Origin of the sequence: Neorhizobium sp. CSC1952 (genome assembly GCF_030378245.1) — a bacterium.
Classification (GTDB): Bacteria; Pseudomonadota; Alphaproteobacteria; order Rhizobiales; family Rhizobiaceae; genus Neorhizobium; species Neorhizobium oryzae_A.
This window is the reverse complement of sequence record NZ_CP128416.1, coordinates 2,057,672-2,437,500: the sequence shown is the minus strand read 5'-3', so window position 1 is coordinate 2,437,500 and position 379,829 is coordinate 2,057,672. Positions and strand designations below refer to the sequence as shown.

The following is a 379,829-nucleotide window of genomic DNA, read 5'->3' as shown; positions in this document are numbered from 1 at the left end:
GCGCTGTTTGCCGCTCTGGACGGCCGCCAGCAGCTTGCCATCCCCGCCGAGGCCTCCGCCTCTGTTCCCCATGACGACGTCGATATCGCCTCGCGCGGAAAACGCCTGCTCGGCGGCAATATCGTCGCCATGCCGACCGACCGGAAGATCATGGAGGTCTCCACGGTCCTTCATGAAGGCAATAAGGAAGTCGTCCGGCGCAGGCCATTCGCGCATGTGAAGATGAACCTTGCCGCAAACCACGTGGCGCAGGAGGACTACCCCTCCTTCGACCCGCTGACGATCTTCTCGTCCAGCGAGACGCCGCCCCCGCCGGCCGCGCGCGCCGGCGCCATCTACGGCTCCAACGTGGAATCCGAGGTCAGCCTCCAGACGGCCGCCTTCCCGCTCAAGGGCAGCGCCTATGCCTATGCGCCCGCCATGACGCTGGAAGAGGTGGAGGAGAACGTCCGTTCGAACGGTTCGGTGCTCGCAAGCGGCAACACCCAGCTCTCGGCGCTCTACTACGTCGATCCGCAGCGTTTTTCGTCGAAGGACGACGACCTCGACATCACCGCGGGACTTTCGGCGCGTGTGGTCGAGGAGAACATCTCGGTGTCGGCGCCCGAACCGATCACGTCGCATACGCGCGAATATGCCGACGATATCATCCCCGTCCGCAAGCCGGAGACCGTCACGCAGGCGATGACGGAGGTCGGCTATCCCGAGGGCAAGGCCCAGGAGATTTCCGGCTATCTGCAATCCCGGCTCGGCGGCGCCGATCTCCTCGCAGGCGACGTACTGCGCATCGGCGTGATCCAGGAAGGCGACATGGTGCTGGTCGTGCGCGCCAGCGTCTACCGACGCGGTAAGCATCAGGTTACCATCGCCGTCGACGACCACGGCCGCTTCATCGACGGCGACGCCCCGCCGATGCTGGATGCCGTCGCCTCCGCCTTCAGCGAGCAGCCGCCGCAGGTCATGACCGGCCGCGAGCTGCCGCGCGTCTACGACGGCATCTATCGCGCCGCCCTTTCCTACGGCATGAGCAAGGAGATGACGTCCCTTCTGGTGAAACTGCTCGCCAGCAATGTCGACCTGCAGGCCCAGCTGAAACCGACGGACAGGGTTGAAGCCTTCTTCTCCGTGACCGACGAGAAGGGTCAGGCGAGCAAGGATTCCGAACTGCTTTACGTGAACGCCCAGTTCGGCGACACCACCACCCGCTTCTACCGTTTCCAGAATTCCGACGACGGATCGATCGATTATTTCGACGAGGATGGAAAGAGCATCCGGCAGTTCCTGCTGCGCAACCCGCTCCCGAACGGCCGCATGACCTCCGGCTTCGGCATGCGCGCCCACCCCATCCTCGGCAGGTCGGTCATGCACACGGGCACCGACTGGGCCGCGCCGCGCGGCACGCCGATCATCGCCACCGGCAACGGCGTGGTGGAGAAGGCCGGCTGGGATTCCGGCGGCTACGGCAACCAGACGCTCATCCGCCATGCCAACGGCTACGTCTCCTCCTACAACCACCAGAGCGCGATCGCCCCGGGGGTTCGGGAAGGCGCCAAGATCACCCAGGGCCAGGTCATCGGCTATGTGGGCTCGACCGGCCAGTCGACCGGCGCGCATCTGCATTACGAGCTGATCGTCAACGGCACCAAGGTCGATCCGATGAGAGTGCGCCTGCCGGGCGGCAGTTCGCTGGAAGGCAAGGCGCTCGCCCGCTTCGAAGAGGAACGCAAGCGCATCGACGCGCTGCTCAACAACCAGCCCGACGAAGTCGCCAGCCGGTAAGCCGACGAGCTGCCCGGGTCAGAGCCCGGTGGCCTTTCTCAGGTCGTCGTTCATCCGCGATTGCCAGCCTTTGCCGGTGGCTTTGTAATGAGCGACAATGTCGGGGTCGAGGCGAATGGTGACCGATGTTTTGACCTTCTCGAGCGGCGGCCGCCCGCGTTTGGCGACCTCCCGGTCCATACTGGCCGCGAGATCGGGAAAGACCTCCCGGAACGGCCTCATATTGGCCAATTCCTCTTCTTCCAGAGGGCGTTCCAGGTCGGGATCGGGGCCGATCAGTTCGCCGGTCTTGTCGTCGACCCACCAGCCATCGGCATCCTGATGGACACCGCCGGCTGCAATCAGCGCCTTCATCTCTTGGTCGTAAACCTTCCAGCGGCGGAGCATCTCGGCGGAATCCTCTTCCGAATCCCCAAGATCCCTGGTCACGAAACTAGGCCATTGCTTAGCCATGGGGTCGGCTCCTTTCCTTTGGGCTCGCCCGCCGCATCGAGATCACCGAGATCGCTTCCGATCCGAGCGGGCGAAAAACAACTGCGATAACGACTGTTCCGTTGAGGTCCCCGACAGCGAGGAAGCGGCCCTGCCTGCTGACTTCGACACGCGCGGACAGGAAAAACTCGAGCGTGAGATCGGCAAAGTCCAAGCCGTGCTTGGCAATGTTCGTCTCCCGTTTCGGCTCATCCCAGATCAGTTGCATATATTGTACGTACAATAATGACGGAATTCCGGCAAGCGCCGTCTTTCTCGGCCATGAAGGCGATCCGGAAATGAAAAAGCCGCGTCGTCACCGACGCGGCTTTTTGCCTGTTCAAATGGACGCCCGTTTCAGGCGGCCTCGCTGACCTCCCGCTTGACGCGGAAGAGCAGCCGGTCGGAGCCGGAACTGACCGCGACCGTCGAGCCGTCGGGGATCTGGCCGCCCAGGATCTGCTCGGCGAGCGGGTCCTGCACGTATTTCTGGATCACCCGCTTCAGCGGACGCGCGCCGTAAACGGGATCGTAGCCCTTCTCGGCCAGCCATTCGCGGGCGTCCTCGCCGAGATCGATCGCGATCTTGCGTTCGGCGAGCAGGTTCAGCAGCCGCTTCATCTGGATGTCGACGATCGCCCCCATCTCGCTGCGGCGCAGGCGATGGAACAGGATGATCTCGTCGACGCGGTTCAGGAATTCCGGGCGGAACGACGCCTTCACCACATCCATCACCTGGTCGCGGACCTGGTCCACGTCCTCGCCGTCACGCAGATTGGTGAGATATTCCGCGCCGAGGTTCGAGGTCATGATGATGATCGTGTTCTTGAAGTCGACCGTGCGGCCTTGCCCGTCCGTCAGCCGCCCGTCGTCGAGCACCTGCAGGAGGACGTTGAAGACATCGGGATGCGCCTTCTCGATCTCGTCGAACAGCACGACCTGATAGGGCTTGCGGCGGACGGCTTCCGTCAGCGCGCCGCCTTCCTCATAGCCGACATAGCCGGGAGGCGCGCCGATCAGCCGCGCGACCGAATGCTTCTCCATGTATTCCGACATGTCGATGCGCACCATCGCGGTCTCGTCGTCGAACAGGAAGCGGGCGAGCGACTTCGTCAGTTCCGTCTTGCCGACGCCCGTCGGGCCGAGGAAGATGAACGAGCCGATCGGCCGGTTCGGGTCCTGCAGGCCGGCACGCGAACGGCGCACCGCGCGCGAGACCGCCTGCACGGCATCGCCCTGGCCGACGACCGACTTCGCCAGCTCGTCTTCCATCCTGAGCAGCTTCTCGCGCTCGCCTTCCAGCATCTTGTCCACGGGAATGCCCGTCCAGCGGGAGACCACATGGGCGATGTTGTCGGGGGTGACGACCTCCTGCACCATGGATGCGGCACTGCCGTCCTGGGCCTCCGCTTCGACCAGCTCCTTCTCGAGCTTCGGAATGACGCCGTAGGCCAGTTCGCCGGCACGCTGGTATTCACCCTGGCGCTGGGCAATCGCCAGCTCGTTGCGGGCCTCGTCGAGCTGCCTCTTCAGGTCGGCGGCAAGGCCGAGCTTCTGCTTCTCCGCCTGCCAGCGGGCCGTCAGCGCGGCCGCCTGCTCTTCCAGCGAGGCGAGCTCGCTTTCGAGCCGCGCCAGCCGGTCGGCCGAGGCGCTGTCGGTTTCCTTCTTCAGGGCCTCCCGCTCGATCTTGAGCTGGATGATGCGCCGGTCGAGCTCGTCGAGCTCCTCCGGCTTGGAATCCACCTGCATGCGAAGGCGCGAGGCGGCCTCGTCCATCAGGTCGATCGCCTTGTCCGGCAGGAACCTGTCGGTAATGTAACGGTTGGAAAGCGTCGCAGCCGCGACCAGGGCCGAATCCGAGATGCGGACCTTGTGATGCTGCTCGTATTTTTCCTTGAGGCCGCGCAGGATCGAGATCGTATCCTCGACCGTCGGCTCGTCCACCATGACGGGCTGGAAGCGGCGGGCGAGCGCCGGATCCTTTTCCACATGCTTGCGGTATTCGTCGAGCGTGGTCGCACCCACGCAGTGGAGCTCGCCGCGGGCAAGCGCCGGCTTCAGGAGGTTGGAGGCATCCATCGCGCCTTCGGACTTGCCGGCGCCGACCAGCGTATGCATCTCGTCGATGAACAGGATGATCTCGCCGTTTTCCGACTGGACCTCGTTCAAGACGCTCTTCAGGCGTTCCTCGAACTCGCCGCGATATTTCGCGCCGGCGATCAAGGCACCCATGTCGAGCGCCATCAGCTTCTTGTCCTTCAGGCTTTCCGGCACGTCGCCGTTGACGATCCTGAGCGCCAGGCCTTCGGCGATCGCCGTCTTGCCGACGCCGGGCTCGCCGATCAGCACCGGGTTGTTCTTGGTGCGGCGGGAAAGGACCTGGATGGTGCGGCGGATTTCGTCGTCGCGGCCGATCACCGGATCGAGCTTGCCCTCGCGGGCTTCCGCCGTCAGGTCCCGCGCGTATTTCTTCAGCGCCTCGAAACCCTGTTCGGCGTTCGCGCTGTCGGCCGTGCGGCCCTTGCGGATGTCGTTGATGACCTGGTTGAGGCCCTGCGCGGTCACGCCGGCCTTCTTCAGCGTCGCGGACGTCGAAGCCGAGCTTTCGATCGCAAGCGCCAGAAGCAGGCGTTCTACCGTGACGAAGCTGTCGCCGGCCTTCTTGGCGGCGTCTTCGGCGGTCGCGAAAACTTTTGCGAGCGGCTGGGAGAGATAGATTTCGCCGTTGCCGCCGGAAACCTTCGGCAGCTTGGCAAGTGCGGCATCATTGGCGATGCGGGCTTCCTTGGCATTGCCGCCGGCGCGCTCGATCAGCGAGGACGCCATGCCCTGGTCGTCGTCGAGCAGCACCTTCAGCACGTGTTCCGGCGTGAACTGCTGATGCCCCGAGGCCAGAGCCTGCGTCTGCGCCGACTGCAGGAAACCGCGGACGCGCTCGGAATATTTCTCGATGTTCATTCACAACACCTCCAGTGATCGCCCTGCCCTTACGAGGCGCAGGCCGATGATTGAGATTGAGCTCCCTCAAAAGGCGAGCCCGGCCGGTCACGCCGGCTTCGGCTTGAGATATGGTAAGGGGAATCCGGTGTTTAAAGAGTTCAGAAAAGCAAAAAACGCCGGCGCGCGCCCTGTAAATTTCCGCGTGACATTCGCAAACCGGACGACTACATACGCAGCATGTCGTTCACGTCCTTTTACGCTTCGCGATTTTATGCGTACCGCTGCCCTCAGCGGATGCGGGTCCGTGCGTAGCTGATTTTCGACGCGACGACATCACCCGAACAGCCGCTAGTCTACCTGGCGGCTTTTTTGTTCCGCACGGTATGACCAAACAGGAGCCATGCCCGTGCCGAATGCCACCCCCGTCAACACCCCGATCAGCACCGTCGACGATCTGCGTATCGTCGAGATCAACCCTCTCACCGCCCCGGCCGACATCATTCGCGAGATCCCGCGCGACGACGCCGTCACCGGCACCGTCACCCGGACGCGCGAGATCGTCCATCGCATCCTTCACGGCCAGGACGACCGCCTGCTGGTGATCGTCGGCCCCTGCTCCATTCACGATCCGGTCGCCGCCAGGGATTATGCGGGAAGGCTGGAAGAACAGCGCCGCCGCCTCGGCGACGATCTCGAAATCGTCATGCGCGTCTATTTCGAAAAGCCCCGCACCACCGTCGGATGGAAGGGCCTGATGAACGACCCGCATCTCGACGGCAGCTACCGCATCGAGGAGGGACTGCGGATCGCCAGACGTCTTCTGCTCGATATCAACGCGATGGGCCTTCCCGCCGGCTGCGAATTCCTCGACACGATCACGCCGCAATATATCGCCGACCTGGTGAGCTGGGGGGCGATCGGCGCACGCACGACGGAAAGCCAGGTGCATCGCCAGCTCGCCTCCGGCCTCTCCTGCCCGATCGGCTTCAAGAACGGCACCGACGGCGGCACCGCCATCGCGCTCGATGCCATATTGGCCGCCTCGCAGCCGCATCATTTCCCGGCGGTGACGAAAGACGGGCGGGCGGCGATCGCGTCGACCACCGGCAACGAGGACTGCCACGTCATTCTTCGCGGCGGCCGGAAGCCGAACTACGAGGCGGCGGATGTCGAGGCGGTATGCCGGGATGCGGCGAAACGCGGCCTGGAACCGCGCATCCTCATCGATGCCAGCCATGCCAACAGCGGCAAGGACCCGATGAACCAGCCGCTGGTCGTCCGGTCCGTCGCAGCGCAGATCGCCGCGGGCAACACCGCCATCAAGGGCATGATGCTCGAAAGCAATCTCGTCGCCGGCCGCCAGGATCTCGTCCCCGGCAAGCCGCTCGTCTATGGCCAGAGCATCACCGACGGCTGCATCGACTGGGAAACCTCCGTCTCGGTGCTCGAAGACCTTGCCCGCGCCTCCCGCGGGCGGCGGACGGCACGGAACTGACCCGCGCCCGAAAGCACCCGATCCCGCTAAACAAAGACCGCTCGCAAGAACGGCCTGAGACTGCCGACAAAGGCGACAACGTCTCTTCCGTCATGCTCGGGCTTGTCCCGAGCATCCAAGCCGCTGATGATTTTGCACATCTTCGGCACAAGGCCGGGAATGACGCCGGAACTGGCTGCGCCTTCACCGATAAAACAAAAAAGGCCGCTCCGAAGAGCGGCCTTTTCTGTCTCATTCGCCGATCGGCTTCACTCGCCGGCGGCTTCTGCCAGCGCCGGCTGGGCGTCGTCGCCGGCGGCATCGCCCTCGGCGCCCTTGCGCGGCTGGCGGCGCGGACGGCTGGCGGCACGGCGGCGCGGGGCGCGCTCGGCCGGTGCGGCCGCTTCGGCCTGTTCCGCCTGCTCGACGACCACCTCGGCCGGAGTGCCTTCGATCACCGGCTGCGGGCCGGAACCGTCATCGATGGCGGGGGCCGCCGGCTGCGGCTGTTCGGCGGCGACCGGCTGCTCGCGCTCGCGGCGTTCCTGCCGGTCCTGGCGTCGGTCGCGGCGCTGTTCGCGGTCGCGGCGGTTCTCGCGCGGCTGCTGATCCTGGGCCTGTCCGTTCTGCTCGCGGCGCGGCTGCTGCGGCTGAGCCTCGTCGACGACGGGCTGCTGCGCGAAGCCGAGATCCTCGGCCTCGGCGCTCTCGATCTCGTCCTGGTCGAGAGCGGCGCCGTCGCGGTCCTGATAGTCGCCGCGATCCTGGTGCTGGAAGCGATCCTGCATCTGCGCCTGGGCGGCGGCGATGATGCGGTTGTAATGCTCGGCGTGCTGCAGATAGTTCTCCGCCATCACGCGGTCGCCGGAGCTTTGCGCATCCCGGGCCAACGCCGCGTATTTCTCGGCGATATGCTGGGCGGTACCGCGGATTTTCACGTCTGGACCGGAGCTGTCGTAAGTCCGGCTGAGAGGATTTCCACCCTTGCGGTTGAAGTTGTTGTTGCCGCCGCCGCCGTTATTGTTGTTATTGCCGCGCCCTCGACCGCGTTTGTTCTGCTGTCCTGGCCTCATCTATCGTTCACCAATTCTCTGTCTTCGCTGATAAGGGGCCACGCGGCCTGCCGGTCCATGCCGGAACAAGACTTCGCGTGCCACGTACAGGCCGACCAAAGCGTCCTGCCGCTTGTGAAAGTCAAATTAACTGATTCACGCACCGGGATTTGTTCAACCTTCGCAACTCTTCGAAAAGAGCAGGATCAAGGGTTGACCTGTAACCCGAACGAATCGCTGTTCATTCCCAGCCGCCCCAGTGCGTGCTTTGCAAGCTATCCCGCTTCCTCCGGAAATCCAAGCCTTTTCTTCTGCTGTGCAAATCAGGGCTCTTTTACGGTAAATACGAGAACTCGATCATTGCCGCCGTAATCGCGCGCCGCCTGCACCGGCTCAAAGCCGGCCGAGCGGAAAATGGCGGTTACGGCTTCCTTCTGGTCGAACCCGATTTCGACGCCGATAACGCCGTCCTTTTCGAGGAAATCTCCTGCACCCGCTGCAATCGCGCGATAGGGAGAAAGCCCGTCGGGCCCTCCGTCCAGCGCTGCCGGCGGATCGAAATCCCGAACTTCCGGTTCCAGTGAGGGGATAACGTCACTCCGTATATAGGGCGGATTTGACACGATTATGTCGAAACGTCCGGAAATATTTTCGAACCAGTCGCTTCGGATCGCTTCAAATCTCTCCGCCAATCCTGTCCGTGCCGCGTTTCCCGCTGCCGTTCGCAAGGCATCTTCCGAAATATCGCTGCCGATCCCCGTGGCCTCCGGGCTTTCCTTCAGCAGCGCGAGAATGATCGCGCCGGTACCCGTGCCGAGATCGAGAAGCCGTGCAGCACCCTTGGCTGCGACAATCCGCCTCACGTGGGGAAGCAGGCTGTCCACCAGGATTTCCGTGTCCGGGCGGGGCTCCAGCGTCTCCTTGGAGAGGAGGAGGTCCATCCCGTGGAATTCCCGTGACCCTAATATGCGGTGGACCGGCTCCCGTTTCAAGCGCCGTTCGACGGCATTCGTGATTCGGGCCTGTTCGTCGCCCCTCAGAACCCGGTCGCCGCCCGTGAAGACCTCGGTGCCGGAGAGGCCGAGAAGCCCGCCGATCAGCAGCCGCGCCTCGATCGCCGCGTCCGGCAGACCGGCTTCCGCGAGCCGGCCCCTCGCCTGCGCCAAGGCCTCGGCCAAGGTCGTCGTCCCGGTCGTCATCCCTGTTGCTCGCCGAGCTGCGCGAGCTGGCCGGCCTGGTAGTCGGCGATCAGCGCATCGACCACTTCGTCGATCTCGCCCTCCATCATCCGGTCGAGCTTGTAGAGCGTCAGGTTGATGCGGTGGTCGGTCACGCGCCCCTGCGGAAAGTTGTAGGTGCGGATGCGCTCGGAACGGTCGCCGGAACCGACCTGGCTCTTGCGGTCGGCGGAACGTTCGCTGTCCGCCCTCTGCCGCTCCATGTCGTAAAGCCGCGAGCGCAGCACCTGCATCGCCTTGGCCCGGTTCTGGTGCTGCGATTTTTCCGAGCTGGTGACGACGATGCCGCTCGGAATATGGGTGATGCGCACCGCCGAGTCGGTGGTGTTGACATGCTGGCCGCCCGCGCCGGACGAACGCATCGTGTCGATGCGGATGTCCTCGGGACGGATTTCGATGTCGATCTCCTCCGCCTCGGGCAGGACCGCGACGGTCGCCGCGGAGGTGTGGATGCGTCCCTGCGTTTCGGTATCCGGCACACGCTGGACGCGGTGAACGCCGGATTCGAACTTCAGCTTGGAGAAGACACCGCGCCCGGTGACCGTCGCAATGATTTCCCGGTAGCCGCCCGCTTCGCCTTCGCTCGCCGAAAGCACCTCGACCTTCCAGCCATGCGCGCTCGCATAACGCTCGTACATGCGGAAGAGATCGCCGGCGAAGAGCGCCGCCTCGTTGCCGCCGGTGCCGGCGCGGATTTCCAGGATGGCGCTTCTCTCGTCGGCGGCATCCTTCGGCAACAGCAGGATCTGCATCTCCTTTTCGAGCGTCTCGATCCGCTCTTCCGCCTCCGGCAGCTCCATCTCGGCAAGCTCGCGCATCTCGCGGTCGGTCGCCTTGTCGGCGAGCATCGCGCGAAGGTCCGCCGCTTCCGCGACCGTCTTCTCGTATTCGCGGATCTTCCGCACCACGGGCTGCAGCTCGGCATATTCCGATGCCAGCTTCACGTAGACGTCGGCGGCCGGACCTTCCGACATGCGCGCCTCGATCTCGCCGAAACGGCGCTCCAGCTCGCGCATCTTTTCAACAGGAAGCTTCGCCAACTATAAAACTCCAACTATGCCGTTCGTCATCCTCGGGCTTGTCCCGAGGATCTGCCAACCTATCGGCGTGGATGGATCCTCGGGATATCCGCGGACTTGATCCGTGGACCGAAGATGACGGTGAGAGCACATAGCTCGACCAATAGCCGCCATTCAATCGTCAAACCGGAATATTGTGAGCCTGGGCGAACCGCACAAGCAGTTCCCGGATCGGCTCGTTCGAGGTCGTGTCGTCGAGCGCGGCGTTGAGCTCGGCGGCCAGGAGGTCGGCGTCGAGCCCCAGCAGCATGGCCTTGACCGGACCGATCGAGGTCGCCGCCATCGAGACGGAACGGAAGCCGATGCCGATCAGCGCCATGGCGGAGAGCGGCTTGCCGGCCATCTCGCCGCAAAGCGTCACCGGCGTCTTGTTGCGCTCGCCGGCGCGTGCGATGTCGCGCAGGATGCGCAGGAAGGGTTTGCCCAGGTTGTCGAACCGGTCGGAGACCCGCGCATTGCCGCGGTCGGCCGCCATGGCGAACTGGAAGAGGTCGTTGGAGCCGACCGAGACGAAATCCACTTCCTGCATCAGCTCGTCGAGCTGCCACATCAGGGCCGGCACTTCCAGCATCGCGCCGAACTGCAGCTTGCGCGGCAGGCTGTGGCCGAATTTCGAAAGATGCTGCACTTCCTTCTGCATCAGGTCGCGCACCGCATGGATTTCCGAGACCTCGGTCACCATCGGCACCATCATCCTCAGCTCGCCCCCCGCGGACGCCCTCAGAAGCGCGCGAAGCTGGGTGCGCAACAGCCCCGGCCGGTCGAGCGAAAGGCGGATCGCCCGCCAGCCGAGCGCCGGGTTTTCCTCCTCGTGGGCACGGAAATAGGAGACGACCTTGTCGCCGCCGATATCGAGCGTGCGGAAGGTCACGGTTCGGCCTGCCGCCTGCTTCATCACGTTGCGGTAGAACGCTTCCTGCTCCTCCAGCTTCGGCATGGTGGAGGCGATCATGAACTGCAGCTCGGTGCGGAAGAGGCCGATCCCGTCGGCGCCGGATTCCGTCAGCTGCGGCAGGTCGACCATCAGGCCGGCATTCATCTGCAGGCTGATGCGCTTGCCGTCCCTGGTGAGCGGCTCGACCGAGCGCAGCGCCCGGAACTGCTCCTGGCGGCGGGCGCGCAGCCGCACCTTTTCCTCGTAGGCCTTCTGCAGGTCCGCCATCGGACGCAGGTGGATCTGCCCGTCGTCGCCGTCGATGATCACCGGATCGCCGTTTTCGGCGAGCGCCACGACGCCGGCCGCCTGGCCCACCACCGGAATGCCCATGGCGCGCGCGACGATCACCACATGGCTCGTCACCGCCCCGTCTTCCAGCACGAGGCCGCGCATGCGCTCGCGCGGATAATCCAGAAGTTCCGCCGCCCCCATGGCGCGCGCCAGGATGATCGCGTCGGCCGGGAACCCCTCCTCCGAAAGCCGGCCGGAAAAACCGGTGAGCTGCCTGAGCAGGCGGTTGGCGAGGTCGTCGAAATCGTGCATCCGCTCGCGCAGATAGGGGTCGGTGAGGCGCATCATGCGCGCCTTGGTGTCGCTCTGCACCTTCTCGACCGCCGCTTCCGCCGTCAGCCCGTTGTGGATCGCCTCTTCCATGCGGCGGACCCAGCCCTGGTCATGCGCGAACATGCGGTAGGTTTCGAGAACCTCCCGGTGTTCGCCCTCCTGCGCCACTTCGCGGCGCGACAGCATGTCGTCGATGGAGATGCGCAGGCTGCCCAGCGCTTCGGCGAGCCGCTGGATCTCCCTCTCCGAATCCTCGTTGAGCAGATTGGTGACGACGATGCGCGGCTCGTGCAGCACCACATGGCCGAGGCCGATGCCTTCGTTGTAGCCGTCCGCCTCGATCGTCACCGCGCGGGTCAGGTCGAGTTCCAGCCCCGGCCGGGTGATCTTCTTGAGCTCGCCGGTGGCGATCATCTCGGCGATCACCATCGCCGTGGTCTCGAGCGCTTCGAGCTCGTCCTCGCGATAGTTGCGGCTCGCCCGGTTCTGCACGACGAGAACGCCGAGCGTGCGGCCGGCGCGCAGGATCGGCACGCCGAGGAAGGAGTGGTAGATCTCTTCGCCGGTCTCCGGCAGATAGCGGAAGGCCGGGTGCGCCTGCGCGTCGGAGAGGTTGAGCGGCTGGGCGGAGGCGGCGATCGTGCCGACCAGGCCCTGGCCCATCTTCAGTTGCGAAAGGTGGACGGCTTCCTTCTTGAGGCCTTCGGTCGCGTAGAGTTCGAGAACGCCGTCGGAGCGGAGCACGTAGACGGAGCAGACCTCGGCCACCATGTTGCTGGCGATCTGGCGGACGATCCGGTCAAGACGCTCCTGTGGGTCGAGCGGCTCCGCCATCAATTCGCGCAGCCGTTTCAAAAGAACGCGCGGACCAGCCGACAGGTCTCTCATCGGCATCAGTGCTCCCGAACCCAGGTCATCCTATCCGGGATGGCGCGCCCGAATGCCGGCGCGCCGAACCGGCTCACCATCAACTCTTATCGAGACCGTAGGCGGAATGCAAAGTCCGAACTGCGAGTTCGGAATAAGCGCCGTCGATCAAGATGGAAATCTTGATTTCCGACGTGGTGATCGCCTTGATGTTGATGCCTTTTTCGGCAAGTGCCTTGAAAGCGTGCGCGGCGACGCCCGCATGGCTGCGCATGCCGATGCCGATGACGGAGACCTTGGCGAGGCCTGATTCGCTCTGGGCGACGTCGAAGCCGATCTTGGCCTTGTTGTCGTCGAGCACCTTCAGCGCCTTCTGCACGTCGCCCGAAGGCACCGTGAAGGTCATGTCGGTCTTCGAACCGTCTTCCGACGTGTTCTGCACGATCATGTCGACATTGATATGCGCTTCGGCGAGCGGCCCGAAGATCGCGGCCGAGACGCCCGGCCGGTCGGCGAGCCGCCGCAGCGAGATCTGCGCTTCATCCTTGGCATAGGCGATGCCGGTGACGACTTCCTGTTCCACGATTTCTTCCTCGTCGCAAATCAAAGTGCCGGGCGGGTTCAAAAGGTCGCCCATGCCCGGCGCATCGGGATCCTCGAAACTGGAGCGCACGAAGGTGCGGACCTTGTGGACCATGGCAAGCTCGACCGAGCGCACCTGCAGGACCTTCGAGCCGAGGGATGCCATTTCCAGCATTTCCTCGAAGGAGACCTTCTTCATGCGGCGCGCGGCCGGCACGATGCGCGGGTCGGTCGTGTAGACGCCGTCCACGTCCGTGTAGATGTCGCAGCGGTCGGCCTTGACGGCGGCGGCGATCGCCACGGCCGAGGTGTCGGAACCGCCGCGGCCGAGGGTGGCGATGCGGTTGTCCGGGCCGAGCCCCTGGAAACCCGCGACGACCGCCACCTGTCCCTCGCCCATCCGCTTGACGATCTCGGAACCGTCGATCTCCATGATGCGGGCCGCGCCATGGGCGTTGTCGGTGCGGATCGGGATCTGCCAGCCCTGCCAGGAACGGGCGTTGATGCCCATGGATTGCAGCGTGATCGCGAGAAGCCCGGAGGTCACCTGCTCGCCGGAAGCGACGACGGCGTCGTATTCGCGCGCATCGTAGAAGGGCGAATTGGCGCCCGTCACCTTCGGCGCGTCCTGGACCCAGCCGACCAGTTCGTTGGTCTTGCCGGACATTGCCGAGACGACGACCGCCACCTCGTGGCCTGCCTCGACCTCCCGTTTCACATGGCGCGCGACGTTGTGGATACGTTCGAGATTGGCGACGGACGTGCCGCCGAACTTCATGACGATGCGAGCCATACGACCAAAACCACTCTTTCGCCCAGGCCTGAAGCGCCCGGACGTCTCCTTTCCAACGCCTCGAAATCCCCTTCCCTCAGGACGGGATCGTCGAGTTGCGGGGTCTCTTATCGAAAAGGGTGAAAGGGCGCAATGGCCGGAGCATAGGCGAACGGTACGCTCGTCATAAATGCTTCGCTAGGGGCACGCATGAAAAGGGCCGCCCGATGAGCGGCCCCGTAGTCGGGTCTGGTCAGTTGTCGCCGGTGGTTCCGGGCCTCTGGCAACTCGGCGTCCAGCAGACCTCACCATCCCGGTTTACCCTTTGCGGAGGACGGCGATCCTCGCCCCGCTCCACCCTTTGCGGCGGGCGACGGTCGTCATTCCGCTCCACTCTCGGCGGCGGGCGGCGGTCGTCGTTCCTGTCAACGCGCGGCGGCGGCCTGCGGTCGTCGTCGCGGTCGACGCGCGGCGGCGGGCGGCGATCGTCACGATCGCGGTCCCTGCCCCGGTCGCGGTCCCGATCCCACCGGTCACGGTCGCGGTCACGGTCGCGGTCCCAGCGGGGCGGATCCCGATCCCGGTCCCAGCGCGGCGGGTCACGATCCCACCGTGGAGGATCACGGTCCCAGCGCGGGGGGTCGCGGTCCCAGCGCGGCGGCGGCGGAGGCGGGCGGCGGTCGACCCGGTCCCAGTCGTAGCGGCGCCAGCGGTCGCGGTCGCGGTAGAAGTCGCGGTCGCGATAGTAGCGGCCCCAATAGGTATCGACGTCGAAGGTGATCATGGGAATGCCGAGCGGACGGTAATATTGCGGCCCGACATAGACCCGGTTGGATTGATAGCTGGCCTGGACATAGGTGCCGGACACCCAGCCGCGGCCGCCGAAAAACTGCACGTCGCACCAGTTGACGCTGCTCATGCAGCCGTAGATGGTGACGGGCGTCCCGACCGGAATGACGGTGACGGCGGGGTAGCCGGTGCTCGGTCCGGACCGCATGTTGACATTGGCCGTGGCGAAGCCGCGCACCGCCGCCTCCGCAAGCGACGGCGCCACGAACATGGCGCACAGAGCCGCAACGGACATGAGAATTTTCTTCACGGGCTTCCTCCTGAGAAACCTTGATTGGCGTCCGAACAGGCGTTCCGATCTGCCGGCGGATTTCCGCCGACCTATCAATGTTCGAGGCGGCTGCATTGTTCCAGCAGGCCTCTGAATGGCGCATGAATAAGCCGTTTGGCTTGCGTTAAGCCTGCCGCCGCTTCGCAGGCCCCGTCGACTGCCGTTCGGCGATATGGCAGGCGAGCTCCACCCGTCGCGGCGGAACGGAAAATCCGGACATGTCGTCGCGCAGGAGATCGAGCGCCACCGAACCGAGTTCGCGCATGGGGATGTGCATCGTCGTCAGCGGCGGATTGAGGAAGGCGGCTTGCGGCAGGTCGTCCATGCCCATGACGGACACGTCGCCGGGCACGGAATAGCCCGCCTGCTGCACGCCCATCATCGCGCCGACCGCGAGGCTGTCGCCGGCGGTGAGCACGGCGGTGAAATCGAGCCCTTTCGTGCGGATGCGCTCGCCGATCGCCTGGGCGGCAAGCTCCGGCAGCCAGTCGTCCACCGGCACGACCAGATCGGCCGGACAGGGCAGCCCGTGCTGGAGAAGCGCGTCCTGCCAGCCCTCGCGGCGTCGGTCGATGGTGCGCCGGCCGGGCCGCATCAGGAAAAGGATGCGGCTGTGGCCGAGCCGGATCAGGTAATCCGCCGCAAGATGCGCCGCCGAGCGGTTGCAGGGCGTCACGCTCGAAAGCCGCATAGTGGGATCGTCGCCGTTGATCAGCACGACCGGCTTGCCGAAGCCGCGGGTCGCCGCCAGCATGCCCTCGTCGTCGACGGTGAGGAACAGGAGCCCCGCCACGTCGGGATCGGTCCGTGCCTCTTCCAGCACGACCTTTTCCTCCGCCTCGTCGGCCACGGCGCGGGTGACGATGTCGAGACCCAGCGCCTGCGCCCTATCCCTCAACCCTTCGAGCACGTAGAGCGTGAACTGGTTGCGCACGTAGTCGATCATCGCCGCGCTCGAGGCGGCGAGCACCACCTTCTTGCCGGCGACCGGCGTCGGCACCGCGTAGTTGATGTCCTTCGCCGCCTCCAGGATGCGCTGGCGGATATCGGCCCGGACACCTTTCTCGCCGGCGATCGCCCGCGACACGGTGCTCAGCGAAACCCCCACCTTTTCCGCTATGTCCTCCAGCCGCACCCGCCGGCTCTTCTTGCCGCGTTTGCCAGGAACGATCGAGGTTGCCATGCCGTCCTCCCGTAAATCAGCCAGCAGACTGCAAAAAATTTTCAGATTGCGCAATCAATTTTCAGATGTTTTCATGAAGTCGCCGTCCGGGAGAGACGGGATCGACAGGATTGCGCGCCCTTGCGGGGCGCCGCGGGAGGAATTGCATAATGGGCCTTTCAGCCCGGGATCTCCGTGAGAAGCTCGACCGCCTGGTGGCCGGCATGACCGGCCTTCGCCACGATGGGCGCTTCCACGAACCCAATCTCGACGGCACCGCCGGCGACTACATCTCTTTCGACAGCTGGGAATGGCCGCAGGGCGTCGGTCTCTACGGCCTGATCCGCCTCTGGCTCTTCACCGGCCGCGACGATCTCAAGGCCCTCATCGAGAACTGGTATTCCGCCCGCATCGAGGCCGGCCTTCCCTCCCTCAATGTCAACACCACCGCGCCGATGCTGGGTCTCTCCGTCCTGTGGCGCGAGACCCGCGACCCGCGCTGGCAGCCCGTGCTCGATGCCTGGGCCGACCGCGTCATGAGCGAGATGGGCCGCACCGAGGAAGGCGCCTTCGAACACCACGTCTCCGACAAGGTGAACGACGACGAGCTCTGGGACGACACGCTTTATATGGTCGCCCTCTTCCTCGCCTCCTACGGTCAGGCGAGCGGCCGCGCCGAGCTGGTCGATGAAGCGGCAAAGCAGTTCCTCGTCCACACCCGTTATCTTGCGGACCGTAAGACCGGCCTCTGGTTCCACGGCTGGACGTTCGACGGCCGGCACAATTTCGCCGAAGCCCGCTGGGCGCGCGGCAATGCCTGGATCACCGCCGGCATGCTGGACCTCTTCGATCTTGCCGAAATGGGCAGGCCGGTGAAGGATTATCTCCTCGGCGTGCTGGTGGCGCAGGTGAACGCGCTCCTGCCGCTGCAGACCGCCTCCGGCGCCTGGCGCACCCTGCTCGACGACCCCTCTTCCTACGAGGAGATTTCCGCCACCGCCGGCATCGGCTACGGCCTGCTCAAGGGCTACCGCCTCGGCCTCGGCACCCGTGAATGGCGCGTGGCCGGCCTCAAGGCCGTTGAAGCCGTGCTTGCCAATATCGACGGAACCGGCACCGTGCTGAACGTCTCCTACGGCACCCGCATGGGCCACGACCTGCAATTCTATCGGGACATTCCGATCCAGCCGACCGGCTATGGACAGGCGCTTGCGATCCTCTGCCTTTCCGAAGCCCTGCGGCACGTCGATTCGGGAGAAGCGGCATGACGATGAAAGTGCTTTACGGGGCAGGCCCCGAAGACATCAAGACCTATGACACCGCGCGCCTGCGCGCCGAGTTCCTGATGGAAGACCTCTTCCGGGAGGATAAGGTCAGTTTCACCTATACCCATGTGGACCGCCTGATCCTCGGCGGCGCGGTTCCGATCTCGCAGACGCTCGCCTTCGGCTCGGGAGAGGATATCGGCACGCCCTTCCTGCTTTCGGCCCGCGAGATGGGCGTCGCCAATCTCGGCGGCACCGGCACGATCGTGGTCGACGGCAAGAGCTTCACGCTGGAAAACCGCGACGTGCTTTATATCGGCCGCGGCGCGCGCGAAATCTCGGCCGCCAGCGCCGACGCCGATAATCCCGCCCGCTTCTACATGAACTCCGTGCCGGCCGGCGCCGACATCCCGCACCGCCTCATCAAGCGGGCCGAATCCAAGCTGCTGACCTTCGGCGATCCCAAGCGCGCCAATCTCCGGAACCTTAGGATGTACATCCATCCGGAGGTCACGCCGTCCTGCCTGCTTCTGCTCGGCATCACCGACCTTTCCGAGGGCAGCATCTGGAACACCATGCCGCCGCACCTGCACGAGCGCCGCATGGAAGCCTATTGCTATTTCGACCTGCCCGAAGAGGAGAGGGTCATCCACCTGATGGGCCGGCCGGAAGAGACGCGCCATCTCGTCGTGAAAAATCTCGACGCGGTGCTCTCGCCCGCCTGGTCGATCCATATGGGCGCCGGCACGGCGCAATATGCCTTCGTCTGGGGCATGACCGGCGAGAACCAGGAATATAACGACGTGGCTCCCGTGGCCCTCAGCGAATTGAGATAAGACTGCCATGAACCCTGAAGCGAATTGGATGCGGAAGACCTTGAAGTCGGGCGAAGCCGTCCGCTACTGGCAGCTCGGCCGCACGGCGCAGGAACGGTTCGACGTGCCGGACGCCCCGATGAAGGGCGAGATGGACCCGTTCTTCTTCCTCACCAAGGTCAAGAACTTCATCCCGCACGAATATCCCTGCCGCACCATCTTCGCCGAGACCTATCGGGGAAAACGTCCCGACGTGCGCGGCGAGTTCGAGGCGGCGCGCTGGTGGCTGCCCTTCGGCTCGCCCAGGCTCGATCTCTCCGGCTTCTGGTTCCGCCCGACCCGGCTCGCTACCTGGACCCGCACCTATATCGAAGCGGAGACCGCCGGCACGGCGAAGATCCGCCTCGGCACCTGCGGTGGCGCGGTCCTCTGGCTGAACGGCGCCGAGATCGGCTGGATGGCGCCCTACAGCCGCAATCTTGAAGCCAAGCAGGAATTCGAACTGCCGCTCGTCGCCGGCCTCAACGAGATCGTCCTGTTCTTCGACGATCTCGCCGAACGCGACGCCCGCTATTTCTATCAGTTCGATTACGTTTCCGGCCCTGCCGCCAGCGTCGCCATCCCGGTTCCGGTCTCAGGCTCCGTCGCGGAAAGTCTCGAAACGGCGCTCGACGGCATGCATCTCGACCGCCAGCATTATTTCGGCGGCGACATCACCGTTCTCTTCGCCGAAGCCCTGCCGATCGACGTTGAGGTCAACGTGGCGATCGAAGGCGACTTCATGTCCCGCGAGCGCTTCGATTTCGACTTCTCGCTGCCGGCTGGCGCCAAGAGCCTCAATGTCGGCGCCTCCGAAAAGGCGCCCGCCGATTTCCGCCACCTGCGCGTGACGCTGAATGCCGGCGGCTTCGTCGCCTCCCGCTCCGTCGGCGTGGAAATCTGCCATGCCGCCCGCCAGGGTCAGGCGCCGGCCTCCATCGCGGATCGCATCACCGAAACGCTGGCCGAAGTCTCCGAATATTCGGAGCGCGACACCGTCCGCGCCTTCGCCCGTCTCGCCAGCGGCCGCGCCGGCCCCGATACGGACGCGATGATAGAGGAAATCCTCCCCTCGATCGAGGATTGCCATGACTGCGCCGATTTCTCGCTCGTCCCGCTCATCTGGTCGCGCACCGTCTGGGGGAGCGACATCAACGAGAAGACCCGTACCCGCATCGACGGCGCCATCCTCAACTATCGTTACTGGATGGACGAGCCGGGCAACGACGTGCAGTGGTATTTCTCGGAAAACCACGCGCTCCTCTTCCATACCTCCGCCTATCTCGCCGGCCACCTCCTGCCCGACGCCACCTTCGTCCGTTCCGGCCGCAAGGGTTCCGAACAGTCGAAGGTGGGTGCCGAACGCGTCCGCGCCTGGCTCGACCATTTCGAAAAGTGGGAAATGGCGGAATTCAACTCCGCGCCCTATTTCCCGATCGACCTCAAGGGCCTGACGGCGCTCGCCGCGCTCTCGCCGGACAGGGACATCGCCGACCGCGCCAAGGCCGGCATCGTGCGCCTCTGCGAAATCATCGCCCGCTCCGCCCATCACGGCATGGTCACGGCAGCGCAAGGCCGCTCCTACGAGCACACGCTCTGCGCCGGCCGTTCGCTGGAGCTTTCCGCCGTCGCCCGTCTTCTCTGGGGCAAAGGCTGGTATGGCCGCCGCGTCCATTGCCTGCCGCAGATGGCGGTGTGCCTGCGCGACCACGGCCTCGAAATCCCGGCCTCTCTGGCTGCCATCGCCGATCATCAGGCCGGGCAGCACCAGGAATGGCGCTTCGCCCAGGGCGAGAATTCCTTCGCCGCCCTTTATCACTACAAGGGCCGGAACTTCGCCATGGGCTCGACGGTCCATTACCGCTGGGACGAATGGGGTTATCAGGAAACCGTGCTCCACCTGCGCCTCGGCGACAGGCCGGAAGCGGCGATCTGGATCAACCATCCGGGCGAGACCATCCAGTTCGGCTACGGCCGCCCGTCCTATTGGGGCGGCTGCGGCACCATCCCCCGCGCCCAGCAGTATCGCGGCCTCGCGATCCTCGAATTCACCACCTACGAGGAACAGCCCGATTTCACCCACGCCTGGTTCCCGAGGGCGGAGTTCGACGAGAGCCGCGTTTCCGGCTCCCTGGCGCTCGCCCGCGCCGGCGACGGTGCCGTGCTGCTCCGGGCCGGTTCCGATCTGCAGTTCGTGACCGAAGGCCCTTCGGCCGGCGCGGAACTGCGCCAGTACGGCCAGAAGAACGGCCAGAAGACCCGCTGGATCGTCCGCGTCTGCGAGGCCGGCGATCTCGCGTCCGTCGAAAACCGCTTCGCCGGTCTCTCCGCCGAACAGCAATCCGACGGCACGTTCGTCATCGAAGACCCGGAATATGGTACCGTACGCTTCCGGGCCGATGGCAGCGTGGAGGCGGAAGGCCGCGTGATCGCACGCACCGATTACACCGTGAAGGGCGAGGCAAGGATGCTGAGCCCGGCCTGACCGGCATGTTGCCGGCAAGGCGCATGCTGCAATAAAACCGGACGGGAGGAGGCCCCGTCCATAAAGAGGAGGAAATGAGCATGAAATTGAAATCGATCCTGGCGGGCACCGCGCTCGCCCTCATGGCCTCGACGGCGGCTTTCGCCGGCGACGTGCGCATCATGTGGTATTCGGACGGCGTCGAAGGCGAAGTCATGAAGGACCTCGTCGGCCGCTTCATGAAGGAAAACCCGGGCATCAACGTCATCCTCGACAATGTCGCCTATAGCGTCATCAAGGAACAGCTCCCCGTCCAGCTCGAAGCCGGCAACGGCCCGGACATCGCCCGCGTCACCGCCATCAAGGACCTTGCCCGCCACTGGCTCGACCTGCGCCCGCTGGTCAAGGATGCGAAATACTGGGACGACAATTTCGGCGCCCAGGCCGACTGGATGCGTCCGGACGGCTCCAACCAGATCTCCGGCTTCATGACGCAGATCACGCTGACCGGCGGCTTCGCCAACAAGACGCTCTTCGATCAGGCCGGCGTCCCGCTTCCGGGTCCGAACGCCACCTGGGATGACTGGGCGGCGGCCACCAAAAAGGTCAAGGAAAGCCAGCAGGTCCCCTTCGCCATGGCGATCGACCGTTCCGGCCACCGCATCACCGCTCCGATGCTGTCCTACGGCGCGAACTATGTCGGCCAGGACGGCAAGCCCGCCCCGCTCGACAAGGGCGCCAAGGACTTCCTGACCAAGTTCGTCGGCTGGACGGCGGACGGCACCTTCTCCAAGGATGTCTGGGTCTCGGCCGCCGGCACCACCTACCGGCCCGCCGCCGACGACTTCATCAACGGCCAGCTCGCCTTCTATTATTCCGGCTCCTGGCAGGTGGCGAACCTCGCCACCAAGATCGGCAACAGCTTCGACTGGGTCGCGACCGGCAGCCCCTGCGGCCCGGCCGCCTGCACCGGCATGCCCGGCGGCGCGGCTCTGGTCGCGGTCAAGTACACCAAGAACCCGAAGGACGTCGCGACCGTCATGGATTGGTTCGCCCGCGAAGACATCGTCAAGGAGTTCTCCGAGCGCACCCTCTTCCTGCCCGGCCACAAGGGCGTGGTCGACAAGGGCGGCCTGGATTTCAAGACGGACAACGAACAGGCGAAGGCCGCCCTCACCAAATATGTTGAGGCGACCAAGTCCACGTCCGAAACCGCGCTGAAACTGCCCGGCTGGCGCTGGTCCGACACGGTCTACGCTGCGGTCGTCACCCGCATCGGCCAGACGCTCGCCGGCGAACTGAAGCTCGACGACGCCTTCCAGCGCATCGACGCCGACATCGCCCAGAAGGTCAAGGACGCCGGTCAGTGATCAACTGGCGGCGCACTGGCATGAAAATGATGCAAGGGAAAGCCGCGGTGCGCCCAGCCGATCTCCCCCCTTGTGGGGGAGATGCCCGGCAGGGCAGAGGGGGGTATGGCTTAGGCAAATCGCCAACCTCCCGCTTTGCCGCACCGTCGCTACCCCCCTCTGTCACCTCCGGTGACATCTCCCCCACAAGGGGGGAGATCATCGGGAGTTTGCCGCGCCGCCTCTCATCCTCATATCCGACAGCTTTGCCTGCAGCGAAAGGCCAAAGCTCAGCGACAGGAAGGAGTTCAATCCAATGAGCACAGCTTCTTCCCTCTCCCGCCTCGGCGCCCTCCTCATGACGCCCGTGCATTTCGTCATGCGCCTGGTCGACGCCCCCCTGCGCGGCCTGCAGAAGGCGACCGGCATCGGCGGCATGGCGGCCTTCTTCCTGGCGCCGAACATGCTGATCTTCGGCATTTTCGTGCTCCTGCCGCTCGTCATCAACTTCGTCTACTCGATGACCGGCGGCACCGCCTTCTTCCTGTCCGAACGCCAGTTCGTCGGCGCCGACCAGTACGCGCGCCTCTTCACCTGCGGCAGCTATCTCGATCCCATGTCCTGCCAGGAGGACGCCTTCTGGACGGCGGTCGGCAACACCTTCTGGTTCGTGATCCTGCAGGTGGCGCTGATGATCGTCACCGCGCTGATCACCGCGCTGATCCTCAACCGGGATCTCGCCGCCCGCTCCTTCTGGCGCGCCGTCTTCTTCTTCCCGGTCCTGCTTTCCCCGGTCGTGGTCGGCCTGATCTGGAAATGGATCCTGCAGCGCCAGGGCCTCCTGAACTTCATCCTCTACGAGTTCGGCGGCACCGAGCCCTATACCTGGCTCACCGACCGCAACTGGACCTTCGCCGCCACGATCGGCGTCTCGATCTGGGCCCATATGGGCTTCTACGCGCTGATCCTGCTCGCCGGCCTGCAGGCGATCCCGAAGGACCTCTACGAAGCCGCCGAAATGGACGGCACCAGGCCCGCCCGCGTCTTCTGGCGCATCACGCTGCCGCTGCTCGCGCCCAATCTCCTGGTCGTCGTGGTTCTGGCGCTGATCCGCGCCGTGCAGATCTTCGACGAGGTTTACGTTCTGACCGGCGGCGGTCCGGGCACCAGCACGCTTTACCTTACGCAGTATATCTACGAGACCGGCTTCGCTTCGGCGCTGCGCAATCCGGGTCTTGCCGCCGCCGCTTCGATCCTGATGGGCGTGGTCCTCGTGGTGCTGACGCTCTTCCAGCTCGGCATCGGCCGCAAACAGGAAAACAAGGGGAAACGCTGATGGGAGCGGCTGCGCGTTTCCTTCTTCGCCGCCAGGGGGTCAACAAGGGCGGTCGGGGCTGGCACTGGACGGACGTCGTCACCTGGATCTGGCTGGTCGGCGGCCTGATCATCATGTTCGGCCCGGCCGTCTGGCTCGCCTTCTCCTCCTTCAAGACGCCGGCGGCGCTCGCCGAATTCCCGCCGTCGATCCTGCCCTATGTCACCAGCCAGGCCACCGTCGAGGGCTACGACAAGCCTCTGCAGCTCTACGACGCGAAAATGCCCGACGGCTCGACGCGCGTGCTCGCCGAGGTGCGCCGCATCGGCCTCGTGTCCCAGATGGTCGATCCGCAAGCGCCGGGCGAGATCGTCCGCGTCAACATGAACGACCGCACGCCGGTGCGCACCCTCTCGTTCGCCACGTCGAACTACACCGAACCCTTCGTGCATTTCGATTTCCTGCGCTACCTCTGGAACTCCGTCTTCGTGACGGTCGTCGCGACACTGATCACCCTCGTCGTCAATTCCATGGCCGCCTTCGCGCTGTCGAAATACGAGTTCCGCGGCCGCTCCGCCGCCATGCTGATCATCCTCGCGACGCTGATGGTGCCGCTCTCGGTCATCATGGTGCCGCTCTATTCGATCATCTCCTCGCTCGGCCTCTTCAACAGCCTCTGGGGCGTCATCCTGCCGACGGTCGCCACCCCCACCGGCGTCTTCATCCTGCGCCAGTACATGCTGACCATACCCGACGAGCTGATCGACGCGGCGCGCATGGACAAGGCGTCGGAATGGCAGATCTACTGGCGCATCGTCCTGCCTCTCACCGCGCCCGCGCTCGCGGTTCTGGCGATCTTCTCGGTCGTCTGGCGCTGGAACGACTTCCTCTGGCCGCTGATCGTCCTGTCGCGCCGCGAGCTCTACACCCTGCAGGTGGGTCTGAGCATCTATTCCGGCGAGCTGAACGTCCAGTGGCATTTCATCCTGGCCATGACCGTCGTGACGATGATCCCGGTGGTGCTGGTCTTCATCTTCCTGCAGCGTTTCATCACCACCGGCATTGCCGGCACCGGTTTGAAGTAAGGAACACCGATGGGCGAAATCAAACTCACCGATGTCAAGAAATCCTTCGGCGCCGTCGATGTCCTGAAGGACATCGACCTGCATATCAGGGACGGCGAGTTCGTCGTCTTCGTCGGTCCGTCCGGCTGCGGCAAGTCCACGCTGCTGCGCACCATCGCGGGATTGGAAAAGGTCACCGGCGGCGAGATCGAGATCGACGGCAAGCGCGTCAACGAGGTCACCGCCGCCGACCGCGGCCTTGCCATGGTCTTCCAGTCCTATGCGCTCTATCCGCATATGAGCGTGCGCCAGAACCTCGCCTTCGGGCTTGAAAACTCCAACATGCCGAAGCCGGAGATCGCCGAGCGCATCACTGAGGCCGCCCGCATGCTGGAGATCGAGCCCTATCTGGAGCGCCGCCCCGGCCAGCTTTCCGGCGGCCAGCGCCAGCGCGTCGCGATCGGCCGCGCCATCGTGCGCCGCCCCACCGCCTTCCTGCTCGACGAGCCGCTGTCGAACCTCGACGCAGAACTGCGCGTCTCGACCCGCGCCGAGATCGCCGCGCTGCATGCCCGCATCGGCTCGACGATGATCTACGTCACCCACGACCAGGTGGAGGCGATGACACTGGCCCACCGCATCGTCGTCATGCGCGCCGGCAGGATCGAGCAGGTCGGCACCCCGCTCGACCTCTACAACACGCCCGCCAACCGCTTCGTCGCCGGCTTCATCGGCGCGCCGCACATGAATTTCCTCAAGGGCGAAGTCGTGGAAGCGGAAACCGGCACGGTGACGCTCGTCATCGGCGGCGGCCACCGCCTCCTGGTGCCGATTTCCCATCACAAGCTCTCCGTCGGCGACAAGCTGACGGTCGGCATCCGGCCGCAGCACATCACGCTCGCGAACGATCCCGGCAGCCTGGCGGTCAAGGTGCGCCTCGTCGAAGCGCTCGGCTCCGAAACCGTCATCCATGCGGACCTGAACGGCGAAAAACTGCTCGCCGTCGTTTCCGGCCAGAAGCAGATCGCACCCGGCGACGAAGCCCATTTCTCCATCGCCGGCGCCCCGCTGCATCTGTTCGACGACAATGGGCTGCGGGTGAAGGGCGCCTGAACCTTGCCCCTCACCCTCACCCTCACCCTCACCCTCACCCTCACCCTCACCCTCACCCTCTCCCCGTAAACGGGGCGAGGGGACGTGCCTTACGCAGCGTAGCCGTAAAGGAAGCCAGCGCGGCATACCCCTTCTCCCCGTCAGAACGGGGAGAACGTGCCGGCAGGCGGATGAGGGGCAAACAACGCCCCCTCACAAATACCCCTTGAAGAAGGTCAGCACCGCCTGTCGCATGGCCGGCGTCTCCTTGTGGCCGACGCCCGCCTGCGGCAGGAACACCAGCGCCCCCAGGGCCTCCGCTTCGAGATAGGCCGCCTCCGTTTCGGCAAAGGCCTTCTCCACCGCCGCGGGCGGCGTCAGCGGATCGTCCCAGCCGATGGTGATGAGCTGGGCCCGCGGCGCGACGAGCCCGGCGATCTCGCCGGTCGAGGTCTCTCTGAGCAGGCCCGGCACGGTGAGATAGTGGCCGTGCAGGTCGTGCGCGCCGGTCTCGACCAGGGTCGCGAAATCCGCGTAGCAGCAGAGATGCGCCGCCGCCTTCACCCGGCCGTCGATCGCCGCGAGGAAATAGGCGAGCGTCGCGCCCATCGAAAGCCCCGTGACGCCGATCCGCGCCGGATCGACTTCCGGCCGGGTCGCCAGCCAGGAAAGCGCCGCCGCCTGTTCGGAAAGCATCTGCCCGAACAGCGTCCTGCCGTGCCAGAGCGCCGCCTTGGCGGCCGCGTTCTCGGTCACGCCGGCCCGCTCGCCGAAGGTCGGCATGTCGATGCACAGCGTCACATAGCCTTCCCGCGCCAGGACCGGGCCGGGCGCGTCGACGAGCGCGGGCCGCCCCTCGATAAGCTCCGAGGCGCCGATATCCCAGCGGCCGCCATGCGCATGCGCATAGAGGATCGCCGGGCCCGGCGCGGTCAATCCGGCCTTCGGCCGCGTCAGGAAGCCGCGAACCTCCTCGCCGTCGGGCAGGCGGAAACGCAGGTGCTCCAGAACGTAGCCGTCGCGGATCTCGGAAAAGCCGTCCGCCAGGTCCAGCTGGACGCCCTCGAAGGCGAGCAGTTCCTTCAGCCGGGCCACCGTAATTGCCATCGCCCCTCCTCCCGCCGTCGCCGTCCTCGCTCCCGAAGCGGGGATGATTTCAGGCCACCCCTCTCGGCTTTTCAAACACATAAACCATATCTTGTCCCCCTTCATCCCCGCTCGCAATAGTCGTGCCTACAATCGGCCCGTTCCGTTTCGGCTACACCGGTTCAAGCATCGCCGGCGAGGCGGGACCGGTGCCCTGACGGTCTGCCGTTGATGCAGGCGGGCCATCGGGGGCTGCGCAGAAAATGGTCCCCCTCTCGCCTTAAGGCGGGGCGTGCGTGTGTCGCACACAACCCGGCTGGCATCCGCAAGGACGTAAGACCAGACCGCCGCAGAGGGACCGGAGTTGCGCGGAAAAACTGACTGAACGGGACACGTCGCGTGTCACATATAAAAATTCAATACGAGGCACCCGACGTGTCCCGGCCGAAACAAGAATAATCGGGATCGCCAAGGGTGGAATCCGCCCGGCAACAAGAGAGGCACGACATGGATAACCCGGACTTCAGCGACTACGAAAAGCGTCGGGCCGAACAGCACGAAGAACTCTGCCGCGCCGCTTCGTCCCTCATATGCATCAGCGATGGTCTGTGCCACCTGCGCTCCTGCCGTCGTCTGCGCATGTGCGGCGGCCCGATGCTGCCTTCGCCGCACCAGGCATTGGCTGTCCGCGCCCAGCAGGAAATCGGCCTCAGCGGCAAGGCCTGCGCCGAACTTCCCCTCTGCATCGCAAACCAAAAGCCGGAGGTCTTCAAGATCTACAAGAAAGTCATGGACCGCCTTCGGCAGATAAGGCCGGACAATCCCGAATTGAATCTGGTCCTGGCTTGCGCCGAGGATGCGGCAATGCGGCGCTTGCCCAAGAAGCGCTCTTGACTTCCAATCCCTGTCATCCGACTTCAAGCGCTGAAACGAAGGGATGAAGACCATGACCGAAGCCGCCAGAACGACCATTGACCCGCAGCAGGTGGAGTGGTTCTCGAAGATGGCGGCCGAGTGGTGGGACCCGACCGGCAAGTTCAAGCCGCTCCACAAGTTCAATCCCGTGCGGCTTGCCTATATCCGCGACCGCATCTGCGAGAATTTCGGGCGTGACCCGAAAAGCCACCAGCCGCTGTCCGGCCTGCGCATTCTCGATATCGGCTGCGGCGGCGGCCTGCTGTCGGAACCGGTCGCCCGCATGGGCGCCACCGTCGTCGGCGCCGATCCGTCCGAGAAGAATATCGGCATCGCCTCCACCCATGCGGCCGAGACCGGCACGGCGGTCGATTACCGCGCCGTCACCGCCGAACAGCTTGCCGAAGCCGGCGAGACCTTCGACGTCGTCCTGAACATGGAAGTGGTGGAGCACGTGGCGGACGTGGATTTCTTCATCACCACCTGCGCGAAAATGGTCCGCCCCGGCGGGCTGATGTTCGTCGCCACCATCAACCGCACCTTCAAGGCGGGGGCGCTCGCGATCTTCGCCGCCGAGAACATCCTGCGCTGGCTGCCGAGAGGCACCCATCAATACGAGAAGCTGGTGCGCCCGCAGGAACTGGAAAAGCCGCTCCATGCGGCGGGCCTGGAGATCATCCACCGCACCGGCGTCTTCTTCAACCCGCTGCAGGACCGCTGGAACCTCTCCCCCGACATGGACGTCAACTACATGCTGCTGGCGAAACGGGCGGCGTGATCGCTTCCACAGGCTGCCGGTTCCGTGGTAATCTGCGCGTCATCCTTCTTGGGAGAAAACCGATGGCTGAAGCCGTGAAAGTCACAGTAACGCTGGAACCGGATATCGAGGATTTCGTCCGCGACCAGATGGCACGTGGCTCGTTTGCTTCCTCCAGCGAATACATCGAGACCGTGCTCCGCGAGCGCTTCGAGCGTGAACACGCGCGCCAGCAGTTGGATGCCGAACTTCAGAAGGGCATCGATGATATCGAGGCTGGTCGGTTTATGTCGATCGAGGAAGCCTTCGATAGCATCTACGAAGAACTCGGCCTGAAGCGTCCGGCGCGATGAAGGTCATTTTCACTCGGGAAGCGCGCGGAGATCTCAGGGATATCGGCCGATATCTGCTGGATCAGAACCCCCGTCACGCTCTCACCTACATGGAAGGTCTGCGTGCTGCTTGCTTCGAGCTTGCGCATATGCCCGATGCTTTCGAGGTATTGGAGCTATCGAGCCATCCGGGAATTCGCCGGCGTGTCTTCGCTCCCTACCTGATCTTCTATCGAGCAGAGAACTCTGAAGTGAGAATCCTCCGCATCATACACGGCGCCAGGGACTATCTGCGCTTCCTCAATGAGGAAATCTGAGGCCGTCCCTCTCGCAATTCCGCCCCGGGATCATCCCCGCCCCTCGATCCCCTGCTACACTTCGTCCCCACATGCACGAAGGGCCGGGCGGATTTCATTCGGCCCAGCCCTTCGGGTTCTTTGAAATGAAGTTTCTGCGGAAACGCCGTCAGTTCGCGTCTTCCGGCAGCACCGGCAGCGGCGCCACCTCGATCCCCTCTTCGAGCAGGTCGCGCACTTCGCCGAGGCTCGCCTGGCCGATGATGCCGCGGGCATCCGCTTCGCCGTAATGGATCTTGCGCGCCTCTTCGGGGAACTTCTCGCCCACGTCCTCGGCATTGGCCTTGATCTCGGCGACCGCCTGCTTGAGCTTGGCGATCGCCTCCTGGCGGGCCATGTCCATCACCATCTCGCGCTTCGCCTCCTTTTTGCGGGCGGTCGAAACGGACGGCGCCATCAGCGACTTGGAGATCGAGGCGGAATTGCATACCGGGCAGGTCAGGAAGCCGCTCTCGACCTGCCGGTCGAAATCGGCGCTTTCCGAAAACCAGCCTTCGAACGTATGGGCGTTTTCACAGGTCAGCGTATACTTGATCAAGCGGCAACACCTCCCGCCGCACCGGATACGAGGCCAGGCACCGTGTCGAGCGTGAATTCGCGGGCGTTCTTGAGGTTGGGGATTTTTCCGCGCGCGGCCTTCACCGCCGCGATGTCGATCTCGGCGAGCACGACCGCCTCGCCGGTTCCGCCGGCGGACGCCAGCACCTTGCCCCAGGGATCGACGATCATCGAATGGCCGAAGGTCTCGCGGCCGTCCTCGTGCAGGCCGGCCTGCGCGGCGGCGATCACAAAGGCGCCGTTTTCGATGGCGCGGGCGCGCAGCAGGATTTCCCAATGCGCCTCGCCCGTCTGCCGGGTGAAGGCGGCGGGAACGGTGAGGATCTCCGCGCCGGCCAGCGCTTCCGAACGGAAGAGCTGCGGGAAGCGCACGTCGTAGCAGATCGCGAAGCCGAGCCTGCCGAACGGCAGGTCGGCCACCTTTGCCTCGGCGCCGGGCTCATAGGCCGAGCTCTCGCGCCAGCTCTCGCCGTTGTCGAGATCGACGTCGAACATGTGGATCTTGTCGTAGGTTGCGACCTGCCGGCCGTCCGGCGCGAAAAGGAAGGCGCGGTTGGCGATCTTGCCGTCATCCCTCGCGATCGCCGTCGAGCCGATATGCAGGTGGATGTCGAGCTCGCTGGCAAGGCCGCGGGCGGTCGCAACGATGATGTCGTTTACCTCGTCGCGGAGGACTTCCCGCATCGCCTTTCGGTCGCGCTGCAGCGCGCCGGTCATTTCCGGCGTCTGGATATAGGTCGCGCCCTGTGCGGCGGCATCGCGTACCAGCCGGGCCATGTCGGCGGCGTTCTTCTCCGGGTCGACGCCGGAGCACATCTGGATCGCTGCAGCCTTGAATACCATGATCCGCTCCTCGAAAACCCCGCCTCAGGCCGCGGCCAGCATCGGGTCCAGCTTGCCGGCCCGGTCCAGCGCATGGAGGTCGTCGCAGCCTCCGACATGCTGCCCGTTGATGAAGATCTGCGGAAAGGTCGAGCGGCCGTTCGCCTTGCCGATCATTTCCTCGCGAAGCTCCTTCGAATAGGTCGCGTCGTGCTCGACATATTTCACGCCCTTGGACTCCAGCAGAGCCTTGGCGCGGGCGCAGTAGCCGCAATATTCGCGTGTATAGATGGTCACATCTGCCATGAACGTCTCCGGGTGCGGCCGAGCGGGCGGGAAGCCGGTGGGGCCGCACGAAATTTGTCTTGTTCTTCTGTCATATAGGCCCGGAAACAGCCATTGCAAAGGTCAAAACCGTGACCTCCGCGGCCCCCGCCTGCCGCAAGGCGCGGGTGGCGGCGGAGACGGTCGCGCCGGTCGTGTAGACGTCATCGACCAGCACCAGCCGCTTGCCGAAAACGTCCGCTTCGTGCCCCGGCGCGATCCGGAACGCGGCCCGCACATTGTCCTCGCGGGCACGCGCCGAAAGCCCCACCTGCCGGCTCGTCCGTTTGACGCGGATAAGCGTCGACGGCAGGAAAGGCCTGCCGGACTTCCCCGCCAGATGCCGGCCGAGCTCGGCCGCCTGGTTGAACTTCCTGAAGGCGAAGCGCGAACGATGCAGCGGAACCGGCAGGATGCCGTCTGAGTTCGCCACATGGGTTTCCGCGGCGCGCAGCATCCAGCCCGCCATCATCGGCGCGAGATCGGTGCGGTCCCTGTATTTCAGCGAATGGACGAGGTCGCGCGCCGCCCCCTCGAAGATCGCCGCCGAGCGCAGCCGGTCGAAGACGGGCGGATCGGCGATCGCCTGGGCCGACAAGATGCCTGGCCCCGGATCGTAGGAGAACGGCAGGCCGAGCACCTCGCAATAGGGCCGTTCGATGAAGCGGATCTTTCGCCAGCAGGAGGGGCAGAAGCCGCCATGGGCACCGGTCCGCACGCCGCAGCCGGGGCAGACCGGGGGATAGACGAGATCGCCGACCCATCTCGTCCACCCTGCGGCGAACGATGTTACAAGTCGTAGGGCGTTGGCGCTCGGCTCAGCGGACATGGGTTGACTTTACCGAATGAAGAGAGCCTTTGCGACTGGCGAATGTGAGTGTTTGGACATGGAAATTCTCTTCGACGAACGGCTGGTGAAGGCAAGGCGCGAACGGGCGCTGGCGCAGCACGGCCGCAATGCCGCCTTCCTGCTGGAGATCGCCGGGCGCGAGCTGGCGGACCGCCTCGCGGTCGTCGAGCGCCGTTTCGAAACGGCCGTCGAACTGCATGGCGGCACCGGCATCGCCGCCCGCGATGCGCTGGCCACGGGCAAGATCGGCAGCATCCGCCGCATCGAGACGAACGAAGCCTTCGCCGAACCCGGCGAGAATATCGCGGCCGCCGTCTGGGAAGACGTTCCCCTGGAGCCGCAATCCGTCAACCTGGTGCTTTCGCCGCTTGCCCTGCACCTCGTCAACGACACGCCCGGCACGCTGATCCGCATCCGCCGGGCGCTGAAGCCGGACGGGCTTTTCCTGGCGGCGATCCCCGGCGCCGGCACGCTCGCGGAATTGCGCGACGTTCTCCTCTCGGCCGAGGCCGAGCTGACGGGTGGCGCAAGCCCGCGCGTCATTCCCTTCGCGGATGTGCGGGACGTGGGCGGGCTCCTGCAGCGCGCCGGCTTCACGCTGCCGGTCGTCGATGCCGAAACCTATACGGTGCGCTACGACTCGCTCTTCCCGCTGATGCGCGACCTGCGCGCCATGGGCATGACCAACCCGCTCGCCGGCCGCAGCCGAATGCCGGTGACGCGCCGTTTCTTCGTGCGGGCCGCCGAGCTTTATGCGGAGCGCTATTCCGATCCGGACGGCCGCATCCGCGCCACCTTTTCGATCATCTACGCCTCCGGATGGGCGCCGCACGAAAGCCAGCAGCAGCCATTGAAACCGGGCTCCGCGAAGATGCGTCTGGCCGACGCCCTGCGCAAGGGAACGGAATAGAGCCGGAAATTAATCCGTGGCGTTGGCGTAGGTGTCGGCGAGCCCGCCGAACATCTCGTTCATGATCTCGTAGTAGTCGCCGAGCGCGGCGAACAGCGCCAGCGCCAGGATCGCGACGAGCAGGCCGTATTCGACGGCCGTCGCACCGCTTTTATTCCTCAGAAGAGAGCTGAAAAGGCGCATGAATGTCCTTGGATCTGGAATGGATGAACCCAGGCGCCGGACCGCCCGGCCTCAGCAGTCGCTATCGGCGTAGCCCTCCACGATACAGACCGAAGCCGGCGTCTCCTGCAGGATGCTGCGGCGTATCGAGTATTCCTTGATGGTCTTTTCGGCAGGCCTGATGGAGCCCGTCGTGATCAGGTCGAAATCCTTCTGGATATCAGCCAGCCGGCGCCCGTCATCGCGCTCCGCCAGCATCGGCGTCAGGATCAGAGCAAAAGCGATGGCCGCCGTTCCGAACAGGAGTGCGATATTGAGCGCGCCGGTCTTGCCGGACCCGTACGTCGCCCGCTGCCGGACCCGCACAGTCTTCCAGAATTCCTCGTCCATATCTTCGAAATCTCGTCAACGCGTTTACTTGGATGGGCCGGACGCTATCACACGCGGCTAAACGATCCCTTAACGCGAGGTGAATTCGATTGCGCTAATTTTATCTACAGCAGGTCCTGCAGGATGGGGATGAGCGGCTCGTCGGCCGGCGGCATGGGATAGTCGCGCAGCGCGTTGGAACGAACCCATTTGATCGCCTGGCCTTCGCGGCCGGTCGGGATGCCTTCGAAACGCCGGCAGATATAGAGCGGCATCAGCAGGTGGAAGGTCTCGTAGGTGTGGCTGGCGAAGGTGAGCGGCGCAAGGCACGGGATCTTGGTGGCGATGCCGAGCTCCTCGTGAAGCTCGCGCACCAGCGTCTCCTCCGGCGTCTCGCCGGGCTCCACCTTGCCGCCCGGGAATTCCCACAGGCCGGCGAGCGTCTTGCCCTCCGGGCGCTGGGCCAGCAGGATGCGGCCGTCGCCGTCGATCAGCGCGCAGGCCGCGACGAGAACCAGCTTGCGGGGCGTCTCGCTGCTCATCCTCAACCTTCCTGCCGCCAGTAGCGGTATTCGTAGGCCTTGCGGAAACCGAATTTGCGGTAGAGCGCCAGCGCCGGCTCGTTGTCGGAAACGACCTGCAGCCAGGCCGAACGGGCGCCGCTGATGCGCGCCCAGCGCAGCGCCGAGGACAGGATTTCCGTACCGATGCCCCCGCGCCTTTGGGTTTTCGACACGGCGAAGGACATGATGCCGGCAAGATCGTTGTCCTGCACGCAGAGCGCCGCGGCGACCGGCCCCTCCACCGGGTCGTGCTTCATGAAGAAGCCCGACGGCGGCTTGATGGCGGAAAGGATCTCGGCAAGCGCCGGCTTCAGCGAAACGTCGTCCCCCTCGACGGCAAGACTTGCATCGATGAAACGGCCGATATCGTGGCTCGGCAGGTAGTCCAGCGTGTCGGGCAGTTCCAGCCCGGTGAGATCGACGGTCAGCACGTCGACCGTCTCGAACGCCCGCCAGCCCTCGTTTGCGAGATGCTCGATAAGCGGAGGTGGTGCCAGCGGCGTCTCGCGGACGACGAGCGGCCGGCCATAGGCCTCGAAGCGCTTGCGCGCCTTGGCGAGGCGAACCGCCATGTCCCGGTGGTCGGAAGGGTCGAGGGGCACGATGCAGTTCAGCCGCTTGGACGGATGGCCGCCTGTCAGCCGCACCTGCCAGCTGCCGTCATAGACGACGGAAGCCGCCGGCCAGGCGCGGAAGCCCACGGCCTCCAGCCGCCGCACCAGCGGCAGGTCGCTTTGGGGAAAGGATGCCCGCATCAAGTTCCGTCAGCTCCGATAGTCGCCGTTGATGGCGACATATTCCTTGGTGAGGTCGCATGTCCAGACGGTCGCGGTGCCGCTGCCGAGGCCGAGATCGACCTTCACCGGGATGTCTTCCCGCTGCATCACCGCCGTGGTCGCGGCTTCGGAATAGCCCGGATCGCGCTCGCCCTCGACGGCGACGCGCACATCGCCGAACCAGATCGCCAGGCGGTCGCGGTCGGCCATCTCGCCGGACTTGCCGACGGCCATGACGATGCGGCCCCAGTTGGCATCCTCGCCGGCGATCGCCGTCTTGACCAGCGGCGAATTGGCGATGGAGAGCGCGACCTTCTTGGCGGCTGCATCGCTCTCGGCGCCGGTCACGGTGATCTCGACCATCTTGCGGGCGCCCTCGCCGTCGCGCACGACCTGCAGCGCCAGATCCTTGAGGAGATCGTTGAGCGCGGCGCGGAAGCCCGAGAGCCGCGGATCGTCGGGACTTTCGACACGCGCCTGGCCGTCTTCCGCCGCCGCACCCGTGGCAAACAGCATCAGCGTGTCCGAGGTGGACGTGTCGCTGTCGACGGTGACCGAGTTGAAGCTCGGCCCGACGCCCGCGGCAAGCAGGGTCTGGAGAACGGGCGAGGCGATGTCCGCATCGGTCACCACGAAGGAGAGCATGGTGGCCATGTCGGGCGCGATCATCCCGGCGCCCTTGGCGATGCCGTTGATCGTCACCTTGACGCCGCCGATCTCGGCCGTGCGGGTGGCGACCTTCGGATAGGTGTCGGTGGTCATGATCGCCTTGGCCGCTTCCTGCCAGAAGTCGCCGGCGGCGGTCCTGTTCATGTCGCCGAGCACGCCGGCGAATTTCGTCGCATCCAGCGGCTCGCCGATCACCCCGGTCGAGGCGAGATAGACTTCGTTCTCGCCGCAGCCGACCGCTTCGGCAGCCGATTTCGCGGTGAGAGCCGTGGCGGCCTTGCCCTTGACGCCGGTGAACGCATTCGCATTGCCGGAATTGACGACCACGGCGCGCGCTACGCCGTGCGACAGATTGGCGCGGCAGAAATCCACGGGCGCCGAAGGGCACTTGGAACGGGTGAAGACGCCCGCCACCGCCGCCGGCCTGTCGAAAACCATCAGAAGCACGTCGGTGCGGTTCTTGTACTTGATCCCGGCGGCGGCGGTCGCCATGCGCACGCCGCGCAGAGAAGGCATGTCGGGATAGGATTTCGGAGCGAGCGGCGAAACGGAAGCGGACATCTCTAAGGCCTGTTGGAATATGATAGGGCCCGGGAAATCCGGGCCCGAGACTGCTGACAAACCGCCCCACCTCTCGCGTCATCCTCGGGCTTGTCCCGAGGATCTGCAACGTTAGCGGCTTAGATGCTCGGGACAAGCCCGAGCATGACGAAGAAAAAGTTGCGAGCCCGCCAACACCGGTGCAACGAGCTGGCCCGGCCCTGGAGATTACTGCTGGGCAGGAGCAGCGGGGACCGGAGCCTCCGCGCCGCCGGCGGCATCCTGCATCTTGTTGACCTCGTCATAGCCCTTCTTGAGGGCCTCGTCGACGATCTCGACCTTCTGCTCGGCCTTGGCCTTGTCGATCAGCGCCACGTACTTGTCGCGCATCACAAGCTGCCTGACCTGGTCCTGGACCTGCTCGAAAGCCGGCGGCGGAGCGTCGCGCGTATCTTCGAGCTTGATGACGTGGAAGCCGAACTGCGATTTCACCGGGGTCTTGGTGTATTCGCCCTTCTTCAGCGCGAACGCCGCTTCCTCGAATTCCGGCACCATGCGGCCGCGGCCGAACCAGCCGAGGTCGCCACCTTCATCCTTGTTGGAATCCTGCGACTTTTCCTTGGCGATCTCCGCGAAATCCTTGCCGGCGTCGAGATCGGCGATAACCGCCTTCGCCTCGTCCTCTGTCTTGACCAGGATGTGGCGGGCATGCACCTCTTCCTGCTTCGGGAGGGCGGCGATTTCCTTGTCGTAGCGGGCCTTCACCTCTTCCGGCGTGACGGCGTCGATGACGTGCTTGCGGAAGAAAGCGTTGTGGAGCTCGCGGTCGGCGATATAGTCCATCCGCTTCTTGAAATCGTCGGTATCCCTGACGCCTTCGGCGATCGCGCCGGAAGCCAGAAGCTTGACGTCGATGGCGCCGGAAAGGGCGGCGACCTTCTTCTGCTCGTCCGGGAGCTGGGCGAGCTGCGGGTCGAGGTTCTGGACCGCGAGGTCGAGTTCCGACTGCCGGATTTCCAGGTTGCCGACCTTGGCGACGACCGGATCTTCCGCCGCGAAGACGGGAGCCTGGGAGAAGATCGCAGCGGCGAGCGCGGCCGTGACGAGAAATTTGTGGCGCAACATCGGATTCACCTTTCGATAGAGCCACCGGTTTCAGAATGCCTGATTCCGGCCGAAAAACCTTCACAAACACCGGATTGTGGCCATTCTGTATCGGCCGCCACCGTTGACATCATTCGACCCCCCTCTTATCTGTCACGCAACTTCGCGTCCAGCAGAGTTTCCGGGCGTGGCGGGTCATTTTGTCGTCATCGAAGACGGCGCGCCCCTGCCCGCGATCCCACGGGACTGACATCAGAAAGGACCATTCGTATGGTCAGCCTTGGCGGCATCGCCCGCAAATTGTTCGGTTCGGCAAACGACCGCCGCCTGCGCGGCTACCAGCCGAGAATAGACGCCATCAATTCGATCGAGGAGAAGACCAGGGCCCTCTCCGACGAACAGCTCGCCGCCCAGACGGCGGAATTCAAGAAGCTGCTGGCGGAAGGCAAGACGCTCGACGACATCCTGATCCCGGCTTTCGCCGTGGTGCGCGAAGCATCCCGCCGCGTGCTGGGCCTGCGGCCTTTCGACGTGCAGCTCATGGGCGGCATGATCCTTCACGACGGCGCGATCGCCGAGATGAAGACCGGCGAAGGCAAGACGCTGGTGGCGACCCTTCCGGTCTATCTGAACGCGCTCGCCGGCAAGGGCGTGCATGTCGTCACCGTCAACGACTACCTCGCCCAGCGCGACGCCAACACGATGGGCCGGCTCTACGGCTTCCTCGGCCTCACCACCGGCGTCATCATCCACGGCCTCGACGACGACCAGCGCCGCGCGGCCTATGCCTGCGACATCACCTACGCCACCAACAACGAGCTCGGCTTCGACTATCTGCGCGACAACATGAAATACGACCGCGCCCAGATGGTCCAGCGCGGCCACAATTATGCGATCGTCGACGAAGTGGACTCGATCCTGGTCGACGAGGCGCGCACGCCGCTGATCATCTCCGGTCCGCTCGACGACCGCTCCGATCTCTACAACACGATCGACGCCTTCATCCCGGTTCTGACGCCGGAAGACTACGAAATCGACGAGAAGCAGCGTTCCGCCAACTTCTCCGAACAGGGCACCGAGAAGCTCGAGAACCTGCTGCGCGAGGCCGGCCTTCTGAAGGGCGAGTCGCTCTACGACGTCGAGAACGTCGCGATCGTCCACCACATCAACAACGCGCTGAAGGCCCACAAGCTCTTCACCCGCGACAAGGACTACATCGTCCGTAACGGCGAGATCGTCATCATCGACGAGTTCACCGGACGCATGATGCCCGGCCGCCGGTATTCGGAAGGCCAGCACCAGGCGCTCGAAGCCAAAGAGAAGGTGCAGATCCAGCCGGAGAACCAGACGCTCTCCTCGATCACCTTCCAGAACTATTTCCGCATGTACGAAAAGCTCGCCGGCATGACCGGCACGGCTTCGACGGAAGCGGAAGAATTCGGCAATATCTACAAGCTCGAAGTAGTCGAGGTTCCGACCAACCTGCCGATCGCCCGTATCGACGAGGACGACGAGGTCTACCGGACCTTCGAGGAGAAGTTCAAGGCGATCATCGAGGAGATCAAGGCCGCCCATGAGCGCGGCCAGCCGGTTCTCGTCGGCACGACCTCGATCGAGAAGTCCGAACTGCTGGCCAACCTGCTGCGCCAGTCCGGTTTCGACCAGTTCCAGGTGCTGAACGCCCGCTACCACGAGCAGGAAGCCTATATCGTCGCCCAGGCCGGCGTGCCGGGCGCCGTCACGATCGCCACCAACATGGCCGGCCGCGGCACCGACATCCAGCTCGGCGGCAATATCGAGATGCGCCTCGAGCGCGAGCTCGAAGGCGTCGAGGATCCGGCCGAGCGCGCGGCGAAGGAAGCCGCGATCCGCGACGAGGTGAAGCAGCTGAAGGAGCAGGCGCTCGCAGCCGGCGGCCTTTACGTCATCGCCACCGAGCGCCACGAAAGCCGCCGCATCGACAACCAGCTCCGCGGCCGTTCCGGCCGTCAGGGCGACCCGGGCCGCTCGAAATTCTACCTGTCGCTCCAGGACGACCTGATGCGCATCTTCGGCTCCGACCGCATGGACGGCATGCTGCAGAAGCTGGGCCTGAAGGAAGGCGAGGCGATCGTCCATCCCTGGATCAACAAGGCGCTGGAACGGGCGCAGAAGAAGGTCGAGGCCCGCAACTTCGACATCCGCAAGAACCTTCTGAAATACGACGACGTCACCAACGACCAGCGCAAGGTGATCTTCGAGCAGCGTCTCGAGATGATGGATGCCGAAGACGTTTCCGAAGTGGTCGAGGAAATGCGCAACGAGGTGATCGAGGTCCTGGTCGCCAAGCATATCCCCGAACGCGCCTATGCGGAGCAGTGGAATGCGCAGGGGCTGCGCGAGGACGTCGGCCGCCTGCTGAACCTCGACCTGCCGGTAGAGGACTGGGTCAAGGAAGAGGGCATCGGCGAGGACGATATCCGCGAGCGGATCACCGAGGCGGCCGACAAGGCGGCAACCGACCGCCGCGAACGCTTCGGCGCCGACATCATGACCTATGTGGAGCGCTCCGTGCTGCTCCAGACGCTCGACCATCTGTGGCGCGAGCACATCGTCAACCTCGACCACCTGCGCTCGGTCATCGGCTTCCGCGGCTATGCCCAGCGCGATCCGCTGCAGGAATACAAGGCGGAAGCCTTCGAGCTCTTCCAGGCGCTGCTCGCGAACCTCCGCGAAGCGGTCACCGCGCAGCTCATGCGCGTCGAGCTGGTGCAGAACCCGCAGCCGCCGGAACCGCCGCCGGTCTTCGAAGGGCATCACGTCGATCCGATGACCGGCGAGGACCAGTTCACCGGCCAGGACGGCGAGAACTTCATCGCCGCCCCCCAGGACCGCCGGCCGGAAGACCCGTCAAGCTGGGGTAAGGTCGGCCGCAACGAGCCCTGCCCCTGCGGTTCGGGCAAGAAATACAAGCATTGCCACGGCGCCTTCGAGCAGGTGTGAGGCCCTCCCCAGTATCCCCTCACTTGCGATTTCTAACACTTAGCTAAAGCTAAGATGTTGAAATCGCTTTCTCTCCCACAAAGGGAGAGATAAGGATGCCTCGCCGCCACGAGTCTACCTCTCCCCTTGTGGGAGAGGTTACAAAATCACGATCTTAGCAAAGCTAAGTCGTAGATTTTGTTGGTGAGGGGATATCAGTTCCCTCAAATCATGAATCCTTCGGCAGCCGGGCGAACCCTTTCTTAACCCTGCTGTGGCAACACTTTTGGCCATTGTTCCCGTCGGCTTCATGAGTAGTGCGTGCCCATCATGGCGGTCATCGAAACAGCGGAAAGACTGCTGCCGCCTGGCCTGAAAGCCCGGCTCGCTCCGCTGACGCGCAAGCTTGAAGCGATCCTGACCAACGACGACGAAACCGCCCGCGCCCAGCGCCGGGCGCTCACCGCCTTCGTGATCCGCATCTTCAGCGCCGCGATCGCCTTCGTCTCGCAGATCGTGCTCGCCCGCCTGATGGGCGAATTCGAATACGGCATCTTCGCCTTCGTCTGGGTTCTGGTCGTGCTCGCCGGCAATCTCTCCTGCCTCGGCTTCCACACTTCCGTCATCCGCTTCCTGCACCAGCACAGGGCGCGCGGCGAACTGGCGAGCGTGCGCGGCCTGAACCTCGCCGTCCGCCTCGTGGCGCTCGTCTCGGCAAGCGCGGTCGCCGGCCTCGGCTTCCTGTTCCTCTACGTCTTCGGCGATACGGTCGAGGCCTATTACCTCGTGCCGATCGCGCTCGCCTTCTTCACCATGCCGATGATCGCGCTCGGCGACGTGCTGGACGGCACCGCGCGCTCCAACGGCTGGACGGTGACGGCGCTCTCGCCCACCTACCTGATCCGCCCGGCGCTGATCCTCGCCTTCATGCTTCTCGCCATCTGGCTCGGCGCCCCGCAGACGGCGGTCACGGCCATGCAGGCGGCGCTTGCCGCGACCTATGTCACGACGCTCTCCCAGCTCCTGCGCCTGACGCTGCGCCTGCGCCGCGAATACGGCCCCGGGGCGAAACGCTTCGAGCTCGGCGCCTGGTTCCGCTATTCGCTGCCGCTCTTCCTCGTCGACGGCATCGGCTTTCTCCTGACCAACGCGGATGTCGTGGTCGTCGGCATCTATCTGCCTCCCGACCAGGTCGGCATCTATTACGCCGCGGCGAAGACCATCGTGCTCGTCCAGTTCGTCTATTTCTCGATCAAGGCCGCGGCCGGCCCCCGTTTCTCCGCGATCATGGCGGAGGGGGACATGCCGGCGCTCGCAGCCTTCGCCGGGCAGATGGCGCGCTGGAGCTTCTGGCCGTCGCTCGCCGTCGGCCTCGTGGCCCTTGCCGCCGGCGAACTGCTGCTCTCGCTGTTCGGCAGCGCCTTTACCGCCGGCTACTGGCTGATGGCGATCCTCTTTGCCGGCATCCTCGCCAAGTCCTTGGTCGGTCCCGGCGAGGTGCTGCTGTCGATGGCGGGCCACCAGAACCTCTGCGTCCTGCTCTATGCCGCAACGCTTGCCGCCAGCATCGGCCTCTACGTCGTGCTCATCCCGCGCCTCGGCCTGACGGGTGCGGCGCTCGCGACGGCAGCCGGAATGATGATCGAAGCGGTCCTCCTGCATATCGCGGTGCGCCGCACGCTCGGCATCGTGCTCTTCGCCTTCGCCGATCCGGCGCCCTCCGCTTCTCCAAAGGTTTCATGACCATGGCCCAACCTCCGATCAGCGGCGATTTCGAGGGTGACGGCGGCGGCCGGTTTCCGGCGATCCCGGCCTTCCGGGCCGCACGCCCCGACGCCGACGCGCGCCTGCCCGTCGGCCGCCCGGGCCGCGAACTCTGCCTCTATCCCGCTTCCCTGGGCTACGACCTGCAGGAGGAGCTCGAATTCCTTTCGAACCGCGCGATGGAGCCGAACATCTTCTTCTCGGCCCGACTGCTGGCACCCGCCATGCCGCGGGTGGAGGACAAGCAGGTGCGTTTCGCGCTGATCCGCGACGAGAGCGGCATGCGCAGCCGCATGCGGCTCCTGATGCCCTTCACGATCGAGAAGCCGGGCTTCTCCATGGGCGCCTCGATCATCCGCACCTGGGCCAATCCTTTCGGCCCGCTCGGAACGCCGCTCGTCGATGCGGAGGACGCCGCCGAGACGATCGACAACCTTCTGGAGGCGCTCGCCTCCCGGGAAGCGCGGCTCCCCTCCGTGCTCGTCATGCCGGACGTGCGGCTCAACGGCCGTTTCGCGCAGCTCGCCAGGGCGGTCGCGATCGGCCGCAACCTGCCGGTCACCGTCACCGACACGTTCCTCCGCCCGATGCTGGAAAGCCTCGCCGACGGCGAGACCTACCTGAAGCACGCGATCTCCCCGCATCATTTCCGCGAGATGCGCCGCCTCTGGCGCAACCTGGAGAGCCGGGGGACTGTCGCCTATTCCGTCGCCCGCCAGCCGGAGGAGGTCAGGCTGCGCATGGAGGAATTCCTGCTGCTCGAAGCCAAGGGCTGGAAGGGCCGCCGCCGCTCCGCCCTCATCAACGACCGCTATCGTGCCGCCTTCGCCCGCGAGGCGATCACCAACCTCGCCGAGGCCGATGCGGTGCGCATCCATACCGTCGACGTCGACGGCCGCGCCATCGCCTCGCTTGTCGTCTTCGTCATGGCCGGCGAGGCCTATACATGGAAGACCGCCTACGACGAGGGTTTCGCCCCCTATTCGCCCGGCAAGCTCCTGATGGTGAAGCTGACCGAATGGCATCTCGAAGACGCCAACATCATGCGCACCGACAGCTGCGCCGTGCCGGACCATCCGATCATGAGCCGCTTCTGGGAAGAGCGCGAGGAAATGGGCACGCTGGTGATCGGGCTCACCCAGAACGGCGACCGCGACGTGCGGCAGGTGGCCGCCCAGCTCCACCTCTACCGCAACACCCGCAACATGGCCCGCATCCTGAGGGAAAAGATCCTGGCGATCGCCGGCCGCTCGGAATAGTTCTTTGCTTTCACCCAATTCCTGACGGAAGACCGCTACACACTTTTCCTGGAATTGCTCTATTCGGTGGCGGCCCTCTCCCGAAGCAGCCGGCGGATGACCTTGCCGGTCGTCGTCAGCGGGATATCGTCGACGAAGGCGACCTCGCGCGGATATTCGTGCATGGAAAGCCGCGTCTTCACCCATTCGCGGATCTCCGCCGCCAGCGCGTCGCCCGGGCTGTAGCCGGCTGCCAGGACGATATAGGCCTTGACGATCTCGGTGCGGACCGGATCGGGCTTGCCGACCACCGCCGCAAGCCTCACCGCCGGGTGGCCGGTCAGACAGTCCTCGACCTCGCTCGGCCCGATGCGGTAACCCGACGAGGTGATGACGTCGTCGTCGCGGCCGACGAATTCCACGTAGCCGTCGGCATCCTGCCGGCCGAGGTCGCCGGTGATCAGCCAGTCGCCGACGAACTTCGCCGCGGTCGCAGCCGCGTCGTTCCAGTAGCCCAGGAACATCACCGGATCCGGCCGGCGGATGGCGATCTGGCCCATCTTCCCCACCGGCATCTCGATGCCCTTCTCGTCGACGATCGCAACGTGGTGGCCGGGCACGGCGCGGCCGATCGCCCCGCCGCGCGACACGCCGAGACCGGCGGCCGATCCGAGGACGAAATTGCACTCGGTCTGGCCGAAGAGCTCGTTGACCGTCAGCCCGAGCGCCGATTTCGCCCATTCATAGGTCTCGCGGCCCAGCGCCTCGCCGGCCGACGTGATCGTCCGAAGCTTCAGATCATATTTCTCGAGCGGCTTTTCGACGGATTTCAGCAGCCGCAGCGCCGTCGGCGGGATGAAGGCATTGCGGACATCCATCTCGGCCATGATGCGGAAGGCCATGTCGGCATCGAACTTCTGCGCCGGCGAGGAGACGACGGGAATGCCGAGCATCAGCGCCGGCATCAGGACGTTGAGCAGGCCGCCCGCCCAGGCCCAGTCGGACGGCGTCCAGATCCTGTCGCCCGGCTGCGGCGCGAACTCGTGCCCGAGCTGAAAGCCGGGAATATGGCCGGCGAGCACCCGGTGCCCGTGCAGCGCCGCCTTCGGCGGACCGGTCGTGCCGGAGGTGAAGATCATCAGCGCCGGATCGTCCGGCCCGGTCCCGGCCACCTCGAAAAGCGGCGGATGGCCGGAGACCAGCGTGTCGAACGACAGGAGGCCCTCGCCCGCCGCAGCGTCCCCCGTGACGATCACGTGCCTGAGGTCCGGCAGCTTGGTTCCGAGACCGGCAAGCCGCGTGAGGCCGAAGGCATTGGTGACGATCGCCGCGGCGCCCGACGCCTTCAGCCGGTATTCGAGCGCTTCGGCCCCGAAAAGCAGCGCGAGCGGCAGGGCGATGGCGCCCATCTTGTAGATCGCCACATGGGCGATGACCGTCTCGAAACTCTGCGGCAGGAGGAGCGCGATCCGGTCGCCGGGCTTCAGGCCGAGGGCAAGGAAGGCATTGGCAAGCGATGCGGAACGGGCCGAGAGCTCGCCATAGGTCAGCGCGAGGTGACGGCCGTCCGGGCTGAAATGCTGGAGGCAGACGCGGCCGGGATGCTTTGCCGCCCAGGCGTCGCTGACCGCTTCCCCCATGTTGAACCGCCGCGGAATCTCCCAGACGAAATCACGGCGGAGATCCTCATAGGAGGCGCGGGCGGGCAGTTTCATGGGCGTTGCTTCTCATTATGCTGCACCAGCTAACATCTTCGAAACTTGAAATACAAGGGGGACAAGGGAGGGACCTATCCGCGGCTCCACCACCCTTGCGGCTCGCCATGCCCGCATCGGCTCACACGACCGGCACTTCATCCTTGCATCGCCCCGCGACCCCGTGATAGAGCGCTTGCCGTTACCGAAGTGCCCCGTTGGCGGAATTGGTAGACGCGCCTGACTCAAAATCAGGTTCCGAAAGGAGTGCTGGTTCGATTCCGGCACGGGGCACCACAAATCCTCCGCAAACTCACGGAAAAGTGCCGGATTGGAGACGATCTGTCTCGTCCGCGATCATTTACAGCACGAGCCCATCTGCTCTAAGTGATGCTGACGGCCCTGGGCCCGCAAGACATATCAGGAGAAGCGCATGGCGCTGACAGCGTCCACCACCCGTTCCCGCACCGGTATCGGCTATGCCGTTCTCGTCACTCTCGGCATGGCCGCGACCGTCGGCGGCGCGCTGGCCTTCCAGTATATCGGCGGCTACATTCCCTGCGCGCTCTGCCTCCTGCAGCGCAATCCCTACTATTACGGCATCCCGGTCGGCATCCTGGCGGTCATCGCCGCCGCGATCGGCCTGCCGGCCTGGGTCACCCGCGCGCTGCTCGTCGTCATCGGTGTGATGATGCTCGTCGGCGCCGGCATGGGCGTCTATCACGCGGGCGTCGAGTGGAGCTTCTGGGAAGGCCCAGCAAGCTGCGGGGGCGGTGCCGGCGTCACCACCAATGCCGGCAGCCTGCTTTCCGACCTCAACACGGTCCACGGTCCTTCCTGCACGGAAGCGGCGCTTCGCGTGCTCGGCCTCTCCTTCGCGGGCTGGAACGTCATCGCCAGCGTCATCCTGGCGGCAATCGCCTTCGTTGGCGCGAAAAAGGCCGCCTGAAGCGGCCTTTCAGCCCGTTGACAAACCTCCGGCCCTACTCGGCGTCATCCTCGGCCTTGTGCCGAGGATCTGCTCACGTTTGATGCAGGCAGATGCTCGGGACAGGCCCGAGCATGACGGAGGAAAGATTACAGGCCTCTGTCGAGAAACCAAGCCGTCCGAAGCGGCCTCGGCATCGTGACCGTTCGGGCGATTTAGGGCTGCAGTTCCGTATCCCAGTAGAGATAGTCCATCCAGCTTTCGTGCAGATAGTTCGGCGGGAAGAGCCGGCCGTTGTTGTGCAGGTCCTGCACCGTCGGCTGGTAGGGCTTCTGGTGCGGGAACATGCCGGCCTGCTTCGGCAGCTTGCTGCCCTTCCTCAGATTGCAGGGCGAACAGGCCGCCACGACATTCTCCCAGGTCGTCTCCCCGCCATGCGCGCGGGGGATGACGTGATCGAAGGTCAGGTCGTCATGGGCGCCGCAATACTGGCACTCGAACCGGTCGCGCAGGAAGACGTTGAACCGGGTGAAGGCCGGATTGCGGGTCGGCTGGATGTAGGTCTTGAGGCTGACGACGCTCGGCAGCTTCATCGAGAAGCTGGGGGAGCAGACCGACTGTTCGTATTCGGCAATGATATTCACCCGGTCGAGGAAAACCGCCTTGATCGCGTCCTGCCAGGACCATAGCGACAAGGGATAATAACTCAGCGGCCGGTAGTCAGCGTTCAGCACGAGCGCCGGCAGGGCCTGCGGGGAGACTGCAATCGTCAAGTGACGCTCCTACCCGATTCGGCATCTGTACTTCTATATTAGGTCCGTTGTTACAGGATTGTGAAGCCCAATAAATGCAGAGGGATACTCGAAGTCTGCCATTATACGAGAGGGGTGACGTTGCGTCGCATTTTTGCCGCGTAATAGGCCCAGAAAAGCCGCGACGCGACAGATCGCCACGGGCTCCAGATTTCAGCCATGCGCGTGAGATCCTTTGCCGAAGGCCGGGCTTCGAGACCGAAAGCATGGGCGACCGAGGCCTGCAGCGCCACGTCGCCGGCGGGAAAGATGTCCGGATGCCCGCCGCAGAACATCAGGTAGACTTCCGCCGTCCACGGACCGATGCCGGGAAGCGCGGTCATGGCCCGGATTGCCTCGGCCGTTTCGAGCGCCGCGACGGCGTCGAGATCGAAACGGCCCTGCGAAATTGCCTCGGAAAGGTTGAGAAGCGTCGCCGCCTTCGCCCGTGAAAGGCCGAAGGTCGCGACGACGGCCGGATCCAGCGCCGCATAGCCTTCCGGCGTGAGCGGACCGGCCGCCGTAATCCGTCTCCAGATCGCCTCCGCACTCGCCCGCGAGACCATCTGCGACACGACGATCGAGGCAAGCCCCGCAAAGCCCGGCTGGTTGAGACGCAGCGGCACCGGACCTGCGGCATCGGCGACGGCCGCCAGCCGGGGATCGAGCCCGGCCAGCGCCCGAAGCCCCACCTGGATGTCCGAATGATTGCGGATGATCTTCATCGGCCGTTCAGCCTCTCCCATGGCCGTTTGTCGAAAAGCATGGCACAACAGAGCATGCCCGCTGCACCCTCTGATAAACCGGTCTATCGTTTCGCGCCAAGCCCGAACGGGCTGCTGCACCTCGGCCACGCGCTTTCCGCGCTCCTCAACCACGACATGGCCCGGGAAAACGGCGGGCGTTTCCTGCTGCGGATCGAGGATATCGACCTCACCCGCTGCACGCCGGAATTCGAGGAGGCGATCTATCGCGACCTTTCCTGGCTTGGGCTCGACTGGGAGAAGCCCGTGCGGCGGCAATCGGAACATTTCGACGACTATCGTGCCGCCCTCGACCGGCTGATCGAAATGGACCTGGTCTATCCGGCCTTCATGACCCGCGGTGAGGTGAAGGCGAAGGTCGCCGCCCATGAAGCGGAGGGAAAAATCTGGCCGCACGACCCGGACGGATCGCCGCTTTATCCCGACGACGACCGGCATCGAAGCAAGGCGGCGCGCGGGGCGTTGATCGAAAGGGGCGTGCGGCATGCCTTCCGGCTCGACATGGAAAAAGCCCTGGAGCACATCGGCCGGCCCCTGATCTGGACGGAAACCGGCGACGGCGAACGCGGCGAAATCCCGGCCGACCCCTCCGCCTGGGGCGATGTGGTCCTGTCGCGCTCCGATGCGCCGTCGAGCTACCATCTGTCGGTCACGGTGGACGATGCGGCTCAGGGGATCACCCATGTGGTGCGGGGGCTCGACCTCTTCGAGGCGACCGCCGTGCACCGGCTTCTGCAGGAGCTGCTCGGGCTTCCGCAGCCCGTCTACCACCACCACCGGCTGGTCATGGGACAGGACGGAAGGAAGCTGTCGAAGAGCGAGAGCTCAACCGGGCTCGCGGCGCTTCGCGACCAGGGCTTCCTGGCCGGCGACGTTCGCCGGCTCGTCGGCCTGTGAGGGAACCGGTTCGCGACCGGCATCGATCCTTCGAAGCCGCGAGAACACCGAGTAGATCCGGTATTTCATCAGTGCCGCGTTGAGCTCCGCTCCCAGCATGAAGATCACGCCGACCATGTAGAGGAAGACCAGCACGATCATGATCGACGCGAGACCCGCATAGGTCGCGGCATAATTGGCGAAGGTCGACAGATAGGCGGCGAAACCGAAGCCGAACACCGTCCAGAGGGCGATCGTCAGCACGACGCCCGGCAGGATGTCGATGAGCCTGCGCCGGCCGGCCGGCAGCCATTTGTGCGAGGCCAGAAGGCCGATCGTCAGCACCAGCGCCGTGCCGTAAAGGCCCCAGTTGGCGGCCCTGGCCAGATCGCTGATCAGCCAGGGAAAGCGCGTTTCGGCAAAGCGCATCGCGATCGGCACCGCCACCAGCACGATGCTGATCAGGGCGAAGGCCACGACGGCGACGATGACATAGCCGAGGCTGGCGAGGCGCGTCACATACCAGGGCCGCGTTTCGGCGACCCGATAGGCGCGATTGAGGGAAATCCGGAGCGCCTCGACGCCATTGGAGGCGAAATAGGCGGCCGCCAGCACCGAGATGGTCAGCAGCCCGCCGCGCCGCATCTCCAGGACCCGCTGGATTTCCGAGGCTATCGGGGTCGCGATATCCGCCGGCCAGGTGTCGAAGAGAAGATGCACCGCGGTTTCCGAAAACCCGCCCGCACCGAGAAAGCCCGCCAGGGCCGTGCCGAAGATCAGAAAGGGAAAGAGCGCCAGAAGGCCGGAAAGCGCCACATGGCTCGCCATCGCCCAGCCGTCGTCCTCGTTGAAATGGCAATAGGCATCCCAGAGCACCTTGTAGGCGAGCCTGGGCCAACGGATGGGGCGGTTCTCTTCGGTCAATGGCGACTCCGTTGTGGCCTGGCGCGAAATATGGGAGGAACCCTTCCGATTGTACAGGGATGGGCTCCTCATGGACGAAAGAAGAACGATCATCGTTACCGGCTGTTCCTCCGGCATCGGCGCCCATTGCGCCCGCGCCCTCAAGGCGGACGGTTGGCGGGTCTTCGCGACGGTGCGCAGGGAAGCCGACCTTGCCGCGCTCGAAGCCGACGGCATCGAGGCCCTGCTGATGGATTACACGAAGCCGGAAACCATCGCGGCTCTGGTGGAGGCGGTGCGGGAACGCACCGGCGGCCGGATCGACGCGCTCTTCAACAACGGCGCCTACGGGCAGGGCGGCGCCGTGGAGGACCTCTCGACAGACGTGCTGCGGGAACAGTTCGAGACCAATGTCTTCGGCTGGCACGAGCTGACGCGGCGGGTGATCCCGCTGATGCGCGCCGAGGGGCGCGGCCGCATCGTCAACTGCTCCTCCATACTGGGCATCCTGCCCTATCGCTACCGCGGTGCCTATACGGCCTCGAAATATGCCCTCGAAGGGCTCACCATCACCATGCGGATGGAGCTCGAGGGCAGCGGCATCGAGGTGAGCCTCATCGAGCCGGGGCCGATCGCCTCGCGCTTCACCGCCAATTCGCTCGCCAAGATCAGGGAGAATATCGACCTCGAGGGCTCCGTCCACGCCCGGGAGTACAAGCGGCAGATCAAGCGCCTCGACGGGCGAGGCCCGGTCAGCCGCTACAAGCTCGGCCCGGAAGCGGTCTACGGCGTCTTGACGCATGCCTTGACCGCGGCTCGCCCCAGGCCACATTATCTGGTAACGAGGCCCGCCAAGCAGGGCGCCTTCCTGAAAAGGATACTCCCGGCCGCGCTCTTCTATAAGCTCATGCGCCGGATCGACTGAACAGAAAGCAATCTCGGAATGTCCAGCTTCACCACCGTCCTGACCCTGATCGTCATGGGGCTCGTCGTGCTCGTCCTCATCCGCGGGCTGTTCAACATGCTCAAGGGAAGCGACGCGAACAAATCCAACAAGCTGATGCAGCTGCGTGTCCTCTTGCAGGCGATCGCAATCGTCCTCATCATGCTCACACTCTGGATCACGGGCGGGGGACGGCCGAGCTGAGTCTGAGCGGCAGGTCCCCTCACTTGCAATTTCCAGCACTTAGCTATGCTAAGAGCTGAAATTGCTTTCTCTCCCACAAAGGGGAGAGATGGGAATGCCGCGCTGCCGCAGGTCTACCTCTCCCTTGGTGGGAGAGGTTACAAAATCAGCAGCTTAGCTTTAGCTAAGTGCTAGATTTTGTCGGTGAAGGGGTCTTAGATAGATCGGGACAGATGGTAAAGCTCAACAAGATCTACACGCGGACCGGCGATGACGGCACGACGGGGCTGGTTTCCGGGCCGCGGCGCCAAAAGCACGATCTGCGCGTCGAGGCCTACGGCACCGTCGACGAAACGAACTCCACCGTGGGATTGGCCCGGCTCCATACGTCAGACATGGCCGAGCTCGACGCGATGCTTTCCCGCATCCAGAACGATCTCTTCGATCTCGGGGCCGACCTCGCGGCACCCGATACCGGCGAAAAGCTGGACTACGAACCGCTGCGCATCGTCGAAGCGCAGACGACGCGGCTGGAGAACGAGATCGACGCGCTGAACGCCCGTCTCGATCCGCTCCGATCCTTCGTGCTGCCGGGCGGCTCGCCCGCTTCCGCCCATCTGCACCTTGCGCGCACCGTCGCCCGCCGCGCCGAAAGGCTGATGGTGGAGCTTTCGCGGCGCGAGGCGGTGAGCGGCGCCGCACTGAAATACGTCAACCGGCTTTCCGACTTCCTGTTCGTGGCGGCGCGTTTCGCCAATGACGGCGGCAAGGCGGATGTGCTTTGGGTTCCGGGGAAAAACCGGTAAGAGAGACGCAGGGGGAGTTAAAAACGATGTTCATCCCGCTGCATGACGCCGTCGAGCTGAAATATATCCGCGTCCAGTACGTGACGATCGGCATCATCGTCGTCAACGTGCTGTTCTGGCTGTTCAGCACCGTCGCCAGCCCGGAAGTCGTCGAACATGCCTCGCTCGGCCTCGGTTTCATTCCGGCGGTGATCTTCGATTACGCCGCGCTCGATCCGTCGCTCATCATCGTTCCGGACGACGCGACGTTCATCACCTATTCCTTCCTGCATCTGGATTTCTGGCATCTCGCCTCGAACATGCTGTTCCTCTGGGTGTTCGGAGACAATGTCGAGGATGCGCTGGGGCATCTGAAGTTCCTGATCTTCTACCTGCTCTGCGCCACCGCGGGCGCCGCCCTTCACGGCCTCGTCGTGCCGTCCTCGGAAGGCCCGCTGATCGGCGCCTCGGGCGCGATCTCCGGTGTCGTCGCCGCCTATTTCCTGCTGCACCCGCGCGTGAGGGTCTGGGTTCTGGTGCTTTTCCGCATTCCGCTGCCGCTGCCCGCCTTCATCCCCCTGGCGCTCTGGATCATCCAGCAATTCGCCATGCTGGTCCTCGATGCCGACGGCATGGTGTCCTGGGGCGCGCATGTCGGCGGCATCATCGCCGGCGCGATCCTCGTCCTCTTCATGCGCCGCAGGGGCGTGCCGCTTTTCGACCGCCAGCTCGTGACGCCGAAGGCGGTGGAGCGCAAGCCGGACGTTCCGCAGGTCGCTGCGGCAACAGAATAGGTCTATGAGAAAACGGCAAGCTTCCGCTCAGAATCCGCGTTGCAGTCGCGCGAAAAATGCGTATCCATGTCGCCCACTGACAAATGAGGAAGCGGCAAATGTCGCAATTTGCGGCTGGAGATAGTCAAGGAAGGACCCCATGAAGATCCTGGTGCCTGTAAAGCGAGTGGTTGATTACAACGTGAAGATCCGCGTGAAGGCGGACGGCACGGGTGTCGAGCTTGCGAATGTGAAGATGTCGATGAACCCGTTCGACGAGATTTCCGTCGAGGAGGCTCTGCGTCTGAAGGAAGCGGGCAAGGCGGAGGAAGTGGTGGTCGTGTCGATCGGCCCGGCCAAGGCGGAAGAGACGCTGAGGACGGCGCTCGCCATGGGCGCCGACCGGGCGATCCTGGTCGAGACCGACGATGTCGTCGAGCCGCTCGCCGTCGCCAAGATCCTGAAGGGTGTCGTGGAAGCCGAGCAGCCGGGCCTGATCATCGTCGGCAAGCAGGCGATCGACGACGATTCCAACCAGACCGGCCAGATGCTGGCGGCCCTCCTCGGCTCGGCGCAGGCGACGTTCGCCTCCAAGATCGAGCTTTCCGGCGGTTCGGCGAAGGTCACCCGCGAAGTGGATGGCGGCCTGCAGACGATCGAGGTGAAGCTGCCGGCGGTGGTCACCACCGACCTGCGCCTGAACGAGCCGCGCTATGCCTCGCTGCCGAACATCATGAAGGCGAAGAAGAAGCCGCTCGACAAGAAGACGCCCGGCGATTTCGGCATCGACACCGCGCCGCGGCTGAAGGTCTTGAAGACGGAAGAGCCTGGCGGCCGCAAGGCGGGCGTCAAGGTCAAATCGGTCGAGGAGCTGGTCGCCAGCCTCAAGACCGCCGGCGTGCTCTAAGGGACGGATAGGGAGACTTTTATCATGGCCATTCTTCTTCTGGCAGAACACGACAACCAGACCCTCTCCGACCAGACCGCCAAGGCGCTCTCCGCCGCCTCCAAGATCGGCGGCGACGTGCATGTGCTGGTCGCCGGCTCCGGCGCCAAGGCTGCAGCCGATGCCGCCGCCAAGCTTTCCGGCGTCTCCAAGGTGCTGCTTGCCGACGATGCTAGCCTCGCCAACAAGCTTGCCGAACCGGTGGCGGCGCTGATCCTGTCGCTCGCGCCGTCCTATGACGTGATCATCGCCCCGGCGACCACGTCCGCCAAGAACATCCTGCCGCGCGTGGCGGCCCTTCTCGACGTCGCCCAGGTCTCGGAAATCATCGAGGTTGTCAGCCCGGATACCTTCAAACGGCCGATCTATGCCGGCAACGCCATCCAGACCGTGCAGTCGACCGATGCAAAAAAGGTCATCACGGTGCGCACGGCCTCCTTCCAGGCGGCCGGTGAAGGCGGCTCGGCTTCGGTCGAAAGCGTCTCCGCTGCCGAAAACCCCGGCGTGTCGAGCTTCGTCTCGGACGCGCTGTCGTCGTCGGAGCGTCCGGAACTGACCTCGGCCAAGATCATCATCTCGGGCGGCCGGGCGCTCGGCTCGTCGGAAAAGTTCAAGGAAGTCATCCTTCCGGTGGCCGACAAGCTGGGTGCCGCCGTTGGCGCAAGCCGTGCCGCGGTCGATGCGGGCTACGCCCCGAACGACTGGCAGGTCGGCCAGACCGGCAAGGTGGTCGCGCCGGACCTCTACATCGCAGCCGGCATTTCCGGCGCCATCCAGCATCTGGCCGGCATGAAGGACAGTAAGGTCATCGTCGCGATCAACAAGGACGAGGAAGCCCCCATCTTCCAGGTCGCGGACTACGGCATCGTCGGCGACCTCTTCGAAATCCTGCCGCAGCTTGAAAAGGCGCTCTAGCCGATTTGAACATTGTTCATTTCGCAAGCGCGAAAAATGCTGGCAAAACGTCAATTGGCGGAATAACAATCTGCCGGACTGCATGCATGCAGTCCGGCATTTTCATAAAATCGGCGCACGCAGGGGATAGCGTTCGGCGTCGCGGGAGCGAACCCCAGGGAACGAAGCAATGAGTTCGGTCATAAAGAATATCGGCGTCATCGGAGCGGGCCAGATGGGCTGCGGCATCGCACATGTTTCGGCGCTCGCCGGATACAAGGTGCAGATGTACGATCTTTCCAAGGACCGGATCGAGGCAGCGCTTGCCACGATCAACGGCAACCTTGCCCGCCAGGTGACGAACGGAAAACTCTCCGACGAAGATCGGAAGGCGGCGCTTTCCCGCATTTCCGGCTCGGCTGACGTGAACGACCTCGCTCCGGCGGACATGGTGATCGAGGCGGCGACCGAGGACGAGAGCGTCAAGCGGAAGATCTATGCCGCTGTCTGTCCGGTCCTGAAGCCGGAAGCCCTGCTCGCCACCAACACGTCGTCCCTCTCCATCACCCGCCTCGCCTCCGCCACGGATCGCCCCGAACATTTCATGGGCATACATTTCATGAACCCGGTGCCGGTCATGAAGCTCGTGGAACTGGTGCGCGGCATCGCGACCGACGAGACCACCTTCCAGACCGCCAAGGACTACGTGGCTACGCTGGAAAAGACCGTGACGGTCGCCGAAGACTTCCCCGCCTTCATCGTCAACCGCATCCTTCTGCCGATGATCAACGAGGCGATCTACACGCTCTACGAAGGCGTCGGCACGGTCGAGGCGATCGACACGGCGATGAAGCTCGGCGCCAATCATCCGATGGGTCCGCTGCAGCTTGCCGATTTCATCGGCCTCGACACCTGCCTGTCGATCATGCAGGTGCTGCACGACGGCCTGGCGGATTCGAAATACCGTCCCTGCCCGCTTCTGGTGAAATATGTCGAGGCCGGCTGGCTCGGCCGCAAATCCGGCCGCGGGTTCTATGATTACCGCGGCGAGACGCCGGTTCCAACGCGGTAGGCGGGTGTTAGCCGCTACAACCGTTGGCTTGCCAGTCAAGCCGTTCCCAACTATATTAGGGGAGTGGGAGACGAGCTTTCGCCCGTCTCCCTCGATCATCTTAGGAATAAAACCCGCACGCTAGCCTGCCAGCCCGTGCGGGTTTTCCTTAAGGTGAACGTGATGCTAAATGGCCTAGACCACATAGATCACCCTCCAGTTGGATAGCGAGGCCTTCGCCATGGTCGGAGGAGCCCGTCTTCTCCGATGCGCCTGGCAGGGCGCGTCTGCTTTCGCTGTCACAACCATTGGAAGAATAGCGAAAAGCCGGCAGCCGTCCACCGGAGAAAATTGCGAGGATTACGACCCCTTCGCCGCCGTGATCAGCGCCTTGGCGTCGGGACTGTCCCAGGCGGCCGGGCCGTTCATTGCCGATATCAGACAGCCCTTTTGGTCCATGACCAGCGTCACGGGCAGGCCGAAGGCGAGGCCTTCCTTCTTCAGCGCGTTGAAGACGCCCATCGAACTGTCGCGATAATAACCGAGCGCATCGACGCCGTATTCGGAGAGGAAGGCCTTCGGCTTCTCGTCGTTCCCGGTATCGATATTGACCGCCACGACTTCGAAATCCTCGCCGCCCATCTCCTTCTGAAGCGCGTTCAGCGCCGGCATCTCCTCGCGGCACGGGCCGCACCAGGTGGCCCAGAGATTGAGCAGCACCGTCTTGCCGGCGAAATCCGCCGTCTTCAGGTCCTTGCCGTCCGGCCCCTTGAAGGCGAGGTCGAGCGGCCGCGGCGGCGCGGCCGCGACCATGGCGGCGACCTGGCCCCTGGAGAATTCGGAAACCGACGTCACCTTTTCGATGGCTCCCTCGCAAGCCCCGGAGGATTGGGCGAGGAGCGGCGCTTCGCCATTGCCAGACCCCGTGTTCCTCACGTATACCGCCACGGCGCCGGCGAGCACGCCCGCAATGCCGGCAATCATGATCAACCGGACGGAAGGAAGGCCGAAAGGTCTTTTGTTCGTCATCAATGACTCCAGGACTTGGCACTATGGCCGACGGCACGAAGGACGCGACATCCTCCAACCAGATGTGGGGCGGACGCTTCGCCTCGGGGCCGGACGCGATCATGGAGGAGATAAATGCCTCGATCGGTTTCGACAAGAAGCTCTTCGCCCAGGATATCCGCGGCTCAATAGCGCATGCGACCATGCTGGCCGAAAAAGGCATCATTTCCCGCGAAGATAAAGACAAGATCTTGTCTGGCCTGAACACGATCATGTCAGAGATCGAAAGCGGGAAGTTCGAATTCTCCCGGAAGCTCGAAGACATCCACATGAACGTCGAGGCACGGCTGGCGGCCCTCATCGGCCCCGCGGCCGGGCGCCTGCATACCGCCCGCTCCCGCAACGACCAGGTGGCGCTCGATTTCCGCCTCTGGGTGAAGGAAGAGCTTGCCAAGACCGAGCGCATGCTGACCGACCTGATCGCCGCCTTCCTCGACCGGGCGGAAGAGCATGCCGAGACGGTGATGCCCGGCTTCACGCATCTCCAGACCGCCCAGCCGGTGACCTTCGGCCACCACTGCATGGCCTATGTGGAAATGTTCGGCCGTGACCGCGCCCGCGTGCGCCACGCGATCGATCACCTCGACGAAAGCCCGATCGGCGCTGCGGCACTCGCCGGCACCGGTTTTCCGATCGACCGCCATATGACGGCCAAGGCGCTCGGTTTCCGCGAGCCGACCCGCAACTCGATCGACACCGTTTCAGACCGCGACTTCGCGCTGGAATTCCTCTCGGTCGCAGCGATCTGCGCGGTGCATCTGTCGCGCCTTGCGGAAGAGATCGTCATCTGGTCGACGCCGCAATTCGGCTTCGTGCGCCTGTCGGACGCGTTTTCCACCGGCTCGTCGATCATGCCGCAGAAGAAGAACCCGGACGCCGCCGAACTGGTGCGCGCCAAGACCGGCCGCATCAACGGTTCGCTGGTGGCACTTCTGACCGTCATGAAGGGCCTGCCGCTCGCCTATTCCAAGGACATGCAGGAAGACAAGGAACAGGTCTTCGACGCCGCCGAGAACCTGGAGCTGGCGATCGCCGCCATGACCGGCATGATGCGCGACATGACCATTCGCGCCGATAAAATGCGCGCCGCTGCCGGCTCCGGCTATTCGACCGCGACCGATCTCGCCGACTGGCTGGTGCGCGAGGCGGGCCTGCCTTTCCGCGACGCCCACCATGTGACCGGCCGCGCCGTGGCGCTCGCCGAAAGCAAGGGATGTGGGCTGGCCGAGCTTTCCCTGGAAGAGCTCAAGGAGATCAATGCCGCGATCACCGAAAAGGTGTTCGACGTACTGACCGTGGACGCCTCCGTCGCCAGCCGCCAGAGCTTCGGCGGCACGGCGCCATCCGAAGTGCGCAAGCAGATCGCCTGGTGGCGTGCCCGCAACTGAAGACGATACCGATGCCAGTCAGGTGATGCCGGAATGATACTGCACAAGAGCGCGGAACTTCGCTATGACAGGTCCTTGAGCCGTGCTGGAGAAGGTAAGAGCATGTCGAAGTCGCTGATGAACATCGCCCGCATCACTTTTGCGCTGAGCCTCGCCGGCATTGTCGCCGTGGGCTGCGGCCGCAAGGGCGACCTCGACCGTCCGAGCACTCCGGTGGAGCAGCAGAACATCCGCAAAAGCGGATCCGCCGCAGAGCGGGCAAAGGAGCCTGTTCCCGACAAGCCTTTCGTCCTCGATCCGCTTCTGTAATTCGGGTTTTGACGTGAATCACTTTCACTATATCGACGGCGTGCTGCACGCCGAAAACGTGCCGATCCCGGAAATCGCCAGGGCTGTCGGCACGCCTTTCTACGTCTATTCGACGGCCACGCTGGAGCGTCACTACAAGGTCTTCGCGAAGGCCTTCGCCGATGTGGACGCCATGGTCTGCTATGCGATGAAGGCGAATTCCAACCAGGCGGTCTTGAAGACGCTCGGCCGGCTCGGCGCCGGCGTCGACGTGGTGTCCGGCGGCGAGCTGCGCCGCGCGCTGGCCGCCGGCATTCCGGCAAGCCGCATCATGTTCTCCGGCGTCGGCAAGACGGTGCAGGAAATGGACCTGGCGCTGCAAGCCGGCATCTACTGTTTCAACGTCGAATCCGAGCCCGAGCTGGAAGTCCTGAACCTTCGCGCCGTCAAGGCCGGCAAGAAGGCGCATGTCTCCTTCCGCATCAATCCGGACGTCGACGCCCGCACGCATGCCAAGATTTCCACGGGCAAGAAGGAAAACAAGTTCGGCATTTCCTATGAGCGTGCCCGCGCCGTCTACGCCCATGCCGCGACGCTTGATGGCATCGACGTGACCGGCATCGACATGCATATCGGCAGCCAGATTACCGAGCTGCAGCCCTTCGAGGACGCGTTCCGGCTGCTGCGCGAACTGGTCGACACGCTGCGCTCCGACGGTCACCGCATCGACCACGTCGATATCGGCGGGGGACTGGGTATTCCCTACAAGGACGACAACACTCCGCCGCCGCTTCCAGACGCCTATGCGGAGACGGTGAAGCGCCAGCTCCGCTCGCTGAACTGCAGGATCGTCACCGAGCCCGGCCGGCTGATCGTCGGCAATGCCGGTATCCTGGTGACCGAGGTGATCTACGTGAAGGACGGCGGCGAAAAGGCCTTCGTCATCGTCGACGGCGCGATGAACGACCTGATCCGCCCGACGCTCTACGACGCCTATCACATGATCCGCCCGGTGGTCGTGCCGCCGGCCGATGCGCCGCGCATCAAAGGCGACGTGGTTGGACCGGTTTGCGAAACGGGTGACTATCTCGCGCTCGACCGCGAGATGGCCGAACCGAAGCCGGGCGACCTGATCGCCGTCGCTTCCGCCGGCGCCTATGGCGCCGTCCAGGCCGGAACCTACAACTCCCGCCTGCTGGTGCCGGAGGTTCTGGTCAAGGGCGCCGACTTCCACGTGGTGCGTCCGCGCGGCACCTACGAGGAGCTCATCGGCCTCGATTCCGTGCCCGCCTGGCTTGCGTGAGCCTTTAACGCGGCGTTCACTTTTGCGGGAAACTGCCTAAAATATGGGGGGCATCCGCCCCTTGCCCTCGTCTTCGCCACAAAGACTGCTATCTTGAAAGCTTGAGTTTGCGCCGCCACGACTGGAGACGGACCGCATGAGCTTCACCCGCAAAGGTGCCTTCGAATCGCATCCTGTGCTTGCGCGCCGAGTCGCGCTGAAGCGCTCCTTCGCGCGGATCGTCCTGTTTTTCGAGCGGATTTTGCCGCTGCTGCTCGCTCCGCTGGGGATCGCGGCGCTCTTCCTGTCGGTCGCCTGGTTCGGGATTTTCCGCATCGCGCCGGACTGGGTGCGCTGGGTTTTGCTCGGCGGCTTCGCCTTTGCCTTCGTCTATTCGATCCTTCCCTTCGGCCGGCTGCGCTGGCCGGCGGCGGAAGAGGCCGATCGGCTTCTCGAAGACCGCAACAACCTGCCCCACCAGCCTGTCGCGGTGCAGGAGGACGAGCCGGCCTTCGAAACGCCCTTCTCCCGGGCGCTGTGGAAGGAACACCAGATCCGCATGGCCGAGCGCATCGCCGCGCTCGATGCCGGCATGCCGCAGCCCGATATCGCCAGGCACGACCGCTTCGCGCTGCGCGCCATCCCGGCGCTCGTCTTCGTCGTCGCGCTCGGCTATTCCTTCTCGAACGGCGGCGGCTCGCCGGCCGATGCCTTCCGCGCCGCGCCGCCTGCGCCGAGCATCAATCCGGACCTGCGCATCGACGCCTGGCTGACCCCGCCTTCCTATACCGGCCGGGCCCCGATCTTCCTGACCGGCCGCGAGGCGAACCCCAACGCGAACACCGTCTCCATTCCGCAGAATTCCGCGCTCACCGTGCGCGTCACCGGCGGAGAAGGCGGCGAGGACGTGGTTTTCGCACCGGAAACCGGCGGAGACACGGTGACGCTGATCACCGAGGAAGCCAAGAAGGCGGCGGAAGCGGCCGCCAAGCAGCAGCAGAACGGGCAGCCGCAGAATGGCGGGCAGGCTGCGCAACAGGCGCCGGCCCAGCCGGCGGCGCCGCAGCCGAACCAGCCGGCCAATCAACCGCTGCCCCCGCGAACCTATGCGCTCAACGTCGCCGAGAGCGGCAGCCTGACCGTGAACGGACAGACCTGGGCCTTCAACGTCATCCCCGACCGTCCGCCGGAAATCGCCTTCGACGGCCAGCCGCGGCGTTCCGTCAACGGCGCGCTGGAGATCGGCTTCACCGGCAAGGACGATTACGGCATCCGCGAAGCCCATGCGCTGATCGAACCCGTGGAGCAGCAGGATGCCGGCGCCACCCCGCTCTATCCGCCGCCGGATTACCGGCTCGACCTGCCGCGCCAGAACGGCCGGGAGGTCAAGGGACTGACGAGCCGCAACCTCGTCGAACATCCGCTCGCCGGCAAGCGCGTGAGGATCACCCTCGTCGCCAAGGACGGCGCCGGCCAGACGGGCCGCAGCCCGAGCCATGAGATCGTGCTGCCGTCGCGCGGTTTCTCCGAGCCGCTTGCCGCGGCCGTAGCCGAGGAACGGCAGGTCTTCGCGCTCGACACCCGCCAGATGCCGAAAGCGATCGCGCTCAACGAAGCGCTGGCGATCCGCCCCGACGAAACCATTCCCAACCTCAGCCATTTCCTGCTGATCCGCTCGGCGCTGGAGCGCATGAAGCTTTCCCGCACCGAGGAACAGCTCAAGGATACGGCCGATTATCTCTGGGAAATCGCGCTCGGCATCGAGGACGGCGATCTGTCGCTCGCCGAACGCCGGCTGCGCGACGCCCAGCGCAATCTGGCCGACGCCCTGGAGAACAACGCCTCCGACGAGGAGATCGCCCGGCTGATGCAGGAACTGCGCGACGCGATGCAGCAGTTCATGAACGAGCTCGCCCAGCGGATGCAGAACGCCCCGCAGGCGCCGAACAACATGCAGGCCGAGAACGTCATCCGCCAGCGCGACCTGCAGAACATGATGGACCAGATCGAAAACCTGGCCCGCTCCGGCAATCGCGATGCCGCCCAGCAGCTTCTCTCCGAAATGCAGCGGATGATGAACAACCTGCAGGCCGGCCGCATGCAGCGCGGCCAGCAGGGCCAGCAGCAGAACAGCCAGATGCGCCAGCAGATCGACAAGCTCGGCGAGATCATGCAGGAACAGCAGCGGCTGATGGATCAGACCTTCCAGCTCGACCAGGCGCTGCGCGACCGCATGCAGCGCGGCGACCCGAGCCAGCAGCCCTACGATCAGGGCCAGCAGGGGCAACAACAAGGCCAGCAGCAGCAGGGCCAGCAACAGCAGGGTCAACAAGGGCAGCAGGGCCAACAGGGTCAGCAAGGCGGCCAGCAGAATACCGATCAGATGACGGCCGAGCAGCTGCGCGAGGCGCTGAGGAACCTGCGCGCCCAGCAGGAGGGTCTCGGCAAGAAGCTCGAAGAACTGCAGCAAGGCCTGAAAGGTCTCGGCATGCAGCCCGGCGAAGGCTTCGGCGAGGCTCAGCGCGAGATGGGCAATGCCGGCCGGGCGCTTGGCGAAGGCCAGGGCGAGCAGGCCGTACAGGGCCAGGGCAACGCGCTCAACGCGTTGCGCCAGGGCGCCCAGAACATGATGCAGCAGATGATGCAGGCCATGCAGCAGGGCCAACAGGGCCAAGGCCAGGATCGCGGCCCCGGCGAAGGCATGGCATCGCAGGGCGGCCAGAACGGACGCGATCCGCTCGGCCGGCCGCGCGCCACGTCAGGCCCGGATTTCGGCGACCAGGTGAAGGTGCCGGACGAAATCGACGTTCAGCGGGCCCGCGAAATTCTCGAAGCCATCCGTGAACGGCTGGGCAACGCACTCTCGGGCGAAGCCGAACGGCAGTATCTGGAACGGCTGCTGGATATACGGTAGGCGGTTGAAGGCTGCACGATATCCCCTCACCTGCAATCCATGATTTGGCTCCGCCGGGGCAAGGAGGGAAGCAGCCGATCGTCTCCTGCGTCATCCTCGGCCTTGTGCCGAGGATCTACCACACGTCAATCATGGCAACCCATTGCAGCTGCTCGGACAAACCCGTGCATGACGATCAGGGTGGCTTCTCGGCGCCCCGCGGTAGCTGAAAGTTAAGCTTAGCACCGAGGGATTTTGCCATGCCAAATTCCTACCCCCACGCCGCGCCAGCCCTCAGGCTGCCAAGGCCGAGGCCACGGCCCTGCGGATATCGGGAAGCGCGAAAGGCTTCTGAACCACGTCGACGATCTTGGCCGAGAGGTCGTCGGCGCGCTCGCGCTGTTCGGCATAGCCGGTCATCAGCAAGATCTTGAGGCCCGGGAATTTCGCGGAAGCCTGATGGGCGAGCTCGATGCCGTCCATGACCGGCATGCGGATATCGGAAAGAAGCAGATCGAAAGGCCCCTGGCTCAGTTTTTCCAGGCCTTCGGCGCCGTCGCCCGCCTCGCATATCTCATGGCCGTCGAGCTGGAGCGCCCGTGCAACGAAGCTGCGGAGCGAATCCTCGTCTTCGGTGATCAGGATCTTTGCCATGGCGCTTGTCGCTCCCTGTTGTGTTTCATATCGGGAGCAAATCACCAGACTTTCCTTGTCGAGGAGTAAACACCGGGGCCCGCAGGGCCGGAATGGTTAACACCTTCTCAAGCAGGATCAGGCGTCGCCGGTGACGACGCCGACGAAAGGCAGTTCGCGGAAGGCGTAAGCCACGTCCATGCCGTAGCCGACCACGAAATAGTCCGGACATTCGAAGCCGACGTAATCCGCCTCCAGCGCTTCCTGCCGCTTCACCCGCTTGTCGAGCAGCACGGCGATCGAGACGTGGCGGGCGCCGCGCTCGTAAAGCATCTCCTTGGCGAATTTCAGCGTGCGGCCGGATTCGAGGATGTCGTCGATCAGCAGCACGTCGCGATCCTTCACGTCGCTGTCGATGTCCTTGACGATGCGCACGCCCTGAGAGACCGTGCCGGCGCCGTAGCTCGAAAGCGTGATGAACTCCACCTCCGGCGCCAGCCCCACGTCATGCAGCGCGCGCAACAGGTCGGCGGCGAAGATGAACGAGCCCTTGAGGATCGCGATGACGAGCAGATCCTTGGTCGGGCCGGCGGCGATGTCCGCGGCCATGGCCCGGTTGCGCTCGGCGATCTGTTCGGCGGTGTAAAGCGGCTCAATGTTCTTGCCGCGTACGACGGGCATGAGGTTCTCCGTGTCCGTTAAAGCGCTCCGATAGCACAAACGCACACGAAAGAGAAAGCTTCAGGCACCGCGCTCGGCGAGCGAAAGGCGAAGGTCCGGCAGTTTTCCACCAGGATGCGGCACGCGCGCTGAGAAACCGCGGCTCTGGCCGCCCGCGATGGCGGAGACCGGCGGCGAGATCAGCGTGCTCGCCACTAGCGCTTCGCCGGACACCAGGTCCGCGCGGATCGACGGCATGGCGAGGCTCTCTTCGCTGCGGTTTTCGACGATGCCGTTGATCAGGAGCACGCGCATGCCGTTGGCATCCTGCGGGGTCATCGTGACATGGGTAATGTCGAGGGGAGGACCTGCCTCGGCCGTTTCCGAACCGGCGAACAGAAAGGAGAAACCACCCGCAAGACCGAAGACCACGACGAAGACGACGGCCACGACCGCCGAGAAGAAATCGGCGGAAAGACGCCCCAGGGCACGCTCGCCGGCGGCGACGATCCGCGCCGGGAACGGCTGTTTCACGGCCAGCGGCGGCATGGGCTTGCGGCGGTTGTCGTTGCCGAAGCGCGGCGACGGTCCGCGCCGGGAGGTTTCCCGGACGGTGACGAACTGGGCGTCGACCACTTCGCCGCGCGGCTGGAAGGCACGCCTGGTTCGGCCGGCAGCGTCCGGCGGCAGGATGTCCATGCGGATGACCGTCCTGCCCTGCTCGTTGCGGAACGTGCTCATGGGGCCCTCTTCGGCCCGTTTTCCCCGGTGTTGAGGGGTAGCGGGCATTGAAACGAATCCCGCTCAGTTGTAAATTCAGATGGTTAACGCTTTGCAAATACGGCCCGAAATTAGCCCATTTCCGCGCGTGATTTAACCCTTCGTTTACCCGGGTCGTTAAGAGATAACGAGCACCAAAAAGTTTGAAGAGTGAGGATTGGGTCATCCGTTGATTCATTTCGAAAACGTCGGCCTGCGCTACGGGATGGGACCGGAGATTCTCCGGGACATGACCTTCGACATCCCGAAGCGGTCGTTCCAGTTCCTGACGGGACCGTCGGGCGCCGGAAAGACGACGCTTTTGCGCCTGCTCTTCCTGTCGCTGCACCCGACCCGCGGCATCATCCACATGTTCGGGCGCGACCTTTCGCAGATCCCGCGCGCCGAACTGCCCATGCTGCGCCGGCGCGTCGGCATCGTCTTCCAGGATTTCCGCCTGCTCGACCATCTGACCACCTATGAGAACGTGGCGCTGCCGCTGAGGGTCCGCGGCAAGGAGGAAGGCTCCTATCGCAACGACGTGATCGAGCTTCTGAAATGGGTCGGGCTCGGCGAGCGCATCAACGTGCTGCCGCCGGTCCTGTCGGGCGGCGAGAAGCAGCGCGCCGCGATCGCCAGGGCCTTGATGGACCGGCCGGAAATCCTGCTCGCCGACGAGCCGACCGGCAACGTCGATCCGCCGATGGCGCGGCGGCTCCTCAGCCTCTTCCTGGAACTCAACCGGCTCGGCACGGCCGTCGTGATCGCCACCCATGACCTGGCGTTGATGGATCAGGTGGATGCCCGGCGGATGATCCTAACCGAAGGGCGGCTCGATATCTATGAATGAGCTCAGCCCGAAAATCCTGAAGGCGGCAAAGAGGCAGAGGGCGGGCGCTGAACCGCAGCCGGCGGAGCCGGCCCAGCAGCAGCGCCGCGCCGAGATGCGGGTGCGGCCGACGGCGCCGATCCTGCCGCCCTCCAACATCCAGGGCAATGCGCTGATGGTGGTGATCGCCATCATGGCCTTCCTCGCCTGCCTGACGCTCGGCGCGGTCACCATGGTGAGAGCGACGGCCGCAAGCTGGCAAAGCCAGATTTCCCGCGAGATCACCATCCAGATCAAGCCCGACGACGGGCTCGACATGGAGGCGGCGCTGAGAAAGGCCCGCGATCTGGCGCTCACCTTCGTGGGCACGCGCGAAGGCACGATCATGGACGAGGATGCGACGGCCCGGCTTCTGGAACCCTGGCTCGGCGCCGGGCTGAACCTCGACGATCTTCCCGTGCCGCGCCTCGTCATCGTCACGATCGACGAGCAGAACCCGCCGGATTTCGCGGCCATGCGCGATCTCCTGAAGACGGAAATCCCGCAGGCCTTCCTGGACGATCACCGCACCTGGGTGGACCGCCTGGTTTCCATGGCGCATACGACGGTGCTGATCGGCACGGGTGTGCTGGTCCTCGTGTTCACCGCGATGATCCTGACCGTCATCTTCGCGACGCGCGGCGCGCTTTCCGGCAACCGCCATATCGTCGAGGTGCTGCATTTCGTCGGCGCGGAGAGCTCCTTCGTGGCAAGCGAATTCCAGAAGCACTTTTTGAAGATCAGCATCAAGGGTTCGGCCGCCGGGGGGGCGCTGACGGCGGCCCTGTTCGCCGTCGCCAACATCTGGCAGGCCAATTCTCTGGCGACGCCGGAGAGCGACCAGGCGACCGCGCTTTTCGGCTCCTTCACCATCGGCGTCACCGGCTATCTCGGCATCCTCGCCACGATGATCGTCATCGCGCTGCTGACGACGCTGACCGCCCGATTCACCGTCATGCGCACGATCGACGAAATCGATCTCATCCGCGCCGATCCCGCGCGCTCGGACGGGCTGCCCGCTTCTTGAACCGGGCCCTTTGACCCGATAGGTTGGCCCTGTTCTCGCCACGAATCTCCGGCTATGGACAGTCATGACACCGGCCCAGATGACACCCGACGATGGAGCGGATCGCAAGCCGCAGCCCCCCAGGGGGCTGTTCTCGCGACAGGGCCGGCTGCGCTGGATCGCGCGCCGCGTCATCATGGCCGGCGTCCTCTGCATCGCCCTGCTTTTCGGCGGCTTTCTGTGGTTCGCCAATGCCGTCACCTCGCTCAAGGCGCCGGACGGCGTGAAGGCCGACGCGATCGTCGTGCTGACCGGCGGCTATCTGCGCATCGAGCAGGCCCTCGGTCTCCTGCGCGACGGAGCCGGGCAGCGGCTGCTGATCTCCGGCGCGCATCCCTCCACCACGCCCAATCAGATCCGCAAGGTGACCCAGGCCTCGCCGGACCTCTTCGCCTGCTGCGTGGATATCGGCTACGACGCCATCGACACGATCGGCAATGCCAACGAGATCACCCGCTGGATCCACGATCACGGCTACAAATCCGTGCTGGTCGTGACCAACAACTACCACATGCTGCGCAGCCTTCACGAGCTGCGCCGCGCCGATCCGGTGACCGAGTTCATTGCCTATCCCGTGATCAACTCCGATCTCACCCGCAAGGCCTGGTTCGCCGATCCGGACGTGCTGCGCACCATGCTGGCCGAATACGGAAAGGTCGTGCTCGCCACCCTGCGCGACTGGGTCGGCATCGAGCGGGGCACCGGCCTGCGCACGGGCAACGATACCAAAACGGCGGCAAGGCCCGCATCCTGAATTCTTGCGCCTCCACCATGCCGGACGCTTTTTTCAGGCGGCGATCTCGTGTAGGCAACGCCTGTCCATAAGGAATTCCGCTTCATGCTGCTCTTGCGTTCGGTTCTTTTCAACGTCGCTTTCTATACGAATCTCATCGTCCGCATGATCGTGCTGAGCCCGATCTATTTCGTGCAGCCGCGCAAGGAAGCCTACCGGATACCCAAGGCCTGGGCCGCCTCGAACAACTGGCTGGTCTCGAAGATCGTCGGCGCAAGCTTCGAGATCGAGGGCATGGAGAATATTCCGGAAGGCGGCTGCATCTTCGCACCCAAGCACCAGTCCGCATGGGATACGTTCGCACTGCTCCCCTACCAGCGGGATCCGGTCTACATCCTGAAGCGCGAGCTGATGTGGATTCCGCTGTTCGGCTGGTATGCCGCAAAGCAGAAGATGATCCCCGTCAACCGCGGCGCCCGCGGCAAGGTCATGGTCGAGGTCATGCAGCGCACCCAGGAGGAGATGGCGAACGGGCGCCAGCTCATCATCTATCCCGAAGGCACGCGCCGCCCGCCGGGTGCCGAACCGCAATACCGATACGGCATCGCCCGCATCTATCGCGACGTGCAGGTGCCCGTCGTGCCGGTCGTGGCCCATTGGGGCCTGTTCTGGGGAAGGCGCAAGCTGATCAAGCATCCGGGCCACTTCAAGGTGCGCATCCTGCCGCCGATCGCGCCCGGCATGGATCCGGATGCCTTCTACGCCCATCTGGTCGAAACGATGGAGCGGGAAAGCGACAGGCTGCTCGTCGAAACCGTCGAGGCCAACCCGCACCTGCCGCTGCCGCCAACGGCAGTGAAGCGCCTGGCGGAATTGAAGGCTCAGACGGCCGCCTGAAGGCGTGCCGAAACGGATACGCCGACGCCCTCCAGCCAGAGATCGCGGATGCCCATCTCCTTCAGATGCGAGAGCGTGTTGAAGACATAGGCGTCGTTCGGACCGGATTGGCCGGACGAGGTGCGCACGATCTCGGCTGCGTCCTCGATGCCGAGCGCACCGGCATATTGCACGTGCCGGCGGTCGACGATGTAGCCGACCGCCCTCACCTGCCGCCCGTCGCCCAGCGAAACGGGCAGGATCTTCTCCTTGTAGACATTGGTGACGAGTTCGCGGCGGCGCAGGTAATCGAGCACGTCCTCGCGGTTCTCCTCGCTCACCCGGAACGCGACGCCGCGGCAGGAGCCGCCCCGGTCGAGCCCGAGCACGAGGCCGGGATGTTCCGGCGTGCCGCGATGCACATAGGACCATACGCAGAGGGAACGGCGAAAACCGAAGGCGCGCGCGGGTCGTCTCTCCTCAAACGCAAAACCCGGATTCCACATCAGCGACCCGTAGCCAAACACCCAAAATTCGTCCATATCCCACGCCACGTCGTATTCGAAATTCGAAGCACCATTGGAGAACATCATGGCAGCGTCAAGCCGAAGCGGTGTCACAAGAAAATTATGGCTCCTCGCCACCGGCGTCGTGCTGGTGATCGCGCTTTACACCGCCGGCTGGTTCTATGCCGCCTCGACGCTGCGCGAACGGACGCTGGCCCAGCTCGGCAGCCACGAACGGGACGGCATTTCCGCCCAGTGCGACGACGCGGACTATCGCGGCTATCCCTTCCGGATCGGCCTGTTCTGCTCGAAAGTCGCCGTCGACGACCGGGTGAACGGCATTTCCGCCACCTTCGGCGCCCTTCGCTCCGCCGCGCAGGTCTACGATCCAGGCCATATCGTCTGGGAGCTCGATTCACCGGTCGAGATCCGCACCGGCCATGGCCTGACGGTCTCGTCCGCCTGGGAGAATTTCCAGTCGAGCCTCATCACCAAACTCAAGGGCGTCGAGCGCACGTCGGTGGTCATCGAGAACTCCAAGACCAGCGTCGCATCGTCCGCGACGGGCGAGACCTTCGACATCAGCGCCGACCATACGGAAATCCATCTCAGGCAGAACGGCAGCGATCTCGATGCGGCCATGGCGCTGGAAGGCACCGACATGACGATGCGGGATATGCCGCGGCTTCTGCCCCGGCTAACCGCCAATGTCGACGTGACGCTTGCAGGCCGCGCCGGAATGATCGACGGCTCCGATCCGAACGGGCTCGTTCTCTACGGCACCAGGGGCGAGATGCGCAGCCTTTCCGCCGATCTCGGCGAGGGCCGGCTGATCACCGTTTCGGGCCCCTTCTCCTTCGACGAGCGGGGCTATCTCTCGGGCAAACTGAAGCTCAGGATCGAGCAGATCGACGCCTGGCGCAACAGCCTGGGCGAGGCCTTCCCGGACATCGCGCCGATGCTCGAAACCGTCGCCCGGATGCTCTCAGCGCTCGGCGGCGGCAGCAACGCCTCGATCGACCTCACCATCAACCGCGGCAAGGTCCTTGCCGGCGGCTTCATTCCGATCGGTGAAATCCCGCCGATCTGACAGGTTATTTCTTGTCCAGCGCGTGGCGGCCGAAGTCCGGCGCGTCGACATCCTGGCCGGCCTCGATGATCGAGCGGCGGACGGCGCGGGTACGCGTGAAGAGCTCGAAGAGCTTGTCGCCCTCGCCCCAGCGGATCGCCCGCTGCAGATAGGCGAGATCTTCCGAAAACCGCGCCAGCATTTCCAGGATCGCATCCTTGTTGTGCAGGCAGACGTCGCGCCACATGGTGGGATCGGAGGCTGCAAGGCGCGTGAAATCGCGGAAGCCGGAGGCGGAATATTTGATGACTTCCGATTCCGTCACCGTCTCCAGATCGTCCGCCGTGCCGACGATGTTGTAGGCGATGATATGCGGCAGGTGTGAGACGATCGCCAGCACCTTGTCGTGGTGCTGCGGGTCCATCTCGTCGATGCGCGAGCCGAGCGCCGTCCAGAAGGCCTTGAGCCTGTCGAGGGCGGCCTGATCGGTGTCCGGCAGCGGCGTGAATATGCACCAGCGGTCGCGGAAGAGGCCGGCGAAGCCCGCATCCGGCCCGGACTTCTCCGTGCCCGCCAACGGATGGCCGGGAATGAAATGCACGTTTTCCGGCATATGCGGCGCCATCTGCGCGATGACGGATGCCTTGGTCGAGCCGACATCGGTGACGATGGCGCCGGGTTTGAGGTTGCCGGCGATCTGCCTGGCAACCGCTTCCGAAGCACCGACCGGCACGGAGACGATGACGAGATCGGCATCCCTGACCGCTTCCGATGCGGAGGCCACGTAGCGATCGCCGAGCCCCAGTTCCTCGGCGCGCTTCAAGGTCTCGGGGCTGCGGGTGGAAATCACCACCTCGCCGGCGAGCCCCAGCTCCTTGACGTCCCGCGCGATCGACGACCCGATGAGGCCGATGCCGATCAGCGCGATCCGGTCGAAATGCGGCTTGGTCATGCGCTTCTACCCATGAATTCGCCGAGCGCCTCGATGACGCCGCGATTGGCTTCCTCCGAACCGACCGTCATGCGCAGCGCGTTCGGGAAGCCATAGCCCTTCACGGCGCGCAGGATATAACCGCGGCTCGTGAGAAAGGCATCCGCCTCCGGCGCGCGCTTGCCCTCCACATCCGGGAAGTGGATGAGGATGAAATTGGTGACCGACGGGGTGACCTTGAGGCCGATCGCCTGAAAGGCATGGGTGAGCTTGTCGAGCCAGAGCGTGTTGTGCTCGACCGCCTTCTCGACGAAGGCCTGATCGCGGATCGCGGCCGCGCCCGCGGCGATCGCCGGCGCATTCATGTTGAACGGGCCGCGCACCCGGTTCAGCGCGTCGAGAATGCCGGCCGGACCGTACATCCAGCCGATGCGCAGCGCCGCAAGGCCGTAGACCTTCGAGAAGGTACGGGTCATCACGACGTTGCGGTTCGAAGAGACGAGTTCGAGCCCGGCTTCGTAATCGTTCCTGCGGACATATTCCGCATAGGCCGCATCGAGCACGAGGATGACGTGCTTCGGCAGGCCGGCATGCAGGCGGCGGATATCCGCGACCGGCACGTAGGTGCCCGTCGGATTGCCCGGGTTGGCGATGAAGACCATCTTGGTCTTCTCCGTCACCGCGGCGAGAATCGCGTCGACATCGACCGCGCAGTCCTTCTCCTTCACCTCGACCGGCGCGGCACCCGCCCCCATGATCTGGATCTTGTAGACGAGAAAACCGTGCTCGGTGATGATCGCCTCGTCGCCCTGGCCGAGATAGACGTGGCAGAGCAGGCCGAGCAATTCGTCCGAACCGTTGCCGCACATGATGTTCGCGACATTGAGGCCGTGCACGGAGGCGATCGCCTCGCGCAGCGCCAGCGCCTGACCGTCCGGATAGAGTTCAAGGTGCTCGGCGCCATGCCTGAAGGCTTCGATCGCCTTCGGGCTCGGCCCGAGCGGCGTTTCGTTGGAGGAGAGCTTGAAGACGCGAGCGACGCCCGGAGCATGTTCCTTGCCGGGTACATAGGCGGCGATATCCAGAATGCCTGGACGCGGAACGGGCTCACTCGTGACGATGCTCATCGGATCAACCTTTGCGGAAATGCCGGACTGGCGGGTGATTTAAGTGGCATTAAAGCCGAAATCGGCCTTTGTCGAGTATGTGCTTTACCCGTTTGCCTCTCACCCTGGCCCCTCTCCTGCAAGCGGGGGATGGTTAGGGCCGCACCCGCGTGGTCGGCACGCCCTGCGGCGCCAGCACGGGCACGAAGACGCGGCGCGAGGCACGCGCCGCGACCGGCAGACCCTGATAGAGGCGCTTCTGGGCTTCAAGCACGATGACGCCGGAAAAGACCGGCCAGAAGCGCCGGCCCAGGCGCTCGAAGACATGCCGCAGCTTCAGGACCGCGCGGATCTTGGAAGGCGGGAAGAACAGCGCTTCGGCGCTCGCACCCGGCGTGAAATTCGTCTCCCGCAGAAGCGAGGTGAGCTGGCCGCGCGAATAGGGCCGGCCGGAGCCGAAGGGCGTGTGCTCCATGCGCGCCCAGACGCCGCGCCGGTTCGGCACCACGATGACGAGCCGTCCGCCGGGCGCGAGCACGCGCCAGAGCTCCTTCAGCGTCTCGCGCGGGTTTTCCGCGAATTCCAGCGAATGCACCATCAGCACGCGGTCGATGGAACTGTCCGGCAGCGGCAGCTCCTCGTCGAAGACCAGGGCTGTCGAAGAGAGTTCGCCGACCGGCCAGTTCACCGCCCCCTGCCCCGCCGGCATGAAGGCGAAGGTGCGTTCCGTATCGGCACGGAAGCGGTCGAGATAAGGCACGACGTAACCGAGGCCCATCAGCCTCTCCTCCGGCAGCCGCGCCCAGAGCGCGGACAGCGCCATCGCGATCGACTGCTCGGCGAAATGGCCGAGAGGCGAGTGATAGAATTCGCGGAGATCGACGATATCGGCGGACATCTGAAAATTGCTGTCAGGCAGTGGTTGGACTTCGGGAACGCAGTCTCTACATTGTCCCGCAAAGCGATTTGAGCAATAGGGGCGATCGTATGAAACCACTGGAACTCGAAGTTTTTTCATGCCGAAGCGATAATTACGGTGTCCTCGTGCACGATCCGGAGAGCGGGCTGACGGCTTCGATCGACGCGCCGGAGGAAAAGCCGATCGTCGAGGCCGCCGCCCGCCGCGGCTGGAAGATCACCCATATCTTCACGACCCATCACCACACCGACCATGTGGAAGCCAACCTGGCGCTCAAGGAAAAATTCGGCCTGGACATCATCGGCCCGTTCAACGAGGCGGTGGCGATCCCCGGCCTCGACAAGACCATGGCGGACGGAGACGAATTCCAGTTCGGCGAACACCTCGTGCGCGTCATCGAGACGCCCGGCCATACCGCTGGTCACATCTGCTACCATTTCCCGGACGACAAGATCCTCTTTGCGGCCGACACGCTCTTCGCGCTCGGCTGCGGCCGCATCTTCGAACGCCCGGCTGCCGATATGTGGCATTCGCTGCAGAAGCTCGCCGTGCTTCCGGACGAGACGGCCGTCTATTTCGGCCACGAATACACGCTTTCCAACGCAAGGTTCGCGCTGAGCATCGATCCGGACAACGAGCGGCTGCAGGCCCGCGCGAAGGAGATCGAAGAGGCCCGCGCCGCCGGCAGGTTCACCATTCCGACGACGATGGGCCTGGAGAAGGAAACCAATCCCTTCCTGCGCGCCGCCGATCCCGCCATTCGCCGCAACCTGCTGATGGAAAGCAGGACGAACGAAGAGGTCTTCGCCGAGATCCGCAAGCGCAAGGACAATTTCTGAATGGAAGCCGAGGAGATCATCGAAGCGCTCGGCATGCAGCGCCACCCCGAAGGCGGCTGGTATGTCGAAACCTTCCGGGACGATCGCGACGGCGCGCGCGCCCACTCGACGGCGATCTATTACCTGCTGCAGGCAGGCGAGCGGTCGCATTGGCACCGAGTGCGCGATGCGGCGGAGGTCTGGCATTTTCATGCGGGCGATCCGCTGCTGCTCAGGATTTCCGACGGCAGGACGGTCGAAACCGTGACGCTCGGCATCGATCTGGCGAAGGGCGAGCGTCCGCAGGGCGTGGTGCCGGCGGATGCCTGGCAGGCCGCGGAGCCGCTCGGCCGCTTCACGCTGGTCGGCTGCACGGTTGCGCCCGGCTTCGAGTTTGCGAGCTTCGAAATGGCGCCGCCGGGGTGGGAACCCTCGGCCTAGAGCGTTTCCTAGAAGCGCGGCAACCCGGCGAACGCCAGCGTGAAGATGAGCTGGGCGGCGTAATAGGTGCCCCAGACGAAGAATTTCAGCCGCTTCGTCACCGGAGAGCCGGGTTTCACGAGAAATTTCTGAACGGCAAGCGCCGCATCCGACATCACGAACAGCGCTGCGCCCGCCGATGGCGGGACGGGCCTGAGCATCAGCGCCGAAAGCGCCATGGCGATGATCGCGATCGCATAGACCGCGATGGGGAGGACGAGCTTGCCGGCGGGCCGCCAGAGCACCAGAAGCATCATCCCCAGCAGGACGACGAGGGTCCAGGCCAAGGCGTAACGCCAGGGGCTGCCGACGACCAGTCCCGGCTCGATCGCCGGCCAGAACAGCCCCACATATGCAAGATGCGAGAAAAGGAATGCCGCAAGGCCCGCGATGAAAGCCGTCTCGCCCTCGTAAGCAAGGCAGGCGTCGCCAAGCGCTCCCAATGCCAGCGCCACGACCAGCAACAAGGGTGCACCGGCGAGGAAGGCGTAAACGGCCAGCAGCAGCACCGGCACGGTTTTCAGCACCGCGCGCGGATGGCTCGCCGGCCTCTCCAGCCAGCGGAAATGGAAGAGCGCGAGCGCAAGCGACGCGGCCAGCACGACGGACGAAAAGACGGACATTTATCCCCCCAACGCCTCCGGTTCCTCGGAGACGCCTATTCAGCAACAGCCTCGGCGATCGGCTTCGGCCGGAACATGTCGCGCGCCGCAAGCACCGCGCCGCCCGTGATCAGCAGGCAGGCAAGCAGGATGCGCCAGTCAGGCTCGGCAAAGCCGGTGACGACCAGGATCAGCGTCGACAGAAGCGGCGCGGCATAGCTTGCCGCCCCGATGATCTGGATATCGCCGTTCTTGACGCCATAGTCCCAGGCATAGAATGCGGCCCCGACCGGCAGAAGGCCAAGACCGGCGACCGCCGCCCACTCCCCCGCACCGGCCGGCCAGACGGTGGTTTCCAGCGCCAGATGGCAGACCAGCGACAAAGCCGAGGTCGCAAGGCAGAAGCCGGTCACCACGTCGGTCGAAACCCGGTCGAAACGCCGCGTCAGCAGCGAATAGCCCGACCAGGTGAAGGCGCAGAGAAAGGCCGCGCCGTAACCGAGCGTATAGGCGCCGTCGAAGGAGAGGCCGTTGCGCGAGACGATGGCGATCGTGCCGCAAAGGCCGGCGATCGCGCCGACCACGTGATACCAGCGCAACCTCTCGCCCGGCAGCAGCGCGGAGCCGACGACGATCAGGAGCGGCCAGAGATAGGCGATCAGGCCCGCCTCCACCGCCGGCGCGTTCCGGAGTGCCGTGAAATAGAGGAAATGATAGCCGAACAGCCCGCCGATGCCGGTGATCCAGACTTTTGCCGGCTGCTTCAGGAATGCGATGCGCTGCGGCCTTGCGGCGAAGAGGAGAAGCCCCGGCAGGCTGCCGATCGCGAAGGTCACGGCGGAGAGCTGGAAGGGCGGCATCTTGCCGGAGGCGGCAGTCATCAGGGCAAGCAGCGACCACATCAGGATCGCCGTAAAGCCGATCAACGTTCCCCGGACTTTCACTCGTGCCCCCTTGACGCCGACGAACCGGCGTCAGCCGCCATATTTGACGGCCTTCACATAAACCTCGCCCATCCGCGTCGGGATGCGGGCGTAGACGGGAGCATATACATTCACCGATTGCGCCTTGGCAAACCAGATTTCCATCGGCGTCTTCTTGAGATACTCGATATCGCTGCGGCCGCGCCTGAAACCGGATTTCGGCACGTAGAGGATCGAGCAGACGATCGCCTCTCCCTTGAAGCCGTCCGTCGAAAACGGCCGGGTGCCCTTGGGCGTCAGCACGAGGTCCATGCGCGATTCGCCGTCGTAGATCGGCAGGCGGCTGGGGCAGACCTTAGCGTCGGCGGGAAAGATGAGGCCGCTCAGGGGATCGAGGACGGCATGCAGATCCTTCTCCGTCACCGGAATCCACGTCTCCGGATTGCGCCTCGGCGCGGGCTTGATCGTCGTTTCGGTGACGTCGCCGTTGCGGTATTCGACATCGTAGACCCGGGTGCGCCGGCCGTTGCTGTAGACGAGGTTGTAGCGATCGGCCTGCAGCTTGTCGGCCTGCATGCGCCCGATCACGTTCGTTTCCGCGGATATCCGGCTGATGATGTTCACGATCCCCGAGGACCTGAACTTGCCGGTGATCTTGTAGTCCCTGCTGTTGAATTCGCTGGCAAAAGAGGCCGTGGCGATCGGCAGGATGCCGAGCGAGATGTCGTATTCGCTGACATGCCGGATTTCCGCCGAGCCGAGCGGCACCGCCGTGAGCCCGAAGATAAGCATGAAGGCACTGACGAAACGGCCGCGAAGGATCATGTGTCCGCCCTGAACGATGACGACGCCGGATTCTTCCTGTTCAAGCGTCTTCCTGCCGACATATAGACCGGGCATAATGGCAAGAAAATAGCGGTACAATCCCGGCACAGGCGGAATCTCTCCGGCTCCGGCCGAGGTTTTGGCTTGACGCGGCGGGTCTCACTGACTATAGAACCGCAACTTTCCAATCAGGACCAGTTGGATCGGCGCGCTGGGCATTGTCCGGAAGTCCCATCCGATTGCAGAAGAACAAAGGTGTATCCATGTCCCGTGTGTGCGAACTGACCGGCAAGGGCGTTCAGACCGGCAACAATGTAAGCCACGCCAACAACAAGACCCGCCGTCGGTTCCTGCCGAACCTCTGCCAGGTCACGTTGATCTCCGACGCTCTCGGCCAGCGCTTCCGTCTGCGCGTTTCCGCGCATGCCCTGCGTTCCGTCGAGCATCGCGGCGGCCTTGATGCCTTCCTGCTGAAGTCCGACGAGAACGAACTGTCGATGCGCGCCCGCCTGCTGCGCCGCCAGATCGTCAAGAAGACCGCCGAAGCCGCCTAATCCGCTTCGCGCCACATCATCCGGCTTTGAGGAGGCTTGAACGGATAAAACCGGACAAGCCTTTTCTCTTGCCCTTATATTCACAGCACTCCAACTGGTGGCATCACCCAGGATAAAAAAATGCAGATGACCCGCTTTACCCTCATTTATGCCCTGCTCATGGCGGCCGTCGTCGTCGCCTCGAACTTCCTGGTCCAGTTCCCGGTCGTCGGCACGTTCTGGGGCATTGCCCTCGGCGATCTTCTGACCTGGGGCGCCTTCATCTATCCCGTTGCCTTCCTGGTGACCGACCTTGCCAACCGGCAGTTCGGACCTTCGGTCGCCCGCCGCGTCGTTCTCGCAGGCTTCGTCGTCGGCGTGACGCTGTCCTCCCTGGCTTCGGCGCCGCGCATCGCCATTGCCTCCGGTACGGCCTACCTGATCGGCCAGCTTCTCGACATTTCCGTCTTCAACCGGCTCCGCCGCCAGACCTGGTGGCGCGCGCCGCTCGCCGGCTCCCTGCTCGGTTCGGCGCTCGACACGCTGCTGTTCTTCTCGCTCGCCTTCGCCCCCGTCTTCGCCTTCATCGGCCCGAACGAGGATTTCGCGATCGCATCGGCTCCGATCCTCGGCGTCTTTGCGGCGGAAGCCCCGCGCTGGATTTCGTGGGCTCTCGGCGATCTCGTCGTCAAGATCCTGGTGGGCGTGGTCCTGCTGCTGCCCTATGGCGCGCTGATGAACGTGCTGAAACCGATGCCGCAGGTGGCGCCGGCTCGCTGAGCATCACGCACTCCGGCCGAACTATCGGTTCAGCCGGAATTCCAGCATGACGTTGCGCTGCAGGATATTGCCGTTGTCGTCCGACACCACGATCAGATGCGGCCTGCCGTCAGGCCCGACGACGACGTCGAGCCCTTCCATATTGTCGATCGCGTAACCCATGTCGGCGTCGAGAAGGACTTCTCCGTCCACTGTGGCGCCGGGGCGGATGCTTTCGCCCTTGATCCGGCGGATGCGCATGCCGAGCCCGCCCATGAAGCTGAAGCGGCGTTCCAGCAGCAGGAGATCGCCATCGGGCAGGAAAGCGCCGTCCGTCGCATCGTAGGGATCATGGCGTACGACGGAAAACTGTCCCCGGAGCGGCCCTTCCAGGATTGCCGCCAGCAGATTTCCGTCATCGTCCAGGCTGTGTTCCGTCACGACCACCAGCGATCCCTTGAGCGGGCCGGATTTCGGCGCGGCAGCCACCGTCTCCATACCTGCATTCCTGCGGAATTCGTGGCGCGGGATGAGCAGATCGATGGTCTTCAACGGCGCGGACGTCTCGAAGCCCGGATCGGCATAGACATCGACGCGGTGCAGCTGTTCGAAGCTGACGATCGCCTGGCCGTCGCGCAGCGCCAGTCCTTCCGCATCCGTATTGTATTTCGAACCGGGGCGCCCGCCCCGGAACAGGATCGGGTTGATCGAGATATCGGCAAGACCCGAAAGGCGCCCGTCCGCATCCCGCTCGATCCGGCCGGTCAGCCAGTTGCCGGTATCGAGTACGGAAACGAAATTCCGCCCGTCGGCGCGGAAGCGTATGGCCGAGAGCGATTGCAGCCGGCTGTCGGATGAGGAGAACTCGATACCGCCGAGGAACTCGAGGGAACCGAACCGCGTCTCCACCGATCCCCGCTTGAACTCCGTGATGGTTCGCGCCTTGACCGGTATGGTCTCCATGGCGGGCGCCACGGGAAAGGCGCCCGCACCGAAGAGAACGGCGCACAGCGCGAAGCGGAAAAGCTTCAAGGACGCGGGTTTCAACCGGCCCGCCGCAGGCGGCCCGCCGGCGCGCCGGCATTTTCCTCGAAGAGAGCGGCAAGCTGTTCGGTCATGGCGCCGGCAAGTTCGTCCGCGTCGACGATCGTCACGGCCTTGCGGTAGTAGCGCGTCACGTCGTGGCCGATGCCGATCGCCAGAAGCTCGACCGGCGATCGCGTCTCGATCTGCTCGATCACCGCGCGCAGGTGCCGTTCGAGATAATTGCCCGGATTGACCGACAGCGTCGAGTCGTCGACCGGCGCGCCGTCCGAGATCATCATCAGGATCTTGCGCTGCTCCGGCCGATGGATGAGGCGCTGGTGCGCCCACATCAGCGCCTCGCCGTCGATGTTTTCCTTGAGCAGGCCCTCGCGCATCATCAGGCCGAGATTGCGGCGCGACCGGCGCCAGGGCGCATCGGCCGACTTGTAGACGATGTGGCGCAGATCGTTGAGGCGTCCGGGCGTCGCGGGCTTGCCGCTCGCCAGCCATTTCTCGCGCGCCTGACCGCCCTTCCAGGCCTTGGTGGTGAAGCCCAGGATTTCGACCTTGACGCCGCAGCGCTCCAGCGTGCGGGCGAGGATATCGGCGCAGGTGGCGGCGACCGTGATCGGTCGGCCGCGCATCGAACCGGAATTGTCGATGACGAGAGATACGACCGTATCGCGGAACTGCGTGTCGCGCTCCTTCTTGAAGGAGAGCGGCTGCATCGGGTCGATGATGAGGCGTACGAGGCGCGCCGGGTCGAGATAGCCCTCTTCCAGGTCGAAATCCCAGGAGCGGTTCTGCTGCGCCATGAGGCGGCGCTGCAGGCGATTGGCGAGCCGGCCGACCGCGCCCTGGAGATGGGCGAGCTGCTTGTCGAGGAAGGCGCGCAGCCGGTCGAGCTCGGCCTCGTCACAGAGCTCCTCGGCCATGACCTCTTCATCGAATTCCTGCGTGAAGATCTTGTAATCGACCTTCTCGTTGAAATCGTCGAAGGGGCTTTGGGGCCGGCGGGTTTCACCCGGCGTCTCGGAATGCTCGTCGCTGTCGTCCGACATGTCGTCGTCGGACATTTCGGCGCCGTCCATCTCTCCTTCGTCGAGTTCTTCGTCGGAGGCTTCGCTCTGCTCGGCGGGGGCGGCGTCGGAACCCGCTTCCTCCTCGACCTCCTCGTTCTCGGTCTCTCCGCTGCGCGGCTGCTCTTCCTCGCTGGGGTTGTCCATCTCCTCCGGCTCGGTGTCCTCGTCGGCGAATTCCTCCGCCATCTGCATGGAGGTCAGCATGTGACGCACGAGCTTGGCGAAGGCCTGCTGGTCCTCGATCACGCCGCGGAGATTGTCGAGATCGCCGGCCGCCTTCTCCTCGATGAAGGGCCGCCAGAGATCGAGCACCTTGCCGGCGCTTTCCGGCGGCTTCTGGCCCGTCAGCTTCTCGCGCACCAGCATGGCGACGGCTTCGCCGACCGGCGCGTCTTCCTGCCGTTCGATACCGGAAAAATTCGCCTTGGAGTATTTCTCCTCGTGCATCGAATTGAGGTTGGCGGCCATGCCGGCCATGCGCAGCGCGCCGATCGATTCGACGCGTGCCTGCTCGACCGCATCGAAAACGACGCGCGCATCGGCGCCCTGCGGCGACATGGCGGCATGGACGTTCGTATCGTGGCAGGCGAGCCGAAGCGCCATGGAATCGCCGAGACCGCGGGTCACCGCGAGCTCGTGCGCCGTCGGCCGCTTGGAGATTTCCGGCAGGCGGATGCGCTCGCCGGCAAGGCCCGGACGCTCGTTCGCGAACGTCACCTCGACTTCCGCGTCGCCGGCGATCGAGCGCACACAGCCGGTGATCGCCCGGCGCAGCGGCTCGGTATCGACCGGTCCGCCGGGTTTGGCTTTCGAATTGTCTCCGCGACCTGCCATGACCTCGTCCTTCGATTATGCTCCGAGAACGATGTTGGCGGCGCTCTCCTTCAGCTCGACGCCGAAGGCGCGCTGGTACTGTTCGGCAACCAGCGTGCGTTCCAGCTCGTCGCACTTGTTGAGGAAGGTGATGCGGAAGGCGAAGGCGATGTCGCCGAAGATCTCGGCGTTTTCCGCCCAGGTGATCACTGTGCGCGGGCTCATGACGGTCGAAAGATCGCCGTTGATGAAGGCCGAACGGGTGAGGTCGGCGACGCGCACCATCTTCGAAACCGTCTCGCGGCCTTCGGCGGTCGCACCGAACGACTTCACCTTGGCGGCGACGATATCGACTTCCTTCTCATGCGGCAGGTAGTTCAGCGTCGTGACGATCGACCAGCGGTCCATCTGCGCCTGGTTGATCTGCTGCGTGCCGTGATAGAGCCCGGTCGTGTCGCCGAGGCCCACCGTGTTGGCGGTCGCGAACAGGCGGAAGGCGGGGTGAGGACGGATGACACGGCTCTGGTCGAGCAGCGTCAGGCGGCCGGAGGATTCCAGGACGCGCTGGATGACGAACATGACGTCCGGGCGGCCGGCATCGTATTCGTCGAAGACGAGCGCGACATTGTGCTGATAGGCCCAGGGCAGGATGCCGTCCTTGAATTCGGTGACCTGCTTGCCGTCCTTGAGCACGATCGCGTCCTTGCCGACGAGGTCGATACGGCTGACATGGCTGTCGAGGTTGACGCGCACGCACGGCCAGTTGAGGCGCGCGGCGACCTGCTCGATATGGGTGGACTTGCCGGTGCCGTGGAAGCCGGACACCATCACGCGCCGGTTATGCGCAAAGCCGGCGAGGATGGCGAGCGTCGTATCACGATCGAACAGGTAGTCCGGATCGAGATCCGGAACATAGGGGTCGCCGTTGCTGTAGGCCGGAACCTTGATATCGGTATCGATGCCGAAAACTTCCCGGACCGAAACGGTCGTGTCGGGAAGGTTGGAAATATCCAAATCAATCTTACTCATCATCTCTCCAGGGCGCGGGCCGCCGCCCGGCCGTCGTCCTCACTGCCATAATTTTTACGGCTTAGCAGAAACCCGCCTGCTTCAACAACTGATATGCTTGAATCACGGCGCGAAAACGTTCTTCCGAACCGCGGTCGCCGCCATTGGCATCCGGGTGGTGCTTCTTGACCAGTTCCTTGTAGCGGCTCTTGATTTCGGTCGACGTGGCACTGGCAGTCAACCCCATCGTATCGAAAGCCTTGGCTTCCAGCGTCTTCAGCTTGCGTTCCTGGGTCTGGAAGCGCCCGCCGCCCGGCCGTCCCTGTGAAACGAAGCCGAACGGGTCCTTGAAGCGCTGTGCGGTGGCGCCGCCCGACCGGACGGTCGAATGAAGCGGCGCGTGCTTCGCAGCCTTGTTGACGCCGAGCGTCCAGGTCGGACGATGGCCGGTGACCGCTTCCTTCTGGTAGCGGGCGATCTCTCCGTCCGAGAGGCCGGAAAAGTAGTTGTAACCCTTGTTGTATTCCTTCACGTGCTCGAAACAGAAAAGAAAGAACTGGCCTTCCGCGTTGCGGCCCACGGGCGCGCGGTGGGCGCCGGGCTTGTCGCACCCGTCCCACTGGCAGGTCGGCGCCTGGGCGACCGTTTCCTGCTCCCGTTTCCGGCGCGTCCGGATACGATCGAAATATTTGGAATCTAGCTTCATAAGGCCCTCATTATGGGATGGCCGGCAGGGCACGACAAGAATTGACAAAGCGGTTTGTTACTGGTTTCTGGGATGCCCCTTTTTGCGTCGCGTCACCGCGATCCGAACATCGCAACGGAGCCGAAAAATGTCCCTCAAAGCCCGGATCGAAGCCACGCTCACCGAAAATCTCCTGCCCGAACGGCTGATCGTCATCGACGAAAGCCATCAGCATGCCGGCCATCAGCCGCAATTCACCGGAGCGGGCGAGACCCATATGCGGGTTCGCATCGTCTCTGCAAAATTTGCCGGAATGAGCCGGATCGACCGGCATCGGACGGTGAATGCCTTGCTGAAGCCGGAGCTCGACGCGGGCCTGCACGCTCTCGCGGTGGAGGCTGCGGCACCCGGCGAACCGACACGCTGGTAGCAGGGTTTAGATAGGGATGACAGGGCGACAGGCCAAGGCCTCACCATCATGAGATGCCGCTTTAGCCGGCGGCGCTTAGCCTTCCCTTTTCGCGGAACCGGGAAATATGCTTATGCATGAAGTTTGTAGAGCGTATCTCCAAACACGGAACTCGGAACGTTTCGTCATGGCAAAGTGAGGGAATGGTAATGGACTGCAAAAATCTTCGCATTGTTTGTTTGATGTCGGCTCTCGTCATTCCCGGCGGCGCGGCAACGGCCCAGGAAAAGACGGTCAATCAGGCGATCGACCAGAGCCTTGGGGACCACACCAAATACGAGACGGTCATCAAGGCGCTTCAGAAGGCGGTAGCGGCTCATGATGCCGCAGGCGTCGCAGCTCTTGTGAGCTATCCGATCGGAGTAAAGGTTCACGGGAAGGAGACGAATATCAAATCGGCGAAGGCTTTCGTCGACCACTACGACGGGATCATGACGCCGAGAATCACCAAGGCCGTCGTCGATCAGAAATACGAAGACCTCACCGTCAATTACCAGGGCATCATGTTCGGAAACGGTCAGGTGTGGGTCAACGGCATCTGCCATGACAATGCCTGCAACAACTTCGATGTGAAGGTGATCACCATTCAGGAAGGGGCGAGCTAATTGGCGGGATTCAATTCTCTTGACCCGCACTGAAGGCCCTAAAAAGCTTGGCTCCAAGCGGCACGGCGCCTCTTAAGACCGAGCCGCAACCTTCCGGGCTAAACCTGAAGGCTCGGGTGCGAGGAAGGCTACTCTGCAGGCAGCGTCTCTTCTTCCGCCGGGCGGATGCGCAACCGCGTGATCCGGTTCTTCTCGCGCTTCATGACGATGAAGCGCTTGCCGTAAAAGGTGAAAGCCTGCCGCTCCTCCGGGATGAGCTTCGATTCGTGGATGACGAGGCCGGCGATCGTCGTCGCCTCCGTATCCGGCAGGTTCCAGTCGAGCGCGCGGTTCAGGTCGCGGATCGGCACCGAACCGTCAACGACGATCGATCCGTCCGCCTCGGGCCGCACCCCCTGGATCTCGATATCGTGTTCGTCGGCGATATCGCCGACGATTTCTTCCAGAATGTCCTCCAGCGTCACGATGCCCTGCACCTCGCCATATTCGTCGACCACGACGGCGAAATGGACTTTTCGCCGCAGGAAGGCGTTGAGCTGGCCCTTGAGGCTCGTGCTGTCCGGCACGAACCACGGCTTCTGGGCGATCTTGACGATATCGATGTTTTCCGGCTGCGCGTTCGGCTCGGCAAGCGCGCGCAGCAGGTCCTTGGCATGCACCACGCCGATGATGTTCTCGGTCGAATTCCGCCACACCGGCATGCGCGTGTAGGGGCTTTCGAGCACGGTGCGGACCGCCACGTCCGGCGGGTCGTCGGCATTGACCGCCCGCATCACCGTGCGGTGCTTCATGACGTCGGAGACCTCCAGCTCTTCCAGCTCGAAGAGGCCGCTCAGGCGGTCGCGGTCCTCCCGGTCGAAATCGCCTTCGCGGTGGAGGGCATCGAGCGCGGCATGCAGGTCGTCGTGGCTGGAAAGGGCGAGCGTCTCCTGCGACAGGCAAACGCCGGACGAACGCAGAAGGCCGCGGATCACCGCGTTGACAGCGCGCGACAGCAGGCCTCCGTTCGACGTCATTTCGGCCGTTTTTCCTCCAGGAAGCTCAGGACTTCGGACGACGGCACGTCGTTCGCGATGAAGGACTGGCCGATGCCGTGGGTGAGGATGAAGGTGAGCTTGCCGCCCTTGACCTTCTTGTCCTGCGCGATCGCATCGAGCAGCTTTTCGGTGGACGGCAGTTTTCCCGGAATGTCGCTCATCGACGTCGGCAGGCCGACGGCCTTCAGATGGGCCGCGACCCGCTGCGCATCGTCGGGGCTCGCGAGATTCATGCGCGCGGAGAACTGATGCGCCAACACCATGCCGATCGCCACGCCTTCGCCATGCACCAGGCGGCTGCTGTCGTATTCGGTCGCGGCTTCCAGCGCGTGGCCGAACGTATGGCCGAGATTGAGCAGCGCCCGGCGGCCCGTCTCGCGCTCGTCCTCGACGACGACGTCCGCCTTCGCCTGGCAGCTCACCGCGATCGCCTCGATCCGCTCCGGCCCGCCTTCGAAGACCTGTCTCCAGTTCTTCTCCAGCCAGGCGAAGAAATCCGGCTGGTCGATGAGCCCGTACTTGGCGACTTCCGCATAGCCGGCACGGAACTCCCGCTCGGTGAGCGTGTCGAGCACCGCCGAATCGGCAAGCACGAGATCCGGCTGATGGAAGACGCCGAGCAGGTTCTTGCCGTGGCGGGTGTTGATGCCCGTCTTGCCGCCGACGGAGGAATCGACCTGCGCCAGAAGCGAGGTCGGGATCTGCACGAAGCGCACGCCGCGGCGCACGATGCCGGCCGCAAAGCCCGCCAGATCGCCGATCACCCCGCCGCCGAGCGCGATGACCGCATCGTTGCGCTCGATCCGGGCCGACAGCACCATGTCGGTGACGGTCGCCAGGTGTTCCAGGCTCTTGGTCTTCTCGCCCGCCGGCAGCGTCAGCGAGACGGCTTCGATGCCGTCCGTCTGCAGGCTGTCCATCAGCGCTTCCAGATAGAGCGGGGCCACATGTTCGTCGGTGACGATCGCGGCCTTGCGGCCCCTCAGCCTTGCGGTGATCTCGCCGCCGGCGCGCGTAATCAGGCCGGGACCGATCAGGATGTCGTAGGCGCGCTCGCCGAGCGGCACATGGACGACGCGCTCCAGGGGACGTTCGGGAGATCGGGAGGACACGTTCATTGCAATTCACCTTCGCTGGAACGATCGCCCATGGCGACAAGCGCCGCCAGGACCTCGTTGACCATCACGTCCTTGCGGACATTTTCCGACTGCACCGTCAGATCGGCCTCCGCATAGATCGGATAGCGCTGGGTCATCAGGTTTTCGAGCGTCTGCCTGGGGTTCTCCGTCTTGAGCAACGGCCTGTGGTCGCGTTTGTTCACGCGCTCCCACAGAACATCGAGATCCGCTTTCAGCCAGACCGAGACGCCGCCGCGCTTGATCTGTTGGCGGGTATTCTCGTTGATGAAGGCACCGCCGCCGGTCGAGACGACACGCGGGCCGCTCCTCAGGAGCCGCTCGATGACACGGGTCTCGAGGGAACGGAACTCCGCTTCGCCATAGGCCGCGAAGAGTTCGCTGACGGTCATGCGGGAAACTTTCTCGATCTCCGCGTCCGTATCGATGAACGGGATGGAAAGGCTCTGCGCCACCAGGCGGCCGATCACCGACTTGCCGGCGCCCATCAGGCCGACAAAGACCAGATTGCGCCTGCCGAGCACGGCGCGCGCCTTTTCGCTGAGTATCGGGGCTTCTATCATCGTCGAGTCCGTTTCGAAAAACGGTATCGACAAATGCTCAGGCAGCGTCAAGCCGTCGCAACGGTTAAAGACTGCCGAGAAGAGTTTGTTCTTGCCGTTATATAAACCTTTATCGATATATTGCGCCCCAACTTCGCAGAGATTCAGGTCGCCTCGATGCCCACCCTTTTCCGTTTCCTCTTCGTGCTGGCGGTGATCGCGGGCATCGTCTATGGAAGCATGGTGGCGCTGGTCGTGCTGGTGGAGCCGCGCGAGCGCGACGTGACGGTGCGCATTCCCTCCGAGCGGCTGAATCCCGCCCCGCAGCGATAACCTCAGGTGGAGATGACCGACCTTTCCCGCGCCCATATCGAAGCTTTCCTCGAAATGATGAGCGCCGAGCGGGGCGCGGCCGGCAATACGCTCGCATCCTACGAACGCGATCTCGAAGACCTGCATGCCTTCCTCGCCCCGAAGGGAAAATCGCCGCTCTCCGCCGAAAGCGCCGATCTTTCCGTCTATCTCCACCACCTGGGCAGGCAGGGCTTTGCCGCCTCCTCCCAGGCGCGCCGGCTTTCCGCCATGCGCCAGTTCTACAAGTTCCTCTACGCCGAAGGGCTGCGCGGCGACGACCCGACGGCAGTCCTCGACGCGCCGAAAAAAGGCCGGGCGCTGCCGAAGACCATGAGCGAGGACGAGGTGACGCGGCTTCTGGAGCTTGCCGGAAGGGAAGCGGCAGAACCCGGGCCGGACCGGCTCTCGCGCCTCAGGATGCTGGCGCTGCTCGAGCTTCTTTATGCCACCGGCATGCGCGTCAGCGAGCTCGTCTCGCTGCCGGTCAAGGTTCTCGATCAGGAAGGCCGGTTCCTGATGATCCGCGGCAAGGGCAACAAGGAGCGGCTGGTGCCGCTTTCCCGTTCGGCGATCGCCGCGATGAAATCCTATGGCGAGGCGCGCAAGGCGGCGCTCGCGGGAAAGGGAGACGACACCGGCGACAGTCCGTGGCTTTTTCCATCGGCCGGCAAGGAAGGCTATCTTCCCCGGCAGGTCTTCGCCCGCGACCTGAAAGGCCTTGCCGCCCGTGCCGGACTGAGAACCGCCGCAATCTCCCCGCATGTGATGCGCCATGCCTTCGCAAGCCATCTTCTGCAGAACGGAGCGGACCTTCGCGTGGTGCAGGAACTGCTCGGCCATTCGGACATTTCCACCACCCAAATCTATACGCATGTGCTGGAAGAACGGCTGCGCGAACTGGTGGAAACGCATCACCCTCTTGCAAAACAGGCCAAAAACCGGGATTAGAGGCCCCAAACTGAAAATGGGAACTCCGTGTTCCTGAGATAAAACAACCGGAAACCGGATCTCATGCAGACCTATCTCGATTTCGAAAAGCCCATCTCGGACCTCGAGGGTAAGATCCATGAGCTGAAAAAGCTCGCCTCGGAAGACGAGAGCATCGATACTTCCGAGGAAATCGGCAGGCTCGAAACCCGGGTCAGGGAAGCGACCCGGGAAATCTATGCCAAGCTCGGCGCCTGGGAGAAGACGCAGGTCGCGCGCCATCCGCAGCGGCCGCATTTCGTCAACTACGCCGCACAGCTCTTCACCGACTTCACGCCGCTCGCGGGCGACCGGAATTTCGGAGAGGACGCCGCGATCCAGGCAGGCCTCGCCCGCTTCGATGGCCAACCCGTCGCCGTCATCGGCCAGGAAAAGGGCCACGACACCAAGACGCGCCTCAAGCATAATTTCGGCAGCCCGCGCCCCGAAGGCTATCGCAAGGCGATCCGCATCATGGAAATGGCCAACCGCTTCGGCCTGCCGGTGATCTCGCTCATCGATACGGCGGGCGCCTATCCGGGCGTCGGCGCCGAGGAGCGCGGCCAGGCGGAAGCCATCGCCCGGTCCACGGAAATGTGCCTGGCGCTCAAGGTGCCGATGGTTTCCGTCGTCATCGGCGAAGGCGGTTCGGGCGGCGCGATCGCGATCGCCACCGGCAACCGGGTCTATATGCTCGAACATGCCATCTATTCGGTGATTTCGCCGGAAGGCGCCGCCTCGATCCTCTGGCGTGATTCGACCCGGGCCCGCGAAGCGGCGACGAACATGAAGATCACCGCGGACGATCTGAAGGCGCTCGGCATCATCGACGATATCATTCCGGAACCGCTCGGCGGGGCGCACCGCGAGCCCGATACCGTAATCGCCGCGACCGGAAAGGTGATCGCCTCGGCGCTCGCGGATCTCGGCAAGCTTTCGGGCGAGGAATTGAGAACTGCACGCCGTCAGAAATTCCTCGATATCGGCCGCAACCTCTGACCTCTCGACATTCGCCGTCGAAACAGCCAAATTTGGCCACATTGCTGAGAACAGTGGAACCGGGGTGGTTTTGCTGGACAGGTGGATAGAAGCGGTTAAGAAGATGTAAAGCTTACCGCTTTATTGATCGAAGCCTGTACCGTATCCCGGTCGCTTATCGAAATCCATGTGGTCCGTCTCGATGCGCCTGAAACACATCGCTCTTACCCTTCTCGTCGCGACCGCCCTGACGGGCTGCAATGATACGCTGGATTCGGCCGGCGTCGATCTGAAGTCCGTCAAGAACAAGGTCGAGCAGCCCCTGCCCTCCCGCATTATCGCGGAGATGCAGAAGAAGAACATGCCGCGCAATTCGCCGATCATGATCCGCATCCTCAAGGAAGAGGGCAAGCTGGAAGTCTGGAAGGCGAGGGCCGACAGCCGCTTCGAAGTCATCAAGAGCTACGACATCTGCGCCTGGTCCGGAAAACTAGGGCCGAAGGTCAAGGAAGGCGACCGTCAGGCGCCCGAAGGCTTTTACGGCCTGACGCCGGCGCATCTGAATCCCTATTCGAAATATTACCTCGCCATCAATACCGGCTTCCCGAACCGCTACGACCAGGCCAACGGCCGCACCGGTTCCAACCTGATGATCCATGGCGCCTGCTCGTCGTCCGGCTGCTATTCCATGACCGACGAACAGGTCCTGGAAATCTACGCCTTTGCCCGCGACGCCTTCAAGGGCGGCCAGACCGCCATTCAGCTCCAGGCCTTCCCCTTCCGCATGACCGCGGAGAACATGGTGCGCCACCGCGACAATCCGAACTTCGATTTCTGGAAGATGCTGAAGGTCGGCTACGACAATTTCGAAGTCACCAAGCGGCCGCCGGAAGTCAACGTCTGCGAGAAGAAATACGTCTTCAACCAGCAGCTCACCGGCAACGGCGCTTTCAACGCGGCTTCCGCCTGCCCGCCCATGTCGACGCCGCCGGCCCTGATGGCCGCGCTCGCCTCCTACGAGAAGACCTACGACGTCGCCTATCAGAAGGCCGTCGACAAGTTCGAAGGCAAGGTCTGGTACGAGCCGAGCGAGGCCGAACGCAAGGCGGTCGTCGCCGACAAGCGCAAGGGCCGCGATCTTGCCTACGCGCCGACAGGCACTTCGCTTCAGGCCGGCAAGCTGATGAGCGAAGCCGAATTCAAGGAAATGATGGAAAAGCGCATGGCCGCCCAGAACAAGCCGGCCAATACCATGCTCGCTTCCGCCGCTCCTTCGCCGCGCGCCGCCTCCGCCGCAGAACGCATGGCGCAGGACCGCGTGCCCACGGCAAGCACCTCGGCACCGGCGCCGGCAGCCACCGTCACCACGGCTGAGGGCAGGACGACCACGGTTCCGGTTCCGGAACAGAACCCGCTCGCCTATGCGGCGCCGCCGGCGCAGGTCACCGAAGTCAAGAAAAAGCCGTTCTGGAAGTTCTGGAGCACGGAATGACGTCGGCCATTGACGGCCTCTACGATTTGAGAGGCCTGAAATGCCCCCTGCCCGTGCTGAAGACGCGCCGCAGATTGAAATCCATGGAAAGCGGCGCCGAACTCCTCATCGAAACCACCGACCCGCTTGCCGGCATCGACATCCCGCATTTCTGCAGCCAGGAAGGCCATGAGCTCGTCCGCTCGGAAAAGACCGACGCGGGCCACCGGTTTCTGATCCGGAAAGGTTAGCCTCTCCAATCCGGAGGACCGCCCCTCATCCGGCTGCCGCCACCTTCTCCCCGTCTCAACGGGGAGAAGGAGATATGCCGCACCGGCTTCCCGCTCCGCAACGTATCGCTTGGCGCGTCCCCTCTCCCCGTTCACGGGGAGAGGGTTAGGGTGAGGGGCAATTCTATCTGAGCCCGCTACATCCGCAGGCCTGGAACGGCGAGCGGATTGTCCTCCAGCGCTGCCCGGTCCGGGCGATCGACCCGCGGCTGGCCGGTGAAGGCGGCGAACAGATCCGAGACGAAGGCTTCCGGCAGATCCTGGGTAATCAGCACCATGCGCGTGCGGCGGTCCGAGCCTTCCGGCCATTTCGGCAGGCGCTGCGGCGGGTGGAACACGCTCTGGACCCCGTGCAGGACCAAAGGCCGTTCCGGGTCGTCGGAAAGCGCTACCACGGCTTTCATCCTCAGGAGCTTCTCCCCGTGCGCCGAGCGGAGAAGATCGACAAACATCTCGATTGCCATCGGATCGATCGGCTTGTCGTGGATGATCGAGAAGGAACGGATATCGTCGCCGTGGCGGTTCACGTCATGATGATGGTGATGATGCCCGTGCCCGTGATGCTCATGATCGTGACCGTCGTGCCCGTCGTGATCGTGGTCGTGGTCATGATGGTGGTGGCCGTGATGTTCATGCGCGTGCTGGTCGTTCGCAATTTCATCGAGCAGCCAGCGATCGACGTCGGCGATCTTCGTCGCCGGATCGTAGAGGCCGTTTTCGAGGATCGACGCCGTTCCCGCCTCGTTGCTGTCGCCATCGACGATCGGTGCCCGCGGATTGAGTTCCGCAAGCCGCGACTTGAGCGCGGCGACCTGTGCCGCATCCGCCATGGAGAGCTTCGAGATCACGAGCCGGTCGGCAACGGCCGCCTGCTTCACCGCTTCCCCGTGGCGGTCGAGCGTCGAGAGCCCGTTGACCGCATCGACCACCGTGATGACGCCGTCGAGCTCGAAATTCTGGGCGATCACCGGATTTCCCATCACCGACTGCATGACGGGCGCCGGATCGGCAAGCCCCGTCGTCTCGATCACCACGCGGCGGATCGGCTTCAGCCGGCCGGTCTGTATGCCGTCCATCATGAATGCGAGGGAATCGACCAGTTCGCCGCGCACGGTGCAGCAGAGGCAGCCGTTGGAGAGCTCCACGAGGGCGTCGCCGGAGGCTTCCACCAGGAAATTGTCGATCCCCACTTCGCCGAACTCGTTGATGATGACGGCCGTATCGCTCGTGCCCGGATCGTTGAGGATACGGTTCAACAGCGTCGATTTTCCCGCACCGAGAAAGCCGGTGAGGATGGAGACCGCAATCCGGTCGCGGGCAGAAGACATGGTCTGATCCAATTTAAAACGTCGGGCGCGGCTGCGGTATCGGTATAGTGGCGATCTTCTCGGTCTTGCCTTTCGCCGGAGCCGGCTCGTCCTCGCCGCCGAACATGACACCCGCAAAACTGTAGACCGGCGGCCGCGTCATCTCATGAATATAGGGGGAATGCTGGATGGTACGGCCGGCATCGTCGCGGGTTTCGCTGCGCACCTTGGCCGCTTTCGGGTTGCATATCTCCGCGCTGACGTCGTTGACGGCGGCCGTATCGCCGTAAGGAGCAAGCGCGGTAAGCGGCACGCCGCCGTTCGGCGAAGACGTGAGCCCCTGCTGCAGCAGGTTGGCGGTATCGTCCGCACGGCCGGCAAGGCTGTCGGCTCCAAGGACCACGGAAATCACGGAACGCCCGTCGCGCGTCGCCGAGCCGATCTGGTTGAAGCCCGAGGCGCAGATGAAGCCCGTCTTCATGCCGTCGGCGCCATCGAAACGGCCGATCAGGGTGTTGAAGTTCGCATACTGCTTCTTGCCCGTATCGACGCCTTCCAGCGAGAAATAGTTCTGATATTCCGGGAAATCCTGTTTCAGGCGCAGCGTCAGGAGCGCCAGGTCGCGCGCCGTCGTATACTGCCCCTTGCCGGGCAGGCCATGCGGATTGATGTAACGCGTCGATGTCATGCCGAGGCTCTGAGCCTGCGCATTCATCGCCGCCACGAACTGATCGACGGAGCCGCTGACCGTCTCGGCGACCGCGACGGCCACGTCGTTGGCCGACTTCACCAGCAGGATCTTCAGCGCGCTGTCCATGGTGAGCCTGGAGCCCGGCTTGAAATACATCTTGCTGGCCGGCTGCTCGGTCGCCTTCTTGCTCATGACGACCGGCGTATCGAGCGCGAGCCTGCCGCTCTTGATCTCCTTGAAGGTGACATAGGCGGTCATCAGCTTGGTCAGCGACGCCGGATACCATTTGCGGAAGGCGTCCTGATGGGCGATCACCCGGCCCGTTCTCACATCGACCACCATCTTCGGGTTGGCGACGGCGCTCCCGGCGGAAGCGAGAACGCCAAGGGCGGCGGCAGTTGAGATCAGCCGGGTGAAGAACCCGGATCGGATGCGGGAAATCGGCAAGGTCGTCCCTCGTTGGTAGAGCTTAACGAGTGTGGCGCATATGCGGCCTATGTGGCCAAGCAATGGCAAAGAAGATTGCTTCCGTCAATCATGACGGGCAGTATCCGCCGGGGAGGACGAGTCATAACCGCGTGAGTAACGAGAACAGGGAACACTATGCCGATTTTGAACCGGGCCGCCGAACTTCAGGGCGAAGTCAGCGAGTGGCGACGACATCTCCATGAACATCCTGAAATCCTCTACGAAGTTGAAAACACCGCCTCCTTCGTGGCGCAGAAACTGAAGGAATTCGGCGTCGACGAGGTCGTGACCGGCATCGGCCGCACCGGCGTCGTGGGCATCATCCGCGGCAAAGGCACGAGCGGCCGCACGATCGGTCTGCGCGCCGACATGGACGCCCTGCCGCTCACCGAAATCACGGAAAAACCCTGGGCTTCCAGAACACCCGGCAAGATGCACGCCTGCGGCCATGACGGGCACACGTCCATGCTCCTGGGTGCGGCGAAATATCTCGCCGAGACCCGCAACTTCAACGGCACCGTGGCGCTCATCTTCCAGCCCGCCGAAGAGGGCGGCGCCGGTGCGCTTGCGATGATCGAGGACGGCATGCTGGAACGCTTCGGCATCGAGGAAGTCTACGGCATGCACAACATGCCGGGCATTCCGATCGGCCGGTTCGCGATCCGCAAGGGCGGCATCATGGCCGCTCCCGATCGGTTCACCATCACCATCCGGGGCCGCGGCGGCCATGCGGCCCAGCCGCACAAGACGATCGACCCGATCTTCATCGGTTCGCAGCTCGTCGGCAGCCTGCAGGCGATCGCCGCCCGCAATGCCGATCCGGTCCGCTCGGTCGTCATCTCGGTGACCCGCTTCGACGCCGGCACGACGCATAACATCATTCCGGATCAGGCGACGCTCTGGGGCACGGTCAGAACGCTCAGCGAAGAGACCCGCGACCTTGCCGAAACGCGCATCCGCCAGATCGTCGAAGGCATCGTTAGCGCCCACGGCGCGGAAGCGGCGATCGACTACGAGCGCAAGTGTCCGGTCACCGTCAACCACGACCGCGAGACCGAGCACGCGATCGACGTCGCGGCCGAAGTGGCCGGCGCCTCCAACGTGGAGACGAATGTCGATCCTGCCATGGCCGGCGAGGATTTCGCCTTCATGCTGCAGCGACGTCCCGGCGCGTTCATCTTCATCGGCAACGGCGACACGGCGCCTCTCCATAATCCCCACTACGACTTCGATGACGAGGCGATCTCCTACGGCATTTCCTATTGGGTGCGGCTCGCCGAGCAGCGGCTGACGGAATGACGATGCGGAAAGGGCTTGGCTAAACCGGACGGCTTTTGTATGGATGCGGGAAGTGGTCCCGTAGCTCAGCAGGATAGAGCATCAGATTCCTAATCTGAGGGTCACGCGTTCGAATCGCGTCGGGATCACCATTCTTCTGTCAGAACCTGGAAGGCCACGCGTTCGAATCGAACCGCGTCACTATTCCTCTCACATCGCAAGACGGGTGGCGCGAAGCCCTCCGATTTTTTCCCTCGGCACTGCATTTTTTCGCCCATCGGAATGATTTTCTTTACTTTTTCGACATCTATAGATTTTGCTTGATCCGAGGGCCTCTTTGCGGCAATTCTTTTCAAGCTGAAATGATTTGTGAAAATCTATCGCGGGGACATTCATGACAGCGATCGACAACGCGCCTTTGTACAAGGCCGCCTGGCTGGTCGCAGTCGCCCTTCTGGCCGGCTGCACATCGTCACAGACGACCTCATCCATCACAAAAGATGACGTGAAAGCGAGTGTCGCGCCGATCGGCAACGTACCGCAGAAACAGGTATACAGCTACACGGCGGCCGATCGCGAATGCCTGAAACGGGCCATGTATTTCGAATCCAAGCGATCGAGCAAAGCCGGTTTCATGGCCGTGGGCAGCGTGGTCATGAACCGGCTGACGTCCGGCGCCTATCCCGGCACCATTTGCGGCGTGGTCTCGCAGGAGAAGCAGTTCGCGCCTGGCCTGATGACGCGGAAGATGGACGAGGAAACGGCTCCTGAGCTCAATGCAGCCGCCGATGCCATCCTTCGGGGTGAACGAAACCCCGAGGTGAAGGAGGCCATGTTCTTCCACCAGGCCGGCCTGAAGTTCCCCTATGACAACATGCACTACGTGACCGTGGCCGGCGGAAACGCATTCTATGAAAAGCGCGGGGACGACGGTGAGCTGCAGACCCCTGCACCGAAACCGGCGGACGAATACATCCTGGCCTTTGCCCCCCACCTTTCGGCTTCGCCGGCCCTGATGGCGGTTAACGACATGAACGCGCCTGCAGCCGTAACGGCGACGCAGGCGGATGAGGAAGAAGAGCTCGTCCTTCCGCTTGAAGTCCCGGTTCCCGCTCGGCGGCCGCAATCGGCGACCATATCCACGGCGCAACTGGTCATGGCGGCTCCGGAAGTTTGGTCGCTTCGCACCGGCAAGCCCTGACCTGCGGCCGGTATGGCCGACTGCAAGTCAAATAGGTATTCGCTGGATCCCGTGCCTTTCCGTTCGACCGAATAGAACGGAAGATCGACATCCCGAGCTCGTCGAGGTGCGCTGCGGGTGCGCCGGGTAGATTCCGGCGTTTGCGAAAGGAATATTCCGCCGGGCAGCACCGTAGCCATCGTGAACATTCTTCTAGGCTTGAGCATGGCAGGCAATTTCGGCCTGAACTTCGCGTCGGCGGGCAAGTAACGTCAAAGGTTGCTTCCCGGCTGTGGACATCTGGTGCCTCGGCCAAGACTTTGCATTGCGCGAAAAATTAACCAAACATACAAAAGCCGTGCTGCCACTTGGGGAAGTGGCCTGACTAGGGGGTATCAAGTCAATGGAAATGCGTCTTTCCTGGGCCGCCGCGCTGGGTGTGCTTGCCATGGGCATTGTCGGCTGCACGACGACGGAAGAAGCCAACAAGGCAATTCAGTCACGATGGATCGGCCAGCCTGTGGATTCGTTCTTCACCTATTACGGACCGCCCGTTTCCACCTTTCCGCTGAACGACGGCGGCACGATCTACACCTGGGTTGGCGGCGAGACGACGCGCCATATCCCGGCACAATACCAGACGTTACCCGTCAACGATCCGAACAAGATCACGCGCACCACGACGGAAACGCGCAAGAACTCAGACGGCAGCACGACCACCACGACGCGGTCCTCGTCGATCGGCGTCCCGCAGCAGACGGTGACGCGGATGGTCTCGCCCGCCCGCACGGAAGATCTCTTCTGCGAGCTGCAGATCACCGCCGGTCCGGACAAGGTGATCCGCATGCTGCGCGCGACCAACGATACGGACGGCGAGGGCCTCAGCTTCTCCCGCTGCGCCGAGGTCATGGGCGTCAAGAAATAGAGCATGCAAGCCGCTTCAGCGCGGCCTCACATGCTCCATCCGGAAGCCGAGGCCGATCAGCCGGCCGGCGAGGTGGGCGAGTGCCGGAAAACGCGCGATGCCGCGGATGAAGGCGGGCGGGCCTTTTCGCTTTCCTTCGTCCGCCTGATCGGCGCGGCGGCTGCTTCGCATCATCAGCTGCAGCTTCTGCGTCGCTTTCGTCGGGAAGCTGCGGCGCCTTTCGACCGCTGCCAGATCGGCATCGGAAAGACGGCTTTCCCGCAATGGTGCGGCGAGGATATTGGCGGTTGCCACGGCATCCTGGACCGCGAGATTGACCCCAACGCCGCCGATCGGCGACATGGCATGTGCCGCATCGCCGATGCAGATAAGGCCCGGCCGCCACCACTGTTTCAGCCGGTCGATGCGGACGGCGAGCAGGCTGGTATCGTCGAAGGAGCGAATTTCCAGCATCCGGTCGGCCGGCAGCGGCGAGACCTCGATCACCATATGCCGAAAGGCTTCGATGCCCTTCTCGCGGATTTCCGCGAACGTGCCCTTGCGGATGACGTAGCCGCATTGCCAGTAATCGCCGCGGTCGATCAGCACGAAGCCCTGGCGCGGACCGCCATGGCCCATCACCTCGTTCGGATCGCCCGGCTGCTTCGAAAGCCTCATCCAGACGACCTCGCTCGGAACGCCGAAGCTTTCCACCGTAAGGCCGGCCTTTTCCCGCACGACCGAATTGCGGCCGTCCGCACCGGCGACGAGTTCGGCGTGAATGGTAAGTTTGGCTTCCGGCGTCTCCGCCAGGAGGCCGGCAATCCTCCCTTGCTCTTCCAGAAGCCCGGTCACCTTGGCCTGCATGATCAGCCGAAAATTCGGATAGCGCCGTGCTTGAGAGGCAAGGAAGCTCAGAAAGTCCCATTGCGGCATGAAGGCGATGAAACGGTTCTTCACCGGCAGGCGGGAGAAATCGGCGATCGTGACGGTCCGGCCGCCCATCTCGGCCGAGAGCTTCGGCGCCCGCGTGTGCGGCAATTTCAGAAACTCGTCGATCAGGCCGAGCTCGGACATCACCTCCAGCGTGGAGGGATGGATCGTATCGCCGCGGAAATCGCGCAGGAAATCGCCGTGCTTTTCGATGACGACGACATCGACGCCCTGACGCGCCAGGAGAAAACCGAGCATCAGGCCGGCGGGGCCGGCACCGGCAATCACGCACGTCGTCTCGATTTCCCGTATCTCGCTCATCGCCCTATTTCGCTTGAAGCACTCTTGCGGATCAAGCCGCACTTGGTCGCAGCCGGACGGAATTCAAGCCCGCTCTTGTGAGCCGCGACTTTCGCTTGTAGACCAACGGCAGCTTTACGGGTTGGAAGACATCATGGCCGGCACCGGCAAACGTCGCATCAGCATTCTGGGCTCCACGGGTTCGATCGGAGTGAACACGCTCGACGTGGTGAATCAGCTCGGCGGCCGGGAAACGTTCGACGTGGTTGCGATCACCGGCAACGCGAATATTACGCTTCTGGCCGAACAGGCAAAGACCTGCGGCGCGAAACTGGCCGTCACGGCCGACGACGGCCGATACGCGGCACTGAAGGAAGCGCTTGCGGGCAGCGGCATCGAAGTCGCCGCCGGCCGGGAGGCGCTGATCGAAGCGGGCGCACGGGACTCCGACTGGGTGATGGCCGCGATCGTCGGCACGGCGGGACTTGCCCCGACGCTCGCCGCGGCCAGGCGCGGCGCCGATATCGCGCTCGCCAACAAGGAATGCCTGGTCTCCGCGGGCGAACTTTTCGTCAAGGCGGTTGCCGAGGGCGGCGGGCGGCTGATCCCGGTCGACAGCGAGCACAGCGCCATCTTCCAGTCGCTCGAAGACGATCAGCACCATGCGGTGGAACGTGTCGTGCTGACCGCCTCCGGCGGCCCCTTCCGCACCTGGACACGCGAGCAGATGGCGGGCGTGACGGCGGATATCGCCCGCGCCCATCCCAACTGGTCGATGGGCCTGAAAATCTCGATCGGCAGCGCCTCGATGTTCAACAAGGCGCTGGAGATGATCGAGGCGAAACATCTCTTCGACTTGAGGCCCGACCAGATCGAGGTGATCGTCCATCCGCAATCGGTCATCCATTCCATGGTGGGCTATACGGACGGTTCGGTGCTCGCGCAGCTCGGCTGTCCGGACATGCGCACCGCGATCGGCTATGCACTCACCTATCCCAACCGGCCGAAGCTGAATGTCGAGCGGCTGGATTTCGCCAGGCTCGCGCGGCTGGATTTCGAGGCGCCGGACGAGGTCCGTTTCCCGGCGCTCAGGCTTGCCCGCACGGCGCTCGAGCGCGGCGGCGTGCAAGGCGCAGTGATGAACGCGGCGGAGGAAATCTCCTTCCACGCCTTCTGCGCCGGCCGCATCGGCTTCCTGAACATGGCCGACATCGCGGAGCAGGTCATGGACGACATGGCAGGCTATGAGGCCGCGACGATGGACGAGGTCTTCGCGGCGGATGCCGAGGCACGCAGGCGTGCCGGAGAGGTTATCGCGCGGCGAGAGATGGCGGCTTAAGCTGCCTTTTAAAGGCTCCCGCCTCAATCCCCTCACTTGCAATTTCTGAAACTTAGCCCTTGGCTAAGATTTCGAAATTGCTTTCTCTCCCACAAGGGGAGAGATAAGGATGCCGCGTCGCCGCGGCCCTACCTCTCCCTCGGTGGGAGAGGTTACAAAATCAGCATCTTAGCCAAAGGCTAAGTGCTAGATTTTGTTGGTGAGGGGGTTACGCGACGTACCGATCAAGCCACGTGCCGTGCCAGCGCGCACCGCGACCAGAGCTGGTGCAGCGAGCCGACCAGGTGGTCGATATCGGCATCGGTATGCAGCGGGGTCGGGGTGATGCGCAGGCGCTCGGTCTTGCGCGGCACGGTCGGGTAGTTGATCGGCTGGACGTAGACGTCGCAGGTGTCGAGCAGGATGTCCGAGATCCACTTGCACTTCGCCGCATCGCCGACCACGACCGGCACGATGTGGCTCGGGTTGTGCATGTGCGGAATGCCGCGCTGATCGAGAAGCCCGCGCAGCTTGCGGACGCGGTCCTGGTGACGGGCGCGCTCGAACGGGCTCGCCTTGAGGTGCCGGATCGAGGCGATGGCACCGGCGGCGAGAGCCGGCGGCAGGGCCGTGGTGAAGATGAAGCCCGAAGCGAATGAACGGATGAAATCGCAGAGCGCGGCGGAGGCGGCGATATAACCGCCCATCACGCCGAAGGCCTTGCCGAGCGTGCCTTCGATGATCGTCAGCCGGTCCATCAGGCCTTCGCGCTCGGCAATGCCGCCGCCGCGCGGGCCGTACATGCCGACGGCATGCACCTCGTCGAGATAGGTCATCGCGCCGTATTTGTCGGCGAGGTCGCAGATCTCCTTGATCGGGGAGATATCGCCGTCCATCGAATAGACGGATTCGAAGGCGATCAGCTTCGGCGCGTTCGGATCGGCGGCCGCGAGCTTGGCTTCGAGATCATCAAGATCGTTGTGCTTCCAGATCACCCGCCCGCATTTGGCATAGCGGATGCCCTCGATCATCGAGGCATGGTTCAGCGCATCCGAGAAGATGATGAGGCCGGGGATTCTCTGGCCGAGCGTGCCGAGCGTCGCCCAGTTGGAGACGTAACCGGAGGTGAAGATCAGCGAGGCTTCCTTGCCGTGCAGATCGGCAAGCTCGCGCTCGAGCATCACGTGGTAATGGGTCGTGCCAGAAATATTCCGGGTGCCTCCCGCACCCGCGCCACAGTGATCGATGGCTTCCTTCATCGCCGCAATCACGGCCGGATGCTGGCCCATGCCGAGATAGTCGTTGGAACACCAGACGGTCACGTCCTTCGGGCCATCGGGAGTATGACGCGTGGCGCGCGGAAAACTGCCGCGATGCCGCTCGAGATCGGCGAACACCCGATAACGGCCTTCCTTGTGAAGCCCGTCCAGTTCGCTCTTGAAAAATGCCTCGAAATCCATGTCACACTCCAGAACCTGCCTTGGTTTTGGTTTCAGCCGTGCCTTTCGTCAACCCCGCGATGCGTGAATCCGACCCATCTGCGGCAAAAGGCCCTCTTTTTTTGAATTATTCCAATCAAAACCCAAGCGGGACCGAAAATGAGGAAATTGATTCACATCACGAGTTCGGGAGAAGAGCATCGTTCCCGCTCTTCTCCCGGCCCGTCTTACCGTTTGCGATTCGCCTTCAACCCGCTGCGGCGACCGCCCGTTTGGCCATGACCTTGACGAGGTTGGCGCGATATTCGGCATTCGCATGCAGGTCCGACAGGAGCCTGGAGGCATCGACCGAAACGCCGTTCAACGCGTCGGCGGACCAGTTTGAGGCAAGCGCCTGTTCGAAATCCGCATGCCGGAAAACGCCGTCCGACCCGGCACCGGTGACGGCGACGCGCACACCCGATGCCGTTTTCGCCACGAACACGCCGGTCATCGCAAAGCGGGACGCCGGATTGTTGAACTTGGCATAACCTGCCTTCTCCGGCGCCTCGAAGGTGACAGCGGTCACCATCTCCCCTTCTTCCAGCGCGGTCTCGAAGAGGCCGGTAAAGAAGTCGTCCGCCGCGATGGAGCGCCGGTCGGTGGCGACGGTGGCGCCCAGCCCGAGCACGGCGGCCGGATAATCCGCGGCCGGATCGTTGTTGGCGATCGACCCGCCGATCGTGCCCATGTGCCGCACATGCGGATCGCCGATATGGCCGGCGAGTTCGCAGATCGCCGGACAGAGGGCGCGAAGCTCGCGCGAAGCGGCGACATCCGCATGCGGTGTGGCAGCGCCGATCGTCACCTTGCGGCCGTCGATCGAGATGCCGCGGAGCGCCGGGATGTGGCGGAGATCGATCAGGTCGCTCGGTGCTGCAAGCCTCTGCTTCATGGTCGAGATCAGCGTCATGCCGCCGGAGAGATATCTGCCCTCCTCGTTCCCGGCCCTTAGCCTGACGGCATCTTCCACAGAGGAAGCACGATGATAGCTGGTTGCGTACATGTCTTTTCTCCTCAGTGGGCCGCGTGCAGGGCCTGCCAGACCTTCATCGGGGTCGCCGGCATGGTAAGGCTGTTATTGCCGATCGCATCCGTGATGGCGTTGATGAGGGCCGGCGGCGATCCGATCGCTCCCGCCTCGCCGCAGCCCTTGATGCCGAGCGGATTGTTCGGGCAGGGCGTGTTCTGGTGCGACAGCTTGAAGGACGGCAGGTCGTCGGCGCGCGGCATGGCATAGTCCATGAAGCTCGCGGTGAGAAGCTGGCCGCTCTCGTCATATTGCACGTTTTCCAGCAAGGCCTGGCCGATGCCCTGCGCCAGACCGCCATGCACCTGGCCCTCGACGATCATCGGATTGATGATGTTGCCGAAATCGTCCGCCGCGACGAACTGGACGATGTCCGTTTCGCCGGTTTCCGGATCGATCTCCACTTCCGCGATGTAGCAGCCGGCCGGGAAGGTGAAATTGGCCGGATCGTAGAAGGCGGTCTCCTTCAGCCCCGGCTCCATGCCGGCCGGCAGGTTATGCGCGGTATAGGCGGCGAGCGCCACCTGGAACCACGGCAGCGCCTTGTCGGTGCCGGCGACCTTCACTTCGCCGTTCTCTATGACGATATCCTGTTCGTCCGCCTCCATCAGATGCGCGGCGATTTTCTTGGCCTTGGCTTCCACCTTGTCGAGCGCCTTGACCACGGCCGACATGCCGACCGCGCCGGAGCGCGAGCCGTAGGTGCCCATGCCCATCTGCACCTTGTCCGTATCGCCATGGACGATGTTGACGCTTTCGATCGGCACGCCGAGGCGGCCTGCGATGATCTGCGCGAAAGTCGTTTCATGGCCCTGGCCGTGGCTGTGCGAACCCGTGAGCACTTCGATCGTGCCGACCGCATTCACCCGCACTTCCGCCGATTCCCAGAGGCCGACCCCGGCACCGAGCGAGCCGACCGCCGCCGACGGCGCGATGCCGCAGGCCTCGATATAGCAGCTCATGCCGATGCCGCGTTTCTTGCCCTTGGCTTCCGACTGCGCCTTGCGGCCGGCGAAACCGTTCCAGTCGGCGGCCTGCATGGCGGCGTTGAGCGAGGCTTCGTAGTCTCCGGCATCGTAGTTCATGATGACCGGCGTCTGGTACGGGAAGGTGCGGATGAAATTCTTCCGCCGAAGCTCCGCCGGCGAGACGCCGAGCTCGCGCGCCGCCGTCTCGATCGTGCGTTCGAGCAGATAGGTCGCCTCCGGACGGCCGGCGCCGCGATAGGCGTCGACCGGCACCGTATTGGTATAGACGGTCCGGACATTCGCGTGGATCGCGGGGATCGCATACTGGCCGGAGAGCAGCGTCGCGTAGAGATAGGTCGGTACGGCCGAGGAGAAGAGCGACATGTAGGCGCCGAGATTGGCGATCGTATCGACCTTCAGCGCCGTGATGCGGTTGTCGGCGTCGAAAGCCATCTTCACCTTGGAGACATGGTCGCGGCCATGCGCGTCGGTCAGGAAGGCTTCGGTGCGATCGGACGTCCATTTCACCGGCACGCCGGTCTTCTTCGACGCCCAGAGACAGACAATCTCTTCCGGATAGATGTAGATCTTCGAACCGAAGCCGCCGCCGACATCCGGCGCGATGACACGCAGCTTGTTTTCCGGCGCGACATTATAGAAGGCGCTCATGACGAGACGCGCCACATGCGGGTTCTGGCTCGTCGTGTAGCAGGTATAATGATCCTCGGCCGAATCGTAGATGCCGAGCGTGGCGCGCGGCTCCATCGGGTTCGGCGAAAGCCGGTTGTTGTGGATCTCGATCTCGGTGACATGCGCGGCGGATGCGATCGCCCTGTCGGTTGCCTCCGGATCGCCGAGCTGCCAGTCGAAAATCAGGTTGTCGGTGGCTTCCGGATGGATCTGCGGGGCGCCGGCCGCAAGCGCGGCAACCGCTTCCGTCACGGCGGGGAGCTGCTCGTAGTCGATGACGACGGCTTCCGCCGCATCACGGGCCTCGCCGGCCGAATCCGCCACCACGATCGCGACCGCATCCCCGACGTAACGCACGGTTTCGGCTGCGAGCGGCCGCCAGGCGCCCATCTTCATCGGCGATCCGTCCTTGGAGTGGATCATCCAGCCGCAGATCAGGTTGCCGATGCCGTCGGCCTGGAGCTGCTTGCCGTCCAGCACGTCGATGACGCCCGGCATGGCTTTCGCCGCGCTCGCATCGATGCTCCTGATCGTGGCATGCGCATGCGGGCTGCGGATGAAGTAGGCATATTTCATGCCCGGAACGATCATGTCGTCCGTATAGCGGCCCTTGCCGGTCAGGAAGCGCTTGTCTTCCTTGCGGGTGACGCGTGCACCGATTCCTTCAACACCCATTTTCATCTCCTCCAGAGAAACAGGAATTAGGCAATAGGCAGTGGGCAGTAGTGGAAGGGGCGTATGGCCACGGCGATACCCGCAGCCATTGCCTATTGGCTACTGCCTATTGCCTCACTCGGCCGCCTGCCGCCCCGACGCCATTTCGGCATCGGCGGCGAGGATGGCCTTGACGATGTTGTGGTAGCCGGTGCACCGACAGATGTTGCCTTCGAGCCCGGCGCGCACCTTCTCTTCCGTCAGCTTGCCGCCCTCGCGGTTGATCATGTCGACCGCCGTCATCACCATGCCGGGGGTGCAGAAACCGCATTGAAGACCGTGATGCTCCTTGAAAGCCGCCTGCACCGGATGCAGCTCGCCCTGGCCGGCAAGCCCCTCGATCGTCGTGATCGTCGAGCCGGAGGCCTGGACGGCGAGGATGGAACAGCTCTTCACCGAACGGCCGTCCATATGGATGACGCAGGCGCCGCACTGGGTCGTATCGCAACCCACATGCGTTCCCGTCAGACCCAGCTTTTCGCGGATGAAATGCACGAGCAGCGTGCGGTCCTCGCAATCGCCGCTCACCGTGCGGCCGTTCACGGTCAACGTCACTTTCGTCATCATTTTCCTCCTCGCGTCCCTCCCGGACACGTCCATCATCATTTGCTTTTTTACCGAGAGGATCAACCGCTACTTTCTATGGAATCGGCAATATTTTGGTCGACCGCCCGACAGAAACGATCCGGCAACCATCGGCAAACGAATGCAAAAATATAATTTCGCCATATGGACTCTTATGTTCCGCGACCTATTGTTCCCCCCGATGGTTGTGGGGGACCACAGCCTGTGAAAGGCTGCGACAATCCAGACAACCGAGCCAGACAACCAAGAAAGATCGAACCCAGGAGGAACTCATGAAGAAGGCCTTGGTGCTATTGTTGGTCGGCGCTTCGCTCGCGAGCTGCACGGCAACAGAACAGGGCGCAGGGATTGGTGCGGCATCCGGCGCCGTGATCGGCGGCCTGGCCACCGGCAACGTCCGCGGTGCGGCCGTCGGCGCCGCGATCGGCGGCGTTTCCGGTGCATTGATCGGCTCCGTCGCCGAACAACCCGGCCAGTGCTACTACCGCGACCGCTATGGCCGCCGCTACATCGACGATTGCCCGCGCCGTTACTGATAACCGCTCGGGTTGCGATGAAAATTGTGGCCTCGGAGCATCGCTCCGGGGCTTTTTCTTACGTGAATTCCTCACGAAAGGCGGACAAAGGGGTACCCCACCCTGTCTTTTCCGGTTAGATAGGCTTCCTTTTTGGGGCTGTGGAGGCTTTCGGCAGGGGAATCGACAGTCAGTTGCGTATGCGGAACGAAAACACGGGGCGGGGACAAAAACGAAAGCTGAGGGGAGCAGGCACCGCCGCCGCGCTCGCGGGTGTTCTCCTGCTTGCACCGCCGCTCGCCGGCAATGCCTATGCCTTCAAGATTTTCGGCATCACGCTCTTCGGCGATGACGACGACACGGTCGAGGTCATCGATCCCGTCCGCTATCAGGCGACGCTCGAGACCGGCAATGCGGACAAGGACCTGAAGGAGCGCCTGGAATCGGCGGCGTCTCTGATCACCGACGAGAAGCAGCCGGTCTCAGGCGACCTCGGCGTCGTCATCAAGGCACGCGAGGACCGCGACCGGCTGATCGCCGTCCTCTACGAAGAGGCCCGCTACGGCGGCACCGTCCATATCTCCGTTGCCGGCACCGATATCGACAGCCTGCCGCCCAATCCGACATTCGATCATTCGCGTCCCGTCCCCGTCACCGTCCGCATCGATCCCGGCCCGGTCTTCAAGCTTGGCTCGATCCGTTTCGAGGGTGACGCCACCGGCCGCGATCCGGCCAAATACGACCTCGTCCCGGGCGGCGAGGCAGGCTCGCGGCTGATCCTCAAGGCGAGCGAACAGCTTCTCGTGGATATCAAGGACGAGGGCCGCCCGCTCGCCAAGCTGACCCAGAGGCAGGTGACCGCCGACCATCGCACGGACACGGTCGACGTGGTGCTCGGCGCCGTCGGCGGCCCCGTGGCCCCATTCGGCGCCGTGGCGGTCAAGGGATCGCGAAGCGTCGACGCCGCCTTCATCAGCCGCTATTCGCGGCTCGACAAGGGCGGCCCCTATTCGTCCGAGCAATTGAAGAAGGCCAACGACCGCCTTCGCGAACTCGGCGTCTTTTCGAGCGTGACGATCCGCGAGGGGGACAAGCTGGCGCCGGACGGTTCGCTGCCGCTGACCATCGAGGTTTCGGAAGGCAAACATCGCTATTTCGGCTTCGGCGCCGAATATTCGTCGATCGACGGCGTCGGCCTTCAGGGATATTGGGGCCACCGCAACCTTTTCGGCGAGGCGGAATCGCTGCGCATCGAGGGAAAGGTCTCCGGCATCGGCGCGACGACCGATCTGACGACCTACGACTATTCCGCCGGCATCATCTACACCAAACCGGGTGCCTTCGTGCCGGAAGCGACATTCGAATCCCGCCTGGAAGCCAAGAGCGAGACGCCGGATGTCTATGAGGCGCAGTCGGTCACCTATTCGGCCGGCATTTCCTACGAGCTGAACGAGCGGGACAAGCTCACCGCCGGCGGAGAAGTGGCCTGGATCCACACCGACGATGCCTTCGGCAGGAACGAATATGTCACCCTCAGCCTGCCGCTCGGCTTCGAGCGCGACGCCCGCGACAACAAGCTGGACCCGACGGAGGGCTATTACGCCACCCTGGCGGCAAAGCCGAGCTACGAGGTTCTGAACAGCACGGTCTTCTCCTCCTTCGAAGGCTCCATCTCCGGCTATCTCGGCTTCGGGGCGGAGGATGGCGTCGTGCTTGCCGGGCGGCTTGCGGCCGGCACCCTCGTCGGCGGCGACGGCCTTGAAAGCATTCCTGCGACACGGCGATTCTTTGCCGGAGGCGGAGGATCGGTGCGCGGTTATTCCTACCGGGAGATTTCGCCCTATAACAGCGACGACGAGGCTACCGGCGGACGCTCCTATGCGCTGGGATCTTTCGAGGTGAGGGTAAAAGTGTCAGAAAACATAGGCATTGTACCTTTTATAGATGTCGGTACGGTATCGACCGGAATCATGCCTGATTTTTCTGATATACGAGCTGGTGCGGGTGTCGGCGTGCGATATGCCACGCCTTTCGGGCCGCTCCGATTGGACGTTGCAATTCCGTTGCGGCGTTATGACGGCGGTAGCCAGTACGGTATCTATGCAGGCATAGGGCAGGCATTCTGAAAGGCAGTTTGAGAGGGTGACGAGACCGGGCATGACGCTGATGGTTGGCCTGTTGAAATGGATCTTGAAGGCTGCGCTGGGCGTGGTCGCGATCCTGTTCGTCATGGCGCTCGGCGTTGTGCTCTTCGTGGCGCTCACGCCGGTCGGCGGACGGGTGGCGGCGGACCGCATATCGGCGATGGTCTCCACCCCGGACCGGACTATCACGTTCTCGCGTCCCGAAGGCCTTCTGACCGGCGATCTGCGCATCGATGCGCTCACGCTTTCCGACGAGGCGGGCCCCTATGCCCAGATCGGCGGCATCAAGGTCGACTGGTCGCCGGCCGCGCTCGTCGGCGGCGTTTTCCGTGCCGAGCACATTTCCGCCGAGACGGTGAACTTCATTCGTCCGCCGAGGCCGCCGAAAACGCCGGCGCCGGCGCAGACCACCTCGACATCTTCGGGATCGCCTCTGCCGGTCGGCATACGCGTGGCGCAGATCGATCTGCCGGACATCAATCTTTCCCAGGCGCTTTCGGGCGGACGCGACTTCTCGCTTTCGGTCAAGGGCTCGATCAACGCGACCGGTCCCGATATCTCGCTCGACCTTCAGGCGACCCGCAAGGACGAACCGGATGCGAAGGCCGCGGCCGACGTGGTCTATGCGCCCTCCGAAAACCGCCTGACCCTGAAGGCGTCGGTTTCCGAGCCGCAGGGCGGTCTGCTCGCCCGTATCCTGCGGCTGCCGGGCGCTCCGGCCGTCCAGCTGGCCCTCGACGGCGAAGGTCCGCTTTCCAACTGGGCCGGCAAATTGCAGGGCAGCGTCGGCGGCACGCCGGTGATCGCGGTCGACGGCAAGCATATGCTGGTCGACAACGGCCGGCATCGCGTCGAAGTGACCGGCGGCGGCCAGCTCGCCACGCTGCTCCCGCCTGCCTTCCGGCCCCTGTTCGACGGCACGACGGATATCAACATCGCCGCAGTCTACGCGCCGTCCGGCCGTGTGGACATCGAACGCGGCGATCTCGTCTCCGGCGCCGTGAGGGTTTCCGCGAAAGGGGCCTGGGATCCGGCCGGCGACAACAGCCTGACCGCGGGCCTTACCGGCACCAACGGCCCCGTGGATTTCGTCTGGCCGATCAGCGGCCAGGAAAGCCGCTTCTCCTTCGAAAGCATCAACTTCACGCTTACGGGTGCGGCTTCCGCGGCGCGTTTCAATGCCACAGCCGCGCTGAATGCTGCCGAACTGCCCCAGGGCCGTTTCGGCCAGATCCGCCTGCAGGCTGAAAGCGAGGATCTCAATCTCGTCAATCGCACGGGCAGCATCCGCAGCCGGTTCACCGTGGCGCGGACGGATTTTGCAAGCGACGATCTCGACCGGATCATCCGCGGGCCGGTGACGCTCGATGCGCCCCTGAGGCTTGCTCCTCCGGCAATCGGCCTCGATGCGGCAACCTTCGACAGCCCCAACGTCAACGGCACCCTTTCGGGCGCCTACGACATGTCGAAGCAGGCGGTGACCGGCAATTTCCGCATCTTCGCCAATCCCACCGTGCTGCCGCCCGCTCTTGTCTCCAAGTTCGAAGGCAAGCTCTCCGCCGAAGGCTATGTCAATGCGGTGACGAGCGGCCGCGTGAGCCTCGAGAACTTCGTGATGCGATCCAATGCGGTCGAGGCGCACGGCAGCGTCCTGCTGGAAAACCAGAAGGTCACCGGCCGCCTTGCCGGCCGGGTGCCGGACCTGAAGCGCTGGCTGCCGGAGGCGGAAGGCGCTGCCGGTTTCGATATCGCCGCCGAAGGTCCGCTGACCGCGGTGGGCGTCAAGGCGATCGTCAATTCCGCCGATGCGCGGATGGCCGGCCGCAGGCTGCAGGATCTGAGCCTGACGCTCGACGGGACGGCCGATCCGAATGCGCCCAAAGGCAAGCTGGCAGCCACGGGATCGCTGGACAGCCAGCCGATCCGCGTCAATGCCGACCTCGCCTCGACCGAGGGCCGCACGAGCGCGCCGGCAATCAATGTCGAGGTCGGTCCCAACAGGCTGAACGGCGCGCTGAATTTCTCGCCTGATTTCCTTCCGGAAGGCCAGCTGACCTTCGATTTTCCCGATGTCTCGCTGCTGGCCGCCCTCGCCGGCCAGCTGGCGCAGGGCGATCTGCGCGGCACGGTCATGCTCAACAATACGGACGGCCGGGCCGGCGCCGTGATCAAGGCATCCGGCAACGCGCTCCGCCGCGGCTCGATCGAGATCGCACAGCCGAATGTCGACCTTGCGATCCCCGACATCAAGGCGATCGCCGCCGAAGGCACCGTGCGCGCCGCCCGCATCGGCGCCGGTTCGGTCGGTGTCAGCGACATCGATCTCGGCGTCAGCCACGGCGGCAACAGGACGAACTTCAACCTCACGGCTCAGTACGACAACGCCCCGCTCAATGCCGTGGGGGATGTCCAGACCGGCGCGGATATTTCGGTCGGCATCGAAAGCTTCGCCGCCTCGCCGCGCAACATACCGATCCGGCTTGCCGCGCCGACCCGCATCGCCATTGCCGATGGCGGCGCGCGTCTCGCCGGCCTTACACTCTCGACCGGCAACGGCAGCGTCACCGTCAACGGCACGGCCGGCTCGGCGCTTGATCTGACCGCCGATATCAAGGCGCTGCCCGCAAACCTGCTCAACGCCTTCGTTCCGGCAATCAACGCGGCGGGCACGATTTCCGGCACCGTCAATGCGACCGGCACCACGTCCGCCCCCTCTATCCGCTATGATCTTGAATGGAATGATGCACAGCTTCGCCAGACGCGCGATGCTGGCATCAGTCCGTTTCGCCTTCAGGCAAGCGGAAGCTTCGCAGGCGGGACAGTCGCACTAGATGCGACCCGCCTGACGGGTTCGGGCGGTCTCGACCTTTCCGCAACGGGACGCGTCATCCTTCAGAATGGCGTTCCGGCGCTCGATATCAATGCCCGCGCCAATGCCGTGCCCGCCAGCCTGATCAATGCTTTCGCGCCGAGCCTCGGCGCCCGCGGCACGATTTCCGGCACGGTCACCGCGACCGGTACGCCCGAGGCGCCAGCCGTCCGCTATGACCTCCGCTGGGCCGATGCCGGCGTCAGCCAGACCGCATCCGCGGGCCTTGCCGCATTGAACATTACCGCCAACGGCACATTTCAGAACGGCACGGTCACGGTCGATACCCGCCTTTCGGGCGGAGGCGGTATCTCGCTATCCGGTGGCGGCTCGGTTTCGCTTGCGGGCCAGAAGCCGCTCAACCTGCAATTCAACGGACGATTGCCCTTCTCCATCCTGGCCGGACAGCTCGCTGCTCAGGGTTTCATGCTGGAAGGCACCGGCAATGTCGACGTTGCAATCAAAGGCACGGCGGCCGCACCGGCGATTACCGGAACGGCCTCCTCTTCCGGAGCGCGCTTCATCGATGTGCGGCGAAATCTTGCGGTCACCGATCTTGCCGCCAACGTTTCGTTCGATGGCAACAGCGCCAATATTTCCAGGCTTTCCGGCAGGCTTTCGGGCGGCGGCACCGTTTCCGTCCAGGGGTCGGTCGGCATCGCGCCCGGCTCCGGCTTTCCCGCCGATCTGAGGATCACGCTCGCGCAGGCGACCTATGCCGACGGCACGCTGTTTGCCGCGACGGCCGACGGAGCCTTGACGATCACCGGCCCGCTGACCTCCGGCCCGGTTCTCGGCGGCCGGGTAACGCTCACCAAGGCGGCGATCACCGTGCCGGCACGCCTTCCGACCTCGCTCACCGCCATCGACATCCGCCACCGCAACGCCCCGCCGGACGTATTGCGCCAGATGGAAGAACTGCGCCCGAAAGATGCGACCGGCAGTTCGAGGCCGATCGCGCTCAACCTGCAGATCAGCGCGCCGAACGGCATATTCGTCCGCGGCCGCGGCATCGATGCGGAACTCGGCGGCGAGCTGACCGTCACCGGCACGGCGGTGGACCCGATCGTCGCGGGCGGCTTCGAGATGCGCCGCGGGCGCATCGTCATCCTCGCCAAACGCCTCGACTTCACCGAGGGCGACATTACCTTCGGGGGCGGCCTGATCCCGGTCCTGAACATGGAAGCCAATACGACCTCCGGCCAGACGACGATCACGGTGAACGTCACCGGCATAGCCAACGATCCGACCATAGCTTTCTCCTCCTCCCCTGCCTTGCCGCAAGACGAGGTTCTGGCGCAGCTGATCTTCGGCCAGTCCATGTCGCGGCTCTCGCCGCTGCAGATCGCCCAGCTCGCCGATGCCGTGTCCCAGCTCGCAGGCGGCGGCTCCACCTCGCTCCTCGAAACGCTGCGCAGCAATCTCGGCGTCGACGACCTCGACATCAACACCGATTCGACGGGCCAGACGACCGTTTCGGTCGGCCGCTACCTCAACGATCGCACCTATCTGCAGGTCGAGCAGGGCGGTTCCGGCGGAGCCCAGGCCACCATCAACCTCGATGTCGGCCGGGGTGTGAAGCTGAAGGCCGGCGCGGGGACGGAAGGCGGCACGGCCGGCATCTTCTACGAGCGCGAATACTGATTTCGCATCCGCATTGTTCTGCTTCCGGAGAATGGAATGACCTCCAAGGACATCACATTGATCGGCGTTCCTTTGGAAGAGGGCTCCGGCCGCGGCGGCTGTGCCATGGGGCCGGCCGCCTTCCGGCTGGCGGGCATCGTCAAGGCGCTGGAAGGCCTCGGCTTCCGCGTCAGCGATAGCGGCGATCTGAGGCCGGAGCCGGCCACCGACCTTGAAGACCGGCGGGACGCGAAGAACCTGGCGATCGTCGGCGCATTTGCGCGGGCGCTCGAAAGCCGGACCTATGAGAAGGCCAGGGCCGGCTCCATTCCGGTGATCATGGGCGGCGACCACAGCCTTTCCATGGGCAGCGTGCCGGGCATGGCGCGTTATGCCGCCGAAATCGGCCGGCCGCTTTTCGTGCTCTGGGTCGATGCGCATGCGGATTTCAACTCGCCGGAAACCTCGCCCTCCGGCAATATCCACGGCATGCCGGTGGCTTTCTTTACCGGCCATGCGGAGTTCGCCCCGATCCTCGACAAGAACCGGCCGATGGTGAACCCCAAACACGTTTTTCAGGTCGGCATCCGGTCCGTCGACGAGATCGAGCGCAAGCTGATTGCCGAACACGGCGTCAACGTCTTCGACATGCGGGCGATCGACGAGCACGGCATCGCCGCGATCATGCGCCAGGTGATCGAAACGGTGAGCGCCGCAAACGGTCTTCTGCATGTCAGCCTCGATGTCGATTTCCTTGATCCGGATATCGCGCCGGGGGTCGGCACGACCGTGCCGGGCGGCGCCACCTTCCGCGAGGCGCATCTGATCATGGAAATGCTGCACGACACCGGGCTCGTCTGCTCGCTCGATCTCGTCGAGCTCAACCCTTTCCTGGACGATCGCGGCAGGAGCGCCCGCATCATGGTGGAACTCACGGCCAGCCTCTTCGGCCGGCGCGTGCTCGACCGCCCCACGCGTTCGGCGTGATATCGCGACAGGCAAAACTCCGCATTTTTCATTCAGATTTGGGCAACACTCTTCGCATAGGATTGTCGAAGCGTAACGTGATGCATGACGCTGCATTCCTGGCACGCGAACTCATGGCAACGGCCGCGTGCGCACATCCGTGCAGCCGCTCCCGCCCAGGCACCGGATAGTGGGAAAGAATTCTGATGGCTACGACGATCAACTCCACAAGCTACGGCGGCGAAACGCTGGAAATCATCGCCTTCCGCCTGCACGATCAGGAATTCTGCGTGAAGACGACGACAATCCGCGAAATCCGCGGCTGGGCGCCGTCGACGCCGATCCCGCATGCGCCCGCCGACGTGATCGGCGTCATGAACCTGCGCGGTTCCGTGATCCCGATCATCGACCTCGCCTACAAGCTCGGCATGAAGAGCACCGTCGCCAATGAGCGCAGCGCCATCGTCGTCGCCGAAGTCCACAACATGGTCATCGGAATGCTGGTCGACCGCGTCTCCGATATTCTGACCATTCCCTCCAGCCAGGTTCAGCCGGTTCCGGAAATCTCCGCCTCCTTCGACAAGTCCTTCTCCGAAGGCATCATCGCCAACGAGAACGGCATGATCTGCTTCCTCAACCTTGCCAAGATGTTCAAGGGTAACGAAGCAGAAGAGCTGGCTGCGTGAAACTTTCCTGCTTATCCAGGCCGCAATGACGGCCTGAAACAACAAAGGGCCGTCGGATGGTTTTCCGGCGGCCTTTTCGTACGTGTCAGCGGCAGCGCATTCCCTTCGATCCGATTTATCCGGAAGAACCGATATTTCGAATTTACTTAAATTACCTATTAATATTTCGATGTACTAATGCAGCCAAAGGTTTATATTTTCAGAGTCGCCGTGCATGGAGGGTCTGAAAGATTGAAACCGGGAGAAGGTAACAAGGTTTCATATTTTTCAAGGAGATAGGGAATGCTGGGGATAGGCAGGACCATCGAGGCATATCATGCGATAGAAGCCATATCGCGATCGCAGGCCATCATCGAGTTCGATCTGAACGGCACGGTACTCAACGCTAACGCGAATTTCTGTCAGGCGCTAGGCTATACGTTGCCGGAAATCCGGGGCAAGCATCATCGCATGTTCTGCGACCCCGATTATGCGGCCTCCGAGGAATACCGGGCGTTCTGGGCCAATCTTGCCGCCGGTAAATTCGACGCGCGGGAATACAAGCGGATCACAAAGTCCGGCAGGGAAATCTGGATCCAGGCTTCCTATAATCCGGTCTTGCGCGGCGGCAAGCCCTATAAGGTGATCAAGTTCGCGACCGATATCACCGCCGCCAAGCTCGCCGCCGCCGAGGATGCCGGCAAGCTCGCGGCGATCGGGCAGTCGCAGGCGGTGATCGAATTCACGCCGGAGGGCGAGATCCTCACCGCCAACGAAAATTTCTGCCGGGGCCTCGGCTACGATCTTTCCGAGATCAAGGGCAAGCATCACCGCATGTTCTGCGATCCGGCCTATGCCGCCTCCGAGGAATACAAGGCGTTCTGGAAACGGCTCGCCGGCGGCGAGTTCATCGCGGACGAGTTCGTGCGTTACGGCAAGCACGGCAAGGAGATCTGGATCCAGGCGGCCTACAACCCGATCCGCGACATGAGCGGCAAGGTGACCAAGGTCGTGAAGTTCGCGACCGACGTCACGCCACGCATGAGCGCCATCGGCCAGCTCGGCAGGAGCCTTCGCGATCTGGCCGACGGAAAGCTGGACCAGAGCCTCGACACGCCTTTCGTGCCGACGATGGAAACGGTGCGCCACGACTTCAATACGGTCGCCGCCAAGCTGCGCGACGCAATGCAGGTCGTCGGCAAGAATGCCGCCGGCATTGCCGCCGCATCGAACGAGGTGCGCGACGCCTCCAGCGAACTCGCCAAACGGACCGAACAGCAGGCGGCCTCGCTGGAAGAAGCGGCTGCGGCACTGGAACAGGTCACCAGCACGGTGGGAGATTCGAGCCGCCGCGCCGACGAGGCCGGCAGGCTCGTGACCCACACCAAGGAGCATGCCGAAAAATCCGGCCTCGTCGTCCGGGATGCGATCGCCGCCATGGATCAGATCGCCCATTCCTCCGGCGAGATCACCAGCATCATCGGGGTGATCGACGACATCGCGTTCCAGACCAATCTCCTGGCGCTCAATGCCGGGGTGGAGGCCGCACGCGCCGGCGAGGCGGGAAAGGGTTTCGCGGTTGTCGCGCAGGAGGTGCGGGAACTCGCGCAACGCTCGGCCAAGGCCGCAAAGGAAATCAAAACGCTCATCAACACGTCGAGCCAGCAGGTTTCAAGCGGCGTCACCCTCGTCGGCCAGACCGGAACGGCGCTGCGCGAGATCGCCGACCAGGTGACGGAAATCCACGCCAACGTGACGGCCATCGTCGCGGCCTCGCGCGAACAGGCCGCCAGCCTGCGGGAGATCAGCCAGGCCGTCAATCACATGGACCAGGCGACCCAGAAGAACGCCGCCATGGTGGAGGAAACCACGGCCGCGAGCCATTCGCTGGCGGGCGAAGCCGAAAGCCTGCGGGTTCTGCTCTCGCAATTCGATGTCGGCAGCCAGCCGGAAGTCAGACCTGCGGCGCGGGAGGCACGCCCGGCCCACGCCCATGTGGCGCCGCTGCGCCTGGCGCATGCGAACCTGAAGGCCAAAGCCCAGGAATGGGAAAACTTTTAGAGCGTCATGCACCCTTTCGGAGGCAGGACGCTCTGAATTATGAAATCGACGCATAGGTCTAAAGCCCGCAGCGTGAACCGCAGCGGGCTTTTTCCGGTCATCGGCCTCGAGGTTCGATAAAGCGGCGCTGCCGAGCTTCCGCACGAGGAGGCTAGGCCGCCCCTTCCGGAATGCTCGGTTCGGAGAGCGATTCTCCTGCGCCGGGACCCTTGCCGCCGGGCGCACCTTTGGCATCCTCGCCAACGCCGACCCCCGATCCGGCCTTGGCCTCCGGCCGGCGGATCAGCACCGAAGCCTCGATGACGAGCGGCATAAGCCCCGCCCCGCCCCTGTCGAGATGTTCGAAGAATTGCCGCCGCATGCGCGGTTCCCAGAACTTGTTGATATGCGTCGCGACGCCTTCGGCGCGCACGTTCTCCGGCTGCGACATGAAGAAGGTGGCGATCTGGTTCGCCATCCGGACAAGCTTGTCGAGCACCAGCTGCTCCGGGCTCTTATCATGCGACATCGGCGACAACTCCGGTGGTAATGCGATCGGTACGCGTGAAAATCTCGAAATCCTCTCCGCGCGTCAGCGCGACAAGGGTCATTCCCGCCTCCTCGGCGGTGCGGATGGCGAGCGCGGTCGGTGCGGAAATGGCAATCAGAACGGAGCTTCCGAGGATCGCCGCCTTCTGCACCATCTCGACCGAAATGCGGCTGGTGACGACCACCACGCCGTCCGGACCTTTCACGCCCTTGCGGGTGACGGCGCCGGCCAGCTTGTCGAGCGCGTTGTGGCGGCCGACATCCTCGCGGACGGCGACGAGCCCCTGCCCCGGCACGAAGAAGCCGGCGCCATGGACGGCATGGGTTTGCGCGTGAAGCGGCTGCGCGCCATTGAGCGCCGCGGCCGCTCCCGCCACGTCTTTCGGCGTCAGGGTCAGCGATACGGAGGAAACGTCCGGCACCGGCCGTATGGCCTGCTCGATCGACTCGATGCCGCAGAGGCCGCAACCGACCGGCCCGGCCATATGACGCCGGCGGGCGCGCAATGCGTCCTCCTTCTCCTCCGCAAGCGTCACCTGCACGTCGAGGCCCCTGCCTTCATCGACGACGGTGATCTTTTCGATTTCCGCCATCGAGGCGATGATGCCTTCGGTCAGGCTGAAGCCGACGGCGAAATCCTCGAGATCGGCCGGCGTCCCCATCATGACCGCATGAGTGGAGCCGCCATAGGAAAAGGCGATCGGCACCTCCTCCGGCACATCCCGCGAACCGGCGCGGATCACGCCATTGCGGCGGGCGATCTCGGGGGCTGTGGCGGTGGTTTTAAATGCAGCCATGGAATGCCGGGACAAGAACGCCCCCCTCTGGCCTGCCGGCCATCTCCCCCACGGGTGGGGAGATCACAAGCAGCATGGCCTTCCCGCCTCTCAGGCGTTTCGTCGAATTGCTAGGCGAATTGTTTGGGAAAGCCGGCACGCCCAGCCAATCTCCCCACCTGTGGGGGAGATAGCCGGCAGGCCAGAGGGGGGCGATCCAAACACAAGCGGTCATTCGTTACTCAGCAGCCTCCAGCTTCCCTGCAATCCGCCGCGAGCGGCGCGACAGCTCGTCGTAATCCTGCTGCCATTCGGTCGGACCGTTTGAGGGCGACACCTGCACCGCCGTCACCTTGTATTCCGGGCAGTTGGTCGCCCAGTCGGAGAAGTCGGTGGTGATGACGTTCGCCTGGGTGTCCGGATGATGGAAGGTCGTGTAGACAACGCCCGGCGCCACGCGGTCGGTGATCAGCGCGCGCAGCGTCGTATCGCCCGAACGGCTGGCGAGCTTGATCCAGTCGCCGTCCTTGATGCCACGCTGCTCGGCGTCGTGCGGATGGATTTCCAGCCGGTCTTCCGCATGCCAGGCGACGTTCTCGGTGCGCCGGGTCTGGGCGCCGACATTGTACTGGCTGAGGATGCGGCCGGTGGTCAGCAGCAGCGGGAAGCGCGGACCGGTGCGTTCGTCGGTCGCGACATATTCCGTGCGGATGAACTTGCCCTTGCCGCGCACGAAGCCGTTGACGTGCATGATCGGCGAGCCTTCCGGGAACTTCTCGTTGCAGGGCCACTGAACCGAGCCCATTTTGTCGAGATAGTCGTAGGAAACGCTGGCGAAGCTCGGCGTCGTCGCGGCGATCTCGTCCATGATTTCGGACGGATGCGTGTAGTTCCAGTTGAGACCCATGGCCTGCGCCAGCTTCTGCGTGACCTCCCAGTCGCCATAGCCGTTCTTCGGGCTCATGACCTTGCGGACGCGGTTGATGCGGCGCTCCGCATTGGTGAACGTGCCGTCCTTTTCGAGGAAGGTCGAGCCCGGCAGGAAAACGTGCGCGTAGTTGGCGGTCTCGTTGAGGAAGAGGTCGTGGACGACGACGCATTCCATTGCGGCCAGGCCGGCCGAAACGTGCTTCGTATCCGGATCGGACTGCAGGATGTCCTCGCCCTGGATGTAGATGCCCTTGAACGTGCCTTCGACCGCCGCATCCAGCATGTTCGGGATGCGCAGGCCCGGTTCGTTGTTGAGCGTGACACCCCAGAGTTTTTCGAAAATGTCGCGGGTCGCATCGTCGGAGATGTGGCGATAGCCCGGCAGCTCGTGTGGGAACGAGCCCATGTCGCAGGAGCCCTGCACATTGTTCTGGCCGCGCAGCGGGTTCACGCCGACGCCCGGACGGCCGATGTTGCCGGTCGCCATGGCAAGGTTGGCGATCGCCATGACGGTCGTAGAGCCCTGGCTGTGCTCGGTGACGCCGAGGCCGTAGTAGATCGCGCCGTTGCCGCCCGTGGCGTAAAGCCGGGCCGCGCCACGGACGAGTTCCGCCGGAACGCCGGTGAATTTCTCCGTCGCTTCCGGGCTGTGCTGCTCCTCGGAAACGAAGGCGGCCCAATCCTCGAACTCCGACCAGTCGCAACGCTCGCGGATGAATTTTTCGTCGAACAGGCCTTCGGTGACGATGACGTGGGCGAGCGCGGTGAGCACCGCCACGTTCGTGCCCGGCTGCAGCGGCAGGTGATAGGCGGCTTCCACATGCGGCGTGCGCACGAGATCGATGCGGCGCGGATCGATGACGATCAGCTTGGCGCCCTGGCGCAGCCGCTTCTTGAGGCGCGAGCCGAAGACCGGGTGCCCGTCGGTCGGATTGGCGCCGATGACGATCACGACGTCCGAATGCTCGACCGAGTCGAAATCCTGGGTGCCGGCCGAGGTGCCGAAGGCCTGGCCGAGGCCGTAGCCCGTCGGGGAATGGCAGACACGGGCGCAGGTATCGACATTGTTGTTGCCGAAACCGGCGCGGATCAGCTTCTGCACCAGGAAGGTCTCTTCATTGGTGCAGCGCGACGAGGTGATGCCGCCGACCGCATCTCGGCCATACTGGTACTGGATGCGGCGGAACTCCGATGCCACATGCGCGAAAGCCTCTTCCCAGGTCACTTCGCGCCAGGGATCGGAGATCTTCTCGCGGATCATCGGGTTGAGGATGCGGTCCTTATGGGTCGCGTAGCCATAGGCGAAGCGTCCCTTGACGCAGGAATGGCCGCGGTTCGCCTGGCCATCCTTGTAAGGCACCATGCGCACGAGTTCCTCGCCGCGCATTTCCGCCTTGAACGAGCAACCGACACCGCAATAGGCGCAGGTGGTCACCGCCGAATGCTCCGGCTGGCCGATTGAGATAACCGACTTCTCGGTCAGCGTCGCGGTGGGGCAGGCCTGCACGCAGGCGCCGCAGGAGACGCATTCGGAATCGAGGAAATGTTCGTGCATGCCGGGCGAGACGCGCGAGCCGAAACCGCGGCCCTCGATCGTCAGCGCGAACGTGCCCTGCACCTCCTCGCAGGCGCGCACGCAGCGGGAGCAGACGATGCATTTCGACGGATCATAGGTGAAATAAGGGTTCGATTCGTCCTTCGGCATCCATTTGGCGTTGATCTCGCCATTGTTGCGCGCCTTGACGTGATTGTCGCCGTCATAGCCGTAACGCACGTCGCGGAGGCCCACGGCGCCGGCCATGTCCTGCAATTCGCAATCGCCATTGGCGGCGCAGGTGAGACAGTCGAGCGGGTGATCGGAAATGTAGAGTTCCATCACGCCGCGGCGGATGTCCTTCAACCGGCCCGTCTGGGTATGGACCACCATGCCCGGCATGACCGGCGTGGTGCAGGAGGCAGGCGTGCCGGCCCGGCCTTCGATCTCCACGAGACAGAGGCGGCAGGAGCCGAAAGCATCCACCATGTCGGTGGCGCAGAGCTTCGGCACCTTTATGCCGGCCTCCATCGAAGCCCGCATGATCGACGTGCCGTCCGGCACGGTGATCTCGCGTCCGTCGATGGTGAGCGTCACCTGGGCTTCGGATCGGGAGGCAGGCGTGCCGTAGTCGATTTCATGAACGAGGGACATTGTGTGCCTCCCTGCTGGAAAGAATAGATGTAGGAGCAAGATCGCCCCCCTCTGGCCTGCCGGCCATCTCCCCCACAGGTGGGGAGATCGGCAAGGTGCGCCGGCTTCCCCAAGCAAGGGGCGGGACCACGCAGTAAAGCTTGAGCGTGTCGGGAAGGCCATGCCGCTTGTGATCTCCCCACCTGTGGGGGAGACGGCCGGCAGGCCAGAGGGGAGCTGACACGGTAAACGTCATCATTCCGCAGCCTCCACCATCGGCGCCGGCGAAAAATCCTCCGGGAAATGGTTCATCGCGCTCATCACCGGATAGGGCGTGAAGCCGCCGAGCGCGCAGAGCGAGCCGAACTTCATCGTGTTGCAGAGATCCGCGAGCAGCGCCTTGTTCTTCTCGGGCTCGATGCCCTGCGCGATCTTGTCGGCGGTCTCGACGCCGCGCGTCGAGCCGATGCGGCAGGGCGTGCACTTGCCGCAGCTTTCGATGGCGCAGAACTCCATCGCAAAGCGGGCCTGCTTCAGCATGTCGGCCGTATCGTCGAAGACCGTGATGCCGGCATGGCCGATCAGCCCGTCCTTTGCCGCGAAGGCTTCGTAATCGAACGGCGTATCGAACAGCGCACGCGGAAAATAGGCGCCGAGGGGGCCGCCCACCTGCACCGCCTTCACCGGCCGGCCGGTCGCCGTACCGCCGCCGATGCGGTCGACGATCTCGCCGAGCGTCAGGCCGAAGGCGACTTCGTAGAGCCCGCCATGCTTGACATTGCCGGCGATCTGGATCGGGATCGTGCCGCGCGAACGGCCCATGCCGAAGTTTTTGTAATGCTCGGCGCCCTGGTCCATGATGACCGGCACGGAGGCGAGCGAGATGACGTTGTTGACCACCGTCGGCCGGCCGAGGAAGCCCTTCAACGCCGGCAGCGGCGGCTTGGCGCGCACGATGCCGCGCTTGCCTTCCAGCGAATTGAGCAGCGACGTCTCCTCGCCGCAGACATAGGCGCCGGCGCCGGAGCGCACTTCGAGATCGAAGGCATGAGCCGACCCCATGACGGACGAGCCGAGAATGCCGGCCCCGCGGGCGATTTCGATCGCCTCCGTCATCGTGGCGATCGCATGCGGATATTCCGAGCGGGTGTAGATATAGCCCTTGGTGGCGCCCGTCGCGATGCCGGCGATGGCCATGCCTTCGATCAGCACGAAGGGATCGCCTTCCATGATCATCCGGTCGGCAAACGTGGCGCTGTCGCCCTCGTCGGCATTGCAGACGATGTATTTCTGCGGCCCGGCCGCATCCATCACCGTCTTCCACTTGATGCCGGTGGGGAAACCGGCGCCGCCGCGGCCGCGAAGCCCGCTGTCTGTGACCTGCCTGACGATGTCGGCGGGCGCCATGGCGATGGCCTTTTCCAGGCCCGCAAATCCCCGATATTTGCGATAGTCTTCGATCGACAGCGGATCGATGATGCCGCAACGGGCGAAAGTCAGCCGCGTCTGTTCCTTGAGGAAGGAAATTTCCTCGGTCGGCCCGAGCGAGAATGCATGCGTTCCACCCTGCAGCAGACCGGAATCCAGGAGGTCCGGCACGTCACCGGCCTTCACCGGACCATAGGCCACCCGCCCCTCGGCGGTCTCGACCTCGACCAGCGGCTCCAGCCAGAACATGCCGCGCGAGCCGGTGCGCACCACTTTCGCATCGAGGCCGCGGGCTGCGATCTCCTGGGTAATCGCCTTCGCCACCTTTTCGGCTCCGAGCGCGAGCGCTGCGGCATCGCGCGGCACGAAAATCCTGACCGTCATCGACGCACCTCCGCAACGATTTCGCCAAGACAGTGCTCGTCGACCCGGCCATAGACCTCGTCGTCCAGCATGGCGGCCGGCGCGCAGGCGCAGAGCCCGAGACAATAGACCGGCTCCAGCGTCACCGCGCCGTCGAGCGTCGTCTGGTGAAAGTCGATCCCGAGAAGCTGCCGGACGCGATCCGCAATGCGGTCGCTGCCCATCGACTGGCAGGCTTCGGCCCGACAGAGTTTCAGAACGTGCCGGCCGGCCGGATGATCCCGGAACTCGTGGTAGAAGGTGACGACGCCGTGCACTTCGGCGCGCGACAGGTTGAGCTCGCTCGCAATGATCGGCTTCACCTCGTCCGGCACGTAGCCGAATTCCGCCTGGATCGCGTGCAGGATCGGCAGCATCGGGCCTTCCAGGTGCTTCAGATCCCTGATGATCTGAAGCGACCGCTCAGTGAACTCACCGGCGGAAATGCGCATATTCATGTTCTCTAGCCTCCCGGCTGATCCCACATCCCTCGCTTCAGCGCCGGGGCCGCCGCATAAAGTGCGGGATCAGAAAGCTGGCGAAGCTGTACGACAGTCGCACTTCGCCGACGCTGTGGAGTCTCGCAACCCATGCCGCAGGCGTCAATAAAGGAGATCGGTTGAGCGATAGAAAAAAACTATCAAGCCATGGCACCGGGCGCCAGGCTTCTGGCTTCGTGGAGCAATGCGGAAACGAGCGGCGTGAAAGGCTCCCGGTGTGCGGCGACAAGCCCGACGACATGGCTCGCTTCCGGCTCGACGATCGGGATCGTGCGGATTTGCCTGGCGAATCCGAATGAACGCGCCACATTGCGCGGCATGATGCTCGCCCAGCGACCGGTGCCGACATGCGACAGAAGCACGACCATGGAATTCGATTCCAGCATCGGCTGCACAGTGATCCCGGCATCCGCGAGGTGCTGGTTGATGATCCGGCGGTTCTGCATGTCGGGCGTCAATAGACAGAGCCTAAGATCGGCCATCTCCCGCCAGGTGACGCTTTCGCGATCGGCGAACGGCGTTCCGATCGCGGTCACGAGGTTGTAACGCTCCGAATAGAGCGGCACGCTGGTGACGCGGCCGAGCGGCTCGTTGTCCAGATACGTGATGCCCGCATCGATCTCCAGATTGTCGAGCTGGCTGAGCACCTGCAGCGAATTGCGGGAAACCACCGAAAAAGTGACGTCCGGATGCCTCTCCTGGAAGGGCTCCGTCAGGCGCGGCACCATGGCGAGCGCGGTCGGGATGACCGCCAGCCGGATATGGCCGGCAAGGCCCTTGCGCGCCGCCCGCATCTCTTCGCGCATCGTGCGCGCGTCGCCGACGATCCGCCGCGCCCATTCCAGCACCCGCTGCCCTTCCGGCGTCAGGCCCTGGAAGCGCGATCCGCGCAGGACGAGCTGGACGCCGAGCTGCTCCTCGAGCTGCCGGATCGCGGCCGAAAGCGATGGCTGCGAGATGCCGCATTCCTCGGCCGCCCGACCGAAATGCCCCTCGCGCGCGAGCGCAATGAAGAATTCCAACTTGTCGATCATCGCGTTCCTCCGCATCAGATGGCTAAACTGTTGCCGGCGGAGATACAAGCGGCCCGGATCGTGACGATATGTCGTCGCTGATCCGAGCCGTCATGAAACGCACGCTTTACATCCGTTCTCTCGGGTCGCTTGACCGCCGCATTGCCTTGATCGCTCCGGCCCGGGCGCGGGATTGGCCGGACGATCGCCGTTTCCCCGGGCGATCCTTTTCCGAACAGCCGGCAAGGCAAAAGAAAAGGCGGCCTTTCGGACCGCCTTGATTTCTCTGCGAGAGAAAGTCTGTGCTTAGGCCGGGATGACGGCGCCGTTCAGATGCGTCAGCTCCGCCAGGAACTGCTCCAGCTTCGTCTTGTGCTCGTCGCTCTGCGCCTTGTTGATCTCGGCCTGCGTCGTTTCGATCCGCCGCTGCAGCGTCTCACGGGTCAATTCGCTGGCCGGAACCGCGGATTCGGCGAGCAGCGTGCAGCCGGTCGGCAGGATGTCGGCAAAGCCGCCGAAAACCACGTATTTGCTGACCTGACCGGAAGCGAGCTTCACGGAAACCACGCCCGGCTTGATGGTCGTCATCGTCGGCGCGTGATTGGCCAGCACCGTCATTTCGCCAAGCGTCGCCGGGATCACCACTTCGGTGACCTTTTCCGAAACGAGCAGGCGCTCGGGCGAAACCAGTTCAAAGTTGAAAGCGTCGGCCATGACGGTCCACTTCCTAAGAGCAATTCCAGCAAAAGCGCATGGCGGTTTTGCGTCCGGAATTGCGTGAAAACAAATGTCGGAGCATCGAAGGCGGTCTGTTTCGACCGAAGATGCTCTCGTGTTTCATGCGGGAGACGGCGCGCCGGAAATCCCGCGCGCCATCTCGTTCAGGATCAGGCGGCTTCGGCCAGCTTCTTGGCCTTTTCGATCGCTTCTTCGATCGAACCGACCATGTAGAAAGCGGCTTCCGGCAGGTGGTCGTATTCGCCGTTGACGAGGCCCTTGAAGCCCTTGATCGTGTCTTCGAGCGCGACGAGCTTGCCCGGCGAACCGGTGAAAACTTCGGCGACGAAGAACGGCTGCGACAGGAAGCGCTCGATCTTGCGGGCGCGGGCAACCGTCATCTTGTCCTCTTCGGACAGTTCGTCCATGCCGAGGATGGCGATGATGTCCTGCAGCGACTTGTAGCGCTGGAGCGTCGTCTGGACCTTACGGGCGACCTCGTAGTGTTCCTCACCGACAACCATCGGGTCGAGCATGCGCGACGTGGAGTCGAGCGGGTCGACGGCCGGATAGATGCCCTTTTCGGCGATCGAACGCGACAGAACGGTCGTTGCGTCCAAGTGGGCGAACGAGGTCGCCGGTGCCGGGTCGGTCAGGTCGTCGGCCGGAACGTAGATGGCCTGAACCGAGGTGATCGAACCCTTGGTCGTGGTGGTGATGCGCTCCTGCATCGCGCCCATGTCGGTCGCAAGCGTCGGCTGGTAACCGACGGCCGACGGAATGCGGCCGAGCAGAGCCGACACTTCCGAACCTGCCTGCGTAAAGCGGAAGATGTTGTCGACGAAGAACAGAACGTCCTGGCCCTTGTCGCGGAAGTCTTCGGCGATCGTCAGACCCGTCAGGGCGACGCGGGCGCGGGCGCCCGGCGGTTCGTTCATCTGGCCGTAAACCAGAGCGGCCTTGGAGCCTTCGCCGCCGCCGTGCTTGTTGACGCCCGACTCGATCATTTCGTGGTAGAGGTCGTTGCCTTCACGGGTACGCTCACCGACGCCTGCGAACACGGAGTAACCGCCGTGCGCCTTCGCGACGTTGTTGATGAGTTCCATGATGAGAACGGTCTTGCCGACGCCGGCTCCGCCGAAGAGGCCGATCTTGCCGCCCTTCGCGTAGGGAGCGAGAAGATCGACGACCTTGATGCCCGTGACGAGGATCTGCGCTTCCGTGGACTGCTCGACATAGGGAGGAGCATCCTGGTGGATGGAGCGCTTCGTCTCGGTGTTGAGCGGGCCTGCTTCGTCGACCGGCTCGCCGATGACGTTCATGATGCGGCCGAGGGTCTGGTCGCCGACCGGAACCGAGATCGGAGCGCCGGTGTTGGTAACCTGCTGGCCACGGACGAGACCTTCGGTCGAGTCCATCGCGATGGTGCGGACGGAGTTTTCACCGAGGTGCTGCGCGACTTCGAGAACAAGGCGGTTGCCGTTGTTGTCGGTTTCAAGCGCGTTCAGGATCGGCGGCAGGTCGCCGTCGAAAGCGACGTCAACGACGGCGCCGATAACCTGGGTCACTTTGCCGAGGGACGAGCCCGTTGCGGTAGCCATGATTCTTACCCTCTTTCTTTACGGTCAGAGCGCTTCCGCGCCCGAAATGATTTCAATGAGTTCCTTGGTGATCTGCGCCTGACGCTGGCGGTTGTAGGAAAGCGTCAGCTTATTGATCATCTCACCGGCATTGCGCGTGGCGTTGTCCATCGCGGACATCTGCGCGCCGTAGAAGGAAGCGTTGTTTTCGAGCAGTGCCCGGAAAATCTGCACCGCGATGTTCTTCGGCAGCAGGTCCTCGAGGATCTCCTGTTCGCCCGGCTCGTATTCGTAGAGCGCGGAAGAAGCGTTGGCCGTCTCGGTGGTCTCGAACTTGGCCGGGATGATCTGCTGTGCGGTCGCGATCTGGGAGATCACCGACTGGAAGCGTGCGAAGAACAGCGTCGCGACGTCGAATTCGCCGGCGTTGAACATCTCCAGCACCTTGTGCGCCACTTCGTCGGCCTGGACGAAACCAAGCTGCTTGACTTCGCGGAAGGTGATGTAGTGGACGATGTTTTCCTTGAAGCTGCGGCGCAGCACGTCGTTGCCCTTGCGGCCGACGGTCAGGATCTTGACCGTCTTGCCCTGGGAAAGCAGCTTCAGCGCATGGTCGCGGGCAAGCCGGATGATCGAGGAATTGAAGCCCCCCGCAAGGCCGCGCTCGCCGGTCGCGACGATCAGGAGATGGACCTGATCCTTGCCCGTGCCCGAAAGCAGGAGCGGCGCTTCGGCATTGCCGGCATTGGCGGCCGAAAGACCGGCCAGCACCTTGTTCATCCGTTCCGCGTAAGGACGGGCGGCCTCGGCCGCCTCCTGGGCACGGCGCAGCTTCGCCGCGGCGACCATCTTCATCGCCTTGGTGATCTTCTGCGTCGCCTTGACGGAGGCGATCCGGTTTTTCAGATCCTTAAGTGAAGGCATCCGTTATCGGTCCCTTTGGGGCTTGATCCGTTCTCAGGCGAAAGACTTGGCGTAGCTGTCGAGAGCTGCCTTGAGCTTCGCGCGGGTGTCGTCCGAAAGCTGCTTCTCGGTACGGATGGTATCGAGGATCGCCTTGCCTTCGCTGCGAAGATAGGACAGCAGGCCCTGTTCGAACTTGCCGACGTCGCCGACGGCGATCTTGTCGAGGTAGCCGTTGACGCCTGCGAAGATCACCGCAACCTGCTCTTCCGTCTTCAGCGGCGAGAACTGCGGCTGCTTCAGGAGCTCGGTCAAGCGGGCGCCGCGGTTGAGCAGGCGCTGCGTCGAGGCGTCGAGGTCCGAACCGAACTGCGCGAAGGCGGCCATTTCACGATACTGGGCAAGCTCGCCCTTGATCGAGCCGGCAACCTGCTTCATCGCCTTGATCTGTGCGGCGGAACCGACGCGGGAAACCGACAGACCGACGTTAACGGCCGGACGGATGCCCTGGTAGAACAGGTCGGTTTCGAGGAAGATCTGGCCATCGGTGATCGAGATCACGTTGGTCGGAATGAAGGCCGAAACGTCGTTACCCTGGGTTTCGATGACCGGCAGGGCGGTCAGCGAGCCGGCGCCGCGGTCGTCGTTGAGCTTCGCGGCACGCTCCAGCAGGCGAGAATGCAGGTAGAAAACGTCGCCCGGATAGGCTTCGCGGCCCGGCGGGCGGCGGAGCAGCAGCGACATCTGACGGTAAGCAACGGCCTGCTTGGAAAGGTCGTCGTAGCCGATCAGGGCATGCTGGCCGTTGTCGCGGAAATATTCGCCCATGGCGCAACCGGCGAACGGAGCGAGATACTGCATCGGAGCCGGATCGGAAGCTGTCGCAGCGACGATGATCGAATACTGCAGGGCGCCGCGCTCTTCGAGAACCTTCACGAACTGAGCGACGGTCGAACGCTTCTGGCCGATGGCAACATACACGCAGAAGAGCTTGTCGTTGTCCGGGCCGTTGTCGTGGATCGGCTTCTGGTTCAGGATCGTGTCGAGGATGATGGCGGTCTTGCCGGTCTGGCGGTCGCCGATGACGAGCTCGCGCTGGCCGCGGCCGACCGGGATGAGGGCGTCGATGGCCTTGAGGCCGGTCGACATCGGCTCATGCACCGACTTGCGCGGAATGATGCCTGGAGCCTTTACGTCGACGCGGGCGCGGCGGGTCGCGTTGATCGGACCCTTCCCGTCGATCGGGTTGCCGAGTGCGTCGACGACGCGGCCGAGCAGTTCCGGACCGACCGGAACGTCGACGATGGCGCCGGTCCGCTTGACGGTGTCGCCTTCCTTGATCTCACGGTCCGAGCCGAAGATAACCACACCGACATTGTCGGCTTCGAGGTTCAGCGCCATGCCGCGGATGCCGCCCGGGAACTCGACCATTTCGCCGGCCTGGACATTGTCCAGACCATAGACGCGGGCGATGCCGTCGCCGACGGAAAGAACCTGGCCGACTTCGGAAACCTCGGCTTCCTGGCCGAAATTCTTGATCTGGTCCTTGAGAATTGCGGAAATTTCCGCTGCACGGATATCCATCAGCCGACCTCTTTCAATGCAAGCTTGAGGGTGGAAAGTTTGGTGCGAAGGGACGTGTCGATCTGACGAGAGCCGACCTTGACGATCAGCCCGCCGAGGATCGACGGATCGACCGTCACGGCGATGGCAACGTCCTTGCCGGTGACGCCCTTCAGCGCCGACTTGAGTTCAGTTTCCTGCGCCGCGGTGAGCGCATGCGCCGAGGTGATTTCGGCGGTGATTTCCCCGCGATGCTCCGCGGCGATCACGCGGAAGGCGCGGATCATGCCGGGCAGAGCGAAAAGGCGGCGGTTGCCGGCGACGACCTTCAGGAAATTGCCGACGACACCTGTGATGCCTGCCTTGTCGGCGATGGCGGAAACGACGTTGCGCTGTTCCTCGGCGGAAAAGACCGGGCTTGCGACGAGACGTCGCAGGTCTTCGCTTTCATCCAGCAGCGCCTGAAAACGATCAAGATCGGCACCGACCTTATCGACCGAACCGGCTTCCAAAGCCAGTTCGAAAAGCGAGGAAGCGTAACGCTCCGCTACACCGGAAATAAGCTGGGACGTGTCAGCCACGGGCACAGTTTCCCTGTATTGCCTTCCAAGCGCCAGACCCTTTGGGAGAGGTGCAGCAAGACCTTGAAATCGTTTGATTATTTCTCAGAACCTGTAGAGCGGGCGCCCTACCCTTTCCGACTTTCGCGGTCCGTCTAGCATAGGATGTAGGCCACCGCAACACGCCTGATAGCGGAAAAAGCCCATGACGCAAGGGCTTGAACCTCATTTTATACCGAAAGCCGAAGGATTTTCAGGCGCCTGTCGCCCACAGTCTCAAATTGTGGCGTCAGATGGTGCCGAAGACGTAGGCGAGCGGCCCTCCGGCAAGCACAACCTGAAGTAAGAAAAATGCTATGTTTCGGGGGGTGAAGGCCCGGTCGAAGGCGCAGGAAACGAGACGCCCGAAAGCCGCGAATCCGAGGGCGATGCCAAGCACCATATAGATCCAGTCCTGAGCCAGCATGATGGCGGCGAGGCCAAGCCCAAGATGATGTGCGCCGGCCGAACGGACGGCGGCATAACCCTCCGGCCGAACCTGGCCGATCTGGAACGCCGTCAGGCGCAGGATGGAAGCGGGGAAGACGAGAGCAAAGAGCCCGAGAAGGGCCGTCGCCGCGGCACAGATAAAAGCAAGCTGTTCGCCTAGTTCGGTGGGGAAATAAAGTTCCATCCGGTCCTCGCATTGTTCGAATCGCTCGATTCTAATGCAAGCGGTAAACAAGTCGCAAAGAAGGTCGCCTTAGAGCGTTTCCTTGTTGGATTAAAGCATTCTGTTGGCTCAAACGGAGTCGGATGGTCGACCGGCTGGCGCAGGTCGTAGCCCCGCCCTACGGCCGAGCCGGCCGGTCGATCAGGCGGCCCGTTTCAGCCAACCCGCAGGGCCGGGCATCTTTCCGCCGGGTTCAAAGGCGATCGGCTCGGACGTACCAAGGGGGTATGCCCTTCGCCAATCGCCTTTGCCCCAACGAAAACCTGCTCCGGCAGAATGCTTCAATCCAACAAGGAAACGCTCTAAAGGAAACTCTGCGGGTCGATATCGAGCTGGATCTGGACCGATCCCCGCTGCTTCGGGCCGTTCGCGAGCATCGCCCGCAGGAAAGCCTGCATGTCGGAATTGCGCCGGCCGTGGACCAGGAGCCGGAAACGGTGCCTGCCGCGCACCAGCGCCAGCGGCGCCTCGGCCGGCCCGAGCACGGAAATGCCCGTAACTTTCGGCGCGGCGGCCCTGAGGCCGCGGGCATGGTTTTCCGCGTCGGCACGCGTATCGGCGGAGACGATCAGCGAGGCGAGCCGGCCGAAGGGCGGCAGGATCGCCTTTTCCCGCTCGGCGATCTCGCGCTCGTAGAAGGCTTGCGCATCGCCGGAGACGATCGCCTGCATGACCGGATGCTGCGGCTGGAAGGTCTGCAGGAGGCCGTGGCTCTTGCGGCCGGTTCGGCCTGCGCGCCCCGTGACCTGCGACAAGAGCTGGAACGTCCGCTCCGCCGCGCGCGGGTCTCCGTTCGAAAGGCCGAGATCGGAATCGACGATCCCGACCAGTGTCATCAGCGGAAAGTTATGGCCTTTGGCGACGAGCTGCGTGCCGATGACGATATCCGCCTCGCCCTTGGCGATCGCCTCCAGTTCGAGCCGCATGCGCTTGACACCTCCGAGCAGGTCCGAGGACATGACGATCGTCCGCGCCTCCGGAAAGTGTTTCTCCACCTCCTCGGCGATGCGCTCGACACCCGGCCCGCACGCGACGAGATGGTCGAGCGTGCCGCATTCCGGGCAGGCTTCCGGCGTCGGTTCCGAGTAACCGCATTGATGGCACTGGATCTGGCTCTTGAAACGGTGCTCCACCAGCCAGCTCGAACATTGCGGGCACTGGAAGCGATGGCCGCAGACGCGGCAGAGCGTCAGCGGCGCATAGCCGCGGCGATTGAGGAAGAGCAGCGACTGCTCGCCCTTTTCGATGGTCTTGGCTATCGCGCGGACCAGCACCGGCGACAGAAAGCCGCCCCGCTCCGGCGGGTGCCGCCGCATGTCGACGAGATGCAGATCCGGCAGCGCCGCATCACCGAAACGGGTCGGCAGATGCACGGTGTTGTAGCGGCCGGAAAGCCCGTTCACCTGGCTTTCGACGGAAGGGGTCGCCGAGACGAGCACGATCGGGAAGTCGCCGATTCTCGCCCGCACCACCGCCATGTCGCGGGCATTGTAGAAGACGCGATCCTCCTGCTTGTAGGCGGGGTCGTGCTCTTCGTCGACGATGATGAGTCCGAGCTCCTCGAAGGGCAGGAAAAGCGCCGAACGGGCGCCGGCCACGACCCGCACCTCGCCCGTCACCACGCCGCGCCAGACCTTTTCTCGCACGCGCGGCGAAAGATCGGAATGCCACTCGCCCGGCTTGGCCCCGAACCGGTCCTGGAAGCGTTCGAGGAAGCTCGTGGTCAGTGCGATTTCCGGCAGCAGGATCAGCACCTGCTTGCCGCGTCTCAATGTCTCGGCGATCGCCTCGAAATAGACCTCCGTCTTGCCGGAGCCGGTGACGCCGTCGATCAGCGACGTGGAAAAACCGCCGGCTCGTATCGAATCGACGATCTCCTCGGCAGCCTCTTTCTGTGGCCCTTCGATGCGCGGCGCGACATAGTCCGGATCGGGCCTCGCGACGACCGGAGGGGGCGGCAGGAAGACCGTCTCGAATATTCCCTGTGCGGAAAGCCCGTCCACGACGCTGAGCGAAACGCCCGCCGCATGCGCCAGCCCGCTGCGGGTCCAGGGGACCTCCTCCCCGTTGGCAAGATCGAGAACCCTTGCACGCGCCGGCGTCATCCGCTCCGGCTGGCCTCCGAGATAACGCAGGCCCTCGACCATCGGCTCGGGCTCGAGAGCTGCCGGCGCACGGATCGCCATGCGCGCCACGAGCCCCGGAGGCGAGAGCGTATAGCTCGCCACCCAATCGACGAAGTCGCGCATCTCCTTCGAAAGCGGCGGGCAGTCGAAGGCGAGCGTGATCGGGCGCAGTTTCTTCGGATCGAGCTTGTCGTCGTTTTCGCCGTCCCAGACGACGCCGATCAGCTGCCGCGGCCCGACCGGCACCTGCACGACCGAACCGGGCTCCACATGCATGCCTTCCGGCACGGCATAGCTATAGGCGCCCGGCACCGGCAGCGGCACCAGGACCGGCACGACGCTGATCAACGGCGGCGCCTCGAACAGCGAACCGAAGAGATCGGAGGAATCTGTATTCATGCGGGTCGCACCATGCCTCGGAAGAGAACAGAAGTGAACCCTAGACGAGCTTAGTCGTCGCCGTCATCCATGACGCCGGTGAGCCGCATGCCTTCGATCCAGGTGGCACCGTCCTGCCGGATGACGCGCTTTGGCCGCGTCCCGCAGCGCTCCTCGACTGCCGAGGCAAGCTGTTCGGAATGGGTGACGATCCAGATCTGGCTCGAACGGGCCGCCTCGGCGATCATGTCGGCCAGCGGCGGCAGCATGTCGGGATGAAGGCTCGATTCCGGCTCGTTGAGCGCGATCAGCGGCGGCTGACGATAGGACATCAGCGCCGCGGCGAGCCCGAGGAAACGGATCTGTCCGTCGGAAAGCTCGCGCGGCTGAAAAACCCGCCGCGGGAAATCGGGGAAGACGAGACCGAATTCCGCATATTCTCCCGGCTCCGGCACGGAGAGCTTTGCTCCGCCGAACGCCGAGGCGATCGCCCGGTCGAGTTCGACCGTGTCTCCACGCGTATGGACGAGCGTCGCGAAGACGGCGGCCATGTTGCCGCCGTCCTGGTCGAGCAGCGGCGAGGTCACCGCCAGACACGGCAGCCTGAGCGGCGAACCGCGGTCGGTGCGGAACCCGTGAAAGAACCTCCAGCCGTCGACCATGCGGCGGAAGGCACCCACTTCCGGATAATGGCCGGCGTCGCCGAGAAGCGCGATCGCCGTCTCCGAGGTCATCGCCTTTTCCGGATATTCCTCCATCCGCCCGCGCTCGCCGCGCACCATGATGCCCGGCCCGGCGCGCCTCATCATCGTCACCGGCCGCGAGCCGGTCTCGATCGAAAGCTCCTCCGCCTTGACCTGCGGCTCGAAGGCGAAGCCCGCCGCATCGATGGGCGGACGCAAGCCCGCCTCCACCCGATAGCGGAACGTCACGGCCCGCTCCTCGTCCAGCACCTCGACTTCGAGCTTTATGCGAAAGTTCTTCTCCTCGCGGCGCGGTCCGGACCAGAGCGCCGACGCCATGCCGCCCTCGGCCGCGATTTCATACGCAAGGGTGCCGCGCACCGCCGCCTGGACGAGCTGGAGGGTGCGGTAAAGGTTGGATTTGCCCACGCCGTTCTCGCCGATGAACAGGTTGACGCCAGCGAGATCCATGCGGATCTTGCGGAGCGATCGGTAGTTTTCGGCGAACATCGAGCGGAGCTGCATGCTCGATTTCTACCCCAGACATTGTTCGAAAGGAAAGCCGGTCAGGCTGCCGACGCCGCCTGCGGCCGGCCTGCCGCCGTGAACTTCGCATCTCCGTCGGCTGCGAGTTCGAAGACCGTGTGCTGCTCGAGCGCCTTGGTGACCTCCACCACATCGCCTTCCAGCTCCTCCGGCCGGATCGTCTGCCCGACGGTGAAATCGAACCGGTTGCCCTTCTTGTTGAGGAGTTCGTAGAACACCGTCATGTCGCGCAGCTCGGTCGACCATTTGGCGAACCAATAGAACAGGCCGGAATTGCGCGCCCGCATATGGACCGGCAGGATCGGCATGTTGTATTTGCGCGCCAGCCCAACGGCCGACGTCTTCCAGGGCCGCTCGTTGAGCCGTCCGTCCGCCCAATAGGCGATACGGCCGGAAGGAAAGAGCACCATGACCTTGCCCTCCTCGACCGTCTTGTTGGTGAGCACCAGGGTCTCGCGGGCCTTCAGCTTGCTCTTGTATTCCTCCCGCCACTCCACCGGAATGATCATCTCCGCAAAGCGCGGATTGACGCGCACCGCATCGCGGTTGGCGAAGACCATCATGTCCGGCCGGCGTGACTTCAGGAGATCGAAGACGGCGACGCCGTCGGCGATGCCGGTCGGGTGGTTGCTGACGAGGATGAAACCGCCTTTTTCGGGGATGCGCTCGGCATTGGCGACCGTCACGTCGAGCTTCAGCAGATTGCTCATGTATTCGAAGCACTGGAAGCCGTTGAGATTGGAAATGTCGTTGGCGAATTCGATCGCCCGCCCATAGCGCAGCAGCGCATAGAGAAACGGCCGCATGACGGGCCAAAGCGGGTTCTTGACGATTCGCTGGCCGCGCTCGGCGATCAGCGTGTCGACGATATGACCTGGTTTTCCTTGGGAAACGAGAGCGAGTGTTTCAGCGAATTGACCGAAAGTGGTCGTAGAAGCACGGCGCGTCATGAAAACTCCCGCAGACAGGACCTGCAAGCTATCGCAGCCCCGTATGTTCGAACGATGACATAATTACTACTTGCTAAGGCAGCCTTAGGAATTTCGTAACGCCGTCCACAGCAATCTGGGGCGCTCATTCTCAGAATTCAACAGGTGCCGGATTGAACGAACTGCTGATCATCGCCGCGCCCGACCTTGTCGAGAAGCGCCGCGAATGGCTGGAAAGCCTGGCGGGCGAGCGTCGGCTTTCGGAGAACACGCTGGATGCCTACGAGCGCGACACCCGGCAGTTCCTGACGTTCCTGACCGCGCATCTGGGCGGTCCGGCCAGACTTTCGGACATCCACACATTGCGCCCGGCGGACCTGCGCGCCTTCCTCGCCGCACGCCGCCGCGAAGGGGCAGGCGCCCGCTCGCTCGGCCGTCATCTGGCGGGGCTTCGCTCGTTCCTCCGCCATCTCGAACGCAAAGGCCTGGTGAATGCCGCGGCCGCCGGCGCGATCCGCGCGCCAAAACAGCCGAAATCTCTCCCGAAGCCTCTTACCGATCGCCAGGCGCTCAACGTCGTCACCACGGATGCGCAATTGCAGGAGGAGCCCTGGATCGCCGCGCGCGACGCCGCCGTGCTCACTCTGCTCTATGGCTGCGGCCTGCGCATCTCCGAAGCGCTCGGGCTCAGGCCCGCCGACCTGACGCCAGGCGCGACCACGCTCCGCATCACCGGAAAGGGCGGCAAGACGCGCATCGTGCCACTGCTGCCGATCGTGTTCGACGCCGTGGCGACCTACAGGAAGCTTTGCCCCTATGATCTTGAAATGGAGGAGCCGCTTTTCCGCGGCGCGCGCGGCGGACCGCTGCAGCCGGCGATCATCCAGCGCGAGATGCAGAAGCTGAGAAGCGCCTTCGGCCTGCCCGAGACGGCAACGCCGCACGCGCTGCGCCACTCCTTCGCCACCCATCTTCTGGCCGGCGGCGGCGATCTGCGCACCATTCAGGAACTCCTGGGCCATGCCAGCCTGTCGACGACCCAGGTCTATACCGGCGTCGATTCTTCCCGGCTGCTGGAGGTCTACGACCGTGCCCATCCGCGTGCGTGAAGAAAGTTTTAACCACCTGTGTTAAGCGGTTGTGGAATGGGCACGGCTAATATGCCGGCAACCATTCCGGACGGATGACATGATGACTCCCGCCTTTTCCGCCAACGCTCTTTTCAGACGCGCCCAGGATTTCGTGCTGTGGCTGATGGCAGCCGCGCATCTCATCGCGCTTGCCTCCCTTCTTCTGGTCCTCGGTTCGCTGTCGCCCGCGCGCGCCGAAGCGCCGGCTTGTCATGGCACCAATCTCCTCGATGAGCTGAAGGCCGAGAACCCGAAGGAATACGATCGGGTGATCGCCGAGGGCGCGAAGGTGCCGAACGGCAAAGGCATCTTCTGGAAGATCGAGAAGGCCGGAATTGCGCCCTCCTACCTCCTCGGCACCATGCATGTTTCCGATCCGCGGGTATTGAAGATGCCTTCCGGAGCGGCCGAGGCCCATGCCGCTGCAAAGACAATCGTCGTCGAATCGGACGAGGTGCTGGACGAGAAGAAGGCGATGGCCGGCATGCTGGCAAAGCCGGAACTCACCATGTTCACCGACGGCAATTCCATCGACAAGCTGCTGTCCAGGGACGACCTCGCGGTTGTCGAAGCCGGCCTGAAACAGCGCGGCATCTCGCTTTCCGCCGTATCCCGCATGAAACCGTGGATGCTGATGGCCTTCGTTTCTCTTCCGGCCTGCGAGATGGCCCGCAAGGCGCAGAACACCGACGTTCTGGACAAGCAGATCGCGCTGGATGCCGCAGCCGCAGGCAAACCCGTGAAGGGTCTGGAGACGTTTGCCGAGCAGTTTTCGACGCTGGCTGCCATTCCGATCGATCTGCACATGAAGTCGCTCGTCGAGACGATAAAGCTCGGGCCGAAGCTCGACGACGTCTTCGAGACGATGACCGACCTTTACGTCTCCGGCGATATCGGGCTGACGATGCCGCTTCTGAAGGCGGTCGCTCCCGATGGCAGCGACGATGCCGGTTACGCCGAATTCGAGGAACTTGTGGTGACCAGGCGCAACCATCTGATGGCCGAGCGCGCCGCACCCATTCTCGCCGGAGGCGGGGCCTTCATCGCCGTCGGCGCTCTCCATCTGCCGGGCAAGGACGGCCTCGTCCAGCTTCTGAAGGATCAGGGCTTCACCGTCACCGCGGTCAACTGACGCGGCTCGTCATCCGCTTGAGGATATTGGTCTTCCAGTAGAACTGGTGCACCAGCACGCCGGCGATATGGGTGCCAAATCCGCATCTGTCTCGCGTCCGGAACAAGGCCAAAAGAAAAGGCGGGATTTAATCCCGCCTTTCAGATTCCATCGCGTTGAAACGGCCGATCACATATGGATCGGCTTGAAGAAGGTCGCGAGGGCGGCTTCCTTCACCGCTTCCGACATGGTCGGATGCGCATGGCAGGTGCGGCCGAGGTCTTCCGAGGAGCCGCCGAATTCCATCAGCACGGTGATCTCGTGGATCATCTCGCCGGCGCCGAAGCCGACGATATGGCCGCCGAGAACACGGTCGGTCTCCTTGTCCGCGAGGATCTTCACGAAACCTTCGGTCGCGAGCATCGCGCGGGCGCGGCCGTTCGCCGTGAACGGGAACTTGCCGACCTTGTAGGCGATGCCCGCGGCCTTCAGCTCTTCCTCGGTCTTGCCGACGGAGGCGACTTCCGGCTGGGTGTAGACGACGCCCGGGATGACGTCGTAATTCACATGGCCGTGCTGGCCGGCGAGGATTTCGGCAAGCGCCACACCCTCGTCCTCGGCCTTGTGAGCGAGCATCGGGCCGCGCACCACGTCGCCGATCGCATAGATGCCGTCGACATTGGTCTTGAAGTGACCGTCGATCTCGACGCGGCCGCGGTTGTCGACCTTCACGCCGGCTTCTTCGAGACCGAGGCCCGCCGTATAGGGCTTGCGGCCGGTGGAGATCAGCACGACATCGGCCTCGATGGTCTGGGCATCGCCGCCGTTGACGGGCTCGTAGGTGACCTTGGCACCCTTGGCCGTCTTTTCCACGCCGGTCACCTTGGCTTCGGTGCGGATATCCATGCCCTGCTTCTGCATCATGCGCTGGAACTGCTTCGCCGCCTCGCCGTCCATGCCGCCGAGCAGCTTGTCGAGATATTCGACGACGGTGACCTTGGCGCCGAGCCGCTGCCAGACCGAACCGAGTTCCATGCCGATGACGCCGCCGCCGACCACCACCAGATGCTCCGGCACCTTTTCGAGCGCGATGGCGCCGGTGGACGAAACGATGACCTTCTCGTCGATCTCGACATTGACGCCGGGGATGCCGGCAACATCGGAACCGGTGGCGATCACGATGTTCTTGGTTTCGAGCTCCTGAACCTTGCCGTCCTCGCCGGTTACGGAGACCTTGCCTGCGGAGACGATCTTGCCCGTACCCTGGAAGCCGTCGATCTTGTTCTTCTTGAAGAGGAAGGCGACACCGTCGACGTTGGACTTCACGGTCGCGTCCTTGTGCGCCATCATCTTCGCAAGGTTGAGCTTGGGAGCCGGGACCTCGACGCCGAGCGCATCCATGCCGTGGCCGGCGTGGTGGAACATCTCGGAAGCATGCAGCAGCGCCTTCGAAGGAATGCAGCCGACATTGAGGCACGTCCCGCCATAGGTGGCGCGCTTTTCCACGACCGCGACCTTGAGGCCGAGCTGGGCAGCCTTGACCGCGCAGACATAGCCGCCCGGACCGCTTCCGATTACGACGAGATCATAAGCCATGGTTTCTTTTTCCTTTTTCTCTGTTCAGCTAGCGTCCGCCACTCACGTCGAGGATGGCGCCGGTTACATAAGAAGCCTGAGGCGACAGAAGATAGAGGATGGCATCCGCTACCTCTTCCGCACTGCCCGGCCGTTTCATCGGAATGCTGGGCGTCATTTCACGCGCCCGATCCGGAAGGCCGCCGGACGCATGAATATCCGTATCGATGATGCCCGGCCGGATGGCGTTGACGCGCACGCCTTCGGCTGCGACTTCGCGCGCCAGGCCGATCGTCAGTGCATCGATCGCCGCCTTCGAAGCCGCGTAGTCGACATATTGCGCCGGCGCCCCGAGCTTGGCCGCCATGGAGGAAATGTTGACGATCGCTCCGCCCTTGCCGCCGTGTCTCGTGGACATGCGGCGTATGCCTTCCCCGGCGCACAGGATCGAACTGGTGACGTTGATCCGCATCATCCGCTCGATGCGTTCCGCGCTCATCTCATCGACGCGCTGCGGAAGATCCACGATGCCGGCATTGTTGACCAGTCCGTCGAGCCGGCCGAAATGGCGGTCGACCGCCGCGAACATCGATACGATCTCTTCCGCCTTGCCGACATCCGCCTGAACGGCGATCGCCTCGCCGCCGGAAGCCACGATCCCGGCAACGACCTTGTCGGCAGCCGCACGGTTCGAGGCATAGTTCACCGCCACGCGCCAGCCGCGTCTCGCGGCGAGGATCGATACCGCCGCGCCGATGCCGCGGCTTCCGCCGGTTACCAGAAGAACAGGGGCGTCGATCATGCCTTGCACTCCTTGAATTCGTAGAGGTCCCACGGGACCTCCTTCAGGCCGCTTTTCTCCCAAAGCGTCGAATGGCGAATCGCCGGACCGATGCCGGGCATCAGGACCGCATCCGGCGCCTCGGCTCCTTCCGCGCCCAATATGTCGATATGGCCCGTCGCCTTATCAAGCGCATAGGGCACCCCTGTCCATATGGTGCAGGCCCTGAGTTCGGCGCCTGTCGCGTCGCCTTCCGGGCAGTTGTTCATCACCATGCCGGCCGGACGGCGGGCTTCCTCGTCGTACATGACGTGACCGTCGAGCGTCAGCTTGCCGCCCGCGCTTCCGGTAATCGTGAAGAGATGGCTGACGGCCGCCGCATCCGAACCCACCGGCCTGAACGAAAGCACCGTACCCGCATCCGCTTCGACGAACACGGCCTTCTCGATCGGGCACCGTTCCTGAGCCATCGCCATTCCCGGCACCAGATAGAGCGTCAGAAGCCATGGCTTGAAGGAGGCGCTCATGGCATCACCGGAAGAGCGCGATGGTCATGGCAAGCAGACCCATCATGCTGATCAGCCAGACGAAGGATCGGAAATAGGGGATGCCCGCCAGATAGAGCGGCAGGTAGACGATCCGGGCGACGAACCAGATCCAGCCGCCGATCAAACCCCAGCGGGACGCATCGTCACCGGTGAAAGCGACCCCGAGCAGAAGGCCGACGAAGGCCGGGTAGGTTTCCCGGAAATTCTTCGACGCCCGCGCGGCGCGGCCGGCGAACCTGCCCTTAGGCTCCAGCCCCTCGTCCCGCGGTCCCGCATTCCACTGCGAGCCAAGCTCGCGCGTCGCAAGCATGCCCTGCAGCAGGATTTGAAAGACGAGCAGGATCACGCTCAGGGCGAGCAGCGTCATGTAAGGCGTTGCCGTGACCCCGAGCGCTTCCATCATTCCGTTCCGTATCAGAGATCGAGAACGAGGCGTTCCGGATCTTCCAGGCTTTCCTTGACGCGGACGAGGAAGGTCACGGCCTCCTTGCCGTCCACCATGCGATGGTCATAGGAGAGCGCCAGATACATCATCGGACGGATCACGACCTGGCCGCCGATCGCGACCGGACGTTCCTGGATCTTGTGCATGCCGAGGATGCCGGACTGCGGTGCGTTGAGGATCGGCGAGGACATCAGCGAACCGTAGACGCCGCCGTTGGAGATGGTGAAGGTGCCGCCCTGCATGTCGGCCATGGACAGCTGACCATCGCGGGCGAGCTTGCCCAGGCGGCCGATATCCTTCTCGATCTCGGCGATCGACATCTGGTCGGCATCGCGCACGACCGGAACCACGAGGCCCTTGTCGGTGCCGACGGCGACGCCGATATGGCAGTAGTTCTTGTATATGATGTCGGTGCCGTCGATCTCGGCGTTGACGGCCGGCAGCTCCTTCAGGGCATGCGTCACGGCCTTGGTGAAGAAGCCCATGAAGCCGAGCTTCACGCCGTGCTTCTTCTCGAAGATGTCCTTGTACTTGTTGCGGAGATCCATGACCGCCTTCATGTCCACCTCGTTATAGGTGGTGAGCATGGCGGCGGTGTTCTGCGCGTCCTTGAGGCGGCGGGCGATCGTCTGGCGCAGGCGCGTCATCTTCACGCGCTCTTCGCGGGCGGCATCCTCGACCGTCGACGGACCGCGAGCGGCGGCCGGAGCAGCAGGTGCGGCCGCCGGAGCGGAAATGCCCTTGGCGACGGCGGCGATCACATCGCCCTTGAGGACCTGGCCACGCTTGCCCGAACCCTCGATATCGGCGGTGGAAACGTTGTTGTCCGCGGCGATCTTGGCCGCGGCCGGAGCCGGCGGCATGGAAGAGGCGGCGGCAGCCGGGGCTGCAGCGGCGGCGGGAGCAGCAGCGGCCGGCTCGGCAGCCTTGGCCGGAGCAGCTTCCGCGGGCTTGGCAGCCGGAGCTGCGGCTGCAGCGCCCGCACCGCCCTCGGCGATCTGGCCGAGCAATGCGCCGAGGCCGACGGTCTCGCCGTTGTTGGCGACGATCTCGGAGAGCACGCCGGCAGCCGGGGCCGGAACTTCGACGGTCACCTTGTCCGTTTCGAGCTCGAGGAGCGGCTCGTCGGCCTTGATCGTATCGCCGACCTTCTTGAACCAGGTGCCGACGGTTGCCTCGCTGACGGACTCGCCGAGAGTAGGTACGCGGATTTCGGTGGCCATGATCTGTTTCCGTATTCTGTCAGATGGTGTTTGCGAAAATGGATGGAAAGGCGGCTGAAGTGATCAGCCGCCGAGCGCGTCTTCGAGGAAGGCTTCGAGCTGGGCCAGGTGCTTGGACATCTGACCGGTTGCGGGAGATGCCGCAGCCGGACGGCCCGTGTAGCGGACGCGCTGATACTTGGCATCGATATGGGCGAGGACCCATTCCAGATAGGGATCGATGAAGGCCCAGGCGCCCATGTTCTTCGGCTCTTCCTGGCACCAGACCATTTCCGCGTTGCGGAAGCGGGAAAGCTCGTTGATAAGAGCCTTGGCCGGGAACGGATAGAGCTGTTCGATGCGCAGCAGATAGATGTCGTCGATGCCGCGCTTTTCGCGCTCTTCCAGGAGGTCGTAATAGACCTTGCCGGTGCAGAGCACGACGCGACGGATCTTGTTGTCCTTCTGCAGCTTGATCGGACCGTCCTTGATGACCTCCGCATCGTCCCAGAGGAGGCGGTGGAACGAGGATTCGCCCGCCAGTTCGGCAAGCGTCGAGGTGGCCCGCTTGTGGCGCAGCAGCGACTTCGGCGTCATCAGGATGAGCGGCTTGCGGAAATCGCGCTTCACCTGCCGGCGCAGAATGTGGAAGTAGTTCGACGGCGTCGTGCAGTTCGCGACCTGCATGTTGTCTTCGGCGCACATCTGCAGCCAGCGCTCCAGGCGTGCCGACGAGTGTTCCGGACCCTGGCCTTCGTAACCGTGCGGCAGCAGGCAAACGAGGCCGGACATTCTGAGCCACTTGCGTTCGCCCGACGAGATGAACTGGTCGAACACGACCTGCGCGCCATTGGCGAAATCGCCGAACTGGGCCTCCCAGAGCGTCAGCGCATTCGGGCGTGCCAGCGAGTAGCCGTATTCGAAGCCCAGCACCGCCTCTTCCGAGAGCATCGAGTTGATGACCTCGTAGCGGGCCTGGGTCGGCGACAGGTTGGCGAGCGGAATGTAGCGTTCTTCCGTATCCTGATCGTAGAGCACCGAATGACGCTGCGAGAACGTGCCGCGCTCGCAATCCTGGCCGGAAAGGCGGATCTTCGTGCCTTCCACCGCAAGCGAGCCGAAGGCAAGGGCCTCGGCCATCGCCCAGTCGATGCCCTCGCCCGTCTCGATCATCTGGGCGCGGTTTTCCATGAAGCGCCGGATGGTGCGATGGGCGTTGAAGCCTTCCGGAATGACCGACAGCTTGCGGCCGATCTCCTTGAGCTGCTTCATCGGCACGGCGGTCTTGCCGCGGCGCTGTTCGTCGGCATTGTCGGCAGAGCGCAGGCCCGACCACTGGCCGTCCAGCCAGTCTGCCTTGTTCGGCTTGTAGCTCTGGCCGGCCTCGAATTCGGCTTCGAGATGCGCGCGCCAGTCGGCCTTCATCTTCTCGAATTCGCCTTCGGACAGCAGGCCCTCGGCGATCAGGCGGTCGGCATAGAGCTGCGCAACCGTCTTGTGGCCGCGGATGACCTTGTACATCTTCGGCTGCGTGAACGCCGGCTCGTCGCCTTCGTTATGGCCGAAGCGACGGTAGCAGAACATGTCGATCACGACCGGCTTGTGGAACTTCATCCGGAACTCGGTCGCGATCTTGGCGGCGTAGGTGACCGCCTCCGGATCGTCGCCGTTGACGTGGAAGATCGGCGCTTCGATCATCTTGGCGACGTCGGACGGATAGGGCGACGAACGCGAGAAGGCCGGATTGGTGGTGAAGCCGATCTGATTGTTGATGATGAAGTGCATCGTTCCGGCGACGCGATGGCCGCGCAGGCCGGAAAGACCGAGGATTTCGGCAACGACGCCCTGGCCCGCGAAGGCCGCGTCGCCATGGATCAGGAGCGGCAGAACCTTGGCGCGCTCCTTCAGCGGGATGATGTCGCCTTCCCAGACCTTGGCGAGCATGTCCTGCTTGGCGCGCGCCTTGCCCATGACGACCGGGTTGACGATTTCGAGATGCGAAGGGTTCGCCGTCAGCGACAGGTGAACCTTGTTGCCGTCGAATTCGCGGTCGGAGGAAGCGCCGAGGTGGTACTTCACATCGCCCGAGCCTTCGACTTCGTCCGGCTTGAACGAACCGCCCTTGAACTCGTGGAAGACGGCGCGGTGCGGCTTGCCCATGACGTTGGTCAGCACGTTCAGGCGGCCGCGATGGGCCATGCCGAGAACGACTTCTTCGAGACCGTCCTGGCCGCCGCGCTTGATGATCTGTTCCAGCGCCGGGATCAGCGATTCACCGCCGTCGAGGCCGAAGCGCTTGGTGCCCTTGAACCGGACGTCGAGGAACTGCTCGTAGCCTTCGCCCTCGACCAGCTTGGAAAGGATCGCCTTCTTGCCTTCCGGCGTGAATTCGACGCCCTTGCCGGGGCCTTCGATGCGCTCCTGGATCCAGGACTTCTCTTCCGGGTTGGAGATGTGCATGAACTCGACGCCGATCGTCGAGCAATAGGTGCGCTCCAGGATCGCGAGCATCTCGCGGATGGTCGCGTATTCGAGGCCGAGCACGTTGTCGATGAAGATCTTGCGGTCGTAGTCGGCTTCCGTGAAGCCGTAAGCCGAGGGCGACAGTTCGTTGTAATCCTCGACCGGGGCGGCAAGGCCGAGCGGGTCGAGCTTGGCATGCAGGTGGCCGCGCATGCGGTAGGCGCGGATCATCATGATGGCGCGGACACTATCGCGCGTCGCCTGCAGCACGTCCGCATCGCTGACCGGCTTGCCGGCCGCCGCGGCGGCGGCTTCGGCCTTCGCCTTCACCTTGCCTTCGATCGCCTTTTCCACGGCCGGCCAGTTGCCGTCGAGCGCCGAGACCAGTTCGCCGTTCGCGGTGACCGGCCAGTTCTGGCGCTGCCAGGAAGCGCCCTTCGCGGCCTTCTTCACATCGTCCGGATTGTCGGCGAGCGCCTTGAAGAAGGCCTGCCATTCCGGCGCTACCGAGGCCGGATCGCTTTCGTACCGGGCGTAGAGCTGTTCGATATAGGCCGCGTTCTGCCCGTCGAGAAAGGAGGTGATGAGGAACTGCTCGTTGGCTTCTTGCCGTGCCATGGTTTTTTGCGGGCGCCGCGCCCGCCTCCTGACGTGGTCGGAACCGGAAGCATCCGGTTTCCGCATTTTCTTGTCTTGTCGTCTGTTATTTCGAGCCGCCGAAGCGGCAAGCGTTCCCGAGAGCTTGATCAAGAGGACGCTCAACCAGGACAGGCGAGGCATGCACCGCTTCGCCTGTCCGAAGCTTGTCGGACCGATCGCCGCCTATCTGCCAGCAGCGACCGTCCCTTATGTGGCGTCAGCCCTTGAGGACTTCAACCAAGGTCTTGCCGAGCCGGGCCGGAGACGGCGACACCTTGATGCCTGCCGATTCCATGGCGGCGATCTTCGATTCCGCGTCGCCCTTGCCGCCGGAAACCACAGCGCCCGCATGGCCCATCGTGCGGCCCTTCGGCGCCGTACGACCGGCGATGAAGCCGGCCATCGGCTTCTTGCGGCCCTTCTTGGCTTCGTCCTTCAGGAACTGCGCCGCGTCTTCTTCCGCCGAACCGCCGATCTCGCCGATCATGATGATCGATTCCGTCGCGTCGTCGGCCAGGAACATTTCCAGGACGTCGATGAATTCCGTGCCCTTGACCGGGTCGCCGCCGATGCCGACCGCCGTCGTCTGGCCGAGGCCTTCGTTGGAGGTCTGGAAAACGGCTTCGTAGGTCAGCGTGCCGGAACGGGAAACGATACCGACCGAACCCTTGCGGAAGATCGAGCCCGGCATGATGCCGATCTTGCATTCTTCCGGCGTCAGGATGCCCGGGCAGTTCGGGCCGAGCAGCCGCGACTTGGACTTCTCAAGCTTGGCTTTCACGCGCACCATGTCCATCACCGGAATGCCTTCCGTGATGCAGACGATAAACGGGATTTCGGCCTCGATCGCCTCGATGATGGCCTCGGCCGCACCCGCCGGAGGAACATAGATCACGGACGCGTCGGCACCCGTGCGCTCCTTGGCTTCGGCGACGGAGGTAAAGATCGGCAGCGAGGTGCCGTCCACTCCGGACGACCACGATTCGCCACCCTTCTTGGGATGAACGCCGCCCACCATCTTCGTGCCGTAATAGGCGAGCGCCTGTTCCGTATGGAAGGTCCCGGTCTTGCCGGTCAGGCCCTGGACGATGACCTTGGTGTCTTTATTGACGAGGATAGACATTCTTTCCGGTCCTTCCAGATTAGGCTTCGATCGCCGCGACGATCTTCTTCGCCGCGTCGTCAAGGTCGTCAGCCGCCGTGATGGCGAGACCAGACTCGTTCAGGATCTTCTTGCCGAGCTCGACATTGGTGCCCTCCAGGCGCACGACGAGCGGCACCTTCAGGCCGACTTCCTGCACCGCGGCGACAACGCCTTCGGCGATGACGTCGCAGCGCATGATGCCGCCGAAGATGTTGACGAGAATGCCTTCGACCTTCGGGTCGGCGGTGATGATCTTGAAGGCCGCAGCGACCTTCTCCTTGCCGGCGCCGCCGCCGACGTCGCAGAAGTTCGCGGGCTCCTTGCCGTAGAGCTTGATGATGTCCATCGTCGCCATGGCAAGACCGGCGCCGTTGACCATGCAGCCGATATTGCCGTCGAGCGCGACATAGGCGAGGTCCCACTTGGAGGCCTCGATCTCCTTGGTGTCTTCTTCGGTCTCGTCGCGCAGCGCCTTGACGTCGTCGTGACGGAAGAGCGCATTGCCGTCGAACGAGACCTTGGCGTCGAGCACGCGCAGGTGGCCGTTCTTCATGACGATCAGCGGATTGATTTCGAGCAGCGCCATGTCCTTCTCGTTGAAGGCCTTGTAGAGCGCCGGGAAGAGCGACTTGGCATCCTCGGCGGCAGCGCCCTCGAGCGCCAGGGCCTTGGAGATTTTCGCAACGTCGGCGGCCGTCACGCCAGCCTCCGGGTCGATGGCGATCGTGTGGATCTTCTCGGGCGTGTCGTGAGCGACGGCCTCGATGTCCATGCCGCCTTCGGTCGAGACGACGAACGCCACGCGGCCGACCGAGCGATCGACGAGCAGCGAGCAGTAAAGCTCGCGCTCGATGTCGGCGCCGTCTTCGATATAGAGGCGGTTGACCTGCTTGCCGGCTTCGCCGGTCTGAGCGGTCACCAGCGTGTTGCCGAGCATTTCCTTGGCATGGGCGACCACTTCGTCGATCGACTTGGCAAGACGCACGCCGCCCTTGGCTTCCGGCGGAAGTTCCTTGAACTTGCCCTTGCCGCGGCCGCCGGCATGGATCTGGCTCTTGACCACGTAGAGCGGGCCGGGGAGCTTCTTGGCGGCGGCTTCGGCCTCTTCGACCTTCAGGATGGCCACGCCTTCGGCAACCGGCGCGCCGTAGCCCTTCAGGAGAGCCTTGGCCTGATATTCATGAATGTTCATGGGTTTGTCCCTGTTTGGATGACTTCAGCGCCAAATTACTTGAGAGCCGGAGCGATGTTGATGCAGGCTTCGCAAAGGCCGGCGACGGCGCCGACCGACTTCTGGAAAGCCGCTTCCTCGTCCTTGTTGAATTCGACCTCGATGACGCGCTCGACGCCGCCGGCACCGAGAACGACCGGAACGCCGACATACATGTCCTTCACGCCGTACTGGCCGGAAAGGTGAGCCGCGACGGGCAGGACGCGCTTCTTGTCCTTGAGGTAGGATTCGGCCATCTCGATCGCGGAAGCCGCCGGAGCGTAGTAGGCCGAGCCGGTCTTCAGGAGGCCGACGATTTCGGCGCCGCCGTCACGGGTGCGCTGGATGATCTCCTCAAGGCGCTCCTTGGTGGTCCAGCCCATCTTGACGAGATCGGTCAGTGGAACGCCGGCAACCGTGGAATAGCGGGCGAGCGGCACCATCGTGTCGCCGTGGCCGCCGAGAACGAAGGCGGTGACGTCCTGGACCGAGACGTTGAACTCTTCGGCGATGAAGAGACGGAAACGGGAGCTATCGAGCACGCCGGCCATGCCGACGACCATGTTCTTCGGCAGGCCGGAGAACTTCTGGAGCGCCCAGACCATCGCGTCGAGCGGATTGGTGATGCAGATCACGAAGGCGTTCGGAGCATATTTCTTGATGCCGGCACCGACCTGTTCCATGACCTTGAGGTTGATGCCGAGCAGGTCGTCGCGGCTCATGCCCGGCTTGCGGGCGACGCCGGCGGTGACGATGCAGACATCGGCGCCTTCGATCGCAGAATAGTCGCTGGCGCCGGAAAGCTTGGCGTTGAAGCCTTCGACCGGACCGGACTGGGCGATGTCGAGGCCCTTGCCCTGCGGGATGCCGTCGGCGATGTCGAAGAGGACGATGTCGCCCAGTTCCTTCAGGCTGGCGAGATGCGCCAGCGTGCCACCGATCATGCCAGAACCAATAAGTGCGATCTTCTTGCGCGCCATCGAAAAGCTTCCTTTCGAGATCCGAATTCACGGGCAGGCCATGGCGGACCGGCCAACGTGCCAGACCGCATACCGCCATCCACGGAAATTGGCAATCGATTATTTCGGAGGCAAGTTTTTCAATCGGTTAGATCATAAAATTCTTACGTAAACGTAAGAATTTTTGTCACCAAACCGTCAATTTCCGCGCCGCTTTTCCTGATGCAACGCGAGGTAGTCGGGGCTTCGCATCTCGAAAAGGCGCGAAACCGTGCGGTCGAACTCGAAGCCCTCGGTCCCTCTCCGCTCGAGCAGGATGTCATCCGGCGCCGTCGCCGCCGAAACGTAAAGCCGCACGGTATGGTCATAAAGCGCATCGACCAGATTGATCAGCCGCTTCGTCTCGTTCCGCTTCTCCGGCCCGAGCCGCGGAATGTGTTCCACGAAAACGGCATCGAACCGGCCAGCGATCGCCAGATAATCCGATGCTCCGAGGGGCTTGCCGCAGATATCCGCGAAATCGAAGCGTGCCGCACGGCCGGCGGCGGCAGGCACATGGATGCTGCGGCCCTTCATCGGGATCTCGACAGGCCCCGCCTTCTTTCCCTCGGTGACCTGATGCCATGCCGATTCAATTGCCGCATCGGCACGCCCGTCGAGCGGCGTGACATAGACCGGCAGGCTGGCGAGCTTCTGCATGCGGTAGTCCGTGGGCGAGTCGAGCGTCACCACATCCACATATTTGCTGAGCAGCGCGATGAAAGGCAGGAAAAGCCCGCGGTTCAGCCCGTCTTTATAGAGGTTCTCCGGCGCTACGTTCGACGTCGCGACGAGCACGCAGCCGAGTTCGAAAAGCTCGGTGAAGAGCCGCGCCAGGATCATCGCATCGGTGATGTCGGTGACGGAGAATTCGTCGAAGCAGAGAAGCTCCGCCTCCGCATAAAGCGCTGCGGCGACCGGCGGGACGGGATCGGCCTGTTTCGTTTCCCCGCGCTTCAGCTTCTGCCGCTGCTCGTGGATACGGTTATGCACATCCGCCATGAATTCGTGGAAATGCGCGCGGCGCTTCTTCTCGATCGGCGCCTTCTTGAAGAACATGTCCATCAGCATGGTCTTGCCGCGCCCGACGCTGCCATGCACGTAAAGCCCGCGGATTTCCCGCGGCCGGCCGCCCCCCTTGGCGAACAGCCAGCCGAGCGCGCTCTTTTTCTTCGCCGGCTTGGTTTCCCGCAGGCAGGTCAGCACATGGTCGAGTTTCGCCGCGACTGCGAGCTGCGCGGCATCCGCCGTCAACGCGCCGGATGCCGTCAGCGCCTTCAGCTCTTCGCCGACGCTCGCCGTGTACTCGGGAATGGGTTCCAACCGGACGCCCTCGGGAAGATGAGCCGCTTAACGGCTCAGGCTGACGGGCTGACCGGAATTCATCGTACCGTCGTAGCGGTTCTCGGCGGTCTTGTAGACCCGGCCGATGATGTCGCCGGCGCGGTTCTTGAACTGGACCATCTTGCCCGACACTTCCCAGGAGCCCATGGTGGTGAGCTCGCCGGCGCAGCCGCGGGTGCCGCCGCGCGAACCGCTGCCGAGATTGGTGAGAGTCAGGAACATGTCGCAGGAGGCGCCGGCATTCGAGACGCGCCAGTTGCCGACCATGGCTTCCTTCTTGACGTCGAGGGCGCTCGCGGGCGCCGCGGCGTTCGGATCGAGCGCCGCCATGTTCTGGTTGGCGCTCGGTGCGCTCGGGAACTGCGACGGATTGGATGCCCCGGGCGGCGGCAACTGGCCGCCCTGGACGGACGGCACGGGCTGGGCCTGAAGCGGTGCGGGTTGAGAAGGCAGATCGTTGTAGGGACTATACGAAGTACGCTGGCAACCGGTAACTGCTACCGCAAGGACGAGGCCTGTTGCCACATATCTAAACTGCATCATCTAACTCCCGCGTTCAGTCGGTATCGCCGCTAATGCCACTGAATTAAGACCGAATTACCGTAAAGCGATTTGGTTAATCAAGTCATACTGGAACAATTTGCGGCCAGGTGAGGATGCGGCGCTAGATAAGGCCCCGTTCCATTTCGGCAAGGAAGAAGGTTTTGCCGCGCCCCGAACCCGTCGATCCTCATGCGGAGGCGCTTCCGCCACCCGGCGCCGGACACTTCCGGGGGCCGAGTGGCGGAAAGGGAAGATCGAGCGCGTCAGACGCGGCGCTCGACCATCATCTTCTTGATCTCGGCGATCGCCTTGGCCGGGTTCAGGCCCTTCGGGCAGGTCTGCGCGCAGTTCATGATCGTATGGCAGCGATAGAGCCGGAACGGGTCCTCGAGATTGTCGAGGCGTTCGCCCTTGGCTTCGTCTCTGGAGTCGATCAGCCAGCGATAGGCCTGCAGCAGGACGGCCGGGCCGAGATAGCGGTCGCCGTTCCACCAGTAGCTCGGACAGGAGGTCGAGCAGCAGGCGCAGAGAATGCACTCGTAGAGGCCGTCGAGCTTGAGGCGGTCCTCGTGGCTCTGCTTCCATTCCTTGGCCGGCGGCGGCGACACCGTCTTCAGCCACGGCTCGATCGAGCGGTGCTGGGCGTAGAAGTTCGTCAGGTCCGGCACGAGATCCTTGACGACCGGCATGTGCGGCAGCGGATAGACCTTCACGGTGCCCGTGATGTCGTCCATGCCCTTGGTGCAGGCGAGCGTGTTCGTTCCGTCGATATTCATGGCGCAGGAGCCGCAGATGCCTTCGCGGCAGGAGCGACGCAGCGTCAAGGTCGGGTCGATCTTGTTCTTGATGTAGAGCAGACCGTCGAGAACCATCGGGCCGCAATCGTCGAGATCGATGTAGTAGGTATCGATCCGCGGGTTCTGGCCGTCATCCGGGTTCCAGCGGTAGACGCGGTATTCCCGGACGTTCTTGGCACCTTCCGGCTTCGGCCAGACCTTGCCTTCGGTCATCTGGGAGTTCTTGGGGAGGGCGAGTTCAACCATGGTCCAGGTCCCTTGAGATCAGTAGACGCGTGCCTTCGGCTCGATCTTGTGCGGATCGATGCCGTCGGCGATGAGCTCGGTATGGACCGGGCGGTAATCGAGCTTGACGTCGCCCGCCTCGTTCACCCAGGCGAGCGTGTGCTTGCGCCAGTTCTCGTCGTCGCGGCCGCCGAACGGGCCGGACGTGTAGTCTTCGCGGGCATGCGAGCCGCGGCTTTCCTTGCGGGCCTCCGCGCCGTAGACCGTGGTGATCGCGTTCGCCATCAGGTTCTGCAGCTCCAGCGTCTCGACGAGATCGGAGTTCCAGATCATCGAACGGTCGGTGACCTTGATATCCTTCATCTCGCCCCAGATTTCCGAAAGCCGCTTGCAGCCGGATTCGAGCGATTCCTGGGTGCGGAACACGGCCGCGTCTTCCTGCATGGCACGCTGCATCTTGTCGCGCAGCACGGCGGTCGGCGTGCCGCCCTTGGCGTTCCGCAGGCCGTCGAAGCGGTCCATGATCCTGTCGCAGGCCGCCGTGTTGAGCGCCGGGATGGGCTCGTCGCGGTTGATCACCTGGCCCGCGCGGATCGCCGCGGCGCGGCCGAAGACCACAAGGTCGATCAGCGAGTTGGAGCCGAGGCGGTTCGCACCGTGGACGGAGGCGCAGCCCGCTTCGCCGACGGCCATCAGGCCGGGCAGGATGCGTTCCGGATTGGCGCTGTCGGCGTTGAGCACTTCGCCCCAGAAATTGGTCGGGATGCCGCCCATGTTGTAATGGACCGTCGGCAGGACCGGGATCGGCTCGCGGGTCACGTCGACGCCGGCGAAGATCTTGGCACTTTCCGAAATACCGGGAAGACGCTCGTGCAGAACGGCCGGATCGAGATGGTCGAGATGCAGGAAGATGTGGTCCTTGTTCTTGCCGACGCCGCGGCCCTCGCGGATCTCCAGCGTCATGCAGCGCGAGACGACATCGCGCGAGGCGAGGTCCTTGGCCGAAGGCGCATAACGCTCCATGAAGCGTTCGCCCTCGGAATTGACGAGGTAGCCGCCTTCGCCGCGCGCGCCTTCGGTGATCAGACAGCCCGAACCGTAGATGCCGGTCGGGTGGAACTGCACGAATTCCATATCCTGCAGCGGCAGGCCGGCGCGGGCCACCATGCCGCCGCCGTCGCCGGTGCAGGTATGGGCAGACGTTGCCGAGAAATAGGCGCGGCCGTAACCGCCGGTCGCCAGCACCACCATCTTGGCGGCGAAGCGATGGATCGTGCCGTCATCGAGGTTCCAGGCGACGACGCCGGTGCAGCGGCTGCCGTCATCCGACATGATCAGGTCGATCGCGAAATATTCGATGAAGAATTCCGCGTTGTTCCTGAGCGACTGGCCGTAGAGCGTGTGCAGGATGGCGTGGCCGGTACGGTCTGCGGCCGCGCAGGTGCGCTGCACCGGCGGGCCGGCGCCGAAATTCTGCATGTGGCCGCCGAACGGGCGCTGGTAGATCTTGCCTTCCTCGTTGCGCGAGAAGGGCACGCCGTAATGTTCGAGCTCGTAGACCGCCTTCGGCGCTTCCATGACCATGTACTGCATGGCGTCGACATCGCCGAGCCAGTCGGAGCCCTTGACGGTATCGTAGAGGTGCCACTGCCACGAGTCCGGCGTCATGTTCTGCAGCGAAGCCGCGATGCCCCCTTGGGCCGCGACCGTGTGGGAACGGGTCGGGAAGACCTTGGTGATGCAGGCGGTGCGGAAACCCTGTTCGGCCATGCCGAGCGTGGCGCGAAGGCCGGCCCCGCCGGCGCCCACGACGATCACGTCATAGGAATGGTCGACATAGGTATAGGCCTTGCCGTTCTGGGCGATGGGAGTGACAGATGCCATGACGGGGTTATCCTGCAAATGCGATTTTCAGGACGGCGAAAAGACAGAGGCCGCCCACCAGGAGGGAGAAGAAAGCGTTGAGGATGAGAAGAGCGATCTTCATGCCTTCGGAATGGACGTAGTCCTGAATGATCTCTTCCATGCCGAGACGCATGTGGATGATGCTGGCGATGACGGTCAGCCCGTTGATCGTGGCGACGAAGGGATTGGCAAGCGCGCCGACCACTTCGGCATAGGGCTTGCCGGCATAGACGATCAGGAAGACGATGTAGAAGACGAGCAGCGGCACGAGGGCCACGGACGTGGTCCGCACCCGCCAGAAATGCTCGGTGCCGCTCTTGGCCGAACCGAGGCCTCGGACTTTTCCGAGAGGAGTACGCATATCCATGATCTATCTCCTCAGCGGACGATGAGCACGATCGCCCAGACGAGGACGGTCAGAAGAATGGAAGCGACGAGATTGGCCTTGGCGAGCTTCGTCGAGAATTCCTTCTCGAAACCGTAGCCGAGGTCCCACATGATGTGGCGCAGGCCACCGAGCAGATGGTGGATGAGGGCCCAGGTATAGCCGAACAGCACGAGCTGGCCGACGATCGAGCCGAACAGCCAGTTGACCCAATTGAAATATTCCTCGCCGGAGGCGGCAGAGATCAGCCAGGCGGCGACCAGCAGCGTGCCGAAGTAGAGCGCTCCGCCGGTAATGCGGTGGACGATCGACATCGCCATGGTGGGAATAAACTTGTAGACTTGAAGATGCGGCGACAGGGGCCGGTTGTTTGTCACATTCGCCATCAGAACCTCGCGGCGTCGTATGCGGTATCAAGGGCGGGCGCCCCGCAATGCCGAAGAAATGTGCATTGCATCATTGGCGTGGTTTAATCGCACGGATGTCCGACGACAAGAACAATTCCAACGGATTTCGAATTTAATCGATTGTGTCTTTCTCAAGGCCGCCGCGGCTCAAACCCGGCGGGCACGTTAACCATGATTTACAAAGAATTCGTTGCCTCGGGGACGCCGCGCGCCATTTCGTGTTAACCTTTCGTTAACGATTTTGCCGGAGTTCGCCATGATAGCGAATCGCATGAAGCCTGTTCTTGCCGCCCTTGTCCTCGTCGCGGCATTCGCCACGACGGCCGAAGCCCGCGACCGCTGGCACCATGATCGCGGCCACCGACATCATCGGGTGGAGAACAACCGCTGGGACCGCCAGGGCGACGGCCACTGGAACCGGCCGGCGGAAATCGACCGCATGGCCGGCGTCAACACTCGCTCGATCCGCCGCCTCCGTCAGCTCGGCGGATTTTACGGCGGCGCCATCGAAGCCTATCCGGTTCGCGGCAACGGAATCTATTTCCTGCGCGATGCCGAGTATTACTGGCCGCTGCGCGAACAGAGCCGGGTCACTCTCGCACCCAAGGCCAAGATCATCGACGTCGAACAGCAAATGGGCGGCAACGCCTTCGCCTCACAAGCCTGCGCTTTCGAAGCCGGCGTCTGCGTCATCCGCGGCGGGAATTAGATTTCGTAGGCGTTTGCTCCAGGAAGCGCTCACAGGTAAACGCTCGCATCCGGCCCGCCCCCCTCTGGCCTGCCGGCCATCTCCCCCACAGGTGGGGAGATCACAAGCGGCACGGGTTTCCCACCTCATTCTGTATCTACCGGGCAGCAACTCTGTTGTTTGGGGAAGCGGGCGCGCCCATCCGATCTCCCCACCCGTGGGGGAGATGGCCGGCAGGCCAGAGGGGGGCTGACACGGCACGCCTTAGCCACCCGAAACGCCGCACGCTCCCCTAAACAAACCGCCAGACCGTCGTCCTTTTGACCTCGCTGTCCTCCAGCGCCCGCGTCACCGGCACTTCATAGACGGCAAGCTGCTCCAGCCGGTCCTTCGGGCAATAGCTCCGCCCCGGATCACCGACGAGTACCAGCTTCCCCTCGCCGGCAAGCCGCCCGAACCACGGCACGATAGCATCGGCAAACGCATGGTCGTAAAAGACGTCCCCGGCAAGAACGACATCCGCCTCGACGGCCCTGCCGATCTGATTCTCCGCGGTGAACCGGATGTCGACGCCGTTCTCGGCCGCATTCATCGCGACGGCGCTCTCCGTCCACGGGTCGATATCCGCCGCCAGCACATCCGCCGCGCCCGCAAGCTTCGCCGCGATCGCCACCAGTCCGGAACCGCTGGCGAAATCCAGCACCCATTTCCCGGCGACCGTTTCCGGATGGTCGAGAATGTAGCGGGCGAGCCCCTGCCCGCCCGCCCAGGCGAACGCCCAGAAGGGCGGCGGCAGACCGAGCTCTTCCAGATCCTCTTCCGTCTTCAGCCAGAGTTCATCCGCCTCGCTCGCGAGATGCAGCCGGATTTCCGGCACATGCGGCGGCCGCATGAGATCGGTGTTTTCGAGGATGAAGGTCCGCGGATCGGTCTTCAAGGCTTCCTCAGTCCGGAGAACGCGGCGGATTGTCGAGACCGCCGAGCCTGCAGATCTCGAAATATTCCTCGTCCGTCACCGGCTGCACGGAAAGCCGCATCGACGTTACCAGCGACATCTTCTCGAATTTCGGGTTGGCCTTGATGTCCTTCAGCGTCACCGGCTTCGGCATGTCCGTCACGGCGCGGATATCGACGCAGTCCCAGCGCGGATCGTCCTTGGCGGTCGAATCGGGATGCGACAGCGCGCAGACCTCGACGATGCCGACGATCTCCAGCCCGTCGTTCGAATGATAGAAGAAGCCCTTGTCGCCGATCTTCATGGCCCGCATGTTGTTGCGCGCCAGATAGTTGCGCACGCCGGTCCATTCGGTGCCCTTGCTCCCGGCGGCCTTCTGCTGTTCCCAGGACCAGGAGGAAGGCTCGGATTTGTAAAGCCAGTACGCCATCTGTCGCCTCACTCCGCCGGCTTGTTGAAGACCCAGTTCCAGGCCTTGACCTCGACCTTCTCGAACAGGCCGGCAAGGTAATAGGGATCTGCTTCGGCGATCGCCCGGGCGGCGGCCATGTCTGCGGCTTCCACCACCACGAGGCTGCCGTTCGGCTTGCCTTCGTCGTCGAGGAAGGGACCCGCGAACTTCAGCGTACCCTGGGCATTGAGCTTATTGAGATGCTCCACATGCGTCGGACGGGTTTCCATGCGGACGTTCAGATGTCCTGGCTTGTCGGTGCAGAGGAAGGCAAACAGCATCGGTCTCTCCTAAGAGCGCATCCCGAAAGTGTGAGGCGGTTTTCGGACAAGATGCGCGATTAACTAAACTATCGTTATTCCGTGGTGATCGGCCGGGTCATCAGCCGTTCCATGGCCGTGCGGATGTCGAGGTTGCCGTCGATGATCGCCGCCACCGCATCGGTGATCGGCAGCTCAACGGAAAATTTCTGGCCAAGCTGCGCTGCGACGGACGCCGCGAAGGCCCCTTCGACCAGCGGCCCGCCCACCGTATCGGCCGGTTCGCCATGGCCCAATGAAATGCCGAAACGGAGGTTGCGCGACTGATGGCTGGTGCCGGTGAGCACGAGGTCTCCAAGGCCGGAAAGCCCGCGCACCGTATCGGCCCTGCCGCCCATCGCTTCGACCAGCCGCGACATTTCCGCAAGCCCGCGCGAGATCAGCGCGGCCCGCGCCGAGTCCCCGAGCCCCGCCCCCTCGACGATGCCGCAGGCGATCGCCAGCACGTTCTTCAATGCGCCGCCGAGCTGCACGCCGATCCGGTCGGTCGAGGCGTAGAGGCGAAAGGTCCGGCCGGATAGCGCATTGGCGAGCCGCTCGGCCAGAGCCTGATCCGGAGCGGCGAGCGCCATCGCGGTCGGCAGCCCCCGCGCGATATCGGCCGCAAAGCCGGGACCGGAAAGAACGGCAACCGGGTGATGCGGCAGGTCCGCCTCCAGCACCTCCGTCAGCAACCGGCCGGAGGCCTTGTCGATCCCCTTGGCACAGGTGACGACGACCGCGTCCTTAGCCAGGTAAGGACCATAGTGTCTTGCCGCATCCGCCTGCGCCTGCGAGGGCATGGCAAAGAGCACGAGGCTCGCCTCGCCGATCGCGTCCGGCTCGGCGGAAAACTCAAGCGCATCCGGCAGGGGCACGCCCGGCAGCGAGGCGTTGTGCACCCGGTCGTCGCGCAGGTCGCTCATCAGGGAGGGATCGCGGCCGACCAGCGTCACCGGATGCCGGCCTTCCAGCGCAATGACGGCCGCGAGCGCCGTGCCGAAAGCACCGGCCCCGATGACCACGATACGTTCCTGACCGCTCATGCCTTGGCACCCCGCTTGCCGGAGCCGAGCAGGGCTTGGGCATCCTTATCGAGCGGCCAGCGGGAACGCGGCGCGACTTCCAGCGGATCGGCCGGAAAATCCTCCGCAAGGCGTTCGAGCCCCGCCCAGGCGATCATCGCCGCGTTGTCCGTGCAGAGCCTGAGCGGCGGGGCGATGAACCGGAAACCATGCTCCAGGCAGAGTTCCTGCAGCGTCCGGCGGATTTCCTGGTTGGCGGCGACGCCTCCCGCCACGACAAGCGCCGGATCGACGTCGAGATTGGCGAATTCCTGCTTGAACCGCACCAGCCCGCGGCCGATCCGGTCGCGCAGCGTGCGGGAAATCGCCTTCTGGAACGAGGCGCAGATATCGGCGACATCCTGATCGGAAAGCGGCGCGATCTCTGTCGCGGCCTGGCGGACTGCCGTCTTCAGACCCGAAAAGGAAAAGTCGAGCCGCGCCTCCCCGACCAGCGGCCGCGGGAAGGAGAACCGGTCCGGATTGCCGGTCTGCGCCGCCTTCTCGACGGCCGGGCCGCCGGGATAAGGCAGGCCGAGCAGCTTCGCCGTCTTGTCGAAGGCTTCGCCCAGCGCGTCGTCGATCGTCGTCCCCCAGCGCTCGTATTCGCCGACGCCGCGCACCAGCACGAGCTGCGTATGCCCGCCGGAAACGAGCAGCATCAGATAGGGGAAGGACAACCCGTCCGTGAGCCGGGCCGTCAGCGCATGGCCTTCGAGATGGTTGATGGCCAGCAGCGGCTTGCCGGCGGCGCGCGCGATCGCCTTCGCCGTCATCAGGCCGACGATCAGACCGCCGATCAGGCCAGGCCCGGACGTCGCCGCCACCGCATCGATCTCGTCGAGCGAGACGTCCGCGCGGTGAAGCGCCTCCTCGACCAGCCCGTCCAGCGCCTCCACATGGGCGCGTGCGGCGATCTCCGGCACGACGCCACCATACATGCTATGCTCGTCGAGCTGCGACAGCACCACGTCGGAGAGGATTTCGCCGCGGCCGTCCTCATGGCGCGCGACGACCGCCGCCGCGGTCTCGTCGCAGCTGGTTTCGATGCCGAGGATGCGAAGAAAGGTCGCCATGGGACAATGGGTCCGACTTCGTTGATTGCGATGCCGGATAATCCGGTCTACGAAGCCTCCGGTAACAATGGAATGACGCGGATGCAAACAAAACCTTTCCGGATCGGCACGCGGGGGAGCCCGCTGGCGCTCGCCCAGGCTTCCGAAACGCGCGCCCGGCTGATGGCCGCGCATGGTTTGCCGGAGGAAATGTTCGAAATCGTCGTCCTGTCGACGACCGGCGACCGCATCACCGATCGCTCTTTGAGCGAACTTGGCGGCAAGGGCCTTTTCACCCAGGAACTCGAGGAGGGACTTCTCTCCGGCGATCTCGACTTCGCCGTGCACTCCTCCAAAGACATGCCGACCAGGCTTCCCGACGGACTGAAATTGACCGCCTATCTGCCGCGCGAGGATTTTCGCGACGCTTTCATCGGGCGCACCGCGCCGACGCTGACGGCCCTTCCCGACGGCGCCACCGTGGGATCGTCCTCTCTCCGCCGCCAGGCGCTGATCCGCCGCATCCGCCCGGATATCAGCGTCATCACCTTCCGCGGGCTCGTCGATACCCGGCTCCGCAAACTGAACGAGGGCCAGGTGGACGCCACCCTGCTCGCCTATGCCGGCCTGAAACGCCTCTCCAAGGAAGACGTCGTCACCGAACTTCTCGATCCCGCCGACTTCCCGCCCGCCCCGGCGCAAGGCGCGATCTGCGTCGAAAGCCGCATCGGCGACGCCGGGATCGACACCCTGCTCGACCCGATCAACGACCGGCCGACCCATGACGCGGTTTCCTGCGAGCGCGCTTTCCTTGCGGCCCTCGACGGCTCCTGTCGCACGCCGATCGGCGGTTACGCCGTCTGCGAAGGCGACCGCCTGAAATTCTTAGGCCTGATCCTGACGCCCGACGGGCGGAAGGAGCATTCGATCGAGGTGGAGGGGAAGCGCACCGAGGCCGAGACGCTCGGCCGCCAGGCGGGCGAAGCCGTGCGGGCCGCCGCCGGCTCCGGCTTCTTCGAGAGCTGGAGCTGAGCCCTTGCGGGTCTTCGTCACCCGCCCGGAAAACTCCGCCCGCCGGACGGCCGAACGGCTGCGGGGCCTCGGTCACGAACCGGTTCTGTTGCCGCTCACCAGGGCCGTCCATCATCCGCAAGCCGCGGAGCTGGCGCTGAAACAGCCGCATGCCGCGCTGGCCGTCACCAGCGCCGAGGCGATGCGGGTTCTTGCCTCCCTTGGTGAAAAGCTTGCACAGCATCTTGGCAAGACGATCTACGCGGTTGGCGATGCGACGGCGAAAGCCGCCAGGGAAAGTGGCTTTTTTCGCGTCCGAACCGGGCCCGGCACGGGCTCAGAGCTTGCCGAACTCATCGTAGGCGAAGCGCCTGCGCTTGCGGCTCCCGTGCTCTATCTCACCGGAACGCCGCGCTCTGCGGCATTCGAAGACGGATTGCAGGCCGGGAAAGTGCCTTTCGCGACGGCGGAAATCTATGAGATGGCGCCGGTTGCCTATGATGGGACCACCGTCCGCCGGATCTTGCTCCGCCCGCCGCCGGATGCGGTGCTTCTCTATTCCCGGGAAAGCGCGAGGCTCTTTTCCGATCTTGCCGCACCGCATGCCTCCGCTCTCGCCTCTACGCGGTTCCTTTGCCTCAGCGACAACGTGGCGGATGCCGTGCCGCAGAATTTTCATGGAAATATCAAGATCGCCGATCGCCCTGACGAAGACGGGCTTTTCGCCCTTCTTTAGCCGATGGGCCGCGGCAAAATCCCGCCCGCCCCTTTTCTTCCAACCACCCACCGACTAGTTTTCCGTGAGCGCATGCAAGAAGAGGTCGAGATGGTATCTGAAAAACCGCCCCGCCGGTCGAAGGCAGAGAAGGAACCCGTGACGATCGACCTCACAGCCGAGGAATCGGATGCCGTCGCGGAGCCGGTCCGCAGCAACGACACGGACGAGCCGATAACGCCGGTCGAGCAGGCGGCGGAAGCATCGGAAACCGTCGAGGAGCCCGCAAAAGCCGAGCCTGCCGAGGAGCCTGTGCAGGAGGCCTCCGCCACTGACGAACCCGTCCCGGAACCCTCCGCGCCCGAGGAGCCGCCGTTCGACACGGAAACCGCGGCCGAAACTCCGAGGCGGCCCGAACCCGCGACGGTTGCCCCCGAACCGGAGCCGACGCCGGCGCGGCGCCAGCGCATCGGCCCCGCGACCTCCACGCTTGTCGCTTCGGGCATTTTCGGCGGCATCGTCGCATTGCTGCTCGCAGGCAGCATGCAATATGCAGGCTATCTTCCCGGCGCCACGCCGGCCCCGGCCCCGGCTTCGGATACATCCGCCCTTTCCTCCGAAATCGCGACGCTGCGGCAGGAATTGGAGACGTTGAGAAACCGGCCTGCCTCGCCGGATACCGCTCTCGCCGACCGCGTCGCAGCGCTGGAAGCCTCGGCCAAAGCCCCGGATACGTCCAGCGAGCAGGCGCTTGCCGCCCTGAAAGACGACGTAGCACTCCTCCGCTCGGCCGTCGAATCGACCGCGGGCAACAATGTCCAGCTCGAGGAACGAGTCGGTGCGGCCGAAGCAAAGCTCAACGACCGCGGGCCGGAACAGCAGGTGGCACGCGCCGTCGCTGCCGCCGCGCTGAAGGCGGCGATCGATCGCGGCGGACCGTTCGAGACGGAGCTTCAGACCTTCGCAAGCGTCGCCGGCGATGATCCGGCCATCGCCGAGCTGCAGAAATTCGGTGCGGCCGGCGTGCCTTCCGGCGCCGAACTGCAGCGGGAATTCCCGCGGGTCGCCGATGCGATGCTGGAAGCCGTCACTGTCCAGCCGGACCCCAACCAGGGCATTGCCGGGCGGCTTTTGTCGTCCGCCATGTCCGTCGTCAAGGTGCGCCGCGTCGGCGATGTCGAGGGCGATACGCCGGAAGCCGTCGTGGCACGCATGGAGGAAGGCCTGAAGAAAGGCGACCTCCAGACGGCCGCCCACGAATGGGACGCGTTGCCGGAACCTGCCAAGGCGGTCTCGCGCGATTTCAGGCAGAAGCTCGATGCCCGCATTCAGGTGGAAAATCTCGTGGGCGGAACGCTGACGCGCGCCGTCGCCGGCACTCAAGGCTGAGGACCACGGAACCGGATGATCAGACTTTTCTTTTTCCTCGTCGTCGTTCTGGCTCTCGGCTGGGGCTTCTCCTGGCTTGCCGATCGCCCCGGCCTCATCTCCATCACCTGGCAGGACCATCTCATCGAGACGAGCATCATGGTCGCCGCCACGATCGTGGTCGCCCTGGTGGCGGTGGCGATGATCCTCTGGTGGATCGCAGGCGTGATCTGGACCTCGCCCTATTCGGTTCGCCGCTACTTCCGCGCCCGCAAGCGCGACCGCGGCTATCAGGCGCTTTCGACCGGCCTCATCGCCGCCGGCGCCGGCAATTCGGTGCTCGCCCGCAAGATGAGCCTGCGCACCCGCGGCCTCTTGAGCGCCGACCAGGAGCCGTTGATCCACCTGCTCGAAGCCCAGACGGCGCTCATCGAAGGCAGGCACGATGAAGCGCGCCAGAAATTCGAGCAGATGACCGAGGATCCGGAAACGCGCGAACTCGGCCTGCGCGGCCTCTACATGGAGGCGCGCCGGCTTGGAGCCAACGAGGCGGCCCGGCAATATGCGGAAAAGGCCGTCGAACACGCGCCCTACCTGCCCTGGGCCGCCCAGGCGACGCTCGAATCCCGCAGCCAGGCCGGCCGCTGGGACGATGCGATCCGCCTGCTCGACCAGCAGCGCATGGCCAACGTCCTCGACAAGGCCAAGGCGGACCGCTTGAAGGCCGTGCTTCTGACCGCCAAGGCCGGCGACCGGCTGGAAGGCGATCCGAAGAGCGCCCGCGACGATGCCATGGCGGCGCTGAAGCTTGCCAAGGATCTGGTGCCCGCCGCCGTCATCGCTGCCAAGGCCTGGCTGCGCGAGGACAATGTCCGCAAGGCGGCCTCGACCTTGGAGGGCGTCTGGAAGCTCGGGCCGCATCCGGAGATCGCCCACACCTATGTCCGTGCCCGCAGCGGCGACAGCACGGTCGATCGTTTGAAGCGCGCCGAGAAACTCGAAGCGCTGCGTCCGAACAATGTCGAATCGCTGCTGGCCGTCGCGCAGGCCGCGCTCGATGCGCAGGAATTCAGGAAGGCGCGCGCCAAGGCGGAAGCCGCTGCCCGCATCGAGCCGCGCGAGAGCGCCTATCTTCTGCTGGCCGACATCGAGGAGGGAGAAACCGGGGATCAGGGCCGCGTCCGCCACTGGATGGCGCAGGCGCTGCGCGCCCCGCGCGACCCGGCCTGGGTTGCCGACGGCTTCGTTTCGGAAAAGTGGCTGCCGCTTTCGCCGGTCACCGGAAGGCTCGATGCCTTCGAATGGAAGGCCCCCTTCGGCCAGCTGGAAGGTCCGGTCGAGGAAGGTTCGCTCGCCGCCGACGAGGCGATCGCCAGCCTGCCGCCGGTCGGCGAAGCAAAGACGGATGAACCGCCGCGGCCGATCATCGTCGAGGCCGTCCCCTCGCCTGAAGCGGCAAAGCCCGCAAAGAAGGACTTAGCTGTTGCAGCAAAAACACCAGCACCCGCGAATGTGAAGTCAGGGACGGAAAAAACGACGGAAAGTGAGGAGGAGCCGGTTCCATTTTTCGGCCGTCCGCCGGATGATCCGGGTGTGAAAGATCCCGATGCCGCGCAGTCTCCGACGAGGCTCCGGCTCTTCTGAGACGGAGAAGGCCTCGCTCAACATGCTCGACCGCATTCAGGCCTTCCTCCATACGCTTGCGTCATCGCATCATTCGAAGGAGTTCGCGCCGGACGATCCGCGCGTCGCCTTCGTGGCGCTCTGTTTCCAGGTCATGGAGGCTGACGGCAACGTCTCCGAAGAGGAGCAGCGAAAATTCCGCGATCTGCTGCGGGAGCGCTACGATCTCGGCGAGGACCGCCTGAAGGCTCTGATCGAGGTCGGCCACCAGGCCGGCAGCGAGGCGGTTGACTATTACCGTTTTACTTCCGATCTTAGAAAGCATCTCGTCAACGAAGAGGATCGAATCGAACTTCTCGGCATCCTCTGGGACATCGTCTATGCGGACGGCCAGCGGAACGAGATCGAAGATCATGTGATCTGGAGGATCGCCGATCTTCTGGGCGTCTCGGCGCGCGACAGGGTTCTGCAGCGCCAGCAGGCGGCGGCGCGTGCAACGGGAGGAGATCAGGGAGGAGACTGAGGATTTAGAATGCTGATGCTTCCTTCCCGACGTACCAAGAAGCTTCCCGTGCTGATCGTGCTGCACCAGGAGCGCTCCTCGCCCGGCCGCGTCGGCCAGATGCTCATCGACAAAGGTTTCCCCCTCGATATCCGCCGTCCCGTCCTGGGCGATCCGCTCCCGGAAACCATGGCGGGCCACTCCGGCGCCGTCATCTTCGGCGGACCGATGAGCGCCAACGATCCGGATCCCTTCGTGAAGGCGGAAATCGACTGGATCGGCATTCCGCTCAAGGAGAACAAGCCCTTTCTCGGCATCTGCCTCGGCGCGCAGATGATGGTGCGGCATCTCGGCGGCACCGTTGCGCCGGACAAGGACGGCCTCACCGAGATCGGCTGGTATCCCCTGCGCCCGACGGAGCATGGCCGGCTGCTGATGCACTGGCCGAAGATGGTCTACCATTTTCACAAGGAAGGCTTCGACGCGCCTCGCGGGGTCCAGCTTCTGGCCGAAGGCGATGCCTATCCGAACCAGGCGATCCGCTGCGGCGACAATGCCTGGGGCCTGCAGTTCCATGCGGAACTGACGCGCGCCATGATGCAGCGCTGGGTCGTGCACGGCGAACACCGCTTCATCATGCCGAACGCCCAGAAGGGCCGCGAGCATCTCGAAGGCCGGATGATCTTCGATGCGCCGTTGAAGGACTGGCTCTGGAATTTCCTCGACATCGTCTTCGAACGTCCGGAAACCGCGCGAGCGAGGACCGAAACGCCGCGCCGACAGGCTCTTCAGGCCGGCTGACCGCCGGCGTCAGCGGTCGGGCGCATCGAGGCTGTCGATCCGGCGCAGCTTCGGGAACCCGAGCGACCAGATGACCGCCACCGCGAGCGTGCCGACCCCGCCGATGACGACCGCCGGCACGGCGCCGAAGATCGAGGCCATGGTGCCGGCGCGGAATTCGCCGAGCTCGTTCGACGCGCCGACGAAGACCATGTTGACCGCATTGACGCGGCCGCGCACTTCATCCGGCGTCCAGAGCGCGATCAGCGTCTCGCGCACATAGACCGAGATCATGTCGGAAGCGCCCATCAGCATCAGCGCCGAAATGGAAAGCCACGGGGTGGCCGACAGGCCGAAGATCAGCGTGCCGGCCCCGAAGAGCGCCACGCCGATGAACATCGCCAATCCCGCATGATGACGGATTGGGTGGAAGGCAAGATAGATCGCCACCGCGATCGCGCCGACACCGGGAGCCGCACGCAGCATGCCGAGACCCCAGGGACCGAGATCCAGGATATCGCGCGCGAAGATCGGCATCAGCGCGACGGCGCCGCCGAGCAGCACCGCGAACAGATCGAGCGAGATCGCGCCGAGCACGACCTTCTCGCCGGAGATGAAGCGGAAACCGGCCAGGATTTCTCCCCAGCTCACCTTGTTGGCCGCATTCCTCTGCGCCGGTTTCGGGATCATGAAGACCAGAAGGCCGGCCAGCACCAGGAAGACGAACGCGACCATGTAAGCGGCGACGGCGCTGACCCCATAAAGCAGGCCGCCGACCACCGGACCGAGGATCGCCGCCGTCTGCCACGACGACGAATTCCAGGCGATCGCATTCGGCAGGTCCTGTTCCGGCACCAGGTTCGGCCCGAGCGACTGCACGGCCGGCCCCATGAAGGCACGCTCGATGCCGAAGACGATGAGGATCGCGAAGACCAGCCACGGCGTGAAGGAATGCGTGACGGTAAGCAACAAAAGCGCAGCGGCGCAGAGCGCGCCGACCACCATGCAGATCGCCATGATGGCACGGCGGTTATAGCGGTCGGCGACCGATCCGGTGACGAGGATCAGGAGCAGCGACGGCAGGAACTGGAAAAGCCCGATCAGGCCGAGATAGAGCGGGTTGCGCGTCTCGTCGTACATCTGCCAGCCGACTGAGACGCTGATGATCTGGATCGAAAAGGCGGAAAGGAAACGGGCGAAGAAGAAACGCGTATAGGACGTATGCCGGAAGGCGGCGAAACGATCGCCCGAGGCAGGAATGGACATGGGACAGCAACTTTCAGCGAAGCCGGAAGCCGGCCCGGAAGCCGGCATCGCGCCCGCCGCACGTTAAACATGATTCGGACGAGGCCGGTGGGCGGCACTTGCCCGTTAGTTCGCCAATGTCTACATGTCTGTCAACAAAGAAATGGAGACGTGAATGCTCGCCCTGTTTCAGACCATCGATTTGGCCTTGAACCTTTACACCTGGGTGCTGATCGCCAGCGCCATCTTTTCGTGGCTCTATGCCTTCAACGTCATCAATTCGCGCAACCAGTTCGTGGACGCGATCGGGCGCTTCCTCTACAACGTGACCGAGCCGGCGCTTCGCCCCATCCGCCGCTTCATGCCGGACCTCGGCGGCATCGACATCTCGCCGGTGATCCTCCTCCTGATCATCTTCTTCGTCCGTTCGCTGATGTGGACGTCGATCTACCCGCTGTTCGCTTGAGCGCCCCGCATAGCAGGCACTCCGATCATGTGCGGCTCGCGGTCCGGCTGACGCCGAACGCGGGCCGCAATAGCGTCGACGGCATGGAGACTGCGGCCGACGGCGAGACCTTCCTGAAGGCGCGGGTCACGGCGGTTCCGGAGGACGGCAAGGCCAACAAGGCGCTGATCCTGCTGCTCGCCGGAACGCTTCGTCTTCCCAAGTCCTCCATCTCGATCGTTTCCGGCGAAACGGCGCGCAAAAAAATCCTCCGGATCGATGGCGACCCGGAGGATCTGGAAGCGAAATTGACGGCCCTCTCGAAGGGCTGAAGCTTACTTCTGCGCCTTGTAGCGCTCGACGGCTTCGAGGATCAGCTTCTTCGCCACGGTGACATCCTGCCAGCCGCCGATCTTGACCCACTTGCCGGGCTCGAGATCCTTGTAGTGCTCGAAGAAATGCTCGATCTGCTTCAGCGTGATTTCCGGCAGGTCGGAATAGTTCGCGATCTTGTCGTAGCGGCGCGTCAGCTTCGGCACCGGCACGGCAAGGATCTTTTCGTCCTTGCCCCCGTCGTCCTCCATGACCATCACGCCGATCGGGCGGACGTTGATGACGCAGCCCGGAACGAGCGGGCGGGTGTTGCAGATGAGGACGTCGATCGGGTCGCCGTCTTCCGACAGCGTGTGCGGCACGAAGCCGTAGTTGCCCGGATAGGTCATCGGCGTGTAGAGGAAGCGGTCGACGACGAGCGCGCCTGCTTCCTTGTCCATCTCGTACTTGATCGGATGACCGCCGACCGGTACTTCGACGATGACGTTGACGTCATCAGGCGGATTCTTGCCAACGGAAATCGCATCGATACGCATTCTTTTCCTCGATCAGTTCGACAAAGTTATGCGTCGGATAGCGGGAATCATGCTGCAAAGCAACAAGGCTTTGGGCTGAATGTTAGCCCGCCCGCGGCGCTGCAAAATGAGAAGGCGACCCAGGCCTCGCCATCTCGGGCGACCTTTCGGTCAAGGCCAGACGAAGCCGACCTTCCTGAGCTGCGTGCCGCCGAAATCCTCCATGCCTTCGGCGAGATCCACGCCGCCATGCCGGCGGAAGAAGCGCGTCGCGTGCTCGCTGTCTTCGAGGCACCAGACGACGAGCCCGTCGCAGCCGAGCGACTTTAGAAGCCGGCGGCTTTCGCCGAACAGGCGCCGGCCGAGCCCGATGCCCTGGAATTCGGGACGGAGATAGATCTCGTAGATCTCTCCGTCCTGCGGCAGGGCGCGGGCGCGGTTCAGGCCGATCGTCGCATAGCCGGCGATCTCGCCCGCGACATCCAGAACCAGCAATGTCGCCGGGCCGCGCGTCGCCTTCCGCCACCAGGCCTCGCCCCGGCGCTCCAGCATCTGCGTCAGCGGCTTGTAAGGAATGAGCCCGGCATAGGCCTGGGTCCACGCCTCCCGGTGCGCTTCCGAGATGGCTCGCGCATCTTCCGGTTCCGCCCGGCGGACATCGATCGACAACGTCTTCATAACGCTACTTTAGGTCCTGCCGTGGCCGATCCGCCATTCCCCCTTTCGGGGTAGGGCGGATTGCCCACAGACTTCTAATGTGGACGACTGAGAGGACGTTAACGCCTTTTTAACCTTTGCCACAAGTCCGTGCCTTGCCAAGGCACAAGAAAAAACCCCGGCATTGCTGCCGGGGTTTTCGAGGGCCTCAAATGCGCCTGGATCAGCCTACGGCGATCTTCGACTTTTCGTAACGCTTGCGGTCGTTCGCATCGAGATAGATCTTGCGCAGGCGGATGGATTTCGGCGTCACCTCGACGAGCTCGTCGTCCTGGATCCAGGAGAGCGCCCGTTCCAGCGTCATCCTGATCGGCGGCGTCAGCTTCACCGCCTCGTCCTTGCCGGCAGCGCGGATGTTCGTCAGCTTCTTGCCCTTGAGCACGTTGACTTCGAGGTCGTTGTCACGGGAATGGATGCCGATGATCATGCCCATATAGACCTTCTCGCCGGCATCGATGATCATTGGGCCGCGGTCTTCCAGGTTGAACAGCGCATAGGCCACCGCTTCGCCGGCTTCGTTGGCGAGCAGCACGCCGTTGACGCGGCCGCCGATCTCGCCCTTGTACGGCTGGTAGCTGTGGAACAGGCGGTTCATGATCGCCGTGCCGCGCGTATCGGTCAGAAGCTCGGACTGGTAGCCGATCAGGCCGCGGGTCGGCGCGTAGAAGACCAGACGGACGCGGTTGCCGCCCGACGGGCGCAGCTCGACCATCTCGGCCTTGCGCTCGGACATCTTCTGCACGACCGTGCCGGAATATTCCTCGTCGACGTCGATCAGCACTTCCTCGACCGGCTCCAGGAGCTGGCCGGTCTCGTCCTTGTGCATGACGACGCGCGGACGCGAAACGGCGAGCTCGAAGCCTTCGCGGCGCATGTTCTCGATCAGCACCGCGAGCTGAAGTTCGCCGCGGCCGGACACGAAGAACGAATCCTTGTCGGCGCTTTCCTCGATCTTCAGCGCGACATTGCCTTCGGCCTCCTTGAGCAGGCGGTCGCGGATGACGCGGCTGGTCACCTTGTCGCCTTCGGTACCGGCGAGCGGGCTGTCGTTGACGATGAAGGACATGGTGACGGTCGGCGGGTCGATCGGCTGTGCCTGCATGGCTTCCGTCACGGACGGGTCGCAGAACGTATCGGCGACCGTGCCCTTGGAAAGGCCGGCGATCGCGACGATGTCGCCCGCATGCGCTTCTTCGATCGGCTGGCGCTCGATGCCGCGGAAGGCGAGGATCTTGGAAATGCGGCCCTGCTCGATCAGCTTGCCATCCTGGCCGAGAACCTTGACGCTCTGGTTCGGCTTGATCGAACCGGAGGCGATGCGGCCGGTGATGATGCGACCAAGGAAGTTGTTGGCTTCGAGGATCGTGCCGATCATCCGGAACGGACCTTCCTCGACCTTCGGCTCGGGAACGTGCTTGACCACCAGGTCGAGGAGCGGCGCCAGGCCTTCGTCGGTCGGGCCCGCCGGATCGAAATTCATCCAACCGGCACGGCCGGAACCGTAGAGGATCGGAAAGTCGAGCTGCTCGTCGGTGGCGTCGAGCGCGGCAAAGAGGTCGAACACCTCGTTGACGACTTCGTCGGCGCGGGCATCCGGACGGTCGATCTTGTTGATCGCCACGATCGGGCGCAGGCCGACCTTCAGCGCCTTGCCGACCACGAACTTGGTCTGCGGCATCGGGCCTTCGGCGGCGTCGACCAGAACGATCGCGCCGTCCACCATCGAAAGGATGCGCTCGACTTCGCCGCCGAAGTCGGCGTGGCCGGGCGTGTCGACGATGTTGATGCGCGTGTCCTTCCACTCGATGGAAGTCGCCTTGGCGAGGATGGTGATGCCGCGCTCTTTTTCGATGTCGTTCGAATCCATCACGCGTTCCATGACGCGCTGGTTCTCGCGGAACGAACCGGACTGTTTCAGGAGTTCGTCGACAAGGGTCGTTTTCCCATGGTCAACGTGCGCGATAATCGCGATGTTGCGAAGTGCCATATTCAAGATCTCTGAGGCTGCGGCGCGATGAACGGGAGGACGCGCCATATTTCGTTGGCGCGCTCATATCCTTTTTTTCGCAATTGCGAAAGGGGATGCCGCCATAATTGCAATCGAGCGGCCGACACGTTCTATTCCGCCACGAGGCCGCTGCGTCGCAGGAGCATCAAGAGCGCCAGCGGCAGAAGCGTGGTGATGAGGATTGCGATGAAGGCCATGGCCATGCCGAGCCCGATCGACCCCTGCTCGAACTGCCGCCAGATGAAGGTCGCGATCGTCTGCATGCCGACGGGCGCGATGACCACCGAGGCGACCAGTTCGCGCGAGGCGAGCGCGAAGACGAGCAGCATGGCCGATGCAAGGCTCGGAAAGACCAGCGGCAGGAGAATGCGCCGGAAGGCCGTCAGGCCGCTCGCGCCGAACACCCGCGCCGCCGCCTCCAGATTGTCGCCGATCTGCTGGAAGGCGGCGGTCGTGTAGCGCACCGGCTGGGGCAGCAGGATGCAGCAATAGGCAAGCAGCAGGATGAGGGCCGTATTGTAGGGCGTCACCGGCAGCCACGGCATGTTCCAGGCGAGGATCAGGCCCACCGCCACGACGATGCCCGGCAGCGCGTTCGGCAATATGGTCATGACGTCGATCGCCATGCGGCCGCGGATTTTCGTCTTCACGACCGTGTAGGCGGCCATCACGCCGACCAGACCGGTGATCAGCGCCGTGCCGATGCCGAGCGAGAAACTGTTGACGAGCGCCGAGAGCGCGCCGGCGCTGTTGCTGAAGACGGCGATGAAATTGGCGAGGCTGATATTGTCGAGCGCCAGCCCGCCGGAAATCGTCCGCGACAGAGCGGTCGCGAGGATCGCCAGAAGCGGAACGCCCGTCGCCAGGAAGGAAACGACGGCAAAGGCGATCATCACCGGCATCTTCAGCGCACCGAGCGGCCGTTTGTCCTTGTCCGTCGGCTTGCCGCCGACCGTCTGATACGACCGCCGCGACAGGATCCACCGTTGCGCGAGGAACGTGACCAGCGACATGGCGACGAGCAAAATGGAGAGGATCGCCGCACCGGGAAGATCGATCGGCCAGTCGGTGATACGCAAGTCGATGCCGGTGACCAGCACCTGAAACCCGGCGCGGCGCCCGAGTGCCGCCGGCGTGCCGTATTCCTCGATCGCCGCCGCGAAGACGAGCATCAGGCTCGCGGCGAGACCGGGGGCGGAAAGCGGCAGGGTGATCCGCCAGAAGGCGCGCGCCGGTGTGGCGCCGAACACCCGGCCGACATCCGCATAGCGGGCACCGACGGCCTCGACGGTGCGGGAGACGGCGAAATAGACTACCGGAAACGTGTTGAACGCCATGACGAGCGTCATGCCGAACAGGGAAAAGAGGAAGGGTGCGAGATTGAAGCCCGCGACCTGCTGCAGATAGCCGCGCGGCTGCAGCGTCATGATCCAGCCGAGCGTCGCGATATAGGGCGGGATCATGAAAGGGACGAGCAGCAGGACGTCCCAGACCGGCGCGAAGGGAATTCGGTAGAGCGCCCGGAAGACACCGAGCGGCACCGCGACGAGGGCTGAAGCGAGCACGACGCAGCCGCCGAGCAGGATCGTATTGCCCGCCATGCCGATCAGTGCGCTGTCGCCGAGCGTCGAAAGGAACGAGGAGAAAGGGCCCGAAAACGAGCCCTGTCCGAGATCGGGGAAGATGCCTTGCAGCACCACGGCGACGAAGGGAACGGCGACGACGACGGTCAGTCCCGCGATCGCGAGCCAGGCGGCCGGGGCCGCACCGCCGATACCGTTCGCCTTCATTTCACCGGTCCTTACTTGCCGCCGTAGATCTTGGTGATCTCGGCCAGCGTTTCCTTGCGCTTGCCGTAGACGGCGGCGGTGTCGTACTTCAGCAGTTTCAGATCGCTGATCAGCGGACGGTTGGCCGGAATGTCGGTGCGGGCCGGCATCAGCATTTCGCCGGCGACGGCCTTCTGGCCTTCGTCGGAAAGCATGTAGTCGATGAACTTCTTGGCCTCGTCCTGGTTCTTCGACCAGTTGAGGATCATCGCCGGACGCGGCGCGATGACCGTGCCGGAAGCCGGGAAGATCACGTCGATATTCTCGCCCTTGGCCTTGGAATTGAGCGTGATGTAGTCCACAGCGCCGAAGACGGCGGCCTTGGCGCCTTGCAGGACCGGGTTCAGCGCTTCGGCATTGGCACCGGCGATGATCGCGCCGTTGGCCTTCAGGTCGTTGAAGACCTTGAAATTATCCTGGCCGGCGAGCGCGGCGGTCAGTTCGAAGGACGAGCCGGACTGGGCCGGGTCCGGAATGTTGACGAGGTCCTTGTATTCCGGCTTCGTGAGGTCGGCCCATTCGGCCGGCTTCGGCGTGCCACTCTTGGTGTTCCAGGCGATGCCGAGCGCCGAAATGCCCTGCGCGACGGCCGTCTCCGTCTTCAGGAAATCCGGCACCTTGGCGGCATTCGGGCTGGTGTAGGAAACGAGCCAGCCGCGCTTGGCGAAATCGGTTGCGGTATCCCAGGAAGCGGAGACGAGAACGTCGACGACCGGGTTCGAAGCTTCCGCTTCGATACGGGCCATGACCTTGCCCGTGGTCGCCTGGAAAACGTTGACCTTGATGCCGGTCTCCTTGGTGAAGCCGGCCGAGAGCTTGTCGATCAGGCTCTGCGGACCGGCGGTATAGACGGTGATGTCGGCGTGCGCGACACCCGCCATCAGGGCAGCGGCGAAAACGCCGAAAGTAATGTTCTTCAATGATTTAAGCATGTTCCAAACTCTCCTCTTTGGATGAATGAACTTGTGTGCCGAACCAGCGGATCCGCTTCGGATCGATCGAAAGGCCGATGCCCTCGCCCGGCCGAAGCTTCGTATGGCTGAGCACCTGCAGCTCGATATCTGCGGGTCCGACGAGCGAGACGGTTGCCAGATGCCCATCGCCGCGGAACTGCGAGCGCAGCACCGTTGCCGCGAGCCGTCCGGGCGAAATCTCGCCGGGCGTGATCGAGGCTACGGGGATGAGGACGCGCGCGGTTGCGCCGGCATGGCCGCTTCCCCGGAGCAGCGCCACGTCGCTGCCTTTGAAGACCCAGACCCCGTCGCGGTGTTCGAGGTCGGCAATCCCGCCGAGCCGCAGGAAATCCGCCACTTCCGGCGTTGCGGGCTTTTCGATGAGCTCATCGGGGGAGGCGAGCTGTTCGATCAGCCCGCTGCGCATCACGGCGACATCGTCGGCCAGCGTCAGGGCCTCGCTGTGGTCGTGGGTGACATAGATCGCCGTCAATCCGAGGTTCGCGATCAGCTCGGCAAGTTCGCCGACCATGTTTTCGCGCAGCTCCCGGTCGAGATTGGACAGTGGTTCGTCGAAGAGGATGAGCTGCGGCTCCGCGACGATGGCGCGGGCGATCGCCACGCGCTGCTGCTGGCCGCCGGAAAGATCGCTGGGGCGTCGGTCCGCATAGGCGGCGAGGCCGACGCGTTCCAGCGCCCGCATCGTCCGGCCCTGGCGCTCGGCCTTCCCCAGCCTGCGCATTTCAAGCGGAAAGGAGACGTTGCCGCCGACCGTCAGATGCGGCCAGAGCGCGTAATCCTGGAAGACCATGCCGAGATTGCGCTTCTCCGGCGGCGCGAAAGCGCCGGTCGCGGCATCGGCGACCACTTGCCCGGCGATCGAGACGGAACCCCTGGTCGGCGCCAGCAACCCCGCGATGAGCCGCAGCAACGTGGTCTTGCCGCAGCCGGAAGGCCCGAGCAGCGCCAGCGTCTTGCCTCGGACAAGCGATATGTCGATGCCCTTCAGCACCGGCGTCGCACCGTAATGCAATTCCACCCCGGCCGTCGAGACGGCGGCATCGGTCGCTGGAGGCTGAGGCGTCATGGAAGAACCGGCATCGGTGAGGGGCGATGCCGGTTGCTTATTAAGGTTCCGTGACAGTCATGTGACAGGCCCGGCGGGGCTCACACAGGAGACGACAACCTGTCGCATCCATCGGTAGAGCAGGCCCGGGCTTTCCGAAAACCCACTCAACTAGGCGTCGCTGCCGGCAAGCTCTTCCACCATCGCCAGACCCTTTTTCTTGAGCATGGCCTGAGGGTCCGGAAGCTTGCCGCGGAAAGCCTTGTAGGTCTCCTCCGGATCGATCGACCCGCCGACGGAATAGATATTGTTCTTGAGCTTGCGGGCCATGACCGGATCGAAGGCATTGCCGGTCTCCTCGAAGGCGGAGAAGGCGTCCGCGTCCAGCACTTCCGACCACATGTAGGAATAATAGCCGGCCGAGTATCCGTCGCCAGAGAACACGTGCTGGAAATGCGGCGTGGCGTGGCGCATGACGATCGAGGCCGGCATGCCGATCTCGTCGAGCACTTCCTTCTGCACCGCCATCGGGTCGTCCACCGCTCCGCGCGTATGGAAGGCCATGTCGACCAGCGCGGAAGAGGTGAACTCCACCGTCGCGAAGCCGGCGTTGAAGGTGCGGGCGGCGAGCACCTTGTCGAGCAGCGCCTTCGGCATCGGCTCGCCGGTCTCGTAATGCACGGCGTATTTTTCAAGGATCTCCGGCACGGTCAGCCAGTGCTCGTAGAGCTGCGAGGGCAGTTCGACGAAGTCGCGCGCGACGCCGGTTCCGGAAACCGAGGGATAGGTCACATCCGACAGCATGCCGTGCAGCGCATGACCGAATTCGTGGAACAGCGTGCGGGCGTCGTCGAGCGAAAGCAGCGCCGGCTTGCCTTCGGCCGGTTTGGCGAAATTGCAGACGTTGTAGATGATCGGCAGCTCGCCCTTCGCGCCGTTCTTCAGCGCCAGCTTGTGCTGCGACTGGAAGGAGCTCATCCAGGCGCCGGACCGCTTGGACGACCGGGCGAAATAATCGCCGAGGAAGAGCGCCTTCAGCGCACCGTCCTTGTCGCGGATTTCAAAAACCCGCACGTCCGGATGATAGGCGGCAACGCCCTTCACCTCGACGGCCGTGATGCCGAACAGCCGGCCGGCCACGTCGAAGCAGGCTTCGATCACCTTTTCGAGCTGCAGATAGGGTTTCAATTCGGATTCGGAGAAGTTGAACAGCCGCTCGCGAAGCTTTTCCGCATAGTGACGCCAGTCCCACGGCATGACCGGGTGGTTCCTGCCTTCTTCGGCGATGAGGCCGCCGAGGCTCGTTTCCTCCTCCAGCGCCTTGGAGCGGGCCTTTTCCCAGACCTGACGGAGCAGCGCGTTGACCGCTTCCGATGTCTTGGCCATCGTGTTGTCGAGCTTGTAGGCCGCGAAATTCTCGTATCCGAGCAGCTTCGCCTTCTCTGCGCGCAGCGCCAGCGTCTCACGGACGATGCCGAGATTGTTCGTGTCTCCGGAGTTCTCCCCACGCGCCGCCCAGGCCTTGAAAGCCTGCTCGCGCAGGTCCCGTCTCGTGGAGAAGGTCAGGAAAGGCTCGATGATCGAGCGCGACAGCGTCACCACATAACCGTCCGCCTCGCCCCGCTCGCGCGCGGCTGCCGCCATGGCGTCGCGCACGAACGGCGGAAGGCCGTCGAGCTCGGCTTCCTCTGAAAGCTTCAGCGACCAGCTCTTCTCGTCGCCGAGAACGTTCTGCCCGAACTTCGCGCCGAGGCCCGCGAGCTTTTCGTTGATATCCGCGAGCCGCTCCTGATCCGCCTTTTCGAGCTTGGCGCCGGCACGCACGAAGCCCTTCCAGTGGCGCTCCAGCACCCGTTCCTGCTCAACCGTAAGGCCGAGCTCGCCGCGCTTCTCCCACAGCGTGTCGATGCGCGAAAAAAGCGCGGCATTCGTGCCGATCTTCGAATAATGGCGGGATAATTTCGGCGCGATCTCCCGCTCCAGTGCCTGGATGGTCTCGTTCGTATGAGCGCCGGCCTTGCCCCAGAAGAGCGCCGAAACCCGCGAAAGCCCGTCGCCGGCGATCTCCAGCGCCGTGACGGTGTTTTCGAATGTCGGCTCCTGCGGATTGTTGGCGATCGCATCGATCTCCGCCTCGTGGGCGGCGAGCGCGGCATCGAAGCCGGGCGCGAAATCCTCGTCCCTCACCTGATCGAAACGCGGCAGTCCATGATGGCCGTTCCATTCCACGAGGGCGGGGTTCAGCGGAAGATTGGAAGACATGCAGATATCCTTCAGAACGATGCGTCTCATTTCATATAGGAGAAGGCGGCAGGAATGGGTATGCGCTCGGTCATTTCGATTTCCGGCAAGAAATCATGCACAACAATTAACGGTCATTAACCATTTGACGCGGTGCAGCATCCGCAGGTACTTTTCCCGTAGTATCCGGTGACTCGGGATATAGCCATGGAAATCACTTCCTTGCGCTGGTCTGCCAACTTGCTGCAACGGGAAAATTCTCGAAACAACAACAGGATCGAGAAACCTGAGCAACAGGAAAACCGGCACGGCCAGATTATCTTCCAGGTGCCCGAAACGGATGAATCGCCGGTCGATTTCTCGGCGATCTCGCCGCGGGACCTTCGCGCGCTCGCCCTTGAAAACTATCAGGCCGGCAAGATCGACCAGGAAACCTATATCACGCTGTCGGAAGAACTCCCGCACCATGCGGTCGATGCCCAGGGACAGGTGATCGACCTTTCGCAAGTCACCGACGAGACCGGCTTCGACTTCCACGACTATTACCGCAATCAGCTCGATATCGCCATGTCGCTTGGCGATGCGCATCGTGCCGATGTCCTGCGCTCGGTCATGGCTTTCCTGGAAATCTGAATCGCTGGTCCGTTCGTTCAGGCGCGCCGGTAGCCGATGAGGCCCGGTGCCGAATGCCAGAGCGCCTGCACGGCAAAGCCGATGAAAAGCAGGCCCGAAAGCCGGACGATCACTCTCTCATGTTTCCGGTAGAAGCGGCGCACGATACCTGCGCCGATAATGCCGATAAGCACGATATCCGCAGTCAGGAATCCGAGCAGCGAGACGGCGAGCAGGATCGGCAGCCCGGAAAAATCGAGGGCATCCGACGAGCCGGCGAGCAGCGCCGTGAATGTCGCGAGCGCCACCGGATAGCCTTTCGGGTTGGTGAGCCCGAAGATCAGCCCGCGGCGGAGCGGCTTCTCGACCGTCACCAAAGAACCGCCGTCCTCCTTCGGCCTTGCCCTGAGCGCGCTCCAGCCGATCCAGCCGAGATAGAGGCCGCAGACGACGCCGAGCACGTCGAAGAAGGTGGTGCCGATCGTCTTCGCGCCGATGATCGCCACCAGCGCCAGCGAGGACCAGAGGATGTCTCCGGCCAGGTGCCCGCCCATGAACAGGGCCCCGGCCTGCCGCCCCTGCCCCGCTCCGATGCCGAGAAGCGCCAGGAAGGCAGGACCAGGAATGAGCGTGTAGGCGAGCGCCGCGAGAAAGGCGCCGGCAAGCAGCGAGGACGACATGATTTGCTCCATCGGAAAGGCTGCGACAATCTCGCCGCGGGTTTTGCCGCTGTCAATGCAAACCCTGTGCCTGTTTTCCGTTTGCCTCCCATCGGAAAGATAGTAAGGGTGCCTTATGAAACGCTCCGTCGAAGAGTGAGTGCCGGACCGGATATGGACACATTGGGTTTTCTGATCGTCGACAGCGCACGCCTCCTCCGCACGGCCTTCGAACGGCGCATTGCGCAAGCCGGTCTCGGTCTGACGCCCGGCGAGGCGCGCGCGCTCCTGAACATCGCCGCCGTGGACGGCAGCCGCCAGCTCGACATCGCCGCCCGCATGGGCGTCGAACCCATGACGCTCTGCGCCTATCTGGACAAGCTCCAGTCACTGGGGCTGATCGAGAGGCAGCAATGCTCCCTCGACCGCCGCGCCAAGCGGATAACCCTCACGGAGACGTCCGAAGAGATGATCGCATCGGTCCGGAAGGAGCTCAACGTCATCCTCGTCCAGGCGACCGAGGGCCTGAGCGAGGAAAACAACCGTGCCCTGCGGGAAACGCTGGCCGCGTTCAACACCAATCTTCAGGCCCTCAGCCTTTCCCAAATAGCCCAGACAGCATCCGATGAAGGCTGACAGCATGCCCCGCACACCCGCGCTGATGAGCGAGCGCCGCACCACGATCATCGGCGCTTTGCTGACGGCGATCGGCCCCATCTCCATGGCGATCTATACGCCGGCCATGCCCGAACTGGTGCATGCCTTCGCCACCACCGAAGCGGCGATCAAGATGTCGCTGTCGCTCTATTTCGCGGGCTTCGCGCTGGCGCAGCTCGTCGCCGGTCCCGTATCGGACGCCTTCGGCCGCAAGACGGCATCGCTGAGCTTCCTGCTGATCTATCTTGCGGGTTCGCTGCTCGCCGCCTTCGCCCCGACGGTGGAATGGGTTCTCGCCGGCCGCCTCATCCAGGGGATTGGCGCCTCGGTCGGCATCACCGTGTCGCGCGCCATCGTTCGCGACCAGTTCAACGGCGGAGACGCGGCCCGCATCATCAACACGATGGGCATCATCCTGGCGATCGGCCCGTCGCTTGGACCGACGGTCGGCGGCCTCGCTCTGGCCGCCTTCGGCTGGCGATCGGTCTTCCTGCTGATGGTCGGCTTCGGCGCGCTCCTGATTTTTCTGTCGACCGTCTGCCTCAAGGAGACGACGGTACCGGACAGAAGCCGCCTGAAGCCGCTTCGCCTTCTCGAGGCCTATGCGGAAATCGTCGCACTGCCCCGCTTCCTCTTCACGGCGCTCGTTCTCGCCGGCGCCGTCGGCTCGATGTATGCGCAGGCGGCCGTCCTGCCTTTCATCCTGATCGAGAAGGTCGGGCTCACGCCGACCCAGTTCGGCATGAGCATGCTGATGCAATCCGGCTTCTTCCTGATGGGATCCGTCTGTCTCCGGGTCATCTCCAAATGGCTGCCGGCCGAACGCGCGCCCGTCGTCGGGCTGATGTTCAGCGGCGCCGGCGGCATCATCATGGCGTTCTCGGTCTTTTTCTTAAGCCCGACCTTCCTGTCCGTCATGGGGCCTGTGGCGCTCTGCGCCTTCGGCATTGCCTTCGTCTCGCCCTACATGACCGCGGCCGGCCTCATTCCTTTTCCGCATATCGCCGGCTCGGCTTCGGCGATGATGGGCTTCATCCAGATGGGCGCCGGTTTCCTGGGCGGTGTCGCAGCCGCCTCGATCGGCTCGCCGCTGCCGGCCTTCGGCATCATCATCCCGGCCATGCATATCATCGCCGTTCTCGGCTACATCGGCTTCCGGATCACCAGCCGCCCGGCGTCGGGGACATGAAAAAGCCCGCCTCCGTTTCCGGGAGCGGGCTTCCGTGATCCGGTAGGTTCGCGGCTTACTTGGCGAGGTTGCGCTTGGCGAGCGTGCGCAGCCGCAGCGCATTGAGCTTGATGAAGCCCGCCGCATCCTTCTGATCGTAGGCGCCCTGGTCGTCCTCGAACGTGACGAGCTTGTCGGAATAGAGCGACTTCCCGCTCTCGCGGCCGATGACCATGACATTGCCCTTGTAGAGCTTCAGCGTCACTTCGCCTTCCACATGCTCCTGGCTCTTGTCGATGAGCGCCTGCAGCATCTCCCGCTCCGGCGAGAACCAGAAGCCGTAATAGATGAGCTCCGCATAGCGCGGCATCAGCTCGTCCTTGAGATGAGCAGCACCGCGGTCGAGCGTGATACTCTCGATCGCGCGGTGGGCAGCGAGCAGGATCGTGCCGCCGGGGGTCTCGTAGACCCCGCGCGACTTCATGCCGACGAAACGGTTCTCGACGAGGTCGAGACGGCCGATGCCGTTGTCCCGGCCGTAATTGTTGAGCGTGGCGAGCAGCGTTGCCGGCGACATGGCGACGCCGTTGATGGAAACCGCATCACCTCGCTTGAAGCCGACCTTGATGACGGTCGCCTTGTCCGGCGCGGCTTCCGGGGAGATCGTGCGCATGTGCACGTATTCCGGTGCTTCCTGCGCCGGGTCTTCGAGAACCTTGCCTTCGGACGAGGAGTGCAGCAGGTTCGCGTCGACGGAGAAAGGCGCTTCGCCCTTCTTGTCCTTGGCCACCGGAATTTGGTTCTTTTCGGCGAACTCAAGCAGGTCGGTGCGGCTCTTGAACGACCAGTCGCGCCACGGCGCGATAATCTTGATGTCCGGGTTCAGCGCATAGGCCGAAAGCTCGAAACGCACCTGGTCGTTGCCCTTGCCGGTCGCCCCGTGGGCGATCGCATCGGCGCCGGTCTTGCGGGCGATATCGATGAGATGCTTGGAGATCAGCGGGCGGGCGATCGACGTGCCGAGCAGATAGACGCCTTCGTAGACGGCATTCGCGCGGAACATCGGGAAGACGAAATCGCGCACGAATTCTTCGCGCACGTCCTCGATATAGATCTCCTTGATGCCGAGCATTTCCGCCTTCTTGCGGGCCGGCTCCAGCTCTTCGCCCTGGCCGAGATCGGCGGTGAAGGTCACCACTTCGGCGCCGAGTTCGGTCTGCAGCCATTTCAGGATGATCGAGGTGTCGAGGCCGCCGGAATAGGCGAGAACGACTTTCTTTACGTCTTTCGGGAGTGCCATGTCGATTACGTCCGTCTGCGGGTGGCGGCGGGCCTGAAGAACCTGCCGGATCGGGAATTGCGGAACTTTTAGCGAGTTTCTCCGGGCACGCAAGAAAAACCGGGTAAAGCCGGTCAGAGATGGCGGCTGATGTTCATCCGCTGGTGCAGGATGCGGACGACGTTGATTCCGGTTGCGCCTTGTTTGTAGATGATGAAATGCGAACCGTAAGACAGGCTGAGATAGCCGGACCGGATATTGTCGATCATTCTTCCGCGTTTGGAGCCGTTCGCCAAATCTGCAACAGCCGCGATCAATTCGTCATAATACCCGTCGGCCTGCACTCGGGACCATGTCTTGAAAGTGTAGAGCCAGATGCCCTCAAGATCTTTTCTGGCCTGGGGCGATAGCCGATATCGCTTAGGCGCCATATTTGCGATGCATCTCCTGCAGAAACGCTTCCGCATCGAAAGGTTCCGGCTCGCCTGATGCTTCGCCCTCGTCGATGGCGGCCCGGATGGCTTCAAGCCCATCCTCGCTGTCGCGCAAAAGCCGCAGTGCTGCTTCCACGACTTCATCTGCGGAGCTATAGTTGCCGTCGCTCACCTGCTTGGCGATGAAGGCCGTCAGTTCCTCATCCACCGTGATCGATGTCATCTTGCCCATAAACCGGCTCCATGTGACGCCCTTGTCATGTTGACAGGTTTTGATCAGGGTACCATATCCCGCCGCACCTTTGAACAGCAGCGTCATAGAGGAGACTTTTATGGCCGTTACTCATCCCGCTCTGAAGAAGGAAAATGTCGCCGTCGTCACCGGTGCCGCTTCCGGCATCGGCCTGGCCGCCGCGAAGGAATTCGCCCGCATGGGGCTTACGGTCGTCCTTGCCGATCTCGAAGGCGACCGCCTTTCGGATGCCTGCCGCGAAGTCGCAGCCCTTGCCGAAAACGGCGAGACGGACGTCGCCGCGATCGGCACGGACGTATCGAGGCCGGATGAGATCGCCGCCCTGGAACGCGCCGTCCTGCAGCGTTTCGGCCGCGTGCACGTGCTGATGAACAATGCCGGCATCCAGCCGGGCAGCGCCCTGTTCGGCCCTCAGTCCAATTGGGACAATGTCTTCGCCGTCAATCTTCTCGGCGTGATCCACGGCAGCCGTATCTTCGGACCGGGCATGATCGCCCATGGCGAACCTTCGCTCATCATCAACACCGGCTCCAAGCAAGGCATCACCACGCCGCCCAGCGATCCGGCCTATAATGTCGCGAAAGCCGGCGTGAAGGCCTTTACCGAGGCGCTGCAGCACGAGCTGCGCAATACGCCGAATTGCAGCGTCACGGCGCATCTTCTGATCCCCGGCTTCGTCTACACCGGGATCACCAGGCGCGACCGCACCGAAAAGCCGGCTGGCGCCTGGACGGCGGAACAGACCGTCGAATTCATGCTGACGAGCCTCGAGCGCGGCGACTTCTATATCCTGTGCCCGGACAACGAAGTGGACCGCTCGACCGACGAACGCCGCATCCTCTGGGCGGCGGGAGACATCGTCGAGAACCGGCCGCCGCTGTCGCGCTGGCATCCCGATTTTGCCGAGGCGTCGAAGGAATTCATCGCCAAACGCTGATCGAATGAATTGGCATCGCTTCGAAAGCCGGGTAAATGGGACATTCCTCATCCGGCTTTTCGAGCACGCCCATGGATTTCCTGCCGAGCCTTCCGACCCTCCTCGCCTTCACCGCCGCGGGCCTGCTTCTGGCGCTGACGCCGGGACCGGACATGACGCTGTCGATCAGCCGCGCGCTGGCGCAGGGGCGGCGTCCGGCGCTCTTCGTCGTGGTCGGCACCAGTCTCGGCATCGTCTGCCATACGCTGCTGGTGGCGTTCGGCATCTCGGCGCTGATCACCGCGTCGCCGACGGCCTTCTTCATCCTGAAGACGGGCGGGGCAGCCTATCTGCTCTGGCTCGCCATCCAGGCGATCCGCTTCGGTTCCAGTTTTTCCGTCGAGAAGATGGAGCGGACGACGAGCAGCCCGCTCGCCAACATCTCCACGGGTTTCTGGGTGAACATCCTGAACCCCAAGGTCATCATCTTCTTCATGACCTTCCTGCCGCAGTTCGTCACCGCCGGCGATCCGGCCGTCACCGGGAAGCTCATCTTCTTCGGCATCTATTTCATCGTCATCGGCATGCCGGTGAACCTCATCGTCGTGCTCGCCGCCGATTGGCTCGCCGGCTGGCTGCAGGCCAACCCGAAGGTCCTGCGCGGCATCGACTACACCTTCGCCGGCGTCTTCTCGATCTTCGCCGCGAAGATCTTCTTCACGCAGGCGCGATAGGGATCACGTTCCGGCCGGCCCGCCCGGAAGCGCCTCCAGGCAACCTGAGAGAAACCGTCTTTCTGAATCGGATTGCGAGAGGTCTATGGCCCGGCGGTAGGCAAGCCTTGCCTGATCCGGCTGCCCGGCGCGGGCAAACAGATCCGCCTGCACGGCGTAGAAAGGCTGATACTGCACCAGGGCCATGGCGATGGGCCTGAGGCGAGCCAGCGCTGCGACCGGCCCTTCCACATAGGAAAGCGCGACGATGCGGTTGAGTTCGTAGACGGGATTGTCTGCGGTGCGGGCGAGTTCTCCATACAGCAGGGCGATCTGTTGCCAGTCCGTTTCTGCGAAACTCGGCGTCTCCGCATGCACGGCGATGATCGCTGCCTGCAATTGGTAGGCTCCGGGGCGGCCGCGCTGCAGTGCCCGTTCGACCAACGCAACTCCCTCCCGGATCCCGGCCCTGTCCCAGAGGCTCCGGTCCTGCGTCTCAAGCGTCAGTATCTCGCCGGCGGCGCCGATCCGCGCAGCCCGCCGCGCATGATGCAGCAGCATCAGCGACAACAGCCCCTCGATCTCCGGTTCGCCCGGTTGAAGCTCGGTCAACAGCCGGCCCAGCCTGATCGCTTCGTCGCAGAGATCGGCGCGGATATGCCGGTCGCCCGCGGACGCGTATCCTTCGTTGAAGATCAGGTAGATGACGGCGAGCACGCTTTCCAGGCGCGTTGCCCAGCCGTCCTGCCCCGGGACCTCGTAGGCAATGCCCGCCTTGGCGATCTTGTGACGGGCGCGCACCAGCCGCTGGGCCATAGCCTCATGAGCGTCGAGGAAGGCATCCGCTATCTCCTCGGTCTTGAGCCCGCAGACGGAGCGCAGCGTGAGAGCCACGCAGGTTTTCCGGTCGAGCGCCGGATGACAGCATGCGAAAATCAGTTTGAGTCGCTCATCGCCGATCTGGTCCGGTTCATCCGCTGCGGCGGATTGCTTTTCCATTTCGATGAGGTGGGCGATCTCCGCTGATTTCGCCCGGAAATTGGCGGAGCGCCGCAGCCGGTCGATCGCCTTCCGGCGGGCGACCTGCATCAGCCAGGCAGCTGGCGACGCCGGCAGGCCATTCCTGTTCCAATGGACGAGTGCGGATTCGAGCGCATCCTGCAAGCTGTCTTCAGCAAGCTGGAGATCTCGCAGCGACCCGACAAGATTGGAAAGGAGGCGTCCGCCGTCTTGCCGGGCGATCCTGTCGATCGCCTCGGCAACCGGAGCCCCTGCCGGGCTCGCGCTCATCAGCGATCGAAGACCATGATGGGCCGCACTTCGACGCAGCCCGTGGCGGCATGCGGTATCATCGCGGCATATTTGATCGCCTCATCAAGATCGGCGCAATCAAAGATGTAGAAACCGCCGAGCTGCTCCTTTGTCTCCGCGAAGGGGCCGTCCATGGTCTCGGTCCTGCCGTTGCGCACGCGCACCGTCGTTGCCGTGGTCGCCGGCTGCAACGCGTCGCCGGCAACCCAGACACCGTCCCTCTTGTAGGTTTCGTTGGCAATCTGATAGCCGCCCATCATCCTGCCGAATTCCGGCGAATCCGGCGGCGTAAGCGTGTCGGGATTCACATAGATCAGCGCCATGTATTTCATTGTCCGTCTCCTCGGTAACCAATCGCCCTATTGCGATGGTGACCGATAACGAACGGGATGCAAGCGGATCGACATGCCCGGGAAAATTTTTATCGGAAGTCTCAATCGTCCTCGCCGTGGCCGGCGATCATCATCGCCTCGAAGGCGAGCCGTTCGGTCTTGCGCATGCGTTCCGACTCCGACTTCAACTGGCCGCACGCGGCGAGAATGTCGCGGCCGCGCGGCGTGCGGATCGGTGAGGCGTAACCCGCCTGGTTGATGAAATCGGCGAATTTCTCGATCTGCGCCCAGTCCGAGCACTGGTAGTTGGTGCCCGGCCAGGGATTGAACGGGATGAGGTTGATCTTGGCCGGAATGCCCTTCAGGAGCTGCACCAGCAGCTTGGCGTCCTCCAGGCTGTCGTTGACGTCCTTCAGCATCACGTATTCGAAGGTGATGCGGCGGGCATTCGACAGGCTCGGATACTTGCGGCAGGCTTCCAGCAGCTCCTTCAGGGGATATTTCTTGTTGATCGGCACCAGCATGTCGCGCAGCTCGTCGCGCACCGCATGCAGCGAGATCGCCAGCATGACGCCGATCTCCTCGCCGGTGCGGTAGATTTCCGGCACGACACCCGAGGTCGACAGCGTGATGCGACGCTTAGAAAGAGAGAGCCCGTCGCCGTCGGAGGCGATCAGCAGCGCCGTCTTGACGTTCTCGAAATTGTAGAGCGGCTCGCCCATGCCCATCATGACGATATTGGTGATCTTGCGGTCGCCGCCCGGCACGAAGGCGTTTGCCGGCGCATCGAGGCCGGGGAAATCGCCCAGCCGGTCGCGCGCGAGCAGAAGCTGGCCGAGGATTTCCTCCGCCGTCAGGTTGCGCACCAGCCGCTGCGTGCCGGTGTGACAGAAGGAACAGGTGAGCGAACAGCCGACCTGGCTCGATATGCACAGCGTGCCGCGGCCCTCCTCCGGAATATAGACCGTCTCGACCTCCACCGGCCGGCCGGCGCCGCGCGGCGGGAACCGCAGCAACCATTTGCGCGTGCCGTCGTTGGAGATCTGCTCTTCCACGACCTCCGGGCGGGAAATGGTGAAATGCGTCCTGAGCATCTCGCGCATGTCCTTCGCCACATTGGTCATGGCGTCGAAATCGGAAATGCCGCGCACATAGAGCCAGTGCCAGAGCTGGCTGACGCGCATCTTCACCTGCCGCTCGGGCACGCCCTTTTCTTTCAGTGCCTCCGCCATCGCCTCGCGCGTGAGCCCGATCAGCGACGGCTTGCCGGACATCAGGTCCGGCCGCGGCACGAGCGGCGTCTTGAGAGGGGCGGCGATCGCCTCGGAAACCGACATTGTCTATCCCATCGAACACATGGCCCGTTCCCGCACGTTCCGGCGCGTGGACAAGGGCATGTCTGTGTGTGAAACCTGTCTCGGTCCTCAGGACGCTTCAAGCGCCGGACCGTCGTTGAGGCGGGGCTTTATCATCAAATCGCCGCCGCGTCACTATTCTTCCCGAAACGCAAAAGGCCGGTCGGGGACCGGCCTTCATCGAACGCGGTGCAGAACCCCGTTTATTTGCAGGTCTCGATCTGCTTCAGCGCAGCGGAAATGCCCGACAACGAGTAGGAATACGAGGTCTTGGTGCCACGGCCCGACACCGCGCTGACGCTCATATTGGTGCCGCCCTTCATGGCGGCCACCATGGCAGGCTCCTCCGCCGCGTTCTCGACCCAGGCGGCCTTGTCCTTGGTGAACATCACGAAGCTCTTGCCGTCGATGGTGACCGTGACCTTGGAATTGGCCTGCAGCGGATAACCCATCATCGCCTGCGGCTCATAGGAGATGTTCTGGCCCGGACGCTGGGAAACGATGAAGAAGATATCGCCGTGGTCGACAGCCGCCGGTTCCTTCGTGGTCGGGACGGAAAGCACGTAGCAGACCGTGCTGTTGCCCGACTTGTACGAGTAAGCACCCCATGCCTTGAATTGCTGGATACGGGTCGGCGTCTGGGCGGAAACGACGCCGGCGCTCGCGAGTGTGAGCGCCAATGCGGTTGCGATTATTCTTACAGACATGATCTCCTGCCGGTTTTGTCTATTCCAGCGGCCCCCGCGGACAGGGCCTTGCCAAGCATGATGCTGATTCGGTTCATTTTGACTTAATCCTGGTTACCAAACCGTCAACTATGCCGTTTGAATCCGATGAAATCCCACCTGCCGCCGTCATGCGCGGAGCCGTTCTCCTCGCAGGTCGGCAGGACCCATTCGGCAGGGAAATCTCATGCGGTTCGGCAATCAGTGACACAAGGATTGGGGCAAGAGTTTGTCCTCCCACCCGGGCCTTCCAATGGACATTAGAATGGCCGAATATGAAACGAATCTCATCGTAAGGTTTGCGCGGAAATAAATGAATTCAGAGGACAAAGACCGCTTCGCCGGCCTGGTGAAGAGAGTGGCCGATGAGCGCGACCAGATGGCTTTCGCCATGCTCTTCGATCATTTCGCGCCGCGTCTGAAATCCTGGCTCGTCAGGCGGTCCATGACCCCGGACGAAGCGGAGGAACTGGTGCAGGAAGTGATGACCGTTCTCTGGCATCGCGCGCACCTTTACGATCCTGCCCGCTCCTCCCTCTCCACCTGGCTTTTCCGCATCGCCCGCAACCGCCGGATCGATGCGGAGCGCCGCGCCAGGCATCGGCGGGAGGCGCACGAGCCCTCCTTCTTCGCGACCGAGGCGCCGGGCGCCGATGCCCTGGTTGAAAGCGAGGAACGGGATGCGCGCGTGCGCGACGCTCTGGCGCAGATCCCCGACGAGCAGATGGAACTGGTCAGGGCAGCCTTCTTCCTCGGCCAGACCCATTCGGAGATTGCCTCGTCCAGGGGCCTGCCGCTCGGCACGGTGAAGTCGCGCATCAGGCTCGCCTTCGAACGCCTGAGGAGGGCGCTCGAGGAGCCGGCTTAGGAAAAACAGGTCGAGAGCGATCTCAGGCAGCCTGCGACTATTTGCCGCGCATGCCGGAAGCGATGTCCGGATTGTCCGCCAGCGAGAGATCGGCGGCCTCGTAATGGCGGTCGGCGATATGGCCCTGGATCATCCGGAAGGCGGCGGCCAGCACCGCGATGTCGTCGGTGAAGCCGACGAACGCGAAGACATCCGGCACGAGATCGATAGGGAGGACGAAATAGGCGAGCGCCGCAAGAAGGGTGCCGCGTACCCGTATCGGCGTCGCGGGATCGACCGCACAGTAATAGGCAGCGATCAGGTCGCGGCTGAAGGGGACCTGCCGCACCGCGCGCTTCAGCGTCGGCCAAAACCTGGCGCGCACCTGCCGCTCCCGGCGGTCCTGCGTCTCCTCGTCGCCCGGCAGAAGAATCTCGCCGATCTTCACGTCGTCCATGGTCGCTCCGCTTTGCCCGACGTCCTTTCACGTCGCACATCCCAATGTGCCCCAATATGGGTTTGCCGAGAATGGAGTTCAATTGCGGCGGGAGAATGCCCGGGCCATGGTCCGGGCAAGCCTGGAGTCCGGCCGCTCAGGCAAGGCCTTCCTGTTAGAGAAGGCCCTTTACGGGTTCCCGGTCGGCCGCATGGGAATGGCCGTAGCTCACGTCCTGCAGCGGGAAGACCTCTTCCGTGAGATACGGTCCGCCGCCGACCGATTCCTTGGAGGACAGCAATACGAAGCGGGAAACCGTGAAGGGCGCCGTGTAGAAATTGCCGCGGCCGGCAAGGTAGTGCACGACGTCGTCCAGGCGGCAGCTCTTCAGCCGGGCAAGCGTCACATGCGGCGTGAACTTGCGCGGATCGGGCGGCAGGCCGATCCTTTGGCAGATCCGCTCGATTTCCGCTTGCAGCGCGTACATCTCCGGAGAGGGAGCCACCCCTGCCCACACCGAATGCGGCTTTTTCGACCCGAAAGAACCGATCCCCGTCAGCGTTGCCTGGAACTCCGGCCGGTCGATCCGGTCCAGCCGGTCGACGATTTCGTCGGCGGTGCGGCCGTCGACATCGCCGATGAAACGCAAGGTGATGTGGTAGTTCTCGACGTCGATCCATCGGGCTCCGGGGAGCCCGCCGCGCAGAAGTGAAAGGCTCATGGCCACATTGCGCGGAACTTCGAGGGCGGTGAAAAGTCTCGGCATGGGGACCTCCTCGAATCTTTTGCAGACGCTAACAGCGAATCACGCAACCAAGTTCCGCGCAAGCCTTTATTTTTCTTTGGCCCCGATGGCCCCCAGGAAGCGTTCGAGGGAGGGAAGCGTCTTTTCGACCATCACCGCCACGCCTTTGGCGTTCGGATGCATGCCGTCCTCGAGCTGCATGCCCTCGACGGTCGCCACGCCGTCGAGGAAGAACGGATAGAGCGGCACGCCGTATTTTTCCGCCAGGCGCTGATAGATCGGATTGAACCGCTCGGCATAGTCGCCCCCCATGTTCGGCGGCGCCAGCATGCCGACGAGCAGGACCGGAATGTTCCGTTCCTTGAGACGCGAAAGCATGGCGTCGAGATTCTTCTCCGACTGCTCGGGCGAGATGCCGCGAAGGGCGTCGTTGGCGCCGAGCTCCAGGATCACGCCATCCGTGCCGTCCGGCACGGACCAGTCGATCCGGGAAAGCCCGCCGGCCGTCGTATCGCCGGAAACGCCGGCATTGGTGACCGTGACGTTGTGCCCCTTCTCCTTCAAGGCCGTTTCGAGCTGCGCCGTATAGGATTCGGACGGTGCAAGCTGATAGCCCGCCATCAGGCTGTCTCCGAATCCGACAAGCTCAATCGCCCCGCCCCGGCTTCCGGTGTCCTGCGCGGCCGCCGCAAACGCTGGGAATGCAAGCGCGGACATGACGATGAAGTGAAGGAGGCTTGCTTTAAAACTCACGATCCGTCTCCTAGATTGGGCGCTACCGCGGCGCGGCATTCGGGTTGAGGCTTCACGCTATATAGGACGGTTCGATTTGACTAAAACCATTATCACGCTGACGAAGGCCGACCTGACCTTGGGCAGTGCGGCAGCCTCCGTGCATGTGCTGAAGCAGATCGATCTCGAAATCCGCGCCGGTGAAGCCGTCGGCATCGTCGGCCCCTCGGGCTCCGGCAAATCGACGCTTCTGATGGTTCTGGCCGGCCTCGAACGCCTCGACAGCGGCGAGATCGTCATCGACGGCGCCCCGCTTCACACGCTTTCCGAGGACGCGCTGGCCGATTTCCGCGGCCGCAACATCGGCATCGTGTTCCAGTCCTTCCACCTGATCGCCAATATGACGGCGCTGGAAAACGTCGCCGTCCCGCTCGAGCTCGCCAACGTCAAGAACCCGTTCGACATTGCCAGGCGGGAGCTCGTCGCGGTGGGGCTTGGCGAACGGCTTAACCACTATCCCGGCCAGCTTTCCGGCGGCGAACAGCAGCGGGTGGCGATCGCCCGGGCGCTCGCGCCCTCGCCTTCCGTGCTGATCGCCGACGAACCGACCGGTAATCTCGACACCGAGACGGGACGGCAGATCGCCGATCTCCTGTTCGCCAAGCAGGCCGAGCGCGGCATGACCATGCTGCTCGTCACCCACGACAATGCGCTTGCCGCCCGCTGCTCGCGGCAGATCCGCGTCCGCTCCGGCGAAATCGTCGGCGACAGCATCGTCCCCGGCACCGGCGATGTCCCGGCCCAGGCGGTCTCCGCATGAGGCGAGCGCTCCCCCGTCTTTCGATCGCGTTCCGCCTGGCGCTGCGGGAAATGCGCGGCGGCCTTGCCGGCTTCTACATCTTTCTCGCCTGCATCGCGCTCGGCACCGGCGCGATCGCCGCCGTCAATTCCGTTTCGCGCGCCATCACCGGCGCCATCGCCAGCCAGGGCCAGGAGATTCTCGCGGGCGACATCCGCTTCGAGCTCAACAACCGGGAAGCCACGGGTGAGGAACGCGCCTTCCTCGAAGGCCTCGGCCAGGTTTCCGTCTCGACCGGCCTGCGTTCCATGGCGCGCAAGCCGGACGGTTCCGAACAGGCGCTGGTGGAAGTGAAGGCGGTCGACGGCGCCTATCCCCTCTATGGCACGTTCGGCTCCGAACCCTCCGCGCCGCTTTCCGATCTGCTCGCCGGAAACGGCGAGACCTTCGGCGCACTCGCTGCTCCCCTGCTTCTCGAACGCCTCGGCCTCAAGGAGGGCGACCAGCTCCTGCTCGGCAATGCCCGGCTGACCCTGAGAGGCACGATCACCGCCGAACCCGACGCCCTTTCCGACGGCTTCGGTTTCGCGCCGCGCCTCCTCGTCAGCCGCGATGCCCTGACTGCTTCGGGCCTGATCACCACCGGCAGTCTCGTCGAGACGGCCTACAAGGTGCGGCTCGACGATCCGGCGATCCGTTCGACGCTCGCCGCCCGCGCCAACCGCGAGTTTCCGAGCGCGGGCTGGTCGATCCGCACCAGCGACCGCGCTGCTCCCTCGCTCACCGAAAACGTCGATCGGTTCTCGCAGTTCCTGACCCTGGTCGGCCTGACGGCGCTCATCGTCGGCGGCGTCGGCGTGGCGAATGCCGTGCGGGCGTTTCTCGATGCCAAGCGCACCACGATCGCCACCTTCAAATGTCTCGGCGCTCCGGCTTCGGTCGTCACCCTGATCTATCTCATCCAGATCATGGTGCTCGCCGCCGTGGGGATCGTCATCGGCCTCGTCGTCGGCGCGGTCGCGCCCTTCGTGGCGCTGCAGTTCCTGGAAGGCGTCCTGCCGGTTCCGAAGGAAGTGACCTTCTATCCGTCGGCGCTGATGCTCGCCGCACTCTTCGGCCTCCTGATCACCTTCGCCTTCGCGATCCTGCCGCTCGGCCACGCGCGCGAAGTGCCGGCGACGGCGCTCTTCCGCGAGCAGTCGTTCGACGATGCCCGCCTGCCGTCCTGGCCCTATCTTCTCGCCGCAGGCGTGGCGCTTGCCGCTCTCGCCGCCCTTTCGATCGCCGCCGCCGAGGATCGCTTCGTCGCGTCGGTCTTCCTGGCGGCGGTTGCGGGTGCTTTCGTCCTGCTGCGGCTCGTCGCCGCTCTCATCGCCGCGCTGGCGAGAAGAAGCCCGCGGGTCAACTCGCCCGCACTGCGGCTGGCGATCGGCAATATCCATCGGCCGGGCGCCCTCACCCCCTCCGTCGTGCTTTCGCTCGGCCTTGGCCTCGCCCTGCTGGTGACCCTGGCGCTGATCGACGGCAACATGCGCCGGCAGCTCACCGGCCGGATCGCCGAGCAGGCGCCGAACTTCTTCTTCGTGGACATCCAGGGATCGGAGCGCGAAGGCTTCCTGGACGTCCTGAAGCAGCAGGCGCCCGAGGGAACCGTCACTCAGGTACCCATGTTGCGCGGCCGGATTCTCGCCTTCAACGGCGAGGACGTGACGCAGATGAACGTGCCGCCTGCCGGCCGCTGGGTCCTGCGCGGCGATCGCGGCATCACCTACGAGGAGACGCTGCCGGAAAATTCGACGCTGACGGCGGGCGAATGGTGGCCGGCCGACTATTCCGGCGAGCCGCTCGTCTCCTTCTCGGCGGAAGAGGCCGGCGAGCTCGGCCTGAAGCTCGGCGATACGGTCACCGTCAACGTGCTCGGCCGCAACATCACCGCCCGCATCGCCAATTTCCGCAATGTCGAGTGGGAATCGCTCTCCATCAATTTCGTGATGGTCTTTTCGCCCAATACCTTCCGCGGCGCGCCGCATGCCTGGCTCGCCACGCTGACCGATCCTTCCGCCACCGCCCAGGAGGAGGCCTCCATCCTGCGCGCGGTCACCAACGCCTATCCGACCATCACCAGCGTGCGGGTGAAGGATGCGATCGACATCGTCGACCAGCTCGTCGGCCAGCTCGCGACGGCGATCCGTGCCGCGGCGGCCGTAGCGCTCATCGCCTCCGTCCTCGTCCTCGCCGGCGCGCTCGCCGCCGGCAACCGCGCCCGCACCCACGACGCCGTCATCCTCAAGACCCTCGGCGGCACGAGACGGATGCTGATGCGCGCCTTCTCCTACGAATACATGATCCTCGGTGCGGCGACCGCCGTCTTCGCCCTTCTCGCGGGCGGCGTCTCCGCCTGGTTCGTGGTCAGCCGGATCATGCGGATGCCGTCCGCCTTCCTGCCGGACGTTGCACTCCTCACCCTCGCCGTTTCGCTGGTGCTGACCGTCGGGATCGGTCTTGCCGGCACCTGGCGGATCCTCGGCCAGAAGGCCGCGCCGGTGCTCCGCGAACTGTGACTCGCCCGTAGGTGGCGTTTTCCGCCAACTCTCGGGACAAAATCCCGCATGAACGTCCCATAGGTTGCTAAATCGCGCCTGCGGCTTGCGTTTTTCGCTGGCGACACCCTTGTATGTGAAGCAATCTCGCATCATATTTGACGGCAGGCTTGCTGAAGCTCCGCAGCGGCGCCTGGGTCTGACAAAGGGGGCCCGACACCGTGACTAACTTCGGAGCTTAAAGAGGAAACAATGGCTGACTTCAACAACTACCAGAATCGGATGGCGCAGACTCGCGCGCAATCCGGTGCGATGATCGACGAAGGCCTCCGTACCTATATGCTGAAGGTTTACAACCTGATGGCACTCGGGCTTGCGATCACCGGCGTTGCGGCCTTCCTGACATGGCAGATGGCGGTTGCCGACGGCCAGCTTACGGCTTTCGGCCAGATGCTGTATGCCAGCCCGCTCAAGTGGGTGGTCATGCTGGCTCCGCTGGCGATGGTCTTCTTCCTGAGCTTCCGCATCAACTCGATGAGCGTCGCCGCCGCGCAGACGACCTTCTGGATCTATGCAGCCCTGATGGGCCTGTCGCTGTCCTCGATCTTCCTGGTCTTCACCGGCCAGAGCATCGTGCAGACCTTCTTCGTCACGGCCGCCTCCTTCGGCGCGCTGTCGCTCTATGGCTACACGACCAAGAAGGACCTGTCCGCGATGGGTTCGTTCCTGATCATGGGCCTCTTCGGCCTGATCATCGCGTCCATCGTCAACATCTTCCTGGCTTCGTCTGCCCTCGGCTTCGCCATCTCCGTGATCGGCGTGCTGATCTTCGCAGGCCTCACCGCCTACGACACGCAGAAGATCAAGGAAATGTACTTCGATGGCGACGACGTGGCCGTCATGGGCCGCAAGGCGATCATGGGCGCTCTGACGCTCTACCTCGACTTCATCAACCTCTTCATGTTCCTGCTGCAGTTCCTCGGCAATCGCAACGAATAACGGCACAGGACAATGAATACGAAGAAGGCGGCTTTCGGGCCGCCTTTTTTGTTGCCTGCCGCCGAAACGCGGCATAGGCTCGGCCGTTCTCACCAGCGACCTGCCCCAACCAACCGCCCTTTCCCGATGACCTTCCACCTCCGCGACGCCAGCCCAGCCGATCTTCCCGCCATTACTGAAATCTACCGCGACAGCGTGCTGAACGGCACCGCGAGCTACGAGATCACCCCGCCGGACCAGGCGGAGATGACGAGCCGGTTCGAGGGGATCAGGAGCAAGGGCTATCCCTATATCGCCGCCGAGGGCGAAGGCGGCGCGTTCCTCGGCTATGCCTATGCCTCTGCATTCCGCACCCGTCCCGCCTATCGCTGGCTGGTCGAGGATTCGATCTACCTCGCACCGGAAGCGCGCGGCCGAGGCGTCGGAAAGGCGCTTTTGAAGGAATTGCTCGTCCGCTGCGAAGCGCTCGGCTTCCGGCAGATGATCGCGGTCATCGGCGGCGCGAGCGCCGCTTCCGTCTCGCTTCATCGAAGCCTCGGCTTCGAGATGACCGGCACGCTGAAAGGCACCGGCTTCAAGCACGGAAAATGGCTGGACACGGTCCTGATGCAGATCAGCCTCGGCGAGGGCACCGCCACGAGCCCCGATCCGAACACCTATCCCGGCTCGCTGTTTGCCGAATAAAGCGAGCTGCCCGAAAGGCGGTCGGGATACGGGTGCGATCAATCCAAAGGTGAGGTCGATCAGTCGATCAGTTTCAACACCTTGTCGAAGACCTTGAGCACCTGCGGCAGCTCATGGCCGCGCTTGAGGATCGTGCCGTGCGTGTTGAGCACGCTATAGGCCCCCTGCTTGTTGGCGAGCTTCGGATTCTTCTCGATCCGGAAGAGCGGCATTTCGCCCGACCGCTTGAAGACGGAAAACACCGCCCGGTCCTTGAGGTGGTCGATCGCGTAATCCTTCCACTCCCCTTCGCCGACCATCCGGCCGTAGATTCTGAGAATCGCGTCGAGTTCGCGCCGGTGGAAGGTTACCGGAACGGGATCGCGGCTCTGCCGATATTCACTGAGGTTGACGACGACGGCTGTGTCCCGGGGTCTTTCGCCCCCCGGCAATTCCGGCTGATCGGTCATCAAGGCTCCCAACTCGTCAAATGTCAGAGGTGTGACAGTGTGCCCGAGAGTCGCGAAAAAGCAACCCCGGCGCCTCCCCTGTGGACGGGCCGCACGTTTTTATTCTTGCCCCATTTCGAACAAAACAGTGCCCGATTTCGAAGCGAGATTGCTTGCGTTGGTTGGCGCGGTTCTCGCGCCATATGGCCCGGTCTGGTACATTGACCCTTACCCCCAGCCCCCCAATGTTTCTGGATCGGGCCGCCGACACCTCACCTGAACCCGAAGAACGAGACGGCCCCGCGCAGGGGCTTGGATCAGTATTTCTTGCGCCCGGCCATCAGGATCGTGGCGCCGAGGATCGCGGCCGGCTCGCCGCCGGGACCGGAGGCCTGCAGCAGGATCGCGCAGCCATCCTTCTTGGATTTGCCCATCAGCTTGCCCGGCAGGGTCAGCTTCATGCTCTGGCCGTCCCACGTGCCGACGGACTGCACGTCATAGACGGCGTGCCAGTATTCCATGTTCTTGCCGCTGTTCTCGCCCTTGGTCACCTCCACCTGCTGGTGCTTGGTGAAATAGGCGACCACGACGTCCGCCTGCCCCTTGCCGGCGCCGATCTCGATCTCGATCTGGTCGCCGCGCATGGCCGCAGTTACCGGCACGATCAGTCCCTTGCCTGCCGCGCCGAGTTCCATGATCTTGCTGTTGATGACGGAAATATCCGTTCCCTTCACATGATCGCGGCCGTTGATGATCGCCTGCGGCGTGTAGACGCCGCTGCGGCCGAGCGTCTTGGCGTAGCCGTACTGCCGCTCGGTATTCTCCCTGGAGCTCAGGGTGTCGGTCCAGCCGAGATAGTTCCAGTAATCCACGTGATAGGAGAGCGCCACCACATCACCCTGCGCCGCCAGGTTCCCGAGTGTCGCATCGGCAGGCGGGCAGGACGAGCAGCCCTGGGAGGTGAAGAGTTCGACCACGCCCTTTGGCGCCCGTACCTCCCCCGCCAGCGCGACGCCCGCGTAAAGCAGGCCCGCAAGAAGGATTACGGAGCGGAAACGAAACGGCATAGGTGGCTGACCTCTTCATCAGGGTAACTGTTATCCACGATTGCCCGCGGCAATCAAGGGCGATCAACGGCTAACGCTCGGGCTGGCGGAAAGTAACCATCCCGCCGCCTCAAGAGAAAGTCACGAAGGGGTGAGGACCGGATAATTGATCACCTTCCTGACACATTCCCTTGGCCGCATCCCGCTCTCTGGCGGACTTCGTCAAATCAGCTTCAGCATGCCTGCGTGAAATAAACGGCGCCGACGCCGGTGACGATCCAGCGCGTCCAGGCACGGAAATTGGCGTCCGTCATCTTCTGCAGGATGTCGTTTCCGGCCCTTGCTCCGAGAATGGCGATCGGCGCGGCGATCAGGATGGAGGCCCAGTCGGCCGGCGGCAGCGCGGTCGCCGCGTTCCAGTAGAACACCACTTTGGTGGCGTGCGAGGCCACCTGCACCGCAGCCTTGGTGGCGATCACCTTGCGCCGGTCCATCATCGTGCGGATGAAGAAGATGTCGATCGTCGGGCCGGAAACGCCGACGCCCACCGTCAGCGCGCCCGCGATCAGCCCGCAGACGAGGGCATGGTGAGGCTTGGACGCGTCGAGTTGCAGCTTCGAGACCGGCAGCCAGACGAGGATCGGCATCAGGCCGATCGCGATCGACACCACGACAATGTCCGGCTGGTAGTCGACGATCAGCAGGACGATGCTCGAAATGACGAGGCCGAGGCCTAGGATGGCGAGAATCCTGTAGTCGATATAGGCCCGGGAAAACCAGGCGCGCGAGCCGTTCGACACCATCTGGATGACGCCATGGATGGCGATGGCTGTCCCGACCGGGTAGAGGAAGAGCAGGATCCAGAGCAGGATCAGCCCGCCTGCCATGCCGAAGATGCCCGAGAGCAGCGATGTCACGAAGACGGTGACGGCCATTCCGATGAGGATGACGACGGTCAAGGGCACGAGACCTTAGGTATTGGAAGCCGCCCCTCATCCGCCTGCCGGCACCTTCACCACATCGGGACAGGGAGAAGGGCACGGGCCGCAAACTCTTAAGTCCCCTCTCCCCGCATGCGGGGAGAGGGCCAGGGTGAGGGGCAGCCTAACTCACGTGGAAAATCAGTGACCCGCCGGCCTGGCCGGCGGGTGGCTGTTATCGTCAGGCGGCGAGATCGCGCAGAACGGTCTGCAGGATGCCGCCGTTGTTCATGTAGATGACCTCGTCGAGCGTATCGATGCGGCAGAGGATGTTGATTTCCTTCACCGTGCCGTCGCCATAGGTGATCTTGGCCTTCTTCCACTCGCGCGGCTTGATGTCGCCTTCGAGACCCTCGATGGTGACGGTCTCGTCGCCCTTGAGGTTAAGGCTCGCCCAGGTCGTGCCCTCTTCGAAGACGAACGGAACGACGCCCATGCCGACCAGGTTCGAGCGGTGGATGCGCTCGAAGGACTGGGCGATGACGGCCTTGACGCCGAGCAGGTTGGTGCCCTTCGCGGCCCAGTCGCGCGACGAGCCGTTGCCGTATTCGACGCCCGCGAAGATGACGAGCGGAACGCCCTCTTCCTTGTATTTCATCGCCGCGTCGTAGATCGACATCTCTTCCTTCGACGGATAGTGGATGGTGTAGCCACCTTCCTTGCCGTTCGGGCCGAGCATGTGGTTGCGGATGCGGATGTTGGCGAAGGTGCCGCGCATCATGACCTCATGGTTGCCGCGGCGCGTGCCGTACTGGTTGAAGTCGGCAACGCCGACCCCATGCTCGGTGAGATAGGCACCGGCGGGCGAAGCCGCCTTGATCGAACCGGCCGGCGAGATGTGGTCGGTGGTGATCTTGTCGCCGAAAAGGCCGAGGACGCGGGCGCCCTTGATGTCCTTGATCCCGGCGCCCTTCTTGCCCATGCCGACGAAGTAGGGCGGGTTCTGCACATAGGTCGACTGGTCGTCCCAGGCATAGGTCTGGCCGGCCGGAGCGTTGACCGCCTGCCAGTACTTGTCGCCCTTGAAGACGTCCGCATACTTGGTCTCGTAGAGTTCGCGGGTCACGTATTTCTGGATGAACTCCTGCACTTCGTGCGAGGTCGGCCAGATATCCTTGAGGTAGACCGGTTTGCCGTCCTTGTCCTCGCCGATCGGCTCCTTGGTCAGGTCCTTCTGCACCGTGCCGGCGAGCGCATAAGCGACGACGAGCGGCGGCGAAGCGAGGTAGTTGGCCTGGACGTCCGGCGAGATGCGGCCTTCGAAGTTGCGGTTGCCCGAGAGCACGCCGGAAACGATGAGGCCCTTGTCGTTGATCGTCTTGGAGATCGGCGCCGGCAGCGGACCGGAATTGCCGATGCAGGTGGTGCAGCCGAAACCGACGAGGTTGAAGCCGAGGGCGTCGAGGTCCTTCTGCAGGCCGGACTTGGCAAGGTATTCGCCGACGACCTGGGATCCCGGGGCGAGCGAGGTCTTGACCCACGGCTTGGACTTCAGGCCCTTGGCGACGGCGTTGCGGGCGAGAAGGCCGGCCGCGATCAGCACCGACGGGTTGGAGGTGTTGGTGCAGGACGTGATGGCGGCAATCGCCACGTCGCCATGGCCGAGGTCGAAGTCGGTGCCTTCGACCGCATAGCGATTGTTGAGCTGACCTGGCTTCTTGTATTCGCCTTCCAGCGACGTCGCGAAACCGGAAGCGATGTTTTCGAGCGCGATGCGGCCTTCCGGACGCTTCGGACCGGCCATCGAGGGAACGACGTCGCCAAGATCGAGTTCCAGCGTGTCGGTGAAGACGAGGTCGGAACCGTCGCCTTCGCGCCACATCCCTTGAGCCTTCGAATAGGCTTCGACCAGCGCGATGCGCTCATGTGTGCGGCCGGACATGGTGAGGTAGTTGATGGTTTCGCCGTCGACCGGGAAGAAGCCGCAGGTGGCGCCGTATTCCGGGCCCATGTTGCCGATCGTCGCGCGGTCGGCGAGCGGCATGTTGTCCATGCCCGGGCCGAAGAACTCGACGAACTTCGAAACGACGCCCTTCTTGCGCAGCATCTGCACGACGGTGAGCACCAGGTCGGTCGCGGTGACGCCTTCCTTCAGCTTGCCGGTCAGCTTGAAGCCGATGACTTCCGGCAGAAGCATGGAGACCGGCTGGCCGAGCATCGAGGCTTCCGCTTCGATGCCGCCGACGCCCCAGCCGAGAACGCCGAGGCCGTTGATCATCGTGGTGTGCGAGTCGGTGCCGACGCAGGTGTCCGGATAGGCGACGGTTTCGCCGTCTTCCTCGTTGGTCCAGACGGTCTGGCCGAGATATTCGAGGTTGACCTGGTGACAGATGCCGGTGCCGGGCGGAACGACGCGGAAGTTCTTGAACGCCTGTTGGCCCCATTTCAGGAAGCGGTAGCGTTCGCCGTTGCGCTGGTATTCAAGCTCGACGTTGCGGGCGAAGGCCTGCGGCGTGCCGAATTCGTCGACGATGACGGAGTGGTCGATGACGAGGTCGACGGGCACGAGCGGGTTGATCTTTTCCGGATCGCCGCCGAGCGCCTTGATACCGTCACGCATCGCGGCAAGGTCGACGACCGCCGGAACGCCGGTGAAGTCCTGCATCAGCACACGCGCCGGGCGATAGGCGATTTCGGCTTCGGTGAGGCCCTTGTTGTTCAGCCATTCGGCGACGGACAGAATCTGCTCCTTGGTGACGGACTGGCCGTCTTCGAAACGGAGCAGGTTCTCCAGAAGGACCTTCATGGAAAAGGGAAGCTTCGAAACGCCCGGAAGACCGTTCTGCTCTGCCTTGGGCAGGCTGTAATAGACGTAGTCCTTGCCGTCCACGGTCAGGACGGAACGACAATTGAAGCTGTCGAGAGATTTTGCCACGGAAAGTAACCCCGCTGATTCTGAGAGCCAACACGCGCGTGCGGACGCCTATGCACTTCATGCACATCAGGATGCGGGTGCGACCATTTCCGCTGTCCGCACGAGAAGATTTTTGATGTCTTCAGGTTCGGCGCAAGATGGAAATCACGCCGGCCGCTGGCGTGGTTGCAGTGCTTATAGATAATTTCTAAGAAGGGTTCCAGACACTTGAAGCCCCTTCTCGAACAATTTTTTGGGTCGGGGTCACGAAACCCTTGATGAAGGTCCCGAGCATGCGGCTGACGGCCGAAACCCTGAGCGCAAGGCGCGGCGAAGACCTGATTTTCAGGGACATCTCCTTCGATCTCGGAAAGGGCGAAGCACTTGTCCTGACCGGCCGCAACGGCTCCGGGAAATCGACGCTGCTGCGTGTCGTCGCCGGATTGCTGCGTCCGGAGACCGGCCGGGTGACGTGGCATTCCGACGCGGCCGAATCGGGCATGCGCGCCGCCGAAGCCTGCCACTATCTCGGCCACCGCAACGCGATGAAGGCGGAGCTTTCGGTCTCCGAAAACCTTTCCTTCTGGAAAGACTTTTTCGGCGATGTCCGGGGCGGCAAAGGGATTTCGGTTGGCGAGGCGGCGGAGGCCGTCGGCCTCGGCGGCATCACGCATCTGCCCTTCGGCTACCTCTCCGCCGGCCAGCAGCGCCGCATGGCGTTCGCCAAACTGCTCGTCTCCCGGCGTCCGGTCTGGATCCTCGACGAACCGACCGCGGCGCTCGACGTGAACGCGGAAGGCGTCCTCACGGCCCTCATCAAGGCGCATCTCGCTGGAGGCGGTATCGTGCTCGCCGCGACCCACCAGCCGCTTGGGCTGGAGAATGCGAAGGAATTGCGGATGACGGGATTTGCGGGTGTTGGGGAGGAGAGATGGTGAGCATCCTGCCCATCGATACCCCCCTCTGCCCTGCCGGGCATCTCCCCCTCAAGGGGGGAGATCGGATAGCAGCAAAGTCTCGCCTCCCGCATGAGTTCCGAATTGCCGAAATGGTTCCGGACATAATAGTCGCGTCGAGATGTATCGTTGATGATGTGGGAAATTGGCGCGTCTTTCCGATCTCCCCCCTTGAGGGGGAGATGCCCGGCAGGGCAGAGGGGGGTAGCGCCCGACAAGGGGGGCTGCATAAGTGATCGCCCTCCTCCTCCGCGACCTCAGACTTTCGGTGCGCGCCGGCGGCGGGGCGCTGATCGGCGTCCTGTTCTTCATGGCCGTCGTGGCGGTGATCCCCTTCGGCGTCGGGCCGGACCTCAATCTTCTGTCGCGCATCGGCCCGGCGATCGTCTGGATCGGGGCGCTGCTCTCGGCGCTCCTCGGCCTCGACCGGATGTTCCAGACGGACCGAGAGGACGGTTCGCTGGACCTTCTGCTGATGCAGGAGCACCCGCTGGTCCTCACCGTGCTCGTCAAATGCCTCGCGCACTGGCTCGGCAACGGCCTGCCGCTGGTCATCGCCTCGCCGCTCCTCGGCCTCTTCATGAACATGGACGAGGTGGCGATCGGCGCCACCATGCTGACGCTCCTGGTGGGCACGCCAGCCCTCACCTTCATCGGTGCGGTCGGCGCGGCGGTGGCGGTTGCGCTGCCGCGCGGCGGGCTGCTGGTCTCGATCCTCGTCCTGCCGCTCGCGATCCCCGTGCTGATCTTCGGCGTCAGCGCCTCCTACGCGGCGGTCGAGGATCCTGCCCCGTTTATGCCGCCTTTCTTGATTTTGGTGGCTATCACGATGTTTTTTACCGTACTCGGCCCGCTCGGCGCTGCGCTGGCGTTGAAGAATGCCGCTGATTGACTAGGATCAACATGACAGGCGCCACCGCACTTTAGAAAGATTCCATGCCCGAAAGCCTCGCCATCACCAAATTCAGCGACCTAGCCAATCCGACGCGATTCCTGGCGCTGGCGGCGCGCATCCTGCCCTTCATGGCGGCGATCACGGCGATCCTCTTCGCGATCGGCCTCTATCTGAGCTTCACGACCGAAGGCGACTACCAGCAGGGCCAGACGGTGCGCATCATGTATGTGCACGTGCCGGCCGCCTGGCTGTCGATGATGTGCTACACGGTCATGGCGATCTCGGCGATCGGCACGCTGGTCTGGCGCCATCCGCTGGCCGACGTCTCCCACAAGGCCGCAGCCCCGCTCGGCGCCGGTTTCACGCTGATCGCGCTCGCCACCGGCTCGCTCTGGGGCAAGCCCATGTGGGGCACCTGGTGGGTCTGGGACGCGCGGCTGACCTCCGTCTTCGTGCTCTTCCTCATGTATCTCGGGCTCATCGCGCTGAACCGCGCCATGGACGATCCGTCACGCGCCGCCCGCGTCTCCGCCGTGCTGATCCTCGTCGGCTTCGTCAACATCCCGATCATAAAATTCTCGGTCGACTGGTGGAACACGCTGCATCAGCCGGCGAGCGTGATGCGCATGGACGGCCCGACCATCGATCCGGAATTCCTCTGGCCGCTGCTGATCATGGCGATCGCCTTCACGCTGCTCTTCTTCACCCTGCACGTGATGGCGATGCGCAACGAGATCTGGCGCCGCCGCGTCACGGCGCAGCGCCGGATGGCCGCCCGCATGGCCGGCGGACAGGAGGCATGACATGACCCACACGTTCTACATCGCCATGTCCTATGCCGTGACCGCTCTCGTCACGCTCTGTCTCATCGGCTGGGTGTGGCTCGACGGCCGCGCCCGCCAGAGGGAACTGGCCGAACTGGAAGCCTCCGGCATCCGCCGCCGTTCATCGCAGACGGCCGGAGACAGCGCATGAGCGCGGAAGCCGAAAACCGGCCGGCCGAACGCAAGGGTTTCGCCCGCTACGCTCTGGCGCTGATCCCGCTCGTCGTCTTCATCGGCTTTGCCGGGGTTGCCGGCAAGATGCTCTACGACCAGGACGTCAACGGCCTCGATGTCTCCGCCATTCCCTCCGCGCTGATCGGCAGACAAGCCCCCTCGCTGGCGCTGCCGCCGCTCGAAGGCTCGAACACGACGGCGCTGACCGACGCGGCGATCACCGGCAAGCTGACGCTCGTCAACGTCTTCGCCTCCTGGTGCGTGCCCTGCCGGCAGGAGCACCCGTTCCTGAAGGCCCTGGCGGACGACAGCCGGCTGAACATCGTCGGGATCAACTACAAGGACCGCAACGACAACGCGCTGCGTTTCCTCGGCGAACTCGGCAATCCTTACAAGGCGATCGGCGTCGATCCCAACGGCAAGGCGGCGATCGACTGGGGCGTCTACGGCATTCCGGAAAGCTATCTGGTCGGCCCGGACGGCACGATCCTCTACAAGAAGGTCGGCCCCTTCGACGAGCGCAGCCTGACGCAGGAACTTCTGCCGGCGATCGAGAAGGCTGCCGCCGCAAGCTGATCAGTTGTTCAGGGCAGCGCCGACTGCCATTCCCGGACCGCATCCACCGGCCAGACGAGCATCAGCACGTTGAGGGTCAGGTTGTCGCGGATGATGTAGCCGGTCAGCAGCTCGAAGAAGATGGCGATCGCCACCGTCAGCCAGACGGGCAGGCGCGCGGCCGCGAAGAAGCCGAGCACCATGAAGACCGTATCCATCGCCGAATTGATGATGCTGTCGCCGGAATAGCCGAGCGCCATGGTCGCCGTGCGGTAGCGGTCGATGATCAAAGGCGAGTTTTCCAGCAACTCCCACGCCGCCTCGATGAACACCGCGAGCGAGAGCCGTGCGGTCATCGGCGCGCGGCGCAGGATCAGCCAGCCGAGGCCGTAGAACAGGAAGCCGTGGATGATGTGGGACGGCGTGTACCAGTCGGAGAGGTGCTGGGAATTGCCGCTGGTGTTCACCCCGCCTTCCCAGAGCTTCACATAGCCGCATTCGCAGATCGGGATGCGGCCCATGGCATAGAGGACGACGATCTGCAGAAGAAAAAGGACCAGCGCGGCGAGAAGCCAGCGCTTCGCGGACGAACCGGGATTGGAAAGGTCGGTAGCCGTCACTTTTCCGTTTCCGCAGCCGGATCGGGAATGGTGTGCCGCATGATGAGCGGCATCTGGGCGAGCGTGAAGGCGATGGTGATCGGCATCGTGCCCCAGACCTTGAAGTTGACCCAGACCGTATCGGAGAAATTGCGCCAGACCACTTCGTTCAGCACGGCGAGGAAAAAGAAGAAGATCCCCCAGCGCAGCGTCAGCTTCTTCCAGCCCGCCTCATCGAGCTGGAACGCCGCGTTGAAGACGTAGCCGAGCAGCGATTTGCCGAAAAGGAGACCGCCGAGCAGCGCCGCGCCGAACAGCGTGTTGACGATGGTGGGCTTCATCTTGATGAACGTCTCGTCCTGCAGCCAGATCGACAGCGACCCGAACACCAGCACCACGACGCCCGAAACGAAGGGCATGACCGGCAGGTGATGGAAGACGATCTTCGAGATGACCAGCGAGATGACGGTCGCGACCATGAAGAGCGCAGTGGCGACGAGCAGCGGACCGCCGATCGCCGAAAGCGCCGGAAGCTTCTCGACCAGCCATTCGCCGCGCAGGTTGCCGAAGAAGAAGACCAGGAGCGGCCCGATCTCCAGCGCCAGCTTCAGCATCGGATGCTGCTTTTCTTCCCTGGTCGGCGTGACGTCGCTTTCCATCGTCTGCATGGTTCCCAATTTCTCCGGCTTCATCCGAGCCAAGCCCAACAGCCATTCTGTGTCATCAATGCGTCAAACCGGCAATAGCGCTTGCAAAATCCTGCGCTTCGAAGGGTTCGAGGTCGTCGACGCCCTCGCCGACGCCGATGAAATAGACCGGCAGCTTGTGCTTGGCGGCGATGGCGACGAGGATGCCGCCGCGCGCCGTGCCGTCGAGCTTGGTCATGATGAGGCCGCTGACGCCCGCGACGTTGCGGAATATCTCGACCTGCTGCATGGCGTTCTGGCCGGTCGTGGCGTCGAGCGTCTGCAGCACGGTATGCGGCGCGTCGGGATCGAGCTTGCCGAGCACGCGGACGATCTTTTCCAGTTCCGCCATCAGCTCCGTGCGGTTCTGCAGCCGGCCGGCGGTGTCGATGATGAGCACATCCGATTCGTTGGCCCGCGCCTGCTCGTAGGCGTCGTAAGCCAAGCCCGCCGCATCGGCGCCGAGCCTGGTGCCGATGAATTCCGAGCCGGTGCGGTCCGCCCAGATCTTCAGCTGCTCGATCGCCGCCGCGCGAAAGGTGTCGCCGGCGGCGAGCATGACCTTGAGGCCGGCGCCGGAGAGCTTTGCCGCGAGCTTGCCGATCGTCGTCGTCTTGCCGGTGCCGTTGACGCCGACCACGAGGATGACATGCGGCTTGTGGGAAAGATCGAGCTGCAGGGGCTTCGCGACCGGCGCGAGCACCTTGGTGATCTCGCCGGCCATGATGCGCGAGACATCCTCACCCGTGACATCCTTGCCGTAGCGCTCGGAAGACAGCGCCCCGGTGATGCGCATGGCCGTCTCGACGCCGAGATCGGCCTGGATCAGCAGGTCTTCGAGTTCTTCGAGCGTATCCTCGTCCAGCTTGCGCTTGGTGAAGAGCGCGGTGATCTGGCCGGTGAGCTGCGACGACGTCCGCGCGAGGCCGGCGCGAAGACGCTGGAACCAGGAGAGTTTCGGGGCGGAAGCGGCGAAGGTGGGAGCGGGCTCCGGGCGGGAGGCGGAGAAGCCTTTGGGGAGGATGGGTTCTGCGCGGGTTGTTTCAATAGAACGGTCCAGCCCTTCGCTTTGGCTCAGGGCGTTCGTCGCTGCAATCGATTCACCGGATCGATTGCTCTGCTCCGCAGACCGCTCCTCACCCCCCTCTGTCCTGCCGGACATCTCCCCCACAAGGGGGGAGATCGAATCGTGGCTCGCTCCCTGCTCTAACGCAGATTCTAAACCCGTTGAGGCGTCACTATAGTCAGATGTAGGAGACGACGGCGCATCCGTGATCTCCCCCCTTGTGGGGGAGATGTCCGGCAGGACAGAGGGGGGTGTTTCCGCAAAAGCTACACCATCTTCAGCCTCGGCTTCCGCCTCCAGCAGAGACAACGGCACCACGCCGATAGCGGAGACGTTTTCAGCGTTAGGAAGGATCGGAGGTGTTTCTTCTTCCGAAGGTTCCGGCTCGATATTCTCATCCGCGGCATCGGCCGACCGGTCCTCGCCCTCAGCCGCCACATCCGCCGCAGGCCCGCCGGCGGTCTCGATCTCGGTCGGTGCCACCGGATCGACCGGCGAGACCGGCAGGTCTTCGTCACGGGATTTGGGTTCCAGCTCCGCTTCCACGGCCGCGACGTTTTCCGGCTTTTCAGCCTCCGGCGCCTGTTCCTCGGCGGGCTTGCCGAAGGTGAAGACTCGTTTGATGAAGCCCAATGCCATGAGAAATCCGTTCCGGTTATGCCGCCCTGCTCGCCACGGAGGCCGGCATCACCTGCATGTCCAGATGTCTGCCGTTATGGCCGGTAATCATAACGCGCTTGAGGTCGCGGGGAACAAGGCCGGGCGCCGCGACCAGCGAAAAGTTTTCCGTATGCGCCATGCCGTTCATCTCGACGATGACCGACTGTTCGGTGCCGACCATGCGGTCGAGATGGGCGCGGTGCAGCGCCTCGCCCCGGGCACGCAGGCGCGCCGCCCGGTCCTTGACGAGCCCGCGATCGACCTGCGGCATGCGCGCCGCCGGCGTGCCGGGCCGCGGGCTGTAGGGGAAGACGTGCAGGAAGGAAATGCCAGCCTCTTCCGCCAGCGTCGCGGCATTTTGGAACATCTCTTCCGTCTCCGTCGGAAAGCCGGCGATCATGTCGGCGCCGAAGGCGATCTCGGGGCGCAGCCGCCGGGCCTGTTCGGTGAAAGCGAGCGCCTCGGCGCGGGAATGCCGCCGCTTCATGCGCTTCAGGATCAGGTCGTCGCCATGCTGCAGGGAGAGGTGCAGATGCGGCATGAAACGCGGCTCGTCGGCGATCAGGTCCCAAAGATGCCGGTCCGCCTCGATGCCGTCGATCGACGACAGGCGCAGCCGGAGGATTTCCGGCACCTGCTTCAACAGCGTCTTCGCCAGATATCCGAGCGACGGCTGGCCGGGAAGATCGGCGCCGTAGCTGGTGGCGTCGACGCCGGTCAGCACGATCTCGCGATAGCCGCCTTCAACGAGCTTTCGAGCCTGATCGGCCACGGCGCCCATCGGCACCGAACGGGAATTGCCGCGGCCATAGGGAATGATGCAGAAGGTGCAGCGATGGTCGCAGCCGTTCTGCACCTGGATGAAGGCGCGCACATGGCCGTCGATATGCTTCACCATCTGCGGGGCGGTGGCCCTGACGCTCATGATGTCGTTGACGCGCAGCTTCTCTTCCGCCGAGACGCCGAAATCCGGCAGCCCGCGATAGGAGGCGCTTTTCAGCTTCTCCTCGTTGCCGAGCACGGCATCGACTTCCGCCATCTCGGCGAAGGTCCGCTTCTCGGTCTGGGCGGCGCAGCCGGTGACGATGATGCGGGCATGCGGGTTTTCCCGCCGGGCGCGGCGGATCGCCTGGCGGGCCTGGCGGACGGCCTCGCCGGTGACGGCGCAGGTATTGACGAGGATGGCATTGTTGAGCCCCGCCTTTTCGGCCTCGGCCCGCATCACTTCCGATTCATAGGTGTTGAGGCGGCAGCCGAAGGTGATGACCTCGACGCCGCTCAATGGACCAGAGCCTCCGGCTCGCCATCATGGGGCTCTTCGTCGCGCGTGAAGCTGCCGGTCGTGGGATCCACCTTGCCGGACCATTCCCATTCGGCCGGGCCGGTCATCACCACGTGGTCGTCGTCCCGCCATTCGATGACGAGCGGCTGGCGGACCGGGCTGGAGGCGACGTCGATCGTCACGGTGCGGCCGGTTCTGCCGGTACGCGCGGCGGAGACGGCGGCGGCGCAGGCAGCCGAACCGCAGGCGAGCGTGAGGCCCGCGCCGCGCTCCCAGGTGCGGGTGCGCAGCGAGGTGTCCGAGGTGACCTGCGCCAGCGTGATATTCGCCTTTTCCGGGAACATCGGATGGTTTTCAAGGAGCGGGCCGAAGCGTTCGAGATCGAAGCTCATCGGATCGCGGTCGACCCAGAAGATCGCATGCGGATTGCCCATCGACATGGCCGACGGCGAATGCAGCACCGGCGCGTCGATCGGGCCGATCTGCAGCTCGATACGGCTCGTGTCGAAGAACTCTTCCGAGAGCGGGATCCTGTTCCATTCGAAGACCGGCCTGCCCATGTCGACCGAGATCGTGCCGTCCTCGTGCTCGACGGCGTTCAGGATGCCGGCGACCGTCTGGAAGGTGAAAGCCTTGCGGCCGGTCTCGGCGGCGAGCGCCTGCACGACGCAGCGCGTGCCGTTGCCGCAGGCCTGCGCCTTGGAGCCGTCGGAATTCAGGATGTCGATGAAGGCGTCGGTGCCCTGGGCCTTGGGATCGTGGATCGCCATGATCTGGTCGAACCGGGTGGCCGGATCGCCGTTCAGCGCAATCGCGGCCTCGGGCGTCACCCTGTCGGCGCGGCCGCGCATGTCGACGACCAGGATCTTGTTGCCAAGCCCGTTCATCTTCGCGAATTCGACCAGTTCCGTCATGACGCCATTCCATTGCGGGCGAAATGCCTGCTTCCCGGCCGTATATGGCGGAATTGCGCGGGAATTACCAGTGGGCCAGAGATGGACGTGGCCTCCCTTGCCCTCGGGTCAAGCCCAAGGGTGACGAAAGACAGAATGCTCCCTTGGCGATCTTGAGATTTTCAAGTCGGACGGGGCGCTGAAAGCTGCCTCTTATGTTAGTTTATAGGTGACACCTCTCAGCGCCCCGTTCGGCGGTTTTTGTCCGCGACTTCGGTCCCTCTGCCTTGGCCTTCCCGGACGGTGTTCTCCTCGGGTTAAACCCGAGAATGCCGCATGGACCCCGGGCGAACCGAGTTATCGCCAACGATCCATGACGCCGCCGCCGGACTCTCCGCTTTACGCGGACGGACAGAAAAGTCCGGCGAAACCATCCGTTCGGCCACCCTGTGTGCCGCACAGGCACGCCCGGCGCGCTCTTTCGGGCATCAAGAGACGATGGGCCGGTCCGTTGCCCGTCACCTCTCCCCGTGTCGCCGGAGGGAGACCATTTTCCGCGAACCCGGAGGTTGAGGCTTTGCGTCTTCCCCTCAACACCCGCGCCGGCCCCGCCTCGCCGGAACGCCTTCCGGTGTATCCGATGCGGGACGGGGGGATTGTAGGCATGAGGCGGGAGGGCGGGGAAAATCGGAGGCGGTTTTTCCTGTCGATTTTTCCCAAGGCTTTGATTTGCCTCAGTGCACCCCCCTCTGCCCTGCCGGGCATCTCCCCCACAAGGGGGGAGATCGGATGGGTGCGCCGGTTTCCCCAAACGACAAACGCCGCTATTCGGCATACCGCATACGCATATGGGGGAACGGAGCGGGATCGGCTTGCGCCCTCTTCTCCCCAGCGGGGAGAAGTGCCGAGCAAAGCGAGGCGATGAGGGGGTGTACACGCGGCAAACGCATCGCCGGAGTTTGGCTTCGCCCCCCTCATCCGCCCTGCCGGGCACCTTCTCCCCGCTGGGGAGAAGGGAGGGCGGGCTGTCGCATTTGCGCAACCGCTTTGCTGCTCAAGCGGAGACGGGAGGCACCTCGAAGGCTTCGCCGGGCCGCATCGGCCGGAAACGTTCGCGAGCGATGCCGCGTTTGTCGAGCGCGGCATGCAGCGCCTCGAGCGGCTGTTCGATGCCCTCGTCCGTCAGCTTGAACGTGCCCCAGTGATGGCCGGCGACAAAGGCGGCGTTGGAGAGCAGCATGCCTTCCACCGCCTCTTCCGGGTTCTGGTGCTGCGCCTTCATGAACCAGCGCGGCTCATAGGCGCCGAACGGCAGGTTGGCGAGCCGGAAGCCTCCATGCTTCTCTCTCGCCGCCCGGTAGTTGATGCCGTCGTGAAAGCCGGTATCGCCGACATGGTAGATCTTGCCGGCCGGCGTCTCCACAACGAAGGCAGCCCAGAGCGCCATCCGCCGGTCGCCCATGCCGCGCGCCGACCAGTGATGGCAGGGTTCGCAATGAAGCGCGATGCCGGGCGCGGCTTCCTCGCGCCCACCCCAGTCCATGACGGTGATCCGCGCGTCCGGCACCCGCGTCCGGATGATCGTGTCGTTGCCGAGCGGCGTGACGAAATGCGGCCTGTCGCGGCTCTGCAGCGCCCGGAGCGTTTCGAAATCCAGATGGTCGTAGTGGTTATGGGTGACGATGACGAGATCGACCGGCGGCAGGTCTCCCATTCGGATGCCTAGCGGATTCACCCGTTTCGGACCGATGAAGGAAAACGGGCTGGTCCGCTCGCTCCAGACCGGGTCCGTCAGAATATTGAGACCGGCGACCTGGATCAGCATCGAGGCATGTCCGACCATGGTGACGACAAGCCGGCCGCCCGAAATGCGGGTTTCCGGCACCGCCTGGGGAAAGGGGCTCGGAAAACTCTCCGGCCAGGCGATATTGCCGCCGCCGAACTTCCAGCGCAGGAGATCGAAACCGCCACGCGGCTCCACCCCACCCGGATTGAAGAACGCTGCTCCGTCGAAATGATCGGAGACGGGACCGGAATAATACTTGTTGGCAGCCATGGCTCCTCGCGCGGCGACGCCACCGAACAGCGCGGCGATCGCTGCAACACCCGACCATTTGAGAAATTTGCGACGATTCATATCGGTAAGATAACTTCATTTGAAACCGCTGCCTATCGTCCAAAACCGCCCCGCACCTTGACTCCCCGCCTCTTTTCCTGTTTAAGCCCGCCGATCTGCTGACAAGTTTCAAGCTTGGAGCCGCCGACCGGGGCCGACTTAACCGAGCCCGGAGGTCAACATCCGACAGCGCGTTGCGCCCTCGGGTGCTTTTTGGCTTTGGCCTTGTTTTTGTCGTGGAAAGACCCGACGTTTCTGGAAATCCCCGGAAACGCGAGAAGGAAGAAACGATGTTCGAAAGCCTCCAGGACCGTCTTGGCTCCATCTTGAGTGGACTGACCGGCCGTGGCGCATTGAGCGAAGCGGATGTTTCCGCTGCTCTGCGCGAGGTTCGCCGTGCGCTTCTGGAAGCGGACGTGGCGCTGGAAGTCGTCCGCTCCTTCACCGACCGGGTGCGCGAAAAGGCCGTCGGCGCGGAAGTCCTGAAGTCGATCAAGCCCGGCCAGATGGTCGTCAAGATCGTCCATGACGAACTGGTCGAGATGCTGGGCTCCGAAGGCGTCGGCATCGATCTGCATGCGGTCGCCCCGGTCGTCATCATGATGGTCGGCCTGCAGGGCTCGGGTAAGACCACGACCACCGGCAAGATCGCCAAGCGGCTGACCGACCGCGAGAAGAAGAAGGTGCTGATGGCGTCGCTCGACACGCGCCGCCCGGCAGCCCAGGAACAGCTCCGCCAGCTGGGCGTCCAGACCGGCGTCGATACGCTGCCGATCATCGCCGGCCAGTCGCCGACCGATATCGCCGCGCGCGCCGTGCAGGCGGCAAAGCTCGGCGGCCATGACGTCGTCATCCTCGACACCGCCGGCCGCACCCATATCGACGAGCCGCTGATGCAGGAGATGGCCGAGATCAAGCGGAAGTCCAATCCGCATGAAATCCTGCTCGTCGCCGACAGCCTCACCGGTCAGGACGCCGTCAACCTCGCCCGCAATTTCGACGAGCGCGTGGGCATCACCGGCCTCGTGCTGACCCGCATGGACGGCGACGGCCGCGGCGGCGCGGCGCTTTCGATGCGCGCCGTCACCGGCAAGCCGATCAAGCTGATCGGTACCGGCGAGAAGATGACGGAGATGGAGGAATTCCATCCCCGCCGCATCGCCGACCGCATCCTCGGCATGGGCGACATCGTCTCTCTCGTCGAGAAGGCTGCGGAAAATATCGACGCCGAAAAGGCGCGCGCCATGGCCGAGAAGATGGCCAAGGGCAAGTTCGACCTGAACGACCTCGCCGATCAGCTCCGCCAGATGAAGTCGCTCGGCGGCATGGGCGGCATCATGGGCCTGATGCCGGGCATGGCCGGCATGAAGGACAAGCTTGCCGCGGCCGGCATGAACGACAAGGTGTTCGACCGCCAGATCGCCATCATCCAGTCGATGACCAAAGCCGAGCGCGCCAACCCGGATATCCTGAAGCACAGCCGCAAGAAGCGCATCGCCGCCGGTTCCGGCACCGACGCCTCCGACATCAACAAGCTTCTGAAAATGCACCGCCAGATGGCCGACATGATGAAAATGATGGGCGGCAAGGGCAAGGGCGGCATGATGAAGCAGATGATGGGCGGCCTGGCCAACAAGATGGGGCTCGGCGGAATGGGCGGCATGCCCGACCTTTCCAAGCTCGATCCGAAACAGCTCGAGGCGCTGCAGAAGCAGGCCGAGGCCGCGGGCCTGAAGCCCGGCTCGATGCCGGGCATGCCGGGCAGCGGCCTTCCGGGTGGTATGCCGGGTCTCGGCGGCGGCGCCAAGCTGCCCGGCGGCTTGCCGGGTCTGGGTGGCGGTTTTCCGGGCCTTCCCGGCCTGCCGAAGAAGAAGTGAGGGAGGAAGTTCGTGGTTGATCCCGAAGTAAAGGCCAGGCTCGCGAGCTATCGCCAGTCGATCGACAACATCGACGCGGCGCTCGTGCACATGCTGGCGGAACGTTTCCGCTGCACCAAGGAAGTGGGCGTCCTGAAAGCCCAGTACGAATTGCCGCCGGCCGACCCGGCGCGCGAGGAATACCAGATCGAGCGTCTTCGCCGCCTGGCTAAGGAAGCGCATCTGGACCCGGATTTCGCCGAGAAGTTCCTGAACTTCGTCATCAAGGAAGTCATCCGGCATCATGAAGCCATTGCCGCCGAACACGGCGGCACGAAAGAAACCGCATAAACCGGCCCGCCAGACGGCGGCCTCAAGAAAAGTCCCGGCCCGCCGGACGGCGGCCCGGAGAAAACCTAAGGAGTAAACGCAATGTCCCTGAAAATTCGTCTCGCCCGCGGCGGCTCCAAGAAGCGTCCGTATTACCATATCGTCGTCGCCGACGCCCGTTCGCCGCGTGACGGCCGCTTCCTCGAAAAGCTCGGCTCCTGGAACCCGATGCTCGCCAAGGACGATGCCAAGCGCGTCGAACTGACCGCCGACCGCATCCAGCACTGGCTTGCCCAGGGCGCCCAGCCGACCGACCGCGTTCTGCGCTTCCTCGCCGAAGCCGGCATCGCCAAGCGCGACGCCCGCAACAACCCGGAAAAGGCAAAGCCGGGCAAGAAGGCCCAGGAACGCGCCGCAGAGCGCGCCCAGAAGGCTGCCGACACGGAAGCAGCAGCAGCCGAAGCGTAAGCTTTCGCGACCATTCTTCATGGCGACGGGCAGCGCGGCGACGCGCTGCCCGTTTTGCTGTTTGCATTTCTTGACGTTGCGCTTAAATGGAGCCCGACGTAACCGAGATCACGACCGCATGTCCAAACTGGAAAACCCCATTCTGATGGCGACTATCGGCGCCGCTCAAGGCCTGAGGGGCGAGGTGCGCGTGCGATCCTATACGGCCGATCCGACCGCTCTCGGCGATTACGGCAATCTGCACAGCGAGGACGGCCGGACTTTCGAAATCCTCGAAATCCGCGAGGCGAAGAATGTCGCGATCGTCCGTTTCCGCGGCATCAACGACCGCAACGCCGCCGAAGCTCTGAACGGCCTCGAACTTTTCATCGAACGGGACAACCTGCCGGACGAGGAACTGGAGGACGACGAGTTCTACTACGCCGATCTCGAAGGCCTGGAAGCGGTCGACCGGGACGGCAAGAGCTATGGCACCGTGAGCGCCGTCTACGATTTCGGCGCCGGCGACCTGCTGGAGCTCAAAGGCCCCGGCCGCCGTCCGGCGCTCATCCCCTTTTCGGAAGCGGCGGTTCTTGAAATCGACCTCGAAGGCGGCAGGATCCTCATCGACCCGCAGGCGGCGGGGCTGACCGAAACCCCGGACGAAGACGGACCTGGAACGGGCTTTCCACGCAAGGGCAAATAATGACCTTTCGCGCGACGATCCTGACGCTCTACCCGGAAATGTTTCCGGGGCATCTGGCCTTCTCGCTGGCCGGCAAGGCACTCGAACGCGGCCAGTGGTCGCTCGATACGGTGCAGATCCGCGATTTCGCCGAAGACAGGCACCGCACGGTGGACGACACGCCGGCCGGCGGCGGCGCCGGCATGGTGCTGAAGCCGGATATTCTCGCAAAGGCGATCGACCATGTCTCCCGGGAGGACAATCGCCCGCGCCTGCTGATGAGCCCGCGGGGCAAACCGCTGACGCAGGAAAGGGTGCGTGAGCTTGCCGCCGGCGAGGGCGTGGTGATCGTCTGCGGGCGGTTCGAGGGCGTCGACCAGCGGGTGATCGACGCGCGCCGCCTCGAAGAGGTCTCGATCGGCGACTACATCCTTTCCGGCGGCGAGCCGGCGGCGCTGACGCTGCTCGACGCCGTCGTCCGCATCCTGCCGGGCGTCATGGGCAATGCGCTCTCGGGCACGCACGAAAGCTTCGAGAACGGACTGCTGGAACATCCGCAATACACCCGGCCGCAGGTGTTCGAGGGGCACGAAATCCCGGCGATACTGACCTCCGGAAATCATGCCGCGATCGAGAAATGGCGGCTCGAAGAAGCGAAGAAGCTGACGGCGGAGCGGCGGCCGGATTTGTTTCCGGGTGGGGCGAAATAATAATACCCTTATCTACTATCTGCGTGCCGGGCAGCCCCCTCATCCGCCTGCCTGCACCTTCTCCCCGCTGGGGAGAAGGGGATATGCCGCGACGGGCCATCGACCCGTCCCAGGTTGGTGGCCGAGCGTAGCAAAGGCTGGGTAAGGGGGCCGCAGAGCATGCCCTACTGAATCACCCCGTCACGAAATAGTAGATCGTCAGCCCCACCCCGACGGCGACGACGCACCAGCGCAGCACCGCCTGCGGCACGCGCCTGGCCATCCAGACGCCCGCATAGCCGCCGAGCGCGCCGGCCGGGATCATGACGAGCGCCTCAGGCCAGGCGATCACCCCGCCGCCGACGAAGACGATGATCGCGACCGCGGCGATCAGCACCGCCAGCAGGTTCTTCAGCGCATTGAGATGGTGATAGCTGCCGCCGGTGGTGACCCCGAGGACGGCGAGCATCATGATCCCCATGCCGGCACCGAAGAAGCCGCCATAGATCGAGGTCAGGAATTGGCCGATGACGCAGGCGGGCGAATTGGCGGAACGCTCGGCCGATGCTTTCGGCCTCAGCCAGGGGCCGGCGGCGAAGACCGCCGTCGCCGCCGCAAGCAGCCAGGGCACGATCTGGCGGAAGGACGGATTGTCGAGCGAGAGCAGCAGGAACGCGCCGCCGAAAGCGCCGGCGACCGAAACGACCGCCAGCAGGAGGGCGCTTCGCCAGCGGTGGGAAATCTCGTCCCAATAGGCAATGGTCGACGTGACATAGCCCGGGAACTGCACGATCGATGAGGTCGCGTTGGCGGAGATCGGCGGAATGCCGGCAAGCGTCATGGCTCCGAATGTCAGGAACGTGCCGCCGCCGGCGATCGCGTTCACCGCGCCCGACAGAAAGCCCGCGGCGGCGAGCAGCGCCATCATCGTGATTGTCATCGTGTTTCCTCATCCCTCGTGCGTGACATATCTGCTTCGGGATGGGGCGGCAACAGGCGGCGTTTCGTCACAAAATCGCAATCGACGGGATGACAAGCGGGTTTGTTTCGTGTATTGGCGCACGCGGAAATGGGAAACCCTCCCGTCGACCAGCAACAAAGAATGGCGAATCCGCTCTGCCGCCAAGGCAAATCCCGAGGCTTTGACCAAAGGTATATCGAGCGCTCTGGCTGTTTCAGAAGAACCGAAGGTTTGAGAGATGAACATCATTCAGCAGCTTGAGGCCGAACAGGTCGCCAAGATCGAAGCCAAGCGCACGCTTCCCGAATTCTCCCCGGGCGACACCGTCCGCGTCAACGTCCGCGTGACGGAAGGCAGCCGTACCCGCGTGCAGGCCTATGAAGGCGTCTGCATCGCCCGTTCCGGCGGCGGCCTCAACGAGAACTTCACCGTTCGCAAGATCTCCTACGGCGAAGGCGTCGAGCGCGTATTCCCGGTCTATTCTCCGCTCGTCGAGAGCGTCGACGTCGTCCGCCGCGGTAAGGTCCGCCGCGCCAAGCTCTACTACCTGCGCGATCGCCGCGGCAAGTCGGCCCGTATCGTCGAGAACACCGGCACCCGCGCCCGCAAGCTGAACGAAGCCGAGCGCCAGGCCGTTGCCGACGAGAAGGCACGCATCGAAGCCGAGAAGGTCGCAGCCGCTCAGGCTCTCGCCGCCGAAAAGGCAGCAGCGGAAGCCGCAGAAGCAAAGGCCGCGGCGGAAGCTGCCGAGGCAGCCAAGGCTGCGGAAGCATCTGCCGAATAAGCCTCGGACGATCTTTTTCGAAAGAAGGCGGCTCTCGGGTCGCCTTTTTTGTTTTCACGGAACCGTTGCAGAATGACGCTCCTTGCCATCCGCTTTTGAAATGTGAGATTTTCGGGCCGATCGATCCTTGAGGGAGTTTCCGATGCTTGCCCGCCGCGCCTTTCTCGCCTGCCTTGCCGCGCTCGTTCTTGCCCCGGCGGTCGGCGCCGCCGACGGGCTGCCGGACCTCAAGGGACGTGCCGTCGTGGTGGTGACGGAAAACGCCTATCCGCCGCTGCAATTCGTCGATCCGAAATCCGGCAGCGCGATCGGCTGGGAATATGACGCGATGAACGAGATCGCCAGGCGGCTGAACTTCAAGGCCGAGTACCGGAACACGAGCTGGGACGCGATGATCCAGGCGGTCTCCGACGGCCAGTACGACATCGGCATGACCGGCATCACCATCAAGGACGACCGCAAGGAAAAGGTGGACTTCTCCGACCCTTACATGCGCTCGCAGCAGCTCATGCTGGTGCGCGGCGACGAGACGCGTTTCACCGATGCCGAAAGCTTTGCCGCCCTGAAAAACGGCCTGATCGGCGCGCAGCCCGGAACGAGCCCGTTCTACACGGCGGTCTACGGGGTCCTCGACGGCAACGAGCAGAACCCGCGCATCAGGCTCTTCGAGACCTTCGGAGCGACGGTGCAGGCGCTGAAGGCGGGCGACGTCGATCTCGTTCTGACCGACAGCACCGCCGGCGAAGGCTATGTGAAGGCTTCCGGCGGTTCGCTGAAAATCATCGGCGAGCCGCTCGGCGCGGAGGATTTCGGCTTCATCTTCAAGAAGGGGTCGGACCTCGTCCAGCCGGTCAATGCGGCGATCGCGGCGCTGAAGGCCGACGGCACGCTCGATGCGCTGAACAAGAAGTGGTTCCTCGATTACACGATGGGCCAGTAAGGCATGGCGCCTCCGCGCCGGAAAACCGAAGAGCCGGGAGATTTTCCCTGGTGGCTGGCCGCCTTCGGTGTGCTCTGCCTCGGGCTCGCGGCCGTCATCGCGTTCAACGATCTCTACGCACAGGTCTTCGGCGTCGTCGCCAAGGGCATCGGCATCACCATCGGCGTGACGCTCGCAGCCTTTTCGCTGGCGACGCTGCTGGGCCTTGCGATCGCGCTCGCCGGATTGTCGGGCAGCATCGTTCTCAGACAGGTTGCCCGCTTCTATGTCGAACTCGTCCGCGGCATTCCGATCCTCGTCCTGCTTTTCTATATCGCCTTCGTCGGCGCGCCGGGTTTGGTGGCACTCTGGAACTGGGCGCTGGGCCCGCTGATCGAGCGCGGCTGGATGGAGGCCCTGCTCGTACGCGATGTCTCGCTACTCTGGCGCGCGGTGATCGCGCTGATGATCGGTTACGCCGCCTTCATCGCCGAGATTTTTCGCGCAGGGTTCCAGTCGGTCGACGAAGGGCAGATCGAGGCGGCCAAAGCGCTCGGCTTCACGCGCTTCCAGCGCTTCCGGCTGATCGTCTTCCCGCAGGCGATGCGGATGATCTTCCCGCCGCTTTCCAACGACTTCGTCGCGATGGTGAAGGACAGTTCGCTCGTCTCGGTGCTCGGGGTCGCCGACATAACCCAGATGGCCAAGGTCTATGCCGCCGGCTCCTTCCGCTTCTTCGAGACCTATTCGATCGTCACCTATATCTACCTGCTGCTGACGATCGGCCTGTCGCTGGCATTGCGCGGCATCGAGCGCCGGATGCGCAGGCGGATCGAGCGATGACCGGAACGGCGTCGGAAGCGCCGCCGTCTCCATCAGGTTCAATAGACGTCCGGCACGTACATGTCCGGCCGCACCGGATGGCGTATGTAGTCGTCGTGGCGGACGCGCTCGGGCAGCACGATCTGTTCCTTCGGAACGGTCTCATACGGCACCTGCGAAAGAAGGTGGGCGATCATGTTGAGCCGCGCCTTCTTCTTGTCGACGGCCTGCACGACCCACCAGGGCGCTTCCGGAATATGGGTGCGCTCCAGCATCTCTTCCTTGGCCTTGGTATATTCCTCCCAGTGAACGCGGCTTTCGAGGTCCATGGGCGACAGCTTCCACTGCTTCAGCGGATCGTGGATGCGCATCTTGAAGCGGAATTCCTGCTCCTCGTCGGTGATCGAGAACCAGTATTTGACGAGGATGATGCCGGAGCGCACCAGCATGCGCTCGAATTCCGGCACGGAGCGGAAGAATTCTTCGAGCTCGTCCTTGGTGCAGAAGCCCATGACGCGCTCGACGCCGGCGCGGTTGTACCAGGAGCGGTCGAACAGCACCATTTCGCCGGCCGTCGGCAGATGCGGCGTATAACGCTGGAAATACCACTGGTTCCGCTCCCGCTCGGTCGGCGCCGGAAGCGCCACGACGCGGCAGACGCGCGGATTGAGGCGCTGGGTGACGCGCTTGATGGCGCCGCCCTTGCCGGCCGAGTCGCGGCCCTCGAAGAGCACGACCATCTTCAGCTTCTTGTACTGGACCCAGTCCTGCAGGCGGACGAGCTCGTGCTGGAGACGGAAGAGCTCGCGGAAATAGATCCGGCGGTCGAGCGTCGGTTCGGCGGGCTCCGACATGCCTTCCGCCACCAGCTCGTCCAGCCGGTCCTCCTCCATCTGCATTTCCAGCTCTTCATCGAAGCTGTCGGCGATCTCGTCCTTGATGCGGCTGAGCTGGTCTTCCATGGGTTCGGACATCTTGAGCATCCCTCCGTTCTGAAGACGAGATCAAGCACGTTTCCGCGAAAACTTTATGACAGCGATGCGACAGGTCTCCGCCGATGCAAACCGATTGCCGATTTTGCGGAAAACTGTTATGGCGAGGCCATGGGATCGAAATTCGGATGCCTCGCGAACCAGTTCATCGTGCTGCAGGACCACAAGCGCCTGCCGGCACGCTTCTTCGCGCGCGTATCCGGGGCGCTTTGCGACCGACTTAGCTGATCTTCTCAGCTTCAGGCAGCCGGCAGCTGCCGCACAGACATCCCTCGTTCCATTCAGCTTTACGGATAGCAGCCATGAGCGCACAGCGCATTGCCCCTCGGACCCTTTACGACAAGATTTGGGACGACCACGTCGTCTCCGAAGACGAAAACGGCACCTGTCTCCTCTATATCGACCGTCACCTCGTGCACGAAGTGACGTCGCCGCAGGCTTTCGAAGGCCTGCGCATGGCCGGCCGCAAGGTCCGCGCGCCGGAAAAGACGCTGGCCGTCGTCGACCATAACGTACCCACGACCGCCGACCGCCACGAAGGCATCAAGAACGAGGAAAGCCGCATCCAGGTCGAGGCGCTCGCCCAGAACGCCAGGGATTTCGGCGTCGAATATTATTCCGAGAAGGACGTTCGCCAGGGCATCGTCCATATCGTCGGCCCCGAACAGGGTTTCACGCTGCCCGGCATGACGATCGTCTGCGGCGACAGCCACACCTCCACCCACGGCGCTTTCGGCGCCTTGGCGCACGGCATCGGCACGTCCGAAGTGGAGCACGTCCTCGCCACCCAGACGCTGGTGCAGAAGAAAGCGAAGAACATGCTGGTGCGCGTCGACGGCCAGCTCCCGCCGGGCGTCACCGCCAAGGACATCATCCTCGCCATCATCGGCGAGATCGGCACCGCCGGCGGCACCGGCCATGTCATCGAATTCGCCGGCGAAGCGATCCGCTCGCTCTCCATGGAAGGCCGCATGACCGTCTGCAACATGACGATCGAAGGCGGCGCCCGCGCCGGCCTGATCGCGCCGGACGAGACGACGTTCGCCTATATCAAGGACAAGCCGCGCGCGCCGAAGGGCAAGGCCTGGGACATGGCGCTCGACTACTGGAAGACGCTGCACACGGAAGAAGGCGCGCATTTCGACAAGGTCGTGGTGCTCGACGCCGCCAACCTGCCGCCGATCGTCTCCTGGGGCTCCTCGCCGGAAGATGTGGTTTCCGTTCAGGGCACCGTTCCGAATCCGGACGACATCCAGGACGAGACGAAGCGCGCTTCCAAGTGGCGCGCGCTGGAATATATGGGCCTCAAGCCCGGCACCAAGATGACCGATATCGCGGTCGACCGCGTCTTCATCGGCTCCTGCACCAACGGCCGCATCGAGGACCTGCGCGCAGCCGCCAAGGTCGTCGAGGGCAGGAAGGTGGCTTCGACCGTTTCCGCCATGATCGTCCCGGGCTCGGGCATCGTCAAGGAGCAGGCCGAAGCCGAGGGCCTCGACAGGATCTTCAAGGATGCCGGCTTCGAATGGCGCGAGCCGGGCTGCTCCATGTGCCTTGCGATGAACGACGACCGGCTGAAGCCGGGCGAGCGCTGCGCCTCCACCTCGAACCGCAATTTCGAGGGCCGCCAGGGCTACAAGGGCCGCACCCATCTCGTCTCGCCGGCCATGGCCGCCGCAGCCGCGATCGCCGGCCATTTCGTCGACATCCGCGAATGGAAGTGATCCAACTGCCGCGATCACCGAACGATGCCGCCCTTCGAGGGCGGCATTTTTGTCTGATGCGGCAAGCAGGCGCGACAGGAGACAAGCAGCCGCTTTGGCATCATAATGGCTGTCATGTCCAAGCGACCGCAAAAGACATCGCATGATCCCGGCCGCAGGCTGATGCTGCTGCGGCATGCGAAATCCGCCTGGCCCGAAGGCGTGGCGGATAAGGACCGGCCGCTTGCGGCGCGCGGCGAGAAGGCGGCCCCACTGATCGGCGACTATATGGCCCGCGAAGGGCTTGTTCCCGACGTTGCTCTCATATCCCCCGCACGGCGGACGCAGGAGACCTGGACGCTGGTTCGGGAGAGACTGCCCGGACAGGTAGAGCTGCGCGAGCACGCCGGGATCTACGAAGTATCCGCGATGAAAATTCTCGACATCCTGGTCCGGATCGAGCCCACTTACCGCAGTGTCCTGATCCTAGGGCACAATCCCGGCCTTCAGGAACTCGCGCTGCTTTTGACCGATGCGGAAAATGCCGAAACCCGGCGGCGGCTGGCGGAGAAATTTCCGACGGCCGGGCTTGCCGTGATCGATTTCGACGCCACGGACTGGCAGGGGATCCGTGAAGGCTCCGGCCGCCTGGAACGGTTCGTCACCCCGCGTTCCCTTGAGTGACGGAAATAAACGGATGAACCCGGCCATATGAAAGCCTGCTGCCGACAGCTGGGCCCAGTTCGTTGACAAACCTCCCGTCTTACCCGGCGCCATCCTCGGCCTTGTGCCGAGGATCCACAAACATCAATGGTTTGCAGATGCGCGGGACGGGCCCGGGCATGACGGAAGAGATGTTCTCACCTTTATCGACGTCCAAGGCCCCGCCGATTGCAGCGGGGCCCTGTTGTCGTCGCAAGCGCGCGTCAGACGGCGATCTTGCCGCCGCCGATCTTGGTGATGGCGAGCACCGCCGGGCGTACCGGCATGTTGTCCTTGAAGTCCGGCCAGCGGGTCGAGAGGTCCTCGTAATAGGACGGGCGGCCGTGGCCTTCCCAATCGTCGCCGCCGTCGCCCGGATGCTGGACGGCGACGAAGGCGGTCTCGTCGTCCGGCGTGAAGAGCGGGCCGCACATTTCCGCACCGACCGGCACGCGGAAGAAGAGCTTGGACGTCGCCCGGGCATCCCCTTCCGTATCGACGGCCCAGAGACCGTCGGTGCGGCCGGTCGCCTTGTTGTTGTTGCCGTCGGTCGCGACCCAGAGGCGGCCGGCGGAATCGACCGCACAGTTGTCCGGCATGCCGAACCAGCCGTTCTTCGTCGTCTCGGTGGAGAAGGTCGCGCCGACCGCTGCGACCGAAGGATCGCCGCACTTCAGGAGCACTTCCCACTTGCCGGACGTGGCGGTGAAATCGCCGCCGTCCTCGGTGATCTCGATGATGTGGCCGAAAGCGTTTTCGGCGCGCGGATTGGCAGCATCCACCTGCTCCGCCTTGCGGCGGGTGTTGTTGGTGAGCATGACATAGACCTTGCCGTTGACGCCGTTCGGCTGCACGTCCTCCGGACGGTCCATCTTTGTGGCGCCGAGAAGGTCTCCGGCGCGGCGGGTTTCGATCAGCACATCGGCCTGGCTCGCAAAGCCGTTTTCGGCGGTCAGCGGCCCCTGGCCGTGAACCAGCGGCAGCCACTGCATCGAGCCGTCCTCCTCGAACTTGGCGACATAGAGCGTGCCGGCGTCGAGAAGGTTCAGGTTCGCGGCCCGGTCGTCGGCATTGTAGGTGCCGTCAGTCACGAATTTGTAGACATAGTCGAAACGCTCGTCGTCGCCGAGATAGAAGACGACCTTGCCGTTTTCGGCGACGATCGATTCCGCGCCTTCATGCTTGGTGCGGCCGAGAGCCGTCCGCTTCTTCGGCGTGGAGGCCGGATCCATGGCGTCCACCTCGACGATCCAGCCGAAACGGTTCGGCTCGTTCGGCTCCTTGGCGAGGTCGTAGCGGTCGTAGAAATTCGCCCATTCGTAACCGCCTTCCGGAACGCCGTAGCGCTTGTAATTGGCGGCTTCCTTGTGGCCGGCCGGCAGCTCGCCGGAGAAGTAGCCGTGGAAATTCTCCTCGGCCATGATGTAGGTGCCCCAGGGCGTGACGCCGCCGGCACAGTTGTTGAGCGTGCCGATGACGCGGGTTCCGGTCGGATCGGCGGAGGTCTTCACGCGGTCGTTGCCGGCGACGGGCCCGGTGAGCTGCATTTCCGTGGCCGAGGTGATGCGGCGGTTATAACGGCCTTCGGGCACGACCCGCCATTTGCCGTCCACCTTGCGGATCTCGACGATCGTGCCGCCATGCGCGGCCATCTCGATATCGACCTGCTCCTTGCTGAGCGGCCCCTGCTTGATCTTTCCGTCGGCGATCGTCACCAGCCCCGGGAACATCAGGTGCGGGTTGGTATATTCGTGGTTGACGACGAGAAGGCCGTGTTCGGCCGAACCTTCCAGCGGGATATAGCCGACATAATCGTTGTTGTAGCCGAACTGGCGGGCCTGCGCGGCAGCCGTCTGCCTGGTGGGGTCGAATGCCGGGGAATCCGGGAAGATCGCATCGCCCCAGCGCAGCAGGACGTCCGCGCTATAGCCTTCGGCGACATGGTGGTTGGCATCCACGCCGGCCTCGATTTCGGAGAAGGAGAAAGCCGACACGCCGGTGGCGCGCGCCTTCTCGGCGGTCATCAAAGCCACGGGGCTGACGGTTGCGGCAATCGCGGAAACGGCCAGGGAACCCTGAAGGAAGTTGCGGCGCGAGAAGCGCTTGCCGATGATCTCGCCCATCGTCGGGTTGATGCTGGAATTATGGCCTTCGCCATCCGCATCTTCCAGCTGGGTCGTCGGGAATATCTTCTGGGAAAGATGTTCGGTCATCTCACTGCCTCCAAAGTTGAATAACGGCGTCTAGTTTCGAGCCGTTCTAAACTTTAGGGTTCCGTTATTACGGCAATACGACAACCGCAGCGGCAGCGCCACGATATCAGAGGACGCGCACGACCGTGCCCTTCCGCATGAAGCGCAGAAGCCGCTTCATATCGGGAAGGCTGACCGCGATGCAGCCGGCGGTCGGCTGGTAGCCGGGCTTGATGAGATGAAAGAAGATCGCCGAGCCGCGATGCCGCCGCCGCGAGGTGATGTTCCAGTCGAGCACGAGGCAGATGTCGTAGAGACCGTCGGCCCGCAGCATGTCCTCATGGCTCGGCCGGAAGGGCGCCCTGACCAGGCGATTGTAGGAGGGATGCTCCGGCTGGTCGCACCACAGCATGTCCTTGGCGATGCGCCTGACCGGCAGGGCCGTGGGCGGCAGGCGCACCCTCTCCCCGCGGAAGAAGCCGTGAAGAAGGCGCATTGCCGCGATCGGCGTGGCACCGTCCCCTTCCCGCTTGAAGGCCGTGGTTCCGAACCGTCCGAGCGCGGCCGGCACGGTGATGCCGCCGAAGGAGACGATCGCGCGCTGAGGGTTGCGCGGCGCCCTCCGGACGGTGACGACATTCGGCCTGGAACACGAGCCATCGCGAAAACGCTGCATTTTTCTCACAAGTTTTTGCTTTGAATATGATTTCGTTTGAATTCATAGCACGATGGGATTTAGATCGAAGGCCCTGATCAGGCTTTGGAAGGCCGAAATTTTCGGCTTCCGAAACGACCGGCGAGACGAAAGGCAGGAAGCATGGCAGCGCGTACGATACTTCTGGTGGATGACGACGACGACCTGCGCGAGACCCTGGTGGAACAGTTGTCATTCTATGACGAGTTCTCGATCCTCCAGGAGGCGAATGCCGCCAAGGCGCTGCAGACCGCCAAGAGCACCCAGATCGACCTCCTGATCATGGATGTCGGCCTGCCGGACATGGACGGCCGCGAGGCGGTGAAGCTTCTGCGCAAGAACGGCTTCAAGGCGCCGATCATCATGCTGACCGGCCATGATACCGATTCCGACACGATTCTCGGGCTGGAAGCCGGCGCCAACGACTACGTGACGAAACCCTTCCGCTTCGCCGTGCTGCTCGCCCGCATCCGTGCGCAGCTTCGCCAGTACGAACAGAGCGAGGACGCGACCTTCACCGTCGGCCCCTATCTCTTCAAGCCGAGCCAGAAGCTGCTCACCACCGAGGACGGCAAGAAGATCCGGCTGACCGAAAAGGAAGCGGCGATCATCCGCTATCTCTACCGCGCCGGCCAGAAGGTCGTGACCCGCGACGTGCTCCTGGAAGAGGTCTGGGGTTACAATTCCGGCGTCACCACCCACACGCTGGAAACCCACGTCTACCGGCTGCGCCAGAAGATCGAGCGCGATCCTTCCAGCGCGGAAATCCTGGTCACCGAAAACGGTGGCTACAAGATCGTCCCGTGATTTGAACCATGTCTCTCACCGAAGATATCCGGCTGCTTTCAGGGGTTCCGCTCTTCCGGGAGATGAACGGCGACCAGTTGCGCCTGATCGCCTTCGGCGCGGAACGGCGGCAGGTGTCTCCGGGCCAGGAGCTGTTCCGGGAGCGGTCGCCGGCGGAATCGGCCTTCATCGTATCGAAGGGCCGTTTCGAACTGCTGGTGGCCGGCCGCAACGGCGAGGTGAGAGCGGAAGCGACCGTCGGCCCCGGAACACTGCTTTCCGAACTCGCGCTGATCACGATGGTGGAACGGAAGTTCACCGCCATGGCGATCGAGGAAGCCGAGGCGCTGAAGATCAGCCGCTCGCTCTTCCACCGCCTGCTGGAGGAATATCCCGATGTCGGCCGGGTGATCGAAGACCGCATCCGCGACAACATCACCGGCCTTGCCAAGGCTGCGGCGGCGATGGGGCACAGGTTCGCTTGAGAACTGTATTGAGCCTTGTGCCGGGCAGCCCCCTCACCCGGCCTCCGCTTCGCTCGGCCACCCTCTCCCCGAGGGGAGAGGAGGAGCGGCAACGTCGCGGCAACTCCCTTCTCCTCTCGGGGAGAAGGTGCCCGGAGGGCGGATGAGGGGGCCGCGATCTCGCAGCTCACCTGAATGGACAAACCCGTCAGCGTCAGAACTTGAACACCGCCGTTACCGGCACGTGGTCGGAAGGCTGGTTCCAGCCGCGTGCTTCCTTCAGCACCTCGATCCGGTCCAGGAACGGTCCGAGGTCGGGCGAGGACCAGATGTGATCGAGCCGGCGGCCCTTGTCGGCCGCCTCCCAGTCCTTGGCGCGATAGCTCCACCAGGTATAGATTTTCGTCGGTTCCGGCGTGTGATGGCGCATCAGATCGAGCCAGCCGCCCCGGTTCATTACCTCGGTCAGGCCTTCGGTCTCGACCGGCGTATGACTGACGATCTTCAAAAGCTGCTTGTGCGACCAGACATCGTTCTCCAGCGGCGCGATGTTGAGGTCGCCGACGAGGATGGAGGAGATCCCGGGCATGGCATCGGCCCGCAGGGCCTTCATCTCCTCGACGAAATCGAGCTTGTGGCCGAATTTCGGATTGATCGTCCGGTCCGGTTCGTCGCCGCCGGCCGGCACATAGAAATTGTGGACCCGGATGCGCCGCGAGCCCCGCTCGAAGATCGCCGAGATATGTCGCGCATCCCCGACGCCGCAGTAATTCTGGCGGTGGTCTTCGAGAAGCGGAATCTTCGAGGCGATGGCGACGCCGTGATAGCCCTTCTGGCCGTGGATGATGATGTGCTGGTAGCCGAGGTCCTTCAGCGGCTGGAGCGGAAACTCCGGCTCCCGGCATTTGATTTCCTGCAGGCAGAGGATGTCCGGCTTGTGGCGGACGAGGAACTGCTCGACGATCGGCATGCGCAGGCGCACCGAGTTGATGTTCCAGGTGGCGATGGAAAATGTCATTGATCGAACCCCGACGTGTCGCCGGGAGGTTTAGGAAATTTCCTCGGCCCTGAGAAGCAAAAAAGGCCGCGCCGCGCGCAGCCTCTCCATTCGGCAAGCGATCGCGATTACATCTTTCTCACGTCGTCATAGGGAATGGTGAAGACCTTCTCGTCGAAGTTCACGCCGTTCTGGACATTGTAGATCATCACCGACGTGTCCTTGTTCTGGGCGTCGGTGATCGTCCACTGGCGCAGGTCGAAGGTCTTCGAATCGAACATCATCGTGATGGTCGAATCGCCGAAGACGGTCTTGTTGCCGAGCACGATCGTGGTGAGATCGGATTCCTGCTTGACGTCGCGCACCATCTGGTTGCCGAGATCGATGCGGTTGGCAAGCAGCAGGCTCAGCGGCGTCTTGGAGAGCGGGTAGATATCCCAGGTCTTGAGCTTCAGGTTGCCGATCACGACATTCCTGCCGTCGGCGATCACGCGGATCGGCGACGGGTCCTCGAAGTTGAAGCGCAGCTTGCCGGGCCGCTCGATATAGAACTTGCCGCCGGTCTGCTCGCCGCGCGGGCCGAACTGCACGAACTCGCCCATCATGGTTTTGACCGACGAGAAATGGTCAGCGATCTTCTGCGCGGCCGCCCCGCTGGCACCCTGCGCGAAGCTGATGCCCGGCGCGAAGGCCGCCGCCGCCAATCCCGCAAGCCCCAGCGAAAACTGTCTGCGGCCGAACGTGCCGGAAAGGATGGATTTTTCGTTCTTCATTCTGGTCTCCTTCCTTGAACTTCTGGGCGCGAAAGGCGGCGGCTTGATGGCGATCACGAAAGCCTTACCGGTCGAGGACGTCGCCCTCCGTCGGCACCAGGATCTCGCGCTTGCCGGCATGGTTTGCCGGCCCGATCAACCCTTCCTGCTCCATCCGCTCGATGAGCGAGGCGGCCCGGTTGTAGCCGATGCCGAGGCGGCGCTGGACATAGGACGTCGAAGCCTTGCCGTCGCGCAGCACGATCGCCACCGCCTGGTCGTAGGGGTCGTCCGAATCCGAGAGGTTCGCGGTGCCGGCCGGGCCGCCGCCGTCGCCGTCCTCGTCGTCATCGGCCGTGATCGCATCGAGATATTGGGGCGCGCCCTGCGTTTTCAAGTAGGAGACGATCTCCTCGACCTCCGTATCCGACACGAAGGGGCCGTGGACGCGCTGGATGCGGCCGCCGCCTGCCATATAGAGCATGTCGCCCATGCCGAGTAGCTGTTCGGCGCCCTGCTCTCCAAGGATCGTGCGGCTGTCGATCTTCGACGTGACCTGGAAGGAGATGCGGGTCGGGAAGTTCGCCTTGATCGTGCCGGTGATGACGTCGACCGACGGGCGCTGCGTCGCCATGATGACATGGATGCCGGCGGCGCGCGCCATCTGCGCCAGGCGCTGGACCGCACCTTCGATATCCTTGCCGGCGACCATCATCAGGTCGGCCATTTCGTCGATGATGACGACGATATAGGGCATCGGCTCGAGATCGAATTCCTCCGTCTCGTAGACCGCCTCGCCCGTCTGGCGGTCGAAACCGGTCTGGACGGTGCGGGTCAGCACCTCGCCCTTTTCGAGAGCTTGCTCGACGCGGGTATTGAAGCCGTCGATATTGCGCACGCCGATCTTCGACATCTTCTTATAGCGCTCTTCCATCTCGCGGACGGTCCATTTGAGCGCGACGACGGCTTTCTTCGGATCGGTGACGACCGGCGACAGAAGGTGAGGGATTCCGTCATAGACGGAGAGTTCGAGCATCTTCGGATCGATCATGATGAGGCGGCACTTCTCCGGCGTATAGCGGTAGAGAAGCGAGAGGATCATCGTGTTGATGGCGACCGACTTGCCGGAACCCGTCGTACCGGCGACGAGGAGGTGCGGCATCTTGGCGAGGTCGGCCACGACCGGCTCGCCGCCGATCGTCTTGCCGAGCGCCATGGCGAGCTTCGCCTTGCTCGCCTCGAAATCCTTGCTGCCGATCATTTCCTTGAGATAAACGGTCTCGCGGATGCGGTTCGGCAGCTCGATGCCGATCGCGTTGCGGCCGGGGACGACGGCGACGCGGGCGGCGATCGCGCTCATCGAACGGGCGATATCGTCCGCAAGGCCGATGACGCGCGAGGACTTGATGCCGGGCGCGGGCTCCAGTTCGTAAAGTGTGACGACCGGGCCGGGGCGGACATGGATGATCTCGCCCTTGACGCCGAAATCTTCCAGAACGCCTTCCAGCAGGCGGGCATTCTGCTCCAGCGCATCGGCGGAAAGCGAGGCGTCGCGGGCGACGGCCTTCGGCTCGTTCAGAAGATGGACGGAGGGGAGCTGGAAGCCGGCCGGCGAGATGAACGAGGTCTGGGCATCGCGGGCGACGCGGGCGCTGGGCTTGGGCGGCGCGGCGGCCGGCACGACCCGCGGCTGGGCACGGCCGCCGACGGGCTGCGGCGTACGGGAAGATACGAAAGGCGCGTCGTCGTCATCGTCGGCGAGAATGCCGGCCGGGCGCGGCGGCATGTCGTCCATGTCGAACGGCGGATCGTCGTCATAGTCATCGTCGTCATGGGCGGAGATCGGCGGCACCGCCACGACGCGCCGGGAACCGGCGACGCGCTCCACCGGACCGTCGAGCGAAGGCTCCATGCGGCGGCCGGCAGCAGCCGGAGCCGTCTTGGCGCGGACGGGTTCGTTCAGCGTGCCGAATTCGTCCTCGTTGAAGTCATAGGGCTGATCGAAACCCATGCGCGCCCGCGGCTTGATGCCGGCGAGCCGGCGCAGCCGGGCCTGGGCGATATACCAGTAATGCGCGAGCGCGCCGAATGCCAGAAAGCCGGCAAAGCCGTCCTCCTCTTCTTCTTCTTCGATCTCGTCGCGCTTCGAGCGGACCTTGGTCGCGGCGACCGGCTGATCGTCATCCTCCGTCTCTTCCTCGAAAGCCTCGCCCACCAGGCCGGAAGCGAAGAGCATGAGCCAGACGCAGGGGACGGTGAAGATGCAGCCGAGCACGATCGCCACCATGCCGGTCGGATAGGCGCCGACGAAAAGCGCAGGGAACCTGAGGATCATGTCGCCGATCACGCCGCCGATGCCGTTCGGGATCGGCCAGGTGAGCGGTGCGGGAAAGCAGCCGAGCGTCGCGGACGCAAGCAGCGTGCCGCCGCCCCAGGCCGCAAGCCGGGCGGGAATACGGTCGTATTTCCGCCCGGAGATCAACGCCAGCGCAAGGGCTAGCACCGGCAGCAGCGCCACGATGCTCGCAAGGCCGAGGAACTGCATCATCAGGTCCGCGAAGACCGCACCGGAAAAGCCAAGGATATTGGTGGGCGCGTTGTCCGTCGCGTAGGAGAAGCTCGGATCGGCGACATTCCAGGTGGCGAGCGCGGCAACCGCCAGGCCCAGCGCGAAGACGATGCCGAAGCCGGCAAGCGCCAGCGCCTGCCTCAATACGAAGGCGGTCAGCGCCAAGCGGGTGGACCGGTTTGCCATAGCCGCCGAACTGCTTCTGCCCATCGTACCTGCCCGCTGTTTTTTGAAACGCAACTCTTCCCGCGAATCGGCAAGCCGCTGGCCAATTCACGCAATTCCAGCGGAGAATAGCGTCGCGGTGGTTAATGCGCCTTTAACCACGATGAGCGGCGGGAGGCCTGAAAAACATGAAAAAGCCCAGACCGAGGTCCGGGCCAATGCAGCTTCCATAGGCAAGCTGCGACGGGATTCGAAGCGGCGGCGGTCGCCCGCCGCCGCGAACTCCGGATTAGGAGTGATAGGCGGCTTCGCCGTGGGTCGAGAGGTCGAGGCCTTCGCGCTCGGCTTCGACGGTGACGCGCAGGCCGACGATCAGATCGACGATCTTGTAGAGGATGACCGAGCCGATGCCGCACCAGACGATGGTGACGATGACCGCATAGAGCTGCGTCATGAACTGGCCGCCCATCGTCACGCCTTCCGCGTAGCCGATGCCGCCCAGCGAAGACGAGGCGAAGATGCCGGTCGCCAGCGCGCCGAAGAAACCGCCGACGCCGTGAACGCCGAACACGTCGGCCGTATCGTCATAACCGAACTTGTTCTTGATGACCGAGATGAAGAAATAGCAAATCGGCGAAACGAGAAGGCCCATGACGATCGCGCCCATCGGACCGGCAATGCCGGCAGCCGGGGTGATGGCGACCAGACCGGCGATCATGCCGGAAACGGCACCGAGCAGGGAAGCCTTGCCCCGGGCGAAGGTTTCGACGACGCACCAGGAAAGAACGGCGGCAGCCGTGGCGACGAAGGTGTTGACGGTCGCGAGCATTGCGCCGCCGGAAGCCTCGAGATTGGAGCCGGCGTTGAAGCCGAACCAGCCGACCCACAGCATGGCCGCACCGACGAGCGTCAGCGTCATGGAGTGCGGCGCCATCATGTCCTTGCCGTAACCGGTACGCTTGCCGACCATGATCGCACCGATCAGACCGGCGAGACCGGCATTGATGTGGACGACCGTGCCGCCGGCGAAGTCAAGCGCGCCCCAGCCGAAGATCAGGCCGTTCGCGTCCCAGACCATGTGCGCGATCGGGAAATAGACGAAGGTGACCCAGAGCAGGCAGAACAGGATCGAAGCCGAGAACTTGATGCGCTCCGCGAAGGCGCCAACGATCAGGGCGGGCGTCAGGGCCGCGAACGTCATCTGGAACATCACGAAGATGAATTCCGGAATGACCACGCCGTCGGAGAAGGTCGCGGCCGTGGAATCCATCGTCACGCCGGAAAGGAACAGCTTGGCCGTGCCGCCCCAGAACGGCGACGTGCCGCCGCCGAAGGCGAAGGAATAGCCGTAGATGACCCAGGCGAGCATGATGGCCGACCCGGCGACGGTGCACTGCATGAGCACCGACAGCATGTTCTTGGCGCGCACCAGGCCGCCGTAGAAGAGCGCGATGCCCGGCATCAGCATGAACAGCACGAGAAGAGTGGCGATGAACATGAAGGCAGTGTCGCCCTTGTCCGGAACCGGAGCCGCGGCGGCAGCCTCGGCGGCCGGAGCGGCAGCGTCCTGCGCGAAGGCGACGACCGGCGCGAGAAGAGCCGCGGCGGCAGCCCCCAGCCGGCCGAATGTAGAAATCCTGTTGAATTGCATAGCTTGAAAACTCCCCTGTCAGCCCGTGCTTTACAGCGCTTCTGTGTTGGTTTCGCCGGTACGGATGCGCACGGCCTGCTCGATCGAATAGACGAAAATTTTGCCATCGCCGATCTGGCCGGTCTTGGCAGCCGAGGCGATCGCTTCCACGGCCTTGTCGACGAGGTCGGAGGGGACGGCGATCTCGATCTTCAGTTTCGGCAGAAAACTTACGGCATATTCAGTGCCGCGATAGATTTCGGTATGTCCCTTCTGGCGTCCGTAACCTTTGACTTCGGTGACGGTCAGGCCCTGGATACCGACAGCCGTGAGGGCTTCGCGCACCTCATCCAGCTTGAACGGCTTGATAATGGCCATCACGATTTTCATCTGGCTTTCCCATCCTTTGGTTGTCCTCGGCATAAGGCCGACTCTCCTCATCGCCGACAGATCATGACAGCGACTGGCAGATTACATTCAAGGGGCGTGCCAGATTCGAACGGGGATATAAGTTATTGAAATATAAATACTTATAAAAGCGATGCCAAGAAAAGGGCATTTGAGTGGCGCAAAGGCGACTAAACCTTGTGCAAATTTAAAAAAATGCACAAAAACTATTCATTTGCCTTTTTCCGAATCAGTCCTTCCTGCGCCACCGAGGCAATCAGGGTGCCGGAACGGCTGTAAATGCTGCCGCGGGTCATGCCGCGCGCACCGGATGCGCTGGGGCTGTCCTGCGTATAAAGCAGCCAGTCGTCGAATGCGAAGGGCCTGTGGAACCACATGGCATGGTCGAGGCTCGCCGCCTGCAGCGCCGGATCGAAGATGGACGTGCCGTGCGGATAGAGCGAGGCGTCGAGCAGGGTCATGTCGGAAAGCCAGGCGAGCACGGCCGCCTGATAATGACGATCCGCGGGCACCGCGCCGACGGTGCGCACCCAGATATCCTGGCGCGGTTCGAGCTTGTCCCGGGTCAGGTAGTGCGCGAGCGACGTCGGCCGAATCTCGATAGGCCGCTCCCGGGCCCAGTAACGCCGGACAGGTTCCGGCGCATGCTTGAGGAAGAGTTCCTTGAATTCCTTCTCGGCCATCAGGTCTTCCGGCTGGGTGACGGCCGGCATGTCGATCTGGTGCTCATAGCCCTCCTCCTCGATCTGGAAGGAGGCGGACATGGAAAAGATCGCCTTGCCGTGCTGCACCGCCACGACCCGCCTCGTGGTGAAACTTGACCCGTCGCGGATGCGCTCCACCTGATAGAGGATCGGCACGGAAGGATCGCCGGGGCGCATGAAATAGGCATGCAGGGAATGGACGAAGCGATCGGCATCGACGGTGCGCTGGGCGGCCATCAGCGCCTGGGCGATGACCTGGCCGCCGAATACCCGTTGCCAGCCTACGTCCGGGCTCACGCCGCGATAGAGATTTTCCTCGATCTTTTCGAGGTCGAGCGTCGCGATCAGCTGCTCCATGGCGGAGAGGGAGGTGGTCTGGCGCGACATTATGACGGACTCCGACGATAGGAAGCGGCTGCCCGATGGTCTATATGCATGGCATGATATTCTCAAGTCTCACGGGAGCTTAAGCCGATGCTGGACATGCTGGTTGCAGGGGGCGGTTATGTGGGTCTCGCTGCCGCGGTCGCGGTCAAGCAGGCGGCGCCACATCTGAAGATCGAGGTGATCGAGGCCGCCCCCGCCGGTGCCTGGGAAAAGGACGAGCGCGCCTCCGCCGTCATCGCCGCGGCGACGCGCATGCTGGAGGTCTTCGGCGTGTGGGACGAGATCGCGCCCGAGGCACAGCCGATCAACCGGATGATCGTCACGGACAGCCGCACGTCCGACCCGGTCAGGCCGGTCTTCCTCACCTTCGACGGCGAAGTCGAGGAAGGCCGTCCCTTCGCCCATATGATACCGAACGTCGTCATGGTGAGGGCGCTGCGCGGCGCTGCCGAACGGCTCGGCATCGCGATCCGCGAAGGGGTCTCAGCTACCGCCTTCGAGACGAGCAGCACCCGCTGCGCCGTTTCGCTCTCCGACGGCTCCGTCATCGAGACGCGTCTGCTGGTCGCCTGCGACGGCGTGCGTTCGAAACTCCGCGACATGGCCGGCATCAGGACCGTCACCTGGAACTACGGCCAGTCGGGCATCGTCGCGACCGTTGCCCACGAGCGGCCGCACGAAGGCGTGGCGGAGGAACACTTCCTCCCCTCCGGCCCCTTCGCCATCCTGCCGCTCACCGAAAACCGCTCCTCGCTCGTCTGGACGGAACGGACGCCGGAAGCCGACCGGCTGGTCGCCTCCGACGATCTGGTCTTCGAGGAGGAGCTGCAGCGCCGCTTCGGCCATAAGCTCGGCGAGCTGCGGGTGGTCGGCGGCCGGCGCGCCTTCCCGCTCGGCCTGACGCTCGCACGCGCCTTCGTGGCGCCGCGCTTCGCGCTTGCCGGCGACGCGGCGCACGGCATCCATCCGATCTCCGGCCAGGGCCTCAATCTCGGTTTCAAGGATGTCGCCGCCCTGGCGGAAACGGTGGTCGAGGCCGATCGCCTCGGGCTCGACATCGGCGCACTCAACGTGCTGGAGCGCTATCAGTCCTGGCGGCGTTTCGACACGTTCCGCATGGGGGTGACGACGGATGTTTTGAACCGGCTGTTCTCGAACGACATCACTCCGATCCGCATCGCCCGCGATTTCGGGCTCGGCATCGTCGACCGCCTGCCGAAGCTCAAGGAGTTCTTCATCGACCAGGCCGCGGGAAAGTCCGGCGAGGACGGGCCGAAGCTGCTCGCCGGTCAGGCGATCTGAGCTGCTGTTTCGGGATTTGCCCCTCATCCGCCTGCCGGCACCTTCTCCCCGCACGCGGGGCGAAGGAGATGTGCCGCACCGGTTTCCTCAATCAACAGCACCAATGAGGTGAGCCCTTATTCGGCGCCGGAGAGCAACCCAGCGACGAACAGACCAATCGCCAGCTTGCGACTTCTCCCGTCAAAACGGGGAGAAGGTGCCGGCGGGCGGATGAGGGGCATAGCAACGAGAAACGGCCTCAATCCTCGATCTTGCGGGCTTCAGAAACCAGCATGATCGGGATGCCGTCGCGGATCGGATAAGCGAGCTGGGCGCTGTGCGAGATCAGCTCGTTGGTTTCCCGGTTGAAGGAAAGCCGGCCCTTGGTCAGCGGACAGACGAGCAGCTCGAGAAGTTTCGGATCGACCTTGCTGAGCCTCTCGTCCATGCCCTGGCCTCACTGGAGAATGGTGTCGGAATCGCCGAAATCCCGCGCCAGCAGGATTTCGGTGATGGCGATCAGCGTCTCTGCGCGCGTCTTGAGGTCCGGCGCCTCGAGCAGGGCCTGTTTTTCAGCCGGACCGAAGGGCGACATCATCGAGAGCGAGTTCACCAGCGTCCGGTTGCCGGCGCGCTCGACGCTCTCCCAATCCGCCTCCAGCTTGTTTGCATCCAGATAGGCCCGGAAGACGCGCAGGAGCTCGACGCGATCCACCGCGCTCTCGTCATCTTCTGCGGAGAGATCGGCCATGAACGGCGCGATCTTGAACGTGCGATAGGGATGCCCCTGCCCCATTTCGTTGAGCAGCCGGAAGCGGCAGACCCCGCTGATGGAGGTGATGTAACGGCCGTCGCCCGTTTCGGCGAACGAGGTGATGCGGCCGATGCAGCCGACGGTGGACAGCGGAAGACGGGGACCTTCCGCCGGCTCGCCGGCTTCCAGGAGCGACGGTTGAACGATGCCGATCAACCGGTCGCCGGCGAGCGCCGCATCGAACATGGCGAGATAACGCGGCTCGAAGATGTTGAGTGGCAATTGCCCGCCTGGCAGAAGCAGTGCACCGGTGAGAGGAAAAACGGGGACCGTCTCCGGCAGATCCTCCCGCTTCACATATCTCGCATTTCCCACATGCATGGGTCCGACACCTCCCAGGCCACCGGTCCAGACCACCGAATAAGATTGATTGCGCAGATAATGTGGGGCGCTCCTGCGAGAACGCAAGACCGTCCCGCAGGATTAGGGCCGGCTATGAAAAGAGGATGGAGGACAGCCGGCGGCGTGCTGCGATCGTCGCGGGGTCCTTGGGTCCCCAGACCTCGAAGAACTGCAGCAGTTGGCGGCGCGCACCATCGTCGTCGAACGTTCGATCCTTGCGCATGATCGTCAGCAGGTGATCGGCCGCCTGTTCGCGATCGCCCTGGACGTTCAGGATCTTGGCGAGTTTCAGGCGCGCTTCGTGATCGTCCGGATTGGCGGCGAGCTGGTTTTCCAGCGCCACCGGATCGCCGAGCTTGCGGGCTTCCTCGATCTGCTCGAGCTTCTTGACGACCGGCTGGATCGCCGGATCCTTGGCAAGCTCCTCCGGCAGGGAAGCGAGCATCTGGCTGGCGCGGGCCGTTTCGCCCATGGCGATCAGGCACTGCATCATGCCGGCCGCGGCCTTGGCGTTTTCCGGATCGGCCTGCAGCACGGCGCCGTAAAGCTGCGCGGCACCCTGGATATCGCCACCGGCAAGCAGGGTCTCGGCTTCGGCCAGCACCGATTCGATCTCGGCAGCCTGATCGGCACCGGGCGGTCCCGCGAGCCGGTCGATGAACTGGCGCACCTGGCTTTCCGGAACCGCACCCATGAAACCATCGACGGGGCGGCCGTCCACGAAGGCGATGACGGCGGGGATCGACTGGATGCCGAGCTGGCCCGGGATCGACGGGTGATCGTCGATGTTCATCTTGACGAGCTTCACCCGTCCCTGGCCCTCGTTGACGACCTTTTCGAGAACGGGCGTAAGCTGTTTGCAGGGGCCGCACCAGGGCGCCCAGAAATCCACGAGAACCGGCTGGCGGCGGGATTCTTCCAACACGTCCTTCGTGAAGCCGGCCGTGCTGGTATCCTTGATGTGGGAACCGTCTGCGGGTGGCGCGGCCGGTGCCGCTGCGTAATTTGCCGAAGCGGTCATCTGTCCGCCGTAAGAACCCCCATAGGGATTGTCGCTGCCGCTCATGAATGTTCTCCCGGGAACGCTTTCTATACTATCTGTCTCGCTCGCAAAGATCGTATGTCAGTCCGTCACTTTCAAGACAAGCGGCGTATGGCCCGTCGCCTCCAGAAAACGGACGAGATCGTCACGGCCGATGGATGTCGTGGCATCGTTCGACAGCGGATGGCCGTTGATGATGTCGTGCCTCATCAGGTCTTCGTCGAGCACGAAGGTAACATTCCGGCCCGTGTCATTGAAAGCGCCGAATACCGTCACCGATCCCGGAATGACGCCGAGATATTCCATCAGCTTTTCCGGCCTGCCGAAGGAGACGCGGCTTGCGGCGCCGATGACCTTGTGGACCGTTTTCAGATCGACGCTCGCCCGCTCTTCCACCGTCAGGACGAAGTACCGGTCCTTCTTGTCCTTCACGAAGAGGTTTTTCGTGTGGCCGCCCGGGATTTCGTCGCGCAGGCTTTCCGATTCCGAAACGGTGAAAACCGGCGGATGGTTCTTGGTCGAATGGGAAATATCGAGGCTGTCGAGGAAGCGGAAAAGGTCCTCGGCGGTTTTCGGTGCAGTGTCGGTCATTCTCGATGAAGGGGCTCTGTTGGTGGGCGGCGGGACTATAGCCGCAATGTTCCTCCGGGCCAAGCGAAGCGCACACGATCGCGTGAAGCGCTTGACCACTGTGCGACGGTCGACCAGATTATTAAACGGAGGCCCATCCGATTGGAGCGGCTTCCGCAACGATCACAAAGAATAAGCAGTCTCAATTTTTCATCTGATTTCGGCGCAGCCTTATCGCGTCCTTGTACCGGCTCCGGCCGACAGCAGTTGCTCAATCCCACTGCCGGCGCAGCGTCCGGCTTCTCACACGAAAGGTCTGGCCATGGTCACCTTCACGCTCAACGGACAGGAACGAACGTTCGACGGCGACCCCGATACCCCGCTTCTCTGGGTCGTGCGCGATTTCGAAAAGCTCACGGGCACCAAATACGGCTGCGGCGTCGCGCAGTGCGGCGCCTGCACGGTGCATCTCGACGGCATGCCGCGCCGCTCCTGCATCACCCCGATCTCGATGGTCGAAGGCTCGGAAGTCGTCACCATCGAAGGCGTTTCCGGCAAGGAAGCCGATGCGGTGAAGACCGCCTGGGCCGGTCTCGACGTACCCCAATGCGGCTACTGTCAGTCCGGGCAGGTGATGTCGGCGGTCGCGCTCCTCCAGATGGTGCCGAAGCCGACCGACGCGGATATCGACGGCGCGATGGCCGGGAATATCTGTCGATGCGCCACCTACCATCGCATCCGCGCGGCGATCCACAATGCCGCCAGTTCGATGGAGGGCTGAGCCATGACGCTGCATGATATCACTGCCACCCGGCGCGGCTTTCTCGCCGGCTCGGGTCTCGTCATCGGCGTCGCGATCGCACCGAAAATGCTGGCCGCCGCCCCGACGGGCGTACAGGCCGGCGGCGATGCGGCGCTGACCCCGATGAACGCCTTCGTGAAGATCGGCACCGACGATACGGTGACCGTGCTCTCGAAGCACATCGAATTCGGCCAGGGCCCGTTCACCGGGCTGGCGACGCTGGTCGCCGAGGAGCTCGACGCCGACTGGGGCCAGATGCGCGCCCTGCACTCGCCGACCGACAACAAGGTCTATGCCAATCTTTCCTTCGGCCTGCAGGGCACGGGCGGCTCGAGCTCGATCGCCAATGCCTACGAGCAGATGCGCAAGGCCGGCGCGACGGCCCGCGCCATGCTGGTCGCCGCAGCCGCGGAGGAATGGGGTGTGCCGGCTGCCGAAATCACCGTCGAAAAGGGCCGCATCAAGCATGCCGCCTCCAACCGGGAGAGCGGTTTCGGCGCGTTTGCCGAAAAGGCCGCCCGCCAGACGCCGCCCGCCGAGCCCAGGCTCAAGAGCCCTGAGGATTTCGTGCTGATCGGCACGGAACTGCCGAAGCTCGACACCCACGGCAAGACCAACGGCACGGCGATCTTCACGCTCGACATCACGCCGGACGACCTGCTGATCGCGGTCGTCGCCCATCCGGAACATTTCGGCGCGACCGTGAAGAGCTTCGACGATGCCGAAGCCCGCAAGGTGCAGGGCGTCGTCGACGTGAAGCAGGTGCCGCAGGGCGTCGCCGTCTATGCGGACAATACCTTTGCCGCGCTGAAGGGACGCGATGCGCTGAGCATCGAATGGGACCTTTCCAAGGCCGAAACCCGTTCATCGGAGGAACTCGCCGCCGACTATGTGCGGCTTTTCCGCGAGCCCGGGCTGGAAGCGGCCAACAACGGCAATGTCGACGAAGCCTTCAGGGCGCCCGGCCTGCAGACGGTGGAAGCCGAAATCGTCTTCCCCTTCCTGGCCCATGCGCCGATGGAGCCGCTCGACGCCGTCTTCATCAAGGCGGCGGACGGATCCGTCGACATCTATAACGGTGCGCAGTTCCCCGGCATGGACCAGACGGTTGCGGCCCAGATTCTCGGTCTGGACGAAACGAAGGTACGGGTAAACACCCAGCTCGCCGGCGGCAGCTTCGGCCGCAAGGCGCAGTTCGGTTCGCCCTACATGCAGGAAGCTGCGGCCGTCTATGCGGCCAGCGGCGCAAACCGTCCGCTGAAGCACATGTGGACCCGCGAGGACGACATCCGTGGCGGTTACTACCGTCCGATGTATGCTCACAGGATGCGCGGCGCCATCAATGCGGAGGGCCAGATCACGGCCTGGGAGCAGGTGATCGTCGGCCAGTCGATCATGGGCAAGGCCGATCTCGACGAGACTTCGGTCGAGGGAGCGTCGAACCTGCCTTACGCGATCCCGAACCTGAAGGTGACCTCGCACAACGTCCCGCTCGTCGTGCCGCCACTCTGGTGGCGTTCGGTCGGCCATACCCATACGGGTTTTGCGGTCGAGACCTTCGTCGACGAGCTCTTCCAGAAGATCGGCCGCGATCCCGTGGAAGGCCGCCTCGCGCTGCTGACGGAAAAGCCGCGCCATGCGGGTGTCCTGCGGAAAGCCGCCGAGATGGCGGACTGGGGCGGACAAGTTCCGGAAGGCCGCGCCCGCGGCGTCGCCGTTGTGGAAAGCTTCAACAGCTATGTCGGCCAGGTCGTCGAGGTCTCGGTCGGCCCGGATGGGGCGCCGCGCGTCCACAAGGTCTGGTGCGCGGTCGACTGCGGTATTGCGATCAATCCCAACGTCATCAAGGCGCAGATGGAAGGCGGCATAGGCTACGGTCTCGGCGCGGTCCTCTTCGATGCGGTGACGCTCGGCAAGGGCGGCAGGATCATTCAGTCGAACTTCCACGACTACCGGTCGATCCGCATCAACGAGATGCCGGACGTCGAGGTGGAGATCATCAAGTCGGCCGAAAAGCCGACCGGTGTGGGCGAGCCCGGCGTGCCGCCCGTCGGCCCGGCGGTCGCCAATGCCTGGCGAAGCCTGACCGGAGCTCCGGTAAGGCAGCTTCCGATCGTCAACATCGTTTCGGCCTAGCGACTCAGGATGAGGATCAACGACTGATGAAGTTCAAACTCGCATTCGCCGGCCCGGCTCTCACCGGGATCGCCGCAGCCTGTCTTTTCGTGACAGCCGGGACGGCACTTTCACCCGCCTCGGTGGCGCAGGATGCCAATGCCGACGCCAGGACGCTGAGGCCCGCCGCCTCTTTCCAGTCGATCGCCAATGAGCAGGAACGCTCCGTTGCGCTCTTCACGGAAGCCGGGAAGGTCATCCAGCATCCGCGCTGCGTCAACTGTCATCCCGCGACCGACCGCCCTCTGCAGGGAGCCTCGATGCATCCGCACCAGCCGCCGGTCTTCCGCGGCGACGGCGGCATGGGGCTTCCCGGCATGCAATGCACCACCTGCCACAGTGCCGAAAACATCCCGGTCGTGGGGCAGGCCGATACGGTCAAGAGCATTCCGGGCAATCCCGCCTGGCACCTCGCGCCGATCGAAATGGCCTGGGAAGGCAAGACGCTCGGCCAGATCTGTCAGCAGATCAAGGATCCGGCGCGCAACGGCGACATGACCATGGACGAGCTGGTCGAGCACATGGCCCATGACGAACTGGTCGGTTGGGGCTGGAACCCGGGCGCGGGCCGCGAGCCGGTACCGGGCACGCAGGCCGAGTTCGGCGAACTGATCCGCGCCTGGGTGGATACCGGGGCGGCCTGTCCCGCCTCCTGAGGCAAGGCGGCCGCCGGACCCCATGCCGGGACCGGCGGCCCCACAGGAGTCTGGCGGACCCGAAATTTTTCTTGCCGCCAATCGTCATTTCCCTGTTGCATTTGAAAAAAGTCTGGGCCATATAGCGCCCGTCGCCGGCAACGAGCCGCGGCCTTCGGTCCAGCGAACTACCCCGGACCGACGAATTGATGAGCGGGTGTAGCTCAGGGGTAGAGCACAACCTTGCCAAGGTTGGGGTCGAGGGTTCGAATCCCTTCGCCCGCTCCAGTTTCCCAATTCTTCATACCAAAGACATAGGTAACCGATTGTCCCTAAGACATGGGTGACAACCTCATGCCTCCGCCTTCGCAAGCCGTGCGGATCATCAGCGACATATCATTGGTGGTGATCTGAGGATTGACGGCGACGTCATACTCGCGCCATTCTTCGCCGAACTCCCAGCGATATGGCGCGGCGTGGGGAGGGCGGGACACCAGCCGATACAGCGGTGCTGCGCCAGTTCCGACGGATGCGATGGCGCCCCGAAGCGCTCGATATAGGATGGTGCGGCAACCGCCGTCCGACGCTTCGCAAAACCCTGACACCCCGCAAGCAGCAAAAGCGGCGCACCCGCCTTTGGCGGCTACACCTTCTGCTTCTTAAGCGATACGGCTCTCCGCTGGCCATCCGCAGATGCCCCGGAGAAAGAGCGAGAGCGGAACGGGATTTCCGCGACGGGGTGGAGGCCGAGAGAGGCTCTCGGCCCGATCATTTCAATTTTCCTGTCTATCAGCCGAAAAGGCGATATCGCGCTGGGCTTCGAGCGCCTTCAGCCGCTTCGTGAGCGCGCCATGGATGTTCTCATAGGCAGTGCTGCCCAGCGCGAGCCGGAGTGGCGGATGGTCCGAGTCGGCGGCCTCGATCAACGCGTCGACCGTGTTGGCCGCGTCGCCGCGGATCACGAACTCACCGCCGGCGATGAGACGGCGAACCTCGCCTGCAGGTGTTTCTTCGTAAATCTCGGAAGGTTCCGCATGATCGAGAGCCGCTCCGAAATTTGTGCCGGTAGGCCCCGGCTCGGCGATGATGAAGTCGATCCCGAATGGCGCGACCTCCTGGGCGACGGCTTCGACAAAGCCTTCGATGCCCCACTTGCTGGCATGATAAAGGCTGAAGCCCGGATACGCGATCTGCCCGCCCTCGGAGGAAACCTGGACGATCCGTCCGCCGCCCTGAGACCGCAGGTGCGGTAGGCTGGCGCGTATCAGTTGGATCGAGCCGATGAGGTTCGTCGCAAGCTGACGATCGATCTGTTCGTCGCTGAGTTCCTCCCCGGCGCCGAATAAACCATAGCCGGCGTTGCTGACCACCACGTCGACCCGACCGACACGTTCGAACGCCAGGTCGATGGCTGCGCGGACCGCCGCTGTATCCATCAGGTCCAGCGTGACCACGTACAGACGATCAGCGTGGGCGCTCGCGAGATCCGACAGCGCGTCGGGGCGGCGTGCGGTTCCGATGACGCGATCGCCGCGGTCGAGCAGCTTCTCCGTCATGATGCGTCCAAGTCCGGAGGAAGCCCCCGTGATAAGCCAGGTTTTCGTCATGTCGCGATCCTCATTTGGTTGATGCCAACATAGCGACTTCCCTTTGTTGCGATAATGCGCTCTAATCTACATGAGCTGGTGAACATGGATGACCAATGGCGAGGCCGACGCTGACTGATCTGGCCGCCCTTGTGGCAGTCGCAGAGCACCGGAGCTTCCGAAAGGCGGCTGATGTGCTGGGCGTTTCGCGCTCTTCGCTCAGCCACGCGATCGCGGCGCTTGAGCGCAACCTTGGCGTTCGGCTCCTTCACCGGACGACCCGAAGCGTCGCGCCAACCGAAGCAGGAGAACGCCTTCTTCGGCGGCTGACACCGGTGCTTCAAGATCTTGATCAGGCGATCGACGCGGTTGCCGACGATGGTGGGCATCCCAGCGGCACGCTGCGCATCAATGGCGGCGAGGAGGCCATGCGCCAGCTCCTCAGGCTGGTCGTGCCTGTCTTCCTGGAACGTTATCCGCATGTCTCGCTCGACCTGATGACGGATGGCCGCCTGGTCGACATCGTGGAACAGGGCTTCGATGCCGGTCTGCGGCTTGCCGAAGCGGTGCCGCAGGACATGATAGCGGTTCCGCTGGGCAAGGACTTCCGCTTTCTGGCTGTCGCGTCTCCGAGCTACCTGGCGGGTGCCGGTCAACCGCTCACGCCGGACGATCTCCGGCATCACCAATGCATTCGACAGCGCCTTCCGAGCGGCAAGTTATACCGGTGGGAATTTGAAAGACATGGGCAGGAGATTGCGATCGACGTCGCCGGGGCAATGACGCTTAACCATACGACGCTCATGATCGAGGCGGCGGCCGATGGCCTTGGTATTGCCTATGTGCCCGAAATGGCGGCGCGACCATGGCTGGAAACCGGACGATTGATCGCGCTCCTGGAAGACTGGTCTCCCGCAGTCGGAGGACTGCGACTTTACTATTCGAGCCATCGTCATGTGCCCGCGACCCTTCGTGCCTTTATAGACGTGATGAAAGGCGTCCGCTGATCGAGACTGGCAACCCAATCGCAGGTCCTCAAGCGGAGCCGCAGAGCTGACGCATCTTTTCCAGATCGCGATCGCCTGCCGGATTATAGATCATCATCTTGAGGTCCGGCCGGCCGTCGATCGCAAAGGAAGAGAACTCGAAGGCAATTTCGCCGACAGCCGCGTGGCGGATGGTCTTCGCCCCTTCGCCGGTCGTATGCACGTCATTTTCTATCCACATGCGGGCGAAATCGTCGCTCTTCCCGGTGAGCTCGGTGACGAGTTCGGCGGCCCGATCGGCCTCGCCCGCGCGGGCGGTTTCCGCCCGGAAGGTCGCCACCAGAAACCGCGCAACGGATTCCCAGTCGATCTGGGCGGCGCGGGTCGTGGGGTCGAGAAACATCCGTCTCAATATGTTCCGCTCGCCAGGCGGCAGCGCTGCATAGTCGGTGAGAGCAAGCTGTGCCGCACGGTTCCAGCCGATGATGTCCCAGGTCGAGGTTGCGATCGTCGCCGGGATCACCGGCATGGCGTCCAGAAACCGCTGCAGCCGCCGCGAAATGCCGTCACGCCCGGCGGCACGCGATTTGGGCGGGCGGCCGATGGCGACCAGGAAAAGATGCTCCCGCTCCGCTTCGGTCATCATGAGCGCCTCGGCGAGACTGTCGAGCACGCGCGGCGATGGCGCACCGCCGCGTCCCTGTTCGAGCCAGGTGTACCAGGTCGCGCTGATGTGCGCTCGTTGAGCGACCTCCTCGCGCCTCAGCCCGGGCGTCCGCCGACGGCCTCCGAAGCCGAGCGCGGCAGGATCGAGCCGCTGCCGGCGGTCCCTCAGAAACGCTCCGAGGCGGTTGGCGCTGTCGATCACATCGAGCCTGTCAGTCATTATACCACTATAAACTCACGTCTTTAACCGGATATATCTTCGCAGATATTCTCCTCCTGAACAAGAAGGAGTTCGACCATGAAAGTGTTTGTTACCGGCGCGACAGGATTTGTCGGCGCAGCCGTTGTCCGGGAACTTCTGGCGCACGGGCACCAGGTTCTGGGACTTGCCCGTTCCGAGCGCGGCGAGAATGAGCTCGGCAAGCTCGGCGCGGAGGTCCTTCGCGGTGACCTCGAGGCGCCCGAAACACTCCGACAGGGCGCAGTGATTGCCGACGCGATCATCCATACCGGCTTCATCCACGACTTCTCGCGATTTGCCGAAGCCTGCGCGATAGACCGGACCGCGATCGAGACGCTCGGCGGAGCGATCGAAAACACGCAAAAGCCGCTGATCGTCACAGCCGGCCTTGCATTTCTCGATGCAGCAGGTCCTCTGGCGATGGAAGCCGATCCGGCTTTTCCGCCGTCCGACGCCTATCCGAGGGCATCCGATGCGGCCGCGAGGGCTCTCTCCGATCGCGGCATTCCGACAGGCGTCATGCGTCTGCCTCCGTCCGTGCACGGCATGGGCGACCATGGCTTTGTCCCGATGCTGATCGACATTGCCCGGCGGCATGGCGTCTCGGCCTACATTGGAGACGGCGAAAACGCCTGGCCGGCGGTGCATGTCCAGGATGCCGCCCGTGTCTTTCGCCTCGCTGTCGAACGCGGCCCCAGCGCCGAGACCTACCACGCGGTCGCCGAACAGGGCATTCCGTTCCGGAAGATCGCCGAAGCCATTGCCACCGGCCTCGACATTCCCTGTGTGTCGCTCTCTGAGGAAGAAGCGCGTGGACACTTCAACTGGTTTTTCGGCTTCGCGTCCATAGATCAGCCTACCTCCAGCGATCGGACGCGAAGCCTTCTCGGATGGAGCCCCGAAGGGCCCGATCTGCTGACGGACATCAGGCACGCAAACTACTTTCCAGCCGGCACCCGCTAGCCGCCTCGCGGGACCAGTTCAAGGGTGTGCCCGTCTCGGACGTCTCACGTGAAGGTCACGTTCGTGAGTTGCAGGGCGGTCTCCCAGAGGCGGGCCGCAACGGCTGTATCCAGCGCCTGCTGGGGAGGCTTTTCCTCGGTCGGATAGCCGCGCGTCCCGCCCAGCCGATCAGGCCCATAATAGCGACCGTCCCGCGCGGCGGGATCGGTCGCCGCATAGAGCGTGGGCAGTGCCCCCTGCCACGCGGGCTGGAACAGGAACGGTAGGAAACGCCGCATTATCCCGGCCGCGCTCCACCGGCCCGCGCCGTTCGGGATGAGATCGGTACGCGTGACGCCGGGATGCGCCGCGATGCTCTCGACGCCCCACCCGGCCGCCTTGCTGCGTCGGCTAAGCTCGAAGGCGAACATGGTGCAGGCAAGCTTCGACTGGCTGTAGACCGGAAACGGCTTGTAGCCGCGCTCGGCCTGCAGGTCCTCGAAGTCGATCGCGCCGCCGCGCGATGCGACGCTGCCGAGCGTGACCACGCGCGGCTTGTTGCCATTCTTCAGGAGCGGCAGCAGGTGTGCGGTAAGAGCGAAATGGCCGAGATAGTTCGTACCGAACTGCAGCTCGAAGCCGTCACTGGTCTCGCGGCGTTCAGGCGGCGTCATGACGCCGGCATTGTTGATGAGAAGGTCGAGGCTCTCCTGTTCCTGCGCGAGCTGCGCGGCGAACCCGGCAATCGAGGCGAGGTTTGCAAGGTCCACCTTGCCGAACCGCACCTGCGCGCCAGGGACAGCTTGCCTGATCGCTGCGACGGCTTCAGCGCCCTTCTGGGGATTGCGCCCGGCGATCACGACGCTGGCCCCGGCGCGCGCCAGGGCCAGAGCGTCCTCGTAGCCGAGCCCGCCGGTTCCCGTAACGACCGCCGAACGGCCATGTTGCGATGGGATGTCTTTGGCTGTCCACTTCGTCATAAATGATCCTTGCCTTCTCGGCTGTTCGATGCGGCTTCGAGCGGTGATCCTCTCGATGCGCCAGTTGTTCGTGTTCATCGCCAAAATGCCTGCCCCGTGGCAAATCTCCATGCCGGAACGCTCAAAAAATCTGCCTGATCCTACAATCATGCGGCTGACGGGAGTTCGATCGCGTTAAGAGCCTGGCGCGAGGGGTGCCTTTTCGCTCTTAGAGCGCCGTGCGTCCGAGCGGACGCACAAAGGACGCTCTAACTTATTGAATCTATGCATCGTACTTACCGAAAATCGATTCCGATTTTCGGGCCGATGCTGTAGAGATCGGTTCGACCAGGCGGGTGATCCGGCGCCGGCTACCGGGATGTCGAACGGTTCCACATCCCTTGCGCGTGGCTCGGCTGCCGGTCGTTCGGATCCCGCTTGAGGTTGGTGAGGAAGACGATGCGCTTGGGCCGGAAACCGGCTGACGCCGTCTCGGCAGGTCTCTTCCAGCAGAAGCTGCTTGAAGCGACCTGCTGAAACACGGGGTCTAGGCGCGGCGGGCCTTGCGGCTGGCGTACTGGCTGTACATGCGCTGGTGGTTCAACGCGTCCTGCTTTGGAGCGACGCCGAACATCCGGGAATATTCGCGGCTGAACTGCGATGGGCTTTCGTAGCCGACCTTGTAGGCCGCTTCCTCGACGCTTGCGGCGTCCGCCACCATCAACCGCCGCGACTCGAGAAGGCGCAACTGCTTCTGGAACTGAAGCGGCGTCACCGAGGTGAGCTGCTTGAAGTGCTGATGGAACGATGACGGGCTCATGCGCGCGACCTCGGCCATCTGCTCCACACGCAGCGTCTCGGTGAAATTGGCGCGCAGGAAATAGATCGCCTTGGCGATCCGCATGAAATTCGATTCCGGAACGGCCAGGCTGCAGAGTTCAGGGCCATAAGGGCCGGTGAGAAGCCAGTAGCAGATCTCGCGCATGACGGATGGATAGAGGATCTGGATCGCCTTCGGCGTCTGAGACATCCGGATCAGGCGCAGCACGCATTCGGCCAACGGTTCGTCGACCTTGCCGACGAACACGCACGGACCGGGCGCGGCCGGCGGAGCGGGCGGCGTCTCTAGCTGTTCCAGCACCTCTCGCAGCATCGTCACGTCGAGATCGATAGTGACGCCGATATAGGGCGTCTGCTCGCTCGCCTCGATGACGCGCCCGCTGGCCGGCATTTCCATGCTGACGACCAGGCATTCCATGGCACCGTAGCGAAGCGTCTCTTCGCCGAAGAGAATTTCCTTCGCCCCCTGGGCCACGACGCAGAGCGACGGGCGGTAGATCTGCCGCATGGGCATCCGTTCCTGGTAGGAACGAATGATGTTGACGCTCTCGATCTGCGTCGGAAACAGGCCCTCACCGCCGCCCTGGCTTTCGATGTAGGCGGTGAGCCCGCCAAGCAGCGATGACGACACGCGGACCTCCGATTGGTTTCGAGGCCAGCGCAGCACTCGCCCTTCAGCCGGCAGCATATCGCCGCTTGTAGGAATAGGCAAGTTTCTTGAGGTATCCGGCATTTTGGTCATTGGAGACATCCTCTAGCTTGGTGATGCCAATCACAGCCAGGGAAGCGCCAAACATGACAGAAACCGCCGCGTCGTCAATAGATCGGCAGGATGCACTGCCCGATATATCCAAGGCGAGCGGCGATGAACACGTTCATGGATGGCGCGTAACGGCGCTGCTTATTACGCTGTTTCTGGTGAGCGCGACCTCCCAGATCGACAGGATGCTTCCTTTCGTTCTCGCCGAGTCAATCAAGGAAGACCTCGATCTGAGCGACACCGAGGTGGGCCTGCTCACCGGTATCGCCTTCGCGGTCTGCTACACGCTGCTGTCGATGCCGCTCGCCCGCGCCGCCGATCAAGGATCGCCACGCTTCGTCCTCGTCTTCTGCATCCTGCTCTGGAGCGCGATGACATTGCTCGGCGGTCTCGCCATGAGCTTCCTGTTCCTCGCCTTTACCCGCTTCGGGGTCGCGTTCGGCGAGGCCGGCGGGACGCCCTCCAGCCACGCGATCATTGCCCGCAAGATCCCGCCCGCGCGCCGCGGGCTGGCGCTCGGCATCTTCTCGATGGGCATTCCGCTCGGCACCATGGTGGGTTTCGCCGTTGGCGGCGCAGTCGGCGATACGCTCGGCTGGCGTATCGCGCTGGCCGGAGCCGGCGCCATGGGCGTGCTGATCGGTCTGCTGGCCTTCGTTGTCGTCGGCCCGACCCCGCCGCTGAAGCGCACGGCCGCCAATAGCGAGCAGTTCTTGAAGGCGAGCCTGCGGTTGCTTTCGTCCCCGGCATTCCGTTGGCTGTTCATCGGCTCGGTCGCGCTCGGCTTCGCCGCAGCGCCCTTCTACGCTTTCGCCGTTCCCTTCCTGATCCGCACCCACGATTTCAGCGCCAGCGAGGCCGGGTTGGCGTTCGGACTGCTACAGGGTGCTATGGGGATTTGCGGAACGCTGATCGGCGGGCGCCTGTTCGATCGCGCGGTGCGCTCCGGCACCGGCAGGGTTCTCGGACCGCCCGCGATCCTCTTGATGATCGCAAGCCTGACGACGGCGGCGGCGTTGTTCGCACCGGTCGGGTGGCTTTCCATCCTCCTGTTCGTCCCCGGCATGCTGTCCTTCGCGTTTCTGCTGCCGTGGTGCTTCGGCGCCGCCCACCTGGTGGCAGGCAGGGGCAAGGAGGCGATGGCGACCAGCCTCGCGATGATCGGCTCCGGGCTTCTGGGGCCAGCGCTTGGTCCTCTCATCGTCGGCATGATCAGCGATGCGGCGACGCTTGCGCAGATTCCCAATGGCCTGGGGCTCGGTCTGCTGACGGTCCCGGTCGCGGGCATCCTGACCGGCCTCGCCATGCTGATCGCAGACCGGCGCATCGCCGTCGCGCTCCGGCGCCAATGACCGCCGAACGCGGCCACAGCCGCACCCGCAAGCTTCGCGATCCTTTTTGAGAAGAGAGACTTCCCGCAAAGCGGGTAAGACCCCGGGAGAAACAGCATGGTTGAGTTGATGGTCAATGGCACAAGGGTGAGCGTCGAGACGGACGCCGGCAAGCCGCTCCTCTGGGTCCTTCGTGAGGATCTCGAGCTGCTCGGTCCGAAATACGGATGCGGCGTTGCCCAATGTGGGGCCTGCCGCGTCCTTATCGACGGCGAGTCGACCCCCTCCTGCGTGACGCCGATCGATTCCGTCGCGGGCGCGTCGGTGGTGACCGTGGAGGGGCTGGTTCAGGCGGACGGCACGCTGTCGCTCGTGCAGCAGGCCTGGATCGACGAGCAGGTGCCGCAATGCGGCTTTTGCCAACCCGGCTTCATCATCGCCGCCACCGCGCTGCTGGAAGCGACCCCGCGGCCGACGGACGCCCAAATCGACGAGGCGATCACCAATATCTGCCGCTGCGGCACCTATCCGCGCATCCGCCGCGCGATCCATCGCGCCGCGACCATGCTGGCCGATCGCTGAGGAGATCGCCATGCCCCGTTTTCTCTCTCGCCGCGGCTTCCTGATCACCGGCGCGGCTCTTGGCGGCACCGCCCTTGTCGCCGCTGTCGGCGGCGTCGGCTATCTCGCCACCGTCGATGTGGACGGGCTTGACGGCTTCGTCGACGGCGACCGCGCCGTTCTCAACGCTTTTCTCACCATCCAGGGCGACGGCCGGGTGGTCATCCAGGTCCCTCGCACCGAGATGGGTCAAGGCATCCATACCGGACTTGCCATGGTCGTGGCCGAGGAACTGGATCTTCCCTTCGACGATCGGATCAGCGTGGCCTTCCCGACCGAGCCGCTCCCGGCCTACGCCAACTGGTTCAATGTGCTTCAGCAGCGCCCGGAAGAGGCAAGCGGGCCCGCCGTCTGGGTGGGACGGCGCGTACTCGGCCTGCTCGGCTTCATCGCGACCGGCGCGTCGGCTTCCACCATGGCGCTGTGGCATCCCATGCGCGTGGCCGGTGCTGCGGCGCGCCAGATGCTGCTTGCCGCCGGATCGGCACGCCTCGGCGTGCCCGCAGCGCAGCTCACGACCGCCGACGGTTTCGTCCGGCATGAGGCTTCGGGCCACAGCCTGTCCTATGGCGAGTTGGCCCGCGAGGCCGCCCTCCTGCCGCCACCGGACGACCCTGTATTGAAACCGGCCGCGGATTGGCGGCTGATCGGCAAATCGCAGCGACGTGTCGACCTGCCCGCCAAGGTCCGGGGCGAGCCGGTGTTCGGCATGGATGTCGTTCTGCCCGACATGCTCCATGCCTCCATCCGCCACGCGCCGGTGTTCGGCGCGCGGGTCTCCCGGATTGCCAACGAAGCCGAGGTACGAGCTCAGCCCGGCGTCAAGGATGTCGCGGTCATCGACGGGCGCCAGGTGGCGGTGGTGGCCGATTCCTGGTGGCAGGCCGAACAGGCCGCCTCGCTGCTGGATATCGCCTGGACGCAGACCGAAGCGGCGGGCGTCACCAGCGCGGAAATGTCCGCACGACTGAAGACCGCGCTTAGGAGTGCGGAGCCGTACGAGAACATCAACGAGGGCGACGTGGAGGCTGCCATCGCCGGCAGCACGTCGCCGATGATCGATGCAACCTACGAGGTGCCGTTCCTGACGCACGCCTGCATGGAGCCGATGAATGCGACCGTCCTCGTCCGGCAGGACGGGTCGGTTGAGGCCTGGGTGCCGTCTCAGTCGCCCCTGGGGGTACGCACCGGCATAGGCAGAGGAACCGGCTGGGCCGGGTTGGAGCCCACCTCGATCACCTGCAACATCACGATGAACGGAGGCGCCTTTGGCCGCCGCAGCGATCTGGACGTCACCGCTCAGGCGGCCTTTCTGGCGGCACGCCACCGGGGGCGGCCGGTCAAGGTGATCTGGTCGCGAGAGGAGGACATCGGGCGGGGCCTCTACCGCAGCCATGCGGCGGCGCGACTGCAAGCCACGCTGGGGCCGGACGGCCTGCCGGTCGCCTACGACGCGCTCGTGGCGGCCCAGTCGATCATCCACTCGGTCGCCGGCCGCAACCTGCCCTTCAACCCCGGCCCCGACGGGGATTCCCTCTCGGTCGAAGGGTTGGACAAGCTCCATTACGCCATCCCCAACCGCCGGGTACGCAGCCAGAACGTGCCCAGTCACATGCCGATCGGCTTCTGGCGGTCGAACGGCTTCTCGTTCAACACCTTCTTCACGGAGAGTTTCGTCGATGAATGCGCCCTGGCCGCCGGAGCCGATCCGCTGGCCTATCGCCGGACGCTTCTGCGGGACAGCCCCCGCCATCTCGCGGTGCTGAACCGGGCCGCCGAGCTGGCCGGATGGGGCCGCCCGATGGCGCAGGGACGCGGCCGCGGCATCGCCGTCGAGGAATGTTATCGAAGCGTGATCGCGCAGGTGGCGGAGGTCACCGTCGCCGAAGACGGCGAGATCACCGTCGATCGCGTCTTCTGCGCGATCGACGTCGGGATGGTGATCAACCCCGACGCCGTCATCGCCCAGATGGAGGGCGGCATCATCTTCGGCGTCACGACCGCGTTGATGAGCGCGATCACGCTCGATGGCGGCGCGGTGACGGAATCGAACTTCCACGATTTCCCGATGCAACGCATGGCCAATGCGCCGGCAGTCGAGGTCGCGATCGTCGATAGCGGCCTGCCGCCGGGCGGTGCGGGCGAGCCGGGTATCGTGCCCGTCGCCGCCGCCATAGCCAATGCCATCCATGCCGCCACGGGCCGGCGGATACGCGCGCTGCCGCTGGCCGTCACCGAAACCGTCGGTGAGCGCCGAACGCGCACTGTTCTGCGCTCCGCCGCGACATAGGCCCATGGGCTCGCGTCGGGTCGCGGAGACTGCCTTGTTCCGGATCGCACGACGGTTCGAGCCCGTCGCACACCGGGTGCCGCGCCGTGCGGGACCTGATGACGCATCACGGCGGCGCAATCGACCGCGCCGGCCAGAAGACATGATCGAGATCGTTTACGATGAAGCAACAGTATATCGCCGAGGTATTCGGTTTCTTTCTGGCCTGGCTCAAGAACCCTCTGCGCGTCGCGGCCGTCGCGCCATCGGGACGGGCATTGGCGAGCCTTATCACCTCCGAAATCTCGCACGCCACTGGGCCGGTGATCGAACTTGGCCCGGGCACCGGTGCGTTCACCCGCGCCCTGATCGCCCGCGGCGTCAGACAGGAAGACCTTGCGCTGATCGAGTTCGGACCGGATTTCGCCGCCGCGCTCCATTTCCATTTTCCCGGAGCCCGCACGCTCTGCATGGACGCAGCTCGCCTGCGGACGGTCGACGTCTTCGGCGGGAGGCCGGCCGGTGCCGTGGTCAGCGGGCTTCCTTTGCTGTCGATGCCGCCACGCAAGGTGATCGCGATCCTCACGGGAGCGTTCCGCAGGATGGAGCCGGACGGTGCGCTCTACCAATTCACTTACGGCCCGCGCTGTCCGGTTCCACTCAGATTGCTGGATCATCTTGGGCTCAAAGCGGAACGGATCGGCGGAACGTTCGCCAACCTGCCTCCCGCCGCGGTGTACCGGATCAGGCGTGCGCACCCAGGACTTTCCGCCTCGTGCGCCTCCGGAGTGCCGGCTGCCATTCCTGATGTTCCTGCCGATTCCGTCTGAGCGCGGTAAGGTTCCGGCCTTACCGTTTCGCAGTTCCGCCATATCTTCATGAGGATGTGTGCTCAGCGAACGACAGCGCGATATACAGGATTTTGGGGGCGAGTGCTGCCGATCCTCGCCTTGATGCTGGCTCTGTGTCCGGCCTTGGCTTCGGCCGCCTCGATGCCTCCTGAAACAGCACGCCTGGCCGTGGTCCTGAAGGTGACCGGCGCCATCGGTCCGGCAACTGCCGATTATGTGAGCCGCGGCCTTCAACACGCAAACGATCGGAGAGCCAGCCTGGTCATCCTGCAGATGGACACGCCCGGCGGTCTCGATACGTCCATGCGCGACATCATTCGTGCGATCCTGGCTTCGTCCGTGCCGGTCGCGAGTTTCGTGGCGCCCAGCGGCGCGCGTGCCGCCAGCGCGGGGACATATATTCTTTACGCAAGCCATATCGCGGCTATGGCGCCCGGCACCAATCTGGGTGCGGCGACACCGGTTGCAATCGGCGGGGGACCTTTCGATGGCGGAACTGAACCGGAGCGCGATGCTCCGAACGAGCCGGCCGGCACACAGCGGCAACCTCCCCGCGAAGCCCGCGAGGCGAAGGCGGTCAACGATGCCGCGGCCTTCATTCGCGGACTTGCCGAATTGCGCAATCGCAACGCCGATTGGGCGGAACGGGCGGTGCGCGAAGCCGCGAGCCTTTCTTCGACCGCCGCGGCCCGGGAGCACGTCATCGATTTCACGGCGACCACAATCGACGATCTTCTGACGCAGGCGCAGGGCCGTACGGTGCGGGTCGGCCAGACGGATATCCGGATCGACGCGACCGGCCTTGCGGTTCAGGAATTCGAACCCGACTGGCGGACCCGACTGCTCTCCGTGATCACCGACCCGAACATCGCGCTCATCCTCATGATGGTCGGCATCTACGGCCTGATCTTCGAATTCCTGACCCCAGGGACATTTGTCCCCGGCACGATTGGCGGTATCTGCCTGCTGCTTGGTCTTTACGCCTTAGCATTGCTGCCGGTAAACTATGCCGGCATAGGCCTGATTGCCCTTGGCGTCGGGCTGACGGTCGCCGAGGCGCATTCGCCTTCCTTCGGCGCCCTCGGTATCGGCGGCGGGATAGCGCTGATACTCGGTGCAACCATTCTGTTCGAACCGGCTACTCCCGGCCTCGAAATCTCCTGGCCCGTGCTGGGCGGCATTGCGGTTGTCAGCCTTGCGCTCAGCGTCGTCATCGCTCGCCTCGCATTCTCCTCACGCCGACGCAATGTCGTTACCGGAGCCGAACAGATGATCGGCATTTCGGGCAAAGTGGACAGTTGGGGAGATACATCGGGTTATGTCATCGCGCATGGCGAACGGTGGAAGGCCATTTCCACCGAACCACTCGCCGCCGGTGACAACGTGAACGTAATCGGCCGAAACGGGCTGACGCTTGAAGTCGCCCACAGCCCGCGAGAGAAATAGCGGCCTTCCGAACGAGGAGGAAATGCCATGAGCATGTTTGCAGACCTCATCTTTTATCTCGTAGCCGTCCTCCTCCTGCTGCTCATCGTCGTATCCGCGATCAAGATCCTGCGGGAATACGAGCGCGGCGTCGTTTTCACGCTGGGGCGTTTCACCGGCGTCAAGGGTCCGGGCTTGATCCTGCTCATCCCTTACGTTCAGCAAATGATACGGGTCGACCTGCGTATGCGGGTGCTCGACGTGCCCAGCCAGGATGTCATCTCCCGCGACAACGTGTCGGTGAGGGTCAATGCCGTGATCTACTTCCGGGTCATCGACCCGGAGAAGTCGACAATTCAGGTGGAGGACTTCATGACGGCCACAAGCCAGCTCGCCCAGACGACGCTGCGCTCGGTCCTCGGCAAGCATGATCTCGACGAGATGCTGGCCGAACGCGACAGACTCAACAACGACATCCAGGAAATCCTAGATGTCCAGACCGATGCGTGGGGCATCAAGGTCGCCAATGTCGAGATCAAGCATGTGGACATCAATGAATCCATGATCCGCGCCATCGCGCGCCAGGCAGAGGCCGAACGCGAGCGCCGTGCGAAAGTCATCAACGCCGAGGGCGAGCAGCAGGCGGCGGCGAAGCTGCTCGAGGCCGCCGAGATCCTCGCCCGGCAGCCGGAAGCGATGCAACTTCGTTATCTGAACACGTTGAACGTCATCGCCGGCGAAAAGACTTCAACGATCCTGTTCCCCTTCCCGATGGAATTCGGCGATTTCATCCTGGCCAAGCGGGACAAACCGCCGAAATGACGAGAGCCGGAAGCTCTGTCATTGTTTCGAGAAGACATAGTCCGTTTCCTGCCGCAGCACTTCGCCCGGGCGCAGCACGACGTTCGGGAAATCTGCATGATTGACCGCATCCGGCCATATCTGGGTTTCCAGGCAGAAGCCGGCAAAGGGGCCGTAGCGGCGGCCTTCCAGGCCCGGTACGGGAAGTTCTTGAAGCTTGAAGGCGGCATAAAACTGCACGCCGGGCTCTGTTGTCCGCACTTCCATCGAAACGCCGGAATAGATGCTGCGCGCCAGGGCCACCGAGCGCTTTCCAGTGCGTTCCGTCGAAAGGCAGTAGTTGTGGTCGAACAGGACCTGCCTGTCGCCATCGAACCGCTTCATCGGTCCCATGTCGCTGAGGTCGAATGGCGTGCCGGCGACCTCCATCAGTTCGCCGGTCGGCAACTGCTTCTCGTCTACCGCGACGAGATGGCCGGCGGCGATCATGATGTCATGGCCGAGCACATCCTCGCGGCCGTCGAGATTGAAATAGGAATGCTGGCATATGTTGGCGAGCGTCGGCCGGTCGGTGGTGGATTCGTAGACCACCGACAGCACGCCGTCGTCCTTGAGATGGTAGGTGGCCGTGATCGTGCAGTTGCCTGGGTAACCCGCTCGGCCGTCCGGATCGGTGATCCGCAATACGACCTTGTCCGGCGCATGATCGACGATCGTCCAGTTGCTGCGGCCGATGCCATCCGTACCGCCGTGGAGGTGGCCGATCCCGGGCTGGTTCATCTCGAGCTGATACTCTTTGCCGTCGAGCGTGAAGCGGCCGCCGGCGATGCGGTTAGCACAGCGGCCGGGAGTGGCGCCGAAATAGGGCGAGTGGACCGGATAGGGATCGAAGGTCTCGAAGCCGAGCACGAGCGGCGGCTGATGGCCATCGAGCCTGAGATCCTGGATCACGGCGCCCCAGGTGATGACGTTCGCCGTCAATCCGCCGCCTGAAATCCTGACCCGATAAACGGGCTCGCCGCTCCTTGTGGTGCCGAAAACTTCAAAATTCCGACCCGCCATGGGATCATTCCTCCGCAAACATCCTTGGCGGCAAACTGCGCGATTTGGCGGCAAGCTGCAACGTCGTCGCCAAGAAAATCCACGGTCAGCGATCAGCGGGTCAACGGGTCAACGGGTCAGCATGCGCGTCGCCTGCTCCAAGCCGCCGAGCGTCAGCGGAAACATGCGTCCGGTCATGAGCTGCCGCATCATGCCGATCGAGGTCGTATAGTCCCAATGATCCTGCGGCACCGGATTGAGCCAGACGCAGCGGCGGAAGTGATCGGTGACGCGCTGGATCCAGACTTGCCCGGGCTCCTGGTTCCAGTGCTCGACCGAGCCGCCCGCATGGCTGATCTCGTAAGGGCTCATCGAGGCGTCGCCGACGAAGATCACCTTGTAGTCTGCGCCATAGCCGCGGATGAGATCGAGCGTCGCCAGCCGGTCCGAACGGCGGCGGTTTTCCTTCCAGACGCCCTCGTAAAGGCAGTTGTGGAAATAGAAATGCTCCATATGTTTGAACTCGGCCCGCGCCGCCGAGAACAGTTCCTCCACGACGCGGATATGGCCGTCCATCGACCCGCCGACGTCGAAGAACATCAGGAGCTTGACGGCGTTATGCCGCTCGGGCCGCGTCTGCACGTCCAGATAGCCGTGTTCGGCGGTGGAGCGGATCGTGCCGGGAAGATCGAACTCTTCCGCCGCTCCTTCCCGCACCCAGCGCCGCAGCCGCTTCAGCGCCAGCTTGATGTTGCGCGTACCGAGCTCGACCTTGTCGTCGAAATCCCGGAATTCACGCTTGTCCCAGACCTTGACCGCCCGGCGCTTGACCGCCCGGCGATGGCGCGACTCCTCCTGCCCGATGCGGACGCCTTCCGGATTGTAGCCATAGGCCCCGAAAGGCGACGTGCCGCCGGTGCCGATCCATTTCGATCCGCCCTGGTGCCGGCCCCTCTGTTCTTCGAGACGCCGGCGCAGCGTCTCCATCAGCTTTTCGAAACCGCCGAGCGCCTCGACGAGCTTCTTTTCCTCTTCCGTCAGGTGCTTTTCGATGAGCTTGCGCAGCCACTCCTCGGGAATGTTCGCGGCATCGAGGCCCGGTTTGCCCGACACGGCCTCCAGTCCGTGGAAATGGGACGAGAACACCTGGTCGAATCTGTCGATATGCCGTTCGTCCTTCACCAGCGCGGCGCGGGCGAGGAAATAGAACGCCTCCACGTCGAAATCCGCCAGTCCCTCCTCCATGCCTTCGAGAAGCGAAAGGAACTCCCGCAGGGTCACCGGGATCTTCGCTTCTCTCAAACGCAGGAAGAAGGGGATGAACATGGCGCCGATCTATTCCGTGCCGATCTTCTCCGGCTCGTAGGGTGTCGTCTGGTAGATCTCGTTGATCCAGTTGCCGAAGAGAAGATGTGCATGGCTGCGCCAGCGGTTCAAGGGTGTCAGCGTGTCGTCGTTATGCGGGAAGTAATCGTGCGGCAGCTTGATGGGAATGCCTGCATTGACGTCCCTGAAGTACTCGTCCGCCAGAGAGGTGGAGTCGTATTCCACATGATTGAACATGTAGAGACGCTTGCCCTTCTTCTCGTGCACGAGACAAAGGCCCATTTCGTCCGACTCCATCAGGATTTCGAGACCCGAGACGTTTTCGACATCGGTGCGACGCACCTCCGTCCAGCGCGACACCGGCACCTGGAAATCGTCCGAGAAGCCATTCAGATAGACGGAGGACGGCGCGAGATTACGGTGCCGGTAGACGCCGAAGGCCTTTTCCTTGAGTTCGTATTTCGGCACGCCGTGGAAATGGTAGATCGCCGCCATGGCACCCCAGCAGACATTCATCGTCGAATGCACGTTGGTGGTCGTCCAGTCGAAAATCTTCTGCATTTCCTCCCAGTAGGTGACCTCTTCATAGGGCAGCGTCTCGATCGGGGCGCCGGTGATGATGAAGCCGTCGAACTTGCGGTCCTTCACCTCTTCCCAGGTCTCGTAGAAGGCGAGCAGATGCTCTTCCGACGTGTTCTTGGCCTTGTGGTTGCCGACGCGCACAAGGGAGAATTCCACCTGCAGCGGCGAGGCGCCGACGAGGCGCGCCATCTGCAGCTCGGTCTTGATCTTGTTCGGCATGAGATTGAGAAGCCCGATCTGCAGCGGCCGGATGTCCTGCCGCACGGCGACGGTTTCGGTCATCACCCGCACACCCTCCGAAACGAGAGTGCTGAATGCAGGCAGCGTATCGGGAATCTTGATCGGCATTTCTGACAAACCCACAAAATAAAACCGGCGGCGAAAAAATCGCGACCGGTCCGTGGAAGTCATCTTCTCGCGGCCCTTTAGCGACTTTTTTTACGTGGCTGCAAGCCGGCCGGCCAAATCACCACGAATAACGGCGTTTCAAATACGCCTTGCTCAGCCTTTCGTCAATGGGAGCAAAATCTTGCTTACCGCTCCCGCCGCGCCATGAAGGCCATCCGCTCGAAGAGATGCACGTCCTGCTCGTTCTTGAGCAACGCGCCATGCAGCTTCGGGAGCGCGTTCTTCACATCGCCTCGCAGGTCGGCCGGATCGACGTCGTCGGAAACGAGAAGCCGGATCCAGTCGAGTGCCTCGGAGGTGGACGGTTTCTTCTTGAGGCCCGGCATCTCGCGGATTTCATAGAACTGGGTCAGCGCGTTGCGGACGAGCAGCTGTTTGATGCCCGGATAATGCACCTCGACGATGCGGGCGAGCGTCTCGACATCCGGAAAGCGAATATAGTGGAAGAAGCACCGGCGCAGGAAGGCATCCGGCAGTTCCTTCTCGTTGTTGGAGGTGATGATGACGATCGGCCGGACCCTGGCCTTCACCGTCTCTCCGGTCTCGTAGACATGGAATTCCATACGGTCGAGCTCCTGCAGGAGGTCGTTCGGGAATTCGATATCCGCCTTGTCGATCTCGTCGATCAGCAGCACGACCTTCTTGTCCGACGCGAAGGCCTGCCATAGCTTGCCGCGGCGGATGTAATTCGCCACGTCGTGGACGCGTTCGTCGCCGAGCTGGCTGTCGCGCAGCCGGGAGACTGCATCGTATTCGTAAAGCCCCTGCTGCGCCTTGGTGGTGGATTTGATGTTCCATTCGATGAGATCGAGCCCGAGGGCTGCCGCCACCTGCCGGGCGAGTTCCGTCTTGCCCGTTCCGGGTTCGCCTTTGACCAGCAGCGGACGCTCGAGCCGGATCGCGGCATTGACCGCCACCATGAGATCCTTGTCGGCGATATAGTCCGCGGTACCTTCAAACTGCATCTTGGCATCCCGATCGAAAAACGAGCCGCAAACTAAAAGCTTGGCTTCGGCGGCGCAACAGCTTTCCCTGACCTACCGCTTTGCGCTATGGGCAATGCCCATGAGCCATTCGACGTTCACCATTCTGCTCGGCGGCAATCTCACCGTCACCGACCGCCTGCGAGAGGCGGTCGGCGCCAGCCGCTTCATCGCGGCCGACAGCGGCATGCGGCATGCGGCAGCACTCGGCGCACAGCCGGAACTCTGGGTCGGCGATTTCGATTCCACCGATGCCGAGCTTGCCGGGCAATGGCCGGATGTGGAGCAGCGGACCTACCCGCCCGCCAAGACCGAGACCGACGGAGAAATCGCCACGGCGGAAGCGATCGACCGCGGCGCCACGAAGCTGATCTTTGCCGGCGCGCTCGGCGGCGAACGCAGCGACCATGCGCTTCAGCATCTCCTTCACGCCATGAGCCTTGCCGAGCGCGGCTTCGATATCCTGCTGACGTCCGGCGAAGAGGAGGCCCTCCCGTTGCTGCCGGGTGAAAAGGTGCTCGACCTGCCGAAGGGCTCGCTCTTTTCGATCGTCGGTTTCTCGGCGCTCGAAGGGCTCGACATTATCGGCGCGCGTTATCCGCTGGAAAACTTTTCACTGCCCTTCGGCTCCTCCCGTACGGTCTCGAATGTTGCGGAAGGCCCGCTGGAATTCCATCTAAAGAGCGGCAGGGCGATGATCCTTGCTCGCCCCTATGACTTTACAGGAGCCTAAGATTGGCGCCCCCGATTCTCAAACTTGACGACATCTTTCTGAGCTTCGGCGGCGCGCCGCTGCTGGCCGGCGCCGGCCTGCAGGTGGAGCCGGGCGACCGCATCTGCCTGGTCGGCCGCAACGGTTCCGGCAAGTCGACGCTCATGAAGATCGCCGCCGGCATGGTGGAGCCGCAATCGGGCGAGGTTTTCCGCCACCCCTCTTCCACCATCCGCTATCTCGAACAGGCGCCGGATTTCGCCGGTTACTCGACCGTGCAGGCCTACGCGGAAGCGGGTCTCGGCCCCGGCGACGATCCCTATCGCGTCACCTATCTGCTCGAACATCTGGGCCTCACCGGACAGGAGGATCCCAAGACCCTCTCCGGTGGGGAATCCCGCCGCGCGGCGCTCGCCCGCGTCATGGCGCCGGAGCCGGATATCCTGCTTCTCGACGAGCCGACCAACCATCTCGACCTGCCGACCATCGAATGGCTGGAAGACGAGCTGCGCAAGACGAAGAGCGCGCTGGTGCTGATCTCCCACGACCGCCGTTTCCTCGAAAAGGTCTCGACCGCCACCGTCTGGCTCGACCGCGGCGCCTCCAGGCGACTGGATAGGGGCTTCGCCCATTTCGAGGTCTGGCGCGACGAGGTACTGGAGGCCGAGGAACTGGAGCAACACAAGCTCGGCAAGGCGATCGAGCGCGAGGAACATTGGCTGCGCTACGGCGTCACCGCGCGGCGCAAGCGCAACATGCGCCGCCTCGGCGAATTGCAGACCATGCGCGCCAGCTATCGCGGCCACAAGGGGCCACAAGGCACGGTGCAAGCGCAGATCACCGAAGGCCGAGAATCCGGCAAGCTGGTAATCGAAGCCGAAAACATCACCAAGGCCTACGATCGCCCGATCGTCGCGCCCTTTTCGATCCGAGTCCATCGCGGCGACCGGATCGGCCTCGTCGGCCCGAACGGCGCCGGCAAGACGACGCTTCTGAAGATGCTGACGGGTGGGCTTGCGCCGGACAGCGGCACGGTGAAGCTCGGCACCAATCTGGAAATCGCAACGCTCGACCAGAAGCGCGAAGACCTGAACCCGGAAGAGACCCTCTCGCACTATCTGACGGACGGACGCGGCGAAACGCTGCTTGTCAACGGCGAGCAGCGGCATGTGGCGGGCTACATGAAGGACTTCCTGTTCCAGCCGGAGCAGATCCGCACTCCGATCAGGAATCTGTCGGGCGGCGAGCGCGCCCGACTGATGCTCGCCCGCATCATGGCCAGACCCTCGAACCTGCTGATATTAGACGAGCCGACGAACGACCTCGACATCGAGACGTTGGACCTCTTGCAGGAGATCGTCGCGGGCTACAACGGAACCGTCATCCTCGTCAGCCACGACCGCGATTTTCTCGACCGCACCGTGACTTCCACGATAGCGCCTGCCAATCCGGAGACGCCGGACGGCCGCTGGATCGAATATGCCGGCGGATACACGGACATGCTCGCCCAGCGGAAGGGCGCGCAGGAGGAAAGGCGCAGGGCGGAGAAGGCGGAAAAGCCGAAGGCAGAGGCCGCAGCTTTGCCTGTGGAAGCGTCGAAGACCAAGGGAAAACTTTCCTACAAGCAGAAATTCGCACTCGAAAACCTGCCGAAGGAAATGGCCAAGGCTGAAGCCGAAATCGCCGCGCGGGAGAAAAAGATGGCGGATCCCAATCTCTTCACCAGGGACCCGGCCGCCTTCAACAAGCTCGCGGCGGAAATGGAGAAATTGCGGGCAAGCCTCACGAAGATGGAAGAGGAATGGCTCGATCTCGAGCTGCTGCGAGAAGAGTTGGAAGGCTGAGCAACGGATTGTTAACTATAACAACCGCTTAGAGCGCAAAATCTGTCGCATAACGGAACATTCCCGTCCCCTGCCCGTTCGATCCGCATTCGTGGGCTGAACGCCGGCTGCGTCATCGGCCCGAATTGGGAACCGGAAACCGTGTGGGGACGTCCAATGCTGACAAAAGTACCGCGTCGTCGGCTGCCCAGGGAAGCGATGAATCAACAGGTGCTGATCATCGAAGATGAGTTTCTGATCGCGCTCGACATAGCCGAAACCGTTGAGAACATGGGCTTGAAGGTGGCAGGTTTTGCCAATGCCCGCAAACACGCCCTGGAATTGGCCTCACGGGCCGATATCGCCATCGTCGACGTCAATCTCGCAGACGGCCGGACCGGACCGGACATCGGCCGGCAACTTGCCGAACGATATGGGATAACGGTGATCTTCATGACCGGAAACCCGGACGACATCGAAGACGGCGAGAAAGGCTTTCTGGGTGTCCTGACAAAGCCGGTAGCGCCTCAGGTCCTGGAACAGTCGATCGACTATGCGATCGCCGACCGCCTGGGGACGATGGCCATCGTGCCGCGCGAACTCAAGGTCTTCCGGCAGAATTCGGGTTAGGCGAAAAATTTCGCCCCTTTCATGTCGGAGTCACGTTTCCTTCTTCGTCCTTGGGTAGAACGCACGATCACGTGCGTATAGGTTGAAGGCGAAGAGGAGAACTTGCATGCGAATGATTTTCGTGAACCTGCCCGTCGCAAATGTCGAAGTCGCGACACGCTTCTACACGGCACTGGGTTTTACCAGGAATCCCGACTTTTCCGATGAGACGGCGAGCTGCATGGTCGTCAGCGAGCAGATCTACGTCATGCTGCTCCAACATGAGAAATTCCAGGGCTTCATCAACGGCGAGATTGCCGATGCCAGGCGCACCAAGGAAGTGCTGAACTGCCTCTCCGCCGGAAGCCGCGCCGAGGTCGACGACTTCAAGGCGAAGGCGCTTGGCGCCGGTGGCGGCGAATGGAAGCCGAATATCGAGATGGGTCCCATGTATGGCTGCAGTTTCCAGGATCCCGACGGCCATGTCTGGGAAGTCATGTACATGGACATGGGCGCCGCCTGATCGCGACGCCCCCTTGCCAGTCAATCCCGCCGCCGTTACATCTGATCTGCTCTAACGGGGTGCCGCGCCAGACGCGGCTGAGAGGCTTTGCCAACCCGCGGAACCTGATCCGGTTAACACCGGCGGAGGGATTAGACGGCTCATGACCAGCGCCTATTCCCCTTATCGTAAATAAAGGAGGCGCTGATGCGCAGGATCGCTCTCTCGATATTCGCGGCCGCAACCGGCCTTTTCCTTTCCGTATCCGCTCACGCTCAAGAAAAGACGCTGACCGTCTATACCTATGAGAGCTTCGTTTCCGACTGGGGTCCAGGCCCCAAGGTCAAGGAAGCTTTCGAAAAGACCTGCGCCTGCAAGGTCGATTTCGTCGGCGTTGCGGACGGTGTGGCGCTTCTCACACGTCTCAAGCTGGAAGGTGAAAACACGGATGCCGATATCGCGCTTGGCCTCGATACCAACCTGATCTCGGAGGCGAAGGCGACCGGCCTTTTCGAACCGCACGGGCTCGACATTTCCGCGGTCAAGGTGCCGGGCAACTATAGCGACGACACCTTCATCCCGTACGATTACGGCCATTTCGCCGTGGTTTACGATACCAAGGTCATGAAGAACCCGCCGAGAAGCCTGAAGGAGCTTGTCGATGGCGATCCTTCGCAAAAGATCGCCATCGAGGATCCCCGCACCTCGACCCCGGGCCTCGGCCTGCTGCTCTGGATGAAGTCCGTCTACGGCGACCAGGCGCCGGAAGCCTGGGCGAAACTCAAGAACCGCGTGCTGACGGTGACCCCCGGCTGGTCGGAGGCCTATGGCCTGTTCACCAAGGGCGAAGTGCCCATGGTCTTCTCCTATACGACCTCTCCCGCCTATCATATGGTCGAGGAAAAGACCGACCGCTACCAGGCGGCATCCTTCTCGGAAGGCCATTACATCCAGATCGAGGTGGGCGGCATGCTCAAAGGGTCCTCCGACAAGGATCTTGCAAGGCAGTTCCTGAAGTTCATGATCTCCCCTGAATTTCAGGATGTCATTCCGACCACCAACTGGATGATGCCTGCCGCGGAGACATCCGAACCGCTGCCGGAAGCCTTCGGTAAACTGGTGCAGCCCAAGAAGACCTTCCTGATGGGTTCGGATGAAATCGCCAAGAACCGTCAGGCCTGGATCGACGAATGGCTCACTGCCATGAGCAGGAACTAAGGTCTCTATCTTGCTGACGCACGCCGAGCGAAGAAGAGGGATCGCCTGGGGCCTGACGAGCTTCCTCGGCATCGCCCTTTTCGCCGGCGCGCCGATCGCCGTCCTGCTGTCCTGGGACGTGGAGAGCACCCAGACGAGGCTCTTCACCGCCTATACGTGGCGCATCCTGCGCTTCACCCTGTGGCAGGCCGTGCTCTCGACGGCCCTATCGATTGCCTTCGCAATTCCCGTGGCATTGGCGCTCGCCCGCCGCCCGCATTTTCCGGGACGGCTGTGGATCGTCCGGCTGATGGCTTTGCCGATGGGCCTGCCTGTGCTGATCGGCGCGCTGGGGCTGATCGGCATCTGGGGCCGGCAGGGCATCATCAACAGCCTGCTGTTGAAGCTCGGCCTCGAGCAGCCGGTCAGCATCTACGGCCTCTCTGGCATCCTCCTCGCCCATGTCTTCTTTAACATGCCCCTCGCGGCCCGGCTGCTGCTCGCGGCGCTTGAGCGGCTTCCGGCCGAATACTGGCCGCTCTCCGCCGGCCTCGGCATGAAGCCCCTTTCCGTCTTCCGCTTCATCGAATGGCCGGCCGTACGGCGCGTCATTCCCGGCATCGCCGGGCTGATCTTCATGCTCTGCGCGACAAGCTTCACGCTCGTCCTCGTGCTCGGCGGCGGACCGGCGGCGACCACGCTGGAGGTGGCGATCTACCAATCGTTGCGCTTCGATTTCGACCCGCCCCGCGCCATTGCGCTCGCGTTCCCGCAGATCGGCATGACGGCGCTGATCCTGCTCGTCATTACGCTGTTTCCCACGCCCGACGATGCCGGTGCGACGGCCGGCCGGATCACCCGCCGTTTCGACGGCCGGACATTGCCGGCACTGTTCTGGGATGTGCTCGCCATCCTGCTCGCCACGGCTTTCCTCATCCTGCCCCTGGCATCGATCGCGACCGCAGGGCTCGGAGCCAATCTCTGGAGCCTCGTCACCAGTGCGGCTTTCCTCCGCGCCGCCCGGACGAGCTTCGCGATCGCACTTGCGGCCGGGCTTCTGACGATCCTTGTATCGCTGGCGATCGTTGCCGCGCGGGAAGCCGTCGCCGACATGAAACGGCCCGGCAGAATTGCCAAGGGGTTCTCCGCTCTTTTAGGCGGCACGTCCTATCTGGTATTGCTGGTTCCGCCCGTCGTGCTCGGCACCGGCTGGTTTCTCATGCTGCGACCCCTCGGCGATGTGGCGCGCTTCGCACCGGTGCTGGTGGCCGCCATCAACGCGCTGATGGCGCTCCCTTTCGTCATGCGCGTCCTGGCGCCGGCCATCGAAACGCATCGCAAACGGACGGGCAGGCTCTCGGCGAGCCTCGGCATTTCCGGTCTGTCCCGGCTGTGGCGGATCGATCTTCCGGTTCTCGCAAAGCCGCTCCTGACGGCATTCTCCTTCGCGATGGCCCTGTCGCTCGGCGATCTCGGAGCTGTGGCGCTTTTCGGTTCCGGCGAACTTACCACCTTGCCCTGGCTTGTCTATAGCCGGCTATCCAGCTATCGCACCAACGACGCGGACGGACTGGCGCTTATCCTCGGCATCATCTGTCTGGGCCTGGCAATGCTCGGCACGGCCGGGCAAAGGGAGGCGAAGCATGGCTGACGGCATCGTCCTGGAGAAGGTGGAACTGAGGCTTGGGACGAAGGATTTCCGTTTCGACTGCGCATTGCCCGCCGGAGCGGTCACGGCGGTCACCGGCCCTTCCGGCTCCGGCAAGTCGACCTTGCTGAACCTCGTCGCCGGCTTCGAGACGCCGGACCGGGGGCGCGTCGTGATCGCCGGCGACGATGCGACGGACAAGCACCCTTCGGAACGGCCGGTCTCGCTGATCTTCCAGGACAACAATCTCTTCACCCATCTCGATCTCTTCACCAATGTCGGCCTGGGGATCAGCCCATCCCTGAAACTTTCCGCGGAAGACCGGAAAGCGATCTCGGAGGCGCTGGTGCGCGTCGGCCTCGGCGGCTTCGATAAACGCATGCCTGGCACGCTCTCCGGCGGCGAGCGGCAGAGGGCAGCCTTCGCGCGAACCCTCGTGCGCCGGAAGCCTGTCCTGCTGATGGACGAACCCTTTGCCGCGCTCGATCCCGGCCTGCGGCTTTCGATGGCGAACCTTCTTCTCGACCTGCACCGGGAAGCCCGCAACACGGTGCTGATCGTCACGCATGATCCGGACGAAGTCGGAAGGCTCGCCGAGCACGCGATCTTCATCGACCATGGCCGGATTCTGCTCCAGGCACCGGCAAAGGAGTTTCTCGGTCGGCGCGACATTCCGGCAATCGCCGATTTCCTGTCCGGTTGAGGGAAAGCGGATCCGATCGCGGTTCAAAACTCGCTGAACCGTCCGTTATCCAGCCCGCCACAATTTGGACGTGCCACGATGGCAATCGCTGGGGTGCTGCGGGGATTTTCTTTGCAAACGCGCCAGTAAGGCATATCTCAATAAGATGTCTGTGCATGCGACGCGAAAATCGCTAAGCGGAACATGGAAGAAAGAACCGGTTGCCCGGGAGAATGAGTCTCCGGAGCCGGATGGCGGACCTTGGGAATGGTGGTGCGGAACACGAGGACGATGAGGCGCGACAGAGTGATCTCGGCTGTCTGGCCAAGAACCCGTTTCATGCCCGGCTTTAAAGCCCTCAGCGCTGTTTTGCTGAGCGGCGCGATGCTGGCCGGCTGCCAGTCGATCTTCGAGCAGGCCTATACGCCGAATGTCGCTCCCTCCAATTCGCCGCAGATCGTCGACGAAGTACAGAAGAACGATCCCCGCGCGCAGATGGGCGCACGGGAGCATCCCCGAATCGTGGCAAGCTACGGCGGAGAATACCGCGATGCCAAGACCGAGCGGCTGGTCGCGCGGATCGTCGGTGCGCTGACCGCCGTCTCGGAAAACCCCAATCAGTCTTTCCGCATCACCATCCTGAACTCGCCGGCGATCAACGCCTTTGCCTTGCCCGGCGGCTATCTCTACGTCACCCGCGGCCTCCTGGCGCTCGCCAACGACGCCTCCGAGGTGGCGGCGGTACTCTCGCACGAAATGGGCCACGTGACCGCCAACCACGGCATTGAACGTCAGCGGCGCGAAGAGGCGGAAGTGATTGCAAGCCGAGTTGTCTCCGAGGTGCTTTCCAGCGACCTCGCCGGCAAGCAGGCGCTCGCCCGCGGCAAGCTCCGCCTCGCGGCATTCTCCCGTCAGCAGGAATTGCAGGCCGACGTGATCGGCGTCCGGATGCTGGGCGAGGCAGGTTACGACCCGTACGCCGCAGCCCGCTTCCTGGATTCCATGGCCGCCTATGCCCGCTATTCGGCGGTCGACCCGGACAGCGACCAGAGCCTCGATTTCCTGTCGAGCCACCCGAATTCGGCCCAGCGCGTCGATCTGGCACGTCGCCATGCCCGCAATTTCGGCCAGGAGGGCAGCGTCGGCGACCGGGGCCGTGATTATTATCTCGCCGGCATAGACGGCCTGCTCTATGGCGACAGCCCGCAGGAGGGTTATGTCCGCGGCCAGACCTTCATGCATGGCGGCCTCGGCATCCGGTTTGATGTGCCGCCGGATTTCCGCATCGACAACAAGGTGGAAGCCGTTCTGGCCACCGGCCCCGGGGAGGCTGCGATCCGCTTCGACGGCGTCGCCGCCGGCGACAACAACAGCCTCACCAATTACCTGACGAGCGGCTGGGTGGCCGGGCTGCAGCCGGATACGGTGCGCGCGATCCAGGTCAACGGACTTCCCGCCGCCACGGCGCGCGCCTCCGCAGAACGCTGGGACTTCGACGTCACCGTCGTCCGCGTCGACAATCAGATCTTCCGCTTCCTGACGGCGGTACCAAAAGGAAGTCCCGCACTCGAGGTAACTGCCGAGACGCTGCGCAGAAGCTTCCGCCGCATGACACCCCAGGAAATCGCTACCCTCAAGCCGCTGAGGGTACGCATCGTTACCGCCGCGCAGGGCGATACCCTCGCCTCACTGGCGGCGCGGATGATGGGCACGGACCGCAAGCTCGACCTTTTCAAGCTCATCAACGCGCTGCCCGCCGGCGCAACGGTCTCGCCCGGCCAAAAGGTCAAGATCATTTCGGAATAAGCAAGCGGCGTCGCCTCAGCAGGCGGCAGCCATCTGCGGATTGGCGGAAACCAGCGCCGACTTGAGCTTCTCGATCGCGCGGCTTTCGATCTGCCGCACACGCTCCTTGGAAATGCCGAGTTCGGCGCCGAGCGCTTCGAGCGTCGCGCCCTCATCCGTCAGGCGGCGGGCACGGATAATCTTCTTTTCCCGTTCATTGAGCTTGGTGAGCGCACCTTGCAGCCATTTCAGGCGCCGTTCTCCGTCGATCATGCCGGAAACCTGTTCGTCCGGCAAAGGTTCGGCGCTGGCAAGCATGTCGAGCCGCTCGCCGCTATCGGCATCCCCGGCGATCGATGGCGCCTGCAGGGACGCGTCGCTGCCGGAAAGACGGGCATCCATGGTCTGAACGTCGGCAACGCTCACGCCCAGCGCCACGGCGATCTCCTCATGGATGGCACGGGCGGTCAGATTCGAGTCGCCGCGCGCAAGCTTGGCGCGCAGCCGGCGAAGATTGAAGAAGAGAGCCTTCTGGGCGGAACTGGTGCCGCCCCGCACGATCGACCAGTTGCGGAGGATATAGTCCTGCATGGATGCACGGATCCACCAGCTTGCATAAGTGGAAAAACGCACGTCGCGAGCAGGTTCAAACCTTGCCGCCGCTTCGAGCAGCCCTACATACCCTTCCTGTACGAGGTCGCTCATCGGCAATCCGAAGCCACGGAACTTGGAGGCCATGGCGATCACGAGACGCATATGTGCAAGGGCGATCTGGTTGCGTGCATCCTGGTCCTGATCGTCCTTCCAGCGAACCGCCAGATCACGCTCCTCGTCTCGTGCGAGATAAGGAGCCGCCATTGCTATCTTGATCATCGTGCGGTCTGCGGACATGGCTGTCATCGTGCTCTCCGTGAACGGTTTGATCCGACAAAACAGCGAAACCCCGTCACCGTACCTGCGACGCGAACGGCGGTGGATGCTCCTGCTGCCTTGCTCCCCTCGTTTGCATTCCGCGGGATTTCACATCGGCTGAAGCGCCTGATATTCGCCCCGCACTGCGTCTTCAGGACGAGAACCGCTGTGAGGTCGGTTCGCCGTACCGGCGAGAAAACGCGGAGCGCGGGAAAAAGTTCCAATAAAAAACCCGGCACAAGGCCGGGCTTTTAAAAAATGTTATAAGCTGCGGGGGATCAGGCAGCTTCTTCTTGGGCCTCGTCTTCATCGAGGGTCTTGCCGCGCTTCGGCCCCTTGGCGAGATTGACCTCGACGAGGCGAACGGCTTCCGTTTCGGACATCTTGTTCACAGCCGCGATTTCGCGGGCCATGCGATCAAGCGCAGCTTCATAGAGCTGGCGCTCGGAATAGGACTGCTCGGGCTGGTTTTCGGCGCGATAGAGATCACGCACCACTTCGGCGATCGAAATCAGGTCGCCCGAATTGATCTTCGCATCATATTCCTGAGCGCGGCGCGACCACATGGTGCGCTTCACGCGAGCCTTGCCCTGAACAACTTTAAGAGCACGTTCGACAAAATCCGTTTCGGACAGTTTGCGCATGCCGATGCTCACGGCCTTCGCAACCGGCACCTTGAGGCGCATCTTGTCCTTCTCGAAATCGATTACGAAAAGCTCAAGCTTCATGCCCGCGACTTCCTGCTCTTCGATGGCGGTAATCGTACCTACGCCATGAGCGGGATAAACAATCGATTCACCGGTTTTGAAACCTTGGCGTGCGGGAGAATTCTTTTTCTGCTGGGTCGTCATTCGTTTCACAAACTCCCTGTTACTCACCCGTTTTTCGGGTCGGGGAAACCGGGTCTGTCAGGCCCGGATGAGACGGGGGAAAACCGTCGGGTCACTCCATACTGGTCCGACCAACGCGCGCGAAAAACAGACCCCATTGCCAATTGCAACCGACAACAATCAAGCCTTGCAATGCCACGGATACCGCGTTTTTGGGTGATCTGTTGCTTTCGTGATGTTTTTTGGGCACGCGAGTGCCGCCTTGTGGAACAGTTCTCGTTGTCTACCACAAAAAAGTGCGGAAATCAATAATTTGCTTTTGCATGCGCACAGAGGGCAACGCCCGCCTTCTGCACAACAAAAAGGCAAAGCGATTCGGAACCCTTGTCCAGCCATGCCCTTCCGGCAGGGTTCAATCGCCCTTTCCAGGTTCGGGAGAGAAGAACTGCTCGTATTTGTTTTCGACGCCGTCCATCTCCTTGGCCTCCGGCAGGGCATCGCGCTTGACCGTGATGTTCGGCCAGATCTGAGCAAACTCCGCGTTCAGCTTCAGCCATTTGTCGAGGCCCGGCTCAGTATCCGGCTTGATCGCCTCGGCGGGACATTCCGGCTCGCAGACACCACAGTCGATGCACTCGTCCGGATGGATGACGAGGAAGTTTTCGCCCTCATAAAAACAATCGACCGGGCAAACTTCGACACAGTCGGTATATTTGCAGCGGATACAATTGTCGGTCACGACATACGTCATGCGGCACTCCAGGACTATCGCGGATCAGCGGCGGAGCCGACGGCATGGAGAGGCGCCGGCACACCGGAAAGCCGGGAGAGGCGAAACCTTGACTGCGAAGAGAACAGGAGGCAGGCGATCCGGCTTTTCGACTGTCAGGTAAAGCCTTTGGCCTTGTTTAGCAAGGATAAACAATCTTTCCGAAGCCCGTTTGGGGGAAGCTTTATTCTCCGGAGCCGCGATTTCCCGGGTTCGGGCCCTCAGCGATCGCCACCGCCGGCCCCGCCCGTGCCGAGGCCCCGCTGGGCGCGCTCAAATGGGGTGAGCCGCCTCCGCTCGCCGGGCGGCGGCGTCAGGTCATCGTAAAGGAGCCTGGCCTCCTCGAACGGGCCGCGGCGGACACCGCCCGCGCGAACGATCAGCACGACATCCCGCCGCTCCAGGAGAAGCTCGACGCGGTCACCCGGCTTGATCACCCGGCTTGGCTGGCTGCAGGTCTCTCCATTCACCGTCACCGCACCGGCGGCGATCAGCGACTGCGCCAGCGAACGGGACTTCACCATGCGGGCGAAGAAAAGCCACTTGTCGATACGCTGGCGCGAACCGTCCTGTGGCTCCTTCTCCGTCATGGCCTCACTTCTTCATCTGCTCCTTGAGAGCTGCAAGTTTTGCAAAGGGCGAGTCCGGATCGATCGGCTTTTCCTTGCGCGGCGGCCTGGCCTCGAAACGGGCCGGCTGCGGCGCTTTGCCGCGGTCGTTCCGATCCGGGCGCTGTCCGCCGTCGGGACGCTCCCCGCGGTTCGGCCGATCACCACGATTGTTGTCACGATTGGGCCTGCCGCCGTCCCGGCGTTCACGATCGCGATCCCTGTCGGCGTTCTGACGCGCGTCTCGGCGTTCGCCGTCCCGCCGGTCGTCACGGCGCCCCTGGCCTCCCTGGCCCGCTTCACCGGCGGCGTGGCGCTGACCGCCATGCCCGCGACGGTCCCCGTGCTGGGGGCGCCCGCCCCTCTGGTTGTCGCGGCCGCCGCCTGGGCGCCAGAGGAGAACCGGCTTCGGCTCTTCCGCCTCGGCAGGTTTCGCAGCTTCGGATTGAGCCGGCTCCGCCTGCTCGGCGGCCACCGGTTCTGCCGCGACCTCTTCGGCCGGAGCGGAGGCTGCAATCACTTCCGGCGAAGCTTCCGCGGTATCGCCTGCATCCGCGTCGTCGGCCGGCGAGGCTTCCGACACTTCTTCCGCCGTTTCCGGAGTGGCAGCGGCAGCGCCCGTGGTGCTCGCCTCCTGGCTTGCCAGGAAAGCCTGCGCCTCTTCCGCCTTCACGGAATCGGCGCGATAGCCGAGACCCTTCAGGATCTCCTCCATATCGTCCGGCGTCGCGCCGAGAATGGAGAGCATCGCGGTGGTGGTCGTGAAGCGGCGGCCGTCATAGGCCCCTTCCGGGCGCGGCGTCGTACCGGGCTTCCACTGAAGGAGCGGGCGGATGAGGTCTGCCAGGCGCTCGAGGATATCGATGCGCACCGCACGCTTGCCGAGGAACCGGAAGCCCGCAAGCTTGTAGAACATCCGCTCGAAGCCCGGATCGGCGACGACCGAGGTGCGGCCGGCGGCGAGCGCAGGAATGAGATCGCCGTATCCCGGCTTGTCGAGACCGTCGTTCTTGAGCGCCCAGAGGAGCGTGATCAGTTCGGCCGGCGCCGGCTTCAGCAGCATCGGCATGAAGACATGATAGGCGCCGAAGCGGATGCCGTAGCGGCGCATCGAGGCACGCGCATCCTGATCGAGCGACTTGACCTCGTCGGCGACATCCCGGCGGAAGAGCACCCCGAGATTCTCAACGAGCTGGAAAGCAAGCCCTTTGGCAAGACCCTGGAGGTCCTCGGCGCGCGACAGGTCGTCGAGCGGTTTCAGGACGGTCGCGATATGATGATTGACGAAGCGCTCGATACGGGCGAGCACATGCTCGCGGGCGTTGCCGGTGAGCTGTTCATCGGACAGAAGGATGACGCGCGGACGCATGACGTGGTCGCTTGCGGCAAGACGGGCGACGGGTTCGCCGAGCCAGCGCACGAAACCGTCGGAGCCGACGGCGAAATCGCTGTTGCCCGACGCATAGAGTCTCGCTGCGCGCGCCTCGAATTCCAGCGCCAACGCCTTCTGGGCGGCCGCCTGCACCGCCTTGGCATCGGGGCCTTCCGCTCCCGCAACGGGCGAGAACCGGAATCCGGCTAATTGCCCGACGTGATGCCCCTCCACGAAGACATCACCATTCACACTGATTTCAGCTTCCAGCATCGCATTCTCTCTCAGGCGCTTCATGAGCACAGATGTCCTGCGATCAACGAAGCGTTTCGTCAACCTTTCATGTAACGCGTCCGACAACCTATCCTCTATTTCCCGTGTCTTTTCTTGCCAGTGTGTCGGATCGGCAAGCCAGCCGGGGCGGTTGGAGACGTAGGTCCAGGTCCGGATCTGCGCGATTCGGGCCGATAACGTGTCGATCTCGCCATCGGTCCGATCGGCACGATGGACCTGTTCGGCCATGAAATCCTCGTTCACCGTCCCGTAGCGCACAAGATCGGAGAAAAGAGTCGAAATGAGGTCAGCGTGTTGCGCCGGCGTAATTCGGCGGTAATCCGGCAGGGCGCAAGCTTCCCACAGTTTCTCGACCCGTTCCGGCGTCGTCGCGGTATCCTTGATCTCCGGATAACGAACAAGATAATCAAGGGATTGGCTGTCCGTCGCGGGAAGCGCCCTGGCAAGCCCCGGCACGGTCGGCGGCGCATCGAGGCTTTCGCGCAGTGCCCGCAGGGAAGAAAAATCGAGGTTCTTCGAACGCCACTGCAGAACTTTCACCTGATCGAACTGGTGTCCTTCGATCCGCTCCACCAATTCCTCGTCGAACGGCTCGACCTGACCGGTCACGCCGAATGTTCCGTCCCTGAGATAGCGGCCGGCACGGCCGGCAATCTGCCCGAGTTCGGCCGGATTGAGGTTTCGGAACTGATAGCCGTCGAATTTCCGGTCCTGCGCGAAGGCGACATGGTCGACATCGAGGTTGAGGCCCATGCCGATCGCGTCGGTCGCGACGAGATATTCCACATCGCCTGCCTGATAGAGCCCGACCTGGGCATTGCGGGTACGCGGGCTGAGGGCGCCGAGCACCACGGCCGCGCCGCCGCGCTGGCGGCGGATGAGTTCGGCGATCGCATAAACCTCGTCGGCCGAAAACGCGACGACGGCCGAGCGCTGCGGCAGGCGGGTGATCTTCTTCTGACCCGCGTAAAAGAGCTGGGACAGACGCGGACGCTCGACGACGGTTATCCCCGGCAGCAGCTTTTCGAGGATCGGCCGCATGGTGGCCGCGCCGAGCAGCAGGGTTTCATCGCGGCCTCGCAAATGCAGGATACGGTCGGTGAAGATATGGCCGCGCTCGAGATCGCCGGCGAGCTGCACCTCGTCTATCGCAACGAAGGAGGACTTGGTCTCGCGCGGCATCGCCTCGACGGTGCAGACCGAAAAGCGGGCATGAGGCGGAGTGATCTTCTCCTCGCCGGTCACCAGCGCGACCTGCGGCGCTCCGACCTTCTCCACCAAACGGGTATAGACCTCGCGCGCCAGCAGCCGCAGCGGCAAACCGATGACGCCGGTGCCGTGCGCGACCATGCGCTCGATGGCGTAATGGGTCTTGCCGGTATTGGTGGGGCCGAGGACGGCGGTTACGCCGCGCCCGCTAAGCATCATGGGCTGGAAATTCAAAGCCAGGTTCCGCGCAATCAGATAAGGCACCGGCTTCCGCTTCCGCGAAAACCCGGAGCCACGCCACACATGGCGATCCGCGCCCCTAAACGCAAGCCTGAAGAATGGTTTTGCAACCGAAGAATCCCTGCAGTCCCGGGCTTGAGCCGGCCTTTGAGGAAGAGGCTCCTTCCGGCGAAAGAACAGACGCGAACGAATCGGAGACGAATCGCAGACTCAAGGGGATTCAGCCTTTGTTCACGACTATATATTGATCCGACTCCATTCGCCACCACGACATCCTGAATCGGGACGGCATTTTCTCCCCCGACCGGCCCAAGAGCCGTTCCGGAGGGGACGTTCACAGAGAATCTGAAGAGTCAATCCGTTGATATGATTAACCTTTTTTAAACGGATTCAGCGTTCTGGACGTTGAGACGAGGCTGAAATTAAGATTCGGATCAAAGCTGGAACGAATCGCTGACGAATCGCTCACATCCCCGCTTTCCGCTTTTGTTCTCACAACATGTGGTAGGTGAACGCCAGGATGAGACGCAAGAAACCCGGAAGACGATGGCATCCGCATCCGAATCATTCATGCGCGTGTTAACGTCGGCTAACGTCTTTTAACCACACGTGACAGGGTAGCGGCTTTGAGTGCTGGAACAAAAATCGTTGAGCTACGTTTTCTCGCCAAATCCGTACCAGATTGCCTAGCGGAGTGGAAAAATCATGCTCGGAACCGTGTTGCTCATCATCCTCATCCTGCTATTGATTGGCGCATTGCCGAATTGGGGCTATAGCCGGGGGTGGGGATATGGCCCGTCGGGCGGCTTGGGCCTTGTCGTCCTGATCATCATTATCCTGCTGCTGATGGGCAGGATCTAAGAGCGGCGCAGCCGTGTGTACCAAAGGGAAGGGAAACTGACATGAAGAAGATTCTCATAGTAGGCTGCATGATCGGCGCTCTGGCCTCCTGCACCTCCACCGAGCGCGGAACGGCGATCGGCGCCGGTACCGGCGCGGTGATCGGCGGTGTTGCCACCAATAGCTGGGGCGGTGCAGCGGTTGGTGCCGTCGCAGGCGGCCTCGTCGGCGCTGCGATCGGCGAGTCCGAAAAACGCCGCGGCTACTGCGTCTACCGCGACCGTTATGGCCGCACCTACGAAGCACGTTGCCGCTGATCATCGATCGGCAATTCAAGGCCTTCAAGACCGGCGCCCGAGCAATCGGCGCCGGTTTTTGTTTTGGCTGAAAGTCCTCGGCGTTAACCTCTTGTCCAAAGCCGGAACGAATCGCCGACGAATCGGCGACATCGTTTGTTTCCCGGTTTGTTCACCACGATATGTCGTAGGAAAACAATATGTTAACCATAAAATCGGCAGGCTCGACGCACGTTTTGAGGCACAAACCGGCCAAGGGGTTAACGTCGGACATCAGCCGGCCATGAACTGGCCGCCGTTTGCCGTGAGCGTCGATCCGGTGATGAAGCCTGCCTCGTCGGAGGCAAGGAACACGACGCATCGGGCAATCTCTTCCGGCTCGCCGAGGCGTCCGACCGGAATTTGCGGGATGATCCGCTCGTTCAACACCTTCTCCGGCACGGCGCGCACCATTTCGGTGGCGATATAGCCCGGGCAGATGGCGTTGACGGTGATGTTTTTCGCAGCGCCCTCCAGGGCCAGCGCCCGGGTGAAACCGAGATCGCCGGCTTTGGCGGCAGAATAGTTCACCTGCCCCATCTGCCCTTTCTGGCCGTTGATGGAAGAGATATTGATCACCCGGCCGAAATTGCGCTCGCGCATGCCGCTCCAGACCGGATGCGTCATGTTGAAGAGGCCGGTAAGGTTGGTGCCGATCACCTCGTTCCACTGGTCCGGGGTCATCTTGTGGAACATGCCGTCGCGGGTGATACCGGCATTGTTGACGAGGATTTCGACAGGACCGAGTTCGGCTTCGACCCTGCCGATGCCTTCTACGCACGCTTGATAATCGGATACATCCCACTTGAAGACCGGAATGCCGGTCTCGTCGTGGAAGGCCTTCGCTTTTTCGTCGTTGCCGGCGAAATTGGCCGCGACCCGATAACCCGCAGCCTTCAACGCACTGGAAATCGCCGCGCCGATTCCCCGCGTTCCTCCCGAAACCAATGCCACTCTGCTCATGCTGCCTTCCCCTTCCGGTATCGCTCCGATCCTTCTACGTGATCGGATACTGACTTATTTTGACAGGCTTTCGTCAGAGCGATAGCCCGCCGACGCAGTCCGGCTGCGCTGGCAGGCTAGCCATCCACAAATGCCACAGCCATCACATGGCTTCGAGGCACATGGCGACGCCCATGCCGCCGCCGATGCAGAGCGTGGCAAGTCCCTTTTTCGCGGAACGGCGTTTCATCTCGAAGAGCAGCGTATTGAGGATACGCGCTCCGGAAGCGCCGATCGGATGGCCGATCGCAATGGCTCCGCCGTTGACGTTGACGATCGAAGGATCGAGGCCGAGATCCTTGGTGACGGCACAGGATTGCGCCGCGAAAGCTTCATTGGCTTCGACGAGATCGAGATCGCCGATCCGCCAGCCGGCCTTCTCCAGCGCCTTGCGCGAGGCCGGGATCGGCCCCGTTCCCATGATCTGGGGATCGACGCCAGCCGTTGCCCAGGAAACGATGCGCGCCATCGGCGTAATGCCGCGACGAGCGGCTTCCTCTTCCGTCATCAGCACGGCTGCAGCCGCACCATCATTGATGCCGGATGCATTGCCCGCCGTCACCGTGCCTTCCTTGTCGAAGGCCGGGCGGAGCTTCGCCATGGCGTCGAGCGTCGCACCCGCGCGGATATATTCGTCGTTCTCCACCGTCACGTCACCCTTTCTCGTCTGGATGACGTAGGGGATGATCTCGTCCCTGAAACGGCCGGCGGCCTGGGCAGCTTCCGCCTTGTTCTGGGAGGAGACGGCGAACTGATCCTGCTCGTCGCGGGAAAGCTGCCATTGACGGGCGATATTTTCTGCCGTGATGCCCATGTGATAGCCGTAAAAGGCATCCGTCAGGCCGTCCTTGATCATGGTGTCGATCATCTTGAAATCGCCCATCTTCACACCGCCGCGCAAATGCGCGCAATGCGGCGCCATGGACATGGATTCCTGACCGCCGGCGACGATGATCTTTGCGTCACCGAGCGCAATCTGCTGCATGCCGAGTGCCACGGCGCGAAGCCCCGAGCCGCAAAGCTGGTTGACGCCCCAGCCGGTCGCCTCCTTCGGCACGCCGGCCTTCATCGCCGCCTGACGGGCCGGGTTCTGGCCCTCGCCGGCCGGCAGCACCTGGCCGAGGATGACCTCGTCCACTTCGGATGGATCGACACCTGCGCGAAGAAGCGCGCCCTTGATCGCTGCGGCACCCAGCTCATGCGCCGGGACATTGGCAAACGCGCCATTGAACGAGCCGACGGCGGTACGTGCAGCGGATGCGATCACGATGGATGGATTGGTCATGGACGTCTCCTCTTATTCGGTATTTGCAGACGAGACTGACAAAGCTTGGTCCCAGAGTCAAACGAGCGTCAATCAGGCTCGAACATTCCGGCACGCCGCAAACGCTTTCGAAAATGATCTTTAGATTCCGCGAATTTGCTGCGCAACAAAGCGGTCGCCGCGCCGCACAAATCGATTGTCAGCCCGCGTCATTTAGGCTTACATTCCTGTCGGGAGAAGCATGCCATTCATAAAAACCAAACCATATTGACGGGAGCAGGAGGCAATCATGGCGAAGACCGAAGGCGAAATCATAATCAAGAAATATGCCAACCGGCGCCTCTACAATACGGGCACCAGCACCTACGTGACGCTGGAGGACCTGGCGAAGATGGTGAAAAAGGGCGAGGAATTCGTGGTCCAGGACGCCAAGACGGGCGAGGACATCACCCATTCGGTGCTGACGCAGATCATCTTTGAACAGGAATCGAAAACGGGCAACACGCTGCTGCCGATCTCATTCCTGCGGCAGCTGATTTCCTATTACGGCGACCAGATGCAGATGGTCGTGCCGACCTTCCTCGAACACTCGATGAAGACCTTCACCGACCAGCAGGCGCAGATGCGCGAACAGATGACGCGCGCCTTCGGCGATACGCCGCTCGGGAAGAACCTGCAGGTCCCGATGCAGATGATGGAAGAACAGGTGCGCCGCAACACGGAAATGTTCCGACAGGCTCTGCAGATGTTCTCGCCTTTCACCGCTCAACAGTCTCAGCCTGCTGCCAAAAAGGCGGATTCCAAGGATATCGACGAGCTGAAGGAACAGCTCCGCAACCTTCAGAACCGGCTGGACAATCTCTAAAAGCTTTCAGAAGCCGATCGAGACGTGGCGGCCCGGTGGACGGGTCGCAATACAGGCATCGCAGAAACAGAAAAGGCCGGCAAAGCCGGCCCTTCAAGCGAACTTTCGCGGCAAACGCTTACGCGTTTTCCTTCGGCGTCAGGACCTGGCGGCCACGGTACATGCCGGTCTTCAGGTCGATGTGATGCGGACGGCGCAGTTCGCCGGAGTTCTTGTCTTCGATATAGGTCGGGGCCTTGAGCGCGTCAGCGGAGCGGCGCATACCGCGCTTCGACGGGCTCGTTTTTCTCTTCGGTACAGCCATTTCTGTTACTCCACTTCGTGCAAAACATGATCCCCGGCCGCAACTGAGGCCGAACTCATCACGTCTCGATCTCGGAAATTTGGCGGGCTTATACATGCCCGGCGGGGCTTTGACCAGTCCCCAGCCGGAAATTTTCGCGAATTCCGCCTATGCCTCGTCTTCCGGAACGATCCATGGTTCGATCAGGGCCGCTTCCTGCCATTTCAGCCAGGCCGGATGCGACTTCATCGCTGCCATGTAGGCGAGCGTTTCGTCATCCGCCACCAGATCGTAGACATCGAAGCGGTTGACGACGGGTGCGAACATCGCATCCGCGCCGGTAAATGCACCGAACAGGAACGGGCCGCCGGATTTCGCGCGAAGCTCCCGCCAGATCGTCTGGATCCGCGTGACGTCGTCCATCACCCCGTCCGGCAGGTCGATCTTGCGCTTCGGCCGGCGGATGTTCATCGGGCAGGCACCGCGCAGCGCCCGGAAGCCCGAGAGCATTTCCATGGAAATCGAACGGGCAACAGCGCGATCCGCCGCGCTCTTCGGCCAGAGGCCCTTGTCGGGGAAAAGCTCGGCCACGTATTCGATGATCGCCAGCGACTCCCACACCCGGACATCGCCGTGATGGAGCACCGGTACCCGGCCGGTGGGCGAAATCGGCTTGAACTTCGGATTGCCGGCAGGAAAGTCGAAGGGGATCACCACGTCCTCGAAAGGAATTCCCGCCGCCGTCATCGCGATCCACGGGCGGAAGGACCAGGAGGAATAGTTCTTGTTGCCGATATAGAGGGTGAGCTTTTCCATGAGCCTCTCCGGTTGGTTCATTCAGGCTATAATCGCGCCAGCCGGATACGACCAATGAAATCCAAAGAACTCAATCATAAATGCACTTGATGTAATCGCCGGAATTGCGCGCCCTCCGCTCGACGACGCCTGCCAGACGCTGGACACCGCGGCTGGGCTTGCCGGCGACCCGCGTGATCGGATTGGGAAGCGAAACGGCGAGCAGTGCAGCCTGGCGGGCGCTGAGCTTCGAGGCCGGTACCTTGAAATGATATTGGGCGGCCGCCTCCGCGCCGTAAATGCCCGGCCCCCATTCGGCGACGTTGAGATAGATTTCCATCATCCGCCGCTTCGACCAGACGAAATCCGCGCCGATCGCCAGCGGCAGTTCGAGCCCCTTTCTGACGAAGGAACGGCCGTTCCAGAGGAAGAGGTTCTTTGCCGTCTGCATGGGAATGGTGCTGGCCCCACGCGTCGTCTCCCCTTCCAGAGCATCCGCCACGACGCCCCGCATCTGCGTCCAGTCGACCCCGCCGTGGAAACAGAATTGCCCATCCTCCGACATCATAACCGAGCGGACGAGATTGGGAGAAATATCGTCGATATCCACCCAGCGCCGGTCGTAGCCTCGCAACAGCACCAGTTCCGACAGCATCAGCGTCGAGACGGGGTGGATGAACGGCAGGGCATAGATGAAAATGAGCAGATAAGGCAACAGAACGAGAGCGATCGCGATCCGCACCATCCGCCGGATCACCCCGCTGGGAAATAGGTGCCGGCGCCGTCCGCCCCTCACGGGCTCCTCCTCCTGCGCGTGCTGTTCGGGCGTAATGTCCAATGTCCCGCTCGTCCCTCGTTTCGGGTTTCATAGCCGCTCAATCCGGCCAAGGCGAGTCCGGTACCGAAAACTTCCCGTGACCTGATAAATCGCCGTTGCCAGCCGGCAATCGGCATGCCAAACAGCGGCCATGACGGACACAAAGACGGCATTCGAGAGACGCCTGCGGCAGAGTGCCGCCGAGACGGAAGCCCTGCTTTCGTCGCTGCTGTCGGATAGTCGTCTCTCCGATGAGATCGCGCGGCCCGCACATCTCATGGCCGCCATGCGTCACGGATCGCTGAACGGCGGAAAACGGCTCCGGCCGTTCCTCGTCCGCGAGAGTGCGGCCTTGCTCGGCGGATCGTCCGGCGCCGCCCTGCGGATCGGCGTGGCGCTGGAATGCCTCCATTGCTATTCGCTGATCCATGACGACCTGCCCGCCATGGACGACGACGACCTGCGCCGCGGCCGCCCGACGGTGCACAAGGCCTTCGACGAGGCGACCGCGATCCTCGCGGGCGACAGCCTCCTCACCTATGCGTTCGACATCATCGCCGCGCCGGAAACCGAGCTTGCCGACCGGCTGAAGACCGAGCTCGTCCTTGCCCTTGCCCGGGCCGCAGGACCCGGTGGGATGACGGGAGGGCAGGCCCTCGATCTGGCGGCGGAAAAGAACCCGCCGGACGAAGCCGGCATCGTGACGCTGCAGGCGATGAAGACCGGTGCGCTCCTGCGCTTCGCCTGCGAAGCAGGCGCCATCATCGCCGGATCGGACCCCGGACATCGCGACCGATTGCAGGCTTTCGGCCGGAAGATCGGCCTCGCCTACCAGCTCGCGGACGACCTCCTCGACCTGACCTCCGACGCAGGAACCCTGGGCAAGGCGACGGGCAAGGACGCCGCCCGCGGCAAAGGCACGCTCGTCGCGCTGCATGGCATGGCCTGGGCCGAAGAGCGACTCGACACTTTGACGGAAGAGGCCGTCGAACTGCTTGCGCCCTATGGCGAAAAGGCGCTTACTCTGCAGGAGACGGCACGCTTCATCGCCAGCCGAGACAATTAACACCTCCGGGAGAAGAGCATGCCGGACGTCCTGAGTTACCTGCCATATATGTGGCCAGCCTATGTCGCCTATCTCATCAATGTCGCAAGCCCCGGCCCGGCCAATTTCGCCATCATCGGCGCCTCGATCTCACAGGGCCGCCGTGCCGGGCTGATCACGGCACTTGGCATCAGCTGCGGTTCTTTCACCTGGGCTTGTGCCGCAGCACTGGGACTGGCGGCCTTGCTGCGCAACTACGCCATCGCCCTGGAAATCCTGAAGGTGCTGGGCGGCCTCTACCTGATCTATCTCGCCTGGAAAGCCTATAAATCCGCTCGCCTGCCGGATTCCAAAGCGGCGATCGGCAATATCAGGACAAGCTATACCGCCCGCCAGCTATGGCTGCGGGGTTATGCGATCCACGTTACCAATCCGAAGGCGATCTTCGCCTGGCTGGCAATCATCTCTCTCGGCCTGCCGCAAAATGCACCGGCCACGGCCATTGTCCTGATTGTCGGCGTCTGCCTTGCCTCCAGCCTGATGATTTTCATCGGCTATGCAATGCTCTTTTCGACACCGCATGCCCTGCGCGGCTACAAGGCCGCGCGGCGCTGGATCGAAGGCACGATGGCGATCTTCTACAGCGCCGCCGGTCTGAAGTTGCTGACGAGCCGCATCTAGGCGGCTCGCTCTTTTCAAATCAGCCTTGCGTGATCGGCGCGATCTGCACCTCGACGCGGCGGTTCTGCGCGCGCCCGTCAGGCGTCGCGTTGGAGGCGACCGGCTGCGACGGACCGAAGCCCATCGTCGACATGCGGCGCTGGTCGACGCCGCGGCTTGCCAGATAGTTCGCGACGGAAGCGGCACGACGCTCGGACAGGCCCTGGTTATACTGCAGGCTGCCGGTCGAGTCCGTATGGCCGTTCACGTCGATATAGGTCTTGCCGAACTTGTTGAGCACGATCGCGACGGAATCCAGCGTGCGGTAGAAGGGCGGGATGACCTGGTCCTGGTCGGTTGCGAAGGTGATGTTCGACGGCATGTTGAGGATGATGCGGTCGCCGGCACGGGTGACGGAAACACCGGTGCCCTGAAGCTGCGCGCGCAGTTCGGCTTCCTGGTTGTCCATATAGTTGCCGATCGCACCACCGGCCAGACCGCCGATAGCGGCGCCGATCAGCGCGTTGCGGCCCTTGTTGCCGCCGCCGATGACCAAGCCACCAAGCGCACCTAGGCCGGCACCGATGGCAGCACCGCCGGCAGTGTTGGAAACCTTTTGTTCCCCCGTGTAGGGGTCAGTCGTGGTGCAGGCAGAGAGATAGGTCGCGCAAAGCGCAACGATTGCGATTTTCTTGAGCATGTAATCGATGTCCCCGTCGTCTGTGGCGACATCTGATTTACCATGAATTGCGGCAATAGCGAGGAGAGACGGCATGTCCTTGCCTTTGACCACAGATGAGAGAACGGACCTGTGTTATCCGTGCATTATCCCGTTATCCGCAGCAGGACTCAGATTCATGCTCGCAGCCTCGGCGACAACCGCCATCGGCTCACAGCGGCTATTCCGCTGCCGTCTTCCGGCCGAAACGATTTTCGATATAGTCGATGACCAGTTTCTCGAAATCGGCGGCGATATTGGGGCCGCGCAGCGTCATCGCCTTCTTGCCGTCGATGAAGACGGGAGCAGCCGGCGTCTCACCGGTACCGGGCAGCGAGATGCCGATATCCGCATGCTTGCTCTCGCCCGGACCGTTGACGATGCAGCCCATGACCGCGACGTTGAGCGCCTCGACGCCCGGATATTTCTCGCGCCAGACCGGCATGTTCTTGCGGATGTCGTTCTGGATGTTCTGCGCAAGTTCCTGGAAGACCGTCGACGTGGTGCGGCCGCAGCCGGGACAGGCCGCGACGACCGGCACGAACTGGCGAAAGCCCATCACCTGCAGCAGCTCCTGCGCCACCTGCACTTCGCGGGTGCGATCTCCGTTCGGTTCCGGCGTCAGCGAGACGCGGATCGTGTCGCCGATCCCCTGTTGCAGCACATATCCCATGGCGGCCGACGAGGCGACGATGCCTTTCGATCCCATGCCGGCCTCGGTGAGGCCGAGATGCAGCGCATGATTGGAGCGCTCCGCAAGCATGGAATAGACGGCGATCAGGTCCTGCACCTGGCTGACCTTGGCCGACAGGATGATCCGGTTGCGCGGAAGGCCGATCTGTTCGGCCAGCTCGGCCGAAATCAAGGCCGACTGCACGATCGCCTCGTGCATGACCTGGCGGGCAGAAAGCGGCGAACCCTGCTCCTGGTTGCGGTCCATCAGCGTCGTCAGGAGATCCTGGTCGAGCGACCCCCAGTTGACGCCGATGCGCACCGGCTTGTCATAGCGGATGGCCATCTCGATGATGTCGCCGAACTGCTTGTCCTTCTTGTCCTTGAAGCCGACGTTGCCGGGATTGATACGATATTTCGCGAGAGCCTCGGCGCAGGCGGAATGGTCGGCAAGCAGCTTGTGGCCGATATAATGGAAGTCGCCGACCAGCGGCACGTCCATGCCGAGACGCAGCAGCCGCTCGCGGATCTTCGGCACGGCGGCTGCGCTCTCGTCGCGGTCGACGGTGATGCGGACGATTTCGGAGCCTGCCCGGTAGAGAGCGGCGACCTGCGCCACCGTCGCATCCACGTCCGCGGTATCCGTATTGGTCATCGACTGGACGACGACGGGCGCGCCGCCACCGACGATGACGCCGCCGACATCGACGGCAACGGTGGCGCGGCGCGGCTTAGGGTCGTAATCGACGGGTGAGGACATTCAGTTTCTCGTCGTCTTCAGAATGGGAGCGCTTTTCAGGTGGCGTATGGTTTGCCGCTTGTCAACCGGCTCGACGCTCACTTTATCGCACCGCCGCGCCTCCTTCCAGCTTGGCGGATCGACGCGGCCTCAATGATGGGCATTGTCCGCGTGCCTGGCGAGCGGCGACAGCAGGAGCACGACCAGGATCAGCGCCGACAGGCCGGCAAAGACCGCCGCAAGCCCCGTATGCTCGGCGATGAAGCCAATCCCCGAGGGCGCCACGAGAATGCCGGAATAGCCCATGGTCGTGACGACGGAAAGACCGACGCCCGCGGCCATGCCCGGCAGGTTGCCAGCGGCCGAGAACGCGATAGGCACGATGTTGGAAATGCCGATACCGGTGAGCGCAAATCCGGCGATCGCGATCGACGCATTCGGTGCGAAACCGATCACCAGCAAGCCGAGAATGGATATGACCGCGCAAACGCGCAGCGTCAGGACGGCGCCGAAACGGTCGCGGATAAGGTCGCCGGCAAAGCGCATGGTCGCCATGGTGAGCGAGAAGGCTGCAAAGGCGAAGCCGGATAGAGTAACGGACGCTCCGAGTTCGTTGCGCATATAGAGCGCGCCCCAATCGAGGATCGACCCTTCCGGGATCATGCAGAACAGCGCCATGATGCCGATCAGCCAGGGAAGCGGCGAGAGCGGCAGGCGGCTGCCGCCGCGCTTGTGTTCGTCCGGATGCGGCGCGTCGTGCAGGACGACCGGCCAGGCGGCGGCGATCATCAACGCGGCGAGGATCGTGACAAGGATCGCATGCGCCGAGACGCCGATATGCTCGATGAGGAAACCGCCCGTCGAGGATCCCAGGAGACCGCCGAGGCTCCAGAAGGCATGACAGGAAGACATGATGGCCCGGCGCATGTGTTTCTCGACCGAGACCGCATTGGCGTTCATCGCCACATCCATTGCGCCGATCAGCCCGCCGAACAGGAAGATCGCGACGGCTCCGGCCCATATGTTCCCGACCCAGGTGAGAAGCAGAAGCGTCGGCGTGAGCAGGACGGACGTGTATTTGGAAACCCGGCTGGAGCCGAACCTTGCAATCTGGCTGCCGGCAATCGGCATCATCACCAGCGACCCCAGGCCGAAGATCAGGATCATCAGGCCGAGCGTGCTCTCGCTTAATCCGAGGCGGCTGGCGAATTCCGGAATCTTCGGAGCCCAGGCACCGATCATGAAGCCGTTCATCAGGAAAAGCAGCGCCACGCCCACGCGTTCGCGGGTGATGAAGGCGCGAGGTTCGGAGGGGCGGGTAGAAGCGCGGGTATCCATGAATCAATCCTTCAAGTTGCCGCGACCATCATTTAAATCGATTGAATTTGCAACCGGTCACGACAGCTCCCCGTCTCACAAATTGTATCTGAAGGAAACCTGAACAACGCCGGAAGCCGAGATTGACAGTCGCGGCAAACTCCGGTTTCTGGCATCGATCTGAGATCATTTCGACCCAAACCACAGTCTCCGGCATGCCGGCTCGGTGTCTCCTTGAAAACTCCCTACGGCCTCGGCATCCTGCTGGTCACTCTCTCCTATTTCGTCTTCAGCACGCATGATGCGGTCATCAAGCTGCTGGTTGAACAGGTAACGGTCTGGCAGATCCTGTTTTTCCGCAGTGTCACGGTCTGCACCTGCTGCCTGTTGATCGGCGGTCCGCGCCTGGCACATCGGGCAGCCACGTCCAACATCGTCAAGCCTATGGCGATCCGCAGCCTGTTCCTCATCACCGCCTGGCTTTCCTATTACACTGCTGCGAAATCCCTTCAGCTCGGCGAACTCACCACGCTCTATTTCGCAGCGCCGGTCGTTGCCACTTTGCTTGCCGGACCGATGCTCAAAGAACATGTGACCCTTGCGCGCTGGATCGCGGTCTTCGTCGGCTTTGCCGGCGTCATCGTCGCCAGCAATCCGGTTGGGCTCACGATCTCGCTTCCCGTCTACCTGGCGCTGCAGGCCGCCTGCCTATGGGCCTTCTCGACGGTGCTGCTCCGGCGCACCGCCTTGCACGAAACGAGCCTCGTGCAGATGACGATCACCAATTTCTTCTTCATCCTGCTGACCGCCGGCATGCTGATCGTCGAATGGAAGCATGTCGATTTCGCCACGACCGCCATGCTGTTCGGCGTGGGACTGCTCGGAGGCTTGGCCCAATACTCCTTTTTCGAAGGCATGCGTCGGGCGCCGGTTTCGGTGCTGGCGCCTTTCGAATATACGGCGCTCGTCTGGGCCTTCGTGCTCGGCTACCTGATCTGGGGCGATGTGCCCGCCGCCAATGTGACGCTGGGCGCGGTCCTCATCGGCGGCGCCGGCCTGCTGATCATCTTCGGCGAGCGGTTCGGCCGGAAAGCCAGCACCAGCGAAGGCGGCTGAAATCAGCCGCCGTAGACGATCAGGAGATCCTTTGCGTCGATCTGGTCGCCGGCCTTGACGAGGACTTCGGCGATGGTTCCGTCCTTTTCGGCATGCAGGGCCGTTTCCATCTTCATCGCCTCGATGGAGAGCAGCACGTCGCCGGCCTTGACCGACTGGCCGGCGGAGACGGCGACGGTCGAGATCACGCCCGGCATCGGCGCGCCGAGATGGGCGGCATTGCCGGTCTCTGCCTTGCGGCGCACGGCCCCGCCTGAGGCACCATGCACCCGGTCCGGCACCTTGATGCGGCGCGGCTGACCGTTCAGCTCGAAGAATACGGTGACCATGCCCTGGGCATCGGTGCCGCTCATCGCCTGGTTGACCACGACCAGCGTCTTGCCGCGCTCGATATCCGCAAACAGTTCCTCGCCATCGGCAAGCCCGTAGAAATAGGCATGCGTCGGCAGGACCGAGACCGGCCCATAGGTATCGGCGGCCAGTGCGAAGTCTGTGAAGACTTTCGGATACATCAGGTAGGAGGCGAATTCGAAGTCGTCGACCTTGCGCTCGAGCTTGCCCTCGATGACTTTCCGCTCCGCTTCGAGATCCGCCGGCGGCAGAAGCGAACCGGGCACGGCCGTATAGGCCTGCTCGCCTTTCAGAACCTTTTTCTGCAACGCTTCGGGCCAGCCGCCCGGCGGCTGGCCGAGATCGCCCTTCAGCATCGAGACCACCGATTCCGGGAAGGCGATGTCCTTCGCGGGGTTCTCGACATCGGCGACGGTCAGGTCCTGGGAGACCATCATCAGCGCCATGTCGCCTACCACCTTCGAAGACGGCGTCACCTTGACGATATCGCCGAACATCCGGTTGGCGTCGGCGTAAGCCTGCGCCACCTTGTGCCACTTGGTGTCCAGTCCGAGCGAACGCGCCTGTTCCTTGAGGTTGGTGAACTGGCCGCCCGGCATCTCGTGCAGGTAAACTTCAGACGCCGGTCCCTTGAGGTCGCTTTCGAAGGCCGCGTACTGGCCGCGCACCGCCTCCCAATAGAAGGAGATGCGGCGGATCCATTCCGGATCGAGGCCCGGGTCACGCTCGCTGCCCGAAAGTGCCTCGACGATCGAACCGAGGCAGGGCTGCGAGGTATTGCCGGAGAGCGCATCCATCGCCGCATCGACGGCATCGACGCCCGCTTCGACCGCCGCCAGCACGGTGGCCGCCGAGATGCCCGACGTGTCGTGCGTATGGAAATGGATCGGCAGGCCCGTCGCCTCGCGCAGCGCCTTGAACAGGACCTTGGCCGCTGCGGGCTTCAGGAGGCCGGCCATGTCCTTGACGGCAATGATATGCGCGCCGGCCTTTTCCAGCTCCTCGGCCAGAGCCACGTAATATTTGAGATCGTATTTCGGCCGCGCGCTGCTGAGCAGATCGCCGGTATAGCAGATCGCCGCCTCGCAGAGCCTGTTCTCCTCGTTGACCGCATCCATCGAGACGCGCATGTTGTCGACCCAGTTCAGGCAGTCGAAGACGCGGAAGAGGTCGATGCCGCCCTTCGCTGCCTGGCGGACGAAGTATTTGACGACATTGTCGGGATAGTTCTTGTAGCCGACGCCGTTTGCGCCGCGCAGAAGCATCTGCAGGAGCAGGTTCGGCGCTCCCTCGCGGATCAGCGCCAGCCGCTCCCACGGGTCTTCGGTGAGAAAGCGCATGGAAACGTCGAAAGTCGCCCCGCCCCAGCATTCCAGCGAGAAGAGATTCGGCAAGGCGCGAGCATAGACGCCGGCAACGCGCGCGATGTCATAGGTGCGCATACGGGTCGCGAGCAGGGACTGGTGTCCGTCGCGCATGGTCGTGTCGGTCAGCAGCACGCGCTGTTCGTTGCGCATCCATTCCGCGAACTTCTTCGGACCGAGCGCATCGAGCCTCTGTTTCGTCCCGTCGGGGATGGGTCCGTTGATATAGGGCAGAACCGGCTTTGCCGCCTGCTCCGAAGGCACGGGCCGGCCCTTCACTTCCGGATGGCCGTTGACGGTGACGTCGGCGAGATAGGTGAGCAGCTTCGTCGCACGGTCCTGCCGCTTCACCTGCTCGAAGAGCTCAGGCGTGGTGTCGATGAACCGCGTCGTATAGGAATTGTCGCGGAACTTCGGGTGGCCGATGATCGCTTCCAGGAAGGTGAGGTTGGTCGCCACGCCACGGATGCGGAACTCGCGCAGTGCCCGGTCCATGCGGCTGATCGCTTCCTGCGGCGTTCCGCCGGAGGCGGTCACCTTGACGAGCAGCGGATCGTAATAGCGGGTGATCACCGCGCCGGAATAGGCCGTGCCGCCGTCGAGGCGGATGCCGAAACCGGCCGCCGAGCGATAGGCGGTAATGCGTCCGTAGTCCGGGATGAAATTGTGCTCCGGATCTTCCGTGGTGATCCGGCATTGCAGGGCGTGGCCGTTGAGGCGGATGTCGGCCTGTTTGGGCACGCCCGATTCCGGCGTTCCGATCGCCGCCCCTTCGAGGATGTGGATCTGTGCCTTGACGATGTCGATACCCGTCACAACCTCGGTCACCGTGTGCTCGACCTGGATGCGCGGGTTCACCTCGATGAAGTAGAATTTGCCGGTATCGGCATCCATCAGGTATTCGACGGTGCCGGCGCCGATATAGTTCGTGGCTTGCGCGATCTTCAGCGAATAGCCGGCCAGCTCCTGGCGCTGGGCTTCGGTGAGATAGGGCGCCGGAGCACGTTCCACCACCTTCTGGTTGCGCCGCTGTATCGAACAGTCGCGCTCGAAGAGATGCACCACGTTGCCGTGCGTATCGCCGAGGACCTGGCTTTCCACGTGGCGGGCACGCTCAACCAGCTTTTCCAGATAGACCTCATCCTTGCCGAAGGCGGCCATCGCCTCGCGCTTGGCTTCGGTCACCTCCCGCGCGAGGTCTGCCTCGGAGCGGATGACGCGCATGCCGCGCCCGCCGCCGCCCCAGGAAGCCTTCAACATCACCGGATAACCGATCGCCGCAGCCATCTTCGCCACTTCCGCCATATCGTCGGGCAGCGGCTCGGTTGCCGGCACGACCGGCACGCCGACCGAGATCGCCAGGTTGCGGGCCGCGACCTTGTTGCCGAGCTGGCGCATGGTCTCGGCGGTCGGACCGATGAAGGTGATGCCGGCATCGTTGCAGGCCTCGACGAATTCGGGACTTTCCGACAGCAGGCCGTAGCCCGGATGGATCGCGTCGGCGCCGGAAAGCTTGGCGACCCGGATCACCTCCGGAATGGAAAGATAGCTCTCGATCGGCCCGAGATCGCGGGAAAGATGAGGGCCGCGCCCCACCTGATAGCTTTCGTCCGCCTTGAAGCGATGCAGCGAGAGCTTGTCCTCCTCCGCCCAGATCGCGACCGTTTTGATGCCCAGCTCATTGGCCGCGCGGAACACGCGGATGGCAATCTCCGAGCGGTTGGCAACGAGAATCTTCGAAATCGGCAAAACGGACCTCCCCAGGTGCCATCGAAAAAATGCTGCACTGCAAAGAAATCAGTATCGCCTTAATCAAGCAAGTGCAATTTACCAAAGAGGGGGATGTCAAATTTATGTCGACGGCAACAAATGGGCTTGGGCTCAGATGACGAGCCCCAGACGAAAGGCCGAGGCGACCACATGTTGCCGGTTCTTGGCCTTCAGCTTTTCCTGCAGTCCGTTAATGTACCAATCCACCGTATGGCTGGAAATATCCAGCGATTTGGCGATTTCGTTCGAGGTCAGACCATCGGCCAAAAGCACGATGACTTCCATTTCGCGGCGGGTGAGTTGGGTGTCCACCTTTGCGACCGCCTCCAGCTCCGCCGTCTGGCCTCTCAGTTCGATGAAACGCCAAAAGACTTTCTTGGCCGCCGCATCGAATAACGCCAGTTCGGCCGGAGAAAGATCGACGGGGCGGCCGCCGATCGTCATATTGCCGAGCAACCCGTTCCGGCCGTGCACCGGGAAAATATAACCGTCCAGCAGGCCATAGCGCACTCCTTCTTGCATCATGCGCTGCATACGCTGCCGATGGGGGTCGTTTCTGAGTTTCGAGACCGCATCGCGCCAGCGGAAGGGCCTTTGAGCGATGCTGAGCATGCGAACGGTCGGATCGACGAGGACGTATTTGCGTCCCAAATAGATCTCCGACCAGCCTTCCGGCCAGCGGCTGGCCAGAGCCGGATTTACAGGGTCCTGATTGAACCGCGGCTGGAGGAGCAGGCCATAATATTCAAAGCCGTAGGCTTTCAGCAGGGATTCGAGCTGGGCCGTCAGTTCCGCTTCCGTCTTGGCCTCTTCCGCAAGAACCAGAAGTTGTACGAGTAATTGAATGTTCAAGACCGGGCCCCCGCATGCTAGTTCGATCGCTTTTTCGCTTTACGTTAATTTTCAGTTACTTCTCGCTTTCATACTCAATTAGCATAGTTAGTATTCATTGAAGGTATACCGCTAAATCTAGCCCCCCTTGACGGCTTTGCGGGAATTATTCGCGCCCCGGCTAAAACACGGGATTCTCGCAGCCTTGCTCTGGGTGAAACATTTCTGGCAGAAGGATATTATCTCCTGCGCCGGTCGCGGAATTGCCGTTTCCGGCCTTTAGGTTCCAGGCGCCGCCGCCATGGCGGCTCCATATCAATGAGGTTGCGCCAGTTGACGCTGTTTCAGGTTTACGCACGAGCCCTTAAATATCTGGCCAAAAACCGTTGGCGGGTGACTGCCGTCGTTATTGCCAATATCGTGCTTGCCGTCATCACCATTGCCGAACCGATTCTGTTCGGCCGGATCATCGACGCCATTTCGTCCGGCAGTGCCGTTGCTCCCGTACTGATGTTGTGGGCCGGGTTCGGCGTCTTCAACACGGTCGCCTATGTGCTCGTCGCCCGCGAGGCGGACCGGCTTGCCCATGGCCGGCGGGCCTCGCTGCTGACGGAGGCTTTCGGACGCATCATTTCCATGCCGCTCTCCTGGCATCACCAGCGGGGCACTTCCAACGCGCTGCATACGCTGCTGCGGGCGGCCGAGAGCCTCTTCGGCCTCTGGCTGGAATTCATGCGCACCCATCTTGCAACCGCAGTGGCGCTTGTTCTCCTGATCCCGACCGCAATCTCCATGGACTGGCGGCTCAGCATCGTGCTGCTGGTATTGAGCATTGTCTACTGGGTCATCGGCGTCGCGGTTATGAACCGTACCAAGGAAGGCCAAGCCTCGGTTGAAAATCACTACCACACGGTCTTTTCCCATGTGAGCGACTCGATCAGCAACGTCTCCGTCCTGCACAGCTACAACCGCATCGAGGCGGAAACCAGGGCGTTGAAGGACTACACCAAAGACCTGCTCGCCGCTCAATATCCGGTACTCGACTGGTGGGCGCTTGCGAGCGGGCTCAACCGCACCGCCTCGACCGTATCCATGGGCGTCATCCTGGTCATCGGCACACTGCTGGTGCAGCAGGGCGAAATCCGTGTCGGCGACGTCGTCGCCTTCATCGGTTTCGCAAATTTGCTGATCGGCCGCCTCGATCTGTTGCGCCAGTTCGCCACCCAGATATTCGAGGCACGGGCCAAGCTCGAGGATTTCTTCGTACTGGAGGATTCCGTCGAGGAGCGCGCGGAACCGGCGGACGCCCGCGATCTTGGCGATGTCCGCGGCGAGGTGGAATTCCGCGACGTCTCGTTCGGCTTCGCCAATACGAGCCAGGGCGTGCATGACATTTCCTTCACCGCCAAGGCGGGAGAGACGGTCGCGATCGTCGGCCCGACCGGTGCGGGCAAGACGACCCTCATCAATCTCCTGCAACGGGTTTACGATCCTCAGAAAGGCAAGATCCTGATCGACGGCACCGATATCGGAACGGTGACGCGCAAATCGCTGCGCCAGTCCATCGCGACCGTTTTCCAGGATGCCGGTCTCCTGAACCGCTCGATCAGCGAGAACATCCGCCTCGGCCGCGAAGGGGCGACCGAGGAGGAGATCTTCAAGGCGGCAGAGGCGGCAGCCGCGACCGATTTCATCGAGAGCCGGCTTACCGGCTATGACACCTCGGTCGGCGAGCGCGGCAACCGGCTCTCCGGCGGCGAGCGCCAGCGTATCGCGATCGCCCGGGCCATTCTCAAGAACGCCCCGATCCTGGTGCTCGATGAAGCCACCAGCGCACTCGACGTGGAAACGGAAGCCCGTGTCAAGGCGGCAATCGACAGGCTGCGCAAGAACCGCACCACGTTTATCATCGCCCATCGGCTATCGACGATCCGCGACGCCGACAAGGTGATCTTCCTCGACAACGGCCGGATCGCGGAGATGGGCAGCTACGACGAATTGAGCCATCTCGGCGGCCGGTTCGCTTCGCTGTTGCGGACCAGCGGCCTCCTCGGCGAAGAGGAGGAACATGACGAGGCCGGATCGGTCGCGCAGCCCGCCTGACCGCATCAGGCATGCAGACGAAAAACCCGCCGCCATGGGAATGGCGGCGGGTTTTGCCTTATTGGTTTCTGATCGGGGGGACTATCAGCTGTGGGCCGGCTCGGGCAGCCGTTTCGCGGTGGCTCCGTTCAACGGGAAGCCCTCCGTCTCGCTCACCGCCGTATCGTTGATGCTGACCTTGCCGTCCTCGACGTTGATCTTGTAAACGGCGGCGTCGATCGTGAGCTCGGCGGTAAAGCCGCTCCAGCCGGTCGGCAGGACCGGGTTGACGAACAGCCGGTCGCCCTGACGACGAATGCCCAATATGCCTTCGACCGCCGCGCGGTAGAGCCAGCCGGCCGAGCCCGTATACCAGCTCCAGCCACCCCGGCCGGTATAGGATCCGTGGCCATAGACGTCCGCCGCAACCACATAGGGTTCCACGCGATAGGTTTCGGCGGCATCGCGATCGAGCGCATGGTTGATCGGGTTGAGGATCTGGAAGCATTTCCACGCATCATCCCCGCGCTTCAGAGCCGCCAGCGCCAACACGACCCAGATCGCCGCATGCGTATACTGGCCACCGTTCTCTCGCACGCCCGGAGGATAGGCTTTGATATAGCCCGGGTCCTTGCGGGTGTCATGGAAAGGCGGCGTGAAGAGGCGGATGATGCCTGCGTCTTCGTCCACGAGCTTGTCGAGCACCGCATCCATCGCCTTGCAGGCACGATCGGGATCGCCTTCGCCGGAGAGCACGCTCCAGGACTGGGCGAGCGAGTCTATCCGGCATTCGTCGCTGCTGCTGGAGCCGAGCGGCGAGCCGTCGTCGAAATAACCGCGGCGGTAGTAGCTGCCGTCCCAGCCCGACTTCTCCAGCGCCTGCCTGAGATTTTCGAGATGCGCCGTCCAGCGCTCGACGCGCTGACGCTCGTTCCGTTCGGCGGCATAGGGCAGGAAGCTCCGCAGCGCAGCCGCCAGAAACCAGCCAAGCCAGACGCTCATGCCGCGGCCGCCGACGCCGACGCGGTTCATGCCGTCGTTCCAGTCGCCGCCAAGGATCAGCGGCAGACCGTTGTCGCCGGTACGGGCGATCGCAAGGTCGAGCGCCCTTGCCGCATGCTCGTAGAGGCTTGCCGTTTCTGCTGAAATCTCCGGCTTGAAGAAGGCGTCGTGCTTGTGCTTTTCGAGAAGCGGACCTTCGAGGAAGGCAAGCTCCTCATCCAGCAGGGACTTGTCGCCGGTCGCCGCAATATACTGCTCCACCGCATAGGCAAGCCACACCACGTCGTCCGAGATCATCGTACGCACGCCGGCGCCGGAATTCGGCAGCCACCAGTGCTGCACGTCACCTTCCCTGAACTGCCGCGATGCCGCATTGACGATCTGACGGCGGGCAAGCGACGGCTCGTGCACGAGGAAGGCGAGCGTATCCTGGAGCTGGTCGCGGAAGCCGAAAGCCCCGGACGCCTGATAGAAGGCGGTACGGGCCATGATGCGGCAGCCGAGCGCCTGATAGGGCAGCCAGTGATTGACCATATGGTCGAGCGACTTTTCCGGCGTCGAGATCTTGAGACGGCCGGTGAACCCTTTCCAGAAGCTGCGGTTCATATCGAGGACCGTATTGAATTCCTCGCCGCGCAGCTCTGCAATCAGCGCCTGGGCCTCTTCCTTCGTATCGGCGTCACCGAGATAGAAGGTGAGTTGCTTCTCTTCGCCCGGCGCCAGTTCGATATCGTAGGCAAGCGCCGCGCAGGGATCCCCGTCGAGATCGAGCGAACCGCTGAGCGGCGAAGCGGACGTCACCGCCGCCGGCATCTGGATCGAACCGAACCGGCCGATGAATTCTCGGCGGCTGCTCGTGAAGCCGGACGGCATTTCCTTCATCGCCATGAAGGCGAAGCGGCGATAGTCGATGCTGTAAGGATTGGTGGCGAAGAGCGCGCCCGTTTCCTCGTCACGGCTCGACAGGATGAACGGGATCGACCGCGCGGGGTTGCTGCCGAGCAGCCATTCCGCATAGCCGTAGACACGCAGTTTCCGGTTTTCGGAACCGCCGTTGTGCAGCACCACGGAGGTCAGCTTTGCCGCACGAGTCCGATCGACCGTCTGCGTGAGCTCGATCTTCAGGCCGTCTTCCTCGCTGGAGAAGACCGAATAGCCGAGGCCGTGCCGGGTTTCGAACTTCACCTCGGGCTTTCGCGACAGCGCCGCAAAAGGCGTCAGCACCGCGCCGCTATCCCGGTCTGCGACATAGAAGGCCTCGCCCGGCCGGTTGACGACCGGATCGTTGGTCCATGGCGTCAGCTGATAATCGCGGGAATTCCGTGCCCAGGTGAAACCTGCGCCTTCCGCCGAGACATGGAAGCCGAATGTCTCGTTGGAGATGACGTTGATCCACGGATGCGGCGTCGCCTGCCCGCCGCGCAGCCGGACGACATATTCGCTGCCGTCCTTGGAGAAGCCGCCAAAGCCGTTCCAGAATTCGAGATCGGCAGGCGCCTCTGTCTCCGCCGGAACCTGGAATATCTCGCCGTTCAATAGCGGGCGGCGATCGATTTCGATCTCCTGATCCTTCGGCGGCGCGAAGATGGAGGCCGCGCGGTTGAGCTGGTCGATGATCTTGCCGTTGCGGGCATGCAGCACCACGCGAGACGCGGCGATCAGGCCGTCGGAACCCTCTTCGTCCATGATGTCGCGGCGAAGCGAGAAGACGTGCTGGCGCTGCCCTTCCTGCTGGCCGAGGCGGCGGGCGTTCTCGGAGAGATATTCGATCGCGTGCTGCATTTCCTGCGCATAGGAGGCCGCCCGCTCGTTGAAGATGACGAGATCCGAGATCACGCCGCGCGAGCGCAGGTATTCCTGCGCGCTCATCGCTTCCTTCGCCACCGCCATGTCGGCGTCGTCGTTGATGCGCAGCGTGAAGATCGGGAAGTCGCCCGAGACCGAAGACGCCCAGAGAGACGATTGCGGCAGCATGTGGCTCTGGACCGTCGCCTGATCGGCGCGCAGGTGCATGTCCGGATAGATGAGATAGCGCGCCAGATGCTGGAAAGCCGCGGCATCCTGCGAGGAGACGCCGAGATGGCGCATCTGCACCTGCGTGCGCGTCCAGGCCTGGGTGAGCTCGGTCTGGAAGGCATCCGGATGACGATAGCGCTCGATCGCCTGATCGAGTTCGTCGCGTTTCGGTGCGGCGATCGTCCAGAAGATGACGCTGACCTTCTTTCCGGCGGGAACGCGGACGACACGCCTGAGCGACAGGATCGGATCGAGCGTGAAACCGTCCGTGCCCGAAAGCGTCGCGCCGGGATCGAAGGCGGCAGCTTCTCCGAGCGTCCGGCCGCGTCCGAGGAACTTCCGGCGATCGGTCTCGAATTCGGTCGGACGCGCCGAGCCGGCATTGTCCGCCGCCAGATGCGCGACGATCATGTCCGGATCGTTCGGATTGCGCTTGTTGCGCCAGGCACGGATTACATCGCCGCGCTTGCCGATCTCGGTCTGGATGAACATGCGCGAGAACGCCGGGTGGGCGTTGTCGTCGTCTTCGACGGCGAGAGCGGGCTCCATATAGGACGTGACTTCGATGAAGCGGTCCTCGGCTCCCATGTTGAGCAGCGTCAGGCGGCGGCCTTCGGCATCGTGTTCGCTGGCGACGATGCATTCGACCGTGCTCGTCAGATCGCCGATCGTCTTGTGGAATTCGGCGCGTTCGTCGCTGAAGATCGCCCTGGTCTTCTCGCCTTCCGCACGGCGCGGCTCCGCAGTCGCAGACCACCATTCGCCGGTCGCGGTATCGCGCAGGAACAGGAATTGACCCCAGCGGTCCTCGGTCGGATCGGGTTTCCAGCGTGCGACCGACATGCCGTTCCAGCGGGAATAGCCGGAGCCGGTGGCCGTGAGCATGACCGAGTAGTGGCCATTCGACAGCAGCACCAGCTCGCGATCCTTGGTGGCCGGATTGTTGATGGTGCGGATCTCCGGACGCAGGAGTTCGCCCTGCCCCTTGCCGGGCGTCTCCTCGTGCTTGGCGCTCATGACCGGGATGTCGCGCGGCGCCTTTTCCTGCAGCAGCAGTTCCGCCGCCTCGACGACCGGGTCGGAGTGGAAGAGCTCGCGAAGAAGACCGTTCATGACGACGTTGGCGATCGCCGCGATCGACATGCCGTGATGGTGGGCATAGTAGTTGTAGACCACCGCGCAGCGCTTGCCTTCCGGCACGCGGGTCGGGGTGAAGTCGACCGCGTCGTGGAAGCCGAACATGCCGAGCGCGCCGAGCGAGCGCAGTTCCGCGAGGTTCTCCGCCGCCGCGATCGGATCGTACTGGCTGGCGAGGATCGACGCGTAGGGGGCAATGACCGCATTCTGGCCGAGGCCGCGCTTGAGGCCCAGCGTCGGGACACCGAAGTTCGTGTACTGATAGTTGAACAGATGGTCGCGGGCGTTGAATGCCGCCTCGGAAATGCCCCAGGGCGTACCGAGCCGTCTGCCGTGGTTCATCTGCTCCTTCACGACCAGATTGTTGGTCTGGTTGAGGATGCCGCCCTGCCGCTCCTGCATGACGAGCGGCGGCATCAGATATTCGAACATGGAGCCCGACCAGGAGACGAGCGCGCCCTGCGCGCCTACCGGCACGACCTGGCGCCCGAGGCGATACCAGTGTTCCGTCGGAAGATCACCCTTGGCGATCGCGAAGAGACTTGTCAGGCGGCACTCTGACGCCAGAAGGTCGTAGCAGGCCTCGTCCAGCTCATTGCTCTCGACACGATAGCCGATCGAAAGCAGACGGCGCTCCTTCCGGAACAGGAAGCCGAAATCCATCGAGAAGGCGATGCTACGGGTACGGTCGCGGAGCGCGATAAGCCGATCGCGCAGCGGTTCGATATTGGAATTGTCGAAGACGCTGTCGGCGATATGCGCCTCGCAGACATTGACGAGCGAGGCCGACCAGCGGGTCACCTCATCGCTCTGGGTCGAACGCACCTCGTGGTCGAGGTTTGTCGAAAGCTTCTGGATGTCGCGCGCCAAAACGGCGAGATTGATGATGCGGATCGAAGCGAACTCGTGCTCGCGCTTGACCGCGGCCAGCGCATTCCCAAAGCCCGCGATGCGCTCCTCGAGACGGCGGCGCAACGGACGAACCGTCTTGCGGTCGTCCGGCAAGGCCTTCAGCGTTTCCGCCAGAATGCCGGCGACGTCGCCGATCCCGTCGAGATTGCCTTGCAGATGCGCTGCCGGCGCTTCCGCCCAGATGCGGCAGGCGGACGAGATTGCGATCAGATGGCCGGCGAGGTTGCCGCTGTCCACCGCGGAGATATAGCGCTGGCCGAGGGGCTTCAGCGTATCCGTATGATACCAGTTGAAGAGATGCCCGCGGAACTTCTCCATCTTCTCGATCGTGGAGATCGTCTGCTCGATCCGCTCTATCGTGTCGGTGAAGCTGATCCAGCCGAAATTGCGCGCGGAGATCGTCGAAAGCAGGTAGACGCCGATGTTGGTGGGCGACGTACGCTTGGCGATGATCGGATCCGGCCTCTCCTGGAAATTGTCCGGCGGCAGGTAATTCTGCTCGAGCGTGACGAAGGTCTCGAAGTAGCGCCAGGTGCGGCGCGCGATCTTGCGCAGTTCGACCGAGACCTGTTCCGGCACGAAGAGGCGATCCTCGGTCTCGGCGGACTGGCTGACATACCAGGCGACGAGCGGCGAGAATATCCACAGCACGGCAAACGGTATGCCGACCAGAAAAGCATTGTCGCCCGGAATGGCCGACAGGATAATGCTGAGGACGGCGATCGTCGGCGCATGCCACATGGCCCGGTAGTAATCCTGCGGGCTGCCCTGGGCACTCGACTGGATCGAAGCGGCCGTTCGCCATTCCAGCATGAGCTTGCGGCTGAAGAACAGGCGGTAGAGCGAGCGCGCGATCGCATCCGTCATGATGCAGGCAGTATCGGCAATGAAGACGATGCGAAGCGCGACCTGCGCATTGGCGGAACGCATATCCGACCAGACGGAATAGAAATGCGCGCCGGGCACGATATCGGTGGAACGCGGCAAAAGGCCGGTCACGAGCGACAACGTGGGAGCTACGAACAGCGAGAAGATCAGCAGAATCTGCCAGATCAGCGCGCCGAGCGGGTCCATGAAGTACCAGCCGAGCACGGAGGCGAAGAACCAAGCGATCGGGGTCAGCGATCGGCGCAGGTTGTCGATCATCTTCCAGCGGCCGAGCGCGGTGACGCCACGCTTCGGGTCGAGGATATAGGGCAATAGCTGCCAGTCGCCGCGGGCCCAGCGATGCTGGCGCGACACTTCCACCTCGTACCGGACGGGAAAGTCTTCGACGAGTTCCACGTCGGTCACGAGCGCGCAGCGCGCGAAGGAGCCTTCGAGAAGGTCATGCGAAAGGACGGAATTCTCGTCGATCCGACCCTTGAGCGACGCTTCGAAGGCATCGACGTGATAGAGCCCCTTGCCGGTGAAGCTGCCCTCGCCCGTCAGGTCCTGATAGACGTCGGAAACGGTAAAGACATAGGGGTCGAGGCCGCGGCCGACCGAAAAGACGCGCTGGAAGACGGACGCTTCCTTGCCGGTCGTCAACGACGGGGTGACGCGCGGCTGCATCAGGGCATAGCCGTGTACGACGCGGTTCGACTTCGGATCGAGCACCGGCTGGTTTATCGGATGGTGCATCTTGCCGACGAGCTTGGTGACGGCATCACGCATGAGGCGCGTGTCGGCGTCGAGCGTCATGACGTATTTGACGTCCTCCGGCACGGTATTGGCGCCGGGCAGGTAGCTCGTATCACGGTCGCCGCGCAGCAGCAGGTTCAGCTCGTGCAGCTTGCCGCGCTTGCGCTCCCAGCCCATCCAGACGCCCTCGTTCGGATTGAACAGCCGCCGGCGATGGAGGAGGTAGAAACGCGTCTTGCCATCATGGGCATATTTGGCACTGAGCGCGGCGATCTCGCGCTTGGCGTAGTCGAGAATTTCGAGATCGGCATCCGTCTCCTCGAACTTGCTGTCGCGCCAGTCGCTCAGGAGAGAGAAATAGATCTCACCGCGCGGATTGGCGAGATAATGAACTTCGAGATTGCGGACGAGTTCGTCCACCGTATCCCGATCCGTGATCAGGCAAGGTACGGTGACCAGCGTCTTTGCTTCTTCGGGAATGCCTTCCTTGAACTCGTAACCGACCAGCCGCGCCGGCCGCACCACATAGGTCACCAGCGTGTTGAAGAGGCCGGTCGCGCCCTCGGAGGCCGGCAGCGCGAACATCAGCAGGAAGAAGAAAACCACCGGCAGGGGAATATCCGCCTGAACGAGGAACCAGCCGGCGATCGCCATTGCCAGTACGGTGAGGAAGATCACCGGACCGGCAATCGCAAACCAGTTGAGGCGGCGGACGAGACGGACGGTCCGCTGGACGAAAAGCGGCTTGTAGCCGACCGCCGCTTCCAATTCCTTGCGCCGGCGGCCCACGACGAAAGCACCGATATTGGTTTCGCGCGGATCGGAATTCTCTTCTGCCGCCGCCTGTTCCGCCAGCCGGATGGCGGTTTCCGCCACCTCGGCTTCGCTCCTGTGAGAGCGGCGGGCGATCTGCTCGATACGATTGCGATAGGCGTTGCGCGAACCGAAATCGAGGGCCTCATAGTCGGTGCGCTCGCGGAAGATCTTGTCGATCTGCGAGACGTCCTCGAACCAGACGCTCCATTCCGTGTCGTCGATCTCGCGCAGGCTCTTGATGATGTTGCCCATCGTCACATTGCCGGACGAGAGGCGGTTCTGCTCCGCGAGCATCACCTCTTCGACATCCGTGCCGGCCTGATCGAGCCGCTGCTCCAGCCAGGCGATGGCGAAACCGGAAGTCTGGGAGGCATTGCGCAGACGATAGAGGAACTGGGTGATGAACGTATGGTCGCTCGTCAGTTCCTCGATGCCCTTGAGCAGATCGACGCTGGCCGCCTCGTCGTTGAGCCGGATGACCTCGTCGGCGACTTCATTGGCACGGCGGCGCATGTTGCGCGAGCGATCGACCCGGGTCGCGATACGACGCAGGTTCTCGATCAGCACGAAACGGATGAAGGATGGAAGCGCCCAGAGCTCGCCAATCTCCAGCGGCTCCTTGACCTGAAATCCTTCGACCATGGCCGCGAGTCCGTCGCGCGACAAACTGCTATGCGTATGGGCAACATAAAGCCAGGCAAGCACGAGAACGCGGGGCATCTCCTGCCCGTTCACCCGCATCGTCGGGAGCTGGCGGTAGAACTTCTTCGGAAAGTCCCGGCGCACCTCCTGGATCGCCTCTTCGACGATATAATAGTTGTCGAGCAGCCATTCCGCCGCGGGCGTGATCGACGCGCCGGCATCCACATCGGCCGCAGTCGCCCGGTAGACCCGGAAGATTTCCTTCTCGTTTTCGCGATGCCGTTTGAAGAAGTCGAATTCCACGATGCCGGGCAGGCTCGGCGTGCCGTCCCTGCCGAGCGTCTCGCCGCATTCCCTCAAGGCATCGATGTTGAAATAGGTCGAGCGGATCGAATCGTTGTGGTCGATCTGCTTGACTTCGGTTTCGCGCGAGGAAGCTGGCGGATTATGAAAGGACATGGGTGCGGCTTCTGGTGAAAACTTCTCAAGGGTTTGTCGGCCTCGACTTACTCGGCCTGCTTCGGGAGCGCCAGTCATCATTGTGATTATGGTGACCGCGCCCAAGGCAAATCCGCGAAAGGGGAAATAGAGGGCGGTACTGATATTGCAAATGATTGACCGAAATCTATTGCCCGCTATCCGCGGATTAACACATCTTCCGCCTCTAGCCGGACCAGCCTGAATGAAAGCTGAACAGGACAGGTTATTGATTACGCAAGAGATTTGCGGCGTGACGCAACATCTGGGTTCTACCGCGCCCCAAAGGGTCCCAGGCGGCCAGATTTAGTGAGAAGCGGGTTACCTCCGCCGGTCCGCGCTGCTATTCATTGTCCGCCGCCGAGCGATCTTGTTTCGGCCCGCAGATGATCCAATCGAACTTTCGGGGTTTCGAGCGATGACGATCCAGTTTTCCAACCATATGGCCGAGATCGTGGCCATCCGCCGCCACCTTCATCAATACCCCGAACTCGGCCTTTCGGAGTTCAATACCTCCGATTTCATCGCTGGCCAGCTTACCGAGCTCGGTTACCGGGTCACCCGCGGGCTCGGCCAGACGGGACTTGTCGCGACGCTGAAGAACGGTACCGGCAACCGGTCCGTCGGCATCCGGGCCGATATCGACGCGCTGCCGATCGAGGAAGAAACCGGTGTGGAATATGCCAGCAAGAACAAGGGTCTCATGCATGCCTGCGGCCACGACGGCCATACGGCCATGCTGCTCGGTGCCGCGAAAATCCTTGCCGAACGAAAGAACTTCGACGGCACGATCCATTTGATCTTCCAGCCGGCGGAAGAGAATTTCGGCGGTGCCAAGCTGATGATCGACGACGGCCTCTTCGAGCGCTTTCCGTGCGACGCGGTCTTCGGCCTCCACAACGACCCGAGCCTGCCTTTCGGCCAGATCGGCGTGAAGGAAGGCCCGATGATGGCGGCGGTCGATGAATGCCGCCTCATCGTCAACGGCCGCGGCGGCCATGGCGCCGAACCGCAGGACACATCGGATCCCATCGTCTGCGGCGCGAGCATCATCATGGCGTTGCAGACGATCGCTTCGCGCAACATCCACCCGCTCGACCCGACGGTCGTCACAGTCGGCGCTTTCCATGCCGGCATGGCGAGCAATGTGATTCCGGAAAGGGCGGAGATGAAGGTGACCATCCGTTCCTTCGATCCGAATGTCCGCGACGAGCTGGAAAGACGCATCCGCATGATCGCCGAGGGTCAGGCCGCAAGCTATGGCATGAGTGTCACGATCGACTACAAGCGGGGTTACGAGGCGACCATCAACCACAAGGCCGAGACCGATTTCGTTCGCGACCTGGCCAGGCGTGTGGTCGGCGCGGACAAGGTCGTCGATCTGCCGCGTCCTTCGATGGGAAGCGAGGATTTCGCCTATATGCTCGCAGAGCGGCCCGGCAGCTATTTCCTGCTCGGAACCAGGCGCACCGACAATGATCCGCCTTTGCATCACCCGCGCTTCGACTTCAACGACGATGCCTTGCCGATCGGTACCGGTTTCTGGGTGGAGCTCGCCGAAGCCTATCTGCCGGCGAGATAGCCTGAGAACGAAACACCTCCCGCGGCTCGTGGCCCGGGAGGTGTATTATTCGGCCTTGGGAGGACCGGAGCTTACGGGAAAAGGCCGAGCGTCACTGCGCCGACGAAAACGAAAGCCGCCGCCACCAGGGCCGCATTGGTGGCCCGTTGCCATCTGCTGGCTAAGGTAGTGCTGCGAGCGGGGAAAGACCGTGTCGAATGCTGAAGCTGACGCATGGATGCCTCCCGGGTTCTCGTTCCGCCTTTTCGAACGTCTCCTTATGCTATCTTATCTCTACCAAGCCGATAGAGATAATGTTCCACACGATAATGCGTTCCGTAGAAAATCCTTTTTTCTTAACGGAGGATTCCGGAGATTAACGATTTATTATGCCCCTGAAGGGCGGGATACGCTCAACCGCCGTGCCGGTCGAGCGCCATCCGGAAGATATCGCCGTCGATATTGCCGCCGGAGCAGACGGCGATGACCGTCTCGCCCAGTGTCTCGCCATGGAAAAGAGCTGCCGCGAGGGCCACGGCGCCACCCGGCTCGACCACGATCTTCAGGCGGCTGAAGGCAAGCACTACGGCATGCAGCGCCTCGTCCTCGGTGACGACGAGACCCGGACCGCATAGCCGCGACATGATGGGAAAGGTGATGTTGCCCGGCTGCGGCGTCACGATCGCATCGCAGAGCGACCCCGATTGCGTCGCATTCCGCTCGATCCTGCCGGAAGCGAGCGAGCGCGTGGCATCGTCGAAACCCTCCGGCTCGCAAGGGTGCACCAGAAAGCCGGACGCCTTGGTCTCGAGCGCCAGCGCGATCCCGGAAATGAAGCCGCCGCCGCCGGTCGGCACAAGCACGTCGGCTTTATCGATGCCTTCTTCCCGCGCCTGCTCCGCGATCTCCAGGCCAGCCGTACCCTGGCCGGCAATGACCAGTGGTTCGTCGAACGGCTTGATCAGCGTCAGCCCGCGCTCCTTCGACAGACGAGCGCCGATTTCGTCGCGATCCTCGTTGGCACGATCGTAGAGCACGACTTCGGCGCCATAGGCGCGCGTGTTCTCGATCTTGATGCGCGGCGCATCCGACGGCATGACGATGACGCTGGGAATGCGGTGCATCTTTGCCGCCAAGGCCACACCCTGCGCATGGTTGCCGGAAGAGAAGGCGATCACCCCCTTGACCCGCACTTCCGGTGAAAGCGCGGAAATAGCCGACCAGGCACCGCGGAATTTGAACGAACCCGTATGCTGCAGGCATTCCGGCTTTACGAAGATGCGGCGTCCGGCGATCTCGTCGAGGAAGGGAGACGAGAGCAAAGGCGTGCGGCGCACGTGGCCGTCGAGGCGGGCACGTGCGGCTTCGATCATTGCGATATCGGTCATGCGGAAGGTCCAGTTGAGGAAATGGCGGGGCAGTCGGCAACCTATCGGCGGTTTCCGCTTCGGTAAAGATCGATTGAGATACTCTCAGCCCGCCGCGCTTTGCTGCGCCGCCGGGAGCACGCGGAGCTTCAGCACGGCCTTGATCGGCAGATGATCGGAAGCGAGCCGGGCGAGCGGGGTATCATGGGCTTCCACCGTATCGATCAATCCCGGCCGGTTCGCCATGATCCGGTCGAGCGCCAGCACCGGCAACCGTGAAGGAAAGCTGGGGACCGCCGTCGGCAGGCCGAAAACGGTCGTGAGCGTATTCAGCGAGGAGCGGTCTCCGAGCCGCCATTCGTTGAGGTCGCCCATCAGCACGGTCGGCTGCTCATCACGGGAGCTTAGGATGTCGAGGATCATGCGCGTCTGCTGGTGCCGGGATCGGTTGAGGAGGCCGAGATGCGCGGCAATGATCCGGAATGTGCGGCCGCCTTCGAGTTCCAGTTCGGTGATCAGCGCACCGCGCGGCTCAAGCCCCGGCAGCTTCACCTGATGCACGTCGCGCACCAGGCCTTCCCGGAAGAGGATCACGTTGCCATGCCAGCCATGCGCCTTTGCCACACCGCTGACCGGTACCGGCAGAAGCCCGGTCTCCCGCTCCATCCACGCAAGATCCAGCAGGCCGCGCCGCTCGCCGAAGCGGGTATCGGCCTCCTGCAGCGCGATCACATCGGCGCCGATTTCGCGGATCACATGACTGGTACGGGCCGGATCGAACCTGCCGTCGATGCCCACGCATTTGTGCACGTTGTATGAGGCGATCAGCATGCCCTTGCTGCGGTCGTGGGGTTCGGAAGCGCCGGCACCCCGGTTCTTGCGAGCCCGGATCGATGTCAGAATGCTTATCGGAAGAGTTGGGCGTTTTTCCCGCATGGTCCTGAGAGATTATTCGCAGATGCACAAACTATAAGGTAATCCGCCCAATGATCCAGCGCCGGCGCTAAAGATAAGGCGAACCCAGCCAAAGCACCCGCTCGATGAGCCGCACCAGGAAGGGCCTTGCTCTTAAACCCTCCAGCGTGACTTCGGTTGCGGAAGAAATCGCCAGATCGATTCTACGTTCCAGGGCTTCGGCAAATTGACGGTCGAAAACCTCGAGATCCACTTCGAAATTGAGGCGAAGCGACCGCGGATCGAGATTGGACGAGCCGACATAGGCCCAGCAGCCATCGACCGCCATCAGCTTGGAATGGTTGAAGGGACCCGAGGCGCGCCAGATGCGGCAGTAGTTCTTCAGCATCTGGTCGAACTGAGCGGTCATCGCCCGGTCGACCAGCACGAGATTGTTGGCGGTGGGCACGACGATATCGACCGTGACGCCGCGCCGCGCGGCGGTCACCAGTGCGGTGATCAATTCCCGATCCGGCAGGAAATAGGGGGAGACGATGCGGATGGAGGAGCGCGCCACAGAAAAGACGCCCATCAGCATCTTGTGGTTCGTCTCGACGCTGCGGTCCGGTCCGGACGAAACGGCGCGGACGATGACCGGCGCGCCGGGCTCGGTATGCGGTGGTTCGAGCGTCCAGCCCTTTCCCTCCAGAGTTTCACCGGTGGCGAATTTCCAGTCGGCGGCAGCAATTGCGAAAAGATCCGCCACCACAGGCCCGGTGACCTTGAAATGAGTGTCGAAAGAGCATTTGTCACCGCTGAACTCGCTGGAAAAGCCCTCACGGATATTCATGCCGCCGGTGAAGACGACCCTGCCGTCCACAACGAGAATCTTGCGGTGGGTTCTAAGGTTCGCATAGGGCAGGCGCAGCCCCATGATGACATTGCCGTTGAACACGTCGACGGTGACCCCGCCATCCCGGAGCATGCCGAGGATGCTCGGCACCGAATACCGCGCGCCGACCGCATCGATCAGGACACGCACTTCGATGCCCCGCTTGACGGCGGCAATCAGCGCATCCGCAAAGCGGACGCCGATGCGGTCGCGGTCGAAGATATAGGTTTCGAGGATGACGCTCCGCTTCGCCTCGCCGATCGCCTTCAGCATCGCACCATAGGCCTCGTCGCCGGTGTCGAGCGCCACGATGGTGTTTCCGGTCGTCAGGTGGCGGTGGGTCACCCGGTCGCCGAGGATTTTCATCGCACGAAACCGCTGGCCGAATTCCCGGGCTACAAGCTCGTCCGTCGCATCGTAGGAAGCAAAATCGGCGCGGATCTGGCCCTGCACCAGCAATGCCCGGCGATCGCTGATGGCGGTGCGGCGGATGCGATTGATGCCGGCGATCAGATAAAGAGCCGCGCCGACGATGGGGGAAAGAACGATGATGCCGACCCAGCCGACCGCGGAGCGGACCTCTTCCTTCGTCATGGCGGCATGGATAGCCGCCGCCGTCCCCGCCACGACCGAAATGGTAAAGAGGATATGCGGCCAGTAGGTCTCGACGAGATCAAGCATGACGCGGAATATAGACGCGCCGGCGTTTTGCGCAATCGGAGCCGAACCAATACCTTAAGTCCGGCTCCAACGGGATCGTCAGGCGGCGATCTGCTTCTGGAAGGCGTCGAGCGAAGCTTCGAACATGTCGAAGACCGCATCCACCTGGGCTTCCGTGATGATCATCGGCGGGCAGAGCGCCAGCGAGTCTCCGATCGCCCGCGAGATGAGCCCTTTCTCCACCATGACCGCGAGCAGCTTCGGGCCGAGCTCACCGGCAGCGAACCCGTCGCGCGGCTTCAACTCCAGCGCGCCGATCAGGCCGATGCCGCGGGCTTCGATCGCCAGCGGGTGGCTCTCCAGCGCTTTCAGTCGGCTCTGGAATTTCGGCGCGAGCGCCCGCACATTGCCGACGAGATCGCGCTCTTCGATGATCGCGATGTTCTCCAGCGCCACCGCGGCCGCAACCGGATGGCCGGCCGCGGTCACCCCATGGCCGAACGTGCCGATATTCGCCGATTCATCGGCGAGCGGCTGATAGACGTTCTCGTTGATGAGAAGCGCCGAGATCGGCTGGTAGGACGACGAAATCTGCTTGGAAAGGGTGATGATGTCCGGCTGCAGCGAGAAGGTCTCGGTGGCGAACATCTTGCCGGTACGGCCGAAGCCGCAGATGACTTCGTCGGCGATGAAGAGAATATCGTATTTCTTCAACACCTTCTGGATCGCCTCCCAATAGCCCGCCGGCGGCACGATGACGCCGCCCGCGCCCATGACCGGCTCGCCGATGAAGGCCGCCACCGTCTCCGGACCTTCCTTCAGGATCAGGTTTTCGAGATCCTTGGCGCAGCGCGCGACGAAGGCCGCTTCCGTTTCGCCTTCCTGTTTGAAGACGCGATAGTGCGGGCAGGTCGTATGGAAGATACCCGGCAGCGGCAGGTCGAAGGAGCGATGATTGTTCGGCAGGCCAGTCAGGCTGGCGCTGGCGACCGTCACGCCGTGATACCCCTTGATGCGGGAGATGATCTTCTTCTTTTCCGGCTTGCCGAGCGCGTTCGAGCGGTACCAGACCATCTTCATCGCCGTATCGTTGGCCTCGGAACCGGAATTGGTGAAGTAGGCCTTCGACATCGGCACCGGCGCCATCTGGATCAGCTTTTCGGCGAGCTCGATCGACGGGCCGTGACTGCGGGCGGTGAAGGTGTGATAGTAAGGCAGTTTCGCCATTTGCCTGGCTGCCGCCTCGACAAGGCGGTTCTCGCCGAAGCCGACGGCGACGCTCCAGAGGCCGGCCATCGCCTCGATGTATTTCTTGCCATGGTTGTCGTAGACGTAGACGCCCTCGCCGCGGTCGATCACCAGCGAACCGTCACGCTCCAGCGCGCGGGCATTGGTGTAGGAATGAAGCTGGTAAGCCTTGTCGCGGGCTTCGATGGAATTGGGCTGAACAGTCACGACGGACCTCCTGTGAGACATGCGGGCGCATAGAAATCTCATAGGCGGAAACGGCGATATTGGACAGCCCAAATCGCCGGTTGCAGCGCCCTCAGGAGTTCAAAACAATTGACGTTTCAATCAATGTTTTTGGTTACTTGAGCGTCATCGCCGCGACGGGCGGCTCGGCGCCGGCGGGAATGGGGCTGGTATAATCCTGTCCCTTGCGCCGTTTCTTGAGGTCGGCCCAGGCTGCCTCGCGAAGCTGCTCGCTTTCGATCGCCGCAAGTCCGGTTGCAGCCATGGCCTTAGCGGCGGAAACCATGCCCTTGTGGGCAAGCGGGCTCTTGCCCTGCGCCACGACCTGCCAGGTATGGAGCTGCGTTCCGATGGCGAGCGTCGCGCCGTAAGCCTGAACGGTCGGCACGACCCAGCTCACGTCGCCGACATCCGTCGAGCCGCCCATCTGCCGCACCTCGTTGTGAGCCGGCAGGATGAAGTCCGCAAGCGGGATATCCCTTTGCTCCAGGCGCTCCTGGTTCCAGCTCGCCGCGATGTCCTCGGGCGTCAAAGTCGCGCGGATCTTCTCGGCGAAGGCGATATCGGCATCGTCGAAAGGGGGCGGCCCCATGCTGTCCCAGACATCCTGCATCACGTCCATCAGCGGCGTGTTGACGATGAGGTTGGAGACGCCCGCAAGGATCGTGCTTTCGACCTTCGTCTCGGTCATCAGTGCCGCGCCTTCGGCAACTTTCTTCACCCGCTCTATGAGCGCAAGAAGGCCCGGCAATTCCGGTGACCGCACCACGTAGCGCACCTTGGCATGCGCCTGCACGACGTTCGGCGAGATGCCGCCGGCATCGAGCACCGCATAATGGATGCGGCAATCGGACGGCATGTGTTCGCGCATATAATTGACACCGACACTCATCAGTTCGACGGCGTCGAGCGCACTGCGGCCAAGTTCCGGCACCGCGGATGCATGAGAGGCGCGGCCGGTGAAGGTGAAATCGATGCGGCAATTGGCAAGCGAGGTTTCCCGCTGCACGCCGGCGAAATTGCTCGGGTGCCAGCTGATCGCAATATCGACATCCTCGAATGCGCCGGCACGAACCATGAAGGCTTTCGCAGCCCCACCCTCTTCCGCCGGGCAGCCGTAATAGCGCACGCGGCCGGGGGTTCCCGTCTTTTCCAGCCAGTCCTTCAATGCGGTTGCCGCGAGAAGCGATGCCGAGCCAAGAAGGTTGTGGCCGCAGCCGTGACCGTTCGCGCCTGCGACGAGCGGCTCGTTATGGGCGATGCCCGCCTGCTGGCTGAGACCCGCCAAAGCGTCGTATTCGCCGAGGAACGCGATCACCGGGCCGCTCTTCCCCGCCTCGCCGATCAGCGCGGTTGGAATGCCGGCGACGTTTTCGGTTATCCTGAAGCCCTGGGTTTCCAGCATCTCCCGGTGTGCGGCAGCCGAAAGCTTCTCCATGTAGCAGGTTTCCGGCGTCTCCCAAACGCGGTCCGCAAGCTCGGTGAAAACCTCTTTCTTGCGGTCGATGAAATCCCAAACGAGGGGGAGATTGGAATTGCCTGCGGTCATGAAATCGTTGCCTCGATGCATAAATGCTGTTCGGAAGGCCCGAAACGTACTCCATTCTCGCCCGATGGCAATGCAGCAAAAATCGGCAATGCGGATATGTTGTGCAATGGGAATGCGGATGTGATCAAGACGCGAATGTTAGCATCTCGACAACCGGATCATAATCGCTATGCTCCCGCGCCACGGCCCGCCGGCAAAGTCCAAGGAACGAGCCGAAAACAATAAGAAGTTACCAGGGATTCGGCCGAATTTGTGAAAATTTTCCAAAAATGAAGCGGGTGCGGAGCCTTGATCGGCTTCAATATAAAGGGACGTGCGCGGCTTGAAACCGACGCGGACCCGCCGGGAGAAATGGATACGAAGCCGGCAGCATTCGGATTTGCCGGCCAGGAGGTGACAACAAGAATATCAGACTTGGGGCGCAAGGGAGCGCGCCATATTAACTGAAATCAACCGGGCCGGGCGTTAAGTCGGCCACAGGTCATTGGGAGACCAATATGAAATACAAGCTCACTCTCGCCGCAGCGCTGCTGTCGGCAACGTTCTTCGCGGGCGCAGCCAGCGCCAAGACCTTCGTTTATTGCTCCGAAGGTTCCCCGGAAGGCTTCGATCCGGGCCTCTACACCGCCGGCACGACGTTCGATGCCTCGGCACACCCGGTCTACAACCGCCTGCTCGAGTTCAAGCCGGGCACGACGCAGCCGGAGCCGGGTCTCGCCGAAAGCTGGGAAATCTCCGAGGATGGCACCGTCTATACCTTCAAGCTGCGCGACGGCGTGAAGTTCCAGACGACCGACTTCTTCACTCCGAGCCGGAACTTGAACGCCGATGACGTCGTCTTCTCGATCGGCCGCCAGATCAAGACGGACGATCCGTGGCACACCTATGTTGCCGGCACCTCCTGGGAATATGCCGAAGGCATGGGTTTTCCGAAGCTGATCAAATCGGTCGAAAAGGTCGATGACCTGACCGTCAAATTCACGCTGAACCGCCCGGAAGCGCCGTTCCTCGCCAACCTCGCCATGCCTTTCGCCTCGATCCTGTCGAAGGAATATGCCGACAGCCTCGATCAGCAAGGCAAGAAGGAACAGCTGAACCAGATGCCGGTCGGTACCGGCCCGTTCACCTTCATCGGTTACCAGCAGGATGCCGTCATCCGCTACAAGAAGAACGCCGATTTCTGGGGCACCGCACCGAAGATCGACGATCTCGTCTTCGCCATCACCACGGATGCCGCCGTTCGTTACCAGAAGCTGAAGGCCGGCGAATGCCACCTGATGCCGTATCCGAACGCCGCCGACGTCGACTCCATGAAGGCTGATCCGAACCTGACCGTCCTTGAGCAGGAAGGCCTGAACGTCGCCTACCTCGCCTACAACACGACCCAGGCTCCCTTCGACAAGGTCGAAGTCCGCAAGGCGCTGAACAAGGCGATCAACAAGCAGGCAATCGTGGACGCAGTCTTCCAGGGCATGGCGACCCCGGCCGTCAACCCGATCCCGCCGACCATGTGGTCCTACAACAAGTCCACCCAGGACGACACATACGACCTCGAAGCAGCCAAGAAGATGCTCGCCGATGCAGGCGTCAAGGACCTCTCCATGAAGGTCTGGGCCATGCCGGTCTCTCGTCCCTACATGCTGAACGCCCGCCGCGCTGCTGAAATCATCCAGGATGATTTCGCCAAGATCGGCGTCAAGGTCGAGATCGTCTCCTACGAATGGGCCGAATATCTCGATCGCTCCAAGGCCAAGGATCGCGATGGCGCCGCCATCATGGGCTGGACCGGCGACAACGGCGACCCGGACAACTTCCTCGACACCCTGCTTGGTTGCGACGCCGTCGGCGGCAACAACCGCGCTCAGTGGTGCAACAAGGAGTTCGACGATCTGGTGAAGAAGGCCAAGGTCACCTCCGACCAGGCCGAGCGTACCAAGCTCTACGAACAGGCGCAGACGGTCTTCAAGGCTGAAGCTCCCTGGGCGACCCTCGACCACTCCCTCGCGGTCGTTCCGATGCGCAAGGGCGTGACCGGCTTTACCCAGAGCCCGCTCGGCGACTTCACCTTCGAAGCGGTCGACATCGCCGAGTAATTGTCGGTTCACGATGTTTTTGCCGCGGGACGCGTTGCGTTTCCCGCGGCATTTTCTTATGAGACGCCGAAAAATGTGGCGGAGACGCCGTGATTGCCGTTTTCATGGCTTGACAGGCCCTGAATCGGTCAAGAACCAAAACCCACCGAAGGTTTTAGAATGTTTGGCTTCCTTTTGCGGCGCCTTGCCGTGTTGATCCCGACTTTCATCGGGGTCTCGATCATCGCCTTTTCCTTTATCCGATTGTTGCCCGGCGATCCTGTCGCTCTGCTCTCCGGAGAGCGTGTCATGTCCCCCGAGCGTCATGCGCTGATCAGCCATCAGCTCGGTCTCGACCGGCCGCTGGTGATCCAGTATCTGGATTATCTGGGCGGGGTGCTGACGGGAGACTTCGGTTCCTCGATCGTTTCCAAACAGCCGATCCTCGACCAGTTCTGGGCGCTCTTTCCGGCGACCGTCGAACTTTCCTTCTGCGCCATCGTCATCGCGATCGTTCTCGGCATTCCGGCGGGCGTCATCGCAGCGATCAAGCGCGGCTCGATCTTCGATCAGGGACTGATGGGCATTGCGCTCGTCGGTTATTCCATGCCGATCTTCTGGTGGGGTCTGCTGCTGATCATCCTGTTTTCCGGCATTCTGCAATGGGCGCCGGTGTCGGGCCGCATTTCGCTGATGTTCTTCTTTCCGCCGGTCACGGGCTTCATGCTGATCGACTCGCTGCTCTCCGGCCAGAAGGGAGCCTTCGCCTCCGCGCTCAGCCACCTGGCGCTGCCCTCGATCGTGCTTGCCACCATTCCGCTTGCGGTCATCGCCCGCCAGACGCGCTCGGCCATGCTGGAAGTGCTGTCGGAAGACTATGTCCGCACCGCCCGCGCCAAGGGTCTCTCCCCCTTCCGCGTCGTCGGCATCCATGCCCTGCGCAACGCGATGATCCCGGTCATCACCACGATCGGCCTGCAGATCGGCGTCATGCTTGCCGGCGCCATCCTCACCGAAACGATCTTCTCCTGGCCGGGTATCGGCAAGTGGATGGTCGACAGCGTCTTCCGCCGAGATTACCCGGTCATCCAGGGCGGCCTGCTGCTCATCGCGGGTATCATCATGCTCGTCAACCTCATCGTTGATCTGCTCTATGGCCTGATCAACCCCCGTATCCGGCACTAAGAAGGAGAAAATCCCATGGCCGATGCCATTATCGACAAAGCCAGCAGCGGGACGCAGGAGCCGGTTTCCAGCTCCGCCATGCGCCGCCAGATGCTGAAGGAATTCTGGTTCTATTTCTCCGAAAACCGCGGCGCCGTCATAGGCCTCTTCGTTTTCCTGCTGCTCGTCCTGGTCGCCGTGTTCGCGCCGCTCATCGCGCCGCATTCGCCCTTCGAACAGTATCGTGATGCCGTGCTGGTTCCGCCGATCTGGACCGAAGGCGGTCGCGCCGGCTATCTCCTCGGTACCGATCCGGTTGGCCGCGACATCCTCTCGCGCTTGATCTATGGGGCGCAGTATTCGCTGTTCATCGGTGTTTTCGTCACGACGCTGTCGCTTACCGGCGGCATCCTCGTCGGCCTGATTGCCGGCTATTACCGCGGCTGGATCGATACCGTCATCATGCGCCTGATGGACATCATCCTTGCCTTCCCGTCTCTGCTGCTCGCCCTGGTTCTCGTCGCGATCCTCGGCCCCAGCCTGACCAACGGCATGATCGCCATCGCGCTCACCCTGCAGCCGCATTTCGTGCGCCTCACCCGCGCCGCCGTCATGGCCGAGAAGACCCGCGACTACGTGACCGCCGCCCGCCTTGCCGGCGCCGGCCCGCTGCGCCTGATGTTCCGCACCATCCTGCCGAACTGCACCGCGCCGCTGATCGTCCAGGCGACACTCTCTTTCTCGAACGCGATCCTCGATGCGGCAGCGCTCGGCTTCCTCGGCATGGGCGCCCAGCCGCCCGCGCCGGAATGGGGCACGATGCTTGCCGAAGCCCGCGAGTTCATCCTGCGCGCCTGGTGGGTCGTCACCTTCCCCGGCCTTGCGATCCTCATCACCGTCCTCGCCATCAACCTGATGGGCGACGGCCTGCGCGATGCGCTCGACCCAAAACTGAAGAGGTCCTGATCATGGCGCTTCTGCAAATAGACAACCTGACCGTGGAATTCGAAACCGCGACCGGCTGGTTCAAGGCCGTCGACGGCGTGTCGCTGTCCGTCGAGAAGGGCGAAGTGCTCGCGATCGTCGGCGAATCCGGCTCCGGAAAATCCGTCGCCATGCTCGCCGTCATGGGGCTCCTGCCCTGGACCGCGAAGATCACCGCCGACCGTATGCTCTTCGAGGGCCGCGACATCCAGGGGATCAGCCCGGCCGACCGCCGCAAGCTGATCGGCAAGGATATCGCCATGATCTTCCAGGAGCCGATCGCCAGCCTGAACCCCTGCTTCACGGTCGGCTTCCAGATCGAGGAAGTGCTGCGCATCCATCTCAGCCTCGATAAGAAGGCCCGCCGCGCCCGCGCGATCGAACTGTTCAAGCAGGTCGGCCTGCCGAACCCGGAGGAGCGGCTCAACCATTTCCCGCACCAGATGTCGGGCGGTCAGTGCCAGCGCGTGATGATCGCGATCGCGATCGCCTGCAACCCGAAGCTCCTCATTGCCGACGAGCCGACGACCGCGCTCGACGTGACGATCCAGAAGCAGATTCTCGATCTCATCATGTCGCTGCAGGCGAAGAACGGCATGGGCCTCATCATGATCACCCACGACATGGGCGTCGTGGCTGAAACCGCCGACCGCGTCGTCGTGCAATACAAAGGCCGCAAGATGGAGGAAGCCGACGTTCTCTCCCTCTTCGAAAGCCCGAAAAGCAATTACACGAAGGCGCTGCTGGCGGCTCTGCCGGAAAACGCCACCGGCGACCGCCTGACCACCGTTTCCGCCTTCTTCGATGGCAATCCGGAACCCGCCCCGGAGGCACGCGCATGAACGATACCCTGACCGACAACACCATGCTCGAAGTGCGCGACATCAAGCGCGATTACGAACTGCCCGGCAGCCTCTTCAAGCCGAAGAAGATCATCCACGCGGTGAAGGGCGTCTCCTTCAAGCTGGAGCGCGGCAAGACGCTGGCGATCGTCGGCGAATCCGGCTGCGGCAAGTCTACGCTCGCCCGCATGCTGACCTTCATCGACGAGCCCACATCCGGCGATCTCTTGATCGACGGCCAGAAGGTGGATACGCGCCCCGGCCATCTGACCCAGGAAATGCGCCAGAAGGTGCAGATCGTCTTTCAGAATCCCTACGGCTCGCTCAATCCGCGCCAGAAGATCGGCGATGTGCTCGGCGAGCCTCTGGCGATCAACACGAGCATGCCGGCCGGCGAGCGGCGCGACCGGGCCACCGAAATGCTGAAGAAGGTCGGCCTCGGTCCGGAGCATTACAACCGCTACCCGCACATGTTTTCCGGCGGCCAGCGCCAGCGTATCGCCATTGCCCGTGCGCTGATGATGAACCCGAAGCTGCTGGTCCTGGACGAGCCGGTCTCGGCGCTCGATCTGTCTGTCCAGGCGCAGGTTCTGAACCTGCTCGCCGATCTGCAGGATGAATTCGGCCTCACCTATGTCTTCATCAGCCACGACTTGTCCGTGGTACGTTATATCGCCGACGAGGTGATGGTGATGTATTTCGGCGAGGCGGTGGAATACGGCACGCGCGACGAGGTCTTCTCGGACCCGAAGCACGAATATACCCGTACGCTGTTTGCGGCGACCCCACGTGCGGATATCGAATCCATCCGTGCTCGCATCGCCAGGAAAAAGGCGGCAACAGCCGCCTGACTTTGTGAGCGGCCGACCGAAAGCCGCCTCACGCTTTTGGGTCGGCCGCCCTATTCCACGAAAACCCTGACGCTGGCGGCTCGCCCTGCGGCGTCGATCACCGTCAGCGTCGAATAGCCGGCTCCATCAGGCGTCCACTCACTGGTGCGGCGGCGGGAGAGCTCATTGAGCGGCCTGCCGTTCGCGAGCCAGCGGAACGGAGCACGTCCCCCCTGGAGCTTCAGCACCAGCGGTGAGATATCGCCCAAGCGCGCACCGAGATCGACCCGGGCTCCTTCCGGAGGATAGACGATCTGCGGTGCCGGCTCGCGTGCGGAGGCGGAAATCAGCCCGCTTGCCGTCATGGAGAACCGCCGCTGGCTGATAGGAAGGTCGGATTGGGCGAGACGCATTGCGCCTGCCGGCGCGGCTGGCAGCGGCGTGATCGGCACGCCGGATTTAGAGAAGGCTTCGAAGAGGATCGGCGCTGCCGTCTGGTAGCCGGCAATGCCCGGCACCGCGCCGTTATCCGGCCGGCCGACCCAGACGCCCAGCACGTATCGCCCGTCGAAACCCGCCGACCAGGCGTCGCGATAGCCGTAGCTCGTGCCGGTCTTGTAGGCGATGCCGAGCCGCCGGCTGCCCTGCGGCGGCAAGACATCGGAAAGGATGTCCGCGACATTCCAGACCGCCTGCGGCTCCAGCAAAGGTTCGCCGTCGATCATGCCCGGCTGCTCTTCGATGCCGTTGCCGAGCCTGACCGGTTCCCCCCGGTTGGCGAGTGCCGCATAGGCCTGCACCAGCTCCTTGAGCGTGATGCCGACGCCGCCGAGGCCGATCGCCAATCCCGGCGCTTCGTTGGGCGGCAGGACCGGCCGCACTTCGGCACGGCGAAAGCGGATCATCAGCCGCGACGGCCCGACCGCATCGAGCAGCCGCACCGCCGGCACGTTGAGCGACAATTGCAAGGCCTGCCTCACGCTGACGTCGCCCTGATAGCTCATGTCGAAATTCTTCGGGCGATAGCCGAAGAAGTCCGCCGGCCGGTCCTCGATGATCGTTTCCTGTGACACCAGGCCTTGTTCGAAGGCGAGCCCGTAGATGAACGGCTTCAAGGTCGAGCCCGGCGAACGGTAGACGCGCGTCATGTCGATCCAGCCGGAGCGGCCGGCATCAAAATAATCGGCTGAGCCCACTTCGCCGACGATCGCGCCGGTCGTCACATCCGCCATCACCATGGCAAGCGACACCTTCGGCGCGAGCTTGGCCGAGGCCTCTCTCGCAACCTGCTCCAATCCCTGCTGAATGCTACGCTTGAGCGTCGTCCTGTATTCTCCGGCCTTGGGCTGCTTGCGGATCGCCGCCTCCGCGAGATGCGCCGCATAGGCGGGCAATTGCAGGCGACGGGTGGGAACGGCATCACCTGCCGCCCGGTCCGCCTCGCCGTCTCCCAACACATCCGTGACCGCGGAACGCACGAGTACCCGTTCGCGTGCCGTCTTGGCGGCTTCGACATGCCGATCCGGCCGCCGGCTTTCCGGAGACTGCGGCAGGGCGACAAGCAAAGCGGCCTCCGCAACGGTCAGCCGCCGCGGCTCCTTGCCGAAATAGGCAAGGCTTGCCGCCCGCACGCCTTCCAGATTGCCGCCATAGGGAGCGTGGGTGAGGTAAAGCTGAAGGATTTCCTGCTTGCTCAGCCGTCGTTCGATCTGGACGGCGCGGGCAAGCTGCAGCAGCTTTGCGGACATTGAACGGGTCTCGCGCGGTTCGATCAGCCGCGCCACCTGCATGGAGAGCGTCGAGGCGCCCGAGACGATGCGGCCATTGGTGACGAGCTGTAGAACGGCACGGCCGAGAGCCAGCGGATCGACACCACCATGATCCCAGAAGCGCCGGTCCTCGTAGGCGACGAGCATTTTCAGGAAACGCGGATCGACATCCTCCACCGCGGTCTTCAGCCGCCAGCGGCCTTCAGGCGTCGCGAAGGCGCGCAACAGTTCGCCGTCCGCATCCAGCACTTCCGGCGAGACGACCTGCGCCTTTTCGAGCGGCGGGGGAAAGGCCCTGTCCGCGGCATCGAGACCAAGGACCAGCCCCGCCACGAAGACAAGGCCGATGCCGAGACCGATCGAGAGCTTCCACCTCTGCTTCATCGAAGTCTGGACCACCGCTTATTGAGCAGCGACCACCTCCATCTTACCCGTCGCGGTGCGCGCGGAGAATTGCGGACGATACATGTCCTCCACCTGTGCTGCCGGATGGTCATAGACGCCCGGCGTCACGGCGCGGACGACGTAGGCCAGCGTGATCTGGCGATTGTCGCCGGCGCTGCGGTCGAAGGCCGCGACGAAACGGTCGTTGCGGAATTCCGTATGCGCCGCCTGCACTTCCTCTATCCAGTCGAAATTGGAAAGATTGGCGCTGTTGACGATGCTCGGATTGTCGATCTCGAAACCGGCCGGCAAGAGGTCGGTGACGACGATACGCGACGGCCATTCGTTGGTCTCGTTGATGTTCAGTACCACGACATAGCGTTCGTTCTGCTGCGCCTCGCTGACATTCACCTCTTCGCCGGCCATATTGTAGTAGGTGCGGGTGATCTCGAAACCGTCACCGCCAGCCGGCAGAGGCTGGGAAGGTGCCGCGACCGTCGTGATCGCCGCTGACAGCGGATCGCCGCTGTCATTGCGGATGGTGACGGGATGGTCGATCAGCGCATCGCCGGTCATCTGCGACATCAGCGTGCCGCGATGGTCGGCCCCATTGACGTTGAGCCGCAGGTTATCGTCGCCGCTCTGCAGGGCGCGGGCGGCAAGCAGCATCCAGGTCTGTTCCTGGGTGCTGGTATATTTCTTGGCGCTCCATTCCTTGGCGACGATATCCGCCAGCGCCGGCACGATCGGCGGCACCGGCCGGCTTTCGGCCGCAAGCGCCAGAACCGCCGCGCCATCGCGCAGCGACGAGCCGTAGTCGGAGCGGACCAGGCTCACCTTGTGGATCTGCGCCTGTTCCGACATCTGCAGGGAATCCGCAAAGATGCTCCGCGAGCGCTGGGCATCGCCATAGAGCGAGAGCGCCGCAGCGATATGCGCCTTGGCGAGCGGGGTCGGGAAGTCGTTGAGCGCCGTGTCCGCATAGTAGCGCAGATCGCTGATCGCGGCCTTGCGGTTGCGGGCGAGCACATAGAGCGCATAGGCGATCTCGTTGCCCTGATCCTTGACGTTGTTGGTATAGCTCAAGGAATTCTGGAGACTTTCAAGCGCCTGCACCAGCGCCTGTTCCGGCACCTCGTATCCCTGCTCGCGGGCGCGGGAAAGGAAGTCCGTCACATAGGAATCGAGCCACAGATCGCCGCCGCCCGGAGCCCAGAGGCCGAAACTGCCGGCGGAGGATTGATAGGAAAGCACGCGATAGATCGCATCCTGCACTCGCTTCCTGACCTCGGCATCGTCCGCCAGGCCATTTTGCACCGCCATCTCGCTGAGATAGAGGAGCGGCAATGCGCGGCTGGTCGTCTGCTCGGCGCAGCCATAGGGATAGCGGCTGAGGCTCATCAGCAGCGCCGGAATGTCGAACGCGTTGGAACGGCTGACATTCACGCTGACGGAGGCGCCGGGCAGAATGCTGTCGGCGAGCAGGTTGGAATCGACCGTCACGCTTGCGCCCGGACGCAGCTCGACGAGCCGCCGCGCGGTGACCGGCATGGCGGCCGGACGAACCGGAATGTCGAGCACCTGCTCCAGCGAGAGGCCGGAAGCATTCGACAGACGGATCGACACGGTGCCGTCGCCCGGCTCGACACCGGAGATCGGCAGGGTGATATTCGCCTTGCCGCCCGCCGCAAGCGCCAGGCTCTCGGAACCGGCCTGATCGACAGAGACGGCATCGCTGGTGGTCACGGCGAGCTGATAATCGCCCGCCGGCGCATCCGTATTGGCGATATCGAGACGCAAGTTGCTTCGGTCGCCGGGCGCCAGGAAGCGCGGCAGGCTGGCCGTGACCACGATGGGATCGCGGACCACCACGTCCTTCACGCCGTGCCCGACGCCGGTCTTCGACCAGGCGACGGCCATGACACGCGCCGTGCCGTTGAACTGCGGTATGTCGAAGGAGACATTCGCCTTGCCCTCGGCATCCAGCTTCACCACGCCTGAAAAGAAGGCGACGAGCTTTTCCTTCGGCGGACTGCCCTGCAGCGCCACGCTGCCGCCGTCACCGCCGGTGCGCAGCCGCCCGGTCGCGCCGAGCGAACCGTCGATCAGCCGGCCGTAGAGATCGCGGATTTCGAGACCCAGGCGCCGCTGGCCGAAATACCAGTCGTCCGGCGCGGGCGGCTCGTAACGCGTCAGATTGAGGATGCCGACATCCACCGCGGCAACGGTCACATAGGCGTCCTCGTTGGCACCCGCTCCCGCCACCTGCAGGGAAATATCGAGAGGCTGACGCGGCAATGTTTTTTCCGGCGCATCGATCGAGACCTGCAGGTCGCGGCTTTCCGGATCGACCTTCAGCCAGGTAATGCCGATGGCGCGCATCGGCATGCGGCTTTCCTGGGCCTCGCCGGGACGATAAAGCGTCGCCGTGACGTAAGATCCGGCACCCCAATCGGCAGTGACGGGAATCTCGACCTCGCCGCCGCTCTGACCGATGCTGGCGTTCTGCACCGAAATCAGGTCCTCGGAACCGGAGGTGACCATCAGCTCACCGGCATAACGCGAGGAAACCTTCAGTTTGGCGGTCTCGCCGATCTTGTAGCTCGGCTTGTCGAGCGCGATTTCCAGCGCATCCGGCGTTTCGGTCGAGGTCGCGGTCACGAACCAGCCCGCGTCGAATTCGACGCTCGAAGCAGGTCCGCCGATATCGGCCGTCTCGATTTCGAGACGGTAACGGCCCCAGTTGACCGGAACTGCAATCCTGCCGCCGTCGGCAGAAACATCGACCGTCCCGTTCGCGATCTGGCTGGTGCGGGTCACCGGCTCGAAGCGCCAGGAGGAGCCATCGCGATACCACTGGTAATCCCGATCGATCTTGATCAGCTTCCAGGGCAGGCCCTGTATCGTCTGTTTCCTGCCGTCCGGATCAACCACGATGACGGTGAAATTGCCGACCGAGTTCTCGGCCAGGTCGCCTGAAAACTCCGGCTTGATGCCGATGCGGGGGCCGTCAGGCTTGATGGGAAGAGTGAGCGAACGCTCGACCGCGCGGCCGCCAGCCTCCTGCATGCGCACGACGATATCGGCATCGACGAGCTGGGTCGTCGACGGCACCTCGCTGACATCCGCATCGAAAACCGCCTTGCCTTCCTCATCGGTCGGCTCCAGCGCATCGAGCGGGATGCGTACCGTTTCCGTCTCCTCCTCGTCGGCGAGGCCGAACTGGTAACCGGGGAAAGCGGCATTCGCGCGCGTCGGCTTCAGCGCGATCTCGCCTTCGAGGTTGAGGCCTGCAGCCGGCGCGCCGTAGAGGAAGCGCCCTTCGACATGGACCGGCACGGGCTGGCCCGCCTCGATCTGCTTCGCCTCGCTCGTCATGTCGAATTCGATGCGGTCCGGCACGAAATCATCGACCAGGAATGTCTTCTCGCCGATCGCCGAGCCTTTCGGATCGGTGAATATCTGCATGGTCCAGGTGCCGCGCATGGCGGTCTCGAGCAGCGGCAGGTCGAGCGCATAACCGCCGAGCGAGCCGTTCTCCACCATGCGCCGGTCTTCGACGCCGTCCGGCCGCAGGAAGACGAAGGTGAGCGGCAGGTTTTCGATTGCTGTCGCATCGATATTGCGGGCGAGCGCGCTCGCATGCACCGTTTCGCCCGGACGATAGATGCCGCGCTCGGTCCACGGTAGGATGTCGATCGCGCCCGGTGCCGGCCGGCCGGTCACCCCGCGATCGGACAGATCGAAGCCGGCGCGGGTCATGTCGAGAAAGACATAATCCTGGCCGTTGTTTTGAGCCGTCAATACGGCCGGCACCATCGCCGCCGTGCCGCGCATCAGCCCCGCTGTGAAGATCGCGCGGCCGTCTGCATCGGTCTTTGCCGTGCCGAGAATTTCGTTGTTCTTGGCGAGAAGCTGCAGGTCGATACCGGCGATCGGCCTGGCGGAGCCGAGCGAACGGGCAAAGACATGCAGCCCGTCCGTGCCGGCATAGGTGGTAAGCCCGATATCCGAAACGACGAACCACTGGGTGGCCTTGCTGTCCCACTCCTGGGTGACCGCATTCGAAGCGGCAGCCGTGAGCATATAGACGCCCGGCTTGCGGGTCGGCAGCGCCTCATCGACCGGAAAGCTCGTCACCACGTCCTTGTTCAGATCCTGGGTGATATCGATCGTACCCTGCCAGACGAGCTCGCCGCTCTGCTGCTCGATCTGGCTGGCATTGTAGCCGTCCATCTGGGTGAGGAACTGCGAATTGGCGAGCAGCGAAGCAATGTTGCGGTCGCCGACCCGGTAGAGTTTCAGATCCGCCTTTTCCGTATTGACCGAAACGATCGGGATGCCGCGGCGAGCGGTCGACGGCAGCACGAAACTGTCGCCGGTAAACCGCACCGTCGGAGAGCGGTCCTTGACGTAGATGTCGATATCGACCTGAGCGACCAGCGGTTCGTCGACGGAGGACGGCAGGCCGCGGCGAAGAGAAAGCTTGTAGCGCTGGCCATGGGTGAGGCCCTCGACACAGATCTGGTTGTCCTTGGCTTCCATCGCCTTCGGAGCCTGGCCATCGAGCACCACGAAGGGTGCGTAGTCGACGCCCGCTTTCACCAGCGGTTCGGAGAATTGCACGCAGGCGCGCGGATTGGCGCTGTCTGCATCGACGGTATTGCCGGTTACGCGAAAACCCTGGCGTTCGCGCAAATCGTTATAGGCGGCCTGGACCATCCGGGCATTCACCAGCGCAAGGCTTGCCTTGTAGGCATTCAGCGCGGCGCGGTAATTCTCCTGCTTCGCAAGCGCTGCGGCCAGAACCGCGAGCGCATCGGCGCGGTTCTGCGTCGTGCGGGAAAGTTCGTAGCCGTTGATCGCGGCAAGCGTTCCTTCGGAAGCGGCGCTGCTGTTATCGTTCGCCGTGCCGGCAGCGCGCGACAGCTCGATCCAGAGTGCGCCGTCGTCGGGCGTGATCGAAAGCGCGCCTTTGAAATTGTAAATCGCCGTATCGACATTGCCGGCGAGGAGTTCGTTCTGGGCAATGGTCTTCAGGTTCTCGACGCCGTAACCCTGCTGGTTGTCTCCGAGCGCAAGCCCGCTCTTCTGCTCGCGCGCCTGCTGCAGCAGGTCTTCGGAAAGGAATGCCAGTTTCGGCGGAGCGCCGATATCCGGTTCGGCGGCCACTTCGACGATCTTGCCTGCAACCGCACCCGGGAACGTGTTGAGCGGACCGTAATCCGATTTCAAGAAGCACCACTTTGCCTTGGTATTGTAGGTGAACGCCCTGCAGGTGTTGTCTCCGATGCAGGCCGCCTCGCACTGCGGCTGGCTCACATTTTTCACGGTCCGGAGATCGAAGCCGAGATAATCGCCATCCTGCGTGGTCTCGATACGACGCTCAGCCGCCGATAGGGGCGAGACCGAAGCGAATGCGGAAATAAGAAGAGCAGAAAGGCCGAAAAAGACGCGCCTAGACATCGATGTCCCCTCCCTAAGCCGCCGCGCGTCAATTGTGACGCGCAAAGGACGCCGTAACACTTTTGATCTGCACCGGGCGCCAGTGCAGGCTGCCACCGGATAAAAGCAGTTTTTAATGTACGCAAAGGCTTGTCAACGAAAACTCCGCATGCGGCGCCGTTGATTTTCATGAAGATATTGTCACAAAGCCCGCAATGTCCCGGATTGGTTCAGGCCATGAGCCCGGCCGCCGTGAACCCTCCGTCGACGGCAAGGATCTGCCCGGTCACATAGGACGACTGGCGGTCGTCGATCAGGAATGCGATTGCCGATGCGATCTCCTCCGGCTGGCCATAGCGCCGCATCGGCACGGTACGATGCCATTCCTCCCGCGTCACGGCGGTGTGGGTTTCCCGCACCATCGGCGTCTCGATCGGTCCCGGCGCAATGGCGTTGACGCGGATCAGGTCGTCGGCAAGCTCCACCGCCATGATCTTCGTGAGCGTGATCAATGCACCTTTCGAGGCTCCGTAGGCGGAGCGGCCGAGATTGCCCTTGATGCCGGAGACGGAGGCGATATGGACGATCGAACCGCCGCCGTTTTCGCGCAGGATCGGTGCCAGCGCCTGCGACAGCGAGAAGGCGCCGACGACATTCACTTCATAGATACGCCGAAGCGTGTCGGCCGTCGTATCCGCGAACCGGACATTGGCCGCGATACCAGCACTGTTGACCAGCGCCGCCAGCGGAGCGGCCAGCGTCCGGCACCGATCGGCAATCCGCGCCACCGCCGCCTCGTCCGTCACGTCGAGAATTGCGGGTGTAAGCAGTGCGGTGCGGTTTCCGAGCTTCTCGCTGAGGCGCGCCAGTGCATCGGCGTCGCGATCGGCGGCAACCACGTGCCAGCCTGCGTCGATCAGAAGCTCCGTCGTCGAAAGGCCGATCCCCGATCCCGCACCCGTGACGACGACACTCCGCATGTTCAGCTCTCCCGGTTTTCGACGATGACCAGTTCGAAAGTGACGCCGACGGGATTGTCACCCCTGGCAAGCCTGCCGTGATAGAGGACACCGTCGGTATCGACGACCGCCGCATCCAGTGAAGTGCGAAGGCCCTCGGGCGTCTTCTCCAGAGAGCCGTTTTCGATGGCGATCTCGGTCGCCAGGCAAACGATGCGGCGGCCGTCCTCGAACACCGGCTCATTGATGCTGCCTATGCCGTAGACACGGGCGCTTTCGATACCGTGCGTCCGGCAGACTTCCTCGATAGCCGTTGCGACATCTTCATTCGGCCGCACCCGCAATAGGATGCCGTTGCCTTCTTCGCCCCTACCCTTGACGGAAAAGAGGGTGAAATTCGTTTCGGGATCGGGAACGGAGTCGAAGGTGGTCGTCACGCTGCCATGGCCCTTGACCGCAACCGGCTGGCTCACCACGCTGTCGAAGGGTAGAACATGGCCCATCCGGAGCGTATCTTCGCCCGTGTCCCAGATGCCGTGGCAGTGCAGGAACGGCGCGCCGTCGCGTTCTCCGAAGATAACGGTGGCCGTCTGAAACCTGCCTCCCGCCGCCGGCGCGAAGGTCGCGCTGTACCAGGCGGCATGCGCGGTGTCCGGCGAAAATGCCGGCAGCACGTAGCGGAACGGATCGCAGGCGCCGCCCTCGACGGTGACGAAACCGCCCTTGCAGCCGGCTTCCGCAAAGACGCGGGCAATGCCCGCCAGAAAGACCTCCCCCGGTCGCAGCACGCCAGCGACAGGCTTCAGTTCGGTCCGCACCGCCTCCCGCCGCACCGGCGCTGGGGGACCCGGATGCTCCAGCCGGCGGAGTGCGGGCCTGTCATTAGCCGGCTTCTGATCCAGTTCTCCCCGGGCCTGCAGTTCTTCGCGGATCATCTTCTTGGTGATCTTGCCATAGGCGGATTTCGGCAGCGCATCCCAGAAGATGAAACGCTTCGGCATCTTGTAGCGGGACATCTTTCCGTCGACGAAGGCAAACATCTCCTTCTCGGTGACCTGAGCGCCCGGCTTGGCGACACAGACGGCATAACCCACCTCGCCCCAAAGCGGATCCGGCACGCCGAGCACCGCCGCCTCGCTGATATCGGGATGGGTGAGCAGCTTTTCCTCGATCTCGCGCGGATAGACGTTCGAGCCGCCGGAAATATACATGTCGGAAGCGCGGCCGGTGATGTAGAGGAAGCCTTGGTCGTCCACGTGGCCGAGGTCGCCGGTGCGGAACCAGCCGTTGCGGAACGCTTTCTCATTGGCCTCGGGATTATCGTAATAGCCGGCGAACACGGCCGGGCCGATGCAGCAGATCTCACCCGTTTCGTAAGGCCCCAATTCGTCGCCCGCGTCGTTCTGAATGGAAACCTGCATGCCTGTGCGCTCGATCCCGCAGGTGCCGACCCTCACGCCTTCGCCATCCTCGGCCGAATGCAGCGCGGGAGGCAGAACGGTGATGGCGCCCGTCACCTCACCGAGCCCGAAATACTGGACGATGACCGGACCGAGCGTCTTCATCGCCCGCTTCTGGTCCTCCCGATACATGGGCGCGCCGGCATAGATGACATAGCGCAGCGAGGAATGATCGTATTTCTCCGCCGCCGGGTGCTCGACCAGCAGCTTCAGGATGGTCGGCACCGTGAACATGGTCGAGACGCGCCACGTTTCGATGAGCGCCCAGGCAGTCTCGATGTCGAATTTCTCCGTCGGCAGCAGGATGGTCTTCACTCCATGCGCCACCTGCGTGAGCTGGTGGACGCCCGCTCCGTGCGAAAGCGGCGCCACGACCAGCGCCGCATCCGCCGAAGTCACGCCCGGCATCAGGTCGCAGAGGTGGTTGTTGACGACAAAAGCCATCTGGCCGTGGGTCAGCACCGCCGCCTTCGGCCGTCCAGTCGTACCGGAGGTGAAGAAGAACCAGCATGGATCGTCACGCTCGACACGCGCCTCGATGGGCTTCCTGCCGTAAAACTCCTCCACGATGGCGTCGTAGGGCGGTCCGAAATCTGCCTCGCCGATGGCGACGACAAAACCGATTTCCGCATTGGTTTCGCGCGCGACGCGGGCATGATCGGGAAAGGACGCATTGCAGATCATGCCTGTCGCCCCGCTCGCCTTCGCGAGATAGGCGACTTCCTCCGGCGTCTGCCGGAAATTGGTCGGCACCCAGACCGCACCGATCCGGAAGCAGGCGAACATCGATTCGAACATCTGATTGCAGTTCTGCGACTGAACCAGGATGCGATCGCCCTTCGCGACGCCGAACCGCTGCTGCAGCGCGGCCGCCATCGCATCGATGCGCGCCTCGAACTCCTCCCAGGTCCAGGTCTTGTCCGCCCACACGAGCGCGATACCTCGAGGTTCGCGGCGCATCGCCTGCGTCACGAAACGAGCGAGATTCATCACCCGCGTCGAGCAAGGCGAAAGCCCGCCTTTCGGAGCAGCCTTCGCAACCGAACCGGCTACATTCATTTCGTCCGCTCCAGAATGGAGACGTAGTTGGCGACGGCGGCGCCACCCATGTTGAAGACACCGGCGAGCTTTGCATCCGGCACCTGCATCTCGCCCGCCTCGCCGCAAAGCTGCATCGCCGCCATGACATGCATGGAAACGCCGGTCGCGCCGATCGGATGACCTTTGGACTTGAGACCTCCGGACGGGTTCACCGGCAACCGGCCGTCCTTTCGGGTGATGCCTTCACGAATGACGCGGTAGCCCTCGCCGGGCCTCGCAAGCCCCATGGCCTCGTATTCGATGAGTTCGGCTATGGTGAAGCAGTCATGCGTCTCGACGAAACTCAGATCGTCCAGCGAGACGCCCGCTTCGCCGAGCGACTTCTGCCAGGCGAGACGTGCGCCCTCGAAGGCGATCGGATCGCGCCGCGACATGGCAAGGATGTCGTTGACGTGGTTGCGCGCCTTGAAGGCCACGGCGCGCCTCATGCCTTCCGCCACTTCGGGCGTAGCGATCACCAATGCAGCCGCGCCATCGGAGACCAGCGAGCAGTCGGTACGGCGAAGCGGCGCTGCCACATAAGGGTTCTTGTCGGACACCGTGTTGCAGAAGTCGAAGCCGAAATCCTTCTGCATATGGGCATAGGGGTTTTTCATGCCGTTGGAGTGGTTTTTGGCGGCGATCATGGCCAGTTCTTCCGAACGGTCGCCATAACGCTGGAAGTAATGGCTGGCGATACGGCCGAAGAGCCCGGCAAAACCACCCTCCACATCCGCTTCTTCCTCGCGGTAGGAAGCGGAAAGCAGGATATCCCCGGTCTCCTTCGTCGGCAGCGCCGTCATCTTTTCGGCCCCGACGACCAGCGCGATCTTGCCGCGGCCCGACGCGATGAAGTCGAGCGCCGAATAGAGCGCCGCCGAGCCCGTAGCGCAGGCATTCTCCATGCGCACCGCCGGCACGTGATCGAACCCCTCGGCTGCCATCGCCACCAGCGCACCCTGGAAATCCTGCTTGGAAAAGCCGTTGTTGAAGACGCCGACGAAAATGCCGTCGACATCCTTCGCCGTGATGCCCGCATGCTCGAGTGCCGGACTGATCACCTCGGCCATCAGTTCCCGGGTTGAACCCGCTTCGGACTTGCCGAATTTCGAATGGGCCCAACCGACGATCTCTGCTCCTGCCATGATCTTCTCCTTCGTTTCAAACCGGTTCCGGTGTTCGTGGCCGTACTGCCTGCGGCGTCTTCCGAGGCACCGGCTTTTCGGCGCTGAAGAGCGTTACCAGCTTGGCTTGCACCCGCTCCACCTCCTGACGCAACAGGCCTGCAAGCTCCTTCTGCCGCGTCTCGCCCATGCGGCTGTCGATCGCCGCAATCGACAGCGCCCCGGCAAGCCGCCCGTCGGGCAGCAGGATCGCCATGCCGATGCCCCAGGAATTGGCGATCACTCGTCCGGGGTTGAGCGCATAGCCGTTCTCCCGCGCACGGGCGACGTCCGCGCGGATGATCTCCGGCGAATAGCCGGGATACTGAACGGCGATGACGCCTTCGATCCGGCCGATGATGGCCTCGATCTCCTGATCCGGCAGCGCGGCCAGCATGGCGAGCGAACCGGCGCCGACGCCGAGCGGATTCTGGTCGCCGGTCTGCAGGGCATGGGTGCGCACGGGATGCGTGCCTTCTTCCCGATGCAGGCAGACGGCATAGTCGTCGCGGCGCATCGAGACGAAACTCGTGTCGGCCGAGCCGCCGGAAAGCCGCCTCAGGCTTTCGCCTGCCATTTCCAGAAGGCCGTGCCTTCGCGAGGCCAGCATGCCGAGCACGTAAAGCTCCCCGCCGAGATAGTAGCGGCGGGTAAGCTCATCCTGTTCGACGAGGCGTGACCGCATCAGCGCCATGAGCAGCCGCCGGGCGGTAGGCTTGTTCAGTCCGCTCTCGGCAACCACATCGCCCAGAGCAATCCCTTTTTCCGCAGCGCGACCGACGATGGAAAGGAGCTGCAGCGCCCTTTCCACCGCCTGTGCGCCGGAACCGGAAGCGGCACCATTCGGGAGACCCGACAGGTTTTCAATTATCTGCTCCATAGGCCGCTTCCCAATTGCATTCATCGGCCGTTCAACCCAACGACTTGCCGACGGCCTTTTCGAGGATCGCCCAGGCCTCGTCGCCGTATTTCGCCTTCCAGTCCTTGTAGAAGTTCGCCGTCCGCAGCTTCTCCTGGAAGAGTGCGCCGTCCGGCTTGTTGAACTTCATGCCCTTGCCTTCCAGCTCGGCCTGGACGCTCGCATTGAGATCCATGACATCCTTGCGCTGCAATTCGGCAGCGGCGTTGAAATGCTTCGAGACGATCTGCTGAAGGTCCTCCGGCAACGCCTGCCAGGAGCGGCGGTTGAGCAGGATCCAGAAGCCGTCCCACATATGGTTCGTCATCGAGACATATTTCTGCACCTCGAAGAGCTTGGCCGTCGTCAGGATGGCCAGCGGATTTTCCTGGCCGTCGACAATGCCGGTCTGCAGCGCCGTATAGGTCTCCGCGAAATTGATGGAGGCGGGCGCCGAGCCGAAAGCCGTGAACATCGAGGTCCAGAGCGGACTCACCGGCACGCGGATCTTGAAGCCTTCGAGATCTTTCGGCGTCTCGATCGGTCCTCTGGAGGACGTGATCTGGCGGAAGCCGTTGTCCCAGATCTTCTCGAGCGTCAGCAGCCCCTTCTTCTCGATCTCGCCGCGCACATATTTGCCCAGGTCGCCGTCCATGGCCGGCCAGACCTGATCGTAGCTCGGGAAAGCAAAGCCGACGCCGTTGAGCGATGCGTTCGGCACCAGGGTGGACAGAATGATCGGCGAAAGGCTGAACATCTCGACGCCGCCCGAACGCACCTGGTTCAGCATGTCCGTATCCGCACCGAGCTGGCTCGACGGGAAGATGTTGATCGCCATTCTGCCGCCGCTCTCCTCCTGGATTTTCGCGACGGCCTCCTTGGCACGGACGTTCATCGGATGCGTGAGCGCCTGGTTGTTGGCGAATTTATAGGTGAACTCGGCGGCATTGGCCGGCCGCGTGCGGATCGAAAAACTCGTGGCGATGCCTGTCGTGGCCGCGCCCAAGAGCAGCGTTCTGCGGTTGACGTTCATGAAATCCTCCTCCGATTTCAGTTCCCGGTTAGTGTCTCAAGGCCGTTACAGAAAGACCGTCGAGAAATAAGGCACGGCAGCGATCACCAGAAGGCCAACCATCAGCGCGCCGATATAGGGCCAGATGGCCTTCATGGCCTCGTCCGGCGAAACGTTGCCGATCTTGCAGGCGATGTAGAAACCGATGCCGATCGGCGGGGTCATGAGGCCGATATTCATCGCGGTCACGACCACCATGGAATAATGGATGTCGTTGATGCCGAGCGAGCGGGCAACCGGGAACATGATCGGCGCCATCAGCACGATCGCCGGCAGGCCCTCGAGCACGCAGCCGAGCACCATGAAGATCAGGATGGAGACCCCCATGAAGGTCATCCAGCCGCCCGGCAGGCCCTGCACCGCTGCCACGAGCTGCGCGGCAAATCCTGTCTGCGTGAGAGCCCAGGCCATGGCCGAGGCAGCCCCGAGGATCATCAGGATCGCACCCGACAATGCAGCCGTTTCGACAAGCATCGAATAAATCCGGCCAAGGCTGATACCGCCATAGAGGACGGCGCCGATGATCATCGCGTAGAGCACCGCGATGGTCGACACCTCGGTGGCGGTCGCGATGCCTTCGCCGACGGCGGTACGGATCAGGAAGGGCAGGACGAGCGCCGGTGCTGCGATCAGCAGGGTTTTCTTGATGACGGCGAATGGCGCGCGCCGTACGCCTTCCATGGCCTCGTGCCGGGATTTCCACCGCGCCAGGATCGCAAGCACCAGCAGCAGAACCATGGCGATCGCGAAACCGGAGGTGAAGAGACCGGCGATCGACACGCCTGCCGCAGACCCCAGTACGATCAGCACGATCGAAGGCGGCACGGTCTCGGCCATTGCCGCGCCGGTCGCCAGCAGGGCAATCATTTCCGGCGGCTTGTGACCGCGGCGCTTCATCTCCGGAAACAGTGCCGGCGCGACGGTCGCCATATCCGAAACCTTGGAGCCGGAAATGCCGGAGACCAGGAAGAGCGAACCGAGCAATACATAGGACATGCCGGCCCGCACATGGCCGAGCAGCGAAGCGAGAAACTCGACGATCGCCTTGCCCATGCCCGTCGCGTCGAGGATGCAGCCGAGCAGCACGAAGATCGGCACGGAAAGCAGGATGATGCTCGACATCCCTTCATCCATGCGGCCGATCATCACGAAGACCGGCACCGACGTTGTGAAGGAGAGAAAGGCGAGCGTTCCGAGGCCGAAGCAGAAGGCGATCGGCACGCCGAGCACCAGGAACAGCGCGACGAAGCCGACCAGGAAGATCGGGATATTCCAGTTGCCGATCTCCTTGAGGCTCGGTCCCACCAGCCAGAGCAGACCGGTCACCGCGGCGATGAACACCAAGGAAACGGCTATCTGCCGAAAGCCGGAGCCTTTCAACGCCTTGACGAGCGCCAGGATCAGCATCAGCGCGACGCCCGCGGGCAGCGCCGCGGCACGATAGCTCATCGGAATGTTGAGCGCCGCCGAGGTGATGTAGGATTCCTCGGTCGCGTATTCATAGGCCGGCCGCAGCATCACGCCGAGAAAAACCGCCATCAGCAGCATGGCAAGCGTACCGGCAAGTGCCTGGGCTTTTTCGGGCAGCATGCCGACGAAAAGCGTAAGCCGCAGATGTTCGCTGCGGTCGACGGCCATGGCCGCGCCGAGCATGGCAAGCCATAGGAAGGAAATCGACGCGACTTCATCGATCCAGATGATCGGCAGCGAAAAGACGTAGCGGGAAATCACGCCCGTCAGTAGAAGCGCGATGATGGCGACAAGCAGCACCGCCGCAACCGCCTCTATGGGCCGCATCCAGACGGAACCGGTTTGCTGGGGCGCCACCCCTTCGAGGCCGGCCAGCAGCGACGCCTCGTCCATCGGCTCGATCGTATTATTGGCTGCCGTCACGCGTCACCCTCCCTCCTTTATGCTGCGCCAGGCGCAAGCCGGAAGATTTTACGTCGGGACGACCGCAGGCTTGATAACCGCAAATGAACGAATCCGCCCTCCCCGACGATCCGTTCCCTCCTCCCGACGAAAGGCTCCTCCAGCCATCCGCATCGATCCATGATGTGGATCGTATTTTCTTAGGATTGCGGGAGTGTGCGCAACCCGAGAGGTTTAAGCAAGCCTAAAAACACAGAACGAGGAAAAACTTGCCAAAGCGATCCATATTACGGAACGTTAATTGCTCCTCAGGAAGTCACGCTTCCCGAAACCGTGACATGCAGTCCGCCATCCACGGGGAGCTCGACACCGGTGATGTATTTCGCCTCGTCGGACGCCAGGAAAACCGAAGCCCAGGCAATGTCCCAGCCGTCTCCCTGGCGTTTCATGGGGGAAAGCGCGTCGCGCTTTGCCTTCATCTCCTCCGACGAGCCGTAATAGCCGCTGATCTGCTTCTGGATATGCGGCGTGTCCATCACGCCCGGCAGGATCGCGTTGGCACGGATACCCTTCGCGGCATATTCGATCGCGATCGCCCGGGTGAAATGATTGAGAGCGGCCTTTGATGCATAATATGAAACGTATGGATAGCCGGTCCACCGGATGGAGGCGAGCGACGAAATATTGATGATCGCGCCGCTCCCCTGGCGCTCCATGATGGGCAGGACAGCCTTGCAGGTGAGGAACGCGCTGGTGAGATTGACGTCCATCACCCGCCGCCAGCTCTCTTCGGTAGCCTCCGCCGCGCCGCCCGGCGCATTGATGCCGACATTGTTGTGCAGCACGTCGATGCGACCGAAGCGCTCCATCGTCTTTTCGACTACGGCGGCGATGTCTGCGGACTTCGTGACGTCCGCAGCCAGCGCCAAACCCGCCCCGCCCTCGGACTCGATAACTTCAAGCGTGTTTCTTGCGGCATCGAGATTGACGTCGACGCAAACGACGCTGCCGCCTTCGCGGGCATAGGCGACGGCGGCAGCCTTGCCGTTCCCGAAACCCGGCCCGACCGAACCGGCGCCGAATACGAGAACGACCTTGTTCTTCATGCGATCCATGCGTTGCTCCTCCCGGCCGCTCTCCCCGGCGGCCTGAAACAACTTAGGATGCGGTTTCCATTCGGTCCATGTTCAATGACGAACAGGATATGTCCGGAAACGTAGTAAGATCAGGCCGCGGCGGCAGCCGGCAGCTTCAGCCCGAGAATGCGGATTGCATTGTCGTGGAAAATCTTCTGCTTCACTGCCGGCGTCATCTCGATCTCGTCGAGCAGCTTCAGGCAGACGGCCGGATCCCAGCAGGGATAGTCCGTGCCGTACATGACGTTGTCCGCGCCGAAATATTCGATCGCAAACCTCATCCCGGCCGAGTGCGGCGAAACCGTATCGGTGAACATGCGGTGGAGATAATGACTGACCGGCTTCGGCAGGCCGGCGGTCTTGGAATTCTTGTCCATGCGGCCGGACTGATAGGGCAGCGCGCCGCCGGTATGCGACATGACGATCTTGAGCCCGGGATGCCGTTCCAGCATGCCGGAGAGGATGAGGCGCGAGGCGGCTGCGCTCACTTCCATCACCCGGCCGAGGCTGAGGTGGAGTGCATCGTTATACCCCTGCAGCAGGTCGGCGAAGACCGCATCGGTCGGGTGCAGGAAGACCGGCAGGCCGAGTTCCTCCACGCGGCTGTAGAAGGGTTCCAGCCGTTCGTCGTCGATCATGCCTTCCTTGCCGACGCTGCCCGGCAGGTTGACGCCCATCAGGCCAAGCCGGTTGACGGCATCGTCCAGCACGTCGATTGCCACCTTCGTGTCGACGAGCGGAATGGCAGCCGAAGCCCAGACACGGCCGGGATAACGCCGCTGCGCCCAGGCCATTTCCTCATTCCAGGCGAGCGCCGCGTCGCGGCCCTCTTCCACCGGAAGCTCGGAGAAATAGACCGAGAGGGGACCGATCGAGCAAACGACGGAGATGTCGTGGCCAAGGCTGTCCATATAGCCGAGCTGTTCGTCGAGATCGAACCATTCCTTCCAGCTCGCCACCGTGCCGCGGCGGCCGTCGGCACCGTGATAGGTGTAGCCGCCGCGCGCGTTCACCACTGCCCTCGGAAAACCCTCACGCTTCAGAAGCGGTTCGAAAATCGACCGCGGCCACCAATGGAAATGGGAATCGATGATCTTCATGGCTCTATCCTCGATGGTTTCAGCGGCCGGTATCCGTCCGCCAGGAGTCGGTCTTGGATTCTAGGAACGACAGGATCTGGGTCAGGATGACGCCGAGCAGGATGACGATGACGATCGACACCATCATCCTGGTCGTCTGCATGAGCTGCCCGTAATAGGTGATCGCATAGCCGAGACCGGCATTGGCGCCGAAGAGTTCCGCCACCACGACGCCGGTCAGTGCACGGCCGACACCGAGGCGAAGACCGGCCATCATGACAGGCACAGAACCCGGCAATGCGACCCGGAAGAAAATGTCATAAGGCTTCGCCCCGAAGGAGCGGGCGGCGCGGGCGAGGTCCCGATCGGTATTCTTGATGCCCGAGAGCGTGTTGGCATAGATCGGCGTCAGCGCGAAGAGAAAGGCGATCGCGATGATCGTCGGCGTGCCGTAACCGAGCCAGGCGACGAAGAGCGGATAGAAGGCGACGGTCGGGGCCGAATATTTGAACCAGATGAAGGGTTCGAGCGCCGCTTCCACATCCGAGAACCAGCCGGCCAGCATGCCGAGCAGGATACCGGCGACAGTGGCAAGCCCCATCGACCAGGCGAAACAGTAAAGCGTCGCGCCGACATTGGCCGCAACCTGGCCGTCCTCGAACTGGGCAACGAATTCGGTCCAGACCTGGCTCGGCGTCGAAATGAAGAACGGGTTGATGAAACCGCCGTCGACAGCGATCTGCCAGAGGACGACCAGGACGACCATCGACAGCGTGCCGAGGATCAGCGCCTGACGGCGATAGAAGAGCTCGGCGATCATTTCGACCTCCAATCGCGGACCTTGTTTTCCACCGAACGGACCAGGATCGTCAGCGTATAGCCGAAGGCGCTGACAACCAGCGCGTAGACGAGCAGGCGGTCGATGCGCATGGCCTGGCCATAGAGATTGAGCTGGTAGCCGATGCCCGCCTGCGACACGAAGAGCTCGCCCACCACGACGCCGAGCACGGCGCGGCCGACAGCAAGTCTGATGCCCGTGAGCAACGCGGGCAGCGAGCCCGGCACCAGCACGCGCGAAAAGATGTCGAATTTGGAGGCTCCGAACGAACGCGCCATGCGGAGAAGCTTCGGATCGGCCTCGCTCATCCCGGCCATCGTGTTCAGCACGATCGGGAAGACGGCGCCGAGGAAGACGACCGCGATCTTCGGCGCCATGTCGATGCCGAGCCAGATGACCAGGATCGGCAGGAGCACCAGCGTCGGCGCGATATAGAGCGCCATCAGCGGCGGATCGATCAGATAGCGGGCGATCTTCGACGTGCCGAGCAGCACGCCGAGCGGAATGGACACGACGATCGCCAGCGCAAAGCCGGCGACGAATTCCGTCAGGCTGATACGCGCATGATAGAGAAAATTGTCATTCCTAAAGATATCGATCGCCGCGAGGAAAACCTCGGTCGGCCGACTGGTGAAACGGCCGTTCACCCAGCCCATCGACGGGGCCACCTGCCAAAGGACAAGGAACAGCAGGACGGCCAATGTGCCCACCACCGCCGAGCGGGACGGATACAGGAAAGAAAAGGAAACCTGTTTGGCTTCCGCCGGTGCGGCGGTCATTTCTGCCGATCTCATGCGACCTCCTGCACCAGCTGCATGCTGGACATGTCTTCCGCCAGATGCGCGCGCAGGCGCTTGCGGAGATTGTGGAAATCCTCGCTGTCGAGCACCTCCTCATCACGCGGGCGCGGCAGGTCCACCTTGATCACTTCCTTGATATGGCCGGGGTTGCGGCCCATGACCACGATCTTGTCGGCAAGGAAGATCGCTTCATCGATATCGTGGGTGACGAACAGCGCCGTTTTCTTGTCGCGCTCCCAGATACGCAAGAGCTCGGTGCCCATGATCTCGCGGGTCTGGGCGTCGAGCGCGCCGAAAGGCTCGTCCATCAGCAGCACTTCGGGATCGACGGCGAGCGCGCGGGCGATGTTGACGCGCTGGCGCATGCCGCCGGAAAGCTGGTGCGGCTGATAGTCGGAAAAGCGGCCGAGACCGACGAGACGGATCATCTGCATGGCCCGTTCATCGAGATTGCCCCCGCTCCACCGCTGCATTTCGAGCCCGAACTTGACGTTGCCGCGGACCGAGCGCCAGGGAAGGAGCGACGCTTCCTGAAACACCACGGCACGGTCGGGACCGGGGCCGGTCACGTCCTTGCCGTCGATCCGGATCGAACCGCGCGACAGGGCGACAAGCCCCGCGACGGCCATCAGCAGCGTGCTCTTGCCGCAGCCGCTGGAACCGACGATGGTGACGAATTCGCCCTTCTCGACCGAGAGAGCCACGCCGTCGACGGCGGAAAACACCTCGTCGCTCTTCGGTTTGCGGTAATCGATCCCGAGATCGCGGATTTCAATCTGCGCCACTTCTCTTTCCTCCTGAGCGGGCCTCCGCCCGCTCGTTATACTATCATACAAACGGAGCTTACGGCTTCCATTCGTTGTAGGTGTCGTGGAACGTGCCGACCCAGTATTTTTCGACCGGCATGGGCTCCTTGTAGGTGCCGTTCATGATGCCGATGTCCCAGAAGGTCTTCATGCCGGCTTCGCTCGGCATGCGGCCGTCTTCGAAGATTTCGTCGATGAAATCGTCGTAACCGCGGCTGAGATAGGTCTCTTCGAGGCCGAGCTTTGCGGCGAGCAGCTTGACCGACTCCTCCTTGTGCTCCTTGGCCCAGCGCACCGCCTTGGCAAAGCCGCGCAGCACGGCCTTGATGGCGTTCGGATCGTTCTTGATGAAATCCTCGCGCGCGTAGAAGACGTGGAACGGAAAGTCGGGAGCGATCGACTTCTGTTGCAGGATCAGGTTGAAACCGCGGTCTGCCGCCATGAACTTTTCCGGCGTCGCGAAGATGTTGACCTCGAGCTGGCCGGCTTCCATCGCGGCAAGACGCGGGACCGAACCGCCACCCTGGACGATCTGCACATCGGTTTTCGGATTGATGCCCTTGGTCGAGAGGGCATAGCGGGTGAGGAAGTCGGTCGATGAGCCGAAGGTCGAGATGCCGAAGCGCTTGCCCTTGGCTTCGTCGAGCGTCTTGATCGACGGCACGGCGTACCAGTCGAAAACCGCCATGTTGAACCCGCCGTAGAAGATTTTTACGCCCTGGCCGGTCTCGACACCCACCAGCGCTTCCGAAAAGGCGCCAACGCCGATATCGACGGCACCGGCGACCATGCCGCGCACCAGTTCGGTACCGCCCTTGAAGGCGACGACCTTCACGTTGACTCCCTCTTCCTTGAAGAAGCCCTGGGCGTCTCCGACATAAATCGGCAGCAGGGTCGACGTATTGAGCGGCAGGCCGATCGTAATATCGGTCTTCTCGATCGCCTGGGCGCTCGCCACTTGCCAGGAGAGCGCGGTCAATGCCGCCGCGGTCGCCAGTGTTTTCAGGAATTTCAGCATTCTCTCTCCTCCTTATGAGATGCCTGCACTCCTCTGCGGGCATCCGTCATGATGTTAAATTCAGAGTCTCTTCAGGCCGCCTCGCTCTTCGGGGCCGGAAAACCGGTCAAGCTCCGCATCAGGCCACGCGCCTCGGCGACCGCCGAGAGATCGGCGCCCGCGAAGGCCGCCTCGATCCGCTGCAACGGCCGCGTCACAGCCATCGGCAAGCTTTCGAGTTTGCGATCGAGGGCGCTATGCAGGTTCTCGTCGGAGTTCTGCGGCCAGACAGCCTCACGTGTCTGGCCCTTCTCCGACACGACAACCCGCGCCGGCCAGCCCTCGACGGGAAGACCATCATCCGCCGTAACGGTGACACGCCTGGCTAGATCCAGGGCATTCCCGTCGAACGGCCGGCTGCGATCCACGTCCATCAGTCGCGGCGGCTCATAGGCGGCGATGCCCAACTGCAGACCGAGATGGGCGATGGTCGCAAGCCTGTCTTCGGTATCGAGCGGCCGGCCGACGACCGGAACCGCAACCGGCGGCAGGAAAACCCGCACGGTTTCGATCGCATCCGGATCAAGGCCCTTGTGCAGCAGACTGGAAAAAGCCTGGATGGCATTCATCCCCTGGCGGGCCGAGACGAAAGGCTTCACGCCTACGCGCGCGATCGCCATCGGGTCGATGCGCTTTGCTTCCAGAGCGCCGGCGGCAGCGGCCTGCCCCTTCATCCAGGCGGGAGACAACAGATCGAGGTCGCCTTTGACGCCGGCCTTTGCGGCCAGTGCCGCGCGGATGCCCTTGGACGTCGCCTCGCCGATCACCAGCCAGCGTGCCGAAGGCATGCCGGAAGGCCGCCCGTTCCGACCGGAACTGCCAGCCATGGCGAGCACCAGCGCCTGTGCGACCCGCTCTTCCGAAAGATCGAGCGCGATCGCCACGCTGACCGCAGCGGCCGCAGGCGCCGCGAACAGGCCGGGCCAGGTTTCCGGCAATGCCGAAACGCCGCCGACGGCTTCCGAAAGCGCCACGCCGACCGAATGACCGGCAACAACGGCTTTCACATAGGTTCCGTAATCCTGCGCAAAGGCCAGCGCCGCCGGCACCGCCATGGCATCCGGCGTGGCGCAGGAAGGCACATGGATCGCATCCCATTCCGTGAACCTGATAACCGCCGACGCGCCCGCAGCAGAGGAGATTGCGTCGCCGGCACCGGTTTCGCGATAGAAGGCAAGCAAGGAGGAGGCTTCTTTCGCACCGGCACCGGCCGCCAGACAGACAAGCGCGTCGACGGTGTGCAGGTTGACGAGATCGCGGAGCTTCCGGTCTCCGCCATCGATCGTCAGAAGAATGGAAACGAGATCGCGTGCGTTCATTCGACGGCCTCTCGCAGAACGTTGTCGCCAAGCCCGACCGGCCGTGAGGTGATGATGGTCTCGCCATCCAGAGAAAACGCCGTCGTCAGGATGCCGTAAGGCACCGGCGCGCCAAGCGACGTTTCAGCATCCGCCACGACCTTGAGAGGCCGTGTTCCAAAGGGTGCTTCGAGATGCCAGTCGACAAGGCCAGCGCCCTCGGGCAGATAGAAAGTCGAAATCGAACCATCCGCCGGAAGGGTGGGAGCAACGCGGTCCAGCTCGGCGCTCACGGAGGCGAGACGCGCGGCGATTTCGGAAACGGAAGAGAAGGTTTCGATGCGGCGGACCCACACTCCGTTATAGGCGACCGAGAGCCGCACCGCGAAGGTCCGGCCGAGCTCGGCCTTGCCTGTGCGGATAAATCGACGGTCCTTTGCAAGGTCAGGCGCGACGGCAACGTAACATTCCTCGGCGCCAGCCAATCGTACGGCGCGCTCCACCGGGCCGGTGAAATCACCGGCATATCTGCTTTTGACATCACCGGCCTTGAATGCCTCGCGAGCGAGATCGTCCGTATGGCGGACCAGATTCAGCTCGGCATGATCGGCCTGACCGCGAACTTTCGTAAACAGGTCGGTCGCATCGGAAAGCTCGACCGGGAGGACGGAGAGAATCTCGTCCACCACACCGCCAGGCATGCGGTCCAGCTCGACCACGCCGAGACGCTTTGCACCGACCATGGCGAGCCGCTCGCCGGCAAGCTTGCCCGGGAAAGGCGAATGCGCGACCTCGAAGGTCGGGGCAACCGACTTCACCCATTCGCCGACGCGCTTGGAGAGCGCGGTGAGGAAGATCGGAGCGCCTTCGCGCAGCACCAGGACCAGTCCGTCCGACCAATAGGACGTGAAGCCGGAAACCCAGGTCACACCGGCCGAGCGCACATGGTTCGTGTAAATCAGCAACCCGTCGAGGCCGGCTGCCGCAATCGCCCGCTGCAACCGCGCCTGCCGAGCTTTGACGTCAGCGCTTGAAAGTTCGTCTTCGCGCCAGAGGATCAGTCCGTGTCTCATGCCGCTGCCCTCTTCGCATCGACCGAGAAGAGCTGGCGCGCCGTCTTCGTCAGGATTTCCGGCCCGTCGGTGCGGACGATCAGCGAGTCGCCATGCACGAAATAACCGATCTCGGGGTTATAGGTGTTCGGATGCACGATCAGGGACATGCCTTCCTCGATCACCGTATTCACGTCTTCGAGAATATGCGGCTTGGTATCCGGGAAGAGGCCGAGGCCATGGCCGCGCACGCGGGTATATTCACTGGTGACATAGTCCCCCAGTCCGTGGGCGCGAAAGATGTCGTTCTCGGCGCGGGCGATATCCGCCGCCGTGACGCCGGGCCTTACAACGGCAAGGCCGGCTTCCAGCGCGTCGTTGTAGATGCCGAAGACCTTGCGCTGCGCCTCGTTCGGCTCGCCGACCACCAGCGTGCGGCAGATCTGCACGTAATAGCCGTTTACGCAGGGCGTGAGCTCGGTGGTCACGAGATCGCCGGGCTTGAGCACCTTGCCGAGCGGCGGCGCCATGCCGCGTACTTCCGGTCCGCCGACGCCGATGATCATGAAATTGTCGTCGACGCCCTCGTTACGGAAGAAGGATTCGATTTCCGCGATCAGCTCGTAGTCTTTCTTGCCGACAGCGGCAGCATTGCGAAACACCGCATAACCTTCGTCCGCAAGCCGGGCAGCACCGCGTATGGCGGCCAGTTCGTCCGCGGTCTTCACCATCAGCAGCCGGTCGATCAACGCGGTCGCATCCTCGAAACGCAGATCACCGCGACGCGCCGCAAGCCCATAAGGCAGATGCCGCTTCGGGCCGGCCGCGATGCGGCTGTTGCCGAGTCGGCCGATGACGCCCGAAACCGTTCCGATCAGGTCCCTTGCAACGACGGTCTTGACCTCCGGGCATTCGAGTGAAGCCCGCTCGCCCTCCAGCTCGTCGTCGAGATAGAGGGTCACGTCACCGTCACGGGTGACGACGGCAAGCCCCTCGCCTTCGAGGATGCCGAAATCGGCGGCATAGCGCAGATAGTCGTTCTGCCAGGCATTGCCGTAGAGCACGAGGCCGTCCAGCCCCGCGTCCACCATCGCCTCGATCAGCCGTTTCCTGCGGATTTCGCCGATCATCGCCACGCTCCTCAGCCGTTCACCGCGATGCGGCGCGGCAAAGCCGGTTCGCCGTAGCCATAGTCGCGGACCGCCGCTTCCGGCGAAACGAGACCGTTGGCGATGTCCTCTTCCAGATCGGTGCGCGAACGGTTGCGCGGATCGCCATACCCCCCGCCGCCGGCGGTGAGGAAAGTGATGCGGTCGCCCGGCTTGAACTGCACGTCGGTCGCCTTGTGGACCTTCTGCTGCGTGCCGTCGGCGCGCTCGATGATCGCGATCGAAATCTCGCCGGTCTTGCCTCCGTGCAGACCCCAAGGCGGGGTGACGGTGCGGTCGAAGTTGATATTGCCGCGGCAGGCGCGCAGGCATCGATAGGTGAGTTCGATGCCGAGACCGCCGCGATGTTCGCCGGCGCCGCCGGAATCCGGCCTGAGCGCATGGCGCTCGATGATGAAGGGATATTTGATTTCCTGCAGCTCGACAGGCGTGTTGCGCACGTCGCCCTGGCAGACGGAGACTGCGGCGGATTCCCCGTCCTCATGCGGCCGGCCGCCCCAGCCGCCCCCAAAAATGTTCATCAGCAGGAAGCGCGAACCGTCGTCGTAGAAACCGAAGAAGGAGCAGCCGCCCATGTCGCCTTTATGAGCCGCCGGAATGAGTTCCGGCACGGCCGGCGCCAGCGCCTTGAGGATCGTATCGATGACGGTGGGCAGCGCGATGCTCCACTGGCCGAGGGCTGCCGGCGGGCGGGCGGACAGAATCGTACCGTCCGGCAGATCAACGTTGAGCGCCCGGAAGCACCCTTCGTTGACGTCGAGTTCCGGCGAGGTGAGCGCCTTGAAGGCGACACGGGCGGCGGCGATGCCGCCCGATCGGCCGGCATTCAGCGGTCCGTTGACCTGCGGATGCATGCCGTGGAAATCGACGGTGATGGTCGAACCAGAGACGATCACCTTGACGGCGATCTTGAGCGGCGTGGCAAGGTCGCGGCCGTCATTGTCGAGATAGCTCTCCGCCGAATAGGTACCGTCCGGAATGCGCTCGATGACTTGGCGGACCGCCTTGTCGGCATGATCCCAGATGGTTTCGACGCAGCTTTCGACCACGTCGCGGCCATAACGGGCGACGAGTTCCGAATAACGCTTGGCGCCGATCTGGCAGGACGCGATCTGGGCGCGCAGGTCGCCGAGGCTGGCGTCCGGATAACGGATATTGTCCTGAATGATCTGGTAGAGCGTGTCGTTCAGCTCGCCGGCCTTGTAGATCTTCAGCGAACGCATCTGCAGGCCTTCGGAGAAGATGTCGGTCGTGGCGTTGGAGCCGAAACCCTGCCGGCCGCCGCCGATATCGACCCAATGGGCGCGGTTGGCGGCAAAGCCGATCAGCTCGCCGTCGTGGAAACAGGGCGCGTAGACGACGACGTTGTTCAAATGCTGGCCGCAGATATGGCCGTGGTTCATGACGAGCACGTCACCCTCGTCAAAACCCTTGAGGCCGTATTTCTTGATCCCGTCCTCGACGGCGATGCCGAGATCGGCGAGGAAGATTGGCAGGCCGCCGCGGTTCTGCGAGATCATCCGTCCCTGGGTGTCGATGAGACCGCAGCAATAGTCGCGGACCTCGTAGATCATCATGTTGTAGGCGGATTTGCAGAGCGCCTCGGCCATCTCGTCGCCATAGGCGACGATGGCATTGCGGACGACTTCGACGGTGATCGGATCGTTCTTCTTCAGAGTCATGTCTTATTCCTCGCTCTGCTTTGCGAGCGTCACCAGGAGATGGCCGGCTTCGTGGACGACCACTTCGTCGCCGGGATGGATCAGGATGGTGGAGTTCGGCTCCTCGATAACGGCGGGGCCGGTGAGCTTGAAACCCGCCGGCAACGCCGGACGCCAGTAGATGGCGGTCTTGAGCGGCTTGGAGGCATCATCGAAGACGACATCGCGGCTGCCGACTTCGGCCTCCGCTTCCGGCTCCCACGGCCGCGACAGCCATTCCTCGGCGACATTGTCCGTACGGGCTGCCGTCAGAACCAGGCGCAGGCTGACGACTTCCAGCGCCTCGGTCGGGGCTGACTGGCTGTAACGGCGATCGTGCTCGGCATCGAAACGCTTGCGGACCTCGCCGGTGTCGCCGAAAAGCTGCGCCGTGCTCTCGATCGGGATCGAGATCGCATGCTCCTGGCCGGCATAACGCAGGTCGGCGAAGAAGCGGTAATCGGCTTCGGTTTCCGAGATGCCGTCGCGCTTCATCTGTTCGCGGGCGCTGGCGACAAGTTCCTGATAGACCTTGTTGACGGCCTCTTCCGTCAGTTCGCCGACGCGGCCGATGAAGGTCTGCACGAAGTCCTGGCGCCACGAAGCCATCAGCATGCCGAGCGCCGAGAACGTTCCCGGCAGTTTCGGGATGATGACCTGCGGGATGTAGATCTCGCGGGCAATGGCGATTGCATGCAGTGGGCCGGCGCCGCCGAAGGCGATCATCGCCGTGTCGCGCGGGTCGATGCCCTTGTGGATCGAGACCGCACGCACCGAAAGCGACATGGACGTGTCCGCGATCTTGGCGACACCGAGCGCCGCCTCCACCGCATTGAGCCCCAGCTGCGTCCCGACCTTGTTCATCATCGCCCGCTCGGAAGCGGCCTTGTCGAGCGGCATGCCGCCGTTCAGGAAACGCTGCGGGTTGATGCGCCCAAGGATCAGGTCGGCGTCGGTCACCACCGGCAGGTCCGCGCCCTTGCCATAGCAGGCAGGACCCGGATCGGCGCCGACGCTCTGCGGACCGACATGCAGGCCTCCGGCATTGTCCACCCAGGCGATCGAACCGCCGCCGGCGCCGACTTCGACGATGTTGACGACCGGCAGCTGCATCGGCTGGCCGTCTGCCTCCTCACCGATCACGTAGCCGGTTTCGATAGCCGGCGCTCCATCGGTGATCAGGCTCGACTTCGCAGTCGTGCCGCCCATGTCGAAGCCGATGCAACGCTTCAGGCCGAGCATTTTTGCGAGACGCCCGGCGCCGATCATGCCGGCGACCGGACCAGATTCCATCATCGAGACCGGCTGTTCCTGCGCCTGCCCGATGGACATGACACCGCCGTTCGATCGCATGATATGGATTTTACCGCCGAAGGCGCCGGAGCGGAGATAGGTTTCCAGACGCTTCAGATACCCTTCGACGCGCGGGCCGACGAAGGCATTGAGCGCCGTCGTCGAGGAGCGTTCGTATTCGCGGTATTCGCGGAGGATCTCGTGCGACAGCGTCACGAAAACATTCGGCAGCGCCCGGCGCAATATCTCGCCGACGCGGCGCTCATGCGAGGGATTGGCCCAGGAATGCAGCAGGCAGACCGCAACGGATTCGACGCCGCCCGCCTCGATTTCGGAGATGATTCCAGCCAGGGCCTTTTCGTCCAGCGCTTCCAGGACCTCGCCGGATGCCAGGATGCGTTCCGGAATTTCAAAGGTCAGGCTGCGTGGCACCAGCGGCTGCGGGCGCTTGAAGAACAGGTTGAAGGCCTGGATGCGGTTCGAACGGCCGATCGCATAGACATCGCGGAAACCGGCCGTGGTGATCAGCGCAGTGCGGGCGCCCTTGCGTTCCAACACCGTATTGATGGCGATCGTCGAACCGTGGAGGATTTCGTTGAGCGTGTTGGGATCGCAGTTCGCGAGTTCCAGGCTGCGGGCGATGCCCTGGGTCGGATCGGCCGGCACGGTCGAGGTTTTCGACGTCACGATCTTGCCGTCGACATAGCCGACGAGATCGGTGAACGTACCGCCAATATCAATTCCGACAATATTCATGCGTCCTCCTGTCCGCACGCGGCAACGTGCGGAATGCTATGTCTCCAGGGATTGCCGAAACTTCGGCTTCGGGTGGCGGGACACTCCGGCTGACGTCAGTGCGTCAGGCTCCCAAACAGATCGTCCTCGTCATTCCTCATCCTCGAACAGCATTTGATCCATCCGAACGATAAAGAGCAACGGGTTGGAGGGCTTTAGGTTTGATAGCCTATAGGCTATAGGTTATCACCATGTTCAATGTCACGCTGCGGCGAATGGAAGTTCTGGTTGCAGTGGTCGAGGAGGGAAGCTTCGCGGCCGCGGCAGACCGTTTCGGCATCGCCCAACCCTCCGTCAGTGCGCATATCATGGCGATCGAGAAGGAAATCGGCGGCCAGATATTCGTACGGCGGCGTGGGCGCAAACCGCTTCTGACCGAGATCGGCCGCAGCGTCCTGCAACATGCGCGCGAACTGCTTGCCGAAGCCGACGACATGCGGGCCGAGGTGATAAAAATTCGCGGAGAGACGGGTCAGCAGGTGGTTCTATCCTGCCAACGCAGCCTCGCGAACTTCGTCTTGAAGAAGGAAATCACGGACTTCGCCCTGTCGCGGCCGGATATCCAGCTCGTTTTGAGAATCGGCAAGCAGGAGGATGTCTTTGCCGAAGTACGCGACGGCTTGGCGGATGTCGGCTGCTTTCTCGGCAACGAGGACATCCGAGGCATGCGCGCCGAGGTCATCGGCCGCGAAAAGCTGGTGCTGATCGCCTCTCCCGATCACCCGCTCGCCCGCCGCAAGCGGAACAGGCCGCAGGATGTGGCGCGCTACGATTTCGTCGGTCCGCCTCCCTCCTCGCAGTTCGGCCGGGGCGTCTCGAAACTGCTCGCGAATGCGGGCATCGCCCATGTGAAAGTGGCGGCCCAGGCGACGGAATATCAGTTCCTGCGCGAATTCGTGGCGGCAGGCGTCGGCATCGCCTGTTCGCTGGAAAGAAGCGTGGCGGCGGATATCGAACGCGGCCTTCTGACGAAACTCGATTTCGCCGGCGACGACCTGACCTTCGACGTGCGTCAGATCGCTTCGCTTCGGCGGCCTTTGTCAAAACCCGCGGCGGATCTGATGGATTATCTCCGCACCAATCACAAATCCCTGGCCTGATCATTGCGGAGGCTTCCGCAAGCAAACCCGGCCGTCATTCAGGCCGTCCGTTGTTTCAAACGTCCCAGGCCGTCTTTCACTTGGCCGGCAGCGCGGATGATCGTCCGCCGCGCCGTCGGCTCGATTGTGCGGGCGATCGCCCAGGAACCGAACAACAGGATGGCGATCAGGACAAGCGCGACGAGCCAGCGGCTCTGTTCCGTGCCGAAACGCGCAAAAACGGCATAACCGATATTCTGGTGGAGCAGGTAGAGCGGATAGGTAAGCCCGCCGAGACCGATCGCCACGGCAGGACGGATGCGCAGCGAAGGCGCCGATGCCGCCAAGGTCATGGCGCCTAGTGCCGCTGGCCCGGACAATGCAAGACCGATGACGGAGTGCCCCAGCCCGTACGTTTCGACGAAATCGGGCTCGGTGAGGAACGGCGTTACAATCGCCCAGCAGGCGGCTGCGCCGAGCACGCAGAGATTTGCGATCGAAAAATGCTTCTGAACCTTGTAGAGGGCTAATCCAAAAGCGAAATAACCCGAATATTCGGTGATCAGCAGCTTCTGGATCGCACCGCTGCCGACCACGGCCTCGTTGACGACGGAAATCGTGAGCCAGGCCAGGACGACGGCGCGCCAGCCACGCTCGAAAAAGCCGGCCGCGATCATCACGAAAACCCAGCCGTAGAAGATGATTTCGTAGGCGATCGTCCAATAAGCGCCATCGAGGAAGGGCTGGCCGAGAGCGCGCGAGATGATGACAAGATGCGCCAGCCACTGCTTGAAAGTTGGCGGTTCGATTGTCGGCATATGCCAGATGGAGAGCACCACTGCCGTAATGGTCGCGCAGACGATGAAGGTCGGCCAGAGCCGGGCGAAACGCCCGACGGCAAAATCATAGGCGGAACGGCCCTCCGCCGACATGGTGATGACATAGCCGGAAATGGCGAAGAAGATCAGCAGACCGGTATCGAACCACATGGCAAGGGGCGCCAGTTCCGGGAAGCCGATCCCGCCGCCCTCGCCGGAAATCCGCATGCGAAAGCCGTAATGGAACGTCAGCACCATCAGCGCCGAAATGAGGCGCAGGATGTCCAGGTTCAACAGCCGGGCTGCCTTCGGGGCCGTCATTCGATCCTCGACGCGTGAAGAAAATCCATTCGAACCTTACCGGACCCGCCCTTTGGAAACGGTGAATCCATCGATGAGAATGTGAACGTTCTGACCGAAAAGGAAGCGGCGGCTTTCCTTTCAGCCGTGGATGGCGTTTCTTATCGGTTTGATGACAAGCGTGGTCGAACCACGCGGGAGGATCCGATGACGATTTTTCTCTGCCGCGCCTGCGGCACCTCTTTCGATGAGGCGGATGAAGCACCGGAAATCTGCCCGATCTGCAGCGATGAACGCCAATATGTGCCCGCCTCCGGCCAGGCTTGGACGACGCCGGAGAAGCTGGCGGGGACTCATCGCAACGCCTGGCTCCAACTTGAGCCGGGCTTGATGGCGATCCAGACGGTGCCGGCTTTCGCCATCAACCAGCGTGCCCTGCTTCTCCAGACACCATCGGGAAACGTGCTCTGGGATTGCATCGCGCTCATCGATGATGCGACCAAGACTATCATCGATGCTCTGGGTGGCCTCACCGCCATCGCCATCTCGCATCCCCATTATTACACGACGATGCAGGATTGGGCCGCAGCTTTCGACGCACCTATCTATTTGCATGCGGCCGACCGGGAGTGGATCTGCCGCCCCTCCGACTATATCCGGCTCTGGGAGGACGATGCCCTTGTCCTTTCCTCCGCGATAACGCTTGTCCGCGGCGGCGGACATTTCGCCGGCGGCACCATGCTGCATTGGTCGGGCGGTGACGGCAAAGGCGTGCTGCTCGCCGGCGATATCGTGCAGGTGACGCCCGGCGCCGACCATGTCTCCTTCATGTGGAGCTATCCGAACATGCTGCCGCTCAGCGCTGCTGAGGTTGCGGACGTCGCCGAGCGGCTGGCACCCTGGCCATTCGAGCGCATCTACGGCGCGTTTTCGCACCAGAACGTCCGGCAGGGCGGGCAGGAGATCGTGGCCCGCTCCGCGCAACGCTACATCGACCGGCTTTCCGGCCCGGCTCAATAGAAAACGCGCGGACGTTTTCTCGCCCGCGCGTTCCACAGCTGGGAGTCCGGCCGCTTACTTCAGGCCGAGCAGCTTCTTGGCATTGCCTTCGTAGATCTTCTGCCGCGTGGCGTCGGAAATGTTCATGTTGTCGAGAACCTTGATGGTTTCGCGGATGTACATCGGACCGCCTTCCGGATCGAACGGCGCGTCGGATGCGAACACTACGCGGTCCTCGCCGAAGAATTCGATCGCATGCTCGATCGCCTTGGTCGAACCGAAGCTCGCTGTGTCGGCGAAGAATTCCTTGAAATATTCGAGATGCGGGCGTTCCAGCGCCTTCAGCACGACTGAAAGATCGCGATCGGACGTGCGCTTGCCCATCTGGTCCCAGCCTGCTCCAACGCGGCCTTCGAAGAACGGCACCATGCCGCCGGCATGGTGGGTGACGATCTTCAGGCCCTTGTACTTGTCGAACATGCGCGAGAAGACGAGACGCGCCATGGCGGCCGAGGTTTCATAGGGCCAGCCGAACGTCCAGAAGATCTCGTATTCCGAACGGTCTTCCGTGAGATAGTCGGGGAAGTTTGCGCCACGCGAGGGATGCAGGAAGATCGGCTTGCCGGCCTTGGCCATATATTCGAAGAAAGGCTCGAACTGCGGCAGGTCGAGCGGCTTGCCGCTGTAATTGGTGAAGATCTGTATGGCGTGCGCGCCGAGTTCCTCGATGACGCGCTTGGTTTCCTTCATCATCCATTCCTGGTTTTCCATCGGCACGGTGGCGATGAAAGCCGGGAAGCGTTCCGGATACTTGCGGCAGAGTTCGGCCATGGAATCGTTGCCGATCTGGCCGAGGTCGTAGGCGCGCTCGGCGCCGGCGAGCTTTTCGAGCGGCGGCGAGGCGAGCGACAGGACCTGCTGATAGTCCTCGCCGAACATGTCCATGACCTGGAAGCGGCGGTCGAGGTCGGTCATCATCGGCACGGCGCCGCTGCGCATGGTGACGTCGGTCATCGTGCCGATATAGCCGATGAGGCGGTCGAAGAACGGCTTCGGCCAGATATGGTTGAAAATATCGATCTTCTTCATGGAATGCTCCTCCGATCTTGTCCCGATGAACCCTGAGAACCCAAAGGTCTCCGTGCCTCGGAAGCTTTTAGAAATCACGCCCAAACGCCTGTCTGGCTTGCACTCACCATGCGAAGGCGAGCGGATCAAGTCAAGCAGTTTTCTTGCAATATGAGATTATTGACTTAAAACTTTGTGACGATGCGAGGCAAGCGCGGCACTGATCTCGTCGGCCGCGCGTTTCACTTCCCGCCCGATCTCCTCGGCCACGGAACCAGACACGAGCTCCTGGGCTATCGTCACGGAAAAGCTTGCAATCGGGCTCTGGCCGGCATCGAAGATCGGTGCCGCAAAGCCCACGACACCCGGGGTCACCTCGCCATAGGCCAAGGCATAGCCCCTCTTGCGGACGGATCTGAGCGCATCCAGAACGGCCTCGACCGTATCGCCGACACCCGCCGCCTGCCACTCTTCGAGCGTGCGCTGGATCAGCGGTACAAGATTGCGGCGCGGCAGGAACGCCACGATGGAGCGGCCGATAGCACCGCGGCTGAGCGGCATGGGGCGACCGCGCGGATAGCTGCTGATCGCCTCACGACTGGAACTCAGGGAATCGACGCAGAGGATTTTCTCGCCATACCAGCGGACCAGAAGCGCGGTGCACTCGTACCGCCCTGTCAGCTGGTGCAGGTAAGGCTCACCGGAGAGGAGGAGGTTGTCGGATTTCCGCAGAAGATAATCCATCTCCACCACCCTCGGCCCGAGAGTGAAGCCGGTATTGGGCATGGAGGTCAGGAAACCTCTATCCTTGAGGATCTTCAGGTAGCGGTAGAGTGTCGGCCGGCTGTAGCCCAGCTCCTCCATCAGCTCTTCCGGCGTCCATTCGAGATGATCCTCGGTGAAAACATCGAGCACCGCTTGCAGGCGTTCGAGACTGTTGACGGCCTTCTTTCTCAAGATGCTCCCGCTCTCTTCAACGGCGCGCGACATCAGACCGGCCGGATACATGCGGGAATAACGATAAGCGCGAATTATGCAATGGCAAGTGGCGCTACTCGGCAGCCTTCAGCGGAGGCAGGTGCGCCCCTTCCGCCGCGCTCACCGTCTCCTCCGCCGCCACGACGCGGCGGATCGCCGCCAGATATTCCGCCTGAAGAGCCGTCGGCTGCCAGTTTCGGCGAGTGGTGATGCCGATCGAAAGCGGCTTTCCCGGAACTTCGTAGTTCAGGAGCGTGAGAAAGCCCGCTTTCAGTTCATGCCTGAGCTGGTGGCGGGAAAGCAGTGCCAGCCGATCCGATTGCATCAGGATGCCACGAAGGGCCGTCAGCGAGCCGGTCTCGACCGTGCCCTGTCTCCGCTGTCCTTCGGGAAATCCCTTGGCCAATGTGTCGAACGTGCTGCGGTTCGGCGTGCCCTTGCGTGCTACGACCCAGGGAAAAGCGGCAAGCTCCGACAGTGACACATCCGCTTCGCCGGAAAGCGGATGGCCGGCGCCTGCGACGACTGCAAGCCGGAAATCGAACAGCGGTTCCTGCACGAGCGACGCCGCGATGCCGCTGCGGAGCGCGCCGATGAGGAAATCGATATGGCCCATTTCCAGATCGCTGATGAGTTGCTCGTAGCTGCCTTCGAGAATCTCGAACCGTGCCATCGGATAGGTGGAGGCAAGCAGAGCGATGGCATCCGGCACGATGGTCGTGCGTGCCATGGGCAGCGCGCCGATCGAAACCAGACCGTCGAACCTGCCGCGCAGCTCCTGCACCTCTTCCGTGGCATTGCCCAGCTCCTTGAGCGAAAGGCCTGCCCATTGGGCAACGGCGCGCCCGGCGCTGGTAAGCCGTGTCGTGCGGCCGTCTGCCTCGAAAAGGCTCGTCCCGAGGACAGCCTCGGCGTTGCGCGCCGTTCGTTGAACTGCCGCCCCGGATTGATCGAGGATGCGCGCGGCCCCAGGGAAACCGCCCGCCTGTGCGAAAGCCTGCAAGGCCCGAAGATGGGAAATCGTCAGCCGTACGTCGGCGCCGGAATCACGGAAGCCGGCATCCGCCTGCAGCTTCTGACAACCGGTGCGAATGAGCTCCAGCGCCCGTTGAGAACGTACATGCACGACACGTCCCTCCGGCGTCGCCATCGCCTGGCCGGGGCCGCGCTCCAGAAGCCGCGAGCCGAAGAGATCTTCGAGACGGGAAATCGCCTGCGATGCGGCGGGCTGGGTAACGCCGATAATATCGGCGGCCTGGGTCAGCGAACCGGTTCGCAGGCAGGCGCAGAACAAACGAATGTGACGCAGATTGGGATAGTCCATCCCTGTCTCCTCCCCTGCCTTCTCTCCTCCCGGCAGCGGCGCTGCGGAACAGGTCCATCACCTGTCCCGCCGTTCAAAAATCACGGCACGACGTGACGCTCGCCGGTGAGTTGTTCGTTCATCCATTCGGCGCTGGAACGGATGCCGCCCAGCGGGAATACGTGGACCCGCTCGATCAGGCTTTCCGGATGGGCGGCCTTGTATTCGGCTATATCCGTCAGAACCTCGGTCGGCTCGTAGGGAACCAGAAGCTTGCTCAGGTCGAGCGCGCGCTTCTGCAGCACGTTGAGCGACGGGCCGACGCCGCAGGCGATCGCGAACTTGATCAGCGTCTGCAGCTTGGTCGGACCGGCAATGCCGAGATGGATCGGCAGCTTCACGCCGGCGGCGGCAATCCGTTCGGCCCAGGCGATGACCGGCTTGGCGTCGAAAGCGAATTGCGTCGCGATTGCCATGTCCGCGTCCGTGCGTTCGGAATAGGCCTGCTTGAATTTGAGTGCCTCATCGACGATCTTCGTGCTGCCGTCGGCATCGATATCCTTGTTGCCTTCCGGATGACCGGCGACATGCAGCCGCTTGAAACCGTAGCGATCGAACAAGCCTGATTCGATGAGCTGCAGCGAGCTTTCGAGATCGCCGACCGGCTTCGGAATGCCGCCGCCGAGCAACAGCGCCTGCTCGACACCTGCTTCGTTGTGGTAGCGCTTGATCCAGTCTTCAAGCGTGGCAACATTTGGAATGATGCGTGCCGGAAAATGCGGCATGACCTGGAAACCATCGTTCGTCAGGCGCTTTGCCGTCTCGACCATCTCCTCGATCGGCGTGCCGTCGATATGGGCGATATAGACCCGCGTGCCTTTCGGCAGCAGCGTCTTGAAATCCTCGATCTTTGCCGCAGTGCGCGGCATGACCTCGATGGAATAGCCATCGATGAGATCCCGAAAGCCGGCCAGCTCGACGGATCTCTCTTCCTGCTTGCTTTTGAAAAGGTTTAACAGTGCCATAATCGATCCTCCCCCCGTTTACACCAATGATGACTGTCCGACCCAAACGGACGGAGCGGCGTGCGAGAAAATGCTTTCTCGCACGCCATGGTGATCAGAGGGCCTTCTTTGTGCGCCAGCTTTCGGCGTAATTTTCACGTGCCTCCTGGGCGTAGGGAACGGCTGCGACGCGGACGCGGATTTCAGCCTGTCCGTGGCCCTGCTCGACCGAGGTCTTGGAAGTGCCGCCATCCGGCTCGCCCCAGACGAGCGTCAGGATGTCGTTTTCCTTGATGTCGGCATCGACGACGCCGAGCGACAGCATGGAACGCTCGTTGTAGCTGTAGCCGTTGAACATCGAGAGGCCGACGACCTTGCCGTTCTTCAGAACCTTGTCGAAGCTCGACGAGGCATAGTTGGAGAGCGGGAAGTCGATCCACTTCTTGGCCTGCTCGCCCGGCTGGAAGGCCGAAGCGATGACCTTTACGACGTCGTCCGAGTTCCACTCGAAGGTGACCTTGCGGCGCTGCGGGGTCTGCTTCTGCTTTTCGAGAGCAGCGCGGCCGACGAAGTCGTGGTCGAACTTCACATAGACGCCGTAACCCAGTTCATAGGGGTTCAGGTAGTAGTCTTCGATATTGTCGGAGACGAAGCTGCCGCCGATCGAACCGCTGGCTTCGTAGCTCTGGGCGGAAAGCCAGTCGCGATAGGCCTGAAGCTCTTCCCCGGTATAGATCGCCGGAAGCGGTGACGGGATCCAGCCCGATTCCAGCGTGTTGGTCGCATAGGCGCGGCTGCCGACCGGACGCAGGTCGACGCCTGCCTCTTCAGCGGCCTTCAGGATGGCGGCGCGGACTTCGTCCTTCTCGGCATAAGGACCCCAGATTTCGAGACCCGGAGCACCGGCCATGCCGTGGCGCAGGGCCTGAACCTTGCGGCCTGCGACGTTGATCCAGTCGACGTGGAAGAACTTGATCTCCGGGATGGGGCCGCCGTTCATCTTTTCGAAGACTTTCGGCGCATCCGGACCCTGGATCTGGAAGCGATAGTGAACACGGGTGACGAGCTTGCCGTCCGGACGCGACGGAGAGCGCGGATCGTGCGTCAGCTTGACGTTATACTTGCCGAGCGAAGCGTTGTAGAGCAGCCAGTTGGCAGTCGGGGCGCGGCCGACGAGGACGAACTTCTCTTCCGTTTCGCGGAAGATGATCATGTCGCCGATGACATGGCCGGCAGGCGTGACCGGAACATAGTGCTTGGCGCGATCGACGCCGAAATTGGCAAAGCTGTTGATCGCCAGGCTTTCGAGAAACTTGGCGGCATCCGGACCTTCGACGATCAGTTCGTCCATGTGGTGCGACTGGTCGAAGAGAACGGCGCCTTCGCGCCATGCGGCCTGTTCCGAACGCCAGTTTGAGAACTCCGGAGCAACAACCGGGTATACATAGATGCCGGTCTTGGAGTTGCGTAGATGCTCGACAGTGTTGCCGGCATCCTTCAAAACTTGCGTGAGATTGGCTTGGGTCACGGAATTCCTCCCTGTGGTTTGAAGTGTCATGTATACATGACGACATCGGAGGACAAATTCAAGGGAAAATATTCGGCAGGCTGACGATCGGCCTCCGGATGGTAAACCGAAGGCCGTCCGCCGGTGGAAAACCGGTGCAGAATGCGTCAGGAGTTGAGGAGGACGAGACCCGGAACGGTCAGCATCAGTTCCGGATTCTCGAAGACGGCATATTCGAGGTTCTTCCTGGCGATCCGCGCGTGCTCGCGGGCGATGAATTCCGCGCGCGCGCCCTCACGTCCGGCAATCGCCGAAACCATCGATCGGTGCTGATCCTGCGCGACATGAAGAGACTGGCGGAAAGCCGCGACATGCGCCCGGCCGGAGAGAAAAGCGGAGGGAGAGGCGAAGGGCAGCCGCGTCGCGCGCTCGACTTCGCGCTGGATCACCGTACTGCCGGAGAGCTCGACAAGTGCGATGTGAAACTTCGCGTTCGCCTCGGAATAAGCCTCCAGATCCACATCATCCGAAGCTTGGCCGAAACAATCCTCCAGTCGCGCCAGCAGTTCGCGGAGTTGATCGAGCCCCGCCTGCAATACGCCGCGTTCGGCTGCAAGCCGGGCAGCCGTGCCCTCCAGCACGCCGCGCAATTCGATCGCATCGACCGCGTCCGCATAGGTGAAGCTTCGCACGACGAAGCCGCCATTCGCCAGACGGTCGAGCAATCCTTCTTCCGCCAGGCGCGACATGACCTCGCGCACGGGCGTGCGGGAAATCTGCAGCGTCTCGGCGAGCGGAACCTCGAAAAGCCGGGTGCCGCCGGGATAGTCGCCGCTGAGGATCTTCTTGCGCAGCTCCATCAGCGCGCGCATCGTGTGGGTCGTTCTTGCACTCTCTTCCAAATCAGCACCTTTGCCTGTGGCGAGGGCGGCGCAACCTGCGCCTGTCGATCCGGAAATCTTAGCGGTATCCGATGATTTGGCCAAGTGTGGTGTATACAGGCAGTCGAGCACGCAAAAACAGCGCGTACTCTGCCCCAAAATGCTGGTGGGTATACAAGGCTGCGCCGAGAGATGCCGGGCGCTATTTCGCCGCCCGGCGCGCCGCAAGAACACTGGCCACGGTGTCTCGAAGATCACCGGAAGGCTTCACGCCGCTGGCCGCCATGGCGTCCTGAATGGCGGCGGTCTCCCGTGCAATCCCGCCGTTGAGCCCGAGCGCATCGAGCGTGACGCCGCTTTCGCGCATTTCGGCAGCGCGGCGGCGGCCGTGGCGGGTCGTGCGTTCGAACTGGTAATCGGGGAATTTCGACCAGTCGAGGCCGGGAAAGCTCTGAGACAGCGAGGAAACGATCTCCTCGAAACAGCCGGATGCTTCCGCGGCAAGCAGCGCCTCGACGGTGATCGCCTCCAGGCCTTTGACGAAGACGGAGCGCACCATCTTGATGGCGGTCGCCGAACCCGGCGCTTCACCGGCGACATCCGCGTTGAAACCGAGGCCGCGAAACCGCTCCAGAAGCGGGGCCGCCGGCTTGCCCGCAATGAGAACGGGGGTAGCATGCCCTTTCGGGTGCACCGGCGCCATGACGGCCATATCGAGATAATCGGCACCCGTTCCGTTGACGAGGGCGGCAGTCTCGCGTTTGCGGCCGGGCGAGACGGAATTGATGTCGATGAAGAGCGCGCCCTGGCCAAGATACGGAGCTATCGACTGAGCGGCGGCAAGGCTCTGGTCGGCGGTGACAGCGCTGAATATCCATTCGGCATCGGCAAGCCCTGCCGGCGATCCGGCGGGCTTCACGCCTCGGCTCGTCATTGCGGCCTGCATTTCTCCGGCGCTTTCGGCCCTGTCGAGCAGCAGGTCGTAAGCCCGGAATTCTCCGCTATCGAGCTTCGGTGCAAGGCTGTCGTGAAAGGCCCGAGCCGCTTCGCCGAAACCCAGGAACGCGATTCTCATATCTCTTGTCCCGTGCTAATCGCCAAAAACCACGCCGTCGAAGAGCTTGCGCGCCGTCCGCAGGACCGCAGCCCGATCGACCTCGCCATTCCTCACGGTAGCGATGACGCTCATCTCGCCCGTCGGATGCTCGATCGACAGAAGCTTTTCGTCCCCAGCCGGAATGACCGCAAGTTCCGATGCCGGGCCTTCGGGCAGCAGGCAGGCCGTCGCGACGCTGACGGCGCCGAGCACCCCGATCGCATCATGACAGGAATGCGGGATGAAGGTGCGCGTGGAAATCGCCCCGCCTGCCGCCGCCGGCGAGACCATCGTCATCTTCGGCACGGATTTCTTGGCGACATCGCCAAGGTTCATCATCGGTCCGGCTTTCAGGCGGATCGCCTCCAGCCTGGCGCGCAACTCCGGGTTCGCCTCGAGCTCCTTGGGGCTTTCCGTACCTTTGATGCCGAGCGCGTCGGCACGCATGACGACGCAGGGCATGCCGTTGTCGATCAGCGTGCAGGCTACGCCTTCGATCTCGTCCACCGCGTTTCCGGTCGGCAGCAGCGCACCGCAGGAAGAGCCGGCCGTATCGGCAAACACAATCGGTACCGGTGCGGATGTCCCGGGCACGCCGTCGATCCGGGCGTCGCCCTTGTAGTTCACCTTGCCGCCGGGCGTCTCGATCGTGGCGATCGCGATCTGCCCGGTATTCTCCATGAAGATGGAAACCTCGGTTTTCTCGCCTTTCACCGGCACCAGCCCGCGCTCGATGGCAAAGGGCCCGATGCCGGCAAGGATATTGCCGCAGTTCTGCGCGTCGGTGACGATCGGCTGATCGACGAAGACCTGCAGGAAGAGATAGTCGACGTCCACCCCTTCCCGCTCGGATTTCTTCACCACCGCGACCTTGGAGGTCAGCGGATGAGCGCCGCCCATTCCGTCGATCTGGCGTGGATCGGGCGATCCCATCACGCGCAGGAGAAAACCGTCACGGTCGGCCGGCAGGTCCTCCGCGAGGAAATACCCGCCTTTCGAAGTGCCGCCACGCATCCACATGCACCGGACGCCGGTTTCGGTTTCAGTCATTGTCATCTCCCTCTTCTCCCCTGTCGGAAAAGGAGAAGCAACCTTCGCTGCCGTGCGTGCCGGAAAAGGCTTCAACCCTCTCCGCCGTCATCCTCGGGCTTGTCCCGAGGATCTGCAAACGGTCGATGCGGGTAGTCCTCGGGACAAGCCCGAGGATGACGGGCAACGGACCACTCAAATATACTTCAAACCCTTTTCGGCGAGCCGCCCGCGCATGTCGTAGATGTCGAGACCGAGTTCGCCGGCGGCAAGCCGCTTGCGCTTGGCGTCTTCCACCGCCACGCGCGCTTCCGCCTTCTTCGCCACCGCTTCCGCCTCTTCGCGCAGCACGACGCACACGCCGTCGTCATCGGCGACGATCACGTCACCCGGTCGGACATAGGCGCCGGCGCAGACGACCGGCACGTTGACGGAGCCGAGCGTCTCCTTGACCGTGCCCTGCGCGAAGATCGCCTTGGACCAGACCGGGAATTTCATTTCGGTCAGATCGGCCACATCGCGGACGCCCGCATCGATGATCAGACCCTTGCAGCCCCGCGCCAATGCCGAGGTGGCGAGAAGGTCGCCGAAATAACCGTCCTCGCAAGGGCTGGTCGGGGCGAGTAGCAGGATGTCGCCGGTCTTGATCTGCTCGATCGCCACATGAACCATCCAGTTGTCGCCGGGAGGCGCCGAGATCGTGACGGCACTCGCCGCCAGACGGGCACCCGGATAGATCGGCCGCATGTAGCTCGCCAAGAGACCCTTTCGGCCCTGCGCCTCATGAACCGTGGCGACGCCGCAGGCGGCCAGCCGGTCGATCACCGACTGATCCGCGCGCTCGATATTCTGAACGACGACCGACATCAGAGCTCATCCCTTATCAGAGTTCATCGACGGTGCGCGGGAAGACCGACTGGAAACCTTCCGCGTGGGTCGACTTGCGGCCGCCGGACTGGCCGCCGGAATTGCGCATGAAATGGTTGCCGCGGTTTTCAGCGACGTTCTTGTAGAAGTCCCACAAGTGCTCCTGGCCCTCCATGCACTGGATTGCCGCCCACTTCTTTTCCCAGACGGGCGAGATATCGAGAAACACGTCCGGCTTCCACTCCATCTGTTCTGTCTGGTGCGGTTCGAAAAGATAGAGCTGCGGCGCGCCGAGAACCTTTTCGCCGGGATTGTGGCCCCAGGCCTGGGCGATCATCCGGGCATCGAGCGCCACCTGCGTCGCATACATATGGTCGGTGTTGTAGGGATCCCACTTGGAATGGGAGAGCATGAATTCCGGCTGCACCTTGCGGATGACGTCCACCAGCTTGAACTTCGCTTCCTGATCAACGACGAGCGGGTAGTCACCGAGGTCGAAGAACTGGATGTCGGTGACGTCGAGAGCCTTGGCAGCCGCTTCCGCTTCCTTGCGGCGGGCAGCTTTCACCTTCTCCAGCGTCATGCCCGGATTTTTCCAGAGCTTGGCGCTTTCGCCGCGCTCGCCATAGGACAGGCACACGACGGTGACCTCGTAGCCCTTCTCCTCGTGAAGCGCGATCGCGCCGCCGCAACGCCAGACGAAATCCGCTGAATGGGCGCTGATGACCAATGCTGTCTTTGCCATGGGATACCTCTTACTTGTGCGCGACGGGGGGCGTGCCGTGCGTATGGAAAGTCTCGATCGTCTTCATGCCCCAGGCCTGGCCCTTCTTGCGGTCCGCCTCGGACCAGACGACCGGCTTCCAGTCCGGACGCAGGATCAGGCGCGCGCTGGCATTGGCGAGCTCGACGCGGTTGCCGGCCGGCTCCCAGACATAGAGGAAGAACGTCCCCTGGATCGCGTGTTTGTGCGGACCGGATTCGATATGCACGCCATTTTCCAGGAAGATGTCGGCGGCACGCAGGATGTCCTCGCGCTGGTCGCAGGCATAGGTGACGTGGTGGAAGCGGCCGTGCGAACCCGTATGATCCTCGGAGCAGGCGAGATCGTAGGTCTTGTTGTTGATGGTGAACCAGCAGCCACCGAGACGGCCGTTGTCGAGCTGGATCATCTCGGTGACGCGGCTGCCGAGGGCCGTCACCATGAACTCGCGGATCTGGCTGACATCGGCCGCAAGCAGGTTCACGTGATCGAGGCGGCGCGGGCAGGCGCCGCGGCCGTGGTAACGCTGGGCGATGTTCTTCAGCGCCGGCTTTTCTTCCGGCGGCGCCACATATTCCCTGGTGTCGAAATAGAGTTCGAAGAGATGGTCATCAGGGCTCTTGAACTGATAGGCGCGGCCATGTCCGAGATCGCCGTCGGTCCAGCCGATACCCCAACCCCTCTCCTCGATCACCTTGACGCGGCGCTCCAGCGCCTCCGGAGAAGCGGCGCGATAACCGATATGCCCGACGCCGGTCGTATGATGCTTGGTGAGCTTCAGCGTGTGGAATTCATAATCGTCATAAGCACGCAGATAGACGCTGTCGCCTTCCCGGCCGCTTTCCGTCAGTCCGTAGACGCGGGTGAAGAAGTCGAGCGTCTCGTCGAAGCGGTCGGAATAAAGTTCCACATGGCCCAGATGGGCGACATCGTAACAGGGTTCGGTCATAGCTTTTCCCAGATGATCACTCACGAGCGCCCGGCAGACAGGCGCATTCTCCTCCAAATCGAACCCGCGTCCTCCACCCGCAACGCGATCGGCGCGCAGGCGCCAAGCTCGGATGAAGACATAAAAGCAGATCAGCCGCCTGACGAATAGGTTCTGCTGCCGCGGCATAAGTTTTGGTTGAGACAGGGAAAACGGTTCGGTGAAAGAGGGGGCGGAACCGGAACGCCCGGAAGGGGAATGGCACGGCGGCTTGCCGTGCCATTCCAAGCGATTACAGGCCGAGATACGGCATGACCTCGTGGGCACCGCGCCAGATCATTTCAAGCGCGACGTAGAGGATGACGGCGAGACCGACATAGGCGATCCAGCGGTGCTTGTTGAGCAGGCGGGCAATGAAGCTTGCCGCAACGCCCATGAGAGCGATCGACAGGACGAGGCCGAAAATCAGGGCCTCGGGATGCTCGTGGGCGGCACCGGCGACGGCGAGAACATTGTCGAGCGACATGGACACGTCGGCAATGATGATCTGCCAGGCGGCCTGGGCGAAAGTCTTGCGCGGCGCTCCGCCGGCGACCGTCCCGTCCGCATTGAGATCGGCATTCGCAAGCGCTTCGCTTGCCTCGTCTTCATGGTGATGCGGGGTGCGCAGCTCGCGCCACATTTTCCAGCAGACCCAGAGCAGCAGGATGCCACCGGCGAGCAGCAGGCCGACGATCTGCAGAAGCTGCGTCGTGGCAAGCGCGAAGCCGATACGCAGAACGGTGGCTGCGATGATACCGACGAGGATCGCTTTCGCCCGCTGTTCCTTCGGAAGGCCGGCGGCTGCAAGGCCGATGACGATCGCATTGTCGCCGGCCAGCACGAGGTCGATCATGATAACTTGCAGGAGCGCGGTAATCGCCTCCGGCGTAAAGAATTCCATCATTTGGCACCCAATCTATTAAAGCGCGGGTGAGTGCCCTCACCGTGGATCGAGACAAGCTTGAAACGCTTACGACCGGCATACCGCCTGTCGTAGGTCATCGCCGTTATCGTCGCGTGATGTCCACGAACTCCAGGCACCCAAGTTGGACAACCAGTCCGACATCACAGTTCAACGATGAACTGTCAGAGGGGCCCGGTCCTGGTGGCGTGAGATTTAGCTGTATGATTGCGGAAACTCAAGTGGCCAGTTTATGAAACAATACCGGATTCTGCCATATTTACTTCGCATCGTTACTGATTGCCCATCGCGTTCCCGACCCACCCTCGCTATCTCCGGCGTTACGAGATGGTCGGGTCGAGCCTGTCGCGAAGCCAGTCGCCGACGATGCTGATCGACAGGGTGGTCAGCATGATCACGATCGACGGCGCGAGCATGATCCATGGGGCGCGGGTCAGATATTCGCGGCCGAAGCCCACCATATTGCCGAGGCTCGTCTCCGGCGGCTGAACGCCCAGGCCGAGGAAGGAAAGACCACTCTCCATCAGGATGATTTCGGGGAAGGTCAGCGTCATCGATACGATCAACGTCGAGGCGACATTCGGCAGAATGTGCCGGAAATAGACCCGCGCAGGCGTTGCGCCGAGCTGCACCACCGAGGCCGCGTAGCCTTGCGCGCCGGCGGAAATCGCAAGGCCGCGGGCGATGCGCGCATAACGCTCCCAGCCGTAGAACCCCATGAGACAGACGAGCAGCACCATGGAGGAACCGAAGAAGGCAAGCACGGCCAGAGACATGATGAGAAACGGCAGCGCTGCCTGAAAGTCGGCCAGCACGAGCACGAGGTGTTCCACGAAACCGCGGAATTGCGCAGCAGCGAAGCCGAGCACTGTGCCGAACACCGCCGAGATGATCGTCGCTCCGAAAGCGATGACCAGCGATACGCGGATCGACTGGATGAGGCGCGAAAGCACGTCGCGGCCAAGCTCGTCGGTACCGAGAAGATGTTTCAACCCGCCCGGATGCGAAAGACGGCTCGTCAGATCCATAGCCGTTATATTGTACGGGCGGATCTGGTCGGCGAAAATCGCGACCGCGACCATGGCGAAAAGCCAGAGAATACCGAGGCCGACGGTGAATGGCAGGTTGCGGCGAAGCCGTGTGATGAATACCGCATACCAGCGCGGCGCCCGCAGGGTCCCCGACAGATCGATCGAAGCCATCTCTCTTCTCCTCAATGCGACGCGGCGGAGCGCAGACGGGGGTCGAGCCAGCCATAGAGGAGGTCGACGGCCAGATTGGAAACGACCATCGCGGCAGCGATGATCAGCAGGATGCATTGCACGACGGCGAGGTCGCGATTGCTGACCGACACGACCAGCAGACGCCCGATCCCGGGCCACGAAAAGATCGATTCGACCACCACCGCGCCGGCGATCAGCGAGCCCACCATGAAGCCGACGATCGTGACGATCGGCACGGCGGCGTTCGGCAGCGCATGGCTCCAGACGACGTCGCGCCATTTGAGGCCCTTGGCGGAAGCGGTCCGGATATAAGGCTGGCCCATGACTTCGATCATCGCACTGCGGGAGAAGCGGGCCAGGATGCCAATTCCTCCGATGCTCATGGTAAGGGTCGGCAGGATGCCATGCATCCAGGTGTCCTGACCGCCGGAGGGCAGCACACCGAGAATGACGGCGAAGATGAGCACCAGCAGAAGACCCATGACGAAGGACGGGATGGTGAAGCCGAAAACGGCAAGCAGGATCACTCCGCGATCGGTGAAGCTCTGGCGGTGCAGCGCCGCATAGACGCCGGCCGGGATGCCGATCATCAGTTTCAGGAACAATGCCGGTACGGTGAGCTGCAGCGTCGCAGGCACGCGCTGCAGAACGAGATCGAGCGCGGATGCCTTGTCCCGCATGGAGACGCCGAAATCACCGGTGAAAATGGATTTGATATAGGCGAGATATTGTATCCACAACGGTTGGTCGAGGCCCCAGGCGCGGCGGAAGGCATCGACGGATTCCTGAGGGGTATCAGGGCCGAGCATCACCTGCGCCGGATCGCCCGACATGCGCAGGACGACGAAAGCGAAGGTCACCACGGCAAGGATGGTGATCGCTGCCCTGAGAATTCGCACGGCTATGAAACGGATCATCCCAACCTCCCCTATGCCGCGATCGCCGCGGTTTCGTCGGTCACCACATGACAGGCAGCCGTCCGGCCGTCGCCGATCTGCCGAAGCTCCGGCACGACGGCACGGCAGACATCCCGTGCCAGCGGGCAGCGCGGATGGAAGGCGCACCCGGGCGGGCGGCTGGCGGGGTTCGGCGGCTCGCCCTGGAGGATGACGCGCCCTTCCAGACGCTTGCCGGGAACCGGCACGCTCGAAACGAGCGCCTTGGTGTAGGGATGCTGCGGCGATTGGAAGATGACGTCGGACGATGCCTCCTCGACGATCCGGCCGAGATACATGACCGCCACGCGATCGGCGATGTTGCGCACGACCTTCAGATCATGGCTGATGAACACCATGGCGATGCCGTTCTCTGCCTGCAGGTCGCGCAGCATGTTGACGACCTGGGCCTGGATGGAGACGTCGAGCGCGGAAACCGGCTCGTCGCAGACGAGAAGCTTCGGACGGGCGGCGAGCGCCCGGGCGATGACCGCACGTTGGCGCTGCCCACCGGAAAGCTCGTGCGGATAGTGCCCCGCCTGATCCGGACGCAGGCCGACCGCGGCCATCAACTCGGCGACGCGAGCGGCCTGATGCTGTTTCGGAATGATCTTGTGAATCTCCAGCGGTTCGCCGACTTGCGCCGCGATCGTCAGGCGGCGATCGAGCGCGGCCAGGGGGTCCTGATAGATAAGCTGCATCTTGGCGCGCAAAGCCCGCCATTCCGGCGTGCGGAGCGGCGGCATGGGTTTACCTTCGAAGCGAACCTCTCCGCCCTGAGCGGTGTCGATGCCGAGCAGCATGCGTCCGAGGGTCGATTTGCCGGAACCGGATTCGCCCACGATGCCGAGCGTCTCGCCCGGCTTGACGGCCAGCGAAATCTCATCCACGGCGCGGACCGGATGCGGCCGGCCGAAAAGGCCACGGCGGACTTGATATACGCGGACGAGATCGCTCGCCTCGATGAGCGCGGTCATTGCAGCATCTCCTCTGCCACTTTGCTCTTCGTCCCGGCACGCTCCTCGGCCGGTACCGGCCGTGTGCAGGCAAGCTGCCTCCCATCGCTCAAGGACAGGAGCGGCGGACGCTCGCTCCGGCAGGCTTCGACCGCCCGCGAACAGCGCGGCGAGAAGGCGCAGCCCTCCGGCAGGTGTTTGGGATTGGGAACCGTGCCGAGGATCGGGATCAGTCTCTGGCGGGGGCCGTCGATCCTCGGGATCGCATCGAACAGGCCGCGTGTATAGGGGTGGCGCGGTTCGGAAAAGAGCTGTGCGGTCGTGCCTTCCTCGACGATCCGGCCGGCATACATGACGCAGACCCGCTCGCAGACCTGACTGACAGCCCCGAGATCATGGCTGATGAAGACCGTCGCCATTCCGGTCTCCGCTCTCAACTGGATCAGGAGGTCGAGTATCTGCGCCTGGATCGTCGCATCGAGCGCCGTGGTCGGCTCGTCGGCAACCAGCAAGTCCGGTTCGCCGGCAAGCGCCATGGCGATCATCAGACGCTGACACTGCCCGCCGGAAAATTCATGGGGATAGAGATCGAAGCGACGGCGCGGATCGGGAATGCCGACCATGTCCAGCAGCCGAAGTGCCTCGGCCTTGCCGGCTTCGCCCTTGAGCCCGCGATGAATAGCCAACGTTTCCGTGATCTGTCGGCCAATGCGCAACACGGGATTGAGCGAGCTCGAAGGGTCCTGGAAGATCATCGCGATCCGCCCGCCCCGCACCCGCTCGAAACTCTCGCGCGTGCCGCCGGAGATTTCATGTCCCTGCAACCGGACCGAACCGGTGACGCTGGCCTTCCCCGGAAGCAGTCCCAGCGCGGCAAGCCAGGTGACCGATTTGCCGCAACCCGATTCGCCGACGAGCCCGAGCGCCTCGCCCCGCCGGACATCGAGGTTGATGCCGTGCAAAACCTGGACGCCGTCGAAGGCGACTTTCAGGTCGCGCAATTCCACGAGATTGGACGATGCTGCACCCATATCCGCTTCCAATCCTGCCTCTTGCCGTCTCCGGCCCTTCAGGCATTTTCATCATAGAAAACAAAAAGGCTCCGGCGGCCTGTCAGGTCGCCGGAGCGGAACGGAGAATCCGGTCAGAGAACCCAGTTCGAGGCACGGAAGTCCATGGCGAAGGCCGGAGCCGCCTTCCACTTCAGGGAGGACTTCATGCCTGTGAACACGGCGTTCTGATGCAGGACCTGATAGACGGGGTCTTCGCGTTCGCAGATTTCCAGCATGCGGGCGATGGCCTTCTTGCGCAGCGCACGATCGGTCGAGGTCTCCATCACCGCGGAAAGCTGGTTCAGCTCGGCATTGGTCCAGTCCTTCTTCTGCTGGACCTCGCCGTTGGGCCCGAATTGCACGACCATCGGCGTGATCGGATCGTTGATGGTGTTGGAGGCAGACCAGTCGCGGACGCCCTTGGCGCCGGCCGGATCGTGGATCTGTCCCCAGTTCTCCTTCATCTCGATCTCGACGTTCAGGCCCACCTGCTTCCACATCTCGACCATGATCTGCGCATTGGCGGTCTGGTTGGTGTAGTAGTTGTTGAGCAGGCGGTAGGGGATCGCATCACCCTTGTAATTGGCCTGCTTCAGCAGGTCCCGCGCCAGTTCGGGATTGTATTCCGGAGGTGCCCAGCCTTCGATGAACATGTCCGCGGCACCGAAGGATTCGAACTGCAATCCCGCCGGGATCACGGTTTTACCTGCCCACAGCGCTTCGACGATCGCCTTGCGGTCGATGGAATGCGTCATCGCGCGACGGACGAGCGGATTGGCAAGAACCGGGTTCTGGACGTTGAAAACCGAAACGCGATGGTTCCAGATGGTCGAGCTCTGGACTTCGAGGCCGGAAGCGGCCTGAACGGCAGCGATCTGGTCCGGCGGAAGGTCGCAGGCAAAGTCGTATTCGCCGGAGAGCAGGCCGTTGACGCGGGAGGCGACTTCCGGAACCTCGACGAAACGGATCTGCTCCAGCGGCGGACGGCCACCCCAATATTCGTCGAATGCCACCAGGGTCAGCGATACGTCCGGCTTGTATTCGCCGACCATGTAGGGACCTGTCGTAACAGGCTTGCGCGCCCAGTCGGTATAGCTGGGAGCCTCGTCCCAGGCCCGGCGATTGGCGATCTGGCTGCCGCCGGAATAGAGGCGGCCTTCCAGCGTCACGTCCGGCGTCGCATTGTGAAGGCGGACCGTATATTTGTCGACGGCTTCGATACCGGCGAGCGCCGGCCACAGGCGACGGCCCACGCCGGGCACGGATGCCGGCAGTTCCTTGACGGTCGCCGGCTTGTGCTCGTCGGCGAAGATGGTCTTGCCACCGGCCGGTTCGGTATTGCCGAAAACGCGCTCCTTGGAGAAGCTGAAGATCACGTCGTCAGCCGTCAGTTCATCACCATTGTGGAACTTCACGCCCTGGCGCAGCTTCAATTCGAGGGTCTTGTCGTCGATGCGCTTCCATTCGGTCGCAAGACCCGGAACAGGGCCCTGGTTACCCATCCAGTCGCGCAGGATCAGGCCTTCCCAAAGGTTCGGAAAGAAAACACGTTCGCCGACATTCGACTGCTCGTACCAGATGTCGAGCGTGTTGTTGTTGGTGATCTTCTGCACGGCGATCGTGACGGAGGGGCGCTTTCCACCCTGGGCGATCGAGAAGCGGGGCAGGATCAGCGAGCCGGCGGCAGCGCCGGCCAGGCCGAGCGTGCTGCGACGGGTAAGGTTGACCATGGAAGTCTCTCCTTTGGCTTCAGGTTGATGATCGGACTCGTCCGGCCCCCTGCACGGGAGCCGAAATGCTTGCTCGGAGAGTCTGGCATTTGCACCTGGGGGATCGCGCCCCTGGCTTGCAACGATGGGAAGAGAATTCTTCGCGCTCGCCACCACCCCGAAATTGCGGGGGTATTTCGCGGGACTGTGTATCAGTTCCGTGACGCTATCTTTGCGATTTGATGAAATTGAACACGGATGCAAATTTCGCGAAACCGTGTTACAAATGTAATATTGCCGACACAAAATTCTGAAATGGAAACTGCGGCCGGATTTCTTCTTCGGCACGTCCCTCCCCGACATTTCCTCTGTCCCGATGGAGTTTTTCCATGTCTTCCCTTCCCGTGATCGGCGCCGCAATGACGCTGAACGAGCTCGAAATTCACCGCAGCTGGCTCTTCGAGAAGCAGCGCGATCTCGAACTGCAGGACTTCACCACTGCGGATGTCCTCAACAGCGATTGGGCGGCACTCGCGGAGCGTGCCAGGAAACTGCTCAACGGCTACCAGGGCCGTCTCGGCATTCACGGACCGTTCTGGGGTTTTACCATCGCCTCGCAAGACCCGGATATTCGTGCCGTCGTTGCCAAACGCCTGAGACAGGGATTGGATGTCTGTGCCGCCATCGGCGCCACCCAGATGGTCGCGCACAGCCCCTATTCCACCTGGTCCTACAACAACCTGGACAACAATAAGGGCGAGCGCGACCGGATGATCGAGCACGTGCATCTGACCATGCGCGACGCCGTCAAGCAGGCAGAAGACATCAGTGCGGTGATCGTCCTCGAAAACATCGAGGACATCGACCAGCACGCCCGCGTGGCACTTGCCGAGAGCTTCAGCTCACCCGCGGTCGCGGTCTCGATCGATACCGGGCATGCTCAATATGCGCACGGCTCCACCGGTGCGCCGCCGGTCGACTATTACGTGAAAGCCGCCGGCAACCGGCTGCAGCACGTCCATCTGCAGGATGCCGACGGTTACGCCGACCGCCACTGGGCGCTCGGCGAAGGCGGCATTCATTGGCGCTCGGTCTTCGCGGCACTGGCCGACCTCACCAGCAATCCGCGCCTGATCGTCGAGATCAAGGACAAGTCGAAGATTCCGGCTTCGGTCGAATATCTCGCCTCGCTCGGCCTCGCCCAATAATCCGCCCGTGAGAAAGATATGATCCCGGAGACCGACCGGGATCAATCCGGGCACATGTCTCGCAGGAGAACCTGGGTGGCAAGAATATCGCCGACCATCAATTCCCTGGCGCGCACGCCATTCCGCTCGCGCAATGCCTCCACGATCTGGAAATGATAGGATGAGAAAGGGTGTACGACACCCTTGTCGAATTCCTTTTCCACGTAGTTGGTCAGCATCCGCATATAGGGACCGAAGCGCAGCCATAACATCTCGATATGCTGCGGCAGCACTTCGGAGCCCGACATCTCGTATATGCCGAAATGGAAGGCCTGGTTCTTGCGCAGCATGCCATAGACATCGCCTGCCTTGCCGGTCTCCTCATGCTCGCGGGCGAGTGCTTCGGAGCGGTCGATGTCCTCGCCGGTCATATGAGCCGCGGCAAGCTCGGTGGCCAATCCCTCGAGGGCAATGCGCGCCCGGCAGAGATCGTCGAGCCGTCGGCGCGAGACGGCCGGGACCCGCGCGGATCCGTTATGGCCGATCTCCAGCCCGTTCTCTGCCGCGAGCCGCCGCAGCGCCTCGCGCACCGGCATGTGGCTGGTGCCGAACTCGGTTGCCAGCGACGAGATGGTGATCGCCTGCGAGGGTGCGAAAGAACCCCACATCAGCGCCCGGCGCAACTGTTCATAGACCGTATCCTGAACGGTCACGCGCGACGTCACCTTCGAAAGCCCGGTCTCCGCCATTCTATCCTCTAATTCTTTCACGTCACAACCAGGCCTCGCATAAGAGGCCGCGCTCTTCAAGTCTTCTCGCTGTCCGGACGCCCTTGTCCGTGACGCGATTCTCCCTTGATCAAATCCCCACGGCACAATAGAACATCTAAAAGTTTGATCAAATGCTCATTCGGCAGATGAGCGAGAAATAACTGAGGGAAGCTTCTTGCTGCCTACCGCCGTTTTCATCCAAAATCTGCTTCCGGGGAGAAATCCATGAACACGCATGTCACGGCCGGCGACAACATCGCCAAGGCTTTTCCGGTCGAAAAGGTCCGCGCCAAGTTTCCGGCGCTGCAAAAATACAAGGACTTCATCTTCTTCGAAAACGCCGGCGGCGCTCAGGTTCCCCAGACGGTCGTCGATGCCGTGGCCGCCCATCTCGTGGACTGCAACGTTCAGCGCATGGCGCCGTACCTGCACAGCCAGGGCGTCGACCGTACGGTGGCGGAAGGCCGGATCAGCGTCGGCCTGCTGGTGAACGCCTATCGGCCGGAAGAAATCTCGTTCGGCCTGAACGCGACATCCTTCATCCGCCTCGTCAGTCTCGGCATCGCCAAGATGCTGGACGAACGCAACGAGATCATCGTCACCGATATGGATCATGACGCCGACATCGCCACCTGGCTGGCGCTCGAAGCAGATGGCGCCAAGATCGTCTGGTGGAGGATGCGCGACGACGGCATGCTGTATCCCGAAGACCTGAAACCGCTTTTGAACGAAAAGACCCGCCTCGTCGCCTGCACCGTCACCGCCCATTCGATCGGCACGATCGTCGATGTCGCAACCGTCGGCAAGCTGGCGCATGCGGCCGGCGCCGAGGTCTTCCTCGATTGCGTGCATTACGGCCCGCACGGCCTGATCGACGTGCAGGCGTGGGATTGCGACTATCTCGTCTGCTCCGGCTACAAGAACTTCTCACCGCATATGGGCTTCCTGTGGGGCCGCTACGACGCATTGGTGAAGCTGCCGACCTTCAAGGAAGATTTCATTCCCAACGTTCCGCCCTACAAGATCGAAGTCGGCACCTTCACCTATGAAAACGTCGCCGGCATGGATGCCGCCGTGCGTTACCTCGAGGAGCTCGGCCGCGAGTTCCTGCCGCTCGGCGAACATTCCCGCCGTGATGCGATCGCCGCCGCCATGGGTGCGATCCGCGCCTATGAACAGACCCTGTCGAGGAAGATGCTCTCGGTGCTGAAGAAGCACGGCGCTGTGATCTACGGCATTTCCGACGAATCCCAGGTGGATAAGCGCGTGCCGACCATCTGCTTCAACATTCCAGGCCTGACGCCGCAATATCTCGCCGCCGAGCTCGGCAGGAACAACATCGGAAGTCGCGACGGCCACATGTTCGCACCGCGCCTGATGAAACGGCTCGGCCTCACGATGGAGGCCGGTTGCATGCGCGTCTCCATGGTGCACTACAACAAGGTCGAGGAGATCGACCGGTTCGATACGGTGCTCGGGGAGATCATCGCCAAGGCGAGGTAAGAAACGAGAGCCCGGCACAGCGCCGGGCCCATTCATTTCAGGTGATGGTAGCGCCTGCGGAAATAGACGAGCGCTTCGTCATTATCCGTGCCGTGGGCGATGCCGATCACGCGGCAGAACAGCACATGATGCGTACCGCTCTCGATCGCATTTTCCACTTCGCAATCGAACGAGACGATGGCATCGACGAGCCGCGGCGAGCCGGTATTGCCCACGATCCAGTCACCGACCGCGAAACGGTCTTCCTGCGGCGTCGCTCCCCCGAAGAGTTTGGACATCGACTCATGGCCGGCCGCGAGCGTGTTGACGCAGAGCACGCGGTTCCTCTCGAACATGCCGGCGACCGAGCTCGACCGGTTGAGGCAGACGAGCAGCGTCGGCGGCCGATCGGTCACGCTGCAGACGGCCGACGCGGTAAAGCCGGCAAGTCCGCCCGGCCCGTCGGTCGTGACGATGTTCACGGCCGCAGCCAGCCGCGACATCCCCTCACGGAAAGCGAGCCGCGTCGCCTCGACCTCTTCGTTGACGGAATCCATCGTCATTCAACCCGCAGCCCCGCCCGTTGCAGAAGCGGCATGACCCGGTCGCAGAAGAAAGGCAGCTCATAAGTGTAGTTGACGAAGGACATGGCGATGCCGGAATACCCCTGTTCGGAAATGGCGATCATATCTTCAACGATCTTCTCCGGCGTGCCGATCAGCGGATAGCCGCCGGCACCACCGGCAAACCGTTTGCGATATCGTTCATAGGATTCCCTATCGTGAGACTGGGAAAATTCCTTCTTGCCGGCCATATGGGCGTCGACTGCCTCATGGTCGGCGAGCGTCACGGCATAGCGCTCGTAATAATCCTCCGCCTCCTGCTGGCTCTCGCGGCAGACGACGTGGCAGACCGTATAGGCGCCGACCTCGCGGCCGAGCCTCTCTGCCCGGCCCTTGATGTCTTCCACATGCTTTCCAGCCTCGGAAATCTCGGTGAAGGTGGTGAAGAGATATTCGCAGTTCTTCGCCGCGAAATCGCGGCCCGGCCCGCCGAAAGCGGCGTTCATCGTGACCGGGCGCGGCGACTGCAGGCTGGCCGGACGGCTCACCACATCCTTCAGCTTGTAGTAGGTGCCTTCGTAGTCGAACGGCATGTCCGATACGTAGGCCCGCTCCATGATTTCCAGCCATTCCGCCGCCTGGTCGTATCCCTTCTCCACCAGGGGGACGCCAAACATGCCGAACTCCTTCGGGTTCCAGCCACAAACGATATTGAGGCCGGCACGGCCGCCGCTGATATGATCGACCGTGGCAAGCGCCTTGGCGGCATAGAGCGGATGCACCAGCGGCACATGCACGGTCATGAAAAGCCCGATCCGCTCCGTGACGGAAGCAAGCCCCGCCGCCCAGGTGAAGGTTTCGAAGGACCATTCGCGCACCCGGTTCTTGCCGCCGAATCCTTTCCAGCGGGCGATCGGCAGAAAGAAATCGAGGCCGCCGCGGTCGGCGATCTGCACGGCGTTGAGATTGTCTTCCCAGCGCGCCTGCCAGCGTTCCGGCACGTCGGTGATGGCGAGGCCGCCATCCGCATTGGCGGAAAACACGCCGAGCTTCAACCTGCTCGGCCCCTTGAGCGGATGCTGCTTGATGATCATGCCGTTCCTCTTCTTCTGTTTTTTCTGCGGGCGGGACGTTCCGTCTCCGCCTCCAACTGGCGCCGGCGAACGGAGAGATAGGCCTCCTCCGCCGCGAACATGAAAAGCATCATCCGGTCCTGCACCATCAGTGGGTCATGCGCCAAAAAGGCCACATGGATACGCGATAGCCCGTCGATATACTGCCCGGCAGTATCAGGGTCGGCAAAAGTTCCAAGCCGCACCGACTGGAAATAGTCCATGAAACGAGAGATCGTCGCTGCCATATGCGGGTTGCGGACGGCCTTCAGCCAGGCATTGCGAAAATCGACATTGGCCGCAAGCAGTGCCGGGATATCGCTTGCGCCGAGCGCCTGTTCGACCCGTCTCATCGCCGCAGTCAGTTCTTCTTCGACTTCGGGTGTCATATCGCGGGCCGCGCTCGCCGCCGCCCGCGGCTCGAGCTGCCTGCGCACTTCGAAGAGGCCGGAAATATCCTCCGGCGACAATTCCCGCACCATGAAGCCGCGAGTCGTGCCGACCAGATAGCCTTCGGCCACCAGCCGCAGCAGAGCCTCGCGCGCCGGCATGCGGGAAATGCCGTTCGCTGCGGCAATCTCCGTATCGACCAATCGGTCCGACGGAGAAATCGCACTCCGTTGCAGCTTCAACCGCAGGTCGGAATAAACGCCATCCACCAGATTGTCATTCGGCTTGAGCATGGAACCTCCTGCAAAATCAGTATACTGTTTTATCCAAATCTCAAGGAAAAACCTGCGATTTCTCTTTATCCTGGTGAAAATCGCCGATAACTAGTATACGGATCATAACCAAAACAAGGAACCCTGCTTTATTCCGAGCGCCTCGTTATTCAGCTTGCGGCTTCAATAATTTTAGGCTTAAACTTTATTTTGATCGCGAGACGCGCCATCGCCCGCCAACCCGCAAAGGGACAAATCTCCAGAGGATCGTCATGAGTGATTTCCGCAAGAAGTGCATCGGCTATGAACGGGTGATAGGCACCTTCGCCGCCATTCCTCATCCCGTTGCAATCGAGGTAACGGCCGCAACGGGGCTCGATTTCCTGTGCATCGACGCCGAGCACTCGCAGATCGATCGCGAGCTGATCGAAAATCTGGTGCGCGCTTCGGATGCGCATCGCGTGCCGGCCATGGTGCGCGTTCCCAGCCACGGATCGGAATGGATCGCCTCGGCGCTCGATGCCGGCGCCGCCGGCGTGCTGGTGCCGCGCGTCTCCACTGCCGCCCAGGCGAAGGCCGCTGTCATGGCGACCCGTTATCCGCCGGTCGGTGAACGTGGCGTCGGCCCCGGCCGCGCCTCCGCCTATGGCTACCGCATTCCCGACTACCTGAAAGCGGCCAACGAAAGCCTCGTCCTGGCGATCCAGATCGAGACCGCCGAAGGACTTGCCAATGTCGAGGAAATCGTCGCTGTCGAAGGCGTCGACGTGATCTTCATCGGCCCGGGCGACCTCTCCGTCTCTATCGATGCCATGGGGCCGGCCGGGGCGGAAAAACTCAACGCTGCGATCACCAACATCACCACCGCCGCCCGCAAGGCCGGCAAGGCGGTCGGCATCTTCCGTCCTTCGGCCGACGATGTGGGCAAATGGGCCGAAGCCGGCATCAGCTTCTACCTGCTCGCCAGCGACACCATGTTCCTCGGGGCGAGCCTTGCCGCCGGCGCCGCAGCCGCCCGCAACGCCTGAGGTGAAACCATGAAGATCATCAAGACCGATGGCATGCTCACCGTCGAACCGGAACAGTTCGCCTATCTCGAAGGTCTCGGCGCCGAGTTCGTCGAAAAGACCCTGCTCACCGAAGACGCCCTGATCGCCGAAGCGAAAGACGCAGACGCACTGATGGTGCTGCGCGAGCCGATCACCGCCCGCGTCCTCTCCGAACTCAGGAACCTCAAGGTCATCGGCCGCTTCGGCGTCGGCCTCGACTCCATCGATGTGGAAGCCTGTACCAGAGCCGGCGTGCAGGTCACCTACGTGCCGGATTCGAATATCGACGAGGTGAGTACCCACGCGCTGGCGCTGATCCTGTCGCTTGCCCGCAAGCTCAAGACCTATGACAGCGCCGTCCGCAAGGGTCGCTGGTTCGCGATGGATGACGGCGCCGGCATTACGAGACCCAGCAAGCAAGTGCTGGGTCTCATCGGATTCGGCCAGATCGGCCGCCTGACCGCCGCAAAGGCGAAGGCCTTCGGCTACGAGATCATCGCCTACGATCCTTATATGCCGGCTGAGAAGATTTCCGCTGCCGGCGCCAATCCGGTTTCTCTGGAAGAGTTGCTCGGGAAGGCCGACTTCGTCTCCCTGCATATTCCGGCAACACCCGAGACCCGCAACATCATCTCCGCGGATGCGCTCGAAAAGATGAAGAAGGATGCCTTCGTCATCAACGTCTCGCGCGGTGGCCTGGTGGACGAGGCGGCACTGGCCGAGGCGATCCGAAGCGGTCATATCGCCGGTGCAGGTATCGACACGTTCGAAAAGGAACCCCCTTCCCCGGACAATCCGCTCCTGGCCCTCGATCAGGTGATCGTCTCGCCCCATGCGGCGCACTACTCCACCCAGAGCTATGCCGAAGTCCGCAGCAAGGTCTTTGCGGATGTCGCTGCCGTGCTGAGAGGCGAGAAGCCGAAATATCCGGTCAATTTCAGGGGGTGAGGACGTGAAGGCCATTCAGTACAGCGAGCACGGCCCGGCCGAAGTCATGCATTGCGTCGACCTGCCCGATCCGGTTGCCGGGCCGGGTCAGGTTCTCGTCAAGCTCGAAGCCGCAAGCGTCACGCCCTTCGACTGGAAGCTCCGCGCCGGCTACCTGAAAAGCCATTTCACGCTGCCGATGCCGAGCGTGCCCGGCCGCGACGGCGGCGGTACGGTGACTGCCGTCGGCGAAGGCGCAAGTGAATTCGGGATCGGCGATAGAGTTGCCGTCATGGCCGGCGTCTTCGCCCAGGGCGGCTATGCCGAAATGATCGCCCTCGACGAGAAGAATGCGGTCAAAATCCCGGAAAATCTGTCAACTGTCGAAGCCGTCGCGCTGACCAACGCCGGCTTGAGCGCCTGGATCGCCGTGCGCACGGCCGAGGTCAAATCCGGCGACAAGGTGCTCGTCCACGCCGGTGCCGGTGCTGTCGGAGGTCTCCTCGTCCAGCTCTGCCACCATCTCGGGGCACGGGTGACCGCCACCTGCCGCTCGACCAACCGGGACTATGTGCTCGGTCTTGGAGCAGACCAGGCGATCGCCTACGATCAGGAGGACTTTTCCGAGCTCCTGAAGGAGCAGGACATCGTTTTCGACCTGATGGGCGGCGACATCCACGACAAGTCCTACAAGGTCCTGAAAAAGGGCGGCCACCTCGTCTGGTTGGTGGCCGACCCGATCAGGGATCGCGGCGCCGAGTTCGGGGTAAAGGTCACCCGTGCCATGGTGACCGACGACAAATCCGCGCTGCAGGCGATGATGGAGCTGGCTGGCGCCGGCGTCATCAAACCGCAGGTCGCCCGCACCATGCCGCTTTTCGAAGCGGCCGAAGCCCACAGGCTGGTGGAAAAAGGCGCCATCTCCCGTGGACGCCTGATATTGGTCATGTAACACTCAGGTCCCGCTCGGGAACAACGGTGTCTGACGGCCCTTGGCGACGAACGTTCGAAAATCCTCGATCGCACCCCCGTTGGCGAGCGCGCAGAACGGCCCGCGGCTGACTTCGATGCCGTTGATCTTCTGGAGCCGCACATCCATTTCGGCGCTCTTCAGAGCCACCGCCGCCGTGTTCACCACCGGCGCATGCAGCACCTTGAACCCGTATTCGCCACCCACCAGCAGGCCGGGAAGCACGCCCGCCGGCACGACCACATCCGCCCCGTCGCGTACCAGCGGCTCCGCACATGCGGCGAAATTTGCAAGCATCCGCCGGCGTGCTTCGTCATCGCCCGCAAAAGCGGCGCTGAAATCCGCCGGTTCGCAATTCAGGCCGGCCACATGCCGCACGCGGCTGCCGAGGCCATAGAGATCGGCCTGTTCGTAATGCCAGACCTGGAAGACGTCGTCGAGCGTGACGAGCGCCATGCGCCGGCCGAGCCGCGCGGCATAGTGCATGCAGACCTCACCCGTGCCGATCACCGGGATCGTCAGGGCCGATTTGAGCTCGTAAAGGCCTGGATCCTGAAAATGGCCGATGACCACGGCATCATAGCCGCGGCTTGCCGCTTCCAGTCCGTTGTCGATGGCGATCGCCGCACAGCGGAATTCCGCCAGCCGCCCGAAATGCCGGTCCGGAGGACTGATGCCGAAGACATCCACCGTCGTGCCGGGTTCGGCAATGCCGTTCAGATAGTCCGAAAGCCGCTTCATATATGCAGCGCTCGCGGTGGCGTCGATGAAGCTTTGCCAGAAGATGCGCATTGTCCCCTCATTCGTTCACTTGTTCGCGCGAATTCGTTCTCGTCAAAACATGAATTTAAGGCTTTACTCCCGGTACTGAAATAGCCCGGAGAACCGCATGACATCGCCGACCACGCCCGAAAACCCGCTGAACGACGCCAGCATCGAATTGTCGGAAGCGGCGCTCACGGAATTCGAATGGTCGCTGTGGCGGATTTCCGCAGCCTTCCTGCGCTGGCAGTCGGAATGCTCGAGCGAACTTGCCGGCGCCGGCTTGAGCGGCCTCGACACCGCCATCCTGCACACGATCCGTTATCGCAACAAGCCGAAAGGACTGGGCGAAATCTCCCGCCTGCTCGGCCGCGACGACACCGCGAACATTCAATACGCCATCAAGAAGCTGCAGACCCTGCAGCTCATCGAACGCGTGAAAGGCAGGTCTCGCAAGGACACGCTTTATACACCCACCCGCAAAGGCACCAAGCTCACCCAGGACTATCGGGCGCTGCGGCGGCACCTGCTGGTATCGCTGATCCAGAAGATGGATCACGCTGAAAAGGGGCTCGGCGACGCGACGGAGATGCTGGAACTGCTGACGAGCTTCTACGACACCGCAGCCCGCCGCGTAGCGAGCGGCTCTCATCCGGTCGAACGCTCCTGAACGAGCGCCAGCACGCGCAGCGGGCTGCCCGATCCGTTCTGGATCTTCAACGGCGCGGACACGATCATCGCTCCGCTCGCCGGCAGTTGGTCCAGATTAGCGAGGCATTGCAGCCCGTATCGCCCTGCACCATGCAGATAGTGATGCGCCGGATAAGGTGGTGAGAAATGCCCGGCCTGCCCGGCATCCGTGCCGATCGTCTCGGTTCCGAAGCCTATGATTTCCCGTTCTCCGACCAGGAAGCGCATCACCTCCGCATCCGGCCCTGGCGTATGGGCGCCATCGGCCAGCAGGTTCGCGTAGGCTGCACCCGTTTTCTTCGACCAGTCGGTACGCAACAGCACCCAGGATCGCGGCGGAATGCGGCCATGCTTCTTTTCCCATTTGGCCACGTCCGCGACCGTCAGCAGGAAATCCGCATCCTTCGCCGCTTCGGCGGAACAGTCGATCACACAGGCGGGCGCGATCATGTCGGACAGCGGCAGCGTATCCACGGAATTGAGCGGCAGGTCGCGGCCCGTATACCAGTGGATTGGCGCGTCGAAATGCGTGCCCGTGTGCTCGCCGAAGGAAAGATTGTTCCAGTACCAGGCAGGCCCGGCCGCATCGTAACGGGAAACCCGCTCCATGCGGAACGGCGCCGACTGGCCGAGCTCCGGCGGCATGACGATAACCGGAAAATCCGGCGAGAGCGTGTGGGTAAGATCGACGACGCGGATCTGTCCGCTCGCCAGCGCACCCGCGAAGGTGGCGAGGATGTCTCCGTTCATTGGCCTGCCTCCCGCTCGACCGCCTTCGGATTGTCGAACAGCCGCGCCTCGATATCCTTGGCGACATCGCCGACATAGATGTCTTCCAATCCGCGCTTCAGCCCGTCCATGATGGCATCGGCCAGAGCCTTCGGCGCCACTTTGGGCGGCGGTACGGTCTGGAACCATTCCGTGTCGAGCGGCCCGGTGAAAGCGTTGATCACTCGCACGCCGCCCTGCCGAAGCTCGCTCCGCAGCCATTGCGACAGCGAAAGACAGGCCGCGTGGGCGGCCGAATGCACGCCGAACTGCGGCACGTTGCTGAGCCCATGAACCGAAAGTACGTTGACCCAGGCAACGGCCCCAGTCTTGCCATCGGCGCCCCGCGACCGCATCACTGGTCCGAAGGCCTGAGCAAGCCGCATCAGGCCGATTACGGTATGGTCCATCGCGTCACGCGCGGTATTGATCGCCCCGGCGTTGAAGAGATGTGTGGGCCGCACATGGTCGGCGGTGTTGATCAGGATTTCTACTTTGGCCCCGATATCCATCGCAAGCTCCTGGACGGAACGCTCGCTGGTCAGGTCCAGATCGACGAACTCGACGCCCTCGATCGCTTCGAGGGCCTTCTGCTCTTCGAACGGCTTCCATCGGTCTGCCACACCGACGAAGACCTTCGCGGCGCCCGCTTTCTTCAGCGCAATCGCCAGCGCCACGGCGACAGGACTGCGGCCCTCGGTGATCAACACCCGCCGGTATTTCGGATCGGCGGTCATTTCCCGCCATTGAGGATCGTCTTCCATATCAGGCGTCTCCGAAACGGGTCTAGCGAAGAGCACGGCCTGGCCGGCGCGGTCGAGCTGCAATGACAAGGAGAGCTGACTGCCCGGCCCGCCGCAATCGCCATGCAGATGTACGACCGCGCTTGGCCCGCAATCGAGCCGCACGAGACCGGTGCGCCAGGGCATGTGCTCGCGAAAATAAGGATCGCCAGTTACCTCGATCCGGGTTTCCGAAAGCAGCACCCCGCCTGTCGGCGCATCTTTGAACGGCAGATCGGCAGAAAGGCAATTCGAACAGGCTTCGCGGACGGGATAACTATACTGCCCGCACCCGCCGCAGCATTGCAGCATGAAGCGGCCCGCCGCCGCGGCAAGGGTCAATCCATGCGCCTTGCAACTGCGGGAAGCAGGCGGCAGAAGCGGCTGCCTCGTTCGGACGAGCGGATTCTTGCGGTTTGGTTTTGAGAGCGGTTCGGTCATCACGCCCTCGCCAGGATGGTGGCCGCCGAGGCAAGCCCGCGGTCGTAATTGATCATGCCGAAACCGGAAACGAGGCCGAGCTTCGCATCCCCAACCTGCGTGCCTCCCGCCGTCCCCAGCAGTTGACGCATCGCTTCGGTGATACCCAGATGTCCGCCGGCCGCACCTGCCTGGCCGACGGAAAGCTGACCGCCCGACGTGTTGTGCGGAAAGGAGCCGTCGATGGTAAATGTGTGCTGCCGCACGAAATCCGGACCTTCGCCCTTGGCGCAGAACCCGAGATCTTCGAACTGCATCATCGAAATCACCGCATAGTCGTCATAAGTCTGGACGAAATCCATATCATCGGGTTTGACACCCGCCATGCCGTAGAGTTCGTCGCGATCGATCACCCAGCCACCGCGCACCTGCACAGGGTCGTCCGGAAAGGCATTGTGCCGCTCAATCACCGAGAGAAGCCGCACGAAAGGCAGCCCGAGCGAGGCCGCGGTCTCTTCACGCATCACAAGAAATGCCTCGGCACCGGCACAGGGCATGACGCAGTCGAACAGATGGAAGGGCTCGGCGATCGGCCGCGCCGAGAGATATTGCTCCAGCGTCAGCGGCTTCTTCATCAGGGCATACGGGTTCTTCAACGCATTGTCGCGCTGGGCGACGCAGAGCTTGCCGAAGTCCTCGCGCGTCGCGCCAAAGGTATCCATGTAGTGCCGGGCGATCAGTGCGAAGCTCGCATTCGGCCCGCCGGCGCCATAGGGGTAAGACGCATCCTGGGCAAAGCGGGAGAAATTGGCGAGTGTCTTCCGGAACGTATCGACTTGGTTCGTATCCGCCGCGACGCAGGCGACGATATCCGCATCACGCGCCTGCACGGCCCGGGCAGCACGGCGGATCGACACGATACCGGAGGCGCCACCCATCGGCACGTGGTCGAGATGGCGCGGCGTGAGACCGAAATGCTGGGTCAGCGCGATGGCGCTGTCCGGCCCCATGGTGAAGCTCGACACCGAAAAGCCGTCGAAATCCCTATGGCTGACGCCCGCACCTTCCGCCAGCGCCCTGAGCGCCTTGCCCATCCACCAATGCGCGGTCTCGATGGAATAGCGCTGGTAAGGCACCGTCACCGGCACCGCCAGCACTACGCCATCGTAAGACTGCCGCGCGCGGGAAAGGACCATCAGGCGACCGTCAGCCTCACGTCAACATTGCCGCGGGTTGCATTGGAATAGGGGCAACGCTCATGCGCGCCGGCGACGATCTCCTCCGCCACGACGCGATCCACACCGGGCAGGGACGCGACGAGTTCGACCGCGAGCGCGTAGCCGACCGGCACCGGACCGATCCCCACCTTGGCGGTAATCGAGGCATCGTCCGGCAACGCGATCTTCCTGTTGCGGGCAACGAGTTTGACCGCCCCGAGGAAGCAGGCTGCATAACCGGCGGCAAAAAGCTGCTCCGGATTGGTGCCTTCGCCGCCCGGTCCGCCAAGCCCCTTCGGGACGGAAAGATTGACAGAAAAATTGCCGTCGAGGCTCTGAGCTTTGCCTTCTCGTCCTCCATGGGCGGTAACGGCAGTCTCGTAGAGAATCTTTTCCGGGGTCATGCAAGCCTCCATATAAGAATTTTAGCTTTGATTTCTCATATACCAAACAATGTCGGAGCGCGAAAGCCGCGTCAGCCCGTCTTGCGGATCGAAGCTTTCAGCTTGCGCAGGTCGATCGCCGAACCATCTTCGACCGCCTTGGCGGCCATCGCTTTGATCTCGCCGCGCTGCAGTTTCTGGGTGGAACTCACCGGCAGCCTGTCGATGAAGACGACGTAACCGGGAAGCTTGTGATAGGCGATATGGGCGCTGGCCGCATCGATGATCCGCTTCGCCCTCTCCGTCGGTTCGCCCAATTCCGCCGCCTCGTTTTCGACAACGAAGGCGAAGACTTCTTCGCCGCGCAACTCGTCCGGCACCGGCGTTACGGCGGAAGCCTTCACGTCCGGGTCCTTGGCAAGGGCTGCTTCGACTTCCAAAACGGCGATATTCTCGCCGCTGCGGCGGACGATGCTCTTCTTGCGGTCGAAGAAATAAAGAAGCCCCTTGTCATCGGCATAGACGACGTCACCCGTATGGAACCAGCCGCCTTCCCAGGCTTCACCCGTCGCCTTCTCGTCCTTCAGATAGCCGCTGAAGAACCCGTCGCGTGGATTTTCCCCCTCGGCGCGCACCAGAAGTTCGCCCGGCTTGCCGAGTTCGACATCGTTGCCGGCGTCATCGACGATGCGGAAATCCATGCCGACGCGCGGTCGGCCGATGCAGCGCAGCCCAGGCGTATATTCATCCGCCGCCGTCGTCGTCACGGCTCGGCCGCCGGTCTCCGTCATCGCCCAAGCCTCGACGATGGGAATGCGATAGCGCTCCTCGAACTCGATCTTGTGCCGCGCATCGACGCCCGGTCCCAGCGCGAATTTCACCCGATGCGCCCGCTCCGCCTCGACGACCGGAAGCTGGAGCAGGATCGCGGGGATGACGCCGAGACAGTGGACGATGGTCGCGCCGGAATCGGCGATCGAATCCCACCAGGAGCTTGAATGGAAACGGTCAAGCGGCACGATCGCGCCACCCTTCATGATCATGCCGACGGCGGTGCAGCCGAGCGCATTCATGTGGAACATCGGCAGCGGCGTCAGCGCCACTTCGGCCCCCTCGCTCATTTGCGCGATACCGCCTTGGGTCGTGTACCATTCGGCGACGGTGACGAAGTAAGCGTTGGACAGAATGCAGCCTTTCGGCTTGCCGGTGCTGCCGGACGTGAACAGCAGCGCACATTCCTGTTCGGGCCCGCCCGGACGCGCCTCGTAAGGCTCCGGAGACGATGGAATGTCGTCGCCAACGGCGATTACCGTTACTTTTTCCGGGCTGATATCCCGCAACTCATCCAGCCGTTCCGCCACCACGACCATCAGCGGCGCCTCGGCCATGTCGAGCTGAAAGAGCAGTTCGTCCCGGCGAAGGTCCGGATTGATCGGCACGATCGAAACGCCGATCGCATTCAGCGCCAACCAATAGTCGAAGAACTCGGGCCGGTTTTCGAGGAGCAGCGCCACTCGCGATCCGATTCCGTATCCGGCCTCCGCAAACCTCCGCTTCAGGAGGCCGGCGCGCGCGAAAACCTCGCCGTAGCTGTAACGGAAACCGTCCGGTGCATATGGCAGCTTGGCGCTCTTCGGTGCAATCAGCATGGGCGCATCCGGATTTTTCAGCGCCCGATGCTCGAAGAGCAGATAGGGAGAATGCATCATCTCTCGTCCTTATGCTCGCTCAAGCAGGCCCTTGATCAGGAACATCTCGGCCTCGTGAATCGTGCCGAACTGGACCCACTCCGCATCCGTCTGCGTCTCCAATCGCCAGGTGAGCAGTGTCACCACGCACTTATCCGGCCCCATGCGCAGCAACTCACCCGGAATGACCCGCGACATATTGCGGAACTGCATGGCCTCCTTGGAGCCGCCGACCTCGTAGTCCACCTGGAAGCGGGCCCGGTCGACATTCAACCGCACGAATGTCTGCTTGCCGGTGAATGTTGACGTGCCGCAGAAAAGTCCTGGCTCCACCTCGGTTCGGTTGAGGCTGCCCCAGGCCCACTGTCCCTGTTTCAGCCCGTCCGACATGAGCTCGAAAGCGGCCGCCGCCGGACGCTCCACCATGATACTGCTGGAATGGCAATGCGGATCGATCATGAGACTCCCCTTGAACCGATGGACGCTTTTCTCCAAAAGACATTTTAAGCATAAAATAACAGGAAAGGACGTCAACGGATTTTTACGAGCGGGGCGTCTCGGATGCCGCCGCAAGATTGCTGGCTGACGAACTTTCAACTTTCCGTTGGCGCGAAAAGCCTTGGCTTTCCGGCCTTTCCGCTCACCTGGAACGCCCTGGTTTTCAATTTTGAACCATCCGAAATTTTAGGCTTGAAGTAATTTATACCTCGTTCTACCATCCCCTCAATTGTTATGGGGACTGCCGCAAAGAACGGCATCGGACAGGACTATCAGAAGCCCCTGGCAGGATTGCAGGCTTGTTTTCAGAAAACCGCCGCAGGTCCGTCGGCTTTGTGCCGATGGAAAGAACCAGAGGGATCGCCATGACTTTCGAAATCGACCGCAGAAATCTCCTGCAGATGCTTGGCCTTGCCGCCGTCGGCGGCTCGGTGCTCTCGCAGGCCACCTTTGCCTTTGCTCAAGGCTCCGACAACGTCACCATCGGCTGGCCCAGCGACGTCCCGTCCTGGGACCCGAACCTGCGCTTCGTTCCGGATGCGCAGCCGATCTTCAAGCTGGTCTTCGATCAGCCGCTCGATCAGGCGCCCGACCTGAAGCTCGTTCCCAATCTCATCACCAAATGGGAACTGCAGCCGGATGGCCTCTCCATGCCCTTCGAGATCCGCAGCGACGTGAAGTTCCACAACGGCGACCCTATGACGATGGAGGATTTCAAGTACACCTTCGTCGAGCGCATCAAATCGGGCCTGAAGCTCGATATCGCCAACTCCTGGCGGACGCTGACCGATATCGAGATCACCTCGCCGACGTCAGGCGTCATGAAGTTCTCCGCTGCTACTCCGACCGCCCCGCAATGGCTTGCCTTCCTCGGCAGCTATCTCGTGCCGAAGAAATATG

Annotated in this window: 340 protein-coding genes, 3 tRNA genes, 4 pseudogenes and 2 riboswitches (2 of these 349 running past the window's edge); of the genes and pseudogenes, 139 read left to right on the top strand and 208 right to left on the bottom strand. The window is 63.3% G+C overall.

Features of this window, described 5'->3' with window-relative positions; translation table 11 throughout:
- A protein-coding gene (locus tag QTA58_RS11945; protein WP_085419545.1) for a M23 family metallopeptidase crosses the window boundary here: on the top strand, positions 1-1,779 show its 3' portion. It extends 153 nt beyond the left edge of the window; 1,779 of the gene's 1,932 nt are visible here — the last part of the coding sequence; the start codon falls outside the window, past its left edge; the stop codon is at positions 1,777-1,779.
- A gap of 18 nt (positions 1,780-1,797) precedes the next feature.
- Here the strand turns inward: QTA58_RS11945 and QTA58_RS11940 are convergent.
- The 3 genes and pseudogenes from QTA58_RS11940 to clpB form a co-directional block, all read right to left on the bottom strand.
- A pseudogene (locus tag QTA58_RS11940) lies at positions 1,798-2,019 on the bottom strand (BrnA antitoxin family protein); the annotation flags it as partial.
- 205 nt (positions 2,020-2,224) lie between these two features.
- Positions 2,225-2,479: a BrnT family toxin gene (locus QTA58_RS11935; protein ID WP_289672984.1), complete on the bottom strand. Its 255-nt coding sequence runs from the start codon at positions 2,477-2,479 to the stop codon at positions 2,225-2,227.
- 128 nt (positions 2,480-2,607) lie between these two features.
- Positions 2,608-5,208, bottom strand: coding sequence for an ATP-dependent chaperone ClpB (gene clpB / locus QTA58_RS11930; RefSeq protein WP_085419546.1), 2,601 nt, complete (start codon positions 5,206-5,208; stop codon positions 2,608-2,610).
- 388 nt (positions 5,209-5,596) lie between these two features.
- On the opposite strand from clpB, the gene QTA58_RS11925 reads away from it, so the two are divergent.
- Positions 5,597-6,685, top strand: coding sequence for a 3-deoxy-7-phosphoheptulonate synthase (locus tag QTA58_RS11925; RefSeq protein ID WP_289672981.1), 1,089 nt, complete (start codon positions 5,597-5,599; stop codon positions 6,683-6,685).
- Positions 6,686-6,933: 248 nt separating this feature from the next.
- Here QTA58_RS11925 and QTA58_RS11920 read toward each other — a convergent pair whose 3' ends face one another.
- From QTA58_RS11920 to QTA58_RS11890, 7 genes are all read right to left on the bottom strand, one after another.
- Positions 6,934-7,737 carry a DUF4167 domain-containing protein gene (locus QTA58_RS11920; protein WP_289672980.1) on the bottom strand — a complete coding sequence of 268 codons (804 nt, stop codon included), beginning with the start codon at positions 7,735-7,737 and terminating at the stop codon, positions 6,934-6,936.
- A gap of 302 nt (positions 7,738-8,039) precedes the next feature.
- Positions 8,040-8,915, bottom strand: coding sequence for a peptide chain release factor N(5)-glutamine methyltransferase (prmC, locus tag QTA58_RS11915; RefSeq protein ID WP_289672979.1), 876 nt, complete (start codon positions 8,913-8,915; stop codon positions 8,040-8,042).
- On the bottom strand, positions 8,912-9,994 hold the full coding sequence (prfA, locus tag QTA58_RS11910) for a peptide chain release factor 1 (RefSeq protein ID WP_085419550.1): 1,083 nt from the start codon (positions 9,992-9,994) through the stop codon (positions 8,912-8,914). The genes prmC and prfA overlap by 4 nt, the downstream gene beginning before the upstream one ends.
- 160 nt (positions 9,995-10,154) lie before the next feature.
- Positions 10,155-12,422 (bottom strand): phosphoenolpyruvate--protein phosphotransferase, encoded by a 2,268-nt coding sequence (ptsP, locus tag QTA58_RS11905; protein ID WP_289673146.1) that lies wholly within the window; start codon positions 12,420-12,422, stop codon positions 10,155-10,157.
- Positions 12,423-12,501: 79 nt separating this feature from the next.
- Positions 12,502-13,776 carry an aspartate kinase gene (locus QTA58_RS11900; protein WP_085419551.1) on the bottom strand — a complete coding sequence of 425 codons (1,275 nt, stop codon included), beginning with the start codon at positions 13,774-13,776 and terminating at the stop codon, positions 12,502-12,504.
- Positions 13,777-14,008: 232 nt separating this feature from the next.
- Positions 14,009-14,839: an SH3 domain-containing protein gene (locus tag QTA58_RS11895; RefSeq protein WP_143531460.1), complete on the bottom strand. Its 831-nt coding sequence runs from the start codon at positions 14,837-14,839 to the stop codon at positions 14,009-14,011.
- Positions 14,840-14,999: 160 nt separating this feature from the next.
- On the bottom strand, positions 15,000-16,058 hold the full coding sequence (locus QTA58_RS11890) for a LacI family DNA-binding transcriptional regulator (RefSeq protein ID WP_085419553.1): 1,059 nt from the start codon (positions 16,056-16,058) through the stop codon (positions 15,000-15,002).
- 149 nt (positions 16,059-16,207) lie between these two features.
- Between QTA58_RS11890 and QTA58_RS11885 the strand changes: the two genes are divergently transcribed.
- The 7 genes from QTA58_RS11885 to ugpC all read left to right on the top strand — a co-directional run bounded on the left by QTA58_RS11885 (position 16,208) and on the right by ugpC (position 25,461).
- Entirely contained in the window at positions 16,208-17,305 is a 1,098-nt protein-coding gene (locus QTA58_RS11885; RefSeq protein WP_085419554.1) for a glycoside hydrolase family 88 protein, read from the top strand.
- Complete coding sequence (gene kduI, locus QTA58_RS11880; protein WP_085419555.1) at positions 17,302-18,138, top strand: 5-dehydro-4-deoxy-D-glucuronate isomerase; 837 nt, start codon at positions 17,302-17,304, stop codon at positions 18,136-18,138. Before QTA58_RS11885 ends, kduI begins: the two co-directional genes overlap by 4 nt.
- A 7-nt stretch (positions 18,139-18,145) precedes the next feature.
- Positions 18,146-20,641, top strand: coding sequence for a hypothetical protein (locus tag QTA58_RS11875; RefSeq protein WP_289672976.1), 2,496 nt, complete (start codon positions 18,146-18,148; stop codon positions 20,639-20,641).
- 80 nt (positions 20,642-20,721) lie between these two features.
- Positions 20,722-21,990: an ABC transporter substrate-binding protein gene (locus QTA58_RS11870; protein WP_289672975.1), complete on the top strand. Its 1,269-nt coding sequence runs from the start codon at positions 20,722-20,724 to the stop codon at positions 21,988-21,990.
- 295 nt (positions 21,991-22,285) lie between these two features.
- On the top strand, positions 22,286-23,305 hold the full coding sequence (locus tag QTA58_RS11865; protein ID WP_289672973.1) for a sugar ABC transporter permease: 1,020 nt from the start codon (positions 22,286-22,288) through the stop codon (positions 23,303-23,305).
- On the top strand, positions 23,305-24,369 hold the full coding sequence (locus QTA58_RS11860; protein WP_085419558.1) for a carbohydrate ABC transporter permease: 1,065 nt from the start codon (positions 23,305-23,307) through the stop codon (positions 24,367-24,369). Before QTA58_RS11865 ends, QTA58_RS11860 begins: the two co-directional genes overlap by 1 nt.
- A 9-nt stretch (positions 24,370-24,378) precedes the next feature.
- Positions 24,379-25,461 carry a sn-glycerol-3-phosphate ABC transporter ATP-binding protein UgpC gene (gene ugpC, locus QTA58_RS11855; RefSeq protein ID WP_289672971.1) on the top strand — a complete coding sequence of 361 codons (1,083 nt, stop codon included), beginning with the start codon at positions 24,379-24,381 and terminating at the stop codon, positions 25,459-25,461.
- Positions 25,462-25,653: 192 nt separating this feature from the next.
- Here the strand turns inward: ugpC and QTA58_RS11850 are convergent, their stop codons facing one another.
- On the bottom strand, positions 25,654-26,547 hold the full coding sequence (locus QTA58_RS11850; protein ID WP_289672969.1) for a dienelactone hydrolase family protein: 894 nt from the start codon (positions 26,545-26,547) through the stop codon (positions 25,654-25,656).
- A gap of 453 nt (positions 26,548-27,000) precedes the next feature.
- Here QTA58_RS11850 and QTA58_RS11845 point away from each other — a divergent pair, with 453 nt between their 5' ends.
- The 4 genes from QTA58_RS11845 (at position 27,001) to QTA58_RS11830 (ending at position 28,847) form a co-directional block, all read left to right on the top strand.
- Entirely contained in the window at positions 27,001-27,420 is a 420-nt protein-coding gene (locus tag QTA58_RS11845) for a hypothetical protein (RefSeq protein ID WP_143531443.1), read from the top strand.
- 52 nt (positions 27,421-27,472) lie between these two features.
- The gene (gene ubiG / locus QTA58_RS11840) at positions 27,473-28,219 is read left to right on the top strand and encodes a bifunctional 2-polyprenyl-6-hydroxyphenol methylase/3-demethylubiquinol 3-O-methyltransferase UbiG (protein ID WP_289673143.1); all 747 of its coding nucleotides are present in this window, start codon (positions 27,473-27,475) and stop codon (positions 28,217-28,219) included.
- A 62-nt stretch (positions 28,220-28,281) separates the two neighbouring features.
- Entirely contained in the window at positions 28,282-28,551 is a 270-nt protein-coding gene (locus tag QTA58_RS11835) for a hypothetical protein (protein ID WP_085419562.1), read from the top strand.
- A complete protein-coding gene (locus QTA58_RS11830) occupies positions 28,548-28,847 on the top strand; it encodes a type II toxin-antitoxin system RelE/ParE family toxin (protein ID WP_085419563.1) in 300 nt (99 codons plus the stop codon). The genes QTA58_RS11835 and QTA58_RS11830 overlap by 4 nt, the downstream gene beginning before the upstream one ends.
- Positions 28,848-28,995: 148 nt before the next feature.
- On the opposite strand, the gene QTA58_RS11825 is transcribed toward QTA58_RS11830, so the two are convergent.
- From QTA58_RS11825 to QTA58_RS11810, 4 genes are all read right to left on the bottom strand, one after another.
- Positions 28,996-29,424, bottom strand: coding sequence for a DUF1178 family protein (locus tag QTA58_RS11825; RefSeq protein WP_085419564.1), 429 nt, complete (start codon positions 29,422-29,424; stop codon positions 28,996-28,998).
- Positions 29,421-30,287: a carbon-nitrogen hydrolase family protein gene (locus QTA58_RS11820; RefSeq protein WP_289672965.1), complete on the bottom strand. Its 867-nt coding sequence runs from the start codon at positions 30,285-30,287 to the stop codon at positions 29,421-29,423. The genes QTA58_RS11825 and QTA58_RS11820 overlap by 4 nt, the downstream gene beginning before the upstream one ends.
- A 24-nt stretch (positions 30,288-30,311) precedes the next feature.
- Positions 30,312-30,572, bottom strand: a complete 261-nt coding sequence (grxC, locus tag QTA58_RS11815; RefSeq protein WP_085419566.1) for a glutaredoxin 3 — start codon at positions 30,570-30,572, stop codon at positions 30,312-30,314.
- A gap of 70 nt (positions 30,573-30,642) precedes the next feature.
- Positions 30,643-31,419: a ComF family protein gene (locus QTA58_RS11810; protein WP_289672963.1), complete on the bottom strand. Its 777-nt coding sequence runs from the start codon at positions 31,417-31,419 to the stop codon at positions 30,643-30,645.
- A gap of 58 nt (positions 31,420-31,477) precedes the next feature.
- Between QTA58_RS11810 and QTA58_RS11805 the strand changes: the two genes are divergently transcribed.
- On the top strand, positions 31,478-32,350 hold the full coding sequence (locus tag QTA58_RS11805) for a methyltransferase domain-containing protein (protein ID WP_289672961.1): 873 nt from the start codon (positions 31,478-31,480) through the stop codon (positions 32,348-32,350).
- Positions 32,351-32,359: 9 nt separating this feature from the next.
- On the opposite strand, the gene QTA58_RS11800 is transcribed toward QTA58_RS11805, so the two are convergent.
- The 6 genes from QTA58_RS11800 to QTA58_RS11775 form a co-directional block, all read right to left on the bottom strand.
- Positions 32,360-32,533 carry a Flp family type IVb pilin gene (locus QTA58_RS11800; RefSeq protein WP_085419569.1) on the bottom strand — a complete coding sequence of 58 codons (174 nt, stop codon included), beginning with the start codon at positions 32,531-32,533 and terminating at the stop codon, positions 32,360-32,362.
- Between the two features lie 51 nt (positions 32,534-32,584).
- Positions 32,585-32,902: a hypothetical protein gene (locus tag QTA58_RS11795; protein WP_289672959.1), complete on the bottom strand. Its 318-nt coding sequence runs from the start codon at positions 32,900-32,902 to the stop codon at positions 32,585-32,587.
- A 104-nt stretch (positions 32,903-33,006) separates the two neighbouring features.
- Positions 33,007-33,423, bottom strand: a complete 417-nt coding sequence (gene mutT, locus QTA58_RS11790; protein WP_289672957.1) for an 8-oxo-dGTP diphosphatase MutT — start codon at positions 33,421-33,423, stop codon at positions 33,007-33,009.
- 2 nt (positions 33,424-33,425) lie between these two features.
- On the bottom strand, positions 33,426-34,199 hold the full coding sequence (locus tag QTA58_RS11785; protein ID WP_085419572.1) for a GNAT family N-acetyltransferase: 774 nt from the start codon (positions 34,197-34,199) through the stop codon (positions 33,426-33,428).
- A 9-nt stretch (positions 34,200-34,208) separates the two neighbouring features.
- Positions 34,209-35,450, bottom strand: a complete 1,242-nt coding sequence (argJ, locus tag QTA58_RS11780) for a bifunctional glutamate N-acetyltransferase/amino-acid acetyltransferase ArgJ (RefSeq protein ID WP_289672955.1) — start codon at positions 35,448-35,450, stop codon at positions 34,209-34,211.
- A gap of 207 nt (positions 35,451-35,657) precedes the next feature.
- Entirely contained in the window at positions 35,658-36,554 is an 897-nt protein-coding gene (locus QTA58_RS11775) for a peptidylprolyl isomerase (RefSeq protein ID WP_289672953.1), read from the bottom strand.
- A gap of 249 nt (positions 36,555-36,803) precedes the next feature.
- Between QTA58_RS11775 and secA the strand changes: the two genes are divergently transcribed.
- From secA to QTA58_RS11760, 3 genes are all read left to right on the top strand, one after another.
- Complete coding sequence (gene secA, locus QTA58_RS11770) at positions 36,804-39,515, top strand: preprotein translocase subunit SecA (RefSeq protein ID WP_085419575.1); 2,712 nt, start codon at positions 36,804-36,806, stop codon at positions 39,513-39,515.
- A gap of 300 nt (positions 39,516-39,815) precedes the next feature.
- A complete protein-coding gene (locus tag QTA58_RS11765) occupies positions 39,816-41,237 on the top strand; it encodes a lipopolysaccharide biosynthesis protein (RefSeq protein WP_289672951.1) in 1,422 nt (473 codons plus the stop codon).
- 2 nt (positions 41,238-41,239) lie between these two features.
- Positions 41,240-42,517: a GNAT family N-acetyltransferase gene (locus QTA58_RS11760; protein ID WP_085419917.1), complete on the top strand. Its 1,278-nt coding sequence runs from the start codon at positions 41,240-41,242 to the stop codon at positions 42,515-42,517.
- Positions 42,518-42,576: 59 nt separating this feature from the next.
- Here QTA58_RS11760 and QTA58_RS11755 read toward each other — a convergent pair whose 3' ends face one another.
- Positions 42,577-44,211 (bottom strand): AMP-binding protein, encoded by a 1,635-nt coding sequence (locus QTA58_RS11755; RefSeq protein ID WP_289672949.1) that lies wholly within the window; start codon positions 44,209-44,211, stop codon positions 42,577-42,579.
- 191 nt (positions 44,212-44,402) lie between these two features.
- Between QTA58_RS11755 and QTA58_RS11750 the strand changes: the two genes are divergently transcribed.
- Positions 44,403-44,487, top strand: a tRNA-Leu gene (locus QTA58_RS11750).
- A 142-nt stretch (positions 44,488-44,629) separates the two neighbouring features.
- Complete coding sequence (locus QTA58_RS11745; RefSeq protein WP_085419919.1) at positions 44,630-45,139, top strand: disulfide bond formation protein B; 510 nt, start codon at positions 44,630-44,632, stop codon at positions 45,137-45,139.
- 194 nt (positions 45,140-45,333) lie between these two features.
- Here the strand turns inward: QTA58_RS11745 and QTA58_RS11740 are convergent, their stop codons facing one another.
- The gene (locus QTA58_RS11740) at positions 45,334-45,891 is read right to left on the bottom strand and encodes an HNH endonuclease (protein WP_085419579.1); all 558 of its coding nucleotides are present in this window, start codon (positions 45,889-45,891) and stop codon (positions 45,334-45,336) included.
- Positions 45,892-45,992: 101 nt separating this feature from the next.
- Positions 45,993-46,634: a DNA-3-methyladenine glycosylase gene (locus QTA58_RS11735; protein ID WP_289672947.1), complete on the bottom strand. Its 642-nt coding sequence runs from the start codon at positions 46,632-46,634 to the stop codon at positions 45,993-45,995.
- Between the two features lie 39 nt (positions 46,635-46,673).
- Here QTA58_RS11735 and gluQRS point away from each other — a divergent pair, with 39 nt between their 5' ends.
- A complete protein-coding gene (gluQRS, locus tag QTA58_RS11730) occupies positions 46,674-47,570 on the top strand; it encodes a tRNA glutamyl-Q(34) synthetase GluQRS (protein ID WP_289672945.1) in 897 nt (298 codons plus the stop codon).
- Here gluQRS and QTA58_RS11725 read toward each other — a convergent pair.
- The gene (locus QTA58_RS11725) at positions 47,499-48,473 is read right to left on the bottom strand and encodes a YihY/virulence factor BrkB family protein (protein ID WP_234810844.1); all 975 of its coding nucleotides are present in this window, start codon (positions 48,471-48,473) and stop codon (positions 47,499-47,501) included. The two genes, gluQRS and QTA58_RS11725, sit on opposite strands and share 72 nt — an antisense overlap.
- Positions 48,474-48,543: 70 nt before the next feature.
- Here QTA58_RS11725 and QTA58_RS11720 point away from each other — a divergent pair, with 70 nt between their 5' ends.
- From QTA58_RS11720 to QTA58_RS11690, 7 genes are all read left to right on the top strand, one after another.
- Positions 48,544-49,377 (top strand): SDR family oxidoreductase, encoded by an 834-nt coding sequence (locus QTA58_RS11720; RefSeq protein ID WP_289672942.1) that lies wholly within the window; start codon positions 48,544-48,546, stop codon positions 49,375-49,377.
- Positions 49,378-49,395: 18 nt separating this feature from the next.
- Positions 49,396-49,599, top strand: coding sequence for a twin transmembrane helix small protein (locus tag QTA58_RS11715; RefSeq protein WP_085419583.1), 204 nt, complete (start codon positions 49,396-49,398; stop codon positions 49,597-49,599).
- Between the two features lie 212 nt (positions 49,600-49,811).
- Complete coding sequence (locus tag QTA58_RS11710; protein WP_085419584.1) at positions 49,812-50,384, top strand: cob(I)yrinic acid a,c-diamide adenosyltransferase; 573 nt, start codon at positions 49,812-49,814, stop codon at positions 50,382-50,384.
- 26 nt (positions 50,385-50,410) lie between these two features.
- A complete protein-coding gene (locus QTA58_RS11705) occupies positions 50,411-51,157 on the top strand; it encodes a rhomboid family intramembrane serine protease (RefSeq protein WP_289672939.1) in 747 nt (248 codons plus the stop codon).
- A gap of 139 nt (positions 51,158-51,296) precedes the next feature.
- Positions 51,297-52,043, top strand: coding sequence for an electron transfer flavoprotein subunit beta/FixA family protein (locus tag QTA58_RS11700; RefSeq protein WP_289672937.1), 747 nt, complete (start codon positions 51,297-51,299; stop codon positions 52,041-52,043).
- Between the two features lie 24 nt (positions 52,044-52,067).
- Complete coding sequence (locus tag QTA58_RS11695) at positions 52,068-52,997, top strand: electron transfer flavoprotein subunit alpha/FixB family protein (protein WP_289672936.1); 930 nt, start codon at positions 52,068-52,070, stop codon at positions 52,995-52,997.
- Between the two features lie 169 nt (positions 52,998-53,166).
- Positions 53,167-54,048, top strand: a complete 882-nt coding sequence (locus tag QTA58_RS11690; protein ID WP_085419588.1) for a 3-hydroxybutyryl-CoA dehydrogenase — start codon at positions 53,167-53,169, stop codon at positions 54,046-54,048.
- 339 nt (positions 54,049-54,387) lie between these two features.
- Here QTA58_RS11690 and QTA58_RS11685 read toward each other — a convergent pair whose 3' ends face one another.
- Positions 54,388-55,056 (bottom strand): TlpA disulfide reductase family protein, encoded by a 669-nt coding sequence (locus QTA58_RS11685; RefSeq protein ID WP_289672935.1) that lies wholly within the window; start codon positions 55,054-55,056, stop codon positions 54,388-54,390.
- A gap of 23 nt (positions 55,057-55,079) precedes the next feature.
- Here QTA58_RS11685 and argH point away from each other — a divergent pair, with 23 nt between their 5' ends.
- The 4 genes from argH (at position 55,080) to QTA58_RS11665 (ending at position 60,967) form a co-directional block, all read left to right on the top strand.
- Positions 55,080-56,483 (top strand): argininosuccinate lyase, encoded by a 1,404-nt coding sequence (argH, locus tag QTA58_RS11680; RefSeq protein ID WP_289672934.1) that lies wholly within the window; start codon positions 55,080-55,082, stop codon positions 56,481-56,483.
- Positions 56,484-56,585: 102 nt separating this feature from the next.
- Complete coding sequence (locus QTA58_RS11675; protein WP_085419591.1) at positions 56,586-56,792, top strand: hypothetical protein; 207 nt, start codon at positions 56,586-56,588, stop codon at positions 56,790-56,792.
- 13 nt (positions 56,793-56,805) lie between these two features.
- Entirely contained in the window at positions 56,806-58,074 is a 1,269-nt protein-coding gene (lysA, locus tag QTA58_RS11670; RefSeq protein WP_289672932.1) for a diaminopimelate decarboxylase, read from the top strand.
- 136 nt (positions 58,075-58,210) lie between these two features.
- The gene (locus tag QTA58_RS11665; RefSeq protein ID WP_289672931.1) at positions 58,211-60,967 is read left to right on the top strand and encodes a TIGR02302 family protein; all 2,757 of its coding nucleotides are present in this window, start codon (positions 58,211-58,213) and stop codon (positions 60,965-60,967) included.
- Between the two features lie 273 nt (positions 60,968-61,240).
- On the opposite strand, the gene QTA58_RS11660 is transcribed toward QTA58_RS11665, so the two are convergent.
- The 3 genes from QTA58_RS11660 to QTA58_RS11650 form a co-directional block, all read right to left on the bottom strand.
- A complete protein-coding gene (locus QTA58_RS11660) occupies positions 61,241-61,600 on the bottom strand; it encodes a response regulator (protein ID WP_289672930.1) in 360 nt (119 codons plus the stop codon).
- Between the two features lie 117 nt (positions 61,601-61,717).
- The gene (gene hpt / locus QTA58_RS11655; RefSeq protein WP_085419595.1) at positions 61,718-62,260 is read right to left on the bottom strand and encodes a hypoxanthine phosphoribosyltransferase; all 543 of its coding nucleotides are present in this window, start codon (positions 62,258-62,260) and stop codon (positions 61,718-61,720) included.
- A gap of 60 nt (positions 62,261-62,320) precedes the next feature.
- Positions 62,321-62,980 (bottom strand): hypothetical protein, encoded by a 660-nt coding sequence (locus tag QTA58_RS11650; protein ID WP_289672929.1) that lies wholly within the window; start codon positions 62,978-62,980, stop codon positions 62,321-62,323.
- Between the two features lie 208 nt (positions 62,981-63,188).
- Between QTA58_RS11650 and ftsE the strand changes: the two genes are divergently transcribed.
- From ftsE to QTA58_RS11630, 4 genes are all read left to right on the top strand, one after another.
- On the top strand, positions 63,189-63,848 hold the full coding sequence (gene ftsE, locus QTA58_RS11645) for a cell division ATP-binding protein FtsE (RefSeq protein WP_085419597.1): 660 nt from the start codon (positions 63,189-63,191) through the stop codon (positions 63,846-63,848).
- Positions 63,849-63,942: 94 nt separating this feature from the next.
- On the top strand, positions 63,943-64,893 hold the full coding sequence (locus QTA58_RS11640; RefSeq protein WP_289673140.1) for an ABC transporter permease: 951 nt from the start codon (positions 63,943-63,945) through the stop codon (positions 64,891-64,893).
- Between the two features lie 79 nt (positions 64,894-64,972).
- On the top strand, positions 64,973-65,686 hold the full coding sequence (locus QTA58_RS11635) for a YdcF family protein (protein ID WP_289672928.1): 714 nt from the start codon (positions 64,973-64,975) through the stop codon (positions 65,684-65,686).
- Between the two features lie 84 nt (positions 65,687-65,770).
- Entirely contained in the window at positions 65,771-66,562 is a 792-nt protein-coding gene (locus tag QTA58_RS11630) for a 1-acyl-sn-glycerol-3-phosphate acyltransferase (RefSeq protein WP_085419599.1), read from the top strand.
- Here the strand turns inward: QTA58_RS11630 and QTA58_RS11625 are convergent.
- Positions 66,547-67,131, bottom strand: a complete 585-nt coding sequence (locus QTA58_RS11625) for a gamma-glutamylcyclotransferase (RefSeq protein ID WP_289673138.1) — start codon at positions 67,129-67,131, stop codon at positions 66,547-66,549. The two genes, QTA58_RS11630 and QTA58_RS11625, sit on opposite strands and share 16 nt — an antisense overlap.
- A gap of 1 nt (position 67,132) precedes the next feature.
- Here QTA58_RS11625 and QTA58_RS11620 point away from each other — a divergent pair, with 1 nt between their 5' ends.
- Entirely contained in the window at positions 67,133-68,137 is a 1,005-nt protein-coding gene (locus QTA58_RS11620; RefSeq protein WP_289672927.1) for a DUF2125 domain-containing protein, read from the top strand.
- Positions 68,138-68,141: 4 nt separating this feature from the next.
- Here QTA58_RS11620 and QTA58_RS11615 read toward each other — a convergent pair whose 3' ends face one another.
- From QTA58_RS11615 to QTA58_RS11605, 3 genes are all read right to left on the bottom strand, one after another.
- Complete coding sequence (locus QTA58_RS11615) at positions 68,142-69,068, bottom strand: prephenate/arogenate dehydrogenase family protein (RefSeq protein ID WP_289672925.1); 927 nt, start codon at positions 69,066-69,068, stop codon at positions 68,142-68,144.
- Positions 69,065-70,174 (bottom strand): histidinol-phosphate transaminase, encoded by a 1,110-nt coding sequence (gene hisC / locus QTA58_RS11610; RefSeq protein WP_289672923.1) that lies wholly within the window; start codon positions 70,172-70,174, stop codon positions 69,065-69,067. The genes QTA58_RS11615 and hisC overlap by 4 nt, the downstream gene beginning before the upstream one ends.
- Before the next feature lie 133 nt (positions 70,175-70,307).
- On the bottom strand, positions 70,308-71,051 hold the full coding sequence (locus tag QTA58_RS11605) for a class I SAM-dependent methyltransferase (RefSeq protein WP_289672922.1): 744 nt from the start codon (positions 71,049-71,051) through the stop codon (positions 70,308-70,310).
- A gap of 89 nt (positions 71,052-71,140) precedes the next feature.
- On the opposite strand from QTA58_RS11605, the gene gloB reads away from it, so the two are divergent.
- Positions 71,141-71,911 (top strand): hydroxyacylglutathione hydrolase, encoded by a 771-nt coding sequence (gloB, locus tag QTA58_RS11600; RefSeq protein ID WP_085419605.1) that lies wholly within the window; start codon positions 71,141-71,143, stop codon positions 71,909-71,911.
- Positions 71,912-72,331 (top strand): cupin domain-containing protein, encoded by a 420-nt coding sequence (locus tag QTA58_RS11595; protein WP_289672920.1) that lies wholly within the window; start codon positions 71,912-71,914, stop codon positions 72,329-72,331. It begins immediately after the preceding gene.
- 8 nt (positions 72,332-72,339) lie between these two features.
- Here the strand turns inward: QTA58_RS11595 and QTA58_RS11590 are convergent, their stop codons facing one another.
- The 3 genes from QTA58_RS11590 to QTA58_RS11580 are packed head-to-tail and all read right to left on the bottom strand — an operon-like array spanning position 72,340 to position 74,720.
- Complete coding sequence (locus tag QTA58_RS11590; protein WP_289672918.1) at positions 72,340-72,993, bottom strand: lysoplasmalogenase family protein; 654 nt, start codon at positions 72,991-72,993, stop codon at positions 72,340-72,342.
- Between the two features lie 35 nt (positions 72,994-73,028).
- Positions 73,029-73,916 (bottom strand): EamA family transporter, encoded by an 888-nt coding sequence (locus tag QTA58_RS11585; protein WP_289672916.1) that lies wholly within the window; start codon positions 73,914-73,916, stop codon positions 73,029-73,031.
- A gap of 30 nt (positions 73,917-73,946) precedes the next feature.
- Positions 73,947-74,720: a DUF3108 domain-containing protein gene (locus tag QTA58_RS11580; protein WP_289672914.1), complete on the bottom strand. Its 774-nt coding sequence runs from the start codon at positions 74,718-74,720 to the stop codon at positions 73,947-73,949.
- 263 nt (positions 74,721-74,983) lie between these two features.
- Here QTA58_RS11580 and rpmB point away from each other — a divergent pair, with 263 nt between their 5' ends.
- Together rpmB and QTA58_RS11570 are read left to right on the top strand one after the other, a co-directional pair.
- Entirely contained in the window at positions 74,984-75,274 is a 291-nt protein-coding gene (gene rpmB / locus QTA58_RS11575; RefSeq protein ID WP_037157063.1) for a 50S ribosomal protein L28, read from the top strand.
- A gap of 120 nt (positions 75,275-75,394) precedes the next feature.
- On the top strand, positions 75,395-76,033 hold the full coding sequence (locus QTA58_RS11570; RefSeq protein WP_289672911.1) for a queuosine precursor transporter: 639 nt from the start codon (positions 75,395-75,397) through the stop codon (positions 76,031-76,033).
- Positions 76,034-76,054: 21 nt separating this feature from the next.
- On the opposite strand, the gene QTA58_RS11565 is transcribed toward QTA58_RS11570, so the two are convergent.
- From QTA58_RS11565 to QTA58_RS11550, 4 genes are all read right to left on the bottom strand, one after another.
- Positions 76,055-76,975: an esterase-like activity of phytase family protein gene (locus QTA58_RS11565; protein WP_289673136.1), complete on the bottom strand. Its 921-nt coding sequence runs from the start codon at positions 76,973-76,975 to the stop codon at positions 76,055-76,057.
- Between the two features lie 80 nt (positions 76,976-77,055).
- Positions 77,056-78,954 carry a cobaltochelatase subunit CobT gene (gene cobT, locus QTA58_RS11560; RefSeq protein WP_085419610.1) on the bottom strand — a complete coding sequence of 633 codons (1,899 nt, stop codon included), beginning with the start codon at positions 78,952-78,954 and terminating at the stop codon, positions 77,056-77,058.
- 15 nt (positions 78,955-78,969) lie between these two features.
- A complete protein-coding gene (gene cobS / locus QTA58_RS11555) occupies positions 78,970-79,962 on the bottom strand; it encodes a cobaltochelatase subunit CobS (RefSeq protein ID WP_085419611.1) in 993 nt (330 codons plus the stop codon).
- Between the two features lie 61 nt (positions 79,963-80,023).
- The gene (locus QTA58_RS11550; RefSeq protein ID WP_143531446.1) at positions 80,024-80,647 is read right to left on the bottom strand and encodes a J domain-containing protein; all 624 of its coding nucleotides are present in this window, start codon (positions 80,645-80,647) and stop codon (positions 80,024-80,026) included.
- Positions 80,648-80,774: 127 nt separating this feature from the next.
- Between QTA58_RS11550 and QTA58_RS11545 the strand changes: the two genes are divergently transcribed.
- Both QTA58_RS11545 and QTA58_RS11540 read left to right on the top strand, forming a co-directional pair.
- The gene (locus QTA58_RS11545; protein ID WP_289672909.1) at positions 80,775-81,056 is read left to right on the top strand and encodes a BolA family protein; all 282 of its coding nucleotides are present in this window, start codon (positions 80,775-80,777) and stop codon (positions 81,054-81,056) included.
- 221 nt (positions 81,057-81,277) lie between these two features.
- The gene (locus QTA58_RS11540; RefSeq protein WP_289672908.1) at positions 81,278-81,700 is read left to right on the top strand and encodes a hypothetical protein; all 423 of its coding nucleotides are present in this window, start codon (positions 81,278-81,280) and stop codon (positions 81,698-81,700) included.
- 128 nt (positions 81,701-81,828) lie between these two features.
- Here the strand turns inward: QTA58_RS11540 and QTA58_RS11535 are convergent.
- From QTA58_RS11535 to QTA58_RS11525, 3 genes and pseudogenes are all read right to left on the bottom strand, one after another.
- Positions 81,829-82,701: pseudogene (locus QTA58_RS11535) on the bottom strand (transporter associated domain-containing protein); the annotation flags it as partial.
- An 11-nt stretch (positions 82,702-82,712) separates the two neighbouring features.
- Positions 82,713-83,855 (bottom strand): 3-dehydroquinate synthase, encoded by a 1,143-nt coding sequence (gene aroB / locus QTA58_RS11530; protein WP_289672907.1) that lies wholly within the window; start codon positions 83,853-83,855, stop codon positions 82,713-82,715.
- Positions 83,852-84,436 carry a shikimate kinase gene (locus QTA58_RS11525; protein ID WP_289672905.1) on the bottom strand — a complete coding sequence of 195 codons (585 nt, stop codon included), beginning with the start codon at positions 84,434-84,436 and terminating at the stop codon, positions 83,852-83,854. The genes aroB and QTA58_RS11525 overlap by 4 nt, the downstream gene beginning before the upstream one ends.
- Before the next feature lie 156 nt (positions 84,437-84,592).
- Between QTA58_RS11525 and QTA58_RS11520 the strand changes: the two genes are divergently transcribed.
- The 5 genes from QTA58_RS11520 (at position 84,593) to QTA58_RS11500 (ending at position 88,435) form a co-directional block, all read left to right on the top strand.
- Positions 84,593-84,748: a hypothetical protein gene (locus QTA58_RS11520; protein WP_143531447.1), complete on the top strand. Its 156-nt coding sequence runs from the start codon at positions 84,593-84,595 to the stop codon at positions 84,746-84,748.
- A 12-nt stretch (positions 84,749-84,760) separates the two neighbouring features.
- Positions 84,761-85,717 (top strand): site-specific tyrosine recombinase XerD, encoded by a 957-nt coding sequence (xerD, locus tag QTA58_RS11515; protein ID WP_289672902.1) that lies wholly within the window; start codon positions 84,761-84,763, stop codon positions 85,715-85,717.
- Between the two features lie 63 nt (positions 85,718-85,780).
- Positions 85,781-86,734: an acetyl-CoA carboxylase carboxyltransferase subunit alpha gene (locus tag QTA58_RS11510; RefSeq protein WP_289672900.1), complete on the top strand. Its 954-nt coding sequence runs from the start codon at positions 85,781-85,783 to the stop codon at positions 86,732-86,734.
- 181 nt (positions 86,735-86,915) lie between these two features.
- Entirely contained in the window at positions 86,916-88,205 is a 1,290-nt protein-coding gene (locus tag QTA58_RS11505) for a murein L,D-transpeptidase family protein (protein WP_289672898.1), read from the top strand.
- A complete protein-coding gene (locus QTA58_RS11500) occupies positions 88,202-88,435 on the top strand; it encodes a sulfurtransferase TusA family protein (protein ID WP_289672896.1) in 234 nt (77 codons plus the stop codon). The genes QTA58_RS11505 and QTA58_RS11500 overlap by 4 nt, the downstream gene beginning before the upstream one ends.
- A gap of 176 nt (positions 88,436-88,611) precedes the next feature.
- Here QTA58_RS11500 and QTA58_RS11495 read toward each other — a convergent pair whose 3' ends face one another.
- On the bottom strand, positions 88,612-89,802 hold the full coding sequence (locus QTA58_RS11495; RefSeq protein WP_289672894.1) for a GTP-binding protein: 1,191 nt from the start codon (positions 89,800-89,802) through the stop codon (positions 88,612-88,614).
- A 13-nt stretch (positions 89,803-89,815) separates the two neighbouring features.
- On the bottom strand, positions 89,816-90,913 hold the full coding sequence (locus QTA58_RS11490; protein ID WP_289673134.1) for a D-alanyl-D-alanine carboxypeptidase family protein: 1,098 nt from the start codon (positions 90,911-90,913) through the stop codon (positions 89,816-89,818).
- A gap of 162 nt (positions 90,914-91,075) precedes the next feature.
- Between QTA58_RS11490 and QTA58_RS11485 the strand changes: the two genes are divergently transcribed.
- From QTA58_RS11485 to QTA58_RS11470, 4 genes are all read left to right on the top strand, one after another.
- The gene (locus QTA58_RS11485; protein WP_289672892.1) at positions 91,076-92,239 is read left to right on the top strand and encodes a M20 aminoacylase family protein; all 1,164 of its coding nucleotides are present in this window, start codon (positions 91,076-91,078) and stop codon (positions 92,237-92,239) included.
- Positions 92,240-92,293: 54 nt separating this feature from the next.
- Positions 92,294-92,370, top strand: a tRNA-Arg gene (locus tag QTA58_RS11480).
- Positions 92,371-92,636: 266 nt separating this feature from the next.
- Positions 92,637-93,419, top strand: a complete 783-nt coding sequence (locus QTA58_RS11475; protein WP_289672890.1) for a cell wall hydrolase — start codon at positions 92,637-92,639, stop codon at positions 93,417-93,419.
- Between the two features lie 382 nt (positions 93,420-93,801).
- Positions 93,802-94,323, top strand: a complete 522-nt coding sequence (locus QTA58_RS11470; protein ID WP_289672888.1) for a hypothetical protein — start codon at positions 93,802-93,804, stop codon at positions 94,321-94,323.
- 15 nt (positions 94,324-94,338) lie between these two features.
- Here QTA58_RS11470 and QTA58_RS11465 read toward each other — a convergent pair whose 3' ends face one another.
- Positions 94,339-95,556, bottom strand: coding sequence for an FAD-dependent oxidoreductase (locus QTA58_RS11465; protein ID WP_289672886.1), 1,218 nt, complete (start codon positions 95,554-95,556; stop codon positions 94,339-94,341).
- 133 nt (positions 95,557-95,689) lie between these two features.
- On the opposite strand from QTA58_RS11465, the gene dxr reads away from it, so the two are divergent.
- Positions 95,690-96,874, top strand: coding sequence for a 1-deoxy-D-xylulose-5-phosphate reductoisomerase (gene dxr, locus QTA58_RS11460; protein ID WP_289672884.1), 1,185 nt, complete (start codon positions 95,690-95,692; stop codon positions 96,872-96,874).
- Between the two features lie 224 nt (positions 96,875-97,098).
- Here the strand turns inward: dxr and hemA are convergent, their stop codons facing one another.
- The 4 genes from hemA to QTA58_RS11440 form a co-directional block, all read right to left on the bottom strand.
- A complete protein-coding gene (gene hemA / locus QTA58_RS11455) occupies positions 97,099-98,313 on the bottom strand; it encodes a 5-aminolevulinate synthase (RefSeq protein ID WP_289672882.1) in 1,215 nt (404 codons plus the stop codon).
- A gap of 226 nt (positions 98,314-98,539) precedes the next feature.
- Positions 98,540-99,337 (bottom strand): xanthine dehydrogenase family protein subunit M, encoded by a 798-nt coding sequence (locus QTA58_RS11450; protein WP_289672880.1) that lies wholly within the window; start codon positions 99,335-99,337, stop codon positions 98,540-98,542.
- A gap of 11 nt (positions 99,338-99,348) precedes the next feature.
- The gene (locus tag QTA58_RS11445; RefSeq protein ID WP_289672878.1) at positions 99,349-101,694 is read right to left on the bottom strand and encodes a xanthine dehydrogenase family protein molybdopterin-binding subunit; all 2,346 of its coding nucleotides are present in this window, start codon (positions 101,692-101,694) and stop codon (positions 99,349-99,351) included.
- Between the two features lie 114 nt (positions 101,695-101,808).
- Positions 101,809-102,297: a (2Fe-2S)-binding protein gene (locus QTA58_RS11440; protein WP_289672876.1), complete on the bottom strand. Its 489-nt coding sequence runs from the start codon at positions 102,295-102,297 to the stop codon at positions 101,809-101,811.
- Positions 102,298-102,590: 293 nt separating this feature from the next.
- On the opposite strand from QTA58_RS11440, the gene QTA58_RS11435 reads away from it, so the two are divergent.
- The 6 genes from QTA58_RS11435 (at position 102,591) to QTA58_RS11410 (ending at position 113,161) form a co-directional block, all read left to right on the top strand.
- On the top strand, positions 102,591-102,854 hold the full coding sequence (locus QTA58_RS11435; RefSeq protein WP_085419632.1) for a glycine zipper domain-containing protein: 264 nt from the start codon (positions 102,591-102,593) through the stop codon (positions 102,852-102,854).
- Between the two features lie 179 nt (positions 102,855-103,033).
- A complete protein-coding gene (locus tag QTA58_RS11430) occupies positions 103,034-104,959 on the top strand; it encodes an autotransporter assembly complex family protein (protein WP_289673132.1) in 1,926 nt (641 codons plus the stop codon).
- A 31-nt stretch (positions 104,960-104,990) separates the two neighbouring features.
- The gene (locus tag QTA58_RS11425) at positions 104,991-109,490 is read left to right on the top strand and encodes a translocation/assembly module TamB domain-containing protein (RefSeq protein ID WP_289672874.1); all 4,500 of its coding nucleotides are present in this window, start codon (positions 104,991-104,993) and stop codon (positions 109,488-109,490) included.
- A gap of 36 nt (positions 109,491-109,526) precedes the next feature.
- A complete protein-coding gene (rocF, locus tag QTA58_RS11420; RefSeq protein WP_289672872.1) occupies positions 109,527-110,456 on the top strand; it encodes an arginase in 930 nt (309 codons plus the stop codon).
- 185 nt (positions 110,457-110,641) lie between these two features.
- Positions 110,642-111,121 carry a chemotaxis protein CheW gene (locus tag QTA58_RS11415; protein WP_085419636.1) on the top strand — a complete coding sequence of 160 codons (480 nt, stop codon included), beginning with the start codon at positions 110,642-110,644 and terminating at the stop codon, positions 111,119-111,121.
- Between the two features lie 282 nt (positions 111,122-111,403).
- Entirely contained in the window at positions 111,404-113,161 is a 1,758-nt protein-coding gene (locus QTA58_RS11410) for a PAS domain-containing methyl-accepting chemotaxis protein (protein ID WP_289672870.1), read from the top strand.
- 151 nt (positions 113,162-113,312) lie between these two features.
- Here the strand turns inward: QTA58_RS11410 and QTA58_RS11405 are convergent, their stop codons facing one another.
- From QTA58_RS11405 to QTA58_RS11335, 15 genes are all read right to left on the bottom strand, one after another.
- On the bottom strand, positions 113,313-113,669 hold the full coding sequence (locus QTA58_RS11405) for a formate dehydrogenase subunit delta (RefSeq protein WP_289672868.1): 357 nt from the start codon (positions 113,667-113,669) through the stop codon (positions 113,313-113,315).
- Positions 113,659-114,486, bottom strand: a complete 828-nt coding sequence (gene fdhD, locus QTA58_RS11400) for a formate dehydrogenase accessory sulfurtransferase FdhD (RefSeq protein WP_289673131.1) — start codon at positions 114,484-114,486, stop codon at positions 113,659-113,661. Before fdhD ends, QTA58_RS11405 begins: the two co-directional genes overlap by 11 nt.
- A 217-nt stretch (positions 114,487-114,703) precedes the next feature.
- Positions 114,704-117,583, bottom strand: coding sequence for a formate dehydrogenase subunit alpha (gene fdhF / locus QTA58_RS11395; RefSeq protein ID WP_289672866.1), 2,880 nt, complete (start codon positions 117,581-117,583; stop codon positions 114,704-114,706).
- 234 nt (positions 117,584-117,817) lie between these two features.
- A complete protein-coding gene (locus QTA58_RS11390; protein ID WP_289672864.1) occupies positions 117,818-119,374 on the bottom strand; it encodes an NADH-quinone oxidoreductase subunit NuoF in 1,557 nt (518 codons plus the stop codon).
- A complete protein-coding gene (locus QTA58_RS11385; RefSeq protein WP_085419642.1) occupies positions 119,371-119,850 on the bottom strand; it encodes a formate dehydrogenase subunit gamma in 480 nt (159 codons plus the stop codon). The genes QTA58_RS11390 and QTA58_RS11385 overlap by 4 nt, the downstream gene beginning before the upstream one ends.
- Positions 119,851-120,032: 182 nt before the next feature.
- Positions 120,033-120,926 (bottom strand): LysR family transcriptional regulator, encoded by an 894-nt coding sequence (locus tag QTA58_RS11380; protein ID WP_289672861.1) that lies wholly within the window; start codon positions 120,924-120,926, stop codon positions 120,033-120,035.
- A gap of 285 nt (positions 120,927-121,211) precedes the next feature.
- Positions 121,212-121,619 (bottom strand): F0F1 ATP synthase subunit epsilon, encoded by a 408-nt coding sequence (locus QTA58_RS11375; RefSeq protein WP_085419644.1) that lies wholly within the window; start codon positions 121,617-121,619, stop codon positions 121,212-121,214.
- 173 nt (positions 121,620-121,792) lie between these two features.
- Positions 121,793-123,223, bottom strand: a complete 1,431-nt coding sequence (gene atpD, locus QTA58_RS11370) for a F0F1 ATP synthase subunit beta (protein ID WP_085419645.1) — start codon at positions 123,221-123,223, stop codon at positions 121,793-121,795.
- Between the two features lie 24 nt (positions 123,224-123,247).
- Entirely contained in the window at positions 123,248-124,126 is an 879-nt protein-coding gene (locus QTA58_RS11365; protein WP_085419646.1) for a F0F1 ATP synthase subunit gamma, read from the bottom strand.
- A gap of 33 nt (positions 124,127-124,159) precedes the next feature.
- Positions 124,160-125,689 (bottom strand): F0F1 ATP synthase subunit alpha, encoded by a 1,530-nt coding sequence (gene atpA / locus QTA58_RS11360; protein WP_085419647.1) that lies wholly within the window; start codon positions 125,687-125,689, stop codon positions 124,160-124,162.
- Entirely contained in the window at positions 125,689-126,255 is a 567-nt protein-coding gene (locus tag QTA58_RS11355) for a F0F1 ATP synthase subunit delta (protein ID WP_289672857.1), read from the bottom strand. Before QTA58_RS11355 ends, atpA begins: the two co-directional genes overlap by 1 nt.
- A gap of 262 nt (positions 126,256-126,517) precedes the next feature.
- Positions 126,518-126,901 carry a DUF4345 domain-containing protein gene (locus QTA58_RS11350; protein ID WP_289672855.1) on the bottom strand — a complete coding sequence of 128 codons (384 nt, stop codon included), beginning with the start codon at positions 126,899-126,901 and terminating at the stop codon, positions 126,518-126,520.
- A gap of 341 nt (positions 126,902-127,242) precedes the next feature.
- Positions 127,243-129,465, bottom strand: a complete 2,223-nt coding sequence (locus tag QTA58_RS11345; protein WP_289672853.1) for a primosomal protein N' — start codon at positions 129,463-129,465, stop codon at positions 127,243-127,245.
- A gap of 50 nt (positions 129,466-129,515) precedes the next feature.
- The gene (locus tag QTA58_RS11340) at positions 129,516-130,652 is read right to left on the bottom strand and encodes an AAA family ATPase (RefSeq protein ID WP_289672852.1); all 1,137 of its coding nucleotides are present in this window, start codon (positions 130,650-130,652) and stop codon (positions 129,516-129,518) included.
- Between the two features lie 41 nt (positions 130,653-130,693).
- Positions 130,694-131,623 carry a GNAT family N-acetyltransferase gene (locus QTA58_RS11335; RefSeq protein ID WP_289672850.1) on the bottom strand — a complete coding sequence of 310 codons (930 nt, stop codon included), beginning with the start codon at positions 131,621-131,623 and terminating at the stop codon, positions 130,694-130,696.
- Between the two features lie 152 nt (positions 131,624-131,775).
- Here QTA58_RS11335 and QTA58_RS11330 point away from each other — a divergent pair, with 152 nt between their 5' ends.
- Entirely contained in the window at positions 131,776-132,711 is a 936-nt protein-coding gene (locus tag QTA58_RS11330; protein ID WP_289672848.1) for a tyrosine recombinase XerC, read from the top strand.
- Between the two features lie 82 nt (positions 132,712-132,793).
- Complete coding sequence (locus QTA58_RS11325) at positions 132,794-133,864, top strand: TraB/GumN family protein (RefSeq protein ID WP_289673130.1); 1,071 nt, start codon at positions 132,794-132,796, stop codon at positions 133,862-133,864.
- Between the two features lie 168 nt (positions 133,865-134,032).
- Here QTA58_RS11325 and lpdA read toward each other — a convergent pair whose 3' ends face one another.
- From lpdA to sdhC, 15 genes are all read right to left on the bottom strand, one after another.
- On the bottom strand, positions 134,033-135,439 hold the full coding sequence (lpdA, locus tag QTA58_RS11320; RefSeq protein ID WP_289672846.1) for a dihydrolipoyl dehydrogenase: 1,407 nt from the start codon (positions 135,437-135,439) through the stop codon (positions 134,033-134,035).
- A gap of 28 nt (positions 135,440-135,467) precedes the next feature.
- A complete protein-coding gene (locus tag QTA58_RS11315; RefSeq protein WP_289672844.1) occupies positions 135,468-136,220 on the bottom strand; it encodes an SDR family oxidoreductase in 753 nt (250 codons plus the stop codon).
- Positions 136,217-136,726: a hypothetical protein gene (locus QTA58_RS11310; RefSeq protein ID WP_289672842.1), complete on the bottom strand. Its 510-nt coding sequence runs from the start codon at positions 136,724-136,726 to the stop codon at positions 136,217-136,219. Before QTA58_RS11310 ends, QTA58_RS11315 begins: the two co-directional genes overlap by 4 nt.
- A 4-nt stretch (positions 136,727-136,730) precedes the next feature.
- Entirely contained in the window at positions 136,731-137,147 is a 417-nt protein-coding gene (locus tag QTA58_RS11305; RefSeq protein ID WP_289672840.1) for an MAPEG family protein, read from the bottom strand.
- 14 nt (positions 137,148-137,161) lie between these two features.
- On the bottom strand, positions 137,162-138,415 hold the full coding sequence (gene odhB, locus QTA58_RS11300; RefSeq protein ID WP_085419658.1) for a 2-oxoglutarate dehydrogenase complex dihydrolipoyllysine-residue succinyltransferase: 1,254 nt from the start codon (positions 138,413-138,415) through the stop codon (positions 137,162-137,164).
- Positions 138,416-138,478: 63 nt separating this feature from the next.
- Positions 138,479-141,475 carry a 2-oxoglutarate dehydrogenase E1 component gene (locus tag QTA58_RS11295; RefSeq protein ID WP_085419659.1) on the bottom strand — a complete coding sequence of 999 codons (2,997 nt, stop codon included), beginning with the start codon at positions 141,473-141,475 and terminating at the stop codon, positions 138,479-138,481.
- Positions 141,476-141,713: 238 nt separating this feature from the next.
- A complete protein-coding gene (sucD, locus tag QTA58_RS11290) occupies positions 141,714-142,619 on the bottom strand; it encodes a succinate--CoA ligase subunit alpha (protein WP_085419660.1) in 906 nt (301 codons plus the stop codon).
- Between the two features lie 19 nt (positions 142,620-142,638).
- On the bottom strand, positions 142,639-143,832 hold the full coding sequence (sucC, locus tag QTA58_RS11285) for an ADP-forming succinate--CoA ligase subunit beta (protein WP_289672839.1): 1,194 nt from the start codon (positions 143,830-143,832) through the stop codon (positions 142,639-142,641).
- A 35-nt stretch (positions 143,833-143,867) separates the two neighbouring features.
- On the bottom strand, positions 143,868-144,830 hold the full coding sequence (gene mdh / locus QTA58_RS11280) for a malate dehydrogenase (protein WP_085419662.1): 963 nt from the start codon (positions 144,828-144,830) through the stop codon (positions 143,868-143,870).
- A gap of 177 nt (positions 144,831-145,007) precedes the next feature.
- Positions 145,008-146,171, bottom strand: coding sequence for a cell division protein ZapE (gene zapE / locus QTA58_RS11275; RefSeq protein WP_289672837.1), 1,164 nt, complete (start codon positions 146,169-146,171; stop codon positions 145,008-145,010).
- A gap of 27 nt (positions 146,172-146,198) precedes the next feature.
- Positions 146,199-146,732 (bottom strand): protease inhibitor Inh/omp19 family protein, encoded by a 534-nt coding sequence (locus tag QTA58_RS11270; RefSeq protein WP_085419664.1) that lies wholly within the window; start codon positions 146,730-146,732, stop codon positions 146,199-146,201.
- 266 nt (positions 146,733-146,998) lie between these two features.
- Positions 146,999-147,778 carry a succinate dehydrogenase iron-sulfur subunit gene (locus tag QTA58_RS11265; protein ID WP_085419665.1) on the bottom strand — a complete coding sequence of 260 codons (780 nt, stop codon included), beginning with the start codon at positions 147,776-147,778 and terminating at the stop codon, positions 146,999-147,001.
- Between the two features lie 18 nt (positions 147,779-147,796).
- Positions 147,797-149,641: a succinate dehydrogenase flavoprotein subunit gene (sdhA, locus tag QTA58_RS11260; protein ID WP_289672835.1), complete on the bottom strand. Its 1,845-nt coding sequence runs from the start codon at positions 149,639-149,641 to the stop codon at positions 147,797-147,799.
- Between the two features lie 7 nt (positions 149,642-149,648).
- Positions 149,649-150,029, bottom strand: a complete 381-nt coding sequence (sdhD, locus tag QTA58_RS11255; RefSeq protein ID WP_085419667.1) for a succinate dehydrogenase, hydrophobic membrane anchor protein — start codon at positions 150,027-150,029, stop codon at positions 149,649-149,651.
- Between the two features lie 11 nt (positions 150,030-150,040).
- Positions 150,041-150,433, bottom strand: coding sequence for a succinate dehydrogenase, cytochrome b556 subunit (gene sdhC / locus QTA58_RS11250; RefSeq protein ID WP_085419668.1), 393 nt, complete (start codon positions 150,431-150,433; stop codon positions 150,041-150,043).
- Between the two features lie 277 nt (positions 150,434-150,710).
- Here sdhC and QTA58_RS11245 point away from each other — a divergent pair, with 277 nt between their 5' ends.
- On the top strand, positions 150,711-151,163 hold the full coding sequence (locus QTA58_RS11245; RefSeq protein ID WP_289672831.1) for a hypothetical protein: 453 nt from the start codon (positions 150,711-150,713) through the stop codon (positions 151,161-151,163).
- A 271-nt stretch (positions 151,164-151,434) separates the two neighbouring features.
- Here the strand turns inward: QTA58_RS11245 and QTA58_RS11240 are convergent, their stop codons facing one another.
- From QTA58_RS11240 to tsaD, 5 genes are all read right to left on the bottom strand, one after another.
- Entirely contained in the window at positions 151,435-152,079 is a 645-nt protein-coding gene (locus QTA58_RS11240; RefSeq protein WP_289672829.1) for a methyltransferase, read from the bottom strand.
- Between the two features lie 7 nt (positions 152,080-152,086).
- Complete coding sequence (locus tag QTA58_RS11235; protein WP_085419672.1) at positions 152,087-152,527, bottom strand: EVE domain-containing protein; 441 nt, start codon at positions 152,525-152,527, stop codon at positions 152,087-152,089.
- Positions 152,528-152,535: 8 nt separating this feature from the next.
- On the bottom strand, positions 152,536-152,829 hold the full coding sequence (locus tag QTA58_RS11230; protein ID WP_289672827.1) for a YciI-like protein: 294 nt from the start codon (positions 152,827-152,829) through the stop codon (positions 152,536-152,538).
- A gap of 74 nt (positions 152,830-152,903) precedes the next feature.
- Positions 152,904-153,893, bottom strand: coding sequence for an NAD(P)H-dependent glycerol-3-phosphate dehydrogenase (locus QTA58_RS11225; RefSeq protein WP_289672825.1), 990 nt, complete (start codon positions 153,891-153,893; stop codon positions 152,904-152,906).
- Positions 153,890-154,987 (bottom strand): tRNA (adenosine(37)-N6)-threonylcarbamoyltransferase complex transferase subunit TsaD, encoded by a 1,098-nt coding sequence (tsaD, locus tag QTA58_RS11220; RefSeq protein ID WP_085419675.1) that lies wholly within the window; start codon positions 154,985-154,987, stop codon positions 153,890-153,892. Before tsaD ends, QTA58_RS11225 begins: the two co-directional genes overlap by 4 nt.
- A gap of 81 nt (positions 154,988-155,068) precedes the next feature.
- Between tsaD and hemC the strand changes: the two genes are divergently transcribed.
- The 6 genes from hemC to QTA58_RS11190 all read left to right on the top strand — a co-directional run bounded on the left by hemC (position 155,069) and on the right by QTA58_RS11190 (position 160,986).
- The gene (gene hemC, locus QTA58_RS11215) at positions 155,069-155,998 is read left to right on the top strand and encodes a hydroxymethylbilane synthase (RefSeq protein WP_289672823.1); all 930 of its coding nucleotides are present in this window, start codon (positions 155,069-155,071) and stop codon (positions 155,996-155,998) included.
- 4 nt (positions 155,999-156,002) lie between these two features.
- Positions 156,003-156,713 carry a uroporphyrinogen-III synthase gene (locus tag QTA58_RS11210; RefSeq protein ID WP_289672821.1) on the top strand — a complete coding sequence of 237 codons (711 nt, stop codon included), beginning with the start codon at positions 156,003-156,005 and terminating at the stop codon, positions 156,711-156,713.
- 90 nt (positions 156,714-156,803) lie between these two features.
- Complete coding sequence (locus QTA58_RS11205) at positions 156,804-158,081, top strand: mitofilin family membrane protein (protein ID WP_289672819.1); 1,278 nt, start codon at positions 156,804-156,806, stop codon at positions 158,079-158,081.
- Positions 158,082-158,096: 15 nt separating this feature from the next.
- Complete coding sequence (locus tag QTA58_RS11200; protein ID WP_289672817.1) at positions 158,097-159,704, top strand: heme biosynthesis protein HemY; 1,608 nt, start codon at positions 158,097-158,099, stop codon at positions 159,702-159,704.
- Positions 159,705-159,726: 22 nt separating this feature from the next.
- Positions 159,727-160,206, top strand: coding sequence for a TerB family tellurite resistance protein (locus tag QTA58_RS11195; RefSeq protein ID WP_085419679.1), 480 nt, complete (start codon positions 159,727-159,729; stop codon positions 160,204-160,206).
- A 9-nt stretch (positions 160,207-160,215) separates the two neighbouring features.
- Positions 160,216-160,986 carry a glutamine amidotransferase gene (locus QTA58_RS11190; protein WP_289672815.1) on the top strand — a complete coding sequence of 257 codons (771 nt, stop codon included), beginning with the start codon at positions 160,216-160,218 and terminating at the stop codon, positions 160,984-160,986.
- A 9-nt stretch (positions 160,987-160,995) separates the two neighbouring features.
- Here QTA58_RS11190 and QTA58_RS11185 read toward each other — a convergent pair whose 3' ends face one another.
- Positions 160,996-162,231: an MFS transporter gene (locus QTA58_RS11185; RefSeq protein WP_289672813.1), complete on the bottom strand. Its 1,236-nt coding sequence runs from the start codon at positions 162,229-162,231 to the stop codon at positions 160,996-160,998.
- Positions 162,232-162,385: 154 nt separating this feature from the next.
- Here QTA58_RS11185 and QTA58_RS11180 point away from each other — a divergent pair, with 154 nt between their 5' ends.
- Positions 162,386-162,676 (top strand): YggT family protein, encoded by a 291-nt coding sequence (locus tag QTA58_RS11180; RefSeq protein WP_085419682.1) that lies wholly within the window; start codon positions 162,386-162,388, stop codon positions 162,674-162,676.
- Complete coding sequence (locus tag QTA58_RS11175) at positions 162,673-162,987, top strand: DUF167 domain-containing protein (protein WP_289672812.1); 315 nt, start codon at positions 162,673-162,675, stop codon at positions 162,985-162,987. Before QTA58_RS11180 ends, QTA58_RS11175 begins: the two co-directional genes overlap by 4 nt.
- Before the next feature lie 3 nt (positions 162,988-162,990).
- Here the strand turns inward: QTA58_RS11175 and ppa are convergent, their stop codons facing one another.
- From ppa to QTA58_RS11140, 7 genes are all read right to left on the bottom strand, one after another.
- A complete protein-coding gene (gene ppa / locus QTA58_RS11170) occupies positions 162,991-163,524 on the bottom strand; it encodes an inorganic diphosphatase (RefSeq protein ID WP_289672810.1) in 534 nt (177 codons plus the stop codon).
- A 150-nt stretch (positions 163,525-163,674) separates the two neighbouring features.
- Positions 163,675-164,181 (bottom strand): GNAT family N-acetyltransferase, encoded by a 507-nt coding sequence (locus QTA58_RS11165; protein WP_289672809.1) that lies wholly within the window; start codon positions 164,179-164,181, stop codon positions 163,675-163,677.
- Between the two features lie 202 nt (positions 164,182-164,383).
- Positions 164,384-166,207: a translational GTPase TypA gene (gene typA / locus QTA58_RS11160; RefSeq protein WP_289672808.1), complete on the bottom strand. Its 1,824-nt coding sequence runs from the start codon at positions 166,205-166,207 to the stop codon at positions 164,384-164,386.
- A gap of 131 nt (positions 166,208-166,338) precedes the next feature.
- Positions 166,339-168,018: an iron ABC transporter permease gene (locus QTA58_RS11155; protein ID WP_289672806.1), complete on the bottom strand. Its 1,680-nt coding sequence runs from the start codon at positions 168,016-168,018 to the stop codon at positions 166,339-166,341.
- An 11-nt stretch (positions 168,019-168,029) separates the two neighbouring features.
- Positions 168,030-168,989 carry an extracellular solute-binding protein gene (locus QTA58_RS11150; protein WP_289672805.1) on the bottom strand — a complete coding sequence of 320 codons (960 nt, stop codon included), beginning with the start codon at positions 168,987-168,989 and terminating at the stop codon, positions 168,030-168,032.
- The gene (locus tag QTA58_RS11145) at positions 168,982-170,097 is read right to left on the bottom strand and encodes an ABC transporter ATP-binding protein (RefSeq protein WP_289672804.1); all 1,116 of its coding nucleotides are present in this window, start codon (positions 170,095-170,097) and stop codon (positions 168,982-168,984) included. The genes QTA58_RS11150 and QTA58_RS11145 overlap by 8 nt, the downstream gene beginning before the upstream one ends.
- Positions 170,098-170,247: 150 nt before the next feature.
- Positions 170,248-172,338, bottom strand: a complete 2,091-nt coding sequence (locus tag QTA58_RS11140; protein ID WP_289672803.1) for a M3 family metallopeptidase — start codon at positions 172,336-172,338, stop codon at positions 170,248-170,250.
- A 186-nt stretch (positions 172,339-172,524) separates the two neighbouring features.
- On the opposite strand from QTA58_RS11140, the gene QTA58_RS11135 reads away from it, so the two are divergent.
- Complete coding sequence (locus tag QTA58_RS11135) at positions 172,525-172,950, top strand: hypothetical protein (protein ID WP_085419689.1); 426 nt, start codon at positions 172,525-172,527, stop codon at positions 172,948-172,950.
- Between the two features lie 17 nt (positions 172,951-172,967).
- On the opposite strand, the gene QTA58_RS11130 is transcribed toward QTA58_RS11135, so the two are convergent.
- Positions 172,968-173,609: a LysE family translocator gene (locus QTA58_RS11130; RefSeq protein ID WP_289672802.1), complete on the bottom strand. Its 642-nt coding sequence runs from the start codon at positions 173,607-173,609 to the stop codon at positions 172,968-172,970.
- A gap of 153 nt (positions 173,610-173,762) precedes the next feature.
- Between QTA58_RS11130 and QTA58_RS11125 the strand changes: the two genes are divergently transcribed.
- Together QTA58_RS11125 and QTA58_RS11120 are read left to right on the top strand one after the other, a co-directional pair.
- Positions 173,763-174,224: a MarR family winged helix-turn-helix transcriptional regulator gene (locus QTA58_RS11125; protein ID WP_085419691.1), complete on the top strand. Its 462-nt coding sequence runs from the start codon at positions 173,763-173,765 to the stop codon at positions 174,222-174,224.
- 25 nt (positions 174,225-174,249) lie between these two features.
- Positions 174,250-175,434 (top strand): multidrug effflux MFS transporter, encoded by a 1,185-nt coding sequence (locus QTA58_RS11120; protein WP_289673127.1) that lies wholly within the window; start codon positions 174,250-174,252, stop codon positions 175,432-175,434.
- Positions 175,435-175,489: 55 nt separating this feature from the next.
- Here QTA58_RS11120 and QTA58_RS11115 read toward each other — a convergent pair whose 3' ends face one another.
- From QTA58_RS11115 to QTA58_RS11105, 3 genes are all read right to left on the bottom strand, one after another.
- The gene (locus tag QTA58_RS11115) at positions 175,490-176,713 is read right to left on the bottom strand and encodes an argininosuccinate synthase (protein WP_085419931.1); all 1,224 of its coding nucleotides are present in this window, start codon (positions 176,711-176,713) and stop codon (positions 175,490-175,492) included.
- Positions 176,714-176,826: 113 nt separating this feature from the next.
- On the bottom strand, positions 176,827-177,123 hold the full coding sequence (locus QTA58_RS11110; RefSeq protein WP_289672801.1) for a type II toxin-antitoxin system RelE/ParE family toxin: 297 nt from the start codon (positions 177,121-177,123) through the stop codon (positions 176,827-176,829).
- Positions 177,113-177,358, bottom strand: coding sequence for a type II toxin-antitoxin system ParD family antitoxin (locus QTA58_RS11105; protein ID WP_289673126.1), 246 nt, complete (start codon positions 177,356-177,358; stop codon positions 177,113-177,115). The genes QTA58_RS11110 and QTA58_RS11105 overlap by 11 nt, the downstream gene beginning before the upstream one ends.
- Positions 177,359-177,458: 100 nt before the next feature.
- On the opposite strand from QTA58_RS11105, the gene QTA58_RS11100 reads away from it, so the two are divergent.
- Both QTA58_RS11100 and QTA58_RS11095 read left to right on the top strand, forming a co-directional pair.
- Positions 177,459-178,316 carry an SDR family NAD(P)-dependent oxidoreductase gene (locus QTA58_RS11100; protein ID WP_289672800.1) on the top strand — a complete coding sequence of 286 codons (858 nt, stop codon included), beginning with the start codon at positions 177,459-177,461 and terminating at the stop codon, positions 178,314-178,316.
- A 71-nt stretch (positions 178,317-178,387) separates the two neighbouring features.
- The gene (locus tag QTA58_RS11095) at positions 178,388-179,029 is read left to right on the top strand and encodes a LysE family translocator (protein WP_085419695.1); all 642 of its coding nucleotides are present in this window, start codon (positions 178,388-178,390) and stop codon (positions 179,027-179,029) included.
- 3 nt (positions 179,030-179,032) lie between these two features.
- On the opposite strand, the gene QTA58_RS11090 is transcribed toward QTA58_RS11095, so the two are convergent.
- The 4 genes from QTA58_RS11090 to QTA58_RS11075 form a co-directional block, all read right to left on the bottom strand.
- A complete protein-coding gene (locus QTA58_RS11090) occupies positions 179,033-180,298 on the bottom strand; it encodes a DUF6596 domain-containing protein (RefSeq protein ID WP_289672799.1) in 1,266 nt (421 codons plus the stop codon).
- Positions 180,298-180,651 carry a YciI family protein gene (locus QTA58_RS11085; RefSeq protein ID WP_085419697.1) on the bottom strand — a complete coding sequence of 118 codons (354 nt, stop codon included), beginning with the start codon at positions 180,649-180,651 and terminating at the stop codon, positions 180,298-180,300. Before QTA58_RS11085 ends, QTA58_RS11090 begins: the two co-directional genes overlap by 1 nt.
- A 101-nt stretch (positions 180,652-180,752) precedes the next feature.
- Positions 180,753-181,988, bottom strand: coding sequence for a 23S rRNA (adenine(2503)-C(2))-methyltransferase RlmN (gene rlmN / locus QTA58_RS11080; RefSeq protein ID WP_085419698.1), 1,236 nt, complete (start codon positions 181,986-181,988; stop codon positions 180,753-180,755).
- Positions 181,989-182,209: 221 nt separating this feature from the next.
- Complete coding sequence (locus QTA58_RS11075; protein WP_085419699.1) at positions 182,210-182,713, bottom strand: invasion associated locus B family protein; 504 nt, start codon at positions 182,711-182,713, stop codon at positions 182,210-182,212.
- A gap of 331 nt (positions 182,714-183,044) precedes the next feature.
- Between QTA58_RS11075 and QTA58_RS11070 the strand changes: the two genes are divergently transcribed.
- Positions 183,045-183,599, top strand: coding sequence for a sigma-70 family RNA polymerase sigma factor (locus QTA58_RS11070; RefSeq protein ID WP_085419700.1), 555 nt, complete (start codon positions 183,045-183,047; stop codon positions 183,597-183,599).
- A 37-nt stretch (positions 183,600-183,636) separates the two neighbouring features.
- On the opposite strand, the gene QTA58_RS11065 is transcribed toward QTA58_RS11070, so the two are convergent.
- The 3 genes from QTA58_RS11065 to QTA58_RS11055 form a co-directional block, all read right to left on the bottom strand.
- A complete protein-coding gene (locus tag QTA58_RS11065) occupies positions 183,637-184,035 on the bottom strand; it encodes a YkvA family protein (protein ID WP_085419701.1) in 399 nt (132 codons plus the stop codon).
- 154 nt (positions 184,036-184,189) lie between these two features.
- A complete protein-coding gene (thpR, locus tag QTA58_RS11060) occupies positions 184,190-184,780 on the bottom strand; it encodes an RNA 2',3'-cyclic phosphodiesterase (RefSeq protein ID WP_289672798.1) in 591 nt (196 codons plus the stop codon).
- A 66-nt stretch (positions 184,781-184,846) separates the two neighbouring features.
- A complete protein-coding gene (locus tag QTA58_RS11055; protein ID WP_289672797.1) occupies positions 184,847-185,512 on the bottom strand; it encodes an arylesterase in 666 nt (221 codons plus the stop codon).
- 76 nt (positions 185,513-185,588) lie between these two features.
- Between QTA58_RS11055 and QTA58_RS11050 the strand changes: the two genes are divergently transcribed.
- The 4 genes from QTA58_RS11050 (at position 185,589) to QTA58_RS11035 (ending at position 190,513) form a co-directional block, all read left to right on the top strand.
- Entirely contained in the window at positions 185,589-186,311 is a 723-nt protein-coding gene (locus tag QTA58_RS11050) for an ABC transporter ATP-binding protein (RefSeq protein ID WP_085419704.1), read from the top strand.
- Complete coding sequence (locus QTA58_RS11045) at positions 186,308-188,851, top strand: ABC transporter permease (RefSeq protein ID WP_289672796.1); 2,544 nt, start codon at positions 186,308-186,310, stop codon at positions 188,849-188,851. The genes QTA58_RS11050 and QTA58_RS11045 overlap by 4 nt, the downstream gene beginning before the upstream one ends.
- 231 nt (positions 188,852-189,082) lie before the next feature.
- Complete coding sequence (locus QTA58_RS11040) at positions 189,083-189,829, top strand: Bax inhibitor-1/YccA family protein (RefSeq protein ID WP_289672795.1); 747 nt, start codon at positions 189,083-189,085, stop codon at positions 189,827-189,829.
- Between the two features lie 126 nt (positions 189,830-189,955).
- Entirely contained in the window at positions 189,956-190,513 is a 558-nt protein-coding gene (locus tag QTA58_RS11035) for a GNAT family N-acetyltransferase (RefSeq protein WP_289672794.1), read from the top strand.
- A gap of 59 nt (positions 190,514-190,572) precedes the next feature.
- Here the strand turns inward: QTA58_RS11035 and QTA58_RS11030 are convergent, their stop codons facing one another.
- The 4 genes from QTA58_RS11030 to acnA all read right to left on the bottom strand — a co-directional run bounded on the left by QTA58_RS11030 (position 190,573) and on the right by acnA (position 195,842).
- Positions 190,573-190,962, bottom strand: coding sequence for a DUF2794 domain-containing protein (locus QTA58_RS11030; protein ID WP_085419707.1), 390 nt, complete (start codon positions 190,960-190,962; stop codon positions 190,573-190,575).
- A 296-nt stretch (positions 190,963-191,258) separates the two neighbouring features.
- Entirely contained in the window at positions 191,259-192,008 is a 750-nt protein-coding gene (locus QTA58_RS11025; protein WP_085419708.1) for a thioredoxin family protein, read from the bottom strand.
- A gap of 212 nt (positions 192,009-192,220) precedes the next feature.
- A complete protein-coding gene (locus tag QTA58_RS11020) occupies positions 192,221-192,946 on the bottom strand; it encodes a sulfite exporter TauE/SafE family protein (protein ID WP_289672793.1) in 726 nt (241 codons plus the stop codon).
- Positions 192,947-193,148: 202 nt separating this feature from the next.
- Positions 193,149-195,842 carry an aconitate hydratase AcnA gene (gene acnA / locus QTA58_RS11015; RefSeq protein ID WP_289672792.1) on the bottom strand — a complete coding sequence of 898 codons (2,694 nt, stop codon included), beginning with the start codon at positions 195,840-195,842 and terminating at the stop codon, positions 193,149-193,151.
- Between the two features lie 272 nt (positions 195,843-196,114).
- Here acnA and ccmA point away from each other — a divergent pair, with 272 nt between their 5' ends.
- From ccmA to QTA58_RS10990, 5 genes are all read left to right on the top strand, one after another.
- Positions 196,115-196,759 (top strand): heme ABC exporter ATP-binding protein CcmA, encoded by a 645-nt coding sequence (gene ccmA, locus QTA58_RS11010; protein ID WP_289673125.1) that lies wholly within the window; start codon positions 196,115-196,117, stop codon positions 196,757-196,759.
- Positions 196,760-197,009: 250 nt separating this feature from the next.
- The gene (gene ccmB, locus QTA58_RS11005) at positions 197,010-197,669 is read left to right on the top strand and encodes a heme exporter protein CcmB (RefSeq protein ID WP_289672791.1); all 660 of its coding nucleotides are present in this window, start codon (positions 197,010-197,012) and stop codon (positions 197,667-197,669) included.
- A 44-nt stretch (positions 197,670-197,713) separates the two neighbouring features.
- Positions 197,714-198,475 (top strand): heme ABC transporter permease, encoded by a 762-nt coding sequence (locus QTA58_RS11000; protein ID WP_289672790.1) that lies wholly within the window; start codon positions 197,714-197,716, stop codon positions 198,473-198,475.
- A 1-nt stretch (position 198,476) separates the two neighbouring features.
- Positions 198,477-198,647 carry a heme exporter protein CcmD gene (gene ccmD, locus QTA58_RS10995; RefSeq protein WP_289672789.1) on the top strand — a complete coding sequence of 57 codons (171 nt, stop codon included), beginning with the start codon at positions 198,477-198,479 and terminating at the stop codon, positions 198,645-198,647.
- Positions 198,644-199,246 carry a DsbE family thiol:disulfide interchange protein gene (locus QTA58_RS10990; RefSeq protein WP_289672788.1) on the top strand — a complete coding sequence of 201 codons (603 nt, stop codon included), beginning with the start codon at positions 198,644-198,646 and terminating at the stop codon, positions 199,244-199,246. The genes ccmD and QTA58_RS10990 overlap by 4 nt, the downstream gene beginning before the upstream one ends.
- A gap of 8 nt (positions 199,247-199,254) precedes the next feature.
- On the opposite strand, the gene QTA58_RS10985 is transcribed toward QTA58_RS10990, so the two are convergent.
- From QTA58_RS10985 to QTA58_RS10960, 6 genes are all read right to left on the bottom strand, one after another.
- Positions 199,255-199,845: a DUF2585 domain-containing protein gene (locus QTA58_RS10985; protein ID WP_289672787.1), complete on the bottom strand. Its 591-nt coding sequence runs from the start codon at positions 199,843-199,845 to the stop codon at positions 199,255-199,257.
- Positions 199,842-200,492 (bottom strand): septation protein A, encoded by a 651-nt coding sequence (locus QTA58_RS10980; protein ID WP_289672786.1) that lies wholly within the window; start codon positions 200,490-200,492, stop codon positions 199,842-199,844. The genes QTA58_RS10985 and QTA58_RS10980 overlap by 4 nt, the downstream gene beginning before the upstream one ends.
- Before the next feature lie 55 nt (positions 200,493-200,547).
- Positions 200,548-202,215 (bottom strand): signal recognition particle-docking protein FtsY, encoded by a 1,668-nt coding sequence (gene ftsY, locus QTA58_RS10975; protein ID WP_289672785.1) that lies wholly within the window; start codon positions 202,213-202,215, stop codon positions 200,548-200,550.
- Positions 202,216-202,231: 16 nt separating this feature from the next.
- Entirely contained in the window at positions 202,232-203,518 is a 1,287-nt protein-coding gene (gene mtaB / locus QTA58_RS10970; RefSeq protein ID WP_289672784.1) for a tRNA (N(6)-L-threonylcarbamoyladenosine(37)-C(2))-methylthiotransferase MtaB, read from the bottom strand.
- Complete coding sequence (gene dapF, locus QTA58_RS10965; RefSeq protein WP_289672783.1) at positions 203,515-204,432, bottom strand: diaminopimelate epimerase; 918 nt, start codon at positions 204,430-204,432, stop codon at positions 203,515-203,517. The genes mtaB and dapF overlap by 4 nt, the downstream gene beginning before the upstream one ends.
- Positions 204,433-205,465: 1,033 nt before the next feature.
- The gene (locus tag QTA58_RS10960) at positions 205,466-206,548 is read right to left on the bottom strand and encodes an MBL fold metallo-hydrolase (RefSeq protein WP_289672782.1); all 1,083 of its coding nucleotides are present in this window, start codon (positions 206,546-206,548) and stop codon (positions 205,466-205,468) included.
- A 269-nt stretch (positions 206,549-206,817) separates the two neighbouring features.
- On the opposite strand from QTA58_RS10960, the gene ffh reads away from it, so the two are divergent.
- The 5 genes from ffh (at position 206,818) to trmD (ending at position 210,555) form a co-directional block, all read left to right on the top strand.
- Positions 206,818-208,404 (top strand): signal recognition particle protein, encoded by a 1,587-nt coding sequence (gene ffh, locus QTA58_RS10955; protein WP_289672781.1) that lies wholly within the window; start codon positions 206,818-206,820, stop codon positions 208,402-208,404.
- Between the two features lie 12 nt (positions 208,405-208,416).
- Positions 208,417-208,734, top strand: coding sequence for a chorismate mutase (locus tag QTA58_RS10950; protein WP_085419720.1), 318 nt, complete (start codon positions 208,417-208,419; stop codon positions 208,732-208,734).
- A gap of 81 nt (positions 208,735-208,815) precedes the next feature.
- Positions 208,816-209,181 (top strand): 30S ribosomal protein S16, encoded by a 366-nt coding sequence (rpsP, locus tag QTA58_RS10945; protein ID WP_289672780.1) that lies wholly within the window; start codon positions 208,816-208,818, stop codon positions 209,179-209,181.
- 118 nt (positions 209,182-209,299) lie between these two features.
- Positions 209,300-209,866, top strand: a complete 567-nt coding sequence (rimM, locus tag QTA58_RS10940; RefSeq protein ID WP_085419722.1) for a ribosome maturation factor RimM — start codon at positions 209,300-209,302, stop codon at positions 209,864-209,866.
- Positions 209,866-210,555 (top strand): tRNA (guanosine(37)-N1)-methyltransferase TrmD, encoded by a 690-nt coding sequence (gene trmD / locus QTA58_RS10935; RefSeq protein WP_289672779.1) that lies wholly within the window; start codon positions 209,866-209,868, stop codon positions 210,553-210,555. Before rimM ends, trmD begins: the two co-directional genes overlap by 1 nt.
- A gap of 172 nt (positions 210,556-210,727) precedes the next feature.
- On the opposite strand, the gene QTA58_RS10930 is transcribed toward trmD, so the two are convergent.
- Positions 210,728-211,474, bottom strand: coding sequence for a sulfite exporter TauE/SafE family protein (locus tag QTA58_RS10930; RefSeq protein WP_289672778.1), 747 nt, complete (start codon positions 211,472-211,474; stop codon positions 210,728-210,730).
- Between the two features lie 259 nt (positions 211,475-211,733).
- Here QTA58_RS10930 and rplS point away from each other — a divergent pair, with 259 nt between their 5' ends.
- From rplS to QTA58_RS10915, 3 genes are all read left to right on the top strand, one after another.
- Entirely contained in the window at positions 211,734-212,279 is a 546-nt protein-coding gene (rplS, locus tag QTA58_RS10925; RefSeq protein WP_289672777.1) for a 50S ribosomal protein L19, read from the top strand.
- Between the two features lie 142 nt (positions 212,280-212,421).
- A complete protein-coding gene (locus QTA58_RS10920) occupies positions 212,422-213,219 on the top strand; it encodes a basic amino acid ABC transporter substrate-binding protein (RefSeq protein WP_289672776.1) in 798 nt (265 codons plus the stop codon).
- A 3-nt stretch (positions 213,220-213,222) separates the two neighbouring features.
- Positions 213,223-214,041, top strand: a complete 819-nt coding sequence (locus QTA58_RS10915) for an amino acid ABC transporter permease (RefSeq protein ID WP_289672775.1) — start codon at positions 213,223-213,225, stop codon at positions 214,039-214,041.
- Positions 214,042-214,079: 38 nt separating this feature from the next.
- On the opposite strand, the gene ppk2 is transcribed toward QTA58_RS10915, so the two are convergent.
- Positions 214,080-214,994: a polyphosphate kinase 2 gene (gene ppk2 / locus QTA58_RS10910; RefSeq protein ID WP_085419937.1), complete on the bottom strand. Its 915-nt coding sequence runs from the start codon at positions 214,992-214,994 to the stop codon at positions 214,080-214,082.
- 320 nt (positions 214,995-215,314) lie between these two features.
- On the opposite strand from ppk2, the gene leuC reads away from it, so the two are divergent.
- Both leuC and QTA58_RS10900 read left to right on the top strand, forming a co-directional pair.
- Positions 215,315-216,736: a 3-isopropylmalate dehydratase large subunit gene (gene leuC / locus QTA58_RS10905; RefSeq protein ID WP_289672774.1), complete on the top strand. Its 1,422-nt coding sequence runs from the start codon at positions 215,315-215,317 to the stop codon at positions 216,734-216,736.
- A 114-nt stretch (positions 216,737-216,850) separates the two neighbouring features.
- On the top strand, positions 216,851-217,399 hold the full coding sequence (locus tag QTA58_RS10900) for a histidine phosphatase family protein (protein WP_289672773.1): 549 nt from the start codon (positions 216,851-216,853) through the stop codon (positions 217,397-217,399).
- Positions 217,400-217,641: 242 nt separating this feature from the next.
- Here the strand turns inward: QTA58_RS10900 and QTA58_RS10895 are convergent, their stop codons facing one another.
- Both QTA58_RS10895 and QTA58_RS10890 read right to left on the bottom strand, forming a co-directional pair.
- Complete coding sequence (locus QTA58_RS10895; RefSeq protein ID WP_289672772.1) at positions 217,642-219,630, bottom strand: PhoX family phosphatase; 1,989 nt, start codon at positions 219,628-219,630, stop codon at positions 217,642-217,644.
- Between the two features lie 106 nt (positions 219,631-219,736).
- Complete coding sequence (locus QTA58_RS10890) at positions 219,737-220,285, bottom strand: L,D-transpeptidase (RefSeq protein ID WP_289672771.1); 549 nt, start codon at positions 220,283-220,285, stop codon at positions 219,737-219,739.
- Between the two features lie 141 nt (positions 220,286-220,426).
- On the opposite strand from QTA58_RS10890, the gene QTA58_RS10885 reads away from it, so the two are divergent.
- Together QTA58_RS10885 and QTA58_RS10880 are read left to right on the top strand one after the other, a co-directional pair.
- Positions 220,427-221,110 (top strand): response regulator transcription factor, encoded by a 684-nt coding sequence (locus QTA58_RS10885; protein ID WP_085419732.1) that lies wholly within the window; start codon positions 220,427-220,429, stop codon positions 221,108-221,110.
- Between the two features lie 8 nt (positions 221,111-221,118).
- Complete coding sequence (locus QTA58_RS10880) at positions 221,119-221,574, top strand: cyclic nucleotide-binding domain-containing protein (protein WP_289672770.1); 456 nt, start codon at positions 221,119-221,121, stop codon at positions 221,572-221,574.
- 193 nt (positions 221,575-221,767) lie between these two features.
- Here the strand turns inward: QTA58_RS10880 and QTA58_RS10875 are convergent, their stop codons facing one another.
- From QTA58_RS10875 to tesB, 6 genes are all read right to left on the bottom strand, one after another.
- Entirely contained in the window at positions 221,768-222,571 is an 804-nt protein-coding gene (locus tag QTA58_RS10875; protein ID WP_289672769.1) for an exodeoxyribonuclease III, read from the bottom strand.
- A 107-nt stretch (positions 222,572-222,678) separates the two neighbouring features.
- A complete protein-coding gene (locus tag QTA58_RS10870) occupies positions 222,679-223,323 on the bottom strand; it encodes an outer membrane lipoprotein carrier protein LolA (protein WP_085419735.1) in 645 nt (214 codons plus the stop codon).
- Positions 223,324-223,387: 64 nt separating this feature from the next.
- Positions 223,388-226,081, bottom strand: a complete 2,694-nt coding sequence (locus QTA58_RS10865) for a DNA translocase FtsK (protein ID WP_289672768.1) — start codon at positions 226,079-226,081, stop codon at positions 223,388-223,390.
- A gap of 244 nt (positions 226,082-226,325) precedes the next feature.
- A complete protein-coding gene (locus QTA58_RS10860; protein WP_085419737.1) occupies positions 226,326-227,687 on the bottom strand; it encodes an ammonium transporter in 1,362 nt (453 codons plus the stop codon).
- 30 nt (positions 227,688-227,717) lie between these two features.
- A complete protein-coding gene (locus QTA58_RS10855) occupies positions 227,718-228,056 on the bottom strand; it encodes a P-II family nitrogen regulator (protein WP_143531451.1) in 339 nt (112 codons plus the stop codon).
- Between the two features lie 224 nt (positions 228,057-228,280).
- Positions 228,281-229,165, bottom strand: a complete 885-nt coding sequence (gene tesB, locus QTA58_RS10850; RefSeq protein ID WP_289672767.1) for an acyl-CoA thioesterase II — start codon at positions 229,163-229,165, stop codon at positions 228,281-228,283.
- 87 nt (positions 229,166-229,252) lie between these two features.
- Between tesB and QTA58_RS10845 the strand changes: the two genes are divergently transcribed.
- The gene (locus tag QTA58_RS10845) at positions 229,253-230,467 is read left to right on the top strand and encodes a ubiquinone biosynthesis hydroxylase (RefSeq protein ID WP_289672766.1); all 1,215 of its coding nucleotides are present in this window, start codon (positions 229,253-229,255) and stop codon (positions 230,465-230,467) included.
- 238 nt (positions 230,468-230,705) lie between these two features.
- Here QTA58_RS10845 and QTA58_RS10840 read toward each other — a convergent pair whose 3' ends face one another.
- The 4 genes from QTA58_RS10840 to QTA58_RS10825 all read right to left on the bottom strand — a co-directional run bounded on the left by QTA58_RS10840 (position 230,706) and on the right by QTA58_RS10825 (position 233,235).
- Positions 230,706-230,894 (bottom strand): Trm112 family protein, encoded by a 189-nt coding sequence (locus QTA58_RS10840; protein WP_085419740.1) that lies wholly within the window; start codon positions 230,892-230,894, stop codon positions 230,706-230,708.
- A 9-nt stretch (positions 230,895-230,903) separates the two neighbouring features.
- Complete coding sequence (locus tag QTA58_RS10835; RefSeq protein WP_289672765.1) at positions 230,904-231,581, bottom strand: LON peptidase substrate-binding domain-containing protein; 678 nt, start codon at positions 231,579-231,581, stop codon at positions 230,904-230,906.
- Between the two features lie 112 nt (positions 231,582-231,693).
- On the bottom strand, positions 231,694-232,668 hold the full coding sequence (trxA, locus tag QTA58_RS10830) for a thioredoxin (RefSeq protein ID WP_085419742.1): 975 nt from the start codon (positions 232,666-232,668) through the stop codon (positions 231,694-231,696).
- A 57-nt stretch (positions 232,669-232,725) separates the two neighbouring features.
- The gene (locus QTA58_RS10825; protein WP_085419743.1) at positions 232,726-233,235 is read right to left on the bottom strand and encodes a prolyl-tRNA synthetase associated domain-containing protein; all 510 of its coding nucleotides are present in this window, start codon (positions 233,233-233,235) and stop codon (positions 232,726-232,728) included.
- A 301-nt stretch (positions 233,236-233,536) separates the two neighbouring features.
- Here QTA58_RS10825 and QTA58_RS10820 point away from each other — a divergent pair, with 301 nt between their 5' ends.
- The 4 genes from QTA58_RS10820 (at position 233,537) to QTA58_RS10805 (ending at position 237,114) form a co-directional block, all read left to right on the top strand.
- Positions 233,537-233,995, top strand: coding sequence for a (2Fe-2S)-binding protein (locus QTA58_RS10820; RefSeq protein ID WP_085419744.1), 459 nt, complete (start codon positions 233,537-233,539; stop codon positions 233,993-233,995).
- A gap of 3 nt (positions 233,996-233,998) precedes the next feature.
- Positions 233,999-236,152: a xanthine dehydrogenase family protein molybdopterin-binding subunit gene (locus QTA58_RS10815; protein WP_289672764.1), complete on the top strand. Its 2,154-nt coding sequence runs from the start codon at positions 233,999-234,001 to the stop codon at positions 236,150-236,152.
- Between the two features lie 26 nt (positions 236,153-236,178).
- Positions 236,179-236,847, top strand: a complete 669-nt coding sequence (locus tag QTA58_RS10810) for an Isoquinoline 1-oxidoreductase subunit (protein ID WP_085419746.1) — start codon at positions 236,179-236,181, stop codon at positions 236,845-236,847.
- A gap of 192 nt (positions 236,848-237,039) precedes the next feature.
- A tRNA-Gly gene (locus QTA58_RS10805) sits at positions 237,040-237,114 on the top strand.
- A 65-nt stretch (positions 237,115-237,179) separates the two neighbouring features.
- Here the strand turns inward: QTA58_RS10805 and QTA58_RS10800 are convergent.
- Together QTA58_RS10800 and QTA58_RS10795 are read right to left on the bottom strand one after the other, a co-directional pair.
- Positions 237,180-237,415 (bottom strand): annotated as a pseudogene (locus QTA58_RS10800) (LysR substrate-binding domain-containing protein); the annotation flags it as partial.
- Between the two features lie 184 nt (positions 237,416-237,599).
- On the bottom strand, positions 237,600-238,433 hold the full coding sequence (locus QTA58_RS10795; protein WP_289672763.1) for an SDR family oxidoreductase: 834 nt from the start codon (positions 238,431-238,433) through the stop codon (positions 237,600-237,602).
- 95 nt (positions 238,434-238,528) lie between these two features.
- Here QTA58_RS10795 and QTA58_RS10790 point away from each other — a divergent pair, with 95 nt between their 5' ends.
- On the top strand, positions 238,529-239,419 hold the full coding sequence (locus QTA58_RS10790; RefSeq protein ID WP_289672762.1) for a LysR family transcriptional regulator: 891 nt from the start codon (positions 238,529-238,531) through the stop codon (positions 239,417-239,419).
- A 28-nt stretch (positions 239,420-239,447) separates the two neighbouring features.
- On the opposite strand, the gene QTA58_RS10785 is transcribed toward QTA58_RS10790, so the two are convergent.
- A complete protein-coding gene (locus QTA58_RS10785; protein WP_289672761.1) occupies positions 239,448-240,284 on the bottom strand; it encodes a helix-turn-helix transcriptional regulator in 837 nt (278 codons plus the stop codon).
- A 78-nt stretch (positions 240,285-240,362) separates the two neighbouring features.
- Between QTA58_RS10785 and QTA58_RS10780 the strand changes: the two genes are divergently transcribed.
- Positions 240,363-241,268, top strand: coding sequence for an SDR family oxidoreductase (locus tag QTA58_RS10780; protein WP_289672760.1), 906 nt, complete (start codon positions 240,363-240,365; stop codon positions 241,266-241,268).
- Positions 241,269-241,312: 44 nt separating this feature from the next.
- Here the strand turns inward: QTA58_RS10780 and QTA58_RS10775 are convergent, their stop codons facing one another.
- Together QTA58_RS10775 and QTA58_RS10770 are read right to left on the bottom strand one after the other, a co-directional pair.
- Entirely contained in the window at positions 241,313-242,227 is a 915-nt protein-coding gene (locus QTA58_RS10775) for an SDR family oxidoreductase (protein WP_289672759.1), read from the bottom strand.
- Positions 242,228-242,753: 526 nt separating this feature from the next.
- A complete protein-coding gene (locus QTA58_RS10770; protein ID WP_289672758.1) occupies positions 242,754-243,677 on the bottom strand; it encodes an AraC family transcriptional regulator in 924 nt (307 codons plus the stop codon).
- Between the two features lie 164 nt (positions 243,678-243,841).
- On the opposite strand from QTA58_RS10770, the gene QTA58_RS10765 reads away from it, so the two are divergent.
- The 6 genes from QTA58_RS10765 to QTA58_RS10740 all read left to right on the top strand — a co-directional run bounded on the left by QTA58_RS10765 (position 243,842) and on the right by QTA58_RS10740 (position 251,125).
- Positions 243,842-245,158 carry an MFS transporter gene (locus QTA58_RS10765; protein ID WP_289673123.1) on the top strand — a complete coding sequence of 439 codons (1,317 nt, stop codon included), beginning with the start codon at positions 243,842-243,844 and terminating at the stop codon, positions 245,156-245,158.
- Between the two features lie 96 nt (positions 245,159-245,254).
- Positions 245,255-245,719 carry a (2Fe-2S)-binding protein gene (locus tag QTA58_RS10760; RefSeq protein WP_289672757.1) on the top strand — a complete coding sequence of 155 codons (465 nt, stop codon included), beginning with the start codon at positions 245,255-245,257 and terminating at the stop codon, positions 245,717-245,719.
- 10 nt (positions 245,720-245,729) lie between these two features.
- Positions 245,730-248,048, top strand: coding sequence for a molybdopterin cofactor-binding domain-containing protein (locus QTA58_RS10755; protein ID WP_289672756.1), 2,319 nt, complete (start codon positions 245,730-245,732; stop codon positions 248,046-248,048).
- Positions 248,049-248,209: 161 nt separating this feature from the next.
- A complete protein-coding gene (locus QTA58_RS10750) occupies positions 248,210-248,857 on the top strand; it encodes a phospholipid methyltransferase (protein WP_289672755.1) in 648 nt (215 codons plus the stop codon).
- A 105-nt stretch (positions 248,858-248,962) separates the two neighbouring features.
- Positions 248,963-250,324 carry a nodulation protein NfeD gene (locus QTA58_RS10745; protein WP_289673122.1) on the top strand — a complete coding sequence of 454 codons (1,362 nt, stop codon included), beginning with the start codon at positions 248,963-248,965 and terminating at the stop codon, positions 250,322-250,324.
- A gap of 27 nt (positions 250,325-250,351) precedes the next feature.
- Positions 250,352-251,125: a slipin family protein gene (locus QTA58_RS10740; RefSeq protein WP_085419756.1), complete on the top strand. Its 774-nt coding sequence runs from the start codon at positions 250,352-250,354 to the stop codon at positions 251,123-251,125.
- A gap of 18 nt (positions 251,126-251,143) precedes the next feature.
- Here the strand turns inward: QTA58_RS10740 and QTA58_RS10735 are convergent, their stop codons facing one another.
- From QTA58_RS10735 to QTA58_RS10720, 4 genes are all read right to left on the bottom strand, one after another.
- A complete protein-coding gene (locus QTA58_RS10735) occupies positions 251,144-252,166 on the bottom strand; it encodes an aldose epimerase family protein (protein ID WP_289672754.1) in 1,023 nt (340 codons plus the stop codon).
- A gap of 108 nt (positions 252,167-252,274) precedes the next feature.
- Positions 252,275-253,471 (bottom strand): VWA domain-containing protein, encoded by a 1,197-nt coding sequence (locus tag QTA58_RS10730; RefSeq protein ID WP_289672753.1) that lies wholly within the window; start codon positions 253,469-253,471, stop codon positions 252,275-252,277.
- Between the two features lie 9 nt (positions 253,472-253,480).
- On the bottom strand, positions 253,481-254,401 hold the full coding sequence (gene metA, locus QTA58_RS10725; RefSeq protein ID WP_289672752.1) for a homoserine O-succinyltransferase: 921 nt from the start codon (positions 254,399-254,401) through the stop codon (positions 253,481-253,483).
- Between the two features lie 57 nt (positions 254,402-254,458).
- A riboswitch (SAM riboswitch) is annotated at positions 254,459-254,536 on the bottom strand.
- Between the two features lie 50 nt (positions 254,537-254,586).
- A complete protein-coding gene (locus QTA58_RS10720) occupies positions 254,587-255,426 on the bottom strand; it encodes a MoxR family ATPase (protein WP_085419759.1) in 840 nt (279 codons plus the stop codon).
- Positions 255,427-255,526: 100 nt separating this feature from the next.
- Between QTA58_RS10720 and QTA58_RS10715 the strand changes: the two genes are divergently transcribed.
- The 8 genes from QTA58_RS10715 (at position 255,527) to QTA58_RS10680 (ending at position 264,423) form a co-directional block, all read left to right on the top strand.
- Complete coding sequence (locus QTA58_RS10715; RefSeq protein ID WP_289672751.1) at positions 255,527-256,177, top strand: thiamine diphosphokinase; 651 nt, start codon at positions 255,527-255,529, stop codon at positions 256,175-256,177.
- 2 nt (positions 256,178-256,179) lie between these two features.
- Entirely contained in the window at positions 256,180-258,000 is a 1,821-nt protein-coding gene (locus QTA58_RS10710) for an ABC-F family ATP-binding cassette domain-containing protein (protein WP_289672750.1), read from the top strand.
- A 156-nt stretch (positions 258,001-258,156) separates the two neighbouring features.
- Positions 258,157-258,609 (top strand): response regulator, encoded by a 453-nt coding sequence (locus QTA58_RS10705; RefSeq protein ID WP_289672749.1) that lies wholly within the window; start codon positions 258,157-258,159, stop codon positions 258,607-258,609.
- Positions 258,610-258,715: 106 nt separating this feature from the next.
- Entirely contained in the window at positions 258,716-259,111 is a 396-nt protein-coding gene (locus tag QTA58_RS10700; RefSeq protein WP_289672748.1) for a VOC family protein, read from the top strand.
- A 45-nt stretch (positions 259,112-259,156) separates the two neighbouring features.
- Positions 259,157-259,259: riboswitch (TPP riboswitch) on the top strand.
- Positions 259,260-259,282: 23 nt separating this feature from the next.
- Positions 259,283-260,308 (top strand): thiamine ABC transporter substrate binding subunit, encoded by a 1,026-nt coding sequence (thiB, locus tag QTA58_RS10695; RefSeq protein WP_289673120.1) that lies wholly within the window; start codon positions 259,283-259,285, stop codon positions 260,306-260,308.
- A 7-nt stretch (positions 260,309-260,315) separates the two neighbouring features.
- Positions 260,316-261,938 (top strand): thiamine/thiamine pyrophosphate ABC transporter permease ThiP, encoded by a 1,623-nt coding sequence (gene thiP, locus QTA58_RS10690; protein WP_289673118.1) that lies wholly within the window; start codon positions 260,316-260,318, stop codon positions 261,936-261,938.
- Positions 261,931-262,638, top strand: coding sequence for an ATP-binding cassette domain-containing protein (locus QTA58_RS10685; protein ID WP_289672747.1), 708 nt, complete (start codon positions 261,931-261,933; stop codon positions 262,636-262,638). Before thiP ends, QTA58_RS10685 begins: the two co-directional genes overlap by 8 nt.
- Positions 262,639-262,956: 318 nt before the next feature.
- Positions 262,957-264,423, top strand: a complete 1,467-nt coding sequence (locus tag QTA58_RS10680; RefSeq protein WP_234810845.1) for a M48 family metalloprotease — start codon at positions 262,957-262,959, stop codon at positions 264,421-264,423.
- A gap of 15 nt (positions 264,424-264,438) precedes the next feature.
- On the opposite strand, the gene QTA58_RS10675 is transcribed toward QTA58_RS10680, so the two are convergent.
- The 5 genes from QTA58_RS10675 to QTA58_RS10655 form a co-directional block, all read right to left on the bottom strand.
- Entirely contained in the window at positions 264,439-265,302 is an 864-nt protein-coding gene (locus QTA58_RS10675; RefSeq protein ID WP_085419766.1) for an RNA polymerase factor sigma-32, read from the bottom strand.
- A gap of 290 nt (positions 265,303-265,592) precedes the next feature.
- The gene (locus tag QTA58_RS10670; RefSeq protein WP_085419767.1) at positions 265,593-266,165 is read right to left on the bottom strand and encodes a CarD family transcriptional regulator; all 573 of its coding nucleotides are present in this window, start codon (positions 266,163-266,165) and stop codon (positions 265,593-265,595) included.
- Positions 266,166-266,556: 391 nt separating this feature from the next.
- Complete coding sequence (fdxA, locus tag QTA58_RS10665) at positions 266,557-266,895, bottom strand: ferredoxin FdxA (RefSeq protein WP_085419768.1); 339 nt, start codon at positions 266,893-266,895, stop codon at positions 266,557-266,559.
- A 239-nt stretch (positions 266,896-267,134) separates the two neighbouring features.
- Complete coding sequence (locus tag QTA58_RS10660) at positions 267,135-267,503, bottom strand: RNA-binding S4 domain-containing protein (RefSeq protein ID WP_289672746.1); 369 nt, start codon at positions 267,501-267,503, stop codon at positions 267,135-267,137.
- 4 nt (positions 267,504-267,507) lie between these two features.
- Complete coding sequence (locus QTA58_RS10655) at positions 267,508-270,636, bottom strand: helicase-related protein (RefSeq protein ID WP_289673116.1); 3,129 nt, start codon at positions 270,634-270,636, stop codon at positions 267,508-267,510.
- A gap of 705 nt (positions 270,637-271,341) precedes the next feature.
- Between QTA58_RS10655 and QTA58_RS10650 the strand changes: the two genes are divergently transcribed.
- Both QTA58_RS10650 and QTA58_RS10645 read left to right on the top strand, forming a co-directional pair.
- Positions 271,342-271,497: a DUF3309 family protein gene (locus tag QTA58_RS10650; protein ID WP_081952972.1), complete on the top strand. Its 156-nt coding sequence runs from the start codon at positions 271,342-271,344 to the stop codon at positions 271,495-271,497.
- A gap of 41 nt (positions 271,498-271,538) precedes the next feature.
- Positions 271,539-271,793: a YMGG-like glycine zipper-containing protein gene (locus QTA58_RS10645; RefSeq protein WP_085419770.1), complete on the top strand. Its 255-nt coding sequence runs from the start codon at positions 271,539-271,541 to the stop codon at positions 271,791-271,793.
- A 252-nt stretch (positions 271,794-272,045) separates the two neighbouring features.
- Here the strand turns inward: QTA58_RS10645 and QTA58_RS10640 are convergent, their stop codons facing one another.
- Complete coding sequence (locus QTA58_RS10640; protein ID WP_289672745.1) at positions 272,046-272,774, bottom strand: beta-ketoacyl-ACP reductase; 729 nt, start codon at positions 272,772-272,774, stop codon at positions 272,046-272,048.
- Between the two features lie 142 nt (positions 272,775-272,916).
- On the bottom strand, positions 272,917-274,098 hold the full coding sequence (locus QTA58_RS10635) for an acetyl-CoA C-acetyltransferase (protein ID WP_289672744.1): 1,182 nt from the start codon (positions 274,096-274,098) through the stop codon (positions 272,917-272,919).
- Between the two features lie 268 nt (positions 274,099-274,366).
- Between QTA58_RS10635 and phaR the strand changes: the two genes are divergently transcribed.
- Positions 274,367-274,942: a polyhydroxyalkanoate synthesis repressor PhaR gene (gene phaR, locus QTA58_RS10630; protein WP_085419773.1), complete on the top strand. Its 576-nt coding sequence runs from the start codon at positions 274,367-274,369 to the stop codon at positions 274,940-274,942.
- A gap of 118 nt (positions 274,943-275,060) precedes the next feature.
- Here the strand turns inward: phaR and rpmF are convergent, their stop codons facing one another.
- From rpmF to mtgA, 3 genes are all read right to left on the bottom strand, one after another.
- Positions 275,061-275,246, bottom strand: a complete 186-nt coding sequence (gene rpmF / locus QTA58_RS10625; protein WP_003535764.1) for a 50S ribosomal protein L32 — start codon at positions 275,244-275,246, stop codon at positions 275,061-275,063.
- A 147-nt stretch (positions 275,247-275,393) separates the two neighbouring features.
- Complete coding sequence (locus QTA58_RS10620; RefSeq protein WP_289672743.1) at positions 275,394-276,041, bottom strand: glutathione S-transferase family protein; 648 nt, start codon at positions 276,039-276,041, stop codon at positions 275,394-275,396.
- 70 nt (positions 276,042-276,111) lie between these two features.
- On the bottom strand, positions 276,112-276,765 hold the full coding sequence (mtgA, locus tag QTA58_RS10615) for a monofunctional biosynthetic peptidoglycan transglycosylase (protein WP_289673114.1): 654 nt from the start codon (positions 276,763-276,765) through the stop codon (positions 276,112-276,114).
- Between the two features lie 223 nt (positions 276,766-276,988).
- Between mtgA and QTA58_RS10610 the strand changes: the two genes are divergently transcribed.
- Both QTA58_RS10610 and QTA58_RS10605 read left to right on the top strand, forming a co-directional pair.
- Positions 276,989-277,903: a polyprenyl synthetase family protein gene (locus tag QTA58_RS10610; protein ID WP_289672742.1), complete on the top strand. Its 915-nt coding sequence runs from the start codon at positions 276,989-276,991 to the stop codon at positions 277,901-277,903.
- Positions 277,904-277,921: 18 nt separating this feature from the next.
- Positions 277,922-278,563 (top strand): LysE family translocator, encoded by a 642-nt coding sequence (locus QTA58_RS10605; protein ID WP_289672741.1) that lies wholly within the window; start codon positions 277,922-277,924, stop codon positions 278,561-278,563.
- A 19-nt stretch (positions 278,564-278,582) separates the two neighbouring features.
- On the opposite strand, the gene QTA58_RS10600 is transcribed toward QTA58_RS10605, so the two are convergent.
- The 3 genes from QTA58_RS10600 to QTA58_RS10590 form a co-directional block, all read right to left on the bottom strand.
- On the bottom strand, positions 278,583-279,242 hold the full coding sequence (locus tag QTA58_RS10600; RefSeq protein WP_289672740.1) for an OmpA family protein: 660 nt from the start codon (positions 279,240-279,242) through the stop codon (positions 278,583-278,585).
- 199 nt (positions 279,243-279,441) lie between these two features.
- Positions 279,442-280,692, bottom strand: coding sequence for a flavodoxin-dependent (E)-4-hydroxy-3-methylbut-2-enyl-diphosphate synthase (ispG, locus tag QTA58_RS10595; RefSeq protein WP_289672739.1), 1,251 nt, complete (start codon positions 280,690-280,692; stop codon positions 279,442-279,444).
- Between the two features lie 129 nt (positions 280,693-280,821).
- Positions 280,822-282,009: an MFS transporter gene (locus QTA58_RS10590; RefSeq protein WP_085419779.1), complete on the bottom strand. Its 1,188-nt coding sequence runs from the start codon at positions 282,007-282,009 to the stop codon at positions 280,822-280,824.
- A gap of 213 nt (positions 282,010-282,222) precedes the next feature.
- Between QTA58_RS10590 and QTA58_RS10585 the strand changes: the two genes are divergently transcribed.
- Positions 282,223-283,104 (top strand): DMT family transporter, encoded by an 882-nt coding sequence (locus QTA58_RS10585; RefSeq protein WP_289672738.1) that lies wholly within the window; start codon positions 282,223-282,225, stop codon positions 283,102-283,104.
- A gap of 2 nt (positions 283,105-283,106) precedes the next feature.
- Here QTA58_RS10585 and pyc read toward each other — a convergent pair whose 3' ends face one another.
- Positions 283,107-286,568, bottom strand: coding sequence for a pyruvate carboxylase (gene pyc / locus QTA58_RS10580; protein WP_289672737.1), 3,462 nt, complete (start codon positions 286,566-286,568; stop codon positions 283,107-283,109).
- Between the two features lie 132 nt (positions 286,569-286,700).
- Positions 286,701-287,441 carry a LuxR family transcriptional regulator gene (locus tag QTA58_RS10575; protein ID WP_085419782.1) on the bottom strand — a complete coding sequence of 247 codons (741 nt, stop codon included), beginning with the start codon at positions 287,439-287,441 and terminating at the stop codon, positions 286,701-286,703.
- Between the two features lie 312 nt (positions 287,442-287,753).
- Here QTA58_RS10575 and QTA58_RS10570 point away from each other — a divergent pair, with 312 nt between their 5' ends.
- A complete protein-coding gene (locus QTA58_RS10570; RefSeq protein WP_085419783.1) occupies positions 287,754-289,523 on the top strand; it encodes a glucan ABC transporter ATP-binding protein/ permease in 1,770 nt (589 codons plus the stop codon).
- 84 nt (positions 289,524-289,607) lie between these two features.
- Here the strand turns inward: QTA58_RS10570 and QTA58_RS10565 are convergent, their stop codons facing one another.
- Entirely contained in the window at positions 289,608-298,109 is an 8,502-nt protein-coding gene (locus QTA58_RS10565; protein WP_289672736.1) for a glucoamylase family protein, read from the bottom strand.
- Positions 298,110-298,545: 436 nt separating this feature from the next.
- Here QTA58_RS10565 and QTA58_RS10560 point away from each other — a divergent pair, with 436 nt between their 5' ends.
- A complete protein-coding gene (locus QTA58_RS10560) occupies positions 298,546-299,709 on the top strand; it encodes a M20 aminoacylase family protein (RefSeq protein WP_289672735.1) in 1,164 nt (387 codons plus the stop codon).
- Positions 299,710-300,101: 392 nt separating this feature from the next.
- On the opposite strand, the gene QTA58_RS10555 is transcribed toward QTA58_RS10560, so the two are convergent.
- From QTA58_RS10555 to QTA58_RS10535, 5 genes are all read right to left on the bottom strand, one after another.
- Complete coding sequence (locus QTA58_RS10555) at positions 300,102-301,076, bottom strand: threonine/serine dehydratase (protein WP_289672734.1); 975 nt, start codon at positions 301,074-301,076, stop codon at positions 300,102-300,104.
- Between the two features lie 84 nt (positions 301,077-301,160).
- Entirely contained in the window at positions 301,161-301,991 is an 831-nt protein-coding gene (locus tag QTA58_RS10550) for an endonuclease/exonuclease/phosphatase family protein (RefSeq protein ID WP_085419786.1), read from the bottom strand.
- Between the two features lie 67 nt (positions 301,992-302,058).
- Entirely contained in the window at positions 302,059-303,522 is a 1,464-nt protein-coding gene (locus tag QTA58_RS10545; RefSeq protein WP_289672733.1) for a phosphatidylserine/phosphatidylglycerophosphate/cardiolipin synthase family protein, read from the bottom strand.
- A 78-nt stretch (positions 303,523-303,600) separates the two neighbouring features.
- Positions 303,601-304,956: an aspartate aminotransferase family protein gene (locus QTA58_RS10540; protein ID WP_289672732.1), complete on the bottom strand. Its 1,356-nt coding sequence runs from the start codon at positions 304,954-304,956 to the stop codon at positions 303,601-303,603.
- A 133-nt stretch (positions 304,957-305,089) separates the two neighbouring features.
- Positions 305,090-306,523, bottom strand: a complete 1,434-nt coding sequence (locus QTA58_RS10535) for a M20 family metallopeptidase (RefSeq protein ID WP_289672731.1) — start codon at positions 306,521-306,523, stop codon at positions 305,090-305,092.
- Between the two features lie 497 nt (positions 306,524-307,020).
- Here QTA58_RS10535 and QTA58_RS10530 point away from each other — a divergent pair, with 497 nt between their 5' ends.
- Positions 307,021-308,616, top strand: coding sequence for an ABC transporter substrate-binding protein (locus QTA58_RS10530; protein WP_289672730.1), 1,596 nt, complete (start codon positions 307,021-307,023; stop codon positions 308,614-308,616).
- A gap of 102 nt (positions 308,617-308,718) precedes the next feature.
- Here the strand turns inward: QTA58_RS10530 and QTA58_RS10525 are convergent, their stop codons facing one another.
- Complete coding sequence (locus QTA58_RS10525; RefSeq protein ID WP_289673363.1) at positions 308,719-308,937, bottom strand: hypothetical protein; 219 nt, start codon at positions 308,935-308,937, stop codon at positions 308,719-308,721.
- On the opposite strand from QTA58_RS10525, the gene QTA58_RS10520 reads away from it, so the two are divergent.
- From QTA58_RS10520 to QTA58_RS10505, 4 genes are all read left to right on the top strand, one after another.
- Positions 308,836-309,780: an ABC transporter permease subunit gene (locus tag QTA58_RS10520; protein ID WP_289673113.1), complete on the top strand. Its 945-nt coding sequence runs from the start codon at positions 308,836-308,838 to the stop codon at positions 309,778-309,780. The genes QTA58_RS10525 and QTA58_RS10520 overlap by 102 nt on opposite strands.
- A gap of 78 nt (positions 309,781-309,858) precedes the next feature.
- Positions 309,859-310,725 (top strand): ABC transporter permease subunit, encoded by an 867-nt coding sequence (locus QTA58_RS10515; RefSeq protein WP_289673112.1) that lies wholly within the window; start codon positions 309,859-309,861, stop codon positions 310,723-310,725.
- 2 nt (positions 310,726-310,727) lie between these two features.
- Positions 310,728-311,585 carry an ABC transporter ATP-binding protein gene (locus QTA58_RS10510; protein WP_289672729.1) on the top strand — a complete coding sequence of 286 codons (858 nt, stop codon included), beginning with the start codon at positions 310,728-310,730 and terminating at the stop codon, positions 311,583-311,585.
- Entirely contained in the window at positions 311,582-312,436 is an 855-nt protein-coding gene (locus QTA58_RS10505; protein ID WP_289672728.1) for a dipeptide ABC transporter ATP-binding protein, read from the top strand. The genes QTA58_RS10510 and QTA58_RS10505 overlap by 4 nt, the downstream gene beginning before the upstream one ends.
- A 50-nt stretch (positions 312,437-312,486) precedes the next feature.
- Here the strand turns inward: QTA58_RS10505 and pbpC are convergent, their stop codons facing one another.
- The 20 genes and pseudogenes from pbpC to QTA58_RS10405 all read right to left on the bottom strand — a co-directional run bounded on the left by pbpC (position 312,487) and on the right by QTA58_RS10405 (position 341,501).
- Complete coding sequence (pbpC, locus tag QTA58_RS10500) at positions 312,487-314,568, bottom strand: penicillin-binding protein 1C (RefSeq protein ID WP_289672727.1); 2,082 nt, start codon at positions 314,566-314,568, stop codon at positions 312,487-312,489.
- Between the two features lie 18 nt (positions 314,569-314,586).
- Positions 314,587-320,034 (bottom strand): alpha-2-macroglobulin family protein, encoded by a 5,448-nt coding sequence (locus tag QTA58_RS10495; protein ID WP_289672726.1) that lies wholly within the window; start codon positions 320,032-320,034, stop codon positions 314,587-314,589.
- Positions 320,035-320,243: 209 nt separating this feature from the next.
- Positions 320,244-320,993, bottom strand: a complete 750-nt coding sequence (locus tag QTA58_RS10490; protein ID WP_085419796.1) for an SDR family NAD(P)-dependent oxidoreductase — start codon at positions 320,991-320,993, stop codon at positions 320,244-320,246.
- 2 nt (positions 320,994-320,995) lie between these two features.
- On the bottom strand, positions 320,996-321,475 hold the full coding sequence (locus QTA58_RS10485; protein ID WP_289673110.1) for a DUF296 domain-containing protein: 480 nt from the start codon (positions 321,473-321,475) through the stop codon (positions 320,996-320,998).
- A 396-nt stretch (positions 321,476-321,871) separates the two neighbouring features.
- Positions 321,872-323,491 (bottom strand): annotated as a pseudogene (locus QTA58_RS10480) (acyl-CoA synthetase); the annotation flags it as partial.
- The gene (locus tag QTA58_RS10475) at positions 323,488-324,657 is read right to left on the bottom strand and encodes an acetyl-CoA acetyltransferase (RefSeq protein ID WP_289672725.1); all 1,170 of its coding nucleotides are present in this window, start codon (positions 324,655-324,657) and stop codon (positions 323,488-323,490) included. The pseudogene QTA58_RS10480 and the gene QTA58_RS10475, both read right to left, overlap by 4 nt.
- Before the next feature lie 16 nt (positions 324,658-324,673).
- Entirely contained in the window at positions 324,674-325,555 is an 882-nt protein-coding gene (locus QTA58_RS10470) for an IclR family transcriptional regulator (RefSeq protein ID WP_289672724.1), read from the bottom strand.
- Positions 325,556-325,586: 31 nt separating this feature from the next.
- A complete protein-coding gene (locus QTA58_RS10465) occupies positions 325,587-326,606 on the bottom strand; it encodes a TRAP transporter substrate-binding protein (protein ID WP_289672723.1) in 1,020 nt (339 codons plus the stop codon).
- A 45-nt stretch (positions 326,607-326,651) separates the two neighbouring features.
- Positions 326,652-328,508 (bottom strand): TRAP transporter large permease subunit, encoded by a 1,857-nt coding sequence (locus QTA58_RS10460; RefSeq protein ID WP_289673108.1) that lies wholly within the window; start codon positions 328,506-328,508, stop codon positions 326,652-326,654.
- Positions 328,509-328,825: 317 nt separating this feature from the next.
- Complete coding sequence (locus tag QTA58_RS10455; RefSeq protein WP_085419802.1) at positions 328,826-329,632, bottom strand: SDR family NAD(P)-dependent oxidoreductase; 807 nt, start codon at positions 329,630-329,632, stop codon at positions 328,826-328,828.
- Positions 329,633-329,742: 110 nt separating this feature from the next.
- Positions 329,743-330,753 carry an amidohydrolase family protein gene (locus tag QTA58_RS10450; RefSeq protein WP_289672722.1) on the bottom strand — a complete coding sequence of 337 codons (1,011 nt, stop codon included), beginning with the start codon at positions 330,751-330,753 and terminating at the stop codon, positions 329,743-329,745.
- A 19-nt stretch (positions 330,754-330,772) separates the two neighbouring features.
- On the bottom strand, positions 330,773-331,552 hold the full coding sequence (locus QTA58_RS10445) for an ABC transporter permease (RefSeq protein ID WP_289672721.1): 780 nt from the start codon (positions 331,550-331,552) through the stop codon (positions 330,773-330,775).
- Positions 331,549-332,364: an ABC transporter permease gene (locus QTA58_RS10440; protein WP_085419805.1), complete on the bottom strand. Its 816-nt coding sequence runs from the start codon at positions 332,362-332,364 to the stop codon at positions 331,549-331,551. Before QTA58_RS10440 ends, QTA58_RS10445 begins: the two co-directional genes overlap by 4 nt.
- Complete coding sequence (locus QTA58_RS10435; RefSeq protein ID WP_289672720.1) at positions 332,361-333,155, bottom strand: ABC transporter ATP-binding protein; 795 nt, start codon at positions 333,153-333,155, stop codon at positions 332,361-332,363. Before QTA58_RS10435 ends, QTA58_RS10440 begins: the two co-directional genes overlap by 4 nt.
- A gap of 58 nt (positions 333,156-333,213) precedes the next feature.
- Positions 333,214-334,194 (bottom strand): ABC transporter substrate-binding protein, encoded by a 981-nt coding sequence (locus QTA58_RS10430; protein ID WP_289672719.1) that lies wholly within the window; start codon positions 334,192-334,194, stop codon positions 333,214-333,216.
- A gap of 71 nt (positions 334,195-334,265) precedes the next feature.
- Positions 334,266-335,552: an MmgE/PrpD family protein gene (locus tag QTA58_RS10425; RefSeq protein ID WP_289672718.1), complete on the bottom strand. Its 1,287-nt coding sequence runs from the start codon at positions 335,550-335,552 to the stop codon at positions 334,266-334,268.
- Entirely contained in the window at positions 335,549-336,604 is a 1,056-nt protein-coding gene (locus QTA58_RS10420) for an aminopeptidase P family N-terminal domain-containing protein (protein ID WP_289672717.1), read from the bottom strand. Before QTA58_RS10420 ends, QTA58_RS10425 begins: the two co-directional genes overlap by 4 nt.
- Positions 336,601-337,713: a Xaa-Pro peptidase family protein gene (locus tag QTA58_RS10415; RefSeq protein WP_289672716.1), complete on the bottom strand. Its 1,113-nt coding sequence runs from the start codon at positions 337,711-337,713 to the stop codon at positions 336,601-336,603. The genes QTA58_RS10420 and QTA58_RS10415 overlap by 4 nt, the downstream gene beginning before the upstream one ends.
- 11 nt (positions 337,714-337,724) lie before the next feature.
- A complete protein-coding gene (locus tag QTA58_RS10410; RefSeq protein ID WP_289672715.1) occupies positions 337,725-339,434 on the bottom strand; it encodes a hydantoinase B/oxoprolinase family protein in 1,710 nt (569 codons plus the stop codon).
- Positions 339,435-339,437: 3 nt separating this feature from the next.
- Positions 339,438-341,501: a hydantoinase/oxoprolinase family protein gene (locus QTA58_RS10405; RefSeq protein ID WP_289672714.1), complete on the bottom strand. Its 2,064-nt coding sequence runs from the start codon at positions 341,499-341,501 to the stop codon at positions 339,438-339,440.
- 230 nt (positions 341,502-341,731) lie between these two features.
- On the opposite strand from QTA58_RS10405, the gene QTA58_RS10400 reads away from it, so the two are divergent.
- Entirely contained in the window at positions 341,732-342,640 is a 909-nt protein-coding gene (locus QTA58_RS10400) for a LysR family transcriptional regulator (RefSeq protein ID WP_289672713.1), read from the top strand.
- A 38-nt stretch (positions 342,641-342,678) separates the two neighbouring features.
- Here the strand turns inward: QTA58_RS10400 and QTA58_RS10395 are convergent, their stop codons facing one another.
- The gene (locus QTA58_RS10395; protein ID WP_289672712.1) at positions 342,679-343,758 is read right to left on the bottom strand and encodes an acyltransferase; all 1,080 of its coding nucleotides are present in this window, start codon (positions 343,756-343,758) and stop codon (positions 342,679-342,681) included.
- A 186-nt stretch (positions 343,759-343,944) separates the two neighbouring features.
- Here QTA58_RS10395 and QTA58_RS10390 point away from each other — a divergent pair, with 186 nt between their 5' ends.
- Complete coding sequence (locus QTA58_RS10390; protein WP_289672711.1) at positions 343,945-344,757, top strand: MBL fold metallo-hydrolase; 813 nt, start codon at positions 343,945-343,947, stop codon at positions 344,755-344,757.
- 54 nt (positions 344,758-344,811) lie between these two features.
- Here the strand turns inward: QTA58_RS10390 and QTA58_RS10385 are convergent, their stop codons facing one another.
- The 17 genes from QTA58_RS10385 to QTA58_RS10305 all read right to left on the bottom strand — a co-directional run bounded on the left by QTA58_RS10385 (position 344,812) and on the right by QTA58_RS10305 (position 363,020).
- Positions 344,812-345,825, bottom strand: coding sequence for an amidohydrolase family protein (locus QTA58_RS10385; RefSeq protein ID WP_289672710.1), 1,014 nt, complete (start codon positions 345,823-345,825; stop codon positions 344,812-344,814).
- Between the two features lie 156 nt (positions 345,826-345,981).
- Positions 345,982-346,761 (bottom strand): IclR family transcriptional regulator, encoded by a 780-nt coding sequence (locus QTA58_RS10380; protein ID WP_085419947.1) that lies wholly within the window; start codon positions 346,759-346,761, stop codon positions 345,982-345,984.
- A gap of 94 nt (positions 346,762-346,855) precedes the next feature.
- A complete protein-coding gene (locus QTA58_RS10375) occupies positions 346,856-348,106 on the bottom strand; it encodes a LysR family transcriptional regulator (protein ID WP_289672709.1) in 1,251 nt (416 codons plus the stop codon).
- 80 nt (positions 348,107-348,186) lie between these two features.
- Positions 348,187-349,110, bottom strand: a complete 924-nt coding sequence (locus QTA58_RS10370; RefSeq protein ID WP_289672708.1) for a methylenetetrahydrofolate reductase — start codon at positions 349,108-349,110, stop codon at positions 348,187-348,189.
- A 94-nt stretch (positions 349,111-349,204) separates the two neighbouring features.
- Positions 349,205-350,617: an aminomethyltransferase family protein gene (locus QTA58_RS10365; protein WP_289672707.1), complete on the bottom strand. Its 1,413-nt coding sequence runs from the start codon at positions 350,615-350,617 to the stop codon at positions 349,205-349,207.
- Positions 350,618-350,763: 146 nt separating this feature from the next.
- On the bottom strand, positions 350,764-351,468 hold the full coding sequence (locus tag QTA58_RS10360) for a GntR family transcriptional regulator (RefSeq protein ID WP_085419820.1): 705 nt from the start codon (positions 351,466-351,468) through the stop codon (positions 350,764-350,766).
- 211 nt (positions 351,469-351,679) lie between these two features.
- Positions 351,680-352,552 (bottom strand): NAD(P)-dependent oxidoreductase, encoded by an 873-nt coding sequence (locus QTA58_RS10355; protein WP_289672706.1) that lies wholly within the window; start codon positions 352,550-352,552, stop codon positions 351,680-351,682.
- Between the two features lie 15 nt (positions 352,553-352,567).
- The gene (locus tag QTA58_RS10350) at positions 352,568-353,623 is read right to left on the bottom strand and encodes a 4-oxalomesaconate tautomerase (RefSeq protein WP_289672705.1); all 1,056 of its coding nucleotides are present in this window, start codon (positions 353,621-353,623) and stop codon (positions 352,568-352,570) included.
- Between the two features lie 174 nt (positions 353,624-353,797).
- Positions 353,798-354,469, bottom strand: a complete 672-nt coding sequence (locus QTA58_RS10345; RefSeq protein ID WP_289672704.1) for a 4-carboxy-4-hydroxy-2-oxoadipate aldolase/oxaloacetate decarboxylase — start codon at positions 354,467-354,469, stop codon at positions 353,798-353,800.
- 16 nt (positions 354,470-354,485) lie between these two features.
- Complete coding sequence (locus QTA58_RS10340) at positions 354,486-355,214, bottom strand: PIG-L deacetylase family protein (protein ID WP_085419823.1); 729 nt, start codon at positions 355,212-355,214, stop codon at positions 354,486-354,488.
- 10 nt (positions 355,215-355,224) lie between these two features.
- Positions 355,225-356,181: a VOC family protein gene (locus tag QTA58_RS10335; RefSeq protein ID WP_289672703.1), complete on the bottom strand. Its 957-nt coding sequence runs from the start codon at positions 356,179-356,181 to the stop codon at positions 355,225-355,227.
- 271 nt (positions 356,182-356,452) lie between these two features.
- Positions 356,453-357,106: a TerC family protein gene (locus QTA58_RS10330; RefSeq protein ID WP_289672702.1), complete on the bottom strand. Its 654-nt coding sequence runs from the start codon at positions 357,104-357,106 to the stop codon at positions 356,453-356,455.
- Positions 357,107-357,444: 338 nt separating this feature from the next.
- Positions 357,445-358,326 carry an ABC transporter permease gene (locus QTA58_RS10325; protein ID WP_289672701.1) on the bottom strand — a complete coding sequence of 294 codons (882 nt, stop codon included), beginning with the start codon at positions 358,324-358,326 and terminating at the stop codon, positions 357,445-357,447.
- Between the two features lie 11 nt (positions 358,327-358,337).
- Positions 358,338-359,264 (bottom strand): ABC transporter permease, encoded by a 927-nt coding sequence (locus QTA58_RS10320; RefSeq protein WP_289672700.1) that lies wholly within the window; start codon positions 359,262-359,264, stop codon positions 358,338-358,340.
- An 11-nt stretch (positions 359,265-359,275) separates the two neighbouring features.
- The gene (locus QTA58_RS10315; protein WP_289672699.1) at positions 359,276-360,259 is read right to left on the bottom strand and encodes an ABC transporter ATP-binding protein; all 984 of its coding nucleotides are present in this window, start codon (positions 360,257-360,259) and stop codon (positions 359,276-359,278) included.
- On the bottom strand, positions 360,256-361,269 hold the full coding sequence (locus QTA58_RS10310; RefSeq protein ID WP_289672698.1) for an ABC transporter ATP-binding protein: 1,014 nt from the start codon (positions 361,267-361,269) through the stop codon (positions 360,256-360,258). The genes QTA58_RS10315 and QTA58_RS10310 overlap by 4 nt, the downstream gene beginning before the upstream one ends.
- Before the next feature lie 113 nt (positions 361,270-361,382).
- Entirely contained in the window at positions 361,383-363,020 is a 1,638-nt protein-coding gene (locus QTA58_RS10305; RefSeq protein WP_289672697.1) for an ABC transporter substrate-binding protein, read from the bottom strand.
- Positions 363,021-363,388: 368 nt separating this feature from the next.
- Between QTA58_RS10305 and QTA58_RS10300 the strand changes: the two genes are divergently transcribed.
- Positions 363,389-364,207: a sugar phosphate isomerase/epimerase family protein gene (locus tag QTA58_RS10300; protein WP_289672696.1), complete on the top strand. Its 819-nt coding sequence runs from the start codon at positions 363,389-363,391 to the stop codon at positions 364,205-364,207.
- Between the two features lie 41 nt (positions 364,208-364,248).
- Here the strand turns inward: QTA58_RS10300 and QTA58_RS10295 are convergent, their stop codons facing one another.
- Complete coding sequence (locus tag QTA58_RS10295; protein ID WP_289672695.1) at positions 364,249-364,935, bottom strand: GntR family transcriptional regulator; 687 nt, start codon at positions 364,933-364,935, stop codon at positions 364,249-364,251.
- Positions 364,936-365,181: 246 nt separating this feature from the next.
- Between QTA58_RS10295 and QTA58_RS10290 the strand changes: the two genes are divergently transcribed.
- The gene (locus QTA58_RS10290) at positions 365,182-366,459 is read left to right on the top strand and encodes a cysteine desulfurase-like protein (protein ID WP_289672694.1); all 1,278 of its coding nucleotides are present in this window, start codon (positions 365,182-365,184) and stop codon (positions 366,457-366,459) included.
- A gap of 32 nt (positions 366,460-366,491) precedes the next feature.
- On the opposite strand, the gene QTA58_RS10285 is transcribed toward QTA58_RS10290, so the two are convergent.
- The 3 genes from QTA58_RS10285 to QTA58_RS10275 are packed head-to-tail and all read right to left on the bottom strand — an operon-like array spanning position 366,492 to position 368,796.
- Positions 366,492-367,001, bottom strand: coding sequence for a flavin reductase (locus QTA58_RS10285; RefSeq protein WP_341850279.1), 510 nt, complete (start codon positions 366,999-367,001; stop codon positions 366,492-366,494).
- A complete protein-coding gene (locus tag QTA58_RS10280; protein ID WP_289673104.1) occupies positions 366,998-368,092 on the bottom strand; it encodes an LLM class flavin-dependent oxidoreductase in 1,095 nt (364 codons plus the stop codon). The genes QTA58_RS10285 and QTA58_RS10280 overlap by 4 nt, the downstream gene beginning before the upstream one ends.
- The gene (locus tag QTA58_RS10275; RefSeq protein ID WP_289672693.1) at positions 368,092-368,796 is read right to left on the bottom strand and encodes a GntR family transcriptional regulator; all 705 of its coding nucleotides are present in this window, start codon (positions 368,794-368,796) and stop codon (positions 368,092-368,094) included. Before QTA58_RS10275 ends, QTA58_RS10280 begins: the two co-directional genes overlap by 1 nt.
- A gap of 251 nt (positions 368,797-369,047) precedes the next feature.
- On the opposite strand from QTA58_RS10275, the gene QTA58_RS10270 reads away from it, so the two are divergent.
- Genes QTA58_RS10270 through QTA58_RS10260 form a run of 3 tightly spaced genes read left to right on the top strand, consistent with a single transcriptional unit; the run spans position 369,048 to position 371,703 of the window.
- Positions 369,048-369,803, top strand: a complete 756-nt coding sequence (locus QTA58_RS10270) for an aldolase/citrate lyase family protein (protein ID WP_085419836.1) — start codon at positions 369,048-369,050, stop codon at positions 369,801-369,803.
- A gap of 9 nt (positions 369,804-369,812) precedes the next feature.
- A complete protein-coding gene (locus QTA58_RS10265) occupies positions 369,813-370,772 on the top strand; it encodes a C-terminal binding protein (RefSeq protein ID WP_289672692.1) in 960 nt (319 codons plus the stop codon).
- Positions 370,773-370,776: 4 nt separating this feature from the next.
- Positions 370,777-371,703, top strand: coding sequence for an NADP-dependent oxidoreductase (locus QTA58_RS10260; protein ID WP_289672691.1), 927 nt, complete (start codon positions 370,777-370,779; stop codon positions 371,701-371,703).
- 3 nt (positions 371,704-371,706) lie between these two features.
- On the opposite strand, the gene QTA58_RS10255 is transcribed toward QTA58_RS10260, so the two are convergent.
- Positions 371,707-372,513: an aspartate/glutamate racemase family protein gene (locus QTA58_RS10255; protein ID WP_289672690.1), complete on the bottom strand. Its 807-nt coding sequence runs from the start codon at positions 372,511-372,513 to the stop codon at positions 371,707-371,709.
- A gap of 97 nt (positions 372,514-372,610) precedes the next feature.
- Between QTA58_RS10255 and QTA58_RS10250 the strand changes: the two genes are divergently transcribed.
- Positions 372,611-373,153 carry a winged helix DNA-binding protein gene (locus tag QTA58_RS10250; RefSeq protein ID WP_289672689.1) on the top strand — a complete coding sequence of 181 codons (543 nt, stop codon included), beginning with the start codon at positions 372,611-372,613 and terminating at the stop codon, positions 373,151-373,153.
- On the opposite strand, the gene QTA58_RS10245 is transcribed toward QTA58_RS10250, so the two are convergent.
- The 6 genes from QTA58_RS10245 to QTA58_RS10220 all read right to left on the bottom strand — a co-directional run bounded on the left by QTA58_RS10245 (position 373,132) and on the right by QTA58_RS10220 (position 378,890).
- The gene (locus tag QTA58_RS10245; protein WP_289672688.1) at positions 373,132-373,923 is read right to left on the bottom strand and encodes a cyclase family protein; all 792 of its coding nucleotides are present in this window, start codon (positions 373,921-373,923) and stop codon (positions 373,132-373,134) included. The genes QTA58_RS10250 and QTA58_RS10245 overlap by 22 nt on opposite strands.
- Entirely contained in the window at positions 373,920-375,164 is a 1,245-nt protein-coding gene (locus tag QTA58_RS10240; protein WP_289672687.1) for an SDR family NAD(P)-dependent oxidoreductase, read from the bottom strand. Before QTA58_RS10240 ends, QTA58_RS10245 begins: the two co-directional genes overlap by 4 nt.
- Positions 375,164-376,339, bottom strand: a complete 1,176-nt coding sequence (locus QTA58_RS10235) for a thiolase family protein (protein WP_289672686.1) — start codon at positions 376,337-376,339, stop codon at positions 375,164-375,166. Before QTA58_RS10235 ends, QTA58_RS10240 begins: the two co-directional genes overlap by 1 nt.
- On the bottom strand, positions 376,339-376,764 hold the full coding sequence (locus QTA58_RS10230; protein WP_289672685.1) for an organic hydroperoxide resistance protein: 426 nt from the start codon (positions 376,762-376,764) through the stop codon (positions 376,339-376,341). Before QTA58_RS10230 ends, QTA58_RS10235 begins: the two co-directional genes overlap by 1 nt.
- Positions 376,765-376,835: 71 nt before the next feature.
- Entirely contained in the window at positions 376,836-378,452 is a 1,617-nt protein-coding gene (locus QTA58_RS10225; protein WP_289672684.1) for an AMP-binding protein, read from the bottom strand.
- A 9-nt stretch (positions 378,453-378,461) separates the two neighbouring features.
- Entirely contained in the window at positions 378,462-378,890 is a 429-nt protein-coding gene (locus tag QTA58_RS10220; protein ID WP_085419846.1) for a hypothetical protein, read from the bottom strand.
- A 404-nt stretch (positions 378,891-379,294) separates the two neighbouring features.
- Here QTA58_RS10220 and QTA58_RS10215 point away from each other — a divergent pair, with 404 nt between their 5' ends.
- On the top strand, positions 379,295-379,829 hold the start of the coding sequence (locus QTA58_RS10215) for an ABC transporter substrate-binding protein (RefSeq protein WP_289672683.1). Its footprint extends 1,001 nt past the window's final position; 535 of the gene's 1,536 nt are visible here — the first part of the coding sequence; its start codon is at positions 379,295-379,297; its stop codon lies off the right edge, out of view.

What these genes read in the sequence shown, in the direction of transcription:
- QTA58_RS10530 (WP_289672730.1), top strand. Translation starts at nt 307,021, where the DNA reads ATGAAATACAAGCTCACTCTCGCCGCAGCGCTGCTGTCGGCAACGTTC.
- QTA58_RS10515 (WP_289673112.1), top strand. Translation starts at nt 309,859, where the DNA reads ATGCGCCGCCAGATGCTGAAGGAATTCTGGTTCTATTTCTCCGAAAAC.
- QTA58_RS10645 (WP_085419770.1), top strand. Translation starts at nt 271,539, where the DNA reads ATGAAGAAGATTCTCATAGTAGGCTGCATGATCGGCGCTCTGGCCTCC.
- QTA58_RS10750 (WP_289672755.1), top strand. Translation starts at nt 248,210, where the DNA reads ATGAAGCAACAGTATATCGCCGAGGTATTCGGTTTCTTTCTGGCCTGG.
- QTA58_RS11115 (WP_085419931.1), bottom strand. Translation starts at nt 176,713, where the DNA reads ATGGCACTCCCGAAAGACGTAAAGAAAGTCGTTCTCGCCTATTCCGGC.
- QTA58_RS11640 (WP_289673140.1), top strand. Translation starts at nt 63,943, where the DNA reads ATGCGGGTGCGGCCGACGGCGCCGATCCTGCCGCCCTCCAACATCCAG.
- QTA58_RS11870 (WP_289672975.1), top strand. Translation starts at nt 20,722, where the DNA reads ATGAAATTGAAATCGATCCTGGCGGGCACCGCGCTCGCCCTCATGGCC.
- QTA58_RS11545 (WP_289672909.1), top strand. Translation starts at nt 80,775, where the DNA reads ATGTCCCTCAAAGCCCGGATCGAAGCCACGCTCACCGAAAATCTCCTG.
- QTA58_RS11230 (WP_289672827.1), bottom strand. Translation starts at nt 152,829, where the DNA reads ATGCTGTTTGCCTTCCTCTGCACCGACAAGCCAGGACATCTGAACGTC.
- QTA58_RS10870 (WP_085419735.1), bottom strand. Translation starts at nt 223,323, where the DNA reads ATGAAGAACGAAAAATCCATCCTTTCCGGCACGTTCGGCCGCAGACAG.
- QTA58_RS11185 (WP_289672813.1), bottom strand. Translation starts at nt 162,231, where the DNA reads ATGTCCATTCCTGCCTCGGGCGATCGTTTCGCCGCCTTCCGGCATACG.
- ppk2 (WP_085419937.1), bottom strand. Translation starts at nt 214,994, where the DNA reads ATGTCCGAACCCATGGAAGACCAGCTCAGCCGCATCAAGGACGAGATC.
- fdhF (WP_289672866.1), bottom strand. Translation starts at nt 117,583, where the DNA reads ATGTCCCTCGTTCATGAAATCGACTACGGCACGCCTGCCTCCCGATCC.
- ccmD (WP_289672789.1), top strand. Translation starts at nt 198,477, where the DNA reads ATGACCCACACGTTCTACATCGCCATGTCCTATGCCGTGACCGCTCTC.
- QTA58_RS11720 (WP_289672942.1), top strand. Translation starts at nt 48,544, where the DNA reads ATGGACGAAAGAAGAACGATCATCGTTACCGGCTGTTCCTCCGGCATC.
- QTA58_RS10920 (WP_289672776.1), top strand. Translation starts at nt 212,422, where the DNA reads ATGCTTGCCCGCCGCGCCTTTCTCGCCTGCCTTGCCGCGCTCGTTCTT.
- QTA58_RS10840 (WP_085419740.1), bottom strand. Translation starts at nt 230,894, where the DNA reads ATGGACGAGAGGCTCAGCAAGGTCGATCCGAAACTTCTCGAGCTGCTC.
- QTA58_RS11935 (WP_289672984.1), bottom strand. Translation starts at nt 2,479, where the DNA reads ATGCAACTGATCTGGGATGAGCCGAAACGGGAGACGAACATTGCCAAG.
- QTA58_RS10765 (WP_289673123.1), top strand. Translation starts at nt 243,842, where the DNA reads ATGACAGAAACCGCCGCGTCGTCAATAGATCGGCAGGATGCACTGCCC.
- phaR (WP_085419773.1), top strand. Translation starts at nt 274,367, where the DNA reads ATGGCGAAGACCGAAGGCGAAATCATAATCAAGAAATATGCCAACCGG.
- gluQRS (WP_289672945.1), top strand. Translation starts at nt 46,674, where the DNA reads ATGGCACAACAGAGCATGCCCGCTGCACCCTCTGATAAACCGGTCTAT.
- QTA58_RS11435 (WP_085419632.1), top strand. Translation starts at nt 102,591, where the DNA reads ATGAAGAAGGCCTTGGTGCTATTGTTGGTCGGCGCTTCGCTCGCGAGC.
- hpt (WP_085419595.1), bottom strand. Translation starts at nt 62,260, where the DNA reads ATGCCCGTCGTACGCGGCAAGAACATTGAGCCGCTTTACACCGCCGAA.
- grxC (WP_085419566.1), bottom strand. Translation starts at nt 30,572, where the DNA reads ATGGCAGATGTGACCATCTATACACGCGAATATTGCGGCTACTGCGCC.
- QTA58_RS10760 (WP_289672757.1), top strand. Translation starts at nt 245,255, where the DNA reads ATGGTTGAGTTGATGGTCAATGGCACAAGGGTGAGCGTCGAGACGGAC.
- QTA58_RS10455 (WP_085419802.1), bottom strand. Translation starts at nt 329,632, where the DNA reads ATGGATCGCATGAAGAACAAGGTCGTTCTCGTATTCGGCGCCGGTTCG.
- rpmF (WP_003535764.1), bottom strand. Translation starts at nt 275,246, where the DNA reads ATGGCTGTACCGAAGAGAAAAACGAGCCCGTCGAAGCGCGGTATGCGC.
- QTA58_RS10990 (WP_289672788.1), top strand. Translation starts at nt 198,644, where the DNA reads ATGAGCGCGGAAGCCGAAAACCGGCCGGCCGAACGCAAGGGTTTCGCC.
- QTA58_RS11190 (WP_289672815.1), top strand. Translation starts at nt 160,216, where the DNA reads ATGCTGATGCTTCCTTCCCGACGTACCAAGAAGCTTCCCGTGCTGATC.
- QTA58_RS10780 (WP_289672760.1), top strand. Translation starts at nt 240,363, where the DNA reads ATGAAAGTGTTTGTTACCGGCGCGACAGGATTTGTCGGCGCAGCCGTT.
- QTA58_RS10755 (WP_289672756.1), top strand. Translation starts at nt 245,730, where the DNA reads ATGCCCCGTTTTCTCTCTCGCCGCGGCTTCCTGATCACCGGCGCGGCT.
- QTA58_RS11510 (WP_289672900.1), top strand. Translation starts at nt 85,781, where the DNA reads ATGCAGACCTATCTCGATTTCGAAAAGCCCATCTCGGACCTCGAGGGT.
- rplS (WP_289672777.1), top strand. Translation starts at nt 211,734, where the DNA reads ATGAACATCATTCAGCAGCTTGAGGCCGAACAGGTCGCCAAGATCGAA.
- QTA58_RS11265 (WP_085419665.1), bottom strand. Translation starts at nt 147,778, where the DNA reads ATGGTTGAACTCGCCCTCCCCAAGAACTCCCAGATGACCGAAGGCAAG.
- QTA58_RS10235 (WP_289672686.1), bottom strand. Translation starts at nt 376,339, where the DNA reads ATGGTCCTTTCCCGCGCGCGGCAGTCTTACGATGGCGTAGTGCTGGCG.
- QTA58_RS10555 (WP_289672734.1), bottom strand. Translation starts at nt 301,076, where the DNA reads ATGACCGATATCGCAATGATCGAAGCCGCACGTGCCCGCCTCGACGGC.
- QTA58_RS10845 (WP_289672766.1), top strand. Translation starts at nt 229,253, where the DNA reads ATGCTGGACATGCTGGTTGCAGGGGGCGGTTATGTGGGTCTCGCTGCC.
- atpA (WP_085419647.1), bottom strand. Translation starts at nt 125,689, where the DNA reads ATGGATATCCGTGCAGCGGAAATTTCCGCAATTCTCAAGGACCAGATC.
- QTA58_RS11385 (WP_085419642.1), bottom strand. Translation starts at nt 119,850, where the DNA reads ATGAATATGCGCATTTCCGCCGGTGAGTTCACTGAGCGGTCGCTTCAG.
- QTA58_RS11440 (WP_289672876.1), bottom strand. Translation starts at nt 102,297, where the DNA reads ATGACGAAAGTGACGTTGACCGTGAACGGCCGCACGGTGAGCGGCGAT.
- QTA58_RS10495 (WP_289672726.1), bottom strand. Translation starts at nt 320,034, where the DNA reads ATGTCTAGGCGCGTCTTTTTCGGCCTTTCTGCTCTTCTTATTTCCGCA.
- xerD (WP_289672902.1), top strand. Translation starts at nt 84,761, where the DNA reads ATGACCGACCTTTCCCGCGCCCATATCGAAGCTTTCCTCGAAATGATG.
- QTA58_RS10400 (WP_289672713.1), top strand. Translation starts at nt 341,732, where the DNA reads ATGTTCAATGTCACGCTGCGGCGAATGGAAGTTCTGGTTGCAGTGGTC.
- ccmA (WP_289673125.1), top strand. Translation starts at nt 196,115, where the DNA reads ATGCGGCTGACGGCCGAAACCCTGAGCGCAAGGCGCGGCGAAGACCTG.
- clpB (WP_085419546.1), bottom strand. Translation starts at nt 5,208, where the DNA reads ATGAACATCGAGAAATATTCCGAGCGCGTCCGCGGTTTCCTGCAGTCG.
- QTA58_RS10525 (WP_289673363.1), bottom strand. Translation starts at nt 308,937, where the DNA reads ATGGCTGATCAGCGCATGACGCTCGGGGGACATGACACGCTCTCCGGA.
- QTA58_RS11235 (WP_085419672.1), bottom strand. Translation starts at nt 152,527, where the DNA reads ATGGCGTACTGGCTTTACAAATCCGAGCCTTCCTCCTGGTCCTGGGAA.
- QTA58_RS11715 (WP_085419583.1), top strand. Translation starts at nt 49,396, where the DNA reads ATGTCCAGCTTCACCACCGTCCTGACCCTGATCGTCATGGGGCTCGTC.
- QTA58_RS11485 (WP_289672892.1), top strand. Translation starts at nt 91,076, where the DNA reads ATGCCGATTTTGAACCGGGCCGCCGAACTTCAGGGCGAAGTCAGCGAG.
- QTA58_RS11630 (WP_085419599.1), top strand. Translation starts at nt 65,771, where the DNA reads ATGCTGCTCTTGCGTTCGGTTCTTTTCAACGTCGCTTTCTATACGAAT.
- QTA58_RS10980 (WP_289672786.1), bottom strand. Translation starts at nt 200,492, where the DNA reads ATGCAGACGATGGAAAGCGACGTCACGCCGACCAGGGAAGAAAAGCAG.
- QTA58_RS11885 (WP_085419554.1), top strand. Translation starts at nt 16,208, where the DNA reads ATGGGCCTTTCAGCCCGGGATCTCCGTGAGAAGCTCGACCGCCTGGTG.
- QTA58_RS10475 (WP_289672725.1), bottom strand. Translation starts at nt 324,657, where the DNA reads ATGGCAGGAGCAGAGATCGTCGGTTGGGCCCATTCGAAATTCGGCAAG.
- QTA58_RS10620 (WP_289672743.1), bottom strand. Translation starts at nt 276,041, where the DNA reads ATGGAAAAGCTCACCCTCTATATCGGCAACAAGAACTATTCCTCCTGG.
- QTA58_RS11710 (WP_085419584.1), top strand. Translation starts at nt 49,812, where the DNA reads ATGGTAAAGCTCAACAAGATCTACACGCGGACCGGCGATGACGGCACG.
- QTA58_RS11135 (WP_085419689.1), top strand. Translation starts at nt 172,525, where the DNA reads ATGGAAATCACTTCCTTGCGCTGGTCTGCCAACTTGCTGCAACGGGAA.
- QTA58_RS10315 (WP_289672699.1), bottom strand. Translation starts at nt 360,259, where the DNA reads ATGACCGCGCTCATCGAGGCGAGCGATCTCGTCCGCGTATATCAAGTC.
- secA (WP_085419575.1), top strand. Translation starts at nt 36,804, where the DNA reads ATGGTCAGCCTTGGCGGCATCGCCCGCAAATTGTTCGGTTCGGCAAAC.
- fdxA (WP_085419768.1), bottom strand. Translation starts at nt 266,895, where the DNA reads ATGACGTATGTCGTGACCGACAATTGTATCCGCTGCAAATATACCGAC.
- QTA58_RS11495 (WP_289672894.1), bottom strand. Translation starts at nt 89,802, where the DNA reads ATGTCTTCTGCCCGCGACCGGATTGCGGTCTCCATCCTCACCGGCTTT.
- QTA58_RS10775 (WP_289672759.1), bottom strand. Translation starts at nt 242,227, where the DNA reads ATGACGAAGTGGACAGCCAAAGACATCCCATCGCAACATGGCCGTTCG.
- tesB (WP_289672767.1), bottom strand. Translation starts at nt 229,165, where the DNA reads ATGTCGCGCCAGACCACCTCCCTCTCCGCCATGGAGCAGCTGATCGCG.
- QTA58_RS10250 (WP_289672689.1), top strand. Translation starts at nt 372,611, where the DNA reads ATGACATCGCCGACCACGCCCGAAAACCCGCTGAACGACGCCAGCATC.
- QTA58_RS11675 (WP_085419591.1), top strand. Translation starts at nt 56,586, where the DNA reads ATGTCGAAGTCGCTGATGAACATCGCCCGCATCACTTTTGCGCTGAGC.
- QTA58_RS10875 (WP_289672769.1), bottom strand. Translation starts at nt 222,571, where the DNA reads ATGACATTTTCCATCGCCACCTGGAACATCAACTCGGTGCGCCTGCGC.
- QTA58_RS11000 (WP_289672790.1), top strand. Translation starts at nt 197,714, where the DNA reads ATGCCCGAAAGCCTCGCCATCACCAAATTCAGCGACCTAGCCAATCCG.
- QTA58_RS11345 (WP_289672853.1), bottom strand. Translation starts at nt 129,465, where the DNA reads ATGAATACAGATTCCTCCGATCTCTTCGGTTCGCTGTTCGAGGCGCCG.
- rocF (WP_289672872.1), top strand. Translation starts at nt 109,527, where the DNA reads ATGACCTCCAAGGACATCACATTGATCGGCGTTCCTTTGGAAGAGGGC.
- QTA58_RS11685 (WP_289672935.1), bottom strand. Translation starts at nt 55,056, where the DNA reads ATGACGAACAAAAGACCTTTCGGCCTTCCTTCCGTCCGGTTGATCATG.
- QTA58_RS11565 (WP_289673136.1), bottom strand. Translation starts at nt 76,975, where the DNA reads ATGGAGACCATACCGGTCAAGGCGCGAACCATCACGGAGTTCAAGCGG.
- QTA58_RS11760 (WP_085419917.1), top strand. Translation starts at nt 41,240, where the DNA reads ATGGCCCAACCTCCGATCAGCGGCGATTTCGAGGGTGACGGCGGCGGC.
- QTA58_RS11410 (WP_289672870.1), top strand. Translation starts at nt 111,404, where the DNA reads ATGCTGGGGATAGGCAGGACCATCGAGGCATATCATGCGATAGAAGCC.
- QTA58_RS11625 (WP_289673138.1), bottom strand. Translation starts at nt 67,131, where the DNA reads ATGTTCTCCAATGGTGCTTCGAATTTCGAATACGACGTGGCGTGGGAT.
- trxA (WP_085419742.1), bottom strand. Translation starts at nt 232,668, where the DNA reads ATGAGCGGCAGCGACAATCCCTATGGGGGTTCTTACGGCGGACAGATG.
- dxr (WP_289672884.1), top strand. Translation starts at nt 95,690, where the DNA reads ATGGCCGGCACCGGCAAACGTCGCATCAGCATTCTGGGCTCCACGGGT.
- QTA58_RS10550 (WP_085419786.1), bottom strand. Translation starts at nt 301,991, where the DNA reads ATGCGGGAAAAACGCCCAACTCTTCCGATAAGCATTCTGACATCGATC.
- sucC (WP_289672839.1), bottom strand. Translation starts at nt 143,832, where the DNA reads ATGAACATTCATGAATATCAGGCCAAGGCTCTCCTGAAGGGCTACGGC.
- QTA58_RS10545 (WP_289672733.1), bottom strand. Translation starts at nt 303,522, where the DNA reads ATGCTTGATCTCGTCGAGACCTACTGGCCGCATATCCTCTTTACCATT.
- QTA58_RS11820 (WP_289672965.1), bottom strand. Translation starts at nt 30,287, where the DNA reads ATGGTATTCAAGGCTGCAGCGATCCAGATGTGCTCCGGCGTCGACCCG.
- QTA58_RS11540 (WP_289672908.1), top strand. Translation starts at nt 81,278, where the DNA reads ATGTCGGCTCTCGTCATTCCCGGCGGCGCGGCAACGGCCCAGGAAAAG.
- QTA58_RS10650 (WP_081952972.1), top strand. Translation starts at nt 271,342, where the DNA reads ATGCTCGGAACCGTGTTGCTCATCATCCTCATCCTGCTATTGATTGGC.
- QTA58_RS11270 (WP_085419664.1), bottom strand. Translation starts at nt 146,732, where the DNA reads ATGCAGTTTAGATATGTGGCAACAGGCCTCGTCCTTGCGGTAGCAGTT.
- ubiG (WP_289673143.1), top strand. Translation starts at nt 27,473, where the DNA reads ATGACCGAAGCCGCCAGAACGACCATTGACCCGCAGCAGGTGGAGTGG.
- QTA58_RS10635 (WP_289672744.1), bottom strand. Translation starts at nt 274,098, where the DNA reads ATGACCAATCCATCCATCGTGATCGCATCCGCTGCACGTACCGCCGTC.
- lpdA (WP_289672846.1), bottom strand. Translation starts at nt 135,439, where the DNA reads ATGGCTTATGATCTCGTCGTAATCGGAAGCGGTCCGGGCGGCTATGTC.
- QTA58_RS11180 (WP_085419682.1), top strand. Translation starts at nt 162,386, where the DNA reads ATGCTCGCCCTGTTTCAGACCATCGATTTGGCCTTGAACCTTTACACC.
- QTA58_RS10490 (WP_085419796.1), bottom strand. Translation starts at nt 320,993, where the DNA reads ATGCGGAGTGTCGTCGTCACGGGTGCGGGATCGGGGATCGGCCTTTCG.
- ppa (WP_289672810.1), bottom strand. Translation starts at nt 163,524, where the DNA reads ATGCGTATCGATGCGATTTCCGTTGGCAAGAATCCGCCTGATGACGTC.
- QTA58_RS10445 (WP_289672721.1), bottom strand. Translation starts at nt 331,552, where the DNA reads ATGATCGCCGAGCTCTTCTATCGCCGTCAGGCGCTGATCCTCGGCACG.
- QTA58_RS10560 (WP_289672735.1), top strand. Translation starts at nt 298,546, where the DNA reads ATGACGATCCAGTTTTCCAACCATATGGCCGAGATCGTGGCCATCCGC.
- QTA58_RS11390 (WP_289672864.1), bottom strand. Translation starts at nt 119,374, where the DNA reads ATGACGGTCAGGATTTTCGTGCCGCGCGATGCCGCAGCGCTCGCGCTC.
- QTA58_RS10795 (WP_289672763.1), bottom strand. Translation starts at nt 238,433, where the DNA reads ATGACGAAAACCTGGCTTATCACGGGGGCTTCCTCCGGACTTGGACGC.
- QTA58_RS11310 (WP_289672842.1), bottom strand. Translation starts at nt 136,726, where the DNA reads ATGAGCGCCTCCTTCAAGCCATGGCTTCTGACGCTCTATCTGGTGCCG.
- ugpC (WP_289672971.1), top strand. Translation starts at nt 24,379, where the DNA reads ATGGGCGAAATCAAACTCACCGATGTCAAGAAATCCTTCGGCGCCGTC.
- cobS (WP_085419611.1), bottom strand. Translation starts at nt 79,962, where the DNA reads ATGAGTAAGATTGATTTGGATATTTCCAACCTTCCCGACACGACCGTT.
- QTA58_RS11035 (WP_289672794.1), top strand. Translation starts at nt 189,956, where the DNA reads ATGACCTTCCACCTCCGCGACGCCAGCCCAGCCGATCTTCCCGCCATT.
- QTA58_RS10610 (WP_289672742.1), top strand. Translation starts at nt 276,989, where the DNA reads ATGACGGACACAAAGACGGCATTCGAGAGACGCCTGCGGCAGAGTGCC.
- leuC (WP_289672774.1), top strand. Translation starts at nt 215,315, where the DNA reads ATGAGCGCACAGCGCATTGCCCCTCGGACCCTTTACGACAAGATTTGG.
- QTA58_RS11890 (WP_085419553.1), bottom strand. Translation starts at nt 16,058, where the DNA reads ATGGCAACCTCGATCGTTCCTGGCAAACGCGGCAAGAAGAGCCGGCGG.
- dapF (WP_289672783.1), bottom strand. Translation starts at nt 204,432, where the DNA reads ATGACGGAACTGGTCGAATTCGCGAAGATGAACGGGCTTGGCAACAAG.
- QTA58_RS11195 (WP_085419679.1), top strand. Translation starts at nt 159,727, where the DNA reads ATGCTCGACCGCATTCAGGCCTTCCTCCATACGCTTGCGTCATCGCAT.
- sdhC (WP_085419668.1), bottom strand. Translation starts at nt 150,433, where the DNA reads ATGGCGAATGTGACAAACAACCGGCCCCTGTCGCCGCATCTTCAAGTC.
- QTA58_RS11695 (WP_289672936.1), top strand. Translation starts at nt 52,068, where the DNA reads ATGGCCATTCTTCTTCTGGCAGAACACGACAACCAGACCCTCTCCGAC.
- QTA58_RS10240 (WP_289672687.1), bottom strand. Translation starts at nt 375,164, where the DNA reads ATGACCGAACCGCTCTCAAAACCAAACCGCAAGAATCCGCTCGTCCGA.
- QTA58_RS10350 (WP_289672705.1), bottom strand. Translation starts at nt 353,623, where the DNA reads ATGACTGAAACCGAAACCGGCGTCCGGTGCATGTGGATGCGTGGCGGC.
- QTA58_RS11120 (WP_289673127.1), top strand. Translation starts at nt 174,250, where the DNA reads ATGAGCGAGCGCCGCACCACGATCATCGGCGCTTTGCTGACGGCGATC.
- atpD (WP_085419645.1), bottom strand. Translation starts at nt 123,223, where the DNA reads ATGGCTACCGCAACGGGCTCGTCCCTCGGCAAAGTGACCCAGGTTATC.
- QTA58_RS11755 (WP_289672949.1), bottom strand. Translation starts at nt 44,211, where the DNA reads ATGAAACTGCCCGCCCGCGCCTCCTATGAGGATCTCCGCCGTGATTTC.
- QTA58_RS11075 (WP_085419699.1), bottom strand. Translation starts at nt 182,713, where the DNA reads ATGTCTGTAAGAATAATCGCAACCGCATTGGCGCTCACACTCGCGAGC.
- QTA58_RS10330 (WP_289672702.1), bottom strand. Translation starts at nt 357,106, where the DNA reads ATGATGGAATTCTTTACGCCGGAGGCGATTACCGCGCTCCTGCAAGTT.
- QTA58_RS11605 (WP_289672922.1), bottom strand. Translation starts at nt 71,051, where the DNA reads ATGTCCGCCGATATCGTCGATCTCCGCGAATTCTATCACTCGCCTCTC.
- QTA58_RS11045 (WP_289672796.1), top strand. Translation starts at nt 186,308, where the DNA reads ATGAGGCGAGCGCTCCCCCGTCTTTCGATCGCGTTCCGCCTGGCGCTG.
- QTA58_RS11465 (WP_289672886.1), bottom strand. Translation starts at nt 95,556, where the DNA reads ATGAGCGAGATACGGGAAATCGAGACGACGTGCGTGATTGCCGGTGCC.
- QTA58_RS10640 (WP_289672745.1), bottom strand. Translation starts at nt 272,774, where the DNA reads ATGAGCAGAGTGGCATTGGTTTCGGGAGGAACGCGGGGAATCGGCGCG.
- QTA58_RS11735 (WP_289672947.1), bottom strand. Translation starts at nt 46,634, where the DNA reads ATGAAGATCATCCGCAATCATTCGGACATCCAGGTGGGGCTTCGGGCG.
- QTA58_RS10685 (WP_289672747.1), top strand. Translation starts at nt 261,931, where the DNA reads ATGGCTGACGGCATCGTCCTGGAGAAGGTGGAACTGAGGCTTGGGACG.
- QTA58_RS11200 (WP_289672817.1), top strand. Translation starts at nt 158,097, where the DNA reads ATGATCAGACTTTTCTTTTTCCTCGTCGTCGTTCTGGCTCTCGGCTGG.
- QTA58_RS10670 (WP_085419767.1), bottom strand. Translation starts at nt 266,165, where the DNA reads ATGACGACCCAGCAGAAAAAGAATTCTCCCGCACGCCAAGGTTTCAAA.
- QTA58_RS10255 (WP_289672690.1), bottom strand. Translation starts at nt 372,513, where the DNA reads ATGCGCATCTTCTGGCAAAGCTTCATCGACGCCACCGCGAGCGCTGCA.
- QTA58_RS11025 (WP_085419708.1), bottom strand. Translation starts at nt 192,008, where the DNA reads ATGCCGTTTCGTTTCCGCTCCGTAATCCTTCTTGCGGGCCTGCTTTAC.
- QTA58_RS10590 (WP_085419779.1), bottom strand. Translation starts at nt 282,009, where the DNA reads ATGGATACCCGCGCTTCTACCCGCCCCTCCGAACCTCGCGCCTTCATC.
- QTA58_RS10535 (WP_289672731.1), bottom strand. Translation starts at nt 306,523, where the DNA reads ATGACCGCAGGCAATTCCAATCTCCCCCTCGTTTGGGATTTCATCGAC.
- QTA58_RS10390 (WP_289672711.1), top strand. Translation starts at nt 343,945, where the DNA reads ATGACGATTTTTCTCTGCCGCGCCTGCGGCACCTCTTTCGATGAGGCG.
- QTA58_RS11365 (WP_085419646.1), bottom strand. Translation starts at nt 124,126, where the DNA reads ATGCCTTCACTTAAGGATCTGAAAAACCGGATCGCCTCCGTCAAGGCG.
- QTA58_RS11865 (WP_289672973.1), top strand. Translation starts at nt 22,286, where the DNA reads ATGAGCACAGCTTCTTCCCTCTCCCGCCTCGGCGCCCTCCTCATGACG.
- QTA58_RS10220 (WP_085419846.1), bottom strand. Translation starts at nt 378,890, where the DNA reads ATGATCGATCCGCATTGCCATTCCAGCAGTATCATGGTGGAGCGTCCG.
- QTA58_RS11520 (WP_143531447.1), top strand. Translation starts at nt 84,593, where the DNA reads ATGCCCACCCTTTTCCGTTTCCTCTTCGTGCTGGCGGTGATCGCGGGC.
- QTA58_RS10440 (WP_085419805.1), bottom strand. Translation starts at nt 332,364, where the DNA reads ATGAGATCGGCAGAAATGACCGCCGCACCGGCGGAAGCCAAACAGGTT.
- QTA58_RS11335 (WP_289672850.1), bottom strand. Translation starts at nt 131,623, where the DNA reads ATGACGCGCCGTGCTTCTACGACCACTTTCGGTCAATTCGCTGAAACA.
- QTA58_RS11500 (WP_289672896.1), top strand. Translation starts at nt 88,202, where the DNA reads ATGACGTCGGCCATTGACGGCCTCTACGATTTGAGAGGCCTGAAATGC.
- QTA58_RS11140 (WP_289672803.1), bottom strand. Translation starts at nt 172,338, where the DNA reads ATGTCTTCCAATCTTCCGCTGAACCCCGCCCTCGTGGAATGGAACGGC.
- QTA58_RS11650 (WP_289672929.1), bottom strand. Translation starts at nt 62,980, where the DNA reads ATGAGCACGTTCCGCAACGAGCAGGGCAGGACGGTCATCCGCATGGAC.
- sdhD (WP_085419667.1), bottom strand. Translation starts at nt 150,029, where the DNA reads ATGGATATGCGTACTCCTCTCGGAAAAGTCCGAGGCCTCGGTTCGGCC.
- QTA58_RS10865 (WP_289672768.1), bottom strand. Translation starts at nt 226,081, where the DNA reads ATGGGCAGAAGCAGTTCGGCGGCTATGGCAAACCGGTCCACCCGCTTG.
- QTA58_RS10285 (WP_341850279.1), bottom strand. Translation starts at nt 367,001, where the DNA reads ATGACGATGGATTCCGTCAACGAAGAGGTCGAGGCGACGCGGCTCGCT.
- QTA58_RS11550 (WP_143531446.1), bottom strand. Translation starts at nt 80,647, where the DNA reads ATGAAGCTAGATTCCAAATATTTCGATCGTATCCGGACGCGCCGGAAA.
- mutT (WP_289672957.1), bottom strand. Translation starts at nt 33,423, where the DNA reads ATGAGCAGCGAGACGCCCCGCAAGCTGGTTCTCGTCGCGGCCTGCGCG.
- rpsP (WP_289672780.1), top strand. Translation starts at nt 208,816, where the DNA reads ATGTCCCTGAAAATTCGTCTCGCCCGCGGCGGCTCCAAGAAGCGTCCG.
- QTA58_RS10835 (WP_289672765.1), bottom strand. Translation starts at nt 231,581, where the DNA reads ATGCATGTGGGAAATGCGAGATATGTGAAGCGGGAGGATCTGCCGGAG.
- QTA58_RS10510 (WP_289672729.1), top strand. Translation starts at nt 310,728, where the DNA reads ATGGCGCTTCTGCAAATAGACAACCTGACCGTGGAATTCGAAACCGCG.
- QTA58_RS10895 (WP_289672772.1), bottom strand. Translation starts at nt 219,630, where the DNA reads ATGACCGAACATCTTTCCCAGAAGATATTCCCGACGACCCAGCTGGAA.
- QTA58_RS10960 (WP_289672782.1), bottom strand. Translation starts at nt 206,548, where the DNA reads ATGAATCGTCGCAAATTTCTCAAATGGTCGGGTGTTGCAGCGATCGCC.
- QTA58_RS11810 (WP_289672963.1), bottom strand. Translation starts at nt 31,419, where the DNA reads ATGTCCGCTGAGCCGAGCGCCAACGCCCTACGACTTGTAACATCGTTC.
- QTA58_RS10415 (WP_289672716.1), bottom strand. Translation starts at nt 337,713, where the DNA reads ATGATCGGCGAAATCCGCAGGAAACGGCTGATCGAGGCGATGGTGGAC.
- QTA58_RS11860 (WP_085419558.1), top strand. Translation starts at nt 23,305, where the DNA reads ATGGGAGCGGCTGCGCGTTTCCTTCTTCGCCGCCAGGGGGTCAACAAG.
- QTA58_RS11155 (WP_289672806.1), bottom strand. Translation starts at nt 168,018, where the DNA reads ATGAAGGCGAACGGTATCGGCGGTGCGGCCCCGGCCGCCTGGCTCGCG.
- QTA58_RS11635 (WP_289672928.1), top strand. Translation starts at nt 64,973, where the DNA reads ATGACACCCGACGATGGAGCGGATCGCAAGCCGCAGCCCCCCAGGGGG.
- QTA58_RS10715 (WP_289672751.1), top strand. Translation starts at nt 255,527, where the DNA reads ATGAGCCATTCGACGTTCACCATTCTGCTCGGCGGCAATCTCACCGTC.
- QTA58_RS10705 (WP_289672749.1), top strand. Translation starts at nt 258,157, where the DNA reads ATGCTGACAAAAGTACCGCGTCGTCGGCTGCCCAGGGAAGCGATGAAT.
- QTA58_RS11095 (WP_085419695.1), top strand. Translation starts at nt 178,388, where the DNA reads ATGGATTTCCTGCCGAGCCTTCCGACCCTCCTCGCCTTCACCGCCGCG.
- QTA58_RS10370 (WP_289672708.1), bottom strand. Translation starts at nt 349,110, where the DNA reads ATGGCACTGTTAAACCTTTTCAAAAGCAAGCAGGAAGAGAGATCCGTC.
- QTA58_RS10880 (WP_289672770.1), top strand. Translation starts at nt 221,119, where the DNA reads ATGTCTCTCACCGAAGATATCCGGCTGCTTTCAGGGGTTCCGCTCTTC.
- QTA58_RS10720 (WP_085419759.1), bottom strand. Translation starts at nt 255,426, where the DNA reads ATGCAGTTTGAAGGTACCGCGGACTATATCGCCGACAAGGATCTCATG.
- QTA58_RS10605 (WP_289672741.1), top strand. Translation starts at nt 277,922, where the DNA reads ATGCCGGACGTCCTGAGTTACCTGCCATATATGTGGCCAGCCTATGTC.
- QTA58_RS10600 (WP_289672740.1), bottom strand. Translation starts at nt 279,242, where the DNA reads ATGCTCAAGAAAATCGCAATCGTTGCGCTTTGCGCGACCTATCTCTCT.
- QTA58_RS10295 (WP_289672695.1), bottom strand. Translation starts at nt 364,935, where the DNA reads ATGGCGGAGACCGGGCTTTCGAAGGTGACGTCGCGCGTGACCGTTCAG.
- QTA58_RS11380 (WP_289672861.1), bottom strand. Translation starts at nt 120,926, where the DNA reads ATGATCGACAAGTTGGAATTCTTCATTGCGCTCGCGCGCGAGGGGCAT.
- QTA58_RS11105 (WP_289673126.1), bottom strand. Translation starts at nt 177,358, where the DNA reads ATGGGCAAGATGACATCGATCACGGTGGATGAGGAACTGACGGCCTTC.
- QTA58_RS10290 (WP_289672694.1), top strand. Translation starts at nt 365,182, where the DNA reads ATGAACACGCATGTCACGGCCGGCGACAACATCGCCAAGGCTTTTCCG.
- hisC (WP_289672923.1), bottom strand. Translation starts at nt 70,174, where the DNA reads ATGAGCATCGTCACGAGTGAGCCCGTTCCGCGTCCAGGCATTCTGGAT.
- QTA58_RS11875 (WP_289672976.1), top strand. Translation starts at nt 18,146, where the DNA reads ATGAACCCTGAAGCGAATTGGATGCGGAAGACCTTGAAGTCGGGCGAA.
- QTA58_RS11205 (WP_289672819.1), top strand. Translation starts at nt 156,804, where the DNA reads ATGGTATCTGAAAAACCGCCCCGCCGGTCGAAGGCAGAGAAGGAACCC.
- QTA58_RS10375 (WP_289672709.1), bottom strand. Translation starts at nt 348,106, where the DNA reads ATGGACTATCCCAATCTGCGTCACATTCGTTTGTTCTGCGCCTGCCTG.
- QTA58_RS10325 (WP_289672701.1), bottom strand. Translation starts at nt 358,326, where the DNA reads ATGGCTTCGATCGATCTGTCGGGGACCCTGCGGGCGCCGCGCTGGTAT.
- QTA58_RS11795 (WP_289672959.1), bottom strand. Translation starts at nt 32,902, where the DNA reads ATGGACGAGGAATTCTGGAAGACTGTGCGGGTCCGGCAGCGGGCGACG.
- QTA58_RS11165 (WP_289672809.1), bottom strand. Translation starts at nt 164,181, where the DNA reads ATGAAGACGTTGTCGATCGATGTCCGCCGGGCGGAACCGGAAGATGCG.
- argJ (WP_289672955.1), bottom strand. Translation starts at nt 35,450, where the DNA reads ATGTCCGCTTCCGTTTCGCCGCTCGCTCCGAAATCCTATCCCGACATG.
- QTA58_RS11145 (WP_289672804.1), bottom strand. Translation starts at nt 170,097, where the DNA reads ATGACGCCTCAGCCTCCAGCGACCGATGCCGCCGTCTCGACGGCCGGG.
- rlmN (WP_085419698.1), bottom strand. Translation starts at nt 181,988, where the DNA reads ATGTCGGTTTCCGAGGCGATCGCCGCCCCTCTCAAGACGCCGCTCGTG.
- QTA58_RS11700 (WP_289672937.1), top strand. Translation starts at nt 51,297, where the DNA reads ATGAAGATCCTGGTGCCTGTAAAGCGAGTGGTTGATTACAACGTGAAG.
- QTA58_RS10565 (WP_289672736.1), bottom strand. Translation starts at nt 298,109, where the DNA reads ATGTCCTTTCATAATCCGCCAGCTTCCTCGCGCGAAACCGAAGTCAAG.
- QTA58_RS11225 (WP_289672825.1), bottom strand. Translation starts at nt 153,893, where the DNA reads ATGAGCGGTCAGGAACGTATCGTGGTCATCGGGGCCGGTGCTTTCGGC.
- QTA58_RS10305 (WP_289672697.1), bottom strand. Translation starts at nt 363,020, where the DNA reads ATGGTCAACCTTACCCGTCGCAGCACGCTCGGCCTGGCCGGCGCTGCC.
- QTA58_RS10310 (WP_289672698.1), bottom strand. Translation starts at nt 361,269, where the DNA reads ATGGGTGCAGCATCGTCCAATCTCGTGGAATTGCGCGACCTGAAAGTC.
- QTA58_RS10405 (WP_289672714.1), bottom strand. Translation starts at nt 341,501, where the DNA reads ATGAATATTGTCGGAATTGATATTGGCGGTACGTTCACCGATCTCGTC.
- rpmB (WP_037157063.1), top strand. Translation starts at nt 74,984, where the DNA reads ATGTCCCGTGTGTGCGAACTGACCGGCAAGGGCGTTCAGACCGGCAAC.
- QTA58_RS10730 (WP_289672753.1), bottom strand. Translation starts at nt 253,471, where the DNA reads ATGTTCATCCCCTTCTTCCTGCGTTTGAGAGAAGCGAAGATCCCGGTG.
- ftsY (WP_289672785.1), bottom strand. Translation starts at nt 202,215, where the DNA reads ATGGCATTGGGCTTCATCAAACGAGTCTTCACCTTCGGCAAGCCCGCC.
- aroB (WP_289672907.1), bottom strand. Translation starts at nt 83,855, where the DNA reads ATGAACGTGTCCTCCCGATCTCCCGAACGTCCCCTGGAGCGCGTCGTC.
- QTA58_RS10810 (WP_085419746.1), top strand. Translation starts at nt 236,179, where the DNA reads ATGAAGTTCAAACTCGCATTCGCCGGCCCGGCTCTCACCGGGATCGCC.
- hemA (WP_289672882.1), bottom strand. Translation starts at nt 98,313, where the DNA reads ATGGATTTCGAGGCATTTTTCAAGAGCGAACTGGACGGGCTTCACAAG.
- trmD (WP_289672779.1), top strand. Translation starts at nt 209,866, where the DNA reads ATGACCTTTCGCGCGACGATCCTGACGCTCTACCCGGAAATGTTTCCG.
- QTA58_RS11775 (WP_289672953.1), bottom strand. Translation starts at nt 36,554, where the DNA reads ATGTTGCGCCACAAATTTCTCGTCACGGCCGCGCTCGCCGCTGCGATC.
- QTA58_RS10855 (WP_143531451.1), bottom strand. Translation starts at nt 228,056, where the DNA reads ATGAAAATCGTGATGGCCATTATCAAGCCGTTCAAGCTGGATGAGGTG.
- QTA58_RS10785 (WP_289672761.1), bottom strand. Translation starts at nt 240,284, where the DNA reads ATGACTGACAGGCTCGATGTGATCGACAGCGCCAACCGCCTCGGAGCG.
- QTA58_RS11705 (WP_289672939.1), top strand. Translation starts at nt 50,411, where the DNA reads ATGTTCATCCCGCTGCATGACGCCGTCGAGCTGAAATATATCCGCGTC.
- QTA58_RS11450 (WP_289672880.1), bottom strand. Translation starts at nt 99,337, where the DNA reads ATGTACGCAACCAGCTATCATCGTGCTTCCTCTGTGGAAGATGCCGTC.
- QTA58_RS11150 (WP_289672805.1), bottom strand. Translation starts at nt 168,989, where the DNA reads ATGCTTAAATCATTGAAGAACATTACTTTCGGCGTTTTCGCCGCTGCC.
- rimM (WP_085419722.1), top strand. Translation starts at nt 209,300, where the DNA reads ATGTCCAAACTGGAAAACCCCATTCTGATGGCGACTATCGGCGCCGCT.
- QTA58_RS10470 (WP_289672724.1), bottom strand. Translation starts at nt 325,555, where the DNA reads ATGGAGCAGATAATTGAAAACCTGTCGGGTCTCCCGAATGGTGCCGCT.
- QTA58_RS11405 (WP_289672868.1), bottom strand. Translation starts at nt 113,669, where the DNA reads ATGTCGCATGATAAGAGCCCGGAGCAGCTGGTGCTCGACAAGCTTGTC.
- QTA58_RS11850 (WP_289672969.1), bottom strand. Translation starts at nt 26,547, where the DNA reads ATGGCAATTACGGTGGCCCGGCTGAAGGAACTGCTCGCCTTCGAGGGC.
- QTA58_RS10225 (WP_289672684.1), bottom strand. Translation starts at nt 378,452, where the DNA reads ATGATGCATTCTCCCTATCTGCTCTTCGAGCATCGGGCGCTGAAAAAT.
- QTA58_RS11800 (WP_085419569.1), bottom strand. Translation starts at nt 32,533, where the DNA reads ATGCGCCTTTTCAGCTCTCTTCTGAGGAATAAAAGCGGTGCGACGGCC.
- hemC (WP_289672823.1), top strand. Translation starts at nt 155,069, where the DNA reads ATGCAAACAAAACCTTTCCGGATCGGCACGCGGGGGAGCCCGCTGGCG.
- QTA58_RS10300 (WP_289672696.1), top strand. Translation starts at nt 363,389, where the DNA reads ATGTCTTCCCTTCCCGTGATCGGCGCCGCAATGACGCTGAACGAGCTC.
- QTA58_RS11430 (WP_289673132.1), top strand. Translation starts at nt 103,034, where the DNA reads ATGCGGAACGAAAACACGGGGCGGGGACAAAAACGAAAGCTGAGGGGA.
- QTA58_RS10270 (WP_085419836.1), top strand. Translation starts at nt 369,048, where the DNA reads ATGAGTGATTTCCGCAAGAAGTGCATCGGCTATGAACGGGTGATAGGC.
- QTA58_RS10430 (WP_289672719.1), bottom strand. Translation starts at nt 334,194, where the DNA reads ATGCTGAAATTCCTGAAAACACTGGCGACCGCGGCGGCATTGACCGCG.
- QTA58_RS10860 (WP_085419737.1), bottom strand. Translation starts at nt 227,687, where the DNA reads ATGCAATTCAACAGGATTTCTACATTCGGCCGGCTGGGGGCTGCCGCC.
- QTA58_RS11445 (WP_289672878.1), bottom strand. Translation starts at nt 101,694, where the DNA reads ATGGGTGTTGAAGGAATCGGTGCACGCGTCACCCGCAAGGAAGACAAG.
- mtgA (WP_289673114.1), bottom strand. Translation starts at nt 276,765, where the DNA reads ATGGTGCGGATCGCGATCGCTCTCGTTCTGTTGCCTTATCTGCTCATT.
- typA (WP_289672808.1), bottom strand. Translation starts at nt 166,207, where the DNA reads ATGGCACTTCGCAACATCGCGATTATCGCGCACGTTGACCATGGGAAA.
- cobT (WP_085419610.1), bottom strand. Translation starts at nt 78,954, where the DNA reads ATGGCAGGTCGCGGAGACAATTCGAAAGCCAAACCCGGCGGACCGGTC.
- QTA58_RS11690 (WP_085419588.1), top strand. Translation starts at nt 53,167, where the DNA reads ATGAGTTCGGTCATAAAGAATATCGGCGTCATCGGAGCGGGCCAGATG.
- QTA58_RS10735 (WP_289672754.1), bottom strand. Translation starts at nt 252,166, where the DNA reads ATGGCGGGTCGGAATTTTGAAGTTTTCGGCACCACAAGGAGCGGCGAG.
- QTA58_RS10505 (WP_289672728.1), top strand. Translation starts at nt 311,582, where the DNA reads ATGAACGATACCCTGACCGACAACACCATGCTCGAAGTGCGCGACATC.
- QTA58_RS10345 (WP_289672704.1), bottom strand. Translation starts at nt 354,469, where the DNA reads ATGTCGGTCGTCGTTCAGAATATCGAGCGCGCGGATCAGTCGGTGATC.
- QTA58_RS10790 (WP_289672762.1), top strand. Translation starts at nt 238,529, where the DNA reads ATGGCGAGGCCGACGCTGACTGATCTGGCCGCCCTTGTGGCAGTCGCA.
- QTA58_RS11665 (WP_289672931.1), top strand. Translation starts at nt 58,211, where the DNA reads ATGAGCTTCACCCGCAAAGGTGCCTTCGAATCGCATCCTGTGCTTGCG.
- QTA58_RS10485 (WP_289673110.1), bottom strand. Translation starts at nt 321,475, where the DNA reads ATGGGCCATGTTCTACCCTTCGACAGCGTGGTGAGCCAGCCGGTTGCG.
- QTA58_RS11065 (WP_085419701.1), bottom strand. Translation starts at nt 184,035, where the DNA reads ATGGACGACGTGAAGATCGGCGAGATTCTTCTGCCGGGCGACGAGGAG.
- QTA58_RS10320 (WP_289672700.1), bottom strand. Translation starts at nt 359,264, where the DNA reads ATGATCCGTTTCATAGCCGTGCGAATTCTCAGGGCAGCGATCACCATC.
- QTA58_RS10700 (WP_289672748.1), top strand. Translation starts at nt 258,716, where the DNA reads ATGCGAATGATTTTCGTGAACCTGCCCGTCGCAAATGTCGAAGTCGCG.
- QTA58_RS10335 (WP_289672703.1), bottom strand. Translation starts at nt 356,181, where the DNA reads ATGACCGAACCCTGTTACGATGTCGCCCATCTGGGCCATGTGGAACTT.
- QTA58_RS11295 (WP_085419659.1), bottom strand. Translation starts at nt 141,475, where the DNA reads ATGGCACGGCAAGAAGCCAACGAGCAGTTCCTCATCACCTCCTTTCTC.
- QTA58_RS11570 (WP_289672911.1), top strand. Translation starts at nt 75,395, where the DNA reads ATGCAGATGACCCGCTTTACCCTCATTTATGCCCTGCTCATGGCGGCC.
- QTA58_RS11125 (WP_085419691.1), top strand. Translation starts at nt 173,763, where the DNA reads ATGGACACATTGGGTTTTCTGATCGTCGACAGCGCACGCCTCCTCCGC.
- QTA58_RS10385 (WP_289672710.1), bottom strand. Translation starts at nt 345,825, where the DNA reads ATGAAGAAGATCGATATTTTCAACCATATCTGGCCGAAGCCGTTCTTC.
- QTA58_RS11030 (WP_085419707.1), bottom strand. Translation starts at nt 190,962, where the DNA reads ATGACCGATCAGCCGGAATTGCCGGGGGGCGAAAGACCCCGGGACACA.
- QTA58_RS10395 (WP_289672712.1), bottom strand. Translation starts at nt 343,758, where the DNA reads ATGACGGCCCCGAAGGCAGCCCGGCTGTTGAACCTGGACATCCTGCGC.
- QTA58_RS11315 (WP_289672844.1), bottom strand. Translation starts at nt 136,220, where the DNA reads ATGATCGACGCCCCTGTTCTTCTGGTAACCGGCGGAAGCCGCGGCATC.
- sucD (WP_085419660.1), bottom strand. Translation starts at nt 142,619, where the DNA reads ATGTCTATCCTCGTCAATAAAGACACCAAGGTCATCGTCCAGGGCCTG.
- QTA58_RS10420 (WP_289672717.1), bottom strand. Translation starts at nt 336,604, where the DNA reads ATGAGACACGGACTGATCCTCTGGCGCGAAGACGAACTTTCAAGCGCT.
- QTA58_RS11620 (WP_289672927.1), top strand. Translation starts at nt 67,133, where the DNA reads ATGGCAGCGTCAAGCCGAAGCGGTGTCACAAGAAAATTATGGCTCCTC.
- QTA58_RS11615 (WP_289672925.1), bottom strand. Translation starts at nt 69,068, where the DNA reads ATGACCAAGCCGCATTTCGACCGGATCGCGCTGATCGGCATCGGCCTC.
- QTA58_RS10355 (WP_289672706.1), bottom strand. Translation starts at nt 352,552, where the DNA reads ATGAGAATCGCGTTCCTGGGTTTCGGCGAAGCGGCTCGGGCCTTTCAC.
- QTA58_RS10340 (WP_085419823.1), bottom strand. Translation starts at nt 355,214, where the DNA reads ATGGCAAAGACAGCATTGGTCATCAGCGCCCATTCAGCGGATTTCGTC.
- QTA58_RS10450 (WP_289672722.1), bottom strand. Translation starts at nt 330,753, where the DNA reads ATGAAGATCATCGATTCCCATTTCCATTGGTGGCCGCGGTCGATTTTC.
- QTA58_RS10245 (WP_289672688.1), bottom strand. Translation starts at nt 373,923, where the DNA reads ATGAACGGAGACATCCTCGCCACCTTCGCGGGTGCGCTGGCGAGCGGA.
- thpR (WP_289672798.1), bottom strand. Translation starts at nt 184,780, where the DNA reads ATGCCGAGACTTTTCACCGCCCTCGAAGTTCCGCGCAATGTGGCCATG.
- QTA58_RS11590 (WP_289672918.1), bottom strand. Translation starts at nt 72,993, where the DNA reads ATGTCCGTCTTTTCGTCCGTCGTGCTGGCCGCGTCGCTTGCGCTCGCG.
- QTA58_RS10460 (WP_289673108.1), bottom strand. Translation starts at nt 328,508, where the DNA reads ATGGACGAGGCGTCGCTGCTGGCCGGCCTCGAAGGGGTGGCGCCCCAG.
- tsaD (WP_085419675.1), bottom strand. Translation starts at nt 154,987, where the DNA reads ATGGCGACCTTTCTTCGCATCCTCGGCATCGAAACCAGCTGCGACGAG.
- gloB (WP_085419605.1), top strand. Translation starts at nt 71,141, where the DNA reads ATGAAACCACTGGAACTCGAAGTTTTTTCATGCCGAAGCGATAATTAC.
- QTA58_RS11110 (WP_289672801.1), bottom strand. Translation starts at nt 177,123, where the DNA reads ATGGCGCCTAAGCGATATCGGCTATCGCCCCAGGCCAGAAAAGATCTT.
- QTA58_RS11580 (WP_289672914.1), bottom strand. Translation starts at nt 74,720, where the DNA reads ATGATCCTTCGCGGCCGTTTCGTCAGTGCCTTCATGCTTATCTTCGGG.
- QTA58_RS10885 (WP_085419732.1), top strand. Translation starts at nt 220,427, where the DNA reads ATGGCAGCGCGTACGATACTTCTGGTGGATGACGACGACGACCTGCGC.
- prmC (WP_289672979.1), bottom strand. Translation starts at nt 8,915, where the DNA reads ATGACGACCGGGACGACGACCTTGGCCGAGGCCTTGGCGCAGGCGAGG.
- QTA58_RS11090 (WP_289672799.1), bottom strand. Translation starts at nt 180,298, where the DNA reads ATGAGCGCGAGCCCGGCAGGGGCTCCGGTTGCCGAGGCGATCGACAGG.
- QTA58_RS11785 (WP_085419572.1), bottom strand. Translation starts at nt 34,199, where the DNA reads ATGCGGGCATCCTTTCCCCAAAGCGACCTGCCGCTGGTGCGGCGGCTG.
- QTA58_RS11595 (WP_289672920.1), top strand. Translation starts at nt 71,912, where the DNA reads ATGGAAGCCGAGGAGATCATCGAAGCGCTCGGCATGCAGCGCCACCCC.
- QTA58_RS10915 (WP_289672775.1), top strand. Translation starts at nt 213,223, where the DNA reads ATGGCGCCTCCGCGCCGGAAAACCGAAGAGCCGGGAGATTTTCCCTGG.
- QTA58_RS11085 (WP_085419697.1), bottom strand. Translation starts at nt 180,651, where the DNA reads ATGAAATACATGGCGCTGATCTATGTGAATCCCGACACGCTTACGCCG.
- QTA58_RS10740 (WP_085419756.1), top strand. Translation starts at nt 250,352, where the DNA reads ATGAGCATGTTTGCAGACCTCATCTTTTATCTCGTAGCCGTCCTCCTC.
- QTA58_RS10820 (WP_085419744.1), top strand. Translation starts at nt 233,537, where the DNA reads ATGGTCACCTTCACGCTCAACGGACAGGAACGAACGTTCGACGGCGAC.
- mdh (WP_085419662.1), bottom strand. Translation starts at nt 144,830, where the DNA reads ATGGCGCGCAAGAAGATCGCACTTATTGGTTCTGGCATGATCGGTGGC.
- odhB (WP_085419658.1), bottom strand. Translation starts at nt 138,415, where the DNA reads ATGGCCACCGAAATCCGCGTACCTACTCTCGGCGAGTCCGTCAGCGAG.
- QTA58_RS11350 (WP_289672855.1), bottom strand. Translation starts at nt 126,901, where the DNA reads ATGGAACTTTATTTCCCCACCGAACTAGGCGAACAGCTTGCTTTTATC.
- QTA58_RS10930 (WP_289672778.1), bottom strand. Translation starts at nt 211,474, where the DNA reads ATGACAATCACGATGATGGCGCTGCTCGCCGCCGCGGGCTTTCTGTCG.
- QTA58_RS11660 (WP_289672930.1), bottom strand. Translation starts at nt 61,600, where the DNA reads ATGGCAAAGATCCTGATCACCGAAGACGAGGATTCGCTCCGCAGCTTC.
- kduI (WP_085419555.1), top strand. Translation starts at nt 17,302, where the DNA reads ATGACGATGAAAGTGCTTTACGGGGCAGGCCCCGAAGACATCAAGACC.
- fdhD (WP_289673131.1), bottom strand. Translation starts at nt 114,486, where the DNA reads ATGGCTGCATTTAAAACCACCGCCACAGCCCCCGAGATCGCCCGCCGC.
- QTA58_RS10410 (WP_289672715.1), bottom strand. Translation starts at nt 339,434, where the DNA reads ATGACTCTGAAGAAGAACGATCCGATCACCGTCGAAGTCGTCCGCAAT.
- ispG (WP_289672739.1), bottom strand. Translation starts at nt 280,692, where the DNA reads ATGTCCTCACCCGTCGATTACGACCCTAAGCCGCGCCGCGCCACCGTT.
- QTA58_RS11470 (WP_289672888.1), top strand. Translation starts at nt 93,802, where the DNA reads ATGGAAATGCGTCTTTCCTGGGCCGCCGCGCTGGGTGTGCTTGCCATG.
- QTA58_RS11805 (WP_289672961.1), top strand. Translation starts at nt 31,478, where the DNA reads ATGGAAATTCTCTTCGACGAACGGCTGGTGAAGGCAAGGCGCGAACGG.
- metA (WP_289672752.1), bottom strand. Translation starts at nt 254,401, where the DNA reads ATGCCGATCAAGATTCCCGATACGCTGCCTGCATTCAGCACTCTCGTT.
- QTA58_RS11505 (WP_289672898.1), top strand. Translation starts at nt 86,916, where the DNA reads ATGCGCCTGAAACACATCGCTCTTACCCTTCTCGTCGCGACCGCCCTG.
- sdhA (WP_289672835.1), bottom strand. Translation starts at nt 149,641, where the DNA reads ATGGCATCTGTCACTCCCATCGCCCAGAACGGCAAGGCCTATACCTAT.
- QTA58_RS11525 (WP_289672905.1), bottom strand. Translation starts at nt 84,436, where the DNA reads ATGATAGAAGCCCCGATACTCAGCGAAAAGGCGCGCGCCGTGCTCGGC.
- QTA58_RS11340 (WP_289672852.1), bottom strand. Translation starts at nt 130,652, where the DNA reads ATGCAGCTCCGCTCGATGTTCGCCGAAAACTACCGATCGCTCCGCAAG.
- QTA58_RS10675 (WP_085419766.1), bottom strand. Translation starts at nt 265,302, where the DNA reads ATGACAGCCATGTCCGCAGACCGCACGATGATCAAGATAGCAATGGCG.
- QTA58_RS11305 (WP_289672840.1), bottom strand. Translation starts at nt 137,147, where the DNA reads ATGGAAGCGCTCGGGGTCACGGCAACGCCTTACATGACGCTGCTCGCC.
- QTA58_RS11245 (WP_289672831.1), top strand. Translation starts at nt 150,711, where the DNA reads ATGATAGCGAATCGCATGAAGCCTGTTCTTGCCGCCCTTGTCCTCGTC.
- QTA58_RS10900 (WP_289672773.1), top strand. Translation starts at nt 216,851, where the DNA reads ATGTCCAAGCGACCGCAAAAGACATCGCATGATCCCGGCCGCAGGCTG.
- QTA58_RS11920 (WP_289672980.1), bottom strand. Translation starts at nt 7,737, where the DNA reads ATGAGGCCAGGACAGCAGAACAAACGCGGTCGAGGGCGCGGCAATAAC.
- QTA58_RS10275 (WP_289672693.1), bottom strand. Translation starts at nt 368,796, where the DNA reads ATGCTCAAGCCGAATGACAATCTGGTGGATGGCGTTTATTCCGACCTG.
- QTA58_RS11070 (WP_085419700.1), top strand. Translation starts at nt 183,045, where the DNA reads ATGAATTCAGAGGACAAAGACCGCTTCGCCGGCCTGGTGAAGAGAGTG.
- QTA58_RS11895 (WP_143531460.1), bottom strand. Translation starts at nt 14,839, where the DNA reads ATGTCCGTTGCGGCTCTGTGCGCCATGTTCGTGGCGCCGTCGCTTGCG.
- QTA58_RS11325 (WP_289673130.1), top strand. Translation starts at nt 132,794, where the DNA reads ATGACTCCCGCCTTTTCCGCCAACGCTCTTTTCAGACGCGCCCAGGAT.
- QTA58_RS10660 (WP_289672746.1), bottom strand. Translation starts at nt 267,503, where the DNA reads ATGACGGAGAAGGAGCCACAGGACGGTTCGCGCCAGCGTATCGACAAG.
- QTA58_RS10425 (WP_289672718.1), bottom strand. Translation starts at nt 335,552, where the DNA reads ATGAACGCACGCGATCTCGTTTCCATTCTTCTGACGATCGATGGCGGA.
- QTA58_RS11130 (WP_289672802.1), bottom strand. Translation starts at nt 173,609, where the DNA reads ATGTCGTCCTCGCTGCTTGCCGGCGCCTTTCTCGCGGCGCTCGCCTAC.
- QTA58_RS10465 (WP_289672723.1), bottom strand. Translation starts at nt 326,606, where the DNA reads ATGAACGTCAACCGCAGAACGCTGCTCTTGGGCGCGGCCACGACAGGC.
- QTA58_RS11375 (WP_085419644.1), bottom strand. Translation starts at nt 121,619, where the DNA reads ATGGCCGACGCTTTCAACTTTGAACTGGTTTCGCCCGAGCGCCTGCTC.
- QTA58_RS10815 (WP_289672764.1), top strand. Translation starts at nt 233,999, where the DNA reads ATGACGCTGCATGATATCACTGCCACCCGGCGCGGCTTTCTCGCCGGC.
- QTA58_RS10890 (WP_289672771.1), bottom strand. Translation starts at nt 220,285, where the DNA reads ATGCAGCGTTTTCGCGATGGCTCGTGTTCCAGGCCGAATGTCGTCACC.
- QTA58_RS11415 (WP_085419636.1), top strand. Translation starts at nt 110,642, where the DNA reads ATGGCTACGACGATCAACTCCACAAGCTACGGCGGCGAAACGCTGGAA.
- QTA58_RS11425 (WP_289672874.1), top strand. Translation starts at nt 104,991, where the DNA reads ATGACGCTGATGGTTGGCCTGTTGAAATGGATCTTGAAGGCTGCGCTG.
- QTA58_RS11100 (WP_289672800.1), top strand. Translation starts at nt 177,459, where the DNA reads ATGGCCGTTACTCATCCCGCTCTGAAGAAGGAAAATGTCGCCGTCGTC.
- QTA58_RS11900 (WP_085419551.1), bottom strand. Translation starts at nt 13,776, where the DNA reads ATGGCTCGCATCGTCATGAAGTTCGGCGGCACGTCCGTCGCCAATCTC.
- QTA58_RS11830 (WP_085419563.1), top strand. Translation starts at nt 28,548, where the DNA reads ATGAAGGTCATTTTCACTCGGGAAGCGCGCGGAGATCTCAGGGATATC.
- argH (WP_289672934.1), top strand. Translation starts at nt 55,080, where the DNA reads ATGGCCGACGGCACGAAGGACGCGACATCCTCCAACCAGATGTGGGGC.
- QTA58_RS10360 (WP_085419820.1), bottom strand. Translation starts at nt 351,468, where the DNA reads ATGCGCGCGCTGATGGAGCTGCGCAAGAAGATCCTCAGCGGCGACTAT.
- QTA58_RS11835 (WP_085419562.1), top strand. Translation starts at nt 28,282, where the DNA reads ATGGCTGAAGCCGTGAAAGTCACAGTAACGCTGGAACCGGATATCGAG.
- ffh (WP_289672781.1), top strand. Translation starts at nt 206,818, where the DNA reads ATGTTCGAAAGCCTCCAGGACCGTCTTGGCTCCATCTTGAGTGGACTG.
- pbpC (WP_289672727.1), bottom strand. Translation starts at nt 314,568, where the DNA reads ATGAAGCAGAGGTGGAAGCTCTCGATCGGTCTCGGCATCGGCCTTGTC.
- ptsP (WP_289673146.1), bottom strand. Translation starts at nt 12,422, where the DNA reads ATGAGAGACCTGTCGGCTGGTCCGCGCGTTCTTTTGAAACGGCTGCGC.
- QTA58_RS10825 (WP_085419743.1), bottom strand. Translation starts at nt 233,235, where the DNA reads ATGACCGACACTGCACCGAAAACCGCCGAGGACCTTTTCCGCTTCCTC.
- QTA58_RS10680 (WP_234810845.1), top strand. Translation starts at nt 262,957, where the DNA reads ATGCCCGGCTTTAAAGCCCTCAGCGCTGTTTTGCTGAGCGGCGCGATG.
- QTA58_RS11040 (WP_289672795.1), top strand. Translation starts at nt 189,083, where the DNA reads ATGGCTGACTTCAACAACTACCAGAATCGGATGGCGCAGACTCGCGCG.
- QTA58_RS10265 (WP_289672692.1), top strand. Translation starts at nt 369,813, where the DNA reads ATGAAGATCATCAAGACCGATGGCATGCTCACCGTCGAACCGGAACAG.
- QTA58_RS10230 (WP_289672685.1), bottom strand. Translation starts at nt 376,764, where the DNA reads ATGACCCCGGAAAAGATTCTCTACGAGACTGCCGTTACCGCCCATGGA.